The organism is Kocuria marina, from assembly GCF_000786655.1.
Taxonomy (GTDB): domain Bacteria; phylum Actinomycetota; class Actinomycetes; order Actinomycetales; family Micrococcaceae; genus Kocuria; species Kocuria marina_A.
In genome coordinates this window covers 1-359,129 of the sequence record NZ_JROM01000021.1, presented here as the reverse complement: position 1 = coordinate 359,129, position 359,129 = coordinate 1, and the positions used below count along the sequence as shown (strand labels likewise).

The window sequence follows — 359,129 nt, the reverse complement described above, 5'->3', positions numbered from 1 at the left end:
AACTACCGCCTACGCGCCCTGCTCGCCGCCGGCGGACACCGGCCGTGGCGCAAGACCCCTACCCATGCTCATCTGTGAAGGGCCAGAAATCCCTCGAACTGGCGGCGCGCAACGGGGCCACGTTCTTCGGGACGGGAGCGGGCGTACTGGCCATGATGCAGCGCGCCGGCGTGGTCCCCAACGTGAGCATGGACCTCTCCACGCTGAAGTCGATCCTCGTGACCGGCTCACCCCTGCCCGATGCCACGTGGGACTGGGTGTACGAATCCGTGTCCCAAACGGTGCGCCTCGGATCCGATTCGGGCGGCACGGACGTCACGAGCGCGTTCATCGGCACGAACCCTTATCAGCCCGTGTACAAGGGTGAGCTCATGGGCCCGTATCTGGGAGTGGACGCCCAGTCGTGGGACCCCGAGGGACGGCGGGTGTACGACCAGGTGGGGGAACTCGTGATCACCCGACCCATGCCGAGCATGCCCGTGTTCTTCTGGGATGATCCGGACGGCTCCCGGTATCGCGCGGCCTACTTCGACATGTTCCCCGGCGTGTGGCGGCAGGGGGACTGGGTCACCCAGCTCTCCGAGGGCCCGTTCGTGGTGCACGGGCGCTCCGACGCCACGATCAACCGCGGCGGGATCCGGATGGGCTCGGCCGATCTCACCCACGTGGTGGACCAGGTGGACGGTGTGGCAGCCTCCATGGTGATCGGAGCGGAGCTCGCGGACGGGGACTACTACATGCCCCTGTTCGTGGTCCCGCAACCCGGCACGCGGCTCACGCCGGAGCTCGAGGACCGCATCGTGCGGGCCATCCGCGAGAAGATCTCCCCGCGCTACGTCCCGGATGAGATCATCGAGGCCCCGGCCGTTCCCCGCACCCGCACGGGCAAGCTCCTGGAGATACCCGTCAAGAAGCTCTTCCAGGGCGCGGACCCGAGCAGCGTCAACCGAGCGACCGCGGAGGACGCGGATGTCCTGGACTGGTACGCCGAAGCGGCCCGCAAGTACACCTCGGGAGCCTGACGACGCAGGCCCCGTCCCCCGGGTGTCCGGAGGGCGGGGCCTGCGTCATGGGCGGGTCGGGTCAGGACACGATCTTGCCCGGGTTGAAGTTCGCTCCCGGATCCGCCGCGTGGAACAGCCCCTTCATGAGGGCCACGCCCTCGGGTGAGACGTCCTGTTCCATCCACGGCTGGTGCTCCACGCCCACGCCGTGGTGGTGGGACAGGGTGGCCCCCGAGTCCACGAAGGACTGCTGGATCGCGGACTTGACGATCTCGTACTCCTCGTAGGGCTTCTCGTCGTCGAACACGTAGGCGAACGTGAAGTACAGGCACGCCCCCGAGTGGTACGAGTGCGACATGTGGGACATGATCCAGCCAGTCTTGCCGATCCGCTCGTAGGCGCGCTGAGCGGCGTCGTACGCGGCCTTGTGCACTGTGGTCAGACGCGACCACGGCGCGGCCGTCTCGGAGACGTCACCGACCGTGTTCTGCTCGAGCAGGAAGTCACGCAGGTGCGGGGTGTCGAACTTTTTCTGGTCGTAGAGCGCACCCGGCCCCGAACCCAGGACGACGGCGCCCTGGGCCTTGGCGATCTTCGCGACGGCCTTCTTGCGCTCGGCGACGTCCTTGGGGGTGCCCTCGAAGCACACGTACGAGATGCACATGGCGTCCGTGTCCCACCCGCGCTTGCGCATCACGGCCCACAGGGCGTCCTGGCCCTTGGCGGCGAGCTTGCCCTTGACCGAGGTCGCGGCCTTCTGCGTGGCCAGGGAGAACGCGGTCTCGTGGGCGTCCGACACGCGGGCGAACGTGAGGGGGATCTCCGCCTCGGTATACTGGCGCACCGCGGTCAGGGCCTGTTGCCACGTGGGGAACATGTAGGCGATGACCTCGTGCTCCTGGGGCAACCGGTGCACCTGGACGGTGAGCTCGGTGATGATCCCGAGCCGGCCCTCAGAGCCGATGATCATCTCGCGCAGGCTGGGCCCGGTGGAGGTCGAGGGCAGGGAGCGCAGCACGACCGTGCCGGACGGGCGGACCATGCGCAGCCCGCGCACGATGTCCGCGATGTCCCCGTACTTGTCCGACTGCATGCCGGAGGAGCGGGTGGCCGCCCAGCCGCCGAGCGTGGAGTGGGCGAACGAGTCCGGGAAGTGGCCCAGGGTCCAACCGCGGGCGTTGAGCTGTTCCTCCATGTCCGGGCCCAGCACGCCGGCTTGGATGGTCGCGAGCCCGGAGGTCTCGTCGATCTGGAGCACCTCGTTCAACCGGCCCATGTCCACGGACACGATGCAGCGGGTCTCATCCGCCTCGGCCTGGAGGCTGCGTGAGATGCTCGAGCCACCGCCGAAGGGGATCACCACGAGGTCGTGCTCCACGGCGGCGGTGAGGATCGCGGTGACCTCGTCCTCGGAACCGGGGTAGACCACCACGTCCGGGACGCGCGCGAAATCATTGCGCAGCGTCTGCATCAGTTCCAGGACGGACTTGCCGGCCCAGTGCACGATGCGCAGTTCGTCGTCCACGGACACGTGCTCCGCGCCGCTGATCCCGCGCAGGACGGTCAGCACGTCCTCGGACGCGGTGGACGCGGGGACCCGCGCCGTGGCGAAGTCCACGGTGTCCCGTTCGCGTGGCCGCAGGGACACCCCGATCGCGTTCTTGACGAACGGCGCGAAGGCCGGCTTGTTCTGGTAGTCGAAGAACACGCCTTCCTCGCCCCAGCCCCACCACTTCTGATGCTTCACGTGTGCCACTGAGGGACAACCTCTTTCCTGGGTCCGACTAGTCCTGGATTCTGTGCCGGTTCGCAGCGTACAGCGCACGCACCGCAGCCTCGATGCGCTCGTTGAAGCTGTAGGCGTTCTCGTTGCCCCGCGCGCGCAGGGGTGCACCCACGGCCACGACCACCGGCGGACGACCCCGACGGGGCCAGCTCGTACCGCGCGGCATGGCCTCGTGCGCCCCGATCAGGGCAACGGGCACGACCGGTACCTGCACCGCCAGCGCCAACGACGCCGCTCCCACCTTGAACGGGGCCATCTTGCCGGTCTTCGAGCGGGTCCCCTCCGGGAAGATCAGCAGCGGGACACCCGCGGCCAGCAGCTTCTTGGACAGGCCCTTGTTCGCGCCCTCACCGCGACGGTCCACGGGAAAGGCGTTGAAGATCAGCTGCGTGAACAGTTTCTTGTGCCACGCGGTGAAGAAGTAGTCCGCGGCCACCCCGGTTGCGAGATCGCGGGAGATGTAGTGCGGCACGCCGCTCATCACGAGCGGGGCGTCCAGGTGGCTCGAGTGGTTCGCGACGACCACGCACGTGCCCTTGACCCCGTAGGCCGCGGGATCCACCACATTGGTGCGGGTGATCGTGCGGTTGACGATCCCCCGGAAGAAGACGGTCTGGGTGACCCGGCGCAGGATCCGGCGCACGGGCTGGGTGTAGTGGGCCGCCGTGAGGTCCGCCGACTCCGCCGGGGGAGCGGGCGGATCGGGTTCCTGCCGACCCGCGTGACCCTCGAGGGAGTCCAACACGCGAGGGTGGGGCTCCGGGGTCGACCGAGGCATGGAGCCGGGGCGCTGGCGGGACGCGGCGCGCGGGCGCCGGGCGGGAGCGCCGTCGTGCTGCGGGGAGGAATCCTGGGGTGCCATGGGATCAGGCCTGGAGCTCGCGGCGTCGGACGCCCGAGATCTGACGGGAGATCCACCGGACGGTGGGGCGCGGGAGGTGGCGCAGCGCGGTGACCATGACCTTGTAGCGAAGCGTGGGCACCGAGATCACCTTCCCGCGGGCCACGTCCGCGAGGGCCTCCTCCACGAGCCGGTCCGCGTCGAGCCACATGAAGTCGGGGATCGAGGAGCCGGTGATGCCCGCGCGGCTGTGGAACTCGGTGCGGACCCACCCGGGCAGCAGGGCGGTCACGTGGACCCCCGTGCCGTGCAGCTCCACGGCGAGCGACTCGGTCATGGCGGTCGCGTAGGCCTTGATCGCGGAGTAGTCGCCCATGGTCACGCAGCCCGAGGTGGAGGTGACGTTGACGATCCACCCCGAGTGCCGGGCGGTCATGGCACGGGCCGCGGCCCCCGAGAGTCGCGCGACGGCCGCGCACATGACCTGGAAACCGGCCTCGTGCTGGCTGAAATCCTGCGCGGTGTAGGGCACCTTGACCGAGAAACCCGCGTTGTTCACGAGCATGTCCACGGGACGATCGGGATCCTCGAGCCGCTCGGCCACGCGTAGCAGGTCCTCGTTCTCGGCCAGATCAGCGGTCAGCGTCTCCACGTGGATCCCGTGTGCGGCGCCGAGCTCCCGGGCGGTGCTCTCGAGTCGTTGCGTGTCCCTGGCCACCAGGACCAGGTTAAAGCCTCTGCGGGCGAGGGAACGTGCGAACGCGGCACCGATGCCTGACGTCCCACCGGTCACGAGAGCGGTAAGCATGCCACTAAGATACACTACGGTAGGCGTAGCGCAGCGTCCCCCGGCCCCGCGTGAGCGCCCCTCGGCGAGCCATGACGGAGTATCGAAGGAGCGTCCCGTGAGCCAGCAGTCCTACCTCGCCCGGCATCGCCAGGGCCGGCTCTACGGGCCCGTGGAACAGCCGATCGTGCTGCGCTCGGGCTTCGACGTCAAGGACTTCACGTACCGCGCGCAGGGCAGCCTCCGACCCGAGCTGGACCTCGCCGCCTTCGACCGCGCGCCCCTGGACCCGGCCGTGCTCGAGGACCTGCGCTACCTGCGGGACATGGAACGCTCCACCATGGGCCAGGTGCGCTCCGTGGTGGTCAGCTACACCAACAAGGAGTCGCGGGTCGCCGCGTTCCTGACCACGTGGGCGTACGAGCGGCACTGGATCGCGGACGCCTACCAAGCCGTCCTGGACGCCCACGGACCGCACGCCGGGGCTCCCCAGCCGCCCGAACACTCGTGGGTCGAACGGGTCGAGACCGCCCTGGACAACATCTCACCCATGGTGGACTCCGTGTGGACCAATTTCTCCGGGGAGGCCGTGGTCGCGGGACAGACCGCTCGCGGCTGGTCCCAGGAAGCGAGCACCCGTGCGGCCCTGCGGATGCTCGAACGCCGCGCCGGGCACCCGGAACTGTCCTCGCTGCTGCGGCGCGTGGCCGAGGTCAAGGCCACCCACGAACGCTTCTTCGCCGAGGAGACCACCGCGCGGATCCGTACCGACACGCGCGCCGAGCGCTTCGCCCGTGCCTACCTCACCTTCGCGTTCCACCCGCTGCGGCCCGTGGGCCTGTCCCACGCGCACGCGCGCCGGTTCCTGCGGGACCTGGCGCCCACGGTCGCACAGCGGCGCGAACTGTTCGCGCTCGCGGACGAGCCCTTGCAGGCCACGCCGGGCACCGCGGGCAGCGAACCCCTGCGCCGGGCCGTGGAACGCGAGTGGCGACTGAGCCGATACGCTCCCCACCAGACCCTTCCACCCGCGTCGCGGTCGGCGCGGGTGGCCACCGCGCCCACGGCGCACCCGTTCCCGAGCACCGGAGGATCCCGTTGACCCAGACCACCACGACTCGCGTCCTGCTCACGGGGGCCACGGGCTTCCTGGGCCAGGCCGTCCTCGAGCGCCTGCTCTCCGGCTCGGACGACATCCACGTGACGGCGGTGGTCCGCCCCAAGGGCTCGCAGTCCGGTGAGGCGCGCCTGAAGCAGTTGTTGCGCAAGCCGTCCTTCAAGACCTGGCGGGACGCCGTGGGCCGGGAACGCGCGCAGGAGATCTTCGACGCCCGCACGAGCGTGCTCGAGGGCGACCTCACGGGGCTGCGGGAGATCGCCGAACCATTCGACGTGGTGGTGCACTCCGCGTCCACGGTCTCGTTCGACCCGCCTATTGACGAGGCGTTCCGCACGAACGTGGGCGGCGCCGTGGGGCTCTACGACGCGCTGCGCAGCACGGGTCAGGACCCCCACGTGATCCACGTGTCCACGTGCTACGTGGGCGGGATCGCCAAGGGGTTGCGTCCGGAGGCCCCGGTGGACCACGACGTCGACTGGCAGGTCGAGTACGACGCCGCCGTCCGCGCCGCGGACACCGCCCAGGTGGAGTCCCGCTCGCCCGAGCGCCTCGAGTCCTTCATCCAGCGCGCCACGAGCACGCACGGCAAGGAGGGACCCAAGTCCGTGGCCCGCGCCGCCGAGGAGGCCCGCCTGGAGTGGGTGCGCTCCCGGCTCGTGGACCACGGCCGCACACGCGCGCAGTCCCTGGGGTGGACGGACATCTACACGTTCACCAAGGCCCTGGGTGAGCGCGTGGCGGAGCAGAAGTGGGCCGGGGCCGGGCACCGGTTGTCGATCGTGCGCCCGTCCATCATCGAGTCCGCCCTGCGTCACCCCTTCCCGGGGTGGATCGACGGCTACAAGGTCGCGGACCCGCTCATCATGGCGTACGCGAAGGGCGCACTGCCCGAGTTCCCGGGCCTGCCGGACTCGGTGCTGGACGTGATCCCCGTGGACTTCGTGGTCAACGCGATCGTGGCCCTCGTGCGGGAGGAGCACCGGGAAGCCGACGGCGCACCCACTCCGCGGGACGCCCAGGATCCGGCAGCGCGGTACTACCAGGTGTGCTCGGGGGCCTCGAACCCCCTGCCGTTCCACCAGATGTACGAGAGTGTGCGCTCGTACTTCCGCGAGCGCCCGCTCGAGGACTCCCACGGCAATCCCATCGCGGTGCCCGAGTGGAAGTTCCCCGCGAACAACTCCATGGAGCGCGGACTCGCGGTCAAGGAGAAACTGGCCGCCGCGGGGAGCCGGTTGAGCTCGGTGCTCCCGGCCACGGCGCGCACACGCGAGTGGACCAATTCCCTGCACCGGATGCAGACCGGGCTGGGCTCGCTGCGCACCTACGTGGACCTGTACCAGAACTACACGCGCACGGAGATGATCTTCGACGACACCCACACGCGGCAACTGGACCGCTCCCTGCCGCAGGACACGCCCGAGGACCAGCACTTCGATGTGCGGGCCATCGACTGGCGTGACTACTGGCAGAGCGTGCACCTGCCCGCGCTGACCGAGATGACCCGCGCGTACACCCGGGCCAAGGCGGCGTCGCGCAAGCGGGCCGTGCGCAGCCGCGGACTGAACGAGGGCACGGACGTCGTGGCCGTGTTCGACCTCGAGGGCACCGTGGCCTCGGGCAACATCATCACCCAGTACGCGCAACTGCGCCGCCGGGAGCTGAGCCCGCTGCAGTGGCCCGCGGAACTCACCGAACTGTTCGGCAACGCCCCCACCTACATCAAGGCGGAACGGCGCGACCGGGGCGAGTTCATCCGGGCGTTCCTGCGCCGCTACGCCGGCGTGCCCGTGGCGCGGGTCGAGGAACTGATGGACGGGTCGCTCGGCCGGGTCGTGGAGAACAGTATTCGCCCGGGAGCGCTCGAGCGGATCGAGGAACACCGCCGCGCGGGGCACCGCACGGTGCTCGTGACCGGGTCCCTGGACCTGCTCGTGAGCCCCATCGCCGAACTGTTCGACGACGTCGTGGCCGGGCGGATGGACCAGGTGGACGGTGTGCTGACCGGGTACCTGGCGGCCCCGCCGCTCGTGGACGAGGCCCGGGCGCAGTGGCTCAAGCGCTACGCGCAGGACCACGGCCTGGACCTGAGCCGCTCGTACGGGTACGGGGACTCCGTGGCGGACGTGAGCTGGTTGTCCCTCGTGGGCCACCCGTACGCGGTGAACCCCGACCTGCCCCTGTACCGGCGTGCCAAGAAGGCCCATTGGCCCGTGGAGGACTGGAGGAAGGCCTGAGTCATGGCGTTCAACATCGACAAGTTCGCGGAGACCTCGGCGCGGGTCAACTGGTCGGACCTGGACATGGACGAGTTCCTGACCAATCCGCTGCCCGAGGACTCGCTGCGCTGCCTGCGTTACATGTGCGACGTCGAATACCACACCGTGTGCTACATGCGGGACATGCTCGTCACGCCGTCCCACCAGGACCAGGACGTCTCCACGTTCATGACCATGTGGAACCGCGAGGAGTACTGGCACGGTGAGGCACTCGCGGAGGTGCTCGGGATGCACGGGATCGTGGTGGACTACGACGAGATCAAGGCCAAGCGCATGAAACTCGGCTGGTCCGAGTCGCTCAAGCCCCTCAAGCAGTCGCTGCTGTCCAACATGGTGGGCGTGGACTTCATCGCCACACACATGGCGTGGGGCGCGGCCAACGAGTGGTCCGCCGTGGCGGCCTACCGGCGCATGGCGTCCCTCGAGAAGCACCCGGTGCTCGCGGTGCTGCTGCAGCGGATCGCCCACCAGGAGTCCCGCCACGTGGCCTTCTACGCGACCCAGGCACGACGCCGCCTGGAAGCGTCCCGCAAGGCTCAGCGCCTCACGCGCTTCGCCCTGCGCAAGTTCTGGGCCCCCGTGGGCTCCGGGGTCATGGACGACCGCGAGGTGGGCCACGTGATGCGCCACCTCTTCGGTGGCGAGGGCGGGGCCCACGAGATCGATCGGTTGGACGCGAACATCGCCAGACTGCCCGGCATGGCGGGACTGCAGATCTTCCGCAGGGCCACGGCGCCGGCCCGCGAGGCGCACGTCCGGGACGCCGTCCCCGCCTGATCATGAACGCGCACCCCGCTGGTCCGCGATCCGCGTCCGCGCCCGAACGCGCCGACGCCGCTTCCGTGGACCCCCGCACGGCCCGCACCGATCGCAAGATCGTGGCGGGGGCGTTGCGCCTGCTCCGGGAGGGCGGGCCCCGGCGGGTCACGATCGAGGCGGTGTCCGCCCGCACCGGCGTGGCCAAGACCTCGATCTACCGCCGCTACGCCAACAGCACGCAACTGTTGGAGGCCGCGCTCGAGCACACGGTCACCGCAACCGCGCCGCTGGCGCCGGACGCCACGTGGGAGCAGGCGCTCACCGCGGCCGTGGACCTGCTGCTGCGGGACATGGGGCTCGGCGTGGCCATCACCCTGCTGCAGGAACCGCACTCGGCCACCGCCCGGGTGTTGCGGGCCACCGTGGTGCGCCCGCGACTCGATGCGCTGCGCGAACTGCTGCAACGGGACAAGGACCGGGGACTGATCCGGGACACCGTGGACCTGGACATGGTCGTGGACTTCATCCTGGGGGCGGCGTACGCGCACGTGGCGCGCTACGGCTCCCTGGACGAGAACTGGACCGCGCGGGTGCACCGCGCCGTCACGGACCTGATCACCACGCGACCCGCGGCGGACTAGAACACGTCCTTCTCGTCCGGGCGTTCGGCCAGGTAGGACTGCACGTAGTGCTGGACGGCGTCCTGCGTGGGGACGTCCTTGCCGGCCTTCTCCGACATGAACCAGCGGTGCTCGAGCACCTCGTGGATCATCTGCGCGGGTTCCCGTTTGCGCCGCAACCCCGCGGGGACGGCCGCCATGATGGGCACGAAGATCTCGCGCATCCACAACTGGGCGGTGAGGTCCTCGGGCAGACCGGGGTAGAGCGCGTGCCCGAACTGGTCGATGTCCGTGAGGATGCGCCGGGCCTGGTTCTCCTGGGTGTTCAACCCCGTGAGGTGCAACAACCTGCGGGCGTGGTGGCCCGGTTCCACGACCCGCGGGCGCAGATGGACCTGACCGGACTCGTCCGCGTCCATGGAGGCCTCCTCCACGTCGAAGCCCAGGTCGTTGAGTCGTTGCACGCGCGCCTGGACCCGCCACCGGTCGCCCACGGGGAAGATCTCGGTCGCGGTCAGCTCATCCCACAGCCCGGTGTAGGTGTCCACGAGTCGTTCCGAGACCGCGAACGGGTCCACCGAGGCCGGGTCCACGCCGGCCTGGGCGAGGCGCTGCTGCATGTGCTCCCCGGCCAGCAGGTCCATGACCTCACCGGCCACGTTGGTCCTGGCGAGCTCGATGTCGTACTCGCGCTGACCCCGCGTGAGCTGCGGGTGCAGTTCGCCGGTCTCGGCGTCCACGAGGTAGGCGGCGAACTCCCCGGCGTCGCGGCGGAACAGCGTGTTGGACAGGGACACGTCCCCCCAGTAGAAACCGGACAGGTGCAGTTGCACGATCAGGGACGCGAGGGCGTCCACCAACCGGTCGATGGTCCCCGGTGAGGGGACCTGCTCGAAGATCGTGCGGTAGGGCAGGGAGAAACTCAAGTGTTCCGTGACGAGCGCGGCGGGCAGCAACTCGCCGTCGGGGGAGTAGCGGTCCGTGACCACCGAGTCCGGGACCACGGAGGGCGTGGTCATGCGCTGGAGCTTGCGCAGCAGCTCGTACTCGCGCCGGGCGTAGTACGGAGTGGTCTCCTTGACCGCCACGACCTTCTCCCCGACGCGTGCGAAGCGCACCACGTGGCGCGAGATCCCGCGCGGGTACGCCGCCAGCACCTGCTCGGGCCAGTCCTCGAGGGGCGTGTCCCACGGCAGTTCCAGCAGGCCCGGCTCCGGGAAGGCCGTGCTGATGGAGACACCGCGGTGAGCGGGCGGGGGGCTCGATGCCGCGGGCTCGGGGGACGGGGAGGCGGTCATGTCAGTTCATGCTAGTCGCCGCACGGACCCGCTGCCGGGCGAATTCCGTGAGCAGCCGGGTCAGTTCGTCCGGATCCGCCACGCGCCACGGGGCCGAGGAATCCTTGGTGCCCACCTTGATCCCCACGTCGTGGGGTCCCAGGATCGCCATGGCGTCCTCGTCGGTGTCGTCGTCGCCGGCGAAGACCGTGACCTGCGGGTGCACGGCCCAGCGGATGGCCGTCAGTCCGTCCCCCTTGGTCGCGCTGAGCACCGAGCACTCGATGACCTGCTGGCCGGGGGTCAACCGCAGACCGGGCATCGCGGCGTAGGCCTCGGTCATTTCGTCCAGCGCTCGCCGGGCGGTGTCCGCGTCCTCGATGGGACGCGTGTGGAAGGCCACGCCCGCGGGTTTCAGCTCCGCCCGCGAGCCCGGATAGCGCTGCACGAACCCGTACGTCGCATCGATCGCTCGGTCCAGCAATGCCAACTGGTCCTCGGTCAGCTCGATCCCGGTGTCCGCACCGGAGCCGGGCGCCGCGCCGAGGTCCACCTCCGCACCGTGCGAACCGGAGAGCACCATGCGACGCCGCGGGTCCACCACGGTGCGCAGGAACTCGAGGGGCCGCCCCGAGATGATCGCGACCGTGGTGCGGGGCAGTCCGGCGAGCGTGTCGAGCGCGTCCCGCGCGGCGGGCAGGGGCCGGGAATCCGCCGGGTCCTCGGTGAACGGTGCCAGGGTGCCGTCGAAGTCCAGGGCCAGTAATACGGTCTCGGCCGTGGCCGCGGCGGCGAGGGCGTCCGCGGGCGAGTCAGTCACGGTCCGCTCCGGGCGTCGTGTCGGCCGCGGCGCCGTCGTCGTGCGCGGAATCCTGCCCGGCCGCGGCGCCCTGCTCGTGCTCCGGGGCGTGCGCGGCGAGGTCGTCGAGGAAACGGTGGGACCAGTCGACGACGTCGTGCGTGAGCACCTGCCGGCGCATCGAGGACATGCGCTTGCGGGCCTCGGCGTCGGACATGTCCCGTGCGTGCAGCATGGCGGACTTGAGCCCGTCGATGTCGTGCGGGTTGACGAGCACCGCTTGCTTGAGCTGCTCGGCGGCGCCCGTGAACTCCGAGAGCACGAGTCGACCCGAGCGGTCCTGCCGGGCCGCGACGTACTCCTTGGCCACGAGGTTCATCCCGTCCCGCAGGGCCGTGACGAGCATGACGTCCGCGGCGAGGTACAGGGCCACCATCTCCTCGAACGGGTAACCGTGGTGCAGGTAGCGGACGGCGGTGTGGGAAATGGTGTCGAACTGGCCGTTGATCCGCCCCACCATGCCCTCCACGAGTTCGCGCAGTTGCCGATAGGAGTCCACGCGCTCGCGCGACGGGCTCGCGACCTGCACGAGCACGGAGTTCTCCACGGAGATCTCGCCGTCCTCGAGCAGCTCGCCGTAGGCCTTGATGCGGTGCCGGATGCCCTTGGTGTAGTCCAGGCGGTCCACGCCCAGGAAGACCGTGTCGGGATTGCCCAGCTCCTCGCGGATCTCCCGCGCGCGGGCCTGGACCTGCGGGTCCGATGCGAGTTCCTTGATGGATTCCACGTCGATCGAGATGGGGTACGAGCCCGCGTTGACGGTCCACTCGGTGCTCTGGCCGTCCGCCGTGTCCTCGGAGAACCGGGCGCTGCCCTTGGTGAACTGCACCCCCAGGTACTTGCGCACGCAGCGCTGGAAGTTCTGGGCGTCCCCGGGGCGCTGGAAGCCGATCAGGTCCGCACCCGTGAGACCCTCCAGCACGGCCTTGCGCCACGGCAACTGGGAGTAGATCTCGGTGGGCGGGAACGGGATGTGGTTGAAGAACCCGATGGTCACGTCCGGGCGCAGCCGGCGCAGCATGCGCGGCACCAACTGCAACTGGTAGTCCTGGACCCACACGGTCGCACCCTGGGAGGCCGTCTCCGCGGCCCGGCGCGCGAAGCGCTCGTTGACGCGACGATAGGCGTACCACCACGTGCGGTGGAACTCGGGCGGCGCGATGACGTCGTGGTACAGCGGCCACAGCGTGGCGTTCGAGAAGCCCTCGTAGTAGCGCTTGACCTCGAGCTCCGACAGGCTCACCGGCACGAGGTGGAAGACGTCGTGGTCGAACGGTTCCAGCGTCTCGTCCGGGGCACCGTGCCACCCCACCCACGCGCCGTCGCGCTGGGCCATCACGGGTGCCAGGGCGCTCACCAACCCGCCGGGGGAGCGGCGCCACGTGCTGTTGCCGTCCTCGTCCACGTCCCGGTCCACGGGAAGCCGGTTGGACACCACCACGAAGTCGTAGCCGTCCTGCGGGACGGGCACCTTCTCAAGAGATTGGTCTGCGGACACGATCGCTTCCTTCCCCGGGGCGGCTGTTCACCCCCATCCTAAGGGTGCGTACCACCCGGGCCGGGGGAGAAGTCGCCGCCGGGACGGGAGGACGACGCCGCACCGGTGCGGGGCGGCCGCGACGGGGCCCGAGCGGCGTCGTCCCCGGCAGCTGGGAACGGGCTGAATCGTGACCCCCGCCGGGCCCGGGTAATCTGGGGACGAAGACCGACACCCGTGTAGCACATCGGAAGGAAACCCGGGCCCCCATGGCTTCCAAGAACAACACCGCCGGTTCCTCGTCCTCGGACCAGGCCCGGGAGCGGGCACGCCAGATCGCAGACCGGCAGTCCCGCCGCTCCAACGGCAAACCCGTGGGGCTGATCGCCGCCGTCATCGCGCTGCTCGTGATCATCGCGCTGATCATCGGGGTGGTCGTGTGGCAGAACAACAGGGCAAAGATCCCCGAGGCCGGCCCCGTGCCCGCGAGCGCCAACCAGTACGGCGGCATCACGGTCACGAAGGACGGGATCGTGCAGAACAGCTCGGACGTCCAGGAACGGGACCTCTCCCAGGAGCCCGAGCCCGCCGCCACCGCGGACACCTCCAAGACGCCCCCGGGGGTCGTGGACCAGGACCAGGCTGCGAGCAACGGCAAGCCCGTGCAGGTCGTGATCTTCCAGGACTTCGAGTGCGTGCACTGCGCCGACTTCGAGAAGCAGAACGCGGACGCGATCAAGCGGGCCGTGGACGCCGGTGACGTGCAGGTGGAGTACCGCAACCTCAACTTCCTGGACCGGGCCACCCGCGATCAGTACTCGTCCCGCGCCGCCAACGCGGCCTACGTGGTGGCCGAGCAGGTCGACAGCGACCAGTACATGGAGTTCGCCCAGGAGCTGTTCAGCCACCAGGGCACCGGCGGTCTGAGCAACCAGCAGATCGCGGACATCGCCAACAAGCACGGCGCGAACGTGACGGCGGACCAGCTCGGTGAGAACACCTACCGCCCCATGGTCAACGTGATGTCCCGCGAGTCCATCAACAACGGTGTGGCCGGGACGCCCACCATCTTCATCGACGGCAAGCGCTACGAGGGAGGCAACTTCCAGGACGCGCTGAAGAAGGCGGTCGACGAGAAGAAGTGACGCGGGCAGTGCCCCGACACGACGAGAGCCCCGGTCATCCCGACCGGGGCTTTCGTCGTCCTTCCTACGGGGACGACGACGCCGTGCCCGGGTTCGGAGCCCCCTGCCGGATTCGAACCGGCGACCCTCTGTTTACAAGACAGATGCTCTGGCCATCTGAGCTAAGGAGGCACTGCTGCCCCGTGCGATCACGGGACCGCTCCATGGTACTGGACGACGCGCCGAGGGCGGGCACCCGGCGCGCGGGAACCGGCCGGGGCGGCGGGGCCCGTCATGCGGTGGCGTGCAACCTACCCATGCCGGAGGAAAACTGCTTCGATGGGGTCATGGAAATCAAGGGAAGAATGGCCGAAGCGTTCAACGACCAGATCACCATGGAGCTGCAGGCGACCGTGGTCTACCGCCAGTTGTCCATCGAGATGGACGTGGCGAGTCTGCCCGGTTTCTCGCAGTGGTTCCGCGCCCAGGCGGCCGAGGAGATCACACACGCCGAGAAGTTCATCGACCACATCGTGGACCGCGGCGGTGATCCGCAGATCGGGGACATGGCCGGTCCGAACATCGCCGACAAGTCCGTCCTCGGCTGCTTCGAGGCCGCGCTCGCGCACGAGCGCAAGGTGTCCGAATCGATCCGCAACCTGTACCGGCTGGCGCAGGAAGAAGGCGACATCGACGCGATGCCCCTGCTGCACTGGTTCATCAGCGAGCAGATCGAGGAGGAGGCCACCGTGGAGGAGATCTGCGACCAGGTGCGCCTGGTCCACAACGACGGTCCCGGCCTGTTGCGCCTGGACTCCGAACTGGGCTCCCGGCCGGTCCGGGCCGACTGAACGCACTCCGCGCCCGGTCCGGGCGACCCCGAGAACACTCGAACACGCCCGAACACGCAAGAACCGGCCCCGCTCGAGCGGGGCCGGTTCTTCATGTCCGGCGGGTACTACTCCTGGGTGATCTCCACGTCCGCCTGCTCCTCGCGGCCGAAGGCCCACAACAGCAGCTCGGACGGTTCACCGCGCACGAGTTCCACGCGCCGGGCGGACTTCTTGCCGCCGCGCACCGCACCGAAACCGCCCGCGAGCAGCACCACGGACTCGGACTTCTTGCGCAGCAGCGCCGGGCCCATGAGCTTGAGCACGTTCCACAGGTCCTTCTGCTCGTCGTTGAGCAATTGCCGGGCGTGCCATTGGGGCTGCGCGCGGCGGACGTCCTCGTGGTGGATGAAGAACTCCCCGGTGTTCATGCGCTTGTCGATCGGGGACCAGCGACCCGGGGAGTAGAGCGGGGGGCGCTCCACGAGGTCCACGAGCTTCTCCCACGACATCTCCCGGTAGTCGGCGTCCACCGACTTGGCGTGGCGCCCGAGCACGGGCAGTTTGGGGGAGAGCATCCCGGCGACCGCGTCCGGACGGGAATCACGGATGACCAGGTGGATCGCGAGGTCCCGGGCGTCCCAGCCCTCGCACAGGGTGGGGGCGTCCGGCCCCACACGGCGCAGCAGCGCGGCAAGATGACGACGTTCGACATTGGCGAAGTTGGTCACGTGAACATCCATTCTGTGGGGTGGACCGTCACGTCCACGGTAGACGGGCGCGGCGGTGATTGCCACCGCCGCGCACGCTCACGAGGCCGGGTCCGCCGCGTTGAACTGCGCCCGGTAGAGGTTGGCGTAGGCGCCGTCCGCCTCGATCAGCTCGTCGTGGGAACCCTGCTCCACGATCCGCCCCGACTCCATGACGATGATCGTGTCCGCGTCCCGGATGGTGGAGAGCCGGTGGGCAATCACGAAGGACGTGCGGCGCTCCCGCAGCGCGGCCATGGCCTTCTGCACGAGCAGCTCCGTGCGGGTGTCCACCGCGGAGGTCGCCTCGTCCAGGATGAGCAGGGACGGTTGGGCCAGGAACGCCCGGGCGATCGTGATCAGCTGCTTCTCACCGGCCGAGACCGAGGAGCCGTCCTCCGAGATCACGGTGTCGTACCCGTCCGGCAGGGCGCGCACGAAACGGTCCACGTACGTGGCGCGCGCAGCGGCCAGTACCTCCTCGTCCGTGGCGTCCTGGCGGCCGTAACGGATGTTCTCCCGGATGGTGCCGCTGAACAGCCACGCGTCCTGGAGCACCATGCCCACCTGCGAACGCAGTTCGTGGCGGGAGAGGTCCCGGATGTCGATCCCGTCCAGGCTGATCCGGCCCGCGTCGATCTCGTAGAAGCGCAGGATGAGGTTCACGAGCGTGGTCTTCCCGGCGCCCGTGGGTCCGACGATCGCCACGGTGCGCCCCGGGGCCACGTGCAGGCACATGTCCTCGATCAGGGGCTCGGCACCCCGGGCCAGGGCGGCCTTGTCGTAGGAGAAGTCCACGTGGTCGAAGCGCACCTCACCGCGCAGCGTGCCCGGCAGATGGGAGGTGGGGGTCTCCGGTTCCTGTTCGGGGGCGTCGAGCAGTTCGAAGGTCCGTTCCGCGGAGGCGATGCCGGACTGCAACTGGGTGGCCATGCCCGCGACCTGGGACAGCGGCTGGGTGAATTCCCGGGAGTACTGGATGAACGCGGTGGCGTCCCCCAGGGTCAGCTGGCCCGTGGCCACGCGCAGTCCGCCCAGTACGGCGATGCCCACGTAGGACAAGTAGGAGATGAACTGCATGACCGGCATGATCGTCCCGGACATGAACTGCGCCCCGAACGCCGCCCGGTACAGTTCCTCGTTGCGCGCGTCGAACTGTTGCTGCATCTGGCGTTGCCGGCCGTACGCGTGCACGAGCTCGTGGCCCGAGAACGATTCCTCGATGTGCCCGTTGAGCTGTCCCGTGGCGTGCCACTGCTGTTTGAACAACCGCTGGGAGCGGGTACCGATGACCCCCGCGGCCACAGCGGACAGCGGCAGTGCCACGAGCGCGACGAGCGCCAACTGCCACGAGACGATGAACATCATGACCACGATGCCGAGCACGGTCAGCACGTTCTGCACGAGCTGCGCGAAGGTCTGTTGCAGCGCCGTCTGGATGTTGTCCACGTCGTTGGTCACGCGGGACATCACGTCCCCGCGCTGGCGCGTGTCGAAGTAGCTCAGGGGCAGGGCGTTGACCTTGCGCTCGACCTCCTCGCGCAGGTCGTACACGACCCGCATGACCACGCGGTTGAGCACGTAACCCTGCAGCCACATGAGCACCGAGGCCACGGTGTACATGCCGAGCACCACGAGGATGAGGGTGCCCAGCCGCGTGAAGTCCACGCCCTGTCCCGGGACGAGCGTCATGGCGGACATCATGTCCGCGAGCGTGTCCTGGCCCTGCGCGCGCAGCCCGGCCTCGACCTGTTGCTGGCTCGCGCCCGCCGGCAGGGATCTGCCGACGACGCCGGCGAAGATCACGTCCATGGCGCGTCCCAGCACGCGCGGGGCCCACACCGTGAGCACCACGGACAGCACGACGGCCGCGACGACGACGGCGAGCGCCGCCTTGTGCGGGGCCATGAGCTTCACGAGCCGCCCGGCCGAGGCCCAGAAGCGCTGCGGCTTCCGGACCGGTTCCTGTGTCTCGCTCACCGTTCGCCTCCCGTGGTCTGTTCGGCCGAGAGCTGGGACGTGACGATCTCCCGGTAGGTCTCGCTCGCGGCCACGAGCTCCTCGTGGGTACCGCGCGCGATGATCCGACCGTGCTCGAGGACCAGGATGAGGTCCGCGCCCGTGATGGTGGAGACGCGCTGGGCCACCGTGATCACGGTGGCGTCCCGGGTCACGGGGCGCAGGGCGGCGCGCAACCGGGCGTCGGTCGCGACGTCGAGCGCGGAGAACGAGTCATCGAAGACGTAGACCCGGGGGCGGGCCACGAGGGCGCGGGCGATGCTGAGCCGCTGGCGCTGACCCCCGGACACGTTGGTCCCACCCTGGGACACGGGCGCGTCCAGACCCTCGGGCATCTCGCGGACGAAGTCGTCCGCCTGGGCCACGCGCAGGGCCTCCCACAACTCGTCGTCGGTGGCGTCCGCGCGGCCGAAGCGCAGGTTGGACGCCACGGTCCCGGAGAAGAGGAACGGTCGCTGCGGGACGAGACCCACCCGGCCGGCGAGGTCGTCCGGGGCGTAGTCGCGCAGGTCCACCCCGTCCAACAACACCCGGCCCGCCACGGGATCGAGCAAGCGGGGGATCAGGCTGATGAGCGTGCTCTTGCCGGAACCCGTGGCCCCGACCACGGCCACGGTGCGCCCCGGTTCCGCCGCGAAGTCGATCCCGGACAGCACGGGGTCCTCCGCGCCGGGGTACTGGAACGTGACGTCCTCGAAGCGGACGTGGCCCACGGCGCGGGGTGCTACGGCCGGGCGCTGCGGCGGGTGCATGGTGGGACGGGTGTCGAGCACCTCCCCGATCCGCTCGGCGCACACGACTGCGCGCGGGACCATCATGAACATGAACGTGGCCATCATGACGGCCATGAGGATCTGCAGCATGTACTGCAGGAACGCGGTCAGCGCACCGACCTGGATCTGACCCTGGTCCACGCGGTGGCCGCCGAACCACAGCACGGCCGCGGTGGCCAGGTGCATGACCATGTTGATCACGGGGAACATCAGTACGAACAGCGCACCGATGCGCAGGGAGATGTCCGTGAGGTCCTGGTTCGCGCTGCGGAAGCGGGCGGTCTCGAACGGTTCCTTGACGAAGGCGCGGATCACCCGGATGCCCGTGATCTGCTCTCGCAGCACCCCGTTGATCCCGTCGATGCGTTCCTGCATGATCCGGAACCACGGCATCAGCCGGGAGACCACGAGACCCAGCAGCACGCCCATCACGGGGATGGACACCCACACGAGCCACGAGAGCCCCGGGTCCTCCCGCAGGGCCATGACGATCCCGCCCACGCACATGATGGGCGCCATGACCATGAAGTTCAGCCCCATGAGGGTGAGCATCTGGATCTGCTGGACGTCGTTGGTGTTGCGCGTGATCAGCGACGGCGCCCCGAACCTCCCGACCTCGCGCGCGCTGAACTGCCCGACGCGGCGGTAGACGTCCCGGCGCAGGTCCCGGCCCACACCGATCGCCGTGCGGGCGCCGCACCACACCGCGATGACGGCGGCGATCACCTGGGCGAAGGCCACGGCGAGCATCACGGCACCGGTGCGCCAGATGTAGTCGGTGTCCCCGCGGGCCACACCGTTGTCGATGATCCGGGCGTTGAGGCTCGGGAGGTAGAGCGTGGCGATCGTGGCCGCCAGTTGGAACACGAGAACGCCCACGACCCATGGGATGTAGGGGCGCGTGAACGTGCGTAACAAACGCAGCAGCATGACGGTCGATCCTGACGTCGAGCACGGAGGGAGCCGAATACGCGCCCAATATACGCGCGGGCCGGGACACGCTGAACGGACCGGGGCACCCCGGGCTATCCGGGCGTCACGCGCTAAAGTTTCGGTGCACCGAAACTTGCCGTGCCACGCGGTGCGCGGGACGGTGGACATGAGTAGGAGGCCACCATGACGTCGGGCAATCCAGCGCCGCAGGACGCGACCGGTGCGGGGGGTACGACGTCGCGGGCGTCGTCGCGCGGGACCGCCGCCGCACTCGGGCCGGCCTTCGTGGCCGCGATCGCGTACGTGGACCCCGGCAATGTGGCCGCGAACGTGAGTGCGGGGGCGGGGTACGGATACCTGCTCGTGTGGGTGCTCGTGCTCGCCAACCTCATGGCCATGGTCATCCAGTACCTCTCCGCCAAGCTCGGGATCGTCACGGGGTTGTCCCTGCCGCAGGTCGTGGGCGGTTCGCTGCCGCCCGGTACCCGGGTGCTGTACTGGGCCCAGGCCCAGCTCATGGCGATCGCCACGGACGTCGCGGAGGTGATCGGCGGGGCGCTCGCATTGTGGTTGCTGTTCGGCATCCCGTTGCCCCTGGGCGGGGTGATCGTGGCCGCGCTGTCCATGCTCGTGCTCGCGCTCCAGAACCACCGCGGTCAGCGCGTGTTCGAGACCGTGATCCTGGGGATGCTCGGGATCATCACGGTGGGGTTTCTCGGGGGACTCGTGGTGGGCCCGCCCGATCCGCGGGGTGTGCTCGACGGTCTGGTACCGCGGCTGGAGGGCTTCGAGTCCTTGGTGATCGCGGCGGGGATGCTGGGTGCCACCGTGATGCCCCACGCGATCTACATCCACTCCGCACTGAGTCGGGACCGTCACGGCATGGGCCACGCCCCCGAGCGCGTCTCCCAACTCCTGCGCGCGACCCGCGTGGACGTGGTGCTGGCACTCGTGGTGGCCGGTGCGGTGAACATAGGGATGCTCCTGCTCGCGGCCAGGAACCTCTACGGCGTGGAGGGCACGGACACGATCGAGGGTGCGCAGCACGCGATCTCCGACGCGCTCGGGCCCACCGTGGGGGTCGTCTTCTCCCTGGGGTTGCTGGCCTCCGGGCTCGCCTCCACCGCAGTGGGTGCGTACGCGGGGGACGTGGTCACGGCGGGTCTGTTGCGGTGGCGCATCCCGCTGCTCGCGCGGCGGCTGATCACGGTGATCCCCGCCGTCGTGATCCTGGCGCTCGGCGCGAAACCCACTGCAGCCTTGGTCGGGAGTCAAGTGGTGCTGAGCTTCGGGATCGCGTTCGCGCTCATCCCCCTGGTGCGCGCCACGGGCAGGGCCTCCCTCATGGGCCGCTTCCGCAACGGCCCGGTGCTCGCGGCCATCGGGTGGGTGAGCGCCGCGATCGTTGTGGTGCTGAACGTGGTCCTGCTCGTCATGGGCGTGGGAAATGTGGGTTAGGGGCTAGCAAAACCACATAAACAGACATAAGCTCACATCACACAGGGGTTTCACCGCCGACACCCCGGTCCGTGAGGTGAAGATGTTCGCTGCAGAACGCCACGAGGAGATCACACGCACCGTGAGCCACGAGCGCCGTGTCAACGGTGCGGAACTGGCGAAACGGTTCGGTGTGACCATGGAGACGATCCGCCGGGATCTCGCCGTGCTCGAGTCCCAGGGGAACCTGCGCCGTGTGCACGGCGGTGCCGTGTCCGTGGACCAGTCGACGAGCGGGGAACAGGGGATGGACTCCCGATCGCGCCTCGCGGCCGATGAGAAACGGGCCATCGCCCGCAAGGCCCTCGAGGTACTCGAACATGCCGAGGCCGGTGCCGTGGTCCTGGATGCCGGCACCACGGTCGAGGCGCTCGCGGACCTGTTGCTGGCCCGGGACAACCACCTGCCCGGCGGGCAGGAACAGCTGATCATCACCCACGCCCTGCACATCGCGGCGAAACTCGCGGACGCCGAGGGTGTGGGGCTCGAGCTCGTGGGTGGGCGGATCCGCAAACTCACGTGGGCGGCCACCGGCTCGCGGGCCGCCCAGCACTACGACCAGTTGCGCCCGGACCTCGCGTTCGTGGGCTGCAACGGCGCCCACGCCTCCTTCGGGCTGTCCACCCCGGACCCCATCGAGGCCGTGGTCAAGGCGACGATCGTGCAGGCCGCGCGCCGCGTCGTCGTCCTGTGCGATGCGAGCAAGCAGGACCAGGAGACCCTCACGCGCTTCTGCTCGCTCGAACAGATCGACACCTTCATCACCGACCGCGCTCCCGTGGGGGAGCTGGCCCAAGCCCTCGAAGACGCCGACGTGGAAGTGGTTCTCGCATGATCATCACCGTGACCCTCAACCCCTCCGTGGACCGCACCGTGGACCTGCCCGGCCCGCTGGCCCGCGGTCGCGTGCAGCGCGCGAGCGACACCCGCCAGGACCCCGGGGGCAAGGGTGTGAACATCTCGCGCGCGCTGGCCGCGAGCGGTGTGGAGACTGTGGCCGTGGTCCCGGGGGACGGCACCGATCCGCTGTTCACCGCGCTCGACGCCGCGGGGGTGCGCTACGACAGCGTGTCCATCGGTGCGCCCGTGCGATCCAACATCACCGTGACCGAACCGGACGGGACCACGACCAAGATCAACGAGCCCGGCCCCCCGCTGGACGAGCACACCGTGGATCGGATCGTGGAACGGATCGTCTCGCGCGGCGCAGGTGCGCAGTGGCTCGTGTTCGCGGGGTCCGTGCCGCCCGGGCCCGCCCCGGACGTCTACGCCGTGCTGGCCGCCCGCGTGAGCGGCGCGCTCGGTGCGGCCGCGCCGTCGTTCGCGCTGGACACCTCCGGGGACGTGCTGCGCGCGGCTCTCGCCCCGGGTGTCACCGTCCTGCCGGACGTGATCAAACCCAACGGCCACGAACTCGCGGAGCTGCTGGGCCGCACCGACGGCGATGCGCTCGAGGCCGATCCGCGCGCCGCAGCGGACGCCGGGCGGGAGCTCGTGGCCCGCGGCGTGGGGGCCGTGCTGTGCACTCTGGGCGGCAACGGTGCCGTGCTCGTGACGCCCGAGGGCGCGTGGCACGCCGTGCACGAACCCGTCACGGTGCGCTCGACCGTGGGCGCCGGCGACAGCGCCCTGACCGGGTACCTCGTGGCCGCCCAGCGCGGGGAGGCGCCGGCCGAACGCCTGCGCCGGGCCGTGGCCCACGGCTCCGCCGCCGCCGCCCTGCCCGGGACGCAGATGCCCACGGTCGCGCAGACCACGCCCGACGCCGTGCGGGTCACGCAGCTGACGTCCGCACGGCAAAGCGCCGCGACACCGGACGTCCCGACGCCGAACCCACCGACCCCGGCCGCGCCCCGCGAGACGCAGCCCCGGACCTGATCCACCCACCGCCCCGTAGCCAAGGAGCACCGACATGTCAGATCTGATCAATCCCGGCCTGGTCCTGTTGGACCGGGACCTGGGCGAGTCCACGGAGAGTGTGATCCGTGCACTCGCGGCCACCGTCCACCGGGAGGGCCGCGCGAGCACCGCGGATTCCCTCGCCGCGGACGCCCTGGCCCGGGAGGCCAAGAACGCCACCGGGATCCCGGGCGGGATCGGCATCCCGCACTGCCGCTCCGAGGCCGTCACGCAGGCCACCCTGGTCATGGCGCGGCTCGCCCCCGCCGTGGACTTCGGGGCCAAGGACGGACCGGCGGACATCGTCTTCTTCATCGCCGCACCGGCCGGCGCCGACCAGGAGCACCTCAAGCTGCTGTCCAAGCTCGCACGTTCCCTCATGAAGAAGCCCTTCGTGGCGTCCCTGCGCGCAGCGCAGTCGCCGGAGGAGGTCGTGGACATCGTGGACACGGCCCTCGGTCTCGCTCCGCAGCCGGACGACGCCGCTGCGGCACCCACCGCGGCGACCGGAACCGCGGCCGCGGGATCCTCCGCCGCGACCGGTCCCGCCGCGACCGGTGCCGACGGGTCCGCTGCCACGGGAACCGGCGGTGCCGCTGCCGACGCAGCCGTAGCTGGTGCGAGCGGTGCGACCGCGGCGTCGAACGCCGGGACGCAGGCACCCACCGGAACGCACGCGCCGCTGACCGAATCCGCGACGTCGACGGCGCCCGATGACGCGGGCGCCCGGGGTCCGCGCAGGCTCGTGGCCGTCACGGCGTGCCCCACGGGTATCGCCCACACCTACATGGCCGCGGACGCGCTCGCGAACACCGCCCAGGAGATGGGGGTGGACCTGCAGGTCGAGACCCAGGGCTCCTCGGGTGCCACGCGCCTGGACCCGGCCGTGATCGGACAGGCGGAGGCCGTGATCTTCGCGACCGACGTGGACGTGCGGGAGCGCTCTCGGTTCGCGGGTCTGCCGTACATCGCGTCCGCGGTCAAGCGCGGGATCGACGAGCCCCGCGAGATGATCCAGGAGGCCCTCGAGGCCGCGGACGATCCCCGCGCGCCCAAGGTCACGGGCGACGGTGGAGAGGTCTCCTCCGCCGTGACCGGAAGCGAGGGGTGGGGCACGCGGATCCGTAAGGCCGTGATGACGGGTGTCAGTTACATGATCCCGTTCGTGGCCGCGGGCGGTCTGCTCATGGCGATCGCGTTCATGATCGCGGACCCGGTGCTCGTGGCCGAACAGGCGGATGACATCCTGGCCACCGCGACCCTGGGCAACCTGGGGGACGTGTCCCTGGCCATGTACCTGGGCGCCGTGCTGTTCAAGACCGGCAACCTGGCGATCAGCCTGTTGGTCCCCGCACTCGCGGGTTACATCGCCTACGGGCTCGCGGACCGGCCGGGCATCGCCCCCGGCTTCGCGGCCGGCCTGGTGGCCAACTACATGGGCGCGGGCTTCCTCGGCGGCATCGTGGGTGGCCTGCTGGCCGGGATCTTCGCGTACTGGTTGACGCTGCCCCGACTGCCCCGTTGGCTCGGGTCGCTCATGCCCGTGGTCATCATCCCGCTGCTCGCCACGCTGTTCGCGGGCGGGTTGCTGTTCCTGTTGATCGGTGGGCCCATCGCCGCGTTCATGACGTGGCTCACGGGTGCGCTGACCGGGATGAGCGGCGCCTCGGCCGTGACGCTGGGCGCGGTGCTCGGTCTGATGATGTGCTCGGACCTGGGCGGTCCCATCAACAAGGTGGCCTACTCGTTCGCCGTGGCCGGCCTGGGTGCCGCGACCGTGACCAACACCGCACCGCAGGAGATCATGGCCACCGTGATCGCCGCGGGCATGGTGCCCCCGCTGGGCATGGCGCTCGCCTCGACCGTGCTGGGTCGCAAGTACTTCACCGCCGCCGAGCGGGAGAACGGCAAGACCTCGTGGCTGCTCGGCGCGTCCTTCATCTCCGAGGGTGCCATCCCGTTCGCCGCGGCCGATCCGCTGCGCGTGATCCCCGCCTCGATGGCCGGTGGCGTGATCACCGGCGCGCTGACCATGGCGTGGGGCGTGACCTCCGCCGCACCCCACGGTGGGATCTGGATCCTGCCGGTCGTGGACGGGCGCTGGGGCTTCGTGGCCGCCATCCTGGCGGGCACCGTGGTGACCGCCGTGCTGGTCACCCTGTTCAAGCGCATCGGCAACGTGAAGAAGCACGTGGGCGAGGTCCCCGGGGTTCCGCAGACACAACAAACCGTGGAAGTGTGAGACATCATGACTGACAACGACGTGATGGGTGCCGCGCAGCAGCGCGTGGAACTGCGCGGTGTGGGGGTCAGCCCCGGGCGTGTCATCGCCCCCGTGGTGCACATGGCCCTCGCCGTGAGCGAGCCGCCCGAGGGTGACCCGCTCACCGGGGACGCCGAGGCCGCGATCGACCGCCTCAAGGCCGCCGCGCTCGCGGTCAAGGCGGAGCTCAAGGAACGGGCCGCACGGGCCCGATCGGAATCCGCCGCGGAGGTGCTCAAGGCCACATCCCTCATGGCGGGGGACAAGGCCCTGATCAAGAACGCGGGCAAGCTCGTGACCGATCAACAGCTCAGCCCCGAGCGTGCCCTGTGGCAAGCTGCCACCGCGTACGCGGACCAGATGCGGGCCATGGGTGGCTACATGGCCGAACGCGCCGCGGACATCGAGGACGTCCGCGCGCGCGTCGTCGCCCAGTTGCGCGGGGAGGACGCCCCGGGCGTGCCCCAGCGCAAGGAGCCGTTCGTGCTCGCGGCCGAGGACCTCGCACCGGCGGACACCGCGGTGCTGGACCCGGACGTCGTCGTGGCGCTCGTGACGGCTTCCGGTGGACCCCAGTCCCACACCGCGATCCTCGCGCGCAACCTGGGGCTGCCGGCCGCCGTGGCCGTCGAGGGGATCCTCGAGATCCCCGCCGGGACGCCCGTGTTCGTGGACGGGGCCGAGGGCGGCGTCGTCGCGGCACCCGGCGATCAGGAGCGCGAGGCGGTGACCGCGTGGCAGCGCGCGGCCGCGCAACTCGCGTCCTTCGACGGCCGGGGCGCACTCGCGGACGGCACCGAGGTCCCGTTGCTCGCCAACGTGGGCACCGGCGACGACGCCCGCGCGGCCGCCGAGGCCGGCGCCCAGGGCGTGGGGTTGCTGCGCACCGAGTTCTGCTTCCTGGGCCGGGACAGCGAACCCACCGTGGCCGAGCAGACCCAGGCGTACGCCGAGATCTTCGCGGCGTTCGAGGGCAAGAAGGTGGTCGTGCGCACGCTCGACGCCGGGGCGGACAAGCCCCTGCCCTTCCTCACGGACACCACCGAGCCCAACCCCGCGCTCGGCGTGCGCGGCTACCGCACCGACTGGACCACCCCGGGCGTACTGCAGCGCCAGCTCGAGGCGATCGCCGCGGCGGCCCGGGAGACCGGTGCGCACGTGTGGGTCATGGCGCCCATGATCGCCACCGCGGACGAGGCCGCCCGGTTCCACGAGCTCGCGAGCGCCGAAGGACTCGAGGTGACGGGCGTCATGGTCGAGACCCCCGCCGCCGCCATCACCGCCGAGCAGATCCTCGAGCGCGTGGACTTCGTGTCGCTCGGGACCAACGACCTCACGCAGTACACGATGGCCGCGGACCGGATGCTCGGCGCACTGGCCGAGTTGAACTCCCCGTGGCAACCGGCCGTCCTGCGGATGATCGAGCGCACCGCGGCGGGTGCCCGAACGGCGTCGTCCGCGTCCGGTGCGCCCAAGAACGTGGGTGTGTGCGGCGAGGCCGCCGCGGACCCCGCGCTCGCCGTGGTGCTCGTGGGCCTCGGCGTGGACACCCTGTCCATGAGTGCCCGCTCGCTCGCCGCGGTCGCCGCCGTGCTCGCGCGCGTGGACACCGCGCAGGCCGAGCGACTGGCCGCGCTCGCGGTGTCCGCCACGAGCGCGCGCGAGGCCAAGGAGGCCGTGCGGGCCCAGCTGCCCGTGCTGCACGAACTGGGGCTGTGACCCCGCCCGAACCATCGCCACCCGAACCGACCCAGCAAGGAGCTGACATGTCAGAACGCATTGCCACCGTGGCCTCCCGAGTGGGGCTGCACGCCCGGCCCGCCGCGATCTTCGCGGAGGCCGCCGGCGAGTACGAGAACCTGGAGATCACCATTCGCGCCGAGGGCGAGGACGCCGAGGAGGGCATGGACGCGTCCTCGGTGCTGTCCCTGATGTCCCTGGGCGCGGCCCACGGGGACAAGGTGGTCCTCGCGGCCGACGGCGACGGCGCCGAGGAAGCCCTCGAGCACCTCGCCTCGATCATCGAGACGGACCTCGACGCCGAGTGATCCTCACCACCGCCGACGCCGGGCGCCCCTGTGTGGGCACCCGGCGTCGGCGCTTTCCCGGGGGGTGATCGTCTCATTCCGGTGACCGGGGTCGGGGCCCAGGGCGAGGAGTACGGTGAATCGCATGGTGCGGTTTCTCATTCTGACCGGTCTGGTCGTGGCCACGATTGCCACGGTTCTCGCAGCGGTCTTCGGTCCCTGGGGATGGTGGATCCTCGCAGTCATCTTCTTCCTGCTGTTGCTCGTGGGCATCCGCGATGCGACGCAGCGCAGGCATTCGATCCTGCGCAACTTCCCCGTGCTCGGGCACGCGCGGTTCTTCATGGAGAAGATCCGCCCCGAGATCCAGCAGTACTTCATCGAGCGCAACTACGACGGCAAGCCGTTCAACCGTGACCAGCGCTCGCTCGTGTACTCGCGGGCCAAGGGCTTCAAGGGCGACAAGGCGTTCGGCACCGAGCTCAACGTGAACGAACCGGGCTACGAGTATTTCGTCCAGTCCGTGGCGCCCAAGGCGGCCCCGGAGAGCGAGCACCGCGTGCGCCTGGGCGGGCCGGACTGCAAGCAGCCGTACGACGCCTCGCTGCTGAACATCTCCTCCATGAGCTTCGGCTCCCTGTCCAAGAACGCCGTGCTCGCCATGAACAAGGGCGCGGCCATGGGCGGGTTCGCGCAGGAGACCGGTGAGGGCGGGCTGACCAAGTACCACCTCGCCCACGACGCCGACATTATTTGGGAGTTCGGTTCCGGGTACTTCGGCACGCGTGACGAGAACGGCAACTTCGACCCGGAGGCCTTTCGCAAGAAGTCCAACCTGCCGCAGGTCAAGGCCATCAACATCAAGCTCTCCCAGGGCGCCAAGCCGGGCCTGGGCGGCGTGCTGCCGGGCTCCAAGGTGACCGAGGAGATCGCGGAGGCGCGCATGGTCCCCGTGGGCCAGACCTGCATCTCCCCGGCCAGCCACTCGGCGTTCACCACGCCGCGCGGTCTGATCCAGTTCGTGGCCCATCTGCGGGAACTGTCCAACGGCAAGCCGATCGGCTTCAAGCTGTGCGTGGGCTCGCGCGTGGAGTTCCTGGCCATCTGCAAGGCCATGATCGAGGAGAAGGTCACCCCGGACTTCATCATCGTGGACGGTTCCGAGGGCGGCACCGGCGCCGCACCGCTCGAGTACCAGGACCACGTGGGCACCCCGCTCGTGGAGGGTCTGATCCTGGTGCACAACGCGCTCGTGGGTGCGGGACTGCGGGACCGGATCAAGATCGGCGCCGCCGGGAAGATCACCTCGGGCCACGACATCGTGCGCCACATCATCCAGGGTGCTGACTTCTGCATGAGCGCGCGCGCCATGATGATGGCCGTGGGCTGCATCCAGGCTCAGGCGTGCCACACCAACAAGTGCCCCGTGGGCGTGACCACGCAGAACCCCAAGCTCTACAAGGCCCTCGACATCGAGGACAAGGGTGACCGCGTGGAGCGTTACCACCGCCTGACCGTGGAGGAAGCGGGCCAGATCATCTCCACCATGGGCTGCGAGCACCCCGAGGAGCTCACGCGTCAGATGCTGCGCCGCAAGGTCACGGCCACCCAGAGCATCTCGTACGAGACCCTTTACCGCTGGCTCACGCCGGGCGAGCTGTTCGAGGGCGTCGAAGGCGGTTGGGGTGAGGACTGGGATTACGCCGATCCGGACAAGTTCACCCCGGGTCACCCGGGCAAGTACGTGTTCAAGGGCCGCAGCCCGCTGGAACCCGGCGACGTCATGCCGGCGGATGATCGCGAGCCGGCGCTGTCCGGTGCCCCCGGCGGCGAGCGCGGTACCGAGTCCGCCACGCCGCGCACGAGCGGGCCATCTGCGGGGCAGGCCTCCGAGGCGAACCCCGGGCAGCCCACCGCGGGCACGAGCCGGCGTCCCGAGGGGCAGCCTGGCAACGCGGCCGGTGCCCAGCACACGACGAGCGACCCGTCCCCGGACTCCGATCACGTGGACCCCTCCGACGACTCACGCACCCGCAACCCCGGGCTCGCCTGAGCCCAAGGGATACCATGTGAGGCGGTGCCGCGACAGCGCGGCACCGCCTCACGTCGTCAGTGCCCCCTGTACAGGATTGAGAGAGCCTTGCGAGAATTCACGGCACGTTTTGCCACCGATCAGGAAATCGCCGAGTGGGACTCCCACGTCACGGCCAACCCCTCGGGCGGCAACCTGTTGCAGTCGGAGGCGTTCGCGCTGGTCAAGAAGGACCACGGGTGGAAGCCGCAGTACGTGGTGTACGAACCCACGGACGGTTCGCAGCCCAGTTACAACCTGGTGCTCGAGAAGTCCGTGCCCGCCCTGGGCAGGCTGTGGTACATGATCAAGGGCCCGGACGTGGCGAGCGTGGACGACATCCCCGGCATCGTGGCGGCCAACGAGCGCTTCGTGGCGGGTCCCGCGCGCGGCGTGTTCGCGATCAAGTACGAACCCGAGATCGTGGCCTCCGACTACGCCGCGGGCGTGATGGCGCGCAGTGGACTCGTGAAGTCCTTCGAGATTCAGCCCAACGACTCCACCGCCGTGCTGGACACGGACATGGACGAGAAGGCCCTGCTCAAGTCCCTGCACTCGCGGGGTCGCAACGCGGTGCGCCGTGCGACCCGCGAGGGCTGCGAGGTGGACCAGGTCCCGCTCACGGAGGAGAACATGCGCGCGATGTACGCGCTCATGGATTCCGTGGGTCAGGGTCACGCCAAGGTGACCCTGCGTTCCTACGAGTACTACCGGGCGTTCTGGAACAATTTCGCCGATCGCGGTCAGGGCCGGCTCTACTTCACGTACGAGGACGGCAAGCCCTCGGTGGGTGCCTACGTGATCTCCTACGGGCGCAAGGGCACCTACAAGGACGGCGGCTCCAAGCCGCGGCGCAAGCAGTACGGGGACTCGCACCTCGTGCAGTGGAGCGCCATCACGGACCTGAAGCAGGACCACGAGATCACCCAGTACGACTTCTGCGGGACCCCGCCCTCCGACCAGCTCAAGAACAAGGAGCACCCCTACTACGGTCTGGGGTTGTTCAAGACGAGCTTCACCAAGACTGTCGTGGATTACGTGGGCGTTTGGGATCAGCCACTCAGCCGCGCGAAATACGCTGTGTGGAACAACGTGGCGGAGAAGGTACAGCGCCAGTTGTGGGTGCGCCGCACGGGTCAGCCCTTCTACTGACCGGCGGCCGCGGCCCCTCCACCCGGCCCCCGCTCGCCCGCAGGCGAGGACGTGGGCGAGCACGGGCGCGCGAGCGGATGCGTGTGGGCCGCACCCCAGCACACAGGAGTCGAACAGTGCCTGCGGTGGCAGGGAAGGGTGATCCCACGTGAGCGTGAGCGAGCAATTGACGCGTCTGGCGCACCAGGGCTACCCGTCCTCGGGTGAGAGCACGGGCCCGCACGCGGTGGACGGTGAACCGTTCGGTCCCGCCGGGGACACCGCGCTGCGCGACGCGGTGCAGCACACGAGTCCGGGGCGTCGTACGCGTTACGCAACGCGCCCCACCGAGGAACAGGCCGCCCGGGCGGAACTGCGTAGCGCGCCCGTGCACACCGACACCCGGACGACGTCGCAGCTGCGGGTCCCCGGCGTCCGTCCCCGCAGCGCCGGGCACGGTCCCGCGACCGGCACCGGAACGCCGCAGGTCTCCTCCCTGCCCGTCCTCACACCGGGCCAGATCGCCGCCGACCGCGCGGGCCAGGGGCACCGGGCGGCGGTTCCCGCGGCACTGACCGAACCCATCAGCAGTCCGTCCCGGCGCGGTACCACCCCCGCGAGTTCGCCCGTGGAGCGGCCGGAGACCGTGGCCCACGAACCGGCACCGGCGACCACCGCGATCTCGCGGGGCGTGTACCCGGCCACCCGGGTCAAACCGTCGCGCGCGCCCAAGGCCCTGTTGCGGTCCCTCGTGCAGGGGGACGCCGCGCCCACCGCGCCCATGCGGGTCGTGGACCGGCTCACCGCCACGCCGTTCCAGCACCTGCGCAAGTTCGGGGACAGTACGGACCGTCAGGCCCGGCGCACCCTGAACTTCGCGCTGCGCCTGGCCGAGACCATGTTCCACTACGGCGCGGACGCGCTGGACGTGGAGAACGCGATCATCGCGGTGTGCGCCACGTACGGGGTCGAGAACCTGGACGTGGACATCACCAACCAGTCCGTGACCATCAACTACGTCGCCGAGACCACCACCACGGGCAAGCTCACCGCCGCGGGGGAGGCCCCTCGCCCGACCACCGAGGACGGCGGGTCCTCCGCCCACCCCGCGACCGCTCTGGCGGGCACGCCCGGGACCACGGGCGAGCAGCGCGGGTCCTCGGCACCGCGCACCGGGCAGGACCCGTGGGGGGATTCCTCGACCTCGAGCCACACCGTGATGCGCGTGGTGCGCTCGTGGACCGACAACTACTCGGGTCTCGCGGACTCCCACCAGCTCGTGACCCGGATCATCGAGGGCAACACGCCCCTGCGGGACGCCGAACGGGAACTCGCCCGGATCAACGCCCGGCCCAAGCCCTATCCCAAGTGGGTCGTGTGGCTCGCCACGGTGATCGCGGCGGGGACCATCACGCTGGCCATCGGCGGCAGTCCGGCCGGTGCGCTCGTGGCCGTGGTCTCCTCCGTGGTGGTGCAGTCCGTCACGGCCAAGCTCGGTGCGTGGCGGATCCCGGAGTTCTTCTCCCTCGCGGCCAACGCCCTGGTGGTCACGCTCGGTGCCCTGCTGATCTCGGCCGTGGGGGTGGAGGTGTCCCCGCCCAGGGTCATCGCCGGTGGGATCATCATGTTGTTGCCCACCACCCGCATGGTCTCCACCATGCAGGACGCGATCAACGGGTTCCCCGTGACCGCCGCCGGCCGATTACTCTCCACCGCCATGGCGTTCCTGGGGATCGTGGCCGGGATCGCCCTGGGGATCACACTGTCCGCGCACCTGGGGGTGCCGCGGATCGACGTCTCCCAATCGGTGTTCACACCGGCTGCGGCCGTGACCAACACGGTGTTCATGCTGATCTCCACCGCCCTGATCGCGATCACCATGCAGGCCAAACCCCGCCACCTGCTGCCCACCGTGGTGGCCGCGCTGGTCGGGCTCGCGATCTACCACGGGATCGGCAGTTTCGATCCCAGTACCCGGCTGGCCACGGGCGTGGGGGCCGTGGCGAGCGGTTGCGTGGCCGCGCTGCTCGCGGCGAAGGCCAAGATCCCGCAGGCGATCCTGGCGATCCCCGCGATGACCTACCTGCTGCCCGGACTGAGTTTGTTCCGCGGGATGTACGCGATCACCGTGGAGAACGAGACCACGGGGGAGGGCATCACGGGACTGCTCAACGCCATGGCGTCGATCGTGCTGCTCGCCGCGGGCGTGGTGCTCGCCAAGTACCTCATGCGCCCGTTCATCGAGCGGATGCAGTACCTCTCACAGCGGCGCAACCGCCGCCGCTGACCGGTCAGAGGATCTTGCCCACGGGCAGTTTCTTCTCCGCCTGGAACGTCTCCTCGGCGCGTCCGGCCGCCCAGTACCCGGACAGGGACACCTGCGAGCGTTCGAGCCCGCGGACGTCGAACAGTTGCCTCCGGGCGGCCTTCATGGCCTCGCGCTCGCCGTGCACGAAGGCCTGCACCTCCGCGGGATCCTCGGGCCACTCGGCGTCCGCGAGGCCCGTGACGAGTGCGCGTTCGCCGTCCTTCTGCGCCGCGCGATGCACCCAGCGCACCCGGACGCCCTCGGGGATCGCGACGTCGGTGAGGTCGAGTTCGTGGGAGGCGTCCTCGACCTCGAGGACGGCTTCCCCGCGGGCCGAGGCGGGCAGCGCCTCGAGGTTCGCGAGGATGGCGGGGACGGCGGCGTCGTCGCCCGCGAAGATGCTCCACGCGGCGGCCGGGTCCGGGAGCCATTTCCCGCCCGGGCCGAGCGCTACGATCCGGTCGCCGGGGGACGCGGCATCCGCCCACGGCCCGGCGTAGCCTTCGGTGCCGTGCAGGGCGACGTCGATCCACACGGTCCCGGTGTCGGGTTCCGTGCGGCGCAGGGTCATGTGCCGCGTGACGGGCTGGTCCTGGGGTGCGGCGTTCTCGCGCGCGGCCCAGTAGTCGGGGAACTCGCCGGGCGCGGTCGCCGCGAGCGTGGCGGGCGAGAAGAAGACGAGTTTGACGTACTTCTCCGGTGCCTCGATGTCCTGGAACTGCTCGGCGTTCTCGATCCTGCACACCACGCGCACCATGGCCGGGGAGAGCTGAATCCGGTCCGTGACGGTGAGGTCGAGCTGGGGTTTGCGGGGTCGCGCCGGAGTCTGTGCCATGTACCCAGCGTAGGTGCTGCTACGCGGGCAGTTCCCACGAGACGGGCTGGGCGCCCTGTTGTTGCAGCAGCTCGTTGGCGCGGGAGAACGGGCGGGAACCGAAGAACCCCCGGGACGCGGACAGCGGGGACGGGTGCACCGATTCCACGGTGGGCGCCCCACCCAGCCAGTCCTTGGTGCCGCGGGCGTCGCGACCCCACAGGATGCCCACGAGGGGTTGCTCGCGCGCCCCGAGCGCGCGGATCGCGCACTCCGTGACCGCTTCCCAGCCCTTGCCCCGGTGGGAGGCGGGGGAGCCCGCGCGTACCGTGAGGACCCTGTTGAGCAGCATGACGCCCTGCTCGGCCCACGAGGACAGGTCCCCGTGCTCGGGCGGGGTGATCCCCAGATCGGAGTGCAGTTCCTTGTAGATGTTCTGCAGGGACCGCGGGATCGGGCGCACGTCCGGGGCCACCGAGAACGAGAGGCCCATCGCGTGGCCCGGGGTGGGGTAGGGGTCCTGGCCCACGATCAGCACCTTGACCGCGGACATCGGCTCGCGCAGCGCGCGGAAGATGTGGTCCCCGGCGGGCAGGGTGTGGTGGCCCTCGGCGTGCTCGGTGCGCAGGAACTCGCCCATGGCCCGGATCTGCGGCTCCACGGGTTGCAGGGCGCGGGCCCACTCCTCGTTCATGATCTCGTGCAACGGGGGCGGGGTGTTCACGGTGCGACCTCCAGGGCGTGCGGTCTCCGGGTACCGCCCGGAGGGTTAGGGTTGAGCCCATGTCTACCACGGGCGACGGCCTCGACGAGCTCGACCGGGCCATCCTGGACCTGGAGTCCGAGCACTGGAAGTACCGCGGCGCCAAGGAGTCCGCGATCCGCTCCCGCCTGGGGCTGAGCCCCGTGCACTACTACCAGCGGCTCAACGCTCTGATTTCTTCCGAGGCCGCCGCGCGCCACGCCCCCATGCTGATCTCCCGGTTGCGCCGCGCGCGCAATCGCTGAGCCGGCGCCCGGGCACGCGTGGGATAGTGGGCAGCGCACCGCGGACACCTGACCGCCGCGGGCCCGGGTGGGCAGGGCGCACGCCGTCCCACGGTCCCGGCGCCCGCGGATCGGTGTCCCGGATCCCGCCGTTCGTTGAGGAGAGCCACAGCATGAGCGAGTACCCCCGTGATGAGTTCGACGACGTTCCCGAGGACGGTGCCCGGCAGGGCGCCCACCGGGGCCACAACCCGAACGCCCGAGCGGGCTCCCGGGGCAAGTTCCTGGCGATCCTCGTGACCGGTGTGCTCGCCCTCGTCCTGGGCGCGGTGGCCTTCGTCAACGCCCCGCGCACGGCCCAGGAAGCGCTCGCCCTCCCCGCCGCAGCCGTTGCGGTGTCCCCGGACGACGACGCCGCGGCCGGTGCCTCCGCGGTGGGTGCCGTGGCGCTCGGGACGGCCGCGAGCGACGTCGTGCCCGGAGTCCCCGCGGCCGCCTGGGCCGCCCGTTCAGCCGGGGACGAAACCTGAGTCCACTGGACGCAGGGCGTTTGCGGTTCCGGCATGACGAGTGCCACTATGGGATTAGCACTCAGTCGCGTGGACTGCTAACCGGGTCCGGTGGTGGTCGCGCGGCGGACGAGTGACATCACGGTGAGGTGGTTGCGGCGCGGTGAGGATCGCGGCGCGGCACCGTCCGTCGCGGGCATCGTGATGACAAGTCTTGTTTGTCAACCGTCCAGGAGGGACGAAACACATGGCAAAGATGATCGCATTCGACGAAGAAGCCCGCCGCGGCCTCGAGCGGGGCCTGAACACCCTCGCGGACGCCGTCAAGGTCACCCTCGGCCCGCGCGGACGCAACGTGGTGCTGGAGAAGTCCTGGGGCGCCCCCACGATCACCAACGACGGCGTGTCCATCGCCAAGGAGATCGAGCTCGAGGAGCCGTACGAGAAGATCGGCGCCGAGCTCGTCAAGGAAGTCGCCAAGAAGACCGACGACGTCGCCGGTGACGGCACCACCACGGCCACCGTGCTGGCCCAGGCCCTCGTGAAGGAAGGCCTGCGCAACGTGGCCGCCGGTGCGGACCCGCTGTCCCTCAAGCGCGGCATCGAGAAGGCCGTGGCCGCGGTGACCGAGCAGCTGCTGTCCTCCGCCAAGGAGATCGAGACCGAGGAGGAGATCGCCGCGACCGCGTCCATCTCCGCCGCGGACCCGGAGATCGGCAAGCTCATCGCCGAGGCCATGGAGAAGGTCGGCAAGGAAGGCGTCATCACCGTCGAGGAGTCCAACACCTTCGGGCTGGACCTCGAACTGACCGAGGGCATGCGCTTCGACAAGGGCTACCTCTCCGGTTACTTCGTGACCGACGCCGACCGTCAGGAAGCCGTCCTCGAGGACCCCTACATCCTGATCGTCAACTCCAAGATCTCCGCCGTGAAGGACCTGGTCCCCGTACTCGAGAAGATCATGCAGGCCGGCAAGCCGCTGCTGATCATCGCCGAGGACGTGGACGGCGAAGCGCTCGCCATGCTCGTGCTGAACAAGATGCGCGGCGCCGTGAAGTCCGTGGCCGTCAAGGCCCCCGGCTTCGGTGACCGCCGCAAGGCGCAGCTCGCGGACATCGCAATCCTCACCGGTGGTCAGGTCATCACCGAAGAGGTGGGCCTGTCCCTCGAGTCCGCCACGATCGACCTGCTGGGCCAGGCCCGCAAGGTCGTGGTGACCAAGGACGAGACCACCATCGTGGACGGCGCCGGTACGCAGGAGGAGATCGAGGGCCGCGTGGCCCAGATCCGCGCGGAGATCAACAACTCCGACTCCGACTACGACCGCGAGAAGCTGCAGGAGCGCCTGGCCAAGCTGGCCGGCGGCGTGGCCGTCCTCAAGGCGGGTGCCGCCACCGAGGTCGAGCTCAAGGAGCGCAAGCACCGCATCGAGGATGCCGTGCGCAACGCCAAGGCCGCCGTGGAGGAGGGCATCGTCGCCGGTGGTGGCGTGGCCCTGATCCAGGCCGGCGCCAAGGTCTTCGAGTCCCTCGGGCTGTCCGGGGACGAGGCGACCGGTGCCAACATCGTCAAGGTCGCGATCGACGCGCCGCTCAAGCAGATCGCGCTCAACGCCGGTCTCGAGCCGGGCGTGGTCGTGGACAAGGTGCGCGGACTCGAGACCGGTTGGGGCCTCAACGCCGCCACCGGCGAGTACGAGGACCTCATGGCCGCGGGCATCAACGACCCCGTCAAGGTGACCCGTTCCGCGCTGCAGAACGCGGCGTCCATCGCCGGGTTGTTCCTGACCACCGAAGCCGTGGTCGCGGACAAGCCCGAGCCCGAGGCCGCCGGTGCGGGCGCGGGTGCCGATCCCATGGGTGGCATGGGCAGCATGATGTGATCTCGCTCTTCTGAGTGAGTCCCGCCCGGCACACGGGCGGACATCTCGAGAACCCCGGGGACACGCGCTGTCCCCGGGGTTCTCGCATGTCCGGGAGTCCTCGCGCACCCGGGTGGTGGTAGTCCGGGGTGGTCCGCTGAACCGCGGGCCTCTGCAGGCCCGGGTGGCGACCTGCCTGCGGCGGTGGTTCAGCGTGTCGGGAGGTTTTGCGAGGATGAGCGCATGACGATCATCGCTGCCGCGGACGGCTCCGCGCTCGGCAATCCCGGACCGGCGGGGTGGGCCTGGTACATCGACCCCACCTCGTGGCGCGCGGGGGGTTGGGCCCACGGCACCAACAACATGGGTGAGCTCACCGCGGTGCTCGATCTGCTCCGCTCCACCCGGCACCGCGCGGACGAACCGCTCAAGGTGCTGTGCGACAGCCAGTACGTGATCAACTCGGTCACCAAGTGGATGCCCGGCTGGAAGAAAAAGGGCTGGAAGAAGCGCGACGGCAAGCCCGTGCTCAACGTGGAGATCATGAAGGCATTGGACGAGGAACTCGCCGGGCGGGACGTCAGCTTCGAATGGGTCAAGGGCCACGCGGGTCATGAGCTCAACGAGGCCGCGGATGAGCGCGCTCGTGCCATGGCCGCGGCCTACCAGTCCGGCATGGCGGCGGACGACCTGCCCGCAGGGCCGGGTTTCCGGGACGATGCGGGTTACGGAACCGAGGCGGGGGACGAGGAACCCGATCTGTTCTCCGCATGGGCCTCCTCGGACGACCTCACCGCGGACAGCGCGGCGGGTCCCGCCGGATCCGGGGACACAACCGGTTCCGGGGACGTCCCCGAGCACCTCGTCACGGAGGCGTCCTCGCGTGAGGCCACGGTGCTGGGATGCGGCAACACTGCGGGTGGCCCGGGGGAGTCCCTGCACCCCGACCTGGTGTGCGTGGACCGGCGAGGTGCCACGGCAGCCCCCGAGTCCGTGCTGAGTATCGTCGAAGCGGCGGGGTGCGAGCCCCGGGAGCTGCGGGTCACGGCCCTGGGCGCGCACGCCTACCACGTGAGCTACCGGCTCGAGGAGACCTCCACCGTGACCCGGCGCAGTTCCGTGTGGGTCCGCGAGGACCAGCACCACGACATGGGCCCGTGGCTACTGCGGTACCACCAGGTCACGGCGGAGGTCTGAGCCCGGGCTCACCCGGCGAACATCCGCGCGTTCGCGGCCTCGGTCTCGGCGTACTGGGTGCCCGCGGTCGCGAGTGCTTGGTTGATCTGGGCCACGGCCTGTTCCATCTGGGCCTGTGCGGCGCGCCAGGAGCGGAAGGCCTCCTGGAAGCTGGCCGAGGCGGTGCCCGTCCACGAGGCCTGGAGATCGGCGAGCGTGGCGCTCATGCCGTTGACCTCGGAGCTGAGCCGTTCGATGTGCCCGTGGGCCTGCTGGGACTTGGCGGCAATGGTGTCACTGTCCACGACGAAGTGGGCCATGGTGTTTCCTCCCTGGAGCGGATGCGGTGGCCGGTGGATTGCCGGCCCCGATCCACGCTAGGCGGCACGTGCCGCGCAACACCCCGGAGAGGGAGGGGATGGGGACTCAGGCGTCCGCGGGGTCCTCGTCCACAGGTTTCGTGTGGGGGATCCGCACGGTGAAGGTGGCTCCGCCGCCGTCGGTCTCCTCGAGTTTCACCGCGCCGTCGTGCTGGGCGATGATCGCGGCCACGATGGACAGGCCCAGTCCCGTGCCGCCGGTCTCGCGGGTGCGGGAGGAATCCGCGCGGTAGAAGCGTTCGAAGACGCGCTCGGCGTCCTCCCGGTCGATGCCGGGCCCGTGGTCACGGACCTGCAGCACGGACGTGAACTGGCCGTCCACGGCGCTCTCGAGGCCCACCGCGAGTTCGAGCGGTGAACCGGCGGGGGTGTAGCGCAGGGCGTTGGTGATCAGATTGGCCACGACCTGGCGCAGCTTGGACTCGTCCCCGTGCACCCACGCGGCCTCGGGCTGGGAGTCCTGCAGACCCACGACCCGCACCGTGCGGTCCGGTGCCGTGGCGTGGGCGTCGGACGCGGCGTCGTACGCCAGGTGCAAGAGGTCCACGGGCCGCGTGGTGGCGACCCGGCGTTCGTCCAAGCGGGCCAGGGTCAGAAGGTCCTCCACGAGCTGGGTCATCCGCTTGGACTCGGACTCGATGCGCTCCATGGCCTTGCCCACGTCCTCGGGGGTCTGCAGCGCGCCGTGGCGGTACAGCTCCGAGTACCCGCGGATCGAGACCAGGGGGGTGCGCAGCTCGTGGGAGGCGTCCGCGACGAAGCGCCGCAGCTTGGTCTCGGAGCGGGTGCGGGCGTCGAACGCGTCCTCGATGTGACCGAGCATCGCGTTGAGCGAGCCCGAGAGCTGCCCGATCTCCGTCTGAGGGTTGTAGCCCTCCATACGCTGGGACAGGTCCCCCTCCGCGATCCGGGCGGCCGTGGCCTCCACCTGTCGCAGCGGTTGGAACGCCCGGGTGACCATGACCCACCCCACGGTCATGGCCGCGAGCAGGGTGGCCAGGCCGAAGCTGAACGTCAGCAGCCCCACGCCGGAGATGATGGCGGTGGTGCGGTCCAGGGGCTCGGCCACGACCACGGACATGTCGAACGCCGTGAGTTTGGTGGGCACCACCCGCCACTTGCGCTCGGGGGCGCCCACGGACCCCACGGTCTCCGCCTGGCCGTCGTGGGCCATGACGTAGTCCAGGGTCATCCCGCTCAGATCGGGACTCGAGCTGTCCGGGGACGTCCCGGTACCGCTGCGCGCGCTCGCCACCACATTGCCGTGCTGGTCCAGCAGGTACCCCGAATTGGGCACCGGCGTGGTCACATCACCTTGCAGTGCCCCCGTGAGCACCGGGGCCACGGTGTTCACGGACCCGCGCAGTTCCTGGTCCATGCTCGTCACGAGCGAGTCGCGCAGCACGGACACGGCCACGAGCGTGGTCACCGAGATGCTGATGGCCAGCAACAGCCCCGTGAGGGCCATCAGCTGGGAACGCAGGGACGCGGAGCGGAACCGGCGGGTGAGGACGTTCAACGGTTCAGTGGCGCTTGTCCGCCGAGCGCAACAGGTAACCCACGCCGCGCTTGGTGTGGATCAAGGACGGCTGCTCGGGGTCGTTGTCGATCTTGCGGCGCAGGTAGGAGATGTAGGACTCCACGATGGAGGCGTCCCCGTTGAAGTCGTACTCCCACACGTGGTCCAGGATCTGGGCCTTGGACAGCACCCGGTTGGGGTTGAGCATGAGGTAGCGCAGCAGCTTGAACTCGGTGGGGGACAGGTCGATCTCGCGCCCGCCGCGGAAGACCTCGTGGGCGTCGTCGTCCAGGACCAGGTCGTCCACGCGCAGCCGGGAGTCCTCCTCCTCGAGCGGCTGGGTGCGGCGCAGGACGGCGCGGATGCGGGCGACGACCTCGTCCAGGCTGAAGGGCTTGGTCACGTAGTCGTCACCGCCCACTGTCAGTCCCGCGACCTTGTCGTCGGTGTCGTCCTTGGCGGTGAGGAACAGGATGGGGAAGTGGCGTCCGGCGGCGCGCAGCTTGCGGGTCACCGAGAATCCGTCGATGTCCGGGAGCATGACGTCCAGCACGGCGAGGTCCGGGTCCTCGGCCTCGGCCTTGAGCAGGGCGTCCCGGCCGTTCGCCGCGGTGACCACTTCGAAGCCCGCGAATCGCAGGGAGGTGGCCAGCAGTTCCAGGATGTTGGGTTCGTCGTCGACGACGAGCAGTTTCGCTTCGGGAGTTTTCGTGTTCACGCTCGTCAGTATCTCCAAGTTTCCTGAATGGATTCTGTTGCTCGGCTGTCCGTTATCTGGAAGGACGACGACGCCGCTGCGCGCGCCTCAGCGGGCCGAGCGCCGTCGCGCGCCCCGCAGCAGTTCCACGCACATCAACAGGAAGGCCACGGGGAGGAAGATCGCGGGGAAGATCGTGAACCCGCCCCAGATCACGTGTCCGCCCGCGGCCGCCACGAGCACCGCCACGAGGGACAGCGCGCACAACAGCGCGAGGACCAGTGCGACGACGAGCAAGGGGGACATGCCCCGGCGAGGACGCGGGGAAGTGTGGCCGGATGCGGCGGGAACGGTGGGTTCGGACATGGTCCTCACGGTAGCAAGGACCGGTTACGCGGTGGGTTGAATTCGGGCCCGGGGCGATCATGAGGGGGCTAAACTATTGACTTCGCGAGCCGCCCGCGTTCCCGCCGGTGGCCGCGCAGACACGGCGACGAGAGACTGAGGTGATCCGCGTGCCCACGGGCAAGGTCAAGTGGTTCGACGCAGACAAGGGTTTCGGCTTCCTGGCCACCGACGACGGCCAGGAAGTGTTCCTGCATTCGTCCGCCCTGCCCAAGGGGGTCACCACGGTCAAGCCCGGGACCCGCATGGACTTCGGGATCGCGGACGGCAAGCGCGGGGCGCAGGCCCTGTCCGCGACCCTGCTGAGCAAGCCGCAGTCCGTGGCCCGCAACACGCGCAAACCCCCCGAGGAGATGGCCGTGCTCACCGAGGACCTCATTCGGCTGTTGGACGGGATGTCCAACGGACTGCGCCGCGGGCGCTACCCGGACCACGCGCACGGCAAGAAGATCGCGACCATCCTGCGCACCGTGGCGGATGAGCTCGATGTCTGAGACCACCGCATCCGAGACCACCGCATCCGAGACCACGGCGTCCGAGACCACCACTGAGACCGCACCGCAGCGACCCGCGGGGCGCACGCGCACACCCAAACAGGATCCGATCCTCACGGCCGCGGTGGATCTCGCGCGTGACGCCGTGCTGGCGCCCGTGACGGACGCGTCCTCCGTGGGGGAATACCTCGGTGTCACCGCGCACGAGGACCGGTTGCTCACCCACCTCTTCGACTGCCGCCTGGCCGGCTACCCCGGCTGGACGTGGTACGCGACCGTGGCCCGGGCCCCGCGCAGCAAGCACGTGACCGTGTGCGAGACCGGCCTCGTGTCGGGACCCGATTCCCTCCTGGCCCCGGACTGGGTGCCGTGGGAGGAGCGGATGCAGGCGTTGCAGGAGCAGGAGGCGCAGGACGAGCACGACTCCCCGACGGAGGGGGACGAGCACCCGGACGACGGGCAGGACTCCGCCGACGCCGAGCACGCCGGTGACGGTGACACTGCGCCCGCCGAGGAGACCTCCGCCGAGGAGACCTCCACCGACGGGGAGACCCCCCACCCCAAGGACGAGCCCGCCGCATCGGAAGACGCCGAGGACGGCGCAGCATCGTAGCCCGCGGACCGGCCACCGCACCCGGGACCCCGCCGCCGGCGGTCCCGGAGTCGGGGATGTTCCGGTCCCTGCGGATCCGTAACTACCGCTTGTGGTTCACGGGTGCGCTCGTGTCCAACGTGGGCACGTGGATGCAGCGCACCGCCCAGTCGTGGCTCGTGTTCGACGAACTGACCGACCACGACGCCACGGCCATGGGCGTGGTGATGGCCCTGCAGTTCGTCCCGCAGTTGCTGCTCGCGCCGTACGCGGGCGTACTCGCGGACCGCTACGACAGACGCCGGATCCTGGTGATCACGCAGGGTGTCATGGCGCTGCTGGCCCTGGGGCTGGGCATCCTGTTGCTCCTGGACCTCGCGCAGCTACTCACCGTGTACGCGTTCGCCCTGGGCCTGGGAATCGTCGCCACGTTCGACGCCCCCGTCCGGCAGACCTTCGTCTCGGAAATGGTCCCGGACACCCACGTGTCCAACGCCGTAGCCCTGAACTCCACCTCGTTCAACTCCGCGCGGTTGATCGGCCCGGCGGTCGCCGGTGTGCTGGTGGCCGCCGTGGGCACGGGGTGGGTGTTCATGATCAACACCCTCACGTTCGCCGCCATGATCTGCGCGATCGTCCTGATCGACGCCGCCAAGTTGCGTCCCGCGCCTCGTGCGCGGCGCGCACGCGGGCAGATCCGGGAGGGCATCGGCTACGTGCTCCACCGCCCGGACCTCGTGGCGGTCATGAGCACGATCTTCATGATCGGCACCTTCGGCATGAACTTCGCCGTGTTCCTCGCGGCCATGGGCGGTTCCGTGTTCGGCCGCGGTTCCGAGGAATTCGGTGTGCTCAACTCGATCCTCGCGGTGGGCACCCTGACCGGGGCGTTGCTGTCCGCCCGCCGCGCGCGGGCACGCCTGCGCTACGTCTTCGCGGGGTGCGTGGCCTTCACGATCACGTGTCTGGGAGCGGCCACCGCCCCCACGCTGTGGGTGTTCGCGGTGTGGCTCGTCCCGTGCGGCATCGCGTCGCTCACGATCATGACCACGGCCAACGCCTACGTGCAGACCACCACGGCACCCGCCATGCGTGGACGCGTCATGAGCCTTTACATGGCCATCTTCATGGGCGGTACGCCGATCGGCGCGCCCACCGTGGGGTGGCTGACCGACACGTTCGGGGCGCGCTGGGGCATGGGCGCGGCGGTGCTCGCCGGTCTCGTGGGTGCGCTGATCGGCGCGTGCTTCGCGTGGCGACTGCGGCGGGAACAGCGCCTCGCGGCGTCGTCCGCCCCGAGCAGCGACCCTGCGCCGGCCACCGGGCGCGCAGCGAGCACAGGGCGAGCGCTAAGTACCGACCCCGCGCCGTCGTCCGAGCCCCGGGCGGTGAGCGATCCAGCGTCACCGGGCCGCTCGGACGCGCCGGCCGGGCCGCCCGCCGCGGACGGCCCGAACGCGGAGCCGGGTACGACGCCGCGCGGCTGAGTCCGCTCAGTCCAGGCCGTTCGCCACGGTCCAGTCGATGCATTCCAGCAGGGCCCGGACGTCCTCCGGCGGCACGGAGACGAACGTGGCGATCCGCAACTGGTTGCGCCCGAGCTTGCGATACGGTTCCACGTCCACCACGCCGTTGGCGCGCAGGACGGCCGCGATCCGGGCAGCGTCCACGGCGTCGTCGAAGTCCACGGTGCACACCACGGGCGAGCGGTGCTCGGACTGCGTGACGAACGGCGCGGCGACGTCGCTGCGGTGCGCCCAGTCGTAGACGAGCCCCGAGGTCTCGGCGGTGCGGCGGGCCGCCCAGTCCAGACCGCCCTGGGCGTTGAGCCAGCCCGCCTGCTCGTTGAGCATCACGAGTCCCGCCAGGGCGGGGGTGTTGTAGGTCTGGTGCTTGCGCGAGTTGTCCACGGCCGTGGCGAGGGACAGGACGTCCGGGATCCAGCGATCGGACGCGGCGATGCGCTCGACCCGCTCGAGCGCGGCGGGGGAGAACGCGGCGAACCAGATCCCGCCGTCACTGCCGAAATTCTTCTGCGGGGAGAAGTAGTAGACGTCGGTCTCGGTGAGATCGACCGCCATGCCGCCCGCGGCGGACGTCGCGTCGATGACCGTCAGAGCGCCGTCGTCCGCGTGAACGCGCCGCACGGGCATGGCGACGCCCGTGGAGGTCTCGTTCTGGGGCCACGCGTAGACGTCCACCCCGGGCTCCGGGCGCGGGCCCTCGGGGCGCGAGCCCGCGGGGGCCGCGATCACCACGGAGGGTTCGAGGAACGGCGCGCGATCCGTCACGTGCGCGAACTTGGCGCCGAACTCACCGAAGCTGAGGTGCTCGGCGCGGTCCGTCACGAGGCTGAAGGCCGCGCTGTCCCAGAACGTGCTGGAGCCCCCGAGGCCCAGGACGATCTCGTAACCGTCGGGCAGCGAGAAGAACTCGGCCAGTCGCTCCTGCACCTGCGCCACGAGGTCCTTGACGGGGGCCTGGCGGTGGGACGTGCCCAGCAGGGAACTGCCCCCGCGTTCGAGGGCGGCCACCTGCTCGGCCCGCACCCGGGACGGGCCCGCACCGAAACGGCCGTCCGCGGGCAACAGGGACGGGGGGATCACGGGCATGCTGGTCACGAAGGCTCCTCTGGCGGGCGGTCGGGTGTGTTCCCCATTGTGCCCGCCCGGGGAGTCGATGGCGCGTTCGAGACGCCTGTCGCCGGGGCACCCACTGGCTATAATTATCCTGAATCATTCAGACTAGGCTGAACGGCAACCCCCACAGGGGGTCGTTGACCCGCGCGCTGTGGTGCGCAGAAATCTGAGGACGAACCATGAGCGGCGATCTGATCGACACCACCGAAATGTACTTGCGCACGGTGCTGGAGCTGGAGGAAGAGGGGATCATCCCCATGCGGGCCCGCATCGTGGAACGCCTGCACCACTCCGGGCCCACCGTGTCCCAGACCGTCTCCCGCATGGAACGCGACGGGCTGCTCTCCGTGGCGCCGGACCGCTCCCTACAGCTCACCGAGACCGGGCGCTCCACGGCGGTGTCCGTGATGCGCAAGCACCGGCTCGCCGAACGACTGCTCGCGGACGTGGTGGGCCTGGACATGGCGCACGTCCACGAGGAGGCCTGCCGCTGGGAACACGTGATGAGCGAACGCGTGGAACAGCGGCTCGTGAACCTCCTGGGGAATCCCGAGAACTCCCCGTACGGCACCCCCATCCCGGGACGGGGTGGGCACCACGGTGCCGGCGCCGCGGCCGAGGTCTTCGAAGGGCTCACGCTGCTCGAGGTCGCCGGCGCCCAGGACTCCCAGGAATACGTGGTCCGGTTGCTGCCGGAGGTGGTCCAGGCGGACCAGGAACTCATCGAGATGCTCAGTTCCGCGGGCATCCTCACGGGCTCCAGGGTCACGGCCGAGATCAACCCCGGGGACGAGAACCGGGTCGTGGTGACCCGGGTCGATTCGGGAGTGTCCCTGGACCTGGACTCCGCCACCGCCCGCGCCATCCGGGTGGCCGCCGCCAAGCCCTGATCGCCGCTGCGTCTCTCCGCGGCCGCTTCGGGTAATGGCGGAACGCGACGCGCCGTGATCTTCGAGAAGTCGACCGTGATTTTGCGACTGTGTGGACAATCACGGGTGATCGGCGCGGTTTCGAGCCTCTTTGGCTGGGCGAGCCCTGTATCGCCGCAGGTCAGAAGCCTTTTCCGGGGTGTGGGTGTTCGAGTGGGTGGGCGTGCTGAGGCGGCCGATTGATATCGCCGGGCGTGGTAATCCACGCTAATTCATAGCGACCGATGCCCGATCCGTGACCCGCTGTAATCAAAACGTGACATTTTCGTTATCCGTCCTGTACAGTCATGCCCGTGCCGATCACTGGTCGGATCAGCACTCCCGAGCGTTCGCCGAGTTCTGCCATGCGCTCCGGGACCCGTACACAGAACATCCGCATGGCAGAAGCGGGGGAACCACTTCCGGGCTCGTTGCAATCCGACGGGTCCTTGGGGTCAAGCCAGCACGGCACCAAGGTGCGTGCGGCCGGATGTCTCCCATCCGAACCCGACAGCTCACCTCGTAGGCGCAGGGAGGAACACACATGTCTTTCATGAAGCAGAACTCTGCCCGGCACCGCGCCGAGACGCAGTCGCACCTCGTGCGTAACACCACCGTGGGCGCCGTCGTCGCCGGTGCCGCCGTGGCCGGTCTCGCGGCTCCCGCGCAGGCATCGAGCGGTGTCATCGATCTCGGCACCGCGGCTTCGTACAGCTACCAGGCAACCACCTCTTCGGTGCAGGCCTACAACGCGTCGTACAGCACGCAGGCCACCAACACCGTGTCCTACAGCGCCCCGCAGGCTGCTCCCGCGCAGGCCCCGGCTTCCGACACCCTGGGGAGCGCCGCGAGCGTGACCACGCAGTCGAACCACTCCACGGGTGGTCTGGTGGGCACCGCCTACCAGGGCATCGGCGGCGCGTACGTCTGGGGCGGCACCGGCTTCAAGGCCTGGGACTGCTCCGGCTTCACCCAGTGGGCATACGCCCAGAACGGCATCAACCTGCCCCGCACCACCTGGGCGCAGTTCGCCGCCGGCACCCCCACGTCCAACCCGCAGCCCGGCGATCTGGTCTCCCAGAACGGCGGCTCCCACGTGGGGATCTACATCGGCAACGGCCAGATGATCTCCGCTCTCAACCCCTCGCAGGGCACTCAGGTTCACTCCGTGAATGCCATGCAGCTGGACGGTTACTACACCTTCCGGTGACTCGACCCTGACCGTGCCCGAGCATGAGGCGCGGTCGGCACCGAGTTACATCACGGCCGGGCGCGCTGGCCGGGTTCCCGGACCACGGCCAGCGCCCCACGCCGGAACCACCTGAAAATCGAAAGTAATCTCCCGCCCAAACCCGTGAACCGCTGCTGCGTCCTGACGGATGTGCCGGTCACCGCACACCTCCGTGCTCTGGGTGGACACGAACGTGTTAGGAAACCACACGAATGTCGAACGAAACCGCTTCTCACGCCGCCAAGGGCCTCTTCGCGGGTAAGGCCCGCACCGTGGCCGCCGTCGCCGCCTTCTCCGGCCTGGCCCTCGCGACCACCGTGTCCGTGCAGGCCACGCAGAACGCATCCGAGCAGGCCCCCGCCGCTGCGGTGTCCGAGGCTCCCGCCTCCGACAACACCGTCTCCGCGGAGCCCGCCGCCAAGGCCGACAAGGCTCAGGAGAACGCCGCCAAGGAGAAGAAGGCAGCGAAGGCCGAGAAGAAGGCCGAGCCCGCCGCCCCGGCTCAGGCTCCCGCGCAGCCCTCCGTGGTGCAGGCCGCTCCCGTGGCGAACGTGACCCCGCTGCAGGCTCCCGCTGCTGCTGCCACGGTCGTGACCGCTTCCGAGAACGTCACCCCGGTCGCCGAGCAGGCTCCGGTGGCCCAGGGCCGCCACGCCGCTCCCGCCACCGCTCAGACCGTTGCCAAGGAGGCCGCCGCCGAGCAGCGCGCCACCGTGGCCTCCCCGGTGATCCCGAACTACACCGCGCCCCAGGGTGCCGCTGCCGCCCAGCCGGCGTCCTACGAGGCGCCCAAGGCCCCGGCCGCCCCGAAGGCACAGGCTGCCCCCAAGGCTCAGGCCGCCACTCACGTGACCACGCAGTCCAACACCCAGGCGAAGGCCCAGGCTGCTCCCGCCGCCAAGGCCTCCTCCGTGTCCGGCTCCGCGAAGGGCCAGGCCATCCTGGGCGCCGCCGAGGCTCAGCTCGGTGCGACCCAGGACTGCACCATGCTGGTGACCAACTCCCTCAAGGCCGTGGGCATCAACCACCACGGCTGGCCGGCCAGCTACAAGTCGCTGGGCACCCCGGTCTCCGCGGACCAGGCCCGCGCCGGTGACATCGCCTACTACGCCAACGGCGGTTCCGGCATGGCTCACGTGGCCATCTACGCCGGTAACGGCCAGGCCATCCACGGCGGTTGGAACGGTAACCAGACCGTGAAGACCAGCGCCTACGTGGGCTCCGGCCCCGAGTTCATCCGCGTCGGCTGAACCGGATCGAGTTCGGCACAGCGCTGATCGGCGCGGTGCCACACCTCGTGTCGAGTCGGGACCGGTTGTGTACCCGATCCCGATGAGAGCGATATAGAACGTACGGACCCTGTTGACCGCAGGGTCCGTACGTTTTTTCGTGCCCGGGTGCCGGTCGCCGGCTGCGGATCGGCCCCAGCGAGCGCGCAGCCCCGGCCCGTAGAATGGGCGTCATGCCCTCCGATCTCTCCACCGCAGCACGCACCCCGCAGGACCAGGAATTCACCTACTACGCCGTGGGGATGGTGGCAGGTGCCATCCCGGGGATCGTCGTGGGTTTCATCGTGGCCGCGTTCGTGGGGCACGCCGCCATGTGGCTGTCGGTGTTCGGGGGCGTGGGGATCATCATCGGCCTCGTGGTGGCCACGGTCCTGTTCCGACGCCGCCGCGCGGCCGCCCGGTCGGCGCAGTCCACTGCACCGGATGACGACGCCGCCAACCGCAGCCGCTGACCCGTCCATCTGAGGGGCAGGACGACGTCGCCCGGTATCCGGTGCGCGCCCGTGGCCGTTCTTCCCGGCCCGGGCTCCTCTCGACCCTCAGTTCTTTCCCGCCCCGAGTCGCGTCCCGCCCCGAGCTCCCCGCGGCCGTGAGTTCTCTGCGTCCCTAGCTACTTTCACATGCCCTAGGGGCCAGGCTCAGGCCGCGACCAGTTGAGTGATCTCCCGTTCGAGGTTCTCCCGGGCCCGCCCTTCCCACAGCGTCACCGCACGAGGATCGTGGAACAGGGTGTCCTTGGCCAGGAGGCCGCGCAGGATCTCGGCCCGACCCGCTCTGAACTGCTCGTCCGGTACGTGGGCGTATTCTCGGCGCACAGTGCTCCGGTACCGCTCGTACTCCTCGTCGTCCCCGCCCAGCACGGACAGGTCCGCGTCCACGAGACGACACGCGTCGAGATCACGGGGATCGGGGCGATGGTCCACGGTCACGAGCACGAGGTCCGCCACACGCCGGCCGGTGGTCGCGGGCCAGTCCGGTCCGGTCAGGCGTTGCCGGGCCAGCTCCGCCGAATCCCGTTCGTCCTGTCCCGCTCGCCCGTCGTACACGGCGTCGTGAAACCACGCGGCGAGCACGAGCTCGGAGCTGGGGGCGCCGCGGGTGAGCCGGTCGATGCCTTCCAGCACGTTCAGCAGATGTTCGGGACCGTGGTACACCCGATGCGGTTCACTCCAGCGTGATAGAAGCTCGGCACCCAGCTGCGGGTGCTCGGGGAAACGGTGCGCCCAGCGGCGCGTGAGGGTCGCTGCGAGCTTGGCCGGGCGGCGTCGTGCGGGGACTCGCAGACCACTGCGGATCAGGACCCGGACGAGTTCCTTGCCGTCCACCGCGAGTGCGCCGGCGGCCACGGCATCCGCGTGGCGGTGCGCCGGGACGTCGTAGTGGTCGCGGTCGAAGGCGCGCTCCGAGACCCCCAGGCCGCGGGCGAACTCGTGCAGCTCCTCCACGGAGGTGTCCGAGACCAGGTGGGAGAACACCGTGCCGTGCGCGGGCCAGCGGGGCGGATCGATGTAGACGGTCATGCTTCCATTGTGCGGTGTTCCACTGTGCGCTCAACTCGCGGGGGGAACGCGCCGCGGATACAGTGGTCCAGTGTTGCCCCCGTAGCTCAGGGGATAGAGCACGGCTCTCCTAAAGCCGGTGTCGTTGGTTCGAATCCAATCGGGGGCACCGAGGACGTCCCGCCCGGCACCGGGCGGGACGTCGTCATGTCGGCAGCAGACTAACCCGCCCGGTGGAACCCGCCCGGTGGGATCAGGCGCTCGGGCGCTGGCCCGGCAGCTTGCCCTGGGAGAAGTCGTCGAGTTTGCGGCGCACCACGGACACCGCCACGATCACGGCGATCAGCGCGAGCAGCGCGAACAACACCCACCGGGCGATCACGAGACCCGAGGCGAGCGCCACGGCGGAGGCGTCCGAGGGGTCGGCCACGGCGGCGTCGAGCGCGGTGTTGCCCACCAGGAAGACCACGGCGTACGCGAGGATCACCGTCCAGTACACCCACTTGCGAGCGCGCTTCGGGGTGTTGAGCCCGGTGAACAGCAGCCAGCCCAGGCACATGAGCAGGGGCGTGAAGAGCCCGGTGGTCGCGTGCACGCCCTCGTACTCGGTGCGTCCGTCTGCGCCCAGACCACGGGCGAAATCCGCGAGGTGGTCCTGGGAGAAACCACCCGCCATGAGCTCGGGTGCGGTGACCCCGCCGGCCAGGTTGCCCGAGACGCCCTGCAGCACGAGCAGGTGGTAGTAGAGCCACAGCGCGGCGCCCACGAAGAACGCCACGCCCACCAGGATCCCGGCCGACGACGCCTTGGTGGGTTCCGCGGCGAGCTCACCGGGGCGCATCTCGTGGACGCTCGCGGGGCGCACCCGGGGCGCGCGAGCGGGCGAGGACCCCGCGTTCGCGGTGCCCGCGTTCTCCCCGTACTTCCTGGCCTTCTGCGCTCTGGTCATACCCATGGCCCCATTATCCCCCGGGTTGTACTGTGAATGACTACGGGTACCACGCTCGATGACGAGGTGGCGAACAGGTGCCCCACGGGCACCGCGGAAGGGTGGTGACGGTCATGGAACTCTCCATCGGCCTGCCGGACGGTCTGCTCATGAGCGCGGGTGACGGCACGGAACTCACCCTGTACGAGGCCGATCACACCACGGTCCGGCGCAGGATCAACTGCTCCGTCCTGGAGGGTGCGCGGATCGCGGACATCGTGTGGTCCCACAAACTCTCCGCCGTGGTCGCGGCCGTCCCGGACAAGAACCAGTTGTTCCGCTGGGACCCGTACACCGATTCGCTCCAGGAGTACGGCGGCACGGGTGAGCCCGGGCGCCGGGACGGGAAGATCGCCCAGGCCAAGTTCGCGGCCACCGTCTCGATCACCGAGGCCGGTGACGGCAAGTTGTGGCTCGTGGACAAGGACTCCTCCGCGCTGCGCTACATCGTGATCGACACCGACCGGCCCGACGGCGATCCCCACGTGGTCACGGTCATCGGCCGCCACGGCGCGGGGTACCAGGACGGGCCGGCGGCGGACGCCAAGCTCGCCCACCCCGAGGACCTGCAGATCCTCTACGACGGTTCCGTGGTGGTCGCGGACACCGGCAACGACGCCATCCGCCACCTGGACCCCACCGCGGGGGAGGTCTTCACCATCTACGGCGGGCCCGAGCAGGAGGGGGACGACCTCGACGACGACGTCGTGCTCCAGGCCCCCGCGCGGGTCACCGTGGCGGACTCGCACCTGTGGGTCGAGGACGCCAACGGGCGTCACCTGTTGGAACCGCGCTACGTGTGATCCGGGGTTGTCCACGGGCCGGTGAGGGCGTCCGAGCCCCTCGCTAAACTGGTTCCACCATGGACTTCCTCTCTGACAATCCCCTCCTGTCCGCGGCATCCGTGCGCTCGGCGAACGCGCACGACGCGGACGAGTTCTCCCACCCCGCTCCGGCGTCCGGGGCGCAGCTCGTGGAGGGACTCAACGATCCCCAGCGCCAGGCCGTGGAGCACGCGGGTACCCCTCTGCTCATCGTGGCCGGTGCCGGTTCCGGCAAGACCAGGGTGCTCACGCACCGGATCGCCTACCTGCTGGCCACGGGTCGCGCGCGCCGGGGGGAGATCCTCGCGATCACCTTCACCAACAAGGCTGCGGCGGAAATGCGCGAGCGCATCGTGGATCTCGTGGGGGAGTCCGCGCGCTCCATGTGGATCTCCACGTTCCACTCGCTGTGCGTGCGGATCCTGCGCCGTGAGGCCAAGACCCTGGGGCTGTCCACCAACTTCTCCATCTACGACTCCGCGGATTCCCTGCGCTTGATCACCCAGGTGGCCAAACAGCACGAGCTGGACCCCAAGCGGTTCGCTCCCAAGGCCATCCAGCACAAGATCTCCGCGCTGAAGAACGAGCTCTTGGATGACGAGACCTACCTGGCCCGCGCGAGTTCCACGGACCCGTTCGAGTCCGCCGTGGCCCAGGTCTACCGGGGGTACACCCAGCGGTTGCGCGCGGCCAACGCCATGGACTTCGACGACCTCATTGGCGAGACCGTGCACATGTTCCGCGCGTTCCCGCAGGTGCTCGAGTACTACCGACGCCGCTTCCGTCACGTACTCGTGGACGAGTACCAGGACACCAACCACGCCCAGTACGCGCTCGTGCGGGAACTCGTGGGCGGCGGTTCCGGGAACCACCCGGACGAATCCGGGATCCCGCCGGCCGAGCTCACGGTCGTGGGGGACTCGGACCAGTCCATCTACGCGTTCCGCGGCGCGGACATCCGCAACATCACGGATTTCGAGCGGGACTTCCCGTCCGCGCGCACCATCCTGCTAGAACAGAACTACCGCTCCACGCAGAACATCCTCTCCGCGGCCAACTCCGTGATCTCCCAGAACGCGGACCGCCGGGACAAGAAACTGTGGACGGCGGAGGGGGACGGCGCCCCCATCATCGGCTACGCCGCGGAGAACGAGCACGAAGAGGCCCGCTTCATCGCGGAGGAGATCGACACGCTGCAGGACGAGCACGGGATCCGCCCCGGCGACGTCGCCGTGTTCTACCGCACCAACGCGCAATCCCGCTCCCTCGAGGAGATCCTGATGCGCGTGGGACTGCCCTACAAGGTGGTGGGTGGAACGCGTTTCTACGAGCGCAAGGAGATCAAGGACGCCATGTCCTACCTGCGGGCGATCGCCAACCCCGCGGACGACATCACCGTGCGGCGCATCATCAACGAACCCAAGCGAGGGATCGGGGATCGCGCCCAGGGCTCGATCGCAGCGCTCGCCGACCGCGAGGGGATCTCGTTCTCCGAGGCCATGCACCGCCTGGACGAAGCACCCGCCCTGGCCACCCGCTCGGCGAACGCCATCGCCAAGTTCTCCCAGCTCATGGACGACCTCGCGGAACTCGCGCAGGGCGCCTCGGTGACCGCGGTGCTCGAGGCCGTGCTCGAACAGTCCGGGTACCTCGAGGCCCTGCGCACGTCCACGGACCCCCAGGACGAGTCCCGCGTGGAGAACCTCGCGGAGCTCGTGGCCGTGGTGCGCGAGTTCGAGAAGGACCACCCGGACGCGGGCCTCGGGGAGTTCCTGGAACACGTGGCCCTCGTGGCGGACGCGGACCAGATCCCCTCGCAGCCCGAACCGGAGGGCGGCGCGAGCGCCCAGCAGATCGCGGAGGAAGTGGCGCAAGCGCGGTCGCAGGGCGTGGTGACGCTCATGACCCTGCACACCGCCAAGGGGCTCGAGTTCCCGGTCGTGTTCCTCACCGGCATGGAACACGGGATCTTCCCGCACCAGCGCAGCTTCGCGGACCCCTCGAGCATGGAGGAGGAGCGCCGCCTCGCGTACGTGGGGATCACCCGGGCGCGCAAGCGGTTGTACCTCACGCGTGCCGAGTCCCGGTCCATGTGGGGGCAATCCCAGTTCAACCCCGCGAGCCCGTTCCTGGACGAGATCCCCGCGCGCCTCATCGAGTGGAAGCGCGAGGGCGGAACCGCTGCGGGCGGGTGGGGTTCGCCCGTGCACGCCGGGTTCCAGGCCCGCGACCCGTTGCGCGGCTCCTCGTGGGGTGCGGGCGCCGGATCCGGGGCGAGTTTCCGCAGGCTCTCACCGGCCTCGGCCGGGCGCGTGCAGCCCCAGCGGGAGATCCCGTCCCTGAGCGTGGGGGACACCGTGGAGCACAAGGCCTTCGGTCGCGGTTCCGTGGTGGCGATGGAGGGTTCCGGGGACAAGACGGTCGCCAAGGTGCGCTTCGGCGCGGAGGAGAAGCGCCTCCTGTTGCGCTACGCGCCCATGACCAAGGTTTCTTAGGAGTACGACGCAGCGGCGCCGCCGCCCGCTGTGTCGTCCGGTGCGCAACCGATCGTGGTGGGGTTTCCGGCGCGGGGACGACCGGGATGCGAACCGCTCAGACGAAGATCAACACGAGCACGGTGAACAGCGTGGTCACGCGCAGGGACTCGCCGGAGCGGACGTGGATCACGCCCAGCAGCACGCAGCTCAACAGGGTGGTCAGGGCGGCCGCCTGGCCGCCGGCGAGGAAGGCCACGGCCCCCATCGCGAGTCCCGCCACGAGACCGCCCCACGGGACCCACCGGGATCCCCGGAACGTGAGGACCTCGCGGATGGCGCGGTGCGAGTACGCCAGCAGGCCCGCGACCAGGAAACTACGGCCCACCAGGTAGCAGACCCACGCGACCATCGCGAGCCACCCGAGGGGCCCGTACACGTCGAACAGCTGCAGGTAGCGGTCCAGCGGGGCGAGACCCCACGGCGCCCCGATCAGGGCGGGCAGCACGATCGCGAGCACCACGGCCAGTACGAAGCACAACAGGATCTCCCGCCAGCGGCGGTGGTCGACCGCGTCGTAGGGCCCCGAAGCCCCAGGGGTCCGGTCGGCGACGGCGCGGTCCCGGCTCGGCGCGGCGTCCGCCCTGCCCGTTGTGGCATCCGCCCTGTCCGCTGCGACGTCCGCTCGACCGGCGGCGTCGTCGTCGCGCCCCGCGAGCGCGTCCTCGCTCGGCAGGGGGTCCACCCCGCGGCGTCGGGACCAGGCCACCAGGGCGCGGGCGAGCAGCACCCAGAGCGCCCCGAGACCCACCCACTCCACGACCTGCCAGCCCAGGGGGTAGAAGGCGGAGACCGAACCCGTGAGGGTCAGGATCGTCCCGCTGACCACCAACTCCAGCCCGAGTGCCACGAACGAGAAGGTGGCCAGTGAGGCCATGAACCCAGGGTCCGCCTCGCGGGCGTCCCAGATCTCCGGCAGTCCGATGCGTCGCATGCCCCCAGTCAACCAGCCGCTGACGCGCGGGCGGGAATCCCGGGCCCGGTTCCGCGGGGTTCGCGGGGACCGGGTGTGACGCGAATCAAGAGCCCATGGCCTAAAATGCTCGTGAGGGCTCTGTGAGCGCAGTGCTGCGCCGCATCCCCCCACATCAGGTCGCTCCAACCGGGGGTTCCCGGTGCGGAACGACACACCTCGACGCAGAAGGACACTTATCCGTGGACCTGTTTGAGTACCAGGCACGCGACCTGTTCGAGAAGCACGGCGTTCCCGTGCTGGCCGGCATCGTCGCCACTACCCCAGAAGAAGCCAAGGCAGCAGCAGAGAAGATCGGCGGCGTCACCGTCGTCAAGGCACAGGTCAAGGTGGGCGGCCGCGGCAAGGCCGGCGGTGTGAAGGTCGCGAAGACCGCTGACGAGGCCTACGAGTACGCCCAGCAGATTCTGGGAATGGACATCAAGGGCCACACCGTCCACCGCGTGATGATCGCGCAGGGCGCGGACATCGCCGAGGAGTACTACTTCTCCGTCCTGTTGGACCGCGCCAACCGCTCCTACCTGGCCATGTGCTCGGTCGAGGGTGGTATGGAGATCGAACAGCTCGCCGTGGAGCGCCCGGACGCCCTGGCCCGCGTGGACGTCAACCCCGCGGAGGGCATCACCGAGGCCAAGGCCCGCGAGATCGTGGAGCAGGCCAAGTTCGACGCCGAGACCGCCGAGAAGGTCGTCCCCGTGCTCGTCAAGCTCGGTGAGGTCTACACCAAGGAGGACGCCACCCTGGTGGAGGTCAACCCGCTGGTCAAGACCGGCGACGGCGAGATCCTCGCCCTGGACGGCAAGGTCTCCCTGGACGACAACGCCGAGTTCCGCCATGAGGACCACGCGGCGCTCGCGGACAAGTCCTCCGCGGACCCCCTGGAGGAGAAGGCCAAGGAGAACGACCTCAACTACGTCAAGCTGGACGGCGAGGTGGGCATCATCGGTAACGGTGCCGGTCTCGTGATGTCCACGCTGGACGTCGTGGCCTACGCCGGTGAGAAGCACGGCGACGTGAAGCCCGCCAACTTCCTGGACATCGGCGGCGGCGCATCCGCCGAGGTCATGGCGGCCGGTCTGGACGTCATCCTCAACGACCCCCAGGTCAAGTCCGTGTTCGTGAACGTCTTCGGCGGCATCACCGCGTGCGACGCCGTGGCCAACGGCATCGTGAAGGCGCTGGACATCCTCGGCGACTCCGCCACCAAGCCCATCGTGGTGCGTCTGGACGGCAACAACGTGGAGGAGGGCCGCCAGATCCTGCGCGAGGCCAACCACCCGTTGGTCACCTCCGCGGACACCATGGACTCCGGCGCCGACAAGGCCGCCGAGCTGGCCCACTCCGCCAAGTAACCGCCCACGCGAACAGCTATCAGGAAGAAGACATGTCGATCTTTTTGAACAAGGACTCCAAGGTCATCGTTCAGGGCATCACCGGCGGCGAGGGCACCAAGCATACCGCGCGCATGCTCGCAGCCGGCACCAACGTGCTCGGCGGTGTCAACGCCCGTAAGGCGGGCACCACGGTGAACCACCAGGACAAGGACGGCAACGCCGTCGAGCTGCCCGTGTTCGGCAGCGTGAGCGAGGCCGTGCAGGAGACCGGGGCGAACGCCTCGATCGTGTTCGTGCCGCCGGCCTTCTGCAAGGACGCCGTGATCGAGGCCATCGACGCCGAGGTCCCGCTCGTGGTGGTCATCACCGAGGGCATCCCCGTGCAGGACTCCGCCGAGTTCTGGGCGCACGCCAAGGCGAACACCGGCGCGGACGGCAAGCCCAAAACCCGGATCATCGGCCCCAACTGCCCGGGCATCATCTCCCCGGAGGAGTCGCTGCTGGGGATCACCCCCGCGAACATCACGGGCAAGGGCAAGCTGGGCCTGGTCTCCAAGTCCGGCACGCTGACCTACCAGATGATGTACGAGCTGCGGGACCTGGGCTTCACCACGGCCATCGGCATCGGCGGTGACCCGGTCATCGGCACCACGCACATCGACGCCCTCGAGGCGTTCGAGGCGGACCCCGAGACCGAGGCCATCGTGATGATCGGTGAGATCGGCGGTGACGCCGAGGAGCGCGCCGCGGAGTTCATCAAGGCGAACGTGACCAAGCCCGTGGTGGGCTACGTCGCGGGCTTCACCGCTCCCGAGGGCAAGACCATGGGCCACGCCGGCGCCATCGTCTCCGGTTCCTCGGGCACGGCCCAGGCCAAGAAGGAGGCCCTCGAGGCCGCCGGTGTCAAGGTGGGCAAGACCCCGTCGGAGACCGCGCAGCTCATGCGGGAGATCTTCGAGGGCAAGTAAGCCCCTCCCGGCGCTTCGCCGTCGGTACAGCCACGACGACGCCGCTCGCCCACCTCGGTGGGGGAGCGGCGTCGTTCGTCGTGGCGCCGTTCGGACGCGAGTGCCAGCCGGTGAGGGGCAGCGGCGCGGTTCGTCGCGGTGCGGTTCGGGCGCCGGCCGGACGGGATGCGGGCGCGCGATGCGGACCGTGACTCGGGCCAGGGGCTCAGGCCAGGACGATGGTCCGGTTGCCGGAGATCACCACGCGACCCTCCGCATGCCACTTCACGGCGCGGGACAGGGCCTGGGTCTCCGCCTCGGAACCCACCGCCACGAGGTCCTCCGGGGTGTGCGCGTGGTCCACCGGGATCACGCGCTGCGCGATGATCGGACCCTCGTCCAGGTCCGGGGTGACGTAGTGGGCGGTGGCCCCGACCATCTTGACCCCGCGCTCGTAGGCCTGGTGGTACGGCTTGGCGCCCTTGAAGGAGGGCAGGAACGAGTGGTGGATGTTGATGCACCGGCCCGCGAGCTGTTGCGTGAGCTCGTCCGAGAGGATCTGCATGTAGCGGGCCAGCACCACGAGCTCGGTGTCGTAGGACGCGGCGATCTCGAGCAGTTGCGCCTCGGCCTGCGGCTTGCTGTCCCGGGTGACGGGCACGTGGTGGAACGGCACTCCGTAGAAGTCCACGAGGGGTTTCAGGTCCGTGTGATTGGAGACCACACCCACGATCTCGATGGGCAGCGAGCCCACGCGCGCTCGGTGGAGCAGGTCCACGAGGCAGTGCGAGATCTTGGAGACCATGACGAGCACACGGGTCTTGTGCCGGGCGTCCACCAGACGGAAGCGCATGTCGTGCTTCTCGGCCACCGGGCGGAACCCCTCGATGAGGGACTCGGTGGTCACGGTGCCCGGTTCGCTCATGGTGTGGCAGCGGATGAAGAACTCGTCGTTGTGCCGGTCCGAGAAGTGCTTGACGTCGAAGATGTCGCAACCCTGCTCCGTGAGGTTCGACGCCACGGCGCTCACGAGACCGTAGGCCTCGGGGCAGTGGACGGTCAGGACGTGTTCATCGGACGTGGGCTGCTGGGCCGACATGAGGGGATACTCCTGGGGTCACGGAACGGGGAACGGAGCGGCCCCGGAGCACGGGATGTCATCCGTCCGGGGACCGCAGACGATCTTATCGCCCCGGGCTAGACAGCGCGCGGGACGGTCCGGATCTCGGAAGCGGCGTTAACGACCGGTGGCCGCGGGAGCGGACGGTAGGAGCCCGTCCGGCGCGGGGAGAGGTGCGCCTCTGTGAGAGAACCCGCAGCCACCGGCAGGCGATAACGCCTCAACGGGATCAAGCCGTGGGCTGAGCGGCTACCGACGCACAGCATCAACCACAGAGCACCCCCCAGTGCATGTGTGGCGATTTCCCTGTGCGAAGTCTCCCGTTGCGGTGGTTCGTAGAACCACGCCCCCAGAATATCGGAATTTCTCAGATGACTCGGAGCCGGTGAAGTTTCATGGAGTGTCGTTCGCGCCAATCGGCCCACCGATTTATGCGTGTAAATCAGCCTAAAACTGACCCCTCAAAGCCGCTCTGACCTGCAATAACAGGGTTTTTTACCTAGTGAGCGAAGGTTAACAAACGCTAATGAGCGGATATCTCAACAACACTCACTGCACTTGTGGGCGATAGAGGGGACAAGAAATGCCTCCTGATTGCGAATCCGCACCAATTTTATGTCGTACAACTCACACTTCGGCCCACGGCGGACAGTCGCCGTTCGGTGCTCACGAGACCGTCGTGTTGAACGCGAGCCCCAACAGATAGGTGGCGATCGCGGCCCCGTACCCGATCCCGAGCTGCCGCAGTCCCCGCTTGAACGGGGAGGCGCCGGAGAGCAGGCCCACGAAACCGCCCGTGATCAACAACGCGATGCCCACGAGCGCCATTCCCACGGCCATGGCCACTCCGCCGCCCAGGCCGAAGAGGTAGGGCAGGATCGGGATGATGGCCCCGGACGCGAAGAAGCAGAAGCTCGACGCCGCCGCCCCCAGATCGGTGCCCAGGGCCTGATTGTCGTCCGCGGCGGGGAGCTCCTCGCCCGGTTCCGTGTTGAGCACGCGGCGCGCCTTCTCGTCCTGGAACGAGAGCGAGGGATCGCAGTCGCAGTCGAAGTGCCCGAGTCGTTCGGCCGCCCGGTGCTCGGCCGCCTCTTCGCTCATGCCCCGGGCCCGGTAGATCAGCGTGAGCTCATTGGCGTTCAGGTCCAACGCCGGCGCCACGCGCAGGGTCACCTGGGTGGGTTGGGAGGCGTCCAGCAGTTCCCGCTGGGATCGCACGGAGACGTATTCGCCCGCTCCCATGGACAGGGCACCCGCGAGCAGCCCGGCGATGCCCGAGAACAGCACCAGGGAGCTGGACGTGCCCGTGGCGCCCACGCCCATCACGAGGGCCAGGTTGGACACCAGGCCGTCGTTGGCGCCGAACACGGCGGCCCGGAAGTTCCCGGACAACCGCGTGCGGCCATCGGTCGCGAGCGCGCGGATGATCTCCTCGTGGACCGCCTCGTCCGCCGCCATGGCGTCCGTGGCATCCGGGTCCTCGCGGTACGGGGAGCGGGATTCGGCGCGCTGCAGCAGGGCCAGGACGAAGACGGATCCCACGTGTTTGGCCAGGAACATGAGCAGTTGCGCTTGTAGGGCGGGTCTCGCCGGACGATCGGCGTGGGGTCCGAGCAGTCGACGCCAGTGTTCAGCGTGGCGGCCCTCCGCCTCGGCCACGCTGTGCAGGATCTCGGCGTGGCGGCCCGAGCTGTGGCGGGCCAGGTGTTCGTACGTGGCGGCCTCGGCGAGTTCGTCCGCGAGGTAGTGACGCCACCTGCGGATCTGGGCGGCAGTGGGTTCCGGTGACTCGGGAACGGTGGTGGAAGCGCTGTGGTGCTCGGGCATGTACCCGTATTTTACGCGCGGGTCACCGGTGGTGGTTTCGGGGCTCCGAAGCGCCCCGCGCGCCGTGGGCCGTGGATCCCGCCTCGTATCCGGCTCGCACCTGAACCCGCGCCGAACGCTGTCTGCGCCGCACTACGCTCTGCGCGCCGTCGACCGCGGAGCTGGTCAGCCCGCGCCGCCATCCAGCCCGTGGACCGCTCAGCGCGCGGGCACGCTGCGCGGCGAACGGGCCGGGCGACGTCGCAGGATCGCGTAGGCGATCACGCCCACCAGGATCCCCCAGAACGCGGACACCAGACCGAACGGCTCGATCCCCGAGGCGGTGACCGCGAGGGTGATCAGCGCGGCCTCGATCACGGCGGGCTGATGGTCCCCGGGGTGCATCGAGTCGAACATGGCCGACTGCAGGGCGTTGAGCAGCGCCACGCCGCACAGGGCGGAGATCATCCCGGCCGGGATCGCGGAGAACAGCGTCACGATGGATCCCGCGAAGAGCCCGAACAGGATGTAGAACAGTCCGGACGAGAGCCCGGCGACGTAGCGGCGTCGGTGGTCGGGGTGGGCCTCGGGGCTCGTGGCGATCCCCGCGGTGACGGCGGCGAGGTTGAGCGCGTGGGAGCCCCACGGCGCGAAGACCGCCGATGCCACGGCGCTGATGCCCAGCAGCGCACGGTCGTTGGGCGGGTAGCCCGCGGTGGTCATCATGGCGAGCCCCGGGGCGTTCTGGCCCGCGGCGGTCACGATCACGAGCGGGACGGAAATCCCCACGACGGCGTCGAGGGAGAACGTGGGCCAGGTCAGCACCGGGGCGGTGAGCCCCAGGTGCAGGTCCACCGGCGTGACGGACCCGGCCGCCCACGCGACCAGCACGCCCAGGCCCAGGGCGAGGAACACGGCGTAGCGGGGCGCGAAGCGCCGACCCACGAGGTACCCGATCACGAGGGCCCCGGCCGGGGCCGGGTTCTCGGCGACCGCCGGTGCCACCCGCATCGCGAACGGCAACAGGACCCCCGCGAGCACCCCCGCGGTGATGGGTTTGGGTACGGCGGCCAGGAGCTTGCCGAACAGCCCGGTCACGCCCAGCACGAGACTCACGACGGCGGCGACCACGTAGGCGCCCACGGCGTCGGAGAACTCGTAGTTACCGAGGGACGTGATGAGCAGCGCCGCCCCGGGGATCGACCACGCGATCATGACGGGCTGTCGGCTGACCCAGCTCATGATCGCGCAGCACACGCCGGACCCGATGGACATGGCCCACACCCAGGATGCGGTCTGCCGTTCGTCCAACCCACCCGCGCGGGCGGCCTCGAGCACCACGAGCAGCGGTCCCGAGTAGGAGATGACCACGGCGATGAACCCGGCCATGGTCGCGGAGGCGGACCAGTCCCGGCGCAGGTTGTACCCCGTGTGGGCCTCGTGGGTGGTCTGGGCGGTGCTCATGGGCCTCCCCGCGTCGCTCGAGCGTTGAATGATCGAGAACCACCCTAGGTGTCACACATCACAGTGTGAAGTATCAATTACGGGCTAGTTATTCATCCTGAGATATCAATCGGCGGGGCGGGGTGCCGAGGGTAGCGCGAGCAGACGGCTCGCGGTGATCTCCGGGGCGGGAAGTGACCCCACGCCCCAGTGGAACTCGTACGGGTCCCCGCACGCCCGGTGGCTGCGCATGCCGGCGAGGACGCTGCGCGCGGCCGCCCGCGGCAGGCACGGTCCGCACGTCCACGGCTGTCCGGGGGCGGTGGGATCGTCCCACCCCCACGACCTCAGCCACTCCGCGGGACACCACGGCCCGGTGAACTCGGCGGGTCCGTGGGTGGTGGCCGCGGAACGGCCCGCAACGCGCTGCAGGGCGCACTGCACCCCGCGGGGTCCCGTGCGCACCCACGCGGCGGGGACCTCCGGGGTGCCCTCCGGTGGGTCGTACTCGACCATGAGGAAGTCGTTCCAGAACATCCCGGCGATGGCCCCGGTGAGGACGGACTCCAGCCGGGACCACGGACAGACCGGCGGATCGGGGACGGCGGAGGCGACCCGGGCCAGCACCACACCGATCCCGGCGCGCCGCAGTGCCACCTCGGTACTCGGACCGTGGCCGTGCGGCGTCCTGCTGTGTGACATGCTCGAGTGCCTCCCAACACCGTGATCACGCAACACCCAAGGATCGGGTCAGGGGCCCGCGCACGCGGTGCGGGTGCGCCGGGGCCGGCGTGATCTGTGCCCACGCTAACCCGCTGACCGTGCCGGGTCGACAGGTCGGGGGGGAGTGTGACTTCCACGGAAAAGACCCCGCGCGGTGTTCCCGCGTGCGCCCGAGCTCGACCGTCGGCGTGATCGGGACCGTGCAGGGCACTCAACGGACCCCGGGGTTCGCTCAGACACCAACCAGCGCGCGGATGTCCTCGGCGTCGAGCGTGGCGGAGAAGAACCGTTCATCGTCGAGCACGGCCCCGAACAGGTCCGCCTTGCGGGCCTTGAGGTCCATGACCTTCTCCTCGATCGTGCCCTGCGCGACCATGCGGTAGACCATGACCTTCTTGGTCTGCCCGATCCGGTGGGTGCGGTCCACGGCCTGGTTCTCCGCCGCGGGATTCCACCACGGGTCCAGGAGGTAGCAGTAGTCGGCCTCGGTGAGGTTGATCCCGAAACCGCCGGCCTTGAGGCTCACCAGGAACACGGGGGCGCGTCCGCTGCGGAACTTCTCGAGCGCCCCCGCGCGGTCCCGCGTGCTGCCGTCCAGGTAGCTGTAGGCGATCCCGGCGTCGTCGAGGCGCTGCGCCACGATCTTCAGGAAGCTCGTGAACTGGCTGAACACGAGCGGGCGGTGGCCCTCCTGGACGAGCTGGGGGAGCTGGTCGAAGAGCACGTCCAGTTTGGAGGACTGCGCCTTGGACTCCGGGTCCACCAGGACGGGGTCCAGCGCGAGCATCCGCAGGGTGGTCAGCGACTGGAAGATCGTGAACCGGTTCTTGTCGAAGTCGCGCAAGAGCCCCAGGATCTTGGCGCGTTCGCGCTGCAGCCGGCGGTCGTAGGCGCTGCGGTGTTCGGGGTTCAACCCCACGGGCAGGACGTGCTCGAGTTTGGGTGGCAGCTGCAGGTCCACGTCCGCCTTGGTGCGGCGCAGCATGAACGGACGCATCCTGGCGCGCAACCGGGCCAGGGCATCCGAGTCCATGGCGCGTTCGATGGGACGCTGGTAGTGCTCGGTGAAACGCTTCTTGGACGGGAACAATCCGGGGGCGGTGAGCGAGAGCAACGACCACAGTTCCGAGAGGCTGTTCTCCATGGGCGTGCCGGTGATCGCGAGGCACGTGCGCGCCCGCAGGTTCTTCACGGCGCGGTAGGCCTTGGTCCGGGGGTTCTTGACGAACTGGGCCTCGTCCATGATCACACCGGCCCACTCGACCGCGCGGTAGGCCTCCGCGTCCAGGCGCAACAGGGCGTAGGACGTGAGGACCACGTGGGAGTGCGCCGCGGCGTCGACCACCGAGTCCTTGGTGTGGTTGAGCACGGTGATCCCCAGGGACGGCGCGAAACGGCGCAGCTCGGCGGACCAGTTGGCCACCACGGAGGTGGGTGCGATCACCAGATGGGGTGGCAGCTGCGGGTCCCGGTCCGTGGCGCGCAGGATCGCGGCGATCGTCTGCACGGTCTTGCCCAGGCCCATGTCGTCCGCGAGGATCCCGCCCAGCCCGTGGTCCCACAGGAAGCTCAGCCACCGGAAGCCCTCGTACTGGTAGGGGCGCAGATTGGCCTGCAGGGCCTCGGGGACCGGGGGAGAGGGGATCTCGTGCAGGTGCGTCAGTGCCCGCACGCCCTCGCGCCACTGCTCGGCCTGGCGGGTGTCCGTGGCCAGGTCCTCGAACTGCTCCCACAGGCTCGCCTGGTAACGGTTCAACGCGAGCGGCGCGTCCTTGTCCTCCTGCAGGGTGCGGGCCTCGGCGATGAGCGTGCGCAGCCGCGTGAACTCGGGGCGGTCCAGGGAGAAGTAGGAACCGTCCGGCAGCAACATCACGTCCTGGCCGCGGTCGAGCGCTTGAAAGATCTGGGAGAACGGCAGGTAGTGCTCACCGACCCTGATGGTGACACCCAGGCCGAACCAGTCGTGGTGCTCGGTGGGCGCGGTGGACACCGTGATCTCGGTGGGTTCGGTGACCTCCTGGTACGCGGGACTCCCGCCGGTCTCCACGATGCGCAGGTCGGGGATCTTGCGCAACAGTGGCAACCACACCCGCAACAGGGTCAGGGCGTCCTGTGCGGCGTAGGAACTGCGCTTGAAGTCCAGTTCGGGGATCCGGCGGTGCACGGCCTGGACCATGGAGGACTCCCACCGGGACTCGCGGGCCACGGGCTCGTCCCCGAGCGGGTCCAGGGGGCGGAACGGCAATCGGATCCGCTCGCGACCCTTCTGGTACTCCCACTCCCACTCCACGCGCTCGGTGAGGTCGTCGTGGTGGAGGGTGAGCACGAACTGGGGGTCCGCGACCTGGGGCAGCACCAGGGAGTCCTCGCCCGCGGTCACGTGCATGCTCTGGTGCAACCGGGGGAAGTAGGTGTCGAAGAACTCCTCCACACCGTCCTGCGGGACCGTGAGGGATTCGGCGCGGTCCAGGAAGGAGCGCTGCTGCTGATTGAGCCGGGTACCCAGGGCCACCAGGTGCAACGGGAACTGGTTGAGGTCCTCCGCTGTGTCCAGGGCCGCGGGGGTCGCGTCCGGGTAGAACAACCCGTGACCGGGCTGGCCGATGATCCGGGTCCAGCGCAGCGGGATCTCGCTCTCACCCACGATCAACTGGGGGTGCAGTGCGAGCTCACCGTGCTCACCGGCATCCACGCGCACCTCGAACCGGCCGTCGCGATCCACGATCACGGGTGCTCCCGTGCCCTTGGAGACCAGCGGGATCCCGAGCCCCCGGGCGCGCCCCAGGATGGGCCACAACAGGGGGGAGGTGTAGCGCTCCATGTGCAGCTGGTGCCGGTCTGCCGCGTAACTGCCGCGGTGGGACTCGGAAAGCGCTCGCAGTTCCTCGAACCAGTCCAGTTGTTCCGCGCTCAGGTGCCCGGAGCGGGCGTGGGAGGCCAGGTTGCCCCAGTCGATCCCGGTGTGCACCCACCCGTGGCGCTGCCCGCGCAGCACCGGGCGGGCCGTGAGACTCAGCGGGGTCTCCCGGGGTGATTCCTGCCACGCCTTGGGGGTGCGGTTCTGCACCCGGGCCAGGTCCAGTTCGAGGGCCACCGTGGGCCCGGATTCCGGGTCCGCCACGACCCTGTCCGGGCTCGTACCGGGCACGATCCGGGAGAGTTCGCTGCGCCAGTCCGGGGCGGCGCCCGGACCGCGGGCGTCCGTGAACTGCGCAGCACCATCCATGGCACCTACCGTACCGCCCGGTGCGGACACGGCCGGGCGACGGTGGGCGCGGGGCCGGGCAGCGGCGTCGTCGTCGGCCGGGGCGGGGTACTGAGGGGTCGGGGCAGTGAAGCACCGACGGGCGGGAACTTATAATCGACAGGGATTGTCGTGTTTCGAGCGCGCCGCACGGCGCAGACGGAGGATTTGTGGCTGACGCTGCCGGTTTCCACACGGGGGACCACGCAATGGCATCCGGACCCCAGGAAGTCGAGTACCTGCGCTGGAACGACGCCGTGGCGCGGGCATTCTTCGGCCCCAGGAGGGCCGGGGAACTGGTCCACCTGGACCTGGACGAGAAGATGCTCGAGCAGATCGGTTCCGACTTCGGCCTGGACGGCCCCGCCACGCTGCGCGCGCTCGCGGACTCCGTGACGCCGCTGCTCGTGACGGACGGCTCCCGCCGCTCCGTGTTCGACGCCTTCAACAAGCTCACCGAGGCGTGGTACCGGATGTCCCGGCGCCAGCTCGAGGACCTCACCAAGATCGGCCCGCCGCCCATCGTGGCCCTGCTGGCCCTGTTCGCCCTGGCCGGGCGGCACATGTCCGCGCTCGCCGCGCGCACGGGCAAGAAGTCCGTGTCCACGTTCTACCTCCCGCTCGCGGTGCTGCTGCAAGCGGGCCAGGACAACGTCAAGGCGCTCGAGACCTCGGTGCGCAAGGACTCGGAGACCTACTGGGACGCGTTGCGCTACTGGCTCGAGGCCGTCGACGGCCAGCTCGGGTTGCCGTCCGCGTACGCCGTGAACCACCGCCCCGTGGGCCTCGCGCTGTCCCAGACCCTGTTCGGCCCGTCCGAGCTGCGGCAACTGCACCAGATGTTCGAGGACCTCGAGCTGACCACGGCGCAGGGGATGAGCGCCGCGGAGCTCGGGATCTACATCGACTTCTGGCTCGACATCGCGGACACGGACGTGTCCAAGAGCATGCGCAGCATCTGGACCAACCCCCTCACGCGCGATCCCGCGCTGCAGGTCGCGCTCGCCCAGTTGGACGCGTGGGAATCCGCCCCCGACGACGACGCCGCTGCCGCCGCCCGCGGGTCACGTCACCTGGGGTCGCGCAGCCCCGGGCTGTCCCTCGCGGACGGCACGGACTACGTGGGCAACCCCATCTACGAACTGGGCTTCGTGGTGCCCAAGCGCCTCGTGCCCGGGCGCGAGGTGGATCTCGCGACCACGGCCGGTCCGCGCACCATGTTCCTGTCCTACATCGGGGACGCGTTCCTGGGGATCTCCGCGTACAACGCGCGCATGACGAGTGACACGCTGCTGTCCGGGCAGTTGCAGATCACGGCGGGGGAGCTCACCCTCACGCGCAACCCGCGTCCCGTGGTGGTCTTCGCCAAGGACGCGTACTCGGACACGTTCATCTCCGTGGATCACGTCCCCGCCGCGTGGCCGTGCCGGATCATGGTGCGCAATCAACCCGAATGGGTGGATCAGATCCGCGCGATCCTGGACGACTCCGCCTCACCCGACTACCGCGTGGTGGGCCCGGGGGAGAACGGGGTCTCCGAGGGCTGGGTGCTCTTCGACGACGTCCAGGTGCTGCGCGCCGGTGACCCCGCGCTCACGGTCAACGACAACTTCTCGGCCCTGGTGCCCCGGTTGGTCCCGGCGATCACCCTGTCCGGTGGGTTGCGCATCCCCGGGGACGTGGACCGGTTCTCGGCGCTGCGGCCTCCGCAATTGACCGTGACCTCGGACAGTGACGACCCCCTGTCCGTGGAGTGCGAGTGGCGCAACCCGCACTCGTTCAAGCTCACGAGCACCAAGCTCACAGCACCCCGGGTGCCACCGTTCCAGGTGAGCCTGGGCGGGACCGAACTGGCCCGCGAGGACGGCCACCTCAAGCCCAACGACTACACGCTGGTGCTGCGTTCCGGGCGCACCGTGAAGCAGCGCCTCGAGTTCCGCGTGCGGGACAGCTCCTACTACATCACCCAGCGCTCCCTGGGCTACGACGGCGAGATGGTCCACGTGGCGGAGGAGCCGCTGTGGCCCGTCACCGCGCTGACCCGCGACGAGATCCCGGACGAGTACGTCCAGGGTTCGTTCGACAACATGGACCCCCACGAGGTCTCCGTGGACGAGGTCCCCGTGCCCGAGGTCGCCGGGTGGGAGTCCGCCGAGGGGCAGATGTTCCCCGAGCGCAGCAACGAGCTGCCCGAGGCCCCGGACGTGTCCTGCATGGTCACGGGCAAGCACAAGGTGCTCCTGCCCCCCATGGATCCCAAGGCCAAGGCGCCGTGGGTGTTCGGGCGCTGCAAGTTCTGCGGGCTCACCAAGCGCTACCCCGGCCGGCTCACCAAGCTCTCCGCGGTGGGTCAGACGGGTTCGGTCGAGGCGCTGCAGTTCATCGGTCCGGACGAGGGCGAGTACCCCGGTTCCTGGGCGCCGTTCAAGGACATCCTCACGTTCCTGGGTGGCGGCAAGCGGTCGAGCCTGTCCATCGTGGCGCGTCAGCTCGAGGACTCCGAGCGCTTCGAGGAATGGTTCGTGGGTCACCTGCAGGCCCTCGGTTTCCTGGAGGTGATCCGGGACGAGAACTGGACGGTGCGCCGCTGGCAGGTGTGTTCCCCGGCCCTGACCCAGCTCGTGGACGGCTCCATCCTGCTCACGGGCGGGTGGAAGACCGACCAGGAGGACGCCGTGACGCAGGCGGTCGAGGCCCAGGGCGGTGAGGTCGTGGTGCTCTCCCCGGAGGACCACGCCACCACCATGCTCCAGGACGTGGACCTCGATGCGCTGAGCAAGTCCCTGCCCGAAGGGCTGTGCGACGTCGTCTACGACGCCGGGCCCATCATGCTCGAGACCCTGCCCCCGCTGTCCTCCGTGGTCGCGGGACTGCCGCTGAAGGAGATGCAGTACAACGGGGTCGCGGAACGGTTCGTGCCCGCGGACGCCACGTGGGAGGCCACGGACGACCGCAACCAGGCGGGGCTGTACCGGATCAACCACCACCACAAGACGCGCTACGCCTACCGCACCGCGGAGGACGTGGTCTCGGGTCACGCCCGTCCCGTGTCCTCGGGGCTCGGCAAGCATCTCGCGGCGCGGGACACCGGCACGGCGCTGGTCAGCTACGATCCCGAGCTGCGTTTGCTCTCCGTGCCCATCGGTGCCGCCCTGCCGGGGCTATACGCGCGCGCCACGGTGCTGTGCTCGGGGCTGCTGCCCACGCTCGTGGACGAGGACTTCTCCCTGAACTACGGGGACGTCTCCGAGGAGTTCGCGAGCGCCCTCGTGGCCAAGCTGCTGGGCTGAGCGTCCCGTCCCGGGCGAACCGGGGGCGTGCTCGAGGGCCGCGCGGCTGCATTCGGCTGCTGCGCGGCCCTCCCCTATAGTGAGGTGGCGTGCCATGACTACCGGCTGGTAGTAAGACGCCTCAACCCCGGGTCGTCCGACGTCCGACCCGCATCCACGACGTGACCACACACGATTCCTCGTCCATCCGTCACCCACGCCCGGGCTCGTCGCCCGTCGCGGATCCGCCCTCCTCGGCGGAACCACCCCGCCCCGCGCCACCCCGGTTGCCCGTCAACTGGCGGGTCTTCGTGGCCGCGGGTGCCCTGATCGTGGCGCTGTCGGCGTGGGCCATGGCGGCTCCCGAGCACGCCGACGCCGTGATCGGCGGCGTGGTCGCGTGGGTCGCCTCCCGGCTCGGGTGGTTCTACATCCTCACGGCCGCTCTCGTGATCGTGTTCGTGATCCTGGTCGCGGCCAGCAAGCAGGGCACCATCAAGATGGGCCCGGACCACGCGAAACCACAGTTCAACCTGTTCACGGGGTGGGCCATGTACGCCCTGATGGGCATGGCATTCGGCTACTTCGCCTACCGCTTCGGCATGCCGCTGAGCATCCGCTCCGCTCTCTACCCCTGATCGGGTGCCGGATCCACGGTGCCGCCGGCGACGCCGTGGACACCGCGGCGCTGCTGGGGACCATCTTTGGGGTGGCCGCGTCCCTGGGGATCGGGGTGGTCCAGTTGAACTTCGGACTGCGCTACCTGTTCGGCGTCCCCGAAAACCTGGCGGTGCCGTCGGCACTGACCGCCCTGGGGGTCCTCATGGCGGTGGCTTCGTGCGTCTTGGGCGTGGACAAGGGCATCCGGCGGCTTTCCGAGCTGAGCATCATCCTGGCGATCGGGCTCATGCTGTACGTGCTCATCACCGGGCGCACGGCGTTCCTGCTGGATGCGATCGTCAAGGGCGTGAGCGGATTGCGCGTGGCAGACGCCTCGGTGATGTCCGAGCTCGTGACGGTGAACCCGAAGATCACGGTCTTCATGATCGGTGAACGCGCCGCCGAGCTGATCGCCCAGGACCGGGACGCGACCGCCCGGTGAGCACGGCCGCGAAGAACCGAGCAGGCTGAGAACATGGGTGTGGCCCGGGTCCGTCCGGACCCGGGCCACACCCGATCGTGGAGTTCGCGGTCGCGGGGACCGTGCTCGCGAGGACTACGCGGGCAAGGGCTCCAGCTTGTAGAAGGACACCCCGCCGGTCACCCGGGACGCACCGGGGACCAGGAGTCTGCTGTACTTGGCGCACCACTGGCCGCGCCCCCGTGTGTGCTGTGCGGCGAGTGCGACCTCACGGGCGTCGTCCGCGAAGTACTCGTGCTCGTGACCGTCCGATCCCGTGATGGACACCACGTGCCGGGCGGGGTCCGCCTGAACGGTGACGTCCACCCACTGTTCGCGGGTGTCGGGGTGGGATTTCTGGGTTGTCGTGTTCATGATGTCGGGCCTCTGATTTTTCCGGTCGCTTGCCGGAACCACACGTGTGGCCCCGGCCGCTTCGTCATCCAATCCACCCCTGAACCGAGGGTTGGCGTACGCCGAGTTGGAGCTCTGGGCGCGCGGTGACGTCCTTGTCGTTGCGCGGGCGCATCTCGTGAAGCTGCTTCGAGCGTATCCGTGGATTCGGGGGACCAGCCAGGCGCGGACCGAGAATGTCATCAAAACTTAATCAAGCTTCTGTTGAGTAACATCTGGCACCCGGCGGCGGTTCTCATGGGGTGCGCAGGCCGCTGCGGCGAGTGCCGCGCATCCGGGAGGTGACCGTGCGAGCGCGCTCGTAGTGGCCCAGCAACTGCTCGCACACGGCACCCCACGTGCGCTCCTGCACGCACTGGTGGGCGGTGCGCGCGAAGGCGAGGCGTTTGGCGTCGTCGCCCGCGAGGTCCCGGACGCGCTCGCGCAACCCGGCCAGGTCACCCGGGGCGTAGAGCCACCCGTTGCGCGAGGAGTCCACGAGGTCCAGGGGGCCGCCGCGGCCCACGGCCACCACTGGGACCCCGGAGGCCATGGCTTCCTGGATGGTCTGGCAGAACGTCTCGTGCTCACCGGGGTGCACGAACACGTCCAGCGACGCCATGGCCGTGGCGAGTTCGGTGCCCGTGAGGAAGCCCTCGAAGTGCGCGTTGGGCAATACCGAGCGCAGCGACTCCTCCCCGGGGCCGGAACCGATGATCACGAGCCGGGTGTCCGGCAGGGCGTCGATCGCGGCGAGGTCCGCGACCTGCTTCTCGGGGGCCAACCGCCCCACGTATCCCACGAGTCGCTTGCCGCCGCCCACGCGCTCGCGCCACGCGTGATCGCGCAGCGCGGGACGGAACCGGCTCGTGTCCACGCCGCGGCGCCACATGTGCACCCGCTGGACGCCGTGCTCGTGGAGCTGGCTGATCGACGCCGTGGAGGGAGCGAGAGTGAGGGCCGCACTGTTGTGCATCGCACGCACGTGGGACCACATGGCGGTCTCCAGCACGGACGCCCCGTACCGGGCGGCGTAACCGGGAACGTCCGTCTGGTACACGGCCACGCACGGCAGGCCCAGACCCTTGGCGGCCTGGATGGCCTGCCAGCCCAGCACGAACGGGGACGCCACGTGCACCACGTCCGGGGCGAAGCGGGCCAGGATGCGCTGCATGCGACTCACGGTGCAGCTCGCCACGCGGACCTCGGGATAGCCCGCGAGCGGCAGGGACGGGATGCGCTCGATCCGCACGCCGTCCACGTGGTCCACCGAGCCCAGGAACAGGGTCTTCTCGTAGGAGGGGGCGATCACCATGGCCTCGTGCCCGTGATCCCGCAGGGGTTCCAGGACGCGGATCACCGAATGAGTGACACCGTTGACGTGGGGGAGGAACTGTTCGGCCACCAATGCGATTCTCACGGTTCCCACTGTGGGCCCGGCGCCTCACGGGGGAGTCACCCGGGAGTGGCCCGCAGGTGAAGTCCGGGCTAACTTCGCTGCCCGTGGTGCGCGGGTGAACGTGAAAAGATGTCCGGTGATGAAACTTCCCTCACTGCCCGGCGTGGTCTCGGGCGTACGCGACCGCTTCACGTCGCACGGTTCGTCCCCCGTGCGCGCCGCCGACGTGCCCCGCCCCGAACCGGACGACTCCCCGGGACTGCCCATGCCGCTCGCGCTGCAGGGCGTGATCGAGCTGCTCGCGGTGGCCGTGGTGGGCCTGTTGCTGGGCACCGTGCTCCTGGGCGCGGTATGGGCTGCGGGGGGCTTCGCGACCCTGGGCGCGGGCGGGAGCCTGCAGCTCGCCGGTCAGGTCTGGTTGCTCGCGCACTGCGTGCCCCTCACGATTCAGGCCATCCAGGGCCTGTCGCTGGACGGTGGTGGGACGGTCACGCTCGTGCCCCTGGGGCTCACACTGATCCCGTTCGGCCTCGCGGTGGTCGCGGGCCGCCGGATCGCCCGGGCGTGCTGGCGCGGTCAGTTCCTGATCCCGTTCTTCGCCGGGATGCTCGCCTATGCGCTCTTCGGGGCCCTCGTGGGCTGGCTCAGCCGTACCGAACAGGTCTCGGTGGACCTCGTGGCCGCCGCGCTACTGCCGCTGGTTCCCGCCGGACTGGGCACCCTCGTGGGCGGGTGGAGCGTCTCGCGGTCGCTCGCGGCGGTACTCGGGGCCGACGTCGCGTCCTGGTTGCAGCGCACGAGCCAGTACTCCCGCTGGGCCGGTTCCTACGTGTGGGCGGTGATCCGCGCCGGTTTCCTCGCGGCGGTGGCCGCCCTGGCCGGGGGTGCCCTGTTGTTCGTGGTGGCCCTCGCGTGGAACTGGGACCGCGTGATCACCGTCTACCAGGACCTGGGCACGGGTGCGGCGGGGGACACCGCCCTGACCGCGCTGCAGTTCGGGTACCTCCCCAACATGGTGGTGTGGGCGCTCACGTGGGCCACGGGCGCCGGCTTCTCCCTGGGCACCGGGACCCTGGTCTCCCCGTTCCAGAACACCCTGGGACCGCTGCCGCAGTTCCCGGCGCTCGCGGCACTTCCCCCCGGTGACCCGTGGTTGTACGCCCCCGCGGTGCTGATCCTGCCCGTGCTCGCGGGTCTGCTCGCGGGGTGGTGGTTCTGCCGCGAGGGCGAGAACCACCTGGACGACTGGATGGCCATCCGCCTGCCCCTGCGCTGGCTCACGTTCGTGCTCTCCACGCTGCTCACCGCGGTGTTCATCGCCGTGGTGGGGGCGGGGCTCGTGACCGCGCTCGCGTGGCTGTCCAGTGGCTCGCTCGGGATCGGCCGGCTCACGGATATCGGCCCGCACGCGTGGCACGTGTTCCTCTGGCTGGGCGCCGAGCTCGCCGCAGGCGCCGCGGTGGGTTACCTCGCCGGGCCGTGGCTCGAACGCGAGGGCTACCGTTCCCGCTCCCGCGCCGAGGCGGACGAGCTCCCCGAGTCGGATTCCCCGGCCCCGGAGGACGACGCCGCTGTGGCCCACCACGACGCCCTGCCCGCCGCTGGCGCCGTGCACAGTTCCCGCTCGGCTTCCGGCCCCGGCGCCGGGCAGGATGCTCGCACGGCACCCGGTGGCCGTCCTGGATCCGGGGCGGCCGTCCCGGACGGCGAGGTCACGGCTCGGGGTGTCCGGGGTCTGTTCCGGGGCCGCGCGTCGCGCGCTGCCGCCGAGCCCGAGCAGGAGTCCCAGCCCCGCGGCGGGTCCGCGGCCGTGGGACGATCGGCAGACGAACCGGGACTGTCCCGCCGTGAGGAGGCCAAGCGTCGTCGTGCGCAGCGCAGGTCCGAGAAGCGCAAGGCCGCGCGGCTGGCCGCCCTCGACGACGAGCGGGACTGAGACGACGATGAACCGCTCCTGGCGCCGACGGGCTCGGGCGTCCCAGGACGTGGGACTGGGTCGATGACGAACCGCTCTTGATAGCAATGGACTCGCTGGGAACGGGCGTCTCAGGACCCGGGACCGGCGGAGGTCGGCGAGGTCGCTCCCGGTGTAGCACTCCCCGAAGGGGCAGGGATCGAGGCGCTCGGCGTGGGCGTGACAAGGGAGGCCTCAGGCGTGGCGGTGGCCGTCGGATCGTCCTGCGGCGCACCCGTCTCGAGGGGCGCACCGGAGAAGTGCTTCCACACGTTGTCGTTGAGCTGTTGCTCGCACCGGCTGGTCGAGGACAGCGTGAGGGCCCGCTCGGTGCATTCCTGGTAGACCTGGGTGGCCGGCCACACGAGCAATCGGGTGCCACCGCCCAGTGCATTGATCACACCCCACACGATGGCCAACACCGCGAGCACCGTGATCAGGACCCGTGAGGACGAACCGCGGGAGCGCGCGAGCGCGATGATGCCCAGCACGATCCCGGCGATGGCGAGTACGAGCCCCGCCACGGTGGACCACACGTCACCCACCACGAGTGCGGAGGCGAGCACCGCGAGGGCCGCGGCCACCGCGGCGAACCGGAGCCGAGCGCCGTCGCCGTCGGAGGGGTCCCCGGACTGGGGGCCGCGAGGTGAGGGCTTCTCACCGCGCGGGTCGCCGGCGTGCGGGCCACGGTGCTGCGGGCCGCCGGAGTGCGGTCCCCCTGAGTGGGAACCCCCGGAAGGGGAGCCGCCGGAGGTCGAACCCATCGAGTGCGTGGCGTGGGGCGGCGTGCTCCGGTGGCGGGAATCGTGCATACCCACCACTGTAGGCGAGCCGACGGACCGAGCAGCGCCGCGGGTGCGGCACCGCCGCGGCGCCATCGAGGCAGCCTCGCTGGATAGAGTGGGCCCATGCGTTTAGTGGTTCTGGTCTCGGGCTCCGGTACGAATTTGCAGGCGATGATCGACGCCCTGCACCAGGGGGACGTGGAGGTGGATATCGCCGCCGTGGGTGCGGACCTGGAGTGCGCCGGTCTGGACCGGGCGCGCGCCGCGGGCATCGACACCTTCGTGGTGCCGCTGTCCGAGTACCCGGACCGGGAGCAGTGGAACCGTGCGCTGCAACGACGCGTGGCGTCCTACCACCCCGACCGCGTGGTGTTCGCCGGGTTCATGCGGATCGTGGACGCGGAGTTCGTGTCCGTGTTCCCGGGCCGGATCATCAACACGCACCCGTCCTTGTTGCCGTCCTTCCCCGGTGCCCATGCCGTGCGGGACGCCCTGGCCTACGGCGTGAAGGTTACGGGCGCCACGGTGCACGAGGTTGTCGCGGACGTGGACGCCGGACCCATCCTGGCCCAGGTCGCGGTCCCCGTGGCCGAGGACGATACCGAGGCCGTGCTGCACGAACGGATCAAATCCGCCGAGCGCACCCTGCTCGTCAACGCGCTGGCGAAACTGAGCTGGGACGTCACGAGCACCGACCCCGATCTGCCCCGGTCGTAGACTGAACCGGGCTCCGGCCCGCCTACCGTCCGTACCCTCGTCCCCACTGGAGAGCTCGTGAATACTGCCGACCTGAACCGTGTGCCGCTCAAGCGCGCACTGATCTCCGTGTACGACAAGACCGGTCTGGAGGAGCTCGCGCGAGGGCTGCACGACGCCGGCGTGAGCATCGTCTCGACCGGTTCCACCGCCGGGACCATCCGCGGCGCGGGGGTCCCCGTGACCGAGGTCTCCGAGGTCACCGGGTTCCAGGAGTGCCTGGACGGGCGGGTCAAGACCCTGCACCCGCGCGTGCACGCGGGGATCCTCGCGGACCGGCGCAAGCCGGAACACATGGATCAGCTCACCGAGCTCGAGATCGAGCCGTTCGACCTGGTGATCGTGAACCTCTACCCGTTCCAGGACACCGTGCGCTCGGGTGCGGAGCAGGACGCCGTGGTGGAGCAGATCGACATCGGCGGCCCGTCCATGGTGCGCGCGGCCGCCAAGAACCACGCCGCGGTCTCCGTGGTCGTGGATCCCGCCGGTTACCCGGACGTGGTGCGCGCGGCTCAGGAGGGCGGTTACGATCTCGCGGCCCGGCAGAAGCTCGCGGCGGCGGCGTTCGCCCACACCGCGGCCTACGACACCGCCGTGGCCACGTGGACCGCCCAGCAGTTCGACCACGGCCCCGAGGCGAACTTCTGGCCCCCGTACGCGGGTCTCGCGCTGCAGCGCGCGGAGTCCCTGCGCTACGGCGAGAACCCGCACCAGAAGGCCGCGCTCTACACGAACGACGCCGCGGCGCCCGGGATCGCGCAGGCCGAGCAGTTGCACGGCAAGGCGATGTCCTACAACAACTACGTGGACGCGGACGCCGCCGTCCGCGCCGCGTTCGACTACGACGAGCCCGCCGTGGCCGTGGTCAAGCACAACAACCCGTGCGGCGTGGCCGTGGCGACCCCCGGCGCGCAGGACCCCATCGCGGACGCCCACCTCAAGGCCCACGCGTGCGACCCGCTCTCCGCGTACGGCGGTGTCGTGGCGGCCAATCGCACGGTCACGGCGGACATGGCCCGCAACCTCAAGCCCATCTTCACCGAGGTGGTCGTGGCCCCCGAGTTCGAGGCGGAGGCCCTCGAGATCCTCGGGGCCAAGAAGAACATCCGTCTGCTCGCCCTGCCCGAGGGCTTCGACCGCGATCCCCTGGAGTACCGCGGGGTCTCCGGCGGTGCACTGTTCCAGCAGGCCGACCGCCTCGACGCCGAGGGTGACGACCCTGCCAACTGGACCCTGGTCTCGGGAGATGCCGCGGACGAGAAGACCCTGGCGGACCTCGAGTTCGCATGGCGTTCCCTGCGGGCCGTGAAGTCCAACGCGATCCTGCTCGCGAACGACGGCGCCTCGGTGGGCATCGGTATGGGCCAGGTCAACCGCGTGGACTCGTGCCGCCTGTCCGTGGAGCGCGCCAACACCCTCGCCGAGGATCACGCCGAACGTGCCCGCGGTGCGGTCGCGGCGTCGGACGCGTTCTTCCCGTTCGCGGACGGGTTGCAGGTGCTCCTGGACGCGGGCGTGCGCGCCGTGGTGCAGCCGGGCGGTTCCATCCGTGACGAGGAGGTCATCGAGGCGGCCCAGGCCGCGGGCGTGACCATGTACCTCACGGGGGCACGGCACTTCTTCCACTGAGCGGCATCCACTGCGCCGCATTCACTGGGTGCCACTCACCGAGCCGCTCCCGCCGGGCGAGTACGTTCCCACCCGGCGTACGACGACGCGCGGTCCCGGGCTTCCGGGGTCGCGCGTCGCCGTGTGCTGCGGTTGTCCAGGCAGGCTCAGGAGAACATCGCGCGGTGCTCCCGGGAGAGCTCGATGTAGTTCTGGGCGTTGCGACTGACGGCGTGCTGCTCGTCCACGGACAGCTCCCGCCGGACCTTGCCCGGGACCCCGGCCACGAGGGAACCGGGCGGGATGCGTTCGCCCTCGAGTACCACGGTCCCGGCGGCGATCAGGCTCCCGCGGCCCACCACGGCGCCGTTGAGCACGGTGGCGTTCATCCCCACGAGGACGTCGTCCTCCAGGACGCACCCGTGGATGACCGCGTTGTGGCCCACGCTCACGCGCTCGCCGATGGTCGTGGGGTGGTCCGGGTCCGAGTGCACCGTGACGTTGTCCTGCAGGTTGGAGTTCGTCCCGATCCGCAGGGGGGAGCGGTCACCGCGCACCACGGCGCCGTAGAAGATGCCCGCCCCGGCACCCACCACCACGTCACCCACGATCGTGGCGTTGGGTGCCACGAAAGCGGAGCGGGCCACGGAGGGCCGGTGCTGACCGTAGGGCAGGATCAGGGGTTCGCGGGCGGCGTCGGCGCCCGCGGGCTCGGAGAACTGTGTCATGAGCCATAGCATAGTGCGCGCTCGCGCTCGTCACGACGCCGCCGGTAGCCGCCACGCGCCCGGCGCGTGGCCGGGGCTCGGCGCGGTGTGCGCGCGATGAGCAGGCGCGCCCGAGCCGCGCGGCATTGTCGTACGGCCACGGTTCGGGGCGGGGCTCAGCCTTCGCCGGCGTCGGAAATGAACCGGCGCCGCAGGGCGGCCATGGCCTTCTCGGGACGCCGGGACTCGCGGTGGCGCAGTGACACCGAGATCTTCTGCCCGCCCTTGAGCACGTACTCGGCGCCGTTGACGTGCACCGTGACCGGATCCGCCTTGACCGAGCTCGCCTCGAGCTCCAGGATGTCGTGGTCCAGCGAGACCTCGATGACCTGACCGCAGTACAGGACCGTGAAGTCCACGGCGTCCAACTCGCGGGGCAGGGCGGGCTGGAACTCGAGCCACTGGCCCCGCACACGCAGCCCGGCGTACGCGCGGGTGATCACGTCCACCGAACCGGCCATGGCACCCAGGTGGATGCCCTCGCCCGTGGTGCCGCCCTGCGTGTCGTCCATGTCGATCATGAGCGCGTCCTGGAACGAACCCCACGAGCGGTCCGGGTCGAGCCACGCGAGCACCGCGGCGTTGACCACACGGGAGAGGGACGACCCGTTGGAGGAGCGCGCGATGTAGTGGTCCACGGTGCGCTGGATGGCGTCCAGGTCCGTGGTGTAGCCCATGCGCGCGAGTTCCTCGATCACGCCCTCGGGGCCCAGCAGGTACACGAGCATGATCGTGTCCGCCTGCTTGGACAGCTTGTAGTTGTTGGTCAGGTCGCCCTCGTTCTCGAGCAGCAGGTCCAGGCGGCCGATGTTGCGGTACTTGGTGCGGTAGAAGTCCCAGTCCAGTTCGGCGAGCTCGTCGTAGCCCTCGAACTGCGCGATCGTGCCGTCTGCGTTGAACGGGACGTACATGTTCTCGGCCATCTTGAGCCACTTCTGGACCTCCTGCGGGGAGATCTCGAAGCGGGACTCCAGGTCCTCGCGCTGGTGCTCGACCATGTCGTGGAAGATGTGGGCCGAGTGACGGAACAGCCAGGACGCGAGCACGTTGGTGTAGGCGTTGTCCTTGAGCCCGCCACCGTGCTGGCCCGCGGGGCCGTCGTGGTACTCGTCGGGGCCCATCACACCGGAGATGTGGTACTTGCCGTCGTGCGAGTCGTACTCCGCGAGGGACGCGAACAGGCGGGTGATCCCCACGATGAGCTCGGTCCCGTGGCCGGAGAGCCAGTCGATGTCCCCGGTGGACTCGTAGTACACCCACGCGTTGTAGGCGATCGCCAGACCCACGTGGAACTGGCGCCACGAGTTGTCCGGCAGCCAGCGCCGCGAGTGGTGGTTGTACAGCTCGGGGGGAGTCTCCTCGCGCCCGTCGGAACCGGACTGCCACGGGAACGCCGCGCCGTAGAGACCGAAGTCCCGGGCGTGCTGCTGGGCCATGGCCAGGCGCCGCCACCGGTAGGAGAGCAGGGACCGGGTCACGTGCGGCTGGCGCATGTTGATCACGGGCAGGATGAACAGCTCGTCCCAGAAAATGTGGCCGCGGTAGCCCTCGCCGTGCAGACCGCGGGCGGGGATGCCGGCGTCCCGCAGGGACAGGTGGGGGGCCAGGGTCTGGGCCGCGTGGAACAGGTGGGTGCGCACCGCGAGCTGGGTGGCCACGTGCTCGGGGGTGTCCTCCGCGGCCTCCAGGGTGACCTCGTAGCGGTCCCACAACCGGGCCCACTCGATCTCGTGAGAGGCCAGCAGCTTACGCACCCCGAACGGCGTGCGGTTCAGCTCGGCGAGTGCGCCCTCGCGGGGGGAACCGATCGCGGCGTCACGGCTCGTGACCACCGCGGTCGTGCTGTCCACGAGCACGGGGTTGTGCGGGTCGATCTGCACCGTGTAGCGGCGGAACTCGATCCCGCCGGGGCGCATCTCGCGGCGCTCGCGCGCGGGGGTCTCGGACTCGATGCGCGTGCGCTGGGCCATCGCGATCTCGATTTTGGACTGGGAGGTGCGCACGAGCGACAGCAGGGTCTCGTGCTCGTCCGGCAGGGTCGTGGACTCGAGCAGCGCGAGGTGGTGGGCGTTGAGTTCCCGGTACTCGGCCACGCCGCTGTTGGTCACGGCGGGGTCCACACCGGTGCGCACGTGCAACCGCCCGCTGAATCCACGCGAGACGATCCGGGTCTCCTGGGCGCCCAGGTGGCGGTAGCGCAGGGACACCAGGCGGCGCTGGGTGATCTCCAGGCTGCGCGGGGGTTGGTCCGCGCCGGGGTCCTCGTCCGCTTCCGTGAGCACGAGCGTGCGGGTCAGCAGACCGCGGCGCAGGTCCAGTTCCACGCGTTCCTCGGAGGGCTTCATTCCGCCCTCGGACCACCACTGGCCCCCCGCGAAACGCAGGTCCAGGTGCAGCCAGTTGGGCACGTTGACCATGGACTCGTGTTCCACGTCCCGGCCGTTGATGTGGCTGAGCACCCGGTTGAACACGCCGGCCAGGTAGGTTCCGGGGTAGTGGACGGTGTTCGCGGCGAACTCACAGGCCGCGCCGCGCACGCCCATGTAGCCGTTGGCCAGGGTCAGCAGGGCCTCGCGGCGGGGCTCGGTGGCGGGGTCGAAACCGTCGAACACGAGCGCCCACGGGTCGTCCCGGCGCGCGCCCAGGTCCAGCTCGGCGACGTCGTTGAGCACCACGTGGGCGCCCGCGCGGTAGAGCCGTTCCCGGGCGCCGTCCCGGTTGATCCCCACGACCAGGCCGAAGTCGCCGGCGGCACCGGCCTGGACGCCGGCCACGGCGTCCTCCACGACGACGCTCTCGCCGGGGGCCACGCCCAGCAGGCGTGCGCACTCGAGGAAGGTGTCCGGGGCGGGCTTGCCCGGCAGGTCGTGCGAGGCGGCCCAGTTGCCGTCCACGATGCGGTCGAACAAGTGCTGCAACCCGGCGGCCTCGAGGACCACGGCGCTGTTGCGGCTCGCGGTCACCAGCCCCACGGGCACACCGCCCTCGCGCAGCCGCTCGATCAAGGCCACGGTGCCCGTGAACACGCGCACACCGTGCTCGCGCAGCTCCTCGTGGAAGAAGCCGTCCTTCGCGGCGGCCTGGCCCTGCACGGTCCAGTCACCCGGCTGCGGGTCCTCGTGGCTCTGGGCCTCGGGGAGCATGGTCCCGCGGGCGGCGAGCAACGCGCGGACGCCGTCCTCGCGACGTCGTCCGTCCACGTACGTGCGGTAGTCACCGCCCATGTCGAACGGGCGCCGGTCCACCTCGGTGGCCGGAGCTACGGGCTCGAGGCGGGGATCGGTCAGCAACCGGTCGAAGAGCTTCTGCCACGCGCGGGCGTGCACCCCGGCGGTGTCGGTCACCACACCGTCCATGTCGAAGATCACGGCGGCGTACGGGGTGCGCACCACGTCCACGGGTTCCGGCGGCGACTGGCCGTCGGTGATGCGCGGCATGGAAGCGGTGAACGGGGCGGTGGGAAGAACGTTCACGGCGCGAGAACTCCTAACACGAAGGATCAGGACGTGGGGCGGGACGATGCGAATGCTCGCGCTCGCTGAGCGAGAGCGGCAGCCCGGCTGCGCTGTGACGGCTGCCGCGCGCAGGGGGTACGCACGCGGTACGGGTACACATGCTACCCGCATTCGCTCCCCGGGCGGGACCCGCCCGCCGAGGGCCCGGACGATCCAGGAATTCTACGAGCATCGCCGCGCTCGTGCCCCCGCCGTGCTGAGGCGCAACACCGCGACGCGCGGATATGCTGGAGCGGACCCTCCCGCGCACAAAGAAGGTGGAGCATGACGGAATCCCTGGGACACCCTGTGACCAATCAGCCGCTGTCGGAGGTGGACCCGGACGTCGCACGGGCCATCGAGGACGAACTGGGGCGCCAGCGCTCCACGCTCGAGATGATCGCGTCGGAGAACTTCGCGCCGCGCGCCGTGCTCGAGGCGCAGGGCTCGGTACTCACGAACAAGTACGCGGAGGGCTACCCCGGCCGTCGCTACTACGGCGGTTGCGAGTACGTGGACGTCGTGGAGAACCTGGCCCGCGACCGCGCGTGCGAACTGTTCGGGGCGGATCACGCGAACGTGCAGCCGCACTCGGGCGCCCAGGCGAACACCGCCGTGATGGCCGCGCTCATGCAGCCCGGTGACACCCTCATGGGGCTGTCCCTGGCCCACGGCGGGCACCTGACCCACGGCATGAAGATCAACGTCTCGGGCAAGCTCTACAACATCGCCGCGTACGAGGTGGACCCGGACACCTACCGCATCGACATGGACAAGGTGCGCGAGCAGGCGCTGCAGGCCCGGCCGAACGTGATCGTGGCCGGTTGGTCCGCCTACTCCCGCCAGCTGGACTTCGAGGCGTTCCGTTCGATCGCGGACGAGGTGGACGCCAAGCTGTGGGTGGACATGGCCCACTTCGCGGGTCTCGTGGCCGCCGGGCTGCACCCCAACCCGGTGCCCCACGCGCACGTGACCACCTCCACGGTGCACAAGACCCTCGCGGGTCCGCGCTCCGGTGTCATCCTCGCGGAAGCGGACCTCAAGAAGAAGGTCGACTCCGCGGTGTTCCCCGGCCAGCAGGGCGGACCCCTCATGCACGCGATCGCGGCCAAGGCCGTGGCGTTCAAGATCGCCGCCACCGAGGAGTTCCGCGAGCGTCAGCAGCGCACGATCGAGGGCGCCCAGATCCTCGCCGAGCGGTTGAACTCTCCGGACCTCGCGGAGCACGGTGTGTCCGTGCTGACCGGCGGCACGGAGGTGCACCTGGTCCTCGTGGACCTGCGCAACTCCGAGCTGGACGGCAAGCAGGCCGAGGACCTGTTGCACCAGGCGGGGATCACGGTCAACCGCAACGCCGTGCCGTGGGACCCCCGCCCGCCCATGACCACGTCCGGGCTGCGTATCGGGACCCCGGCGCTCGCGACCCGCGGTTTGGGAGCGAGCGAGTTCGAGGAGGTCGCGGACGTGATCGCCGAGGCCCTCAAGCCCGGTGCGGACGTCTCCGCCCTGCGCTCGCGCGTGGACGCCCTGACCGAGCAGTTCCCGCTGTACCCCGGCCTCGAGGAGTGGTGAGATGACGGCCCAGGTCCTCGACGGCAAGGCGACCGCGGCCCGGATCAAGGAAGAACTGACCGAGCGCGTGGCCGCACTGCGTGAGCGGGACGTGGTGCCCGGTCTCGGGACCGTGATCGTGGGGGACGATCCCGCCTCGCACTCGTACGTGGCGGGCAAGCACCGCGACTGCGAGCAGGTGGGGATCGCCTCGATCCGTAAGGAACTGCCCGCGGACGCGTCCCAGGAGGAGCTCGAGCGCGTCATCGACGAGCTCAACGACGACCCCCGGTGCACGGGGTACATCGTGCAGTTGCCCTTGCCTCCGCACATGGACATCAACGCGGTGCTCGAGCGCATCGATCCCGCGAAGGACGCGGACGGGTTGCACCCCACGAACCTGGGGCGGCTGGTGCTCAACGTCAACGAGCCCATCACGTCCCCGCTGCCGTGCACGCCGCACGGGATCGTGGAGCTACTCACGCGTCACGGGGTGGACCTCGCGGGACGCCACGTGCTGGTGATCGGCCGCGGTGTGACCGTGGGTCGGCCCATCGGTCTGTTGCTGACCCGCCGGGAGATCAATGCCACCGTGACCCTGGCCCACACGGGCACCCGCAACCTGCCCGAGCTGCTCGCGCAAGCGGACGTCGTGGTGGCCGCGGCGGGGCGCCCGCACATGATCGGCGCGGACCAGATCAAGCAGGGTGCCGTCCTGCTGGATGTGGGCGTCTCCCGGGTCGAGGACCCGGAGACCGGCAAGAAGAAGCTCACGGGGGACATCGACCCGGCCGCCGCCGAGCGCGCCTCGTGGCTGTCGCCCAACCCCGGGGGCGTGGGTCCCATGACCCGGGCCATGTTGCTCGTCAACGTGGTGGAATCCTGCGAACGGGCCGTCGAGTCGGCCTGATCCCGTAGCCTTCCGGTCACGACGCCGCGCGGTCGCCTCGTTCGCTCGAGGTGGCCGCGCGGCGTCGTCGTCCCCGGGGTCTGTGGGGCACGCGGGCGACCGTGAAGCCCGGGGAGCTCGTTGTCGGGACACGTGCCGGGAACGAGGTGCCCGGGGCTCAGCCCCGGGACGGCTCCTCGGGGGTGCGTCGGCGCATGTCCGCGATCCCGATCCCCATGGCGATCAGCACGATCACGGTGATCACCGCGAAGCTCGCCGTGAACGCGGCATTCCAGTCGGCACGGGCGAGCACACCGAAGGCCACCGCGGTGATCAGGGCGGTGCCGATCGCGGTGCCCATGCGCTGGCCGGTCTGCAGGACGCCGCCGGCGGCGCCCGCGAAACGCAGGGGCACGTCCGCGAAACTCAGCGTCTGGTTGGGTGCCATGACCGCGCCCTGACCCGCGCCGATGAACGCGAGCGAGACGTAGAACAGGGCGATGTGCCAACCCCAGTGGGACATCCCGTACGCCACGAGCACGGACAGCACGATCCCGAGCAGTGCGAGGCTCATGCCCGCGAGTACCACGCTGCGACCCCAGCGCAGCACCGCGCGCCCGGACAGCGGCGCGATCAGGGCGGAGAGGATGGAGGCCGGCAGCCCGAGCGTCCCCGCCTCGAGGGCGGTGCGGCCCAGGCCCTGCTGGGCGTAGAGGGCCACCACGATCCAAATGCTCGTGACTCCCAGGAAGTAGACCGAGATCAGCAGCGCGCCGTAACTGAAGCTCGCGGTGCGGAACAGCTCGAGGTCCACCATGGGTGCCCTCCCGGCCCGCTTGTACCGCTTCTCCCAGCGCACCCAGCCGTAGACCAGCAGTACGCCCGCGGGCAGGGAGAGCCAGATCCACGGGCCCCACTGGGATTCGACGAACGGCAACAGCAGTGCGAGCACCGCGATCCCGAACACCACCACGCCCAGGGGATCCATGTCCACCTTCCCGGGCCGTCTGCTGCGGCGGGGGAGCCACAGGAACGCCAGGACGATCGCGAGCGCGGCGATCGGTACGTTGAGCAGGAACGTGGAGCGCCACCCGGCGTCCGGACCCAGGACCTGGATGAGCAGCCCGCCCAGGGTGGGCCCGATCGCCACGGCCACCCCCACCACGGAACCGAACAGCCCGAACGCCTTGGCGCGCTCCCGACCCTGGAAGTACTCCTGGATCATGCCCACCGTCTGGGGGTTGAGCATCCCCGATCCGAGGCCCTGGATCACCCGGCCGATGTTGAGCACCGTGGTGTTGGGCGCGAGACCGCACAGCAACGAGGCCCCCGCGAAGACGGCGATCCCCGCGATGAACAGTTTCCGGCGGCCGAACACGTCCCCGGCGCGGCCACTGGCCACGAGCAGCACCCCGAACGCGAGCGCGTACCCGGTGAGCACCCACTGGAGTGCCGAGGAACTCGCCTCCAGGTCCTGCTGGATGGAACTCAGGGCCACGTTCACGATCGAGACGCTGATCAGGGACATGAACAGGGGAACGAGCAGGACCCACAGGATGCGGCGTCGTTCGGCGGGGTCCAGGGCGGGGGAGTCGTCCCCGGGGGAGCGCGGGGAGTCCGCGGAAGATGTGCTCACCCTCCCTTGATACCCCCTCGGGGCCCGGTTGTGCCAAGGGGCTCGGACGACGCCGGCGGGGCGGGTCCCCGGGGACCGGCCCGATTCGGTGCGCCCCGCGCGGTTTGAGACAATGGGGGCATGCAGCCGATCGGATCAGCACACACCCGCACCACCGATTCCCCGGACGCTCCCCGCACCGGACGCACCGCCCTGTGGGGGACGGTGATCGGGCTGGCCGTCCTGGTCGTGATCTTCGCGGTGGCCCTGATCCAGGCCGCCAACTCCAACTCCCTGCTCGGCTGGATCCTCGCGGGGATCGCTCTGGGCTGGCTCATGCTCGCGGTGTGGGCGCTGAGCATGGTGCGAAAGGCCGCGGCGTACGGCCGTGAGCAGGTGCGCCAGGCGCAGGAGCAGTTCCAGGCCCAGCACGGCCGTGCTCCCGCCGCCTCGGCGTCCGCCGGTGCGGGTCAGTCCCTGCGGGACGAGAAGCTCGCCCACGGCATGCAGGTGATCCTGGTGCAGTCCAAGGTCGTGAAGGAACAACTCTCCGGCGCCGAGCCCGATCCCGAGCAGATCCAGCGGGCCCTGGAGACCATCGACATGACCGCGGCCAACGGGCTGCGCAGCCTCAAGGACTCCTCGACGCCCGTGAGCGGTACGGTGGTGGACTGAGAACCACCCCGTAACGAGCGAGGAGACACAGGCACATGGCGGATTCCCAGCAGACGGTGCGCATTGCCACGGTGAACGTGAACGGCATCCGAGCGGCGTACCGGCGCGGGATGGCGGACTGGCTCGCCCCGCGCGGCGTCGACCTGTTGTGCCTGCAGGAGGTGCGGGCGCCGGACAAGATCACGCGCGAGCTGCTCGACGAGGACGTGTGGGACGTGCGGCACACCGAGGCCGCCGCGAAGGGTCGCGCGGGTGTCGCGATCGCCACGCGCCGCGACGCGTTCGACGGCGCCCTGATCCCCACCGAGTCCCGCGTGGGCATCGGGGACGAGTACTTCGACGACTCCGGGCGCTGGATCGAGAACGACGTCCGCCTGCCGGACGGCACCACGCTGACCCTGGTCTCCGCGTACGTCCACTCCGGCGAGGTGGACACACCCCGCCAGGACGACAAGTACCGCTTCCTGGACGCGATGCTCACCCGCATGCCGCAACTGGCCGAGCGCGGCGATCACGCCCTCGTGGTGGGTGACCTCAACGTGGGCCACACCGAGCGGGACATCAAGAACTGGAAGGGCAACGTCAAGAACGCGGGCTTCCTGCCGCAGGAACGCGCGTACTTCGACAAGTTCTTCGGGGACGTGGGCTACGTGGACGTGGCCCGCAGCCTCGCCGGGGACGTCCCCGGGCCCTACACGTGGTGGTCCTACCGCGGCAAGGCGTTCGACACGGACGCCGGGTGGCGCATCGACTACCACATGGCCACCCCCGCGCTCGCCGCGGCCGCCCGGAGCGCCGTCGTGGACCGGGCCGCCGCGTACGACACGCGCTTTTCCGACCACGCCCCGCTCGTGGTGGACTACCGCCTCTCCTGACGCCCGCGCGTCGTCGGACGACGCCGCTGCCCGCACCGCACTTGCCCGCCTCCCATGACCGAGAACCGAAAGAAGATGTCGACCGTGACCGAACAGAACACCGCCGCGAACCCCACACCCCGCGTGGTGTCGGGCGTCCAGCCCTCCGCGGACTCCCTGCACCTGGGCAACTACGTGGGGGCGCTGCGCAACTGGGTGGACATGCAGGACGACAACGACTGCGTGTTCTTCGTGGCGGACCTGCACTCGATCACCGCGGGCCAGGACCCGGCCACGATGTCCGAGCGCACCCGGGTCACGGCCGCGCAGTACATCGCCGCGGGCATCGACCCCGAACGCTCCACGCTGCTCATCCAGTCCCAGGTGCCGGAACACACGCAGTTGTCGTGGGTGCTCAACTGCATCACCGGTTACGGTGAGGCCGCGCGGATGACCCAGTTCAAGGACAAGTCCCTCAAGCAGGGTGCGGAGAACACCACGGTGGGGCTGTTCACCTACCCCGTGCTGATGGCCGCGGACATCCTGGTGTACCAGGCGAACCAGGTCCCGGTGGGGGAGGACCAGCGCCAGCACCTCGAGCTGACCCGCAACCTCGCGCAGCGGTTCAACTCCCGGTTCGGTGAGACCTTCGTGGTCCCGGACGCCAAGATCCTGGAGAACTCCGCGAAGGTCTACGACCTCGCGAACCCCACGGCCAAGATGTCCAAGTCCGCGCCGTCGGACGCCGGGCTCATCCGCCTCCTGGATCCCGCGAAGACGAACGCCAAGAAGATCAAGTCCGCCGTGACGGACGACGGCACCGAGGTGCGCTTCGACCGCCAGGCCAAGCCGGGGATCTCCAACCTGCTGACCATCTACTCGTCCCTCACTGACACCCCGGTGGACACCCTCGTGGCCGAGTACGAAGGCAAGATGTACGGCCACCTCAAGGTGGACCTGGCCGAGGTGGTCACCCAGACCCTGGACCCCATCCAGAAGCGCGCCCAGGAACTGCTCGACGATCCCGCCGAGCTGGACCGGTTGCTGGCCCGTGGCGCCCACAAGGCCCGGGAGATCGCGGCCCGCACGGTCACGGACGTCTACGAGCGGATGGGGTTCCTCCCCGGGGTGTGAGCCGCCGGGCGGGGCCCCGTGCGGCACGCCGTGTGGCGCCAGACGCCGTGGGATAGTCTGGACGGGGCCGACCTGAGGAGGATCGTGTGAGCGAGGGACACCTTTCCCCCACCGTGCGCCCGGGCCGGGTGTACGCGGGTGTGGTCATCCGGCTGCCCGAGCCCATGGGCCAGGAGCTGCAGGACTGGCGCTCGTCCTTCGGTGACGCGCAAGCGGGCACGGTCCCCGCGCACATCACCCTCATGATCTCCGAGCGCGTGGAGGATTGGGCGGAGCTCGCATCCCACGTCCGGGAGGTCGCCGACCGCTGGGAACCGTTCCACGTGGAGATCCGCGGCACGGGGACGTTCCGACCCGTGACCCCCGTGGTCTATCTGCGCATCGAGGGCGGCCACGAGCAGTGCGTCCAGCTGCACCGGGACCTGCAGGACCACCACCTGGAGTCCGCGTCCCCCTTCGACTTCCACCCCCACGTGACCCTGGCCCACGGCACCACCGAGGAGGGGCTGGACCGCGCGCAGGACATGCTGCGCACGTACCACGCGTCCTTCCTGGTGGACCACATCGACCTCTACGAGGGTGATGAACGCGGGGCGTGGCACGTGCGGGACAGGATCCCCTTCGGCGGGGCGCTCACGGACGACCGTGTCACACACTGACCCGCCACCGGTGGTCCCCGCCCTCACGGACCGGGCGGGACTGCACGCGGAACATCGCCGCCTGCGCGAGGTACGCCGCGATCTGGCCGCCCAGCGGGCACCCCTGGGCAAACGGGCCGGCGCCCTGGGGGCGTGGTTCTTCGCCCGGTTCATGTCCGTGTTCCCCGTGCGCGTGGTGGCCCACTACATGTTCCACGGCGGACCGCTCATGTCCGCGGGGCTCGCCTACCAGTTGCTCTTCGCGTCCACGTCCCTGCTGGTGATCTGCTTCGCAGCACTCGCCACGTTCCTGGGCACCGATTCGCCGCTGCAGCAGACGCTCGTGGCCGGGCTCGTGCAGAACATCCCCGGGCTCCTGGACGTGGGCGACGGCAGCGGGGGAGTCATCCCGCTGAGCCTGCTCGAGAACACGGGACCCTTCACCGTGGCCTCCACCGTGGCGCTCGCGGTGCTGTTGTTCACCGCGTGGCGCTGGGTCGCCGGGATCCGCTTGGCCACGCGGCGGATGTTCGAACTCCCGCCCGCCCCCGGGGTGCCCGTGGCGGCCGTGCCGCGCGACCTCGCGTGGCTCGTGGTGATCGGACTGTTGCTGCTCGCGTCCGCGACCGTGAGCGTCTTCGCGTCCGGCGCGGTGGACGGGGTACTGGGGTGGCTCGGCCAGCTCGGTCTCACGGGCCTGCAGCCGTGGTTGGACGGCGGGGCCAAGTCCGCGGTCACGCTCGGCGTGGGTCTGCTCGTGGACGTCCTCATGAGCCTGGCCCTGGTGCGCGGTGTCGCCCAGCTCAAGCTGCACCGCAAGGCCCTGCTGGCCACCATCGTCACGGGTGCCCTGGGCTCCCAGGTGCTGCGCTACGGGGGCAGCGAGATCATCGCCCGCAGCGCGGACAACCCCTACCTGCTCTCGTTCGCGGTGCTCGTGGGTGTGCTGCTGTGGTTCAACCTCTACGGACAGATCCTCCTGCTGGCGGCCGCCGTGGGCGCGCTCGTGCAGGCGGACATCCGCGGGGCCCGCGCCCAGCCGGAGCGCGAGGACCGGGCCGTCACGGTCGTGGCGGCCACCTTCCTGCCCGACGCCGCTCGGGGCCTCGGTCACGCCCCTCCCGTCCACTTCGACCGCCCGGCGGCGGGAAGCAGTGCCGCGCCGGCGTCGTCGTCGGACACCTGAACGGGCGGGAAGAACCGCGGCCCGTGCCGGTGTCGTCGTCGAGGAACCGGCCGCCCGGGAAAGACCGCGGCCCCGGATCCACGAGGGATTCCGGGGCCGCGGGGGTGCCACGAGGGATCACAGGGCGGAGGCGAAGACCGCCTTCTTGACCTCGGCGATGGCCTTGGTCACCTGGATGCCGCGGGGGCACGCCTCGGTGCAGTTGAAGGTGGTGCGGCAGCGCCACACGCCTTCCTTGTCGTTGAGGATCTCCAGGCGCATGTCACCGGCCTGGTCACGCGAGTCGAAGATGAACCGGTGCGCATTCACGATCGCGGCCGGGCCGAAGTACTGCCCGTCCGTCCAGAACACGGGGCACGAGGACGTGCACGCGGCGCACAGGATGCACTTGGTGGTGTCGTCGAAGCGCGCGCGGTCCTCCTGGGACTGGAAGCGTTCGCCGGTGGGGGTGTGGTCCTCGTTCACCAGGAACGGCATGATCTCGCGGTAGGACTGGAAGAACGGCTCCATGTCCACGATCAGGTCCTTCTCGCACGGGAGGCCCTTGATGGGCTCCACGAGGATGGGCTTGGACAGGTCCAGGTCCTTGAGAAGGGTCTTGCACGCGAGCCGGTTGCGGCCGTTGATGCGCATGGCGTCCGAACCGCACACGCCGTGCGCGCACGAGCGGCGGAAGGACAGGGAACCGTCCAGCTCCCACTTGACCTTGTGCAGGGCGTCCAGCACGCGGTCGGTGCCGTACATGGTCAGGTTCCACTCGTCCCAGCGCGCCTCGGAGCTGAACTCGGGATCGTAGCGGCGGACCTTGAGCACCACGTCGTACGTGGGGATCGACTCCTCGCCCTTGTCGCCGGGCTTCTGAGCGTCCTGGGTCTGGTTCTCGGTGGTTGCAGTGGACATCAGTACTTACGCTCCATCGGCTCGTAGCGGGTCATGATCACCGGCTTGGTCTCCTGCCGGATCCCCGCGGTGGGTGACGACGGGTCCTCGTACACCATGGAGTGGACCATGAAGTTCTCATCGTCTCGGTTCGGGAAGTCCTCGCGGAAGTGACCGCCGCGGGACTCCTCACGGTGCAGGGCGGCCACAGACATGACCTTGGCCAGCTGCAGCAGGAAGCCCAGTTCCACGGCCTCCAGCAGGTCCAGGTTGAAGCGCTTGCCCTGGTCCTGGATGGAGATGTGGGAGTAGCGCTCCTCCAGTGCGGCGATGTCGTCCAGGGCCGTCTGGATGGTCTCGGCCGTGCGGAACACCTGCATGTTGGCGTCCATGGTGTCCTGCAGGTCCTTGCGGATCGCCGCGACCTTCTCGTCACCGTGGGGGCTACGGGCGTTGTCCAGCAGGGCCTCGGTGCGCTCGGTGGCGTTGTCCGGGATGGGCAGGAACTCGGCGTCCCGCGCGTACTCCGCGGCGTAGATGCCCGAACGCTTGCCGAACACGTTGATGTCGAGCAGCGAGTTGGTGCCCAGACGGTTGGAGCCGTGCACGGACACGCACGCGACCTCACCGGCGGCGTAGAGACCGGGGACCGTGTTCTCGGAGTCCTGGAAGACCTCGCCCTTGATGTCGGTGGGGATACCGCCCATGCAGTAGTGCGCGGTGGGGAACACCGGCACCGGCTCGGTGTAGGGCTCCACACCCAGGTAGGTGCGGGCGAACTCGGTGATGTCCGGGAGCTTGGCGTCGATGTGCGCCGGCTCCAGGTGGGTCAGGTCCAGCAGCACGTAGTCCTTGTTGGGACCGCAACCGCGGCCCTCGCGGACCTCGTTGGCCATGGAACGGGCCACGATGTCACGGGGTGCCAGGTCCTTGATGGTGGGGGCGTAACGCTCCATGAAGCGCTCACCCTCGGAGTTACGCAGGATGCCACCCTCACCACGGGCGGCCTCCGAGACCAGGATGCCCAGCCCCGCCAGGCCCGTGGGGTGGAACTGCACGAACTCCATGTCCTCGAGGGGCAGGCCGTTGCGGAACGCGATCGCCATGCCGTCGCCCGTGAGGGTGTGGGCATTGGACGTGGTCTTGAAGACCTTGCCCGCGCCACCGGAGGCGAAGATCACGGACTTGCACTGGAACACGTGCAGCTCGCCGGTCGCGAGATCGTAGGAGACCACACCGGCGGGGCGGCGGCCCTCCGGGGTGTCCACCATGATCAGGTCCAGGACGTAGTACTCGTTGTAGAACTCCACGTTGTGCTTGATGCACGTCTGGTAGAGGGTCTGCAGGATCATGTGACCGGTACGGTCCGCGGCATAGCACGCGCGGCGGACGGGGTTCTTACCGTGGTCGCGGGTGTGCCCACCGAAGCGACGCTGGTCGATCTTGCCCTCGGGGGTGCGGTTGAAGGGCAGTCCCATGTGCTCCAGGTCCAGCACCGCGTCGATGGCTTCCTTGGCCATGACCTCCGCGGCGTCCTGGTCCACCAGGTAGTCGCCACCCTTGACGGTGTCGAACGTGTGCCACTCCCAGTTGTCCTCCTCGACGTTGGCGAGGGCGGCGCACATGCCGCCCTGGGCCGCACCGGTGTGGGAGCGCGTGGGGTAGAGCTTGGTCAGTACGGCAGTGCGGGCGCGCTGGCCGGATTCAATGGCGGCACGCATGCCGGCGCCGCCGGCGCCGACGATTACCACATCGTACTTGTGAACCTGCATACCAGATGTTCTTTCTATGTGGGTGAGTGGGAGAAGTATCGGGTCCCGGCCGCTCGGGCCGGGACGACGCACGACGGCGGAGCCGGGGGCTCTGCCGTGGCCGCGATCACGCTCCGGGGCAGAAGGACGCCAGCAGCGCGGGGTCCGCACCGGCGGGGCACGGCTCGAAGGTGAAGATCACCATGGTGCCCAGCAGGATCACGAAGCCCGAGGCCACGAAGAGCAGCACCTTGAGCCAGAAGCGGGTGGTGTTGCGATCGGCGTAGTCGTCGATGATGGTGCGGATACCGTTGGTGCCGTGGAGCATGGCCAGCCACAGCATGACCAGGTCCCAGACCTGCCAGAACGGGTTGGCCCACTTGCCGCCCACGAATCCGAAGTCGATCGCGTGCACGCCGTCCCCCACCATGAGGTTGACGTAGAGGTGACCGAACACGAGCACGAGCAGCACCACGCCCGACATGCGCATGAACAGCCACGCGATCATCTCGAAGCTGCTGCGGGACGAACCGGCGCGGTTGTACTTCACGCCGTCCACCTGAAGGTCCCGGCTGCGGGGGACGCTGATCTTGGTCTTAAGAGGAGTGCTCACGGAATTAACCCCCGAAAACGACTGAGAGGTGACGGATGAGGAACGGGATCATCACGATGACCCAGAGGGCGATGACGCCCCAGAGCAGACCCTTCTGGTTCTTGGTCCCGCCCTTCCAGAAGTCGATCAGGATGATGCGCAGGCCGTTGAAGGCGTGGTAGACGATCGCGGCCACGAGGCCGGCCTCGCCGAGACCCATCACGGGGTTCTTGTAGGTCGCCATCACTGCGTTATACGCCTCGGGGGATACACGCACGAGAGCGGTGTCGAGGACGTGGACCAGCAAGAAGAAGAAGATGGCCACGCCGGTAATACGGTGGGCGACCCAAGACCACATGCCGTACTGGCCGCGGTAAAGGGTGCCCCTGGTTGAGTTCGCCACGGAATGTCCTCCCTGTGTCGCTCGTCGTCGTGCGCACCGAAGAATGGTCGAAGAAGAAGGCAGCGTTCTCGCGCGAGTGCACGGCGATGGCGGAGCCCTGGCTGGCTCTGTCATGGATGATGCGGTAGTTCTCGTCAAAGATACCAGCCCCCCGCACATTTCCTGACAACGTGTCTGCAAGTGTGCCCCCCGGAATAGCGCGGAATTAGCACATTGTTCTGTGTCTGAATCGGCGCCGGCCGTGCGCCGTCCGAACGCCCCGCGAGCGGCCGTCAAGCGGCTCCCAAGCGGCCTGTGATACGCGCCCGAGCGGCCCCACGACCTCCGTTGCGTAGGGTCCCGCCGGCGACGTCTCACGGGGCCTTCGAGGGACCCTCTCGCCCGGGTGCGGGGTCGGGCCCGCGAAGGCTCACGGGAAGTCCCCGTGGGCCGGCCGGCCGCGTCGTGGGTGGGCACACCCGGCCAGTGTGCGGCCCGTATCCCGGGATGTCACGGGTGACGCATCCAGGGCCGCCGGGGGAGGGGGCCGTACACTGACCGTCGTGACTTCGCCATTGCAACGTTTCCATCCGTTCATCCCCGCGGGCGGGGTGGGTTCACGGCTGTGGCCGCTGTCCCGTGCGGATGCCCCCAAGTTCCTGCTGGACCTCACGGGCTCCGGCTCGTCCCTGCTGCGGGCCACCTTTGACCGGCTCGCGGGTCTGTCCGCCGGTCCGGTCATGGTCGTGACCGGGCGCTCCCACGCCGGGGCGGTGCAGGAACAGCTGCCCGAGCTCACGGCGGACGACCTCGTGCTCGAGCCGTCCCCCAAGGACTCCGCGGCGGCGATCGGCCTCGCGTGCACGCTTATCGAGCGCCGCGACCCCACCGCGATCGTCGGTTCGTTCGCGGCGGACCACGTGGTGGAGCCCGCCTCGGCGTTCCAGGAGGTCGTCAAGGAAGCGGTGCGCGCGGCGGACACCGGACGCATCGTCACGATCGGGATCACGCCGTCGTCGCCCGCCACGGGCTTCGGCTACATCAAGGCGGGGCAGTCCCTGGGACTCGATCAGGCACCCCACGCGCTCGCCGTGGAGCAGTTCGTGGAGAAGCCGGACGAGGAGACCGCGCGCGCTTACGTGGCCAGCGGAAAGTACACGTGGAACGCGGGCATGTTCGTGGCGCCCGTGGGTCTCATGCTCTCCTACCTGCGCCGCAGCGAACCCGAGCTCGCGCGGGGCCTGGACCGAATCGCGGACGCGTGGGAGACCCCCGAGCGGGACGCCGTCGTGGACAAGGTGTGGCCCACCCTGACCAAGACAGCGATCGACTACGCCGTGGCCGAACCCGCCGCCGCGGCCGGGGACGTGGCCATGGTCCCCGGGGACTTCACGTGGGAGGACGTGGGGGACTTCGCGGCGATCAACCGGCTCAACAAGGTGGACCCGCGCACGGACGCGCCAGTGTCCATCCTGGGCCAGAACAACCGTGTGCTCACGGACGAGTCCTCCGGGATCGTCGTGTCCGACACGGGGCGGTTGATCGCGCTAATCGGCGTGGCGGACATCGTGGTCGTGGACACCCCGGATGCCCTGCTGGTCACCACGGCCGAGCACGCGCAACGGGTCAAGAACGCGGTGGACTCCCTCAAGCGCAACGGCGACACGGACGTCCTGTGAGCCCCGCCGCCGCCCGCACTGAATCACCGCGCGGGGTCCCGGCGGTACTGTGACACACATGTTGGATCTGCCTCTGCCGTCCGCCGACGACATCGGACTGCCCCCGGCCATCGGCCCCCTGCTCTCGCACTACCTCCCGGACCTCGTGCGCTTCCGCCGGGACATCCACAAGCACCCGGAACTGTCCTACGAGGAGTACCGCACCACGGACCGGATCGTGCACGCCCTCGAGGCCGCCGGGTTGCACCCCGTGCGCTTCGAACGCACCGGGTGCTACGTGGACGTGGGTCGCGGGCCCGTGATGGTGGGCCTGCGCGCGGACATCGACGCCCTGCCCATCCTCGAGGACACGGGCCTGGACTACGCGTCCGTCAACGAGGGCGTGATGCATGCGTGCGGTCACGACATCCACACCACGGTCATGCTCGGGGTGGCCCGCGTGCTCGCCGACGTGCACCGTTCGTCCCCGTTCGCGGGGACCGTGCGCGTGGTCTTCCAGCCGGCCGAGGAGAAACTGCCCGGCGGCGCCCTGACCATCATCAAGGAGGACGTGCTGGCCGGCGTGCCGCGGATGTTCGCCCTGCACTGCGAACCCAAGGTGGACGTGGGCCAGGTAGGCACGCGCATCGGGGCGATCACCTCGGCGTCGGACACCATCCGGATCGAGCTGTCCGGACGCGGCGGGCACACGTCCCGCCCGCACCTGACCGAGGACCTGGTCTACGCGATGAGCCAGATCGCGATCAACGTGCCCGCGGTGCTCTCCCGGCGCGTGGACGTGCGCTCCGGGGTGGCCGTCGTGTGGGGTCAGATCCACGCAGGTGTGGCACCCAACGCGATCCCCATGTCCGGTTTCATGTCCGGGACCATGCGCTGCCTGGACGCGGACGCGTGGTCGCGCGCCGGGGACATGCTGGACGAGGTCGTGGAGCAGGTGGCCGCACCGTATGGCGTGAACGTGGACCTCGAGCACATCCGGGGTGTGCCGCCGGTGGTCAACGGCGAGACCGAGACCACCCTGCTGGAGATCGCCGCGCGAGCGGAGCTGGGGGAGGAGAGCATCCTGCTGGTGGAGCAGTCCATGGGCGGGGAGGACTTCGCGTGGTTCCTGCAGCACGTCCCCGGCGCCATGATGCGCCTGGGGACCCGGGCTCCCGGCGGCCGAACCTACGACCTGCACCAGTCCGACTACGCCCCCCAGGAGGAGGCGATCGGCTGCGGCGTGCAGGTCATGGCCTCCACGGCGTTGCGCGCCATCCGCTTGCGCGTGCGCGAGCTCGCGGACGCGACGACGACGCCGGACGCCCCGCAGTCCTGACACGCCCGCGGTGAGCGTACTGCTGGGTACTTCCGGGGCTACACTGAGCTGACCTATGACCCGGCTCACTGCACGGGTCACCGCCCGGGGGCACGGGCCGGTGACCCGTGCACTGTGTTCCCGGGTCACGACCCACATCTGATCCCAGTCCGACCGGAGGACCTCATGACCACTCGACGTTTGCGCACCCTGGGGACGCTTGGCCTGGCCGGGGTCACCGGCCTGGTCCTGGCGGGTTGCGGTGCCGCCCCGGACAACGCCGGCGACAGCAGCGCCCAGGCCTCCGACTTCAAGGGCTGCATTGTCTCCGACGACGGCGGTTTCCAGGACCGTTCCTTCAACCAGAGCTCCTATGAGGGCCTCAAGGCCGCCGAGGAGCACAAGGGCATCCAGATCAGCCAGGCCGAGTCCCAGTCCGAGACGGAGTTCGAGCCCAACCTGACCTCCATGGCGCAGCAGGGCTGCAACCTCACGGTCTCCGTGGGCTTCCTGCTCGCGGACACCACCAAGAAGGTGGCCGCGGCCAACCCGGACAAGCACTTCGCGATCGTGGACGACAACTCGATCAAGGCGGACAACGTCAAGCCCATCGTCTACAACACCGCCCAGGCGGCGTTCCTGGCCGGGTACCTCGCGGCGGGCACGTCCGAGACGGGCAAGGTCGCCACGTACGGCGGCATGGACATTCCCACCGTGACCGTGTTCATGGACGGTTTCGCGGACGGGGTGAAGTACTACAACGAGAAGAACAAGGCGGACGTGCAGGTCCTCGGGTGGAACAAGGACTCCCAGAACGGCACGTTCCTGAGCTCGTTCCAGGATTCTTCCAAGGCCAAGACCGTCACGCAGAACCTCATCGGCGAGGGCGCGGACGTGGTCCTGCCCGTCGCCGGCCAGGCGGCCCAGGGCACCGTGGACGCCGTGACTGAGGCCAACCGCAGCGGCAAGGACGTCCGGTTGATCTGGCCGGACACCGACGGCTACGAGACCCTGGACGCCGGCAAGGAGTTCCTGCTCACGTCCGTGCTCAAGGAGATGTCCACCTCGGTCGAGGACGTCGTGACGCAGGCCGCGGACGGCAACTTCGACAACACCCAGTACGTGGGCACGCTCGAGAACGGTGGTGTGGGCCTGGCCCCCTACCACGACCAGCAGGACGAGGTCAGCGAGGACCTCGACAAGCAGGTCCAGCAGCTCAAGCAGGACATCATCGACGGCAAGGTCACGGTGCAGTCCAAGAACGCCCCCACCGCCTGAGCGGGGGGGCCGGCAGGAGCAGAACAGTGCAGTTGAAACTGACGGACGTCACCAAGAAGTTCGGTGACTTCACCGCCAACAACCGTGTGAACCTCACGGTGGAACCACATCAGATCCACTGTTTGCTCGGTGAGAACGGTGCGGGCAAGTCCACTCTCATGAACGTGTTGTACGGGCTGTACGAGCCCACGTCCGGCACGATCGAGATCGACGGCGCGCCCGTCAGTTTCTCCGGCCCCGGCGATGCCATGGCGGCCGGGATCGGCATGGTGCACCAGCACTTCATGCTGATCCCGGTCTTCACGGTCGCCGAGAACGTGGCCCTGGGTCACGAGAACACGCGCGGGATGTCCCTGGACCTGGAGACCACCCGGGCCCGGATCCGGGAGATCTCCGAACGCTACGGCTTCGCGGTGGACCCGGACGCCGTGGTCGAGGACCTGCCCGTGGGCGTCCAACAGCGGGTCGAGATCATCAAGGCCCTCGTGCGGGACGCCAAGGTGCTGATCCTCGACGAGCCCACGGCCGTGCTGACCCCGCGGGAGACGGACGAGCTGCTCGAGATCATGCGGCAACTGCGGGACAACGGCACGTCCATCGTGTTCATCTCCCACAAGCTACGCGAGGTCCGGGCCGTGTCGGACGTGATCACCGTGATCCGCCGCGGGGAAGTGGTCGGACAGGTGGGCCCTGAGACGTCCACGGATGAGCTCGCGGCGCTCATGGTGGGCCGTGACGTCTCCCTGACCGTGGCCAAGGACACCGCCCACACCACCGGTACCGCGCTCGAGGTGCGCGGGCTCACCGTGGTGGGGGACAACGGCGTCGTCCTGTTGGACGACGTGGAATTCGACGTCGCGCCCGGCGAGATCCTGGCCGTGGCCGGTGTGCAGGGCAACGGACAGACCGAGCTCACCCAGGCCCTCGTGGGACTCGAGGAGCAGGTGAGCGGTTCCGCGCGCCTGGACGGGCAGGAACTCGTGGGGCTGCGCACCCGGGAGATCCTGGCCAGCGGTGTGGGTTTCGTGCCCGAGGACCGTTCCACGGACGGACTCGTGGGCACCTTCACCGTGGCCGAGAACCTCGTGCTGGACCGTTACCGGGAACGGGAGTTCGCGGCGGGACCGTCCCTGCGCCTCGGTGCGATCAGTGGGCACGCCGGCTCTGAGGTGAACGAGTACGACATCCGCACCGGATCCGTGGACTCTCCGGTGGCCACGCTCTCCGGCGGCAATCAGCAGAAGGTCGTGATCGCCCGCGAGCTCGGGCGGCCCCTCAAACTGTTCGTGGCGTCCCAGCCCACGCGCGGCGTGGACGTGGGATCCATCGAGTTCATCCACAAGCGCATCGTGGCCGAGCGGGACAAGGGCACCGCGGTGCTCATCGTGTCCACCGAACTGGACGAGATCTACGCACTCGCGGACCGCATCGCGGTGTTCTTCCACGGTCGCCTCATGGGTATCGTGGGCCCGGACACCCCGCGCGAGGCCCTTGGGCGCATGATGGCCGGTGAGCCTACGGACAGCGTGCTGCCGCCCGCGCCGTGGGATCACTCGCACGACGACGGCGGGTCCCCGGCGGGTGCCCCCGCGGGCGGCTCGACGGCCGCACCCGCGACCGCTCCCGCTCACGCGGGCGGCGCCGCTGCCGTCACCCTGGATGGGGACGGCCTCGATCCCGGCGCCCACCCCGCCGACCGAACCACCGACCGACCCGAGGGGAACCGCACGGCATGAGCGCGTCCACCGCACCGGCCACCTCCGATCAGGTCTCGGCCCCGCCACCCACCGAACTCTCCGCTGAGGACCCGCGCCGCACCCTGCTGGGCTCCACCCTGCAGTCGGTGCTCGCGGTCGTCGTGGCGCTGATCCTGGGCGGGCTGCTGATCGCAGTCACGGACGAGCGCGTCCGCCAGGCCGCCGGGTACTTCTTCGCCCGCCCCGGGGACACGCTCTCCGCGATGTGGCGAGCGGCCTCGAGCGCGTACATCGCCATGTTCTACGGCGCGGTGTATAACCCCAACGGCAGCACGCTCGCGGACCGGTTGTACCCGCTGACCGAGACCCTGACCGTGGCGACCCCCCTGATCCTCGCGGGTCTGGGCGTGGCCCTTGCGTTCCGGGCCGGGCTGTTCAACATCGGCGCCCAGGGACAGATCCTGATCGGTGCCACGCTTGCGGCGTGGGTTGGTTTCGCGTGGCAGTTGCCCGTGGGACTGCACCTGCTCGCCGTCGTCGTCGCCGGCGCCGCGGGCGGTGCCGTGTGGGGCGGGATCGTGGGACTGATCAAGGCGCGCACGGGCGCGCACGAGGTCATCCTCACGATCATGCTCAACTACGTGGCCCTGAACCTCGTGGCGTGGTTGCTCACGCTGCCGGGGTTTCAGCGCGAGGGCTCGTCCAACCCCATCAGCCCGCCCGTCGCGGACACCGCGATGTTCCCCAAGCTGCTGGGTGACCACTTCCGGTTGCACTGGGGCTTCGTGGTGGCCGTGCTGGCCACCGTGGCCGTGGCGTGGCTGCTCAACCGTTCCACCGTGGGCTTCGAGCTGCGCGCCGTGGGAGCGAACCCCCGCGCCGCGCGTACCGCGGGCATTTCCGTGACCCGCGGGTTCGTCGTCGTCATGCTCCTCGCAGGCCTGCTGGCCGGGCTCGCGGGTACCGCGCAGATCGCCGGTACGGAACACTCGCTGACCTCGGGCGTGGCCGCGTCCTTCGGCTTCGACGCGATCACCGTGGCCCTGCTCGGCCGCTCGCGTCCGTGGGGGACGTTCTTCGCGGGCATCCTCTACGGGGCCTTCCGCGCCGGTGGCGTGACCATGCAGTCCATGACGGGGACCAACATCGACATCGTGCTGGTCGTGCAGTCCCTGATCGTGCTGTTCGTGGCGCTGCCCCCGCTATTCAAGTTCGCTACCCGTCGCTCGCAGGAGGCCGCCGCGTGAGTACCGCTATCACTTCGCAGTCCTCCGGTCCTTCGTCCGGATCTCCGGAGCACCCGCCCGAAGCCGCTCTGGCCACCTCCGCCGCGAACCGCGCCGTGGGTGTGCGGACCCTGCGGCCCGCGATCGGCCTGGGTGTCCTGGCGCTCGTGTCCCTGATCGTCTTCGCGCTGAACGCCTCCGGGCAGAGGGTGGACTTCCGGTTCTCGAATGACGGCGGTGCCATCCGCCTGCCCGACGTCTCCGTGCCCTCCGCCCCCTACGGTTGGGTAGTCACGATCGTGCTCGCCGCCCTCGCGGTGTACGCGGCCGTGCAGGCGCGCAAGCTGCCGCGCTGGGCGGTGATCGTGGCCGGTTTCTTCTTCGTGACCGGGTTCCTGGTGTGGATCGTGGGCACCGCCCAGACGCCCAGCATCTCCATCACGGCGTTGCTCGCCGGGTCCGTGGCACTCGCCACGCCGCTCGTTTTCGGTTCCTTGGGCGGTCTGCTGTGTGAGCGCTCGGGCGTGGTGAACATCGCGATCGAGGCCCAGCTGCTCTTCGGTGCGTTCTCCGCCGCGGTCGCCGGGACCGTGGCCGGCAACCCCTGGGTGGGTCTGCTCGCGGCGATGCTGGGAGCGGTGCTGGTCGCCGCCGTGCTCGCGCTGTTCGCGATCCGCTACCGCGTGAACCAGGTGATCGTGGGCGTGGTGCTCAACGTGCTCGTCTCCGGCCTGACCGGGTTCCTCTTCGCGACCGTGCTCGAGCCCAACGCCGCGTCCTTCAACGCACCGGACCGCTTGCCGCACGTGCGCATCCCGGTCCTCGCCGAGATCCCCGTGGTGGGTCCCGTGCTGTTCGACCAGTCGGTGATCGGCTACATCATGTACCTCGCGGTGATCGTGGTGTGGTTCGCGCTGTACCGGACCCGATGGGGTCTGCGTACCCGCGCGGTGGGGGAGCACCCCAAGGCCGCGGACACCCTGGGTGTCTCGGTGAATGCGCTGCGCGTGCGCAACGTGTTGTTGGGCGGTGCCGTGGCCGGTCTGGGCGGGGCGTTCTACACGCTCGTCTCGGTCTCCGCGTTCACGCGCGATATGACCGCGGGCGCCGGGTACATCGCCCTGGCCGCGCTGATCTTCGGTCGCTGGAACCCCGTGGGGGCGCTGCTCGCGTCCCTGCTGTTCGGTTTCGCATCCAACCTGGAATCCATCCTGTCCTTCCTGGGCACCCCTGTGCCCAGCCAGTTCCTGGCCATGCTGCCGTACGTGGTCACGATCCTCGCGGTGGCGGGTCTCGTGGGCCGTTCCCGCGGCCCGGCCGCCTCGGGCGAGCCGTACACCAAGGAATGACGCGCACCACCGTACGACGACGCCGGCGCATGCGCCGCTCGCATGGCCACGCGGCGTCGTCGACCGTTGGTGCAAACGCGAGACCGAGCAGTTCCAGAACCGAGCAATTCTGACGTTCGAGCGACGAGGAGAGGCAAGGATCATGAGTGACACCCGCAACCCGGTGGACGAGGCCACGTGGCGCGAACTGCAGCGTGCCGCCACGGACGCCCTGGCCCACTCCTACTCGCCGTACTCCCGATACCCGGTGGGGGCGGCCGCACTCGTGGATGACGGCCGCGTGGTCACGGGCGCGAACATCGAGAACGCGTCCTACGGGGTGACCCTGTGCGCCGAGTGCTCCATGGTGAGCGCGCTGTTCATGTCCGGCGGGGGCAAGCTCGTGGCGTTCGTGTGCGTGGACGGTCACGGAGAGGTGCTCATGCCGTGCGGGCGCTGCCGGCAGCTGCTCTACGAACACCGGGCCCCGGGGATGGAACTGCTCACGGTCAGCGGGGTCCGCACCATGGACCAGGTGCTCCCGGACGCGTTCGGGCCGGAGAACCTGTAACCGGGGCGGAGCGACGTCGAGCCCGTCACGGACCGGCGCACGGGCCCGGTTCCCGGTATCCGTGGAGTCCGCGCCACCTATACTTTGCAGGAAACCAAGCCCGGCTCTGGAAGGGAAACGAACACGTGGGTCTGAGAGATCTGTTCCGCAGCAAGAAGAACGACATCCCGACACCCCAGCCGGCTCCCGGCGCCCGCCCCGTCGACCCTGCGGCCGCTCCGCAGAGCGGGCAGGGCGCTCCCGAGGCACCGCAGCAGGCGCAGGAGAACGCGCCGCGTCGTCATGATCCGAACGCAGTCGCCCTGCCGGAGTCCGGTGCGCTGCGCAACCTCGTGGAGCTGTTGCTGTCCCGCGGCGCGGACCGTGCGCGGCTGACCCTCGTGCAGTCGGGCAACATCATGACGCACCAGACCCGCCAGGCCGTCGGGGATGCCCAGGACGAGGTCGAGAACGGCACCGTGGACCAGGGCTCGCCCCTGTTCGACGACGTCGCGGATCTCTACACCCAGGCCATGAACACCCCCGTGGGGCCGTGGCGTCAGCTGGACCTGATCGCCGCCAACCCGCACGACGGGCAGCGCGAGATCACCGTGACCTACGACTTCCCCAACGGAGAGTCCCGCACGGAGCAGTACGTGCACGGTGCCCCGGCGGAGGCGTCGCAGCATGACCCGGTGGCCGGGGCCTCCGTCGTCGACGGCGCGCCCGCCGAGGACTCCCGGCCCGCCGCCGGGGCAGTCCCGGCTGACACCGCCCAGGTCGACGACGATGCCGTGCGGGTGGTGCCCGAGCATGGGCCGAGCGAACCCGCCGAGGACGGCGAGGTGCTCACGGCCGGTCACGCGGTCCCCGTGGTCGCGGAGGACACCGACCCCGCGCCCGTTGTGGAGCACGAGCAGTCCGAGCCCGCGGCCCCGGTCGTGCAGGACGAGTCCCTCGAAACGCCCGCGGTGGCCGATCGGGATGCCGCCGAGCTCACGGCGCAGCAGGAAGAGGCCGAGCAGCTCCAGCGATCGGAGCCGCTCGACGAGCGGGGACAGTTCGAGCAGCGGGAGTCGGCCCTCGACGCCGAGCCCGTCGCGCAGACCACCGAGGATCGTCCCGAGGTGATCGACGCGACCGAGGAACGGGCCACCGAGAACGATGAGTCCAGCCCCGAGGACCTCCCGGCCCACGTGGACGAGTCCGAGTTCGGCACGGAGCCCGCCGAGAACCTGGTTCCGGCCGCACCCGCCGGGGACACCGAGGACGACCCCGCGAGCGCACCGCAGGTCGCGCTCGCCACGGACGTGGCGCCGTCGTACCGCGGGGCCGAGCCGGAGCAGGGACTCGACCCGGACGCGTTGGCCCCCGGCAACCTCGCGCTGACCATGGGCGACGTGATCTCGCGGCTGGCGGACGCGCAGCGGCACCTGTTCGATTCCGAGGGCACCGCGCGGGACGTCTCCACCGTGCTGATCCGCGTGCGCGCCCTGGGCACCTATTATGACGCCCTGACCCACGTGCGCCTCAACGGGTTCTGGGATCAGCGCCCGACCTTCGAGTTGGTCCCCGAGGACCTGCTCAAGGTCCAGGAGCTCAAGGACGACTCCTACGTGGAGGGCTCCGGCGCACCGCTGGCCATGATGTTCCGCTTCCGCCCGGGCGTTCCGCCCGAGGTCACGTTCGACTACTCGGACGAGGAGGCCTTCGTGCGCTACGAGCAGCGTCTGCCGGGGCAGAACTACCTCGAGGAGCTGCGGATGTACCCGCGCACCGGCTCCAACATCCCGGAGCACGTCAACGAGGCACTGCAGGACTGGAACTACTGATCCATGACCACGAGAACCACTCCCGAGGCCCCCGCCCGCACCACGGACGGGGGCCTCGGGCCACACCGCCGAATCTGTCTGCACGATCACCTGGACGGCGCGCTGCGACCGGCCACGATCATCGACCTCGCCGCTGGGATCGGCCATGAGCTGCCCGCCACGGACCCCACCGCACTCGGTCGCTGGTTCCGGGACAGCGCGAACTCGGGCAGCCTGGAGCGCTACCTCGAGACCTTCGCGCACACCGTGGCCGTGACCCAGACCGCGGACGCGCTGCGCCGGGTGGCCCGTGAGTACGTCGCGGACTGCGCGGCGGACGGGATCGTGCACGCGGAAGTGCGCTGGGCCCCGGAACAGCACGTGGCCGGTGGGCTCACGCTCGACGCCGCCGTGGACGCCGTGCAGGCCGGTCTCGCCGAGGGCGTGGCCGAGGTCAAGGCCGCGGGCGGTCACCTCTCGGTCGTGCAGATCCTGTGCGCCATGCGCCACCTGGACCGCTCACTCGAGATCGCCGAGCTCGTGGTGCGCCGCGTGCGTGCCGCGGCGTCGGATCATGCAGCCTCCGACCACGCGGCGTCTGACACCACGACGGCGCACGGGGGCGTCCCCGGCGAACCCGAGCCGGGGTCCGTGGTCGCGTTCGACCTCGCCGGACCCGAACGCGGTTTCCCCGCCTCGGACCACCGCGCGGCTTTGGACCTGCTCGCGGAGAACTTCATCCCCGTGACGCTGCACGCGGGGGAGGCGGATGGCGCGGGGTCCATGGCGGATGCGCTCACCGCCGGGCGCGCTCTGCGCCTGGGTCACGGCGTGCGATTGCTCGACGAGGACCCCGACGCGCAGTCGCCGCTGTCCCGATGGATCCGCGACCGCAGGATCGCCCTGGAGGTCTGCCCGTGTTCCAACCTGCAGACCGGTGCGAGCGCGGTGTGGGGGGAGGACATCGCCCACCACCCCGCAACCCGGTTGCTGCGGCACGGCTTCGCGGTCACGATCTCCCCGGACAACCGGCTCATGAGCGACACCTCCGTGGGCAACGAGCTCGAGCTGTTGCGTGAGCAGGCGGGGTGGGACGAGGCCGATCTGGTCGCGGTGCAGCGCAACGCGGCCCGCGCGGCGTTCGTGCCGCGGGTCTATCAGGAATGGCTCGAACGCCACGTGACGGGTGAGGACGCATGACGGCGCCCGAGGAACCGACACGAGAGGCGTCCGCGGGGTCTGTGACCCCGCACGATGAGTCGGTGCAGAAAGCCAGGACGGGGAACATGACCGCCCATGACCCGGCGGCGCCGGACCGAGGCTCCGCACCGGGCGCGGAGTTCGAGCGGCTGCTCGCCGTCATGGACCGCTTGCGTTCGCCGGGCGGGTGCCCGTGGGATGCCGCCCAGACCCACGAGTCGCTGCTGCGCTACCTCGTGGAGGAAAGCTACGAGGTCGTGGAGGCGGTCGAGGCGCTCGAGCCGTCCGAGCGGCGTCGTACCGAACTCGTGGAGGAACTCGGGGACGTGCTGCTGCAGGTCGTCTTCCACTCGCGCATCGGCCAGGAACACCCCGACGGGCAGCGCTTCGACATCTCGGACGTGCTGGCCGCGGTCACGGACAAGCTCGTGCGACGCCACCCCGCGGTGTTCTCACCGGGCGACGACGCCGCGGCGCGCCAGGCCGCGGGGACGACCGCTGCGACTGCGGGCGCTGTGAAGGCGACCGCTGCGGACAGCACCGTTGTCGAGGGCACCACCCTGGACAGTGCCAGCCCAGGCGGCACTGGCTCGGATGTCACGGGCGCGAGCGGCGTCGTCGGCAACGGGACACCGAGCGATGCGGAACTCGCCGCGCGCTGGGACGCCGTGAAACGCCGCGAGAAACCCCAGCGCACGCGGATCTTCGACGGCATCCCGCCGGCGCTGCCCGCGCTCGCGTACGCCGAGAAGGCCCTGTCCAAGGCGCGCCGGCACGGCGTGGCCGGGCTCCCGGAACCGCGCCCCGAGTCGGACGAGCAGGACCGGCAGGCGGAGGAGGACGCGCTGGGGGAGGAGTTGTTCCGCCGCGTGCAGGACAGCTCCGCGCGCGGCCTCGACGCCGAGCGCGCATTGCGGACGGCGGTGCGACGGTTCGTGCGTGACCACGACGCACCTTTATCGCCCGCACCCAGCGATGCTCGGTAGGCTAAAGACCGGGGGACCGCCCCACGGGTCGACGACCGACAAGGAGATTTTCATGGCAATGATCATTGCGCTGCAAGCCCGCCAGATTCTGGACTCCCGTGGCAACCCCACGGTCGAGGTGGAGGCGCTGCTCGAGGACGGCAGCTTCGGGCGCGCGGCCGTGCCCTCCGGCGCGTCCACCGGTGAGTTCGAGGCCGTGGAGCGCCGCGACGGCGACAAGAAGGTCTTCCTGGGCAAGGGCGTGCTGGACGCCGTCCACGCCGTGGACGAGGAGATCGAGCAGGCTGTGGTGGGCCTGGACGCCTCCGATCAGCGCGCCGTGGATCAGGCCATGCTGGAACTGGACGGCACCGACAACAAGGCCAAGCTGGGCGCCAACGCCATCCTGGGCGCGTCCATGGCCATCGCCCGTGCGGCCGCGAGCTCCGCGGACCTCGAGCTGTACAAGTACCTGGGCGGACCCAACGCGCACGTGCTGCCGGTGCCCATGATGAACATCCTCAACGGCGGTTCCCACGCGGACTCCAACGTGGACATCCAGGAGTTCATGATCGCCCCGATCGGTGCTCCCACGTTCTCCGAGGCCCTGCGCTGGGGCGTGGAGGTCTACCACAGCCTCAAGTCCGTGCTCAAGGACCGCGGGCTGTCCACCGGTCTGGGTGACGAGGGCGGATTCGCCCCGAACCTGGAGTCCAACGCCGCCGCGCTGGACCTGATCCTCGAGGCCATCGAGAAGGCCGGGTACAAGCCCGGTCAGGAGATCGCGCTGGCCCTGGACGTGGCGTCCTCCGAGTTCCACGAGAAGGGTTCCTACACCTTCGAGGGCCAGAAGCGTTCGGCCGAAGACATGTCCCGGTACTACGCCGAGCTGGTCGAGAAGTACCCGCTCGTGTCCATCGAGGACCCACTGGACGAGAACGACTGGGAGGGCTGGGCGGCGCTCACCGAGCACATCGGGGACAAGGTCCAGCTCGTGGGTGACGACCTCTTCGTGACCAACCCGGAGCGCCTGGGTCGCGGCATCGACGAGCACGTGGCCAACGCCCTGCTCGTGAAGGTCAACCAGATCGGCTCCCTCACCGAGACCTTCGACGCGATCGAGCTCGCCCAGCGCAACGGCTACCGCTGCATGATCTCCCACCGTTCCGGCGAGACCGAGGACACCACGATCGCGGACATCTCCGTGGCCGTGAACGCGGGTCAGATCAAGACCGGTGCCCCGGCGCGTTCCGAGCGCGTGGCGAAGTACAACCAGCTGCTGCGCATCGAGGAGGAGCTCGGCGATTCCGCGACCTACGCCGGCGCCTCCGCGTTCCCCCGCTTCACCGGCAAGTGAGCTGTGCGGCGGCCCCCGTGCCGCCGTGGGTTCCCTGACGACGACGCCGCTCGCCCCGTTCCCGGGGCCGGGCGGCGTCGTGCTGCGGGTAGACTGACCGAGCACGAACCACCCACGTCACCCGGGAGGCACCCATGGTCGGACCCCGCCCGCGGATCCCCCGTATGGGCCCCGAACCCGCTGACGACACCCCGCGCGAACCGCGCGGCGGGCGCTCGCGGGACGCTCGGCGCAACCCTCCGCGGGATACGCAACGGTCCGCGAAACGGGACTCGCTGAGGGACACCCCCTCCCAGGACAGCGCTGGCGGCTCGTCGACGCTCGCGGCCCCCACACCCGCCCACTCGTTCAACGGGCGCCTCGTGGCCCTGATCGTGGTGGCCACGCTCATCGTGTTCCTGGCCGCGCCCACCACCAAGATCTTCTTCGACCAGCGCGCGCAGATCTCCGCGCTGCAGCAGAGCATCGCCCACGAACAAGAGCGACAACAGCAGCTCAAGCACGAGGAACAACTGTGGGCGGACGACTCCTACGTGGAGCAACAAGCGCGTGAGCGGATGTCCTACGTGATGCCGGGGGAGAACGCCTACCTGGTGCTCGGCGCGCAACCGGGCGTGCGCCAGAGCGTCGAGTCCTCCGCCGAGCAGGTCGAGGCCGGCAAGCCCGCGTGGGCGGACGGGCTGTGGCAGTCCGTGGTGGACTCCGCGTACCCGCCCGAACAGATCACCCTTGAACCGCAGACCCGAGGAAGTGGCAATCAGTGACCGCAGCGGCCCATGAACACCGCCCGTCCGTGACCGATCAGGACCGCACCGTGGTGGGACACCAGCTGGGTCGGCCCGCGCGGGACGTCGTGGAGATCGCCGCGCGCTGCGTGTGCGGGAACCCGCTGGTCGTGGCCACGGCCCCCCGATTGAGCAACGGTTCCCCTTTCCCCACGGTCTTCTATCTCACGCATCCGGTCATCACGTCCGCGGTGTCCCGGCTCGAGGCCGAGGGCACCATGCACGGCATGTCGGACCGGATCACCGAGGACCCGGAACTCGCCGAGCAGTACCGGGCCGCGCACGAGCACTACCTGGAGCAGCGGCGTCGGATCGGGGAGGAAGCGGGGATCGGCGACGTCCCGGAGATAGAGGGGATCTCCGCGGGCGGCATGCCCACGCGTGTGAAGTGCCTGCACGTGCTCGTGGGCCACAGCCTTGCGGCCGGTCCCGGGGTGAACCCCCTGGGGGACGAGACCCTCGAGCTGATCTCCGACACCTGGACCCGGGACCGCTGCGCATGCGATCCCGCGTGGCGCAGCGCGGACTGACCCTCGTACGGCGTTCGCCCCGGTGGGGTGACGTTCCCGAGGGGCGGTCCGATCATGACTGCCCCGATCACTCATGCGCGATCATGCGTGTGCCGTGACCACCGCGGGCATGGGCGGTGGCGCGTTCGCTGGTCAGAGTTTCGGGTCGGGGTCCACGGCGCGCAGCGCCACGTCCACACCGCCGCGCGCGGACTGCCACAAGAACCACCCGAGCAACGTGAGCGTCCCCGCCGCGCGCCGGAGCTACGTGCGCGCGGCCGCGGTCCAGAACGACCCCCAGCCCCCGTGCCACGGCACCACGATGCCCGCCGCGGCCACGAGCAACCACGAGACCAATTCGCCGTCGGGCCTGCGGCGCGGATCGCGCTCCGCCGTCCATACCAGCCATGTGAACCGCATGAGCAGCAGGGTGGAACCGGTGGCCACGAGCGGCAGGATCGAGTCCAGGCCCACTCCCAGCACGGAGATGGGCGATACGGCTTCCTTGGACACGTGCGTGTCGAACGCGTCCGGGGTCAGCGGGGCGCCAGCGACGGCGGCCAGGTACGTGCCGATGTTGCCCACGAAGGACAAGAGCATGAAGGCGGTGAGCGCACCGTGGTGCCGTTCGGTGTGGCGCAGTTTGAGCTACGTCAGGGCCAGCAGGGACCCGCCGTACAGCAGCGCGGCGATCGACAACAGGGGCCGGGCCACGGCGTCCACTGAGAAGCGGGTGCCGAACAACAACCACGGGACGTCCACGGACTCGCCGCCACCGAACACCGCCAGCAGCCCGGCCGGCACCGCGGCCAGTGGGGCACAGAGGGCGGCGCCGCGGCGCACGGGCGCCGCGCGCTGTGCCGGGAGCACTCCCGCGAGCACCACGACGGCGACCACCGCGATCGGGACCAGGAACGTGAGGGCGAAGAGCATCAGCCGAGCACCCCCTCTGCGACCTGGCGGGCGATCTGCAGCGGAGCGAACTCGAGCGATGCCGCGAGACCCACGAACACGGACGCGGCCGCGGTGATCACGGTGGGCACCAGCAGGCTGGCCGGTTCCCGCATCACGACGGTCGCACCGGGCTGCGCGGCCGTGCTGCCGCCGGACGTCGCGGTGCTGCTGTCCGACGCCACCGGGGTGCCGTCCTCGGACGGTGTCGCCAAACTGTCCTCGGGCCCCGCGGTGCTGGTTTCGGACCCCGCAGCCGAGTCGTCCCCGGCCGTCGCAGGGGAAGCATCCTGGTCAGCGGGGTCGCGGAACCACATGTGGTAGACCGCCGGCAGGAAATACATGGCGTTGAGCAGAGACGAGGTGATCAGCACGCCCACGACCCAGGGGTGTTCCGACTCCAGGGCACCCAGGCCCAGCATCCACTTGGACACGAAACCGGCGGTCACGGGCAGACCGATCATGCCGAAAGCGCCCACGGTGAAGGCCGCGGAGGTCCACGGCATGCGCCGACCCAGACCGTGCATCTGCGAGAGCTTGGTGATGCCCAGGACCTCGGCGAACAGTCCCGCGCAGAAGAACAGGGTGATCTTCATGAGTCCCTGGTGCACCAGGTGCACCACACCGCCCGTGGTGCCCGCGAGCGTGACCAGGGAGATCCCGACCACCACGTAGCTCACCTGCGAGACGGTGGAGTACGCGAGCCGCTTCTTGAGGTCCTCCTGACGCAGGGCCTGGTAGGAGCCGTACAGGATGGTGAAGCACGCGACGATCAGCAACGGGGTGAGCACGCCCAGTTCCGAGGCCACGTTGATCCCGTACACGTCGTCCACCACGCGCACGATCCCGGCGGTCAGCGCGATCTCCACGGTGAGCATGGCCGCGAAGGACCATTCCGGGGACCACCCCAGCCGCGCGTTACCGAGCGAGACAATCAGCGTTCCGGTCAGGATGAAACCGATCATGCCCACGATCAGCAGGGGCCGTAGCCACCGGCCGGTCAGCCGGTCCAGGGGCACCCCGGCGCTGCGCAGCAGGATGAGCGCGCCTGCCAGCACAGCCCCGGACTGAAACGCACCGCCGGAGTCCGAGCTGCTCAGCCGCAGCCACACGAGGATCATGAGCACCCCCCAGACCCAGGAAGGACATGGCCTGCACGCTGCGCACGGGGGAGCACGGTGGCCGCGGTGGTCGCGAGCACGGCGACGCCGAGGGCCACGTCGAGGGCGATGAGTTCGGTCACGGGGCGGGCCGCCTCGGGTCCGCGGTGCCGGGCGCGCTGGGCTCATCTGCCGTGCGCGCGGAACCCCATTTCGCCCACCGCGGGGGAGGCGCCGGGGCCGTCAAGGGTGCGAGCGACGTCGTGCTCCGTGGCCCCAGTGCGGTCAGGGCGTGCGCCGAGACGGACGCCTGGCCGAGGATGAGCACCCACGCGATCGCGAGCAACGCCGCGCTGGACCAGCTCCCCAGGTACACGGCGGCGCCGACCATGATGAGTCCCGGGCCCAGGTTGTCCGCCTTGGTGAGCACGTGCAGTTGACTGCGTATGTCCGGGAACCGGATGAGCGCTGCCGTGCCCGCGGTGAAGAACAACACTCCGCACACGATCAGGACGGCGCTGAGGCCGGTGATCATGCGCCGTCACCGCCTCCAAGCGGCGCGGGGCTCGTCCTCGCGCCCCGAGCGGCACCGGGGGTGCGCGCCGCGGTCATTCGGACGACGGCCGTGAGCGAGGCCAGCCCGATCAGCACCACGGCCACGTCCGGGAATCGCGACGACGCCGCGGGCCCAGCAGCACGGTCAGCAGCGCCACGAGCGCGGCGCCGGTGGTACCGCTCAGCAGCAGCGACAACAGCCAGCGGTCGGTGACGGGGGGCGGGCCGTGACCACGAACGCGACCACGACATTGACCAGGAGCACCACGAAGACCGCGGTGAGCAGGATCTCGAACACATCGGCTCCTCGGATCGCGGGTCACGGGCTGCGCAGGTGATTTACGGGGGAGGGGGCGGAAGTGCCCCGCGACGCGGGTAAATTGGTGGCGGGCCGGTCAACCGGCACGCTTCCACCGAACCGAGGATCCATCACCCATGCGCGTTGCGGCCATCGACTGCGGTACGAACTCCATCCGTCTGCTCATCGCTGACGTGAAGGACAAGGACGGTCACCTCGAGCTCAAGGACAGGGTGCGCGAGATGCGCATCGTGCGCCTGGGCCAGGGCGTGGACGCCACCGGTTGGCTCGCCGAGGCCGCCCTGGAGCGGACCTTCGCCGCCGTGGAGGAATACGCCCGGCTCATCACCAAGCACAAGGTGGACGCCGTCCGGTTCGTGGCCACGTCCGCCACGCGCGACGCCGGCAACCGGCAGGTCTTCGTGGACGGGATCACATCCCGCCTGGGGGTGACCCCGGAGGTCGTGAGCGGTGACGAGGAAGCGGCCCTGTCCTTCCGCGGCGCCCTCAACGCGGCCGCGGGACTGACCCCGGAGGACCGCGTGCTCGTGGTGGACCTGGGCGGCGGTTCCACCGAGTGCGTCCTGGGTTCCCCCGAGCACGTGATCGCCGCCCGCAGCGTCGACGTGGGGTGCGTGCGCATGACCGAACGCCACCTGGGGTCCAACCCACCCACCGAGGAACAGCAACGCCTCGTGCTGCGGGACGTGGACGAGGCCATGGACACCGTGGCCCGCACCGTACCGCTCGAACTGACCACCCGGCTCGTGGGTGTCGCCGGGACGGTCACCACGGTCAGTGCCATGGCCATGGGCCTGAACCGCTACGACGAGGACCGGATCAACGGCAGCGTCCTGGACAGCGACGTCGTTATCCGGGCGTGCCGGGAACTGACCGGGATGACGCGGGAGGAACGCGCCGAGCTCGGGTTCATGCACGAGGGTCGCGTGGACGTCATCGGGGCGGGTGCGCTCGTGTGGCGCCGGATCATCGAACGTGTCTCGGACGCGACCAACGGGCGCGTCAGCACCGTGACCGCGAGCGAACACGATATTTTGGACGGAATCGCCCTGTCCCTCGCGGCCTGAGATCACGGGCCGGTCGCCGTCGCACCCCGGCACACCACCTGCGGGCGCGCGGGGGAGCGGACGCCCGCGCCGGCACCCGGTGTGGACGGGCCCGGAACGTAGGGGGCCCGGAGCGGACGGGTCAGCGGGCGACGTCGTCGTGACGCCGGGCGGGGGGTCCGGTACGTCGACCGCCGGGAGCGGTCGGGAACGCGCGTGCAGCGCGGGAAAGCAGAGGGGTCATGGGACGGCTGAGAACACGCGGTGCGCTGTCACTCGCCGCGGTGGGCCTATTGCTCGGCGGGACCGGTGTCGCCCCGGCGCTCGCCGTGGAACCCATGCCCGCGCCGTCGGTGCCCGTGGAGACCCCCGTGGCACCGCCCCCGAACGGCAAGGTCCCCGTGGAGCCGGTGGACGTGCGCCAGGAGGAGTACTGGCTGGACGACTACGGCGTGCGGGACGCGTGGAAGTCCGCGACCGGCAAAGGCGTGAAGATCGCCGTGATCGACACCGGCGTGGACGGCTCCCACCAGGATCTGCGGGGCGCGGCCGGTGAGGGGACGGACGTCTCGGGCGTGGGCGGCGCGAACGGTCAGGAGGGCCTGGGCGCGGAACCCGAACACGGGACGCTGGTGGCCTCGCTCGCCGCGGGACGCGGTCACGGGCCCGAGAACCCGGACGGTCCGGGTGGCACGCGGGGCATCATCGGAGTGGCCCCGGAGGCGGAGATCCTGCCCGTGTCCCTGTGGGTGGGCAGCGAACACCCCGGCGCCCGCGACATCGACGAACAGATCCCGGACGCCGTGCGCTGGGCCGTGGACCACGGCGCGAACGTAATCAACATGTCCCTGGGCTCGAACGCCACGGGCTGGCCCCCCGCATGGGACTCGGCGTTCGCGTACGCGGAGGAGAAGGGCGTTCTCGTGGTCGCGGCGGCGGGCAACCGGGGATCGGGGCTCAACCAGGTGGGGGCGCCCGCCACGATTCCGGGGGTGCTGTCCGTGGGCGGCGTGGACCGGTCGCGCACGGCGAGTTGGGACTCGTCCTCCCAGGGCATCTCGATCGCGGTGGCCGGGCCCAGCGAGGAGATGGTGGGTGCGATCCCGGGGGACGGCTACGCCCGGTGGTCCGGGACCTCCGCCACCGTGCCCCTCGTGGCCGGGACCGCGGCGCTGATCAAGCAGAAGCACCCCGACCTCACGGCGGCTGGGATCGCCCAGCGGATCGTGGACACCGCGCACGACGCGGGGGCGCAGGGCAAGGACCCGCTCTACGGGTATGGGATCCTGGATGTGCGCGCGGCCGTAGAGGACGACGTCCGGATCTCCGACATCAATCCCCTGGGCAGCGTGCGGCAATGGATTGCGCAGAACCGCCCGCCCTCGCAGACACCCACCCCGAGCAGCTCCCCGACCCCGCCCGCGCCGGACACGCGGCAGGTGACCGGGGAGGCCACCCCACCCGTGGCGCAGGCACCCCTCAACGAGACCGGCGCGCTACCCGTGGTGATCCTCGTCAGCTTCGGGGTGATCGTCGCGGGCCTCACCGTGGCCGCGGTCCTGCACATCCGCAGGCTCTCGCGCTGATTTCACGATCAGCTCACCGGGCCGCTGACACCGCGTCGGCAAAACCGTGCCACGGTGAGTAAGCTTTCGGGTATGGCTTTCAATCAACTTGCTAAGGACCGTCCGCGCCTTCTCATCGTGGGTGGCGGTTACGTCGGTTTCACACTGGCGCAGAAGCTGCAGACCCGCATTAAGGAGTCCGGCGGCGTGGTCACGGTGGTGGACCCGAACCCGTACATGACCTACCTCCCGTTCCTGCCCGAGGTCTCGGCCGGCAACATCGAGGCGCGCTCCGCCGTGATCCCGCACCGTCAGCACCTGGGCGACTGCGAGTTGATCACCGGCCGCGTGGAGAGCATCGACCATGCCAACCGTACGGTCACCGTCCACGGCATCGACGAGGGCCCCGAGTTCGAGCTCACGTACGACGAGATCGTGCTCGCCGGCGGTTCCAACACCCGCACGTTCCCCATCCCGGGGCTCGCGGACAAGGCCATCGGCATGAAGACCATCGAAGAGGCCGTGTCCGTGCGCAACTGGGTGCTCGAGCGCATCGAGGTGGCTTCCCTCACCAACGACGAGGACGAGAAGCGCAAGGCGCTGACCTTCATCGTGGTGGGCGGCGGCTACGCCGGTTCCGAGACCATCGCCGAGCTCGAGGACATGGCGCGTTCGGCCGTGCAGCGCAACGACCTCCTGAAGGTCTCGGACCTGCGCTTCGTGCTGGTCGAGGCCATGGGCCGGATCATGCCCGAGGTCTCCGAGGACCGTGCCGAGAAGGTCGTGGCCGAGATGCGCGCCCGCGGCATCGAGGTGCTGCTGAACACGTCCCTGTCCGAGGTGGACGGTGACCTGGTCAAGCTCATTAATATGCAGGACAAGTCCCCGGCCGGCGAGATGGCCACGGACACCCTGATCTGGACGGCCGGCGTGCAGGCTGCGTCCTTCGCCAAGAACAGCGACCTGCCCATCGACGACCGCGGACGCGTGCGCGTGGGCGCGGACCTGCGCGTGACCGGCGACGACGGGCCCTTCGAGGGTGCCTGGGCCGCCGGTGACATCGCCGCCGTCCCGGATCTCACGGGCGCCGGCCCCGGCGGGTTCTGCGTTCCCAACGCGCAGCACGCCGTGCGTCAGGCCGCGACCATGGCCAAGAACATCATGGCCGCGCACAAGGGCGAGCCGCTCGAGGACTACTACCACGAGAACCTCGGGTCCGTGGCGGGTCTGGGTCTGTACAAGGGTGCCGCCACCATCCGCGGTATCGACCTCGGCGGTCTGCCGGCGTGGGCCATGCACCGCCTCTACCACGGGTACGCGATCCCCACGGTGGAGCGCAAGGTGCGGGTGTTCACGGAGTGGGGCGTGAACCTGCTCTTCGGCCGTGACACCACTCCGCTGCGTCACCTGCGGGACCCCCGCCGTGCCTTCCAGAAGGCCGCGGGCGCGGACGTCCCGGCCGAGAAGGCGAGCCTGTAACACTCCATCGCACCGAGCCGGTGGGCCCGCGCACCCGCGCGGACTCACCGGCTCGGTCACGCCCCCATAGCCCAATCGGCAGAGGCAGCGGACTTAAAATCCGCTCAGTCTGGGTTCGAGTCCCAGTGGGGGCACCGATTCCGCACCCGCGGGGGCCCTGTTCGCTCAGCACAAACTCCCAGGTTCCTGTGACGCGTCAATGTTAGGCTGAACGAACAGCTCGCCCACGCCTCGAAAGGACGTCCCATGGCCGGCGGAAACCCACTGCTACGCGACTTCAACAAGAAGAACGGCACCGCGACCACCCCGGATATCTCCCGCGACCCCCGTTACTCACCCGAGAACCTGGAAAACCTCTACAACGCGCCCGCCGCGGGTCCGGACCGCACCGGACGCATGAGCTACGACGACGTCGTCATGCGCACCTCGCTCGTGCTCGGTTGCGTAATCGTCACGGCCGTGGTGGGTTGGGTCGCCCCGGTGCTCGCGCTGCCGGGCGCCATCGTGGGTCTCGTGCTGGGTCTGGTCAACGCGTTCAAACGTGAGCCCAGCCCGCTGTTGATCACGCTCTACGCGCTCGCCGAGGGCCTGTTCCTGGGTGGCATCTCCCGCATGTTCGAGGGCGCCTACCCGGGCATCGTGGTCCAGGCGGTGATCGGCACCCTGGCGGTGTTCGTCTCCGTGCTGGTGCTCTACAAGGTGGGCGTGCTGCGCTCCTCCCCGCGCGTGACCAAGTTCTTCATGGTCGCACTGCTGGCCTACGCCCTGTTCGCCCTGGTGAACCTGGGCACGAGCCTGCTGGGCGGCTACAACATGCGCTACGACGCCACGATCTTCGGCATCCCGCTGGGGCTGTTCGTGGGCGCGATCGCCATCCTGCTGGCCGTCTACAGCTTCGTGCTCGACTTCGAGAACATCAGCGACGGCGTCAAGCGCGGTATCCCCAAGAAGGCGGCATGGTCCGCGGCGTTCGGGCTGACCGTGACCCTGATCTGGGCCTACGTGGAGATCCTGCGCGTGCTCTCGATCATCCGCTCCATGAGCGACTGACTCCCATCCCCGCGCGTCGCTCGGGGCCCTCAGGGCCCGGTGACGTACGCCGGAATGAGAAGCGGCGGCCCAGTGGGTCGCCGCTTCTCGCGTTGTGGGGATCGTTCACATGTAGCGGATCTCGAGTTCGCGCGGGGGCAGGTTGATCGCGCGGGCGGGGATGTTATTGCTCGCGGCTCGTCCCACGAACAGCCAGCCCAGGATCTCCTCGTGCTCGTCCAGACCGTAGAACTCGCGCACCACGTCCCGGTCGTAGGGCTCGCGATGGGACCAGACGGTGGCCCATCCCTGCGCGTAGAACGCGGCTTCGAGGATCCCGCGGGCGGCGTACACGTCCCCGCGCTGGTCCTTCTTGGACTGCGGCAGTTCCGGGTGGTGGCGGAAGATGATGGCCAGGGCCACCCCGCCCCGGGACGCCCACTGCAGGCTCCCGCGATACGCGGCCAGGACCCGGATCTTGCGACCCTTCAACCGGGGGACGGGGCCCGAGAGGGCGGGGACGGACGTGAGGCCCGCCATGGCCGCGGCCAGCAGGGACGCGGCCTGCCCGCTCGTCGCAACCACGCGCCAACCCGTGGGGCGCTCGTCGTACTTGGCGCCGGCGGCGGCCCGCAGGACGGCCTCGAGCTCCTCACGCCGCGGGGCCTCCTGTGTCAGGACGCTCGCGGGGCGGCGTTGGGACAGGACGCGCAGCAGTGTGGTGGACATGACGCCCATTTTGTCACCCTCGGCCCCGCACGCCGGTATCAGCACGTTGCGCGATGGTGTCATGATAAGGGCATGTCATCCAGTGTTACGACGTCCCACGCGGGCTCATCCCCGAACCCCGTGGTCAAACGTCCCCAGTCCGACACATCCTCCGAACTCGTCACCCAGCACGACGGCGCGTCGCCCCCCTCCACGGGGCCCAACGTCCCTGACGCGCAGACCATGGTCACGACCCCGGTCCGGATCGCGGCCGCGTGGTCGTGGCGGATCTTGCTCATCATCGCCGGTGTGGGTGTGGTGGGGTGGCTGCTGAGCCACGTGACCACCGTGTTCATCCCGGTGCTGTTGGCCGCGCTGCTCGCGGGGTTGCTCTCGCCGGCCGTCCGCTGGCTGCGCTCCAAGCACTTCCCGTCCGCGCTGGCCGCGATCACCGTGGAGCTCGGACTGATCCTGGGGGTCCTGGGCCTGTTGGTGCTCGCGGGTCAGCAGATGATCGCCGGTTTCGCACAGCTCTCCGACAGCGCGGTGGCCGGTTTCCAGCAGTTGATCGGAATGCTGGAGGACAGCCCCCTCAACATCTCCACGGACAACATCAACCAGTGGCTCTCGGACATCGGGGCCACGCTGCAGCGCAACTCGGACGCCATCCTCTCCGGCGCGATGACCTTCGGCTCCACGGCGACCAGCATCGTCACGGGCATGATCATCATGCTGTTCGTCCTGCTGTTCTTCCTCATGGACGGCGAGAACATCTGGCTGTTCCTGGTCAAACTGTTCCCCCGCCGCGCCCGCCCCGCCGTGAACGGTGCCGGGCGCAAGGGCTGGATCTCGCTCGCGCAGTACGTGCGCATCCAGGTGTTCGTGGCGTTCGTGGACGCCGTGGGTATCGGGCTTGGTGCGTTCCTGCTGGGTGTGCCGCTGGCGCTGCCGATCGGTGTGTTGGTGTTCCTGGCGTCCTTCATCCCCATCGTGGGTGCCGTGCTGACCGGTGCGGTGGCCGTCCTGGTGGCCCTCGTGGCGATCGGGCCCGGTATCGCGCTCGCCATGCTCGGTGTGGTGCTGCTCGTCCAGCAGGTCGAGTCCAACGTCCTGCAGCCGCTCGTGATGGGCAAGGCCGTGGCCCTGCACCCCGTGGCCGTGTTCCTGGCGGTGGCCGCCGGTAGCGTGCTCTTCGGGATCGCCGGTGCGCTGTTCGCCGTGCCCCTGATGGCCATGCTCAACACGATCATCCGCTACCTCGGCAGCCGCGCCTGGGAGCGGGACGAGGAGATCGCATGGCAGCCCTTCATGTACCCGTGGGAGATCAAGAAGGCAGCCAAGAAGCAGGACCTCACGCGCGAACAGATCATGGCGCAGCTCCAGCGCTTCCGCGGCAAGCGCCACCGTGAGCGTGAGAACGAGGAGAAGAAGCGCGAGGAGAAGCACAAGAAGGAGACCAAGCACGACGCCACGATCGAGTCCGACGAAGTGGGCTCGGGGGACTCCCGGAACGTCTAGTCCCGCACGGCGTAATACCATGAAACGCGGCGTCCTCACCCCGGACGCCGCGTTCTGTGTGTCCGCGCCAACCCTCGAGGTCGTGATCCACCCCGGGTTCGCGCGGTTCGAACGAGCCGCAACGGCCGACTACCACGAAAGAAGTTCTCTGTGGGTCTCACTGATTTGCCCGTCTCGGTGGCCGACGTCCGCCACGCCGCGCAGTTGCTGGACGGGGTGATCGAGACGACGCCGCTCGCGCACTCGCGCGCGCTGTCCCGCATGCTCGGTTCCGAGGTGTACCTCAAGTGCGAGAACCTCCAGCGCGCGGGATCGTTCAAGGTTCGCGGCGCGTACGTGCGCATGGCCCAGCTCTCGGACGAGGAGAAGCGCCGGGGCGTCGTGGCGGCGTCGGCGGGCAACCACGCCCAGGGTGTGGCGCTCGCGGCGGCGAAACTGGGGATCACGGCGCGGATCTACATGCCCCGCGGGGCGGCGCTGCCCAAGATCGCGGCCACCCAGGACCACGGTGCGGAGGTCGTGCTGCACGGGTCCAACGTGGACCAGGCGCTCGCGGAGGCCCAGCGCTACGCGGACGAGACCGGCGCGGTGTTCGTCCACCCGTTCGACCACCCGGACATCATCGCCGGCCAGGGCACCCTGGGTCTCGAGATCCTCGACGAGCTGCCCACCGTGGACACCGTGATCGCCGGTGTGGGCGGGGGAGGACTGCTCGCGGGAGTGTCCGTGGCACTGAAGGCCAAGGCCCAGGAGCAGGGCAAGGACATCCGGGTCATCGGCGTGCAGGCGGAGAACGCCGCGGCCTACCCGCCCTCGCTCGCGGGGGACGCGATCGTCACGCTGTCCAAGGTCTCCACGATCGCGGATGGCATCGCCGTGGGTCGGCCCGGACAGTTGCCGTTCAACGTGATCCGTCACCTCGCGGACGACGTCGTGACGGTCTCCGAGGACTCGCTCGCCCAGGCGCTGATCTTCATGCTCGAGCGCAACAAGATGGTCGTGGAACCCGCCGGTGCCGTGGGGGTGGCCGCGATCCTCGAGGGTGCTCTCAAGCGCGAGTACCCGGATCTGGGGACCACGGTCGTGCTGCTCTCGGGCGGCAACATCGATCCCATGCTCATGCTCAAGGTGATCCAGCGGGGTCTCTCCGCGGCGGGGCGCTACATGACCATCAAGATGATGCTCACCGACCGTCCGGGTGAGCTCGCCCAGATCTCACAGATCATCGCGGACATGGACGCCAACGTGACCGGCGTGAACCACACCCGGATCGGAGGTTCGCTGTCCATGGGGGACGTCTCCATCACGATCGACATGGAGACCAAGGGCCACGGGCACTGCGATCATGTGATCGACGCCCTGGAGTCCCACGGCTACCGTCCCGTGGTGGTGCATTGAGCGGGAGGTGACCCGCGCGCTGTGGGTGCGTCAGCGGCGTCGTCCGCGGCGGGCCGTGAAGTACGTGATGAACGCGGCCACGAAGGTGGCGAACCACAGAATGTTGCGCAGGCCGCCGGTCGCGTTCAGCGCGGGGTTGTTCTGACCCAGGAAGTGCACGACGATCGCGGCGACCCCCAGCAGCGCGGTGAGGATGATCAGTGGGACCGTCCACGAATTGGGGGTCCGGTTCCAGTGTGTGACCACGAGGAAAACTCCTAGCGGGGCTCGACGGGGCGTCCTTCGATCCTACGGGCCGCACCCGGGTGCCTCCTGGACCGTGTCGGGCTGCACACGCCTTCTGGGCTGTGTCGGGCCGCGCACGACGAAGGCCACCTCGCACGCGCGAGGTGGCCTTCGTGATGAACCGGGGTCGATCAGCGGCTGAAGGGCTTGGCCTTGAGGATCTTCACCGTGATGTCCTTGCCGTTGGGGGCCTTGTAGCTCACGGTCTCGCCGACCTTGTGGCCGTTGATCGCGGCACCCATGGGGGAGCGCTCGGAGAAGACCTCGAGGTCCGAACCGCCGGTGAGGTCCTCGGCGACCTCGCGGGAACCCATGAGGAAGGTCATCTCGTCGCCCGCGATCTCCGCGGTCACGACCATGCCGGCCTCGATCACGCCGTCGTCCGCGGGGGCCTCGCCCACCTGGGCGTTCTCGAGCAGCTGGGTCAACTGGGCGATCCGGCCCTCGTTCTTGCCCTGCTCCTCACGCGCGGCGTGGTAGCCGCCGTTCTCCTTCAGATCACCCTCGGAACGCGCCTGTTCGATCCGGTCCACGATCTCCTGGCGGTAGGGCCCGGCGATGTGGTCGAGCTCCTTCTTGAGCCGGTCGTAGGCTTCCTGGGTGAGCCAGGCTCCCTCATTAGTAGGCACGGTGCCTCCGTTCTCTGGTGTCCGTCGCCCTGACGGACACGTGTGAAAAACCCCGCCCCGGGGCGAGCCGAGTGGCCCAGCGCGTCCGGGTCGGGGATGTGATCTCCGTCCAGTCTAGTGGAGTCCGTGCCCACGGCCCAAAGCGCGGGTGGCAGCCCGGTGGGTCATGCCATCCGACGTCATGGTTCCCGGCGGGTTCCGGCCGGCGTGCAACCGCGCGGAAGGATCAGCCGGATGTCTCCCAGCACGAGTCGACCCCCGCCGTGGTGGCCAGGTTCGTGGTGCGCAGCGGCACCCGGTGGGTGCTCGTGCGGCCGTTGAGCTGGTCGTCCGGGACGTGGCCGATCGTGACCTCGGTCCAGCCCACCACGGCGTACTGCTCGTTGAGGGCCTGCACCGCACACGTGACGGTCTGCTCCGGGTCCTTGGTGAGGTCGAAGTCCGCGTACACGTGCCCGGAGTCCGTGATCTGGAAGCTCACATCCTTGAACACCGGGCGCTGGGAGTTGCCCCACACGATCCACACCACGAACAGTGCCGCCACCAGTGTGGCCGCGGCCGCGATCAGCATCCAGCCACGGGTGCCGGGCCCGCGGCGGGGGGAGCGGGCGACGGCGCGGTGTCCGGTCCCGTAGCGCTGTGCAAGCGCCCGCTGGGTCGCGGAGGTGCCGGGGGCAGTGGCGCCCGTCTCCGGCCGGGAGGTAGGCCGGGGCGTCGCAGAACTCATGGCGTCCACTGTACCCAGCGCGCGTGTGCGGTTTCTGGGAGGCCGGTCGCCATGCGGTGTGCGGTGGCTGCGATGTACGCGGCAGCCGTGATGGGCAAGACAGCCCCGGCGGCACGAGCGGCGTAAGATACCGGGGATTGCATTTTTCCCGCGATGACGTCTTGGAGGCATCCGTTCAGTGACGGATTATTCACAGCTTCGATTGTTGGCCATCCACGCCCACCCGGACGACGAGTCCAGCAAGGGTGCCGCGACCATGGCACATTACGCCCAGCTGGGCGCGCGCGTCATGGTGGCCACGTGCACCGGTGGCGAGCGCGGCTCGATCCTCAACGCCGAGATGGAGGGGGACGTCTGGGCCGAGCGTGACCTGCCCGGGCTGCGTCGTCACGAGATGGCCGCCGCCGCGCAGGCCCTGGGCGTGGAGCACCGGTGGATCGGGTTCACGGACTCCGGCCTGCCCGAGGGTGACCCGCTGCCCCCGCTGCCGTGGGGCTGCTTCGCCTTGCAACCGCTCGAACGTGCCGCGGCCCCCGTGGTGCAGCTGGTGCGTGAATTCCGACCGCACGTGATCCTGAGCTACGACGAGAACGGCGGTTACCCGCACCCGGACCACATCCAGACCCACAACGTGGCCATGGAGGCGTACCAGCGCGCGGGGGACCCGCAGGCGTACCCCGGGACGGGTGAGCCGTGGACCCCGTCCAAGCTGTACTACGACCGCGCGTTCAACGTGGAGCGGTTCATCGCGCTGCACGAGGCCCTCGAGGCCCGCGGACTGCAGTCCCCGTACGCCCAGCGCATCGCCGCGATCCAGGAGTCGGACCCGGAGGGTCACCGTCCGCCCATGCCGCGGCACGAGACCACCACCAAGATCGAGTGCGCCCACCAGTTCCCCGCCCGGGACGCGGCCCTGAGCAGCCACCGGACCCAGGTGGACCCCAAAGGCCTGTTCTTCGCGGTCTCCGCCGAGACCCAGGCCGAGGTGTGGCCGTGGGAGGACTACACGCTCGCGGAGTCCCGCGTGGAGACGTCGCTGCCCGAGACGGATCTGTTCGCGGGCGTGACCGACGCCGCCTCGACCCCCCGGAAATGAGCCTTCCCGTGCCCACGCTGCTGACTGTCCTGACCGCCGCGACGCCGGCCCCGAGTCCGGAGAACACCCTGCGCCCGGGGCTTGACCCCAGCCAGGTCTCGCCGGGCCTCGTCGGCTTCCTCATGACGTTCTTGCTGGCCGCCGCCGTGGTGCTGCTCGTGATGGACTTCAACCGCCGCAACCGGCGACTGCGCTACCGCGCCCAGTACGCCGAGCAGCGTGCCGCGGAGGATCACGTGGGCGGGTACGCGCAGCACGACGCCGCGGTGTCGCCGTCCGGTACGTCTCGCACGGTGCGCTCGGACGGGGACGACGACGCCCGCTCACCTCGCGTGGGCGAGGACGGCCCGCCGCGCGCTTGACCGCGGTCGACGCGGCGTCCCGGAGCGGAACGGCCCCCAGGTCCCGCACCGGAGCGGAATAGCCGCGGCGTCTCGCGCCCGAGCGGCTCGGCCCCGGCGTCCCGCACCTGCGCGGCTCGGCTGCGGCGGACGACTACGAACAGAGCCGCGCCTCATGACCTTCGAGCCGTGAGCCCCGGGCTGTCATCCCCGCTCCCGTGTGAGACCGTGGGGTATGTCCAATCGTCTGGCCCACTCCACGAGTCCCTACCTGCTGCAGCACGCGGAGAACCCCGTGGACTGGTGGGAGTTCTGCCCCGAGGCCTTCGAGGAGGCCCGCGCGCGGGAGGTGCCCGTCCTGCTGTCCGTGGGCTACGCCGCGTGCCACTGGTGCCACGTGATGGCCCACGAGTCCTTCGAGGATCCGGACGTGGGTCGTTATGTCAACGAGCACTTCGTTGCGGTGAAGGTGGACCGGGAGCAGCGCCCGGACGTGGACTCGATCTACATGGCCGCCACGCAGCTGCTCACGGGCCAGGGCGGCTGGCCCATGACCGCGTTCCTGACCCCGCAGGGGCGGGTGTTCCACGCCGGGACGTACTACCCGCCGCGGCCCGTGCAGGGGCGGCCGTCCTTCATGCAGGTCCTGCGTGCCGTCACCGAGGCCTGGACCGAGCGCCGTGACGAGGTGCTGCGCGGGGCCGAACAGGTCTACGACGCGCTGTCCCGCCACCCCGAACTCGTGGACCGGATGCTCGCGGACGCGGGCCCTTCCGTGGTGCGCGTGGAGGGTGGGGAGCCCGCCGAGGATGCCGTGGAACGGCTCACGGGGGCCTGGCTCGACGGCCTCGAGGTCGCCCGGGATGCGGCTCACGAGGGTTTCGGCACCGGCGCCAAGTTCCCGCCCTCGCCCGCCCTTGACGCGCTCACGCGGATTGCGAGCACCGCGCACCGCGATGCCCCGGCTGGGGATCCCGCGTCGGTGAGCGCGCACGCCGCTTCCGACCACGACGACGCCGCACATCAGCACGCCCGCACCGCACGCGAACTGTTGTGCGCCACGCTCGACGCGATGGTCACGGGGGCCCTTCAGGATCACGTGGGCGGTGGGTTCTTCCGGTACTCGGTGACCCCGGACTGGTCCCTGCCCCACTACGAGAAGATGCTCTACGACAACGCCCAGCTGCTCGGTGTGCTGGCCCGCACCGTGGCGCTGCTGGAACGTACCGGCACGGATGCCACTCGCGCGGCCCGTTACCGCCGGGCCGCAGAGCTGCTGGTCGAGTGGCTCGAACGGGAGATGATCACCCCCGAGGGCGCGTTCGCCGCATCCCTCGACGCGGACAGCGATCCCGCACCGGACGAGCCGCACGCCGAGCGCGAGGGCGCGTACTACACGTTCTCGGGTCATGCCGGGAGCCCCGCCGGGGGTCGCCCCGAACCGGCCACGGCGGCATGGGGCGAAGCGGGTGCGGTCACCGGCATCCTGGACGAGTCCGTGCGGCAGGAGCTGTGGCAGCGGCGCATCACGCGCACCGCGCCCCACCTCGACGACAAGATCGTCGCGGCCTGGAACGGCATGGCGCTCACGGGACTCGCGGAAGCGGGCGTGCTGCTCGGGCACCCCGAGTGGATCGAGCTGGCCGCCACGGCCGCCGAATTCGTGTGGGACCAGCACAGGGACCCCGCGACGGGACGCGTGGTGCGGACGTCCCGCGGCGGCGTCGTGGACCCGCACGAGGGCCAGCTCGAGGACTACGCCCGCTTGGGCGCCGGACTGCTCGCGCTGTACCGGGCCACGGGCGAGACCGCGTGGTACGAGCGCAGCCGAGCGCTCGCCGACGTCGCCGTGGAGCGGTTCGTGCGGGGGACCACCCTGCTCGAGTCCGCCGAGGTGGACCCCACGCTCGCGGCCGCCGGCTCCACGGGTCGCGCGGAGCCGTTCGACGACGTCGCCGCGTCCAGTTCCGCGGTGCTCTCCCGATGGCTCACGGAGCTGTCGCAACCGACGATCGGTGAGCGCGAAGCACGGGACGTGGTCGCCGCCGTGACCGCGCCCGCCACAGGGGTCGTCCTCAAGGCCCCCACGGCGGCCGGGGGCATGGTCTCGGCGGTGCTGGAGGATGCGCATCCGCCGGCCCTGTTACAGGTCGTGGACGCGGACGCCGAGCAGTGGCGCGAGACCCTCGACGCGGTCGGGGCGGCACGGGTGCTGGACGTCCTGGTCCTGGACGGAAACTCGGCGCCGTACGGGGTGCCGGCGGCGTTGGAACCCGGCTTCACGGTGTGGCTCTGCCGGGACGGGCGCTGCGAACTGCCCGTGCGTTCCGTGCCGGACGTGACCGCGCTCGTCACGCGGATCCGCGAGGAGCGGGGCTGAGCGCACGGGCTGCGCACGGGGGCCGTACGCGGGGACTGAGCGCAGGGATTGCGCGTGGGGGCGCGCGGCGGCGTCGTCGTCATCGCGTGAGCGACGTGGACGCCCCCGCGCACCGAGCGCCGGCGGACCGACGACCGGGGCTCAGGTGGCGCTCATGCGGCGAACATCGCGAGCATGATCGCGATGTAATGACAGACGAATCCGCCGATCGTGCACGCGTGGAAGACCTCGTGGAAGCTGAATGTCGCGGGGAGCAACCGGGGACGCTTGGTCGCGTAACACACCGCACCGGCGATGTAGAAGACGCCGCCGCAGATCAGCAGGACGGTCGCGGGGACGTTCACCGCGAAGAACGCCGGGAGGTACAGCAGGGCCAGGCACCCCATGATCACGTAGAGGGGCGTGTAGAGCCAGCGCGGTGCGCCCATCCAGAAGACGCGGAAGATCACGAGCAGTGCACCGATGGCCCAGATGACGCCCAGCAGGAGCGTGGCGCCCTCCACCGGGAGGAAGCTCACGGCCAGGGGCGTGTAGGTCCCCGCGATGATCAGGGCGATGTTCGAATGGTCCATCCGCCGCAGCACCGCGTTCATGCGGGTGCCCCAGTAGAAGCGGTGGTAGACCGCCGAGGTCCCGAACAGCATGATCGCGGTGATCGTGTAGACGAGACACGCGAGCCGCAGTTCCACCGTGGGTGCCACGATGATGGCCACCACGCCCAGCACCGCGGCCACGGGGCTGAACCCGGCATGGATCCAACCGCGCCACGACGGCTTCTTCTCCACCGTGAGGGGACCGTTACGCGTGTGACGCACGATCGTCACGGGGCCGGCAACGGTGCGTTTCTCGGTGCGTTCGTCGGACATGGTGGATACCACTGCCTCTCGTGGGTGCCCCGCGGACACGGGGCTCGGGGGTGCTACTGGAATGGGTCTGCCCTACGGGTAGTTTAGGGGTGTGAATCCGTGTGGACCGGGCCGACCCAGGGGAGGAATGACGCCGTGAAACTTCCCCGTGTCATGTATTCCTTCTACGAGCACCGTTTGGCGCGCACCCTCACGTCGGACGAGCTGCCGCATCACGTGGGTGTGCTCGTGGACGGCAACCGCAGGTGGGCGCGCCAGTTCGGGGCCACCACGGAGGAGGGCCATCGGGCGGGTGCCCGCAAGATCGTGGAGTTCCTGCGCTGGTGTCATGAGCTGGACATCCAGGTGGTCACCCTCTACATCCTTTCCACCGAGAACCTCAACCGCCCGCGCGAGGAGCTCACGGCCCTGCTGGAGATCATCACCAACCTCATGTGCGAGCTGCAGGAGGAGGGGATCTGCCGGATCCAGCCCGTGGGCGCGCTGGCGACCCTCCCGGAGAAGCTCCAGGAGCAACTGCTGTGCAGTGCGCAGCGCACGGTGGACAATCCCGGCCCGCACCTGAACATCGCCGTGGGCTACGGCGGGCGGCAGGAGATCGTGGACGCGGTGCGCGAGGTGCTCACGGACGCGGAGGCGCGCGGCGCGTCCCTGGCGCAGACCGCGCAGGAGCTCAGCGTCGAGGACATCTCCGCGCATCTCTACACCCGCGGCCAGCCCGATCCCGACCTGCTGATCCGCACCTCCGGGGAACAGCGACTCTCGGGCTTCCTCATGTGGCAATCCGCATACAGCGAGTTCTACTTCTGCGAAGCGCTGTGGCCGGACTTCCGCCGCGTGGACTTCCTGCGCGCGCTGCGCGATTACGCGCGCCGTCAACGCCGTTTCGGGGGCTGAGCCGGGTCTATCGGTCCGGTTCTCACGGACGGGGGCGACGACGCCGCTGCGCCCGGCCCGCGCGTCCGTGACGCGGGTGCCCAGCCCGCTGCGCGACCCCGCCACCGGGTTCCGTGGCCCGTCCCGTTCACGGGCCCGTGGCGGATGTTCATGCGGCGTTCACCGGTGGGGCGCGCCGCCCTCGATCGACCTCCCTAGCGTGAGAGGTGCCGGATACACCGGCCAAGGACTCCGCAGGGAAAGGGCCCCATGAGCATCGACACCCCCGTGACCCCCGTCCGATCCGGCGCGCTCGAGGAGGACGGCCCCGCGGCCGGTGTGCGCACGTACGTGATCGACACGTCCGTGCTGCTCTCGGACCCGCGCGCCGTGTTCCGCTTCGCCGAGCACCGCGTGGTGCTGCCCGTGGTGGTGATCACCGAGCTCGAGGCCAAGCGCCACGACCCGGAACTGGGGTACTTCGCGCGCAAGGCGCTGCGGTTGCTGGACGACCTGCGGGTGACCCACGGCGGCCTGGACCGGCCCGTGGACCTCGCGGACGGCGGGTGCCTCCAGGTGGAACTCAACCACGTCGCGGACACGGTGTTTCCCCAGAGTTTCCGGCTGCGGGACAACGATTCGCGCATCCTCAGCGTGACCGCGAACCTCTCCGGCGAGGGCCACGACGTGTGCGTGGTGTCCAAGGACCTGCCCATGCGGCTCAAGGCCTCCGCCCTGGGGCTCGCCCCGGAGGAGTACCGCGGCGAGTGGATCGGCGGTAACGACGCGTACACGGGCGTGGCGCACCTGGACGTCGCGGACGACGTCGTCTCCGCCCTCTACGCCGAGGGCCGCACGGAAGTGCCGGACGCCCGGGAGCTGCCCGTGAACACGGGGCTCGTGCTGCGCTCGTCCGCGGGCAGTGCGCTCGCCCGGACCGAACCGGACGGGCAGGCGCGCCTGGTCGCCGCGGACCGGGACGTGTTCGGCGTGCAGGGGCGCTCGGCCGAGCAGCGGTTGGCCATCGACCTGCTGACCGACCCCGCCGTGGGCATCGTCTCGCTGGGCGGTCGCGCGGGAACGGGCAAGTCCGCTCTCGCGCTGTGCGCCGGACTCGACGCCGTGCTCGAACGCCGGGAGCACCGCCGGATCATGGTGTTCCGTCCGCTCTACGCGGTGGGTGGTCAGGACCTGGGTTACCTCCCCGGCACCGAGGAGGAGAAGATGAACCCGTGGGGTCAGGCGGTCTTCGACACGCTGTCCTCCGTGGTCTCACCGGCGGTCGTGGACGACGTCGTGGTGCGCGGGATGCTCGAGGTCCTGCCCCTGACCCACATCCGCGGGCGTTCCCTGCACGACGCGTGGGTCATCGTGGACGAGGCGCAGTCGCTCGAACGCAACGTGCTGCTCACGGCACTGTCCCGGATCGGCCAGAATTCCAAGGTGGTGCTCACCCACGACGTGGCCCAGCGGGACAACCTGCGGGTGGGCCGCCACGACGGCATCATGGCTGTGGTCGAGGCGCTCAAGGGTCAGCGGCTGTTCGGGCACGTGAGCCTTACCCGCTCCGAGCGTTCACCCATCGCGGCACTCGTGACCGACCTGCTCGAGCGCCAGGACGTGTGACCCGACGGCGCGCGGGCCCGGGAGGGCGGCGTCGTCAGGTCCGAACCCGCGGCGGCGCTCCCGAATCCGTGGCGGCATCGTCATGTCCGACCGGGCCGCGCGCCCTCCGCATGTGACGAGCGCGGTCGTCCGAGAACCCGCCCGGCGCCGATCAGGGGTGGCGGCTCACGCGGGCAGCACGGGCCACGGGACGTGGCGTGAGACGTCCGTGAGGTTGAAGTCCTGCTGCGTGAACAGGTCGTCCAGCTGGTACTCGTCCACCGCTTCGATCACGAGTCGGTGGCCCTGACCCGCGTACGGCCCGCGGAGCACGTGGGAGTAGACGCAGACCCCGGTGGCGGTGTCCACGGCGATGCGCGTGGGGCCCGGGGCGAGCGGATGGTTCGCGGTCACGGGGCGGTAGCGCACGGTGGGTTCCACGGTCGCGCACCACACCCGGCGCTTGGCGAACGCCCCGGCCACCACCGAGGACAGCAATGACGGGCGCTGCTCCGGGAGGTACGGCGGGGTGGGCGCCGGGCCCACGCACTCCACGGGGTCCAGGATCGCCTGCCAACGCCCACCCCCGAAGATCGGGTCACCGTAGGCGGCCTCCGGGCGGCGGGCCACCAGACCGTCGTCGTCGTAGACCGGTGAGACGAGCGCGGGAGGCAGTAACCAGGAGCGGGACGTGTCCGAGACGTAGAAGTCGTCCCGAGAACGCTCCAGCGACGTGCTCGTGTACAACGGTGCACCCCGCAGCGTCTCCACGCGCAGATCGGACGGCCGGCGCAACCACACGCGCACGGGCTGCGCCGTGGCGTCAGGATCCTCGCTCACCCAGTACAGCGTGAACCGCAGCGTGTCCCAGCGCCACGGGGAGGACCGGCACAGCGCGGCGAAGGACTCCTCGGACACGGTCGATCGGGCGGGCCTGTTCTGCCAGGGAGCGATCATGGGCCCAGTCTACGAACCCATTCTCCACACGGCTCGCAATCCGTGACCCACACCACAGCGGGGTGTCTAGGATGAGTCCATGATCCCGCCCGACACGGCGGGCATCGGGGGGTTCGTGGGGGCGCACCTGCAGGAAGCCACGGTTGGCGCGCAGCTGGCCGCGGTGGCCTGCGCCCTGGCCGTCATGGTGCTCGCATGCACAGGAGTGTGGCTCGCCGCCACCGACATCCGATACCACCGCCTGCCGGGGCGGGTGGTGCGCCCGCTGTATCCCGTGACCGCCCTCCTGTTGGGCGCCTCCGCCGTCCTCGCCCACGACACCGTGCGCCTGTGGTGGATGCTGTGGGGTCTGCTCATCATGAAAGGACTCTTCCTGGCCCTGCGGTTAATCAACCCCGCCGGCATGGGAATGGGGGACGTGCGGCTCGCGGGGGTCCTGGGGCTGCTCACGGGATTCTCGTCCGTGACCCATACGGTGCTCGCGCTCGCGGCCACGTTCGTGCTGGCCGGGCTGTTCTGCGCCGTACTGCTGATCCTGCGCCGCGCCCGGGCGAGCAGTCGCATCCCCCTGGGGCCGTTCATGATCGTGGGAAGCTTGGGTGTCGTGGCGTTCCTGTGAACGCCGCCCGCGCAGTCGTACCCACCCAGGAGGAGACACCCGTGCCCGTTCCCGAGTTCATCGCCCACCTGCGCCGCAAGATCGATCACGACCTGTTGTGGGTGCCCGGGTGCACCGCCGTGGTCCTGCACGAGGGCCGGGTGCTGCTGGGGCGGCGCGCGGACAACGGGAACTGGGGACTGATCACCGGGATCGTGGAACCGGGGGAGGACCCCGGGGTCGCCGCGCGCCGCGAGTGCCTCGAGGAGACCGGCGTGGAGGTCACGGTGGACGACCTCGTGCGGGTCAAGGCCGGGGACGTCGTCGAATTCCCCAACGGGGACCGCTGCCAGTTCCTGGACCACACGTTCCTGTGCAGTTACGTCTCCGGCGAGGCGCGGGTGGCGGACGACGAGTCCCTCCAGGTGGGGTGGTACTCACTCGACGACCTGCCCCCGATGCCCGAGCACCAGGCGGAGCGCCTGCGAGCCGCGCTGGCGTTCACGGGCCGCACGGGCTTCGAGTGCTGACGTCACGGCCGCGCCGAAAGAACCGGGCACGTGAGACGCCCCGGCGGTGCACCCGGGGCGAGGGGGCGCGGAAGCAGATCACCCGCCCCTCCAGGGAGCCGTCGGGTACCGGTGGCTCAGGTCAGTTCGGCCTCCGTGGCCCGTCGTACCAGGCCGTAGCGGCGGCGGAACTCGCGCACACCGGCGTCGTCGGAGGGACGCAGCTCCCGGCTGGCGGAGCGTGACCACCGCGGGAACTCGCCCGGGGCCCACGCCTTCTGGCGGGCGGCGCCGAGCGCCACGTGCTCGCCGGTCTCCAGCACCGTCACGGGCATGCCGAGGGTGTCCGGGTAAACGCTGCACAGCGCCTCGGACTTCGCCCCTCCGCCGATCAGCAGGACGCGCTGGACCACGTCCACGCCGCGCAGGATATCCAGGCAGTCCGCCAGGGAGTCCGCCACGGACAGCACCGCGGAGCGCGCTAGGTTCTCGCGGGTCATCGACGCGCGCGTCATCCCGCCCAGCCGCCCGGAGGCGCTGGAGCGCGACGCTTGCCGAGACGACCATCCCAGCGATTGGAGTGTCCAGCTCGTGGCCGGACTCGTCAAGGAGGAGGCCGGAGACCTCGGCCACCTCTCCGGCCCGCGCCGCCGCCCAGGCCAGGTCCTCGCTCACACGCGGCCACACGGTCGAGGTGTCCGGCGACCACCCGCCGATGGCAAGCACGGCGACGTCGAGCGAGTCCGCCCGTCTCAGCGCTACGTCGATCTCGGGAGACTTCTTCAGGGCCGCGGCCTGGTCGACCACGAGGGGCGCCCACAGGGGCCACGCGGTGCGGCTGCGAAGCTCAGCGAACAGGCGCGGTGACTCTTTCTCCGTGGTGTCGTCCGTGCGCAGGGCACCGGCGAGCTGGACGATATCGTTGTGCGGCAGCTCGGGGAGGTGCTTTACCGCGTGCTGCAGGGCGCCGGACCAGGAGATTCCGAGGGTGTCCCCGTCCCGGGGCACCCGCGTAATCTCCCGGGCAACGGCCCGGCCCAGGGCGTCCCGGTCGGCGGGCCACTGGGTGGTCCCCACCGTGACGAGCGGCCGCAGACCGACTGCGCGGGCGAGTTGCTCATCGGGGCTCTCGAGGGGCACGGCGATCTCGATCCGCACGATCCCCGTGTCCTTCGCCTCCTGCAGCAGGGCGGGTCACCTAAAACCGGGAGAGCCCAGACCGCTTGCCCAGGGAGATTTTGGCGGCGCCCTCCACGAAGTAGCCGTGCGCCAGGTTGGCGAGCAGGTGCCGACGCCGGCCGGGGTCGGTGGGCGGCCAGGGGCCCTCGGCGGTCATGGGACACCGCCTCCAATCCTGACGGGAGCGAACAGGGTCACTGCTCCCGTGATCCTATATGGTCCGGGCCACACGCTTCCGGGGCCTCGCGGCACCCGGCGGCACCGGCGCGGTGTAATCCGGCTACGGCAATGGGGACCCGGTGGCAGCATGCCACCGGGTCCCCATCCGCGTGCGCCGTCGTGAGCGCGACGGCCGCGGGTCAGCCGCGCGGGATGTTGCGCAGGTTGGAGCGGGCCATGGAGACGGCCTCACCGACGCCGCGGTTGAGCACGATGCGGGACATCGCTGTGGCGAAGCCGAAGACCTGGTCCTTCTTGATCTCCGGGGGGATGGACAGGGCGTTGGGGTCGGTGATGACCTCCACCACGGACGGGCCCTGGTGGGCGAGTGCGGTGGTGAACGCGGACTCGAGGTCCTTGGGCTTCTCCACCCGGATGCCCTGCATGCCCATGGCGGTTGCGATCTGCGCGTAGTTCGCCTGGGGCACGTCCACGCCGAAGTCCGGTAGCCCGTCCACGAGCATCTCCAGCTTGACCATGCCCAGCGTGGAGTTGTTGAACACCACCACGGTCACGGGCAGGTTGTAGGTCGCCAGCGTCAGCAGCTCGCCCATGAGCATGGAGAGCCCGCCGTCGCCCGACATCGAGATGACCTGGCGTCCCGGATGGGCCAGCTGCGCGCCGATCGCCTGCGGCAGGGCGTTGGCCATGGACCCGTGCAGGTAGGAGCCCAGGATGCGACGAGTGCCGAGCGGGTTGATGTAGCGGGCGCTCCACACGTTGCACATACCGGTGTCCGCGGTGAACACGGCGTCCTCGGCGGCCACCTGGTCCAGGATGGACGCGGCGTACTCGGGGTGGATAGGCGTGATCTTCTCGACCTTGCGGGTGTACGCACCCACGGCCTTGTTCATGAGCTTGTCGTGCTTGGCCAGGGTCTTGTCCAGGAACGAGCGGTCGGACTTGACCGCGAGCTCGGGCAGCAGCTTGAGGATCGTGGATTTCACGTCACCGTGCACGGGGATGTCCACGCCGGTCCGGCGCCCGATCACGGTGGGATCGGTGTCCACCTGGATGGTGGTGACGTCCGGGAGGAACTGGTCGTACGGGAAGTCCGTGCCGAGCATGACCATCACGTCCGCGTCGTGCAGCCCCTCCGCTGCGGCGCCGTAGCCCAGCAGCCCGGTCATGCCCACGTCGAACGGGTTGTCGTACTGGATCTGGTCCTTGCCGCGCAGCGAGTGGCCCACGGGCGCCTTCAAGGTGTCTGCGAGGGCAATCACCTCGTCATGGGCGCCAGCCACGCCGATGCCCGCGAAGATCGCGACCTTCTTGGCCGAGTTCAGGGCCTGTGCCATGCGCTCGACCGTCTCGTCTGAGGGGACCACGGCGCTCGGTGCCGGCACGGCGAACGGGCGGGCTTCTACGGCGGCGTCAGAGTCCGCGAGATCGCCCGGCAGCGTGACCACGGAGACGCCCGGGCTGGTGACGGCGAACTGGATCGCGGAGCTCACCACGGCGGGGCACTGCTGCGGGGTGCTCACCAGCTCCGAGTACACGGAGCACTCGGTGAAGATCCGGTCCGGGTGGGTCTCCTGGAAGTACTCGGAGCCGATGTACTGCGAGGGGATGTGGGAGGCGATCGCCAGTACGGGCGCACCGGAGCGGTTGGCGTCGTAGAGCCCGTTGATCAGGTGCAGGTTGCCCGGCCCGCAGGAGCCCGCGCACACGGCGAGCTTGCCGGTCAGCTGAGCCTCGGCGCTCGCTGCGAACGCACCGGCCTCCTCGTGGCGCACGTGCACCCAGTCGATCCCACCCTTGGCGGAGCCGCCGGTGCGGCGCACGGCGTCCACGATGGGGTTCAGGCTATCGCCCACCACGCCGTAGATCCGTTCCACACCTGCTTCCACTAGCTGCTGGACGATCTGCTCTGCAAGTTTCACACTGTCTCCTCGGGGGAATGGCCCGCCGCGGGAGCACCCGGGCTGGCATCACGAATGTCTCTGTCATCCAGGGTAGCCCCGGGTCCTTGCGGTCAAAGAGATCTGTGGGCAACGGAACACCGGTGCGTGCGGTGTCCCACGAGGGCCCCGCGGCCGCTCGGTCCCGCGCCGCCGCGCGATCGCCCCGCACGTGACATGATGGAGCCCGTGAGCATTCGCACACCCACCCCGTCCGATCGTGAGCCCACCGTGTCCCATGCGGGGACCACGGCGCCGCAGTTCCACGTGCATCTGAGCGGCCGCGGGAACGCGGGAGCGCCTCGGGCTCTGTCGCGCATCAGCGGGGCGGTGGGGGAACACCCGGGTGCGGGTGCTCGAACCGTGGCACGGGCGCAGCGTTCCTGCGCCGTGGCCGGCGCCACCGGGGTCTCCCGGTGCGCGGCCTCCTCACCCCGGAAGGCGTGACCTTCCGTAGGACCTCCCCGACCGCTCGGCGGTCAGGAGGTCCCCGCCGCGACGAAGAACTCGGCCACCCGGTGAACGGGTGGCCGAGTTCTGCCGTTGACGGGGTGACGCGAGCACGCCCCTGTTTCCCGGGGCGCTCACCGGGGGCCGGTGAGTGCCATACGGGACGAGCGGATCAGTGCTTGCCGGTCATCGTGGTGACGTCCAGGGCCTTGTCCAGCTGCTCCTCGGTGAGCTTCTCGCCGTCCACGTAGCCGAGCTCGATGGTGGCCTCGCGCACGGTGACCTTGTTGGCCACGGCGTGCTTGGCGATCTTCGCGGCGGCTTCGTAGCCGATGGCCTTGTTCAGCGGGGTCACGATCGAGGGGGAGGCCTCGGCCAGGAAGCGGCAGCGATCCTCGTTGGCCTGCAGTCCGTCCACCATCTTCTCCGCGGCCACGCGGGAGGAGTTGGCGAGCAGACGGATGGACTCGAGCAGGTTCGCGGCCATCACAGGGATGCCCACGTTCAGCTCGAACGCGCCGTTGGTGGAGGACAGCGCCACGGTGGTGTCGTTGCCGATCACCTGGGCGGCCACCTGGATGGTTGCTTCGCAGATCACGGGGTTGACCTTGCCCGGCATGATCGAGGATCCCGGCTGCAGGTCGGGGATGTGCAGCTCGCCCAGGCCCGTGTTCGGCCCGGAACCCATCCAGCGGATGTCGTTCATGATCTTCATGTACGAGTACGCGATGTTGCGCAGCTGTCCTGAGGCCTCCACCAGCCCGTCGCGGTTGGCCTGCGCCTCGAAGTGGTTGCGGGCCTCGGTCACCGGCAGCCCGGTCTCCTCGGACAGCAGTTCGATCACGCGCGCGGAGAACCCGTCCGGGGTGTTGATCCCGGTACCCACGGCCGTGCCGCCCAGCGGCACCTCGGCCACGCGCGGCAGGGACGCGTCGATGCGCTCGATGCCGTAGCGCACCTGGGCGGCCCAGCCGCCGAACTCCTGACCCAGGGTCACGGGGGTCGCGTCCATGAGGTGCGTGCGCCCGGACTTCACGACGTCCTTGAACTCCGAGGCCTTCTTCTCCAGGGAGATCGCGAGCACGTCCATGGCCGGCTTGAGGTCGTTGATCAGCGCGTTGGTCACGGCCACGTGCACCGAGGTGGGGAACACGTCGTTGGAGGACTGGGACGCGTTGACGTGGTCGTTGGGGTGGACCTCCACGCCCTCGGACTCGAGGGAGCGCGTGGCCAGGGTCGCGAGCACCTCGTTAGTGTTCATGTTGGAGGAGGTCCCCGAGCCGGTCTGGAAGACGTCGATCGGGAAGTGCTCGTCGTACTGGCCAGAGGCCACGGCGTCCGCGGCGTCGCGGATGGCCTGGGCGCGCTGGGCGTCGAGGACACCCAGTTCCTCGTTGGCCGTGGCGGCGGCCTTCTTCACCTGCGCGAGCGCCTTGATGTGCTCGCGTTCCAGAGTGGTGCCGGAGATCGGGAAGTTCTCCACGGCGCGCTGGGTCTGGGCTCGGTAGAGCGCGTTCTTGGGGACGCGGACCTCACCCATGGTGTCGTGTTCGATGCGGTACTCGGTGTTTTCTGCCATGGCCCACAGTTTAGGCCCACGGCCCCGTCGTCAGCCTTCGCGGTCGCCGTACTACCGCGGTGCGGAGGGCGACGACGCCGTGTGCACGGGAGCGCGCGGCGTCGTCGTCATTCAGCAGGGCATGGGAGGTGAGATCCGGGAGGGGGACTCACGCGTCCCGGAACGCCGGGTCGTTGCTGTAGACGAGGTCCGCCTGGCCGTCCGAGAGGTGGTAGAACACGCCGATCACGGCGGCTTCGCCCCGGGAGACCGCGCCGGAGATCGCCGCGGACTGGTCGAGCATGCGCGCCGCGGTCTGCTTGGTATGCTCCACGACCATGTCCTGTAGGTCCGTGTGGCCCTGCCTCCGGGCCTCGAGCACCGACGGCGTGATGCGCTCCACGAGGTCCCGCTGGAAACCGCGGGGCAGTTCCCCGGATTCCACGGAGGCCTTGGTCGCGGTCACGGCGCCGCACGAGTCGTGGCCGAGCACCATGATCAGCGGCGTGCCGAGGACCTCGATCGCGTACTCGAGCGTGCCCAGGACGGCGTTGTCGATCACCTGGCCCGCGGTGCGGATCACGAAGGCGTCGCCGAGCCCGAGATCGAAGATGATCTCCGCGGCCAGGCGGGAGTCGGAGCACCCGAAGATCACCGCGAACGGCTTCTGGGATTGCGCGAGGTCCTTGCGGCGCTGGGCGTCCTGGTGGGGGTGCAGGGTGTCACCCGAGATGAACCGGGCGTTGCCCTCCCGCAGTTTCCGCCAGGCCCCCAACGGGGTGCGGGGTGTGTTCTCCACGGCAGACGGCTGAGTGCTCACGCTGATCTCCAAATCTCGAAGGCACGACGGCTGGGCCGGGTCGGCTCGCTCGGGTCCTAGACTAGCCCCGGTTCCGGGACCTCGGTTCGACGACGTCGCTGCGCCCGGTCCCGCTGCCCGGCGTCACTGCCCGGACACGGCCCCCGCGACGTGCTCGAACTCGGCGCTCGGGGCCTGGCCGCTGAGCACCACCGTGGAGTCCTTGAGCTCACCGACCCACGCGGTGAACTCGTCCTGCTTGCCCGACGCGTCACGGTGATGGATCTGCCATGTGATCCCATTGACCGTGCGCTCGTCCGTGGGCGGGATCAGCTGGGTGCGCTGCGCGAGCCACGTGGGATTGGATCGGGCGGTCTGCGCCATGTCCACCAGGTGGTAACCGGGGGAGAGGAAACCCACGTTCCACAGGGGGACGCCGTCCTGGGACTGCGCCTCCCAGCGCGCGTAGTTGGCGCTCCACCCGTCCCCCAACGCCGGGGCCGCGGGGGTGAACGGGGCCTGGTCACCCGCAAAGCGCGCCTCCTCGCTCACGTCCACGTGTGCTCGGTAGGGCTGGGCATCGGGCTTGGGCTGCAACCACAAAAACGGCAACAACAGGAGAATGAGCACGAGCATGGAGATGACCATGCCGCGGATGGGTGCGTTGATCCGCGAGGCCTGCTTGCGGGTGAGCTGCGGGACCGGCGCCTGGTCCGCATCCGGGGTGGCGGCGTCGTCGGCCGCGGCGGAAGCGGGCGCGGCGGGACCGCCCGCGGTGGGGTCGGGTACGGCGGAGGCGGGCGCGGCGTGCGCGTCGCGGGGATCGGGGGAGGACCCGGCACCGGGACCGGAAGCGGAAGAACTCACGGACCCATTGTGCCGTGCTCCCGGGGACCGGCCCAATCCTGAGAACCCGGGGATATGCTGGACGTACGTGTCATGGTGGTGCCGCCGGGGCCCGGCAGGCGGCCACCGGGGCGACCCGAAACTCGAATGTGAGGAACAACGTGGCAGAAGCGACCCAGCAGAGCAGAGCGGGCAATGTGGCGGACCGGAATTTGGCCTTGGAACTGGTGCGGGTCACGGAGGCCGCCGCGATCGCGGGTGGCCACTGGGTGGGCGCCGGTGACAAGAACAGCGCGGACGGCGCGGCCGTGGACGCCATGCGTTCGTTCCTCTCCACCGTGGACTTCAACGGCACCGTGGTGATCGGCGAGGGCGAGAAGGACGAGGCCCCCATGCTGTTCAACGGCGAACAGCTGGGCGACGGCAAGGGCCCGGCTTCGGACGTCGCCGTGGACCCCATCGACGGCACCCGGCTCACGGCTCTCGGCATGAACAACGCGCTAGCCGTGATCGCCGTGGCGGACGGCGGCTCCATGTTCGACCCCTCCGCGGTGTTCTACATGGACAAGCTCGTGGTGGGCCCCGAGGCCGCCGATCTCGTGGACCTGCGCCTGCCCGTCAAGCAGAACGTGCACCTCGTGGCCAAGGCCAAGGGTGTCAAGGCCAACCAGGTCACCGTGTGCGTCCTGGACCGCCCCCGCCACCAGGGCCTCGTGGACGAGATCCGCGCGACCGGTGCCCGCACCCGCATGATCCTCGACGGGGACGTCGCCGGGGCGATCGCCGCGTGCCGTGAGGGCACCGGCGTGGACATCATGATGGGCATCGGCGGCACGCCCGAGGGCATCGTGACCGCGTGCGCCGTCAAGGCCACCGGCGGTGTGATCCAGGGCCGGCTGGCCCCCACGGACGACGCCGAGCGGGAGAAGGCCGCCGCCGCAGGACTCGACGTGGATCGGATCCTCACCACGGACGAGCTCGTGACGTCCGACAACTGCTTCTTCGCCGCCACGGGCATCACCGACGGCGACCTGCTGCGCGGTGTGCGCTACCGCGGGCGCACCATCACTACCCAGTCCATCGTGATGCGTTCGCGTTCGGGCACGGTGCGCATGGTCGAGGCCGAGCACCTGGCCAAGAAGTGGGAGAAGTACGAGCGCAACCAGGGCTGATCCCCGACACTCTCTACACACCGCGCGCGTGTTCACCCCGGTCGGGGAGGGCACGCGCGCGGTATGTGCCCGGCTATGCTGGAACGCGTTGTGGGCTTGAGGAGAGGAAACCCCGTGGCGCTGAGCGTGACCCCCTGCGGAAATCGGAAGACCTGGGACGCCCGGGTCCGTGTCACGGGCGGACACCCCGAACTGCTGTGGGGCATCGGTGACGCCGAGGCCCTGACCGCCCAGGACGCCAGGGTCGAACGCGTGGCCGTGGACCGGGGTCAGCAGACCGTGGGCTACAGCCAGTTGGTGATCCTGCGGGAGGACCTGCACACGGTCGTGGACGCCCGGTCCCTGCACGTCAAGGATCCGCGTCACCTCACGGAGGTCCTGGCCGCGTTGCAGGACCACGCCCGCACGGCACACGAGGCCGCCGTGTTACGGGTGAGCCCGGACACCGACGCCACCCCCGAACTCACCGAGCTGCTCACCGGCGCGGGCTACCGCCGCGCGGACAAGCCCCGCAAGGGGGAGGCCGGACCTCGTCACCTCGTCGTGCGACTGGGCGAGACCGAGGGTGAGCTGTCCAAGAGGTTGTCGGACGACACCCTCCAGCGTTGCCGCGCCGGGCTGCGCGATTCCGGGGTGCGGGTGCGCCGGGTGCACGCCTCGGACCGCGACCTGTCCAACGTGGGCCTGCGCAGCGAGTACATCCGCGAACTGTTACGCGCCGTGGGGGAGAACTCCGTGTTCCTCGTGGCCACCGAACACCTCGAGCACGGGACGGAGACCGCCCTGGGGTACCTGTGGTTCGTGCACACCGGGGAATCCGCCATGATCTACCGGCTGGGCTTCACCGATCGCGCCCGCCAGCTGGGCGTGGACGACGCCCTCCTGCTCACGGGCCTGGTCCAACTGCAGCAGCGCCAGGTGCACAAGGTGCTCGCGGGGGACCCCGACCGGCCCTCACAACCCATGGTGCTGCGCGAGCTCGCGACCGAGGAGCACGAGGCCCCCGGCACGTGGGAGTACCCGCTGCTCGGCGAGTTCCAGGTGGCCGGCCGCGTGGAAAAGACCAGGCGCCGCTTCCTGGGCAGGCGCCCGAAGGACACGGCCCCCGACGACCTCTTACCGGAGCAGCCCGCGGTCCGCGACGACGCCGCCGCCCCGGCCCGGGCGACGTCGCCCGCGGCACCCGAGCCGACACGGTCCCGCAGCGCGGCCTCCGAGGCGGCCAGCCTCGAGACCGCGACCCCCGAGGCCGCAGCTCCCCGGAGCACGTCGTCCGGGTTCGGGTTCTCCGATGACCGGCCCACCGCACGGACCGACGGGTACGACGCCGCTCCGCCGTCCCGGGCGACCCCCGGGGTGGACGCCGACCCGGATCTGGTGCGCTCCGCGGACGCGGCCCCGGGTGGCGCACAGCCTGAGTCCGACGCGGCTCGCTCAGCACATGCATCACGCGGCGGGAGGATCGCCGGCCTGCTTCCGGGTCCGTTGGCACGCCGCAAGCGGACCGCGCCGTCCGACGCCACCCCGTCCAGCGGGACTCCATCCGCCGGGACCCCGACCACCGGCGCCCCGGCCACGGACCGGAACACACGGGTCGATTCGTGGCGGCAGAGCGCCGCGGCGGGGCTGGTGCGTCGCGCCGTGGAGGAGGGCCGGGCAGCCGTCCGCGATGCCGCCCGTTGGTGAACGGGTCGTGACCCGCGGCGCACGCTGTCGACGGCGCGGACGACGCCTACGAGCCGAGGCATGCGGTGCATGGAGGGGCATGCCTCGTCGCGTGGCGCGGTCGGGACGATCGTTGCCCGCCCGGGGCGGGACTACTTCCGGCCCGAGACCACGTTCGCGGCACGCGCGACGAGCGACCGCGGCAGCACACCCGTGAGCGCGTCCATGAGGTAGTAGGCCCGCGGGAACACGAGTCGGGAACGCTTCTTGTCGAGTGCCATGAGCGTGGCGGCCACGAGGTCGTCAGGATTCGCGGAGCGCCCCAGCTCGATGGCCTGCGCATTGGCGACCGTGAAGAACTGGGTGTCCACGGGACCGGGGTTCACGCTCAACACGTGGACGCCGTGCTTGCGGGCCTCCACACCCACGGCGAGGCTGAACCGGTCCACGAAAGCCTTGGACGCGCTGTACGTGGCCATGGACGGCAGGGGCTGGAAGCTCGCCACGGACGCGATGTTCACGATCGCGCCGTGCCCCGCGGCGGTCATGGCACCCAGGGCGGTGTGGGTCAGCGTCATGAGGGCCCGGACGTTGACCGTGAGCTCCTCGATCTCGTGGTCCAGGTCCAGGTGGGCGAACTCACCGTGACTGCCGAAGCCCGCGTTGTTGATCAGCAGGTCCACGGGGTTGCGTTCCAGCACGTGCACGAGGGTGTCGATCCCCTCGGTGGTCCCGAGGTCCGCGACCACGATCTGCGCGGTGCCGCCCGTGACGGTCTGGGACAGTTCCGTGAGCTTCTCGGTGCTGCGGCCCGTGAGGATCAGGCCGTAGCCGCGCTCGTGCAGGGCGTGGGTGAAGGAACGTCCGATGCCACCGGTGGCACCCGTGATCAGGGCTGTGTGAGTCATGCGCCCACCCTACGCTCGCGCAGGGTGCGCAGTTTGCCCCGGGCCGCCCCGAGGGTCTCACGGCCCGCACGCACCGCGCCGTAGGCGGTGTAGCCCGCGCGGGAGACCGGCAGGTCCCACGTCCCCGGATAGGACACGGGCTCGCCGCCGAAGGACTTCTTGAAGGACGTGAAGCCGTACCACTCGTGTTCGGGACCCGCGCCCTCGGGAGCGGTGCCGAAGAGGTCGAACCACGTGAGCCCCTTCTCCTTGGCGTCCATGATCATGGTCACCACGAGCGGGATCCCCGCCGAGAGCTTGCGATGGGTCTGGTCCGTGGCCGCGTGCGCGTAGGTGCGGGTGTCATCGGAGTCGTACACGAGCGAGGCCGCGATCGGCTCGCCGTCCAGCTTCGCGAGGTAGAGGCTCGCGGCACCCGCGGGCATGAGCGATTCCGCGACGGCCTGCAGGTAATCGTCGTGCTGCCGGTTGAAGTTGCGCCGCTTGGCGGTCGCGTCCAGGAAGGTCAGCAGGTACCGCACGTCCGCGGGATCCTCGGAGCGCTCGATGCTCACGCCCTTCTTGTGGATGTTGCGGTAGAGGTTGCGGTTGGTGGACTTCATGTCCTTGAGCAGGTCCTTGGCGTCCTTGCGCAGGTCGATCAGCTGGGTGTGTCCCGGCTGCACCTGGCGCGGCGCGAGCTTCATGCCGCGTCGCTTGAGCGATGCCTCCGGGGTCTCCAGGCCGTCCACGGGATGACCGTTGATGGGTTCCACGCGCACGAACCAGCACCGGTGCGCCTCGGCCTGCGCCGTGAGGTCCGCCAGAGCGGCGTCGAACGCGTGCGGGGAGTCCGCTTCGGGGCCGTACGGGCAGTACAGGTACCGTCCGGTGCGCCCGCCCTCGACGGTCGCGAGGTACCGCCAGCCCGGCCCGTTCGCCTGGATCACGCGGTGTCCGATGCTTTGCTGAAACCGTGCCCATTCGGGGGACTGCAGGATGTTCGCCACGCCCCCAACTGTACCGAGTGCGCGGGTCCGGGGCGCCGGGTCAGGGCACCGAGCACGTCCCGTTCGGCGACAACTGCTCCTGCGCCGGTACCTTGAGCGCGGCGGGCACGACCACGGCCGTCCCGACGCCCGCACCGCCGCCCAGCGCGGACACCCCGCCCGCTCGCGCCGCACCCTGGGAACCCGCGGTGCCGGGCGTGTCGGCGGACGACGCCGCTGCGTCGCCGCTCGCGCCCCCGGCGGCCTGGGCGTCGTCGCCGTTCGCGTTCGCCAGGACCCGGGCGAGATCGGACTGGAACCGCGCGTAGTCCGGGTAGGTGGGGAAGGACTGGTCGTAGTAGGGCGGCCCGGCGGCGTAGGCCTCGAGCGGGTGGTTCTGCGCCTTGGTGGCCACGGAGACCATGGACCCGATCGAGGAGCGCGGGATGTCCGTCTCGAGGATCTGCTGACCCGAGCTCGCGAGCTCGTCGAACTTGGTGGCCACCGTGACCGGGTTGAGCTGGGCGAGCATCGCGGCCTGGACGCAGCGCTGCCGGGCCTGCCGGTCGTAGTCCGTGGCGCCCTCGCGCGAGCGGGCGTACCACAGGGCGTGGTAGCCGTCCATGTGCTGGGTCCCGGGCTCGATCCACCCCAGGATGGGGTTCTTCAGCCCCGTGTCCAAGTTGGTGCCGCCGCCGATCGGCACACGGCCACCCACGTTGATGTCGATCCCGCCCAGGGCGTCCACGAGGGATGCGAAGCCGTCCATGTCGATCAACGCGTATGCCTGGATCTTCAGACCCGTGACCCCCTCGGCGGCCTCCTTGGTGGCCTGGGCCCCGGGATCCGCGACGTCCGGGTAGAGGTTCTTGTGGTTCTGCATCACGTCCGTGTAGATCGCGTTCATGATGCACTCGTCACCGCAGTTGAACCCCTCGGGGTAGACCGAGTTCATGGGGGAGTCGGCCGGGAACGGGACGTTCTGCAGGTTGCGGGGCAGGGAGATCGTGACCGTCTGCCCCGAGGACGCGTCGATGCTGAGCACCGTCATGGAGTCCGGGCGGCGGCCCTCGCGGTCGTCACCGGCGTCACCGCCCATGAGCAGGATGTTGTAGCGCCCGTCCGCCGGGGCGAACGGCATGCCCCCGCCGAAGATGTCTGAGACCGCGTTGCGGGCCACGGACACCAGGTGCGCCGCGTAGCCGAGTCCCCCTCCGGTCACGAGCATCGCCAGAACGGTCACGAGCACCACGGCCCGGCGCATACCGTCCCCGAGCAGTCCGGGTCGGATCAGACGCAGCGTGTCGAACCACAACAGCACCCACCCGATCGCGAGCGCCACGAGGCCGTACATGAGCATCGCCGAGGTCACCGTGTTGGTCAGCGACCAGATCAGCGCGCTGCGCCACACGACCCACAACAACAGGGTGGCGAGCACGAGCGCCCACACCACGGCGGTCACGCGCACGGCGATCCGCCCCAGGCCGCGCCGACCCGCGACGAGTTGCGCGGAACCGGGCACGAGCAGCGTGGCACCCAGCAGCCACCAGGCCCGCTTGGTGCGGGTGGCGGGTGCAGCGAACCGGGGACTCCTGAGGGGATCCCCCACGCGGGACCGCGATCGTCGCGGCCCGTCGTCCGGGTGACGCTCGGCCGTGGCGCCCGCGGGCGGCTCGTCCGATGCGGTGTGGGAGCCCGACGCCACGCTCTCGTAGGCCTTGGTGGCCGTGGGATGGGGGGCGGCGTCGTCGGGCCGGTCGCTGGATCCGTTCACGTGCAACTCCGTGCTGAAGGGGAAGTCGGTGTTGCGACGGGCCATGGGTGCGGGCCCGCCGGGTCGGGATCCACCAGAGGAGAACGGATCCCGACCCGATCATTGTGCCTTGTCCGCCTGGGTCCGGGCCGACAATGCACCCCGAAGGGGGTGGCGCTCAGTCCTGGGAGGCGGTTCCGCGGCTCACGGCGTCGCGCAGCGCGGAACCCTTACGATGCGCCGCCTCCGAGAGCTCCTGGGCGAAGTCCCGCAGCCGCCCCCGCAGGTCCTGACCGGACGCGCCCGGCGCCGATCCCAGCACCCGGGCGGCCAGCAGACCGGCATTGCGTGCGCCGTTGATCGACACGGTGGCCACGGGAACCCCCGCGGGCATCTGCACGATGGACAACAGGGAATCCATCCCGTCCAGGGTCTTCAACGCCACGGGCACCCCGATCACGGGAAGCGGTGTCACGGACGCGAGCATGCCCGGCAGGTGGGCGGCACCGCCGGCCCCGGCGATGATGACCCGCAGCCCGCGCTCGTGGGCGGTGCGGCCGTACTCGAGCATCTCGGTGGGCATCCGGTGCGCGGAGACCACGTCCGCCTCGTACGGGACACCGAGTTCCTCGAGGGCCTCGGCCGCGGCGCGCATGGTGACCCAGTCCGAGTCCGATCCCATCACGAGACCCACCTGCGGGGGCTCGCTCTGACCGGACGGGACGGCACCCCACGGCTGCTGCTCGGGAGCATCGGTGACGTCGGTGGGGCGCACGCCGCGGTCCTCGCCGTCGCGCAGGATGCTCGCCGCGTGGGTCGCGATCTCCCGCAACCGCTGGATCTCGTGGGCGCCGCCCACCACGTTGACGTGGCCGATCTTGCGCCCCGGGCGCACGGACTTGCCGTAGTTGTGGATCTTGGCGCGCGGTTCCGCGCTCAGTGCCTGGGGGTACGCGGCGAAGAGGTCCTGGTTGTCCCCGCCCAGGTAGTTCTTCATCACGGCCGCCCCGGCCACGACGTCCGTGGCGCCCAGTGGCCAGTCCAGCACGGCGCGCAGGTGCTGCTCGAACTGTCCCGTGACGGATCCGTCCATGCTCCAGTGACCCGAGTTGTGCGGGCGCATGGCGAGCTCGTTGACCGCGAAACCCGCGTCCGTCCCGGGGGTCTCGAACAGCTCCACGGCCATCACCCCGGTCACGCCCAGTTCCTCGGCCAGTCGGACCGCGGCGGCCTGCGCGGCGCGGGCCACCGCGGGATCCAGGCCGGGGGCGGGGGCGATGACCTCGTCGCACACCCCGGCCACCTGGATGGACTCCACCACGGGCCACGCCACGGTCTGCCCCGAGGGCCGGCGCGCGACCATTGCGGACAGTTCCCGCGAGAACGCGACCGCTTCCTCGGCGAGCAACCCGGCGCCGTCGTCCTGGCCGTTCGCGCGGTCGAACCACTCGGCGGCGGTGCCGCTGCCGGCGTCGTGCGGGCCGTCCACCTTGAGCACGCCCTTGCCGTCGTACCCGCCGCGCGGCGTCTTGAGGATCACGGGCCAACCCACGCGCTCGCCGAACGCCACGAGTTCCTGCGATGAATGGACTTCCTGCCACTGCGGATTGGGCAGGCCCAGCTCGGCGACGGCGCGGCGCATCACGAGCTTGTCCTGCGCGTGCACCAGGGCGGACGGCCCCGGGCGCACCGCCACACCCTGCGCCTCGAGCGCTCGCAAGTGGTCGGTGGGAACGTGTTCGTGGTCGAACGTGAGCACGTCCACGTCCGCGGCGAAACGCTGCAGGGTCGCGAGGTCCGTGTAGTCACCCGTGGGTGCCGTGCGCACCGCGGCCACGGCACTGACCTCCGGGCCCTCGGCCAACACGCGCAGTTCCACGCCGAGAGCGACGGCGGCGGGGGCCATCATGCGGGCCAATTGCCCGCCGCCCACCACACCAATGACAGGACCGGTAATGGGAGAATTCACGGTTTCAGGCTAGCGCCACAGCGGACGTTCAGCCATTTCGGAGTACGATGCACTCAATCATCCTGCGGACGCCACATCATCCGTGTCGTGGCGGGTCGCGGATCGGCGGCGGGCCACGCCGGTGCGGCCACCCATCCCTCTTCCCCGAGCGTCAGATTGAGATCGAATCTTGAACAAAATGATTGATCGCGCACACGCGCTGTGGAATCTGTTCGTCAAAGAACTCGCGAAGTTCGGGGTGGTGGGAGCGGCCGCGTTCGGGATCAATGCGGGCCTGGTCTGGGTGCTCATGCACACGGAGTACTTCGCGGAGAGCCACATCAAGGCCAAGGTGGTCGCCACGGTCGTGGCCATCATCTTCTCGTGGATCGCCAACCGGTTGTGGACCTTCCGGGACAAGCGCCAGGAGGACAAGCGCAAGGAACTCGTGCAGTTCCTGGTGGCCAACGGCATCGGCATGGGGATCGAACTCGGGTGCCTCGGGGTCAGCTACTACGTCCTGGGTCTGACCTCCGCGACCGCGTCCTTCATCTCCGGCACGATCATCGGCACCATCCTGGGCACGATCTTCCGGTACTTCGCCTACCGCTTCTGGGTGTTCAGCACCAAGCTGGACCAGGACCCCGACTTCGCGGACAGCCCGGACCAGGAACTCGCGTTCATCACCGGGCAGATCCCCGTGATCCCGCAGCGCGAGGACAAGGCGCCCCGGCACGAGGACCCGGCATCCCACCATGGGAACCCGGCACCGCGGCCCGAGGACACGGTGGCGGACACCGTGCCCGAGGAGGACGTGCGCCGCGCGTCCTGATCAGCCGCGGGTCGCGCGCTCCTGGTCCAGGACGTCGTCCGTGGCGTCCTCGGAACGCGCGGTCAACAGCACCGCCCCGCCGGCGGTGATGATCCCCAGGGTCCGCAGGGACGCGTCCTCGGTCCACCCCTCGGTGAGCGGCAGGTACACGGTGCCCTGGTCGGTCCCGGCGCGTTCCAGCGCCCGCGGCAGCACGTCCGCGTGGGTCAGCCCGGACGGTAGGGCCGCACTGCCCGGTTCCGGGTTCTCGAAACCCCCGTACACGTCCGGTTGCGCCCGGACCTCGTCGCAGAAGTCCACCGCGCCCTCGGGCAGGGGACCGGAGCACTCGAAGGCCAGCGCGGGTTCGGCGACGACCAGCAGGGTCTGCGCCGCGGCGTCGTCGTCCGGGTGGGACTCGGGGTACGCGTGGACCACCGAATCCGGTTCGGGGTGACGCGTGAAGTCCACGCGCGCACCCGCGCGTAACGCCGCGAACGTGAGCACCGTGAGGCGCCAGTGGGGCACGGGGGAGACCGTGAGGACGTCGGAGGCGCTGACGTCGAGTTCGTCCACGAGCAGCCCCGCGGCCTTCTCGACCCAGTTCACGAGGACCCGCCCGGACAGCTCGACCCGTTCGGCGCCGTCGCGCCAGATCAGAGCGGGGGTGGGGCGCTCGGCCACGGTCTGCAGGGCCTGGGCCAGGTCTGTCGGTGTGCGTCCCACGAGGAAACTCCTTAGGGTATGTGACGGAACCACGGGTTCCCGGACGGCGCGCCGGTGGACCCGGGAAGCCCAGGATACTCGGCTTGACTCAGTAGGACTTACACGCGTGTAATTAGGGGGTCCACCTGGAAATCGACGGTGTACGCCCCTACGTGGCGCACTCGTTTTCGGCCGGGACAACCGGGCTGGTTGAGGGCATTTGAACAGCGAACGCGTGGGACGGAAGGACTGACATGGGAGAGGCCGCACGCCGCCAGATCGATGCTCGGGAGGACTCCGACCCCGGGACGACCGGGGGCGCAGCTCCCGTGGACTGGTTCGTGGACCCCGTGGATCAAGCCCGGGGGGACTCGGGTGTCACCACACTGGACGATCTCGCCACGGCCTTCCTGGCCGCCCACCCCGAGGTCGCCGGGGACGTGCTCCTGCGGTCCGACCGCAAGAAGCCGCGTGAGCCGCAACCCCCCGTGAGCACCCCCCAGGATCTGAGCACCACTGAGGTCCACGACGTCCAGAGCGTGGACGCCTCCGTGTGGCAGGCCGTGGCCGGGCTGTACTCCGTGAGCGAGGGCGACGCCGAGGGTGAGCTCGCGTGGCAGACGGACGCCCTGTGCGCCCAGACCGACCCCGAGGCCTTCTTCCCCGAGAAGGGCGGGTCCACCCGGGACGCCAAGCGCGTGTGCGAGGCGTGCCCCGTGAGCGGCAAGTGCCTGGACTACGCCATGGCCAACGACGAGAAGTTCGGGATCTGGGGTGGCCTGTCCGAGCGCGAGCGGCGCAGGCTGCGCCGCCGGGGACGCTGAACCCCGTGGTGGCTCCCGAGACCCCGCGGCGCACGTGTTCCAAGCAGACGTGCAACCGTGACGCGGTGTGCACCCTGACCTACGTCTACTCCGATTCCACCGCGGTGATCGGCGCCCTGTCCGCGCGGCGGGAACCGCACGCGTACGACCTGTGCCCCGTGCACGCCGACTCCCTCACGGCACCCAAGGGGTGGCGCGTGGTGCGCCTCGAGTCCCCGGACGGGTGGAACCACGACGACCTCGACGCCGTCGTGGAAGCCGTCCGGCCCGATGAGGACCCCGCCCCCCGGCGTACCGCGCGCGGTACGTCCCTGGGCGCTGTACGTCCGCCCGGTGCTCCCCGGCCCTCGGGGACGCCCCGCTCGGGCGGTCCCGTGTTGCGCGACGTCTCCTATCGGGGCCGCGATGCCGACACGCAGGCCGGCGGTGCTGCCGATTCCACAACTGCTGGCGGCCCCACGGGGACCGTCGGTCCCACCGGCGCTGCGGGCCCCGAAAGCTCTGCCCGCAGCGCGGCCGGCACCGAGGGTCCCGCGGGTTCCGTGAAGCCGAACGGCGCGCGTGCGGCGCGTCATGTTCCGATGGGTCCCTCCGGGGCGAACACCGGCTATTCTGTAACGACGCGCTCAATTGCAAACGCAAACGCCCAGGTGGGGCAGCGCACGCGTTCCGTCCCGCTCCCCGCAGCCCTGCGCACCCCGCACTGGCGGCGGCCGTAACCCGGTTGCCCCGTCCGGGCGGGTTGCGACACCGTGGATCCCACGGCCGCCGTTCTCCCCCCGATGTGAGGTGCCCATGAAGTCTCCCTCCCGCCACCGTAATCCGCTGTCCGGGACGCCGCGCGACACCGTGCGTGCCGCCGGGGCGAGCGCGCGGCGTCGTCGTCCGGTCATTGCGTGCCTCGCCCTCGCGGGCCTGTTGGGTCTGAGCGCGTGCGCCGCGGGGAACGACGCCGCTCCGGCCGCGCCGTCGTCCGCCGCGTCCTCCTCCGCCGACGCCGCTGCGTCGAGTTCGGCGCCGAGCACGCCGTCGGGCACGGTGCGGGTCGAGGTGAGCCCGGGCGCCGACGCGAGCATGGTCAACCCCGTGGACCCCGTGGTCGTCACCGCGGACGGCGGCGAACTCACGGACGTGACCGTGAGCGCCGCGAGCTCGGGGGAGCGGATCGAGGGCGAACTCGCCGAGGGCGGGCACGAGTGGCGCTCGAACGCACCCCTCGCGTTCGACGAGACCTACACCGTGGACTACACCGCGCGCGCCGGGGACCGGGACAGCACGGGGCAGTCCGTGTTCAGCACGGTGGACGCCGCCCACGAGGCGGACGTGGCCCTCAACGTCAAGGACGGGCAGACCTACGGCGTGTGGCAGGTCGTGGAGTTCAACTTCTCCGAACCCGTGGTGAACAAGGACGAGGTCGAGAAGGCCGTGACCGTGGACGGGGCGCACCGCGACGGCGCGTTCCGGTGGTACTCGGACCGTAAACTGCGCTTCCGCCCGGAGCAACCGTGGGACCCGAACGCCAAGGTCACGGTCACCGCGAACATCCTGGGCAAGGACCTGGGCAACGGGATGATCGGCAACGGCAACAAGACCGTGTCGTTCAGCACAGGTGCCGAGCAGCGGGCGTTCGTGGACAACAACACCAAGACCCTCGTGGCCTACGTGAACGGCAAGGAGACCGGTCGCTGGCCCGTGACCCTGGGCAATCCGGACTGGCCGTCCACCACGGGCAAGAAGGTCATCATCGAGCAAGCGGCCTCCTACGCGTTCAAGGCGTCGTCGTTGAACCTCAAGCCCGGTGACCCCCACTACTACCCGCCGTTCGACGCGTCCAACGTGTCCCGGCTGACGTGGAGCGGCGAGTTCATCCACCAGGCGCTGCCGTCCGCGATGCCCGTGCTGGGCGTGGCCAACGTGTCCCACGGGTGCGTGGGGATGCCGCCCGAGGGCGCGGCCTACATTTTTGAGACCTTCCGCCCAGGTGACATGGTGGAGGTGGTCAACACCGACTACCCCCAGGCCGATCCCGACGACGGCTACGGGGACTGGAACATCCCGTTCGAGCACTACTCGGACGAGGACTGGCACGGAAACTGGTGATACAGCCCGGTGAGCACATCCATCGCACGCGCCCCCTGGTCCCGCCCCACCGCGGTGCAGCGCATCCTCCAGGGATTCCTGGCGCTCGCGCTGCCCTTCCTGCTCGTGGCGCTGGGGGTGCGACTCGTGGCCACCCCGCTGTTCCTGTGGCTCGAGTACCACCGCCCCGGCTTCCCCGCTGACCACTGGGGGATGAGCACCGAGGAACGGATGACGTTCAGTTCCTACGGGATGGACTACATCATGAACCTGGCCCCGCCCGAGTACCTGGGCGGCCTGGTGAACAGCGAGGGTGGCATGGCGTTCACCCCTGCGGAGGTCTCCCACATGCGGGACGTCCAGCACGTGATGCACTGGGGGCTGCTGATCGCGTTCGTCCTGCTCGTGCTGAGCGTCCTGGCCGCCTGGTACCTGCACCGGGCGGCCCCGGGGACCGCGTCCTCCGCGTGGTTCGCGGGCTCGTGGCTCACCGTGATCCTGCTGCTGCTCACGGCCGTGTTCGCGGTGGTGGGGTGGCAGAGCTTCTTCGCGGCGTTCCACTCGTTGTTCTTCAGCTCCGGGACGTGGACCTTCAGCATCTCGGACACCCTGATCCGGCTCTATCCCACCCAGTTCTGGATCGACGCCGCGATCGCCGTGGCGCTCGTGACGCTCATCGGGGCGTTCGTGGTCATGCTCGCCACGACCCGCCGGATGCGGGGCGGCACGCTCCGTCAGATCCACGAGGTGAACCACATCCGCCAGCGCCAGTGCTCATAGGGGATGGTCTGCGCGGTCCACACGGGCCAGAAGAACACGGCCAGCGCCACCACGAGCAGCAGGAACACCAGGCTCACCCTGCGCCAGCGCCGCGCCCACACCGGTGAGATCACGTGCTCGTGCACCGTGGCGGACGGCGTGCCCGCGGTGGCACCCAGGCGGGGGACCGCGAGCTTGCCCGTGAGCACCCCGATCGCCCCTGTGATCAGCAGGACCATGGCGGGGAAGTAGGACAGCGCGTAGAAGAAGAACATCGTGCGTTCCGGGTAGAGGAACCACGGCAGATAACCGGCCGCGTACACGCCCACGAGGGCACCGAAGCGCCAGTCACGGCGCACCGCCCACAACCACAGTCCCAGCAGTACCGCCAGGATCCCCACCCACCACACGGCGGGGTTGCCCAGGTTGAGGATGGCCTGGCTGCACGAGTCCACCGTGCAGCCGTCCACGCCTTGCCCGGGGGATTCGTAGAAGTAGGACGTGGGGCGGGCCATGACCGGCCACGTGGCCGGACCGGCCATGTACGTGTGGTGCGAGGACAGCCCCGCGTGGAACGAATACGCCGCCACGTGGTACTCCCACAGGGACCGCAGGGCGGGCGGGAGCCACTGCGGGCCGTCACCCGGGTTCAGCTCGGCCCAGTTGCGGTTGTAGCCCGTGTTCGTGGTGAGCCACCCGGTCCACGTGATCACGTACACCACCGCGCCCACGCCGATCATGCTCAGGAATCCCCACGGGCCGTCCTTGAGCACCGCACCGGCGAACCAGTGCTTGACCCCGGCGATCCGCCGCGCGTTCAGGTCCCACAGCACCGCCAGGATCCCGAGCGCGGCGATGCTGAACAGCGCGTTCCACTTCACGGCCGCGGCCGCACCGCACGCCACGCCCGCGGCGATCCGCCACCACCGCACGCCCAACCACGGGCCCAGGACGCCGCCGGGGCCGCGGGCGAGCAGGCGGCGTCGTCCGTCGTCGTGGTCCAACAGGACGAAGACGAACGCGAGCAACAGGAAGAACATGAGGAAGACGTCCAGCAGGGCCAGGCGGGACTCCACGAGGTGCAGCCCGTCCAGGGAGGTCAGCACACCGGCGACCGTGGCCAGGGTGACCGAGCGGAACAGCAACCACCCCGCGCACCAGATCACCGCGATGGACGCCGTGCCGAACAGGGCCGCGGAGAAGCGCCACCCGAACGGGTCGTCCGCGCCGAACAACCACAGCCCGATCGCGATGAGCCACTTGCCCAGGGGCGGGTGCACCACGAAAGAGGGGTGACCCTGTGTGTCCGGGATGTTCCCGGAGACGAAACCCTCGTCCGCGCCCTCGGGCCACTGCTGCTCCGTGCCGTGGAGCAACAGCGAGTAGGCGTCCTTGAGGTAGTACGTCTCGTCGAAGACCACGGCGTGCGGCCACGACAGGTGCACGAAGCGCAGCACCCCGCCCAGCAGGGTCACGAGCGCGAGGGGGACCCACCAGTACCGGGGCAACCGGGTGACCGCGGGGAGCAGGCGGTCGCGCACGGAGGGGGTCACGGGTGCGGTCGAGGCGGGGCCGGCGGGGGAGAAGACAGTCGAGGGCACGGATCCCATCGTAGGGTGCACCCCTGGACATTCAGCCCGGTCACGGTGGCGTCACCGCGTTCGACCCGTGGTCCTTCGTAGAGTGGACGGGTGAGTTCACAGACATCGACGTCCACGCCCGGCCCCGAGGACCACCACCCCGGTGCCGTGGTGGTCGTGGGCACCCCCATCGGCAACCTCTCGGACGCGTCCCAACGGCTCAAGGACGTCCTGCACACCGCGGACGTGCTGGCCGTGGAGGACACCCGCACCCTGCACCGCCTGGCCTCCGGGCTCGGCGTGACCGTGACCGGGCGGGTGGTCACCCACCACGAACACAACGAGAACGCGCGCACCGGCGAACTGCTGGACGAGGTGCGCAACGGTCGGACCGTGGCCGTGCTCTCCGACGCGGGCATGCCCACGGTCTCCGACCCCGGGTTCCCGCTCGTGCGCGCCGCGGCCGAGGCGGACCTGCCCGTGAGCGTGCTCCCCGGGCCCTCGGCGGTCCTCGCGGCGCTCGCGGTCTCCGGGCTGCCCACCGACCGGTTCGCGTTCGAGGGCTTCCTGCCGCGTAAGACGGGCGAGCGTGCGGCTCACCTGGCGACCCTGCGGGACGAACCCCGCACCATGGTCTTCTACGAATCCCCGCACCGTCTCGCGGAGATGCTCACCGCGCTGCGGGACGCCCTGGGCGCGGACCGGCGGGCGGCGGTGTGCCGTGAGCTGACCAAGCTGCATGAAGAGGTGCTGCGCGACGACCTCGCGGGTCTGGTCGAGTGGGCCGCGAACAACCAGGTGCGCGGGGAGATCGTGGTGGTCGTGCACGGTGCCCCACCGGCCGTGGCCCCCGAGCCCGAGGACCTCGTGTCGGAGGTCGAGCACCTCGTGGCCACGAGCGACGTCAAGCTCAAGGCCGCCGCCCGGGAAGTCGCCACGGCGCACGGGGTGAGCACGCGCAAGCTCTACGACGCCGTGATCACCGCGCGCGGTCAGAACTGACCCGACCCGCGGTAACGGCGCGCGGATATGCGGGACGCCCGTCTGGCCGACGAGTGCCCCGTGGGCCGGACTTGTAGGGCTTCATGCATTGACGACGGCGCGGCCCCGGCCACCGCGCGGGCGGGACGGACCCGCCCGCGCGGCGTCGTCGTCACCCGCGCGGTCCGCTCCACAGCGACGCCGGCCACCAGTCGGCGCGCAGCCGCCCGCCGCGCGAGGCCCGCTTCCGGAACTCGTCCCGGACCAGCGTGAGGTCCTCCGGTGTGGTCCGCGGGGTCCAGCGGGAGTCCGGGGCGCCGTAGCTCGCGGATTCCACGTCCGCGACCACGTGATCCACGGCGGTCTGCGCACCCGGTAGGCCCGCCGCCAATCGGCGCGCCCGCACGCGGGGCGTGTCGGACGCGGGGGAGGTGACGCCGTGGTCCTCCGCGAGCCCGCGGAATTCCTCCCACGCGGCGTTGGCCCGGCGCTGCGGGGTCAGGGACGCGTCCTGCAGTGCCGCGAGCCGCGCCCGACGACGCCGCCCGCGCACCACCCGCGGCGCCGCCGCGAGGGCCAGCAGCGCGAGCAGACCGAGCACCCCGGTCACGAGCCACCACGGCACCGCAGCGGTGGCCGGCGTCGCCTCGTCCTGGGGGGATTGATCCTGCGTGGGTTCGTCCCCCGGTTGTTCGGTGGGCTGCTCGGTCGGTTGATCCGAGGGCTGTTCTGTCGGTTGTTCGGAGGGTTGCTCGCTGGGCGGCTGCTCGGGCTCGTCGCTCGGCGCCGCGGTCTCCTCCGGGGTCTGCGAACCCTCCCCACCCTGGTCCTGGGCCGAGTCCGGCGCGTAATCGGGGGTGCTGGGCACCCCGGGGGTGGGCTCGAAACGGACCCATCCCACGCCCTGGAAGTACAGCTCAGGCCACGCGTGGGAATCGCCCGTGCTCACGGGGAAGGAACGGCCGCCGTCCGGGTCCTCGACCGGGGCGGTGGGCAGGTAGCCCACGGCCACCCGCGCGGGGATGCCCACTTCCCGGGCCATGAGCGCCATGGCCGGGGCGAAATGCCCCGAGTACCCCGTGCGGTTGCGCATGAACTCGTCGAGCGATCCCATCCCGCCGGCGTCGTAGCCCTGGGCCAGCGGCGCGGTCACGTCGTAACGGAAGTCGTCGCGCAGGTGGTTCTGGATCGCGAGGGCGCGGTCGTAGTCCGTGTCCGCACCCTCGGTGAACGTGCGCGCGGCGTCCGCGACCGATTGCGGGCGGTTCGCGGGCAGCCGCAGGTAGTCGCCGAGCTGCGGGTCCGACGCCGCCGACGGTGCCGTCCGCAGTGCCTCCGGGGTGGCTCGCGGCAGCGCGGACGTGACCGTGTACTCGGCCCCGGACATCCCCGTGGACTCGCTGAAGATAGACAGGTCGCGGGGATTCCACGCCCACCCCTCGTCACCGAGAGCACTCACGGCCACCGGGGCGTAGGGTGCGGGCAGCCAGTGCTCGGAGAAGTCGTCGAACATGACCTTGGCCGAGACCTCGGTGCCGCGGGGGACCGGATTGCGAGCGGCGTCAGCCAGACCCGAGAGATCGCCGTCCAGGTTCTCGACGTCCGGGAACCACTCGTCCTGGTCGAAGTCGGACAGGGTGAGCAACCGCATGTATTGGGGCTGGTCGTCCGAGGTCGTGTAGGAGAACCGCCGGGTGTGTTCGTCCGAGCGCAGGTCCTGACCCACCGCGCGCAGCGGGCCCACACCGGAGGCGCGCTCCGCGGTGAACGAGCTGCCCTGTGGGAAGGCCCCGTTGAAGAAGCCGGGCATGACCGCGGGGACGAAGAGCACCACCGCGAGCACACCCGCGATGACGAGCAAGGCCCGGGGAAATCCCCCCGGGGTCGGGGCGATGCGCTGGGCGCGCGTGGCACCCCAGAACCGTGAGCCGGCCAGCAGCGCCAGGGCGGCGAGCGCGGCCGCGGCCAGACCGAGGGCAGTGACGCTGCCCGGAAGTGTCAGCGCGGGGACCACGAGCAGCGCCAGGATCCCCAAGCACGCGAGTCCGGCCATGCGCAGGCCCACGAGCACGGTTTCCATGAAGACGGTCACCAGCCCCACCAGGGTGCACAGCACGAAGGCCAGCCCGGGGTTCGGGCCGTAGGGAGCGGCGTCGCGGGAGATGAAGTCGCCGGAGGAACGCCACAGTTCACCGGCCGCACTGAAGGTCTCCCCGGTGGGGATAAAGCCCAGCATGGCGTGGGACGGCAGGTGCACCACGGTCAACGCGAGCAACAGGGCGGCCAGGCCCAGGACCGTGACGAGCGGTGAGGGCACGCGCAACCAGCGGGCCGCGCCTGTGACCACGAGCACCGTGAGCACGGTGGCCGCCACGGAGGGCAGCCACCACAGGCCGTTCAGGGCACCGGCCATGCCCACGCAGCCCAGGGCGATCGCGGCGAGCAACAACAGGCTCAGTTCCACCACGCGGGGACGAGGTGGACGCGCTCCTGGGATGTCCTGACCGTGCGGAGTGCGGGGGTGGCCGGCGGAGCTCCGGCCGTCCGGAGCGGCCCGGTGGCCGGTGGCGTCGGGGGTCACCGAGCGGCCCTGAGCCGTGGGCGCCGCGGTGGCGCTCGCACCCGCGGCGGGGGTCCCCGCGGAGGTGGCTCCGTGGTCCGCGCGGGGCGTGGGATCGGGGGCGCTCATGCGGTGGCCCTCCCTCGGGCGTGGCCCATCATTTCGTCCATGCGCAGCTGTCGGGCACCGGGGTCGGGCGGTGGCGGGGTCAGCAGGGTGGCGCCGCGGATGGTCGCGAGCCACGCGGCGTCCACGTCCGTCCAGCGCGTCACGAGCACCACGGACCACCCCGCGGACTCGAACACCGCGGCGCTGTCGGGGCGGTGCGCGGGGGCATCGATCACCATGATGACGGAACACACCGTGCTTGCCGCCGCTGCCGTGACGTAGCGCCGCGCGGCCGCGGGGGAGAGTCGGCCCGTGAGCAGCAACAGCGGGTGGGAGAGCCCCTCCCGTTCGAGGCGGGCGGTCAGGGGATCGATCGACGCCTCGGGCTCGGGCCGGCTCACGAGGGCCGCTCGGGAGAGGCCGTGGACCACTTCGGTCGCGGTGTCGTCGGTGACGTCGGTGTCCCGCAGCTCGGCCACCGGTGCCTCGCCGCGGGGCAGCGCGCGGCCCTGGTCGTCGAGCGCGTGCACCACGGTCTCGCGGCGCGTGAGGTGCTCGATCACGGACGCCGCCGCGCGCACCGCCCACTCGAATTCCTCGGTGGATTCGAGCACACCGGCCCACACGCGCGCGCCCGGCCAATGTTCGGCCGCGGAGTCCAGGACCACGACGGCGCTGCGCGTGCTGCGCGGGTCCTCCTGACGCACCATGAGCTGGCCGTGCTTGGCGGACGCCGCCCAGTGCACCCGGCGCATGGGGTCACCGTGGCGGTACTCGCGGGTCATCACGTTGTCCGGTCCCGGTTGCGGTTGGGCCCTCCGGGACGGGTCGTTGCCGGATTCGCGGGCCATGGTGGCCCCGTGCTCGGTGAGGTCCTCGGGTTCCGGGGCCACGTACAGCGACGTCCGCTCGGCCACGTCCAGCAGTTCCGTGACCACGCCGAACGGGTCGCCCACGCGCACCGTGGCCGGGCCCAGTTCGTGGATCCCCCGACGCCGCGGGCGCACCGTGTACGTGACCGGCGCCCCGGACACGGGCACCGAGACGTCCTGGTCCCGGCCCAGCAGGGGGTCCACGGTCTCGTGCACGTCCACGGCGGCGACGGCGCTCGTACGGCCCGAGCGGAGGGTGCCCTTGCGGTCCGCGTCGGTGGTGTCCGGGCCTGCCCCGTGGCCTAGGTTCGCGGCATCCGCCGGGCCATTGCCCGTGCCGCCCGTCAGGCCGCCTCCCGCAGTGCCCATGTCGTGGGCCGCGGGGTCCGCCGGGTCGTGGGTGGAGCCGGCTCGGCCGTCGGCACCCGAGGTGCGGTTGCGTGCGGAGAAGGCGGAGCGGCGTCGTACGCGCAGGGCCACCTGGGCGGCGTCGCCGAGCGTGACGAGGGGCGGGTCCACCGAACGTTTGAGCAGGACGCGCGGTTTGACGAGCCACATGGCCAGGGAGGACAGCAACGGCACCATGCCCAGGAACAGGGACAGCGCCAGGACGTCCTTGCGGCCGAGCCACGTGGCGGCGGCGAGGCACAGCACGGCGGCCGCCAGGAAACACCACCCGCGCACCGTGAACTTGGCACGTGAGTCCACCCGCGCCTCGGGAGCGGCGGCCTTCATCGGGTCTGGGGGGCGTCTTCGGTGGGGACGCGGACGTCGGAGAGGATCGTGCGCACGATGTCCTGGGCGCTGTCAGCACCCGAGCGGCGTTCGAGCAGCAGACGGTGGGAGAGTACGGCCACCGCGACGTCCTTGACGTCGTCCGGCAGCACGTGGTCGCGTCCGGCCAGGGCGGCCTGCGCGCGGGCGGCTGCTTGCAACTGCAGGGCCGCGCGGGGGCTCGCGCCCAGGCGCAGGTGCGGGTGCGTGCGGGTGGCCTGGCACAGCGCCACCACGTAACGGCGCACCGGGGTGGACACGTGCAGCGCGGCCACGTGGCGTACGAGGTCGCGGGCCTCCTCGATGTCCACGACCGGCCCGAGACCCGTGAGCGGGGAGCCGGCGCCGTGATCGCGCAGCATGGCGACCTCGGCGTCCGCGTCCGGGTAGCCCATGGAGATCCGCGCCATGAACCGGTCCCGCTGGGCCTCCGGGAGGGGGAACGTGCCGTCCATCTCCACGGGGTTCTGGGTGGCCACGACCATGAATGGTTCGGCCAGCCGGTACGTGGTGCCGTCCGCCGTGACCTGGCCCTCCGCCATGGCCTCCAGCAGCGCGGACTGGGTCTTGGCCGAGGCGCGGTTGATCTCGTCCCCGATCACCACGTTCGCGAACACCGGGCCGGGTTTGAACTCGAACTGGTTGCGGGTCTGGTCGTACACCGACACGCCCGTGATGTCCGTGGGGAGCAGGTCCGGGGTGAACTGGATCCGGTTGATCGTCCCACCCACCGCGCCGGCCAGGGTACGGGCCAGCATGGTCTTGCCCACGCCCGGGACGTCCTCGACCAACAAGTGGCCACCGGCCAGCAGGGTCAGCAGGGCCGTGCGGGTCTCGGCGGGTTTGCCGTCGATGACCGAGTTCATGCGGTCAAGGATGGCCTTGGTGCGGGCGGCGAACTGCTCCATATTTCCTCGTCTCACGGGCAGGGGGGGTCCGGGGGTGTTTGTCCCCATGTTCGCAGGTATTGGTCAGGTGCGGGTGCATTGCGAACGGGGTCGGGGCCCCATCCTCGCCGATCGGCGCACGGATGCAGTTGTCCGGGGCCGCGGCGGTCGTGGTCTGGGGGATCGGAACGAGAGCGGCTCGAGAAGGAGCGGTCCGGCGAGGAGGTCGGGAGCGGCGTCGTACGGGTACAGGCGGCTGGGCGCGGGTCCGTGTGACGAGCGTGAGCGGCGTCGTCTTCCAGAACGCCCGGCCCGGGAAGCGGGTGGGGAGCGCGTCACCTATCGTGGAGGGGTGATCGAGACACCCGTATCCGAGTCCGTGTGGGACCACGCAGCGCGACCCGAGCCCGTGGCGGGCCAGACGCCCGAGGCATACACGGTGGACCGTTATGCGGTCGCCGATTCCGGTGACGACGTGCCCAACGGTGAGGGCACGGAGCGCCGCGCGCACACCGACGCCCAGGGACGACGTCGCAACCTCACCTTCCCCGCGCTGCCGGAACCGCTGCCGCACCCCGTGGTGGACAACCACACCCACCTGGACATGCAGGACGGGTTGGTGCGGGTGTCCGTGGTGGATGCGATGGCCACGGCCAGGGACGCCTCCGTGTGCGGGGTGGTGCAGGCCGGGTGCGACGTGGAGTCGTCGCGATTCGCGGTGGCGGCGGCGCAGACGGTTCCGGGGGTGCTGGCGGCGGTGGCGCTGCACCCGAACGAGGCGCCGGCGTTGGCCGGGTCGGGTGTGTCCGGAGACCGTGATGCACCGGCTCCGGCGGGTGACGGCTCGGCGAAGGGTTCCGGAGCGGGGGCCTCCGAGTCCGATGGACCAGAGGGAGTTTCCGCGGCTGGGCGTTTCACGGGGGCACGCGACGCGGGCTCAACGGGCGGGCGCTCGCTGGACGAAGCGCTCGCGGTGATCGACGAATTGGCGGGGCAGCGTAGGGTGCGTTGCGTCGGGGAGACGGGCATGGACCGTGTGCACACCCCGGAGCCGGGTCTGGCGGTGCAGGAGGAATCGTTCCGGGCGCACATCGAGATCGCCAAGCGGCACGGGGTGGCCATGCAGATCCACGACCGTGAGGCCCACGAGGACGTGGTGCGCATCCTCCGTGACGCCGGGGCTCCCGAACGCACTGTGTTCCACTGCTTCTCGGGGGATTCGGAACTCGCGCGGGTGTGCAACGAGAACGGGTGGTACATGTCGTTCGCGGGAACCGTGACATTCAAGAACGCGGCACCGCTCAAGGCAGCGCTGCGGGAAGCGGATCCGGGGCTCGTGCTGTGCGAGACGGATGCGCCGTTCCTCACGCCGCACCCGTTCAGGGGCCGGCCCAATGCGCCGTACATGGTCAACTACACGGTCCGGGGGATGGCGGAGATCCTGGACACGGACCTCGAGGAGCTGTGTCGGCGGATCTGGGAGAACTCGGAGCGGGTGTACGGGCAGTTCTGAATTCGCAGCGGGTGAAGGGGCATTTCTGGGCCGCACACACCCGCCCCGCACCCCATCCGCCGTGCCCATGCGGCCCCGCACCCCACACCCGCATCCGCAATCCGCACCCCGTCTTCTTTCCCCGCGCCCCCACCTCCCCACCCACCTCCCCACCGCGGCAACCGGGCTGCACAACTCGCATGCTGCAATCCGCACCAATTTCGACCAGTTTCACGGCTTTTCGCAGCACAGATGTTCAAGGCCGGAACGGGGTCACTGGGCGAGGGGTGGTTCCCAGCTGGCGCCCCAGCCATGAGAGCCATGCGGCCGCACGGTGGGGATTCCTGAGATCGTCGAACACGAGAATGCGTAGGTTCCACCCGAGGTCACGGAGCACCTCATTGCGGTACATCTCGTCCTTGTAGGCCTGGTGGTTCTGGCTGTGGACCCGTCCGTTGAACTCCACGGCTGTCATGGTCGCGGGCCATGCCAGATCCAGCAGGCTGTCTCCCCGAGGGGTGTGCACCCGGTGGTTCATCACGGGGCTCGGTAATCCGGCTGCCACCACCATCAGACGTGTGAGCGTTTCCATGGGTGAGAACGTGGGGAACAGGGTGGCTCGCATGGCCTTTCGCACCGCCACGACCGCCCGCGATGTGGGAGGTAGTGCTTCCAAAGTGGCGTGGATGCGAGATGCGGTGAGGAAAGGCTGCCCCTGCGGCGTCGTCGACGGTTCGACGGGTTGTACGTGCGGGTCCACGAGCAAGGCATCCAGCGCGGCGGTCAACGCCCACCGGGACATGAAGGGCGCAGCGACGACCAGCGCCTCCACCGGGTGGACGAGCGTGGCGCCCCACGGACCCGCGAACGACTCCATCCCGTAGGACTTGCTCAGCGCGAGGGCAGGGTCACGGGTCTGACAGCGCGCACCGAGCCAGGAAAGGTGAGTGACATCGCGCAACTGCCGGTCCAGGTCACCAGCTCGCGACGGCGCGGGGTGCCGTAGTGCTCGATTGGCCCAGCCGTAGTTCGACCCGATCGGGACGCCCATCACCTGCAGCGCAGTGATTCCGGTCAAACGTACAAGACGGTCGGGCCGGTGCAGGTGACGTTGCAGGAGCACGGCGCGCTGCAGCGAATCGGGTGGTGCGTCGGCCCGGCACCACAGCCCGTGGGCCACACGTTGCATCGAGGGGTCACGGATCAGTTGCTGTGTGCGGCGCTCCCAAGCCTTCGGGGTATTGGTGGTCGGCCGGGGTCCGCGGTATGTGGTGATCGTCTCGTCCATGGCGGCAAGCTACGAACCAGAGGGGCCGACAATCACCGCCGCAGGTGAAATGGGGAGGGCGCACGGAACTCGTCTTCGCCCGTAATTACATTCCTGCTGCGAAAAGACGCGGAAATCCCAGAATCCTGTGCGTTATGCAGCACGCGTGTTGTGCAGTGGGATTGTCGCGGGGCCCAACGAGGGTGGGAGGGAAGGTTCGGGCATGGGGGAGTGAGCGGGGCGGGGGCGCAGGCACAGGTGCGGGTGCGGATCGCGCAGGCACGCCACGTAGGATTGACCGGTGACCGAGCACAGTACCGACGGCCCTCTCCTGGGCCCCGCCGAGATCCGAGAACTCGCCGAGCAAGCGGGGATCCGCCCCACCAAGACGCTCGGTCAGAACTTCGTGATCGACCCCAACACCATCCGCCGGATCGTAGCCGCCGCCCACCTGGGGCAGGACGAACACGTCCTGGAGGTGGGGCCCGGCCTGGGGTCGTTGACGCTGGGGCTGTTGGCGGCGTCGTCGTCGGTCACGGCCGTGGAGATCGACCCGCCCCTCGCGCGGCAGCTGCCCCAGACCGTGGAGCGGTTCTTCCCGGGCGCCGCGGACCGGTTGTCCGTCGTGGAGGCCGACGCCGCCCGCGTGCGTGAGCTGCCCGGTGAACCGACCGCGCTCGTCGCGAACCTGCCCTACAACGTGGCCGTGCCGGTGCTGCTGCACATCCTGGAGACCTTCCCGACGGTGCGCCACGGGCTCGTGATGGTCCAGGACGAGGTCGCGGATCGGTTGGCGGCCGGGCCGGGGTCGCGCGTGTACGGCGTGCCGTCCGTGAAGGCCAACTGGTACGCGCACGTGAGCAAGGCCGGGGTGATCGGCAAGAACGTGTTCTGGCCCGCCCCGAAGATCGCGTCCGGGCTCGTGCGCTTCGAGCGCCGCGAGCCCCCGGTCGCGGAGTCGCTGCGGCGGGACACGTTCGCGGTGGTCGACGCCGCGTTCGCCCAGCGTCGCAAGACCTTACGGGCGGCGCTGAGCGGCTGGGCGGGGTCCGGTGCCCGCGCCGAGGAGATCCTGCGCGCCGCCGGTGTGGACCCCGCCGCGCGCGGGGAGCGGCTCGACGTCGCCGACTTCGCCCGGATCGCGGCCGCCGCCGGGACCGTAAGTTCAAAGGGGACGGAGGAGGTGGCCGGAGCCGACAACCGACCCGGAGAAGTCCCGGGGAACCTCACGACTACACGAACCGCGTCGGCGACTGGGACGGCGCCGGATGAGCCACCCGCGGAAGCCGTCGAGACCGCACCCCGAGACGGGTCCGGAGTGAACGACGCGCCCGCCACCGACCCGGGGGAGCACCCATGAGCCCCACACCGACCCGGGTCAGCGCGAGCGCCCCGGCCAAGACGAACCTCGTGCTGCACGTCGGCAGCCCCACCCCGGACGGCTACCACCCCCTGGAAACGCTCTTCGTGGCCGTGGACCTGCGGGAAACCGTGACGGCCACTGTGAATCCCGCGCTCGCCCGACGAGGTGTGGGGATCGGCATAACCGTCGAGGCCGAGCGCGGTAGCGAGTACGCCCGCATGGTGAGCGAGGGCACTGCCCGCCTCTCCGATGTCCCCCTGGACGAGACGAACCTGGCCGTGAAAGCCGCGCTCGCGGTGTGTGCGGCGCTGGACGTCCCCGTGCCCGGGCTCGAGCTGCATGTCCGCAAGGCCGTGCCGGTCGCCGGCGGCATGGGCGGGGGATCCGCGGACGCCGCCGCCGCGCTCGTGGCGGTCAATGAACTCGTCGCTCACCACGCGGGTGTCGCCCCAATGGACACGGACGAACTCCTCCGACTGGGCGCCGGCCTGGGCGCCGATGTGCCGTTCATGCTCCTGGGAGGCGCCGCGATCGGGCGCGGCACGGGAACCGAGCTGGAAGCGGTGCCCGCGGAGGAAGAGCTGCATTTCGTGTTCGTCCCCCAGGACCAGGGCCTGTCCACGCCGGCCGTGTACCGCCAGTGGGATGTCAACCACGCGGTGACGAACGCGTCGACGAGGAGTGCCCCGCGCACCGGCATCGCCCCCGACCCCGTCCCCACCGCTGTGCTCACCGCCCTGGTCGCCGCGGACCCCGATGCCCTCGCCGCCCGGATCCGCAACGACCTCCAGGGCCCCGCGATCCAGTTGCTGCCCGAACTCGAAGGGCTGCTCAACCACGGAGTGGAACTGGGAGCGCTCGCCGGATGGGTGTCCGGCTCGGGCCCCACGGTGTGCTTCCTGGTGCGCTCGGGGGAAGCCGCCCGCCGCCTCGTGCTCGACTTCGTGCGCGAACACCGCCACGCCCTCGCCGTGGCCGGCCCCGTGCCCGGCGCGCGGGTCGAATCGCGCGAATGAACCCGCCCGCCGGGGTGTCCCGGGGCAGAATCGGGTCAACGTAGGCGCGTCACCACGGTTTCGAGGTCCGGGTCGGCCCGGGCGGTGCACTCCCCGAGCCCCCGGGTGAGGAGTCAGTTTTGGCCATCCGTCCGCAGCAGGTCCATCCCGTTCCCGATCCACTCGTGCGCGCACTCGAGGCCTTGCGCCACGAGCTCGACATCCCCGACGACTTCCCACCGGCCGTGCACGACGCCGCCGTGGCCGCTGCCGCCGCACCGCGCCTACCGTCCCTGGACCGCACGGACCTCGAGCTCGTCACGATCGATCCGGAGGGTTCTCGGGACCTGGACCAAGCGGTGCTCATCGAACCCGCGGACCGCGGTTTCACCGTGTGGTACGCGATCGCCGACGTCGCCGCGTTCGTGCACCCGGGCGACCCGATCGATGTCGAGGCCCACCGCCGCGGCCAGACCCTCTACGCCCCGCACCAGCGCACGCCGCTGCACCCTCCCGAACTCTCGGAGGACGTCGCGAGTCTGCTGCCGGACACCGTGCGCCCCGCCGTCCTGTGGGAACTGGGACTGGACGAACAGGGCGCACTCCGCAGCACGAAAGTGCGGCGGGCCCTCGTGCGCAGCCGCGCCCAATTGACGTACCGGGAGGTGCAAGACCGGTTGGACGCGGGGACCGCGGACCCGTCCCTCACACTGTTGCGCACCGTGGGGCAGCTGCGGGAACGGATCGAACGGGAACGCGGCGGGGTGAGCCTACGCATCCCCGAGCAGGAAGTGGTGATCGATCACGAGCAGTGGCGCGTGGTCCACCGCAGCGCGCTGCCCGTGGAGGGGTGGAACGCCCAGATCTCGCTGCTCACGGGCATCGCCGCCGCGCAGTTGATGCTCGACGCCGGGACGGGCCTGCTACGCACCCTGCCGCGGGCGGCCGACTCCGCGATCCGCAAACTGCGCGCCGCCGCGGCCGCCCTGCGCATCCCGTGGCCCGAGGACGTCAGCTACCCCGAGTTCGTGCGAATACTCGATCCGCAGCTCGGGACGCACGCCGCCATGCTGTACGCGTGCACCCTGTTGTTCCGCGGGGCCGGGTACGAGGGGTTCCACGGCGCGCCCCCGGAGAATCGCGAACACTCGGCCCTGGCGACGTCGTACGCGCACGTGACCGCGCCGCTGCGCCGGCTCGTGGACCGCTACGGCAGCGAGGTCTGCCTCGCGATCAGCGCCGGGGAACCCGTCCCCGACTGGGTGCTCGAGGCGCTGCCGCAACTGCCGGCCGAAATGGAGGCGTCCGCGCGCAAGGCCTCGGCGTACGAGCGCGGGATCGTGAACATGGTCGAGACGCTCGCGCTGTCCGCGCACGTGGGCGAGGAGTTCACGGCCACCGTGGTGGAGGTCAAGGACGACGGCGCTCGCGGCACCATCATCATCCGCGAACCGGCCGTCGAGGTCACCCTCAAGGCCCCCGATCTGCCGCTGGGCGAGGAGGTTCGGGTGCGTCTCGTACGGGCCGACGTCGCGGAGGGCCGTGCCGAGTTCGAGCTCGTGTCCGACGTCGCCGGGTGACGGGGCGCGGTCCGGCGCCTCGTCGCAGGGACCGGTCAGGCGGCGTCGTTAACCTGGGAGCGACGACGAACAACAGGAGGCAGTCATGTCCGTGGTGAAGATCAATGCCATCGAGGTCCCCGAGGGTGCCGGTGCCGAGCTCGAGGCGCGGTTCGCGGCGCGCAAGCACGCGGTGGACGGCGAGCCCGGTTTCGAGGGGTTCCAGTTGCTGCGCCCAGTCGCGGGGGAGAACCGCTACTTCGTGGTGACCACGTGGGCCACCCAGGAGGACTTCGAGGCGTGGCGGGACGGCAACGCCAAGGCCGCGCACGCCGGGGGTCAGCGCAAACCGGTGGCCACGGGGGCGTCGCTGCTCGAGTTCGAGGTCGTGGACCTGGACGCCGCCGGATCCTGAGTCGGTGTACCCGTGAGGGGTCTCCGGGGTCGGCTCCCCGAGCGACGACCGAGTCGCGGTGTGATTCGTGACCGGCCCTCCCTGGCGGGAAGGCGTGCTCCCTGCCAAGCTGGACAGGGACCCCGTAGAGAAGGAGTAGCACGATGACCGACACCATTTCCGGCATCTCCGTCCCGGACAGCACGCTCGCCCGGGAGATCACCGAGTACATCCGGGACAACGAGGACGACCTGCTCTACCACCACTCCCGCCGGGTGTTCTTCTTCGGTGCGCTCGTGGGGCAGGCCCAGGACCTCAGCGTGGACCACGAGCTGCTGTACGCGGCGGCCATGTTCCACGATCGCGGTCTCACGGAGACCTACTCGGACTCCACGCTGCGCTTCGAGGTGGACGGCGCCAACGAGGTCCGCGAGTTCCTCCTGGAACGCGGCGCCTCCCACGAGCGGGCCCACAACGCGTGGCTCGGGATCGCGCTGCACACGACCCCCGGGGTGCCGGAGTTCATGGCCCCGGAGATCGCGCTCGTGAGCGCCGGTGTGGAGACGGACGTCCTGGGGATGCACTTCGACGAGGTCACAGACGCCCAGCGTCAGGCCGTGGTGGAGGTCCACCCCCGCCCGAACTTCAAGAACCGGATCCTCAAGGCGTTCAACGACGCCAACGTGCACCGCCCGCACTCCACGTTTGGGAACATGAACGCGGATGTCCTGGAGCACTTCGACCCGGACTTCAAGCGGGACAACTTCGTGGAGATCATCAAGGCGAACCCCTGGAGCGAGTGAGCTCCGGCTCCGGCTGACGCCCTTTCCCTCCGCCCGTCCACCGCGAGCTACGACTCGCAGGTGGGCGGGCGTTGCTCGTCTCTTGACCGACTGAGCCTTGCGAAATACCCCTGGGGGGTATACGTTGAGGAAGGCGGGTATGAGTCACCGGCACCCCTGCGAGTGGGCCGACTACGTACCCGCGGGGTAGTTTCGCGAACCCCCGCGCGGGGAGGGAGAGCAGGACACGATGACTGATCCGACCGCGCGGCAGCGCCACGCTGACGCAGGACACGCCGGCCATGTCGAACACCCCGGGCACGCCGGCCACGGCGACCACGTGGCCCGGTTCCGTCGGCTCTTCTGGATCAACCTGATCATCGCCGTTCCGGTCGTAGCGTTCTCCCCGATGTTCGCCATGATCATCGGCTACTCGGTGCCGGGCTGGGCCGTATGGATCGCTCCGGTGCTGGGAACCGTGATGTACGTGTGGGGTGGCCGGCCGTTCCTGACCGGTGCGTGGAGTGAGCTGAAGAACCGGCAACCCGCGATGATGCTGCTCATCGCGCTGGCGATCACGGTCGCGTTCCTGGCCTCGTGGGCCGCGACCCTGGGCATCGTGCACCACGAACTCGAGTTCTGGTGGGAGCTTGCCCTGCTGATCGTGATCATGCTGCTGGGCCACTGGATCGAGATGCGCTCCCTGGCGCAGACCACGTCCGCGCTGGACTCCCTCGCCGCCCTGCTCCCGGACGAGGCGGAGCAGGTCGAGGGCGACGACGTCGTGACGGTGGACCCGGCGCAGCTGGAAGTGGGCGACGTCGTCGTCGTCCGTCCCGGAGGCAGCGTGCCCGCGGACGGAACCATCGTGGACGGCCGCGCGGACATTGACGAGTCCATGATCACCGGCGAATCGCGAGCGGTGACCCGCGGCGAGGGGGACGCCGTGACCGCGGGAACCGTGGCCACGGATTCCGGCCTGCGCGTGCGGATCACCGCGACGGGCGAGGACACCGCGCTGGCGGGCATCAACCGGCTGGTCGCGGAAGCGCAGAACTCCTCGTCCCGGGCGCAGCGCCTCGCGGACAGGGCTGCCGCCTGGTTGTTCTGGTTCGCCCTGGGCGCCGCGCTCATCACCGCCGTCGCGTGGACCGTGTCGGGAGCCCCGGAATCGGCCGTGGTCCGCAGTATCACCGTGCTCGTGATCGCGTGTCCCCACGCGTTGGGTTTGGCGATCCCGCTCGTGGTGTCCATTGCGACGGAGCGCGCCGCGCGCGGCGGTGTGCTCATCAAGGACCGGCTGGCCCTCGAATCCATGCGGCGGGTGGACGCCGTGCTGTTCGACAAGACCGGGACCCTGACCAAGGGTGAGCCCGTGGTCACCGGCGTCGACGCGGTCGGCGATCTCGACGAGGACCGCGTTCTCGCCCTCGCGGCATCCGCGGAAGCCGATAGCGAGCACCCGCTCGCGAAGGCCATCGTGGCCGCCGCACGTGAACGCGGTCTCACGGTAGAACCGGCCGAGGGATTCTCGTCCTCGCCTGCCGTGGGTGTGCGGGCCACCGTGGCCGGTCAGGAGATCAGTGTGGGCGGCCCGCGGCTGCTCGAAGAAACCGGACAGCCCGAGATCACCGCGGCCGGGACGTGGCGTGAGGAGGGCGCAATCATCCTCCACGTCCTGCGGGACGGCTCGGTGATCGGCGGGGTCAAACTCGCGGACGAGGTCCGCCCCGAATCCCGTGACGCCGTGGACGCGCTGCATCGGCTGGGCGTGGAGGTCGTGATGATCACCGGTGACGCCCAGGCCGTGGCGCACGAGGTCGCACGCGAACTCGGCATCGACCGCGTCTTCGCCGGGGTGCGTCCCGAGGACAAGTCCGCGAAGGTCGCCCAGCTTCAAGGGGAGGGCAAGAAGGTCGCGATGGTCGGCGACGGCGTCAACGACGCGCCCGCTCTCGCGCAAGCGGACGTGGGGATCGCGATCGGCGCCGGGACGGACGTCGCGATCGCCTCGGCGGGCGTCATCCTGGCCAGCTCGGATCCCCGCAGCGTGCTCTCGGTCATCGAGCTCTCCCGGGCCACCTACCGGAAGATGACGCAGAACCTCTGGTGGGCCGCCGGTTACAACCTGATCTCGGTGCCGTTGGCCGCCGGTGTCCTGGCGCCGGTCGGGTTCGTGATGCCCATGTCGGTGGGCGCGGTGCTGATGTCCCTGTCCACGGTGGTGGTGGCTCTCAATGCCCAGCTGCTCCGGCGCATCGACCTCACACCCGAATCGAGCGCGCGGGAAATCCTGGAGAACGAGGGGTAGCGCCCGGGTCCACGACGACGCTGCGCCCGTCTACTCCAGCGCCTCACCCAGCTCGAGCCACCGCAGCTCGAGCTCGTCCAGCTGCTCCTGCAGCTCGGACTTCTGCGCCGCCAGCTTCCCGAGCCCCTCGAAGTCCGAGGGGTCCGCGGCGGCCATGGTCCCGTCCAATGCCTCGATCTGCTCGCCGAGTTTCTGCATCTTGCGTTCGACGGCGCCCAGTTCCTTCTGCGCGGCCCGCGCCTCCGCGCCGGTCAACCGCGGCTCGGAGGGAGCGGCGTCGTCGGCGGAGGACGTAGCTGCAGTGCCAGAGGAGGAAGAGGACGCCGCGAGCGGGTTGGACGCCCCGGAGGAACCGGCTGCGGTACCGGATGCCGCGGTCGCCGAGAGCTTGAGGTACTCCTCGACCCCGCCGGGGAGGTGCCGGAACTGGCCGTCGATCACCGCGTACTGCTGATCGGTCACCCGCTCCAGGAGATAGCGGTCGTGGGAGACCACCAGGAGGGTCCCGGGCCACGTGTCCAGGAGGTCCTCCATGGCGGCGAGCATGTCCGTGTCCAGGTCGTTGGAGGGCTCGTCCAGGATCAACACGTTGGGCTCGTCCAGCAGGATGAGCAACAGTTGCAGACGTCGCTTCTGCCCGCCCGAGAGGTCCTTGACCGGGGTCTTCAGCTGCGCGGAGGAGAATCCCAACCGCTCCAACAGCTGGGTTGGGGTCATCTCCTTGCCGTCGGTCACGTAGGAGATCTTCTTCCGGGCGACGACGTCCGAGACCCGGTCGTTCGCGACGTCCTCCAGCTCGGCGAGCTGCTGGGTCAGGGTGGCGATCTTGACGGTCTTCCCGCGCTTGACCCGCCCCGTGGTGGGCTCCACGGCACCCGTGACGAGCCCCAACAGCGTGGACTTGCCCGCGCCGTTGACGCCCAGGATGCCCGTGCGCTCCCCGGGGGCGATCAACCACGTGACGTCCTGCAGCACGCGGGTCCCACCGGAGGCGCCAGACGACGAGGCGCCCGAGGCCCCGGGGGAGGGGAACTCCACCGACACGTCCTCGATGTCCACCACGTCCTTGCCCAACCGGGACACCGCCATCCGGGACAGCGACACGGAATCGCGCGGCGGCGGAACGTCGGAGATCAACTGGTTGGCGGCGTCGATGCGGAACTTGGGCTTGGACGTGCGCGCGGGTGCCCCGCGGCGCAGCCACGCGAGCTCCTTGCGCATGAGGTTCTGCCGCTTCTGCTCCACCACGGCGGCCTGCCGGTCGCGCTCGACCCGCTGCAGCACGTACGCCGCGTACCCGCCCTCGAAGGGTTCCACGATCCGGTCGTGGACCTCCCACGTGTCGGTGCACACGGCGTCCAGGAACCAGCGGTCGTGGGTCACGACCACGAGCGCCCCCGAGTTCTTGGACCAGCGGCTATTGAGGTGTTTCGCGAGCCATGTGATGCCGTCCACGTCCAGGTGGTTGGTGGGCTCGTCCAGGAAGATCACGTCCCAGTCGCCGGTCAGCAGGCTCGCGAGCGCGACCCGGCGGCGCTGCCCACCCGAGAGCTGCCCCACGGGGGTGTCCCAGTCCACGTCCGAGACGAGCCCGGAGATCACGTCCCGCACCTTGGGGTCCGCGGCCCACACGTAGTCGGGCACGTCCCCCACCACGGCGTGGCCCACGGTTTGGTCCGGGTCCAGCGTGTCCGCCTGGTCGAGCATGCCCACGGTCGTCCCGCTGCGCACGGTCACCCGCCCGGAGTCCGGTGCGATGCGCCCCGCGAGCAGCCGCATGAGTGTGGATTTGCCGTCCCCGTTGCGACCCACGATCCCGATCCGGTCGCCCTCGTCGATCCCCACGGTGACCGAGTCGAACACGGTCTTGGTGGGGTACTCGAGATGTAAGTTTTCTCCGCCGATCAGATGAGCCACCCGGCAAGGATACAAGCGCGCACCGACGCCCCGCGGCGTCGTCGTGCCGATCGCACGGCCCGTGACGCCGCCCCACGCCCGGGGTACGACGACGCCGCGACCGTGCCCGCGCCGACTCGCCGCGGCGTCGTCCCCCCGTCCCGCGGGTGTGCGAGACTGTGTGCCATGCACGACGCGACAGGACGCGGGGAGACGCCCGCGGGAACCGTCCTGGACGAACCCCAGGACCTCGCCGCGGCGGTGGCCCGGATCCGTGAGTTCCCGGGCCCGGTGGAGATCACGATCGGCGGGGACCGCCCCGTGGGGCCGCACATGGGTTCGCTCGTGCGCCGCCAGACCGCTCTACGCCTGCGCGAGGCCGGCGCGGAACCCCTGTTGTTACGCGCTCCCGTGGCCGTGGACGACGACATCCCCGACGAGGGCGTGCTCGCCGCCGTGGACGACGCCCTGGGGCTGTGCCGCGGTGTGGGCGCCGGGTGGCTCGTGCTCGCCCTGGGCGGGGTGGCACACCGGGGGCGGCAACGGCAGCGGCTGTACTCAATGCTGGCCGCGCTCGCGGAGGCCGCGTCCCACCGCCAGGTCAAGCTCATGGTGCAGAACAGCACGGTCGTGGAGGAAGTGGACATGCTCATGGCCCTGCTGGACCGCGAGTACGACAACGGCACGCTGGACGTCACCGCCCCGGACGTCACCTCCATGGCGTGGGACGTCTCGCGTTCCCGGGCCGCCGGACAGGCCGACGACGCCGCGTGGGAGTACGTTCGCCGCGCCGCCGCACGCGCGCCCGTGCTCGTGCGCGGGATCACCGTGGAGGACGCCGAGACCCTGTCCCGGGGGCTGCCCGGATTCCAGGAGAACCGTGCAGCGGGGCGGGTTCTGCTCGTGCTGACGCGCTGAACGCAGATGATAAAGTGACGTCTCGTGCGTCCTCCGGGCGCACGCACATGTTGGCGCCCGCGGGTGACAACGCTCCGCCATGGTGTAATTGGCAGCACACCGGCCTTTGGAGCCGTGAGTCTAGGTTCGAGTCCTAGTGGCGGAACGCACGACACATCGAGGCGTAGATGGCCCCCCACCGCCTCACGAGCAACCAGAGGAGTCTGCTCCGTGAGCACCATTGACACCGCGAGCACCGGGCAGAACCCCGCCGCCGTCATCGTCCTGGCCGCGGGTAAGGGCACCCGCATGAAGTCCAAGACCCCCAAGATCCTGCATGAGATCGGGGGTCGCTCCATGCTCGGCCACGCCTTGAAGGTGGCCCGCGAGCTCGCGCCGCAGCGCATCGTGGCCGTGATCCGTCACCAGCGCGATCTCGTGGCCGAACACATCGCGGCCCTGGATCCCGAGGTCCTGACCGCGGACCAGTCGGACGTCCCGGGCACCGGCTCCGCCGTGGACGCGGGCCTCGAGGTGCTCGACGCCGAGACCCCCGTGAGCGGCACCGTGCTGGTGACCTACGGGGACGTCCCCCTGCTCACGGTGGAGACGCTGCGCGATTTCGTGGCGCACCACGACTCCCACGGCAACGCCGTGACCGTGCTGACCGCCGATCACCCCGAGCCCGGCAAGTACGGCCGCATCCTGCGGGACGAGCGCGGCGAGTTCACCGAGATCAAGGAGTTCAAGGACGCCACGGACGCCGAGCGTGCCGTGAGCGAGGTCAACTCCGGGATCTTCGCGTTCGACGCCGCGGTGCTGCGGGACGCGCTGTCCCGCGTGGACACCGACAACGCCCAGGCGGAGAAGTACCTCACGGACGTCCCGCGTCTCGCGCGCGAGGCCGGCCACCGCGTGGACGCCCTCAAGATGACCGACTACATGGAGCTCGAGGGTGCCAACGACCGCGTCCAGCTCGCGGCACTGGGGCACTACCTCAACCAGCGCACCCTGGACATGCACATGCGCAACGGGGTGTCCATCGTGGACCCCGCGACCACGTGGATCGACGACACCGTGGAGCTCGAGGCGGACAGCACCGTGCTGCCCGGGACCCAACTGCACGGGCGTACGCGGGTCGCGGAGGACGCCGTCGTGGGCCCGGACACCACCCTGACCGACGTGATCGTGGGCCGCGGAGCGCACGTCACGCGCACCCACGGCAGCGACTCCGAACTGGGCGCGGGCGCCACGGTAGGCCCCTTCGCGTACCTGCGCCCCGGCACGGTCCTGGGCGAGGACGGCAAGATCGGCACGTTCGTGGAGACCAAGAAGGCCACGATCGGGCGCGGCTCCAAGGTCCCGCACCTGTCCTACGTGGGGGACGCGACGATCGGGGAGAACTCCAACATCGGCGCGGCCTCGGTCTTCGTGAACTACGACGGCGTGGCCAAGCACCACACCACGATCGGCAACGACGTCCGCATGGGTTCGGACAACATGTACGTGGCCCCCGTGACCGTGGGCGACGGCGCCTACTCGGGTGCCGGGACCACCGTGCGCAAGGACGTCCCCGCCGGGGCCCTGGTGCTCACGGAGGGCAAGCAGGTCATCGTGGAAGGATGGGTGCAGGAGCACCGTCCCGGAACCGCGGCGGCACGCGCGGCCCAGGCCGCTCAAGACTCTGACCGCGACGACCACGCCTGAGTCCGGGCGTACGGCACGCGAGCAGTGATCCACAGGAATTCAAGGAAAGCGAGTTCACATGACCGGCATCACCAACACGGGTTCGAACCGCATGGTTCTGCTCTCGGGTCGGGCCCATCCCGAGCTCGCCGAAAACATCGCCCGTGAGCTGGGCACCGAACTGGTCCCCACGGACGCGTACGACTTCGCGAACGGTGAGACCTACGTGCGCTTCGGTGAGTCGGTGCGCGGCGCGGACGCGTTCCTGATCCAGTCCCACCCCGCACCCATCAACCAGTGGTTGATGGAGCAGCTCATCATGCTGGACTCCCTCAAGCGGGCGTCCGCCAAGTCCATCACCGTGGTCAGCCCGTTCTACCCGTACGCGCGCCAGGACAAGAAGCACCGCGGCCGCGAGCCCATCTCCGCGCGCCTGATCGCGGACCTCTACAAGACCGCGGGCGCGGACCGGCTGATGTCCGTGGACCTGCACACCGCGCAGATCCAGGGCTTCTTCGACGGACCGGTGGACCACCTCATGGCCATCCCGCTGCTGAGCGATTACGTGCGTTCCGTGGTGGACGTGGACAACGTGACCGTGGTGTCCCCGGACACCGGCCGCGTGCGCGTGGCCGAGCAGTGGGCCGAGCGCCTGGGCGGTGCGCCGCTCGCGTTCGTGCACAAGACCCGGGACATCACCGTGCCCAACCAGGCGGTGTCCAAGGAGGTCGTGGGCAACATCAAGGGCCGCACGTGCGTGCTCATCGACGACATGATCGACACCGGCGGAACCATCACCGGCGCCGTGAAGGTGCTCAAGGACCAGGGCGCACAGAACGTGATCATCGCGGCCACGCACGCCGTGTTCTCCGGTCCCGCGGTGGAGCGGTTGTCCTCGTGCGGCGCGGACAAGGTGGTCGTGACCGACACCCTGCCCGTGCCCCCGGAGCACCAGTTCGAGAACCTCGAGGTGCTCTCGATCGCCCCGCTGATCGCCCGGGCCATCCAGGAGGTCTTCGAGGACGGATCGGTCACGAGCCTGTTCAACGGCCGCTCCTGACGGACTGCCGCTGATGTGAACGGTCATCCGGCCTTACTCATGGGGCAGGATCCGCGACCGCGCCCGGTACCGCGACCATTGGGCGCGGGCCCTTCAGGGTGACCGATACGACGAAGGCCGGGGCGGCATATGCCACCCCGGCCTTCGTCGTGCTCGGCAGTCGTGGTGTCCGGGGCGCATCACCCCGGGCACCACGGCATCACAACCGGCTGATCCGGGTCCCGCCGTATACGGTGTTGTAGCCGATCACGTATCCGTTGGAGAACTGCTGACGGATCTCGTAGCCCGCGCGGTACTCGTCGGTCGTGGGATAGCCCAGGCCACGCTCCATACCGGACTTCGCCCAGCGCTGACCGATCGCGCCGTACTCCTTGACCGCGCGCGAACCCGTGCGCGGGGACCACATGACCTTGGTGGACTTACCGGACGGGGTACGGAAGACCTGGTAGGCCCCGCCCGCCAGCGAGCGCTCCTCGGTGATCGGGAAGCCGTAGCCGCGTTCCCGTCCGGCGCCGATGAACTTCCCGCCGATACTGCTCGTGTTGCGCACCATGTGCCCGCCCGTGGTGCGGTGCCAGTACGCGGTGGACTTCACGCCGTTGCGCACGAACTCCTGGTACCGGCCGCCGTTCGCGGCGTTGGCCTCGGGGCCCACCGGGGTGCCCCACTTCGCGGCGCCGCCCGTGGCGCGGTAGATCGCGCCGATGCCGCCGGCCACGGAGTAACCGGTCGCGCGCCCGCCCAGCGGGGTGTAGTTCGACGACGACGCCAGGGCCTGCAACTGCGCCCACGAACCGCCGTACACGTTCGAGTCACCCGAGAAGGGCCCGCTGTCCGTGTACTGCCAGATGTCGTAGCGCGACCAGCCGTTGGGGTACCACTGGGGTGCCGTGACGCCGTAGGACGCGAGGTGCAGGGGGTGGTCGTTGAACTGCGCCGTGTTGCCCGTGCAGGTCTGCCACCAGTCCGCGGTCGTGTAGATCGCGGGCAGTCGACCGGTGCGCTGCTTGTAGCGGTCCGAGAAGGACTTGATCCACGCGGTCATCTGCGGCTGGGACATGTTGTAGCACGTGCCGCCCAGGGAGGCGTAGGGGTTGTACTCGATGTCCAGCAGGCCGGGCAGGGTCTTGCCGTCCGAGGACCAGCCGCCGCCGTTGTTGATGAAGAAGTCCGCCTGGGCGGCACCGGAGGACTGGGAGGGCAGCGCGAAGTGGTACGCACCGCGGAACATGCCCACCCGGTACGAGCCCGTGTACTGGTCGTTGAAGGCCTCGGAGCGGTAGCCCGTTCCCTCGGTGGCCTTGACGTAGGCGAAGCGTGCGCCGGCGGCGTACTCCGCGCTCCAGTTCACGGCGGGCTGCCACCCGGAGACGTCCATGCCCTGGATCCCGGCCGGGATCCAGGTGTTCTCCCGGATCACGAGGGACATGGAACCGGCCGGGCCGATGCCCGTGGCGCCCGCGGCCTGCGCCGAGGCACTCGCGGTGGCCTTCGGGTTCGCGCTCGCGGACGGTGTGGCGGGGGTCTTGGGCGACGGCGCCGCGGTCGACGGCGCGGCGGAGGGTTTCGCGGCCTCGGGGCCCAGGACCTTCTCGGCCACCTTGTCGAGTTCCTTCTCGGACGCCTCCGAGAGGTTGGTCGTGGCCGCCATGGACTTCATCTTCTGGCCCATGGTCGCACCGGGGTTCTTATCACCGGTCTTGGGTGGGGCCGTGGGCAGCCGGGGGTCGTTGACGACCGTCTCGAGTTCGCGGGTTTCCACGGAGACCACTTTCCCCTTCTCGGGGTTGAGGTTCTCCGCGGGATCGTTGGCCGCCGTGGCGGGCATGAAGGTGGTCAGTGCCAGGACCGCGGCGGTCACGGCAGCGGGCAGCACTGATTTTCGGGGGGAGATCATACGCGTAGCCTTTACTGCGTGTGGGGGGAGCCACTCGTTGGGGGGAAGGCGAGCGGCCAGGGGGGACGCACTAGAAAGTGTAAGTGGTCACCCAGGAATTCGATGTATCTCACACGCAATGGGCATCACGATTGCATTTCGAGAAGAAATACTTCTGATTTCGACCTCAGTAGGCGCCTTCGGAGGCGAAGACCGCACGCACGGTTCGCAGCATGATCACCATGTCCTGCACCGGCGACCAGTTCTCCACGTAGTACAGGTCCAGACGCACGGTCTGGTTCCAGTCGAGGTCCGAGCGACCGGAGACCTGCCACAGGCCGGTGATCCCGGGGCGCACCCGCAAGCGGCGGTAGACGTGCTGCTCGTACTTGTCCACCTCGCTGGCCAGCGGCGGGCGGGGCCCCACGAGGGACATGGTGCCGTTGAGCACGTTGATGAACTGCGGCAGCTCGTCCAGGCTGAACCGGCGCATCCACTTGCCGGGTGCGGTCACGCGGGGATCGTCCTTCATCTTGAAGAGCACGTCCCCCTGGGACTCGTTGGCGGCCATCAGGGCGGCCTTGCGTTCCTCGGCGTCCGTGTACATGGAACGGAACTTGAGCATCCGGAACCGGGTGCCGTCAATCCCCACGCGCTCCTGCGCGAAGAACGCGGGACCGCCGTCGTGCGCCTTGACCAGGATGCCCAGCACGAGCATCACGGGGAAGAGGATGATCAGCGCGGCCAGAGAGCCGGTGACGTCGATGATGCGCTTGACGATCTTCTTGGACCGGGTGAAACGCGGGGTGGCCACGTGGATTAGCGGCAGACCCACGAGCTGCTGGGTGTGGATCCGGGGTCCGGCCACGTCCGTGAGCCCGGTGTTCATGACCAGTCGGATCCGCTCGTCCGCGAGCGCCCAGCCCAGGTGGCGGATCTCAGTGGTGTTCAGGGGTACAGCGGCGGCCATCACGAGCGTCTCGATGTCGTGCTCGCGGCACGCCTGCATGATCCCCTGGACGCTCGGGCGTTCCTCCGGCGCGAGTGCGTTGACGGGTACCCGCACGGAGTGCAGGGACTGCGGCAGTTGGTGGTGCGAGGTGGGCATATAGACCGCCACGGGGTTGAACCCGGCGTCCGGGCGACTCTGCAGCTCTCCAACAAGTTCCACCGCCCCCGGGAAGCGACCCACCACCATGGTGCGGGACATGTTGAGCCCGTTCTTGCGCCGCTGCATGAGTTGACGCCGCGCCCACATGCGTCCTGCGAAAAGGGCCAGTGTGCCGAGAGGCAGCGCGATCAGGATGTACCCGCGCGCCGTGGGCACGTTGAAGGCGTAGGAGGCGATGGCGATCGCGGCGAACAACGTGAGCGAGGCCGTGACGAGCTGCTTTGCCTCCTCCGCGCCGTTACCGATCAGCCGCACACCGCGGGTGCCGCGCAGCTCGAGCCACAGCCACCACCCCACGGCCAGCAGCAGCCCCACGAGCCAGTAGGGCACGGGCAGCACGTCCACCTGCAGCAACCCCTGCAGCCAGCCGAACCGCAGGGCCTGGGCCGCGGCGAGCGCGAGCACCAGGGACAAAGCGTCGTAGATCCTCAGTTCCGTCTGGTAGCTCTCGCGCCACGACAGGTGCTTGTGTTTCTGGCTTGCATGTTGGAACACGGTCGACGAACCTTCCCCCAAAACCGTTCGACGGCGAGACGCCCCACGCGCTCGCTCCGATGCGTGGACCGTTCCCAACGAGTCCCCGCACCGCGGTGTTCATCTCCCCCGAGATTTACGCCCGCTAATTAGTCAACATACTCTCTCACCTGCTCGAATATCCCCGGAGTTCATGAATCGGTACAGAATTGTGGACATGTGACGTCCTTGACGGGGCCGCGTCGTCGCCCGCTTGGGGGTCAAACCCGGAGGCGGCGCCGGGGGTGGGGCACGTGCTATCGTGGGCCCGTTGCCAAGGCGAGGGGGCGGTCGTCCCGCCCCGTTATCGACGACGGCTTGTGGATCCTTATAATCCACCGCGACCGGTGAGTGCATCCCGAGCGGTGGGCGAGTGGGGTACCGCACCACGTCGGTCGTAACAACGTTCGGGACGCACGGTGCGAGCACCTCCACCGTGACTCGGACGGTCTGACGGTAACCAACCAGACCCACGATCGAAGGAGACCCACCATGGTGGACGTCATCACCATTCCCGCGACCCTGCGCACCGAGTTCGGCAAGGGCTACTCCCGCCGCGTGCGCGCCAACGACCAGATCCCCGCCGTGATCTACGGCCACGGTGCCGAGCCGCTGCACGTGATCCTGCCGGGCCACGACATGATGCTCGCGTCCCGTAACTCCAACGCCGTGCTCGAGATCGACGTGGACGGCGAGGGCCACCTCGCGATGATCAAGGACGTCCAGCGCCACCCCGTGCGCCCCGAGATCCTGCACATCGACCTGCTGACCGTGCGCCGCGGTGAGCGTGTCGAGGTCGAGATCCCCGTGACCGTCGAGGGCGAGGTCGCCGCGACCGCCGTGCACAACGTGGAGGAGAACGTCCTGCTCGTCGAGGCCGACGCGCTGAAGGTTCCTGAGAACGTCGTCGTGGACATCGAGGGCCGCGAGGCCGGCGAGCACATCTACGCCGCGGACGTGACCCTGCCCTCCGGTGTCACGCTCGTGTCCGACCCCGAGCTGCTGGTCATCAATGTGTCCGAGCCCGTGGAGCAGGATCTGGGTGAGGAGCCGGAGACCGAGGACGTCGAGGGCGAGACCGCGCAGGAGTCGGCCGAGGAGTCCTCGGACGACGAGTGATCCAAGTGGTCGCCCGTCCGTAACGGGTTGAGGCGATGTGATGAGCGGCGGCAAGCACCACGTGTGCCTGCCGCCGCCGTCGTCCCCGGGTCCGGACACGGGGACGGCAACGAACAATCCGACACTCGATACGGTGCGGGACGAACGAGCGGGGCCCCGCACGGAAGAAGGGACACGAGATGACGCAGCGGACGCTGGTCGTGGGACTGGGCAACCCGGGGGACCGCTACGCGGGGACCCGGCACAACATCGGTGCCATGGTCGTGGCCGAACTCGCGCAGCGCGCCGGCGTGAAACTCTCCGCCCACAAGGCGCGCGCCGCCGTGGCGGAGACCCGGATACGTCCGGGGGCGCCGCGACTCGTGGTGGCCCAGCCCTTGAGCTACATGAACGTCTCCGGGGGGCCTGTGAGCGCGCTGGCCCAGTACTACTCCCTGGGTGCGGACGAGCTCGTGGTGGTCCACGACGACGTTGACCTGCCCTTCGGTGCCGTCAAGCTCAAGCGCGGTGGTGGGGAGGGCGGTCACAACGGGCTGCGGGACATCACCAAGGCTCTGGGGACTAGGGATTACATCCGGGTTCGCGTGGGCGTGGGTCGACCCCCGGGACGCATGGATACCGCCGATTATGTGCTCAAGCGATTTTCCGGCGCGCAGGCCAAAGAACTGCCGCTGCTCATCAGTGACGCCGCCGACGCCGTGGAAATGCTCAGCGAGCGGGGCTTGACCGCCGCGCAACAGTACTTCCACGCCAGATTGTCCTGACACCGGGCCGGGTTCTCGCGTCCGGCCCGCGCCGGCCGGTGACACCGCGGACCCGGCCCATAGTGACGGTGGGCTCAACACTGCGTAATCACCATTCGTCACCGTGCTCGCACCGGACTACGGTCGAAATGCCCGTAGCGTTCGTCAAGGAGCGGAAGCTCGTAAGAAGGAGTCATGCCCACAACCCCCTTGGACAACGAGCAGGTCTTGAGGCTGAAGCGGGATTTCCCGCTGCTCACCGAATCGCAGGTGGCGGGTCATCCGTTGGTGTACCTAGACACCGGTGCCACCTCCCAGGTGCCCCTGGCGGTCGCTGACGCGGAACGCGACTTCACCCTGCATCATCGTGCAGCAGTCCACCGCGGCGCCCACACGCTGGCCGTCGAGGCCACGGATCTCTTCGAGGACGCACGGGCCACGATCGCGCACTTCGTGGGTGCGGACCCTTATTCACTGGTCTGGACCTCCAACGCCACCGAGGGGCTGAACCTGCTCAGTTACGCGATGTCCAACGCGACCGCAGGTTCCAATGGTTCCGAGAACGCGGAGCGGTTTCGAGTGGGGCCCGATGATGAGATCGTCACGACCCAGGCGGAGCACCACGCGAATTTGATCCCGTGGCAGGAACTGGCAGCCCGCACGGGTGCGAGCCTGCGCGTGGTTCCCGTGGACGCGCGCGGTCTGATCACGCCCCAGGCGGTTGCCGACACAGTCTCGGAGCGCACCAAGCTCGTCGCGTTCACTCACGTGTCCAACGTGACCGGTGCGATCACGGATGTGCAGGCCATCGTGGGGGAGGCCCAAAAAATCGGCGCGCTCACGGTTCTCGATGCGTGCCAATCCGTGCCGCACATGCCCATAGATTTTCCCGCGCTCGGCGTGGACTTCGCCGTGTTCTCCGCGCACAAGATGCTGGGTCCCACGGGCATCGGCGCGCTCTACGGTCGCCACGAGTTGCTCAATGCGTTGCCCACGTTCCTCACCGGCGGCTCCATGATCACCGAGGTCACCACCGAGCATGCTCGCTATCTGGACTCGCCCGTCCGCTTCGATGCCGGTACCCAGCGCATCAGCCAGGCCGTCGCCTGGGCTGAGGCCGTGCGATACCTGCGGGCGATCGGCATGGGCCGGATCGAGGCGTGGGAGGCCGAACTCGGCCGTCAGTTGGCACGAGGTGTCACCGAGATCAACGGCGTTCGTCTCATCGGTCCCGAACCCGGGGTGGAGCGCGTGGGCCTGGTCAGCATTGACGTGGCCGGGGTGCACGCGCACGATGTGGGTCAGCTCTTGGATGCCGCGGGAATTGCCGTGCGCGTTGGTCACCACTGCGCCCAGCCGCTCCACCGCGAATTGGGCCTCACGGCCAGCACACGCGCAAGCACGTATTTGTACAACACCACCGACGACGTCGATCGCTTCCTCGACGAGCTTTCGCGTGTTCGCGGCTACTTCCGGGCGGAGGGCGCATGAGCGCTGAATTGGACCAGCTGTACCAGACCATCATTTTGGAGCACTCGCACAAGCGCAGTGGGGAGGCGAGCCAGGACGTTTCATCCGCTGGTGAGCGCAGCGGAGTGTCGCATCAGTACAACCCCACGTGCGGTGATGAAATCACCGTGCGGGTGACGGTGACAGGCGGGGAGACCCCCACGGTAGAGGCCGTGGAGTGGAACGGCGAGGGCTGCTCGATTTCCATGGCGGCGGCGTCGGTGTTAGCGGAAACGGCACCGGGATTGAGCCTGCCCGAGCTGGACACGTTGATTGAGCACTTCCGTGACATGCTGCGGTCGCGTGGCCAGGTGACTCCAGATGAAGAGATCCTGGGTGACGCCGCTGCTTTCGCGGGGGTGTCCAAGTTCGTGGCGCGCGTGAAGTGCGCGATGCTCAGCTGGGTGGCCGTCGAGGACGCCGTGAAGCACGCGGCGTCCAAGACCGTCTAAACGGTATCTAGTGACCCGTCTGTCGTGGAGGGGTTGCGGGCCGGGGCCTCCCTCACAGAGATTCGTGGGTTACCGGACATGCCCGGCTGACTTCAGATTACGTTCACATTCGGTCCTGGATCCGCCAGCTGCCCGGGCCGGTGGCGGTGACCTAGGAGGCCGCCCCATCGGTTTCGGGTCATCTCGGGTGTTGAACGCAGACGGGATCCGGTGTGTGGTGGCGGCCCCTCGAAGCTGCAACGGTCTTTTGGGGACCGGGTGAAAACTGATGCGAAGGACGCGGTGCACCTGGCCCGCCAGTACTTGGAATCCCCGGCCACGCGGATGGCTTTTGATGCCGAGCACGAGACGGTTCTGGCCACTGCGGACCGCCGTGACCGACTGGATCAAGCAATTACCAAGATGGCCGCCGAGTCCCAATTCGCCGAGGTCGTCCACTGGCTGGGGTGCTTGCGCGGGATCTCCACACTGACCGGCTTCGGGCTGGCAGTGGAGATCGGGGACTGGCACCGCTTCACCGGTAACACCATCGGGGCCTTCGTCGGGCTGGTGCCCTGCGAGCACTCCTCCGGAGCCAGCAGAGTACGAGGACCGATCACCAAGACCGGTAACACCCATGCCTGGCGGCTGCTGGTCGACGCAGCCTGGCACCACCGCCGGGCATACTGCATCGGCAAGATCATGCGGGACCGCTGGGACCTGGCCCCGGCTGCGGCTCGGGCCCGCGGCGATGCCAGCAACCGCAGATTGCACAACCGCTGGGTGCGGATGCTTGAACGGAAGAAGCGCTACACGATCGCTAACGTGGCTATCGCACGGGAGCTGGCCGGGCGGTGCTGGTCCTTGGCCGTGATGGATGAGCAGATGGGCGGGGTGGCCACCGGATAGGTCTCCCGCCCCTACAAGCCGACCCGCCGGTGGTCCCGGGAGGTAGCGCGTGGAGCGACCCGCGATACAACTATGAGCAGCAGCACGAGGTTCCTGTTGCGGTGCCACGCTGGATTGTAGACACGCGGTCCGTTCTAGCCGAACACCGTCCTGCGGTACCCAACCCGCGCATATCAGTCTGACCGCGCGTCGCCACCTGACACGCTTTCCGACCAGCACCGGCTGGGCCAACAAGAGGCGCCGCCCGGATAGCTTCCGGACGGCACCTCACCCTGTCCTCTCGACAGAACTCCCCTACATGTCAGTTGTCGTAGACGTCCGGATCCACGCCGTGGGCCCGGATTTTCTTGTACGTGGCGTTGCGGGTCAGCAGCATGATGCCACCAATGACGGCGGCCAACATGGAGCCGAACAGAATTCCCGCCCTGGCGTGGTCGTTGTGGGGGCTGCCGGTGCCGAAGCTCAGCTCGGTCACGAGCAGGGACACCGTGAAGCCGATACCGGCCACGAACGACATGCCGAACATGTCGGTCCAGGTGTAGTCGTTGTCCTTGACCGCTGGACTGAACCGGTCCATGAGCCAGGATGCGCCGAAGATTCCCACGGGTTTACCGATCAGCAGACCGGCCACGATACCCAGCGCCACGGGATCAGTGGCTGCGGAGTTGATGCCCTCGATGCCGCCCACGGCCACGCCAGCGGATAAGAACGCGAAAATGGGGATGACCAGGCCGTTGGATAGCGGGCGGAAACGATGCTCGAGGGCCGGGGCCAGGCCCATCTCGGGGTCCTCGTGACGGATGACTCGGGGAGTGTTCTTCATGACGGGCACCATGAACCCCAGCAAGACACCGGCAATGGTGGCATGCACGCCGGCTTCGTAGACGAACCACCACGTGGCCACTCCAAAGGGCAACAGGATCACCCAGGCGGCCCAGTGCTTGGCGATGAACCAGTTGGCGTACTTGTGGGTGAGTACCCAGAGGATCCCGAGCAGCACGGCTGCGCCGCCCAGGAAGAGCACGCGCACGGAATCCGTGTACACGAACGCAATGATGATGAGCGCGATCAGATCATCGACAACGGCCAGGGTCAAGAGAAAGGTGCGCATGGCAGTGGGCAGGGCCGAGCCCACGAACGCCAGGACGGCCACGGTGCCGAGCCGCTGCACGTGATCCTGCCGGGCCACGACATGATGCTCGCGTCCCGTAACTCCAACGCCGTGCTCGAGATCGACGTGGACGGCAACGAACAATCCGACACCCGATACGGTGCGGGACGAACGAGCGGGCCCCCGCCCCGAAGAAGGGACACGAGATGACGCAGCGGACGCTGGTCGTGGGACTGGGCAACCCGGGGGACCGCTACGCGGGGACCCGGCACAACATCGGTGCCATGGTCGTGGGGGCGGTCACAACGGGCTGCGGGACATCACCAAGGCTCTGGGAACCAGGGATTACATCCGGGTTCGCGTGGGCGTGGGTCGACCCCCGGGACGCATGGATATCGACGATTATGTTCTCAAGCGATTTTCCGGCGCGCAGGCCAAAGAACTGCCGCTGCTCATCAGTGACGCCGCCGACGCCGTCGAGATGCTCAGCGAGCGGGGCTTGACCGCCGCGCAGCAGTACTTCCACCCCCGCAACCCGGCCTGACCGCCCGTCACGCGTAACGCGCCCGCCCCCCGCATCGGGGGAGCGGGCGCGTCTCTTGTGCAGCGGTGTGTGGGCGTCAGTCCAGGGTGTCCGGGTCGTGGCCGGCCGTGCGCATCGCCTTGTACTTCTTGTTGCGCGTGGCCACGAGAGTGCCACCGATCAGCGCGGCGAGCAGGGAACCGCACAGGATGCCCACCTTGGCGTGGTCGCCGTGGGGGCTGCCCTCTCCGAAGCTCAGTTCGCCCACGAGCAGGGACACCGTGAACCCGATGCCCGCGACGATCGTCATGCCGAACATGTCGAACCACGTGTAGTCCCGGTCCTTCTCCGCGGACGTGAAACGGTCCATGAGCCACGCGGCACCGAAGATGCCGATGGGCTTGCCGAGCAGTAGACCGGCCACGATGCCCAGGGCCACCGGGTCCGTGGCGGCGGAGGTCACACCGTCCCAGCCGCCCACGGCCACACCCGCCGAGAAGAACGCGAAGACGGGGATCACGAAGCCGTTGGACAGCGGACGGAAGCGGTGTTCGAGCGCGGGCGCCAACCCCATGCGCGGGTCCTCCTGACGGATGATGCGCGGCTTCTGCTTGAGCACGGGGACCATGAAGCCCAGCAGCACGCCCGCGATCGTGGCGTGGATCCCGGACTCGTAGACCAGCCACCACGTCACCACACCGATGGGCAGCAGGATGACCCACGCGGCCCAGTGCCGGGCCATGAACCACCCCATGAACTTGTGGGTGAGGAACCAGTACAGTGCCAGCAGCACCGCGGCCCCACCCAGGAACGGGAAGTTCACGCTCTCGGTGTAGACGAACGCGATGATCGCGATCGCGATGAGGTCGTCCACGACCGCCAGGGTCAACAGGAACGTGCGCATGGCCACGGGAAGGGACGAACCCACGACCGCGAGCACCGACACCGCGAAGGCGATGTCCGTGGCGGTGGGGATCGCCCAGCCGTGCAGCGCGGTGCGCTCCGAACCGGCGGCCAGGTTGACCCCCAGGAAGATCAACGCGGGAACGAGCACGCCGCCGCACGCGGCCACGACCGGCAGGATCGCTTTACGGATGTTGTGCAGTTCCCCGTCCACGAACTCGGTCTTCAACTCCAACCCCGTGAGGAAGAAGAAGATCGCGAGCAGCCCGTCTGAGGCCCATTGCCCCACGGTGTGCTGCAGCCCGGCCACACTCGGGCCCACCTCGGTGTCACGCAGCCCGAAGTAGACCTCCCCCCACGGGGAATTGGCGATCACGAGGGCCAACACCATGGCGATCAGAAGGAAGAGACCGCCGGTGGTGTCCCGGCGCAGGAAATTCGTGAAGGATCCACCGGAACCGGAGGACGTCTGCGTGTCTGTGCTCAAGACAAGGAACTCCCGTCACGTGGTTCACAGGTGAACCGCGGTTGTCGAGTAGGACGAAGGATGGCCGGGCGGGCACCGATGGTGCCCGCCCGGCCATCCTAGACCCGCGAGGCGCTCAGTTCTTGATGATCCACGCCTCGGCCTGGCGGGCCTGCAGGGTCAGGGCCTTGCCGATGTAGGGCTCGGCGGCCGCGGCGATCTTCTTGCCCACGAGCGGGATGTTGGCCTGCACCTCACCGGTGACGTCCACCGAGGTCTCGTCCTCACCCAGGGGCTTGATGGTCTGGTGCGCGGTGGCTCCCACGGGCAGACCGGCCACTTTGATCTCGGTGCGCACGGTACGGGTACCGTCCGCGGCGGGGGCGCCGTACGTGTCCACCTGGGTGAGCTTCACCCCGCCCTTGACGAACTTCTGCGCCACGTCCGGCAGCTTGTCCGAGCCCATGCTGCGCACGGTGGTCGCGGTGAACGCCGTGGAGGTGTCCCCGTTGACCTCGAAGGACTCGAACTGCGTTCCGGCCAAGGCGCTCACGTGACGGACGAAGGCCTCGTCCACGAACGTGGCCAGGACGGTGTCCACGGGGGCCTTGATGGTGGTGGAAGCGTTGACGGACATGATGCTCCTCAGGGTCGTCGCCGAATCGTCGGTTTCCGCGCGCCATGGGACACGGTGCGCGGGCTGCCCTCATCCTAGTCATCGGTCCCGCGACCGCGGCCTCCCGGATGCGCCGCGCAAGCCGGGAAACCGGCACAATGGACTGTGTGAACACGCATCCCGCCTCCGCTCCCGTCCTGCTCGCGTGCGCCCACGGGACCCGCGACGAGCGGGGACAACGCGCCGTCGCCGCCCTGGTCGAGCAGGTGCGTGCGGCCCTTCCCGAGGTGGACGTGGTGGACACGTGGGTGGACGTCCAGGAACCCGACCTGGTGGCGCGCACCCGGGAACACGCCGAGCACCCCGCGGTGGTCGTGCCGCTGTTGCTCTCCGCCGGGTACCACGTGTTCGTGGACATGGCCCGGGCCGTCCAGTCCTCACCACAGCACGTCGTGGCCGCGGCGCTGGGCCCCGACCGGCGCCTGGCGGGCGTGATGGCCCGGCGGCTCACCGAGGCGCTCGACGCCGCGGGCGCACCCGGTCTCGCACAGGCCGATCGCGTGCTCATGGTCGCGGCGGGATCCTCCGATCCCCGTTCGCGGGACGATTGCGAGCTCATGGCCCGATACCTCGGCGATGCACTGGGCGCGCCCGTGACGGCCGCCTACCTCTCAGCGGCGCAGCCCTCGGTTCCCGATGCCGTGGCCGCCGCGCGCGCGGAACTCGGTCAACACTCCGAACGGCCCGGCTCCCACGGTCGAGCATCGCGCCCGTACGCAGCGCAGAGCTCGGGAACCACGCCAGCCGATGCCGGGCGCGTGCTGCTCGTCCCGTACCTCCTGGCGCCGGGCTTCTTCCACGGTCGCGTCCTCACGGCCGGCGGCGACGTCGTGGCCGAGCCGCTACTCGTCCACCCCGGATCGGTGCCCCCGGAACTCATGGAGCTCACTGTGGAGCACTACCGCGAGGCGGCCTCCCGCGCGTGATCGCACACGGCCTTGACCATGGCCCCCAGGCGGAACCGCTCGGGCACCACGGCGTTCGTGATACCCGCTTCCTCGAGCGGTTGTACACACACCGGCCCGATCGCCACCGCGGTGCACCGGCCCTCGCGTAATGCGCCCACCAACTCGTCGTACGCGCCCACCGAGCGAGCGGCGTCGAACAGCGCGTCCACGGCGGGCGCGGCGGTGAACGTGACGTAATCGATCTCCCCGGCCACGACGTCGCGCACGAGCCCGGCCAGTCGGGAACCCTCGTCCGCGGACTCCCACTGATAGGGCGCCACCACGCGCACCGCGATCCCACCCGCGCGCAACCGCTCGAGCTGCTCCTCGTCCGTGGTGCCGTGCACCTGCACAGTCACGGTCGCGGGGCGCTGCGCCGCGGGATCCCCCGCGAGCACGCGGTCCACGAGCTCCGCGGTGCGCCCGGACGCACCCGTGTACGCGCACGTCACGCCCTTGGCCTGCAACTGCCCCCGGGCCTTCGCTCCGCGTGCCATGACGACGACGCCGCGCAGCGTCTTCAGCAGCTCGTCACCCAGCCCTTCCTGCTCGGCCACGCGCAGCCACCGGTCGAAGCCGTAGCCCGTCGTGACGAGCACGGCGTCCGGGGGAGTCGCGATCGTCTCGCGCACGGTGGCGAACACGGCGTCGTCCTCGTCCACCGGGGCGAGCTTGAGCGCGGGCGCGTGGAGCACACGTGCCCCGTGGCGTTCGAACGCCCCGCCCTGCTCGGCGGCGCGGCGATGCGCGGTCACGGCCACGGTCAGTCCGGTCAGGGCGGGGTGCTCAGCTGTTGTCATGTCTCCAGGGTACGAGCGGGCCGCCCGGTACGAGTCCGGCCGTGGGAACGGGTGTCGGGTCCGCGCGCTCGCGTACGGGGCTGACCTCGCGTGAGTCCGGCCGACCCGGTGCACTTCTTGCGAGGGCATGGTCCGGACGGGGCGCTCGCGGGGGATCGTGTCCGACGTCCCGAGTAGGCTGTAGCGCGTTCCGTCGCGCCCGTCATGGGCGCGGGACCACAGGTCCCGATCACCGCACCCACTAGGAGTCAGCCACCCATGTCCCTGACCGGTCTGCTCACCGCGCTCTCCGAGGACCGCAGCTTCGCGAACATCCGCGCGCAGGCCGCCCGGCCGCTCACGGAACGCTCCGCCGAGACGATCATCAGCGCGACCGACGGCTTGCGCGCGCCGGTGCTCGCGCAGATCGCGCGGGGGCTCGCGGACGGGGCCGGGGCAGCGTCGTCGTCCGACGGGGCCAAGGGCGGTTCCGCGGGGTCCACCCCGATCCTGCTTGCCGTGACCGCCACGGGACGTGAGGCCGAGGAACTGCAGTCGGGGCTCGCGTCCTACGTGCCCGCCGAGCAGATCGCGAACTTCCCGTCCTGGGAGACCCTGCCGCACGAACGACTCTCGCCGCGCTCGGACACCGTGGGTCAGCGATTGAGCGTGCTGCGGCGCCTGGACCACGCGCAGGACGGGGAACAGCCGCTGCGCGTGGTCGTGGCGCCGGTGCGTTCGGTGCTGCAGCCCGTGGTCGCCGGGCTGGGTGCCATGAAACCGGTGACGCTGCGCACGGGCCAGGAGTACGACTTCCAGCAGCTCGTGACAAGTCTTGCCGGGGTAGCGTATTCGCGCGTGGACATGGTGACCCGCCGCGGTGAGTTCGCGGTGCGCGGTGGCATCATCGACGTCTTCCCGCCCACCGAGGACCACCCGGTGCGCGCGGAGTTCTTCGGGGACGAGCTCGACGAGATGCGGTGGTTCGCGGTCGCGGACCAGCGCACGCTGACCGATGCCGAACACCCGTCCGTGATCGTGGCGCCGCCGTGCCGCGAACTACTCATCACCCCGTCGGTGCAGTCGCGCGCCGCCAAGCTCAAGGAACAGCTGCCGGGCGGGCGCGAGATCCTGGAGCGTATTGCTGGCGGGCAGTACGTGGAGGGCATGGAATCGCTCGCGCCACTGCTCGCGGACGAGATGGTCCAGCTCATGTCCCTGCTGCCCGAAGGCTCCATGACCGTGGTGCTCGAACCCGAGAAGGTCCGGGCCCGCGCGCACGACCTCGTGGCCACCAACCAGGAGTTCCTCACGGCCGCGTGGGAGTCCGCCTCGGGCGGCAACGACGCCCCGCTGGACCTGCACGCCGCGCTCGACGCCGACGACGGCGCGTCCCGCACGCTCGCCGCCGGGTCCTTCCACACAGTGGGGGAGGTCCGGGAACTCGCGCTCGACCGGTCGGTGGGGTGGTGGTCCGTCACGGGGCTCAACGTCAACGCCGTGACGACCTCCCAGATCGACGCCGACACCGCGGACGAGGAGGTCCGGCTCGCGGACACCGACGCCGACACCCTGACCGTCACGGCGCGCGAACCCACCCGGTTCTCGGGGGACGTGGAGGCCATGCTGCGCTTCCTGGGGGAGCGCGTGCACGACGACTGGCGGGTCGTGCTCGTCACGGACGGCCCCGGACCGCTGCAGCGGCTGAGCGAGCTGCTGCACGGGGCGGAGATCCCCGCCGCCCGGTGCGACAGCCTCACGGAGGTGCCCCGGGCCGGTCTCGTGGAACTGACCACGGCCCGCGCCGGACGCGGGTTCGTCATCGAGGCCACGCGCACCGCCCTGTTGACCGAGGCGGACGTGCTCGGGCGTTCCACCGCCTACGACAACCGGGCCCAGCGCAAACTGCCGCAGCGGCGCAAGCGCAACCAGGTGGACCCCCTGGCCCTGCAGAAGGGCGACTACGTGGTGCACGAGCAGCACGGGATCGGGCAGTTCATCGAACTCGTGCAGCGACCGATCGCCGGGGCCATGACTGCCCCGGGTCAACCCAAGCCCGTGCGCGAGTACCTCGTGCTCGAGTACGCGCCGTCCAAGCGCAACGGTCCCCGGGACCGGTTGTTCGTGCCCACGGAGCAGCTCGACCAGGTGAGCACGTACGTGGGCGGGGAAGCGCCGTCGTTGTCCAAGATGGGTGGCGCGGACTGGAACAAGACCAAGCGCAGCGCCAAGAAGGCCGTCAAGGAGATCGCCAACGAGCTGATCCGGCTGTACTCGGCGCGCATGGCGTCCAAGGGGTACGCGTTCGGCCCGGACACCCCGTGGCAGCGCGAACTCGAACAGGCCTTCCCGTACGTGGAGACCCCGGATCAGCTCACCACGATCGACGAGGTCAAGGCGGACATGGAACGGCCCATCCCCATGGACCGGTTGATCTCCGGGGACGTGGGCTACGGCAAGACCGAGGTCGCGGTGCGCGCGGCGTTCAAGGCCGTGCAGGACGGCAAACAGGTGGCCGTGCTCGTGCCCACCACGCTGCTCGCCCAGCAGCACACCGAGACCTTCGCCGAACGCTTCTCGGGCTTCCCGGTGCGCCTGGCCACGCTGTCCCGGTTCCAGAGCGCCAAGGAGTCCAAGGCCACGCTCGAGGGACTGCGCTCCGGCGCGATCGACGTCGTCATCGGGACCCACCGACTGCTCTCCAAGGAGACCCAGTTCAAGAACCTGGGCCTGGTGATCATCGACGAGGAACAGCGTTTCGGCGTGGAGCACAAGGAGAAGCTCAAGGCCATGCGCACGGACGTGGACGTCCTGGCCATGTCCGCGACCCCCATCCCGCGCACGCTGGAGATGTCCATGACGGGCATCCGTGAGACCTCCACGCTCGCGACCCCGCCCGAGGAACGCCACCCCGTGCTCACGTACGCGGGGCCCTACACGGACAAGCAGGTCTCCGCGGCCATCCGGCGTGAGCTCATGCGCGAGGGCCAGGTGTTTTTCATCCACAACCGTGTCTCCTCGATCGAGGCGCAGGCCAAAGCGCTCGCCGAACTCGTTCCCGAGGCGCGGATCGCGGTGGCCCACGGGCAGATGAGCGAGTCGCGCCTGGAGCAGATCATCGTGGACTTCTGGGAGAAGAAGTTCGACGTCCTGGTGTGCACCACCATCGTGGAAACGGGCCTGGACATCGCCAACGCCAACACGCTGATCGTGGACCACGCGGACCGCTACGGGCTGTCGCAGCTGCACCAGTTGCGCGGTCGCGTGGGCCGTGGGCGTGAACGTGCCTACGCCTATTTCCTGTACCCCACGGAGAAACCCCTCAGCGAGACGGCACTGGAACGGCTCAAGGCCGTGGCCGCCCACAACGAGCTCGGCTCGGGTCTGCAATTGGCCATGAAGGACCTCGAGATCCGCGGTGCGGGCAACCTGCTGGGCGGGGAACAGTCCGGACACATCGCGGGCGTGGGCTTCGACATGTACCTGCGGCTCGTGGGGGAGGCCGTGGCCGAGTACCGCGGCGACCAGGACACGGGTCCCGCCGAGATGAAGATCGAGCTGCCCGTCAACGCCCACCTCCCGCACGACTACGTGCCCGGTGAGCGCTTGCGGCTCGAGGCGTACCGCACGATCGCGAACGCCGCCACGGAAGAAGCCGTCGCGGAGGCCGGCGAGGAACTCAAGGACCGTTACGGCCCGCTACCCACCCCGGTGAAGAACCTGCTCGACGTCGCCCGGTTGCGGATCAGGGCGCGCGCCGCGGGTCTCACGGACGTGGCCACCCAGGGCACCATGATCCGGTTCTCGCCGGCCGAGCTCACCGAGTCCCGCGAGATGCGCCTGACCCGGATGTACCCGGGCGCGCAGGTGAAGTCGGTCCCGGGGGCGGACACCCGCATGGCGCTGATCCCCAAACCCAAGACCGCGCGGATCGGGGGCAAGGACCTCGTGGACGGGGAGATCCTCGCATGGGCACGGGAGGTGCTGGACGCGATCTTCCCTCCGCTGCAGCAAGCCCCGGAGGGCGGAGGGCAGTAGACCCCGCTGGGGTGGGCGGTGCCGGGCAGGCCACGACCGCTGTGGAGTGGCCGGTCTCAGGACGTGCCGTCACCGTCGTGGAGGAGGCTGCTCCGGACGGGCTGGCTCGCGAGGTGAGCGGGCCAGCCGCCCGACCGATTCGCTCCGGGCCTTCGCGAGGCCCAGGACCCACAACGCGAACAGCCCCGGTCGTTCGACCGGGGCTGTTCACAAGGGTGGTGCGTCAGTGGCTCACGTTGTCCTGGCGCTGACCCGCGCCGATGGGCTGGCGGGCCATCTCGGAGGAGTCGCGCGGGAGGTCCAGGGTGACCTCTTTGCCACCGGTGGAGTGCTTGGCGGTGCTTCCGTTGAGGATCGTGGTGGGGACCATGAGGGCCAGACCGTAGGCCAGGATCCCGAGCAGGAACAACAACCAGCTGTCCGGGTAGGACGCGAAGAGGTAAAGGCTCACCAGGATGGTGATGAAACCGCCGCCGAAGAGGATGGCGTTCTTCACGACGTCGTCCTGGCCAGAGTATTGCGGCTTGCGGCGGGACGCGGAATCGTGGTCGGAGCGGGCGGCCCGGTGGTCCTCGGTCACCGCGTGGCTGCCATCCTCCACCGTGCGCCCAGCGGAGTACTGATCGCTCGTGTGTGTTTCGGCTCTTCTGACCATGAGTTCACCCTTTCAGACCGCCGCGGCGGGCCCATTACGTTCCTGCGCCCAGTCTAGTGCCTGGGACCGGAACTTGCCGACATTCCGTCGATATCGAGCACCCGAACCGGCGCGCGTTCTCACAACTTTGCGACGACGTCCGCGAGCAGCCGGGAGATCCGGGGGCCGGCGGCCTGGCCGGCCTCGAGCACTTCCTCGTGGGACAGTGGCTCGTCGCTGATCCCCGCCGCGAGATTGGTCACGAGAGACATCCCCAGCACCTCGAGGCCGGCGTGGCGCGCGGCAATCGCCTCGAGCGCCGTGGACATGCCCACGAGGTCCGCCCCGAGCACCTTGGCCATCCGAACCTCCGCCGGCGTCTCGTAGTGCGGTCCGGTGAACTGGGCGTAAACGCCCTCGTCGAGTCCGGGGTCCACCTGGTGGGCGATGTCCCGCATCCGCCGAGAATAAAGGTCGGTGAGGTCCACGAAGGTGGCGCCCTCGAGCGGGGAGTGGGCGGTGAGGTTGATGTGATCGCGGATCAACACGGGGGTCCCGGGCCCCCATGCGGGGTTCAGTCCGCCGCATCCGTTCGTCAGGATCATGATCTCGGCTCCGGCCGCGGCGGCCGTGCGCACGCCGTGGGCCACGGCCCGCACACCCTTGCCCTCGTAGAAGTGGGTGCGCGCCCCGATCACCAGGGCGTGATCCCCGTTCGTGAGCCGGATGGAACGCAGGGTGCCGCCGTGGCCCTGCAGGGCGGGGGCGGAGAAGCCGGGGATCTCGGTCGCGGGGATCTCGTGTTCGGTCTCACCGATGAGGTCCGCGGCACCGCCCCACCCGGAGCCCAGGGTCAGGGCGATCCGGTGCCTCTGCACGCCGGTGCGCTCACGCAGGACGTCCGCGGCGCGGCGGGCGAGGTCGAAGGGATCCGTGCAAGCCGTTGCGTTCTCAGTCACGGGCACCACTCTAAGCCGCGATCCACCGCTCGGACGTGAAAGGCCCGGGCAAGGGTCCTGCCGGCAAGGGGTCGTCCTCAATGATCGGCGGGAGGTGCGCCCCGCACCACGTGGCCATTGAGCGGAGGGGCCGGATCGGACGCGGGCGGGCGCTGCCGGCGGAGTGAGGCCGTGAGAACCACCCCGACGACCAGGACGACGACGAGGACGACGAAAAGCACGAAGCCCAGAACGACAACGAGAGCGACGGTGGACATGTCTCCTCCTACGACGTGTGTTCGCTGACTCGGCCCCTCGTAACCGGCCCGCGGAAGAGCCGGACCACCATCATGGGCGGTAGCACCCGGGGTAAATGCTGCAACAATGGGGACCGTGAGTGTGCAGACTGAATTTGCGAATCCGAAGCTCGTGATCATCGGCGGCGGCCCCGGTGGTTACGAGGCCGCACTGGTCGCCGCGTCCCTCGGTGCGGAGGTCACCGTGATCGAGGAGCAGGGCATGGGCGGTTCCGCCGTGCTCACGGACGTGGTCCCTTCCAAGACCCTGATCGCGTCCGCGGACACCATGAACCGGTTCGCGGACGCCAAGGACCTGGGCGTGCACGTGGGGGACGGTCAGGATGCGAGCGAGGAGTTGAACAACCTCCGCGTGGACCTGGACACCGTCAACGTGCGCCTGCTGCGCCTCGCCGCCACGCAGTCCCGTGACATCAAGCGCGGCCTGGAGCGCGTGGGCGTGCGCGTGGTGCAGGGCCGCGGCCGCCTGGCCGATCAGCACACCGTGGTGGTCAGCCCCTCCGACGACGACGCCGAGTACGAACTCCACGCAGACGTCGTCCTGCTCGCCGTGGGCTCGCACCCCCGGGAGATGGACACCGCCAAGCCTGACGGCGAGCGGATCTTCAACTGGAAGCAGATCTACCAGCTCACCGAGATCCCCGAGAAGCTGATCGTGGTGGGTTCGGGTGTCACCGGCGCCGAGTTCGCCTCCGCGTACAACGGCCTGGGCTCGGAGGTCACCCTGATCTCGTCCCGCGACCAGGTGCTGCCCGGTTCCGACACCGATGCCGCCCAGGTGCTCGAGAACGTCTTCGAGCGCCGCGGTCTGCGCGTGCTGTCCCGCTCCCGCGCCGACTCCGTGGAGAACACCGGGGACGGCGTGCGCGTGACGCTCTCTGACGGGCGCAAGGTGCGCGGTTCGCACTGCCTGCTGGCCGTGGGCTCAATCCCGAACACCGCGGACATGGGTCTCGAGGAGGCCGGGGTCGCCATGGACGAGCGCGGTCACATCAAGGTGGACTCGGTCTCCCGCACGTCGGTCCCCGGGATCTACGCCGCGGGTGACTGCACGGGCGTGCTGCCCCTGGCCTCCGTGGCCGCCATGCAGGGCCGGATCGCCGTGGCCCACATCCTGGGTGACACCGTGCACCCGCTGCACACTGGCGAGGTCGCGTCCAACATCTTCACGTCCCCGGAGATCGCTTCCGTGGGCATTTCCCAGTCGGACGTCGAGGCGGATCCCACGATGTTCACCGGCATGACCATGAAGCTGTCCACCAACCCGCGCGCCAAGATGATGGCCGTGGACGACGGTTTCGTGAAGATCTTCGCCCGCCGCGGCAGCGGGACGGTCATGGGCGGCGTGGTCGTGGGACCGCGCGCCTCCGAGCTGATCTTCCCGATCGCGCTCGCGGTGACCCACCGCCTGGGCGTGGACGACCTCTCCGACACGTTCGCGGTCTACCCGTCCCTGTCCGGCACGATCGCCGAGGCCGCGCGCCGCTTGCACGTCCACCGCTGATCGCCCCGCTCGGGCGAGCACCGCTCGTTCCGGCGGGCACGGTTCGCACCCGGGGTACGACGACGCCGCGGTGACCTTCATACGGGAGGTCACCGCGGCGTCGTCGTCCGTGGAAGGGGGAAAGCCTACTTGGCGGCCTTGGTGCCCACGGTGTACATGTTCACGTGCCGGGTCTCGGGGGAGAGCCACAGCGCGATGAGCGTAATGACGGCAGCGAAGGACAGGTACAGGCCCACCGAGCCCACGCCGAAGCGCGCGTTGAGCAGCACCGCGATGTACGGGGTGATGGCCGCGCCCAGGATGGACGCGACGTTGTACGCGATGCCCGACCCCGTGTAGCGCACGTTCGTGGGGAACAGCTCGGGCAGGATCGCGGACATGGAACCGAACGTCAGGCCCATGAGGGTCATGCCGATCGTGAGGAAGACCAGCACGCGCAGCAGGGACGCGTCCGCGCCCGTGCCCACGAGGTCGGGGTTCATGATCAGGGCGAAGCTCAGGCCGAACAGCAGGATCAGACTCGTGACCACGAGCTGCGAGGAGCGGCGGCCGTAGCGGTCCGCGAGCCAGCCCGAGACGGGGACCATGGCGGCGAACAGCAGCACGGCGAGCAACTGCAGGATCAGGAACGTGCGGTACTCGATGCCCAGGCCACCGGTCTCCGGCTTGCCGATTCCGTAGGACAGCACCCACGCGGTCATCAGGTAGAACAGAACGTACGTGGCGAGCATGATGAACGTGCCCTGGATGATCTGCACCCACGAAGTCTTGAAGACCTCGGCCACGGGGGCCTTGACCTTCTCACCCTGCTGTTCCGCGCGCTGGAACACCGGGGTCTCCTCGAGCTTGATCCGCACCCACAGGCCCAGCAGGACCATGACCACGGACGCGAGGAACGGGATCCGCCAGCCCCACACCAGGAACGGGTGGCCCGTGCCCAGGTGGTGACCCGCGGTGCCGAACTGCATGACCACGGTCAGCAGCAGGAAGAAGCCGTTGGCCAGGATGAACCCGAACGGCGCGCCGAGTTGCGGCCACATTGCGGCGCGGGCCCGTTTGCCCTCCTCCGCGTACTCGGTCGCGAGCAGGGAGGCACCGGACCATTCGCCGCCCAGTCCCAGGCCCTGACAGAAGCGCAGGATCGTGAGGATCAGGGGAGCCCAGATGCCGATCTGGTAGAACGTGGGCAACAGGCCGATCAGGAACGTGGCGATACCCATGGTCAGCAGTGCGCCGATCAGGGTGGCCTTACGCCCGATCCGGTCCCCGTAATGACCGAAGATCACGGAGCCGATGGGCCGGCCGAAGAACGCGGCGGCGAACGTGGCCATGGAGGCCAGCAGCTTGGCGGTGTCGTTCTCGCCCGTGAAGAACAGGGCGGGGAACACGGCCACCGCAGCGGTCGCGTACACGTAGAAGTCGTAGAACTCGATCGTGGTTCCCGCGAGGGACGCCAGGATCACGCGGCTGCGGGGCACACGTGATTGCTCCGCGGGGGATCCCGGATCCACGGTGGACACGGTGGAAGACATGAAGAACCTCACAGGGACTCAGGGGCGAAATGCCTTCAAGATAAGACCGGCCATACCGCATGGTGAATTCTGGCGTCCACATTCTGAGATGAAACCTCGACGTCGCTCAGTTCGTGTGCTGGGCCGGTCTCGTCGTTGAGCGGGTGCGGAGCGGCCCCGGTCCTGTTCCGAACCGGGGCCGCTACGACGGATTGGTGGGGGCTCCGGGGCGATGCCCCGGCCCCGTAAGGCGATGCGCCGGGGCGTCAGCCCGTGATGGAGGCCAGCACGGTGCCGGCGGAGACGGTGTCCCCCTCGGACACGTCCAGGTCCTTGATCACACCGGACTTGTGGGCGGTGAGCGGCTGCTCCATCTTCATGGCTTCGAGCACCACGATCAGGTCCCCCTCGGAGACCTCGTCCCCGTTGGCCACGGCGATCTTCACGATCGTGCCCTGCATGGGTGAGGAGAGGGAATCCCCCGAGGCTCCGCGGGCCGCCGTGCCGCGTCCGCTGCGCTGCTTACGTGCCTTGGGCTGGGCCGCGTCCGGGCGGGCCGCACCTCCCAGCCGCGGCATGGTCACCTCGAGGCGCTTACCGCCCACCTCCACGACGACACTCTGCCGTTCGGGTTCGTCCGCCGAGGGTTCGGGTGCCACGGTGAAGGGCTCGATCCGGTTGTCGAACTCCGTCTCGATCCACCGGGTGTGCACGGTGAAGGGAGTGTCGTCCGGGGTTGCGAACGCGGGATCGCTCACCACGGCCCGGTGAAACGGGACGACAGTGGGCATGCCCTCGATCGTCAGTTCCTGCAGGGCCCGGCGGGACCGTTCGAGGGCCTGCGTGCGGGTCGCACCGGTCACCACGAGCTTGGCGAGCATCGAGTCGAAGTTCCCGCCCACGGTCTCGCCGGCCTCCACGCCGGAGTCCACGCGCACGCCCGGCCCGGAGGGCACGGTGAACGTGGTGAGCGTGCCGGGGGAGGGCATGAAGTTGCGGCCGGCGTCCTCGCCGTTGATCCGGAACTCGAAGCTGTGTCCGCGGATCTCGGGGTCGTCGTAGCCGAGAGCCTCACCGCGGGCGATGCGAAACTGCTCCCGCACCAGGTCCAGTCCCGAGACCTCCTCCGACACGGGGTGCTCCACTTGTAGGCGCGTATTGACCTCCAGGAAGGAGATCGTCCCGTCCTGGCCCACGAGGAACTCGCACGTCCCCGCGCCCTGGTACTGCGCTTCCTTGAGGATGGCCTTGGAGGACTCGTAGAGCCGCTCGATCTGCTCGTCCGACAGGAACGGCGCGGGCGCCTCCTCCACGAGCTTCTGGTTGCGACGCTGCAGCGAGCAGTCGCGCGTGGAGACCACGACGACGCTGCCGAACTGGTCCGCGAGGCACTGGGTCTCCACGTGGCGGGGCACGTCCAGGAACCGTTCCACGAAGCACTCACCGCGGCCGAACGCTGCGGTGGCCTCGCGGACGGCCGATTCGTAGAGCTCGGGGATCGCGTCGCGCTCACGCACCACCTTGATGCCGCGACCGCCACCGCCGAAGGCGGCCTTGATCGCGATCGGCAGGCCGTGTTCGTCCGCGAAGTCCAGGACCTCCTGGGCCGAGGACACGGGATCGGCGGTGCCGGGGACCTGCGGGGCCTTGACCTTCTCGGCGATGTGGCGGGCCGCGACCTTGTCACCGAGCTGAGCGATCGCCGCCGGGGGAGGGCCGATCCACGTGAGACCCGCCGCGATCACCGCGGAGGCGAATTCCGCGTTCTCGGACAGGAACCCGTAACCGGGGTGGACGGAGTCGGCACCGGCGCGGCGGGCGGCGTCGAGGATCTTGTCGATCCGGAGGTAGGAGTCCGCGGCGGTCGTCCCGCCCAGGGAGTACGCCTCGTCCGCCATACGCACGTGCAGGGCATCCCGGTCCGGGTCCGCGTAGACGGCCACGGAGGCGATGCCCTCGTCGCGCGCGGCGCGGATCACGCGCACCGCGATCTCCCCTCGGTTGGCCACGAGGACCTTGGTGACGGGGCGGGTTGCGGTGGCGGCCTCTTGCTGCCGCGAGGTGGTTGTCACGTGATAGCTCCTTGTCGACTCTCTGCCGAAAGGTTAGTGCCCCGCGCCGGGGAACGCCTAAGCGCGGGGGTACCGCGGTGCGGTAACTGTGGAAGATCTACAAATCATTGCGCCCCACCCTGTACTGCGGCACCCCACCACGAGGACGCCCGGATCCCTACCCCGGCGAGCAGGGTGCGCAGGGTGGACAGGCTCAGCCCGATCACGGCGTTCGGATCCCCGTCCACCCGTTCGATGAACTGGGATCCCCGCCCGTCCAGGGTGAAGGAGCCCGCGACCTGGAGGGGCTCACCCGTGGCCACGTAGTCCTCGATCTCCGCGCGCGTCATGGCGGTGAAGTGCACGTCCGCGGAGCAGATCAGGCCGTTGCCGGAAGCCTCGCCCGTGCGCGCGTCCACGAGCCAGTGGCCCGTGTGCAACGTGCCAGTGCGCCCGCTCATGGCGCTGATGCGTTCGATCGCGACGTCCGGCTCGTACGGCTTGCCGTAGGGGACGCCGTCGAGTTCGAAAACGGAATCGCACCCGAGGACGAGCCGCCTCTCTGCTTCCGGAAGCGCTGCGACGGCCTCCGCCTTGGCGCGGGCCAACAACAATGCCATCTGCGCAGGGGTCTCGGGGGCTTCCGCGGCCACGAGGGCGTCCTCGTCCACGTGGGAGACGACGGCGCGGTACGGGATGTGCGCGCGCTCCAGCAGGGATGCGCGCGCCGGTGATTGCGAGGCCAGGACGAGAGCGGGTTGCACGCCCCTCACTCTACGGCGGATCGGGTGAGGGGGACGTCGGGCCGGTCAGGAGGGACGTGCTCGCGGGAGGGCGGCGATCGTACAAATAGGGGCAACCTCAGGCATCTGCATGTACCCTGTTACGTCGGCCCCGTGTGTGGAGAGGGAGGTGGCCCGGATGGTCGAGATCGTGCGTCGTGGTCCGCGCATCCCACGGGACGTCCCCCGCATCACCGGGTCCCGACCCACTGCAGAATCCCTCATTTCGAACGGGGCCGCGCTGTCCCTCGGGACCGGGCTGGCGAACGGGCCGTCCATCGGGGCAGGGCTGGCGAACGGGCCGTGGCTCTCGAACGGCATCGGCCTCGCGAACGCGACCGGAACACCACCGGCGCGGCCTTCACGACGGCTGTCCCGTCCCCTGACGTCGATACTGCTGGACGCCCTGGCCGTGACCCTGGCCCTGCTCCTTGCCAACCAGGTGGTGGCTCGAGGCGCGGTGATCGCCCTGCCGGGCGACGCCGGACTCACGTACCCGCAACTGTCCGTGCTGCTGGGAACGGGCTGGGTCGCGACGCTCGCCGCATGCCGACGGGCCGTGCGGCTGCCCCGTGGTTATTGGCGCACCGAGTGCCGCTGCATCGCTCGTGCCGCGTTCATCGTGCTCGGTACGTTATGCATGGCGGCCGTGGTCCTGCCGCTCGACATCGACCGCCCGTTCGTGGCCGTGACCTTCGCCGCGGGGCTACTCCTGCAGCTCGTGAGCCGCTGGCTCATGTGGCGCGCCGCCCTCCGCCGGCTGGATGACCGCGCGCGAACGGCGGGTCCGCACCCGGGATCCGAGGCGCGGAGCACCGCCGTTCACGAGTGACGCGGGCCTGATGACGACGCTTCCTAGATCCCACACAGTTCACTGCGGGTGAGGAAGCGCCGGCCCGTGGGGGCCTCGAGGGAGAAGCCCCCTCCGCGGCCGGGAACGGCGTCGATCACCAACCGCGTGTGCCGCCAGTACTCGAACTGCTCGGCGGAGATCCAGAACTCGAGATCTCCCAGCTCCCCGCCGGACGCGGACGGCAACCGGGCGGTCCCCAGCAAAACGTCGGCCGCGCCCGTGCGGAACTCACCGGCGGGGAAGCACATGGGCGAGGAACCGTCACAGCAACCCCCGGACTGGTGGAACATCAGCGGTCCGTGCTGCTCCCACAGTTCCTGCAACAGGGCCACCGCGGGTCCGGTGAAACCGACCCGTGAGGTGGTCTCACCGGGTACCGCAGCGGTGGCCTCGAGCACCACGGGGTGTTCGGCGTCCGCGGTGTTGGCCGGGGACGGATCCTCCGGTGATGAAGGGGTGCTCATGACGGTTCCTCGCCTTCCGGTCAGGGTCTAGAAGAAGCCCTGCGCGTTCTCGGTGTAGCTCACGAGCATGTTCTTCGTCTGCTGGTAGTGGTCGAGCATCATGAGGTGGTTCTCCCTGCCGATGCCCGAGGACTTGTAGCCGCCGAACGCGGAGTGCGCGGGGTAGTTGTGGTACTGGTTCACCCACACGCGCCCGGACTGGATGGCCCGGCCCGCGCGGTACGCGGTGTTGCCGTCTCGGGACCACACGCCCGCACCCAGACCGTAGAGGGTGTCGTTGGCGATCGAGATGGCGTCGTCGTAGTCCTGGAAGCTCGCGACGGACAGGACTGGGCCGAAGATCTCCTCCTGGAAGATGCGCATGGAGTTGCTGCCCTCGAACACGGTGGGCTGCACGTAGTAGCCGCCCGCGAGGTCGCCGTCCAGCTCGGCGCGCTCACCGCCGATGAGCACCTTGGCGCCCTCCTTCTTGCCGATGTCCAGGTAGGAGAGGATCTTCTCGAGCTGGTCGGTGGAGGCCTGCGCGCCGATCATGGTGTCGGTGTCGAGCGGGTTGCCGGCGGTGATCCGGGAGACGCGCTCGACCCCGTCCGCGAGGAACTGGTCGTACATGGATTTCTGGATCAGCGCGCGGGACGGGCACGTGCAGACCTCGCCCTGGTTCAGGGCGAAGAACGCGAAGCCCTCGAGCGCCTTGTCGTAGAACGCGTCCCGTTCGCGGGCCACGTCCTCGAAGAAGATGTTGGGGGACTTCCCGCCCAGTTCCAGGGTCACGGGGATGATGTTCTCGGAGGCGTACTGCATGATGAGCCGCCCAGTGGTGGTCTCACCCGTGAACGCGATCTTGCGGATGCGCTTGTTGGACGCCAGCGGCTTGCCGCACTCCACGCCGAAGCCGTTGACGATGTTGACCACGCCGTCCGGGATCAGGTCCTGGATCAGCTCCATGAGCACCAGGATGGACGCCGGGGTCTGCTCGGCGGGCTTGAGCACCACGCAGTTGCCGGCGGCGAGCGCCGGGGCGAGCTTCCACACGGCCATGAGGATCGGGAAGTTCCACGGGATGATCTGGCCCACCACGCCCAGGGGCTCGAGGAAGTGGTACGCCACGGTGTCCTCGTCCAGCTGGGACAGCCGCCCTTCCTGCGCGCGGATCGCACCGGCGAAGTAGCGGAAGTGGTCGATGGCCAGGGGGATGTCCGCGTTGAGCGTCTCGCGCACGGGCTTGCCGTTGTCCCAGGTCTCCGCGACCGCGATCAGCTCGAGGTTCTCCTCCATGCGGTCCGCGATCCGGTTGAGCATGAGCGCTCGCTGCGCGGGTGTGGAGGCGTTCCACGACGGCGCTGCGGCCCACGCGGCGTCGAGCGCGGCCTCGATGTCCTCGGCCGTTCCCCGGCCGACCTCGGTGAACGCCTTGCCCGTGACGGGGGTGACGTCCTCGAAGTACTGCCCCTTGACCGGGGGCACCCACGCGCCGCCGATGAAGTGTTCGTAACGGGATTTGAAGCTGACGACGGATCCGTCCGTGCCGGGCTGGGTGTACACGCTCATGGCGACCATCCTGTTGTCCGAAAGTGAGGTGCACCACACTATAGCCAGGCCCTCCGACATCCCGACAGGCACCCGTATGCCCCCTCATACGCACACAATGTGCACACGCAACGGGGCGGCCCGGGAGAACCCGGACCGCCCCGTTCACAGAAAGTGCCGACGGGCGAGTGCCCTACTCGGTGCGTTGACCGTCCGACGGCGCGGCGGGAGCGTACGCGTGCGAACCCTGCTCACCGGAGTGGACGGGTTGCTGCGTGAGGGCAGCGTCGGCGTCGTCGTCCTTGAACGGCTCACCCGAACGCGGGGCGTCGTAGAGCCGGGTGTCCAGGATGCCTTCGCGCTTGGAGACGATCGTGGCCACGAGGGCCTGACCCGTGACGTTCAGGGCGGTGCGGCCCATGTCCAGGATCGGGTCCACGGCGAGCAGCAGGCCCACGCCGTCGAGCGGCAGGCCCAGCGTGGACAGCGTCAGGGTCAGCATGACCGTGGCGCCGGTGGTGCCGGCGGTCGCGGCGGAACCCAGGACGGAGACCAGCGCGATCAGCACGAAGTGCATGGGGGTCAGGGGCACGCCGTAGAACTGCGCGACGAAGATCGCGGCGATCGCCGGGTAGATCGCGGCGCAACCGTCCATCTTGGTGGTCGCACCCAGTGGGATCGCGAAGGACGCGTAGTGCCCGGGGACACCCAGGTTGCGCTCGCTCACGCGCTGCGTCATGGGCATGGTGCCCAGCGACGAGCGGGAGACGAAGCCCAACTGCATGGCGGGCCACACGCCCGAGAAGAACTGCTTGACGGACAGGCCGTTGAGCTTGATCAACAGGGGGTAGACCACGAAGGCCACGAGCAGCAGGCCCACGTAGACCGTGATGACGAACTTCACGAGTGAACCCATGGAGGTCCAGCCGTACTCGAACACGGCACGGCCGATGAGCCCCAGGGTGCCCAGGGGAGCGAGGCGGATGATCCACCACACGACCTTCTGCATGATGGCCAGCGCGGACTGCATGAAGGTCAGGAACGGCTCGGCGGCCTTGCCGACCTTCAGCGCGGCGATGCCGATCACGAGCGAGACCACCAGGATCTGCAGGATGTTGAAGTTCACGGCGGTGGTCACGGTCTCCGGGTCCACGACCTTGGAGCTGGTCTCCAGACCCAGGAAGTTCACGGGGATCAGGCCCTTGAGGAACCCGAGCCACGAGCCCTCGCTGCCGGAGTACGTGCCGGGCTGTTCCTGGCCGGTGCCCACACCGGGCTGCGCGATGACACCGAGCAGCATGCCGATCACCACCGCGATCAACGCGGTGATGGCGAACCACAACAGGGTCTTCCACGCGAGGCGCGCGGCGTTGGAGACGTCACGCAGGTTCGCGATGGAGGAGATCACGGCCGTGACCACGAGCGGGACCACGGCGGCCTTGAGGATGGTGACGTAGCTCGTGCCGATCGTGTCCAACGTGGTCATGAGCCAGTTGGGGTTCTCCTCGGGGTCGCCACCCATGGCAGCGGCCAGCGATCCGAGGAGAACGCCCAGGACCAGGGCGATCAGGATCTGCCACCCGAACGACGTCATCCACCGCGGGAGACGGCGGGTACTTTCTGCGGAATTCATGGGCCCAGGATAGGTCCGGGCATCCTAAACCGCACGGGTCACATGACGAAATATGACAGCGCGACACGGGAATAAAATCCCGCACCCTGAGGAACCCCTGAGAATCCGCCGCCTACAGGGCCAAGGCGTAGGAGAGTGTGTCCAATCCCACGGAGCCCAGGCGCAGTGCGCGGGCGTGGAACCGCTTGAGATCGAAGTCCGCTCCCTCACGCGCCATGGCCTGCTGCCGGGCGTCGAGCCACATCTGCTGACCGATCCGGTAGGACGGTGCCTGACCCGGCCATCCCATGTAGCGCAACCACTCGAAGCGCAGCACCGAATCGGCCATCACCACGTTGTGGCGCAGGAACGCCCAACCGTCCTCGGGCGTCCAGGTCTCACCGGCGCGCGCACCGCCCAGCAGGTCCCCGAGCACCTCCGGGATCTCGAAGCCGCAGTGGAACCCCACGTCGAAGATCACGCGCACCGTACGCAGGCGCTGCGAGTCGAGCATGCCCATCCGGTCCCCGGGGTCGTCCAGGAAGCCCAGCTCGGCCATGAGCCGCTCGGCGTACAACGCCCAGCCTTCGCCGTGACCGGACACCCAGATGCCCATGCGGCGCCAGCGGTTGAGCTCACCCGCGTTCGCCAGGGCCGTGGCGATCTGCAGGTGATGTCCGGGAACTCCCTCGTGGTAGACCGTGGTGGTCTCCTCCCACGTGGCGTGCTGGGAGACGTTCTCGGGGACGGACCACCACATACGCCCGGGCCGGGTGAAGTCGCCGCTCGGGGGCGTGTAGTAGATGACGCCGTCGTGCGTGGGGGCGATCCGGCACTCGAGTTCGCGCATGGGTTCGGTGATCTCGAAGTGGGTGTCCGCGAGGGTGTCCAGCGCGGTGTCCGACAGCCGCTGCATCCAGGCCTGCAGCTCCTCGGGGGAGTGCAGTTGCCGTGCGGGGTCCGCGGTGAGCGCGGCCATGGCCTCGGGGATGCTCGCGCCCGGCTGGATCTGCTCCGCGATCCGGCGCTGTTCGGCGTCCAGTTCGAGCAGTTGCTGCACCGCCCAGTCGTAGACCTCGCGCGGGTCCAGCCGGGCGCCCAGGAACGAGGCGAGGTGCAACCGGTAGTCCTCGATCCCGCACGCGTCCGATGCCCGCGCCCCGGGGGCGAACTCCTCGCGCAGTGCCCGGGCGACGCCGCGGTACGCCTCGCGCGCGGCGTCCGCGGCGCGGCGCAGTTCCTCGCGCACACCCTCCGGCGCGGCGGGGTCGTTCGCGAGCACCGCGAAGGAGCCCTCGTCCGAGGCGTACTGCTCGGCCTGTTGGGAGGCCTCCACGATCTGCGGGGCCGACGGCGGGCGGTCCAGTTCCACGGCCTCGCGCAAGCCCTCGAGGTACTGCTCCAGGGCTGCAGGGATGTTGGCCATCCGGCCCGCGATGTGCTTCCAGTCCTGCTCGGTGTCCCGCGGCATGGCGTCCAGGATCTGCCGGATCTCCTGCACCGGGGACGCGATGTTGCTGACCACGGACACGTCCAGGTTCGCCTCGTGGCGGTCCAGCTGCAGGCGCAGTTCGTCGCGCAGCGCGTGCAGCGTCACGCGGTCGACGTCGTCCCGCGGCTCCGCTTGCTCCACGAGCTCGAGCGTGGTGCGGGCGAGCTCCGCGGCGGCCGCCCGGCCGGCGGGGCCGTAATCCGGGTACTCGGTCTCGTGACCGGGGATGCCGTTGAACGTGGCGGCACTGGGATCCAGGGCCATGCAACGGTCGAAATAGGTTTCTGCGAGGGTGTCCACGGCGGTCGCGGAGCGGTGCGCGGTGCCCAGGGGTGCCAGGGGTTCGCGGCTCTGCGGGGTGGAGTTGATGTGCATCACAGAGTGTCACCCTAGTCACACTCGGGCCGGTGGCAAGAACCCTGGCGAGTCCGACACGCCCGGGCGCTCGGCGCGACCGCTCCCGCGCGAGGTGGAGGGGGAGAGCAGCGATGACGCGGTGGGCGGCGTCCCGCGCGTCCAGGTGGTCGGCGCCGTGGGCCGGGCGACGGCGCGTCAGCCCGCGAAGCGCTCCTCGAGTTCGGTGAGCAGTTCCAGGACCGCGTCCGTGCCTGCGACCGGGCCGCCGGCGAGTAGCCCGTCCGCCCCGAGCACCACGACCCACGGATCACCGGGGTGCTCGAACACCGCGCTCACCGCGTCGTCGGTGTCCATGAGGCACGCCGTTCGTAGAGCCGACGGAAGCAGACCCCGATCCTCCTCCCGGGCCACCACGGCGTGCACCGCCACCGGTCCCAGGTGATCGGGCATCCCGTTCAGGTGGTCGAGCACGGGGGTGCACGCCCCGCACCCGGGGCTCACGTGGACCAGGGCGCGTGCGGCGGTGGCGGCCAGGCCGCGCAGGGTCACCGCGGTGCCGTCGGCATCGGTGAGCCCCGCGTAGGGGATGGGCAGGCGCACGTACTCGTCGGATTCCTCGGGGGCCGGGGGTGCACTTGCCGATCGGGCAGTCCCGAGGGCGCCGGGGGCCGCGCCCTCGGCGGGAACTGCACGGTCCGCGATCGTCACGTCCGAGCCGAGCGCCACACCGGCACGGGACGCCGCTCCGGGCGCCGACGAAGTGGTGGCGGGGTGCTCCCCGGCCTCCCGGGTGACAGTGGCCGAGTGGAGCGCCGCGCTCGCGGTCAGGACGGGCGCGGGCGACGCCGCGGCGTCGTCGTACTCGGAGCCCGGTAGCGGAGGGATCCCGGCGAGGGAGTACGGATCAACGACGCGGGGTGCGTCCGGGCGTTCGCTCCACAGGGCCACGAGCGCGAGGAACGCCGGGATGGCGACCGCCACGACGACCCACCACGGGACGTCCAGAACCGGCCCGTCGTATCCGCCCACGGTGACCAGCAACAGCGCCAGGACAGCCACGAGCGTGAACGCGAGGTTGCGCACCACGGTCCGCCGGGACATCGGGGCGCGGGACAGGGAACCGAAGCAACCGCACGACGCGGGATCCGGTTGCCGGGCGCCACGGAACACCGCGGCCGTGAAGACCGTGAACAGCACCACCGCGGCGGAGGCGGCCGCCCACAGCACCACTCCGGAGGCGAGGACGAGCGCAAGCGCCAGGACGAGTTCGAGCCACGGCAGGGCACCCTGCAGCCAGCGCGCCGCGAAGGGCGCGGGCAACGAGGTGAACGGGGACGGTCCGGTGCCGGGGGAGACAAGTTTGGCCACCCCGCTGATCAGCAGCACGAGGGCGAGCGAACCCAGGGAGGACGAGGAGACGACAGCCACGGCAACATTATCCATTTCGATGCATCCTCATCACATGTGCGGACACCTGGAAGGAAGCCCGGGGGACCGGTCCGGGCTCAGCGGTCCGGGAGGGTGCGCCGCCACGCGCCGCGCCCCGGGCGCAACCGCAGACCCAGGCGCAATCGGCGCGTCTGGGACCGGGGCTGCTTGGGCGCGCGGGAGGGCTGGGCGTCCTGCGCCGCGGCCTGCGCGGCGAACACCACGGTGAGCGCGGCCAGTTCCTCCGGGGTCGGATTGCCGTGGGTCACCGTGAACAGGGCGTCCTGGTGGCTCGCGGTCTCGGGTAGCGCCGCGACCGCAGCGGTCCCGGGATCATGAGCGGGACGGGAGGCGTCCCCGGCCGGGCGCGACGCCGGCGAACCGTTCTCGGTCGAGCTCACAGCGGGATGTTCCCGTGCTTCTTGGCGGGGGTGGAGGCGCGCTTGTCGGCCAGGCCGCGCAGGGCCCGGATGATCTGCTCGCGGGTCTCGGACGGGCAGATCACCGCGTCCACGTACCCCAGTTCGGCGGCCTGGTAGGGGTTGAGCAGGTCCTCCTCGAATTTCTGCGCGAGTTCGGCGCGCAGCTGTTGGTCCTCCCCGGTCTCCGCGGCGGCCTTGAGGTCCCGGCGGTAGAGGATCTCCACGGCACCCTGGGAGCCCATGACACCGATCTGGGCGGTGGGCCACGCGAGGTTGATGTCCGCCCCGAGCTTCTTGGAACCCATCACGATGTACGCGCCGCCGTAGGCCTTGCGGGTGATGAGCGTGACCAGGGGGACCGTGGCCTCCGCGTACGCGTAGAGCAGCTTGGCCCCGCGACGGATGATGCCGTTGAACTCCTGGTCCGTCCCGGGCAGGAACCCGGGGACGTCCACGAACGTGAGGATCGGGATGTTGAACGCGTCGCAGTGACGCACGAACCGCGCGGCCTTCTCGGAGGCGGCGATGTCCAGGGTGCCCGCGAACTGCATGGGCTGGTTCGCCACGATCCCCACGGTGTGCCCCTCCACGCGGGCGTAGCCCACCATCACGTTGGGGGCGTAGAGCTCCTGGATCTGCATGAAGTGCCCGTCGTCCACGACCGTCTCGATCACGGTGCGCATGTCGTAGGGCTGGTTCGCGGAGTCAGGGATCAGGGTGTCCAGGGCGAGGTCCTCGTCCGTGACCTCGTCGACCTGGTCGTGGTCGAGCACCGGGCTGTCCTGCAGGTTGTTGCCGGGCAGGTACTCGAGCAGCTCGTGGACGAAGTCGAACGCGTCCTGCTCGTCCGAGGCCAGGTAGGCGGCGGTGCCCGTGCGCTCGTTGTGGGAGCGGGCCCCGCCCAGGGTCTCCATGTCCACGGTCTCACCGGTGACGGTCTTGATGACGTCCGGGCCCGTGATGAACATGTGGGAGGTCTTGTCCACCATGACCACGAAGTCGGTCAGGGCGGGGGAATAGGCGGCGCCACCGGCACACGGGCCCATGATGAGCGAGATCTGGGGGACCACACCGGAGGAGCGCACGTTCATGCGGAAGATGTCCGCGAACATCGCCAGGGAGGCCACGCCCTCCTGGATGCGTGCGCCACCGCCGTCGTTGATCCCGATCACGGGGCAGCCGTTGCGCAGCGCGAACTTCTGGACCTTGACGATCTTCTCGCCGTTGACCTGGGACAGCGAGCCCCCGAACACGCCGAAGTCCTGGGAGTAGACGGCCACGAGGCGACCGTCCACGGTGCCGAAACCGCTCACCACGCCATCCCCCAGCGGCTTCTTCTTCTCCGTGCCGAACATGGTGCTGTGGTGCACGGCCAGGGCGTCGAACTCCACGAACGAGTCGGGGTCCAACAACATCTCGATGCGTTCCCGTGCGGTGTTCTTCCCGCGCGAGTGCTGCTTGTCCACGGCTGCCTGTCCGGACGGTGCGGCGGCGTCCTCGCGGCGCTGCCGGAAGTCGGCGATCTTGCCTGCTGTGGTGGACAGGTCGTGGCTCATAACACCTCGCGTCGTCGTGATCGGTACTGGAGTGGGCGTACCGCGGGCCCCGGGAACGCACCCCAGTGTAATTGCAGGGCCCACACGCGCCTTTGTAGAAGTCCCACAACGCAGGCCGGTGCTCTTTCGAGGGGCGCGAGCGCCCCGGGTCCCTCAGGCGGTGGGTTCGGACCCCACCGAGCCGATCGTCACGGTCCATTCCCGGATCGTGTGTTCAGTGACCGCGCCGTGGATCACCAGGGGGTCCTGGGCGATGATCCGTTCGATCTCCTCGGCGCCGTCCGCGCGGAGGACGATCAGAGCGCCGTCGCCCTCCAAGGGACCCGAGACCAGGACCACGCCGCGCTCGTGCAGTTCGCGCAGGAACGCGCGGTGGGCGGGGCGGTGCTCGGTCAGGACGTCCTGCGGGCCGCCGTAGACGTAGTTCAGGGCGTAGACGCTCATACCGGGTCCTCTCGTGGTGGCGCTGGCTCGTCCCAGCATATGCCCGGCTCACGGCGCTAGACATAAACTTGCCGTACCGCCCCGTCGTCGACATGCGTCGTCGGCACAGTCATGTGAGGAGCACCCATGGAAGCCACCGAGGACCGGCCCGCCGCGGACTACCGCGCTGCGGAGCTGGACGGGGCGCTGCGCGGCCACGGGTGCCGCCTCACGATCCTGGACAGCGTTCCGTCCACCAACGAGTGGCTCGTCGAACAGCTCTCGTGGGGCACGACACACGACGATGCCGGGGCACCGCTACGAGCGGTCGTCGCGGGCTTCCAGAGCAGCGGCAAGGGACGCCTGGACCGCAGCTGGTTCACCCCCGCGGGCACCGCCGTGACGTTCTCGGTGGCCCTCACACCGCGTGACCATTCGGGTCGCGCATGGCCGCAGGACCTCCTGCCGTGGCTCACGCTGATGCTCGCGCACAGCGTCACGGCCACCGTGCGCGAGCTGACCGGCGCCCCCGCGGTCGTGAAGTGGCCCAACGACGTCCTGATCCGCGAGCGCAAGGTGTGCGGCATCCTCGCCTCCCTCGTATCCCCGGCCCCGGGTGCCGCGCAACAGGGACCCACCGTGGTGCTCGGGGCGGGCATCAACGTCCAGCAGCGCCACCTCCCGGTCCCCGGCGCCACGTCCCTGCGCCTCGAGACCGGGGACGACGCCGCTGTCCCCACCCGCAGCGCGGTGCTCACCGGGGTGCTCGCCCACTTCTCCCGCGCCCTCGACCGCGCGAGCGCGGTCCCCGCCGCGCAACTCGGGCCGGACGGTGAGCTGCGACGGGAGCTCGAGTCCACGCTCAACACCCTGGGGCGTCGCGTGCTCGTGCACCTGCCCGGGCGCAACGCACCATTGCCCGCCACCGCCGTGGGGCTGGGAGCGTCCGGTCAGCTGCGCGTGCGCGACGACGAGGGCCGCGAGCACGAGTACGGCGCGGGCGACGTCGTCCACGTGCGACCGGGCCCCCGCGCCCCGGAGGGCGCCGGACACGAGAACGGGGGACCCCGATGACACGCTCGCGCCGCGCCCTGGAGCTGGCACCGGGGGAGGACACGGTCGTGGCCACCCGCGCCCACCCCTTGAAGCTTGTGACCCCGGCGCTCGCCGCGTGGGCGATCGTGTTCGGCTACTCTGCCCTGCGCCGCGTCCTGGACCTCACGTGGCGGCCCACCGACACCCCATGGACCACGCTGCACGCGTTCGTGGGGTGGCTGCTGCTCATCGCGGCATTGCTGCTCGCATGGCGGTTCGTGCTCTCACCCGCGTGGCGCTGGCTGCGCACGCGCTTCGTGCTGACCACCGCGCGGCTGGCCCTCGTGGGACCCCCGGCACGCGACGGCGCGGTGTTCCTGCCCCTGAACGAACTGCGCTCGGTGCGCGTCACGCGCGGGGCCACCCGGCCCGGCGAGGCCCGCGAGGGCCTGGACCGCGGCACCGTGCTCGCGGACTTCGGGGGCCTGGGCGGGCTCAAACTCGCGAGCTGCCCGCAACCGGCCCGCTTCGCCGCGCTGGTGCGCGAGTCCGCGGCGGACGCGGGCAACTACAGTGGTGGAGGCAACACGGCCGGACCGGGGTATCCCGGAACCCACATCGCCCAGCAAGGAGGACCGCGTGGCTGACGACCCCTCGGAGCACACGGACGGATACGTCACCGGGCCCCAGACCGAACAGCTCAACCTGAACCTGCACAATCCCGTGCAGTCGAACCTGTACGGGTCGGAGGAGTCCAAGGCGGCGGTGCGCCACCTCGACTCCCTGTTGTTGGGCTCGCAGCGTCACCTGCGGCGCCGGGAGGCAGCGCGCGAGGCGGGGCTGTCCACGGCGTCCGCCCGGAAGATCTGGCGTGCCCTGGGCTTCCCGAACCTCAGCGACGACGACGTCTACTTCACGGGCGAGGACGTCCGCGCCCTGCGGGTGGTCTCCAACCTCGTGCAGGAGGAGAAGCTCAGCGAGGAAGCCGCCCTGTCCCTGGCCCGCTCCGTGGCGCAGCTGACCGACCGCATGGTCGTGTGGCAGATCGAGGCGCTCGTCGAGGACATGGTGGCCCACCGGGACATGACGGACGCCCAGGCGCGGCGCGAACTGCTGCGCATGCTCCCGGAGATGCTCGAACCGCTCGAGAACCTGCTCGACTACGCGTGGCGCCGTCAGCTCTCCGCGGCCGTGCAACGCCTGGCCATGCGCGGGGAACGCGCGGACGGGTCCACGGTGAGCCTGGGGATGGCGGGCCCGGACGTGGGCTCCTCGTCCCTGCCGCTCGCGCGCGGTGTGGGATTCGCGGACCTCGTGTCCTACACGTCCCTGTCCCGGCAGATGAACGAGCGCACCCTGGCCAACCTCGTGCAGCGCTTCGAGAAGCGGTGCGCGGAGGTGATCTCGATCGGCGGTGGCCGCGTGATCAAGACCATCGGCGACGAAGTGATGTTCCTGTCCGAGACCCCCGAGGGCGGTGCCCAGATCTCGCTCGCACTCGCCCGCGTCATCAAGAACGACCCGCTGCTGCCGCAAGCGCGCGTCGCGTTCGTGTGGGGGCGCGTGCTGCCGCGACTGGGCGATCTCTACGGGCCCACCGTGAACCTCGCATCCCGGCTCGTGGCCCTCACGGAGCCCGGGGGTGTCATGGTGGACGCCTCCACCGCGCGCGTGCTCTGCGGCGATGACCGGTTCGTGCTGACCCCGCAACCCACCCGCAACGTGCGCGGCTTCGGGGACGTGCGCCCCGTGTCGATCACCCAGGGCCTCGGGCCCCTTCTGGAAGACGAGGTCGAATGACCGTTCCCCTGACCATCCGATCGGGCGGTGTCACCGATCGGGGACTGCGTCGTGAGACGAACGAGGACGCCCTGATCGTCACGGACACCATGTGCGCCGTCGCGGACGGGATGGGCGGTCACGAGGCCGGTGAGGTGGCCAGTGCGCTGTGCGTGTCCACGCTGGGTGGCTCGGACCTGTTCTCGCTCGACGATTTCCGCGACTACGCGATCGTGGAACCGGCACCCGGATCGGATGTCGCCCGGTTCCGCGCGACGATCGACCGTCAGCTCAAGCTCGACCCGGACGTGCCCAACGAGGCGTTGGAGGCCGTGCACCGGGTGCGCTCGGTGCTGTGGGAAGCGGACCAGGCCATCCAGGCCCAGTGCGGCACACGCGCCGGGACCACGGTCACGGGCGCGTGGCTCGTGGAGATCGCCGGTACCTGGCTGTGGCTCGTGTTCAACGTGGGGGATTCGCGCACCTACCAGCTCGTGGGCCCGCCCGTGGGGGAACCGCCCACGGCCGAGACCGGTCCCGTGGGCGTGACCCAGCTGACCGTGGACCACTCCGAGGTGCAGTACCTCGTGTCGATCGGCCAGCTCACCCCGGCCCAGGCACTCGTGCACCCGCGGCGCAACGTGATCACGCGCGCGCTCGGCACGGGCCAGATCTGGGAACCGGACGTGATCGTGGTGCCTGCGGTGCCCGGGCAGCGGTTGCTCATGTGCTCGGACGGTCTCACGGGTGAGCTCTCGCCCGCGCACATCGCCCGCGTCCTGCACTCGGTCCCGCACCCCAAGGAGGCCGCGGACGTCCTGGTCCAGGCCGCGCTGCGCACCGGTGGCCGGGACAACGTCACGCTCGTGGTCGCGGACGTGCTGCGTGCGGACGACCCCCACGCCAACACCACGTCCATCCCCAGGATCCGCTGAGTCGACGTCCCGGGCACCGCGCGGCCGGTGTCTGAGCACGGGAACGGGCCCCGAGCGGCGTCGTAATGGACGACGTCGCTCGGGGCCCGTTGCGTGTGCACCTCAACCCGAGCGTTTCGTTCGCAATGAAACGGCCGGGGCGCGGCTCACGCGGACGCGGAACGCCCGCGTGAGCCTGCCGGGTCAGGCGTGGTGGCCGCGCGTCTGGGCGCCCGGGTCCTTGGCCGGCTTGGCCTCCTTGACGGGGGCGTCACCGCTCGCGCGCAGGTGACGGTAGTACTCCTCGGCCTCCGCCTGGCGCTCGGCCTCGACCGTGCCGCCGATCTCCGCGCGCAGCAGTTCCGGCGAGAGCCCGAACGAGTCCACGAGCTGCAGCGAGTAGGGCCGCAGGCGAGCGATCAGGCGGTTGACGTACTCCTCGAGGGCTCGGCCACGGCGCATGGACAGCCGGCCGTAGGCCAGGTACCAGTGCAGGTCCGCCTCGATCAGGGACAGCCCGAACAGGTCGCGCAACCACGTGAGCACGCGCTTGGTGTCCGGGTCCTGGACCTTCTCGAGACCCGCGGTGAACGCCTCCCACTGCAGCAGTCGCCCGTGCGAGCGCGCGGCCTCGATCAGCTTGTGCTGGTTGCGGTTGAACGCCTCCGCCTGCTCGGTGCGGGACTTGCGGGCGACGGCGCGCAGCTCGTCCGCAACGTCCCCGACCATGGTCTGCACACGGTCGGTGAGCAGCGCGCGCTGGGCATCGGGATCGCGCAGGGCGTTGACGGACTTGCGGGCGTCACCGGAGTCGGAGAACGCCTGTGTGAGCTTGCGCAGCCCGGAACGGTTGAACCCGGCCTCCGTGGCGCGGTCCGCGACGTAGCGGGCCATCACCCCGATGTCCGCGTTCTTGAACTCCGCCGAGTAGTCGTTGAGCAGCCGCTTGGCCACGAGCTGGAGCAACACGGTGTTGTCGCCCTCGAACGTGACGTAGACGTCCAGGTCCGCGCGCAGTTCCACGAGCCGGTTCTTGGCCATGAAGCCGGCGCCGCCGCACGCCTCGCGCGCTTCCTGCAGGGTGTCGAGCGCGCTCCACGTGGACAGGGACTTGAACGCGGCCGCCAGGGTCTCGAGCTCCTGACGGTTGCCGTCCGAGTCGTCCTCGCCCGAGAAGACCTCGTGGAACTTGTCGAGCAACTGCTGGTGCGCGAACGTCATGGCGTACGTCTCGGCGATGCGGGGGATCAACCGGCGCTGGTGGCGCTGGTAGTCCAGCAGGGTCTGCTCGCGGATGTCCGAGTCCGTGGTGAACTGGCGGCGTTGTTCCGCGTAGCGCACCGCGATGCTCAGGGCGGCCTGGTTGGCGATCACCGCCGCGCCGTCCAGGGACACGCGGCCCTGAACGAGCGTGCCGATCATCGTGAAGAAGCGCCGACCCGGGGACGGGATGGGGGAGGAGTACTCACCGTTCTCGTCCACCGCTCCGTAGCGGTCCAGCAGGTTGAAGCGCGGCACGCGGACGTGGTCGAAGTGCAACCGGCCGTTGTCGATGCCGTTGAGCCCGCCCTTGCGGCCGTCGTCCTCGCCGCCCACGCCGGGCAGGAAGTTGCCGTCGTCGTCACGCAGGGGCACGTAGAGACAGTGCACCCCGTGGTTGACGCCCTTGACGATCAACTGGGCGAACACCGCGGCGGCCTTGCCGTGCACCGCGGCGTTACCGAGGTAGTCCTTCCACGCCGCCTTGAACGGGGTGTGGATCTCGAACTCGTCCGTCTCCGGGAGGTAGGTGGCGGTGGTGCCGATCGAGGAGACGTCCGAGCCGTGGCCGATCTCGGTCATCGCGAAGACCCCGGGGATCTCCAGGTCCAGGATGCCCGGCAGCCACGTGAGGTGGTGCTCCTTGGTGCCCAGGTTGAGCACCGCGGAGCCGAACAGACCCCACTGCACGCCGGACTTGATCTGCAGGGACGGGTCCGCGAGGACGAGTTCTTCGAACGCGGAGAGGTTCGCGCCCGGGTTCAGGGTGCCGCCCACGTAGTCGGGCACGCCCATCTTGGCGGGCCCGGCGTCCCGCAACAGCTGCAGTTGCTGGAACGTGGTCTCACGCTGCTGCTGGAACGACTGGTTGTACTGGGAATGGAAGCGGGGATCTTTGGCCCGCTCGCGTGCCGCCTTGCGTGCTTCGGGCCAGCGGCCCAGCAAGATGGCGCCGAGCTCGGCGGTGTCGATCCCGGACGGGGTGGTGGCACCGTCCTCGGGCAGGTCTTCGATGCGGTCGGTGTTCGGAACTGTTCCGCTGACCGAGGTGATGGACATCATGACTCCTGACGGTTCTCTGGGACGGGTGGTTCACCCGTCGTCCTGGTGGGGGAAGTTGGTGGTGCGGATTCGCTGCCGGTCACGGGGCGCAGGCCCTCCACGGCCCACGTGGTGATGATCCGACTCATGGTGTGGCGATCCGGTTTCGCGGGGTCGTCGCCGAGCTCTAGCCAGGCCTCACCCGCACCGCGGACCATGCCCACGGTGGAGGCGGCCCAGCACTTCAGGACCCCCACGGGCATGGCCCGGCTGCCGTGGTGGCGCACGTGTTGCTCCATGAGCAGGTCCCGCACGGAATCCACGAAGCGTTCGATCGTGGAACCCCGTTCCTTGGGCGCGGTCACCACGAAGCGGTAGACCTCACCGGAGGCCGCCACGGACTTGAGGTATTCGGAGACGAGGGCGTGGATCATGGCGGCGAACGTGTCCGCTTCACTGGCCGCGGCCACCATGCGTCGCCGCATCCGGGTCACGAAGTACTCGCCCACCGCGGCCTGTACGCCCGCCTTGTCCTTGAAGTAACGGTAGAAGACGGACTTGGACGTCCCGCACGCCGTGGCGATCTCCTCCATGGACAGCGCAGCACCGTTCGCGGCCACGGCGTCGCGCGCGGCCGTGATCAGTTCGATGCGCCGCACGGCCCGGTGCCGCTGCCAGCGCGAACTCCTGCCGTCCACGGGGTGGGTGACCTGTTTCACGATACCGAGAGTATCAGCTATTCTGGGTCCCGAGTGATCCAGATCGCATAAATCCCCCGAAAGGAACCACGCATGAGCGAGAACACGCAGAACACGGCGCAGTCCACCCCGGCCACCGGAACCGGTTCCGGAGCCGCCAAGCGGGCTGCGGCCCCGGCTACCTCCTCCGCGCCGCAGGGCGGCGCCAAGGGGGCCCGCGCCGTCGTCGTGGCGGGCAACCGCATCCCCTTCTCCCGCGCGGGTGGGCCGTACGCGAACGCGTCCAACCAGGACATGCTGACCGCCGCGATCGACGGGCTCGTGGCCCGGACCGGGATCGCGGGCGAGCGCCTGGGCGCCGTGGCGGCCGGTGCCGTGATCAAGCACTCCCGGGACTTCAACCTCACGCGCGAGTCCGTGCTGGGTTCCGCGCTGGACCCCGCGACCCCCGCCTACGACGTCCAGATGGCGTGCGCCACGGGCATGGAGACCGTGAGCTCGATCGCCAACAAGATCCGGCTGGGCCAGATCCAGGCCGGGATCGCCGGTGGCGTGGACTCGTCCTCGGACGCCCCCATCGCCGTGAGCGAGGGGCTGCGCCGCGCCCTGCTCAAGCTGCAGCGCGCCAAGACCACTGCCCAGAAGCTCAAGGCGTTCAAGGACCTGCGCCCGGGCGACCTCGCGCCGTCGGTGCCCTCGTCCGGTGAGCCCCGCACGGGGCTGAGCATGGGTGAGCACCAGGCGCTGACCACCCAGAAGTGGGGCATCACACGCGAGGCCCAGGACGAGTTGGCCGCGGCCTCCCACCAGCACCTGGCCGCCGCGTACGAGCGGGGCTTCTTCGACGACCTCGTGACCCCTTTCAACGGCCTGACCAAGGACAACAACATGCGCCCGGACTCCACCGTGGAGAAGCTGGGTGGGCTGAACCCGGTGTTCGGTAAGAAGCTCTCCAGTGAAGCCACCATGACGGCGGGCAACTCCACGCCGCTCACGGACGGTGCCTCCGCGGTGCTCATCACGTCCGAGGAGTGGGCCGGTGAGCACCACCTGACCCCGCTCGCCGAGGTCGTGGACAGCGAGGCCGCCGCGGTGGACTTCGTGACCGGCAACGAGGGCCTGCTCATGGCCCCGGCCTACGCCGTGCCGCGTCTGCTGGCCCGCCACGACCTCACGCTGCAGGACCTGGACCTCGTGGAGATCCACGAGGCGTTCGCCTCCACCGTGCTGTCGATCCTCGCCGCGTGGGAGTCCCCGGAGTTCTGCAAGGACCGCCTGGGCCTGGACGCACCCTTGGGTTCGGTGGACCGCGCCAAGCTCAACGTCAACGGTTCCTCGCTCGCCACGGGGCACCCCTTCGCCGCCACGGGTGGTCGCATCGTGGCCTCCACCGCCAAGGAACTGGCCGCGCGTGCCAAGGAGACGGGCAAGCCGCAGACCGCGCTGATCTCGGTGTGCGCCGCCGGTGGTCAGGGCGTGGCCATGCTGCTGCGCTCGGTCTGAGCGAGCCCACGGCCACGGCGAGACACCACGATTTCTGGGAGAGGACACAAGTGACGGACACATATCTGGACATGGTCAATTCGGGGCTGGGCAAGCAGCTCGCGGGCAAACTGGGCCTCCCGCGCCCGGTCACGCTGCGCCGATTCACCGCGGACGGGGACTTCCCGAGCGGTTCGGTGCTCGTGCTCGGCCGGGGTGCGGCGGGCGACGTCGCGGCGTCGGCCCTGCTCGGATGGGACCTGGACGTGCGTCGGCACGCACAGGACGTGGACCGGGTGGGTGCGGTGGTGATCGACTACACGGAGGTCGAGAGCCCCGCCGATCTCGCTGACGCCGCCCTCGAGCTGGCCTCGGCCGTGCGCAAGCTGCGCCCGGGCGGGCGCGTTATCACGCTGTCGCGACCGGCGCCCGGGATCGGGACCGGAGCGGCGTCGGGCACGTTGCCCGGCGCGCGGCAGTTGACCCCGTCGCAGGCCGCGGCGCGCCAGGGTGTCGTGGGCATGCTGCGCTCGATCGCCCAGGAGATGCGCGGCGGCGTGACCGCCAACGGCATCCTGCTCGCGGACGACGTCGCTGCGGACGCTCCCGGCGTCACGGGCGCCCTGCGCTTCTTCCTCTCGGGCCGCAGTGCGTACGTGGACGGGCAGTTCCTGACCGTGGGTGACGACCGCGGGGACGCGGACGTGGACTGGGTGCATCCCGTCGCGGGCAAGGTCGCCGTGGTCACGGGTGCCGCGCGCGGCATCGGTGCGCAGGTCACGCGCACCCTCGCGGCCTCGGGCGCCACGGTCATCCCCGTGGACGTGCCCGCCGCCGGTGACGCGCTGAGCAAGCTCGCCAACGAACTGCGCGTGCCCGCGCTGCAGCTGGACGTCACGGACCCGCAGGCCGGACAGAAGATCCTGGACCTCGCGGTGTCCCGGTACGGTCGGCTGGACCTCGTGGTGCACAACGCGGGCATCACGCGGGATAAGATGCTCGCCAACATGGACCAGGCCAAGTGGGACTCCGTGATCGCGGTCAACATCGAGTCGCAGTTGCGGATCACCGAGACCCTGCTCGCGTCCGATCAGTTGGGCCCGGCGCCTCGCATCGTGTGCCTCGCGTCCACGAGCGGCGTGGCGGGTAACCGCGGCCAGACCAACTACGCCGCCTCCAAGGCCGGGGTGATCGGTGCGGTGGCCGCCACGGCACCGCTGATCGCGGAGAAGGGCGGGACCATCAACGCCGTGGCTCCCGGGTTCATCGAGTCGGACATGACGGCCAAGATCCCGGCGGCCCGCCGCCAGATCTCCCGCCGACTGAACTCGCTGCAGCAGGGGGGCACCCCGGAGGACGTGGCGCAGGCCATCACGTTCCTGCTCTCGGACGCCGCCGGCGGGATCAACGGTCAGACGTTGCGCGTGTGCGGCCAGAGCCTCGTGGGAGCATGATCGCATGAGCACTCCTGACCCGGTCCTGCCCACCGTTCCCTCCGACTACGAACTCATCCAGCCGGCGGGTTCGGTGAAGCTGCCCGCGCTGTACGCGTCCGCGGGGGCGCGCGCGGCGTCATCGGCCGCTTCCGACGCCGCCGCGGCGGCCACGCACAAGGTGCTGCCGGCCCTGCGCGACTCGCCCGTGGGGCGCGTGCTGCCCGGCGCGCTGCGCAAGCCCCGCACGGAACGCGTGGGGGCTGCCCTGCAGGTGCCGCGTGTGGCCCACGTGGTGGAGGACGTCAGCGCGGAACCCGAGTGGCACGAGAAGTTCTGCCGCGTGGTGCACGCGAGCACGCATCCCGTGGCCCCGGGGTCGCAGCACACCGCGGTGTTCTCGGGTGCGCTGCACGCGCTCGCGTTCCCCGTGGCCATGTCCGTGCTCACGCGCAAGGACTTCCCGCTGCCCGTGCTGGGCATGGTGCACCTGAGCAACACCATCCGCCACGTCACGGACGTGGCCGTGGGGGAGCGGCTCACCGCCACGGCGTGGACCGAGAACCTGGGCACCCACCGGTCCGGGACCACGGTGGACGCCGTGGTGACACTGTCCCGCGAGGACGGGTCCGTGGCCTGGGCCGGGCGCTCCACGTACCTGGCCAAGGGCGTGCACACCGCGATCGCGGACCAGGGCGCGCGCGTTCCCGAGGAGTCCTCCGAGGAGCGCGCGCCGTTCGACCCGCCGCAGCAGACCGCGCAGTGGGTCCTGGGCGCCGGGGCCGGGCGGGACTACGCGGCGGTCAGTGGCGACTACAACCCCATCCACCTCTCCGACCCGTCCGCCAAGGCGCTCGGGATGAAGGGTGCGATCGCGCACGGGATGTACACGGCGTCGCGCGCGCTCGCGCTGACCGGCGTGCCCGCGGAGGTCCCCTTCGCGTGGTCCGTGGACTTCGCCGCCCCCGTGCAGCTGCCGGCCACGGTGGCTGTCTCGGTGGACGACGACGGTCGGGGCGCCCACTGGCGCGGTTCCCGCGTCCTCGTGTGGGACCCCAAGCGGCAACGCCCGCACGCGGAGGTCACGGTCACGGCCCTGTGACCGGTCGCTGATCCGCCTGACGAACACCCTCGGAACCGTTGGTCCGGGGGTGTTCGTGTCTGTCGGTGGGGTGGGACACAATGGGGGGCGTGAGCACAGTCAACGCCAAGAACGCGCAGCGGGCCACGGACGCCACCGGCCGGAGCCTGAACCCGGACGAGCCCAGCGAGGCGTTGCGGGAGGAGTACGCCGAACTCGCGGACCGCGTCCGCGAAGCCCGCACGGCGTACTACGTCCACGACCAGCCCGTGATCTCGGACGCCGAGTACGACCGGTTGTACCGCTCCCTCGAGGAGTTCGAGGCCCTGCACCCCGAGCTCAAGGCGAACGACTCGCCCACGCAGGAGGTGGGCGGTGACGTCTCCGCGGCGTTCACCCCCGTGAAGCACCTCGAGAAGATGTACTCGCTCGAGGACGTCTTCTCCACGGACGAGCTCGTCGCGTGGCTGACCCGCGCCCAGCAGCAGGTCGAGCAGTTGCCGGGTGCCCCCACCGTGGCGTGGCTGAGCGAGGTCAAGATCGACGGTCTCGCCGTGAACCTGCTGTACCGCAACGGCGTGCTCGTGCGGGCCGCCACGCGCGGGGACGGCACCACGGGTGAGGACATCACCCATAACGTGGCCACCATCAAGACCATCCCGCAGCGGCTCACCGGGGAGGACTTCCCGGAGGAGGTCGAGATCCGCGGCGAGGTGTTCATCTCCTCCAAGGATTTCCGCGCGCTCAACGAGGCCATCGTGGAGGAGGGGCGCGCGCCGTTCGCGAATCCCCGCAACGCCGCGGCGGGCTCGCTGCGCCAGAAGGACCCGCAGGTCACCGCGCGGCGACCGCTGTCCATGTTCGTGCACGGCATCGGGTTCTCCCGCGGTTTCGAGCTGGAGACGCAGTCGCAGGCGTACGACGTCCTGCGGGACTGGGGACTGCCCGTGAGCCCCTACTCCCGGGTGCTGGACTCGGTGGACGAGGTGCTCGAGTTCATCGCGGAGTACGGCGAGAAGCGGCACAGCCTGCTGCACGAGATCGACGGCATCGTGATCAAGGTGGACGACCGCCGCACGCAGTTCCGGCTCGGATACACGTCCCGCGTGCCCCGGTGGGCCGTGGCGTACAAGTACCCGTCGGAGGAGGTCAACACGAAACTCGTGGACATCCTCGTCAACGTGGGTCGTACCGGTCGCGTCACGCCCTTCGGGCTCATGGACCCGGTGCGCGTGGCGGGTTCCACCGTGGAGATGGCCACCCTGCACAACCAGGACGTGGTCAAGGCCAAGGGCGTGCTCATCGGGGACACCGTGGTGCTGCGCAAGGCCGGTGACGTCATCCCGGAGATCGTGGGGCCCGTCGTCGCACTGCGGGACGGCACGGAGCGGGAATTCGTGATGCCCACCGAGTGCCCGTCGTGCGGCACGCCCCTGCGTCCCGCCAAGGAAGGGGACGTGGACATCCGCTGCCCCAATGCGGAGACGTGTCCGTCCCAGCTCAAGGAGCGCGTCAACCACGCGGCGGGTCGCGGGGCCTTCGACATCGAGGCCCTGGGCGAGGAAGCGGCCAAGGCCCTGACCCAACCCGTTCCCCAGGACGCACCGGACGGCACCGAGTTCTCCGTGCCCCCGCTGCGCAACGAAGCCGGGCTGTTCGATCTCACGCCGGAAGACCTCAAGGACGTCAAGGTGTGGCGGGACTCCCGGCGCACCGTCACGGACAAGGAGACGGGGGAGAAGACCCAGCGGGTCACCCCCGAACTCGTCCCGTACTTCTGGACCAAACCCACCAAGAACAAGCCGAGCGTGCCCTCCAAGACCACGGAGATCATGTTCCAGCAGATGGAACAGGCCAAGGACACCGACCTGTGGCGGGTCCTCGTGGCGCTGTCCATCCGCCACGTGGGTCCCACGGCCGCGCGCTCGCTGGCCACGTCCCTGCAAAGCATGGACGCGATCCGCTCGGCGGGCCTGGACACGCTCGCGGGCACGGACGGGGTGGGCCCCATCATCGCGCAGGCCGTCATCGAGTTTTTCGAGGAGCCGTGGCGGTGTGAGGTCGTGGACCGCTGGGCCGCCGCGGGTGTGCGCATGGAGGAAGAGGTGGACGAGTCCACCCCCCGCACACTTGAGGGAGTCACCGTGGTGGTCACGGGATCGCTCGAGGCCTACAGCCGGGACTCCGCGAAGGAGGCCATCCTAAAACGCGGCGGCAAGGCGTCCGGGTCGGTGTCCAGGAAGACGGCGTTCCTGGTAGCCGGCGAGAACGCGGGTTCCAAGCTCGACAAGGCGGAGTCCCTGGGGGTTCCCGTGCTGGACGAGGCCGGTTTCGAGCGCTTGCTCGCGCAGGGCCCGTCGGCGTTCGACGATGCCGACGACGCCGCTGCCGCACCGGGAGAGTCCCCGGTCGAGGACGCCCAGGACGGTGACCCGGAGGCCTCCGCCCCGGATGCCGTTGCATCCCACGACGACGCCGGGAAGTGACACGCGACATGGCGGATGCACTGGAAGGACTGGGTCCGGGGTCGGACGAGCTGCAGGAACTGTTGGAGGTCGCGCTGCGCGCCGCCCAGGCCGGGGCCGACGTCCTGAGCGGTCGTGACTGCGCCGAGTTCCACGCGCAGACCAAGTCCTCGGACGGCGACTGGGTCACGTCCTTCGACGTTGCCTCGGAGGAGGCCGTGAGCGCCGTCCTGCGCCGTGAACGGCCCCGGGACGCCATCACGGGCGAGGAATCGGGAACGTACGTGCCCGAGCACCGCAGCCCCGTGCGGTGGTCGGTGGACCCGCTGGACGGGACCACCAACTTCATCCGGGACATCGTGTACTACGCCACGTCCGTGGCCGCGTGCGACGAGCACGAGAACTGGCTCGTAGGGGTCGTGAACGCCCCCGCTCTCGGGCGGATCTATTACGGCGTCGCGGGCCTGGGTGCGTGGGTCAGGCGGGACGGACGGGACACGAGGCTCACGGGTCCGGTCCCCGGCCGCCGGGGCGCGCTCTACGGCACGGGTTTCTCATACGACGCCGCCGTGCGGCGTGAGCAGTTCGGCTCGTTCCTGGACACCATGGAGAACTTCTCGGACATGCGGCGTCTGGGTGCGGCCTCCCTGGATCTCTGCATGGTGGCCGACGGCACCCTGGACGGTTACTCCGAACGGGGACTGCACGAGCACGACTGGGCGGCCGGTGCATTAATCGCCCATGAGGCCGGAGCGGTGGTGAACCGCCCGGAACTGCCGGTTCCGCCGGCGCTGAGTGACCAAGAACACGATCCGGACGGTGCGATCGTGAACGCCTACGAAGAGGCCCGCGTGACCAGTGTGATCGCGGCTTGGGCCCGGAGCTGAGTGGCGGTAATCACACCGTTATCCGTCGGCAATCACAGCGTTATCCCGGCCGCTGAGCGGGGTCGGGTTGACCCGTTCGTCGGGGGTGGCCTAGCGTGGCCGGAGTTGATCGGCCGTGGTGACCGTGATACGTGTCCGCGACTGGGGGTGTCCCCAGAAGCGGGATAACGAAAAAGTAACTTTCTGCTTGGCAATGCCCGGAACGTTACGTTATCGTTATCATCAACTTCCTCAGCGGACTTTCGTGAGCGGAAGTTCGCTTCCGGGCCCACTCGATCCGTGGCCCGGCTTGTGCTGGATGTTGCCGCAACACCGTACGTCGTCTGTATGGCAGCATTCCGTAGTTTCTACCCCTTACACCAACTGTCAAGGGTGGACGACGGCGCGAAGACACCCAGGGATGGGAACGAGCGTAGGTGGCCTTACGGAGCATGATGAAGACTTCAACCGCTATTCGCCGTGGTGCCGCTGCTGTCCTGATGGGCGGCGTGGCCGTGGGCGCCTTCGCCGTTCCCGCCAATGCCGCGTCCGACGCGACCTGGAACGCTCTGGCTCAGTGCGAGTCCGGCGGTGTGGCCAGCACCAACACCGGCAACGGCTTCTCCGGCGCTCTGCAGTTCACCCCGAGCACCTGGGCCGCCTTCGGTGGTCAGGGTGCCGCGCATCAGGCATCTTGGGCCGAGCAGAAGCGCGTGGCCGAGAACGTCCTGCAGGGTCAGGGTTGGGGCGCATGGCCCGCTTGCTCCGCCAAGCTCGGCCTGTCCGGCAACGGTGGGGGCGTCGCCTCCGCCGCCTCGGTGAGCACCCAGGCGTCCTCCGTGCAGCAGGCTGCCCCGGTGCAGCAGGCCGCTCCCGCTCCGGTCCAGCAGGCTGCCCCCGTGCAGCAGGCCGCCCCGGTGCAGCAGGCCGCTCCCGTGGCCCAGGCTCCGGCCGTCACCTACTCCGCTCCCGCGGCTCCCGTGCAGCAGGCCGCTCCCGCCGCCGGTACCTACACCGTGCAGGCCGGGGACACCCTGGGCACCATCGCCAACAAGCTGGGTGTCAACGGTGGCTGGCAGGCCCTGTTCGCCGCCAACTCCGGCACCGTGGCGGACGCCAACCTGATCTTCCCGGGCCAGGTTCTCAACATCCCCGCCTGATCCAGGCACACATCGCTTGCGATGACCGGGTGATGCGGTGGACCGAGGTCCGCCGCTGACCCCTCGAAGCCCCGCCCCGCACCGATCCCGGTGTGGGGCGGGGCTTCGTCATACCCGGAACCGGTCTGGATCCCACGGTGTGGGCTGTCACGCCACGGCATCCTGCGGGGCCCCGATTGCCGAGCCGGAGGATTCCTCTCCGGCTTCCGGGGTGCGACCGGTGCGGTGCCACAATGAGGTCATGACGACTGAGATCGCGATCATCGGAGCAGGCATCGCCGGATTGTCCGTGGCCTCGGAGCTGGCGGAACATCGGGGGACCGGTGAGGGGATCCTCGTGCTGGAGGCAGAACGGGACGTGGCCATGCACACGTCCTCCCGGTCGGCGCAGCAACTGATCCCGAGTTACGGTCCGGAACCGGTGCTCGAGCTCACCCGCTGGAGCATCGCCAGGTTGCTCGAAGCCGGCAGTGATCTGGCGGCGCCGCTCGCGTGGCCCAGCCCGTTCGTCGTCGCCGGCTCACCCGAGGACGTCGCCGCGATGACCGTCCCGGGGTTGAAAGAGATCTCGGGAGGCGAGCTGTTCGAGCTGTGCCCCGAACTGCGCGGCAACCCGCAGCGCTTCCGGACCGCCGCCGTGGACGAGTCCGCGGTGCGCACGGATGCCACCGCCCTCGTGGCATGGCATCGCGAGCGAGCGCTGGCGGCCGGCGTCGAGATCCGAACGAACAGCCGCGTGACCAATGTCAGGCGGGCCGGGGACCTGTGGGAGCTGACCCTCGACGCCGCCCCGCAGGAGACCGTGCGTGCCGCCACGGTCGTGAATGCCGCGGGTGCGTGGGCGGACGAAGTGGGCGCGCTGTTCGGCGCGGTGCCCCAGGGATTGCAGCCCCTACGCCGCACGGCGGCCCTCGTGTCCTTGGCGGAGCCCATGCCGCCGGAACACCCCATGGTCGACGACGCCGCCGAGGACTGGTACTACCGCCCCGACGCCGCGGGCGCCATGATCTCGCTCGGGGAGGCCGAGCCCAGCGAACCGTGCGATGCCCAACCGCACGAGGGCGCCGTCGCCGGGCTGATCGCCACGATCGAACGGGAGACCAGCCTGCGGATCACGGGCGTGGTCAAGGCATGGACCGGGCTGCGCACGGAACGTCCGAGCGACGTCCCCGTGTGCGGCTGGGACCCGGTGGCAGCGGGGATGTTCTGGCTCGCGGGGCAGGGCGGTTACGGGTTCCAGACGAGCGCGGCACTCGCCAGGGCCGCGGCGGAACTGGTGCTGCGCGGTGAGGTGGGGGACTGGCTCAGCCCCGCCACCCGCGATGCTCTGGCGCCGGACGGCTCACCCGATCAGTCCGCGACCCCCAGGTAGCGGGCGAGCCACGCGTACTCCCACGCCGTGTCCTTCCACTGCGAGTAACGCCCGGACGCCCCACCGTGGCCGCCCGCCATCTCGCAGCGCAGCACCACGGTCTCCGGGTGCCGGGCCCGAGTGCGCAGGGCGGCGACCCACTTGGCCGGTTCCACGTACAGCACGCGGGTGTCGTTGAGGCTCGTGACCGCCAGGACGGGCGGGTAGTCCGCGTCCCGGAGGTTCTCGTAGGGGGAGTACGACCGCATGTACTCATAGACCTCGGCCGAGTCCACGGGGTTGCCCCACTCCTCCCACTCGAGGGCGGTGAGCGGCAGCTCGGGCATGAGCATGGACGTCAGCGGGTCCACGAACGGAACCGCCGCAAGGGCCGCGCAGTACAGCTCGGGCGCGAGGTTGAGCACGGCTCCCACGAGCAGGCCGCCGGCCGAGCCACCCATCACGGCGATCCGCTGGGCGTCTACGTCCGGGCGGGCGGCGAGGTGGCGGGTGACGGCCACGTAATCGGTGAACGTGTTGGTCTTGGTGTCCTTCTTACCGTTCTCGTACCACCCACGCCCGAGCTCGCCACCGCCGCGCACGTGCGCGACCGCCCAGATCACGCCCCGGTCCAGCAGCGACAACCGGGACACGGAGAAGCCGGGGTCCATGCTGATCTCGTAGGACCCGTAGGCGTACTGCAGCACGGGTGCGGGGCGGTGCGGGTCCAGGTCCGCGCGGCGCACGATGCTCACGGGGATCCGGGTCCCGTCCTCGGCCACGGCCCAGTCCCGTTCCACGGTGTAGTCCTCGCTGCGGTATCCGCCCAGCACGGTGGCCTCACGCCGCAGGACGGGTTCGCCCACGCCGTACTCGTTCGTCCCGGACTCGCCGGGTTCGGCGGTGGGGATGTCGTAGACGCGCGGGGGCGTCACGAAGGACGTGTAGGACACCCGCACCACGGGGTTCTCGTACTCCGCGGAGAGCACGCCACTCGTGTAGAGCTCCTCGTCGAACGCGGCCTCGGTCCCGTCCAGCAACGACGACGACGCCGCACCGGCCGCCGCGCTCGGCGCCGCGGCGTTGTCCGAGTCCGCGATGCGTCCTGAGCCCGTGTCCGATGTCGAGGGCACGGCCTCGCGTGGGCCCGCAACGATCTCGTCCACCGCGCGGCGCGGGATCAGGCGGACCCGGGGCGTGGTGTCCGCGCGCAGGGCCACGACCAGGTGGGTGGCGGTGGGAACACAGGACTCGATCCGCACGTCCTCCGATGCCGGGATGACATCCGTGAGCTCGAGGTCTGCGAGGGCACGGCCCGCGTGCCCGAGCGGCATGAGGCTCACCCGCCCGTTGGGGGCGTGCGCATCGTGGGTCAGGAGCACGTAGGCCTGGCCGGCCACCGTGAGGGGTTCCACCTCGTAGAGCACCCGGTCCTCGCGCGAGATCATGACGCGCCAGGGCAGGAAAGCCGGCCCAGCGGCGTCGTCGGACGCATCGGCGACCGGCTCATCCGTGGGGGAGCCGGTCAGCTCGGTCAACGGCAGGATCCGGTACTCGCTGTACTCCGAGCAGGACGAGGACAGCATGAGCCACCGCTTGTCCGCGGAGAGCTCGGCCCCGAGCCACAGACCGGGGTCGTCCTCCTGGAACAGCAGCTCGTCGGAGGATGCGTCTTGGCCGATGACGTGCCGGTACACGCGCCACGGCCGCCAGGACTCGTCCACGACGATGTAGATCAGCTGGGAGGCGTCCGGTGTGAGGAACGCGCCGTACGAGGTCTGCTCGATCCGGTCCGCGAGCAGTTGTCCCGTGGCGAGATCCTTGACATGGATCGTGAACCGTTCGTCACCTGCGGTGTCCTCGGACCAGGCCAACCTGGAGCCGTCCTCCGACACGCTGAAGGCGCCCAGCGCGTAGAAGTCGTGCTCCTGGGATGCGGCGTTAGCGTCCAGGAGGGTCTGTTCGCCGTCCAGTGCGGTGCCCGGTTCCACGGTGGGCGGTGTCCACTGCGCGGGGTCGGTGACCGGGACGCGGCAGAAGACCTGGTGCGCACCGCCCTCGACCGTGCGCGTGAAGTACCACCAGTCCCCGCGACGTGACGGCACGGACAGGTCCGTCTCGAGCGTGCGGTCCTTGATCTCCCCGTAGATCCGCTCGCGCAGGGGCGCCAGATCCTCGGTCGTGGCCTCCGCGTAGGCGTTCTCGGCGTCCAGGTGCGAGCGCACCTCGGGGGAGTCCTTGTCCCGGAGCCACTCGTAGGGATCGGCGAAGGTGTGCCCGTGGAACGTGCGCTCCACCGGGCGGCTCGGGGCCACGGGATACGACGGCTGCTCGGAAGTCATGCCCACAGTCTAGGGACGGGCGGGGACGCGGATACGACGACGCCGCGCGGGCCCGTCCGCGCGCGAGGAGTCGCACCGGGGACCCTCTGTTTACAAGACAGATGCTGCGGCGTCGACGGCGTGCAGATCCGCACCGGCCGGATGGTCGCGCTCGCGGGCGGGCACAATGGTCCCGTGCAGACTCCCACCCCTTCGCAGCGCGGCATGTCGCGCGCCGACACGTGGCTGCAGATCGTCCTGGTGCTCGGCGTGTCCCTCGGGGCGTCCGCGGTCTACGCCGTGCTGGATCTGGCCGAGGTGCTCATGCGGTCCTCGCTGGCCGACACCACGACGACGCTTAACCGGCCCCTGAGCAGCGTCCCCCTGATCGACGCGCTGCGTCAGCTCACCGGCATCGGCTTCGCGCTCGTCCCCGTGCTGCTGGCCCTGTACCTCATGGCCGGCGTGGCGCGGGGGATCCCCGGCGTGCTGTGCAGGATCGGGGTGGATGGGCGCAGACCCGTGTGGGACACGCTGTGGGGAATGGGCCTGTTCGCGGTGATGGGCGGCGGCACCCTGGTGCTCTATCAGGCGGGCCGGTCCCTGGGGATCACCGCGCAGATCACCACATCCACCATGGAGCAGACCTGGTGGGCGGTTTCTTTGCTCGCGCTCTCCGCGCTGCGCCACTCGATCGTGGAAGAGATGATCGTGGTGGCGTTCCTGTGCGAGCGCTTGCGATCCCTCGGATGGTCGTGGTGGCCCGTGGCGGTGGCCTCCGCGGTGGTGCGGGCCAGCTATCACCTGTACCAGGGGTTCGGACCCGCGCTCGGGAACCTGGTCATGGGACTCGTGTTCGTGTGGCTCTACCGCCGCGGCGGTCGACTCATGCCGCTGCTGATCGCCCACGCCCTCCTGGACACCGCGGGCTTCCTGGCCCCGCAACTGCTCGCGGGCTGACGCCGGATACCGGGCGGAGCGGCGTCGTCGGCCGCCCCAAGGGAACCGGCTCAGATGGTGACGGTGCCGTCCGGGGTGTCGAAGGAGACGGCCATGACCCCGGGGGTGCCGTTGGGGGCGCACCACGTGACGTCCAGCGAGCGCAGGACGTCCTCCACGGGACCGCCGAGCCATTCCGTGACGCGGTCGGGGGAGCCGGCGATCTCCATCCCGCACAACCGGACGTCCGTGATCCGCGCCTGGGACGGGTGCATCTCGTCCTCGGAGTCGAAGTGCACCATGAACGGCAACTGCGGGTCGGAGATCAGACCCTTCACGCCGATCTGATGCCATTCCAGCTGCCGACCGTCCGGGAACAACCGGCCACCGGGCACGGAGGGGCGGCCCAGCTTGGCCTCGAAGGGCGCGAGGTCGGGGACCTCCACGACCCAACCGAGCCAGCCGCCGCCGGCCTCGGAACGGGCACGGACGGCCTGACCGAACGGCGCCTTCTCCGCGGCGGGGTGCTCGAGCACCGTGACGACCTCCACGTACTGGTGGTCGGTGAGCGGCAGGATCATGTTCCGGGTGCCGAAACGGGGGTGCACACCGCCCTTGACCGGTTCGATCCCCAACCGGTTCGCGATGCGTTCGGTGGTGGCCTCGAGGCCGTCGGGCTGAGCCGCGAAGGAAACGTGATCCAAGTTCATGACGCCATCGTGGCACCGGCCACACGGGCCACCAAATCGAGCGCGAGCCGGCGAGTGTGTGACCTGCGCCGCCCGGTCGGGTGGGCAGGGCCGGCTCTGCGCACCTCCCGGGACCTGTCATCGGGGCGGCTGATCCGGGCGGTGGCTGTGTTGGTCCAGGTCAACGAGACGTGCGTCTCCTAGGCTGGAGTCCGCAGCATCAGCCGGGGAGTCTCCGACCGAACCCTCGCTATGTGACCTGAGACCGATATCGATCCCGATCACTACGAGGTGGTTCACGTGTCCGCAAATGCCGTCGGTTTCGCACTCCTGATCCTGGGAGTCGCGCTGCTCCTGGGGAAGTTCGTGCGCGTCAAGGTGGGCTGGGTCCAGAGCCTGTTCCTGCCGAGTTCCATCATCGGCGGCGCGATCCTCCTGATCCTGGGCCCGCAGGCGCTGGGCCGCTTCGACGGGCCGTGGGGCGAGAACGGACTGTTCACCGAGGGGATGGTGGAGACCTGGGGCGTGCTGCCCGGGCTGCTCATCAGTGTCATCTTCGCCACCATGTTCCTGGGCCAGGACCTACCGTCCCCCAAGCGCGCGGCCAAGCTGGTGGGCCCGCAGCTGTCCCTGGGCGTGGCCTTCGGCTCCGGTCAGTACGTGATCGGTCTGCTACTCGCGGCGCTGATCCTGGTGCCCGTCTTCGCCGCCGCGCCCATGACCGGCGCGCTCATCGAGATCGGTTTCGAAGGTGGCCACGGCACGGCCGCCGGCATGCGACCCGTCATGGAGGACCTGGGATTCGGCGAGGGCGCGGACCTCGCCGTGGGTCTGGCGACCGTGGGCATCGTGGGCGGCATCGTGATCGGTATCGGCCTGATCAACTGGGGCGTGCGCACCGGCAAGACCGAAGAACTCAAGGGCGACGTGAAGATGTCCGTGGCCGAGCAGAAGGGCCTGTTCCGCAGCGACGAGTACTACTCCGCCGGCACCATGACCAGCCGCCCGTCCTCCGTGGAACCGTTCTCCCTGCACATGTCCATCGTGGCCGTGGCCATCCTGATCGGCTGGTGCATCCTGGAGGGGCTGCGCTGGATCGAACAGCAGACCTACGCGAGCGTGATGCTGGACGAGACCACCCCGCTGGAGATCTTCGCCTACGTCCCCCTGTTCCCCATGGCCCTGCTGGGTGGTGTGATCTTCCAACTGCTCGCCAAACGGCTGGGCTTCGACAGGTACATCGACCACCAGGTCATGCTGCGCATCCAGGGTCTCGCGCTGGACTTCCTGATCGTCTCCGCCATCGCCACGCTCTCCCTGCAGGCCGTGGGGGACAACCTGGCGGCGTTCACCATCCTGGCGGTGGCCGGCATCGCGTTCAACGTGGCCATCTTCCTGTGGCTGGCACCCCGGATCATCGGCCGCTACTGGTTCGAGCGCGGTATCGGTGACTTCGGCCAGTCCATGGGCGTGACCGCCACCGGTCTGATCCTCATGCGCGTGGTGGACCCGGAGGCCAAGACCCCCGCGTTCGAGGCGTTCGGTTACAAGCAGCTGGTGTTCGAACCGTTCTTCGGTGGTGGCCTGGTCACCGCACTGGCCATTCCCGTGATCTACCTGACCGGTGTGTGGCCGCTGTTCTTCGTGATGCTCGCGGTGTTCATCGTCGCCGTGCTCACGGGTCTGTTCTACTTCCATCCGCGGGAGATGAAGGACCGGGAACTGCACACCCGGGAGATGGAACAGCAGAAGCGGGCGGGCCACTGACCCCGAGCCCGCTCGCAGTGTCCCCGGCTTGACTCCCGCCCCGCCGGGTTCGGACAATGAGGTAATAGGTCACGAGAGTCAGCGCGAAGCCCCAGCTAGCTGACCGGCAACCCTCCCTTCCGCGGTGGGGTGCCCTGGGTGAAGACCTGGCCGTGGCGTCGACCGACGTCGTGCGGCAAGCGCGGGTCATTGGTGCCCGGTCACAGCACGGGCACCGTGCGGATCGCCACCGGACCCCTGATCCTTCCGAGAAGGAGTACGGCCATGAGCACCGCTCCCACCCCCGACAATCCCCAGGGCTGGTCGTTCGAGACCCGACAGATCCACGCGGGCCAGAACCCGGACCCCGTGACCGGGGCGCGCGCCCTACCCATCTACCAGACCACGTCCTTCGTGTTCCCGGACGCCCGCACCGCGGCGGCCCGGTTCGCGCTCGAGGAAATGGGCCCCATCTACTCGCGCCTGACGAACCCCACCACGGAGGTCGTGGAGAACCGGGTCGCGTCCCTCGAGGGCGGCGTGGGGGCCCTGATGGTCTCCTCCGGGCAGGCCGCGGCCACGCTCGCGATCCTCAACCTGGGCGGCGCCGGAACCCACGTGGTGGCCAGCCCGTCCCTGTACGGCGGGTCGTACAACCTGCTCAAGCACACGCTGCCGCGCATGGGCGTGGAGACCACGTTCGTCTCGGACCCGGACAATCCCGCGCAGTGGCGGGACGCGGTGCGTGAGAACACGGTCGCGTTCTTCGGCGAATCCATCCCGAACCCCCGCAACGACGTGTTCGACATCGAGACGATCGCCGGGATCGCCCACGAGGCGGGTGTCCCGCTCATCGTGGACAACACGATCGCCACGCCGTACCTGGTGCGGCCCATCGAGTGGGGTGCGGACATCGTGCTGCACTCGGCCACCAAGTTCCTGGGCGGACACGGCACCGCGATCGGCGGGTTCATCGTGGACGCCGGCGCGTTCGACTACTCCCGGGACCCGGAGCGGTTCCCTGGTTTCAACCAGCCGGACGAGACGTACAACGGGCTCGTCTACGCCCGGGACCTCGGCGCGGACGGGGCCTTCGGCGTCAACCTCTCGTACGTCCTCAAGGCGCGCGTGCAACTGCTGCGCGACCTGGGGACCTCCATCTCCCCGTTCAACGCGTTCCTGATCGAACAGGGCATCGAGACGCTGTCGCTGCGCATGGAACGCCACGTGGCCAACGCCCAGAAGGTCGCCGAGTGGCTCGAGGCACGCCCCGAGGTGCGCTCGGTGTCCTACGCCGGGCTCGAGTCCTCCCGCTGGCACGACCGCGCCCTGAAGTACGCCCCCAACGGTGCCGGGTCGGTGCTCGGCTTCGTGCTCGACGGCGGCCGGGACGCCGGTGTCGCGTTCGTGGACGCCCTGAGCCTGCACTCCAACGTGGCGAACATCGGCGACGTGCGCTCGCTCGTGATTCACCCCGCCTCCACGACGCACGCCCAGCTCAAGGACGAGGAGCAGCTCGCGGCCGGCGTGGAACCGGGATTCGTGCGGCTGTCCGTGGGTGTCGAGGGCATCGACGACATCCTCGCGGACCTCGAGTCCGGATTCGCCGCGGTGGGTGCGCGCGGCGACGCTGCCGGCGACGCGGCGTCGTCGGCGGGGGACACGGGGCACTGACCATGACGGTCGTGGGCAACGGGCCGCGCACGCGGCGCGACGGCGTCGTACGGCGGGCCGAACTCGGCGAGCTCGTGCTCGAGTCCCGGTTCCGGCTGCCGGACGTGCACCTCGCGTACGAGACGTGGGGCGAGCTCGCGGCGGACGGTTCCAACGCGGTGCTGATCGAGCACGCGCTCACGGGTGACACGCACGTGGCGCGCGGTGGTGCGGGGCATGAGGACGCCGCGAGCGCTCCCGAGGGCGCGGCCGCCGCGGCGGACGGTTGGTGGGACGGACTCGTGGGCCCGGGTGCCGCGATCGACACGGACCGCTACTTCGTGGTGTGCGCCAACATCCTGGGCGGGTGCTACGGCAGCACGGGACCCGCGAGCCCCGCACCGGACGGCGTCCCGTGGGGCTCGCGTTTCCCGCGCGTGACCGTGCGGGACTCGGTGACCGCGGAGGCCCTGCTCGCTCGGGCGCTCGGAGTCTCCCGGTGGCGGCTCGTGATCGGCGGGTCCATGGGCGGAGCTCGCGCCCTCGAGTGGGCCGTGTCCCACCCGGATCGGGTGGCCGCGTGCGCCGTGATCGCGGCCAACGCCCGGGTGGGCGCCGAGCAGCTCGCGTGGGGCCAGGCCCAGGCACTCGCGATCCGCCAGGACCCGAACTTCCGGGGCGGTGACTACTACGCGGGCGAGTACCCGGAGGCCGGTCTGGGGCTCGCGCGGCGGATCGCGCACATCACGTACCGCAGCGCGCACGAGCTCGAGACGCGCTTCGGGCGCGAACCCCAACCCCGCGAGGACCCGCATGCGACCCACGTCGCGGACCGCGGTCGGTACCAGGTGGAGAGCTACCTGGACCACCAGGCGTCCAAACTCGCGGGCCGCTTCGACGCGAACTCGTACCTGAGCGTCAACGAGACCTTGATGTCGCACGACGTCGCTCGGGGCCGCGGCGAGCTACGGGACGTCCTCGCCCGCACGCGGTGCGAGTGGCTCGTGGCCGCAGTGGACTCCGACCGGTTGTTCTTCCCCGCGGAATCCGCCGAACTCGTGGCCGCGCTGCCGGGGGAGCAGGAACTGCACACGATCACGTCCCCGAGCGGGCACGACGGGTTCCTCATCGAGACCCCGCAGGTGGGCATGTTGCTGCGGGAGACCGTGCTGCGGGACTGAGCGGGGAGCCCCGACGGGCCGGCCTGACCGGGGAGACCCAGTGGGAACGGGCCGGCTCAGGCCTCCCGGTCCTCGCCGGGGATGCCCTCGCCCGCACCGGGGATCGTGGTGCGCCCGAACGAGGGGCGCTTGGCGGTGATGTTGTCCCCCGAGCTGCGGCGCCGGATCCGGCGGCCGACCCACGGGACCAGGTACTTCCCGGCCCACACGAGGTCCTCGCGGCGCGCCTCGCGCCACGTGCGCGCGGGACGGTCCCCGAGTTCACCCGGGACCAGGTCGTGCTCGACCCCCAGCGAGTCCAGGACCTCGCACGCGATGAGTTGGTGGCCCAGGGGCGAGAAGTGCAACCGGTCCGGGGCCCACATCGCCGGCTCCCCCAATTGCTGCAGACCCCACAGGTCCACCATCACGGCGTCGTGCCGGGCGGCCACCACGCGCACGTTCTCGTTGAAGATCGCCACCCGCCCACGGATCCCGCGCAGCACGGGGGTGTTGCCGATGTCCGGCCCGTCGAACATCGTGACCGTGGCGCCCGTGGCCGCGAGTTTCCCGATCACGGCGTCGAGCCGCACGGCGATGTCGTCCGGATCCGCACCGGGTCGCAGCATGTCGTTGCCGCCCGCGCTGATGGTCACGAGGTCCGGGCGCAGTTCCAGGGCCGGTTCCAGCTGCTCGTCCACGATGCCCTGGAAGAGCCGACCGCGGATGGCGAGGTTGGCGTACGCGAAGTCGTCGGTGTGGCGCGCGAGCTCCTCGGCCACGCGATCGGCCCAACCGCGCACACCGCCGGGGACGGCGTCGTCGGGATCGCCGACGCCCTCCGTGAAAGAATCGCCGATCGAGACCATGCGGTGCCAGGGGTGCTTCGGGTCGGAGGGGTCCGGGGAGTGCGTGCTCTTATCCATACCCGGTTTCTAACACACCCGCCTGAACGACTCAGGCCCGCGGGCAGTGCCGGGTGGGCATGTCAGGATGGAACCATGCAGCAAGCTCCCCACGTGATCTGGAACAACGAACCGCAGGACCGCGCCGGAACACCCTTGGTGGTCATGTTCCACGGCTACGGTTCGTACGAGGAAGACCTCATGGCCCTGAGCTTCGCGCTACCGCAGGGCTACACGTACGCGTCCGTGCGCGCACCGCAACGCGCTGGTATGGGGTTCCAGTGGTTCCCGCTGGCCGCGGATCTCGCGTTCACCACGGACGCCGTGGTCGCCGCCGCCGAGGCCGTGATCGAGTGGTTGCGCGAGGAGTCCCAGCAGCACACGCACGTCTTCCTGCTGGGGTTCTCGCAGGGCATGGCCATGGCGACCACCGTGGCGCGGCACGCCCCGGAGCTCGTGGACGCCGTCGTGGGGATGTCCGGGTTCGTGATCCCCGTGGCGCCCGACGACGCCCAGGCGGGGTTCTTCCAGGACGAACGACTGCGCGCCGAGCCGCTGCGCATGTTCTGGGGCCGGGACCCGGAGGACCCCGTGATCACCCCGACGCTCGTGGACGGCACCGCCGAGTGGGCCAACGACCACACCCAGCTGACCAAGATCCAGTACCGGGGCATCGGCCACGGGGTCTGCCCGGAGGAACTGGCGCACATCAAGGAGTATCTCCAGGCCGCCGTGGACGCGACCTCGTAGCGCGTCAGCCCGTCACGATCCGCACGGGCGGCAGCTCCGCCCCGACCACCGCGATCACGTCCCCGGCGTGCAATTGCGCGCCGCGGCGCAGTTCCACCGCGCCGTTGACCGTGACCTGCCCCTCGGACACCAGGTGCTTGGCGTGTTGCCCGTCCTCCGCGAGGTTCGCGAGCTTGAGCGCCTGGCCCAATCGGATCATCTCGTCGCGGATCGGGAGTTCTTCGTAGTCGTCGTGCTGCATGGGTCCATCCTCGCAGGCCCGGGAGTAGTGTGCACCGGTGACCTCTCCCACCCCCGTCCGCCGTCCCGCACCCACTCCACCCGCGCCCGCCCGGAGCCCGCTCGTCCTGCTCACCGGGGTCGTGCTGAGCATCCTGGCGGGGTCGTGCCTGGCCGTCCAGTCGCGGTTCAACGGCACGCTGGGCCGCACCATGGGGGACCCGTACCTCGCCGCGCTCGTGAGCTTCGGGATCGGGTGCGCGGTGTTGCTCGTGGGCTCCGTCCTGCTGCCCGCGGGCCGGCGCGGCGCGGCCCGGCTGCCGGGCGTGCTGCGCACGCGGCGGATCCGCTGGTGGTACTTCCTGGCCGGGGTCTTCGGCGCGTACCTCGTAATCGCGCAGACGCTCACGACGGCGCTGCTGGGCGTGTCCGTGTTCATCCTGGGTCTCGTGGTGGGCCAGTCCCTGGGAGGGATGCTCGTGGACCGGTGGGGGATCGGCCCCGGCGGGATGCAACCGCTGAGCCGCTACAGGGTGCTCGGTACCGTCCTGATCCTGGCCGCCGTGGCCGTGGCCATGGTGCCGCGGTTCTCGGCGGGTTCCCTGCACATGTCCACCCCGGCGCTCGTGGGGGCGGTTGCGTTGCCCGTGCTCGCGGGTGTGCTCAACACGGTGCAGACGGCGTGGAACGCTCACATCGCCGCCGCCACGGGGACCCCCATCACGTCCACGCTCACGAACTTCGCAGCGGGGACCGTGGCACTCGTGATCGTGGCCGGTGTGGCCCGCTGGCTCACGCGCCCCGGCCCCGTGCAGTGGCCCCACGACTGGTGGCTCTACACGGGCGGGATCCTGGGCATCGTGTTCGTGGCCGCCGGGGCGGTGCTGGCCCGGCACGTGGGGGTGCTGCAGACCAGCCTGGGGCTCGTGACGGGCATGTTGCTGGGGGCTCTCGTGCTCGACGTCGCGGTGCCCACCGCCGCCACGGTGGTCACCCCCGTGACGGTCGCGGGCACGCTGGCCACCCTCGTGGGCCTCGTGGTGGTCACGCTCCCATGGGGTTCACGCCGCCGTTCCTGAGCCGCGATCCTCCGTGGCGTGGTCGGAAATCCGTCGCTCCCCGATTGATTGCACGTGCAATGGTTTGTCGTTAGATTATTCGTGAGACCCACGTCACACTGAGGCGCCGCGAGGAGACGACCATGACCCAGATCCCACATTTCATCGCAGGCACACGCGTCCCGGGGGAGTCCGGACGATTCGGGGACGTCTACAACCCCGTGGAGGGGAAGGTCGCGGCGCAGGTGCCGCTGGCCACCGCGGGCGAGGTCGAGCGCGCCGTCGCCTCGGCCCAGGAGGCGTTCCCCGTGTGGTCCGCGCTCAACCCGCAACGCCGCGGGCGGCTGTTGCTCAAATGGGTGGACAAGATCAACGAGCACGCGGACGAACTGGCGGAGCTGCTGTCCAACGAACACGGCAAGACCCTGGAGGACGCGCGCGGGGACATTCAGCGCGGCGTCGAGGTCGTGGAATTCGCCGCCGGGGCGCCCCACCTGCTCAAGGGGGAGTTCTCCGCGAACGCCGGCACGGGGATCGACGTCCACTCGGTGCGCCAGCCCCTCGGTGTGGTCGCGGGGATCACCCCGTTCAACTTCCCGGCCATGATCCCGCTGTGGAAGACCGGCATCGCGCTCGCGGCGGGCAACACGTTCGTGCTCAAGCCCTCCGAGCGTGACCCCTCCGTCCCCGTGCGACTCGCGGAACTCGCGGTCGAGGCAGGGATGCCCGAGGGCGTACTGAACGTGATCCACGGGGACAAGACCGCCGTGGACGCGCTGATCGAGGACCCGCGTGTCAAGGCCGTGGGGTTCGTGGGTTCGAGCCCGATCGCCCAGTCCATCTACGTGGCCGCGGCGCAGCACAACAAGCGCGCCCAGTGCTTCGGGGGCGCCAAGAACCACATGGTCATCATGCCGGACGCGGACCTCGAGCAGGCCGCGGACGCCCTCATGGGTGCCGCCTACGGCTCCGCGGGTGAGCGCTGCATGGCGGTGTCCGTGGCGGTGCCCGTGGGGGAGGCCACCGCGGACCGGCTCATCGAGCTGTTGCGCGAACGCATCGACAATCTCACCCTGGGCCCGTCCCTCGACCCGTCCTCGGACTTCGGCCCGGTCGTGGGCCCGGACGCCAAGGAACGCATCGAGCGCTACATCGGCATCGGCGAACAGGAGGGTGCCACGCTGCTCGTGGATGGGCGCGGTGCGGAGGTCGCGGGTCACCCCGACGGCTTCTGGGTCGGTGCCACCCTGTTCGACCGCGTCACACCGGACATGCAGATCTACAAGGACGAGATCTTCGGCCCCGTGCTGTGTGTCGTGCGTGCCGAGGACTACGAGGAGGCCCTGCGCCTGCCCTCCGAGCACGAGTACGGCAACGGCGTGGCCATCTTCACGCGCGACGGGGACACCGCGCGCGACTTCACGTCCCGGGTGGACGTGGGGATGGTGGGCGTGAACGTCCCGATCCCCGTGCCCATCGCGTACTACACCTTCGGCGGGTGGAAGGCCTCCGGTTTCGGGGACCTCAACCAGCACGGCACGGACGGGTTGAAGTTCTACACGAAGACCAAGACCGTGACCACGCGCTGGCCCTCCGGGGCCAAGGAGGGCGCGAGCTTCGTGATGCCCGCCGGCAGCTGAGCCGGCCAGCGGGCGCCCGCGGGTTCCCTTCTTCGAGGCCCGGCCAGTGGTCGCCGCCCCATAGGTCCCGTCCCGCGGGTCCCGCAACTCACGACCCGCACTTCGCGACCCGAGCCGAACGCCCGAACCGAACGTCCCGAACCCCTCGGGTTCCGAACCGTCAGGGAGCACCATGAACACCTCCGGCACAACACATCCCCGCGTGGCCTTCCTGGGCCTGGGTCACATGGGCGGGCCCATGGCCGCCAACCTGGTGGCCGCGGGCGTCCCGGTCCTGGGGTTCGACGTGGTCCCCGCCGCGATGGACGCCGCCCGCGCGGCCGGGGTCACGGTGGTGGACTCGCCCGCGGCCGCGGTCCGTGAGGCGCAGGTCGTCATCACCATGTTCCCGTCCGGCCAGCACGTTCGGCAGGCCTATGCCGGCGACGACGCCGCGCCCGGTCTGCTCGCGGCGGCACCCGCCGGGACCACGTTCCTCGACTGCTCCACGATCGACATCTCCGACGCGCAGGACGCCGCCGCGCTCGCCGTGGCGACGGGCCACCGGGCGGCGGACGCACCGGTCTCGGGCGGCGTCGTGGGTGCCGAGGCGGGAACGCTCGCGTTCATGGTGGGCGCCCCGGAGGACGTGTACCGGGAGGTGCTCCCGCTGCTCGAGATCATGGGCGGGCGGATCGTGCACTGCGGCGGCAACGGCATGGGACAGGCCGCGAAGATCTGCAACAACATGATCCTGGGCGTGTCCATGATCGCGGTGAGCGAGGCGTTCGTGCTCGCCGAGAAGCTGGGGCTCACGCACGACGCGATGTACGACGTCGTCTCGCAGGCCTCGGGACAGTGCTGGTCCCTGACCACGAATTGCCCGGTGCCCGGACCCGTTCCCACGAGTCCCGCCAACCGCGATTTCCGGCCGGGCTTCGCCGGAGCCCTCATGGCCAAGGACCTGAACCTGGCCGTCTCCGCACTGACCGATACCGGGGTCGCGGCCCACATGGGCCCGCTCGCCGCGCAGCTGTACCGCGACTTCGCGGCCGGCGACGGCGCTCACCGGGACTTCTCGGGGATCATCGAGACCATCCGCGCCGAGAGCGAACGCGGGGCCTGAGTGGCATGGCGTGAGTGGCGGGGCTTGAGCGGCGTGACTTGACCGGCCTGGCTTAAGCGGCGGGGCGTGACGGTGTCGAGGGTGTCAGTCCTCGATCGCGAAGTCCCCGGCGTGCGCACGGAAGCGCCGCAGGATCGCGATGAGCGAGTCCACCTCGTCCGGCGCGAACCCCGTGTCGCGGAACAGGTCACGGTTGAGCGCCTCGGTGGCCTCGGCGGCTACGGCCGTTCCCCGATCCGTGAGCACGATGGTGATGGCCCGCCGGTCACTGGGCAGCGGCTCTCGCCGGACCAGTCCCGCGTCCTCGAGGCGGTCCACCGCGTTGGTCACGGAGGTCGGGTGGACCTGCAACAGGGCGCTGGCCTTCTTCATGAGCATCTGGTGCTCGCGCGAGAAACTCAGCAGCGCGATCAACTCGTAGCGCGCGAACGTGAGCCCGAATGGTTTGAGGATGCCCTCCGCCCGGGACAGCAGGATCTGTTGCACGCGCATAATGGCCGTGACCGCCGCCATGGGCGCAGCGGTGTCCTCCCACCCGTGCCGCACCCAGTTGCGTTGCGCCTCGGCAATGGGGTCCCTGGGGAGCCCGGGAGTGGTTGACATGGGGAACCCGCCTTCTTCATCGGATGCCGTCGGTGCCCTCCCACGGCCCGGACAGGGTACCAAGGGGCTGTCATCGAACAGTCGCCGCTGGGCGCCTTGTCACGGCACAACTATTACCGGATGGGCGTCACCGGCTGGTCGTCTTCGCATGGCCCTCACCGGGCGGCCATCACTGGTCCAGGGAGAGGTCCTCCTCGCGGTACTCCGTCCCGTACCCTTCCGGTGCTTGGCCGGATTCCGAGCGCCGCGTCTCCGCCGAGCGCAGTTCCACGCGGCGGATCTTGCCCGAGATGGTCTTGGGCAGCTCCAGGAACTCGATCCGCCGGATCCGCTTGTAGGGCGCGACCTTGGTGCGGCAGTACCCCAGGATCTCCGCGGCGGTCGCGGCGTCGCCCGTGCGGCCGGGCGCGAGCGTGACGAAGGCCTTGGGGACCGCGAGGCGCAACTCGTCCGGGGTGGGGACGATGGCCGCTTCCAGCACCGCGGGATGCTCCACGAGCACGGACTCGAGTTCGAACGGGGAGATCTTGTAGTCGTTGGACTTGAACACGTCGTCGGAGCGGCCCACGTAGCTGAACACCCCGTTCTCGTCCACCGAGACGATGTCGCCGGTGTGGTAGAGCCCGTCCCGGAACGCTTCGGCGGTCCGCTCCGGGTCCCCGTAGTAGCCACGCATGAGTCCCACGGGCCGCGGGTCCAGGCGCAGGCACAGTTCGCCCTCGCCCGCCTCCTCGCCGGTCACGGGGTCCACGACGGTGACGTCGAACCCGGGCAGCGGTACGCCCATGGAACCGATCCGGATCCGGCGCCCGGGCGTGTTCGCGACCTGCAGCGTGGTTTCCGTCTGGCCGAAACCGTCCCGGATGGTGCAGCCCCACGCGCGGTGCACCTGGTCGATGACCTCCGCGTTGAGCGGTTCGCCCGCGGACATGGTCTTGCGCGGCGGGGTGCGCAGCTGGGTCAGATCCGCCTTGATGAGCAGGCGCCACACGGTGGGCGGCGCGCAGAAGCTCGTGACCCCCACCGAGTCCATCGCGCTCATGAGCGCGGAGGCGTCGAACTTGGCGAAATTGCACACCAGGATGGTGGCCTCCGCGATCCACGGTGCGAAGAAGTTGGACCACGCGTGCTTGGCCCACCCCGGGGACGCCACGTTGAGGTGGATGTCACCGGGTTCCAGACCGATCCAGTACATCGTGGAGAGGTGACCCACGGGGTAGGACGTGTGGGTGTGCTCCACGAGTTTCGGCTTGGACGTGGTCCCGGACGTGAAGTACAGCAGCAGGGTGTCGTCCCCGCCCGTGGGGGTCTCCGGCTCCAGTTCGTCCGAGCGCGAGTGGGCCTCCCGGTAGTCCAGGCACGTGCGGCCGGGGAGTTCGGGTGCCTCCACGGGATCGGAACCTGCACGGACGCCCGGGACGTACACGACCGTGTAGTCCCCGGGCACCGACGCGAACTTGGCGGCGTCCGCCACGCCGGCCACCGCCCACGAGGCCCCGGCGCGTTCCACCCGGTCCGTGAGGTCCGTGGGTCCCATCTGGGTGGTCGTGGGGATCACCACCGCCCCCAACTTGATGCACGCGAGCATGGACTCCCACAGTTCCACCTGGTTGTTGAGCATCAGGATCACGCGGTCCCCGCGACGCACACCGCGCTCGCGCAGCCAGTTCGCGACCTTGTTGGAGTCCCGGCTCAGCTGCGCGAACGTGCGGGTCAGGCGCGAGCCGTCCTCCTCGAGGATGATCAGGGCGTCCTGGTCCCGGCGCTCGGGCGAGGCCGCGAGCTGATCGAACCAGTCCAGGCCGAAGTTGAAGTGCTCGAACCGCGGCCACACGAACTCCTCCCGGGCCCGTTCCCAGTCTTGCTGGAGTGACACCAAGTGGTCGCGTGCGGCGCGAAACTCGTCCGTGACGGTCATGACCGGCCCCCTCGAATCCATGTGATCTACCACACACAAATGTACTTGGACGGTCTATAGTTGAAAAGACCACCATTGGACTACCGAGCACCCGAGGGCCAGGATGACCACCACCATCACCTCCTCTCGTCCCCGTGCCACGTCAGAGCTCCCCGGAGTGGACCTGCTGAAGATCCAGCAGCTGCTCTGCGATGACGAACGCACCCGTTTGGCGGGGATCGAGAAGCACCTGCAAGACAACGTCCGCCGTCAGTCGATCGACCCATGGAACCGGGAGCACCTGCCCCTGGAGATGCTGCCCCCGCTCGCCGAGCTCGGCCTGGGAAACCTGTTCCGGGACGGCTCGTCCCGGTTGTTCCAGGGACTCGTGCACGCGCAGCTCGCCCGGGCGGACGTGTCCCTGTCCGCGCTGATCGGGATCCACAACGAGTTGATCGTGGGGACCCTAGTGGAGCTGGGCTCGCAGCAGCAACAGGACACGTGGCTCCCCGGACTCTCGGACCTCTCCACGATCGGGGCGTTCTGTCTCACCGAACCCGAGCACGGCTCGGACATCGCCGGCGGCCTGGCCACCACTGCTACCCGCGAGGGTGACGAGTGGGTCATCAACGGTCGCAAACGCTGGATCGGTGCTGGAACCGTGGCCCAACTGGCCCTCGTGTGGGCGCGGGACACGGCTGACGGTCAGGTCAAGTGCTTCGCCGTGCCCACCGACACACCCGGGTACGCCGCGACCAAGATCGGCAACAAGATGGGTCTGCGCATCATGCAGAACGCGGACGTGACGTTCACGGACCTGCGTGTCCCCGCGGACGCCCTGCTCCCCGGCGCCGTGAGTTTCGACGCCGCCAACATGCTGCTCAAGGACTCGCGCGCGTGGGTCGGGTGGCAAGCGGTGGGAGCCCAACAGGCCATCCTGGACGTCCTGCGCGAGTACACCCTGCGGCGGGAACAGTTCGGGAAACCTCTCGCGAGCTTCCAGATGGTCCAGCAGGCCATGGCAGAGATCGCGGGCAACCTCGCGGCGAGCTCCGCGCTCATGGTGCAGGTCACCCGCTTGCAGACGTGCGACGAGATGGACATGATGCACGCGGCCCTCGCCAAGTCCACCGCGACCAGGCTCGGCCGGCGCTCCGCTTCGCTCGCGCGTGACGCCCTGGGCGGCAACGGCCTGCTGAGCGACTACGAGATCGCCAAGGTCCTGGGGGACCTCGAGGCCATCTACACGTACGAGGGCAGCTACCACATCAACTCGCTCATCGTGGCCCGCGCGATCACGGGGGTCTCCGCGTTCGTCTGAGCTGCCGGGAGCTCACGACCAGGAGCGGGAAGCCGCGCCCGGGGTCGTGACCGACCGGGCGCGGTCCCTCACGCGCGAGCGCCCCGTGCGGTTAGGCGGGGATTCGGCATCCTCGTTACCCTGGTGGCAGCGCCTTCGCGCGCCGTCGGGCGTTCCCGTCCCCACCGTTCCAGCACCCTCCGGTGCCGGGCCCGCGTGGGCGGCCCCGCGGCGTCGTCGTCGGTGCCGTGAACGACCCACCCAGTACTCCACGCGCGGCCGCAGCCAGCGGTCGGGCGAGAAACGGACGTGAGACCGCATGGCTGCCAAATCCACCCTGGACAATGTCATCTCCCTGGCCAAGCGCCGGGGCTTCGTGTTCCAGGCGGGTGAGATCTACGGCGGTTCGCGTTCCGCGTGGGACTACGGGCCCCTGGGCGCGGAACTGAAGGAGAACATCAAGCGCGAGTGGTGGCAGACCTTCGTGCGCGGCCGCGCGGACATGGTGGGCCTGGACTCCTCGATCATCCTGCCCTCCGCGGTGTGGGAGGCCTCGGGCCACGTGGAGACCTTCACGGACCCACTCGTGGAGTCGCTGCACACCCACAAGCGCTACCGCGCGGACCACCTGCTCGAGGCGTACGAGGCCAAGCACGGCCACCCGCCGGTCAACGGGCTCGCGGACGTCAAGGACCCCGAGACGGGCCAGGACGGCAAGTGGACCGACCCCCAGCAGTTCTCCGGGCTCATGAAGACCTTCCTGGGTCCCGTGGACAACGAGGAGGGCAAGCACTACCTGCGCCCGGAGACCGCTCAGGGCATCTTCGTGAACTTCCTCAACGTGGTCACCGCGGCGCGCAAGAAGCCCCCGTTCGGGATCGGGCAGATCGGCAAGGCGTTCCGCAACGAGATCACCCCGGGCAACTTCATCTTCCGCACGCGGGAGTTCGAGCAGATGGAGATCGAGTATTTCATCCACCCGGACGAGGCGAAGCAGTACTTCGACGAGTGGGTCGAGGCGTGTTGGAACTGGTTCGTGGACCTGGGTGTGAACCCCGACAACATGCGCCGCTACGACGTCCCCGAGGACGACCGCGCGCACTACTCGGACGGCACGATCGACATCGAGTACCGTTTCGGTTTCCAGGGCTCCGAGTGGGGCGAGCTGATGGGCGTGGCCAACCGCACGGACTTCGACCTGAGCAACCACACCGAACACTCCGGCACCAAGATGCAGTACTTCGACCAGGCCTCGGGGGAGCGTTATACCCCGTACGTGATCGAGCCGTCCTTCGGACTGACCCGTTCCATGATGGCGTTCCTCGTGGACGCGTACGTGGAGGACGAGGCCCCCAACACCAAGGGCGGCGTGGACAAGCGCACCGTGCTGCGCCTGGACCCGCGCCTCGCTCCGGTCAAGGCCGCCGTGCTGCCGCTGTCCAAGAAGGAGGACCTGCGCCCCGCCGCGCAGAACCTGGACGCCGAGCTGCGCAAGCGCTGGAACATCGACTACGACGACGCCGGGGCCATCGGCCGCCGCTACCGCCGCCAGGACGAGATCGGCACGCCGTTCTGCATCACCGTGGACTTCGACACCCTCGAGGACCAGGCCGTGACCGTGCGCTCGCGCGACGAGATGACCCAGGAGCGCGTGGGTCTGGACCGCGTCCAGCAGTACCTCGCCGACCACCTCGAGAAGTAGGCACCGCATGAGCATCGAGTACCGTCCGTGGCGCGAGGACGACGACCTGCGTCTGCTCGAGGTCTGGCCGGACGCGCCGTCGGCCCCCGCGCAGGCCTTCCGTGCGCGACTGGGTGCCGACGACGACGCCGCGTTCTCCCGCACGCTCGTGGCCGTCGACGACGGCGTCCCCGTGGCGGCCGGGGTGGTCTACGAGTCCCCGTGGCACCCGCGCCGGTTGTGGGCATACGTGGAGGTGGCTCCGGACCGGCAGCGCGAAGGCATCGGCCGGGAGCTCCTGGCGCGCTTGCGGAAAGTGGCCGCGGACGCGCCGTCGAGCGTCACGGCGCTGCGCTCCCGCGTGACCCCCGGCTCCGCGGGGGAGAGCTTCGCGACGGCGGAGGGCCTGACCCCGACCATGCGCTCGCGCGTGGTGCGCGTGGCCGCGGGTGCCCTGCCCGAACCCGCGCTCGGACAGACCGCGGACGGCTCGTGGGTGCGCTCCGTGGAAGATCTCGCGACCGGTTCCGTGGAACTAACACGCGCCGTGTGGGAGTTCTACCGCTCGGTCCACGACTGGGACCCGGTTGCGGAGATCGGGATCGGTGCGGTGAACCGGCAGTTGCTCTCGGACACCGCCGGAGCGTTCGGAGCCCTGGTGCTGCGCGCGGGCGCTCCGGGGAGTGACGGTCCCGCACCGATCACCGCGTTCGCCGTCAGCTACCGCCCGTTCGATCCGCAGGATCCCGAGGACCGGGCCACCCGGTTCGAGGCCGCGGACGTGTTGCTGGGCTACGTGCCGGGCGCCTCTTCCGGTGACGGTTCCGCGCGTGAGGCAGGTGCGGCCGTGGAGACGCTGCTGGCCCTGCTGGTCCGGGACTACCCTGTGGAGCTCGAGGTGGACGACTCCATGACCCCGCTCGTGGCCGTGGTGGACAACCTGCTGGAGGCCGGGGTCGCGCACGTGGTCACGGAAACGGTCACGCTGGTGGACGACCGCGTGTAAGGCCGCCGGTCCAAGCCGGTGCGGGGGGAGGACGGGTGCGGTGAGGACACTGGTTCTCCACGCGGGTGACCACACGGCGTGCCCGTACGGCATCGACCTGTTTCCGGGTCCGGGTTTCCCGGTCACCGGTGTCCGACCCCTGCGGGGCAGGCTACGCCGGAAACTGCGGGACGTCGTGAAGCATCGGACCCACACTATGGTGGACGTGCCCCTCAGGGCCGTGCCCGGGGTGCGGAACGCCGAACTGGTCCTGGGGGTGCTCGAACCCGTCACGGCACTCGCCGCGCAGCTCAAGCGGCGGGACGTGCCGCCGTACGCAGGCACACTCCTGGTGATGATCTCGTGCTGGCTCGTGGAATGGATCCGACGAGCGGATCCCGATCGCAGACGCACGCTCGTCCGCCGGTTCTCGGCGGTGGATCTGATCCTCATGCTGAGCCGGAACCAGATCGACATCCTCGTGGATGCAGGGTTCCGGGCCGATCAGGTGGCCGCTATCCCGTTCGGCTGCGCACCGGAACTGTTGACCGACGACGGGACGCACCGGGCCGTCGACGTCCTCGCCGCCAGGTTCGATCACGGCCGTTCCCACGCGGGAGCTCGCGTACCTCACCGGGCAAACGGTGGCACTCGAGGCCGCGGCCGGCGGGGCAGCCGTGGCCTTCACCGCGACCGAAGCCCTGAGCGAATACCTCAACGCGGGGTTCGCGGCACCCGTGGCGGTCGGTGACCCCGAGGGTTGGCGACACACCGTGGACCGCTTGCTGCGCCACCCGGCCGAGCGGGAGGCGCTCGCGGAGGCGGGTAGGGCCGTGGTCACCGAGCGGTTCACGTACCACAGGATGTGGCGCGCGTTGCGGGACGAGCTCCACGATCACGGGATCCGTTCGGGCCGCGGTGCGAACTGACCGCCGCCGCCCGGTCTCGGCCTACGAGGCCTCCGCGTGCTGCTCGTCCCGGGACAGCACGGCCGTCACGAGCCACGCGGCCACGCTCGCGAGCGCCACGGCGGTGGAGCTCGCGGCCAGGATCGCGGGCACCGAGGACTGACCTGACGACAGGACGTCGAGCGGGTCGGCGCCGAGCAGCCTCGCGGGCCACGCAATGCGTCGTTCGTGGTAAGACGTTCACGGAGGAAAGGAGTCCCATGCCCGAGACCCAGGCGAGCCCGTCGCGCACGGAGCCACCGCGACGCCAGGAGATGAACGGCCGGTTGCGGCTGATCGCCACGGTGGCCACGTTCGGCGGATTGCTGTTCGGTTACGACACCGGGGTGATCAACGGTTCGCTGCCGTCCATCGTGGCGGATCTGCGGTTGACGCCGTTCCTGGAGGGCCTCGTGGCCTCGATCCTGCCGTTCGGCGGGGCGTGGGGCGCGGCGTTCGGCGGCAAGCTCGCCGACCGCTACGGCCGCCGCCGGGTGCTGATGATCTTGGCCGTGGTCTTCGTGGTCGCCACGATCGGGTGTTCGGTCGCACCCACCGTGGCGGTGCTCGTGACGTTCCGCTGCCTGCTGGGGCTGGCCGTGGGCGCGTGTTCCGTGATCGTGCCCGTGTTCCTCGCCGAACTCGCCCCCTCGCACCTGCGCGGTCGCGTGGTGGCTCAGAACGAGCTGATGATCGTGGGCGGGCAGGCGCTCGCCTTCGTGTTCAACGCGGGGTTGGCGACGGCGTTCGGGCACCTCCCGCACGTGTGGCGCTTCATGCTCGTGCTCGCGACCGTCCCCGCGCTCGTGCTGTGGATCGGGATGATCGTGGTCCCGGAGTCCCCGCGCTGGCTGGCCCGCCACGGAGCCGTGGAGAAGATGTTCCAGGTGTTGCACCGCATCCGCGAGGACTCCTACGACCGGCGCGAGGGTGAGACCGTCCTGGAACTCGCCCACGAGGACGAGCACCGGCCCGCGGCCCGGATCACGGACCTGGTCCGCGTCCCGTGGATCCGGCGGATCTTCGTGCTGGGCGCGTCCATGGCCGTGATCAACCAGATCTCGGGGATCAATGCGATCCAGTACTACGGCGTCACGGTGCTGCAGGACGTGGGCTTCGGGGGCAACGGGGCGTTCTACGCCAACATCATCCCTGGGATCATGGGGGTCGTGGCCGTGGCCCTGGCCATGTACCTGCTCAAGCACGTGGGCCGCCGGACACTGCTGCTGACCGGGTTGGTGGGGACGGCGGCGTCGTTGACGGGTTTCGCGGTGTCCTACCTGACGATCCCCGAGGGCAGTCCGACGCGCGCGTGGGTGATCCTCGCGTGCATCGTGGTGTTCGTGGGGTTCATGCAGTGCTGCATCGGCACCGTGACGTGGTTGTACATGTCCGAGATCTTCCCGCTCAACGTGCGCGGTGTGGGCATGGGCGTGTGCGCGTGGATCCTGTGGATGATGACGTTCCTGGTGGGCCTCACCTTCCCCGTGCTCACGGACGCGCTGGGAGTGGGGTACACGATCATGATCTTCGTGGTGCTCCAGCTCGTCGCGATCGTGTGGGTGTACCGCGTGGCCCCGGAGACCAAGGACAAGTCCCTCGAGGAGCTGGAGCGCTACTTCCGCGCCGGGTAGGGGACAATGGTTCGTCAGTCGTCCTGCGACGCCCCGTCCACGCCAAGTGAGGAACCGTCCGTGTCCTGTGAGCTCAGCGAAACCGCCACCCCGGAAGACTTCGCGCGCCCGCGCTGGGTCGCGCAACCGGACGTGCGTGAGCGGGCGCAGCGGTTGAGCACGAAGTTCGAGGAGGTCTACGGCCGCCCGCCCGCGGGGGTGTGGGCCGCGCCCGGCCGCGCCAATCTCATGGGCGAGTACATCGACTACTCGGGCGGGATGTGCCTGCCCTTCGCCCACCAGTACGTGACGCTGACCGCCGCCGCACCCCGCACGGACGGTGTGCTGCACGCGCAGTCCCTCCAGGACGCGGACGCCTCCGTCGCGGACCGTGAGCCGCGCGCGGCCCGGGTGAGTGACGTCGCCCCCGGGGCCATCCACGGCTGGTTCGGCTACGCCGCGGGCGTGGCGTGGGGGATGAACCGCGTGGCCGCGGGGCACTCCGCGCACGAGGCCGTGCCCGAACTCGCGCTCGGTGCGGACTTCGGCGCGGACCTGCTCGTGGACTCGACCGTGCCCATCGGCGCGGGGCTCGCGTCCTCCGCGGCGCTCGAGTGCTCGGTCGCGCTCGCCCTGTTCTCGCTGCGCACGGGGGACGACGACCCGGACGACACCCTGCGCCGTGCCCTGGCCCGAGCCTGCATGGACGCGGAGAACTACATCGTGGGCGCCAACACCGGCGGCCTGGACCAGACAGCGTCCCTGCGCTCGCACGCCGGACAGTTGCTCGCGCTGGACTGCCGCGACTTCGACGTCGCCCGCTTGCCCGCCGATCCCGCGCTCGCGGGTCTCACGTGGCTCGCCGTGGACACGTGCGCCCCGCACAAACTGGCCGACGGTCAGTACAGTTCCCGCCGCGCCGAGTGCGAGGCCGCGGCTGCGGTGATCGGGGTCTCCCGGTTGCGGGACGCGCTGCCCGAGGATCCGGGGTTCGACGACGCCGCCGCGGTCCTCGAGCGCTTCGATCACCTGCTCGCGGCGGGCGCTCCGTTGACCGAGGATCCGCACGGGACCCGGCTGCGCCTGCGTCATTCCGTGACCGAGATGGTGCGCTCGGAGAAGATCGCCCGACTCCTGCGTGAGGCGGACCCGGACTGGGCGGCCGTGGGGCGGCTGCTCGTGGCGGGCCACGAGTCCATGCGGGACGACTGCCAGGTCACGGTCCCGGAACTCGACGCGGCGGTCGAGGGCTGCCTGGCCGCCGGGGCCGTGGGTGCCAAGGTCGTGGGCGGCGGTTTCGGGGGCTCGGTGATCGCGCTGGTTCCCGAGACCCACGTGGAGCGTCTCGCGAGCGCGGTGCAGCACCGGTTCGCGGAGAACGGGTTCCCCGATCCGCTGTTCCTCACGCTCACCCCGTCCGACGCCGCCCGCAGGGTCCTCTGACCCCGCGCCCCTGCGGCATCGGTTGCACGGGGCAATGATCGGGGCTGGAAGAATCACGCGGTAGGAGCACAGGAGGAGGGCGCATGTTCGCACGGGCCAGGGTGGCGCGCAGGCTGCAACGGGGCCGGGCGGCGGCGTCGTCCGGGGACACCGCCACGGCACGCGACCACTTCGCGGCGGCCCTGCGCACCGCGCGACTCGGGGAGGCGTGGCTGGAAGCGGGCCAGGCGGCGTCGTCGTTGGCGGATCTCGCGCGGGACGCCGGCGACTGGGCGGACGCGGAACACCACTACCGACTGGCCGCGACGCAGTACAAGCGCGCGCCGCGGTCGGCGCGATCCGTAGGGGCGCGCGTGCAGTGCCTCGAGAACCTCGGGGACGTGTTGTTGCTGGCCGGGCGCCCGTGGGACGCGTACCGCGAGTTCCAGGAGGGGGCCGCGGCGGCGGGGGTGGATCCGGCGCGACCCGCCGGGGACGGTGCGGGCTTCGTCACGCGGGAGGACCTGCGCTGGACGTCCCACCTGGCCACCGCGGCGCAAGCGGCAGGGCGGCGCAAACGCGCGACCGAACACTACGAGACCGTGCTCGCGGGCTGCGAAGCGCGCGGGGACGTGGCCGGGCAGATCATGTGCTGGAAGGGGCTCGCGGCGCTCGCCGAAGGGATGATGGCGTGGAACGACGTCGCTCACGCCCTTTACACCGCGAGTAACCTTTACCCCGCACTGCCAGATCCGGAGGCCCACGCCCGCGAGTGGGTGCAGTGCCTGAGGGACTTGGGCGCGGTGTACAAGACCCTGGGGCGCAGGGACGAGCAGGTGCGCGCGTTCAAGCTCGCGCTGCGACTCGAACAGGTGGACGCGTCCGCGCGCACCGAGCACGACGCCGCGCGGCGCACAAGTGAGACAATGGCGCACGATGAGCACCGAGACGACTGAGACCGCGGACCGTGAACCGGCCGTGTTGAACCTGGAACCCCTGCAGCTGGGCCGGCTGACCGTGGACGTACCCGTGGTCCTGGCGCCGATGGCCGGGGTCACGAACAAGTCCTTCCGCACCCTGTGCCGGGAGTACGGCGGGGGACTGTACGTGACCGAGATGGTCACGGCCCGGGCACTCGTGGAACGCCGCCCGGAGTCCCTGCGGATCATCGACCACGACCCCCACGAGACCCCGCGCTCCATCCAGATCTACGGCGTGGACGCTGTGAACGTGGGCAAGGCCGTGCGGATGGTCGCGCAGGAGGACCGCGCGGATCACATCGACCTCAACTTCGGGTGCCCCGTGCCCAAGGTCACCAAGCGCGGTGGTGGTTCCGCCCTGCCGTGGAAGACCGACCTGTTCCGCGCGATCATCCGCACGGCGGTGCGCGAGGCCGGGGAGATCCCCGTGACCGTGAAGATGCGCATCGGCATCGACGGCGAACACCAGACCTATCTGGACGCCGGCCGGATGGCCCGGGACGCGGGCATCGCCGCGGTGGCCCTGCACGGGCGCACGCTCGAACAGCACTACTCGGGCACGGCGGACTGGGATGCGATCGCGCGGCTGCGCGAGGCGCTCCCGGACATCCCCGTGCTGGGCAACGGGGACATCTTCTCCGCGGAGGACGCGGTGCGCATGGTCGAGCACACGGGCGTGGACGGCGTCGTCGTGGGCCGTGGCTGTCAGGGCCGGCCGTGGCTGTTCGGGGACCTGCAGGCGGCCTTCGAGGGCAGCCCGCGCCGCTACCGGCCGGGCGTGCGCAAGGTCGCGGAGACGGTCTACCGTCACGCCGAGTTGCTCACGCAGGAGTTCGGGGACGAACTGAAGGGCTGCCGCGAGATCCGCAAGCACGTGTCCTGGTACTTCAAGGGGTATCCCGTGGGCGGGCAGTTGCGTGCGCGCATGGCGCAGGTGCCCACGCTGGCCGCGCTGCGCGAGCTGCTCGACGAGCTCGACCTGGACGCCCCCTACCCGGGCGCGGACGTCGAGGGGCCCCGCGGTCGGGCGGGCTCGCCCAAGAAACCCCACCTGCCGGACGGTTGGCTCGACTCCCGCATCCTGGGCGACGCCGAACGGCTGGGTCTCGCGGCCGCCGAGCTCGACGTCTCGGGGGGCTGATCCCCCTGCACACCCCCGATCGTCTGGCGATCCTGCCCCCGGGTTACGAGCCCACCGACACCGAACGGTTCGTGGCCGAGAACCACCACAACCGTCACCGCAGCCACTTCGAGCGGGACCGGGCGCGCGTGCTGCACAGTTCCGCGCTGCGAAGGCTCGCGGCCAAGACCCAGGTGGTCTCCCCGCAGTCGGACGACTTCGTGCGCAACCGGCTCACCCATTCGCTCGAGGTCGCCCAGATCGGACGCGAGCTGGGCAAGGCGCTCGGGTGCGATCCGGACGTCGTGGACGCCGCGTGCCTGTCCCACGACCTCGGTCACCCGCCGTTCGGGCACAACGGCGAGACGGCGCTCGCGCAGCTGACCCGGGGGATCGGGGGTTTCGAGGGCAATGCCCAGACCCTGCGTCTGCTCGTGCGGCTCGAGCCCAAGATCATCGCACCCTCGGGGGAGCCTGCGGGGTTGAACCTCACCCGCGCGACCCTCGACGCCACGTGCAAGTACCCGTGGAGCGCGGCGGACGCGCCACCCCGGCCGGACGGGCGCCCCAATCGCAAGTTCGGGGCCTACCAGGACGATCTCCCCGTGTTCGAGTGGTTCCGCGAGGGCGCGGTGCCGGGGCGCAAGTGCCTCGAGGCCCAGGTCATGGATCTCGCGGACGACATCTCCTACAGCGTCCACGACGTCGAGGACGCCGTGGCGGCCCATGCCCTGCAGCTCGAGAACCTCAAGAACCCCGCCCACCGCCACCGCGTAATCGAGTGCACCCGCGGCTGGTACCTGCCCACGGCCACGGAGGACGAGCTCGACGCCGCACTGTCCCGGCTCGAGTCCTCACCCGTGTGGATTCCCCGCCTGCACGGCACGCGCGCGGATCTCGCGCGACTGAAGAACATGACGAGCCAGCTGATCGGCCGGTTCGCGATGTCCGCGGTGGAGGCCACCCGGGACGTGGCCGGGGACGACCGGCTCACCCGGTACCGCGCGTCCCTCGTGGTCCCGCGTGAGACCGAGCTGGAGATCGGCGTGCTTAAAGGCATCGCGACCGCGTTCGTGATGACCGTGCGGGACGCCCTGCCGCTCTACGACAACCAGCACGAGATCCTCACGATCCTGGTGGACGCCCTCATGCAGACGGACGGGCGGTTCCTGGCCCCCGAGTTCGCCGCGGACTGGCGTGCCCTGGGCGACGGCCCGGGCAGCGAAGCGGCCCGGTTGCGGCTCGTGGTGGACCAGATCGCGTGCCTCACGGACCGTTCGGCGGTCGCGCTGCACGACCGGATCCGGGGCACCAACTGGCGCACGGGGGACAAGCCGCTCTGGTGAGGATCGGCGCCACCGGTCCCGTGCTTCACATCACGTCCCGTTGATCGGGAAAATCGGCTGCGTCACGTCCGGGTGAGACTAAGATCACCGTGTTCCATCCCCACGACCGGAAGTAATCCCGTGAGTTCCGAAACTGCTGCCCCCTCGCGTGGGCTCGTCCTGAAATCCGCCGCCTGGGTGGCGCCGCTGTGTTGGATCGCGGTGCTGCTGGACGGTTTCGACGCCGTCGTCCTCGGCGCCGTGATGCCCGCCCTGCTCGCGGACCAGGCGTGGGGGATGACCACCGGTGAGGCCACCGCGGTCGCGACCGCCGGTCTGTTCGGCATGATGGTTGGCGCCCTGGGCATGGGCTACCTCACGGACCGCTGGGGTCGGCGCAAGATGCTCATCGGCGCCGTGATCGTGTTCTCGGTGCTCACGTTCGCCGCCGCGTTCGCCCCGACCGTCCTGTGGTTCGGGATCCTGCGCTTCCTCGCGGGCCTGGGTCTGGGTGGTTGCCTGCCCACCGGCATCTCCATGGTCACGGAGTTCTCCCGCCCCGGCCGCGGCTCCAACGCCACCACGGTCATGATGACCGGCTATCACGTGGGCGCCGTGCTCACCGCCGCGCTCGCGATCTGGGTGCTGTCCCACTTCTCGTGGCACACCATGTTCATCGCCGGCGCGCTGCCCGCCCTGATCCTCGTGCCGCTCATGCTCGTGTTCCTGCCCGAGTCCCCCTCCTACCTCGCGTCCAAGGGTCGCATCGAGGACGCCCGCCGGGTGGCCGCGCACTATAACGTTCCCCTCGAGATCGGCGACGCCGCTCCCGCTGCCTCGGGCGCGCGCGGTGCCGCAGCGCCGTCGGCCCAGGCAGCGGCCGAGAAGAAGGGCGCGGCCCTGCTGCTGAGCGGCACGTACGCGCGCAACTCCGTGGTGATCTGGATCGCGTCCTTCATGGGCCTGCTGCTCGTGTACGGGCTCAACACGTGGCTGCCGCAGATCATGCGCGCCGCGGACTACGATCTCGGCAACGCGCTGGGCTTCCTGCTCATCCTCAACGTGGGCGCCGTGGTGGGGCTGTGGATCGGCGGCCGCGTGGCGGACCGGATCACCCCGCGCATCGCGAGCATCATGTGGTTCGCGGCGTCCGCCCTGCTGCTCGCGGCCCTCGCGATCCGGCTGCCCGTGGCCGGGATCTACGTCATGGTGTTCCTGACCGGGTGCTTCGTGTTCTCGTCCCAGGTGCTCGTGTACGCGTTCACCGCGACCAACCACCCGCCGCGCGTGCGCGCGACCGCCCTGGGCATGTCCGCCGGGGTGGGTCGCCTCGGCGCGATCAGCGGCCCGATCGTAGGCGGCACGCTACTGGGCGCCGGGCTCGCGTACCCGTGGGGCTTCTTCGCGTTCGCCGCGGTCGGTGCACTGGGTAGCGTGGCCATGGTCGGGTCCAAGACTGTGGGTGCCCCGGACCGGCGCGTGGTGGTCGGCGGGAACGACGACGCCCCGGCGGCTTCCTGACCCCACGCCCCGTTCGTCGAGGGACCGTTCGGTGACGCGGTTGGATGGGTCATCGTGTGTCTTCGCGGGCCCGTGAGCCATTCGTTCCGGTACGCTACATCGGCCCCCGCACGCTGCGCCACGAGCGCTCCGTGCGGGGGCCGCTGCACATCCGTGACGCGTGCGCGATCCGGTTTGACGCGGTGCCTAAACTGGCCGAGTGGCCGGACTGATCAAGCGTGAAGACATCGACGAGGTCCGTGCGCGCACGGACATCCGCGAGGTCGTGGAACAGTACGTGACCCTCAAGCCCGCGGGCATCGGTTCCTACAAGGGGTTGTGCCCCTTCCACGACGAACGCACGCCGTCCTTCCACGTGCGCCCCCAGCTGGGCACGTACCACTGCTTCGGCTGCGACGAGTCCGGGGACGTCATCTCGTTCCTCATGGAAATGGACCACACGCCGTTCTCGGAGACGGTGGAACGGCTGGCCGCACGCATCGGGTACGAGCTGCACTACGAGCAGGGTTCCGCGCCCAACCGGGAAGAAGTCGGGCGGCGCCAAAGGTTGCTCGACGCCCACAAGGTGGCCGCGGAGTTCTTCCAACGCAACCTCTACACGCGGCAGGCCGCCGCGGCCCAGCGGTTCCTGGGGGAGCGCGGTTTCGATCACGACGCCGCTCGCACCTACGGGATCGGGTACGCACCGCAGGGCTGGTCCCACCTGTTGCAGCACCTGCGCAACCACGGGTTCACGGACCAGGAACTCAAGCTCACCGGCATGGTCTCGGAGGGCAACCGCGGACTCTACGACCGGTTCCGGGGGAGGCTGATCTGGCCCATCCGCGCGGTCGCGGGGGAGGTCATCGGGTTCGGGGCACGCAAGCTCTACGACGACGACCCCGGCCCCAAGTACCTCAACACCCCCGAGACCCAGCTCTACAAGAAGTCCCAGGTGCTCTACGGCATCGACCTGGCCAAGCGGCCGATCGCCAAGACCAAACAGGTCGTGGTCGTGGAGGGGTACACGGACGTCATGGCGTGCCACCTGGCCGGGATCACCACGGCGGTGGCCACGTGCGGCACCGCGTTCGGCGCGGACCACATCAAAATCGTGCGCCGGTTCCTCTCGGACGACTCCGCCGGGGGAGAGGTCGTGTTCACGTTCGACGGCGACGCCGCCGGGCAGAAGGCCGCGCTGCGTGCCTTCCAGGAGGACCAGCGGTTCGTGGCCCAGACCTACGTGGCGGTCGAGCCCCACGGGATGGATCCGTGTGACCTGCGCCTGACCCGCGGGGACGTGGCCGTGCGTGATCTCGTGGAGTCCCGCACCCCGCTGTTCGAGTTCGCCTTGAAGGCCACGATCCGCGAGTACGACGTCAACAGCCTCGAAGGTCGGCTCCGCGCCATGCGGGCGTGCGCCCCGATCGTGGCCGGGATCCGTGACCCCGCCCTGCGCCCCGCGTACGCGCGGGAGCTGTCCGGGTGGCTGGGGATCGAAACGGACGAGGTGCTGCGCGCCGTCGCCGCCGCCTCCCACAGTGCCAACGGCCGGGGAGAACCGGGGCGGGGGCGCGGTCAGGGGTCGACCCCGGACCATCCGGATGCTCGTGGCCACCGCGGTGACTCGGCCGGATCGAGGCCTGGCTCGGGGCCTGGCTCAGCCCCCGGTGAGAACCACCGGCCCGAGGCGCCCGAACTGCCGGATCCGCGCGAACCCGTTTCCCGCATGGAACGGGAGGCGCTCGAAGTGGTGCTCCAGGTCCCGAACCTCGTGCCGGACGGCTACTGGGAGCACTTCGATTCCGCCGGCATGACGTACCGGGTGCACCAGGTCATGCACGATGCCGTGGTGGCCGCCCGCGCGGACGAGGACTATCACGGTGAGGGCGGTCGCGCGTGGCTCGAATACGTGCGCGCCCACCTGCCCGAACCGCTGCACGGCTACCTCGCACAACTGTCCGTCACGCCGCTGCCCGCGGCCACCGAGCAGCAGATGCGCAACTACGCGGTGGGCGTGCTCACCTCACTCGTGGAGATGCACATCAACCGCGCGAAGTCGGACAAGCTGGCCCACCTCAACCGGTTGAACGCCCAGCGGGAACCCGAGCTGTACCAGCAGCTCAACCGAGAGCTGCTGGACCTCGAACTGCAGCGGCGCAGCCTCATGGGGGTGTGACCGCCGCAGATGGTGGCGGGGATGCGATTTGAGGAACCCGCGACGGGGCGGTAAAGTATCGTCTCGTTGCGCAGCAGTGCGCATATTCCCCCGTAGCTCAATTGGCAGAGCATTCGACTGTTAATCGAAGGGTTACTGGTTCGAGTCCAGTCGGGGGAGCCACCACGGAGGCCCTCTTCCAGTACGGAAGGGGGCCTCCGTCGTATCCAGGGCGGCACCCGCCTCCGGGAATCGCCGGACCCTAGTAGACTCGGCGGCTGTTCCGTATGTACGGCCCACGACTCAGGCCGGTGACCCGGTTCCGTGACCCTGGCTTCTCGCCGATTGTGCGCCGCAGCGGCGCTGTTGTACTCGGTGTGGATCCTCTATCCGCTCGTGAACCGGGAACTGCACCCGTGGACGTCCTTCGTGTCCGAGTACTTCGTCGCGGACCTCCCCGGAGCCACCGTGCTGCGAACCGTGGACGGGGTGGCCGGGGTGGTGCTCGCCGGGGTGGCGGCGTTCTCCTCTGCGCGGCTGCGGACCCTGTGGCGCGCTCTCCCGAACGGTACGCGAGGGACGGACGGACCCGTGAAGTGATGTCCTCTCGCAATCGCGGTGTGGCTCATCGCCGCGGCCGGCGTGCCCGTCGCCCAGCGGTTGCGCTCACGGGAACTCGCAACGAACAGGACAACGGTTCCGCGCCGTCGGGCATTGGAGATCACGTCACCACGCGCGAAGTCATGGGCGGCCCCGTACGGATCCTCGATGCGGGCTCCGGGCCGGTGATCGTGTGCTGCTCCGGCGTGGCCTCGACCCTGTGGGACTGGCTTCCCGTGGTCGAACGGCTGCGCCGGGACCACCGCGTGATCGTGTACGACCGCCCCGGACACGCCCAGGGGGACCGGGTGTCCGAACAACTCCCCGATCTCGATGAGGAGGCGCATCGGTTCGCCGCCGTGCTCACCGTGTGCGGCGTTCGGGAACCCGTCACGGCCGTGGGACATTCCTTCGGTGGCGCGGTGGTCGAAGTGGTGGCCCGGGTGCATCCGGAGCGGATCCGTCACCTCGTGTTGCTGGACGCGTCCGTGCCCTCGGCCGAGGGCGCGGACCCGGCCCACGACGACGCCGCGACAGCCCGTCGGTTCCGCCAGTTCACACTGCCCCTGGCACGGTCCCGCGTGGCGGGTGCCGTGTGGCGTGTGGTGGGCCCCGTCGTGGCCGGGCGACTCGTGCCCGGACGCGGGCGCCTCATGCGTTCGTGGCCGCAACTGCGCGAGGACCTGGCGTCCCCGAACTTCCTCATGGCCTCCCTGCGGGAACTCGCGGGGTACGTGGCATGCATGAACCGGTTGCAGGAACTGGCCGCCCACACGCCCCTGGACCCGGACGTCCTGGTGGTGGCCGCGAACGGACGACTGCCGCGGATCGGGACCACCCGGTGGGTGCGCCACGTGCTCGCCCGGGCCACCTACCTGCCCCGGGAAGCACCCGTGCACACGATCGTGCTGCCGCGCAGCGGCCACTTCGTCATGGTGGACCACCCCGAGCGGATCGCCGCGGTGATCGCATCCGTCAGATCAGGTGTTCTTCCCGCGCACGGTTGACCGCGGCCGTGCGGTTGTCCACCCCGAGCTTGTCGTAGATGTGCACGAGGTGCGTCTTCACAGTGGCCTCCGAGATGAACAATTCCTTGGCCAGGGCCCTGTTGGACGCGCCCGTGGCGAGTCCGCGCAGAATCTCGATCTCCCGCGCGCTCAACGACGTGCCGGGGGAGCGCACGCGCTGCATGAGCCGCGCCGTGACCGAGGGGGACAGTACGGGACGGCCCGCGGCGGCGTCGTGCACGGCGGCACCGATGGTCTCGGGCTGTGAATCCTTGAGCAGGTAGCCGATCGCACCGGCCTCGAGCGCGGCGACGATGTCCGCCTGGGTGTCGTAGGTCGTGAGGATCAGCACCGGGGGCCCGCCCGCCGCGACAATGCGCCGGGTCGCGTCCAGCCCACCCATCCCGGAACCCATCTGCAGGTCCATGACCACCACGTCCACGGAGCCGCCCGCGCGGGACAGCATCTCGAGCGCCACGCGTCCGTCCGGGGCCTCAGCTCCGACCACGATGTCACCCACCGATTCGAGCACTGCGCGCAGCCCGGCGCGCACCACGGGGTGATCGTCCACGAGCAACACGCGGGTGGTCATGGGGTGTCTCCGTTCGCTAGGGGGCGGGTGGCTTCCGGCGCGGGCAGGGGCAACCGCAGGTTCACGGCCGTTCCGGCGCCGGGTTCGGACTCCACGGTCAGGACGGCCCCGAGCTCGTGCGCGCGACGGCGCAGGTGGGCCAGTCCGAAGCTGTCGTCGCGTGCGTCGTCGGCGGCGGAACGCGGTCTGAAGCCCGCGCCGTCGTCCACGACGTCCAGCGTCACGGCGTCGTCCCAACCTGCCAGGGTCACGACGGCGCGTGACGCCCGCGCGTGCGAGGTCACGTTCGCGAGCGTGGACTGTGCCGCCCGGACGAACAGCGTGCGCTGCGGGGCGGACAGCTCGGGGACCGTGCCCTCCACCGTGAACTCGCACGTGAGCGGCGCGCCCATGGCGCGGGCCGCCTCCCGGGTGCGGTGACATACCTCGGCGAGCACGGCGGGCAGGGAGTCACCCGGTGCCGGCGCGGCGAGGTCCCGCACGAACCGACGCGCCTCCGCGAGGTCGGCCGCGGCCGTGTCCTCGATCGTGGCCAGTTGCGCGCGGGCCGCGTCCAGCTCGGCGCGTTCCAGCGAGCGTTGGGCGGCCCGTGAGACCAGCACGATCGAGGTCAGGCCCTGGGCCAGGGTGTCGTGGATCTCGCGGGACAGCCGGTCGCGCTCGGCCATGGTCCCCGCGGCCCGTTCCTGGCGGGCCAGCTCGGCGCGCGTGGATTCGAGGTCGCGGATCGCGCGCACGTGGCGGCGGGTGTCCTCGTACAACGCCCGGTACCCGAAGCTCACGAGCAGCGCGACGATCGCACCGATCGCGGGTCCGAGCGCCATTCCCGCCGTGAACGCTCCCGGGGCGGCATGCAGGTACTGGGACAGCACCACGACGCCGGTGAGCACCACGATCGCGACCAGTGCCGCCGCGGTGGGTAGCACCATGGGGCACAGGAAGAACAGGGGGAACGCGACCCACGAGAAGTCCGGGCTCAGCAGGGCCAGTGCGGCCCACAGCGCCGCGATCAACCCGAGCCACACGGGACCCCACCGCAGGGATTCCCGGCTCACACGACCCCGCGCCACACGGTTCTCCACCAGGGTCCCCGCGAGGTAGACCGCCGCGAGCAGCACGCTCAATCCCAGGACGACGGCGATCATCGCCCCGCCGCCCGGGGCCCGGCTCAGGCGCAAAACCGCACGCACGGCCGCGAGCACCAGCAGCGCCGCGAAGCTCACGTGCAACGTGACCCGCAGGGCGCTCAGCACGGCGGGGGTGGAGAGGTCCTCGCGCACTCGGGGGCTCCTTCCGGGTCGTGCGGTGGTCGTGTCGTCGGGTGGTCTGCCGGGGACGGCGGCGTCGTCGTGGCCGGGTGGCGAGCGCGTCCACGAGAGGGCGGTGTCCCGCTCGGAGCGGGCCGTCCCGAGCGCTGCGCGGTGACCTGCTCAGGGGAAAGCCGCCACCGGCGGACGCTGCGCACCGCAGGGCCCGGCCTCCCGCCATGCTACGCACGCGACGCGAGCGCCGGGTCAACCGATCGGTTGAGCGCGGTGTCCTCCGAGGGGCGGGACGGGTTCCACCCGCGGGGCGATCCGCGGGCGGCGGCTGCCCGCGAGGCTTGAGGGGAACAGTCTTTCGACCCATGGGAGATCACCATGTACCTGTCCCTGAGGGACATCACGTTCGCCAAGGGGCGGTTCGCGTTGCTCGCGACCGTCGTGGCCCTGATCACGCTGTTGCTTGTCCTGCTCACCGGGCTGACCAACGGGCTCGGCCACCAGAACACCTCGGCCCTGGAACGGTTGCAGGCGCAGCGCTTCGTGCTCAGCGCCCCGGCGCGGGACGCGTCCGACCCGTCCTTCACCACGTCCCGGATCACCGCGGACGAAACGCGCGCGTGGCGTGACGCCGTGGGCGTGCACGACGTGGAGCGGCTCGGCCTCGTGCAGACCACCGCGCACGCCGGGGACGGCACGAACTCCTCCGACGACGCCGCGTCGGCGACGTCGGTCGCGGGTGTCGCGCTCGAACCGGGCTCGCGGCTCGCGCCCGGTCTGAGCGGCGTCGACGGAGCGACGCACCCGCAGGACGGCACCGCGGTGGTCAGCGAGACGCTCGCGCACGAGATGAACGTGGGCGTGGGGGACGCGGTGACGCTGGCCGGCACGTCCCTGAGGGTCACCGGAGTCGTGGCGGACGAGTACTACAGCCACGTCCCGGTCGTGTGGTTCAGCACGGGGGACTTCCCCGCCGTGGCCCACACCGACGACCCCGAGCAGGCCACCGCCCTGGCCCTCACTACGGACACCGTCCCCGAGGGCGTCGCGGAGCGCACCGGAACCGTGGCCCTGGACACCGGGGACGCCTTCGCGGCGCTGCCCGCCTACGAGTCGGAGCAGGGTTCACTGCGCATGATGCAGGGCTTCCTCTACGGCATCAGCGCCCTGGTGGTGATCTCGTTCCTGACCGTGTGGACCATCCAGCGCACCCGGGACATCGCGGTGCTGCGCGCTCTCGGCGCGAGCCGGGGTTACGTGGTGCGGGATTCCCTCATCCAGGCCGCCGTGGTGCTCATGATCGGCGTGCTCGTGGGCGGCGGCCTGGGGATCGCCGGCGGTGCGCTCGCGGGGTCCGCGGTCCCGTTCGTGCTGAGCGCCGCGACCGTGGTCCTGCCCGTGGCCGGTGTCCTGGCGCTCGGACTGATCGGGTCCGTGCTTGCCGTGCGCCGCGTGTCCACCGTGGATCCGATGATCGCCCTGGGAGGTAACTGAGCATGCATTCCGACACCCACCCCCGTCACCGCGCAGGAGACCCCATGGACAACCACACCGCAGCGGCACGCCCGGACGGGCCGCGCGAGCACTCGACCGACGACCCCGCCCTGCGGGTGACCGACCTCGGTCTGGAATACCCGGACGGCACCGACGAGCGGGGCGAACCCCGCACTGTCCGGGCCCTGGACCGCGTGTCCCTCGAGTTGGCCGCGGGCACCATGACGGCGCTCGTGGGGCCGTCCGGGTCCGGCAAGTCCTCGCTGCTCGCCGTGGCCGCCGGGCTGGTCCGCCCGAGTTCCGGCTCGGTGTCCGTGGCGGGCCGCCGTCTCGAGGAGCTGCCCGAACGGGAGCTCGCCGGGATCCGCCGGGATCACACGGGCATCGTGTTCCAGCAGCCCAATCTCCTGGCCTCGCTGACCGCCCGCGAACAACTCGTGCTCGCCGCGCACGTGGCCGGGGCCAGGGGCAAGGACCTCGCGCGAGCCCGCACCCGGGCGGACGAATTGCTCGCACAGGTGGGACTCGAGAACTGCGCGGACCGCCGCCCCCATCAGCTCTCGGGTGGGCAGCGCCAGCGCGTCAACATCGCCCGGGCGCTCATGAACAGGCCGCACCTGTTGCTCGTGGACGAGCCCACCGCGGCGCTGGACCACGCGCGGTCCCGCAGCGTCATGGAACTGCTCGCGGATCTGACCCACTCGTTCGGTCTGGCGTCCCTCGTGGTCACGCACGACACCGAGTTCATCCCCCTCGCGGACGCGTGCGTGAGCATGCAGGACGGCCGCCTGGACACGGAACAGGCCACGACGGCGAGCGGTCGAACCGCTGCCACCGTGGCCTGACGGGCCATCACCCGGCGGGGCTCACCGCCGGGTGCCGGACCGGCCCGTGGTGCCCGCGGCGGAGTCCACGCCCGTGTGGGGTTCGCCAGGGGGCGTGGTGGTGTCCGCATCGGGTCCCGCCGCGCGCGGACCCTGCGGATCGAGCGGGGTGCGCGGTTCCCGGAGCAGGAACGGCGCGAGACCGCCCAGCACGAGCAGCACGCCCAGCACCACGAACGCGGTGGTGTACCCCGCGGCGTCCACGACGGCGCCGATCAGCGCGCCCTGCGCCATGCCGCCCACGAACGCGCCGATCACGGACATGATCAGCATGAACACCTTCTCGTTGTTCTCGAACCACTTCTCGACCACGCCGGGTCCGGTCGAGGTGGCGATCCACAGCGAGAGCCCGTAACCGAGCATCACGACCATGTACTGCCACCCGGTAGGCGTGATCCCGAACTGCTGCGAGTACATCGTGGCGAGCCATGTCAGCAGCCCCACGCCCACCAGGTTGTTGAGCAGCAGGCACAGCCCCAGCACCAGGGAGTTGCGGTTCTTCCAGGCGTCGAGGATCGAGACGTCCTTCTTCGCCGTCGCTTTGGCACTCTCCTTGGTGCCCGCCGCCTCGGTGCCGGAGGCCGCAGCGGACGACGCCGCGCCGTCGCCCGGCAGTTCCGGCGCCGCCGGCACGAGCTTGACGAACATGAGCGTGGCGACCACGAGCAGGACGGCCAGCAGGAAGTACATCCACCGGAAGTCGCGCACGACCACGAACGGGGAGAGGACCCCGTACACCAGAATCATGCCGATCCCGGCGGAAGTCGTCGGAGGCGGACGTGCCCGGGCCCCAGGAGACTTTGTCCTCGCCCAGGGCCTACACCGCGGCGTCGTAGCCGATCTGCGCGACGTCGTCGTCGTTGACGATCACGGGGTAGCCGTCGGCCCATTCGAACGTGGCCGTGGCACCGTAGGCGGCGCACGTGTTCTCCACGATGTCGGTCGCGCGGGACCTGAGGATCTCCCAGTCCTCGTCCGCGACCGTGCGCATGGACACGCCGATCCGGGCGGTGTCCGGGATGACGTTGGGGGCTTCGCCTGCCCTGATCATGCCCACGTTGACCACGTTCATGTGGTCGGGGGCCACGCTGCGGGAGACGATCGTGTTCAGCGCGACCGTGACCTGCGCGGCGACCAACACCGGGTCCACGCCGTTCTGCGGCATGGACGCGTGGGAGCCCTGACCCTTGATCGTGGCGAAGAAGCCGCCGGCCACGGTCGAGGTGACGCCCTTGCGCACGGAGATCGTGCCGGTGGCCTGGTTCGCCATATGCACGCCGAAGATCGCGTCCACACCCTCGAGCACACCCTGGCCCACGAGCTCCTTGGCGCCGCCCGGGGGAGTCTCCTCCGCGTGCTGGAAGATCAGCTTGACGGCGCCGTCGAAGCTGTCCGTGAGACCGCTCAGCACCTGGGCGGTGCCCAGCAGCATGGCCGTGTGGGCGTCATGACCGCACGCATGCATGACACCGTTCACCGTGGAGGCGAAGGAGTCCCCGGCCTCCTCCTGCAAAGGCAGGGCGTCCAGGTCCGCGCGCAACGCCACTGTCCTACCCGGCCCCCGGCCCTGGATCAGTACCGTCACCGAGGTCTCGGTGGGGCGCTCGGGGAAGAGGCCAAAGCTCGTGAGTTTCTCCACCACGAAGTCGGATGTCGCGTGCTCCTTGTAGGACAGCTCCGGGTGGGCGTGGATGTGGCGGCGCCAGTCGATGACGTCGGACGCGGGAGCCTCGATCTGCGGGGCCGTGAACCCTCTCGAAGAAATCACCCAACAATAAGATCTTTGGTGAATCATGCGTGATTTTGAATAGCTCACAATGCTGACTTATGTGCAGGAATCTGCTTTCAATGAACGATTTCAGTTTTCCACAGCCCCCCGTGGTTGACCTGCTCCGAGCCCCGTCACGCCCGACGTGTCGCGCCCGTCCCTGCTCGTTGGGCGCGCGGCCGAATGGTATTTTGAAATCAGATCAACCGTTCAGCACCACGTACTCATCGGAGGCGGCATGAGCCATGCAGTGGGCCCCAACAGCGGGCACTCGTCCGGCGGCACCGGGCATTCGTCCAGCCACACCGGACACTCGTCCGGGGCAAGAACTCGCACCACCACGAAGCCGGGTGCCGCGTCCATCATGGACGTCGTCAAGGTCTTCGCCCGACTGCTCCCCAAGCAACTCAAGGACGAGGCCCAGCTGGCATTCCTGGAGCTCAAGGAGAAGGGCATCAAGATGGGCGTGGGCGCCGCGCTCGCGGTGGTCGGTCTCGTGTTCCTGGGCCTCGCCGTCATCGCCCTGATCGGCGCCGCCATCGCGGGCCTGTCCCACGTGATGCCGGCGTGGCTGGCCGCGCTGCTGCTCGCCCTGCTGTTCCTCATCATCCTGGCCGTGCTCGCGCTGATCGGGATCGCCAAGATCAAGAGCGCGTTGCCGCTCATGCCCAAGAAGGCCATTTTCGGGCTGCGCTACGACCTCGGTGTGGTCAAGGAGGGCTCCGCGTACAACGAGGGCCGTGTCCAGCGTGAGATGAACGAGGCCGAGCAGAAGAAGCAGCGGGAGAAGGAGGAGGCGGCCAACGACCCCAACCAGGTCAAGCCCGTCAAGCCCACCGAGGAGCAGTTGCGCCACCGCCTCAAGCTGCGCCGCGAGCACCTCAAGAGCCTGCGCGACGACGCCCAGAACCGTGCTGATTCCGTCCAGGCCGCCACGCAGGGTTTCGTGGACCGCACCCAGCGCACGTTCACCGAGACCCAGGAGTCGGTCAAGCAGACCTTCGCGTCCAAGGGTGGCTCCCAGGGGGTCCGTCCCGCCGGTTCCATGTCCGCCCAGGACGTCCTGAGCGAGCGCTGGCAGCCCCTCGCGGTCGCCGTGGCCGCCGGGTCCGCGTTCCTCGTGTTCCTGCGCAAGCTGCTCAAGAAGTAACCGGGTGCGCGGCTCGCACGAGTCGCCAGCCGTGCCGGAGGCCGGGTCGCCGTCGTCGCGACCCGGCCTCCGCCGTGTCCGGGGGCGTCCTCGAGGGCGCGTCTCCTCCGTCTCCGGCGCACATCTCATCCGGCGGTATGGGATCCGTCGTGCCCCGGTGCGAACATGCGGTGAACTCCCAGGCCCGCCGCGCCCCCGAGCCCTACGATGAGACCGTGATGGAGGACGTGATGAATCGGTGATGCAGTGGCTCGCGGTGGCTCTCGCACTGAGCTCGGCGGTGTGTCTCGCGCTCGGTACGCAGACGCAGTCCGTGGCGGTCACCGGGCACACCGAGGGACCGTTGACACCGCGGGGGCTGTGGGCCCTCGTGCGCAATCTGCGCTGGCTCAGCGGACTCGCGCTGCTGGGCCTCGGAACGGTGCTGAACGTCGCGGCGCTCTCCCTCGCGACCGTGACCGTGGTGCAACCCATCGGGGTGATCGCGCTCGTGATCACCACGCTGCTGCACGCCCGGCACCGCCACCTGGTCATCAACCGCGGCACGTGGCTCGCCGTGGCCCTGTGCACCGTGGGCGGGGCCACGTTCGTGGTGTGCGCCGTGACCGGGACGGATCCCACCCACGTACCCGGGGCCCGTGCGGAGAACACCGTGGTCGCGCTGCTCGTGGCCCTCGTCGTGCTCATCGGTGTGTGCGAGCTGTTCGTGCGCCGGCACCGGATCAGCATGTTCTACGTCCTGGGAGCGGGGCTGCTGTACGGTTTCGTGGCCGTGCTGGTCCGCTTGACCGCCACCACGATCACGTCCAGCGGGTTCGCGGACATCCGGTGGACGAGCGTGCTCATGATCGTGGTCGCGGCCGCGCTGGGCGGGTGGATGGTGCAGTGCGCCTACTCGTGCGGACCGCCGGATCTCGTGATCGCCGGGCTCACCGTGGTGGACCCCATGGTGGGTGTGGCCCTGGGCCTCGTGGTCCTGGGGGAGGCCGGCGATTCCTTCACCGCGGCCCTCGGAACGGCCATGGGGCTCGCGGGTCTCGTTGCTATAGTCGGCGTGGTCGTGCTCTCGCGACACCACCCCGAGGTCCTGCAACGCCGGGCGGCCGCACGCGCCCAGCAGGACGCGCTGACCGGCGGGGTGGTTGCGGACACAGCGACACCCCGACGAACCGAACGCGCCATCGATCGCTGATCCCCCTACGGAACACAAGGCCTTGAGAATACTGATCACCGCTGAAACCTATCCGCCCGACATCAACGGTTCCGCGCAGTTCGCCCGCCGCCTCGCGCACGGCATGCTGGAACGGGGCCACGAGGTCCACGTCGCGGCACCCATGCCCACGAGCGGCCCGTCCCGGATCATGGACGACGCCGGGGTGACCGAGCACCGGTTCCGCTCCCACCACGCGTTCACCCACCCCTACTTCCGGTTGTGCTTCCCGTGGGAGATCGCGCGGGAGGTCGCGCGGGTGTTCGACGACGTCCGCCCGGACGTGGTCCACGTCCAGTGCCACTACATCCTGGGCCGGCTGGTGGTCCGTGAGGCCGTGCGCCGTGGTGTCCGGGTCGTGGGGACCAATCACTTCATCCCCGAGAACATCGAGCCGTTCCTGCCGTTCCCGCAGTGGTTCGTGCGCGGCTACCGCAAGGTCTCGTGGCGGGACATCGCGCGCGTGTACGGCCGCTGTGACGTGATCACCGCTCCCACACCGCTCGCGGTGCGCACCATGGTCGACAACGGTGTGCCGGACCGGGCCATCGCGGTGTCCAACGGGATCCAGGCCGGTGACTACGAGGCCGCCGCGGGGGAGCGGATCGAGCACCCGGATCATCCGGTGGTGCTGTTCTGCGGACGCCTGGCCGTGGAGAAGAACGTGGACGAACTCATCGAGGCCGTGGCCCTGATCCCGCGGCAGAAGAACGTCCACGCCGAGATCGTGGGGGAGGGGGAACAGCTGGACCGGCTCGTGAATCTCGCGCACGAACGCGGTGTCGCGGACCGGGTCCATTTCCTAGGGTTCCTCACGGACGAGCAGCTGCGCACGGCCTACCTCCGCGCGGACGTGTTCTGCCAGCCCGGGACGGCGGAACTACAGTCGCTCGTGACGCTCGAGGCCATGAGCGCGTCGACCCCCGTGGTGCTCGCGAACGCCCGCGCGCTGCCCCACCTCGCGGACGAGGGGCGCAACGGGTACCTGTTCTCCCCGGGCAATCCCGGGGACCTCGCGACCAAGCTGCAACTGGTCCTCGATGCCCCGCCCGAACAGCGGCGGGCCATGGGCGAGCGCAGCCGGGACATGGTGTCCCGCCACTCCTTCGCCAAGACACTGGACACGTTCGAGTCGCTGTACCGCGGCGCCGCCCGGTAGGACCCGGTCACGACCCCGCCGGGACGCCGCTCGATCGGAGCCACCGCGGATCCGGGGCCGTACACGCCGTAAGACACCCCTGGTCGCGGGAGTGGACACCGCACATGCGGTAGCGTAAGGCGGCGGCCTCGTCATCGGATCGCGGTCGCACAGGGGGCGGTAGCTCAGCTGGTCAGAGCAGAGGACTCATAATCCTTTGGTCGTGGGTTCAAGCCCCACCCGCCCTACATATCTTCCGCGCCGGGGTGTTCCCGACCCGCCGCACCGTGGGCTCTACTGGCCGCCGTGTTCCGGCACCGGCAGCAGCACCGACGGCCGCAGGTCCGCCACGAACCGCAACGGGTTCACGTACTCGCCGTTCTCCCGCACACCCCAGTGCACGGCGTCCCCGCCCGGGCCATGGCCCCGAGAAGCCACCCTGGCGATCACCTGCCCCCGGCTCACCCGAGCACCCACGCGCACGGTCGCGGACACCGGTTCGAACGAGGACTTGTGCCCGTCCCCGTGATCCACCGTGAGGACCTCCCGGTCCACGACCACGCCCACGAAACTCACGACCCCGTCCTGCGGTGCGCGCACCGGCGTACCCGGGGGAGCGTGCAGGTCCACGCCCCGGTGGCCGGGCAACCACTTCTGCGCGGGCGCCTCGAAGTGCCGGCTCACCGCGGGGCGGGGCGACACGGGCCAAGCCCAATCCGGGGAGGCCCACGCCGCGGAGTGGGTCAGGAGCGAGCTCAGCGCGAGGACCACGGCGAGCACGACGCAGTACGCGGCCCGGCGTGCGCTCGGTTCGGGTGGGCGCGCGGGAACGGGTGGGCAGGCGGGAACGGGCGGGCGCCCTGGACCGGGAGGGCGGGCAGGAACGGGCGGGACAGCGGCGTCGTGACCGGAGGGACTCATGACGACAGCGTGCGACAGCCCGGTCCGAAGGGGCGGGGGAGGCGCCCCGATGTGGAGCGGGGACGCCGCGGGATGCTGTATCCTACAGGGTGCAGTCACTCTGCCATCGGTTCGCCGTGCCCGCTCGCGGGTGCGCACCAGGGCGGGCTGACTGACTTCGCGCGCGAGGGAACCCACGACGGACCTGGTCCGTCCGGGTGCGTGGTCCTCGGTCCGAGGCCCCCGGTCACCGGGTGGTCGCGGTATGGAACCACGGGAGTCCACTCCACGAGCAGGACTCACGAATCGCGCCAGGGACCGGCACGGCCGGTCGACAACCGTAAACCCGAGACGGCCCGCGGGCCGTCGATTACTCATGAGGAGACGACATGCCTGTCGTTACCATGCGCCAGATGCTCGACAACGGCGTCCACTTCGGTCACCAGACCCGCCGGTGGAACCCCAAGATGAAGCGCTTCATCTTCACCGAGCGCAACGGCATCTACATCATCGACCTGCAGCAGTCCTTGGGCTTCATCGACAAGGCCTACGAGGCCGTCAAGGCGACCGTGGCCCACGGTGGCACCGTGCTGTTCGTCGGCACCAAGAAGCAGGCGCAGGAAGCCATCGCCGAGCAGGCCACGCGCGTGAACATGCCGTACGTGAACCACCGCTGGCTCGGTGGCATGCTCACCAACTTCTCCACCGTCTCCAAGCGGATCGACCGCATGAAGGAGCTCGAGGAGATCGACTTCGACGACGTCGCCGGCTCGCAGTACACCAAGAAGGAACTGCTGCTGCTGCGCCGCGAGAAGGAGAAGCTGGAGCGCACCCTGGGCGGTATCCGCAACCTGTCCAAGACCCCGTCCCTTGTCTGGATCGTGGACACCAAGAAGGAGCACCTCGCGGTGGACGAGGCGCAGAAGCTCGGTGTGCCGATCGTCGCGATCCTCGACACCAACTGCGATCCGGACGAGGTCGCGTTCCCGATCCCGGGTAACGACGACTCCATCCGCTCCGTCTCGCTGCTCACCCGCGTGATCGCGGACGCCGTGGCCGAGGGCCTCATGGAGCGCAACAACGGCAAGTCCAACGCCGCCGAGGAGCCCATGGCCGAGTGGGAGCGCGAGCTGCTCGAACAGCACCAGGAGCAGACCGCCGAGCAGGCGGCCCCGGCCGAGCAGGCCGCGCCCGCCGCCGAGCAGCCCGCCGAGACCGAGCAGAAGGACGCCCCCGCCGCCGAGTGAGGCCGGCGAGCGAGTTCACCTTCCATTCTTCCCGGTGACCCATCGTGGTGACCGGAACCGTGCCGGGCGTCGCGAGACGTCCGGCACGGACGAACCGACAATAGAGGAGTTCACATGGCGAACTACACCGCTGCCGACATCAAGGCCCTGCGCGAGCGCACGGGCGCCGGGATGCTGGACGTCAAGAAGGCCCTGGACGAGGCCGACGGTGACGCCCAGAAGGCCCAGGAGATCATCCGCGTCAAGGGCCTCAAGGGTGTGACCAAGCGCGAGGGTCGTTCCACCGCCGAGGGCATCATCGTGGCCCGCACCGAGAACAACGTGGGCTACATGGTCGAGGTCAACTCCGAGACCGACTTCGTGGCCAAGTCCGCTCCGTTCGTGGAGTTCGGTAACAAGGTGCTCGACGCCGCCGTGGCCTCCGACGCCGCGGACCTGGACGCGCTGCTCGCCGCCGAGGTGGACGGCAAGACCATCTCCGACCTCGTGACCGAGACCGGCGCGCTGCTGGGCGAGAAGGTCGTCGTGCGTCGCGTGGCCCGCGTGGCCGGTGACCACGTGGCCGTGTACCTGCACAAGACCTCCAAGGACCTGCCCGCCCAGGTGGGTGTCTTGCTGGCCGTGTCCGGTGCCGACGCCGAGACCGCCGCGCACGACGTCGCCGTGCACATCGCCGCGATGTCCCCGTCCTTCCTCTCCGAGGAGGACGTCCCCGCGGAGACCGTGGAGAACGAGAAGCGCGTGGCGGAGGAAACCGCTCGCAACGAGGGCAAGCCCGAGAAGATCATCCCGAACATCGTCCAGGGTCGCCTCAAGGGCTACTACAAGGACGTCGTGCTCGTGGACCAGGACTTCGCCAAGGACGCCAAGAAGTCCGTGGGCCAGGTGCTCTCCGAGGCCGGCGCCACCGCCACCGCGTTCGCGCGGTTCCGCGTGGGGGCCTGAGCACCCGTTCGCGGGGTCCCGCGCGCGCCGAGCGCGTGAGGCCCCCAGCGACGTCGTGACGGGAGACCGTCGCGCGTCCCGCCCTGCAGCGGCGGGGCACCACCGGGGGACCGGGGGTGCCCCGCCGCTTCTGTATGCTGGAGGGCGGTCTGCCACGGGCGGGCCGTACTCTGACCACGAATCGGCCCCCCGGGAGGATCCATGCCCAGCATCATCGAATCGGAACCCCAGGACGAGGCCCTCGGAGCGGACCGGCAAGTCCGCCGCACCGAACCCGCGCGACGCCGGGTGCTGCTCAAGCTCTCGGGCGAGGTCTTCGGCGGCGGCAGCGTGGGTGTGGACACCTCCGTGGTGCGTGAGATCGCCGAACAGATCGCCGCGACCGTGGGCCGCGTGGAGACCTCCGTGGTGGTCGGCGGTGGCAACTTCTTCCGCGGTGCGGAACTCTCCCAGGCCGGGATGGACCGCTCGCGCGCCGACTACATGGGCATGCTGGGCACCGTGATGAACTGCCTGGCGTTGCAGGACTTCCTGGAACAGTGCGGCGTGGACACGCGCGTGCAGTCGGCGATCAAGATGGAGCAGGTCGCGGAGACCTACATCCCCCGCCGTGCGATCCGCCACATGGAGAAGGACCGCGTGGTGATCTTCGGTGCGGGCGCGGGCCTGCCCTACTTCTCCACGGACACCGTGGCCGCGCAGCGCGCCCTGGAGGTGCACGCGAGCGAGGTGCTCATGGCCAAGAACGGCGTGGACGGCGTGTACACCGCGGACCCGCGCAAGGACCCGGACGCCCAGCGTCTCGCGAGCCTCACGTACGACCAGGCGATCGCGCGCGACATCCGCGTCATGGACCAGACCGCGTTCGCGCTGTGCCGCGACAACAACGTGACCATGCGCGTGTTCGGCATGGAGGGCGCGGGCAACGTGACCCGCGCGGTGTTGGGCGAGGAGATCGGGACCCTGGTCACCCCGTGAGGTCCCGCGGGTGGTCGCATCGCGCGACCAGCCGCCCCCTGCCCGTTAGAGTGGGGAGAACGAACCGTCGCCACCGGCGTCAGTACCGCCGGCCGGCCAGCTCATAAGGAGAAACACCCGTGATTTCAGATGTCCTCTCGGATGCCACGACCAAGATGGGTAAGGCGGTGGACGCCGCCAAGACGGACTTCTCCACGGTTCGTACCGGCCGGGCCAATCCGGCGCTGTTCTCGAGCCTGCTGGTGGAGTACTACGGCACGCCCACCCCGCTGCAGCAACTCGCGTCCTTCCAGACCCCCGAGGCCCGCACGCTGCTGATCACCCCCTACGACCGCAGCGCACTCAACGACATCGAGAAAGCCCTGCGGGACTCGGACATCGGCGCGAACCCCGCCAACGACGGCAACGTCATCCGCGTGGTCATGCCCGAACTCACCGAGGAGCGTCGCAAGGAGTACGTGAAGATCGTCTCCAACAAGGCGGAAGAGGGCCGGGTGTCCGTGCGCAACGTGCGCCGCCACGCCAAGGAGGCCATCGAGAAGCTCGTCAAGGACGGCGAGGTCGGCGAGGACGACGGCAAGCGCGGCGAGAAGGACCTGGACGCCGCGACCAAGAAGCACATCGACCAGATCGACGATCTGCTCAAGAACAAGGAAGCCGAACTGCTCGGCGCCTGATGGCATCGGCTGATTCCCCCGGCTCCCCGCACCGCGACACCCGCCCGCCGTCCCCCGCCCCGGCGGGGGAGGACGGGCGCGCGCACGACCCGCTGGTCTCCACGGGCTCGTTGCGACAGGTCCTCACCCGCCCCTTCCAGCGCAGCACCGAGCACAAGGCCCCCTCGCGGGCAGGCCGTAACCTCCCGGCCGCCGTGGCCGTGGCCGTCGTGCTCATCGGCGCGCTCGTCACGGGACTGTTCTTCGTTCCGCTCGTCGTGGCCCTGCTGGCCGGGACCGCGGCGGGTATCGGGGTGTGGGAGATCGCACGGTCACTGACCTACAAGGGCGTGCAGATCCCGCAGGTCCCCGCGGTGATCGCGGCGGTGCTCATGCCGCTCGCGGCGTTCTTCGGCGGCGCGGAGGCACTGTCCATGGCGCTCGTGCTCGCCGTGACGCTCGTGGTGGTGTGGCGGGCCTTCGGGCCCAAGCAGGGGATGATGCTGTCCATCATGGGCTCGGTGTTCGCGCTCGTGTGGGCCTCGTTCCTGCTGAGCACGGCGGTGCTGCTCTACCACTCCCCGGACGGGCCCCACAAGGTCCTCACGATCATCCTGCTGGCCGTCAGCTCCGACACCTTCGGCTACGCGGTGGGGGTCGTATGGGGTAAACACCCCATGGCCCCCAAGATTTCTCCCAAGAAGTCGTGGGAAGGTTTCGCCGGATCCGTGGGCGGTGCCGTGGTCGTGGGTGTGCTGTGCGCGCTCTTCCTCGTGGAGATGCCGTGGTGGCAGGGTGCGGTCCTGGCGGTCGCGATCGTGGTCGTGGCCACCGTGGGCGACTTCTCCGAGTCCATGATCAAGCGGGAGATCGGGATCAAGGACATGGGGACCCTGCTGCCGGGTCACGGCGGCGTGATGGACCGCATCGACTCCATCGTCTTCGCCGTGATCACCGGCTACGTGATCTTCGAACTGTTCACCGTCCTGGGGTGACACGGCCGCGGGTCCTGCGCCCGCGCCCCCGGGACGCACGGACGCCGCCCTGTGCGGGTCGCGTCCCGGCCGCGGAAGGGCGGGTATGAGTACTCAGCAACGTTTCGATCGCCTCGGCGAGCGGGCCTGGGGTTACGACCCCGCCCAGGTGGACGACTTCCTGGACCGCCTCGCCGCGGTCATGCGCACGACGACGACAACGCCGCCCGCCCCCGGCGCCCACGCGGACCCGGTCGCGGGCCCCGGCACGGTCGCTGAGCCGGTCGCTGACCCGGCCGATGTCACGGACCCCGTCACCGCCGAGGACTCCGTCGCGTCCGCGGACACCGCCGGGGCGACCGACGCGGCCCGTGAACCCGAGAGCGCGGAGGCGGCGCAGCGGCGTCGTCGGCTGGGCAGCCGGCAGGTGCGTGAGGGCGTGTTCGACCGCGTCAAGGGCGGTTACGACCCCGGCGCGGTGGACGCCCACCTGGACGCCGTGGAGGACGAGCTGTTCGCGCGGGAGAAGGCCGCGTTCGTGGCCGAGCACGGCACCCGGCGCTGGGAGGAGCACCTGGAGCTGTTGGCCGGGCTGCTGCTGGGGCGGCTCAACCGTCCGCACGGTGAACGCTTCCGCCGGCCGAGTTCGCACCGCACGCTGGGCTACGCCGCGGCGGACGTGGACGTGCTGTGCGACCGGCTCATGGACGCGTTGCGCGGTGAACCCGAGGTGGACCCGCGGCTCGTGCGGACGGCGGTCTTCCGACCCGCCCAGGGTCAACGCAGCTACGAGGAACAACAGGTGGACGCGTTCCTGGACCGGGCCGTGGAGTTCGTCCTGGCCCTGCGGCCGTAGCGGCGCGCGATGACGTCGAATGTATACACTGAGTGCCCGAAATTGTGAGGTGAGCTAACCAAACCGCGGATTTCAGGGGTTTCTTCGACCTTGTGACGGACATGTCTTGTGTCATTGGATACACAATGCGTACTGTGGTGATCATCACACAAGGAGGCACACATGGCGTCCACGCCCCCTGTCGACCCCAACGGTTCCACGGCAACCCAGGGCATCGACTTCCCCGCGGTCCAGCGCTCGCACGAGTTCCAGCGGTTGCGCTCGACCCACCGATCCTTCGTCTTCCCCCTGGCCGTCGCGTTCCTGGTCTGGTACCTGCTCTACGTGGTGCTCGCCATCTACGCGCCGGACTTCATGTCCACGCGGGTCGTGGGCAACGTCAACCTGGGTCTGATCCTGGGTCTGCTGCAGTTCGTCACCACGTTCGGGATCACCGCTGCGTACGTGAGCTTCGCCAACCGCAAGCTCGACCCACAGGCCACCGCGTTGCGTGAGGACCTCGAATCCACTTCCGGCCACCGGGCCGACGACCACCAGGAGGCCCGGCCATGATCGCCGTCCCCGCCGTCTCGACGCCCGCGGTGCACCTGGCGGAGACCGCCACGTCCACCGTGGGCAACCCCGCGATCAACATCTCGATCTTCCTGGCGTTCGTGCTCGTGACGCTCGTGGTCGTGATCCGGGCGTCCAAGTCCACCGCGACCGCCGCGGACTACTACGCCGGTGGCCGCTCGTTCTCCGGGACCCAGAACGGTCTGGCCATTGCGGGTGACTACCTCTCCGCGGCATCCTTCCTGGGCATCGTGGGAGCCATCGCCCTGCAAGGCTACGACGGGTTCCTGTACTCGATCGGCTTCTTCGTCGCATGGCTCGTGGCGCTGCTGCTGATCGCCGAGCCGCTGCGCAACACCGGCAAGTTCACCATGGCGGACGTGCTCTCGTTCCGGCTGCGCCAGCGGCCCGTGCGGGTCGCGGCGTCCATCTCCACCCTGGCCGTGACGTTCTTCTACCTCCTGGCGCAGATGGCCGGGGCGGGCGCCCTGGTGTCCCTGCTGCTGGGGATCGGCTCCCGGGCCGGCCAGTCCCTGGTGATCGTGATCGTGGGCGTCATCATGATCGTCTACGTGCTCGTGGGCGGCATGAAGGGCACCACGTGGGTGCAGATCATCAAGGCGTGCTTGCTCGTGTCCGGCGTGGCCGTGATGACCGTGTGGATCCTGGCCCTGTTCGGGTTCAATTTCTCGGCCGTGCTCGGCGCGGCCGTGGAGACGAACAACAACCCCGCGATGCTCGAGCCCGGGCTCAAGTACGGCGTGAGCGAGATCTCCAAGCTGGACTTCATCTCGCTGGGTCTGGCCCTCGTGCTGGGTGCCGCCGGTCTGCCGCACGTGCTCATGCGCTTCTACACGGTGCCCACCGCCAAGGAGGCCCGCAAGTCCGTGGTCTGGGCCATCACCCTGATCGGCCTGTTCTACCTCTTCACCCTGGTGCTCGGCTTCGGTGCGGCCGCGTTGATCGGCGCGGACCGGATCAAGGGTGCGCCCGGTGGCGTGAACTCGGCGGCCCCGTTGCTCGCGTACGAACTCGGCGGGTCCATCCTGATGGGTCTGATCGCGGCGGTCGCGTTCGCCACGATCCTCGCCGTGGTCGCGGGCCTGGCCATCACCGCATCCGCGTCCTTCGCCCACGACATCTACACGTCCGTGATCAAGAAGGGCACCTCGGATCCCCGCCAGGAACTGCGCGTGGCCAAGACCACCGTGGTGGTCATCGGTCTGATCTCGATCGCCGGCGGTATCGGTGCGCAGGGTCAGAACGTGGCATTCCTCGTGGCGCTCGCCTTCGCGGTGGCGGCCTCCGCCAACCTGCCCACCATCCTCTACTCGCTCTACTGGAAGCGTTTCACCACGCGCGGCGCGGTGCTGTCCATGTACGGCGGGCTGATCATCTCCGTGGTGCTCATCATCTTCTCCCCGGTGATGTCCGGGTCGGAGACCTCCATGATCCCCACCGCGGACTTCGCGATCTACCCACTGTCCAACCCCGGCATCATCTCCATCCCGGCGTCCTTCCTGCTCGGCTTCCTGGGTTCGCTCAGCGAGCGCCGACCGGAGGACCCGCGCAAGCAGTCCGAGATGGAAGTGCGCTCCCTCACGGGCGTCGGCGCGGAGAAGGCCGTCTCGCACTGACCCGGTCCACCACCCCTCGACACGGCCGCCGTGCCCGGTTTCGTCCGGGCGCGGCGGCCCGTGTAGCGTGGCTGTCTGGAAGTACACTGTGAACCAGTTCGCTGACCACATGCGGTTGCGGAACACCGCAAACGCGAACAACGAGAACCAGAGGTGGAGAAATGGGCATCATTAGCTGGATCATCCTCGGTCTGATCGCCGGCGCGCTCGCCAAGCTGATCCTTCCGGGCAAGCAGGGTGGCGGGATCATCGTCACCATCATCCTCGGCATCGTGGGCGCCTTCCTGGGCGGCTGGCTGGGTAGCTTCATCCCCGGCCTGAGCGACGGGATCAACAGCTTCAGCATCGGCACGATCATCACGTCCGTGATCGGCGCGATCATCGTGCTGCTCATCTACGGCGCCGTCGTCGGCCGCCGTCGCTGAAACACACGCGGGTCCTGAACGGGCCTTCCCCACAAGGGCGTCACCTCCGGGTGGCGCCCTTGTCGCATCTCCCGTGTCGTGCGTCTAGAGGCGTTTGCCCGGTGTCGCGCGTGCGGGGTCCGGCGCTCGCGCGATACTGGGGTCATGACTTCCTCCACCGGCATGACCCCCGATCTCGACGCCGCCACCCGGCAGGCCCCCCGCAGCCTCGTGATCCTCGGATCCACGGGATCCATCGGGACGCAGGCGCTCGACGTCGTGTCCGAGGCCGCGGGGCTGCGCCGGCCCGTCTCGGACGCCGCCCATCCGCCCTTCGAGGTCGTGGCGCTCGCCGCGGGCGCGGGTCACCTCGAGCTGCTCGCTCAGCAGGCCGTGACGTTCGGTGTCCGTGCGGTGGGCACGAGCGGTACGGCGGACGACGCCGCCCGGTTGCGTGAGCTGATCGCGGACCGGTCACGCGCGGCGTCGTCGGCGGCACCCGAGGTCCTGTACGGGCCGGACGCTGCAACCCGGATCGCGCAGTGGGAGGGTTCGGACCTCGTGCTGAACGGGATCACCGGGAGCATCGGGCTCGCACCCACCCTGGCGGCGCTGGGAGCGGGTCGGCGGGTGGCGCTCGCGAACAAGGAGTCCCTGATCGCGGGCGGTCCGCTCGTGTTGCGCGCCGCGGCGGACACGGGCCTCGAGGACGCGCTGACCCCCGTGGACTCCGAACACTCGGCGATCGCCCAGGCCCTGCGCTCCGGGACGGCCTCCGAGGTGCGCCGGCTCGTGCTCACGGCGTCCGGCGGACCGTTCCGCGGCATGACGCGCGAGCAGCTCACGCGCGTGACGCCCGAGCAGGCGCTGCAGCACCCCACGTGGGACATGGGCGTCATGGTCACCACGAACTCCGCGACCATGGTCAACAAGGCACTGGAGGTGCTCGAGGCGAGCCTGCTGTTCGACGTCCCCCTGGACCGGATCGACGTCACGGTGCACCCGCAATCGGTCGTGCACTCCATGGTGGAGTTCGTGGACGGCTCCACCCTGGCGCAGGCGTCCCCGCCGGACATGCGCCTGCCCATCGCGCTCGGACTCGGCTGGCCCCACCGCGTGACCGGCGCCGCCGCGGGATGCGACTGGACCCGGGCCGCGCAGTGGACGTTCGAACCGCTCGATTCGCAGGCGTTCCCCGCCGTGGAGCTCATGAAGCACGCGGGTTCGCGCGGCGGGACGTGGCCCGCGGTGTTCAACGCCGCCAACGAGCAGGCCGTGCACGCGTTCCACCGCGGGGCGCTCGGCTTCACGCAGATCGTGGACGTGGTGGAGCGGGTGCTCGACGATCACGACGGTCGGACCGAGCCCACGCTCGAGGACGTGCTGGGGGCGGAGGAGTGGGCCCGGGCCCGCGCCGACGAACGCATCGCGGGGATGGCGTAGGGCCCTTTCCGCGGTCGCCGGCCCACGTCAGTGCCGTGCTAGACTACCGGGCGGATGACGAGATCCGGCGCGTAGCTCTGGCTGGCCGGACGGCAACCCTCTACCGTAGCGGGGTGCCCCAGATGACCATCCGGCCGCGGTTGCAACAGATCACGGCAAGTGCGGTTCCCCGGAAACCAGCACGTGCCCGTCCTGTGCCCTCATCCAGGGGGACTGTTCGCCCCGCGAGTCCCCGTCACAGACCCCTGGAAAGGCATGATCATGCGAACCAAGCGCTTGATTCCCGTCGTGTTGGCCACCACCCTGGGCCTCACCCTCACCGCGTGCGGCGGCGGCTCCGACAACTCGGACCCGGCCGCGGACGGCAAGATCACCATCGGCATCGTGGGCTCCACCCCCGTGCAGGACGCGTTGAAGCAGGTCGCCGCGGACAACGACATCACGGTCGAGTACGTGGACTTCAGCGACTACAGCCAGCCGAACCCCGCCCTGAAGAGCGGCGACATCGACATGAACTGGTTCCAGCACATCGCGTACCTCGCGGACTACAACAACAACTCCGGGGACACCATCACCCCCGTGGGCTCCACCTCCATCTTCCCGCTGGGTCTGTACTCCAAGAGCGTGAAGTCCGTCGAGGACTTCAAGCAGGGCGACGAGATCGCCGTGCCGAACGACTCGATCAACCTGTCCCGCGCGCTGAACCTGTTGCACCAGCAGGGTCTCGTGGAGTTCACAAAGGACACGATCGCCCCCACCGAGCAGGACATCGACACCGCCAAGTCCAAGGTCACGGTCCGCCCCGTCTCCGCAGAGCAGACCGTGCTGTCCATGGACTCCGTGGCCGCCTCCGTGGTCAACAACGACTTCCTGGACCGCGCGAACATCGATCCCAAGTCCGCGCTGGCCCAGGACGACCCCACCGCGGACAGCGCCAAGGTGTACGACAACCTCTTCGCCGCGACCGAGGCGAACGCGGACAACGAGACCCTGAAGAAGGTCGCGAGCTTCTACTACGACGACAAGGTCCAGGACGCGGAGAAGACCGAGACCAAGGGCACCGCGGTGCCCACCAAGGTGGATCAGCAGGAGCTCAAGGACCTGCTGGCCCGCTACTCGCAGGACCTCAAGGAGCAGACCAAGTGAGCCCGTCCGCCACGGCGGACACCCTGGTCAGTTTCCGGGACGTGAGCAAGGTCTTCGTCACGGGGTCCAAACGCCGCCCGCGCACCGTGACCGCGGTGGACTCCGTGGACCTGGACATCCGCCGCGGTGAGATCTTCGCGGTGATCGGCTACTCGGGGGCGGGCAAGTCCACCCTCGTGCGGCTGATCAACGGCCTGGAACCCATCTCGTCCGGGACGCTCGAGGTCGCCGGTAACCGTGTGGACGGGCGCAGCGAATCCCAGCTGGCGCCCATCCGCCGCAAGATCGGGATGATCTTCCAGCAGTTCAACCTGTTCACGTCACGCACAGTGGCGGGCAACATCGATTACCCGCTCAAGCGTGCCGGGTGGAAGCCCGAGGAACGCAAGGCGCGGGTCGCGGAACTGTTGGAGTTCGTGGGCCTGACCGAGCGCGCCGGGAACTACCCCGAGCAGCTCTCGGGTGGTCAGAAGCAGCGCGTGGGGATCGCCCGCGCGCTCGCGAGCAATCCCGAACTGCTGCTCGCAGACGAGTCCACCTCGGCGTTGGACCCGGAGACCACCCAGGAGGTCCTGGGTCTGCTCAAGCGCGTCAACCGTGAGCTGGGGATCACCATCGTGTTGATCACCCACGAGATGGACGTGGTGCGGGCCACCGCGGACCGCGTGGCCGTGATGGACAGCGGTCGCGTGGTGGAGACCGGGACCACCGCGGAGGTCTTCGCCCACCCGCGGGCGCAGACCACGCGCAAGTTCGTCTCCTCGGTCATGCGCACCGTGCCGCGCGCGGACGAGATCGAGAAGCTGCGCCGGGAACACCCCGGGCGGCTCGTGCTGGTGGACGTCACCGACCAGAACCGGATCGGGGACGTGCTCTCGGACGCCGCCCGTGACGGTGTCAGCTTCAACATCGCCTTCGGGGGGATCTCCATCCTGCAGTCACAGTCCTTCGGAACGCTCACGCTGTCCCTGACCGGTTCGGACGAGTCCGTGGACCGCGCCGTCGAGAGTCTGCGCGCCGTCACCACGGTGCGGGAGGTGAGTGAGTGATGGAGTGGTCTGCTCTGGGCCCGCAGTTGCTGGACGCAACCGGGCAGACGCTGTATATGGTCTCCGTGACCCTCGTGCTGGCCGGGCTCATCGGCCTGGCCGTGGGTATGGGGCTCTACGTGACCCGGCGGGGCAGCATCCTGGAGAACGGTCCGCTGTTCACCGCGCTGAACCTTTTGGTGAACTTCGTGCGTCCCATCCCGTTCATCATCCTGCTGGCCGCCCTGGGTCAGGTCACGGAATCGGTCGTGGGCACGCGCCTGGGCCCCAACGCCGCGATCTTCACCATGACCATCGGCGCTACGTTCGCGGTGGCCCGCATCGTGGAGCAGAACCTCATGACGGTGGATCCCGGGGTGATCGAGGCCGCGCGGTCCATGGGGGTCTCACGCTGGAAGATCATCACCACGGTGATCCTGCCGGAGGCGCTCGGCCCGCTCGTGCTGGGGTACACGTTCCTGGTCATCGGCATCACGGACATGTCCGCGATGGCCGGTGCGATCGGTGCCGGCGGTCTGGGTGACTTCGCGTTGCGCCTGGGCTATCAGCGCTTCAACGACCAGGTCACGTGGGCCGCGGTGATCGTGATCATCATCCTGGTCCAGCTCGTGCAGTTCTTCGGCAACTGGCTCGCGCGCAGGATCATGCGCCGCTGACGCTCACGCGCCCCGTACCATGGCGACGCCGCCCCCGGAACATTCCGGGGGCGGCGTCGTGTTCGGCGCATCACGTGCGGCTGTAGCACGTGGGAGGAGTGGGGCACAATGGACAGTGCAACATCGCGGGGCGCGCGTCACGGGCCCCGGACGCCACTTCCTTGGGAGGCAATTCGTGACCTCGGTCAATCTCGGTATGCCCGCCGCGCCCCAACCGGTGCTCTCGCCCCGGCGCAAGACCCGCCAGATCCAGGTGGGTTCGGTGGGTGTGGGGTCGGAGCACCCGATCAGCGTCCAGTCGATGACCACGACCCCCACCACGGACATCAACGCCACGCTGCAGCAGATCGCCGAGCTCAACGCCGCCGGTTGCGACATCGTGCGGGTGGCGTGCCCGTCCCAGGACGACGCCGACGCCCTGCCCATCATCGCCATGAAGTCCCCGATCCCGGTGATCGCGGACATCCACTTCCAGCCCAAGTACGTCTACGCCGCGATCGACGCCGGGTGCGCCGGTGTGCGCGTGAACCCGGGCAACATCCGCAAGTTCGACGACCAGATCGAGGGCATCTCCCGTGCGGCGGAGGCCGCGGGCGTGTCCATCCGGATCGGCGTGAACGCGGGCTCCCTGGACAAGCGCCTGCTGCAGAAGTACGGCAAGGCCACCCCGGAGGCGCTCGTGGAGTCCGCCGTGTGGGAGGCCTCGCTGTTCGAGGAGCACGACTTCCACGACTTCAAGATCTCCGTCAAGCACAACGACCCCGTGACCATGGTGCGCGCCTACCAGTTGCTCGCCGAGCGCGGGGACTGGCCGCTGCACCTGGGTGTCACCGAGGCCGGCCCGGCCCTGCAGGGCACCGTCAAGTCCGCGACCGCCTTCGGCATCCTGCTCGGTCAGGGCATCGGGGACACCATCCGCGTGTCCCTGTCCGCGCCTCCGGTCGAAGAGGTCAAGGTGGGCAATCAGATCCTGCAGTCGCTTGGGCTGCGCCCGCGCAAGCTCGAGATCGTCTCGTGCCCCTCGTGCGGGCGCGCGCAGGTGGACGTCTACAAGCTCGCCGAGGAGGTCAACGAGGGCCTGGCCCACCTGACCGTGCCGCTGCGCGTGGCCGTGATGGGCTGCGTCGTCAACGGCCCGGGGGAAGCCCGCGAAGCGGACCTGGGCGTGGCCTCGGGCAACGGTAAGGGCCAGATCTTCGTGCGCGGTGAGGTCATCAAGACCGTTCCCGAGGACCAGATCGTGGAGACCCTGCTCGCCCAGGCCAATGAGATGGCCGAGAGCATGGAATTGGACGAGAACGGCCAGCCGGTCGAGGGCGCGCCGGTCGTGACCGCCGGGTGATCCTGCGCCGCGCCCCGCGGGTGCTCTCACCCGCCGCCGTGAACCAGTCGGCACTGGACCGCCTGCTGGCGCGGCACGCGGTGTCCGGGGTGTTCGTCGCGGCGCACGTGGCCCGGATCCGGGCCGCCCGCGGTCGGCGGCAGCCGCCCGTGATCGGTGTGGCGGACTCCTCCGGCGAGCTCGTGGGCGCGTGCTGGGCGGGAACCAACGTGGTCCCCGTGGTGCTCGACCAGACCGGGACGGACCTCGTCGCGGACGTCCTGGCCCGCGGCGGGCCCCGCTTCGCCTCGTTCTTCGGTCCCGCCGATCCCGTGCTCGGACTGTGGGAACGATTGCGGGACACGTGGCCCGAACCCTTCGACGTCCGTCCCGTGCAACCGCTGCTCGTGATGGACCGTGATCCCGCACCCGAGTTGTTCACGGGGCCCGCCCGCGATGTGCGATGGGCGCAGGACGAGGACTTCCCTCGCGTGCTGCCCGCGGCCGCGGCCATGTTCACCGAGGAAGTGGGGTACTCCCCCTTCACCACCGGGGCGGAGGGTTACCGCCAGCGAGTGCGCTCCCTCGTGCGCGATCGCAGGACCGCGGTGCTCACCGACGAGCACGGCACCGTGATCTTCAAGGCGGACATCGGGTCGCTGCACGGGTCCGTGTGCCAGATCCAGGGCGTGTGGGTGGACCCCGAGTACCGGGGGAGGGGACTGGCCGTGCCGTGTATGGCCGCGACCGTGGCGCTCGCCCGGCAGTACGTCCCGACCGTGAGCCTCTACGTGAACTCGTTCAACGCACCCGCCCTGGCCACATACCGCCGAGTGGGTTTCCGGCGGCACGGGGATTTCGCCACGGTCCTCCTGTGAGCCCCCGGGCCCGGCGTGCGCCGGTGCCGCTCAGCGATAGACTCGCGGGGATACCCACAGCTTCGATCGATCCCTTCACGGGTGGATAGGACCCCTTCATGCCCCTTCGCCTGAGCTCCCTGTTCCTGCGCACGCTGCGCGAAGACCCGGTGGACGCGGACGTGGACAGCCACAAGCTCCTGGTGCGCGCCGGGTACATCCGCCGCGCGGCGCCCGGGATCTACACGTGGTTGCCCCTGGGGCTGAACGTCCTGGGGAAGGTCGAGCGGATCGTGCGCGAGGAGATGAACGCGATCGGCGCCCAGGAGGTGCACTTCCCGGCGCTGTTGCCGCGCGAACCCTACGAGGCCACCAACCGCTGGACCGAGTACGGTGAGAACCTCTTCCGGCTGCAGGACCGCAAGGGCGCGGACTACCTGCTCGCGCCCACGCACGAGGAGATGTTCACGCTGCTCGTGAAGGATCTTTACTCGTCCTACAAGGACCTCCCGGTCTCGCTGTACCAGATCCAGACCAAGTATCGGGACGAAGCCCGCCCCCGCGCGGGTCTGCTGCGCGGGCGGGAGTTCATCATGAAGGACTCCTACTCGTTCGACATCGACGACGCGGGGTTGGACGAGTCCTACGCTAAGCACCGCGCGGCGTACGTGCGGATCTTCGAACGCCTCGGCCTGCCGGTCGTGGCCGTGTCCGCGACCTCGGGGGCCATGGGCGGATCCCGGTCCGAGGAGTTCATGCACCCCTCGTCCGTGGGTGAGGACACCTTCGTGCGCTCGGCTGGAGGCTACGCCGCGAACGTGGAAGCCGTGACGACGGTGGTCCCGGAACCGATCGACTACGCGGACGCTCCTGCGGCCCAAGTGCACCGCACCCCCGCGAGCCCCACGATCGAGACACTCGTGGAGCGCTCCAACGAGTTGCACCCCCGCGAAGGCGAGCCGTGGACCGCCGCGGACACGCTCAAGAACGTCGTGCTGTCCGTCTCGTTGCCCGGTGGTAAGCGTCAGCTCGTGGCCGTGGGCGTTCCCGGGGACCGCGACGTGGACCTCAAGCGCGTGGAAGCCGGGATCGGTGAGGCCCTCGGACAGGGCGGTGAACTCGAGGTCGCCGCCGCGACCGAGGACGAGCTGCGTGCCGTGCCCGAACTCGTCAAGGGCTACATCGGTCCGGGTCTGAGCCGCGACGACGCCCTGCTCGGTTCCGAGTCCCGCACGGGCATCCCGTACTTCGTGGACCCCCGCGTGGTGCCGGGCACCTCGTGGATCACCGGCGCGAACGTGGCCGAGACCCACGTCTACCACCTGGTCGCCGAGCGCGACTTCACGTGGGACGGCACCCTCGAGGCTTGCACCGTGCGTGACGGGGACCCCGCACCGGACGGTTCCGGGCCCCTCGAGATCGCGCGTGGCATGGAGATGGGCCACGTCTTCCAGCTCGGGCGCAAGTACGCCGATGCCCTCGGGCTCAGGGTGCTGGACAGCAACGGCAAACTCGTGACCGTGACCATGGGCTCCTACGGTGTGGGCGTGACCCGCGCGCTCGCGGCCGTGGCGGAGTTCTACCACGACGACAAGGGCCTGTTGTGGCCGCGCGACCTCAGCCCCGCGGACGTCCACGTGGTGGCCACGGGCAAGGGCACGGAGGTGCTCGAGGCCGCGGAGGAGATCGTCGCGCACCTCGAGGACGCCGGGATCAGCGTCCTGTTCGACGACCGTCCCAAGGTCTCCCCGGGTGTGAAGTTCGGCGACGCCGAGCTGCTGGGCGTACCCACCGTGCTCGTGGTGGGCCGCGGGCTCAAGGACGGGATGCTCGAGCTCAAGGACCGCCGCAGCGGGCAGTCCCGGGACATCGCGCGCGATGACGTGGTTGCCGAACTCACCGCCGAACTGCGCGGATCGGACACCCCCGCGGACGACACCCTGTAGTCCCGGCCCGGGTGTTCCGTCATGGACCTGTCCTCCCTCGCGGGCTCCGGTCTGGACTCCGCCGCCTCCGGCTTCGTCGTGCTGCTGGTGCTCACGGGTTTCGCCGCGGGGTTCATCGACGCCGTGGTGGGCGGTGGAGGGTTGCTCCAACTACCCGTGATGCTGCTGATCCCGGGCATCACACCGGTCCAGGCGCTCGCGACGAACAAGATGGGCTCGGTCTTCGGCACGACCACGTCCGCGGTGACGTTCTACCGTCGTATCCACCCGGACCTGCGCACCGCGCTGCCCATGGCCGTCGTGGCCCTCGTCGCGTCGGGGGCGGGTGCGGCCGTGGCCGCCACACTCCCGGCCGCGGTGTTCAAGCCGATCATCGTGCTCGCGCTGATCGCCGTGCTCGTGTTCACGGTGGCCAAGCCGTCCATGGGTCAGCTCACCGCGCTGCGACACACCGGCGCGCGGCACTACGGACTGGCTGTCGCGCTGGGCGCCCTGATCGGTTTCTACGACGGCGTCATGGGCCCGGGAACGGGGTCGTTCCTGATCATCGGGCTCGTATCGTTACTGGGCTACAGCTTCCTCGCGGCGAGCGCGAAGGCCAAGATCGTCAACCTGGCCACGAACGTCGGCGCCATCGCGGTCTTCGCGGCGCACGGTTCCGTCCTGTGGGGGCTGGGTCTCGTGCTCGGGCTCAGCAACATGGCCGGGGGTTACCTCGGCGCACGCACCGCGGTGGCCCGGGGCAGCGCGTTCATCCGCGTGGTCTTCTTCACGGTGGTCACAGTGTTGATCGCCAAGCTCGGGTGGGACGTCCTCACGGGTCGCTGACCGGCGCGTGCGCCGCGCGTCAGTCCCTCCCCGGTAGGGCGGGCACCGGGTGTTCGGGGTCCAGGTGCTGCGCTGTGACGGCCGTCTCCAGCAGCCCCGTGAGCAGCCAGTCCCGGTCCTCGGGCGACGACGCCCCCACGGCGGACACGAGCGCGGCGCTCGCCTCGCGCAGTGTCCCGCCCACCGCTCGGGTGGGGTCCTCCGCGAAGCCGGCGGGCAGGACGTGACCGCCCGCGACGGGTGCGGGATCGCACGACAACATCGGAGTCACCGCCGGCTCACGCAGCGTGGCATCGAGCGTGTCCGTGACCGCGTCCATGGTGCCCCTCTGTGCGGCGTCGGCCGGGATCCGCGCAGCGGCCGCCTCGGTGGTGAACCGCGCACGGTCCAGGGCCGTGACCGCGGCGAGCTGCGCAGGTTCGCACGACGACGCCGCGTCGTCGTCGGTGTCCCCGCCGTCCCCTTCCTCGGTGGGTACTTTCGATGCCGCGGGGGAACCGGCCCCCAAACCCGCCTCGCTCTCTTCTGTTCGGCGTGCGGTGGGGTCCGCGCCAGCCGGCGGTGGCTCCGCCGCCCACCACGACGCCGCGACGCTCGCGGCGGTGGCCGCCAGCTCCCCGTTCGGCGAGGTCCTGGCGACGTCCTCGAGCCGGGCTGCGGCGTCGGCCAGTGAACTCGGCGGGGCCCCGGTACCGCGTGCCTCGAGGTGGCGGGCCTGGGAGGGAGTTGCCGCGGGACCGAACGCGGCCTCCTGATCCGCCAGGACGGCGTCGGGAAGGACCGAGGGATCGGGGTCCAGGTCTGCACGCACGGACGCGATGGTCGCGCGCGCGCCGAGGCGTGCGGCGTCGTCGTCGGGCAACGGGCGCCAATGAGCCCACAAACCCGCGGCGAGCACGAGCACCAGGACCAGGGTGAGCGCCACGGCCAGAACGCGCCAGGCGCTGGCGGGGGGTGCGGGCGAGCGAGAACTCACGAATTCCTCCGGGGGACGGGTCTGTTCCATGATAGGGAGCAGCACGCAGGACGAACGCGGCGCGGTGACCCCGCGAGCCGCACGAGGAGGACGGACATGACGACAGTGGACGAGACGCGCATCCGCGCGAGCGTGGAACCGGTGGTCGAGGCCGCCGGGCTCTTCCTGGAGCAGTGCGAGTTCACGGGCCAGGGCGGGAACCGGATGCTGCGCGTGCTCGTGGACCTGCCGGACGGTACGGACTCTCTGAGCCTGGATCGCGTGGCGGAGGTGGCGCGGCAGGTCTCCGACGCCCTGGACCGCGACGACCCCGTGCCCGGCCCGCCGTACGAACTCGAGGTGTCCTCGCCGGGGGCCACGCGCGACCTGGAGACGCCGCGGCACTGGCGGCGCAGCGTGGGCCACCTCGTGCGGATCCGGCCCGCGGAGGGGGAGCGCTACTCGGCGCGGCTGCTCGAGGCGCACGAGGACCACGCGGTGGTCCAGCGCTGGCACCAACCCAAGAAGGGCATGCCGGTGAAGTACCTGGACCCCGAGCGCGTGGCCTACGCGGACGTGCGCGGTGCCAAGGTGGAGGTGGAGATCTGACGTCCCCGCGGGGATGTACGATAGCCGGAAGAACACGAGACAGACCCATGCAGCAGCGCTCCGCACCCCGCGTGCGGCGCGCTGTTTGGTTCCCGGCCCCGAATACGGTGCGGAACCCCCGCGTGGTGCGAAGGAAGGCCGGACACATGGACATCGACATGAGCACCCTGCGCTTGCTGGAACGCGAGCGCGACATCCCCGTGGACGTGCTGATCCCCACGATCGAACAGGCCCTGCTGCTCGCGTACATGCGCTCGCCGGGGGCCATCAACGGTGCCCGCGCCGAGGTCGAGCGTCGCAGCGGGCACGTGACCATCTGGGCTCCCGAGCTGGACGAGAACGACGAGCGCGTGGGCGAGTTCGACGACACCCCGTCCGGTTTCGGTCGTATCGCCGCAGCGACCGCGCGCCAGGTCATCCTGCAGAAGCTGCGGGACGTCGAGGACGACAACGTCCTGGGCCACTTCAAGGGCCGCGAGGGGGAACTCGTCTCCGGGCAGATCCAGCAGGGCAACAACCCCAAGATGGTCCAGGTGAACCTGGGCACCGTGGAGGGACTGTTGCCGCCGCACGAGCAGGTCCCCGGGGAGCGCTACGAGCACGGTCAGCGGATCCGCGCGTTCGTCGTGGAGGCCAAGCGTGGGTTCAAGGGCCCGTCCATCACGCTGTCCCGCTCCCACCCGGACCTGGTGCGCCGACTGTTCGAGATGGAGGTGCCGGAGATCGCGGACGGTTCCGTGGAGATCGTGACCCTGGCGCGCGAAGCCGGCCACCGCACCAAGATGGCCGTGGCCGCCAAGCGTCCCGGGGCCAACGCCAAGGGCGCGTGCATCGGTGACATGGGTTCGCGCGTGCGCGCGGTGATGAACGAGCTCGGTGACGAGAAGATCGACATCATCGACTACTCCGACGATCCCGCCCGGTTCATCGGCAACGCCCTGTCCCCGGCGCGGGTGTCCCGGGTGAATGTGCTGGACGAGGGTGCCCGCTCCGCGCGCGCCGTCGTCCCCGACGCCCAGCTCTCCCTCGCGATCGGCAAGGAGGGGCAGAACGCCCGCCTGGCCGCGCGGCTCACGGGGTGGCGCATCGACATCGTCCCCGAATCCCGCGCGACGGATCGCTGAACACCCCCAGGATTCGGGGGAATCCCGCGCGGCGCGCTAGACTTTGCTCTGATCAGGTCGACCATCGTCCTTCCGCGCGGTTCCGTGCCGCCTGAAAACCGGACGACGGGTCATGAGGAGCGGGGATGAGCGTCAACAGTCTTCGCACCTGTGTGGGGTGCCGAGAGGTGAGCCCTCCTGATCAACTCGTCCGCGTGACGATGGAGGACACACCGCAGGGCCCCCGGGTCGTGGCGGATCTTCACCGCCGAGCGGGAGGCCGAGGAGCCTGGGTGCACGCCACCCGGCAGTGCGTTGCCATCGCGGTCCGCAAACGGGCGTTCCATCGCTCGTTCCGTACCGCCGTGACCACGGACGACCTCGAGCAACAGCTGCGCGTCCTCCTGCCGGTGCAGGAGGACGAACACCAGGAAAGCGAGTCAGAAGCCCATGGAAAACCGATGAGTGCCGGCCGATGAGTGCCTTCGAGTACTCAACCCGCGGCCACGCGGGACGCACGTGTGCGTCCGGTGGCCACGTCAACGGAAAATAAGCGGTTCGTACCTGTTTCGGTGCGGACCGAGACAGGAGAACAGTGGCCAAGCCCCGTGTCCACGAGCTCGCGAAAGAGCTCGGAATCACGTCCAAGGAAGCTATTTCCAAACTTCAGGAACTCGGCGAATTCGTTCGCGGAGCGTCCTCCACGGTAGAACCGCCCGTGGCCAAGAAGCTGCGTTCGGCATACCCCGCCGGTGGCGATTCCGCCGCGCAGTCCAAGAACTCCGCCGGGGACAACTCCGGCAAGCCCGCGCAGCAGGGCGCCAGGAAGCCCGCGGAGAAATCCTCCGCGCCCAAGCCCGGGGGCAGGGTCCAGTCCAAGCCCGCCGGTTCCGACGCCGCGGCCAAGCCCGCTGCCGGATCCGCCGCGCCGACCCCGGGTGCCCCCAAGGCCCCCGCGAAGTCGGCGTCCGAGTCCCAGGCCTCCGAGACCCCGGTCGCGAAGCCCGCTGCCTCCAAGCCCGCCGCCTCCGACTCGGCCACGCCGCGCAGTGCGGCGACCCCGGGTCCCCGTGCCAACGCCCCCAAGCCCGGTAGCGCCAAACCGGGTCAGTCCGCACCGCGTCCGGGGAACAACCCGTTCGCATCCCAGCAGGGCATGGGCCGCGGTTCCGACGGTGGTCAGCGTGCGCCGCGTCCCGGCCAGCAGCGCTCGGCCAAGCCCGGAGCACCGCGTCCCGGTAACAACCCGTTCGCGTCCCAGCAGGGGATGCGTTCGAGCAATGCCGGTCAGGGCGGACCCCGTCCCGGCGGTCCCCGCCCGGGTGGTCCCCGCCCCGGTGGCCCGCGCCCAGCACAGCCGGGTCAGGGCGGACCCCGCACGGGTGCTCCCCGGCAGGGTCAGAGCGGTCCCCGTCCGGGCGGTCCCCGCCCCTCGCCGAACATGATGCCCGGTCACACCACGGGTGTGGCCCCGATCGGTAGCCGTCCGGCTCCGGGCGGTGGCCCGCGTCGCGGTGGTGGCGGTCCCGGTGGTGGACCCGGCGGCGGCGGTGGTTTCCGCGGCCGCGGTGGCCGCGGTGGCACGCAGGGTGCCTTCGGTCGCGGTGGTGCCCGCGGCAAGCACCGCAAGTCGAAGCGGGCGAAGCGCCAGGAGCTCGAGCAGATGAGCGCACCCGCCGTTGGCGGCGTGTCGGTTCCCCACGGCGACGGCAGCACTGTGGTGCGGCTGCGCCGCGGTGCCTCGCTCATGGACTTCGCGGAGAAGATCAACGCGAACCCGGCGTCGCTGGTGACCGTGCTCATCCACCTGGGTGAGATGGCCACGCAGACCCAGTCCCTGGACGAGGACACGTTCCAGCTGCTGGGTGCCGAGCTCGGTTACCAGATCCAGGTGGTCTCCCCGGAGGACGAGGAGCGCGAGCTGCTCGAGTCCTTCGACATCGACCTCGAGGCGGAGCTGGAGGCCGAGGGCGAGGACGTCCTGGCCCCGCGCCCGCCGGTGGTCACCGTCATGGGTCACGTGGACCACGGTAAGACCCGCCTGCTGGACGCGATCCGTAACACCAAGGTGATCGAGGGTGAGGCCGGTGGCATCACCCAGCACATCGGTGCGTACCAGATCTCCACCGAGGTGGACGGTCAGGAACGGCTCATCACGTTCATCGACACCCCGGGTCACGAGGCGTTCACCGCCATGCGTGCCCGTGGTGCCCAGGTCACGGACATCGCCGTGCTCGTGGTCGCCGCGGACGACGGCGTGATGCCGCAGACCGTCGAGGCGCTCAACCACGCCCAGGCGGCGAACGTGCCGATCGTGGTGGCCGTGAACAAGGTCGACAAGCCGGACGCCAACCCGGAGAAGATCCGCGGTCAGCTCACCGAGTACGGCCTGGTGCCCGAGGAGTACGGCGGCGACACCATGTTCGTGGACGTCTCCGCCCGCGAGAACCTGCACATCGACGACCTGCTGGACGCCATCGTGCTCACGGCGGACGGCGCTCTGGAACTGCAGGCGAACCCGGACAAGAACGCCCGCGGCGTTGCCATCGAGGCCAACCTGGACAAGGGCCGCGGCGCGGTGTGCACCGTGCTGGTCCAGTCCGGCACGCTCACCGTGGGCGACTCGATCGTGGCCGGTGCCGCGTACGGTCGCGTGCGCGCCATGTTCGACGAGATGGGCCGCACCGTGGAGGCGGCGCTGCCGTCCCGCCCGGTGCAGGTGCTGGGTCTGTCCTCCGTGCCGCGCGCGGGTGACACGTTCCTGGCCACCCAGGAGGAGCGCACCGCGCGCCAGATCGCCGAGAAGCGTGAGGCCGCGGACCGCAACGCCCAGCTCGCCAAGCGCCGCAAGCGGATCACGCTCGAGTCCTTCGACGAGGCCGTGGCCGAGGGCAAGATCGACACCCTCAACCTCATCATCAAGGGTGACGTGTCCGGTGCCGTGGAGGCGCTCGAGGACTCGCTGCTCAAGATCGACGTGGGCGAAGAGGTCCAGCTGCGGGTCATCCACCGCGGCGTGGGTGCGATCACGCAGAACGACGTCAACCTGGCCACGGTGGACAACGCCGTGATCATCGGCTTCAACGTCCGTCCCGCCGAGCGCGTGACGGATCTGGCCGAGCGCGAGGGCGTGGAGATGAAGTTCTACTCCGTGATCTACAACGCGATCGACGACGTCGAGAGCGCGCTCAAGGGCATGCTCAAGCCGGAGTACGAGGAGGTGGAGCTCGGTACCGCCGAGATCCGCGAGGTCTTCCGCTCGTCCAAGTGGGGCAACATCGCCGGTGCGTACATCACCAAGGGTGTGGTGCGCCGCAACGGCAAGGCCCGCCTGGTGCGCGACGGCAACGTGGTGCAGGACAACCTCACCATCGATTCGCTGCGCCGGTTCAAGGACGACGCCACCGAGGTGCGCGAGGGTTACGAGTGCGGTATCGGACTCGGTTCCTTCAACGACATCCGCGAGGGCGACCTCATCGAGACCTGGGAGACGCGCGAGAAGCCGCGCGACTGACGGGCCCCCGCGGCCGGTGCACTCACGCGAGCGCACCGGCCGCGACCACGTGACAGCGGGTCCGGGTGCCCGCGTGATTCCCACGAGGATCACGCGGGCACCCCGCCCGCACCGCGGTCCGTTCCGCACGGGCGGATCGCACCGGGTGGCGCGTCACGGCGCACCACCCCCGCACAGTGCAACGCCCCGGCGTTGCCCGGACACGAGGAGTACCACCATGGCCGACGCCGCCCGCGCCGCTCGACTGGCCGATCGCATCAAGGTGATCGTGGCCCAGGCGCTCGAACGCAGGATCAAGGACCCCCGGGTGGGTTTCGTGACCGTCACGGACGCGCGGGTCACCAACGACCTGCAGCACGCGACCGTGTACTACACCGTCTACGGGGACGAGACGCAGCGTCAGGAGACCGCGCGGGCCCTGGAGTCCGCCAAGGGCATCCTGCGCTCCGAGGTGGGCAAGAACATCACCGCGCGCCTGACCCCCACGCTCACGTTCGTCGCGGACGAGATCCCCGCGGACGCCGCGCGCCTCGAGTCGCTGCTGCGCACCGCGCGCGAGAAGGACGCCCAGGTGGCCGAACAGGCCCAGGGCGCCCAGTACGCCGCGGGGGAGGACGCCTACCGCACGTCCGACGCCGACGACGAGGCCCCCGAGAGCCGGTCGCAGGACTGATCCGGTGATCGATCGCCAGCAGATCCCGAGCCCGGCACCCTCGCTCCCGAGGGTGGCCGGGCTCGTCGTCGTGGACAAACCGCTCGGCTGGACCTCGCACGACGTCGTCTCGCGCATGCGCCGCCTCGCGGGGACCCGCAAGGTGGGGCACGCGGGCACGCTGGACCCCGCGGCGTCGGGCGTGTTGGTCGTGGGGGTCGAGAAGGCCACCAAGCTGCTGACCTACGTCACGGGCACGGACAAGACGTACCGGGCGAGCATCCGCCTGGGTGCCGCGACCGTGACCGACGACGCCGAGGGGGACGTCACGAGCACGGCTGCGCCCGAGCGGCTCGCCGCGCTCACCGATGACGCCGTCCTGGCCGCGGTCGCCGAGCTGACCGGTGAGATCCAGCAGGTGCCGTCCGCCGTCAGCGCGATCAAGGTGGACGGGCAGCGCTCGTACGCCCGCGTGCGCAAGGGCGAGGACGTGGAGCTGCCCGCGCGACCGGTCACCGTCCACGAGTTCACGGTGCACGGGATCTCCCGCGAGCCGACCGGTGCTGAGCCTACCGCGGTGGATGTCGATGCGACCGTGACGTGCTCCTCCGGGACGTACATCCGCGCGCTCGCCCGCGACCTCGGGGAGGCCCTGGGCGTGGGCGGGCACCTGACCGCGCTGCGGCGCACGCGCGTGGGCTCGTTCACGCTCGAGCAGTCGCACACGCTCGAGGAGCTCACCGAACAGGTGCGCGCCGGCGGCACGGTCTCCACGCTGGCCATCGACGACGCCGCGCGCGGGCTGTTCCCCGTGCGCGAGCTCACCGCGCGGGAGGCCACGGACCTGTCGCACGGGCGCAGGATCGCCGCGGGGTCGGTTCATCCCGGCGATGCGGTGCCGGGCGACGGCGCCGCGTCTCGTTCCGGGGCGGGCGCCGGTGACACCGCATCCGCGGGCGACGCCGCGGCGTCGGGATCCACGGGACCCGAGGAATCCCGGGCGGGGCTGCCCATGGCGTGCTTCGCGCCGAACGGGACACTCGTGGCCCTCGCCGAGGACCGTGGCCCCGCCGACCGCAGGTACACGACGTCGGTGCTCGGGATCGCGGCGGGGATGACGTTCACGCATGCCGCGGCGTCGGACGATGCAGGCGTGGAGGGACCCCGGGCGGGCGACCCCGGAACGGAAACGGACGGAACGATGCGAACGGAACGGGCGCACGACTGATGCTGTGGGGTTATGACGGTTGGTTCTGGGCCTCGGTGGTCCTGGGTGCGCTCTCGTGCGTGATCTGCCTCGTGCAGGCCGCGCGCGGCCGGGCGCCGGACGACTTCTCCCAGGGCTCCGTGCTCGTGCTGGAGGCGTTCTTGCTCGTCTACGCGGTGGGCTCGGTGTTCCTGCCCGTGCTCGGCCCGGACCCCTCGGGGAGTCTGCTCGAGTACTGGGGTTACCTGCTCACGGCCCTGCTGATCCCCGCGGGGACCTTCGTGTGGTCCCTCGTGGAACGCTCGCGGTGGTCCACCCTCATCCTGGCCGCCGCCGGGCCCGTGGTGGCCGTGATGGTCTACCGCATGAACTTCATCTACTACTACCAGTGACGCCGCAGCGGCCGGGACGGGCCGCCGGGAGAAGGACGAGCATGGCTGAGCCCTCACGCACCACGCTGCAGAACCGTTTCGGGCGCTCGGGGCCCCGCACCGGATCGGACCGGAAGAACTCGGGGTTCGGGCGGCTGCTGATCGTGGTCTACGCCGTCTTCTCGCTCTCCGCGGGCGTGCGTTCGCTGTACCAGCTCGCCACCGAGTTCTCTGTGGCGCCACTCGCGATCTCCCTGTCCACGATCTCCGCCGCGATCTACGTCCTAGCGACAATCGCGTTGGCCAAGTCCGGTCCGGGCTGGCACAGGGTCGCCACGGTGGCCGTGGTCGTGGAACTCGTGGGCGTGCTGGGCGTGGGCCTGCTCAGTGTCCTGGAACCGCAGTTGTTCCCCAAGGCGAGCGTGTGGTCCCACTTCGGGGCCGGCTACGGCTACGTGCCCCTCGTGCTGCCGATCGTGGGGCTCGTGTGGTTGTGGCTGACACGGCCCTCCCGGCGGAGCGGTAGGCTCTAGACGTCGCCCGCACACACTGACCACGCAAAAGACATCGAGGAGAACAGTGATTCGCTGGAGAAGCCTGGACGAGGTCACCCCGGGATTCGGTCCCTCCGTGGTGAGCATCGGCAACTTCGACGGTGTCCACCGCGGTCATCAACACGTGTTCGCGCAGCTGCTGGAGACCTCCCAGCGTCTTGAGGCCCACTCCGTGGTCGTGACCTTCGATCCGCACCCGGCTCTCGTGCACCGGCCCGAATCCCACCCCGGACTGATCATGGGTCTCGAGGACAAGCTGGACGCCCTCGAGGCCACCGGCGTGGATGCCGTCCTCGTGCTGCCGTACAGCCTCGAGTTCTCGGAACTGAGCCCCGAGGAGTTCGTGGTCGACTACCTCGTAAAACCGCTGGGCGCGGTGTGTCTCGTGATCGGATCGGACGTCCGGCTCGGGCGTGACAACACGGGGGATCTGCCGGTGATCAGGGAGCTCGGCCGTGAACACGGCTTCGAGGTCCAGGTCGTGGACGACGTCGCGGGCCTGGTCCCCGAGGACACGGATGCGCTCAACGGCCTGGTGGGCTGGAGCGACGACCGCCGCTGCTCGTCCACGTGGGTGCGCTCGTGCCTCGAGGCGGGGGACATCCGCGGTGCTGCCAAACTGCTCGGCCGGCACCACCGCATGCGCGGCGAGGTGGTGCACGGGGCCGCCCGCGGGCGCGAACTGGGCTTCCCCACCGCGAACCTGGCGCCCGAGGCCACGGGATTCATCCCCGCGGACGGGGTCTACGCAGGCTGGCTCGTGGACCAGGACGGCACCCGGTGGCCCACCGCGATCTCCGTGGGCTCCAATCCCACGTTCGACGGCGTGAACCGTCAGGTCGAGGCGCACGTGATCGACCGCCCGGACGAGGCCGTGGAGGACTTCGACCTCTACGGACAGACCGTGGTGGTCGAGTTCGTGGAACGTCTGCGCGGGATGGTGGCCTACCGCGGGATCGATGCGCTCGTGTCCCAGATGCGCGACGACGTGAATCGGTCCCGCGACATCCTGCGGGAACAGGCGCGCGGGACCGACTGAACTCACACGGTGGGGGTGCTCACATCTCCTCGTGCACGGCGGGATCGAACCCGGAGCCGCTGATGCCGGTGTGCAGCATGCGCACCCGTTCCATCTGCTCGTCCGTGAGCTCCCATTCGAACACGTCGATGTTCTGCGCCATGCGCTCGGTGTTCGAGGATTTGGGGATCGCCACGATGCTGGACTGCACGTGCCAGCGCAGCACCACCTGGGCCGGGGTGCGTCCCACCTTGCGGGCGATCTCCGCGAGCCACGGGTCCTGCAACAGGTCCGTCTTGCGCCCCAGCGGGGACCACGCCTCGGTCAGGATCTTGTGCTCCCCGTGGAACGCGCGCAGGGTCTCCTGCTGGTACTGCGGGTGCAGCTCCACCTGGTTGACCACGGGCATCTCCCCGGTCTCCCGCTCCAGGCGCAGGAGGTGCTCGGGCAGGAAGTTGGACACACCAATCGAACGGGTCAGGCCCTCGTCGCGGGCGGCCATCATGGCGCGCCACGTGTCCACGTAGCGGTCCTCGCTCGGGTTGGGCCAGTGGATCAGGTAGAGGTCCAGGTAGTCCGTGCCGAGCCGTTCGAGCGTGCCCTCGAGTGAGCGCCGCACGCTGTCCGTGCCGTGGTCCCGCCCCGGGATCTTGGACGTGAGGAACAGCTCGGAACGGGGGATGTCGCAATAGCGCACGCCCAGGCCCACGCCGCGTTCGTTGCCGTAGTTCACCGCGGTGTCGATGAGCCGGTACCCGCGCCACACGGCCTCCGGGATCAGGGCCTCGGCCTCGGCATCGTCCATGGGGTAGGTGCCGAAGCCCAGCTGGGGGATCTTGTGGCCGTCGCGCAGCACGTGCTTCGCGACGTCCGGGGCGGCGTCCCGCAGGTCCTTGGTCTTGTCGTCACTCATGTGTTCCTCGTTCTCCTCGACGTGTGGGTGGTGGGACGGGCGGGAGCCCGTCGAGCAGTTCGGTCACGGCCTGGGCGCTGATCCGGGCCACGATGTCCAGCTCCATGTGGAACTGCTGGTCCGCGGCGGGACCGCACAGGTCCGAGATCGCGCGCACGGCCAGGAAGGGCACCTCGCGGTCATGGCACACGTGCGCGAGGGCCGTGGTCTCCATGTCCGTGCTCAGGGCCTCGGGGAACACCTCGCGGGTCGCCCCCACGTTGCGGGCCGTGACGAACGCGCCGCCCGAGAGCATCGTCCCGCGCCACGCGGCGTAGCCCTCCGCGGCCACGAGGCTGCTCGCGGCCGTCACGAGGTCCGACGACGCCGCGAAGGCCGGGGGCATCCCGGGCACCTGTCCCGGTTCGTACCCGAACGCGGTCGCGTCCGCGTCCGCGTAGCGGAACTCGGTGCCGATCACGAGGTCACCCACGTTGACGTCCGCGCGCAGGCCCCCGGCGGAACCCGCGGAGATCACGGCGCTCGGTTCGAACCGTTCCAGCACCGCGCTCAGGGCCGACGCCGCGTTGACCAGTCCGATCCCGGTGCGCACCACGAGCACGGGACGCCCCGCGGCCTCGACGGCGTGCAGCTCGGCCCCACCGATCACGTGGGGGTTCTCGCAGCGGGAGTCTGCGTCCGCGAGGAACGGTTCGGCCTCCTCCGCCATGGCGACCACGACGGCCGGCGCGCCCACGCACGCGGCGAACCGTGCGGCGTCGTCCGTCACCGCGTGACCTCGTCCCAGTGCTCGCGCTCGGCCAGGAATCCGCGCACCGCGTCCTGGGCCGCCTCGAGGCTGTGGTTGGCGCCCCAGCCGCACTGCACCTCGTTCGCGGCCGGGACCTCGTCCGCCTCGAGGATGTCCCGGAAGGTGCGCTCGAGCAGGCGCTCGAATTCCTCGGTCTCCACTCCCAGCATGAGCGCGTAGAAGCCGGTCTGGCACCCCATGGGGGAGAAGTCGATCAGGGCGTCCGTGTGATTGCGCATGTGCTCTGCGGTGAGGTGTTCGATCGAGTGCACCGCCGGCATCTCCAGGTGCGCCTGGTTGGGCTGGGTGAAGCGGACGTCGTACTTCACGAGGGTGTCCCCACCCGGCAGTTCCTTGCGATCCGCGATCCGCACGTAGGGGGCGGCCACGCTGCGGTGGTCGAGGTTGAATGATTCGACGTTCATCTTCTGCATGCCCCCATTGTCCCAGTTCGGTCCGGCTTCGCACGTTCCGGGCGCTCCCGCGGGACTGCGACGGCGCTACCGCGGGATGTCGACGGCGTTGCCACGGGACGTCCGCGGCGCTGCGGCGATGCGCGGGTGCGGGGCGGCGCACCGGTGCGCCGCGCCGTCGTCCGCCGCGGGGTGACGGGCCTTACGGTGCCCGGGCGGGGGATCGGTTAGGATGGTCGATGGTCTGACTGCGGTCCGTGGCGGTCCGACCCCGGGAGCTCGCTCCCGGACCCCGGGCGGGAATCTCACGCACCGGGCGGTCACGGTACTGACTCGAGGAGTTACACATGGCCCTGGATGCCACGATCAAGAACCAGATCATCACCGAGTACGCGACCCACGAGGGTGACACCGGTTCGCCCGAGGTGCAGATCGCGGTGCTGTCCCGTCGGATCTCCGATCTGACCGAGCACCTGAAGATGCACAAGCACGACCACCACACCCGCCGCGGCCTGATGGCCCTGGTGGGACGGCGTCGTCGCATGCTTGACTACCTGCGTCGCACCGACATCGCCCGCTACCGTGCGCTCATCGAGCGCCTCGGCCTGCGCAAGTGATGTGACCGGTTCCCCGTGCCCCTGACGGAGCGCGGGGAACCGCCGCAATCGGCGCTGTTCGTGACGAACACCGCCAGCCGGACCGAGTGTCCGGACAATCCAACGAGAAATCACGTCATGGCGTGACCGCGCTGCATGTCGCGGTCCTCGACAGTGGCCTTCGCAACGCCCACGCGCTGCGAGCGCCTCGATCGAAGACCGGTGTGTCGCGCGGATCACGCACCACGAAGAAACGGAGGTGACCCTTGGAGGGTCCCGAGATCCAGAGTGCAGAAGCCGTCATCGACAACGGCTCGTACGGCAAGCGCGTCGTGCGCTTCGAAACCGGCCGACTCGCCCGCCAGGCCGCGGGTTCGGCCATGGTCTACATCGACGAAGAGACCTCCATGCTCTCGGCCACGGCCGTGGGCAAGCACCCGCGGGAGGGCTTCGACTTCTTCCCGCTCACGGTGGACGTCGAGGAGCGGATGTACGCCGCGGGCCGCATCCCCGGTTCGTTCTTCCGCCGTGAGGGCCGCCCGTCCACGGACGCGATCCTCACGTGCCGCCTGATCGACCGCCCGCTGCGCCCCGCGTTCGGCAAGGGCCTGCGCAACGAGGTGCAGGTGGTCGTCACCGTCACGTCCATCGCACCGGACGAGATCTACAACACCGTGGCGATCAACGCCGCGTCCATGTCCACGACCTTGTCCGGGCTGCCCTTCCAGGGCCCCGTGGGCGGCGTGCGCATGGCGCTCATGGCCCAGGAGAACGGCTCCCACCAGTGGATCGCGTTCCCCAAGCACTCCCAGCTCGAGAACGCCGTGTTCGACATGGCCGTGGCCGGCCGTGTGGTGAGCACCAAGGACGGCGGCTCGGACGTCGCGATCATGATGGTCGAGGCCGAGGCCACCGACAACGCGTGGGAGCTCATCAAGGGTCAGGGTGCGGTCGCACCGACCGAGGAGCTCGTGGCCGAGGGCCTCGAGGCCGCCAAGCCCTTCATCAAGGCCCTGTGCGACGCCCAGGCGGACCTCGCGTCCCGCACCGCCAAGCCCGAGCTGGACCTGCCGCGCTTCGGCGGGTACGGGGACGACGCTGCCGAGGCCGTCAAGGACTTCGTGGGCGAGCGCATGGCGCAGGTCTACTCGATCGCCGGCAAGCAGGAGCGCGAGGCCGCGACCGACGAGCTGCACCAGTCCACGCTGGCCGAGCTCACGGGCGAGGGCAAGGCCTTCGAGGGCCGCGCGGACGAGGTCAACGGCGCCTACCAGGCCCTGACCAAGCAGACCGTGCGTCAGCGCATCCTCAAGGACAAGGTGCGCATCGACGGCCGTGGCCTCACGGACATCCGTCAGCTCAGCGCCGAGGTGGACGTGCTCCCGCGCGTGCACGGTTCCGCGCTGTTCGAGCGCGGCGAGACCCAGATCATGGGTGTCACCACGCTGAACATGCTCAAGCTGGAGCAGCAGATCGACTCGCTGTCCCCGGTCAAGCACAAGCGCTACATCCACCACTACAACTTCCCGCCGTACTCCACAGGCGAGACCGGCCGCGTGGGTTCGCCCAAGCGCCGCGAGATCGGCCACGGTGCGCTCGCCGAGCGTGCGATCACGCCCGTGCTGCCCTCCCGGGAGGAGTTCCCGTACGCGATCCGTCAGGTCTCCGAGGCGCTGGGCTCCAACGGCTCCACGTCCATGGGTTCCGTGTGCGCGTCCACGCTGTCGCTGTACAACGCCGGTGTGCCGCTGCGCGCTCCCGTGGCCGGTATCGCCATGGGCCTGGTCTCCGACACCGTCAACGGCGAGGTCCAGTACGCGGCCCTGACCGACATCCTCGGTGCGGAGGACGCGCTGGGTGATATGGACTTCAAGGTCGCCGGTACGTCCGAGTTCGTGACCGCGATCCAGCTGGACACCAAGCTGGACGGTATCCCCGCCTCGGTCCTGGCCTCGGCCCTGACCCAGGCGCGCGAGGCCCGGCTCTACATCCTGGACGTGCTGACCTCCGCGATCGACGCCCCGGACGAGATGAGCGAGTTCGCGCCGCGCGTGATCTCGGTGAACGTGCCCGTGTCCAAGATCGGTGAGGTGATCGGCCCCAAGGGCAAGATGATCAACCAGATCCAGGAGGACACCGGCACGGACATCTCCATCGAGGACGACGGCACCGTGTACATCGGCGCCACGGACGGTCCCTCCGCGGAGGCCGCGCGCTCGGCGATCAACGCGATCGCCAACCCGCAGGTCCCCGAGGTGGGCGAGCGCTACCTGGGCACCGTGGTCAAGACCACCACGTTCGGTGCGTTCGTGTCCCTGACCCCGGGCAAGGATGGTCTGCTCCACATCTCCGAGATGCGCAAGCTCAACGACAACAAGCGCGTCAACGAGGTGGACGGCGTCGTGTCCGTGGGCCAGAAGGTCCAGGTGGAGATCACCAAGGTGGACGACCGCGGCAAGCTGTCCCTCGCGCCCGTCGTGGCCGAGTCCGACGCCCCGGCCGAGTCCTCCGACGACGAGAACTGAGCAGAGGGTCTTCGTTACTAGATGACAGTTGTTCACCTTCCCCTGAGGGCGGGCGATCCCGCGGAGCACGTCTCCGGCGGGGCCGCCCGCCTTCGGGCGTATTCGGCCACGGCGCAGGCGCCGGGCTTCACCCACGTGGTGCACGACGACGCCGAGGGCGCCGTGATCATGCGCACCGTCCTGCCGTGCGGGACCAGGGTGCTCACCGAGAAGATGCCCGGGCAGCGTTCGGTGTCCGTGGGGTTCTGGGTGAGCCTGGGCTCGCGTGACGAGGCCCCGGGCATGCTCGGTTCCACGCACTTCCTGGAGCACCTGCTGTTCAAGGGCACGTCCCGGCGCAGTTCGCTCGAGATCGCGGAGGCCTTCGACCGCGTGGGCGGGGAGTCCAATGCGTTCACGGCCCACGAGCACACGTGCTACCACGCCCGGGTGCTCTCCGAGCAGTTGCCCATGGCGGTGGACGTGCTCGCGGACATGTTCACCGGTGCCGTCCTGGACCCCGAGGAGTTCGACCGCGAACGCGGCGTGATCCTCGAGGAGATCGCCATGGACCGGGACGATCCCACGGACTTCGCATTCGAACAGTTCAACGCCGAGGTGCTCCACGGGTCCGCGCTCGCGCGGCCCATCGCGGGCACCCCGGAGGAGATCCGTTCCGTGACCCGGGACGCGGTGTGGCAGCACTACCGCGGGTCCTACCGCCCCGAGAACCTCGTGGTCACGGTGGCCGGGGGTCTGGACCACGACCGCGTCGTCGAACTCGTGCGCGAGTCCCTGGCCCGCGCGGGCTGGGACCCGGACGCGACCGGCCACGCCGGTGCCCGGCGGGACTCCTCGCCGGCGCAGTTGACCCCCCTGGTCGGGACCCACACGTTCGAGCGCCCGGTCGAGCAGGCCCACGTGGTGCTGGGCGGCGCCGGACTGCAGTCCGGGGACGAGCGTCGCTTCGCGATGACCGTGCTCAACGCCGCCCTGGGCGGCGGGATGTCCTCGCGGTTGTTCCACACCATCCGGGAGCAGAAGGGCCTCGCGTACTCCACGTTCTCCTTCTCGGGCTCCTACTCGGACGCCGGGTTCTTCGGGATGTACGCGGGGTGCACGGGCGAGCGCGTGGACCAGGTCAGCGAGCTCATGCGCGCCGAGCTGGACCGGCTCGCCCAGGACGGGATGGATGCGGCAGAACTCGCGAAGGTCGAGGGCCAACTCAGCGGTGCCACCGTCCTGGCCCTCGAGGACACGGGGTCGCGGATGTCCCGGCTGGGGTCCGCAGAACTGAAGACGGGCATCTTCATGGACGTGGACGAGTCCCTGCGGCGCATCCGCGCCGTGACGTCCGAGGACGTGCAGACACTGGCCGCGCAATTGTCCGCGGACGCCACGGTACGCACCGTGGTGGGGCCGCACGCCGAGCAGAACCAGGAATGAGGCGGGATCACATGAACGAGCAGATCAAGGTGGCCGTACTCGGCCGCAACGGACGCATGGGCTCCGAGGCAGTGAAGGCCATCACGGACGCCTCGGACATGGAACTCGTCGCGGCCCTCGGTCGCGGGGACGACCTCCAGGAACTCGTGAGCTCCGGCGCGCAGGTGGTCGTGGACCTCACGGTCCCGAGTGCTACGCGGGAGAACGTGCGCTTCGCCGTGGAACACGGTATCCACGCGGTCGTGGGCACCACGGGTTGGGACGACGCCGCTCTGGCCGAGCTCGAGTCGTGGCTCGCCGATGCCTCGGACACGGGTGTGCTGATCGCCCCCAACTTCGCGGTGGGTGCGGTGCTCGCCATGAAGTTCTCCGAGATGGCCGCGGCGTTCTTCGAGTCCGTGGAGATCGTGGAACTGCACCACCCCCAGAAGCTCGACGCCCCGTCCGGCACCGCCGCGCGCACCGCCGCGCTCGTGGCCGCCGCGCGCGAACGGGCCGGCGTGGCGCCGTCGCCGGACGCCACGGAATCCGATCCGCACGGCGCGCGCGGTGCGGACCTGGACGGTGTGCACGTGCACTCGGTGCGCCTGCGCGGGCTCGTGGCCCACCAGGAGACCCTGCTGGGCAACACGGGGGAGCAGCTGACCGTGCGCCACGACTCCTTCGACCGCGTGTCCTTCATGACGGGTGTGCTGTTGGGCGTGCGTTCGGTCGCGAAGCACCCGGGGCTCACCCACGGCCTGGACGGCTACATGGACCTGGGGCTGTGAGCCGCGCCCGTTCCTTCTCCGGTCTGCGCTGGTGGGCCACGGCCGTGATCGTGCTGCTCGTGATCACGGTGCTGATCCTGCCGATCTCCGGGGGCTCCAAGATCTGGCTCGTCGCTATGCTCGCGTTCGCCGCGGTGTTCACCGTGCTCGAGGTGGGTGCGAAGGGTCGCATCCTGGCCGCGCTCATGATCGGGCTGCTGGCCCTGTACCTCGCCTTGGCCTTCCACCGGGCGGTCCTGTTGCTCGGCACCGGGGGCTGGCTGCCCACCCTGCTGGGCGTGGCCATGCTCGTGATCCCCGCGGTGGGTACGTGGGCCATGGTGCGCGAGATCGTCTTCGGCGCCCGCACCGAACGCCTCGGCCGGGAACTCGCCGCGCGCGGTGAGCTTCCCGCGGACGATCTGCCGCGGACCCCGTCCGGACGGTACGTGCGGGCCGCCGCGGACGAGCACTTCGACGTCGTGCGCCGCGAGGTCGAGGCGGACCCCGCCGAGTGGGGCGGGTGGTACCGACTGAGCCTCGCGTACTCCGCGAGCGGCGACGGCCGGCGGGCCCGCAGGGCCATGCGCACCGCCATAGCCCTACATCGGGGGACGGATCCGGAAACGGTGCTCGCCCGCTCCGGGCGGTAACCTGTGGATATGACACACGACAGCGCACCTGCGCGGACGCAGCGGTCCGCGCCCATGTTCGGGTCCCTGCTCACCGCCATGGTCACGGTCTTCCACGACGACGGCTCGGTGGACCTCGAGGCCACGGGTCACCTGGCCGAACAACTCGTGGACGACGGTTGTGACGGTCTGGTGGTGTGCGGCACCACCGGTGAGTACTCCACCATGACCGACCAGGAGAATCTCTCCGTCTTCCGTGCCGTCAAGGACGCCGTGGGCGGGCGCGTGCCGCTGCTCGCGGGGACCGGTTCGAACGACACCGAACACTCCCGCTTCCTGTGCCTCGAGGCGCAGAAGATCGGGATGGACGGCCTGCTGATCGTGACCCCGTACTACAACAAACCCACCCAGGCGGGCGTCGAGGCGCACTTCCGCTCGCTCGCGGACTCCGTGGACACGCCCGTCATGGTGTACGACATCCCCGGGCGCTCGGGGATCCCGATCGAGCCCGAGACCATGATCTCGCTCGCCTCCCACCCCAACATCGTGGCCGTCAAGGACGCCAAGGCGGACTTCATGGCCGCCGCCCGGGTCATGGCCGAGACGGACCTGCTCTTCTACTCCGGCGACGACGGTCTCACCCTCCCGTGGATCGCGCTCGGTGCCTCCGGGCTCGTGGGTGTGACCACCCACATCGACACCCCGCGCTACCGCCGGCTCGTGGACGCCTCCCTGGCCGGGGACCTCGAGACCGCGCAGCGGCTCAACGAGGAACTGTTGCCGCTCGTGCGTGCCACCATGACCCGGATCCCCGGGGCCGTGGCCGCGAAGACCATTCTTCATTGGCAGGGCCGCCTGCCGAACAACACGGTGCGCTTGCCGCACGTGACACCCACACAGGCCGAGCTGGAGCAGATCCGCTCGGACCTGAGCACGTCGGTCATCGCCGACACGCTGACCACCTGAGATGAAAGGGGTCTCATGACCCATTGGAACACCACCGACCTCTCCGAACCGCCCGCACTCGCGAAGGACACCCTGCGAGTCATCCCCCTGGGCGGTCTGGGCGAGGTCGGTCGGAACATGACCGTGTTCGAGATCAATGGGCAGCTGCTCGTGGTCGACTGCGGTGTCCTGTTCCCCGAGGAAACCCAGCCCGGCGTGGACCTGATCCTGCCGGACATCAACCACATCCGTGAGCGCCTCGACGACATCGTCGCGATCGTGCTCACCCACGGCCACGAGGACCACATCGGCGCGGTCCCGTACCTGCTCAAGCGCCGTCCGGACATCCCCATCCTGGGCTCGCAGCTCACACTCGCGCTGATCGAGGCCAAGCTGCAGGAGCACCGGATCAAGCCCTTCACCATGGCCGTGCGCGAGGGCCAGGTGGAGCGCCTGGGTGAGTTCGAGTGCGAGTTCGTGGCCGTGAACCACTCCATCCCGGACGCCCTGGCCGTGTTCCTGCGCACCAAGGCCGGGACCGTGCTGCACACCGGTGACTTCAAGATGGACCAGCTGCCCCTGGACGGGCGGATCACGGACCTGCGTCACTTCGCCCGGTTGGGCGAGGAGGGTGTGGACCTGTTCCTCACGGACTCCACCAACGCCGAGGTTCCCGGATTCATCGCGTCCGAGAAGGCCATCGGTCCCGTGCTCGCGGACGTGGTCGCCCGTGCCAAGCAGCGCGTGATCGTGGCGTCGTTCTCCTCCCACGTCCACCGCGTGCAGCAGGTGCTCGACGCCGCCGTGGCCAGCGGTCGCAAGGTCGCCCTGATGGGCCGGTCCATGATCCGCAACATGGCGATCGCCGAGAAGCTCGGTTACCTGGACGTGCCGCCCAACGTGCTCGTGGATCAGAAGAAGGTCGGGGACTACCGGGACGACCAGATCGTCATCATGTGCACCGGTTCCCAGGGTGAGCCCATGGCCGCACTGTCCCGCATGGCCAACGGGGACCACAAGGTCCAGGTCAACGCGGGGGACACCGTGATCCTGGCGTCCTCCCTGATCCCGGGTAACGAGAACTCCGTGTTCCGCGTGATCAATGGGCTCATGCGCCTGGGCGCGGACGTGGTCCACAAGGGCAATGCCAAGGTCCACGTCTCGGGTCACGCCGGGGCGGGCGAGTTGCTGTACTGCTACAACATCGTGGAACCCGAGTACGTCATGCCGGTCCACGGCGAGATCCGCCACCTGATCGCCAACGGCAACCTGGCCCAGGAGACGGGCGTCCCCGCGGACCACGTGCTGCTCGCGGAGAACGGCACCGTGGTGGACATGCACTCCGGCGCGGCCAAGATCACCGGGCAGGTGGAGTGCGGGTTCATCTACGTGGACGGCTCCTCCGTGGGTGAGATCACGGACGCGGACCTCAAGGACCGCATGACCCTCGGTGAGGAGGGCTTCATCTCCGTGATCACCGTGGTCAACCGGGACACCGGCAAGATCGTCTCCGGTCCGGACATCCACGCGCGCGGCGTGGCCGAGGAGGACACCGTGTTCAACGAGATCCGCCCCCGGATCTCCGCGGCCCTCGAGGACGCGCTCGGCGAGAGCGGCAAGAACCACACGACCCACCAGTTGCAGCAGATCGTGCGACGCACCGTGGGCTCGTGGGTCTCCCGCAAGCTGCGGCGCAAGCCCATGATCGTGCCCGTGGTCGTCGAGGCCTGACGCCCCGAACCACCGCACTGCGCAGCGGCCCGCCCGGATCCGACTCCGGGCGGGCCGCTGCGCGTCCGGGTACCCTGGGGGCATGGCGTCACGAACTTCCCCCGCGCGCTCCTCGAAGGCCTCCGGCAGGTCCTCGGGTTCCGCGCGTTCCCCCAAGAACGGCAAGAAGGCCCCCGCACGGTCCACGTCCGCACGCTCCGGATCCACGGGGCCCTCGGCCGGTTCCACCGCCCTGCGCGGGGTGGTCAACGCGTGGTCCGGCGCCGGACACGTGGTGGGGGCCGCGGTGCGTCGCGTGGGGACCGTGCGCACGGACATGGCTCCCGAACAGCGCCGTGACGGCGGTGCGCTCGTGTGGCTCGTGCTCGCCGTCGTGATCGCGGCGGTCGAGTGGTGGAACCTGCGCGGCGTGGACCTCGCGCTCGTGGCGATCCCCGCGTCCTGGGTGCACGCGGTCGTGGGCGGGACCTTCGGTTTCATGGCCCTCGTGCTGCCGATTTTTTGCTTCTGTTTCGCGATCCGCGTCTTCCGTCACCCCGAGGCCACGCAGGCCAACAACCGGATCGCGATCGGTCTGCTCGCGCTGTCCGTGGCCGGCGCGGGCACCGCGCACCTGCTGGGCGGCGCGCCCGGTCTGGGTGACGGGTTCGACGCCTTGTGGCGCGCGGGCGGTTTCGTGGGCTTCCTGGCCGCGGACCCGCTGGCGTCCCTGATCACCCGGTGGGGCGCGCTCGCGGTCTTCGTGCTGCTCGCGGCGTTGGCCGTGCTCGTCATGACCGCCACGCCCGTGGGGGAGATCGGACCGCGCTTGCGCGAACTTTACCGCCGTCTCACGGGGCAGTACGAGCCCCGCGCGACCGACGTCTCCGATCCCGCGCACGACCGCTCCTACCTCGATCCCGCCCGACCCACGCGTGAGAAGCGCTCCCGTCGCTCCGAGCGGCGCAAGCAGCGTCACGAGCTGGACCGCTACGACGGGGACGAGGCATTCGAGCGCGCCGTCGTGGACGAGGCCAACCGCCGCGAGGCGCGGGATGCGGGAGCCACGAGCGTGTTCGACGTCGGCTCGCACGCGGAGCGCTCCGCGCGCCGGGGTTCTTCCGGTGGATCCTCCTCCGTGCGAGACACCGCGCAGGTGGCGGGCTCCACCGCGGCGTCCGAGGTCCAGGACACCGACGCGATCCCGAACCCGGAGGCCGCACTGCGCCCCGGCGAGAAGCGTCCCACCAAGTCCCAGCGCGCCGCTCAGAAAATACGCGAGGAGCAGGGGATGGCTCCCGCGGCGGACACCGCCGCGGCGTCGGACGCGCCCGCCCTGAAGGTGGACGACAACCCCCAGCCGCGCACCCACACGCCCGCGACCCCCATCCCGGCCCGCTCCGAGCAGCTCAAGCTGCAGGGCGACGTCGCCTACAGCCTCCCGCCCGTCGCGGACCTCGTGCAGGGCCCGCCCGCCAAGGAACGCTCCGAGGCGAACGACCAGGTGGTCCGGGCGCTCACGAGTGTGCTCGAACAGTTCAAGGTGGACGCCGAGGTCACCGGCTTCTCGCGCGGGCCCACGGTCACGCGCTACGAGATCGAACTGGGCTCCGGGACCAAGGTGGAGCGCGTCACGGCGCTGTCCAAGAACATCGCGTACGCGGTGGCGTCCGCGGACGTGCGGATCCTCTCACCCATCCCGGGCAAGTCCGCGATCGGCATCGAGATCCCCAACACGGACCGCGAGACCGTGGCGCTGGGGGACGTGCTGCGCTCGCAGAAGGCCCGGGCGTCCGAGCACCCCATGATCATGGGCGTGGGCAAGGACGTGGAGGGCGGCTTCGTGCTCGCGAACCTCGCCAAGATGCCGCACATGCTCGTGGCCGGTGCCACCGGTGCGGGTAAGTCCTCGTTCGTGAACTCCATGATCGTCTCGATCCTCATGCGCTCCACCCCGGACGAGGTGCGTCTGGTCATGGTGGACCCCAAGCGCGTGGAACTGACCGCGTACGAGGGTGTGCCGCACCTGATCACCCCGATCATCACCAACCCCAAGAAGGCCGCCGAGGCCCTGCAGTGGGTCGTGCGGGAGATGGACGCGCGCTACGACGACCTCTCCCACTTCGGGTACAAGCACATCGACGACTTCAACAAGGCCGTGCGCAACGGCAAGGTGCAACCCGAACCCGGGTCCAAGCGCACCATCCGCCCCTACCCGTACCTGCTCGTGATCGTGGACGAGCTCGCGGACCTCATGATGGTGGCCCCGCGGGACGTCGAGGACGCGATCGTGCGGATCACCCAACTCGCGCGTGCCGCCGGCATCCACCTGGTGCTCGCCACGCAGCGGCCCTCGGTGGACGTCGTGACCGGCCTGATCAAGGCCAACGTCCCGTCCCGGATGGCGTTCGCGACGTCCTCGGTCACCGACTCCCGCGTGGTGCTGGACCAGCCCGGCGCGGAGAAGCTGATCGGCCAGGGCGACGCCCTGTTCCTGCCCATGGGCGCGTCCAAGCCCATGCGTGTGCAGGGTGCGTGGGTCTCCGAGTCGGAGATCCACAAGGTCGTGGAGCACGTGAAGTCGCAGATGAGCACGCACTACCGCGACGACGTCGTGCAGGAAGCGCCCAAGAAGACGATCGACGAGGACATCGGGGACGACCTCGACGTCCTGCTGCAGGCCGCCGAGCTGATCATCACCACGCAGTTCGGGTCCACGTCCATGCTCCAGCGCAAGCTGCGCGTGGGCTTCGCGAAGGCCGGGCGGCTCATGGACCTGCTCGAATCGCGCGGCGTGGTCGGCGCCTCCGAGGGGTCCAAGGCGCGTGACGTCCTCGTCAAGCCGGACGACCTCGCCGCGACCCTTGCCCTAATCCGCGGCGAGGAGCCGCCCGCGCAGAGTGCGCCGGCCACCCCGGACGGTGCGCACGCGGCGTCGGCGTACGGCGAGGACCCCGTGGAGGCGTCGCTGTCGAACGTGGCCCACGACTACCACGACGGGTCCGACCAATCCGAGGATGCATGGGAGTTGACGGGACGATGACGGTTCACGACGGCGCGGCCGCGCCCGGGGCGCCCGCCCCCAACGCCTCCAACTGGAACCTGCCGAACGCCCTGACGGCACTGCGGATCGTGATGGTCCCGTTCTTCGTCTGGTTCCTGGTGGCCGGGGGCACCCACGGCCAGGATTCCATGGGGATGCGCTGGGCCGCCGTGGTCACGTTCGGGCTCGCGATGCTCACGGACAAGCTCGACGGGGACATCGCCCGGGCGCGCAACCTCATCACGAGTTTCGGCAAGATCGCCGATCCCATCGCGGACAAACTGCTCACGGGTGCCGCGTTCGTGGTGCTGTCCATGCTCGGGGAGCTGTGGTGGTGGGTCACGATCGTGATCCTGGTGCGCGAGTGGGGCATCACGGTCATGCGGTTCGTGGTGATCCGCTACGGCGTGATGGCCGCGTCCAAGGGCGGCAAGACCAAGACCGTCCTGCAGACCGCGGCGCTGATCGCCCTGCTGCTGCCGCTCGCCCCGTTCGTGGGCCAGTGGTGGCTGTGGTTCGCGTGGGTGCTCACCGCGCTCGCGTTACTCGCGACCGTGGTCACGGGCATCGACTACGTGATCAAGGCCGTGCAGTTGCGTAACCGGGCCGTGCGCGGGGACGCCGCGTGACGGCCGAGCGCTCCGGGTACGACGCCGCGGAGCTCGTGCGCTGCGCCGTCGCCCGCGGCGTCACGGTCGGCACGGCCGAATCCCTCACCGGGGGCGCGCTCGCGTCCGCGATCGTGACCGTGGCCGGCGCCTCGGCGTGCTTCGAGGGAGCGGTCGTGAGCTACTCGCACGCCGTCAAGGAACGGGTGCTGGGGGTGTCCCACGAACTGCTAGAAGAACGCGGCGCGGTGGACCCGCAGGTCGCGGCGGCCATGGCCCGCGGCGCGCGCGAGAGCCTGGGCGTGGACTGGGCCGTGTCCACCACGGGGGTCGCCGGGCCGGAACCGCACGACGGACACCCCGTGGGAACTGTCTTCGTGGGGATCGCGGGCCCCGGTGTGGAGCGGGTGGAGCGCTTGGATGTCAGCGGCGATCGGGCCGAGATCCGGCAGGCCACCGTGGACCGCGCGCTTGACGCATTGACGACTCAAATCTCATTCCCAGCCAACGCCTAGTGCTTTTCGGCCGCCGAGCGGGAACAATCGAACACGTAAGCACGTTATGGATACCAGAGGGTGAGCCCGGTGGGCTCAAGATGCCTCGACCACTGCGTCGTCCGCGATGCAGAAGGCCCCGTCAATTCGTACGAGGAGTAGCAATTCACATGACGAAGCAACCCGTGTCTGTCAATGGTGTCGTCCGTTGGAAGGACGTGGGTATGTCCGATGAAGCTCACGCGGAAACCAATGATGTCAAGGTCGGTGTCCTGCGTCAGGAGATCGGCGAGGTGCTGCGCAACGTCCGCCAGCGCCAGGGCCGCACGCTGCGCGAGGTCTCGCACAGCGCCCGCGTCTCGCTGGGGTACCTGAGCGAGGTGGAGCGAGGACAGAAGGAAGCCTCCTCCGAGCTGCTCGCGTCCATCTGTGCGGCACTGGACATCCCCATGTCCCAGATGCTGCGCGAGGTCGCGGACCGTCTCGCCTACGCCGAGGGCACGTTCATCCCCGACACCGTACCGTCCGAGCTCACGGAGGAGTTCACGCGGGAGATGCGTCAGTTGCGCGGTGGCACCGCCGCCGGCGCGCACTGAGTCACACCCCGCTCGCCGCGGCCGAACCGGCCGCGGCGCACCAGACCAATGAACGGACCCGCCCGGTGGGCGGGTCCGTTACTCATTGCAGCACCACGGGGTCCGTACAGCGTGGAGAATTAGCGGATCAGTACAGCGTCGATATCGAGGAGAAGTCGTTCATGCGAGTCAGTGCGTTCTGGGACCTGATGTCCCACGAATTCGGGGCTGCGTACAGCCGGGTCCTCGCTCGGGACCTGGTGTTGACCGAGTTGGGTGAGCGCACGGCCGCGGAGGCCCTCGAGTCCGGGACGGACCCCAAGACGGTGTGGTTCGCGGTGTGCCGCGCCCAGGAGATCCCCGAGTCCCGGTGGTGGGGTCCGGATCAGCCGCCCCGGCGCTGAGTTCGCTGTGGGCGGCGTGCGCCACGCCGTCTTCGAAGGTATATTCGAATCAGCTCACGCGCGCTCCACAACCCGTCCGGTCGCTTATGGCTGTCGGACCCCCTTTGTACCGTGGAACGCGAAGACATCGACAGGGCCGCATCCGGCCCCCGAGAACCGAGGTGAAACATGGCAGCCAAGTCCAAGGGCGCACCGGCACCCTCTCAGGTGGCCGGATCCGATCGCCAGAAGGCACTGGACACCGTCCTGTCCCAGATCGACAAGAACTACGGCAAGGGATCGGTCATGCGGCTGGGGGATCGCCCCGCCAACAAGATCGAGACCATCCCCACCGGTTCCATCGCGCTGGACGTCGCACTGGGCATCGGCGGGTTCCCCCGCGGGCGCGTCGTGGAGATCTACGGCCCGGAATCCTCGGGTAAGACCACCGTGGCCCTGCACGCCGTGGCCAGCGTCCAGAAGGCCGGCGGGATCGCCGCGTTCATCGATGCCGAGCACGCGCTGGACCCGGTCTACGCCGAGAAGCTCGGTGTGGACACGGACAACCTGCTCGTGTCCCAGCCGGACACCGGTGAGCAGGCGCTCGAGATCATGGACATGCTTGTGGGCTCGGGCTCCATCGACATCATCGTGATCGACTCCGTGGCGGCCCTCGTGCCCAAGGCGGAGATCGAGGGCGAGATGGGCGACAGCCACGTGGGTCTCCAGGCCCGTTTGATGTCCCAGGCCCTGCGTAAGATCACGGGTCGGTTGTCCCACACCAACACCACCGCGATCTTCATCAACCAGCTGCGCGAGAAGATTGGCGTGTTCTTCGGCTCCCCGGAGACCACCACGGGTGGTAAGGCGCTGAAGTTCTACGCCTCCGTGCGCGTGGACGTCCGCCGGATCGAGACTCTCAAGGACGGCGCGAACCCCGTGGGTAACCGCACCCGCGCCAAGATCGTCAAGAACAAGATGGCACCGCCCTTCAAGCAGGCCGAGTTCGACATCCTCTACGGTCAGGGCATCTCCATCGAGGGCGGCCTGATCGACATGGGCGTGGAACACGGCATCGTGAAGAAGTCCGGTGCGTGGTTCACCTACGAGGGGGACCAGCTCGGCCAGGGTAAGGAGAACTCGCGCCGCTTCCTCAAGGACAACCCGGAGCTCGCTCAGGAGATCGAACGCAAGATCCTGGTCAAGCTCGGGATCAGCGAGGACCCGGACCAGGCCTCCCAGGACACGGAGGGGTTCGGCGACGATCCCCAGGACCTGGATCCGGACGCCCCGTTCGCGCCGGGCAAGAACGAGACCGAACTGCCGGCGTTCTGAGCTGACGCTGCCCGTTCATGACTGAGTCCGAACGTTATGGTTCCCGGCGCCGCCGGGCCTCCGATTCCCATCGGGGCCCGGCGGCGCCGACCGCGTCCGCGGAGTCATCGGAAGAGGCGGAGGCCGATCCCCGCGAGGTCGCCCGCGCGATCGTCCTGCGCCAGTTGAGCGCCTCGGCCAAATCGCGGCGCCAGCTCGAGGACAAACTCGCGGACCGCAACGTCCCCGAGGACGTCGCCCGGGAGATGCTCGACCGGTTCGAGGAAGTGAACCTCGTGGACGACCGGGCTTACGCCGGGATGTTCGTCAGGTCCCGCGCCGAGACCCGCCGGTTGTCCCGCTCGGCTCTGCGCCGGGAGCTCGCGCAGCGCGGGATCACGGGTGAGATCGCGGGCGAGGCCCTCGAGCAGCGCTCCGACGACGACGAACTGCGGGACGCCCACGTCCTCGTGCGCAAGAAGTTGCCCACCTCCGTGGACCCGTCGGACCGCAAGGAACGCGACCGGCTGACCCGCAGGCTCGTGAGCATGCTCGGACGCAAGGGGTATCCTCCGGGGCTCGCCTTCGCCGTGGTCAAGGAGGAACTGGGCGCGTTGGAGTCCTCGGCGGAGGAGTTCGCATCGGAGGAGTCCGCGGGTGACGAGGTCGCCGGTGACGAGTTCTCCGCAGACGGGTTCCCGGGAGACGGGTTCTCGGGAGATGAGTACGCCGCGGGCGGGTCCACACTGGGCGGGCGCGATCGGCCGGATCCGGACGGCGCCCACGTGTGGGACACGCCCTGATCGGTGTCCCTGCGGCCGTGGACGGCCGAGTTCGAGCAATTTGACCCCGTCCCTAAAATGGTGAGGTGACTCAGATGCCCCATGCCGTGCAGGAACCCGTGATCGTCACCGACGCGCCCGCCTACGAGGTGCGCACCCTCGGGTGCCAGATGAACGCCCATGATTCCGAGCGCATCACGGGGCTGCTCGAAAGCGCCGGATACGTCCCCGCGGTGAACCGGGACCCGGACCTGGTCGTGTTCAACACGTGTGCCGTCCGGGAGAACGCGGACAACAAGCTGTACGGTCAGCTGGGTCAGCTGGCCCCCGTCAAGCGGCGCAACGAACGGTTGCAGATCGCGGTGGGCGGCTGCCTCGCCCAGAAGGACCGCGCCACCATCGTCGACAAGGCCCCGTGGGTGGACGTGGTCTTCGGGACCCACAACATCGGGTCCCTCCCGGTCCTGCTGGAACGGGCCCGGCACAACGAGCAGGCCCAGGTGGAGATCCTGGAAGCCCTCGAGACGTTCCCCTCTGCACTGCCCACCAAGCGGGAACAGGCCTACGCGGGGTGGGTGTCCATCTCGGTGGGTTGCAACAACACGTGCACGTTCTGCATCGTCCCCCAGCTGCGCGGCAAGGAGAAGGACCGTCGCCCCGGGGACATCCTCGCCGAGGTCCAGGCGCTCGTGGACTCGGGCGCGGTGGAAGTGACCCTGCTGGGCCAGAACGTGAACTCGTACGGCGTGGAGTTCGGTGACCGCGGCGCGTTCGCCAAGCTGCTGCGCGCGTGCGGTGACATCCAGGGGTTGGAGCGGGTGCGTTTCACGAGTCCGCACCCCGCGGCCTTCACGGACGACGTGATCGATGCCATGGCGGAGACCCCCAACGTGATGCCGCAGTTGCACATGCCCCTGCAATCCGGCTCGGATCAAATCCTCAAGGACATGCGGCGCTCGTACCGGTCCAAGAAGTTCCTGGGCATCCTGGATCGGGTGCGCGAGCGGATCCCGCGCGCCGCGATCACCACCGACATCATCGTGGGCTTCCCAGGCGAGACGGAACAGGACTTCCAGGACACCCTGGACGTCGTGGAGGCCTCCCGGTTCTCCTCCGCGTTCACGTTCCAGTACTCGGTGCGCCCGGGCACTCCCGCCGGGGAGATGGCGAACCAGGTCCCGGCCCCCGTGGTGCAGGAACGCTTCGAACGGTTGACCGCCCTGCAGGACCGGATCAGCGCGGAGTTGAACCGCGAGCTCGTGGGCACGCGCACGGAGGTCCTGGTCAGCGCCCAGTCGGGACGCAAGTCCGAAGCCACTCATCGACTCAGCGGGCGTGGTCCGGACCAGCGGCTCGTGCACTTCAGCGTCCCGGACGGGGCCGAACAGCCGCGTCCGGGTGACTTCGTCACGGTTCCGGTCACCGGGGCCGCCACGTATCACCTGCTCGCGGACCCGCGGGACGCGGGCGAGTACAGTGTGCGGCGCTCCCGCGGCGGGGACGCGTGGGAGGCCGCCCAGGCGGAATCGTGCGCAGCGCCGTCGTCGTCGGGCAAACCCGCCGCCGTGGGGCTGGGCATGCCGTCGCTGCGGAAGCCCTGAGCGCGGTATGACCCTGGGGACGCAGCGCCCGGTCGTGGCCGTCGTGGGACCCACGGGGACCGGGAAGTCGGACCTCGGGATCGCGATCGCGCGGCGCATGGGCGGGGAGATCGTCAACGCGGACGCCCTGCAGTTCTACCGGGGCATGGACATCGGGACCGCCAAGCTGACCCGGGAGGAACGCGGGGGAGTACCGCACCACCTGCTCGACATCCTGGACCTGCACGAGGAAGCGTCGGTCGCGGCGTTCCAGACCCGCGCCCGCACCGTCATCACGGAGATCGAAGAGCGCGGCAATGTGCCCGTCCTCGTGGGCGGATCGGGCCTGTACGTGCGCGCGGTGCTCGACGACATCGAATTCCCCGGAACCGATCCGCAGCTGAGAGCGCGGATCGAAGCCGAACTGCACGAGCACGGGCGCGCCCGCATGCTGCAGCGTCTCGCGGACGTGGACCCGGAGTCGGCGGCCACGGTCAAGGACGACCGCAGACTGGTCCGCGCGCTCGAGGTGCATCGGCTGACCGGACGGCCCTTCACATCGTTCATGCCCGAGCGCCGGTACGTGCGGCCCACGGTGCAGATCGGTCTCGCCATGGAGCGGGATGTACTCAACGAGCGGGTGGCCCGCCGCGTGGACACCATGCTCGAGCGGGGTTGGCTGGACGAGGTACGGACGCTCGAGGCCCGGGGGCTGCGCGAAAGTCCCACCGCGGGCAAGGCCCTGGGCTACCCCCAGCTGCTCGCGGTGCTCGACGGCACCAGTACACTCGAGCGCGCCCGGGACGAGACCGTGACCGCCACCCGCAGGTTCGTGAAGCGCCAGCGCACGTGGTTCCGGGCGGATCCTCGCGTGCACTGGTTGCGCGCGGACGACCCCGCGGGACCGTCCGCGCTGACGGAGCGGGCGATGGACGTCGTACGGGCTCAGTATGATGGCGGCGATGACTGACACGACCGAGGGGACGGTAGGCAGCGTGAACTGGCAGGAACTGGCGGGCGTGCGCGTGACCAAGGCGCACGGCACGGGCAACGACTTCGTGGTCTTCACGGACCGGGACGGAACCCTGGACGTCTCACCGGACACGGTCGCGGCGGTGTGCGACCGGCACCTCGGACTGGGCGGTGACGGCCTGATCCGCGCCGTGCGCACCGAACACGTGGCCGATGCCGGCGACCTCGCCGTAGCGCACCCGGACGTCGAGTGGTTCATGGACTACCGCAACGGGGATGGTTCCGTGGCGCAGATGTGCGGTAACGGGGTGCGGGTGTTCGTGGACCACCTCGTGCGTGAGGGCCTCGTGAGCCTCCCGCGCGGTTCCCAACTGCGCATCGGCACGCGCGCGGGGATCCGCACCGTGGCGCGCACGTCCGACGGCTACGCCGTGGACATGGGCCCGTGGAGCTTCGAGGACGGGGACGCCGCTCGCGAGCGCGGTTCCGACTGCATCGTGAACGCGGAGGGGCTCACGGTCCCGCGCCCGGGGGTGTCCATCAGCATGGGCAATCCCCACACGGTCGTGGCCCTGTCCGAGGGTGAGAAATTGGACGGGCTGGACCTGCACACCGCGCCCGTCGTGGAACCCACCCCGCCCGAGGGGACCAACGTGGAGTTCGTGGTGCCCTCGGACGACGGCGATTCCGAACTCGGTCGCCTCGAGATGCGCGTCCACGAGCGAGGTGTGGGCGAGACGCACTCGTGCGGCACCGGCGCGTGCGCGGCCGCTGCGGCCACCCGGTTCTGGGGCGGCCCCGACTCCCCGGACCGCTGGTTCGTGCGGGTCCCCGGGGGCGTGCTGTCCGTGACGTTCGTACCCGCTCCGGACGGCACCGAGCACGTGGTCCTCGCGGGTCCGGTGCGCGTGGTCGCCACGGCCGAGCTCGTCTGAGTTGGTCGCGTTCGTCCCGGTGGTGGGCTGAGCCGGGAGGGACTCGCCGCGCGGCCTTACTGCAGGCGCCGTCGGACGACGACGCGGCGCGCCGGCTCCCAGCGCGACACCCCTGGCTCCTGTTCCCGACCCGACGCCCGGGAGCGTGGCTACCAACGCAGTACACGCGACCCCGGTTCCCGGCCCGGCACGCGTGACTCCGCGCGCCTCAGTCGCGCTGCACCGTGATGATGCGGAAGCCCTTGTCGGTTGCGGCCCGCTCCACGCGGTACCCCTCACCCAGGGTGTCCGCGAGCCAGCGCTGCAGGGAGTCCCCGCCCAGGTTCTTCTGCACCACGAGCCACGCCGTGCCACCGGGCGCGAGGCGGGGAAGCCACAGCATGAGGATGTCGTGCAGTTCCTGCTTCCCCACGCGGATCGGCGGGTTGGACCAGATGGTGTCGAACGTGCGATCCGCGGGCACGTCCTCGGGCCGATGGGTCTCCACGCCCGTGAGTCCCAGCTCCCGCGCATTCGCCGCCGTCAGGCGCAGGCTGCGTTCGTTGACGTCCACCGCGGTGACCGTGGCACTCGGTGCGGCGAGCGCGAGGGCCAGGGTGATCGGCCCCCACCCGCACCCGATGTCGAGCAGGTTCTGCCCGTGCGGATCGGGCACGTTGCGCAGCAGCGCGGCGGTTCCCTTGTCCAGGTCCGAGGGGGAGAAGACCCCCGCGGCCGTCCCCACGTCCACGGTGCGTCCCCGCAGCTCCACCGTGATCCGCCGCGGTTTCTCGGCGACGGACGGGTCGGACACGAAATAATGCTGCGCGGGGTTCTCGGGGGCCATGGCTCCACATGCTAGTGCCACCGCCCGTCGTGTCGGTGCCCGGCGCTAGACTTGGTCAACCGTCTCCAGCCACAGATCAAGGAAATATGACGCAATCTCACCAGCACCAGAATCCCGCTCCGAAGCAGCCCGGGCACTCCGCGGAACTGACCGGACCGGAACTGGAGGACGTCGTCTCGCGCGTCCTGGCCCGTGCGCGCACACGCTCCGAACCGACCCACGTCCACGACGCCGATCAGGACGTCCTCGACGACGAACGGGACGTCCACGGCGCCCGCGACCACGCGGCGTCGTACGCCACGGGTGGCGGACACGATCACCTGGGCCGCGCCCGTGAGCTCGCGGACGAGGACCACGTCCACGTCGAATCCGACGGCGATCAGCAGGACCTCGCCGAACGTCACGCGCTGCGCCGTGTCGCGGGACTGTCCACCGAGCTCGAGGACGTCACCGAGGTCGAGTACCGGCAGCTGCGGCTCGAGCGCGTGGTCCTGGCGGGTCTGTTCTCGAGCGGAACCTTGGCCGACGCGGAGAACTCGCTGCGTGAGCTCGCGGCGCTCGCGGAGACCGCCGGTTCCGAAGTCATGGACGGTCTGCTGCAGCGGCGCGTGACCCCGGACCCCGGCACGTACCTCGGCTCGGGCAAAGCCCTGGAACTCAAGGACGTGGTGGCCGCGACCGGTGCGGACACCGTCATCGTGGACGCGGAGCTCGCGCCGTCGCAGCGTCGTGCCCTCGAGGACGTCGTCAAGGTCAAGGTCATCGACCGCACGGGCCTCATCCTGGACATCTTCGCCCAGCACGCCAAGTCCAAGGAGGGCAAGGCGCAGGTGGAGCTGGCCCAGCTCGAGTACATGCTCCCGCGTCTGCGTGGTTGGGGCGAGTCGCTGTCCCGGCAGGCCGGTGGTCGCGCGGCGTCCGGTGAGGGCATCGGTAGCCGTGGTCCCGGTGAGACCAAGATCGAACTGGACCGGCGCCGGATCCGCCAGCGCATGGCCAAGTTGCGTCGGGAGATCGCGGCCATGAAGCCGGCGCGTGAGACCAAGCGACTCAATCGCAAGCGTCACTCCGTGCCCTCGGTCGCGATCGCGGGGTACACCAACGCGGGCAAGTCGTCCCTGCTCAACCGGCTCACGGATGCCGGGGTCCTCGTGGAGAACGCGCTGTTCGCCACGCTCGACCCCACGGTGCGCAAGGCCGAGACCCCGGACGGGATCGGCTACACGCTCGCGGACACCGTGGGCTTCGTGCGCTCGCTGCCCACGCAGTTGGTCGAGGCGTTCCGCTCCACCTTGGAAGAAGTCGCGGACGCGGACGTCATCGTGCACGTGGTGGATGCCTCCCACCCGGATCCGGAGGGTCAGCTCAAGGCCGTGCGGGACGTCCTCACGGACGTCGGGGCCAATGACATCCCGGAGATCGTGGCCCTGAACAAGGCCGACATCGCGGATCCCGTGGTGCTCGGTCGGCTGCGCAACCACGAGCACCCGTCGGTGGCCGTGTCGGCGCGCACGGGGGAGGGCATCGAGGAACTGCAGCGGTTGATCTCCTCCGCCATCCCGCGCCCCGACCACGACATGGAACTGCTCGTGCCCTACGTCCACGGCGAGGTGGTCTCCCGGCTGCACGCTCAGGACGCCGAGATCCTGCGCACGGAACACACTCCCGAGGGCACCCGGTTGCGCGTGCGCGTTCGGAAGGAACTCGTGGGTGAACTCGAGCCCTACCGGGTGCCGGAGCCCGGGAGCCCGGCTGCCGCGTCCACCGCGGAGGATCCCGCCGGAGCATGAGCGCATCGTTCGTCGACGAAGCGGGGCACGACCTCTCGGACGTCCGACCCGAAACGCTGCCCGGCGCGGTGGACACGCTCGAGCTCCTCGACTCCGCCGTGACCGCGCTGGGCGGGCAGCGACGGGAGGGGCAGCGGTTCATGGCGGCCAAGGTCGCCGAGGCCCTCGAGACCGGCCGGCATCTGTTGGTCCAGGCAGGGACCGGTACGGGTAAGTCACTCGCGTACCTCGTCCCCGCCCTGCGCCACGCCCGCACCGCGGACAAGCCCGTGGTCGTGGCCACGGCCACGCTGGCCCTGCAGTCCCAGATCACGGGCCGGGACGTCCCCCGCTTACTCGATGCGCTCGAGGACGAACTGGACGATCGCCCCGTCGTCGCGCTGCTCAAGGGCCGCTCCAACTACGCGTGCCTGCACAAGGTCGAGGGCGGCTACCCGGACGACGACGGCGCCCTGTTTGACGTCCCCGGCTCGGGGCCCGCCGCAGGGGGCACGGATCGCCCGCTCGGGGGCCTGGCCCAGCAGGTACTGCGGTTGCGGGAATGGGTCGAAACCACCGAGACGGGGGACCGGGATGACGTCCAACCGGGCGTCACGGACGCCGCGTGGCGGCAGGTCTCCGTGACCGCCAAGGAATGCCTGGGACGCAAGTGCCCCCTCGTGGAGGAGTGCTTCGCCGAACGCGCTCGGGCCGAGGCCGGCGAGGCGGACATGGTGATCACCAACCACGCGCTGCTCGCGATCAACGCGTTCGAGGGGCTCGCGGTCCTGCCCGAGCACGACGTCGTGATCGTGGACGAGGCCCACGAGCTGCGGGACCGGGTCACGGGTGCCGTGACCGCGTCCATCTCCGCCGCCGCGGTACGAGCCGCGGCTACGGCCGTGCGCAAGCACACGGCGGCGTCGAGCGATGCGCTCGAGAAGGCTGCCCAGGCCTTCGATCTGGCCTTCGACCCCGACCCGTCCGGACTGTTGCCGCGAGGCTTCACCGAGGAGCAGGTCTACGCGGTCCGTGGCGTTCAGGACGCCGCGCGCACGGGGCTCAGCGACACCAAGGGCGATTCCAAGGGCGAAGACGCGGCACGCCATGCGGCCCGCTCACGGTTGTCCGAGCTGCTGGACACCGCCGAGCGCATGCTGTCGGCGGACACCGCCCACGACGTCCTGTGGATCTCCCGCGTGGGCCGCTGGTCGCCCACCGAAGGCTACGTGGGAGCGTCCGAAGGGGAACCGGCGACTCTGAACATCGCGCCGCTCAGCGTCGCGGGGCCCCTGCGGGAGGGGTTGTTCGACGGGCGCACGGTCGTGCTGACCTCGGCGACCCTGGCCGTGGGGTCGTCGTTCTCATCCACCGCCGGCGCTCTCGGCCTGCAGGGCCCGGGGTCCCCCGCGTGGCGGGGCGTGGACGTGGGCAGCCCCTTCGACTATCGCCGCCAGGGCATCCTCTACGTGGCCAAGCACCTCGCGAAACCCGGCCGTGGCGTCTCGGAGGAACAGCTCGAGGAACTGCTCGGGCTGCTCGAGGCCTCGGGCGGCGGCGCGCTCGGTCTGTTCTCGTCCCGCCGGGCCGCGGAGGACGCGGCGGAGGCGCTGCGCGATCGCACCGAGCTGCGCATCCTGTGCCAGGGGGACGCCTCCCTGCCTTCCCTGGTCAAGGAGTTCACCGACGATCCCTCAGCGAGCCTGTTCGGGACCATGAGCCTGTGGCAGGGGGTGGACGTGCCCGGGCAGTCGTGCCGGTTGGTCGTCATCGATCGCATCCCGTTCCCGCGCCCGGACGATCCCCTGGGCACCGCCCGCACACGCGCGGCCGAACGGGCAGGCGGCAACGGGTTCATGTCGGTCTCGGCCACCCACGCCGCGGTGCGCCTGGCCCAGGGTGCGGGCCGACTGATCCGCGCGAGCGGGGACAAGGGCGTCGTCGCCGTATTGGACTCGCGGCTCGCCACGGCGCGCTACGGGTCCTTCCTGGCCCGGTCCCTCCCGCCGCTGTGGCCCACCACGGACCGCTCGACCGTTCTCGGGGCGTTGGAGCGATTGGCGCGCGCCTGAGCGTTCGACGCCGCTGTGCTCAGGTCCGAGGTGCCGTCCAGGGACACGCGCGTTGAGCGCCTCCGTGCTCCCCGCCGGATCATGCGCGAATCGTGCGCGGGGTTACGGCGCACGGGTCCGCAGCCCTGTGAGCGCGGGTCCGTGGCCCGGTGCGCGAGAACGGGTGGTTCCGAGGCGGTGCTGGCCGTCCGGTCACGTGTAATGCGACGCGCGGTTCCCGGAACCGCCCGAGGTGCGAGCTACAGGGCGCGGAAGACCGAGACGACCTTGCCCATCACGGTCGCGTGATCACCCAGGATGGGTTCGTAGCGAGTGTTCTGGGGCAACAGCCACGTGTGGCCGTCGCGCTGGCGGAAGGTCTTGACGGTCGCTTCGTCGTCCAGCAGGGCGGCTACGACGTCCCCGTTCTCAGCGGAGTTCTGTTGGCGCACCACGACCCAGTCGCCGTCGCAGATGGCGGCGTCGATCATGGAGTCCCCGGAGACCTTGAGCATGAACAACTGGCCGTGACCCACGAACTGTCGCGGTAGGGAGTAGACCTCCTCGACCAATTGCTCGGCGGTGATGGGGCCACCGGCGGCGATGCGCCCCACGAGCGGTACGGGGACCATGGCGTCGTCGTCATCGGCGGCGGGCAGATCACCCATGGTGTGCACGGCGGGGGACGCGGCGCCCGCGTCGCGGGTGGGCAGGGACTCGACGGAACCTGCGGGCTCGTCGGCCGGCCCCAGGTGGCGGTCGAGTTCCTCCGCGCTCAACGGGCGCAGGACCTCCATGGCCCGGGGTCGGCGGGGATCCCGGCGCAGGTAGCCCCACTTCTCGAGCTGGCCGAGTTGATGGGTCACGCTGGACAGGGACGCCAGACCCACGGTGTCACCGATCTCACGCATGGACGGCGGGTAGCCGCGCGTGGTGATGCAGCGCTGCACGGCACCGAGGATCCGTGCTTGTCGAGGGGTGAGCGTGCGCGAGCGTCGGTCGGACGCCTGCTGATTCGGGGAAGAAATGCTCACGTGCGGGGTCCTTTCACCGTCCACGCTGTGCACACCCTGCGGTGGGCCGCGGAGGCCGCTTATGCGTGTCGGAGACGTGGGGTCAACTAACTCCTGTGTGACCTCGAGCTTAACCTGCGCGCGTCCCCGGGTTCAAATATGTGTTCGAAAAGGTCCTCGACAGCATTCGTACACCCGTGCTAGAACTGTGGGTAGAGATTCGAAAATGTGTTCTAAATACGCTCCGCGTTCGAACACCGCCACCTTCGGGTGGATCCGGTCAGATCACCAGGAGGTAGCCATGACCGCTCTCACCTTGTCGCGATCCGTTCGTTCCACCACGGCTGCGTCCTCCGCCGCCGTGCCCGCTCGTACCTCGGCCCGTGCCGCGTCCGTCCAGGCCGCCCCGCGCGCCGCTCGCTCGCCGCTGCACCTCACCCGCCGCGGCCGGTTCTTCCTGATCGGACTGCCCTTCGTCACGGGAGCGGCGGCCCTGTTGGTGGTCGCCGCCGTCTTCTTGCTGCCGCCCACGGTCAAGGCCTCCACGGAACCCGCGGGGGCGCCCGTGACCCACAGCGTCACGGTGCAGGCGAACCAGACCCTGTGGGAGATCGCCGCCGTCGCGGACCCGCAGCGGGACACCCGCGAGGTCATGAACGACATCGCCGAGCTCAACGGTCTGACGTCCTCCACCCTGCACACCGGTCAGGTCCTGGAGGTCCCGTCCCGCTGACGGTCTCCCATCACTGGCGAGGGCGCGGGTCACGAGGCGCCCGCGCGCTCGCGTCCGGCTGCAGGGCGAGTGTCGGTGCGGCGCTGGGTTCCCGGCGATGATGCCACCGGCCGGGCCGGCACACTGGGTCGTTACGCTGGCCTCGACACACAGTGAGACGCCGTGTGACCGGATATGCGCCGAGTCCATAGACTGGTCCGGTGAATTCTCGTGATGATTCCCTCGAAGCCCTTCCGCTGCGCGATGACCTGCGGGGCCTATCTCCCTACGGTGCTCCCCAGCTGCAGGTCCGTGTCGCACTGAACACCAACGAGAACACCCATCCGGTTCCCGATCCCGTGGTCGAGGCCATCACGCGGCGCGTCACCGATGCCGCCGCGTCCCTGAATCGCTACCCGGACCGGGACTTCACCGCCCTGCGTGCCGCCCTCGCGGCTTACCTGGGTCACGAGCTGGCCGAGGACAACCTCTGGGCCGCCAACGGGTCCAACGAGATCCTGCAGCAGATCCTGCAGGCCTTCGGTGGGCCGGAGCGCTCCGTGTTGAGCTTCGTCCCCACGTACTCGATGTACCCGTTGCTCGCTCTCGGGACCGGAACGGAGTTCATCGCGGGGGAGCGCGCGGAGGACTTCTCCCTGTCGGCCGAGTCGGCGGCTCGCCAGGTGCGCGAGCACGCCCCGAACATTGTGTTCCTGTGCTCGCCCAACAACCCCACCGGGACCGCCCTCGGGCTGGACGTCGTCGAGGCCGTGTACGAGGCGGGGGAGAACCGCAACACCATCGTGGTCGTGGACGAGGCCTACGCCGAGTTCGCGCGCTTCGGAACCCCCTCGGCCCTGACCTTGCTCCCCGGCCGTCCTCGGCTCATCGTCACGCGCACCATGAGCAAGGCGTTCGCGTTAGCGGGTGCACGGCTCGGGTACTTCGCCGCGGATCGCTCCGTTGCGGACGCCATCCGCCTCGTGCGCTTGCCGTACCACCTGTCCTCGGTGACCCAGGCGACCGCACTGGCCGCTCTCGACCACCACGAGACGCTGCTCGGCACGGTCGAGGACATCAAGCTGCAGCGCGACCGGATCGTGGACGAGCTCAAGCGACTGGGCCTGACGCCCGCCGAGTCCGATTCCAACTTCGTGTTTTTCGAGTGCGGCGGGGACGCCCACGCCATGTGGCAGGGCCTGCTCGACCAGGGCGTCCTCGTGCGGGACGTGGGGATCCCTGGCCACCTAAGGGTCACCGCCGGGACGGAAGCGGAGACCACCGCGTTCCTCGAGGCCGTGGAGTCCTACCTCGCCCGATCCTGAGCTGGGACCGTCCCAGCCGAGTTGCAGGGCCGGGTCGGCCTGTCTCGAACCGTGGGACCGGTCGGGCCGCGGCCCCATGGTTCCCACCCCAGCCATCTAGACTGGACCCGCCCGCCGAGCCGTCGTCGGGCGCCGTCCCCGAGGAGATGTCGTTTTTCATGAGCGCAGTCGAGAACCACCGCACCGCCACGGTGGAACGCGTGACCAGTGAATCCACCGTGCGTGTGAGCCTGGACCTGGACGGGACGGGTACGTCCTCGATCGAGACCACGGTGCCGTTCTACAACCACATGCTCACGGCACTGTCCAAGCACTCCCTGATCGACCTGGACATCCAGGCCCACGGGGACACGGACGTCGACGTCCACCACACGGTCGAGGACACCGCGATCGTCCTGGGTGATGCGCTGCGTCAAGCACTCGGGGACAAGCGGGGAATCCGTCGATTCGGACAGGCCACCGTGCCGCTCGACGAGGCGCTCGCGTCCGCCGTGGTGGACGTGTCCGGGCGGCCCTATGTGGTGCACACGGGTGAGCCGGAGGGCCAGCAGTACCACTTGATCGGTGGTCACTTCACCGGGTCGATGACCCGTCACGTCTTCGAGTCCCTGGCCTACCACGCCCAGTTGTGCCTGCACGTGGAACTGATCCGCGGTCGCGACCCGCACCACATCGCGGAGGCCCAGTTCAAGGCGCTGGCGCGCGCCCTGCGCGAGGCCGTGGAGCCCGATGTCCGCATGGCCGGTGTGGTCCCGTCCACCAAGGGTGCCCTGTGAGCGGGGCGGGACGGAACATGATCGCGGCGCCGAGCGTCGTCGTCCTGGACTACGGTGCGGGCAATGTGCGCTCTGCCGTGCGCGCCCTCGAGGAGGCCGGCGCGCGGGTCGTGCTGAGCGCCGATCCGCGCGACGTCATGGACGCGGACGGTCTCGTGGTCCCCGGCGTGGGAGCCTTCGCGGCCGTCATGGAGGGGCTGCGCGCGGTGGACGCTCCGCGGCTCATCGATCGTCGGCTCAGCGGCGGCCGCCCGGTGTTGGGCATCTGCGTGGGGCTGCAGGTCATGTTCGACCGGGGCGTGGAACACGGTCACGAGTCCGAGGGACTGGCCCAGTGGCCCGGGACCGTGGAGCGACTCGACGCTCCCGTGGTCCCGCACATGGGCTGGAACGAGGTGCGCCCGCCGGAGGGCTCGGTGCTGTTCCGTGGCATCGAGGACGAACGGTTCTACTTCGTGCACTCCTACGGGGTGCGGGAGTGGGAATTCGACCGGAGCATCGAGCACATGGCGCCCCCGGGCGTCACGTGGTCCGAGCACGGGGCGCCCTTCGTGGCCGCCGTGGAGAACGGTCCGTTGAGCGCCACGCAGTTCCACCCCGAGAAGTCCTCCGCGGCGGGGATCGCCCTGCTGCGCAACTGGCTGTCCACGCTGCCGCGCACCGGACGCATGGACGGGCGCTTCCCCGCACCGGGTTCGGGGGTCCCGGCATGACCGCATCGGTGCTGCTGCTCGTGGCGGGGGCGTTCTTCGTGGGCGGGGCGATCTCCTTCCATCAGCAGCGCAAGCCGCTGTGGAGTGTGGTGTTGCTCGCGTTTGTGGCCCTCGTGTTGATCGGCTACGGGGGCTACTCGTGGTTCACGAGCGTGTGAACCGGGCGTAGTGCCGTCGTCAACGGGTACGGGGCGCGCGCCGCACCGCGACAATCCAATCAACCACCGGACCACCACGGCGCCCGCGGGCGCCACGTGAGGAGAGACATGACCGAGACCACCGAACGCCGTTTGGAACTGCTGCCCGCGGTGGACGTTCAAGGCGGCCAGGCCGTGCGCCTGGTCCAGGGGGAGGCCGGCTCCGAGACCGGGTACGGCGACCCGCTCGAGGCCGCCCTCGCGTGGCAGGACGCGGGCGCCGAATGGTTGCACCTCGTGGACCTCGACGCCGCGTTCGGTCGCGGTGACAACATCGACGTCCTGCGCCGGGTCGCCGCGCACCTCGAACTCAAGATCGAGATGTCCGGCGGGATCCGGGACGACGAGTCCCTCGAGCGCGTCCTGTCCCTGGACCCCGCGCGCATTAACCTGGGCACGGCGGCGCTCGAGAACCCCGAGTGGACGCATCGCGTGATCGCCGAGCACGGGGACCGGATCGCCGTGGGTCTGGACGTGCGCGGCACCACGCTCGCCGCGCGCGGCTGGACCAAGGACGGCGGCGACCTGTGGGAGGTGCTGGAGCGCCTCGAGGCCGACGGCTGCGCGCGGTACGTGGTCACCGACGTGACCAAGGACGGCACGCTGCGCGGGCCCAACACCGAGCTGTTGGCCGAGGTCGCCCGCCGCACGGACAAGCCCGTGGTGGCCTCGGGCGGGATCTCGTCCCTCGAGGACATCGCCGCGCTACGCGAGCTCGTGCCGGCCGGGGTCGAGGGCGCGATCGTGGGCAAGGCGCTCTACGCCGGCAAGTTCACGCTGGCCGAAGCCCTGGACGTCGCCGGTCGCCCGAGTGCCTGAGCACCACGCAGATCGCGGGTCCGGACGCGAGCCCCACCCGCCCTCCGGGCGCGGTGACACCGCGGCTTCCGACCGCGCCGCACGCGTTGCCGGGGCCGACGGCGCTCGCGCCCTCCCCGCGCACATCGCCGCCCAGCTGCGTTCGGCCGGTGGCCCCACGGATACCGGCGGGCAGGCGTGGGAGGGCCGCAATCTGGGGGAGGGCACGAGCCACACCCACCAGTTCCCCGACGATCCGGGCACCGCGGACCCGAAGGTCTCCCGCGCACTTGACGCATGGCGCGCGGGTGCCGCGAGCGAGGAAGAGGTCGTGGCCGCGCTCGCCGGGATCCGGGTGTTCGTGCCCATCGTGGCGCAGGTCTCCCGGTCCCACATCACGGAGGACGGTCTGGTCTCGGACAAGGAAGCGGACATGGCGCTCGTGAGCCTGCAGGCCGCCGACGGCCGCAAGGCCCTGCCCGTGTTCACGTCCACCGACGCATTGACCCGGTGGAACTCCCGGGCCCGTCCGGTCGCCGCGGACATCCGCCGTGCCGCGCTGTCAGCGGTGCAGGACGGCTCCGCGCTGCTCGTCGTGGATCCGGGAACGGATCCGGCCTTCGTGGTCCGACGCCCCGCCTTGTGGGCCGTGGCGCAGGGACACGCGTGGGCGCCGTCGTACCGGGATTTCGCGGTGGACGACGCCGTGACGCGCGCGGCACTCGGGCGCCCGGAGATCGTGGCCGCGCTCGCTGGCCCGGGCCGCGGTGTGAATGCCGCGCGGTCCGACGGCGCTACGCTACGCGGCGGGGGAGAAGGACCTGAACTCACGGTCACCCTGCAGCTGAGGGCGGGGCTATCCACGGAGCAGGTTCAGGCAGCAGTGGGGCATTACCAGCAGCGGCTCGCGGCTCAGCCCGTCATGGCGGACGCGGTGGATTCGATCGAGGTCCGGCTCACCGCCTGACGTGAACGTGTGAGGCCGATACGACGAACGCGGCGCGCGACCACAGGTCGCGCGCCGCGTCCTCATGACGGGTTGGATGCTCAGCCGTAGACCGGGCCCGTGAACTTCTCGCCGGGCCCGGCGCCGGGAGCGTCGGGGAACGGGGAGGCCTCGCGGAATGCGAGCTGCAGGGACTTGAGGCCGTCGCGCAACGGGCCCGCGTGCTGGGAACCGATCTCAGGAGCGGCCGCGGTGATCAGACCCGCCAGGGCGATGATGAGCTTGCGCGCCTCGTCCAGGTCCTTGAGTTCCTCGGCGTTCTCCTCGGCGGCCAGACCGCACTTCACGGCGGCGGCGCTCATCAGGTGGACGGCGGCGGTCGTGATGACCTCGACCGCGGGGACCTCGGCGATGTCACGCATCTGGTTGTTCACCTCCGCGAGCGTCTCGTCGGGCAGTGCACCGGGATCGGAGGCGCCGTGGTCGTGGGCGGCGGCGTGACCGTGGGCGGTGCCCGGGGACGATGCGGTGTCGGTGAATTCGAAGCGCTCGGAGCGCGGCTGCTCGGACATGGGACCACTGTAGAACAGCGGGATCGCCCGGCGCGGGGCCGTCCCTCGACTGGCCTCCACGCCCCCGGATGGGTTATATTGGTGGGCAGTGTGCAAGCGGAGATGACTCCCACCCGCCGCCGCCCGCCGAATGACGCGATCACTCGGCACCAGGTGCCCGGGTTCGTGACCGAACGAACATGACGTCCCAGCGGCGATCGTGTCGTGCCGGTCCCTGTGTGGTTCTCACCTCCGCTCGCGCGTGCCGCAGCGGAGGTTTTTCGTTGTGGTCCAGGACCCAACCACGGGGAAACCCACGAACTCAGGAGCTTGGCATTAGCGATCCACGTATCAATGACAGAATCCGTGTCCCGGAAGTCCGCCTGGTCGGACCTGGCGGCGAGCAGGTCGGCATCGTTCGCGTTCAGGACGCGCTGCGGCTGGCCCGAGAATCGGATCTCGATCTGGTCGAGGTCGCACCCAACGCCAAGCCCCCCGTGGCCAAGCTCATGGACTTCGGCAAGTACAAGTACGAAGCCGCGGTCAAGGCTCGTGAGGCGCGCAAGAACCAGGCCAACACGGTGCTCAAGGAAGTGCGTTTCCGTCTGAAGATCGACACGCACGACTACGAGACCAAGGTGGGCCACGCCAAGCGCTTCCTCTCCGCGGGGGACAAGGTCAAGGCCATGATCCAGTTCCGTGGTCGTGAGCAGCAGCGCCCCGAGATGGGCGTGCGTCTGCTCGAGCGGCTCGCGGACGACGTCGCCGAGGTCGGTGCCGTGGAGACCGCGCCCCGCGTGGACGGTCGCAACATGGTCATGGTCATCGGTCCGCTCAAGAACAAGGCGGAGGCTCGCGCCGAGGCCCGCAAGCAGAAGCAGCGGGAGAAGTCGCAGTCCGAGAACCAGCGCAAGCAGCGGGTGGACACTTCCAAGGCCGAGTCCGTGACCCAGTCCATCGGGGATGCGTTCCCGGCGGAACTGCGTCAGGCCGCCACCGCGCAGGCGGAGAGCTCGCAGAGCGCTCCCATCGCAGCGGAGGACAAGGTCCAGGAGACCGTGGCGCCGGCGTCCGGTACCGAAGCCACCCAGGCTCCGGCGCAGCCCGAGGCTCCTGCACAACAGGACACCGCGGACACCAAGGTCACGGCGGCCAAGCCGACGGCGGCGCAGGCGGGTACCGCATCGGCGTCGTCACCCAAGCCCGCAGCGAGCCCCAAGCCCGCTGCAAGCGCGAAGCCGAGTGCGAAGCCCGCACCCGCGAAGCCGAGCGCGGCGGCCAAGCCCGCGGCACCGAAGCCCGGGGCGTTCAAGCCCGGGCCCGCCAAGAAGTAATCCCGGCACAGGAATTGACAACGTTGGGCGTGTGATCGCCCGACACCAGCGTGGTCGCGGCCGTGTGCCGCGACCCACCGGTGTGCCCCACCGGTCGATGTAAAAGGAGACGGCCACCATGCCGAAGATGAAGACCCACAGCGGTGCCAAGAAGCGTTTCAAGCTCACCGGTTCGGGCAAGGTCAAGCGCCAGCAGGCCAACCGCCGCCACTACCTGGAACACAAGTCCTCGCGTCTGACCCGCCGTCTCGCGGGCGACCAGATCGTCTCCACCCCGGGTGAGGCCAAGGCCATCAAGCGGATGCTGGCCAAGTAGGCCCTTCCTCTTCCATTTCGTCAGCGCCGCGTTTGCGCGGCGGGTAGTCATGTTCCGGCAGGGGTCGGAACCGAATCGTTAGGAGTACGCACGTGGCACGTGTGAAGCGGGCGGTCAACGCCCACAAGAAGCGTCGTGAAGTTCTGGAGAAGGCCTCGGGCTACCGCGGTCAGCGGTCCCGGTTGTACCGCAAGGCCAAGGAGCAGATGCTCCACTCGTACACCTACTCCTACAACGACCGTCGCAAGAAGAAGGGCGACTTCCGTCGGCTGTGGATCCAGCGCATCAACGCCGCCGCCCGCGCGAATGGTCTGACCTACAACCGCTTCATCCAGGGCCTGAAGGCCGCTGAGGTCGAGGTGGACCGTCGCATGCTGGCCGAGCTGGCCGTGAGCGACGAGAACGCGTTCGCGACCCTGGTCCGCGTGGCCAAGGACGCCCTGCCGGAGGACACCTCCGCGCCCCGCACCGCCGCCTGAGTGCCGCTGTGACGTTCGTCGAGCGCCTGGAAGACCGGTTGCTGTCCAACCCCCGAGCCGATCGGGTCAAGGACGTGGCCGCGTTGACCAGGCGCTCGATGCGTTCCAAGCGCGGATTGTTCCGCGCCGAGGGCCCGCAGAACGTGCGCGAGGCGGTCCGTCTCGCGCTCGCGGATTCCCCCGCTGCCGGGTTGCCGAGGCTCGACGCCGTGTACGTGACCCTGCAGGAGCTCGACCGGCATCCGGGGATCGCCGCGGATCTCGCCGCGCTCGCCGACCGCGGTGACGTGTTCGTCCGGGCGGTCACCCCGGAGGTCCTGGCGGCCATGACCGATGCGGTCACGCCGCAGGGGATGCTCGCGGTGTGCCGGTTCCCTTCCTCTGCGTCGGACGCCTCTGACGACGCCGCTCGCGCCCTCGGTGCCGCACGTCTGGTCGGCGTGTTGGTCCGGGTGCAGGACCCGGGCAACGCGGGTACCGTGATCCGCACCGCGGACGCCGCCGGCGCGGACGCCGTGCTGTGCACCCCGGGCACCGTGGACCCGTTCAACCCGAAATCCGTGCGCTCCTCGGCGGGGTCGCTGTTCCACGTCCCGGTGTTCACGGGCGTGGAACTCGCCGATGTCGTCGCCGCGGCCCGCGAACACGGTATCGGTGTGCTCGCCGCGGACGGCTACGCCTCCGTGACGGTCTCCGAGCTGGCCGACGCCGCGGTGTTGCGCGCCGCGGGCACTCCCGCGGGGGACGTGGCGTACCCCCTCGAACAGCCCACCGCGTGGTTGTTCGGCAACGAGGCGCAGGGACTGTCCGAGGCGGAGGTCGAGGCGGCGGATCTGTCCGTGGCGGTGCCGCTGTACGGGGCCGCCGAATCGCTCAACGTGGCCACCGCCGCGACCGTGTGCCTGTATGCGTCGGCGCAGGCCCAGCGCCGGATCGCGGATCGCTGACCCGTGCTCACGGCGTTCTGTGAAGCGCCGATGACACACTGGGCACTATGACTTCCGTTCTTCCCGCGCGCTTCCGGACCCAGGTGGTCGGAGTGGCCCTGCTCGACGACGCGCAACACCCCACCGCGTTCCTCGCCGCCCAGCGGGCCTACCCCGAGGATCTGCGCGGACTGTGGGAGTTCCCGGGCGGGAAACAGGAACCGGGGGAGAGCGCCGAGGAAGCACTCGTGCGCGAATGCGCGGAGGAGCTGTCGGTGCGGGTGGAACTACTGGATGAGATCTTCGGCCCCCATGCCCAGGGGTGGCCACTGTCCGAGAAGGCCGCGATGCGCGTGTGGACCGGAACCACGGCGGACGCACCCGTGGTGGGCGCAGATCACCTGGCCGTGCGGTGGGTTCCGCTCCATGACCCAGACACTGTCCTGGCTCTGCCGTGGATCCCCGCGGACGTGCCGATCGTGCGTGCACTGCTGGAGCGGATCGCTCCGTGACCTCGCCGAGTCAGCAGTCACCCACGTGAATCCCGGTCTGGTACAGCCTGGGACCAATGGATGTTCACCCTGATTCCGGCACGTTCCTTCCGTACTGGCCGGATCTACCCAACGTGGCTTTCATTCAGCGAGCCGTGGGGACGTCCGGAGAATGCGTCTCAGCACGGGGCTGAGCTCGTGCCCCATGGCGGTGGGCTGCACTCACGGCGCGGCCGTTGGTGCGTCCGTTCATCCGCCGCCGAACTACCCGGCCCGGGAGTTGGCGGACACGTTCTTCGTGGGCCCCGCTACAGGGCAACGGGGGTGGTACCGCTTTGGTACCATGAGTCATGGCCATCAACGTGCGACTTCCCGAGGATCTGAATCGCCGGCTGGATGAGATCGCCGCCGCCGAACACACGTCCAAGAGCTCTCTGCTCCTCCAGGGGGCCCAGCTCATCGTCGAGCGCCACACCCGCCGTCATCTCGTTGACGATACCCTCCGATTCGTCGAGACGCACGACGCCCAGTTGCTGAAGCGACTCGAAGACGCGTGACGGCGTACCCCGACCTCGCCGACGCCCTCTACGTCATCGACCACTTCGGGTTCCATGTCCGCGACGTCGGCCTCCTCGCCTCGGCACTCGCCAGACCCGCGACCACGGTGTTCGGTGAGGATGCCTACGCCGCGATCGAACTGAAAGCAGCTGCGTTACTGGAGTCACTGATTCGCAACCACGCCCTCGTGGATGGGAACAAGCGGACGGCGTGGACGCTCATGGTCGTCTTCCTCGGGCTCAACGACTATCGGCATGATTTCGACACCGATACAGCGTTCGATCTGGTGCTCGCCGTCGCCAACGACGCGATCCCGTTGGAGGAGAGCGCCCGGACACTCAAGGAGCATCTGATCTCCTGGCCGTGAGGTGATAGTGACAGTGCCCATCAAGAACCTGCCGTCGTCGTGGCGGCCCCGAACGAGGAATTCGGGGTGCGGTTGGTCAGCGGGCGGTCATCCTGTAGCGCGTGAGGTGCCTCAGGTTGGGCGGCACCTCGAATCACTCCACTAGACTGACCCTGCCCGCACCGGCCACGCTGCGGGCATTTGCACGGAAGCGGCTCACCCGCAAGGGGAGCGAGCTCGTGAGAACACCGTCCGCCAGTAGGAACGCGAGAAACCATGTCCGAGACCACACCGTCCGCCGCGGTGGACCCCACCGACGAGGCCGGGGTGACGGCCGCCGTCGAGCACGCACTACGTGAGATCGAGGCCGCCGCCGACCTCTCCGAGCTGAAGACCGTTCGCTTGGCCCACACGGGGGAGAAATCCCCGCTGGCGCTGGCCAACCGTGCGATCGGTGAGCTGGACAAGGCCGCCAAGGCCACCGCGGGCAAGCTGGTGGGGCAGGCCCGCGGACGCGTGAACAAGGCACTCGCGGCACGCGCCACCGTGCTCGAGGAGGAGAGGGATGCCCGCATCCTTGTGGAGGAAGCGGTGGACGTCACGGCGGCCACGCGGCGTCGTCGGCTGGGCGGACGGCATCCCCTGACCAACCTGATGGACCACATTGGGGACATCTTCGTGGGCATGGGCTGGGAGGTCGCGGAGGGACCGGAGCTCGAGCACGAGTGGTTCAACTTCGACTCGCTGAACTTCAAGCCGGACCACCCGGCGCGGCAGATGCAGGACACGTTCTTCGTGGACCCGCCGTCGTCACACCTGGTGCTGCGCACCCACACCTCGCCGGTGCAGATGCGCTCGCTGCTGGAGCGCGAGCTGCCGGTGTATGTGGTGTGCCCGGGCAAGACCTACCGCACGGATGAACTGGACGCGACCCACACCCCCGTGTTCCACCAGGTGGAGGGCATCGCCGTGGACGAAGGGCTGTCCATGGCGGACCTCAAGGGCACCCTCACCCACTTCGCGCGCACCATGTTCGGCCCGGAGGCCGCGATCCGGTTGCGGCCCAACTACTTCCCCTTTACCGAACCCTCCGCGGAGCTGGACGTGTGGCACCCCACCGCCAAGGGCGGACCGCGGTGGATTGAGTGGGGTGGCTGCGGCATGATGCACCCCAACGTGCTGCGGGCCGCGGGGATCGACCCCGAGCGCTACTCGGGGTTCGCGTTCGGCATGGGCATCGAGCGGACCCTGATGTTCCGCAACAACGTCCCGGACATGCACGACATGGTCGAGGGCGACGTCCGCTTCAGCGAACACTTCGGGATGGAGATCTAGAGCAATGCGAGTTCCTTTGTCATGGCTGCGTGAGTACGCGCCCGTTCCCGAGGACGCCACCGCGGAGGACGTCCTGGCCACCCTCGTGAAGGTGGGTCTTGAGGAGGAGGACGTCCACCGCCCCTCCGACTCCCTCTCCGGTCCGATCGTGGTGGGCCAGGTGCTCTCCATGGAGCCCGAGACCCACTCCAACGGCAAGACCGTGAACTGGTGCTCCGTGCGCGTGGTGCCGGAGGGCCATGAGCAGACGCTGACGGGCAAGGGCATCGACCCCTCGGGCGTCCAGGGAATCATCTGCGGTGCCCACAACTTCTCGGTGGGTGACAAGGTGGTCGTCGCCCTTCCGGGTGCGGTGCTGCCGGGTGACTTCCGGATCTCCGCGCGCAAGACCTACGGCCACATCTCGGCAGGCATGATCGCCTCCGTGCGCGAGCTCGGCATTGGCGACGACCACGACGGCATCCTGGTGCTGTCTCGGATCGGGCTGGACCCCGAGATCGGCTCCGACGCCCTGGAGCTGCTGGGTCTCTACGACTCGGCGGCAGAGGTCAACGTGACCCCGGACCGCGGGTACGCGTTCTCGATCCGCGGGATCGCCCGCGAGTACTGCCACGCGGTGCGCGCACCGTTCACGGATCCCGTGGCGGAGCTCGCGCCGCGGGTGCCCGCGTCCACCGAGGACGGGTTCCCCGTGACCGTGTCCGACGACGCCCCGATCCACGGCCGCGCGGGATGCAACCGCTTCGCGGTGCGCATCGTGGAGAACGTGGACCCGTCCATCCCGTCCCCGCCATGGCTCGTGTCCCGGTTGCGCCTGGCCGGGATCCGCTCCCTGAGCCTGCCCGTGGACATCTCCAACTACGTGATGCTCGAGTACGGCCAGCCGATCCACAATTACGACGCAGACACCCTGCAGGGCGGGATCACCGTGCGCCGTGCGCGGGCGGGAGAGAAGCTGACCACGCTGGACGACAAGTCCCGTGAGCTGAACTCCGAGGACCTCGTGATCGCGGACGAGTCCGGTCCCGTGGGCCTCGCCGGCGTCATGGGCGGTGCTGCGACCGAGGTCGGGGAGAACACCACGCGCGTGCTCGTGGAGGCCGCGCGCTTCGACGAGGTCTCGATCGCCCGCACCGCCCGCCGCCACAAGCTGCCCTCGGAGGCGTCCAAGCGATACGAGCGCGGCGTGGACCCGCAGCTCGCACCGGTTGCTGCGCAGCGCGTCGTCGACCTCCTCGTGGAGCTGGCCGGCGGCACGGACTCCGGGCGGGTCACGGACGTGGACCACACGGACCGCCCCGCCGCGATCGAGCTGCCCGCGGGCTACCCTGCGGCGCGCGTTGGAGTGGACTACTCTCCAGAGGTCGTCGAGCGCAGCCTCGTGGCCATCGGCGCCGAGGTCACGGAGACCGCGGACGGCTGGACCGTGGTCCCGCCGTCGTGGCGCCCGGATCTGCTCGAGAAGGAGGACCTCGTCGAGGAGGTCGCGCGTCTGGACGGCTACGACAAGATCCCCGATCGCCTCCCCGTGGCGCCTCCCGGGCGCGGCTTCACGCGCTCGCAGGCCGCGCGACGCCGCGTGGCCAACACGCTCGCGGCCGCCGGGCTCACCGAGGTGCTCAGCTACCCGTTCGTGTCCCAGGCGGACAACGACCTGTGGGGCAGCGCGGACGGTGAGCACGTGGCGTCGATCAAGCTCGCGAACCCCATCAGCGAGGCCCAGTCCCTGCTGCGGGTGAGCATCCTGCCCGGGCTGCTCGAGGTGCTCAAGCGCAACCACTCGCGCGGACTGCGGGACCTGGCCCTCTACGAGATGGGCCACGTGTTCCTCGCGGACGGCTACACCCCGGACACCCAGCCCATCCCGCCGCTCGGCGTGCGCCCGGCCGCTCCGGAGCTCGAACGGCTCGACGCCGCCGTCCCCGACCAGCCGCGCAGGCTCGCCGCGGTGCTCACGGGGCACGACGCCGCTGCAGGCCCGTGGGTTGCGCCGCGCACCCTGGACTGGCAGGACGCGCTCGACGTCGCCGTGCTCGCCGCACGCAGCGTGGGCGTGGAGCTGAGGGTCACCCAGGGCTCGCATCACGCGTTCCACCCCGGGCGCACTGCGCAGCTGAGCACTCAGGACGGCGCCGTGATCGGTATGGCGGGAGAGCTGCACCCCAAGCTCGTCGCGGCCCAGGGTCTGCCCGAGCGCACGTGCGCCGTGGAACTCGACCTCTCGGCGCTGCTCGATCGTGAGGCCTCGGCGGTCACCGCGCAGGCGATCTCGGGTTACCCCGCGGCCACCCAGGATGTCGCACTCGTGGTGGACGCGAACGTCCCCGCGGCGGACCTGCTGAGCACGGTGCGTCGCGGCGCGGGTGAGTTGCTCGAAGCGGCTGAGGTCTTCGACGTGTACGCGGGCAAGGGCATCCCCGAGGGCAAGAAGTCCGTGGCGATCGCGCTGCGGTTCCGCGCCCCGGATCGCACCCTCACCGCGGACGAGGCCTCCGAGGCCCGTGAGAACGCCGTGAGTGCCGCGCATCGCGAACACGGCGCCGAGATCCGAAGCTGACCACCCCCACCAGCCAGGAGAAGTCATACCGTGAGCCACGACGCCCAGGAACTCATCGCTTTCGACGAGCACGACCAGGACACCCGACCCGGTGGTGCCCGAGGATGGTGGATCGTCCTCATCGTGTTGCTGGGCGCCGTGGTGAGCCTGCTGCTGGGGCTGCTCTCGGCGCTGTCCTTCGACAAGGCCTCCCGGCTGGAGGAGTGGGCGGGGGAGTCGATGGTCGTCTCCGGGACGTACCAGACACTCACCAAGGACCTCGTGACCCAGGACTACAACGGGATCTACGCGGGCATCATGCCCAAGAACGAGCTGACCGAACGCTACCCGTTCGACAACCGGCTCGACGATCCCGTCAAGAAGACCGAGGGGAACCAGATCACGTTCCGCGGCACCCAGAACGGTGTGCAGGACTCCGACTTCCCGCAGCAGGTGGACGCCCTGCTCGCGGTGCAGGACGGAACCCTGCGGGTCGTGGAAACCGACGAGCCCGGCAGCTACGGGATGGACGGGGTCACGGACTCCACCGTCACGGGGCAGCGGGTCAAGGCCGGGGCCCTGGGAGTGGCCGCGCTCGCGGCAGTCGCCCTGACCGTGTGGGGCGTGCGCCGGGTCCACCGAGGGGTGCGCCCGGGGGTGTGAGTTCTCTCGGCGAGCAGAAGGGGCCGGATCCGTTATCGGATCCGGCCCCTTCATCGTGTTCGCGACGCACCTTACGGGAGAAGGAGTAGCTTCCCCTGGGTGCCGCGGCCTTCGAGATCGCGGTGGGCCTCGGCGGCGTCGGCGAGTGCGTGTGTGCCGCCCACGCGAACCGTGAGCTCGTCGGCGCTCACGGCGTCCATCAGCTCACCCCAGCGCCATGTGCGTTCGTCCCGGTCGAGCGTGTAGTACGCGAGCGAGGGACGGGTCACGTACAGGGAACCGGAGCTGTTGAGCCGCTGCAGGTCGAACGGCGGTACCTGCCCGGAGGAACCGCCGAAGAGCACCGTGGTACCCCGCACGCGGGTGGCCTTGATGGATTCGTCGAACGTGGACTTGCCCACGGAGTCGTACACGACGTCCGCGCCGCGCCCGCCCGTGAGTTCCCGCACCTTCTCGGCGAAGTTCTCGTAGGGGAGGACGTGGTCCGCGCCCAGGCCCCGGGCCGTTTCGGCCTTCTCGGGCGTGGACGTCAGCGCGATGACCGTGGCCCCGATGCGCTTCATGAGCTGGATCGCCAACCCGCCCACGCCGCCGGACGCGGCGGTGATCACCGCGGTGTGGTCCGGGGTGAGCTGGAACGTGGAGCGCACCAGGTAGTGCGCGGTCAATCCCTGCAGCGGCAGTGCGCCGGCGATCTGCGGGTCCATGTCGTCGGGCACGGGCAGCGCCTTGTCCGCGTCCACGAGGAAGTACTGCGCGTACGTCCCGGACGCCTCGGCGGTGGCCACCCGCGCGCCCACGGCGACGGCGGCGTCGTCGGGAACATCGGAGCCCACGGCCTCGATCACGCCCGCGCCCTCCGAGCCCGGGGTGAACGGGAAGTCCACCGAATACATGCCGGAGCGCTGGTAGGTCTCGATGAAGTTCACGCCCGTGGCCTCGGTGCGCACGAGCAGCTGTCCGGGGCCCGGTTCGGGTACGGCGACGTCGCGCGCCCGTAATACCTCCGGTCCGCCGGCTTCCTCGGCCATGACGGCCTGCATGGTTGTCTCGCTCATGGGTGCTAGCCCTTTCGTTCTACGGACTTCGTACTCTGACCGCGCCCGTATCTCGAACAATCCGGGCGCGGCACCTTGACTGCCAGTCTCGTGTCACCGCGCGTCCGCTTCAAGGTGGGGCACCACTCGAGGTCACACTGCGCCCGCCCGGCATGCATAAATATTGACTACCCTGCATAGAAATACGATAAGGTGGGCCCATGACCTACACCGCAGCCGTTTCGGGAGCCACCGGTTACGCCGGAGGGGAGGTGCTGCGCCTCCTCTGTGGGCATCCGGAGATCGAGATCGCCACCGTGACCGCCCATTCCTCGGCGGGTCAGCGCCTGGGGGCATTGCAACCCCACCTGCACGCGCTCGCGGACCGCGAGGTCGTGGAGACCACCGCGGGGAACCTGGCCGGGCACGACGTCGTCTTCCTGGCCCTGCCGCACGGCCAGTCCGCGGACGTGGCGGCGCAACTGCCCGAGGACACCGTGGTGATCGACGCCGGTGCGGACCACCGGCTCGCCTCGGCCGAGGCGTGGCGCGCGTTCTACGGCAGCGAGCACGCCGGAACGTGGCCCTACGGCCTGCCAGAACTCATCGTCAACCCCGAGGGGCACAAGCAGCGGGACCAGCTGACCGGAGCCACGCGCATTGCGGTGCCCGGGTGCTACCCCACGGGCTCGCTGCTCGCCCTGGCCCCCGCGGTGGCAGCGGGCCTCGTGGAACCCGAGGACATGGTGATCGTCTCCGCCTCGGGGACGTCCGGGGCCGGTAAGTCCGTCAAACCCCACCTGCTCGGCGCCGAGACCATGGGCGGGATGTCCCCGTACGGCGTGGGCGGCGGGCACCGGCACACGCCCGAGATCGAGCAGGGCCTCGGCTGGGCCGGCGGTCAGGACGTCTCCGTCTCCTTCACGCCCACCCTCGCGCCCATGCCACGCGGGATTCTCACGACGGCGACCGCGCGGCTGCGCTCCGGGGTGGATGCGGAGCGCGTCCGCGAGGTGTACGACGCCGCGTACGGCACCGAGCCGTTCATCCACGTGCTCCCCGAGGGCCAGTGGCCGACGACCAAGGCCGTGACCGCGTCCAATCACGCGGTGCTGCAGTTCGCGGTGGACCCGCACGCGGGGCGCCTGATCGTCAGCGCGGCCATCGACAACCTCACCAAGGGCACGGCCGGGGCGGCGGTGCAGTCGATGAACCTCGCTCTCGGTCTGCCCGAGACCACCGGACTGACCGGGCAGGGCATCGCACCCTGAGCCGTTCACCCGCGTGGGTCCGCACGGGCCCCGACACCGGAACCGCCCGAACGGACCACCGCCAAGAGTCGCCCGAGTGACCGCTCCCCGACAGGAGAACCCATGACCTCCCACAACCCCGTTCCCGACATCCCCGTGAGCACCGACGCCGGCGTGTGTGCCGCCGCGGGATTCACCGCCGCGGGTGTCGAGGCCGGCTTCAAGAAGTCCGGCGGCAAGGACCTGGCCCTCGTGGTCAACAACGGACCGGACTACGCGGCGGCCGCCCAGTTCACCTCGAACCGCGTGGCGGCAGCGCCCGTCCACTGGTCCCGGGAAGTGATCCGCCAGGGCACCGCCCGGGCCGTGATCCTCAACTCCGGCGGGGCGAACGCGTGCACGGGACCGCGGGGATTCCAGAACACCCACGCCACCGCGAAACTCGTGGGGGAACAGCTGGGCATCGGTGCGGGGGACGTGCTCGTGTGCTCCACGGGATTGATCGGTGAGCAACTGCCCATGGAGGTGATGCGCGGGGGTGTCCCGCGCGTCGTGACCGAGCTCGCGCAGGGCCGGGAAGCGGGTCTGAGTGCGGCGCAGGCCATCATGACCACCGACATCGTGCCCAAGCAGGCGTGCGTGAGCGGGGACGGCTGGACCGTGGGTGGCATGGCCAAGGGCGCGGGCATGTTCGCCCCGGGGCTCGCCACGATGCTCGTTGTCCTCACGACCGACGCCGTCCTGCCCGCGGACGCGCTGTCCGCTGCGCTCGCCGAGGCGTGCCGGGTCACGTTCAACCGCGCGGATTCGGACGGGTGCATGTCCACCAACGACACCGTAACGCTCATGGCCTCGGGTGCCTCGCAGCGGACGCCCGAGCAGGGGGAATTCACCCGGGCACTGACCGCGGTGTGCCACAGCCTTGCGCAACAGCTGATCACGGACGCGGAGGGTGCCTCCCACGACATCGCGATCACCACGGTGGGCGCGGCCACGGAGACCGAGGCGGAGGACGTCTCGCGCACGGTGGCCCGCTCCAACCTGTTCAAGACGGCGGTGTTCGGCAACGACCCCAACTGGGGCCGCGTGCTCTCGGCGGTGGGAACCACGGAAGCCCAGTTCGACCCCGATCGGATCGACGTCACCATCAACGGCGTGACCGTGTGCCGCAACGGCGCGATCGGTGACCCGCGCGAGGGCGTGGACCTCGCGGCGTCGCGCGCCGTTGACGTCCTCATCGACCTCAAGGCCGGGGACGCGAGCGCGACCGTGTGGACCAATGACCTCACCCATGACTACGTCGAGGAGAACAGCGCCTACTCCAGTTAGCGCGCCCACCATGTCACGACTCAGCGATAACACCAGGTACGAGACGGCCCGCTCCAAGGCGGAGACCCTCATGGAGGCCCTGCCGTGGATCCAGCGCTACACGGGTTCCACCATGGTCTTCAAGTACGGCGGCAACGCCATGATCAACGACGACCTGCGTCGCGCCTTCGCGGAGGACATGGTCTTCCTGCGCCACGTGGGCATCCGACCGGTCGTGGTCCACGGCGGCGGCCCCCAGATCAGCGCGATGCTCGACTCGCTGAACATCCCGTCCGAGTTCAAGGACGGTCTGCGCGTGACCACGCCCGAGGCCATGTCGGTCATCCGCATGGTCCTCACGGGCCAGGTGGGGCGGGAACTCGTGGGCCTGATCAACGCGCACGGACCGTACGCCGTGGGCATGTCCGGGGAGGACGCCGGGTTGCTGCAGGCTCGTCGCGTCCGCACCGGGTCCGACGGCGCGCCCCTGGACCTCGGTCTCGTGGGTACCGTCACGCGCGTCAACACGGTCGCGGTCGAGCAGCTGCTGGACATCGGCAAGATCCCGGTGATCGCCTCGATCGCGCCCGAACTGGCGGATGCGGACGACGACGCCGCGGGGCGGGGTGCGCTCACGGGCCAGGTCCTCAACGTCAACGCGGACACGGCGGCCGCCGAGGTCGCCGTTGCCCTGGGCGCGGAGAAGTTCGTGGCCCTCACGGACGTCGAGGGCCTGTACGCGGACTGGCCGGATCGGTCCTCACTAATCTCGTCCCTGTCCGCAGCGGAACTGCGTGAGATGCTGCCCGGACTCGAATCGGGGATGATTCCGAAGATGCGGGCGGCCCTGCGAGCGGTGGACGGCGGTGTGCCGCGCGCGAGCATCGTGGACGGGCGCACGGAACACTCGTCCCTGTTGGAGATCTTCACGGACACGGGTATCGGCACAGAGGTCACACCGGACGGAGTTGAGCACTCATGAGCAACCAGGACGAACTGCTGGGGGACTACAAGGAACACCTGTTGGGGGTGTTCGGGGATCCATCACTCGTGCTCGTGTCGGGCGAGGGCGTGTACGTCACGGACGCCAACGACAAGCGGTACCTGGACCTGCTCGCGGGGATCGCCGTGAACGCCCTGGGCCACGCGCACCAGGCGTGGGTGCGGGCCGTCTCGGAGCAAGCGGGAACCCTCGCGCACATCTCCAACCTGTTCACGTCCCCGGGCAGTATCCACCTGGCCGAGAAACTGTTGAAGGTCACGGGGGCGCCCGAGGGCTCCCACGTGTTCTTCGCGAATTCCGGCTCCGAGGCGAACGAGGCCGCGTTCAAGCTCGCGCGTCGTCACGGCCGCGCGCACCCGGATGCCCAGGGTCAGCCCCGGACGCGCGTGCTCGCACTGGAAAACTCGTTCCACGGCCGGACCATGGGATCCCTGGCGCTCACGGCCAAGGCTGCTTACCGCGAGCCGTTCGAACCGCTGCCCGCCGGGGTCACCCACATCCCGGCCACGGCGGAGGCCCTCGAGCGGGAACTCGACGACACCGTGAGTGCGGTGATCGTGGAACCCGTCCAGGGTGAGGCCGGCGTGCACGGGCTGCCCGAGGGGTTCCTGGCCCTGGCCCGCAGGCTCACGCGCGAGCACGGTGCACTGCTGATCGTGGACGAGGTGCAATCCGGGATGGGCCGCACCGGGGCGTGGCTCGCCGCCACCGCCCAGCTGCCCGAGGGTGAGTTCCCGGACGCGGTGACGTTCGCCAAGGGGCTCGGCGGCGGGTTCCCCGTGGGGGCCATGCTCACGGCGGGACCGGAGGTCTCGGCCCTGCTGGGAGCGGGCCAGCACGGCACTACGTTCGGGGGCAACCCCCTGGCGATGGCCGCGGGGCTCGCGACCGTCACGACCCTCGAGAACGAGAACCTGCTCGACAACGCCCGGGATGTGGGAGCCCACCTCGCGCAGCGGCTGCGGGAGGTCCCCGGGGTGGGAGAGGTCCGCCAGTACGGTCTGCTGATCGGCGTGGACCTCGTCGCGGAGAACGCCGAGGACGCGGAGAACGCCGGGGCCACCGGGGACCCCGTGGCCCAGCGCGTCGTCGCGGCCGCGCGCGAGGCGGGATTCATCCTCAACGCCACCGGACCCACCACGCTGCGTCTGGCGCCGCCTCTCATCATCACCGCGGAGCAGGCGGACACGTTCGTCGAGGCCCTGCCGCAATTGCTCGATACCGTCCGCGCCCGCTGAGCCCCGGACAGCACCACACCCGAAGGAGAATCCCCCGTGCCCCGTCACTTCCTGGTCGACACCGATCTCACCCCCGAGGAACAGTCCGGGGTCCTGGACCTTGCCGCCGCGCTCAAGGCGGACCGGTTCTCCCGCCGCCCGCTCGCGGGTCCGCAGACCGTGGGGATCATCTTCGACAAGACCTCCACCCGCACCCGCGTCTCGTTCGCGGCAGGGGTGAGCGACCTGGGCGGCAACCCGCTGATCATCAACCCGGGGGAATCCCAGCTGGGCCACAAGGAAACCGTCGCGGACAGCGCCCGGGTGCTCTCCCGGATGCTCGCGGCGATCGTGTGGCGCACGTATGCCCAGTCGGGGCTCGAGGAGATGGCCGAGTTCAGCGACGTCCCGGTGATCAACGCCCTGTCCGACGACTACCACCCGTGTCAGATCCTCGCGGACCTGCTGACGCTGCGCGAGGAGTTCGGGGACGTGGCCGGGCGCACCCTGGTCTACCTGGGGGACGCCGCCAACAACATGGCGAACTCCTACCTGCTCGGTTGCGTCACGGCCGGCATGCACGTGCGGGTTGCCGGGCCGGAGGGCTATCTGTCGCGCGAGGACGTCGTCGCCGCGGCCCGCGAACGCGCCGAGCTCACCGGCGGCTCGGTGCTCGTGACCACGGACGCGAGCGAGGCGCTGAAGGACGCGGACGCCGTCGTCACCGACACGTGGGTGTCCATGGGCCAGGAGAGCGAGAAGGCCGAGCGCGCGCAGATCTTCACGCCGTACTCGGTGACCTCCGAGGCCATGGCGCTCGCGGCCGACGACGCCGTGTTCCTGCACTGCCTGCCCGCCTACCGCGGCTTCGAGGTCGCCGCGGACGTGATCGACGGTCCCGCGTCCCGGGTGTGGGACGAGGCCGAGAACCGGGTGCACGCGCAGAAGGCCCTGCTGACGTTCCTGCTGGATTCCTCGGGACTGTCCGCGGACCTGCCCGCCGCCCTGCGCCGGGAGGGGGCGCGGTGAGCATCCCCACGACCAAGACGGCGCGCCAGGCCCGGATCCTCGAACTGGTGACCGGGGGAGACGTCCACTCGCAGGCCGAACTGGCCGAACTGCTCGCGGCGGACGGCATCCAGGTGACCCAGGCGACCCTGTCCCGGGACCTCGTGGAACTCGAGGCGGTGCGCGTGCGCTCCGCGAGCGGGGGCATGGTCTACGCGGTCCCCCAGGCGGGGGTGGACCGGTCCCCGACCAGCGGCGTCACCCGTCAGAGCACGGACGCAAAACTGGCCACGCTGTGCCGCGAGCTGCTCGTGACGGCCGAGGGCAGCGCCAACCTCGTGATCCTGCGCACCCCGCCCGGGGCCGCGCAGTACTTCGCCTCGGCGATCGACCACTCGCTGCTCCCCGAGGTGCTCGGCACCATTGCCGGGGACGACACGATCATGGTCGTCGCACGCGAGGCCAACGGCGGCGCGGACCTCGCCCGGAGGTTCCTGGACTTCGCGCGCTGAACGACGCCGCGGCGCTCAGTCCTCGCGCGACTCCCGCTCCTGCAGCAGCGGCAGGAGGTGTTCCTGCCCGAAGACCCGGGCCACGTCCTGCGCGTGCTGGTGGCCGGTGGCCTGGCCCGCGCCGGCGTCGAGCAGCATGCGCGTGATCTCCTCGTTGCCGCGGAACACCGCGCACACGAGAGCGGTGAACCCCATGTCGCTCACGCGTTCGGTGTCCGCGCCGTGTTCCAGCAGCAGGGCCACCGCGTCCCGCTGTTCCTGATAGCACGCGAGGTTCAACAGGGTGTCGCCCTTGTTGTTCGTCAGGTTGACCGGCACGCCGGCCTCCAGCGCGAAGCGCAACAGGTCGGTGTCACCGTGGCGGGCGGCGTCGAACAGGGACGCGATGTACTCCAGCTCCTCGTCGGTGAACTGGGGGGCCTGAGGTTGGGGTTCCGGTGTGGTCACAGATCTTCCTTCGCAAGGACGGCGCGTGAGTACCGCCCCGAATCAGGGGCGATACTGCGGTTTCTCGGCTCCCAGTGTGGCACGGGCGGGCCCCGGACCACCGTGTTTGACTCGTGTACCCGGTACTGGCAGTCTCATGTGTTAGAACTCACAGATCGGACTCGGAGGACTCATGACGAACCTGGCCACCCTGCTCACCGACTCGGCGCAGAAACACCCCACGAACCCCGCGATCATCCTGGACGACACGCGCGTGACCTACCAACAACTGGACGGCCTCTCCGCCCGCGCCGCGGGATTGCTGCGCGCGCGGGGGATCGGACCCGGTGACCGCGTGGCCCTCGTGCTGCCCAACGTCCCGCACATGCCGGCGCTGTACTACGCGGTGTTGCGCGTGGGCGCCATCGTGGTGCCGCTGAACCCGTTGCTCACCCCGCGGGAGCTGACCTACCACTACCAGGACGCCGGGGTGTCCCTCGTGTTCGCGTGGCAGGACATGGCCGAGGCCAGCCAGAAGGCCGCCGAGGAGCTCGACGGAGTGGAGGTGATCCCCGTCAGCCCCGCCGGGACCGCGCAGCAGCTGCAGGAGGTGGAGCCGGTCACCGAGGTCGTGGAACGCGAGGACTCGGACACCGCGGTCCTGCTCTACACCTCCGGCACCACGGGCCGCCCCAAGGGTGCGGAACTGACCCACAACAACCTGCGCACGAACGCCGTGGTCGCAGGCTCCCTGTTCGACCTCACCGCGGACGACGTCATGTTCGGCGGACTGCCGTTCTTCCACGTCTTCGGTCAGACCACGGCCCTGAACAGCGTGATCCTGCGCGGCGGCGCGGTCACCCTGCTGCCGCGGTTCCACCCGGGCAAGGCCCTCGAGATCCTCCGTCGTGACAAGGTGTCGATCCTGACCGGCGTGCCCAGCATGTACGTCGCGCTGCTGCACCAGGTGGGCCAGGATCCCGCGGGTGCGGAGGGGCTCGAGCTGCGGGCCTGCGTCTCCGGAGGCTCCTCCATGCCCGTGGAGGTCATGAGCAAGTTCGAGAAGGTGTTCGACACCGAGATCTACGAGGGCTACGGGCTGTCCGAGACCTCGCCGGTCGTGTGCTTCAACCAGCCGGGCGGCGTGCGCAAGCCCGGTTCCATCGGGACGCCCGTGGACGGTGCGGAGATCCGGATCGTGGACGGGCAGGACCAGGAGGTGGGCACGAACGAGGTCGGCGAGCTCGTCGTGCGCGGCCGGTACGTCATGAAGGGCTACTGGGGCAAGCCCGAGGCCACGGAGGAGGCCATGCGCGGCGGGTGGTTCCACACGGGTGACATGGGCCGGCAGGACGAGGACGGCGCCATCTTCATCGTGGACCGCAAGAAGGACATGATCCTGCGTGGCGGCTACAACGTGTACCCGCGCGAGGTCGAGGAGGTCATCTACCAGTTCCCCGGCGTCGTGGAGGCCGCGGTCGTGGGCGTCCCGGACGAGAAGCACGGCGAGGAAGTGGGCGCCGTCGTGGTGTTCGAGTCCTCCGTGCTCGAGACCAAGGACAAGGACCAGGTGACGCGCGAGCTGGACGCGTTCGTCCAGGAGCGGGTGGCCAAGTACAAGTACCCCCGGATCTACCGCATCGTGGACGAGCTGCCCAAGGGCCCCACGGGCAAGATCCTCAAGCGTGAACTGACCCTCGATGCATAAATACTGATTGGTGTGTATAGTCATGCACGAGGCGCGGGTTCGACTCGCGTAGTCAGTGTTGTCGTCGTGTATGAGGAGAGCGCCGTGAGTGATCGCGTTGTATTGGCCTACTCGGGCGGATTGGACACGTCCGTGGCCATCGGGTGGATCGGTGAGGCCACCGGTGCCGAGGTCATCGCCATGGCCGTGGACGTCGGACAGGGTGGCGAGGACCTCGAGACCGTGCGTCAGCGTGCTCTGGACTGCGGTGCCGTGGAGGCGTACGTCGCGGACGCCCGTGACGAGTTCGCCAGTGAGTACTGCATGCCAGCGCTGAAGGCCAACGGTCTCTACATGGACTCCTACCCGCTGGTCTCGGCCGTCTCCCGCCCGGTGATCGTCAAGCACCTCGTGAAGGCCGCCAAGCAGTTCGGGGCCACCACGGTGGCCCACGGCTGCACGGGCAAGGGCAACGACCAGGTGCGCTTCGAGGTGGGGATCCAGACCCTGGGCCCCGAACTCAAGTGCATCGCGCCGGTGCGTGACCTCGCGTTGACCCGTGAGAAGGCCATCACGTACGCGGAGAACAACAACCTGCCGATCGCCACGACCAAGAAGAACCCCTTCTCGATCGACCAGAACGTGTGGGGCCGCGCGGTGGAGACCGGGTTCCTCGAGGACATCTGGAACGCGCCCACCAAGGACGTCTACGACTACACGGACGATCCCACGTTCCCGCCCGCCGCGGACGAGGTCGTGATCACGTTCGAGCAGGGCGTGCCCGTGGCGCTCGACGGCAAGCCCGTCACGCCGCTGCAGGCCATCCAGGAGCTCAACCGCCGCGCGGGTGCCCAGGGCGTGGGGCGGATCGACATCGTGGAGGACCGGCTCGTGGGCATCAAGTCCCGTGAGATCTACGAGGCCCCGGGTGCCATGGCGTTGATCGCCGCGCACAAGGAACTCGAGAACGTCACGATCGAGCGCGAGCAGGCCCGCTTCAAGAAGACCGTGGGTCAGCGCTGGACCGAGCTCGTCTACGACGGCCAGTGGTTCTCCCCGCTGAAGAAGTCCTTGGACGTGTTCATCGAGGACACCCAGAAGTACGTCAACGGTGACATCCGCATGGAGTTGCACGCGGGCCGGGCCACCGTGACCGGGCGGCGCTCGTCCACGGGCCTCTACGACTTCAACCTGGCCACGTACGACGAGGGTGACTCCTTCGACCAGTCCAACGCCCGCGGGTTCATCGAACTGTTCGGGATGTCCTCCAAGGTGGCCTCCCGCCGCGAGCAGGGCCTCGCCGAGGGCTGACATCCGTCTCCCGCGCCCCGGTGCGCGGGTGATCACCACATCATCGCGAACGGCCGGGCTCCTAGACTGGAGCCCGGCCGTTCCCCGCGCCGGGTGAGTGCCCGGCAATCCACGGTCCCACGACGTCCACGAGGAGCATCATGGCCCAGCACGAGCAGCACGGAACCAACGAGGGCGCCCTGTGGGGCGGTCGATTCGCGGGCGGGCCCGCGGACGCCCTCGCCGCGCTGAGCAAGTCCACCGATTTCGATTGGCGTCTGGCGCCGTACGACATCGCGGGGTCCCGCGCCCACGCCCGCGTGCTGCACACGGCGGGTCTACTGAGCGAGGACGAGTTGAGCGGGATGCTGGACGCCCTCGACCGGCTCGAGTCGGACGTGCGCAGCGGGGCGTACGCGCCGTCGCCGTCGGACGAGGACGTCCACGGGTGCCTCGAGCGCGGGCTCATCGAGCGCGCCGGGGCGAACCTCGGCGGCAAGCTGCGCGCGGGCCGCTCCCGCAACGACCAGATCGCGACCCTGGGTCGGATGTACCTGCGCGACCACGCCTCGATCATCGCGCGCAACCTGCTGGAGCTCGTGCGCGCTCTCGTGGACCAGGCGCGGCGCCATCCGTACGCCCCCATGCCCGGGCGCACCCACCTGCAGCACGCCCAGCCCGTGCTGTTGTCCCACCACCTGCTCGCCCACGCGTGGGCCGTGCTGCGGGACGTCCAGCGGCTCGCGGACTGGGACAAGCGTGCGGCGGTGTCCCCGTACGGTTCGGGCGCGCTCGCGGGATCGTCGCTGGGCCTGGACCCCAACGCCGTGGCGGCCGAGCTCGGCTTCGACTCCGCGGTGTTCAACTCGATCGACGGCACCGCGTCGCGGGACGTCTACGCGGAGTTCGCGTGGGTGTGCGCCATGGCCGCCGTGGACGTCTCCCGGATGAGCGAGGAGGTGACCACGTGGGCCACCAAGGAGTTCTCGTTCGTCACGCTGGACGACGCCTACTCGACCGGCTCGTCGATCATGCCGCAGAAGAAGAACCCGGACGTCGCGGAGCTCGCGCGCGGTAAGGCCGGCCGGTTGATCGGTGACCTCGCGGGTCTGCTCGCGACCCTCAAGGGGCTGCCGCTGGCGTACAACCGGGACCTGCAGGAGGACAAGGAGCCCGTCTTCGACGCGATCGACCAGCTCGAGGTGCTGTTGCCCGCCGTCACGGGCATGATGGCGACCCTCGAGTTCCACACGCAGCGCCTCGCCGAACTCGCGCCCCAGGGCTTCGCGCTCGCGACCGACGTCGCCGAGTGGCTCGTGCGCCAGGGCGTCCCGTTCCGCGAGGCGCACGAGATCTCCGGCGAGGCCGTGCGCGTGTGCGAGGACGAGGGCATCGAGTTGTGGGACCTGACCGACGAACAGTTCACCGCGATCTCCCCGCACCTCACGCCCGGGGTCCGTGAGGTGCTCACGGTCGAGGGCTCCCTGTCCTCCCGCAACTCCCAGGGTGGCACCGCCCCGGACGCGGTCGCCCAACAGCTCACCGAGCTCGAACGCCAGCTCGCGGAGCTGGAGGCTTTCGCCGCGCGCGAGCCCGTCGTCTCGTGACGGCCGGACTGCACGACCTTCTCCTGGCCCCGGCCCCGGACGTCGCTCCCCGGCTGCTCGGCGCCGTCCTCGTGTGTGCGCGCCCCGGGGGCACGGTTGGGCTGCGGCTGACCGAGGTCGAGGCCTACGGCGGCCCGCAGGACTCGGACCTGCCGGATCCCGGGGCCCACACCTACCGGGGCCGCACCGCGCGCAACGCCTCGATGTTCGGCCCGCCCGGGCACGTCTACGTGTACTTCACGTACGGGCTGCATCACGCGGTGAACTTCGTGTGCCGGCCCGAGGGCGTCGGCGGTGGTGTCCTGATCCGATCGGGCGAGGTCGTGCTGGGGGCCGAGGCGGCCACGCGGCGTAGGCTCGCGAACCGCAGTTCGGAACCGGCCTTCGCATCGCTCGCGCGCGGGCCCGGCAACGTGGCGCAGGCCCTCGCGCTGACCCGCGACGACGACGGCGCCGCGCTCGCCGATCTCGGCACCGCCCCCGATCCCGTGGCCCGGGCGCGCGAGGAGGTCGAACGGCGCGGTGAGGACACGTGGACCGGACTGGTCCTCGCGCAACGCCCCGCGAGCGACGTCGTCGTGACGGCCCGGACGGGCGTGTCCGGGGAGGGCGGGACGGACGCGTACCCGTGGCGCTACGCGCTGCCGGGCGAGCCCACGGTGTCCCCGTACCGCAAGGCCACCGTCAAACGCCGCCGCACGCGCTAGCGCACCGTCCGCCACGCGCGGTGCGCCGGATACGATGGAGCAGTGACTGAATCCGTGGAACAGATGATCGACCGGTTGTGCGCCAAGATCCCCGACCACCCCGAGCCGGGGGTGCTCTTCCGCGATCTCACGCCCCTGTTCGCGGACGGGGACGGCTTCAAGCGCACCGTGGACGCGCTCGTGGACGCCTTCCGCGGCCAGTACGACTGCGTGGCCGGCGTGGAAGCCCGCGGGTTCATGATCGCCGCGGCCGTGGCGTACGCGTCCGGGGCGGGGATCATCCCGGTGCGCAAGGCGGGCAAGCTCCCGCGCGAGACCATCTCGCAGGCCCATGACCTCGAGTACGGCACGGGCATGCTCGAGATCCACACAGACGACGCTCCCCGGGGTTCGCGCGTCCTGGTCCTGGACGACGTCCTCGCCACGGGCGGGACCCTCGGTGCGGCGGCGTCGTTGTTGACGCGCGGCGGGTACAACGTCGCGGGTTTCGGCGTGATCATGGAGCTGACCGCGCTGCGCGGCCGGGCCCAACTGGGTGGGCACCGCGTGCGCGCACTGTTGCGCGTGTGACGGGGGAGTCGCGCGGATCGAGCGGTAGGATGGTCGATCGCCGGTTGAGCGACCGGACCCGTCGGCAGTGTGCGTGAGGTGAAGTGCGTGGAGGAATCCGCATCCGTGGAGGTGTCCCGGCAACTGGGGGAGGAGCGGCGCTACGTCGCCGAGGCCTACGCCCGGTTGGACGAGTTGCGGCAACTCAATGCGGACGAGTTGCGCCGCGTCCGGACCACGAACTTCGGCGGGGGACACCAGGCGCGCTCCGAACGTGACGCGTTCGCCACGCACTACGAGGACCGCCTCACCCAACTGAATGCGGTGGATGAACGGCTGGTATTCGGCCGCCTGGACACCACCGAAGGCGAACGTCATTACGTGGGCCGGCTCGGACTGGCCACGGAGGACCACCGCCGACTCGTGCTGGACTGGCGCGCCCGCGAGGCCGGGGCTTTCTACCAGGCCACCGCCGCCAACCCCATGGACCTCGTGCGCCGGCGTCACCTCATCATGGACGGGCGGGACGTTACCGCCCTCGAGGACGACGTCCTGGATCCGGGTGCCGTCTCCGACGCCGAGGTCGTGCACGGCGAGGGCGCGCTCATCGCCGCGCTGAACTCCGAGCGCACGGGCCGGATGACGGACATCGTCGCCACGATCCAGGCCGAACAGGACCGCATCATCCGCGCCCCGCTGTCCGGGGTGCGCGTGGTCCAGGGTGGCCCGGGCACCGGCAAGACCGCCGTGGCCCTGCACCGTGCCGCATACCTGTTGTACGAACACCGCGAGCGGCTCGCGAAGTCGGGCGTGCTGATCGTGGGTCCGTCGTCGTCGTTCCTGTGGTACATCGAACGCGTGCTGCCCGCGCTCGGGGAGACCGGCGTGGTGATGTCCTCCCTCGCGGACCTGTACCCGGGGGTGCACGGCACCGTCGAGACCGACCCCTGGGTGACCCGGTGGAAGTCCGGGCTGCACATGGTGGACGTGATCAAACGAGCCGTGGCGGATCGGCAGAAGGTCCCCGAGCGCACGCAGTGGCTCACCGTGGACGGCCACAGTGTGCGCCTGGAACCCTCCCTCGTGCGCCGGGCGCGGGAGCGGGCGCGCGCCACGGGCAAGCCGCACAACGAGGCGCGCGAGACGTTCGTGAAGGTCATCGTCAAGGAGCTCGCGCAGACCCTCGGGGACGAGCTCAACGAGAAGGCCGGGAGCACCATGGACCGCTCCTACCTCAAGGAGGACCTGCGGCAGTCCCGCGAGGTGCGCATCGCGCTCAACCTCCTGTGGTTGCCGTTGACCCCCCAGCAGCTCGTGGCCCAGTTGTTCGCCAAGGAGCACTACTTGCGCTCCGCCGCGCCACGGCTCTCGGACGCCCAGGTGGCGCGCCTGCTGCGGTCCGGGGACGCGCCGTTGACCGTGCCCGACGTCGCCCTGCTGGACGAGGCCGCGGAACTGCTGGGCGACTTCGAGTCCGCCGGCATCAAGGTGCGCGGTGACCGGTCGCTCGAGGAACGCAAGGCCCAGGAATCGGCGCAGAAGGCGCTCGAGGCCATGGCGGAGGGGTTCGAGGACATCGGCGCCCAGGGCGTCGTCACGGTCGAGCAACTCACGTCCTTCAACGCGGAGGCGCCGCACCGGATGACGGCGGCCGAAGCAGCGTCGTCGGACCGCACGTGGGCCTACGGGCACGTGGTCGTGGACGAGGCGCAGGAACTGTCACCCATGCAGTGGCGCGTGCTCATGCGCCGGTGCCCCCTGAAGTCCTTCACCGTGGTCGGGGACATCGCCCAGGCGGGTAATGCCGCGGCGGCCCGGACCTGGGACGACGCGCTCAAACCGTTCGTGGGGGAGCGTTTCACGCTCGAGGAGCTCACGGTCAACTACCGCACACCGCAGCCCATCGCCGACGCCGCGGTGCGGGTCGCGCAGGCCGCGGGGATCGCGGTCTCCGACCCCACGGCGGTGCGCGACGGCGAGGCGCCCGTGATCGTGCCGGTGGACTCCGAAACGGATCTGGCCGAGCAGGTCGTGGCCCAGGTGCGGGGCGAACTCGACCGGCTCGCCGGGGGACTCGTGGGCGTCGTGTGCCCGGGCGGTCGTCTCGCGACGGTGGGCACGGCCCTGGACAGGGCGTTCCCGGGAATGGTGGCCGCCGGAATGCGCAGCCTGGACCGACGGATCATGGTGCTCACCCCGTGGGACGCCAAGGGGCTCGAATTCGATTCCGTGGTGGTCGTGGAGCCCACGGAGATCGCGGACGACCCCGCCGGGGGCCCGGGCAATCTGTACGTGGCCATGACCCGTCCCACCCAGCGGTTGTACCTCGTGGCGGCCCACGGACTGCCCGAGGGAATCACTCCGCAACCCGGGGAACCGGGCGCCGAGGACCCCACGGCGGCCTGATAACTTAGTCCACGTGTCAACCACCGATCTCAGCACGCAGCACAACGATCCGTCCTTCGCCTCCCTGTGGGAGGAGCTGAACTGGCGCGGACTCGTCCAGGTCTCCACGGATGCGGAGGCCCTGCAGGAAACGCTCGACGGTGGTCCCATCACGTACTACTGCGGGTTCGACCCCACGGCGTCATCCCTGCACCTGGGACACCTGGTCCAGCTGCTGTTGCTGCGCCGGCTCCAGCTCGCGGGACACCACCCCATCGGTCTGGTCGGCGGGTCCACCGGGTTGATCGGTGATCCGCGCCAGACCTCGGAGCGCGTGCTGAACTCGCGCGAGACCGTGGCCGAATGGGTGGATCTGCTGCGCGAGCAGGTCCAGCGGTTCCTGTCCTTCGAGGGGGAGAACCCCGCGCGCATGGTCAACAACCTGGACTGGACGTCCCAGCTGTCCGCGATCGACTTCCTGCGGGACATCGGCAAGAACTTTCGCGTGGGCACCATGATCAAGAAGGACATCGTGGCCAAGCGGCTGAACTCGGAGGAGGGCATCTCCTACACCGAGTTCAGCTACCAGATCCTGCAGGGACTGGACTTCCTCAACCTGTACCGGCAGTACGACTGCGTCCTGCAGACCGGCGGTTCCGACCAGTGGGGCAACCTCACCTCGGGCACGGACCTGGTGCGCAAGGCCGAGGGTGCCACGGTGCACGCGATCGGCACGCCGCTGATCACCAACTCGGACGGCACCAAGTTCGGCAAGTCGGAGGGCAATGCCATCTGGCTGGACCCCGAGCTGACCTCCCCGTACGCGTTCTACCAGTTCTGGCTCAACACCGCGGACGCGGACGTTGCGGACCGGCTCAAGGTCTTCACCTTCCGCACCCGCGAGGAGATCGAGGAACTGCAGCGGCTCACCGAGGAGGAACCCTTCCGGCGTGAGGCCCAGAAGGTCCTCGCCTCAGATGTCAACACCCTGGTGCACGGGGTCGAGGCCACGCGCAAGGCGATTGAGGCGTCCGCCGCGGTCTTCGGCAAGGGATCCTTCGAGGACCTCGACGAGGACACGCTCGCAGCGGTCGCGGCGGAACTGCCGCACGCGGAGGTCGCCGCCGGCGAACACGCCGTGGTGGATCTGCTCGTGGCCACGGGACTCGCGGAATCCAAGTCCGCGGCTCGGCGCACCCTCAAGGAGGGCGGTGCCTCGGTCAACAACCGCAAGCTCTCGGGGGAGGACGCCACGTTGACCCCCGACGACCTGCTGCACGGGCGGTTCGCGCTGCTGCGCCGGGGGAAGAAGAACCTCGCGGCCGTCACGGTCACCGGCTGATCCGGACACCGACCGTCCCAGACCTTCATCCCTGAACCGGGCGGTGCCCGAGCCCGCCGTCCAGCGGGCCGATCACGAGCCGGGACCAGCGTTTTGCGCGGGTCCCGGCTCGTGTGTAATGTATTCCGAGTCGCCGCGGCGAGGAACCGGAAAGGGACCGCAACCGCGGGGTGACCAGCAAAGATCAGCCCGAGAAGTCGGACCTCGTTCATGCTATGGTTACCTAGCGTTCGGCAGCGCAGAGCGGATCGGCTTGAACAGTCAAGTTGACACGCCGAGCAACGCGGAACTAAGCTTGATGAGTCACTTCGAGGCGGACCGGAAGGTTCGACCGGAGGAGCAATTACCAAAATCTTCGATCGGCCGCTGACGGCCTGATCGGACAACCGACCGTTGTGGCCCTGGTGAGGGGTTGTGTGGTGTGGTTTGTTGTTTGTCAACTCAATAGTGTGTCTAGTTTGTTGATACCAAAGTTTTTTGTTTTTGGTTGATGGCCTGACGGTCCCCTGGGTGTTTTCCCGTTTCCTGGGGGTGTTGGGTGTCAGCCGGGATCCCACCCCGGTGCCTGCCCTTTGATGGGTGTGGTGGGGTGGTTTCTGTTGAATAGTTTTTTGACGGAGAGTTTGATCCTGGCTCAGGACGAACGCTGGCGGCGTGCTTAACACATGCAAGTCGAACGCTGAAGCTTGGTGCTTGCACTGGGTGGATGAGTGGCGAACGGGTGAGTAATACGTGAGTAACCTGCCCTTGACTCTGGGATAAGCCTGGGAAACTGGGTCTAATACTGGATATGACCTCCTGTCGCATGGTGGGGGGTGGAAAGGGTTTGTACTGGTTGTGGATGGGCTCACGGCCTATCAGCTTGTTGGTGGGGTAATGGCCTACCAAGGCGACGACGGGTAGCCGGCCTGAGAGGGTGACCGGCCACACTGGGACTGAGACACGGCCCAGACTCCTACGGGAGGCAGCAGTGGGGAATATTGCACAATGGGCGCAAGCCTGATGCAGCGACGCCGCGTGAGGGATGACGGCCTTCGGGTTGTAAACCTCTTTCAGCACGGAAGAAGCGAAAGTGACGGTACGTGCAGAAGAAGCGCCGGCTAACTACGTGCCAGCA

The 359,129-nt window shown here is 69.7% G+C and carries 309 protein-coding genes, 6 tRNA genes, 1 rRNA gene, 6 pseudogenes and 4 riboswitches; of the genes and pseudogenes, 217 read left to right on the top strand and 105 right to left on the bottom strand.

Translation table 11 applies throughout. The features are described from left to right. The first annotated feature begins 74 nt into the window (after positions 1-74). Positions 75-1,022 carry an AMP-binding enzyme gene (locus AS25_RS07370; protein ID WP_253270511.1) on the top strand — a complete coding sequence of 316 codons (948 nt, stop codon included), beginning with the start codon at positions 75-77 and terminating at the stop codon, positions 1,020-1,022. A 61-nt stretch (positions 1,023-1,083) separates the two neighbouring features. Here the strand turns inward: AS25_RS07370 and AS25_RS07365 are convergent, their stop codons facing one another. Genes AS25_RS07365 through AS25_RS07355 form a run of 3 tightly spaced genes read right to left on the bottom strand, consistent with a single transcriptional unit; the run spans position 1,084 to position 4,439 of the window. Next, positions 1,084-2,760 (bottom strand): FAD-binding oxidoreductase, encoded by a 1,677-nt coding sequence (locus tag AS25_RS07365; protein ID WP_035963841.1) that lies wholly within the window; start codon positions 2,758-2,760, stop codon positions 1,084-1,086. A gap of 28 nt (positions 2,761-2,788) precedes the next feature. Continuing rightward, the gene (locus tag AS25_RS07360; RefSeq protein WP_253270510.1) at positions 2,789-3,652 is read right to left on the bottom strand and encodes a lysophospholipid acyltransferase family protein; all 864 of its coding nucleotides are present in this window, start codon (positions 3,650-3,652) and stop codon (positions 2,789-2,791) included. A 4-nt stretch (positions 3,653-3,656) separates the two neighbouring features. After that, positions 3,657-4,439 carry an SDR family NAD(P)-dependent oxidoreductase gene (locus AS25_RS07355; protein ID WP_035963839.1) on the bottom strand — a complete coding sequence of 261 codons (783 nt, stop codon included), beginning with the start codon at positions 4,437-4,439 and terminating at the stop codon, positions 3,657-3,659. 97 nt (positions 4,440-4,536) lie between these two features. On the opposite strand from AS25_RS07355, the gene AS25_RS07350 reads away from it, so the two are divergent. From AS25_RS07350 to AS25_RS07335, 4 genes are read left to right on the top strand one after another with little or no spacing between them, the layout of a single operon-like run. Then, positions 4,537-5,520 (top strand): hypothetical protein, encoded by a 984-nt coding sequence (locus tag AS25_RS07350; protein WP_035963837.1) that lies wholly within the window; start codon positions 4,537-4,539, stop codon positions 5,518-5,520. After that, entirely contained in the window at positions 5,517-7,775 is a 2,259-nt protein-coding gene (locus AS25_RS07345; protein WP_035963835.1) for an HAD-IB family hydrolase, read from the top strand. The genes AS25_RS07350 and AS25_RS07345 overlap by 4 nt, the downstream gene beginning before the upstream one ends. Positions 7,776-7,778: 3 nt before the next feature. After that, entirely contained in the window at positions 7,779-8,594 is an 816-nt protein-coding gene (locus AS25_RS07340; protein WP_035963833.1) for a ferritin family protein, read from the top strand. A 2-nt stretch (positions 8,595-8,596) separates the two neighbouring features. Further along, positions 8,597-9,217, top strand: coding sequence for a TetR/AcrR family transcriptional regulator (locus AS25_RS07335; protein WP_052160793.1), 621 nt, complete (start codon positions 8,597-8,599; stop codon positions 9,215-9,217). On the opposite strand, the gene AS25_RS07330 is transcribed toward AS25_RS07335, so the two are convergent. The 3 genes from AS25_RS07330 to AS25_RS07320 are packed head-to-tail and all read right to left on the bottom strand — an operon-like array spanning position 9,214 to position 12,830. Then, positions 9,214-10,494: a DUF4032 domain-containing protein gene (locus AS25_RS07330; RefSeq protein WP_052160792.1), complete on the bottom strand. Its 1,281-nt coding sequence runs from the start codon at positions 10,492-10,494 to the stop codon at positions 9,214-9,216. The genes AS25_RS07335 and AS25_RS07330 overlap by 4 nt on opposite strands. Before the next feature lies 1 nt (position 10,495). Beyond that, the gene (otsB, locus tag AS25_RS07325) at positions 10,496-11,293 is read right to left on the bottom strand and encodes a trehalose-phosphatase (protein WP_035963831.1); all 798 of its coding nucleotides are present in this window, start codon (positions 11,291-11,293) and stop codon (positions 10,496-10,498) included. After that, positions 11,286-12,830 (bottom strand): alpha,alpha-trehalose-phosphate synthase (UDP-forming), encoded by a 1,545-nt coding sequence (locus AS25_RS07320; RefSeq protein ID WP_084118068.1) that lies wholly within the window; start codon positions 12,828-12,830, stop codon positions 11,286-11,288. Before AS25_RS07320 ends, otsB begins: the two co-directional genes overlap by 8 nt. 248 nt (positions 12,831-13,078) lie before the next feature. Between AS25_RS07320 and AS25_RS07315 the strand changes: the two genes are divergently transcribed. Further along, positions 13,079-13,954: a DsbA family protein gene (locus tag AS25_RS07315; RefSeq protein ID WP_052160791.1), complete on the top strand. Its 876-nt coding sequence runs from the start codon at positions 13,079-13,081 to the stop codon at positions 13,952-13,954. A 97-nt stretch (positions 13,955-14,051) separates the two neighbouring features. Here the strand turns inward: AS25_RS07315 and AS25_RS07310 are convergent. Further along, positions 14,052-14,125: transfer RNA gene (locus AS25_RS07310), tRNA-Thr, on the bottom strand. Between the two features lie 125 nt (positions 14,126-14,250). Between AS25_RS07310 and AS25_RS07305 the strand changes: the two genes are divergently transcribed. Then, positions 14,251-14,784, top strand: coding sequence for a ferritin (locus AS25_RS07305; protein ID WP_172644422.1), 534 nt, complete (start codon positions 14,251-14,253; stop codon positions 14,782-14,784). Positions 14,785-14,891: 107 nt separating this feature from the next. Here the strand turns inward: AS25_RS07305 and AS25_RS07300 are convergent, their stop codons facing one another. The 3 genes from AS25_RS07300 to AS25_RS07290 all read right to left on the bottom strand — a co-directional run bounded on the left by AS25_RS07300 (position 14,892) and on the right by AS25_RS07290 (position 19,234). Continuing rightward, on the bottom strand, positions 14,892-15,494 hold the full coding sequence (locus AS25_RS07300; RefSeq protein WP_035963827.1) for a TIGR03085 family metal-binding protein: 603 nt from the start codon (positions 15,492-15,494) through the stop codon (positions 14,892-14,894). A 78-nt stretch (positions 15,495-15,572) separates the two neighbouring features. Beyond that, positions 15,573-17,492: an ABC transporter ATP-binding protein gene (locus AS25_RS07295; protein WP_035963825.1), complete on the bottom strand. Its 1,920-nt coding sequence runs from the start codon at positions 17,490-17,492 to the stop codon at positions 15,573-15,575. Next, positions 17,489-19,234: an ABC transporter ATP-binding protein gene (locus AS25_RS07290; RefSeq protein WP_035963820.1), complete on the bottom strand. Its 1,746-nt coding sequence runs from the start codon at positions 19,232-19,234 to the stop codon at positions 17,489-17,491. The genes AS25_RS07295 and AS25_RS07290 overlap by 4 nt, the downstream gene beginning before the upstream one ends. Positions 19,235-19,420: 186 nt before the next feature. Between AS25_RS07290 and AS25_RS07285 the strand changes: the two genes are divergently transcribed. The 9 genes from AS25_RS07285 (at position 19,421) to AS25_RS07245 (ending at position 32,412) form a co-directional block, all read left to right on the top strand. Further along, positions 19,421-20,695: an Nramp family divalent metal transporter gene (locus AS25_RS07285; RefSeq protein ID WP_084118065.1), complete on the top strand. Its 1,275-nt coding sequence runs from the start codon at positions 19,421-19,423 to the stop codon at positions 20,693-20,695. Positions 20,696-20,777: 82 nt separating this feature from the next. Beyond that, complete coding sequence (locus AS25_RS07280) at positions 20,778-21,569, top strand: DeoR/GlpR family DNA-binding transcription regulator (RefSeq protein WP_035963819.1); 792 nt, start codon at positions 20,778-20,780, stop codon at positions 21,567-21,569. Beyond that, complete coding sequence (locus AS25_RS07275) at positions 21,566-22,612, top strand: 1-phosphofructokinase family hexose kinase (protein ID WP_084118064.1); 1,047 nt, start codon at positions 21,566-21,568, stop codon at positions 22,610-22,612. Before AS25_RS07280 ends, AS25_RS07275 begins: the two co-directional genes overlap by 4 nt. Positions 22,613-22,646: 34 nt before the next feature. Further along, positions 22,647-24,875 carry a PTS fructose transporter subunit IIABC gene (locus AS25_RS07270; RefSeq protein ID WP_035963818.1) on the top strand — a complete coding sequence of 743 codons (2,229 nt, stop codon included), beginning with the start codon at positions 22,647-22,649 and terminating at the stop codon, positions 24,873-24,875. 6 nt (positions 24,876-24,881) lie between these two features. Continuing rightward, entirely contained in the window at positions 24,882-26,615 is a 1,734-nt protein-coding gene (gene ptsP, locus AS25_RS07265; RefSeq protein ID WP_253270509.1) for a phosphoenolpyruvate--protein phosphotransferase, read from the top strand. A gap of 47 nt (positions 26,616-26,662) precedes the next feature. Next, positions 26,663-26,944, top strand: a complete 282-nt coding sequence (locus AS25_RS07260) for an HPr family phosphocarrier protein (protein ID WP_035963817.1) — start codon at positions 26,663-26,665, stop codon at positions 26,942-26,944. A gap of 124 nt (positions 26,945-27,068) precedes the next feature. Next, positions 27,069-28,976: an FMN-binding glutamate synthase family protein gene (locus AS25_RS07255; RefSeq protein ID WP_035963816.1), complete on the top strand. Its 1,908-nt coding sequence runs from the start codon at positions 27,069-27,071 to the stop codon at positions 28,974-28,976. Positions 28,977-29,063: 87 nt separating this feature from the next. After that, positions 29,064-30,146 carry a lipid II:glycine glycyltransferase FemX gene (locus AS25_RS07250; RefSeq protein ID WP_035963815.1) on the top strand — a complete coding sequence of 361 codons (1,083 nt, stop codon included), beginning with the start codon at positions 29,064-29,066 and terminating at the stop codon, positions 30,144-30,146. Between the two features lie 148 nt (positions 30,147-30,294). Next, entirely contained in the window at positions 30,295-32,412 is a 2,118-nt protein-coding gene (locus tag AS25_RS07245; RefSeq protein WP_035963813.1) for a threonine/serine exporter family protein, read from the top strand. Between the two features lie 4 nt (positions 32,413-32,416). Here AS25_RS07245 and AS25_RS07240 read toward each other — a convergent pair whose 3' ends face one another. Both AS25_RS07240 and AS25_RS07235 read right to left on the bottom strand, forming a co-directional pair. Next, positions 32,417-33,268 (bottom strand): siderophore-interacting protein, encoded by an 852-nt coding sequence (locus AS25_RS07240; RefSeq protein ID WP_035963811.1) that lies wholly within the window; start codon positions 33,266-33,268, stop codon positions 32,417-32,419. Between the two features lie 19 nt (positions 33,269-33,287). After that, a complete protein-coding gene (locus AS25_RS07235) occupies positions 33,288-33,971 on the bottom strand; it encodes a uracil-DNA glycosylase (RefSeq protein ID WP_172644421.1) in 684 nt (227 codons plus the stop codon). A 59-nt stretch (positions 33,972-34,030) separates the two neighbouring features. Between AS25_RS07235 and AS25_RS07230 the strand changes: the two genes are divergently transcribed. The 4 genes from AS25_RS07230 (at position 34,031) to AS25_RS07215 (ending at position 37,801) form a co-directional block, all read left to right on the top strand. Continuing rightward, positions 34,031-34,255, top strand: a complete 225-nt coding sequence (locus tag AS25_RS07230; protein ID WP_035963809.1) for a DUF3263 domain-containing protein — start codon at positions 34,031-34,033, stop codon at positions 34,253-34,255. Between the two features lie 152 nt (positions 34,256-34,407). Continuing rightward, complete coding sequence (locus tag AS25_RS15255) at positions 34,408-34,764, top strand: hypothetical protein (RefSeq protein ID WP_052160790.1); 357 nt, start codon at positions 34,408-34,410, stop codon at positions 34,762-34,764. A gap of 226 nt (positions 34,765-34,990) precedes the next feature. Continuing rightward, entirely contained in the window at positions 34,991-36,625 is a 1,635-nt protein-coding gene (gene groL / locus AS25_RS07220) for a chaperonin GroEL (RefSeq protein ID WP_035963806.1), read from the top strand. 222 nt (positions 36,626-36,847) lie between these two features. Then, entirely contained in the window at positions 36,848-37,801 is a 954-nt protein-coding gene (locus AS25_RS07215; protein WP_035963803.1) for an RNase H family protein, read from the top strand. Between the two features lie 8 nt (positions 37,802-37,809). On the opposite strand, the gene AS25_RS07210 is transcribed toward AS25_RS07215, so the two are convergent. The 4 genes from AS25_RS07210 to AS25_RS07195 form a co-directional block, all read right to left on the bottom strand. Beyond that, positions 37,810-38,100 (bottom strand): WXG100 family type VII secretion target, encoded by a 291-nt coding sequence (locus tag AS25_RS07210; protein ID WP_035963802.1) that lies wholly within the window; start codon positions 38,098-38,100, stop codon positions 37,810-37,812. Positions 38,101-38,206: 106 nt separating this feature from the next. Further along, entirely contained in the window at positions 38,207-39,679 is a 1,473-nt protein-coding gene (locus tag AS25_RS07205) for a sensor histidine kinase (RefSeq protein ID WP_035963800.1), read from the bottom strand. Positions 39,680-39,683: 4 nt separating this feature from the next. Beyond that, positions 39,684-40,397 (bottom strand): response regulator transcription factor, encoded by a 714-nt coding sequence (locus AS25_RS07200; RefSeq protein WP_035963961.1) that lies wholly within the window; start codon positions 40,395-40,397, stop codon positions 39,684-39,686. 87 nt (positions 40,398-40,484) lie between these two features. Then, positions 40,485-40,742: a hypothetical protein gene (locus AS25_RS07195; protein ID WP_035963798.1), complete on the bottom strand. Its 258-nt coding sequence runs from the start codon at positions 40,740-40,742 to the stop codon at positions 40,485-40,487. 149 nt (positions 40,743-40,891) lie between these two features. Between AS25_RS07195 and AS25_RS07190 the strand changes: the two genes are divergently transcribed. Genes AS25_RS07190 through AS25_RS07180 form a run of 3 tightly spaced genes read left to right on the top strand, consistent with a single transcriptional unit; the run spans position 40,892 to position 43,354 of the window. Next, positions 40,892-41,275, top strand: coding sequence for a cold-shock protein (locus AS25_RS07190; RefSeq protein WP_035963960.1), 384 nt, complete (start codon positions 40,892-40,894; stop codon positions 41,273-41,275). After that, the gene (locus AS25_RS07185) at positions 41,268-41,888 is read left to right on the top strand and encodes a DUF3027 domain-containing protein (RefSeq protein ID WP_052160789.1); all 621 of its coding nucleotides are present in this window, start codon (positions 41,268-41,270) and stop codon (positions 41,886-41,888) included. The genes AS25_RS07190 and AS25_RS07185 overlap by 8 nt, the downstream gene beginning before the upstream one ends. Positions 41,889-41,944: 56 nt before the next feature. Next, positions 41,945-43,354 carry an MFS transporter gene (locus AS25_RS07180; protein WP_084118062.1) on the top strand — a complete coding sequence of 470 codons (1,410 nt, stop codon included), beginning with the start codon at positions 41,945-41,947 and terminating at the stop codon, positions 43,352-43,354. Positions 43,355-43,360: 6 nt separating this feature from the next. Here the strand turns inward: AS25_RS07180 and serC are convergent, their stop codons facing one another. Continuing rightward, positions 43,361-44,479, bottom strand: coding sequence for a phosphoserine transaminase (serC, locus tag AS25_RS07175; RefSeq protein WP_035963956.1), 1,119 nt, complete (start codon positions 44,477-44,479; stop codon positions 43,361-43,363). 206 nt (positions 44,480-44,685) lie between these two features. On the opposite strand from serC, the gene AS25_RS07170 reads away from it, so the two are divergent. From AS25_RS07170 to AS25_RS07155, 4 genes are all read left to right on the top strand, one after another. Then, entirely contained in the window at positions 44,686-45,396 is a 711-nt protein-coding gene (locus tag AS25_RS07170) for a metal-dependent transcriptional regulator (RefSeq protein WP_035963796.1), read from the top strand. A gap of 400 nt (positions 45,397-45,796) precedes the next feature. Then, a riboswitch (cyclic di-AMP (ydaO/yuaA leader) is annotated at positions 45,797-45,955 on the top strand. Between the two features lie 3 nt (positions 45,956-45,958). Continuing rightward, on the top strand, positions 45,959-46,624 hold the full coding sequence (locus tag AS25_RS07165; protein ID WP_035963793.1) for a C40 family peptidase: 666 nt from the start codon (positions 45,959-45,961) through the stop codon (positions 46,622-46,624). A gap of 233 nt (positions 46,625-46,857) precedes the next feature. Next, positions 46,858-47,895 (top strand): NlpC/P60 family protein, encoded by a 1,038-nt coding sequence (locus AS25_RS07160; RefSeq protein ID WP_035963791.1) that lies wholly within the window; start codon positions 46,858-46,860, stop codon positions 47,893-47,895. Between the two features lie 212 nt (positions 47,896-48,107). Beyond that, complete coding sequence (locus AS25_RS07155; RefSeq protein ID WP_035963955.1) at positions 48,108-48,386, top strand: hypothetical protein; 279 nt, start codon at positions 48,108-48,110, stop codon at positions 48,384-48,386. 186 nt (positions 48,387-48,572) lie between these two features. Here the strand turns inward: AS25_RS07155 and AS25_RS07150 are convergent, their stop codons facing one another. Then, positions 48,573-49,454 (bottom strand): DUF4031 domain-containing protein, encoded by an 882-nt coding sequence (locus tag AS25_RS07150; protein ID WP_035963789.1) that lies wholly within the window; start codon positions 49,452-49,454, stop codon positions 48,573-48,575. A 75-nt stretch (positions 49,455-49,529) separates the two neighbouring features. Between AS25_RS07150 and AS25_RS07145 the strand changes: the two genes are divergently transcribed. Further along, positions 49,530-49,602, top strand: a tRNA-Arg gene (locus AS25_RS07145). An 84-nt stretch (positions 49,603-49,686) separates the two neighbouring features. Here AS25_RS07145 and AS25_RS07140 read toward each other — a convergent pair. Further along, positions 49,687-50,388 (bottom strand): hypothetical protein, encoded by a 702-nt coding sequence (locus AS25_RS07140; protein ID WP_035963787.1) that lies wholly within the window; start codon positions 50,386-50,388, stop codon positions 49,687-49,689. Positions 50,389-50,495: 107 nt separating this feature from the next. Between AS25_RS07140 and AS25_RS07135 the strand changes: the two genes are divergently transcribed. Together AS25_RS07135 and pcrA are read left to right on the top strand one after the other, a co-directional pair. After that, a complete protein-coding gene (locus AS25_RS07135; protein ID WP_253270508.1) occupies positions 50,496-51,224 on the top strand; it encodes an NHL repeat-containing protein in 729 nt (242 codons plus the stop codon). Between the two features lie 59 nt (positions 51,225-51,283). Beyond that, positions 51,284-53,740 (top strand): DNA helicase PcrA, encoded by a 2,457-nt coding sequence (gene pcrA / locus AS25_RS07130; protein ID WP_035963784.1) that lies wholly within the window; start codon positions 51,284-51,286, stop codon positions 53,738-53,740. Positions 53,741-53,837: 97 nt separating this feature from the next. On the opposite strand, the gene AS25_RS15250 is transcribed toward pcrA, so the two are convergent. Next, positions 53,838-54,713, bottom strand: coding sequence for a hypothetical protein (locus tag AS25_RS15250; protein ID WP_035963781.1), 876 nt, complete (start codon positions 54,711-54,713; stop codon positions 53,838-53,840). A 221-nt stretch (positions 54,714-54,934) separates the two neighbouring features. Between AS25_RS15250 and sucC the strand changes: the two genes are divergently transcribed. Then, positions 54,935-56,104 carry an ADP-forming succinate--CoA ligase subunit beta gene (gene sucC / locus AS25_RS07120; protein ID WP_035963779.1) on the top strand — a complete coding sequence of 390 codons (1,170 nt, stop codon included), beginning with the start codon at positions 54,935-54,937 and terminating at the stop codon, positions 56,102-56,104. Between the two features lie 32 nt (positions 56,105-56,136). Next, on the top strand, positions 56,137-57,054 hold the full coding sequence (gene sucD / locus AS25_RS07115; RefSeq protein WP_035963777.1) for a succinate--CoA ligase subunit alpha: 918 nt from the start codon (positions 56,137-56,139) through the stop codon (positions 57,052-57,054). A 205-nt stretch (positions 57,055-57,259) separates the two neighbouring features. On the opposite strand, the gene purU is transcribed toward sucD, so the two are convergent. The 5 genes from purU to AS25_RS07090 all read right to left on the bottom strand — a co-directional run bounded on the left by purU (position 57,260) and on the right by AS25_RS07090 (position 65,351). Then, on the bottom strand, positions 57,260-58,132 hold the full coding sequence (purU, locus tag AS25_RS07110) for a formyltetrahydrofolate deformylase (RefSeq protein WP_035963775.1): 873 nt from the start codon (positions 58,130-58,132) through the stop codon (positions 57,260-57,262). A gap of 687 nt (positions 58,133-58,819) precedes the next feature. Further along, entirely contained in the window at positions 58,820-59,980 is a 1,161-nt protein-coding gene (locus AS25_RS07105) for a VIT1/CCC1 transporter family protein (RefSeq protein ID WP_035963773.1), read from the bottom strand. 198 nt (positions 59,981-60,178) lie between these two features. After that, the gene (locus AS25_RS07100; protein WP_052160788.1) at positions 60,179-61,423 is read right to left on the bottom strand and encodes a benzoate/H(+) symporter BenE family transporter; all 1,245 of its coding nucleotides are present in this window, start codon (positions 61,421-61,423) and stop codon (positions 60,179-60,181) included. A 105-nt stretch (positions 61,424-61,528) separates the two neighbouring features. Continuing rightward, entirely contained in the window at positions 61,529-62,104 is a 576-nt protein-coding gene (locus tag AS25_RS07095) for a hypothetical protein (RefSeq protein ID WP_156960921.1), read from the bottom strand. 253 nt (positions 62,105-62,357) lie between these two features. Further along, positions 62,358-65,351, bottom strand: coding sequence for a DEAD/DEAH box helicase (locus AS25_RS07090; RefSeq protein ID WP_052160787.1), 2,994 nt, complete (start codon positions 65,349-65,351; stop codon positions 62,358-62,360). 227 nt (positions 65,352-65,578) lie between these two features. Between AS25_RS07090 and AS25_RS07085 the strand changes: the two genes are divergently transcribed. From AS25_RS07085 to AS25_RS15495, 3 genes and pseudogenes are all read left to right on the top strand, one after another. Then, a complete protein-coding gene (locus AS25_RS07085) occupies positions 65,579-68,659 on the top strand; it encodes a hypothetical protein (RefSeq protein WP_253270507.1) in 3,081 nt (1,026 codons plus the stop codon). 332 nt (positions 68,660-68,991) lie between these two features. Then, positions 68,992-69,551, top strand: a pseudogene (locus tag AS25_RS15500) (BCCT family transporter); the annotation flags it as partial. Continuing rightward, positions 69,546-69,740, top strand: a complete 195-nt coding sequence (locus AS25_RS15495) for a GMC oxidoreductase (RefSeq protein WP_367379154.1) — start codon at positions 69,546-69,548, stop codon at positions 69,738-69,740. The pseudogene AS25_RS15500 and the gene AS25_RS15495, both read left to right, overlap by 6 nt. Positions 69,741-69,854: 114 nt before the next feature. Here AS25_RS15495 and AS25_RS07075 read toward each other — a convergent pair whose 3' ends face one another. Next, positions 69,855-70,133, bottom strand: coding sequence for a hypothetical protein (locus AS25_RS07075; RefSeq protein ID WP_035963768.1), 279 nt, complete (start codon positions 70,131-70,133; stop codon positions 69,855-69,857). Positions 70,134-70,153: 20 nt separating this feature from the next. Beyond that, positions 70,154-70,296: riboswitch (SAM riboswitch) on the bottom strand. 111 nt (positions 70,297-70,407) lie between these two features. Continuing rightward, positions 70,408-71,571, bottom strand: coding sequence for a glycosyltransferase family 4 protein (locus AS25_RS07070; RefSeq protein ID WP_035963952.1), 1,164 nt, complete (start codon positions 71,569-71,571; stop codon positions 70,408-70,410). A gap of 118 nt (positions 71,572-71,689) precedes the next feature. Here AS25_RS07070 and AS25_RS07065 point away from each other — a divergent pair, with 118 nt between their 5' ends. Next, complete coding sequence (locus tag AS25_RS07065; RefSeq protein WP_253270505.1) at positions 71,690-73,486, top strand: cell division protein PerM; 1,797 nt, start codon at positions 71,690-71,692, stop codon at positions 73,484-73,486. Between the two features lie 110 nt (positions 73,487-73,596). On the opposite strand, the gene AS25_RS07060 is transcribed toward AS25_RS07065, so the two are convergent. Continuing rightward, positions 73,597-74,316 carry a DUF308 domain-containing protein gene (locus AS25_RS07060; RefSeq protein ID WP_035963766.1) on the bottom strand — a complete coding sequence of 240 codons (720 nt, stop codon included), beginning with the start codon at positions 74,314-74,316 and terminating at the stop codon, positions 73,597-73,599. A gap of 96 nt (positions 74,317-74,412) precedes the next feature. On the opposite strand from AS25_RS07060, the gene purN reads away from it, so the two are divergent. Both purN and purH read left to right on the top strand, forming a co-directional pair. Further along, a complete protein-coding gene (gene purN / locus AS25_RS15015) occupies positions 74,413-75,006 on the top strand; it encodes a phosphoribosylglycinamide formyltransferase (RefSeq protein ID WP_084118061.1) in 594 nt (197 codons plus the stop codon). A 57-nt stretch (positions 75,007-75,063) separates the two neighbouring features. Then, positions 75,064-76,674: a bifunctional phosphoribosylaminoimidazolecarboxamide formyltransferase/IMP cyclohydrolase gene (gene purH, locus AS25_RS07050; RefSeq protein ID WP_035963764.1), complete on the top strand. Its 1,611-nt coding sequence runs from the start codon at positions 75,064-75,066 to the stop codon at positions 76,672-76,674. A 146-nt stretch (positions 76,675-76,820) separates the two neighbouring features. Here the strand turns inward: purH and AS25_RS07045 are convergent, their stop codons facing one another. Both AS25_RS07045 and AS25_RS07040 read right to left on the bottom strand, forming a co-directional pair. Beyond that, entirely contained in the window at positions 76,821-77,381 is a 561-nt protein-coding gene (locus AS25_RS07045) for a gamma carbonic anhydrase family protein (RefSeq protein ID WP_052160784.1), read from the bottom strand. 155 nt (positions 77,382-77,536) lie between these two features. Further along, a complete protein-coding gene (locus AS25_RS07040) occupies positions 77,537-80,893 on the bottom strand; it encodes a beta-phosphoglucomutase family hydrolase (RefSeq protein WP_035963762.1) in 3,357 nt (1,118 codons plus the stop codon). 306 nt (positions 80,894-81,199) lie between these two features. Between AS25_RS07040 and glyA the strand changes: the two genes are divergently transcribed. Further along, positions 81,200-82,486, top strand: a complete 1,287-nt coding sequence (glyA, locus tag AS25_RS07035; RefSeq protein WP_035963760.1) for a serine hydroxymethyltransferase — start codon at positions 81,200-81,202, stop codon at positions 82,484-82,486. 1 nt (position 82,487) lies between these two features. Continuing rightward, positions 82,488-83,375: a bifunctional methylenetetrahydrofolate dehydrogenase/methenyltetrahydrofolate cyclohydrolase gene (locus AS25_RS07030; RefSeq protein ID WP_035963758.1), complete on the top strand. Its 888-nt coding sequence runs from the start codon at positions 82,488-82,490 to the stop codon at positions 83,373-83,375. Between the two features lie 157 nt (positions 83,376-83,532). On the opposite strand, the gene AS25_RS07025 is transcribed toward AS25_RS07030, so the two are convergent. Then, positions 83,533-84,990: an MFS transporter gene (locus tag AS25_RS07025; RefSeq protein WP_084118060.1), complete on the bottom strand. Its 1,458-nt coding sequence runs from the start codon at positions 84,988-84,990 to the stop codon at positions 83,533-83,535. A 120-nt stretch (positions 84,991-85,110) separates the two neighbouring features. On the opposite strand from AS25_RS07025, the gene AS25_RS07020 reads away from it, so the two are divergent. The 5 genes from AS25_RS07020 to AS25_RS07000 all read left to right on the top strand — a co-directional run bounded on the left by AS25_RS07020 (position 85,111) and on the right by AS25_RS07000 (position 89,456). Beyond that, positions 85,111-85,644: a hypothetical protein gene (locus AS25_RS07020; protein ID WP_035963756.1), complete on the top strand. Its 534-nt coding sequence runs from the start codon at positions 85,111-85,113 to the stop codon at positions 85,642-85,644. Between the two features lie 35 nt (positions 85,645-85,679). Next, positions 85,680-86,519 (top strand): exodeoxyribonuclease III, encoded by an 840-nt coding sequence (locus tag AS25_RS07015; protein ID WP_035963754.1) that lies wholly within the window; start codon positions 85,680-85,682, stop codon positions 86,517-86,519. A 75-nt stretch (positions 86,520-86,594) separates the two neighbouring features. Continuing rightward, a complete protein-coding gene (gene trpS, locus AS25_RS07010; RefSeq protein WP_084118076.1) occupies positions 86,595-87,632 on the top strand; it encodes a tryptophan--tRNA ligase in 1,038 nt (345 codons plus the stop codon). Positions 87,633-87,718: 86 nt separating this feature from the next. After that, positions 87,719-88,291 (top strand): 2'-5' RNA ligase family protein, encoded by a 573-nt coding sequence (locus AS25_RS07005; protein WP_035963750.1) that lies wholly within the window; start codon positions 87,719-87,721, stop codon positions 88,289-88,291. Next, a complete protein-coding gene (locus tag AS25_RS07000) occupies positions 88,278-89,456 on the top strand; it encodes a YihY/virulence factor BrkB family protein (RefSeq protein ID WP_253270504.1) in 1,179 nt (392 codons plus the stop codon). The genes AS25_RS07005 and AS25_RS07000 overlap by 14 nt, the downstream gene beginning before the upstream one ends. Positions 89,457-89,573: 117 nt before the next feature. Here the strand turns inward: AS25_RS07000 and AS25_RS06995 are convergent, their stop codons facing one another. The 4 genes from AS25_RS06995 to sdhC form a co-directional block, all read right to left on the bottom strand. Next, positions 89,574-90,356: a succinate dehydrogenase iron-sulfur subunit gene (locus AS25_RS06995; protein WP_035963744.1), complete on the bottom strand. Its 783-nt coding sequence runs from the start codon at positions 90,354-90,356 to the stop codon at positions 89,574-89,576. Continuing rightward, complete coding sequence (sdhA, locus tag AS25_RS06990) at positions 90,356-92,107, bottom strand: succinate dehydrogenase flavoprotein subunit (RefSeq protein ID WP_035963742.1); 1,752 nt, start codon at positions 92,105-92,107, stop codon at positions 90,356-90,358. The genes AS25_RS06995 and sdhA overlap by 1 nt, the downstream gene beginning before the upstream one ends. A gap of 106 nt (positions 92,108-92,213) precedes the next feature. Continuing rightward, positions 92,214-92,699 (bottom strand): succinate dehydrogenase hydrophobic membrane anchor subunit, encoded by a 486-nt coding sequence (locus AS25_RS06985; protein WP_035963740.1) that lies wholly within the window; start codon positions 92,697-92,699, stop codon positions 92,214-92,216. A gap of 4 nt (positions 92,700-92,703) precedes the next feature. Then, positions 92,704-93,081 (bottom strand): succinate dehydrogenase, cytochrome b556 subunit, encoded by a 378-nt coding sequence (sdhC, locus tag AS25_RS06980; protein ID WP_082943437.1) that lies wholly within the window; start codon positions 93,079-93,081, stop codon positions 92,704-92,706. Between the two features lie 542 nt (positions 93,082-93,623). Here sdhC and AS25_RS06975 point away from each other — a divergent pair. The 13 genes from AS25_RS06975 to AS25_RS06915 all read left to right on the top strand — a co-directional run bounded on the left by AS25_RS06975 (position 93,624) and on the right by AS25_RS06915 (position 108,763). Then, positions 93,624-94,739, top strand: coding sequence for a mannose-1-phosphate guanylyltransferase (locus AS25_RS06975; RefSeq protein WP_035963737.1), 1,116 nt, complete (start codon positions 93,624-93,626; stop codon positions 94,737-94,739). A 58-nt stretch (positions 94,740-94,797) separates the two neighbouring features. After that, the gene (locus AS25_RS06970) at positions 94,798-96,057 is read left to right on the top strand and encodes an amidohydrolase (protein WP_052160783.1); all 1,260 of its coding nucleotides are present in this window, start codon (positions 94,798-94,800) and stop codon (positions 96,055-96,057) included. Positions 96,058-96,222: 165 nt separating this feature from the next. Next, positions 96,223-97,314 (top strand): BMP family lipoprotein, encoded by a 1,092-nt coding sequence (locus AS25_RS06965; RefSeq protein WP_035963736.1) that lies wholly within the window; start codon positions 96,223-96,225, stop codon positions 97,312-97,314. A gap of 26 nt (positions 97,315-97,340) precedes the next feature. Then, positions 97,341-99,050 (top strand): ABC transporter ATP-binding protein, encoded by a 1,710-nt coding sequence (locus tag AS25_RS06960; RefSeq protein ID WP_084118058.1) that lies wholly within the window; start codon positions 97,341-97,343, stop codon positions 99,048-99,050. Then, positions 99,047-100,258, top strand: a complete 1,212-nt coding sequence (locus tag AS25_RS06955) for an ABC transporter permease (RefSeq protein ID WP_035963734.1) — start codon at positions 99,047-99,049, stop codon at positions 100,256-100,258. The genes AS25_RS06960 and AS25_RS06955 overlap by 4 nt, the downstream gene beginning before the upstream one ends. Continuing rightward, positions 100,255-101,586, top strand: a complete 1,332-nt coding sequence (locus tag AS25_RS06950; protein WP_240505682.1) for an ABC transporter permease — start codon at positions 100,255-100,257, stop codon at positions 101,584-101,586. The genes AS25_RS06955 and AS25_RS06950 overlap by 4 nt, the downstream gene beginning before the upstream one ends. Positions 101,587-101,725: 139 nt before the next feature. After that, entirely contained in the window at positions 101,726-102,136 is a 411-nt protein-coding gene (locus AS25_RS06945; protein ID WP_496196060.1) for a cytidine deaminase, read from the top strand. A gap of 125 nt (positions 102,137-102,261) precedes the next feature. After that, on the top strand, positions 102,262-103,947 hold the full coding sequence (locus AS25_RS06940) for a hypothetical protein (RefSeq protein WP_035963730.1): 1,686 nt from the start codon (positions 102,262-102,264) through the stop codon (positions 103,945-103,947). 3 nt (positions 103,948-103,950) lie between these two features. Next, positions 103,951-105,126, top strand: coding sequence for an adenosine deaminase (locus AS25_RS06935; RefSeq protein ID WP_035963728.1), 1,176 nt, complete (start codon positions 103,951-103,953; stop codon positions 105,124-105,126). Between the two features lie 86 nt (positions 105,127-105,212). Continuing rightward, entirely contained in the window at positions 105,213-106,112 is a 900-nt protein-coding gene (locus AS25_RS06930; RefSeq protein WP_035963726.1) for a MazG nucleotide pyrophosphohydrolase domain-containing protein, read from the top strand. 52 nt (positions 106,113-106,164) lie between these two features. Beyond that, positions 106,165-107,448: a phosphopyruvate hydratase gene (gene eno, locus AS25_RS06925; protein ID WP_035963725.1), complete on the top strand. Its 1,284-nt coding sequence runs from the start codon at positions 106,165-106,167 to the stop codon at positions 107,446-107,448. Between the two features lie 134 nt (positions 107,449-107,582). Next, complete coding sequence (locus AS25_RS06920) at positions 107,583-108,212, top strand: FtsB family cell division protein (RefSeq protein ID WP_035963723.1); 630 nt, start codon at positions 107,583-107,585, stop codon at positions 108,210-108,212. Beyond that, positions 108,209-108,763 (top strand): DUF501 domain-containing protein, encoded by a 555-nt coding sequence (locus AS25_RS06915; protein WP_035963721.1) that lies wholly within the window; start codon positions 108,209-108,211, stop codon positions 108,761-108,763. Before AS25_RS06920 ends, AS25_RS06915 begins: the two co-directional genes overlap by 4 nt. A 243-nt stretch (positions 108,764-109,006) precedes the next feature. On the opposite strand, the gene AS25_RS06910 is transcribed toward AS25_RS06915, so the two are convergent. From AS25_RS06910 to AS25_RS13785, 4 genes are all read right to left on the bottom strand, one after another. Further along, positions 109,007-109,342 carry a hypothetical protein gene (locus AS25_RS06910; RefSeq protein WP_035963719.1) on the bottom strand — a complete coding sequence of 112 codons (336 nt, stop codon included), beginning with the start codon at positions 109,340-109,342 and terminating at the stop codon, positions 109,007-109,009. A 48-nt stretch (positions 109,343-109,390) separates the two neighbouring features. After that, positions 109,391-109,675, bottom strand: coding sequence for a hypothetical protein (locus tag AS25_RS06905; RefSeq protein ID WP_035963717.1), 285 nt, complete (start codon positions 109,673-109,675; stop codon positions 109,391-109,393). Further along, positions 109,675-110,814, bottom strand: coding sequence for a proton-conducting transporter transmembrane domain-containing protein (locus AS25_RS06900; RefSeq protein ID WP_253270503.1), 1,140 nt, complete (start codon positions 110,812-110,814; stop codon positions 109,675-109,677). Before AS25_RS06900 ends, AS25_RS06905 begins: the two co-directional genes overlap by 1 nt. A gap of 118 nt (positions 110,815-110,932) precedes the next feature. Further along, positions 110,933-111,328 (bottom strand): cation:proton antiporter, encoded by a 396-nt coding sequence (locus AS25_RS13785; RefSeq protein ID WP_052160781.1) that lies wholly within the window; start codon positions 111,326-111,328, stop codon positions 110,933-110,935. 455 nt (positions 111,329-111,783) lie between these two features. On the opposite strand from AS25_RS13785, the gene AS25_RS06890 reads away from it, so the two are divergent. The 5 genes from AS25_RS06890 to AS25_RS06870 all read left to right on the top strand — a co-directional run bounded on the left by AS25_RS06890 (position 111,784) and on the right by AS25_RS06870 (position 116,807). Next, the gene (locus tag AS25_RS06890; RefSeq protein ID WP_035963715.1) at positions 111,784-112,734 is read left to right on the top strand and encodes a Ppx/GppA phosphatase family protein; all 951 of its coding nucleotides are present in this window, start codon (positions 111,784-111,786) and stop codon (positions 112,732-112,734) included. Positions 112,735-112,955: 221 nt separating this feature from the next. Then, on the top strand, positions 112,956-114,299 hold the full coding sequence (locus AS25_RS06885) for a S8 family peptidase (RefSeq protein WP_035963713.1): 1,344 nt from the start codon (positions 112,956-112,958) through the stop codon (positions 114,297-114,299). A gap of 72 nt (positions 114,300-114,371) precedes the next feature. Next, positions 114,372-115,757: an NAD(P)/FAD-dependent oxidoreductase gene (locus AS25_RS06880; protein ID WP_035963710.1), complete on the top strand. Its 1,386-nt coding sequence runs from the start codon at positions 114,372-114,374 to the stop codon at positions 115,755-115,757. Between the two features lie 60 nt (positions 115,758-115,817). Further along, positions 115,818-115,891: transfer RNA gene (locus AS25_RS06875), tRNA-Leu, on the top strand. 112 nt (positions 115,892-116,003) lie between these two features. After that, positions 116,004-116,807: a Bax inhibitor-1/YccA family protein gene (locus tag AS25_RS06870; RefSeq protein ID WP_035963708.1), complete on the top strand. Its 804-nt coding sequence runs from the start codon at positions 116,004-116,006 to the stop codon at positions 116,805-116,807. A gap of 105 nt (positions 116,808-116,912) precedes the next feature. Here the strand turns inward: AS25_RS06870 and AS25_RS06865 are convergent, their stop codons facing one another. Then, positions 116,913-117,515, bottom strand: a complete 603-nt coding sequence (locus AS25_RS06865) for a nitroreductase family protein (RefSeq protein ID WP_231885537.1) — start codon at positions 117,513-117,515, stop codon at positions 116,913-116,915. Positions 117,516-117,587: 72 nt separating this feature from the next. On the opposite strand from AS25_RS06865, the gene AS25_RS06860 reads away from it, so the two are divergent. Both AS25_RS06860 and ilvA read left to right on the top strand, forming a co-directional pair. Continuing rightward, positions 117,588-119,012: an AI-2E family transporter gene (locus AS25_RS06860; protein WP_052160780.1), complete on the top strand. Its 1,425-nt coding sequence runs from the start codon at positions 117,588-117,590 to the stop codon at positions 119,010-119,012. A 150-nt stretch (positions 119,013-119,162) separates the two neighbouring features. Then, the gene (gene ilvA / locus AS25_RS06855) at positions 119,163-120,410 is read left to right on the top strand and encodes a threonine ammonia-lyase (protein ID WP_035963704.1); all 1,248 of its coding nucleotides are present in this window, start codon (positions 119,163-119,165) and stop codon (positions 120,408-120,410) included. Between the two features lie 30 nt (positions 120,411-120,440). On the opposite strand, the gene AS25_RS06850 is transcribed toward ilvA, so the two are convergent. From AS25_RS06850 to AS25_RS06840, 3 genes are all read right to left on the bottom strand, one after another. After that, on the bottom strand, positions 120,441-120,656 hold the full coding sequence (locus tag AS25_RS06850) for a hypothetical protein (RefSeq protein WP_035963702.1): 216 nt from the start codon (positions 120,654-120,656) through the stop codon (positions 120,441-120,443). 170 nt (positions 120,657-120,826) lie between these two features. Beyond that, positions 120,827-121,324 (bottom strand): transcription elongation factor GreA, encoded by a 498-nt coding sequence (gene greA, locus AS25_RS06845; RefSeq protein WP_035963700.1) that lies wholly within the window; start codon positions 121,322-121,324, stop codon positions 120,827-120,829. A 226-nt stretch (positions 121,325-121,550) separates the two neighbouring features. Continuing rightward, entirely contained in the window at positions 121,551-122,051 is a 501-nt protein-coding gene (locus tag AS25_RS06840) for a DUF4307 domain-containing protein (RefSeq protein ID WP_035963698.1), read from the bottom strand. Positions 122,052-122,229: 178 nt separating this feature from the next. Between AS25_RS06840 and mca the strand changes: the two genes are divergently transcribed. The 3 genes from mca to AS25_RS06825 all read left to right on the top strand — a co-directional run bounded on the left by mca (position 122,230) and on the right by AS25_RS06825 (position 125,868). Next, complete coding sequence (gene mca / locus AS25_RS06835) at positions 122,230-123,147, top strand: mycothiol conjugate amidase Mca (RefSeq protein WP_156960920.1); 918 nt, start codon at positions 122,230-122,232, stop codon at positions 123,145-123,147. Between the two features lie 8 nt (positions 123,148-123,155). After that, positions 123,156-123,509 (top strand): hypothetical protein, encoded by a 354-nt coding sequence (locus tag AS25_RS15235; RefSeq protein ID WP_253270502.1) that lies wholly within the window; start codon positions 123,156-123,158, stop codon positions 123,507-123,509. Positions 123,510-123,723: 214 nt separating this feature from the next. Continuing rightward, on the top strand, positions 123,724-125,868 hold the full coding sequence (locus AS25_RS06825; RefSeq protein WP_035963691.1) for a thioredoxin domain-containing protein: 2,145 nt from the start codon (positions 123,724-123,726) through the stop codon (positions 125,866-125,868). Between the two features lie 152 nt (positions 125,869-126,020). Here AS25_RS06825 and trhA read toward each other — a convergent pair whose 3' ends face one another. Continuing rightward, a complete protein-coding gene (trhA, locus tag AS25_RS06820; protein ID WP_035963938.1) occupies positions 126,021-126,734 on the bottom strand; it encodes a PAQR family membrane homeostasis protein TrhA in 714 nt (237 codons plus the stop codon). 135 nt (positions 126,735-126,869) lie between these two features. On the opposite strand from trhA, the gene AS25_RS06815 reads away from it, so the two are divergent. Continuing rightward, positions 126,870-127,631 carry an isoprenyl transferase gene (locus AS25_RS06815; protein ID WP_035963689.1) on the top strand — a complete coding sequence of 254 codons (762 nt, stop codon included), beginning with the start codon at positions 126,870-126,872 and terminating at the stop codon, positions 127,629-127,631. A 249-nt stretch (positions 127,632-127,880) separates the two neighbouring features. Next, the gene (gene phoH2, locus AS25_RS06810; RefSeq protein ID WP_084118056.1) at positions 127,881-129,236 is read left to right on the top strand and encodes an RNA 5'-3' helicase PhoH2; all 1,356 of its coding nucleotides are present in this window, start codon (positions 127,881-127,883) and stop codon (positions 129,234-129,236) included. A 165-nt stretch (positions 129,237-129,401) separates the two neighbouring features. On the opposite strand, the gene AS25_RS06805 is transcribed toward phoH2, so the two are convergent. Continuing rightward, a complete protein-coding gene (locus AS25_RS06805; RefSeq protein WP_052160779.1) occupies positions 129,402-130,172 on the bottom strand; it encodes a hypothetical protein in 771 nt (256 codons plus the stop codon). A gap of 79 nt (positions 130,173-130,251) precedes the next feature. Here AS25_RS06805 and AS25_RS06800 point away from each other — a divergent pair, with 79 nt between their 5' ends. Together AS25_RS06800 and AS25_RS06795 are read left to right on the top strand one after the other, a co-directional pair. Beyond that, the gene (locus tag AS25_RS06800) at positions 130,252-130,791 is read left to right on the top strand and encodes a prepilin peptidase (RefSeq protein ID WP_035963687.1); all 540 of its coding nucleotides are present in this window, start codon (positions 130,252-130,254) and stop codon (positions 130,789-130,791) included. Between the two features lie 41 nt (positions 130,792-130,832). Further along, on the top strand, positions 130,833-131,300 hold the full coding sequence (locus tag AS25_RS06795; protein ID WP_035963934.1) for an NUDIX hydrolase: 468 nt from the start codon (positions 130,833-130,835) through the stop codon (positions 131,298-131,300). Between the two features lie 116 nt (positions 131,301-131,416). Here the strand turns inward: AS25_RS06795 and AS25_RS06790 are convergent, their stop codons facing one another. The 6 genes and pseudogenes from AS25_RS06790 to AS25_RS06770 form a co-directional block, all read right to left on the bottom strand. Further along, positions 131,417-131,794 (bottom strand): FGGY-family carbohydrate kinase, encoded by a 378-nt coding sequence (locus AS25_RS06790; RefSeq protein WP_084118055.1) that lies wholly within the window; start codon positions 131,792-131,794, stop codon positions 131,417-131,419. Then, positions 131,790-132,356: pseudogene (locus AS25_RS15490) on the bottom strand (sugar-binding domain-containing protein); the annotation flags it as partial. The gene AS25_RS06790 and the pseudogene AS25_RS15490, both read right to left, overlap by 5 nt. 461 nt (positions 132,357-132,817) lie before the next feature. Then, positions 132,818-134,560: a pyruvate dehydrogenase gene (locus AS25_RS06785; RefSeq protein ID WP_035963683.1), complete on the bottom strand. Its 1,743-nt coding sequence runs from the start codon at positions 134,558-134,560 to the stop codon at positions 132,818-132,820. 640 nt (positions 134,561-135,200) lie between these two features. Continuing rightward, the gene (locus AS25_RS06780) at positions 135,201-136,607 is read right to left on the bottom strand and encodes a class II fumarate hydratase (RefSeq protein ID WP_035963681.1); all 1,407 of its coding nucleotides are present in this window, start codon (positions 136,605-136,607) and stop codon (positions 135,201-135,203) included. A 148-nt stretch (positions 136,608-136,755) separates the two neighbouring features. After that, positions 136,756-137,406 (bottom strand): carbonic anhydrase, encoded by a 651-nt coding sequence (locus AS25_RS06775; protein ID WP_084118074.1) that lies wholly within the window; start codon positions 137,404-137,406, stop codon positions 136,756-136,758. Between the two features lie 123 nt (positions 137,407-137,529). Beyond that, positions 137,530-138,252, bottom strand: coding sequence for a DUF4245 domain-containing protein (locus tag AS25_RS06770; protein WP_035963677.1), 723 nt, complete (start codon positions 138,250-138,252; stop codon positions 137,530-137,532). 140 nt (positions 138,253-138,392) lie between these two features. Between AS25_RS06770 and glpX the strand changes: the two genes are divergently transcribed. Continuing rightward, complete coding sequence (gene glpX, locus AS25_RS06765) at positions 138,393-139,403, top strand: class II fructose-bisphosphatase (protein ID WP_035963676.1); 1,011 nt, start codon at positions 138,393-138,395, stop codon at positions 139,401-139,403. Between the two features lie 114 nt (positions 139,404-139,517). Next, positions 139,518-141,089 carry a hypothetical protein gene (locus AS25_RS06760; RefSeq protein ID WP_035963674.1) on the top strand — a complete coding sequence of 524 codons (1,572 nt, stop codon included), beginning with the start codon at positions 139,518-139,520 and terminating at the stop codon, positions 141,087-141,089. Between the two features lie 131 nt (positions 141,090-141,220). Here the strand turns inward: AS25_RS06760 and AS25_RS06755 are convergent, their stop codons facing one another. The 5 genes and pseudogenes from AS25_RS06755 to AS25_RS06740 all read right to left on the bottom strand — a co-directional run. After that, positions 141,221-141,976 carry an SDR family NAD(P)-dependent oxidoreductase gene (locus tag AS25_RS06755; protein WP_035963672.1) on the bottom strand — a complete coding sequence of 252 codons (756 nt, stop codon included), beginning with the start codon at positions 141,974-141,976 and terminating at the stop codon, positions 141,221-141,223. Further along, positions 141,973-142,965 carry a lipid II:glycine glycyltransferase FemX gene (locus AS25_RS06750; protein ID WP_035963670.1) on the bottom strand — a complete coding sequence of 331 codons (993 nt, stop codon included), beginning with the start codon at positions 142,963-142,965 and terminating at the stop codon, positions 141,973-141,975. Before AS25_RS06750 ends, AS25_RS06755 begins: the two co-directional genes overlap by 4 nt. Positions 142,966-143,005: 40 nt before the next feature. Further along, positions 143,006-144,718 (bottom strand): LCP family protein, encoded by a 1,713-nt coding sequence (locus AS25_RS06745; protein WP_035963933.1) that lies wholly within the window; start codon positions 144,716-144,718, stop codon positions 143,006-143,008. Between the two features lie 157 nt (positions 144,719-144,875). Next, on the bottom strand, positions 144,876-145,382 hold the full coding sequence (gene purE / locus AS25_RS15485) for a 5-(carboxyamino)imidazole ribonucleotide mutase (protein WP_367379153.1): 507 nt from the start codon (positions 145,380-145,382) through the stop codon (positions 144,876-144,878). 102 nt (positions 145,383-145,484) lie between these two features. After that, positions 145,485-146,606 (bottom strand): annotated as a pseudogene (locus tag AS25_RS06740) (5-(carboxyamino)imidazole ribonucleotide synthase); the annotation flags it as partial. Between the two features lie 238 nt (positions 146,607-146,844). On the opposite strand from AS25_RS06740, the gene AS25_RS06735 reads away from it, so the two are divergent. Continuing rightward, positions 146,845-147,477, top strand: a complete 633-nt coding sequence (locus AS25_RS06735; RefSeq protein ID WP_052160777.1) for a GtrA family protein — start codon at positions 146,845-146,847, stop codon at positions 147,475-147,477. Here the strand turns inward: AS25_RS06735 and AS25_RS06730 are convergent, their stop codons facing one another. Continuing rightward, positions 147,478-148,182 (bottom strand): TIGR03089 family protein, encoded by a 705-nt coding sequence (locus tag AS25_RS06730; RefSeq protein WP_035963668.1) that lies wholly within the window; start codon positions 148,180-148,182, stop codon positions 147,478-147,480. It abuts the gene before it with no gap. Positions 148,183-148,415: 233 nt separating this feature from the next. Here AS25_RS06730 and AS25_RS15230 point away from each other — a divergent pair, with 233 nt between their 5' ends. From AS25_RS15230 to AS25_RS06710, 4 genes are all read left to right on the top strand, one after another. After that, positions 148,416-148,985, top strand: coding sequence for a WhiB family transcriptional regulator (locus AS25_RS15230; RefSeq protein ID WP_052160776.1), 570 nt, complete (start codon positions 148,416-148,418; stop codon positions 148,983-148,985). A gap of 5 nt (positions 148,986-148,990) precedes the next feature. Continuing rightward, entirely contained in the window at positions 148,991-149,704 is a 714-nt protein-coding gene (locus AS25_RS06720; RefSeq protein WP_052160775.1) for a DUF3499 family protein, read from the top strand. A gap of 76 nt (positions 149,705-149,780) precedes the next feature. Further along, positions 149,781-151,085, top strand: coding sequence for a L,D-transpeptidase (locus AS25_RS06715; protein WP_084118053.1), 1,305 nt, complete (start codon positions 149,781-149,783; stop codon positions 151,083-151,085). A 9-nt stretch (positions 151,086-151,094) separates the two neighbouring features. Continuing rightward, a complete protein-coding gene (locus tag AS25_RS06710) occupies positions 151,095-151,844 on the top strand; it encodes a TIGR01906 family membrane protein (protein ID WP_052160774.1) in 750 nt (249 codons plus the stop codon). On the opposite strand, the gene AS25_RS06705 is transcribed toward AS25_RS06710, so the two are convergent. After that, on the bottom strand, positions 151,799-153,433 hold the full coding sequence (locus AS25_RS06705) for a dolichyl-phosphate-mannose--protein mannosyltransferase (RefSeq protein ID WP_035963666.1): 1,635 nt from the start codon (positions 153,431-153,433) through the stop codon (positions 151,799-151,801). The two genes, AS25_RS06710 and AS25_RS06705, sit on opposite strands and share 46 nt — an antisense overlap. Positions 153,434-153,514: 81 nt before the next feature. On the opposite strand from AS25_RS06705, the gene rsmI reads away from it, so the two are divergent. Beyond that, positions 153,515-154,405 (top strand): 16S rRNA (cytidine(1402)-2'-O)-methyltransferase, encoded by an 891-nt coding sequence (gene rsmI, locus AS25_RS06700; protein ID WP_052160773.1) that lies wholly within the window; start codon positions 153,515-153,517, stop codon positions 154,403-154,405. Between the two features lie 151 nt (positions 154,406-154,556). Here the strand turns inward: rsmI and AS25_RS06695 are convergent, their stop codons facing one another. The 3 genes from AS25_RS06695 to AS25_RS06685 are packed head-to-tail and all read right to left on the bottom strand — an operon-like array spanning position 154,557 to position 159,606. Further along, positions 154,557-157,073, bottom strand: a complete 2,517-nt coding sequence (locus tag AS25_RS06695) for a transglutaminaseTgpA domain-containing protein (RefSeq protein WP_253270501.1) — start codon at positions 157,071-157,073, stop codon at positions 154,557-154,559. Next, positions 157,070-158,659, bottom strand: coding sequence for a DUF58 domain-containing protein (locus AS25_RS06690; protein ID WP_035963662.1), 1,590 nt, complete (start codon positions 158,657-158,659; stop codon positions 157,070-157,072). Before AS25_RS06690 ends, AS25_RS06695 begins: the two co-directional genes overlap by 4 nt. Then, positions 158,656-159,606, bottom strand: coding sequence for an AAA family ATPase (locus AS25_RS06685; RefSeq protein ID WP_035963660.1), 951 nt, complete (start codon positions 159,604-159,606; stop codon positions 158,656-158,658). The genes AS25_RS06690 and AS25_RS06685 overlap by 4 nt, the downstream gene beginning before the upstream one ends. Before the next feature lie 331 nt (positions 159,607-159,937). On the opposite strand from AS25_RS06685, the gene AS25_RS06680 reads away from it, so the two are divergent. After that, on the top strand, positions 159,938-161,098 hold the full coding sequence (locus AS25_RS06680) for a TatD family hydrolase (protein WP_156960919.1): 1,161 nt from the start codon (positions 159,938-159,940) through the stop codon (positions 161,096-161,098). A 235-nt stretch (positions 161,099-161,333) separates the two neighbouring features. Here the strand turns inward: AS25_RS06680 and AS25_RS06675 are convergent, their stop codons facing one another. Then, positions 161,334-162,365 carry a putative endonuclease domain-containing protein gene (locus AS25_RS06675; RefSeq protein ID WP_052160772.1) on the bottom strand — a complete coding sequence of 344 codons (1,032 nt, stop codon included), beginning with the start codon at positions 162,363-162,365 and terminating at the stop codon, positions 161,334-161,336. 280 nt (positions 162,366-162,645) lie between these two features. Between AS25_RS06675 and rsmA the strand changes: the two genes are divergently transcribed. The 6 genes from rsmA to AS25_RS06645 all read left to right on the top strand — a co-directional run bounded on the left by rsmA (position 162,646) and on the right by AS25_RS06645 (position 169,748). Continuing rightward, positions 162,646-163,704 (top strand): 16S rRNA (adenine(1518)-N(6)/adenine(1519)-N(6))-dimethyltransferase RsmA, encoded by a 1,059-nt coding sequence (rsmA, locus tag AS25_RS06670; RefSeq protein ID WP_052160771.1) that lies wholly within the window; start codon positions 162,646-162,648, stop codon positions 163,702-163,704. Beyond that, on the top strand, positions 163,701-164,723 hold the full coding sequence (locus tag AS25_RS06665) for a 4-(cytidine 5'-diphospho)-2-C-methyl-D-erythritol kinase (RefSeq protein ID WP_035963658.1): 1,023 nt from the start codon (positions 163,701-163,703) through the stop codon (positions 164,721-164,723). The genes rsmA and AS25_RS06665 overlap by 4 nt, the downstream gene beginning before the upstream one ends. Before the next feature lie 119 nt (positions 164,724-164,842). Next, the gene (locus AS25_RS06660) at positions 164,843-166,282 is read left to right on the top strand and encodes an RNB domain-containing ribonuclease (protein WP_035963656.1); all 1,440 of its coding nucleotides are present in this window, start codon (positions 164,843-164,845) and stop codon (positions 166,280-166,282) included. Positions 166,283-166,367: 85 nt separating this feature from the next. Then, a complete protein-coding gene (locus AS25_RS06655) occupies positions 166,368-166,676 on the top strand; it encodes an antibiotic biosynthesis monooxygenase family protein (protein WP_035963653.1) in 309 nt (102 codons plus the stop codon). 143 nt (positions 166,677-166,819) lie between these two features. Further along, positions 166,820-167,458: an HD domain-containing protein gene (locus AS25_RS06650; protein WP_035963652.1), complete on the top strand. Its 639-nt coding sequence runs from the start codon at positions 166,820-166,822 to the stop codon at positions 167,456-167,458. A 229-nt stretch (positions 167,459-167,687) separates the two neighbouring features. Continuing rightward, complete coding sequence (locus AS25_RS06645) at positions 167,688-169,748, top strand: heavy metal translocating P-type ATPase (RefSeq protein WP_052160770.1); 2,061 nt, start codon at positions 167,688-167,690, stop codon at positions 169,746-169,748. 30 nt (positions 169,749-169,778) lie between these two features. Here AS25_RS06645 and AS25_RS06640 read toward each other — a convergent pair whose 3' ends face one another. Further along, positions 169,779-171,665 (bottom strand): ABC-F family ATP-binding cassette domain-containing protein, encoded by a 1,887-nt coding sequence (locus tag AS25_RS06640; protein WP_035963650.1) that lies wholly within the window; start codon positions 171,663-171,665, stop codon positions 169,779-169,781. Between the two features lie 165 nt (positions 171,666-171,830). Here AS25_RS06640 and AS25_RS06635 point away from each other — a divergent pair, with 165 nt between their 5' ends. From AS25_RS06635 to AS25_RS06620, 4 genes are all read left to right on the top strand, one after another. Continuing rightward, positions 171,831-172,562 carry a hypothetical protein gene (locus AS25_RS06635; protein WP_035963648.1) on the top strand — a complete coding sequence of 244 codons (732 nt, stop codon included), beginning with the start codon at positions 171,831-171,833 and terminating at the stop codon, positions 172,560-172,562. A 73-nt stretch (positions 172,563-172,635) separates the two neighbouring features. Beyond that, a tRNA-Gln gene (locus tag AS25_RS06630) sits at positions 172,636-172,707 on the top strand. A 65-nt stretch (positions 172,708-172,772) separates the two neighbouring features. Beyond that, complete coding sequence (gene glmU / locus AS25_RS06625) at positions 172,773-174,248, top strand: bifunctional UDP-N-acetylglucosamine diphosphorylase/glucosamine-1-phosphate N-acetyltransferase GlmU (protein ID WP_035963647.1); 1,476 nt, start codon at positions 172,773-172,775, stop codon at positions 174,246-174,248. Positions 174,249-174,306: 58 nt separating this feature from the next. Beyond that, positions 174,307-175,287, top strand: coding sequence for a ribose-phosphate diphosphokinase (locus AS25_RS06620; protein WP_035963644.1), 981 nt, complete (start codon positions 174,307-174,309; stop codon positions 175,285-175,287). Positions 175,288-175,486: 199 nt separating this feature from the next. On the opposite strand, the gene AS25_RS06615 is transcribed toward AS25_RS06620, so the two are convergent. Further along, entirely contained in the window at positions 175,487-177,184 is a 1,698-nt protein-coding gene (locus tag AS25_RS06615; RefSeq protein ID WP_035963643.1) for a GH25 family lysozyme, read from the bottom strand. A 166-nt stretch (positions 177,185-177,350) separates the two neighbouring features. After that, positions 177,351-178,829, bottom strand: coding sequence for a sugar transferase (locus AS25_RS06610; RefSeq protein ID WP_035963918.1), 1,479 nt, complete (start codon positions 178,827-178,829; stop codon positions 177,351-177,353). A gap of 510 nt (positions 178,830-179,339) precedes the next feature. Here AS25_RS06610 and AS25_RS06605 point away from each other — a divergent pair. The 5 genes and pseudogenes from AS25_RS06605 to AS25_RS06585 all read left to right on the top strand — a co-directional run. Continuing rightward, complete coding sequence (locus tag AS25_RS06605) at positions 179,340-179,966, top strand: 50S ribosomal protein L25/general stress protein Ctc (RefSeq protein ID WP_035963640.1); 627 nt, start codon at positions 179,340-179,342, stop codon at positions 179,964-179,966. Positions 179,967-180,145: 179 nt separating this feature from the next. Further along, positions 180,146-180,730: an aminoacyl-tRNA hydrolase gene (gene pth / locus AS25_RS06600; protein WP_035963638.1), complete on the top strand. Its 585-nt coding sequence runs from the start codon at positions 180,146-180,148 to the stop codon at positions 180,728-180,730. 174 nt (positions 180,731-180,904) lie between these two features. Beyond that, positions 180,905-182,200: an aminotransferase class V-fold PLP-dependent enzyme gene (locus tag AS25_RS06595; protein WP_035963636.1), complete on the top strand. Its 1,296-nt coding sequence runs from the start codon at positions 180,905-180,907 to the stop codon at positions 182,198-182,200. Next, positions 182,197-182,670 (top strand): Fe-S cluster assembly sulfur transfer protein SufU, encoded by a 474-nt coding sequence (gene sufU / locus AS25_RS06590; protein WP_035963634.1) that lies wholly within the window; start codon positions 182,197-182,199, stop codon positions 182,668-182,670. The genes AS25_RS06595 and sufU overlap by 4 nt, the downstream gene beginning before the upstream one ends. Positions 182,671-182,753: 83 nt before the next feature. Continuing rightward, positions 182,754-183,558 (top strand): annotated as a pseudogene (locus tag AS25_RS06585) (transposase); the annotation flags it as partial. 301 nt (positions 183,559-183,859) lie between these two features. On the opposite strand, the gene AS25_RS06580 reads toward AS25_RS06585, so the two are convergent. Further along, entirely contained in the window at positions 183,860-184,747 is an 888-nt protein-coding gene (locus AS25_RS06580; protein ID WP_253270499.1) for a Na+/H+ antiporter NhaA, read from the bottom strand. A gap of 128 nt (positions 184,748-184,875) precedes the next feature. Here AS25_RS06580 and AS25_RS15615 point away from each other — a divergent pair. After that, a pseudogene (locus AS25_RS15615) lies at positions 184,876-184,941 on the top strand (aminoacyl-tRNA hydrolase); the annotation flags it as partial. Between the two features lie 14 nt (positions 184,942-184,955). Continuing rightward, positions 184,956-185,213: pseudogene (locus tag AS25_RS06575) on the top strand (aminoacyl-tRNA hydrolase); the annotation flags it as partial. Between the two features lie 76 nt (positions 185,214-185,289). Here the strand turns inward: AS25_RS06575 and nhaA are convergent. Beyond that, the gene (gene nhaA / locus AS25_RS06570; RefSeq protein WP_035963633.1) at positions 185,290-186,582 is read right to left on the bottom strand and encodes a Na+/H+ antiporter NhaA; all 1,293 of its coding nucleotides are present in this window, start codon (positions 186,580-186,582) and stop codon (positions 185,290-185,292) included. 115 nt (positions 186,583-186,697) lie between these two features. Continuing rightward, positions 186,698-187,198 (bottom strand): DUF2505 domain-containing protein, encoded by a 501-nt coding sequence (locus tag AS25_RS06565; protein WP_035963632.1) that lies wholly within the window; start codon positions 187,196-187,198, stop codon positions 186,698-186,700. Positions 187,199-187,335: 137 nt separating this feature from the next. On the opposite strand from AS25_RS06565, the gene AS25_RS06560 reads away from it, so the two are divergent. Then, the gene (locus AS25_RS06560; protein WP_035963631.1) at positions 187,336-188,163 is read left to right on the top strand and encodes a sirohydrochlorin chelatase; all 828 of its coding nucleotides are present in this window, start codon (positions 187,336-187,338) and stop codon (positions 188,161-188,163) included. On the opposite strand, the gene AS25_RS06555 is transcribed toward AS25_RS06560, so the two are convergent. Then, positions 188,136-188,984 carry a uroporphyrinogen-III synthase gene (locus AS25_RS06555; protein ID WP_035963630.1) on the bottom strand — a complete coding sequence of 283 codons (849 nt, stop codon included), beginning with the start codon at positions 188,982-188,984 and terminating at the stop codon, positions 188,136-188,138. The genes AS25_RS06560 and AS25_RS06555 overlap by 28 nt on opposite strands. Positions 188,985-189,242: 258 nt before the next feature. On the opposite strand from AS25_RS06555, the gene mfd reads away from it, so the two are divergent. Next, positions 189,243-193,001: a transcription-repair coupling factor gene (gene mfd, locus AS25_RS06550; RefSeq protein ID WP_035963629.1), complete on the top strand. Its 3,759-nt coding sequence runs from the start codon at positions 189,243-189,245 to the stop codon at positions 192,999-193,001. A 223-nt stretch (positions 193,002-193,224) separates the two neighbouring features. On the opposite strand, the gene AS25_RS06545 is transcribed toward mfd, so the two are convergent. The 3 genes from AS25_RS06545 to AS25_RS06535 all read right to left on the bottom strand — a co-directional run bounded on the left by AS25_RS06545 (position 193,225) and on the right by AS25_RS06535 (position 194,851). Further along, positions 193,225-193,581 (bottom strand): hypothetical protein, encoded by a 357-nt coding sequence (locus AS25_RS06545; RefSeq protein ID WP_253270498.1) that lies wholly within the window; start codon positions 193,579-193,581, stop codon positions 193,225-193,227. A 194-nt stretch (positions 193,582-193,775) separates the two neighbouring features. Then, on the bottom strand, positions 193,776-194,594 hold the full coding sequence (locus AS25_RS06540; RefSeq protein ID WP_035963914.1) for a purine-nucleoside phosphorylase: 819 nt from the start codon (positions 194,592-194,594) through the stop codon (positions 193,776-193,778). 77 nt (positions 194,595-194,671) lie between these two features. Beyond that, the gene (locus AS25_RS06535) at positions 194,672-194,851 is read right to left on the bottom strand and encodes a hypothetical protein (protein ID WP_035963625.1); all 180 of its coding nucleotides are present in this window, start codon (positions 194,849-194,851) and stop codon (positions 194,672-194,674) included. 106 nt (positions 194,852-194,957) lie between these two features. Between AS25_RS06535 and AS25_RS06530 the strand changes: the two genes are divergently transcribed. Further along, positions 194,958-196,394 carry an NAD(P)H-quinone dehydrogenase gene (locus tag AS25_RS06530; protein WP_035963623.1) on the top strand — a complete coding sequence of 479 codons (1,437 nt, stop codon included), beginning with the start codon at positions 194,958-194,960 and terminating at the stop codon, positions 196,392-196,394. A gap of 125 nt (positions 196,395-196,519) precedes the next feature. Here AS25_RS06530 and AS25_RS06525 read toward each other — a convergent pair whose 3' ends face one another. The 3 genes from AS25_RS06525 to AS25_RS06515 all read right to left on the bottom strand — a co-directional run bounded on the left by AS25_RS06525 (position 196,520) and on the right by AS25_RS06515 (position 200,720). Continuing rightward, positions 196,520-197,926 carry an MFS transporter gene (locus AS25_RS06525; protein WP_035963913.1) on the bottom strand — a complete coding sequence of 469 codons (1,407 nt, stop codon included), beginning with the start codon at positions 197,924-197,926 and terminating at the stop codon, positions 196,520-196,522. Between the two features lie 245 nt (positions 197,927-198,171). Continuing rightward, positions 198,172-199,977, bottom strand: a complete 1,806-nt coding sequence (locus AS25_RS06520; protein ID WP_035963621.1) for an acetyl/propionyl/methylcrotonyl-CoA carboxylase subunit alpha — start codon at positions 199,975-199,977, stop codon at positions 198,172-198,174. Between the two features lie 104 nt (positions 199,978-200,081). Further along, positions 200,082-200,720 carry a Maf family protein gene (locus tag AS25_RS06515; protein WP_035963620.1) on the bottom strand — a complete coding sequence of 213 codons (639 nt, stop codon included), beginning with the start codon at positions 200,718-200,720 and terminating at the stop codon, positions 200,082-200,084. A 157-nt stretch (positions 200,721-200,877) separates the two neighbouring features. On the opposite strand from AS25_RS06515, the gene AS25_RS06510 reads away from it, so the two are divergent. Next, on the top strand, positions 200,878-201,570 hold the full coding sequence (locus AS25_RS06510) for a hypothetical protein (protein WP_035963618.1): 693 nt from the start codon (positions 200,878-200,880) through the stop codon (positions 201,568-201,570). Between the two features lie 23 nt (positions 201,571-201,593). Here AS25_RS06510 and AS25_RS06505 read toward each other — a convergent pair whose 3' ends face one another. From AS25_RS06505 to AS25_RS06470, 8 genes are all read right to left on the bottom strand, one after another. Continuing rightward, complete coding sequence (locus AS25_RS06505) at positions 201,594-202,055, bottom strand: DUF779 domain-containing protein (RefSeq protein ID WP_253270497.1); 462 nt, start codon at positions 202,053-202,055, stop codon at positions 201,594-201,596. 27 nt (positions 202,056-202,082) lie between these two features. Further along, positions 202,083-203,606 (bottom strand): acetaldehyde dehydrogenase ExaC, encoded by a 1,524-nt coding sequence (gene exaC, locus AS25_RS06500; RefSeq protein WP_035963617.1) that lies wholly within the window; start codon positions 203,604-203,606, stop codon positions 202,083-202,085. A gap of 172 nt (positions 203,607-203,778) precedes the next feature. Then, entirely contained in the window at positions 203,779-205,218 is a 1,440-nt protein-coding gene (locus AS25_RS06495) for a dicarboxylate/amino acid:cation symporter (protein ID WP_052160769.1), read from the bottom strand. Positions 205,219-205,330: 112 nt separating this feature from the next. Further along, positions 205,331-207,064 (bottom strand): DUF885 domain-containing protein, encoded by a 1,734-nt coding sequence (locus AS25_RS06490; RefSeq protein WP_084118052.1) that lies wholly within the window; start codon positions 207,062-207,064, stop codon positions 205,331-205,333. A gap of 177 nt (positions 207,065-207,241) precedes the next feature. Next, on the bottom strand, positions 207,242-208,474 hold the full coding sequence (locus AS25_RS06485) for a MauE/DoxX family redox-associated membrane protein (RefSeq protein WP_035963615.1): 1,233 nt from the start codon (positions 208,472-208,474) through the stop codon (positions 207,242-207,244). A 77-nt stretch (positions 208,475-208,551) separates the two neighbouring features. Continuing rightward, entirely contained in the window at positions 208,552-208,875 is a 324-nt protein-coding gene (locus AS25_RS14170) for an acyl-CoA carboxylase epsilon subunit (RefSeq protein ID WP_084118051.1), read from the bottom strand. After that, positions 208,872-210,452: an acyl-CoA carboxylase subunit beta gene (locus tag AS25_RS06475; RefSeq protein ID WP_035963613.1), complete on the bottom strand. Its 1,581-nt coding sequence runs from the start codon at positions 210,450-210,452 to the stop codon at positions 208,872-208,874. The genes AS25_RS14170 and AS25_RS06475 overlap by 4 nt, the downstream gene beginning before the upstream one ends. A gap of 153 nt (positions 210,453-210,605) precedes the next feature. Continuing rightward, on the bottom strand, positions 210,606-210,896 hold the full coding sequence (locus tag AS25_RS06470; protein WP_035963611.1) for a YciI family protein: 291 nt from the start codon (positions 210,894-210,896) through the stop codon (positions 210,606-210,608). 126 nt (positions 210,897-211,022) lie between these two features. On the opposite strand from AS25_RS06470, the gene AS25_RS06465 reads away from it, so the two are divergent. The 4 genes from AS25_RS06465 to AS25_RS06450 are packed head-to-tail and all read left to right on the top strand — an operon-like array spanning position 211,023 to position 214,624. Beyond that, the gene (locus tag AS25_RS06465; protein WP_052160768.1) at positions 211,023-211,949 is read left to right on the top strand and encodes a biotin--[acetyl-CoA-carboxylase] ligase; all 927 of its coding nucleotides are present in this window, start codon (positions 211,023-211,025) and stop codon (positions 211,947-211,949) included. Further along, a complete protein-coding gene (locus tag AS25_RS06460) occupies positions 211,946-212,557 on the top strand; it encodes a PH domain-containing protein (RefSeq protein WP_035963609.1) in 612 nt (203 codons plus the stop codon). The genes AS25_RS06465 and AS25_RS06460 overlap by 4 nt, the downstream gene beginning before the upstream one ends. Then, the gene (locus tag AS25_RS06455) at positions 212,550-213,710 is read left to right on the top strand and encodes an adenylate/guanylate cyclase domain-containing protein (RefSeq protein ID WP_035963607.1); all 1,161 of its coding nucleotides are present in this window, start codon (positions 212,550-212,552) and stop codon (positions 213,708-213,710) included. Before AS25_RS06460 ends, AS25_RS06455 begins: the two co-directional genes overlap by 8 nt. Further along, complete coding sequence (locus AS25_RS06450) at positions 213,707-214,624, top strand: PP2C family protein-serine/threonine phosphatase (protein ID WP_035963605.1); 918 nt, start codon at positions 213,707-213,709, stop codon at positions 214,622-214,624. Before AS25_RS06455 ends, AS25_RS06450 begins: the two co-directional genes overlap by 4 nt. 183 nt (positions 214,625-214,807) lie before the next feature. Here AS25_RS06450 and AS25_RS06445 read toward each other — a convergent pair whose 3' ends face one another. Together AS25_RS06445 and AS25_RS06440 are read right to left on the bottom strand one after the other, a co-directional pair. Next, entirely contained in the window at positions 214,808-216,922 is a 2,115-nt protein-coding gene (locus tag AS25_RS06445) for an acyl-CoA dehydrogenase family protein (protein ID WP_035963603.1), read from the bottom strand. Beyond that, complete coding sequence (locus tag AS25_RS06440) at positions 216,922-217,623, bottom strand: TetR/AcrR family transcriptional regulator (protein WP_253270496.1); 702 nt, start codon at positions 217,621-217,623, stop codon at positions 216,922-216,924. Before AS25_RS06440 ends, AS25_RS06445 begins: the two co-directional genes overlap by 1 nt. A gap of 72 nt (positions 217,624-217,695) precedes the next feature. Here AS25_RS06440 and AS25_RS06435 point away from each other — a divergent pair, with 72 nt between their 5' ends. From AS25_RS06435 to AS25_RS06405, 7 genes are all read left to right on the top strand, one after another. After that, complete coding sequence (locus AS25_RS06435) at positions 217,696-219,105, top strand: acetyl-CoA C-acetyltransferase (RefSeq protein ID WP_035963600.1); 1,410 nt, start codon at positions 217,696-217,698, stop codon at positions 219,103-219,105. 50 nt (positions 219,106-219,155) lie between these two features. After that, positions 219,156-220,538, top strand: coding sequence for a 3-oxoacyl-ACP reductase (locus AS25_RS06430; protein WP_035963599.1), 1,383 nt, complete (start codon positions 219,156-219,158; stop codon positions 220,536-220,538). A 4-nt stretch (positions 220,539-220,542) separates the two neighbouring features. After that, positions 220,543-221,619 (top strand): MaoC/PaaZ C-terminal domain-containing protein, encoded by a 1,077-nt coding sequence (locus tag AS25_RS06425; protein ID WP_035963596.1) that lies wholly within the window; start codon positions 220,543-220,545, stop codon positions 221,617-221,619. An 89-nt stretch (positions 221,620-221,708) separates the two neighbouring features. Beyond that, positions 221,709-224,084: an NAD-dependent DNA ligase LigA gene (ligA, locus tag AS25_RS06420; protein WP_052160799.1), complete on the top strand. Its 2,376-nt coding sequence runs from the start codon at positions 221,709-221,711 to the stop codon at positions 224,082-224,084. Between the two features lie 8 nt (positions 224,085-224,092). Further along, positions 224,093-224,950 carry an inositol monophosphatase family protein gene (locus tag AS25_RS06415; protein ID WP_052160767.1) on the top strand — a complete coding sequence of 286 codons (858 nt, stop codon included), beginning with the start codon at positions 224,093-224,095 and terminating at the stop codon, positions 224,948-224,950. Between the two features lie 431 nt (positions 224,951-225,381). Next, on the top strand, positions 225,382-226,089 hold the full coding sequence (locus tag AS25_RS06410; RefSeq protein ID WP_035963594.1) for a LysM peptidoglycan-binding domain-containing protein: 708 nt from the start codon (positions 225,382-225,384) through the stop codon (positions 226,087-226,089). Between the two features lie 241 nt (positions 226,090-226,330). Beyond that, entirely contained in the window at positions 226,331-227,461 is a 1,131-nt protein-coding gene (locus tag AS25_RS06405) for an NAD(P)/FAD-dependent oxidoreductase (RefSeq protein WP_035963592.1), read from the top strand. Here AS25_RS06405 and AS25_RS06400 read toward each other — a convergent pair. After that, positions 227,440-229,782, bottom strand: a complete 2,343-nt coding sequence (locus tag AS25_RS06400; RefSeq protein WP_035963590.1) for a S9 family peptidase — start codon at positions 229,780-229,782, stop codon at positions 227,440-227,442. The genes AS25_RS06405 and AS25_RS06400 overlap by 22 nt on opposite strands. A gap of 174 nt (positions 229,783-229,956) precedes the next feature. Between AS25_RS06400 and AS25_RS06395 the strand changes: the two genes are divergently transcribed. After that, positions 229,957-230,721, top strand: coding sequence for a CPBP family intramembrane glutamic endopeptidase (locus tag AS25_RS06395; protein ID WP_367379152.1), 765 nt, complete (start codon positions 229,957-229,959; stop codon positions 230,719-230,721). A 50-nt stretch (positions 230,722-230,771) separates the two neighbouring features. Here the strand turns inward: AS25_RS06395 and AS25_RS06390 are convergent, their stop codons facing one another. After that, entirely contained in the window at positions 230,772-231,410 is a 639-nt protein-coding gene (locus AS25_RS06390; protein ID WP_035963589.1) for a VOC family protein, read from the bottom strand. Positions 231,411-231,689: 279 nt separating this feature from the next. Between AS25_RS06390 and AS25_RS06385 the strand changes: the two genes are divergently transcribed. The 3 genes from AS25_RS06385 to metX all read left to right on the top strand — a co-directional run bounded on the left by AS25_RS06385 (position 231,690) and on the right by metX (position 235,969). After that, positions 231,690-233,156: a sodium/glutamate symporter gene (locus tag AS25_RS06385; protein ID WP_035963587.1), complete on the top strand. Its 1,467-nt coding sequence runs from the start codon at positions 231,690-231,692 to the stop codon at positions 233,154-233,156. A gap of 67 nt (positions 233,157-233,223) precedes the next feature. Continuing rightward, positions 233,224-233,344, top strand: a riboswitch (SAM riboswitch). 76 nt (positions 233,345-233,420) lie between these two features. Then, positions 233,421-234,809, top strand: a complete 1,389-nt coding sequence (locus AS25_RS06380) for a bifunctional o-acetylhomoserine/o-acetylserine sulfhydrylase (protein ID WP_035963585.1) — start codon at positions 233,421-233,423, stop codon at positions 234,807-234,809. Positions 234,810-234,811: 2 nt separating this feature from the next. Beyond that, complete coding sequence (gene metX, locus AS25_RS06375) at positions 234,812-235,969, top strand: homoserine O-acetyltransferase MetX (protein ID WP_035963583.1); 1,158 nt, start codon at positions 234,812-234,814, stop codon at positions 235,967-235,969. A 56-nt stretch (positions 235,970-236,025) separates the two neighbouring features. Here metX and AS25_RS06370 read toward each other — a convergent pair whose 3' ends face one another. Beyond that, the gene (locus tag AS25_RS06370; protein ID WP_035963581.1) at positions 236,026-236,874 is read right to left on the bottom strand and encodes an SGNH/GDSL hydrolase family protein; all 849 of its coding nucleotides are present in this window, start codon (positions 236,872-236,874) and stop codon (positions 236,026-236,028) included. A 75-nt stretch (positions 236,875-236,949) separates the two neighbouring features. On the opposite strand from AS25_RS06370, the gene AS25_RS06365 reads away from it, so the two are divergent. Beyond that, positions 236,950-237,603 (top strand): alpha/beta hydrolase, encoded by a 654-nt coding sequence (locus AS25_RS06365; protein ID WP_035963579.1) that lies wholly within the window; start codon positions 236,950-236,952, stop codon positions 237,601-237,603. A 4-nt stretch (positions 237,604-237,607) separates the two neighbouring features. Here the strand turns inward: AS25_RS06365 and AS25_RS06360 are convergent, their stop codons facing one another. Continuing rightward, complete coding sequence (locus AS25_RS06360) at positions 237,608-237,844, bottom strand: RNA-binding S4 domain-containing protein (RefSeq protein WP_035963577.1); 237 nt, start codon at positions 237,842-237,844, stop codon at positions 237,608-237,610. Positions 237,845-237,881: 37 nt separating this feature from the next. Here AS25_RS06360 and AS25_RS06355 point away from each other — a divergent pair, with 37 nt between their 5' ends. The 3 genes from AS25_RS06355 (at position 237,882) to mmsB (ending at position 241,625) form a co-directional block, all read left to right on the top strand. Then, positions 237,882-238,901, top strand: a complete 1,020-nt coding sequence (locus AS25_RS06355) for a DMT family transporter (protein ID WP_052160766.1) — start codon at positions 237,882-237,884, stop codon at positions 238,899-238,901. A gap of 122 nt (positions 238,902-239,023) precedes the next feature. Next, on the top strand, positions 239,024-240,520 hold the full coding sequence (locus tag AS25_RS06350; protein WP_035963575.1) for a CoA-acylating methylmalonate-semialdehyde dehydrogenase: 1,497 nt from the start codon (positions 239,024-239,026) through the stop codon (positions 240,518-240,520). Between the two features lie 172 nt (positions 240,521-240,692). Then, positions 240,693-241,625, top strand: a complete 933-nt coding sequence (gene mmsB, locus AS25_RS06345) for a 3-hydroxyisobutyrate dehydrogenase (RefSeq protein WP_035963573.1) — start codon at positions 240,693-240,695, stop codon at positions 241,623-241,625. Between the two features lie 84 nt (positions 241,626-241,709). Here the strand turns inward: mmsB and AS25_RS06340 are convergent, their stop codons facing one another. Next, entirely contained in the window at positions 241,710-242,228 is a 519-nt protein-coding gene (locus AS25_RS06340) for a MarR family winged helix-turn-helix transcriptional regulator (RefSeq protein ID WP_035963571.1), read from the bottom strand. Between the two features lie 169 nt (positions 242,229-242,397). Then, positions 242,398-244,146, bottom strand: coding sequence for an AMP-binding protein (locus AS25_RS06335; RefSeq protein WP_035963570.1), 1,749 nt, complete (start codon positions 244,144-244,146; stop codon positions 242,398-242,400). A 103-nt stretch (positions 244,147-244,249) separates the two neighbouring features. Here AS25_RS06335 and AS25_RS06330 point away from each other — a divergent pair, with 103 nt between their 5' ends. From AS25_RS06330 to AS25_RS06260, 14 genes are all read left to right on the top strand, one after another. Then, complete coding sequence (locus AS25_RS06330; protein ID WP_052160765.1) at positions 244,250-245,446, top strand: acyl-CoA dehydrogenase family protein; 1,197 nt, start codon at positions 244,250-244,252, stop codon at positions 245,444-245,446. 298 nt (positions 245,447-245,744) lie between these two features. After that, entirely contained in the window at positions 245,745-247,127 is a 1,383-nt protein-coding gene (locus AS25_RS06325) for a glycine--tRNA ligase (protein ID WP_035963567.1), read from the top strand. A 7-nt stretch (positions 247,128-247,134) separates the two neighbouring features. Next, positions 247,135-248,112 carry a GNAT family N-acetyltransferase gene (locus AS25_RS06320; protein WP_035963565.1) on the top strand — a complete coding sequence of 326 codons (978 nt, stop codon included), beginning with the start codon at positions 247,135-247,137 and terminating at the stop codon, positions 248,110-248,112. Between the two features lie 623 nt (positions 248,113-248,735). Beyond that, the gene (locus tag AS25_RS06310) at positions 248,736-249,020 is read left to right on the top strand and encodes a glycosyltransferase (RefSeq protein ID WP_035963562.1); all 285 of its coding nucleotides are present in this window, start codon (positions 248,736-248,738) and stop codon (positions 249,018-249,020) included. A 239-nt stretch (positions 249,021-249,259) separates the two neighbouring features. Next, positions 249,260-250,672, top strand: coding sequence for a sugar porter family MFS transporter (locus tag AS25_RS06305; protein ID WP_084118049.1), 1,413 nt, complete (start codon positions 249,260-249,262; stop codon positions 250,670-250,672). A gap of 60 nt (positions 250,673-250,732) precedes the next feature. Then, a complete protein-coding gene (locus AS25_RS06300) occupies positions 250,733-252,094 on the top strand; it encodes a galactokinase (protein WP_035963559.1) in 1,362 nt (453 codons plus the stop codon). A gap of 83 nt (positions 252,095-252,177) precedes the next feature. Beyond that, on the top strand, positions 252,178-253,029 hold the full coding sequence (locus tag AS25_RS06295; RefSeq protein WP_052160764.1) for a hypothetical protein: 852 nt from the start codon (positions 252,178-252,180) through the stop codon (positions 253,027-253,029). Continuing rightward, positions 253,010-254,194 (top strand): tRNA dihydrouridine synthase DusB, encoded by a 1,185-nt coding sequence (gene dusB / locus AS25_RS06290; protein ID WP_035963558.1) that lies wholly within the window; start codon positions 253,010-253,012, stop codon positions 254,192-254,194. Before AS25_RS06295 ends, dusB begins: the two co-directional genes overlap by 20 nt. 5 nt (positions 254,195-254,199) lie before the next feature. Then, positions 254,200-255,519, top strand: coding sequence for a deoxyguanosinetriphosphate triphosphohydrolase (locus tag AS25_RS06285; RefSeq protein WP_035963895.1), 1,320 nt, complete (start codon positions 254,200-254,202; stop codon positions 255,517-255,519). Between the two features lie 120 nt (positions 255,520-255,639). After that, the gene (locus tag AS25_RS06280) at positions 255,640-257,019 is read left to right on the top strand and encodes an MFS transporter (protein ID WP_052160763.1); all 1,380 of its coding nucleotides are present in this window, start codon (positions 255,640-255,642) and stop codon (positions 257,017-257,019) included. A 199-nt stretch (positions 257,020-257,218) separates the two neighbouring features. Beyond that, on the top strand, positions 257,219-259,177 hold the full coding sequence (gene dnaG / locus AS25_RS06275; protein WP_035963555.1) for a DNA primase: 1,959 nt from the start codon (positions 257,219-257,221) through the stop codon (positions 259,175-259,177). A gap of 86 nt (positions 259,178-259,263) precedes the next feature. Continuing rightward, a tRNA-Asn gene (locus tag AS25_RS06270) sits at positions 259,264-259,339 on the top strand. Positions 259,340-259,480: 141 nt separating this feature from the next. Then, positions 259,481-259,756, top strand: a complete 276-nt coding sequence (locus tag AS25_RS06265; protein WP_156960918.1) for a hypothetical protein — start codon at positions 259,481-259,483, stop codon at positions 259,754-259,756. A gap of 20 nt (positions 259,757-259,776) precedes the next feature. Next, on the top strand, positions 259,777-260,763 hold the full coding sequence (locus AS25_RS06260) for an alpha/beta fold hydrolase (protein ID WP_253270495.1): 987 nt from the start codon (positions 259,777-259,779) through the stop codon (positions 260,761-260,763). Here the strand turns inward: AS25_RS06260 and AS25_RS06255 are convergent. Further along, positions 260,732-261,355, bottom strand: a complete 624-nt coding sequence (locus AS25_RS06255) for a response regulator (protein WP_035963553.1) — start codon at positions 261,353-261,355, stop codon at positions 260,732-260,734. The two genes, AS25_RS06260 and AS25_RS06255, sit on opposite strands and share 32 nt — an antisense overlap. Further along, positions 261,352-262,635, bottom strand: coding sequence for a sensor histidine kinase (locus tag AS25_RS06250; protein WP_035963551.1), 1,284 nt, complete (start codon positions 262,633-262,635; stop codon positions 261,352-261,354). Before AS25_RS06250 ends, AS25_RS06255 begins: the two co-directional genes overlap by 4 nt. A 360-nt stretch (positions 262,636-262,995) precedes the next feature. Here AS25_RS06250 and AS25_RS06245 point away from each other — a divergent pair, with 360 nt between their 5' ends. Both AS25_RS06245 and AS25_RS06240 read left to right on the top strand, forming a co-directional pair. Beyond that, a complete protein-coding gene (locus AS25_RS06245; RefSeq protein ID WP_035963549.1) occupies positions 262,996-264,111 on the top strand; it encodes an ABC transporter permease in 1,116 nt (371 codons plus the stop codon). A 44-nt stretch (positions 264,112-264,155) separates the two neighbouring features. Next, positions 264,156-264,956 carry an ABC transporter ATP-binding protein gene (locus AS25_RS06240; protein WP_052160760.1) on the top strand — a complete coding sequence of 267 codons (801 nt, stop codon included), beginning with the start codon at positions 264,156-264,158 and terminating at the stop codon, positions 264,954-264,956. 21 nt (positions 264,957-264,977) lie between these two features. Here AS25_RS06240 and AS25_RS06235 read toward each other — a convergent pair whose 3' ends face one another. Together AS25_RS06235 and AS25_RS06230 are read right to left on the bottom strand one after the other, a co-directional pair. Further along, positions 264,978-265,742: a hypothetical protein gene (locus AS25_RS06235; RefSeq protein ID WP_035963548.1), complete on the bottom strand. Its 765-nt coding sequence runs from the start codon at positions 265,740-265,742 to the stop codon at positions 264,978-264,980. Between the two features lie 70 nt (positions 265,743-265,812). Continuing rightward, the gene (locus AS25_RS06230; protein WP_052160759.1) at positions 265,813-266,763 is read right to left on the bottom strand and encodes a M20 metallopeptidase family protein; all 951 of its coding nucleotides are present in this window, start codon (positions 266,761-266,763) and stop codon (positions 265,813-265,815) included. A 238-nt stretch (positions 266,764-267,001) separates the two neighbouring features. Here AS25_RS06230 and AS25_RS06225 point away from each other — a divergent pair, with 238 nt between their 5' ends. From AS25_RS06225 to AS25_RS06210, 4 genes are all read left to right on the top strand, one after another. Further along, positions 267,002-267,913: a phage holin family protein gene (locus AS25_RS06225; protein WP_035963546.1), complete on the top strand. Its 912-nt coding sequence runs from the start codon at positions 267,002-267,004 to the stop codon at positions 267,911-267,913. A 241-nt stretch (positions 267,914-268,154) separates the two neighbouring features. Next, positions 268,155-269,105 carry a DMT family transporter gene (locus tag AS25_RS06220; protein WP_156960917.1) on the top strand — a complete coding sequence of 317 codons (951 nt, stop codon included), beginning with the start codon at positions 268,155-268,157 and terminating at the stop codon, positions 269,103-269,105. 22 nt (positions 269,106-269,127) lie between these two features. After that, complete coding sequence (locus AS25_RS06215; protein ID WP_084118042.1) at positions 269,128-270,282, top strand: glycosyltransferase; 1,155 nt, start codon at positions 269,128-269,130, stop codon at positions 270,280-270,282. A gap of 153 nt (positions 270,283-270,435) precedes the next feature. Beyond that, a tRNA-Ile gene (locus tag AS25_RS06210) sits at positions 270,436-270,509 on the top strand. Positions 270,510-270,555: 46 nt separating this feature from the next. On the opposite strand, the gene AS25_RS06205 is transcribed toward AS25_RS06210, so the two are convergent. Continuing rightward, complete coding sequence (locus AS25_RS06205; protein ID WP_084118041.1) at positions 270,556-271,182, bottom strand: M23 family metallopeptidase; 627 nt, start codon at positions 271,180-271,182, stop codon at positions 270,556-270,558. 368 nt (positions 271,183-271,550) lie between these two features. On the opposite strand from AS25_RS06205, the gene rpsB reads away from it, so the two are divergent. From rpsB to AS25_RS06120, 17 genes are all read left to right on the top strand, one after another. Continuing rightward, entirely contained in the window at positions 271,551-272,408 is an 858-nt protein-coding gene (gene rpsB, locus AS25_RS06200; protein WP_035963544.1) for a 30S ribosomal protein S2, read from the top strand. Positions 272,409-272,522: 114 nt separating this feature from the next. Continuing rightward, the gene (tsf, locus tag AS25_RS06195; RefSeq protein WP_035963542.1) at positions 272,523-273,353 is read left to right on the top strand and encodes a translation elongation factor Ts; all 831 of its coding nucleotides are present in this window, start codon (positions 272,523-272,525) and stop codon (positions 273,351-273,353) included. Positions 273,354-273,554: 201 nt separating this feature from the next. Then, complete coding sequence (gene pyrH / locus AS25_RS06190) at positions 273,555-274,331, top strand: UMP kinase (RefSeq protein WP_035963541.1); 777 nt, start codon at positions 273,555-273,557, stop codon at positions 274,329-274,331. 119 nt (positions 274,332-274,450) lie between these two features. Next, positions 274,451-275,008 (top strand): ribosome recycling factor, encoded by a 558-nt coding sequence (gene frr, locus AS25_RS06185; protein ID WP_035963538.1) that lies wholly within the window; start codon positions 274,451-274,453, stop codon positions 275,006-275,008. Next, positions 275,008-275,982: a phosphatidate cytidylyltransferase gene (locus tag AS25_RS06180; RefSeq protein WP_035963536.1), complete on the top strand. Its 975-nt coding sequence runs from the start codon at positions 275,008-275,010 to the stop codon at positions 275,980-275,982. The genes frr and AS25_RS06180 overlap by 1 nt, the downstream gene beginning before the upstream one ends. 85 nt (positions 275,983-276,067) lie before the next feature. Continuing rightward, complete coding sequence (locus AS25_RS06175) at positions 276,068-276,817, top strand: DivIVA domain-containing protein (RefSeq protein WP_035963534.1); 750 nt, start codon at positions 276,068-276,070, stop codon at positions 276,815-276,817. 162 nt (positions 276,818-276,979) lie between these two features. After that, on the top strand, positions 276,980-277,369 hold the full coding sequence (locus tag AS25_RS06170) for a DUF485 domain-containing protein (protein ID WP_035963533.1): 390 nt from the start codon (positions 276,980-276,982) through the stop codon (positions 277,367-277,369). After that, entirely contained in the window at positions 277,366-279,006 is a 1,641-nt protein-coding gene (locus tag AS25_RS06165) for a monocarboxylic acid transporter (RefSeq protein ID WP_035963531.1), read from the top strand. The genes AS25_RS06170 and AS25_RS06165 overlap by 4 nt, the downstream gene beginning before the upstream one ends. A gap of 161 nt (positions 279,007-279,167) precedes the next feature. Beyond that, positions 279,168-279,431 carry a GlsB/YeaQ/YmgE family stress response membrane protein gene (locus AS25_RS06160; RefSeq protein WP_035963529.1) on the top strand — a complete coding sequence of 88 codons (264 nt, stop codon included), beginning with the start codon at positions 279,168-279,170 and terminating at the stop codon, positions 279,429-279,431. A 162-nt stretch (positions 279,432-279,593) separates the two neighbouring features. Next, the gene (gene dxr / locus AS25_RS06155; protein WP_052160758.1) at positions 279,594-280,853 is read left to right on the top strand and encodes a 1-deoxy-D-xylulose-5-phosphate reductoisomerase; all 1,260 of its coding nucleotides are present in this window, start codon (positions 279,594-279,596) and stop codon (positions 280,851-280,853) included. Between the two features lie 53 nt (positions 280,854-280,906). After that, positions 280,907-281,021, top strand: a riboswitch (SAM riboswitch). Positions 281,022-281,114: 93 nt separating this feature from the next. Continuing rightward, positions 281,115-281,999 (top strand): MetQ/NlpA family ABC transporter substrate-binding protein, encoded by an 885-nt coding sequence (locus AS25_RS06150; RefSeq protein ID WP_035963880.1) that lies wholly within the window; start codon positions 281,115-281,117, stop codon positions 281,997-281,999. Beyond that, positions 281,996-283,048: a methionine ABC transporter ATP-binding protein gene (locus AS25_RS06145; RefSeq protein WP_035963527.1), complete on the top strand. Its 1,053-nt coding sequence runs from the start codon at positions 281,996-281,998 to the stop codon at positions 283,046-283,048. Before AS25_RS06150 ends, AS25_RS06145 begins: the two co-directional genes overlap by 4 nt. Continuing rightward, the gene (locus tag AS25_RS06140; protein WP_035963525.1) at positions 283,048-283,704 is read left to right on the top strand and encodes a methionine ABC transporter permease; all 657 of its coding nucleotides are present in this window, start codon (positions 283,048-283,050) and stop codon (positions 283,702-283,704) included. Before AS25_RS06145 ends, AS25_RS06140 begins: the two co-directional genes overlap by 1 nt. Before the next feature lie 175 nt (positions 283,705-283,879). Continuing rightward, positions 283,880-285,046: a flavodoxin-dependent (E)-4-hydroxy-3-methylbut-2-enyl-diphosphate synthase gene (gene ispG, locus AS25_RS06135; RefSeq protein ID WP_035963522.1), complete on the top strand. Its 1,167-nt coding sequence runs from the start codon at positions 283,880-283,882 to the stop codon at positions 285,044-285,046. 38 nt (positions 285,047-285,084) lie between these two features. Then, the gene (locus tag AS25_RS06130) at positions 285,085-285,903 is read left to right on the top strand and encodes a GNAT family N-acetyltransferase (RefSeq protein ID WP_253270494.1); all 819 of its coding nucleotides are present in this window, start codon (positions 285,085-285,087) and stop codon (positions 285,901-285,903) included. 98 nt (positions 285,904-286,001) lie between these two features. Beyond that, the gene (locus AS25_RS06125; RefSeq protein WP_035963516.1) at positions 286,002-287,828 is read left to right on the top strand and encodes a proline--tRNA ligase; all 1,827 of its coding nucleotides are present in this window, start codon (positions 286,002-286,004) and stop codon (positions 287,826-287,828) included. A gap of 21 nt (positions 287,829-287,849) precedes the next feature. Next, positions 287,850-288,656 carry a sulfite exporter TauE/SafE family protein gene (locus AS25_RS06120; protein ID WP_035963513.1) on the top strand — a complete coding sequence of 269 codons (807 nt, stop codon included), beginning with the start codon at positions 287,850-287,852 and terminating at the stop codon, positions 288,654-288,656. A 19-nt stretch (positions 288,657-288,675) separates the two neighbouring features. On the opposite strand, the gene AS25_RS06115 is transcribed toward AS25_RS06120, so the two are convergent. Continuing rightward, positions 288,676-289,632 (bottom strand): hypothetical protein, encoded by a 957-nt coding sequence (locus tag AS25_RS06115; protein WP_156960916.1) that lies wholly within the window; start codon positions 289,630-289,632, stop codon positions 288,676-288,678. Between the two features lie 96 nt (positions 289,633-289,728). Between AS25_RS06115 and rimP the strand changes: the two genes are divergently transcribed. The 9 genes from rimP to AS25_RS06070 all read left to right on the top strand — a co-directional run bounded on the left by rimP (position 289,729) and on the right by AS25_RS06070 (position 298,660). Further along, the gene (gene rimP / locus AS25_RS06110) at positions 289,729-290,220 is read left to right on the top strand and encodes a ribosome maturation factor RimP (protein ID WP_035963505.1); all 492 of its coding nucleotides are present in this window, start codon (positions 289,729-289,731) and stop codon (positions 290,218-290,220) included. A 146-nt stretch (positions 290,221-290,366) separates the two neighbouring features. Further along, entirely contained in the window at positions 290,367-291,344 is a 978-nt protein-coding gene (gene nusA, locus AS25_RS06105) for a transcription termination factor NusA (RefSeq protein WP_035963501.1), read from the top strand. 125 nt (positions 291,345-291,469) lie between these two features. Next, the gene (locus AS25_RS06100) at positions 291,470-291,802 is read left to right on the top strand and encodes a YlxR family protein (RefSeq protein ID WP_035963498.1); all 333 of its coding nucleotides are present in this window, start codon (positions 291,470-291,472) and stop codon (positions 291,800-291,802) included. Positions 291,803-291,918: 116 nt separating this feature from the next. Further along, positions 291,919-294,837 (top strand): translation initiation factor IF-2, encoded by a 2,919-nt coding sequence (gene infB, locus AS25_RS06095; RefSeq protein ID WP_035963495.1) that lies wholly within the window; start codon positions 291,919-291,921, stop codon positions 294,835-294,837. 217 nt (positions 294,838-295,054) lie between these two features. Beyond that, positions 295,055-295,510, top strand: coding sequence for a 30S ribosome-binding factor RbfA (rbfA, locus tag AS25_RS06090; RefSeq protein WP_035963492.1), 456 nt, complete (start codon positions 295,055-295,057; stop codon positions 295,508-295,510). Positions 295,511-295,514: 4 nt separating this feature from the next. Further along, complete coding sequence (truB, locus tag AS25_RS06085; RefSeq protein WP_156960915.1) at positions 295,515-296,717, top strand: tRNA pseudouridine(55) synthase TruB; 1,203 nt, start codon at positions 295,515-295,517, stop codon at positions 296,715-296,717. After that, complete coding sequence (locus tag AS25_RS06080; protein WP_035963481.1) at positions 296,717-297,088, top strand: hypothetical protein; 372 nt, start codon at positions 296,717-296,719, stop codon at positions 297,086-297,088. The genes truB and AS25_RS06080 overlap by 1 nt, the downstream gene beginning before the upstream one ends. A 41-nt stretch (positions 297,089-297,129) precedes the next feature. Continuing rightward, entirely contained in the window at positions 297,130-297,600 is a 471-nt protein-coding gene (locus AS25_RS06075; RefSeq protein WP_035963471.1) for a hypothetical protein, read from the top strand. Between the two features lie 46 nt (positions 297,601-297,646). Next, positions 297,647-298,660 (top strand): bifunctional riboflavin kinase/FAD synthetase, encoded by a 1,014-nt coding sequence (locus tag AS25_RS06070; RefSeq protein WP_035963458.1) that lies wholly within the window; start codon positions 297,647-297,649, stop codon positions 298,658-298,660. A 19-nt stretch (positions 298,661-298,679) separates the two neighbouring features. Here AS25_RS06070 and AS25_RS06065 read toward each other — a convergent pair whose 3' ends face one another. Genes AS25_RS06065 through AS25_RS06055 form a run of 3 tightly spaced genes read right to left on the bottom strand, consistent with a single transcriptional unit; the run spans position 298,680 to position 300,776 of the window. Further along, positions 298,680-299,552: an aldo/keto reductase gene (locus AS25_RS06065; RefSeq protein ID WP_052160757.1), complete on the bottom strand. Its 873-nt coding sequence runs from the start codon at positions 299,550-299,552 to the stop codon at positions 298,680-298,682. Further along, a complete protein-coding gene (locus AS25_RS06060) occupies positions 299,545-300,321 on the bottom strand; it encodes a 5'-methylthioadenosine/adenosylhomocysteine nucleosidase (protein ID WP_253270493.1) in 777 nt (258 codons plus the stop codon). The genes AS25_RS06065 and AS25_RS06060 overlap by 8 nt, the downstream gene beginning before the upstream one ends. Further along, complete coding sequence (locus AS25_RS06055; RefSeq protein WP_035963447.1) at positions 300,318-300,776, bottom strand: S-ribosylhomocysteine lyase; 459 nt, start codon at positions 300,774-300,776, stop codon at positions 300,318-300,320. Before AS25_RS06055 ends, AS25_RS06060 begins: the two co-directional genes overlap by 4 nt. 326 nt (positions 300,777-301,102) lie before the next feature. Between AS25_RS06055 and rpsO the strand changes: the two genes are divergently transcribed. From rpsO to dapF, 17 genes are all read left to right on the top strand, one after another. Next, positions 301,103-301,372, top strand: a complete 270-nt coding sequence (gene rpsO / locus AS25_RS06050; RefSeq protein ID WP_035963435.1) for a 30S ribosomal protein S15 — start codon at positions 301,103-301,105, stop codon at positions 301,370-301,372. Positions 301,373-301,617: 245 nt separating this feature from the next. Then, the gene (locus tag AS25_RS06045; RefSeq protein ID WP_035963425.1) at positions 301,618-303,876 is read left to right on the top strand and encodes a polyribonucleotide nucleotidyltransferase; all 2,259 of its coding nucleotides are present in this window, start codon (positions 301,618-301,620) and stop codon (positions 303,874-303,876) included. 21 nt (positions 303,877-303,897) lie between these two features. Beyond that, the gene (locus AS25_RS06040; RefSeq protein WP_035963416.1) at positions 303,898-305,301 is read left to right on the top strand and encodes a M16 family metallopeptidase; all 1,404 of its coding nucleotides are present in this window, start codon (positions 303,898-303,900) and stop codon (positions 305,299-305,301) included. An 11-nt stretch (positions 305,302-305,312) separates the two neighbouring features. Further along, positions 305,313-306,071, top strand: coding sequence for a 4-hydroxy-tetrahydrodipicolinate reductase (dapB, locus tag AS25_RS06035; protein ID WP_035963409.1), 759 nt, complete (start codon positions 305,313-305,315; stop codon positions 306,069-306,071). Next, on the top strand, positions 306,068-306,703 hold the full coding sequence (locus AS25_RS06030) for a hypothetical protein (RefSeq protein ID WP_035963400.1): 636 nt from the start codon (positions 306,068-306,070) through the stop codon (positions 306,701-306,703). Before dapB ends, AS25_RS06030 begins: the two co-directional genes overlap by 4 nt. A gap of 9 nt (positions 306,704-306,712) precedes the next feature. Further along, the gene (gene dapA / locus AS25_RS06025; RefSeq protein WP_052160756.1) at positions 306,713-307,648 is read left to right on the top strand and encodes a 4-hydroxy-tetrahydrodipicolinate synthase; all 936 of its coding nucleotides are present in this window, start codon (positions 306,713-306,715) and stop codon (positions 307,646-307,648) included. 15 nt (positions 307,649-307,663) lie between these two features. After that, positions 307,664-309,358, top strand: a complete 1,695-nt coding sequence (locus AS25_RS06020) for a ribonuclease J (RefSeq protein WP_035963384.1) — start codon at positions 307,664-307,666, stop codon at positions 309,356-309,358. A gap of 82 nt (positions 309,359-309,440) precedes the next feature. Next, positions 309,441-312,380 (top strand): FtsK/SpoIIIE family DNA translocase, encoded by a 2,940-nt coding sequence (locus AS25_RS06015; protein ID WP_035963377.1) that lies wholly within the window; start codon positions 309,441-309,443, stop codon positions 312,378-312,380. After that, positions 312,377-313,009 (top strand): CDP-diacylglycerol--glycerol-3-phosphate 3-phosphatidyltransferase, encoded by a 633-nt coding sequence (gene pgsA / locus AS25_RS06010; RefSeq protein ID WP_035963370.1) that lies wholly within the window; start codon positions 312,377-312,379, stop codon positions 313,007-313,009. Before AS25_RS06015 ends, pgsA begins: the two co-directional genes overlap by 4 nt. After that, positions 313,006-313,503 (top strand): CinA family protein, encoded by a 498-nt coding sequence (locus AS25_RS06005; protein ID WP_035963362.1) that lies wholly within the window; start codon positions 313,006-313,008, stop codon positions 313,501-313,503. Before pgsA ends, AS25_RS06005 begins: the two co-directional genes overlap by 4 nt. Positions 313,504-313,652: 149 nt before the next feature. Beyond that, positions 313,653-314,078 carry a helix-turn-helix domain-containing protein gene (locus AS25_RS06000; protein ID WP_035963354.1) on the top strand — a complete coding sequence of 142 codons (426 nt, stop codon included), beginning with the start codon at positions 313,653-313,655 and terminating at the stop codon, positions 314,076-314,078. Positions 314,079-314,239: 161 nt separating this feature from the next. Continuing rightward, positions 314,240-314,461: a DUF3046 domain-containing protein gene (locus AS25_RS05995; RefSeq protein WP_035963868.1), complete on the top strand. Its 222-nt coding sequence runs from the start codon at positions 314,240-314,242 to the stop codon at positions 314,459-314,461. Positions 314,462-314,629: 168 nt separating this feature from the next. Further along, a complete protein-coding gene (gene recA, locus AS25_RS05990) occupies positions 314,630-315,775 on the top strand; it encodes a recombinase RecA (RefSeq protein WP_035963347.1) in 1,146 nt (381 codons plus the stop codon). Positions 315,776-315,792: 17 nt separating this feature from the next. After that, a complete protein-coding gene (locus tag AS25_RS05985; protein ID WP_084118039.1) occupies positions 315,793-316,557 on the top strand; it encodes a regulatory protein RecX in 765 nt (254 codons plus the stop codon). Positions 316,558-316,631: 74 nt separating this feature from the next. Next, positions 316,632-318,137, top strand: coding sequence for a tRNA (N6-isopentenyl adenosine(37)-C2)-methylthiotransferase MiaB (gene miaB, locus AS25_RS05980; RefSeq protein WP_052160755.1), 1,506 nt, complete (start codon positions 316,632-316,634; stop codon positions 318,135-318,137). A gap of 7 nt (positions 318,138-318,144) precedes the next feature. After that, the gene (gene miaA, locus AS25_RS05975) at positions 318,145-319,086 is read left to right on the top strand and encodes a tRNA (adenosine(37)-N6)-dimethylallyltransferase MiaA (RefSeq protein WP_035963338.1); all 942 of its coding nucleotides are present in this window, start codon (positions 318,145-318,147) and stop codon (positions 319,084-319,086) included. Then, a complete protein-coding gene (gene dapF / locus AS25_RS05970; protein ID WP_035963862.1) occupies positions 319,079-320,023 on the top strand; it encodes a diaminopimelate epimerase in 945 nt (314 codons plus the stop codon). The genes miaA and dapF overlap by 8 nt, the downstream gene beginning before the upstream one ends. A gap of 208 nt (positions 320,024-320,231) precedes the next feature. On the opposite strand, the gene AS25_RS05965 is transcribed toward dapF, so the two are convergent. Continuing rightward, positions 320,232-320,849 carry a class I SAM-dependent methyltransferase gene (locus AS25_RS05965; protein ID WP_035963332.1) on the bottom strand — a complete coding sequence of 206 codons (618 nt, stop codon included), beginning with the start codon at positions 320,847-320,849 and terminating at the stop codon, positions 320,232-320,234. Positions 320,850-320,935: 86 nt separating this feature from the next. Between AS25_RS05965 and hflX the strand changes: the two genes are divergently transcribed. After that, positions 320,936-322,639, top strand: coding sequence for a GTPase HflX (hflX, locus tag AS25_RS05960; RefSeq protein WP_035963328.1), 1,704 nt, complete (start codon positions 320,936-320,938; stop codon positions 322,637-322,639). Continuing rightward, positions 322,636-324,690 carry an ATP-dependent DNA helicase gene (locus AS25_RS05955; protein WP_172644419.1) on the top strand — a complete coding sequence of 685 codons (2,055 nt, stop codon included), beginning with the start codon at positions 322,636-322,638 and terminating at the stop codon, positions 324,688-324,690. Before hflX ends, AS25_RS05955 begins: the two co-directional genes overlap by 4 nt. A gap of 239 nt (positions 324,691-324,929) precedes the next feature. On the opposite strand, the gene lexA is transcribed toward AS25_RS05955, so the two are convergent. Then, entirely contained in the window at positions 324,930-325,703 is a 774-nt protein-coding gene (lexA, locus tag AS25_RS05950; protein WP_035963317.1) for a transcriptional repressor LexA, read from the bottom strand. Positions 325,704-325,983: 280 nt separating this feature from the next. Here lexA and AS25_RS05945 point away from each other — a divergent pair, with 280 nt between their 5' ends. The 7 genes from AS25_RS05945 (at position 325,984) to AS25_RS05920 (ending at position 331,170) form a co-directional block, all read left to right on the top strand. Then, complete coding sequence (locus tag AS25_RS05945) at positions 325,984-326,415, top strand: LysM peptidoglycan-binding domain-containing protein (RefSeq protein WP_084118037.1); 432 nt, start codon at positions 325,984-325,986, stop codon at positions 326,413-326,415. Positions 326,416-326,615: 200 nt separating this feature from the next. Further along, on the top strand, positions 326,616-327,719 hold the full coding sequence (locus AS25_RS05940) for a histidinol-phosphate transaminase (protein WP_035963310.1): 1,104 nt from the start codon (positions 326,616-326,618) through the stop codon (positions 327,717-327,719). A gap of 158 nt (positions 327,720-327,877) precedes the next feature. Further along, complete coding sequence (gene hisB, locus AS25_RS05935; RefSeq protein WP_035963301.1) at positions 327,878-328,495, top strand: imidazoleglycerol-phosphate dehydratase HisB; 618 nt, start codon at positions 327,878-327,880, stop codon at positions 328,493-328,495. Between the two features lie 17 nt (positions 328,496-328,512). Then, entirely contained in the window at positions 328,513-329,208 is a 696-nt protein-coding gene (gene hisH, locus AS25_RS05930) for an imidazole glycerol phosphate synthase subunit HisH (protein ID WP_035963292.1), read from the top strand. Next, positions 329,205-329,366: a CG2302 family histidine operon protein gene (locus AS25_RS14900; protein ID WP_165489804.1), complete on the top strand. Its 162-nt coding sequence runs from the start codon at positions 329,205-329,207 to the stop codon at positions 329,364-329,366. Before hisH ends, AS25_RS14900 begins: the two co-directional genes overlap by 4 nt. Before the next feature lie 108 nt (positions 329,367-329,474). Then, entirely contained in the window at positions 329,475-330,224 is a 750-nt protein-coding gene (gene priA / locus AS25_RS05925; RefSeq protein WP_035963285.1) for a bifunctional 1-(5-phosphoribosyl)-5-((5-phosphoribosylamino)methylideneamino)imidazole-4-carboxamide isomerase/phosphoribosylanthranilate isomerase PriA, read from the top strand. Continuing rightward, positions 330,217-331,170 carry an SseB family protein gene (locus tag AS25_RS05920; protein WP_253270492.1) on the top strand — a complete coding sequence of 318 codons (954 nt, stop codon included), beginning with the start codon at positions 330,217-330,219 and terminating at the stop codon, positions 331,168-331,170. Before priA ends, AS25_RS05920 begins: the two co-directional genes overlap by 8 nt. 80 nt (positions 331,171-331,250) lie before the next feature. On the opposite strand, the gene AS25_RS05915 is transcribed toward AS25_RS05920, so the two are convergent. Next, complete coding sequence (locus AS25_RS05915; protein WP_035963280.1) at positions 331,251-331,721, bottom strand: DUF1844 domain-containing protein; 471 nt, start codon at positions 331,719-331,721, stop codon at positions 331,251-331,253. Between the two features lie 218 nt (positions 331,722-331,939). On the opposite strand from AS25_RS05915, the gene infC reads away from it, so the two are divergent. The 10 genes from infC to AS25_RS05865 all read left to right on the top strand — a co-directional run bounded on the left by infC (position 331,940) and on the right by AS25_RS05865 (position 340,684). After that, entirely contained in the window at positions 331,940-333,034 is a 1,095-nt protein-coding gene (gene infC, locus AS25_RS05910; RefSeq protein WP_437123710.1) for a translation initiation factor IF-3, read from the top strand. Positions 333,035-333,152: 118 nt separating this feature from the next. After that, entirely contained in the window at positions 333,153-333,350 is a 198-nt protein-coding gene (gene rpmI, locus AS25_RS05905; RefSeq protein WP_035963278.1) for a 50S ribosomal protein L35, read from the top strand. Positions 333,351-333,442: 92 nt separating this feature from the next. Next, positions 333,443-333,829 (top strand): 50S ribosomal protein L20, encoded by a 387-nt coding sequence (gene rplT / locus AS25_RS05900; RefSeq protein ID WP_035963276.1) that lies wholly within the window; start codon positions 333,443-333,445, stop codon positions 333,827-333,829. Between the two features lie 8 nt (positions 333,830-333,837). After that, complete coding sequence (locus AS25_RS05895) at positions 333,838-334,776, top strand: TrmH family RNA methyltransferase (RefSeq protein ID WP_035963274.1); 939 nt, start codon at positions 333,838-333,840, stop codon at positions 334,774-334,776. A gap of 47 nt (positions 334,777-334,823) precedes the next feature. After that, complete coding sequence (locus AS25_RS05890; protein WP_035963272.1) at positions 334,824-335,267, top strand: (deoxy)nucleoside triphosphate pyrophosphohydrolase; 444 nt, start codon at positions 334,824-334,826, stop codon at positions 335,265-335,267. A gap of 329 nt (positions 335,268-335,596) precedes the next feature. Then, a complete protein-coding gene (locus tag AS25_RS05885; RefSeq protein WP_253270490.1) occupies positions 335,597-335,803 on the top strand; it encodes a ribbon-helix-helix protein, CopG family in 207 nt (68 codons plus the stop codon). Then, positions 335,800-336,171 (top strand): type II toxin-antitoxin system death-on-curing family toxin, encoded by a 372-nt coding sequence (locus tag AS25_RS05880; RefSeq protein ID WP_035963270.1) that lies wholly within the window; start codon positions 335,800-335,802, stop codon positions 336,169-336,171. The genes AS25_RS05885 and AS25_RS05880 overlap by 4 nt, the downstream gene beginning before the upstream one ends. Before the next feature lie 255 nt (positions 336,172-336,426). Further along, positions 336,427-337,485 (top strand): phenylalanine--tRNA ligase subunit alpha, encoded by a 1,059-nt coding sequence (pheS, locus tag AS25_RS05875; RefSeq protein ID WP_035963266.1) that lies wholly within the window; start codon positions 336,427-336,429, stop codon positions 337,483-337,485. 4 nt (positions 337,486-337,489) lie between these two features. Beyond that, entirely contained in the window at positions 337,490-340,042 is a 2,553-nt protein-coding gene (gene pheT / locus AS25_RS05870) for a phenylalanine--tRNA ligase subunit beta (protein ID WP_035963258.1), read from the top strand. Between the two features lie 30 nt (positions 340,043-340,072). Next, positions 340,073-340,684, top strand: a complete 612-nt coding sequence (locus AS25_RS05865) for a hypothetical protein (RefSeq protein WP_035963255.1) — start codon at positions 340,073-340,075, stop codon at positions 340,682-340,684. Between the two features lie 71 nt (positions 340,685-340,755). Here AS25_RS05865 and AS25_RS05860 read toward each other — a convergent pair whose 3' ends face one another. Beyond that, complete coding sequence (locus tag AS25_RS05860) at positions 340,756-341,742, bottom strand: quinone oxidoreductase family protein (RefSeq protein ID WP_084118035.1); 987 nt, start codon at positions 341,740-341,742, stop codon at positions 340,756-340,758. Positions 341,743-341,942: 200 nt separating this feature from the next. Between AS25_RS05860 and argC the strand changes: the two genes are divergently transcribed. The 6 genes from argC (at position 341,943) to AS25_RS05830 (ending at position 348,019) form a co-directional block, all read left to right on the top strand. Next, complete coding sequence (gene argC, locus AS25_RS05855) at positions 341,943-342,992, top strand: N-acetyl-gamma-glutamyl-phosphate reductase (protein WP_035963251.1); 1,050 nt, start codon at positions 341,943-341,945, stop codon at positions 342,990-342,992. Positions 342,993-343,094: 102 nt separating this feature from the next. Further along, entirely contained in the window at positions 343,095-344,300 is a 1,206-nt protein-coding gene (argJ, locus tag AS25_RS05850) for a bifunctional glutamate N-acetyltransferase/amino-acid acetyltransferase ArgJ (protein WP_052160753.1), read from the top strand. A 10-nt stretch (positions 344,301-344,310) separates the two neighbouring features. Further along, positions 344,311-345,261, top strand: a complete 951-nt coding sequence (gene argB / locus AS25_RS05845; protein WP_035963249.1) for an acetylglutamate kinase — start codon at positions 344,311-344,313, stop codon at positions 345,259-345,261. Next, a complete protein-coding gene (locus AS25_RS05840; protein ID WP_035963247.1) occupies positions 345,258-346,520 on the top strand; it encodes an acetylornithine transaminase in 1,263 nt (420 codons plus the stop codon). Before argB ends, AS25_RS05840 begins: the two co-directional genes overlap by 4 nt. Before the next feature lie 36 nt (positions 346,521-346,556). Continuing rightward, a complete protein-coding gene (argF, locus tag AS25_RS05835; RefSeq protein WP_035963245.1) occupies positions 346,557-347,528 on the top strand; it encodes an ornithine carbamoyltransferase in 972 nt (323 codons plus the stop codon). Then, the gene (locus AS25_RS05830; protein ID WP_035963241.1) at positions 347,525-348,019 is read left to right on the top strand and encodes an arginine repressor; all 495 of its coding nucleotides are present in this window, start codon (positions 347,525-347,527) and stop codon (positions 348,017-348,019) included. Before argF ends, AS25_RS05830 begins: the two co-directional genes overlap by 4 nt. A 15-nt stretch (positions 348,020-348,034) precedes the next feature. Here the strand turns inward: AS25_RS05830 and AS25_RS05825 are convergent, their stop codons facing one another. Further along, a complete protein-coding gene (locus AS25_RS05825) occupies positions 348,035-348,466 on the bottom strand; it encodes an ankyrin repeat domain-containing protein (RefSeq protein WP_035963239.1) in 432 nt (143 codons plus the stop codon). 172 nt (positions 348,467-348,638) lie between these two features. On the opposite strand from AS25_RS05825, the gene AS25_RS05820 reads away from it, so the two are divergent. From AS25_RS05820 to AS25_RS05785, 8 genes are all read left to right on the top strand, one after another. Next, positions 348,639-350,153: a long-chain-fatty-acid--CoA ligase gene (locus AS25_RS05820; RefSeq protein ID WP_035963237.1), complete on the top strand. Its 1,515-nt coding sequence runs from the start codon at positions 348,639-348,641 to the stop codon at positions 350,151-350,153. Between the two features lie 84 nt (positions 350,154-350,237). After that, positions 350,238-351,443 carry an argininosuccinate synthase gene (locus AS25_RS05815; RefSeq protein ID WP_035963230.1) on the top strand — a complete coding sequence of 402 codons (1,206 nt, stop codon included), beginning with the start codon at positions 350,238-350,240 and terminating at the stop codon, positions 351,441-351,443. A gap of 140 nt (positions 351,444-351,583) precedes the next feature. After that, entirely contained in the window at positions 351,584-353,029 is a 1,446-nt protein-coding gene (gene argH, locus AS25_RS05810; RefSeq protein WP_035963222.1) for an argininosuccinate lyase, read from the top strand. Next, positions 353,026-353,736 (top strand): DNA-3-methyladenine glycosylase, encoded by a 711-nt coding sequence (locus tag AS25_RS05805; protein ID WP_035963216.1) that lies wholly within the window; start codon positions 353,026-353,028, stop codon positions 353,734-353,736. The genes argH and AS25_RS05805 overlap by 4 nt, the downstream gene beginning before the upstream one ends. 42 nt (positions 353,737-353,778) lie before the next feature. Further along, positions 353,779-354,306 carry an adenine phosphoribosyltransferase gene (locus AS25_RS05800; protein ID WP_035963208.1) on the top strand — a complete coding sequence of 176 codons (528 nt, stop codon included), beginning with the start codon at positions 353,779-353,781 and terminating at the stop codon, positions 354,304-354,306. A 69-nt stretch (positions 354,307-354,375) separates the two neighbouring features. Beyond that, positions 354,376-356,691, top strand: coding sequence for a HelD family protein (locus tag AS25_RS05795; RefSeq protein WP_035963204.1), 2,316 nt, complete (start codon positions 354,376-354,378; stop codon positions 356,689-356,691). A 13-nt stretch (positions 356,692-356,704) separates the two neighbouring features. After that, entirely contained in the window at positions 356,705-358,012 is a 1,308-nt protein-coding gene (gene tyrS / locus AS25_RS05790) for a tyrosine--tRNA ligase (protein ID WP_035963198.1), read from the top strand. Positions 358,013-358,623: 611 nt separating this feature from the next. Then, positions 358,624-359,129 (top strand): 16S ribosomal RNA (locus tag AS25_RS05785); the annotation flags it as partial.

What these genes read in the sequence shown, in the direction of transcription:
- AS25_RS07360 (WP_253270510.1), bottom strand. Translation starts at nt 3,652, where the DNA reads ATGGCACCCCAGGATTCCTCCCCGCAGCACGACGGCGCTCCCGCCCGG.
- AS25_RS07355 (WP_035963839.1), bottom strand. Translation starts at nt 4,439, where the DNA reads ATGCTTACCGCTCTCGTGACCGGTGGGACGTCAGGCATCGGTGCCGCG.
- AS25_RS07340 (WP_035963833.1), top strand. Translation starts at nt 7,779, where the DNA reads ATGGCGTTCAACATCGACAAGTTCGCGGAGACCTCGGCGCGGGTCAAC.
- AS25_RS07335 (WP_052160793.1), top strand. Translation starts at nt 8,597, where the DNA reads ATGAACGCGCACCCCGCTGGTCCGCGATCCGCGTCCGCGCCCGAACGC.
- AS25_RS07330 (WP_052160792.1), bottom strand. Translation starts at nt 10,494, where the DNA reads ATGACCGCCTCCCCGTCCCCCGAGCCCGCGGCATCGAGCCCCCCGCCC.
- AS25_RS07315 (WP_052160791.1), top strand. Translation starts at nt 13,079, where the DNA reads ATGGCTTCCAAGAACAACACCGCCGGTTCCTCGTCCTCGGACCAGGCC.
- AS25_RS07305 (WP_172644422.1), top strand. Translation starts at nt 14,251, where the DNA reads ATGCCGGAGGAAAACTGCTTCGATGGGGTCATGGAAATCAAGGGAAGA.
- AS25_RS07290 (WP_035963820.1), bottom strand. Translation starts at nt 19,234, where the DNA reads ATGCTGCTGCGTTTGTTACGCACGTTCACGCGCCCCTACATCCCATGG.
- AS25_RS07285 (WP_084118065.1), top strand. Translation starts at nt 19,421, where the DNA reads ATGACGTCGGGCAATCCAGCGCCGCAGGACGCGACCGGTGCGGGGGGT.
- AS25_RS07280 (WP_035963819.1), top strand. Translation starts at nt 20,778, where the DNA reads ATGTTCGCTGCAGAACGCCACGAGGAGATCACACGCACCGTGAGCCAC.
- AS25_RS07275 (WP_084118064.1), top strand. Translation starts at nt 21,566, where the DNA reads ATGATCATCACCGTGACCCTCAACCCCTCCGTGGACCGCACCGTGGAC.
- AS25_RS07270 (WP_035963818.1), top strand. Translation starts at nt 22,647, where the DNA reads ATGTCAGATCTGATCAATCCCGGCCTGGTCCTGTTGGACCGGGACCTG.
- ptsP (WP_253270509.1), top strand. Translation starts at nt 24,882, where the DNA reads ATGACTGACAACGACGTGATGGGTGCCGCGCAGCAGCGCGTGGAACTG.
- AS25_RS07260 (WP_035963817.1), top strand. Translation starts at nt 26,663, where the DNA reads ATGTCAGAACGCATTGCCACCGTGGCCTCCCGAGTGGGGCTGCACGCC.
- AS25_RS07255 (WP_035963816.1), top strand. Translation starts at nt 27,069, where the DNA reads ATGGTGCGGTTTCTCATTCTGACCGGTCTGGTCGTGGCCACGATTGCC.
- AS25_RS07240 (WP_035963811.1), bottom strand. Translation starts at nt 33,268, where the DNA reads ATGGCACAGACTCCGGCGCGACCCCGCAAACCCCAGCTCGACCTCACC.
- AS25_RS07230 (WP_035963809.1), top strand. Translation starts at nt 34,031, where the DNA reads ATGTCTACCACGGGCGACGGCCTCGACGAGCTCGACCGGGCCATCCTG.
- AS25_RS15255 (WP_052160790.1), top strand. Translation starts at nt 34,408, where the DNA reads ATGAGCGAGTACCCCCGTGATGAGTTCGACGACGTTCCCGAGGACGGT.
- groL (WP_035963806.1), top strand. Translation starts at nt 34,991, where the DNA reads ATGGCAAAGATGATCGCATTCGACGAAGAAGCCCGCCGCGGCCTCGAG.
- AS25_RS07215 (WP_035963803.1), top strand. Translation starts at nt 36,848, where the DNA reads ATGACGATCATCGCTGCCGCGGACGGCTCCGCGCTCGGCAATCCCGGA.
- AS25_RS07210 (WP_035963802.1), bottom strand. Translation starts at nt 38,100, where the DNA reads ATGGCCCACTTCGTCGTGGACAGTGACACCATTGCCGCCAAGTCCCAG.
- AS25_RS07195 (WP_035963798.1), bottom strand. Translation starts at nt 40,742, where the DNA reads ATGTCCGAACCCACCGTTCCCGCCGCATCCGGCCACACTTCCCCGCGT.
- AS25_RS07185 (WP_052160789.1), top strand. Translation starts at nt 41,268, where the DNA reads ATGTCTGAGACCACCGCATCCGAGACCACCGCATCCGAGACCACGGCG.
- AS25_RS07180 (WP_084118062.1), top strand. Translation starts at nt 41,945, where the DNA reads ATGTTCCGGTCCCTGCGGATCCGTAACTACCGCTTGTGGTTCACGGGT.
- serC (WP_035963956.1), bottom strand. Translation starts at nt 44,479, where the DNA reads ATGCCCGTGATCCCCCCGTCCCTGTTGCCCGCGGACGGCCGTTTCGGT.
- AS25_RS07170 (WP_035963796.1), top strand. Translation starts at nt 44,686, where the DNA reads ATGAGCGGCGATCTGATCGACACCACCGAAATGTACTTGCGCACGGTG.
- AS25_RS07165 (WP_035963793.1), top strand. Translation starts at nt 45,959, where the DNA reads ATGTCTTTCATGAAGCAGAACTCTGCCCGGCACCGCGCCGAGACGCAG.
- AS25_RS07160 (WP_035963791.1), top strand. Translation starts at nt 46,858, where the DNA reads ATGTCGAACGAAACCGCTTCTCACGCCGCCAAGGGCCTCTTCGCGGGT.
- AS25_RS07155 (WP_035963955.1), top strand. Translation starts at nt 48,108, where the DNA reads ATGCCCTCCGATCTCTCCACCGCAGCACGCACCCCGCAGGACCAGGAA.
- AS25_RS07150 (WP_035963789.1), bottom strand. Translation starts at nt 49,454, where the DNA reads ATGACCGTCTACATCGATCCGCCCCGCTGGCCCGCGCACGGCACGGTG.
- AS25_RS07140 (WP_035963787.1), bottom strand. Translation starts at nt 50,388, where the DNA reads ATGGGTATGACCAGAGCGCAGAAGGCCAGGAAGTACGGGGAGAACGCG.
- AS25_RS07135 (WP_253270508.1), top strand. Translation starts at nt 50,496, where the DNA reads ATGGAACTCTCCATCGGCCTGCCGGACGGTCTGCTCATGAGCGCGGGT.
- pcrA (WP_035963784.1), top strand. Translation starts at nt 51,284, where the DNA reads ATGGACTTCCTCTCTGACAATCCCCTCCTGTCCGCGGCATCCGTGCGC.
- AS25_RS15250 (WP_035963781.1), bottom strand. Translation starts at nt 54,713, where the DNA reads ATGCGACGCATCGGACTGCCGGAGATCTGGGACGCCCGCGAGGCGGAC.
- sucD (WP_035963777.1), top strand. Translation starts at nt 56,137, where the DNA reads ATGTCGATCTTTTTGAACAAGGACTCCAAGGTCATCGTTCAGGGCATC.
- purU (WP_035963775.1), bottom strand. Translation starts at nt 58,132, where the DNA reads ATGTCGGCCCAGCAGCCCACGTCCGATGAACACGTCCTGACCGTCCAC.
- AS25_RS07105 (WP_035963773.1), bottom strand. Translation starts at nt 59,980, where the DNA reads ATGCCCGAGCACCACAGCGCTTCCACCACCGTTCCCGAGTCACCGGAA.
- AS25_RS07100 (WP_052160788.1), bottom strand. Translation starts at nt 61,423, where the DNA reads ATGAGCACCGCCCAGACCACCCACGAGGCCCACACGGGGTACAACCTG.
- AS25_RS07095 (WP_156960921.1), bottom strand. Translation starts at nt 62,104, where the DNA reads ATGTCACACAGCAGGACGCCGCACGGCCACGGTCCGAGTACCGAGGTG.
- AS25_RS07090 (WP_052160787.1), bottom strand. Translation starts at nt 65,351, where the DNA reads ATGGATGGTGCTGCGCAGTTCACGGACGCCCGCGGTCCGGGCGCCGCC.
- AS25_RS07085 (WP_253270507.1), top strand. Translation starts at nt 65,579, where the DNA reads ATGGCATCCGGACCCCAGGAAGTCGAGTACCTGCGCTGGAACGACGCC.
- AS25_RS15495 (WP_367379154.1), top strand. Translation starts at nt 69,546, where the DNA reads ATGCTGTACGTGCTCATCACCGGGCGCACGGCGTTCCTGCTGGATGCG.
- AS25_RS07075 (WP_035963768.1), bottom strand. Translation starts at nt 70,133, where the DNA reads ATGAACACGACAACCCAGAAATCCCACCCCGACACCCGCGAACAGTGG.
- AS25_RS07065 (WP_253270505.1), top strand. Translation starts at nt 71,690, where the DNA reads ATGAAACTTCCCTCACTGCCCGGCGTGGTCTCGGGCGTACGCGACCGC.
- AS25_RS07060 (WP_035963766.1), bottom strand. Translation starts at nt 74,316, where the DNA reads ATGCACGATTCCCGCCACCGGAGCACGCCGCCCCACGCCACGCACTCG.
- purN (WP_084118061.1), top strand. Translation starts at nt 74,413, where the DNA reads ATGCGTTTAGTGGTTCTGGTCTCGGGCTCCGGTACGAATTTGCAGGCG.
- AS25_RS07045 (WP_052160784.1), bottom strand. Translation starts at nt 77,381, where the DNA reads ATGACACAGTTCTCCGAGCCCGCGGGCGCCGACGCCGCCCGCGAACCC.
- glyA (WP_035963760.1), top strand. Translation starts at nt 81,200, where the DNA reads ATGACGGAATCCCTGGGACACCCTGTGACCAATCAGCCGCTGTCGGAG.
- AS25_RS07030 (WP_035963758.1), top strand. Translation starts at nt 82,488, where the DNA reads ATGACGGCCCAGGTCCTCGACGGCAAGGCGACCGCGGCCCGGATCAAG.
- AS25_RS07020 (WP_035963756.1), top strand. Translation starts at nt 85,111, where the DNA reads ATGCAGCCGATCGGATCAGCACACACCCGCACCACCGATTCCCCGGAC.
- AS25_RS07015 (WP_035963754.1), top strand. Translation starts at nt 85,680, where the DNA reads ATGGCGGATTCCCAGCAGACGGTGCGCATTGCCACGGTGAACGTGAAC.
- trpS (WP_084118076.1), top strand. Translation starts at nt 86,595, where the DNA reads ATGTCGACCGTGACCGAACAGAACACCGCCGCGAACCCCACACCCCGC.
- AS25_RS06995 (WP_035963744.1), bottom strand. Translation starts at nt 90,356, where the DNA reads ATGTCCACTGCAACCACCGAGAACCAGACCCAGGACGCTCAGAAGCCC.
- sdhA (WP_035963742.1), bottom strand. Translation starts at nt 92,107, where the DNA reads ATGCAGGTTCACAAGTACGATGTGGTAATCGTCGGCGCCGGCGGCGCC.
- AS25_RS06970 (WP_052160783.1), top strand. Translation starts at nt 94,798, where the DNA reads ATGTTGGATCTGCCTCTGCCGTCCGCCGACGACATCGGACTGCCCCCG.
- AS25_RS06965 (WP_035963736.1), top strand. Translation starts at nt 96,223, where the DNA reads ATGACCACTCGACGTTTGCGCACCCTGGGGACGCTTGGCCTGGCCGGG.
- AS25_RS06955 (WP_035963734.1), top strand. Translation starts at nt 99,047, where the DNA reads ATGAGCGCGTCCACCGCACCGGCCACCTCCGATCAGGTCTCGGCCCCG.
- AS25_RS06935 (WP_035963728.1), top strand. Translation starts at nt 103,951, where the DNA reads ATGACCACGAGAACCACTCCCGAGGCCCCCGCCCGCACCACGGACGGG.
- AS25_RS06930 (WP_035963726.1), top strand. Translation starts at nt 105,213, where the DNA reads ATGACCGCCCATGACCCGGCGGCGCCGGACCGAGGCTCCGCACCGGGC.
- eno (WP_035963725.1), top strand. Translation starts at nt 106,165, where the DNA reads ATGGCAATGATCATTGCGCTGCAAGCCCGCCAGATTCTGGACTCCCGT.
- AS25_RS06920 (WP_035963723.1), top strand. Translation starts at nt 107,583, where the DNA reads ATGGTCGGACCCCGCCCGCGGATCCCCCGTATGGGCCCCGAACCCGCT.
- AS25_RS06910 (WP_035963719.1), bottom strand. Translation starts at nt 109,342, where the DNA reads ATGCTCTTGTCCTTCGTGGGCAACATCGGCACGTACCTGGCCGCCGTC.
- AS25_RS06905 (WP_035963717.1), bottom strand. Translation starts at nt 109,675, where the DNA reads ATGCTCTTCGCCCTCACGTTCCTGGTCCCGATCGCGGTGGTCGCCGTC.
- AS25_RS06900 (WP_253270503.1), bottom strand. Translation starts at nt 110,814, where the DNA reads ATGATCCTCGTGTGGCTGCGGCTGAGCAGCTCGGACTCCGGCGGTGCG.
- AS25_RS13785 (WP_052160781.1), bottom strand. Translation starts at nt 111,328, where the DNA reads ATGATCACCGGCCTCAGCGCCGTCCTGATCGTGTGCGGAGTGTTGTTC.
- AS25_RS06890 (WP_035963715.1), top strand. Translation starts at nt 111,784, where the DNA reads ATGCGCGTTGCGGCCATCGACTGCGGTACGAACTCCATCCGTCTGCTC.
- AS25_RS06885 (WP_035963713.1), top strand. Translation starts at nt 112,956, where the DNA reads ATGGGACGGCTGAGAACACGCGGTGCGCTGTCACTCGCCGCGGTGGGC.
- AS25_RS06880 (WP_035963710.1), top strand. Translation starts at nt 114,372, where the DNA reads ATGGCTTTCAATCAACTTGCTAAGGACCGTCCGCGCCTTCTCATCGTG.
- AS25_RS06870 (WP_035963708.1), top strand. Translation starts at nt 116,004, where the DNA reads ATGGCCGGCGGAAACCCACTGCTACGCGACTTCAACAAGAAGAACGGC.
- AS25_RS06865 (WP_231885537.1), bottom strand. Translation starts at nt 117,515, where the DNA reads ATGTCCACCACACTGCTGCGCGTCCTGTCCCAACGCCGCCCCGCGAGC.
- AS25_RS06860 (WP_052160780.1), top strand. Translation starts at nt 117,588, where the DNA reads ATGTCATCCAGTGTTACGACGTCCCACGCGGGCTCATCCCCGAACCCC.
- AS25_RS06840 (WP_035963698.1), bottom strand. Translation starts at nt 122,051, where the DNA reads ATGAGTTCTGCGACGCCCCGGCCTACCTCCCGGCCGGAGACGGGCGCC.
- AS25_RS06825 (WP_035963691.1), top strand. Translation starts at nt 123,724, where the DNA reads ATGTCCAATCGTCTGGCCCACTCCACGAGTCCCTACCTGCTGCAGCAC.
- trhA (WP_035963938.1), bottom strand. Translation starts at nt 126,734, where the DNA reads ATGTCCGACGAACGCACCGAGAAACGCACCGTTGCCGGCCCCGTGACG.
- phoH2 (WP_084118056.1), top strand. Translation starts at nt 127,881, where the DNA reads ATGAGCATCGACACCCCCGTGACCCCCGTCCGATCCGGCGCGCTCGAG.
- AS25_RS06805 (WP_052160779.1), bottom strand. Translation starts at nt 130,172, where the DNA reads ATGATCGCTCCCTGGCAGAACAGGCCCGCCCGATCGACCGTGTCCGAG.
- AS25_RS06800 (WP_035963687.1), top strand. Translation starts at nt 130,252, where the DNA reads ATGATCCCGCCCGACACGGCGGGCATCGGGGGGTTCGTGGGGGCGCAC.
- AS25_RS06790 (WP_084118055.1), bottom strand. Translation starts at nt 131,794, where the DNA reads ATGACGCGCGCGTCGATGACCCGCGAGAACCTAGCGCGCTCCGCGGTG.
- AS25_RS06780 (WP_035963681.1), bottom strand. Translation starts at nt 136,607, where the DNA reads ATGGCAGAAAACACCGAGTACCGCATCGAACACGACACCATGGGTGAG.
- AS25_RS06755 (WP_035963672.1), bottom strand. Translation starts at nt 141,976, where the DNA reads ATGACTCACACAGCCCTGATCACGGGTGCCACCGGTGGCATCGGACGT.
- AS25_RS06735 (WP_052160777.1), top strand. Translation starts at nt 146,845, where the DNA reads ATGATTGATCGCGCACACGCGCTGTGGAATCTGTTCGTCAAAGAACTC.
- AS25_RS15230 (WP_052160776.1), top strand. Translation starts at nt 148,416, where the DNA reads ATGGGAGAGGCCGCACGCCGCCAGATCGATGCTCGGGAGGACTCCGAC.
- AS25_RS06715 (WP_084118053.1), top strand. Translation starts at nt 149,781, where the DNA reads ATGAAGTCTCCCTCCCGCCACCGTAATCCGCTGTCCGGGACGCCGCGC.
- AS25_RS06705 (WP_035963666.1), bottom strand. Translation starts at nt 153,433, where the DNA reads ATGGGATCCGTGCCCTCGACTGTCTTCTCCCCCGCCGGCCCCGCCTCG.
- AS25_RS06695 (WP_253270501.1), bottom strand. Translation starts at nt 157,073, where the DNA reads ATGAGCGCCCCCGATCCCACGCCCCGCGCGGACCACGGAGCCACCTCC.
- AS25_RS06690 (WP_035963662.1), bottom strand. Translation starts at nt 158,659, where the DNA reads ATGAAGGCCGCCGCTCCCGAGGCGCGGGTGGACTCACGTGCCAAGTTC.
- AS25_RS06685 (WP_035963660.1), bottom strand. Translation starts at nt 159,606, where the DNA reads ATGGAGCAGTTCGCCGCCCGCACCAAGGCCATCCTTGACCGCATGAAC.
- AS25_RS06675 (WP_052160772.1), bottom strand. Translation starts at nt 162,365, where the DNA reads ATGGACGAGACGATCACCACATACCGCGGACCCCGGCCGACCACCAAT.
- AS25_RS06665 (WP_035963658.1), top strand. Translation starts at nt 163,701, where the DNA reads ATGAGCCCCACACCGACCCGGGTCAGCGCGAGCGCCCCGGCCAAGACG.
- AS25_RS06655 (WP_035963653.1), top strand. Translation starts at nt 166,368, where the DNA reads ATGTCCGTGGTGAAGATCAATGCCATCGAGGTCCCCGAGGGTGCCGGT.
- AS25_RS06650 (WP_035963652.1), top strand. Translation starts at nt 166,820, where the DNA reads ATGACCGACACCATTTCCGGCATCTCCGTCCCGGACAGCACGCTCGCC.
- AS25_RS06645 (WP_052160770.1), top strand. Translation starts at nt 167,688, where the DNA reads ATGACTGATCCGACCGCGCGGCAGCGCCACGCTGACGCAGGACACGCC.
- AS25_RS06635 (WP_035963648.1), top strand. Translation starts at nt 171,831, where the DNA reads ATGCACGACGCGACAGGACGCGGGGAGACGCCCGCGGGAACCGTCCTG.
- AS25_RS06620 (WP_035963644.1), top strand. Translation starts at nt 174,307, where the DNA reads ATGACCGGCATCACCAACACGGGTTCGAACCGCATGGTTCTGCTCTCG.
- AS25_RS06615 (WP_035963643.1), bottom strand. Translation starts at nt 177,184, where the DNA reads ATGATCTCCCCCCGAAAATCAGTGCTGCCCGCTGCCGTGACCGCCGCG.
- AS25_RS06605 (WP_035963640.1), top strand. Translation starts at nt 179,340, where the DNA reads ATGGTGGACGTCATCACCATTCCCGCGACCCTGCGCACCGAGTTCGGC.
- pth (WP_035963638.1), top strand. Translation starts at nt 180,146, where the DNA reads ATGACGCAGCGGACGCTGGTCGTGGGACTGGGCAACCCGGGGGACCGC.
- AS25_RS06595 (WP_035963636.1), top strand. Translation starts at nt 180,905, where the DNA reads ATGCCCACAACCCCCTTGGACAACGAGCAGGTCTTGAGGCTGAAGCGG.
- sufU (WP_035963634.1), top strand. Translation starts at nt 182,197, where the DNA reads ATGAGCGCTGAATTGGACCAGCTGTACCAGACCATCATTTTGGAGCAC.
- AS25_RS06565 (WP_035963632.1), bottom strand. Translation starts at nt 187,198, where the DNA reads ATGTCCGTCAACGCTTCCACCACCATCAAGGCCCCCGTGGACACCGTC.
- AS25_RS06560 (WP_035963631.1), top strand. Translation starts at nt 187,336, where the DNA reads ATGGACTGTGTGAACACGCATCCCGCCTCCGCTCCCGTCCTGCTCGCG.
- AS25_RS06555 (WP_035963630.1), bottom strand. Translation starts at nt 188,984, where the DNA reads ATGACAACAGCTGAGCACCCCGCCCTGACCGGACTGACCGTGGCCGTG.
- mfd (WP_035963629.1), top strand. Translation starts at nt 189,243, where the DNA reads ATGTCCCTGACCGGTCTGCTCACCGCGCTCTCCGAGGACCGCAGCTTC.
- AS25_RS06535 (WP_035963625.1), bottom strand. Translation starts at nt 194,851, where the DNA reads ATGTCCACCGTCGCTCTCGTTGTCGTTCTGGGCTTCGTGCTTTTCGTC.
- AS25_RS06530 (WP_035963623.1), top strand. Translation starts at nt 194,958, where the DNA reads ATGGGGACCGTGAGTGTGCAGACTGAATTTGCGAATCCGAAGCTCGTG.
- AS25_RS06525 (WP_035963913.1), bottom strand. Translation starts at nt 197,926, where the DNA reads ATGTCTTCCACCGTGTCCACCGTGGATCCGGGATCCCCCGCGGAGCAA.
- AS25_RS06510 (WP_035963618.1), top strand. Translation starts at nt 200,878, where the DNA reads ATGGTCGAGATCGTGCGTCGTGGTCCGCGCATCCCACGGGACGTCCCC.
- AS25_RS06505 (WP_253270497.1), bottom strand. Translation starts at nt 202,055, where the DNA reads ATGAGCACCCCTTCATCACCGGAGGATCCGTCCCCGGCCAACACCGCG.
- exaC (WP_035963617.1), bottom strand. Translation starts at nt 203,606, where the DNA reads ATGAGCGTGTACACCCAGCCCGGCACGGACGGATCCGTCGTCAGCTTC.
- AS25_RS06495 (WP_052160769.1), bottom strand. Translation starts at nt 205,218, where the DNA reads ATGAATTCCGCAGAAAGTACCCGCCGTCTCCCGCGGTGGATGACGTCG.
- AS25_RS06490 (WP_084118052.1), bottom strand. Translation starts at nt 207,064, where the DNA reads ATGCACATCAACTCCACCCCGCAGAGCCGCGAACCCCTGGCACCCCTG.
- AS25_RS06475 (WP_035963613.1), bottom strand. Translation starts at nt 210,452, where the DNA reads ATGAGCCACGACCTGTCCACCACAGCAGGCAAGATCGCCGACTTCCGG.
- AS25_RS06470 (WP_035963611.1), bottom strand. Translation starts at nt 210,896, where the DNA reads ATGAGCGTCTACGCCCTGAACTACGTCTACGGCGGCCCGCAGGACGTC.
- AS25_RS06465 (WP_052160768.1), top strand. Translation starts at nt 211,023, where the DNA reads ATGGAAGCCACCGAGGACCGGCCCGCCGCGGACTACCGCGCTGCGGAG.
- AS25_RS06460 (WP_035963609.1), top strand. Translation starts at nt 211,946, where the DNA reads ATGACACGCTCGCGCCGCGCCCTGGAGCTGGCACCGGGGGAGGACACG.
- AS25_RS06450 (WP_035963605.1), top strand. Translation starts at nt 213,707, where the DNA reads ATGACCGTTCCCCTGACCATCCGATCGGGCGGTGTCACCGATCGGGGA.
- AS25_RS06445 (WP_035963603.1), bottom strand. Translation starts at nt 216,922, where the DNA reads ATGTCCATCACCTCGGTCAGCGGAACAGTTCCGAACACCGACCGCATC.
- AS25_RS06435 (WP_035963600.1), top strand. Translation starts at nt 217,696, where the DNA reads ATGAGCGAGAACACGCAGAACACGGCGCAGTCCACCCCGGCCACCGGA.
- AS25_RS06425 (WP_035963596.1), top strand. Translation starts at nt 220,543, where the DNA reads ATGAGCACTCCTGACCCGGTCCTGCCCACCGTTCCCTCCGACTACGAA.
- AS25_RS06415 (WP_052160767.1), top strand. Translation starts at nt 224,093, where the DNA reads ATGGCGGATGCACTGGAAGGACTGGGTCCGGGGTCGGACGAGCTGCAG.
- AS25_RS06410 (WP_035963594.1), top strand. Translation starts at nt 225,382, where the DNA reads ATGATGAAGACTTCAACCGCTATTCGCCGTGGTGCCGCTGCTGTCCTG.
- AS25_RS06405 (WP_035963592.1), top strand. Translation starts at nt 226,331, where the DNA reads ATGACGACTGAGATCGCGATCATCGGAGCAGGCATCGCCGGATTGTCC.
- AS25_RS06400 (WP_035963590.1), bottom strand. Translation starts at nt 229,782, where the DNA reads ATGACTTCCGAGCAGCCGTCGTATCCCGTGGCCCCGAGCCGCCCGGTG.
- AS25_RS06390 (WP_035963589.1), bottom strand. Translation starts at nt 231,410, where the DNA reads ATGAACTTGGATCACGTTTCCTTCGCGGCTCAGCCCGACGGCCTCGAG.
- AS25_RS06380 (WP_035963585.1), top strand. Translation starts at nt 233,421, where the DNA reads ATGAGCACCGCTCCCACCCCCGACAATCCCCAGGGCTGGTCGTTCGAG.
- metX (WP_035963583.1), top strand. Translation starts at nt 234,812, where the DNA reads ATGACGGTCGTGGGCAACGGGCCGCGCACGCGGCGCGACGGCGTCGTA.
- AS25_RS06370 (WP_035963581.1), bottom strand. Translation starts at nt 236,874, where the DNA reads ATGGATAAGAGCACGCACTCCCCGGACCCCTCCGACCCGAAGCACCCC.
- AS25_RS06365 (WP_035963579.1), top strand. Translation starts at nt 236,950, where the DNA reads ATGCAGCAAGCTCCCCACGTGATCTGGAACAACGAACCGCAGGACCGC.
- AS25_RS06360 (WP_035963577.1), bottom strand. Translation starts at nt 237,844, where the DNA reads ATGCAGCACGACGACTACGAAGAACTCCCGATCCGCGACGAGATGATC.
- AS25_RS06350 (WP_035963575.1), top strand. Translation starts at nt 239,024, where the DNA reads ATGACCCAGATCCCACATTTCATCGCAGGCACACGCGTCCCGGGGGAG.
- mmsB (WP_035963573.1), top strand. Translation starts at nt 240,693, where the DNA reads ATGAACACCTCCGGCACAACACATCCCCGCGTGGCCTTCCTGGGCCTG.
- AS25_RS06340 (WP_035963571.1), bottom strand. Translation starts at nt 242,228, where the DNA reads ATGTCAACCACTCCCGGGCTCCCCAGGGACCCCATTGCCGAGGCGCAA.
- AS25_RS06335 (WP_035963570.1), bottom strand. Translation starts at nt 244,146, where the DNA reads ATGACCGTCACGGACGAGTTTCGCGCCGCACGCGACCACTTGGTGTCA.
- AS25_RS06330 (WP_052160765.1), top strand. Translation starts at nt 244,250, where the DNA reads ATGACCACCACCATCACCTCCTCTCGTCCCCGTGCCACGTCAGAGCTC.
- AS25_RS06325 (WP_035963567.1), top strand. Translation starts at nt 245,745, where the DNA reads ATGGCTGCCAAATCCACCCTGGACAATGTCATCTCCCTGGCCAAGCGC.
- AS25_RS06320 (WP_035963565.1), top strand. Translation starts at nt 247,135, where the DNA reads ATGAGCATCGAGTACCGTCCGTGGCGCGAGGACGACGACCTGCGTCTG.
- AS25_RS06305 (WP_084118049.1), top strand. Translation starts at nt 249,260, where the DNA reads ATGCCCGAGACCCAGGCGAGCCCGTCGCGCACGGAGCCACCGCGACGC.
- AS25_RS06295 (WP_052160764.1), top strand. Translation starts at nt 252,178, where the DNA reads ATGTTCGCACGGGCCAGGGTGGCGCGCAGGCTGCAACGGGGCCGGGCG.
- dusB (WP_035963558.1), top strand. Translation starts at nt 253,010, where the DNA reads ATGAGCACCGAGACGACTGAGACCGCGGACCGTGAACCGGCCGTGTTG.
- AS25_RS06255 (WP_035963553.1), bottom strand. Translation starts at nt 261,355, where the DNA reads ATGACCACCCGCGTGTTGCTCGTGGACGATCACCCCGTGGTGCGCGCC.
- AS25_RS06245 (WP_035963549.1), top strand. Translation starts at nt 262,996, where the DNA reads ATGTACCTGTCCCTGAGGGACATCACGTTCGCCAAGGGGCGGTTCGCG.
- AS25_RS06240 (WP_052160760.1), top strand. Translation starts at nt 264,156, where the DNA reads ATGGACAACCACACCGCAGCGGCACGCCCGGACGGGCCGCGCGAGCAC.
- AS25_RS06235 (WP_035963548.1), bottom strand. Translation starts at nt 265,742, where the DNA reads ATGATTCTGGTGTACGGGGTCCTCTCCCCGTTCGTGGTCGTGCGCGAC.
- AS25_RS06225 (WP_035963546.1), top strand. Translation starts at nt 267,002, where the DNA reads ATGAGCCATGCAGTGGGCCCCAACAGCGGGCACTCGTCCGGCGGCACC.
- AS25_RS06220 (WP_156960917.1), top strand. Translation starts at nt 268,155, where the DNA reads ATGCAGTGGCTCGCGGTGGCTCTCGCACTGAGCTCGGCGGTGTGTCTC.
- AS25_RS06205 (WP_084118041.1), bottom strand. Translation starts at nt 271,182, where the DNA reads ATGAGTCCCTCCGGTCACGACGCCGCTGTCCCGCCCGTTCCTGCCCGC.
- rpsB (WP_035963544.1), top strand. Translation starts at nt 271,551, where the DNA reads ATGCCTGTCGTTACCATGCGCCAGATGCTCGACAACGGCGTCCACTTC.
- tsf (WP_035963542.1), top strand. Translation starts at nt 272,523, where the DNA reads ATGGCGAACTACACCGCTGCCGACATCAAGGCCCTGCGCGAGCGCACG.
- pyrH (WP_035963541.1), top strand. Translation starts at nt 273,555, where the DNA reads ATGCCCAGCATCATCGAATCGGAACCCCAGGACGAGGCCCTCGGAGCG.
- AS25_RS06180 (WP_035963536.1), top strand. Translation starts at nt 275,008, where the DNA reads ATGGCATCGGCTGATTCCCCCGGCTCCCCGCACCGCGACACCCGCCCG.
- AS25_RS06175 (WP_035963534.1), top strand. Translation starts at nt 276,068, where the DNA reads ATGAGTACTCAGCAACGTTTCGATCGCCTCGGCGAGCGGGCCTGGGGT.
- AS25_RS06170 (WP_035963533.1), top strand. Translation starts at nt 276,980, where the DNA reads ATGGCGTCCACGCCCCCTGTCGACCCCAACGGTTCCACGGCAACCCAG.
- AS25_RS06165 (WP_035963531.1), top strand. Translation starts at nt 277,366, where the DNA reads ATGATCGCCGTCCCCGCCGTCTCGACGCCCGCGGTGCACCTGGCGGAG.
- AS25_RS06160 (WP_035963529.1), top strand. Translation starts at nt 279,168, where the DNA reads ATGGGCATCATTAGCTGGATCATCCTCGGTCTGATCGCCGGCGCGCTC.
- dxr (WP_052160758.1), top strand. Translation starts at nt 279,594, where the DNA reads ATGACCCCCGATCTCGACGCCGCCACCCGGCAGGCCCCCCGCAGCCTC.
- AS25_RS06150 (WP_035963880.1), top strand. Translation starts at nt 281,115, where the DNA reads ATGCGAACCAAGCGCTTGATTCCCGTCGTGTTGGCCACCACCCTGGGC.
- AS25_RS06140 (WP_035963525.1), top strand. Translation starts at nt 283,048, where the DNA reads ATGGAGTGGTCTGCTCTGGGCCCGCAGTTGCTGGACGCAACCGGGCAG.
- AS25_RS06125 (WP_035963516.1), top strand. Translation starts at nt 286,002, where the DNA reads ATGCCCCTTCGCCTGAGCTCCCTGTTCCTGCGCACGCTGCGCGAAGAC.
- AS25_RS06120 (WP_035963513.1), top strand. Translation starts at nt 287,850, where the DNA reads ATGGACCTGTCCTCCCTCGCGGGCTCCGGTCTGGACTCCGCCGCCTCC.
- rimP (WP_035963505.1), top strand. Translation starts at nt 289,729, where the DNA reads ATGACGACAGTGGACGAGACGCGCATCCGCGCGAGCGTGGAACCGGTG.
- nusA (WP_035963501.1), top strand. Translation starts at nt 290,367, where the DNA reads ATGGACATCGACATGAGCACCCTGCGCTTGCTGGAACGCGAGCGCGAC.
- AS25_RS06100 (WP_035963498.1), top strand. Translation starts at nt 291,470, where the DNA reads ATGAGCGTCAACAGTCTTCGCACCTGTGTGGGGTGCCGAGAGGTGAGC.
- rbfA (WP_035963492.1), top strand. Translation starts at nt 295,055, where the DNA reads ATGGCCGACGCCGCCCGCGCCGCTCGACTGGCCGATCGCATCAAGGTG.
- AS25_RS06080 (WP_035963481.1), top strand. Translation starts at nt 296,717, where the DNA reads ATGCTGTGGGGTTATGACGGTTGGTTCTGGGCCTCGGTGGTCCTGGGT.
- AS25_RS06075 (WP_035963471.1), top strand. Translation starts at nt 297,130, where the DNA reads ATGGCTGAGCCCTCACGCACCACGCTGCAGAACCGTTTCGGGCGCTCG.
- AS25_RS06065 (WP_052160757.1), bottom strand. Translation starts at nt 299,552, where the DNA reads ATGAGTGACGACAAGACCAAGGACCTGCGGGACGCCGCCCCGGACGTC.
- AS25_RS06055 (WP_035963447.1), bottom strand. Translation starts at nt 300,776, where the DNA reads ATGCAGAAGATGAACGTCGAATCATTCAACCTCGACCACCGCAGCGTG.
- rpsO (WP_035963435.1), top strand. Translation starts at nt 301,103, where the DNA reads ATGGCCCTGGATGCCACGATCAAGAACCAGATCATCACCGAGTACGCG.
- AS25_RS06040 (WP_035963416.1), top strand. Translation starts at nt 303,898, where the DNA reads ATGACAGTTGTTCACCTTCCCCTGAGGGCGGGCGATCCCGCGGAGCAC.
- dapB (WP_035963409.1), top strand. Translation starts at nt 305,313, where the DNA reads ATGAACGAGCAGATCAAGGTGGCCGTACTCGGCCGCAACGGACGCATG.
- dapA (WP_052160756.1), top strand. Translation starts at nt 306,713, where the DNA reads ATGACACACGACAGCGCACCTGCGCGGACGCAGCGGTCCGCGCCCATG.
- AS25_RS06020 (WP_035963384.1), top strand. Translation starts at nt 307,664, where the DNA reads ATGACCCATTGGAACACCACCGACCTCTCCGAACCGCCCGCACTCGCG.
- AS25_RS06015 (WP_035963377.1), top strand. Translation starts at nt 309,441, where the DNA reads ATGGCGTCACGAACTTCCCCCGCGCGCTCCTCGAAGGCCTCCGGCAGG.
- pgsA (WP_035963370.1), top strand. Translation starts at nt 312,377, where the DNA reads ATGACGGTTCACGACGGCGCGGCCGCGCCCGGGGCGCCCGCCCCCAAC.
- AS25_RS06000 (WP_035963354.1), top strand. Translation starts at nt 313,653, where the DNA reads ATGACGAAGCAACCCGTGTCTGTCAATGGTGTCGTCCGTTGGAAGGAC.
- AS25_RS05995 (WP_035963868.1), top strand. Translation starts at nt 314,240, where the DNA reads ATGCGAGTCAGTGCGTTCTGGGACCTGATGTCCCACGAATTCGGGGCT.
- recA (WP_035963347.1), top strand. Translation starts at nt 314,630, where the DNA reads ATGGCAGCCAAGTCCAAGGGCGCACCGGCACCCTCTCAGGTGGCCGGA.
- AS25_RS05985 (WP_084118039.1), top strand. Translation starts at nt 315,793, where the DNA reads ATGACTGAGTCCGAACGTTATGGTTCCCGGCGCCGCCGGGCCTCCGAT.
- miaB (WP_052160755.1), top strand. Translation starts at nt 316,632, where the DNA reads ATGCCCCATGCCGTGCAGGAACCCGTGATCGTCACCGACGCGCCCGCC.
- miaA (WP_035963338.1), top strand. Translation starts at nt 318,145, where the DNA reads ATGACCCTGGGGACGCAGCGCCCGGTCGTGGCCGTCGTGGGACCCACG.
- dapF (WP_035963862.1), top strand. Translation starts at nt 319,079, where the DNA reads ATGACTGACACGACCGAGGGGACGGTAGGCAGCGTGAACTGGCAGGAA.
- AS25_RS05965 (WP_035963332.1), bottom strand. Translation starts at nt 320,849, where the DNA reads ATGGCCCCCGAGAACCCCGCGCAGCATTATTTCGTGTCCGACCCGTCC.
- hflX (WP_035963328.1), top strand. Translation starts at nt 320,936, where the DNA reads ATGACGCAATCTCACCAGCACCAGAATCCCGCTCCGAAGCAGCCCGGG.
- AS25_RS05955 (WP_172644419.1), top strand. Translation starts at nt 322,636, where the DNA reads ATGAGCGCATCGTTCGTCGACGAAGCGGGGCACGACCTCTCGGACGTC.
- AS25_RS05945 (WP_084118037.1), top strand. Translation starts at nt 325,984, where the DNA reads ATGACCGCTCTCACCTTGTCGCGATCCGTTCGTTCCACCACGGCTGCG.
- hisB (WP_035963301.1), top strand. Translation starts at nt 327,878, where the DNA reads ATGAGCGCAGTCGAGAACCACCGCACCGCCACGGTGGAACGCGTGACC.
- hisH (WP_035963292.1), top strand. Translation starts at nt 328,513, where the DNA reads ATGATCGCGGCGCCGAGCGTCGTCGTCCTGGACTACGGTGCGGGCAAT.
- AS25_RS14900 (WP_165489804.1), top strand. Translation starts at nt 329,205, where the DNA reads ATGACCGCATCGGTGCTGCTGCTCGTGGCGGGGGCGTTCTTCGTGGGC.
- priA (WP_035963285.1), top strand. Translation starts at nt 329,475, where the DNA reads ATGACCGAGACCACCGAACGCCGTTTGGAACTGCTGCCCGCGGTGGAC.
- AS25_RS05915 (WP_035963280.1), bottom strand. Translation starts at nt 331,721, where the DNA reads ATGTCCGAGCAGCCGCGCTCCGAGCGCTTCGAATTCACCGACACCGCA.
- rpmI (WP_035963278.1), top strand. Translation starts at nt 333,153, where the DNA reads ATGCCGAAGATGAAGACCCACAGCGGTGCCAAGAAGCGTTTCAAGCTC.
- AS25_RS05890 (WP_035963272.1), top strand. Translation starts at nt 334,824, where the DNA reads ATGACTTCCGTTCTTCCCGCGCGCTTCCGGACCCAGGTGGTCGGAGTG.
- AS25_RS05885 (WP_253270490.1), top strand. Translation starts at nt 335,597, where the DNA reads ATGGCCATCAACGTGCGACTTCCCGAGGATCTGAATCGCCGGCTGGAT.
- pheS (WP_035963266.1), top strand. Translation starts at nt 336,427, where the DNA reads ATGTCCGAGACCACACCGTCCGCCGCGGTGGACCCCACCGACGAGGCC.
- pheT (WP_035963258.1), top strand. Translation starts at nt 337,490, where the DNA reads ATGCGAGTTCCTTTGTCATGGCTGCGTGAGTACGCGCCCGTTCCCGAG.
- AS25_RS05860 (WP_084118035.1), bottom strand. Translation starts at nt 341,742, where the DNA reads ATGAGCGAGACAACCATGCAGGCCGTCATGGCCGAGGAAGCCGGCGGA.
- argC (WP_035963251.1), top strand. Translation starts at nt 341,943, where the DNA reads ATGACCTACACCGCAGCCGTTTCGGGAGCCACCGGTTACGCCGGAGGG.
- argJ (WP_052160753.1), top strand. Translation starts at nt 343,095, where the DNA reads ATGACCTCCCACAACCCCGTTCCCGACATCCCCGTGAGCACCGACGCC.
- argB (WP_035963249.1), top strand. Translation starts at nt 344,311, where the DNA reads ATGTCACGACTCAGCGATAACACCAGGTACGAGACGGCCCGCTCCAAG.
- AS25_RS05840 (WP_035963247.1), top strand. Translation starts at nt 345,258, where the DNA reads ATGAGCAACCAGGACGAACTGCTGGGGGACTACAAGGAACACCTGTTG.
- AS25_RS05820 (WP_035963237.1), top strand. Translation starts at nt 348,639, where the DNA reads ATGACGAACCTGGCCACCCTGCTCACCGACTCGGCGCAGAAACACCCC.
- argH (WP_035963222.1), top strand. Translation starts at nt 351,584, where the DNA reads ATGGCCCAGCACGAGCAGCACGGAACCAACGAGGGCGCCCTGTGGGGC.